At 43.1% G+C, this 461,373-nt stretch carries 382 protein-coding genes, 20 tRNA genes, 2 rRNA genes, 9 pseudogenes and 2 riboswitches (2 of these 415 only partly in view); of the genes and pseudogenes, 162 read left to right on the top strand and 251 right to left on the bottom strand.

Annotated elements, in window-relative coordinates:
- From ACSLBF_RS05035 to ACSLBF_RS04895, 29 genes are all read right to left on the bottom strand, one after another.
- Positions 1-318, bottom strand: partial view of a hypothetical protein gene (locus ACSLBF_RS05035; protein ID WP_440055509.1) — the 5' portion only. 96 nt of this gene lie to the left of the window's left edge; the window shows 318 of its 414 coding nt (coding positions 1-318); it begins with the start codon at positions 316-318; its stop codon lies off the left edge, out of view.
- Positions 315-1,235 carry a phage tail tube protein gene (locus ACSLBF_RS05030; protein WP_440055508.1) on the bottom strand — a complete coding sequence of 307 codons (921 nt, stop codon included), beginning with the start codon at positions 1,233-1,235 and terminating at the stop codon, positions 315-317. The genes ACSLBF_RS05035 and ACSLBF_RS05030 overlap by 4 nt, the downstream gene beginning before the upstream one ends.
- Positions 1,236-1,509: 274 nt before the next feature.
- Positions 1,510-2,523 (bottom strand): phage late control D family protein, encoded by a 1,014-nt coding sequence (locus ACSLBF_RS05025; RefSeq protein WP_440055507.1) that lies wholly within the window; start codon positions 2,521-2,523, stop codon positions 1,510-1,512.
- A gap of 1 nt (position 2,524) precedes the next feature.
- Positions 2,525-2,740, bottom strand: coding sequence for a tail protein X (locus ACSLBF_RS05020; RefSeq protein ID WP_440055506.1), 216 nt, complete (start codon positions 2,738-2,740; stop codon positions 2,525-2,527).
- 2 nt (positions 2,741-2,742) lie between these two features.
- Positions 2,743-3,195, bottom strand: a complete 453-nt coding sequence (locus ACSLBF_RS05015; RefSeq protein ID WP_440055505.1) for a phage tail protein — start codon at positions 3,193-3,195, stop codon at positions 2,743-2,745.
- 16 nt (positions 3,196-3,211) lie between these two features.
- Positions 3,212-6,163: a phage tail protein gene (locus ACSLBF_RS05010; protein WP_440055504.1), complete on the bottom strand. Its 2,952-nt coding sequence runs from the start codon at positions 6,161-6,163 to the stop codon at positions 3,212-3,214.
- 161 nt (positions 6,164-6,324) lie between these two features.
- A complete protein-coding gene (locus ACSLBF_RS05005; protein WP_440055503.1) occupies positions 6,325-6,450 on the bottom strand; it encodes a hypothetical protein in 126 nt (41 codons plus the stop codon).
- Between the two features lie 5 nt (positions 6,451-6,455).
- Positions 6,456-6,713, bottom strand: a complete 258-nt coding sequence (locus ACSLBF_RS05000; RefSeq protein WP_440055502.1) for a phage tail assembly protein — start codon at positions 6,711-6,713, stop codon at positions 6,456-6,458.
- Between the two features lie 3 nt (positions 6,714-6,716).
- Entirely contained in the window at positions 6,717-7,226 is a 510-nt protein-coding gene (locus ACSLBF_RS04995) for a phage major tail tube protein (RefSeq protein WP_440055501.1), read from the bottom strand.
- Positions 7,226-8,554: a phage tail sheath C-terminal domain-containing protein gene (locus ACSLBF_RS04990; protein WP_440055500.1), complete on the bottom strand. Its 1,329-nt coding sequence runs from the start codon at positions 8,552-8,554 to the stop codon at positions 7,226-7,228. Before ACSLBF_RS04990 ends, ACSLBF_RS04995 begins: the two co-directional genes overlap by 1 nt.
- Before the next feature lie 97 nt (positions 8,555-8,651).
- Positions 8,652-8,987: a GPW/gp25 family protein gene (locus ACSLBF_RS04985; protein WP_440055499.1), complete on the bottom strand. Its 336-nt coding sequence runs from the start codon at positions 8,985-8,987 to the stop codon at positions 8,652-8,654.
- Between the two features lie 9 nt (positions 8,988-8,996).
- The gene (locus tag ACSLBF_RS04980) at positions 8,997-9,194 is read right to left on the bottom strand and encodes a hypothetical protein (protein WP_440055498.1); all 198 of its coding nucleotides are present in this window, start codon (positions 9,192-9,194) and stop codon (positions 8,997-8,999) included.
- 1 nt (position 9,195) lies between these two features.
- Positions 9,196-9,885, bottom strand: coding sequence for a phage baseplate assembly protein V (locus ACSLBF_RS04975; RefSeq protein ID WP_440055497.1), 690 nt, complete (start codon positions 9,883-9,885; stop codon positions 9,196-9,198).
- Positions 9,882-10,466: a hypothetical protein gene (locus tag ACSLBF_RS04970; RefSeq protein ID WP_440055496.1), complete on the bottom strand. Its 585-nt coding sequence runs from the start codon at positions 10,464-10,466 to the stop codon at positions 9,882-9,884. Before ACSLBF_RS04970 ends, ACSLBF_RS04975 begins: the two co-directional genes overlap by 4 nt.
- A 435-nt stretch (positions 10,467-10,901) precedes the next feature.
- Positions 10,902-12,086: a hypothetical protein gene (locus ACSLBF_RS04965; RefSeq protein WP_440055495.1), complete on the bottom strand. Its 1,185-nt coding sequence runs from the start codon at positions 12,084-12,086 to the stop codon at positions 10,902-10,904.
- Entirely contained in the window at positions 12,083-14,104 is a 2,022-nt protein-coding gene (locus ACSLBF_RS04960; RefSeq protein WP_440055494.1) for a DUF4815 domain-containing protein, read from the bottom strand. The genes ACSLBF_RS04965 and ACSLBF_RS04960 overlap by 4 nt, the downstream gene beginning before the upstream one ends.
- Positions 14,105-14,113: 9 nt before the next feature.
- A complete protein-coding gene (locus ACSLBF_RS04955; protein ID WP_440055493.1) occupies positions 14,114-14,596 on the bottom strand; it encodes a hypothetical protein in 483 nt (160 codons plus the stop codon).
- A gap of 74 nt (positions 14,597-14,670) precedes the next feature.
- Positions 14,671-15,465, bottom strand: a complete 795-nt coding sequence (locus ACSLBF_RS04950) for a DUF4376 domain-containing protein (RefSeq protein ID WP_440055492.1) — start codon at positions 15,463-15,465, stop codon at positions 14,671-14,673.
- Positions 15,466-15,474: 9 nt separating this feature from the next.
- Positions 15,475-18,255 carry a hypothetical protein gene (locus tag ACSLBF_RS04945; protein ID WP_440055491.1) on the bottom strand — a complete coding sequence of 927 codons (2,781 nt, stop codon included), beginning with the start codon at positions 18,253-18,255 and terminating at the stop codon, positions 15,475-15,477.
- Positions 18,256-18,264: 9 nt separating this feature from the next.
- Positions 18,265-18,828: a phage tail-collar fiber domain-containing protein gene (locus ACSLBF_RS04940; protein WP_440055490.1), complete on the bottom strand. Its 564-nt coding sequence runs from the start codon at positions 18,826-18,828 to the stop codon at positions 18,265-18,267.
- 19 nt (positions 18,829-18,847) lie between these two features.
- Positions 18,848-19,789, bottom strand: coding sequence for a phage tail protein (locus tag ACSLBF_RS04935; RefSeq protein WP_440055489.1), 942 nt, complete (start codon positions 19,787-19,789; stop codon positions 18,848-18,850).
- Positions 19,790-19,796: 7 nt separating this feature from the next.
- Positions 19,797-20,681 (bottom strand): baseplate assembly protein, encoded by an 885-nt coding sequence (locus tag ACSLBF_RS04930; protein ID WP_440055488.1) that lies wholly within the window; start codon positions 20,679-20,681, stop codon positions 19,797-19,799.
- Between the two features lie 143 nt (positions 20,682-20,824).
- Entirely contained in the window at positions 20,825-21,343 is a 519-nt protein-coding gene (locus tag ACSLBF_RS04925) for a hypothetical protein (protein ID WP_440055487.1), read from the bottom strand.
- A 1-nt stretch (position 21,344) separates the two neighbouring features.
- Positions 21,345-22,340 (bottom strand): hypothetical protein, encoded by a 996-nt coding sequence (locus ACSLBF_RS04920; protein ID WP_440055486.1) that lies wholly within the window; start codon positions 22,338-22,340, stop codon positions 21,345-21,347.
- On the bottom strand, positions 22,337-22,762 hold the full coding sequence (locus ACSLBF_RS04915; RefSeq protein WP_440055485.1) for a hypothetical protein: 426 nt from the start codon (positions 22,760-22,762) through the stop codon (positions 22,337-22,339). Before ACSLBF_RS04915 ends, ACSLBF_RS04920 begins: the two co-directional genes overlap by 4 nt.
- Positions 22,762-23,427 (bottom strand): hypothetical protein, encoded by a 666-nt coding sequence (locus ACSLBF_RS04910; RefSeq protein ID WP_440055484.1) that lies wholly within the window; start codon positions 23,425-23,427, stop codon positions 22,762-22,764. Before ACSLBF_RS04910 ends, ACSLBF_RS04915 begins: the two co-directional genes overlap by 1 nt.
- Positions 23,427-23,972: a phage tail protein gene (locus ACSLBF_RS04905; RefSeq protein ID WP_440055483.1), complete on the bottom strand. Its 546-nt coding sequence runs from the start codon at positions 23,970-23,972 to the stop codon at positions 23,427-23,429. The genes ACSLBF_RS04910 and ACSLBF_RS04905 overlap by 1 nt, the downstream gene beginning before the upstream one ends.
- Positions 23,923-24,594, bottom strand: coding sequence for a phage tail protein I (locus tag ACSLBF_RS04900; RefSeq protein ID WP_440055482.1), 672 nt, complete (start codon positions 24,592-24,594; stop codon positions 23,923-23,925). The genes ACSLBF_RS04905 and ACSLBF_RS04900 overlap by 50 nt, the downstream gene beginning before the upstream one ends.
- Complete coding sequence (locus tag ACSLBF_RS04895; RefSeq protein WP_440055481.1) at positions 24,591-25,496, bottom strand: baseplate assembly protein; 906 nt, start codon at positions 25,494-25,496, stop codon at positions 24,591-24,593. Before ACSLBF_RS04895 ends, ACSLBF_RS04900 begins: the two co-directional genes overlap by 4 nt.
- 14 nt (positions 25,497-25,510) lie before the next feature.
- Between ACSLBF_RS04895 and ACSLBF_RS04890 the strand changes: the two genes are divergently transcribed.
- Positions 25,511-25,693 carry a hypothetical protein gene (locus ACSLBF_RS04890; protein ID WP_440055480.1) on the top strand — a complete coding sequence of 61 codons (183 nt, stop codon included), beginning with the start codon at positions 25,511-25,513 and terminating at the stop codon, positions 25,691-25,693.
- Between the two features lie 57 nt (positions 25,694-25,750).
- Here the strand turns inward: ACSLBF_RS04890 and ACSLBF_RS04885 are convergent, their stop codons facing one another.
- From ACSLBF_RS04885 to ACSLBF_RS04840, 10 genes are all read right to left on the bottom strand, one after another.
- Positions 25,751-26,062, bottom strand: a complete 312-nt coding sequence (locus ACSLBF_RS04885) for a hypothetical protein (RefSeq protein WP_440055479.1) — start codon at positions 26,060-26,062, stop codon at positions 25,751-25,753.
- A 12-nt stretch (positions 26,063-26,074) separates the two neighbouring features.
- Complete coding sequence (locus ACSLBF_RS04880; protein ID WP_440055478.1) at positions 26,075-26,860, bottom strand: phage tail protein; 786 nt, start codon at positions 26,858-26,860, stop codon at positions 26,075-26,077.
- A gap of 12 nt (positions 26,861-26,872) precedes the next feature.
- On the bottom strand, positions 26,873-27,418 hold the full coding sequence (locus tag ACSLBF_RS04875; RefSeq protein ID WP_440055477.1) for a phage tail-collar fiber domain-containing protein: 546 nt from the start codon (positions 27,416-27,418) through the stop codon (positions 26,873-26,875).
- A gap of 71 nt (positions 27,419-27,489) precedes the next feature.
- Positions 27,490-28,395 (bottom strand): phage tail protein I, encoded by a 906-nt coding sequence (locus tag ACSLBF_RS04870; RefSeq protein ID WP_440055476.1) that lies wholly within the window; start codon positions 28,393-28,395, stop codon positions 27,490-27,492.
- Positions 28,396-28,403: 8 nt separating this feature from the next.
- Positions 28,404-29,237: a baseplate assembly protein gene (locus ACSLBF_RS04865; protein ID WP_440055475.1), complete on the bottom strand. Its 834-nt coding sequence runs from the start codon at positions 29,235-29,237 to the stop codon at positions 28,404-28,406.
- A 48-nt stretch (positions 29,238-29,285) separates the two neighbouring features.
- Positions 29,286-29,534, bottom strand: a complete 249-nt coding sequence (locus ACSLBF_RS04860; protein ID WP_440055474.1) for a hypothetical protein — start codon at positions 29,532-29,534, stop codon at positions 29,286-29,288.
- On the bottom strand, positions 29,531-29,929 hold the full coding sequence (locus ACSLBF_RS04855) for a 3TM-type holin (protein ID WP_440055473.1): 399 nt from the start codon (positions 29,927-29,929) through the stop codon (positions 29,531-29,533). Before ACSLBF_RS04855 ends, ACSLBF_RS04860 begins: the two co-directional genes overlap by 4 nt.
- On the bottom strand, positions 29,926-30,345 hold the full coding sequence (locus ACSLBF_RS04850; RefSeq protein WP_440055472.1) for a glycoside hydrolase family protein: 420 nt from the start codon (positions 30,343-30,345) through the stop codon (positions 29,926-29,928). Before ACSLBF_RS04850 ends, ACSLBF_RS04855 begins: the two co-directional genes overlap by 4 nt.
- 14 nt (positions 30,346-30,359) lie before the next feature.
- The gene (locus ACSLBF_RS04845) at positions 30,360-30,725 is read right to left on the bottom strand and encodes a hypothetical protein (protein WP_440055471.1); all 366 of its coding nucleotides are present in this window, start codon (positions 30,723-30,725) and stop codon (positions 30,360-30,362) included.
- Complete coding sequence (locus ACSLBF_RS04840) at positions 30,700-30,978, bottom strand: helix-turn-helix domain-containing protein (protein WP_440055470.1); 279 nt, start codon at positions 30,976-30,978, stop codon at positions 30,700-30,702. The genes ACSLBF_RS04845 and ACSLBF_RS04840 overlap by 26 nt, the downstream gene beginning before the upstream one ends.
- A gap of 853 nt (positions 30,979-31,831) precedes the next feature.
- Here ACSLBF_RS04840 and ettA point away from each other — a divergent pair.
- From ettA to ACSLBF_RS04820, 4 genes are all read left to right on the top strand, one after another.
- Positions 31,832-33,496 carry an energy-dependent translational throttle protein EttA gene (ettA, locus tag ACSLBF_RS04835; protein WP_440055469.1) on the top strand — a complete coding sequence of 555 codons (1,665 nt, stop codon included), beginning with the start codon at positions 31,832-31,834 and terminating at the stop codon, positions 33,494-33,496.
- Positions 33,497-33,628: 132 nt separating this feature from the next.
- The gene (locus ACSLBF_RS04830) at positions 33,629-33,991 is read left to right on the top strand and encodes a PilZ domain-containing protein (protein WP_440055468.1); all 363 of its coding nucleotides are present in this window, start codon (positions 33,629-33,631) and stop codon (positions 33,989-33,991) included.
- 385 nt (positions 33,992-34,376) lie between these two features.
- Positions 34,377-36,629, top strand: coding sequence for a S8 family serine peptidase (locus tag ACSLBF_RS04825; protein ID WP_440055467.1), 2,253 nt, complete (start codon positions 34,377-34,379; stop codon positions 36,627-36,629).
- A 629-nt stretch (positions 36,630-37,258) separates the two neighbouring features.
- Positions 37,259-38,359 (top strand): FG-GAP repeat domain-containing protein, encoded by a 1,101-nt coding sequence (locus tag ACSLBF_RS04820; protein ID WP_440055466.1) that lies wholly within the window; start codon positions 37,259-37,261, stop codon positions 38,357-38,359.
- An 85-nt stretch (positions 38,360-38,444) separates the two neighbouring features.
- Here ACSLBF_RS04820 and ACSLBF_RS04815 read toward each other — a convergent pair whose 3' ends face one another.
- Complete coding sequence (locus ACSLBF_RS04815; RefSeq protein ID WP_440055465.1) at positions 38,445-38,894, bottom strand: hypothetical protein; 450 nt, start codon at positions 38,892-38,894, stop codon at positions 38,445-38,447.
- A gap of 253 nt (positions 38,895-39,147) precedes the next feature.
- A complete protein-coding gene (locus ACSLBF_RS04810; protein WP_440055464.1) occupies positions 39,148-39,675 on the bottom strand; it encodes a hypothetical protein in 528 nt (175 codons plus the stop codon).
- Between the two features lie 265 nt (positions 39,676-39,940).
- Between ACSLBF_RS04810 and ACSLBF_RS04805 the strand changes: the two genes are divergently transcribed.
- The 3 genes from ACSLBF_RS04805 to phaC all read left to right on the top strand — a co-directional run bounded on the left by ACSLBF_RS04805 (position 39,941) and on the right by phaC (position 43,023).
- Positions 39,941-40,690, top strand: coding sequence for an SDR family oxidoreductase (locus ACSLBF_RS04805; RefSeq protein ID WP_440055463.1), 750 nt, complete (start codon positions 39,941-39,943; stop codon positions 40,688-40,690).
- A 112-nt stretch (positions 40,691-40,802) separates the two neighbouring features.
- Positions 40,803-41,147, top strand: a complete 345-nt coding sequence (locus tag ACSLBF_RS04800) for a phasin family protein (protein ID WP_440055462.1) — start codon at positions 40,803-40,805, stop codon at positions 41,145-41,147.
- A gap of 109 nt (positions 41,148-41,256) precedes the next feature.
- Complete coding sequence (gene phaC, locus ACSLBF_RS04795; protein WP_440055461.1) at positions 41,257-43,023, top strand: class I poly(R)-hydroxyalkanoic acid synthase; 1,767 nt, start codon at positions 41,257-41,259, stop codon at positions 43,021-43,023.
- 248 nt (positions 43,024-43,271) lie between these two features.
- Here phaC and ACSLBF_RS04790 read toward each other — a convergent pair.
- The 11 genes and pseudogenes from ACSLBF_RS04790 to ACSLBF_RS04740 form a co-directional block, all read right to left on the bottom strand.
- Positions 43,272-43,457, bottom strand: a pseudogene (locus ACSLBF_RS04790) (transposase); the annotation flags it as partial.
- A 225-nt stretch (positions 43,458-43,682) separates the two neighbouring features.
- Positions 43,683-43,973 (bottom strand): hypothetical protein, encoded by a 291-nt coding sequence (locus tag ACSLBF_RS04785; RefSeq protein ID WP_440055460.1) that lies wholly within the window; start codon positions 43,971-43,973, stop codon positions 43,683-43,685.
- 196 nt (positions 43,974-44,169) lie between these two features.
- Positions 44,170-45,708: pseudogene (locus ACSLBF_RS04780) on the bottom strand (transposase).
- Positions 45,709-45,933: 225 nt separating this feature from the next.
- Positions 45,934-46,878: an RDD family protein gene (locus ACSLBF_RS04775; RefSeq protein WP_440055459.1), complete on the bottom strand. Its 945-nt coding sequence runs from the start codon at positions 46,876-46,878 to the stop codon at positions 45,934-45,936.
- Between the two features lie 215 nt (positions 46,879-47,093).
- Positions 47,094-48,632: pseudogene (locus ACSLBF_RS04770) on the bottom strand (transposase).
- Between the two features lie 212 nt (positions 48,633-48,844).
- Complete coding sequence (locus ACSLBF_RS04765) at positions 48,845-49,555, bottom strand: hypothetical protein (RefSeq protein ID WP_440055458.1); 711 nt, start codon at positions 49,553-49,555, stop codon at positions 48,845-48,847.
- A gap of 111 nt (positions 49,556-49,666) precedes the next feature.
- Positions 49,667-49,837 carry a hypothetical protein gene (locus tag ACSLBF_RS04760; RefSeq protein ID WP_440055457.1) on the bottom strand — a complete coding sequence of 57 codons (171 nt, stop codon included), beginning with the start codon at positions 49,835-49,837 and terminating at the stop codon, positions 49,667-49,669.
- Positions 49,838-50,004: 167 nt separating this feature from the next.
- Complete coding sequence (locus tag ACSLBF_RS04755) at positions 50,005-50,499, bottom strand: hypothetical protein (protein WP_440055456.1); 495 nt, start codon at positions 50,497-50,499, stop codon at positions 50,005-50,007.
- Positions 50,500-50,640: 141 nt separating this feature from the next.
- Positions 50,641-51,018 carry a hypothetical protein gene (locus tag ACSLBF_RS04750; RefSeq protein ID WP_440055455.1) on the bottom strand — a complete coding sequence of 126 codons (378 nt, stop codon included), beginning with the start codon at positions 51,016-51,018 and terminating at the stop codon, positions 50,641-50,643.
- Between the two features lie 90 nt (positions 51,019-51,108).
- Complete coding sequence (locus ACSLBF_RS04745; protein WP_440055454.1) at positions 51,109-51,498, bottom strand: hypothetical protein; 390 nt, start codon at positions 51,496-51,498, stop codon at positions 51,109-51,111.
- A 107-nt stretch (positions 51,499-51,605) separates the two neighbouring features.
- On the bottom strand, positions 51,606-51,890 hold the full coding sequence (locus ACSLBF_RS04740) for a hypothetical protein (protein ID WP_440055453.1): 285 nt from the start codon (positions 51,888-51,890) through the stop codon (positions 51,606-51,608).
- Between the two features lie 282 nt (positions 51,891-52,172).
- Between ACSLBF_RS04740 and ACSLBF_RS04735 the strand changes: the two are divergent.
- Positions 52,173-53,265: pseudogene (locus tag ACSLBF_RS04735) on the top strand (tyrosine-type recombinase/integrase).
- Positions 53,266-53,353: 88 nt separating this feature from the next.
- On the opposite strand, the gene ACSLBF_RS04730 reads toward ACSLBF_RS04735, so the two are convergent.
- Positions 53,354-55,270, bottom strand: coding sequence for a DNA topoisomerase III (locus ACSLBF_RS04730; RefSeq protein WP_440055452.1), 1,917 nt, complete (start codon positions 55,268-55,270; stop codon positions 53,354-53,356).
- A gap of 172 nt (positions 55,271-55,442) precedes the next feature.
- A complete protein-coding gene (locus ACSLBF_RS04725) occupies positions 55,443-55,919 on the bottom strand; it encodes a GNAT family N-acetyltransferase (RefSeq protein ID WP_440055451.1) in 477 nt (158 codons plus the stop codon).
- Between the two features lie 823 nt (positions 55,920-56,742).
- On the opposite strand from ACSLBF_RS04725, the gene ACSLBF_RS04720 reads away from it, so the two are divergent.
- A complete protein-coding gene (locus ACSLBF_RS04720) occupies positions 56,743-57,654 on the top strand; it encodes a hypothetical protein (RefSeq protein ID WP_440055450.1) in 912 nt (303 codons plus the stop codon).
- A gap of 225 nt (positions 57,655-57,879) precedes the next feature.
- Here ACSLBF_RS04720 and ACSLBF_RS04715 read toward each other — a convergent pair.
- Positions 57,880-57,954: pseudogene (locus tag ACSLBF_RS04715) on the bottom strand (toprim domain-containing protein); the annotation flags it as partial.
- 729 nt (positions 57,955-58,683) lie between these two features.
- Here ACSLBF_RS04715 and ACSLBF_RS04710 point away from each other — a divergent pair.
- Entirely contained in the window at positions 58,684-59,103 is a 420-nt protein-coding gene (locus tag ACSLBF_RS04710) for a PH domain-containing protein (protein WP_440055449.1), read from the top strand.
- A 704-nt stretch (positions 59,104-59,807) separates the two neighbouring features.
- On the opposite strand, the gene ACSLBF_RS04705 is transcribed toward ACSLBF_RS04710, so the two are convergent.
- The 20 genes from ACSLBF_RS04705 to ACSLBF_RS04610 form a co-directional block, all read right to left on the bottom strand.
- The gene (locus tag ACSLBF_RS04705) at positions 59,808-60,770 is read right to left on the bottom strand and encodes a DUF4350 domain-containing protein (RefSeq protein WP_440055448.1); all 963 of its coding nucleotides are present in this window, start codon (positions 60,768-60,770) and stop codon (positions 59,808-59,810) included.
- A gap of 51 nt (positions 60,771-60,821) precedes the next feature.
- A complete protein-coding gene (locus ACSLBF_RS04700; RefSeq protein WP_440055447.1) occupies positions 60,822-61,946 on the bottom strand; it encodes a serine hydrolase domain-containing protein in 1,125 nt (374 codons plus the stop codon).
- A gap of 446 nt (positions 61,947-62,392) precedes the next feature.
- Positions 62,393-62,881, bottom strand: a complete 489-nt coding sequence (locus ACSLBF_RS04695; RefSeq protein WP_440055446.1) for a DUF2867 domain-containing protein — start codon at positions 62,879-62,881, stop codon at positions 62,393-62,395.
- Between the two features lie 129 nt (positions 62,882-63,010).
- Positions 63,011-65,125, bottom strand: coding sequence for a methyl-accepting chemotaxis protein (locus ACSLBF_RS04690; protein ID WP_440055445.1), 2,115 nt, complete (start codon positions 65,123-65,125; stop codon positions 63,011-63,013).
- 146 nt (positions 65,126-65,271) lie between these two features.
- Positions 65,272-65,598, bottom strand: coding sequence for a Na+/H+ antiporter subunit G (locus tag ACSLBF_RS04685; RefSeq protein ID WP_440055444.1), 327 nt, complete (start codon positions 65,596-65,598; stop codon positions 65,272-65,274).
- Between the two features lie 10 nt (positions 65,599-65,608).
- A complete protein-coding gene (locus ACSLBF_RS04680) occupies positions 65,609-65,878 on the bottom strand; it encodes a K+/H+ antiporter subunit F (protein ID WP_440055443.1) in 270 nt (89 codons plus the stop codon).
- The gene (locus ACSLBF_RS04675; protein ID WP_440055442.1) at positions 65,872-66,408 is read right to left on the bottom strand and encodes a Na+/H+ antiporter subunit E; all 537 of its coding nucleotides are present in this window, start codon (positions 66,406-66,408) and stop codon (positions 65,872-65,874) included. The genes ACSLBF_RS04680 and ACSLBF_RS04675 overlap by 7 nt, the downstream gene beginning before the upstream one ends.
- A complete protein-coding gene (locus ACSLBF_RS04670; protein WP_440055441.1) occupies positions 66,405-67,922 on the bottom strand; it encodes a monovalent cation/H+ antiporter subunit D in 1,518 nt (505 codons plus the stop codon). Before ACSLBF_RS04670 ends, ACSLBF_RS04675 begins: the two co-directional genes overlap by 4 nt.
- The gene (locus ACSLBF_RS04665; protein ID WP_440055440.1) at positions 67,919-68,266 is read right to left on the bottom strand and encodes a Na+/H+ antiporter subunit C; all 348 of its coding nucleotides are present in this window, start codon (positions 68,264-68,266) and stop codon (positions 67,919-67,921) included. Before ACSLBF_RS04665 ends, ACSLBF_RS04670 begins: the two co-directional genes overlap by 4 nt.
- Positions 68,266-71,058: a monovalent cation/H+ antiporter subunit A gene (locus ACSLBF_RS04660; RefSeq protein WP_440055439.1), complete on the bottom strand. Its 2,793-nt coding sequence runs from the start codon at positions 71,056-71,058 to the stop codon at positions 68,266-68,268. The genes ACSLBF_RS04665 and ACSLBF_RS04660 overlap by 1 nt, the downstream gene beginning before the upstream one ends.
- Before the next feature lie 202 nt (positions 71,059-71,260).
- On the bottom strand, positions 71,261-72,394 hold the full coding sequence (locus ACSLBF_RS04655) for a hypothetical protein (protein ID WP_440055438.1): 1,134 nt from the start codon (positions 72,392-72,394) through the stop codon (positions 71,261-71,263).
- Positions 72,375-73,262 carry a lipoprotein NlpI gene (nlpI, locus tag ACSLBF_RS04650; RefSeq protein WP_440055437.1) on the bottom strand — a complete coding sequence of 296 codons (888 nt, stop codon included), beginning with the start codon at positions 73,260-73,262 and terminating at the stop codon, positions 72,375-72,377. Before nlpI ends, ACSLBF_RS04655 begins: the two co-directional genes overlap by 20 nt.
- A 99-nt stretch (positions 73,263-73,361) precedes the next feature.
- A complete protein-coding gene (gene pnp / locus ACSLBF_RS04645) occupies positions 73,362-75,488 on the bottom strand; it encodes a polyribonucleotide nucleotidyltransferase (RefSeq protein WP_440055436.1) in 2,127 nt (708 codons plus the stop codon).
- A gap of 237 nt (positions 75,489-75,725) precedes the next feature.
- A complete protein-coding gene (gene rpsO, locus ACSLBF_RS04640; RefSeq protein ID WP_440055435.1) occupies positions 75,726-75,995 on the bottom strand; it encodes a 30S ribosomal protein S15 in 270 nt (89 codons plus the stop codon).
- A gap of 126 nt (positions 75,996-76,121) precedes the next feature.
- The gene (gene truB / locus ACSLBF_RS04635) at positions 76,122-77,057 is read right to left on the bottom strand and encodes a tRNA pseudouridine(55) synthase TruB (RefSeq protein ID WP_440055434.1); all 936 of its coding nucleotides are present in this window, start codon (positions 77,055-77,057) and stop codon (positions 76,122-76,124) included.
- Entirely contained in the window at positions 77,057-77,461 is a 405-nt protein-coding gene (gene rbfA, locus ACSLBF_RS04630; RefSeq protein ID WP_440055433.1) for a 30S ribosome-binding factor RbfA, read from the bottom strand. Before rbfA ends, truB begins: the two co-directional genes overlap by 1 nt.
- A 95-nt stretch (positions 77,462-77,556) precedes the next feature.
- Positions 77,557-80,247, bottom strand: a complete 2,691-nt coding sequence (gene infB / locus ACSLBF_RS04625) for a translation initiation factor IF-2 (RefSeq protein WP_440055432.1) — start codon at positions 80,245-80,247, stop codon at positions 77,557-77,559.
- Between the two features lie 26 nt (positions 80,248-80,273).
- Positions 80,274-81,773: a transcription termination factor NusA gene (gene nusA, locus ACSLBF_RS04620; protein WP_440055431.1), complete on the bottom strand. Its 1,500-nt coding sequence runs from the start codon at positions 81,771-81,773 to the stop codon at positions 80,274-80,276.
- Between the two features lie 40 nt (positions 81,774-81,813).
- On the bottom strand, positions 81,814-82,269 hold the full coding sequence (gene rimP, locus ACSLBF_RS04615) for a ribosome maturation factor RimP (protein ID WP_440055430.1): 456 nt from the start codon (positions 82,267-82,269) through the stop codon (positions 81,814-81,816).
- Between the two features lie 251 nt (positions 82,270-82,520).
- Positions 82,521-82,597: transfer RNA gene (locus tag ACSLBF_RS04610), tRNA-Met, on the bottom strand.
- A 359-nt stretch (positions 82,598-82,956) separates the two neighbouring features.
- On the opposite strand from ACSLBF_RS04610, the gene ACSLBF_RS04605 reads away from it, so the two are divergent.
- The 4 genes from ACSLBF_RS04605 (at position 82,957) to ACSLBF_RS04590 (ending at position 87,010) form a co-directional block, all read left to right on the top strand.
- Positions 82,957-83,424 carry a hypothetical protein gene (locus ACSLBF_RS04605; RefSeq protein ID WP_440055429.1) on the top strand — a complete coding sequence of 156 codons (468 nt, stop codon included), beginning with the start codon at positions 82,957-82,959 and terminating at the stop codon, positions 83,422-83,424.
- Positions 83,425-83,496: 72 nt separating this feature from the next.
- Positions 83,497-84,009, top strand: a complete 513-nt coding sequence (locus ACSLBF_RS04600) for a hypothetical protein (RefSeq protein WP_440055428.1) — start codon at positions 83,497-83,499, stop codon at positions 84,007-84,009.
- A gap of 147 nt (positions 84,010-84,156) precedes the next feature.
- Positions 84,157-85,458: a DASH family cryptochrome gene (locus ACSLBF_RS04595; RefSeq protein WP_440055427.1), complete on the top strand. Its 1,302-nt coding sequence runs from the start codon at positions 84,157-84,159 to the stop codon at positions 85,456-85,458.
- Positions 85,451-87,010, top strand: a complete 1,560-nt coding sequence (locus tag ACSLBF_RS04590; protein WP_440055426.1) for a cryptochrome/photolyase family protein — start codon at positions 85,451-85,453, stop codon at positions 87,008-87,010. Before ACSLBF_RS04595 ends, ACSLBF_RS04590 begins: the two co-directional genes overlap by 8 nt.
- A 44-nt stretch (positions 87,011-87,054) precedes the next feature.
- Here the strand turns inward: ACSLBF_RS04590 and ACSLBF_RS04585 are convergent, their stop codons facing one another.
- Both ACSLBF_RS04585 and ACSLBF_RS04580 read right to left on the bottom strand, forming a co-directional pair.
- Positions 87,055-87,450: a DUF3019 domain-containing protein gene (locus ACSLBF_RS04585; protein ID WP_440055425.1), complete on the bottom strand. Its 396-nt coding sequence runs from the start codon at positions 87,448-87,450 to the stop codon at positions 87,055-87,057.
- A complete protein-coding gene (locus ACSLBF_RS04580) occupies positions 87,440-88,261 on the bottom strand; it encodes a MipA/OmpV family protein (protein ID WP_440055424.1) in 822 nt (273 codons plus the stop codon). Before ACSLBF_RS04580 ends, ACSLBF_RS04585 begins: the two co-directional genes overlap by 11 nt.
- 214 nt (positions 88,262-88,475) lie before the next feature.
- Here ACSLBF_RS04580 and ACSLBF_RS04575 point away from each other — a divergent pair, with 214 nt between their 5' ends.
- The 3 genes from ACSLBF_RS04575 to ACSLBF_RS04565 are packed head-to-tail and all read left to right on the top strand — an operon-like array spanning position 88,476 to position 91,173.
- Positions 88,476-89,486, top strand: a complete 1,011-nt coding sequence (locus ACSLBF_RS04575; RefSeq protein ID WP_440055423.1) for a phospholipase — start codon at positions 88,476-88,478, stop codon at positions 89,484-89,486.
- Entirely contained in the window at positions 89,486-90,664 is a 1,179-nt protein-coding gene (locus tag ACSLBF_RS04570) for a peptidyl-prolyl cis-trans isomerase (RefSeq protein WP_440055422.1), read from the top strand. Before ACSLBF_RS04575 ends, ACSLBF_RS04570 begins: the two co-directional genes overlap by 1 nt.
- Positions 90,661-91,173, top strand: coding sequence for a hypothetical protein (locus tag ACSLBF_RS04565; RefSeq protein WP_440055421.1), 513 nt, complete (start codon positions 90,661-90,663; stop codon positions 91,171-91,173). The genes ACSLBF_RS04570 and ACSLBF_RS04565 overlap by 4 nt, the downstream gene beginning before the upstream one ends.
- A 136-nt stretch (positions 91,174-91,309) precedes the next feature.
- Here the strand turns inward: ACSLBF_RS04565 and ACSLBF_RS04560 are convergent, their stop codons facing one another.
- From ACSLBF_RS04560 to ACSLBF_RS04545, 4 genes are all read right to left on the bottom strand, one after another.
- Positions 91,310-91,498: a hypothetical protein gene (locus tag ACSLBF_RS04560; protein ID WP_440055420.1), complete on the bottom strand. Its 189-nt coding sequence runs from the start codon at positions 91,496-91,498 to the stop codon at positions 91,310-91,312.
- Positions 91,499-91,557: 59 nt separating this feature from the next.
- Positions 91,558-91,773: a hypothetical protein gene (locus tag ACSLBF_RS04555; protein WP_440055419.1), complete on the bottom strand. Its 216-nt coding sequence runs from the start codon at positions 91,771-91,773 to the stop codon at positions 91,558-91,560.
- A 191-nt stretch (positions 91,774-91,964) separates the two neighbouring features.
- Positions 91,965-92,639, bottom strand: a complete 675-nt coding sequence (locus ACSLBF_RS04550) for a hypothetical protein (RefSeq protein ID WP_440055418.1) — start codon at positions 92,637-92,639, stop codon at positions 91,965-91,967.
- Positions 92,640-92,657: 18 nt separating this feature from the next.
- Positions 92,658-93,119, bottom strand: coding sequence for a CreA family protein (locus ACSLBF_RS04545; protein ID WP_440055417.1), 462 nt, complete (start codon positions 93,117-93,119; stop codon positions 92,658-92,660).
- Between the two features lie 865 nt (positions 93,120-93,984).
- Here ACSLBF_RS04545 and ACSLBF_RS04540 point away from each other — a divergent pair.
- The 10 genes from ACSLBF_RS04540 (at position 93,985) to ACSLBF_RS04495 (ending at position 107,590) form a co-directional block, all read left to right on the top strand.
- Entirely contained in the window at positions 93,985-96,216 is a 2,232-nt protein-coding gene (locus ACSLBF_RS04540) for a cytochrome c peroxidase (RefSeq protein ID WP_440055416.1), read from the top strand.
- Between the two features lie 215 nt (positions 96,217-96,431).
- Positions 96,432-97,718 carry a TolC family protein gene (locus ACSLBF_RS04535; RefSeq protein WP_440055415.1) on the top strand — a complete coding sequence of 429 codons (1,287 nt, stop codon included), beginning with the start codon at positions 96,432-96,434 and terminating at the stop codon, positions 97,716-97,718.
- On the top strand, positions 97,718-98,899 hold the full coding sequence (locus tag ACSLBF_RS04530) for an efflux RND transporter periplasmic adaptor subunit (RefSeq protein ID WP_440055414.1): 1,182 nt from the start codon (positions 97,718-97,720) through the stop codon (positions 98,897-98,899). The genes ACSLBF_RS04535 and ACSLBF_RS04530 overlap by 1 nt, the downstream gene beginning before the upstream one ends.
- The gene (locus tag ACSLBF_RS04525; RefSeq protein ID WP_440055413.1) at positions 98,892-102,032 is read left to right on the top strand and encodes an efflux RND transporter permease subunit; all 3,141 of its coding nucleotides are present in this window, start codon (positions 98,892-98,894) and stop codon (positions 102,030-102,032) included. The genes ACSLBF_RS04530 and ACSLBF_RS04525 overlap by 8 nt, the downstream gene beginning before the upstream one ends.
- Positions 102,010-102,693 carry a response regulator transcription factor gene (locus tag ACSLBF_RS04520; RefSeq protein WP_440055412.1) on the top strand — a complete coding sequence of 228 codons (684 nt, stop codon included), beginning with the start codon at positions 102,010-102,012 and terminating at the stop codon, positions 102,691-102,693. The genes ACSLBF_RS04525 and ACSLBF_RS04520 overlap by 23 nt, the downstream gene beginning before the upstream one ends.
- Entirely contained in the window at positions 102,687-103,982 is a 1,296-nt protein-coding gene (locus tag ACSLBF_RS04515) for a sensor histidine kinase (protein WP_440055411.1), read from the top strand. The genes ACSLBF_RS04520 and ACSLBF_RS04515 overlap by 7 nt, the downstream gene beginning before the upstream one ends.
- Before the next feature lie 52 nt (positions 103,983-104,034).
- A complete protein-coding gene (locus ACSLBF_RS04510; protein ID WP_440055410.1) occupies positions 104,035-104,832 on the top strand; it encodes a substrate-binding periplasmic protein in 798 nt (265 codons plus the stop codon).
- A 357-nt stretch (positions 104,833-105,189) separates the two neighbouring features.
- Entirely contained in the window at positions 105,190-106,392 is a 1,203-nt protein-coding gene (locus ACSLBF_RS04505; RefSeq protein WP_440055409.1) for a hypothetical protein, read from the top strand.
- Positions 106,393-106,401: 9 nt separating this feature from the next.
- Complete coding sequence (locus ACSLBF_RS04500) at positions 106,402-106,809, top strand: phosphate ABC transporter substrate-binding protein (protein WP_440055408.1); 408 nt, start codon at positions 106,402-106,404, stop codon at positions 106,807-106,809.
- A 184-nt stretch (positions 106,810-106,993) separates the two neighbouring features.
- A complete protein-coding gene (locus ACSLBF_RS04495) occupies positions 106,994-107,590 on the top strand; it encodes a GNAT family N-acetyltransferase (RefSeq protein ID WP_440055407.1) in 597 nt (198 codons plus the stop codon).
- Between the two features lie 90 nt (positions 107,591-107,680).
- Here the strand turns inward: ACSLBF_RS04495 and ACSLBF_RS04490 are convergent, their stop codons facing one another.
- Positions 107,681-108,043, bottom strand: a complete 363-nt coding sequence (locus tag ACSLBF_RS04490) for a hypothetical protein (protein WP_440055406.1) — start codon at positions 108,041-108,043, stop codon at positions 107,681-107,683.
- A 10-nt stretch (positions 108,044-108,053) separates the two neighbouring features.
- The gene (locus ACSLBF_RS04485; protein ID WP_440055405.1) at positions 108,054-109,865 is read right to left on the bottom strand and encodes a hypothetical protein; all 1,812 of its coding nucleotides are present in this window, start codon (positions 109,863-109,865) and stop codon (positions 108,054-108,056) included.
- Positions 109,866-110,405: 540 nt separating this feature from the next.
- On the opposite strand from ACSLBF_RS04485, the gene ACSLBF_RS04480 reads away from it, so the two are divergent.
- The 4 genes from ACSLBF_RS04480 to ACSLBF_RS04465 all read left to right on the top strand — a co-directional run bounded on the left by ACSLBF_RS04480 (position 110,406) and on the right by ACSLBF_RS04465 (position 115,067).
- The gene (locus tag ACSLBF_RS04480) at positions 110,406-110,720 is read left to right on the top strand and encodes a hypothetical protein (protein WP_440055404.1); all 315 of its coding nucleotides are present in this window, start codon (positions 110,406-110,408) and stop codon (positions 110,718-110,720) included.
- Positions 110,721-110,821: 101 nt separating this feature from the next.
- Positions 110,822-112,693, top strand: a complete 1,872-nt coding sequence (locus ACSLBF_RS04475) for a TonB-dependent receptor domain-containing protein (RefSeq protein WP_440055403.1) — start codon at positions 110,822-110,824, stop codon at positions 112,691-112,693.
- Entirely contained in the window at positions 112,665-112,952 is a 288-nt protein-coding gene (locus tag ACSLBF_RS04470; protein ID WP_440055402.1) for a hypothetical protein, read from the top strand. The genes ACSLBF_RS04475 and ACSLBF_RS04470 overlap by 29 nt, the downstream gene beginning before the upstream one ends.
- 153 nt (positions 112,953-113,105) lie before the next feature.
- Positions 113,106-115,067, top strand: coding sequence for an LTA synthase family protein (locus ACSLBF_RS04465; protein WP_440055401.1), 1,962 nt, complete (start codon positions 113,106-113,108; stop codon positions 115,065-115,067).
- Here ACSLBF_RS04465 and ACSLBF_RS04460 read toward each other — a convergent pair.
- Positions 115,060-116,457: a PLP-dependent aminotransferase family protein gene (locus tag ACSLBF_RS04460; RefSeq protein WP_440055400.1), complete on the bottom strand. Its 1,398-nt coding sequence runs from the start codon at positions 116,455-116,457 to the stop codon at positions 115,060-115,062. The genes ACSLBF_RS04465 and ACSLBF_RS04460 overlap by 8 nt on opposite strands.
- Positions 116,458-116,587: 130 nt before the next feature.
- On the opposite strand from ACSLBF_RS04460, the gene ACSLBF_RS04455 reads away from it, so the two are divergent.
- Positions 116,588-117,178 carry a carboxymuconolactone decarboxylase family protein gene (locus tag ACSLBF_RS04455; RefSeq protein WP_440055399.1) on the top strand — a complete coding sequence of 197 codons (591 nt, stop codon included), beginning with the start codon at positions 116,588-116,590 and terminating at the stop codon, positions 117,176-117,178.
- A 241-nt stretch (positions 117,179-117,419) separates the two neighbouring features.
- The gene (locus ACSLBF_RS04450; protein ID WP_440055398.1) at positions 117,420-119,966 is read left to right on the top strand and encodes an Ig-like domain-containing protein; all 2,547 of its coding nucleotides are present in this window, start codon (positions 117,420-117,422) and stop codon (positions 119,964-119,966) included.
- 165 nt (positions 119,967-120,131) lie between these two features.
- On the opposite strand, the gene ACSLBF_RS04445 is transcribed toward ACSLBF_RS04450, so the two are convergent.
- Positions 120,132-122,450: a TonB-dependent receptor gene (locus ACSLBF_RS04445; RefSeq protein WP_440055397.1), complete on the bottom strand. Its 2,319-nt coding sequence runs from the start codon at positions 122,448-122,450 to the stop codon at positions 120,132-120,134.
- Between the two features lie 169 nt (positions 122,451-122,619).
- Here ACSLBF_RS04445 and ACSLBF_RS04440 point away from each other — a divergent pair, with 169 nt between their 5' ends.
- The 3 genes from ACSLBF_RS04440 to ACSLBF_RS04430 all read left to right on the top strand — a co-directional run bounded on the left by ACSLBF_RS04440 (position 122,620) and on the right by ACSLBF_RS04430 (position 126,226).
- Complete coding sequence (locus ACSLBF_RS04440) at positions 122,620-123,570, top strand: ABC transporter ATP-binding protein (protein ID WP_440055396.1); 951 nt, start codon at positions 122,620-122,622, stop codon at positions 123,568-123,570.
- Positions 123,563-124,768, top strand: coding sequence for an ABC transporter permease (locus tag ACSLBF_RS04435; protein WP_440055395.1), 1,206 nt, complete (start codon positions 123,563-123,565; stop codon positions 124,766-124,768). The genes ACSLBF_RS04440 and ACSLBF_RS04435 overlap by 8 nt, the downstream gene beginning before the upstream one ends.
- Positions 124,769-124,915: 147 nt before the next feature.
- Positions 124,916-126,226, top strand: coding sequence for an MFS transporter (locus tag ACSLBF_RS04430; protein WP_440055394.1), 1,311 nt, complete (start codon positions 124,916-124,918; stop codon positions 126,224-126,226).
- Between the two features lie 94 nt (positions 126,227-126,320).
- On the opposite strand, the gene ACSLBF_RS04425 is transcribed toward ACSLBF_RS04430, so the two are convergent.
- Positions 126,321-126,455, bottom strand: a complete 135-nt coding sequence (locus ACSLBF_RS04425) for a hypothetical protein (protein WP_440055393.1) — start codon at positions 126,453-126,455, stop codon at positions 126,321-126,323.
- Positions 126,456-126,875: 420 nt separating this feature from the next.
- Here ACSLBF_RS04425 and ACSLBF_RS04420 point away from each other — a divergent pair.
- A pseudogene (locus ACSLBF_RS04420) lies at positions 126,876-127,008 on the top strand (helix-turn-helix domain-containing protein); the annotation flags it as partial.
- Positions 127,009-127,175: 167 nt separating this feature from the next.
- Here the strand turns inward: ACSLBF_RS04420 and ACSLBF_RS04415 are convergent.
- Positions 127,176-127,415 carry a hypothetical protein gene (locus ACSLBF_RS04415; protein WP_440055392.1) on the bottom strand — a complete coding sequence of 80 codons (240 nt, stop codon included), beginning with the start codon at positions 127,413-127,415 and terminating at the stop codon, positions 127,176-127,178.
- A 129-nt stretch (positions 127,416-127,544) separates the two neighbouring features.
- On the bottom strand, positions 127,545-130,415 hold the full coding sequence (locus ACSLBF_RS04410) for a M16 family metallopeptidase (RefSeq protein WP_440055391.1): 2,871 nt from the start codon (positions 130,413-130,415) through the stop codon (positions 127,545-127,547).
- A gap of 277 nt (positions 130,416-130,692) precedes the next feature.
- On the opposite strand from ACSLBF_RS04410, the gene ACSLBF_RS04405 reads away from it, so the two are divergent.
- Complete coding sequence (locus tag ACSLBF_RS04405; RefSeq protein ID WP_440055390.1) at positions 130,693-131,649, top strand: methylenetetrahydrofolate reductase; 957 nt, start codon at positions 130,693-130,695, stop codon at positions 131,647-131,649.
- A gap of 101 nt (positions 131,650-131,750) precedes the next feature.
- Here the strand turns inward: ACSLBF_RS04405 and ACSLBF_RS04400 are convergent, their stop codons facing one another.
- Genes ACSLBF_RS04400 through folB form a run of 3 tightly spaced genes read right to left on the bottom strand, consistent with a single transcriptional unit; the run spans position 131,751 to position 133,394 of the window.
- Positions 131,751-132,554, bottom strand: coding sequence for an undecaprenyl-diphosphate phosphatase (locus ACSLBF_RS04400; RefSeq protein ID WP_440055389.1), 804 nt, complete (start codon positions 132,552-132,554; stop codon positions 131,751-131,753).
- A complete protein-coding gene (folK, locus tag ACSLBF_RS04395; RefSeq protein WP_440055388.1) occupies positions 132,554-133,039 on the bottom strand; it encodes a 2-amino-4-hydroxy-6-hydroxymethyldihydropteridine diphosphokinase in 486 nt (161 codons plus the stop codon). The genes ACSLBF_RS04400 and folK overlap by 1 nt, the downstream gene beginning before the upstream one ends.
- Positions 133,040-133,043: 4 nt before the next feature.
- On the bottom strand, positions 133,044-133,394 hold the full coding sequence (gene folB / locus ACSLBF_RS04390; protein ID WP_440055387.1) for a dihydroneopterin aldolase: 351 nt from the start codon (positions 133,392-133,394) through the stop codon (positions 133,044-133,046).
- Between the two features lie 107 nt (positions 133,395-133,501).
- Between folB and plsY the strand changes: the two genes are divergently transcribed.
- Entirely contained in the window at positions 133,502-134,098 is a 597-nt protein-coding gene (gene plsY / locus ACSLBF_RS04385) for a glycerol-3-phosphate 1-O-acyltransferase PlsY (RefSeq protein ID WP_440055386.1), read from the top strand.
- A 10-nt stretch (positions 134,099-134,108) separates the two neighbouring features.
- On the opposite strand, the gene tsaD is transcribed toward plsY, so the two are convergent.
- From tsaD to ACSLBF_RS04370, 3 genes are all read right to left on the bottom strand, one after another.
- Positions 134,109-135,122, bottom strand: a complete 1,014-nt coding sequence (tsaD, locus tag ACSLBF_RS04380) for a tRNA (adenosine(37)-N6)-threonylcarbamoyltransferase complex transferase subunit TsaD (RefSeq protein WP_440055385.1) — start codon at positions 135,120-135,122, stop codon at positions 134,109-134,111.
- A gap of 89 nt (positions 135,123-135,211) precedes the next feature.
- Entirely contained in the window at positions 135,212-135,805 is a 594-nt protein-coding gene (locus tag ACSLBF_RS04375) for a YjaG family protein (protein WP_440055384.1), read from the bottom strand.
- Entirely contained in the window at positions 135,798-136,133 is a 336-nt protein-coding gene (locus ACSLBF_RS04370; protein ID WP_440055383.1) for a putative signal transducing protein, read from the bottom strand. The genes ACSLBF_RS04375 and ACSLBF_RS04370 overlap by 8 nt, the downstream gene beginning before the upstream one ends.
- 115 nt (positions 136,134-136,248) lie before the next feature.
- On the opposite strand from ACSLBF_RS04370, the gene ACSLBF_RS04365 reads away from it, so the two are divergent.
- The 3 genes from ACSLBF_RS04365 to ACSLBF_RS04355 all read left to right on the top strand — a co-directional run bounded on the left by ACSLBF_RS04365 (position 136,249) and on the right by ACSLBF_RS04355 (position 139,245).
- Positions 136,249-136,647 carry a DUF2721 domain-containing protein gene (locus ACSLBF_RS04365; RefSeq protein ID WP_440055382.1) on the top strand — a complete coding sequence of 133 codons (399 nt, stop codon included), beginning with the start codon at positions 136,249-136,251 and terminating at the stop codon, positions 136,645-136,647.
- A 58-nt stretch (positions 136,648-136,705) separates the two neighbouring features.
- Positions 136,706-138,232 carry a DUF3369 domain-containing protein gene (locus ACSLBF_RS04360; protein ID WP_440055381.1) on the top strand — a complete coding sequence of 509 codons (1,527 nt, stop codon included), beginning with the start codon at positions 136,706-136,708 and terminating at the stop codon, positions 138,230-138,232.
- A 107-nt stretch (positions 138,233-138,339) separates the two neighbouring features.
- Positions 138,340-139,245, top strand: coding sequence for a LysR family transcriptional regulator (locus tag ACSLBF_RS04355; RefSeq protein WP_440055380.1), 906 nt, complete (start codon positions 138,340-138,342; stop codon positions 139,243-139,245).
- A 106-nt stretch (positions 139,246-139,351) separates the two neighbouring features.
- On the opposite strand, the gene ubiA is transcribed toward ACSLBF_RS04355, so the two are convergent.
- Positions 139,352-140,215, bottom strand: coding sequence for a 4-hydroxybenzoate octaprenyltransferase (gene ubiA / locus ACSLBF_RS04350; protein WP_440055379.1), 864 nt, complete (start codon positions 140,213-140,215; stop codon positions 139,352-139,354).
- Entirely contained in the window at positions 140,199-140,747 is a 549-nt protein-coding gene (locus ACSLBF_RS04345; RefSeq protein ID WP_440055378.1) for a chorismate--pyruvate lyase family protein, read from the bottom strand. The genes ubiA and ACSLBF_RS04345 overlap by 17 nt, the downstream gene beginning before the upstream one ends.
- A gap of 155 nt (positions 140,748-140,902) precedes the next feature.
- Here ACSLBF_RS04345 and ACSLBF_RS04340 point away from each other — a divergent pair, with 155 nt between their 5' ends.
- Positions 140,903-141,298: a flagellar basal body-associated protein FliL gene (locus tag ACSLBF_RS04340; RefSeq protein ID WP_440055377.1), complete on the top strand. Its 396-nt coding sequence runs from the start codon at positions 140,903-140,905 to the stop codon at positions 141,296-141,298.
- 42 nt (positions 141,299-141,340) lie between these two features.
- On the opposite strand, the gene glpG is transcribed toward ACSLBF_RS04340, so the two are convergent.
- From glpG to ACSLBF_RS04310, 6 genes are all read right to left on the bottom strand, one after another.
- Positions 141,341-142,150, bottom strand: a complete 810-nt coding sequence (gene glpG / locus ACSLBF_RS04335; protein WP_440055376.1) for a rhomboid family intramembrane serine protease GlpG — start codon at positions 142,148-142,150, stop codon at positions 141,341-141,343.
- Entirely contained in the window at positions 142,147-142,464 is a 318-nt protein-coding gene (glpE, locus tag ACSLBF_RS04330) for a thiosulfate sulfurtransferase GlpE (protein WP_440055375.1), read from the bottom strand. Before glpE ends, glpG begins: the two co-directional genes overlap by 4 nt.
- 89 nt (positions 142,465-142,553) lie before the next feature.
- A complete protein-coding gene (gene tdh, locus ACSLBF_RS04325; protein ID WP_440055374.1) occupies positions 142,554-143,579 on the bottom strand; it encodes an L-threonine 3-dehydrogenase in 1,026 nt (341 codons plus the stop codon).
- A gap of 42 nt (positions 143,580-143,621) precedes the next feature.
- Entirely contained in the window at positions 143,622-144,818 is a 1,197-nt protein-coding gene (locus tag ACSLBF_RS04320; RefSeq protein ID WP_440055373.1) for a glycine C-acetyltransferase, read from the bottom strand.
- Positions 144,819-145,071: 253 nt separating this feature from the next.
- Positions 145,072-145,644, bottom strand: a complete 573-nt coding sequence (gene gmhB, locus ACSLBF_RS04315; protein WP_440055372.1) for a D-glycero-beta-D-manno-heptose 1,7-bisphosphate 7-phosphatase — start codon at positions 145,642-145,644, stop codon at positions 145,072-145,074.
- 5 nt (positions 145,645-145,649) lie between these two features.
- A complete protein-coding gene (locus tag ACSLBF_RS04310) occupies positions 145,650-146,696 on the bottom strand; it encodes a glycosyltransferase family 9 protein (RefSeq protein WP_440056194.1) in 1,047 nt (348 codons plus the stop codon).
- A 113-nt stretch (positions 146,697-146,809) separates the two neighbouring features.
- On the opposite strand from ACSLBF_RS04310, the gene ACSLBF_RS04305 reads away from it, so the two are divergent.
- Entirely contained in the window at positions 146,810-147,526 is a 717-nt protein-coding gene (locus ACSLBF_RS04305) for a 3-deoxy-D-manno-octulosonic acid kinase (RefSeq protein WP_440056193.1), read from the top strand.
- Here the strand turns inward: ACSLBF_RS04305 and hldE are convergent.
- Genes hldE through ACSLBF_RS04290 form a run of 3 tightly spaced genes read right to left on the bottom strand, consistent with a single transcriptional unit; the run spans position 147,523 to position 151,046 of the window.
- Complete coding sequence (gene hldE / locus ACSLBF_RS04300; protein WP_440055371.1) at positions 147,523-148,971, bottom strand: bifunctional D-glycero-beta-D-manno-heptose-7-phosphate kinase/D-glycero-beta-D-manno-heptose 1-phosphate adenylyltransferase HldE; 1,449 nt, start codon at positions 148,969-148,971, stop codon at positions 147,523-147,525. The genes ACSLBF_RS04305 and hldE overlap by 4 nt on opposite strands.
- Complete coding sequence (locus ACSLBF_RS04295) at positions 148,971-149,564, bottom strand: SIS domain-containing protein (RefSeq protein WP_440055370.1); 594 nt, start codon at positions 149,562-149,564, stop codon at positions 148,971-148,973. The genes hldE and ACSLBF_RS04295 overlap by 1 nt, the downstream gene beginning before the upstream one ends.
- Before the next feature lie 36 nt (positions 149,565-149,600).
- Positions 149,601-151,046 (bottom strand): capsule assembly Wzi family protein, encoded by a 1,446-nt coding sequence (locus ACSLBF_RS04290; protein ID WP_440055369.1) that lies wholly within the window; start codon positions 151,044-151,046, stop codon positions 149,601-149,603.
- A 145-nt stretch (positions 151,047-151,191) separates the two neighbouring features.
- Between ACSLBF_RS04290 and waaA the strand changes: the two genes are divergently transcribed.
- The 3 genes from waaA (at position 151,192) to ACSLBF_RS04275 (ending at position 153,490) form a co-directional block, all read left to right on the top strand.
- The gene (gene waaA, locus ACSLBF_RS04285) at positions 151,192-152,475 is read left to right on the top strand and encodes a lipid IV(A) 3-deoxy-D-manno-octulosonic acid transferase (RefSeq protein ID WP_440055368.1); all 1,284 of its coding nucleotides are present in this window, start codon (positions 151,192-151,194) and stop codon (positions 152,473-152,475) included.
- Complete coding sequence (locus ACSLBF_RS04280) at positions 152,468-153,007, top strand: DUF1415 domain-containing protein (RefSeq protein ID WP_440055367.1); 540 nt, start codon at positions 152,468-152,470, stop codon at positions 153,005-153,007. Before waaA ends, ACSLBF_RS04280 begins: the two co-directional genes overlap by 8 nt.
- 258 nt (positions 153,008-153,265) lie before the next feature.
- Positions 153,266-153,490 carry a hypothetical protein gene (locus ACSLBF_RS04275; protein WP_440055366.1) on the top strand — a complete coding sequence of 75 codons (225 nt, stop codon included), beginning with the start codon at positions 153,266-153,268 and terminating at the stop codon, positions 153,488-153,490.
- 61 nt (positions 153,491-153,551) lie between these two features.
- Here the strand turns inward: ACSLBF_RS04275 and ACSLBF_RS04270 are convergent, their stop codons facing one another.
- Positions 153,552-153,914, bottom strand: coding sequence for a hypothetical protein (locus ACSLBF_RS04270; RefSeq protein WP_440055365.1), 363 nt, complete (start codon positions 153,912-153,914; stop codon positions 153,552-153,554).
- Positions 153,915-154,333: 419 nt separating this feature from the next.
- On the opposite strand from ACSLBF_RS04270, the gene ACSLBF_RS04265 reads away from it, so the two are divergent.
- On the top strand, positions 154,334-155,989 hold the full coding sequence (locus tag ACSLBF_RS04265) for a Na/Pi cotransporter family protein (RefSeq protein WP_440055364.1): 1,656 nt from the start codon (positions 154,334-154,336) through the stop codon (positions 155,987-155,989).
- A gap of 211 nt (positions 155,990-156,200) precedes the next feature.
- Here the strand turns inward: ACSLBF_RS04265 and ACSLBF_RS04260 are convergent, their stop codons facing one another.
- The gene (locus tag ACSLBF_RS04260) at positions 156,201-156,485 is read right to left on the bottom strand and encodes a hypothetical protein (protein ID WP_440055363.1); all 285 of its coding nucleotides are present in this window, start codon (positions 156,483-156,485) and stop codon (positions 156,201-156,203) included.
- A gap of 289 nt (positions 156,486-156,774) precedes the next feature.
- Complete coding sequence (locus ACSLBF_RS04255; protein ID WP_440055362.1) at positions 156,775-156,951, bottom strand: alternative ribosome-rescue factor A; 177 nt, start codon at positions 156,949-156,951, stop codon at positions 156,775-156,777.
- 224 nt (positions 156,952-157,175) lie between these two features.
- On the opposite strand from ACSLBF_RS04255, the gene ACSLBF_RS04250 reads away from it, so the two are divergent.
- The 9 genes from ACSLBF_RS04250 to ACSLBF_RS04210 all read left to right on the top strand — a co-directional run bounded on the left by ACSLBF_RS04250 (position 157,176) and on the right by ACSLBF_RS04210 (position 166,476).
- Positions 157,176-158,138 (top strand): alpha/beta fold hydrolase, encoded by a 963-nt coding sequence (locus ACSLBF_RS04250; protein WP_440055361.1) that lies wholly within the window; start codon positions 157,176-157,178, stop codon positions 158,136-158,138.
- Positions 158,139-158,223: 85 nt separating this feature from the next.
- Positions 158,224-159,261 (top strand): NAD(P)H-dependent flavin oxidoreductase, encoded by a 1,038-nt coding sequence (locus ACSLBF_RS04245; protein WP_440055360.1) that lies wholly within the window; start codon positions 158,224-158,226, stop codon positions 159,259-159,261.
- A gap of 16 nt (positions 159,262-159,277) precedes the next feature.
- Positions 159,278-159,862: an ACP phosphodiesterase gene (locus ACSLBF_RS04240; protein WP_440056192.1), complete on the top strand. Its 585-nt coding sequence runs from the start codon at positions 159,278-159,280 to the stop codon at positions 159,860-159,862.
- Between the two features lie 65 nt (positions 159,863-159,927).
- Positions 159,928-162,105, top strand: a complete 2,178-nt coding sequence (locus tag ACSLBF_RS04235) for an ATP-binding protein (RefSeq protein WP_440055359.1) — start codon at positions 159,928-159,930, stop codon at positions 162,103-162,105.
- A gap of 248 nt (positions 162,106-162,353) precedes the next feature.
- A complete protein-coding gene (locus ACSLBF_RS04230) occupies positions 162,354-162,584 on the top strand; it encodes a sulfurtransferase TusA family protein (protein ID WP_440055358.1) in 231 nt (76 codons plus the stop codon).
- Positions 162,585-162,598: 14 nt separating this feature from the next.
- Positions 162,599-163,399: a hypothetical protein gene (locus ACSLBF_RS04225; RefSeq protein ID WP_440055357.1), complete on the top strand. Its 801-nt coding sequence runs from the start codon at positions 162,599-162,601 to the stop codon at positions 163,397-163,399.
- On the top strand, positions 163,389-164,861 hold the full coding sequence (locus ACSLBF_RS04220) for an aminotransferase class V-fold PLP-dependent enzyme (protein ID WP_440055356.1): 1,473 nt from the start codon (positions 163,389-163,391) through the stop codon (positions 164,859-164,861). Before ACSLBF_RS04225 ends, ACSLBF_RS04220 begins: the two co-directional genes overlap by 11 nt.
- Positions 164,858-165,751, top strand: a complete 894-nt coding sequence (locus ACSLBF_RS04215; RefSeq protein ID WP_440055355.1) for an EamA family transporter — start codon at positions 164,858-164,860, stop codon at positions 165,749-165,751. The genes ACSLBF_RS04220 and ACSLBF_RS04215 overlap by 4 nt, the downstream gene beginning before the upstream one ends.
- Positions 165,748-166,476, top strand: coding sequence for a hypothetical protein (locus ACSLBF_RS04210; RefSeq protein WP_440055354.1), 729 nt, complete (start codon positions 165,748-165,750; stop codon positions 166,474-166,476). The genes ACSLBF_RS04215 and ACSLBF_RS04210 overlap by 4 nt, the downstream gene beginning before the upstream one ends.
- A 37-nt stretch (positions 166,477-166,513) precedes the next feature.
- Here ACSLBF_RS04210 and yaaA read toward each other — a convergent pair whose 3' ends face one another.
- Positions 166,514-167,290 carry a peroxide stress protein YaaA gene (gene yaaA, locus ACSLBF_RS04205; RefSeq protein WP_440055353.1) on the bottom strand — a complete coding sequence of 259 codons (777 nt, stop codon included), beginning with the start codon at positions 167,288-167,290 and terminating at the stop codon, positions 166,514-166,516.
- Between the two features lie 293 nt (positions 167,291-167,583).
- Between yaaA and tal the strand changes: the two genes are divergently transcribed.
- Positions 167,584-168,534, top strand: coding sequence for a transaldolase (gene tal, locus ACSLBF_RS04200; protein ID WP_440055352.1), 951 nt, complete (start codon positions 167,584-167,586; stop codon positions 168,532-168,534).
- A 545-nt stretch (positions 168,535-169,079) separates the two neighbouring features.
- Complete coding sequence (locus ACSLBF_RS04195) at positions 169,080-169,271, top strand: DUF3545 family protein (RefSeq protein ID WP_440055351.1); 192 nt, start codon at positions 169,080-169,082, stop codon at positions 169,269-169,271.
- Between the two features lie 56 nt (positions 169,272-169,327).
- On the opposite strand, the gene ung is transcribed toward ACSLBF_RS04195, so the two are convergent.
- From ung to ACSLBF_RS04110, 17 genes are all read right to left on the bottom strand, one after another.
- A complete protein-coding gene (gene ung, locus ACSLBF_RS04190; RefSeq protein WP_440055350.1) occupies positions 169,328-169,996 on the bottom strand; it encodes a uracil-DNA glycosylase in 669 nt (222 codons plus the stop codon).
- Positions 169,980-170,840, bottom strand: coding sequence for a cobalamin-binding protein (locus tag ACSLBF_RS04185; protein WP_440055349.1), 861 nt, complete (start codon positions 170,838-170,840; stop codon positions 169,980-169,982). Before ACSLBF_RS04185 ends, ung begins: the two co-directional genes overlap by 17 nt.
- A 1-nt stretch (position 170,841) precedes the next feature.
- Positions 170,842-171,441, bottom strand: a complete 600-nt coding sequence (gene cobO / locus ACSLBF_RS04180) for a cob(I)yrinic acid a,c-diamide adenosyltransferase (protein ID WP_440055348.1) — start codon at positions 171,439-171,441, stop codon at positions 170,842-170,844.
- Complete coding sequence (locus ACSLBF_RS04175) at positions 171,428-172,915, bottom strand: cobyric acid synthase (RefSeq protein ID WP_440055347.1); 1,488 nt, start codon at positions 172,913-172,915, stop codon at positions 171,428-171,430. Before ACSLBF_RS04175 ends, cobO begins: the two co-directional genes overlap by 14 nt.
- Before the next feature lie 43 nt (positions 172,916-172,958).
- Complete coding sequence (locus ACSLBF_RS04170; protein WP_440055346.1) at positions 172,959-173,966, bottom strand: FecCD family ABC transporter permease; 1,008 nt, start codon at positions 173,964-173,966, stop codon at positions 172,959-172,961.
- Positions 173,963-174,760 carry an ABC transporter ATP-binding protein gene (locus tag ACSLBF_RS04165; RefSeq protein ID WP_440055345.1) on the bottom strand — a complete coding sequence of 266 codons (798 nt, stop codon included), beginning with the start codon at positions 174,758-174,760 and terminating at the stop codon, positions 173,963-173,965. Before ACSLBF_RS04165 ends, ACSLBF_RS04170 begins: the two co-directional genes overlap by 4 nt.
- Positions 174,761-174,835: 75 nt before the next feature.
- A riboswitch (cobalamin riboswitch) is annotated at positions 174,836-174,998 on the bottom strand.
- A 193-nt stretch (positions 174,999-175,191) separates the two neighbouring features.
- A complete protein-coding gene (gene nqrM / locus ACSLBF_RS04160) occupies positions 175,192-175,404 on the bottom strand; it encodes a (Na+)-NQR maturation NqrM (protein ID WP_440055344.1) in 213 nt (70 codons plus the stop codon).
- 129 nt (positions 175,405-175,533) lie between these two features.
- The gene (locus ACSLBF_RS04155) at positions 175,534-176,559 is read right to left on the bottom strand and encodes an FAD:protein FMN transferase (RefSeq protein WP_440055343.1); all 1,026 of its coding nucleotides are present in this window, start codon (positions 176,557-176,559) and stop codon (positions 175,534-175,536) included.
- Positions 176,560-176,651: 92 nt separating this feature from the next.
- Complete coding sequence (nqrF, locus tag ACSLBF_RS04150) at positions 176,652-177,878, bottom strand: NADH:ubiquinone reductase (Na(+)-transporting) subunit F (RefSeq protein WP_440055342.1); 1,227 nt, start codon at positions 177,876-177,878, stop codon at positions 176,652-176,654.
- Positions 177,879-177,895: 17 nt separating this feature from the next.
- Positions 177,896-178,504 (bottom strand): NADH:ubiquinone reductase (Na(+)-transporting) subunit E, encoded by a 609-nt coding sequence (gene nqrE / locus ACSLBF_RS04145; RefSeq protein WP_440055341.1) that lies wholly within the window; start codon positions 178,502-178,504, stop codon positions 177,896-177,898.
- A 10-nt stretch (positions 178,505-178,514) separates the two neighbouring features.
- On the bottom strand, positions 178,515-179,147 hold the full coding sequence (locus ACSLBF_RS04140) for an NADH:ubiquinone reductase (Na(+)-transporting) subunit D (protein WP_440055340.1): 633 nt from the start codon (positions 179,145-179,147) through the stop codon (positions 178,515-178,517).
- Positions 179,147-179,890 (bottom strand): Na(+)-translocating NADH-quinone reductase subunit C, encoded by a 744-nt coding sequence (locus ACSLBF_RS04135; RefSeq protein WP_440055339.1) that lies wholly within the window; start codon positions 179,888-179,890, stop codon positions 179,147-179,149. The genes ACSLBF_RS04140 and ACSLBF_RS04135 overlap by 1 nt, the downstream gene beginning before the upstream one ends.
- On the bottom strand, positions 179,883-181,082 hold the full coding sequence (locus ACSLBF_RS04130; protein WP_440055338.1) for an NADH:ubiquinone reductase (Na(+)-transporting) subunit B: 1,200 nt from the start codon (positions 181,080-181,082) through the stop codon (positions 179,883-179,885). The genes ACSLBF_RS04135 and ACSLBF_RS04130 overlap by 8 nt, the downstream gene beginning before the upstream one ends.
- Before the next feature lie 2 nt (positions 181,083-181,084).
- On the bottom strand, positions 181,085-182,428 hold the full coding sequence (locus ACSLBF_RS04125; RefSeq protein ID WP_440055337.1) for a Na(+)-translocating NADH-quinone reductase subunit A: 1,344 nt from the start codon (positions 182,426-182,428) through the stop codon (positions 181,085-181,087).
- A gap of 406 nt (positions 182,429-182,834) precedes the next feature.
- Positions 182,835-184,025 carry an enoyl-ACP reductase FabV gene (fabV, locus tag ACSLBF_RS04120; RefSeq protein ID WP_440055336.1) on the bottom strand — a complete coding sequence of 397 codons (1,191 nt, stop codon included), beginning with the start codon at positions 184,023-184,025 and terminating at the stop codon, positions 182,835-182,837.
- 130 nt (positions 184,026-184,155) lie between these two features.
- Positions 184,156-184,470: a BolA family protein gene (locus ACSLBF_RS04115; RefSeq protein ID WP_440055335.1), complete on the bottom strand. Its 315-nt coding sequence runs from the start codon at positions 184,468-184,470 to the stop codon at positions 184,156-184,158.
- Between the two features lie 39 nt (positions 184,471-184,509).
- Complete coding sequence (locus ACSLBF_RS04110; protein WP_440055334.1) at positions 184,510-185,106, bottom strand: alpha-ketoglutarate-dependent dioxygenase AlkB family protein; 597 nt, start codon at positions 185,104-185,106, stop codon at positions 184,510-184,512.
- A 43-nt stretch (positions 185,107-185,149) separates the two neighbouring features.
- Between ACSLBF_RS04110 and ACSLBF_RS04105 the strand changes: the two genes are divergently transcribed.
- The 4 genes from ACSLBF_RS04105 to ACSLBF_RS04090 are packed head-to-tail and all read left to right on the top strand — an operon-like array spanning position 185,150 to position 188,855.
- Complete coding sequence (locus ACSLBF_RS04105) at positions 185,150-186,283, top strand: methyltransferase (RefSeq protein WP_440055333.1); 1,134 nt, start codon at positions 185,150-185,152, stop codon at positions 186,281-186,283.
- Positions 186,284-186,285: 2 nt separating this feature from the next.
- Positions 186,286-186,843, top strand: coding sequence for a YajG family lipoprotein (locus ACSLBF_RS04100; RefSeq protein ID WP_440055332.1), 558 nt, complete (start codon positions 186,286-186,288; stop codon positions 186,841-186,843).
- On the top strand, positions 186,843-187,463 hold the full coding sequence (locus ACSLBF_RS04095) for a peptidylprolyl isomerase (protein WP_440055331.1): 621 nt from the start codon (positions 186,843-186,845) through the stop codon (positions 187,461-187,463). The genes ACSLBF_RS04100 and ACSLBF_RS04095 overlap by 1 nt, the downstream gene beginning before the upstream one ends.
- A 6-nt stretch (positions 187,464-187,469) precedes the next feature.
- Positions 187,470-188,855, top strand: a complete 1,386-nt coding sequence (locus ACSLBF_RS04090) for an AmpG family muropeptide MFS transporter (RefSeq protein ID WP_440055330.1) — start codon at positions 187,470-187,472, stop codon at positions 188,853-188,855.
- 38 nt (positions 188,856-188,893) lie between these two features.
- Here the strand turns inward: ACSLBF_RS04090 and ACSLBF_RS04085 are convergent, their stop codons facing one another.
- Entirely contained in the window at positions 188,894-189,139 is a 246-nt protein-coding gene (locus ACSLBF_RS04085) for a helix-turn-helix domain-containing protein (RefSeq protein WP_440055329.1), read from the bottom strand.
- 962 nt (positions 189,140-190,101) lie between these two features.
- Entirely contained in the window at positions 190,102-190,440 is a 339-nt protein-coding gene (erpA, locus tag ACSLBF_RS04080) for an iron-sulfur cluster insertion protein ErpA (protein WP_440055328.1), read from the bottom strand.
- Between the two features lie 247 nt (positions 190,441-190,687).
- Between erpA and ACSLBF_RS04075 the strand changes: the two genes are divergently transcribed.
- From ACSLBF_RS04075 to ACSLBF_RS04055, 5 genes are all read left to right on the top strand, one after another.
- Positions 190,688-192,370 (top strand): chloride channel protein, encoded by a 1,683-nt coding sequence (locus ACSLBF_RS04075; RefSeq protein ID WP_440055327.1) that lies wholly within the window; start codon positions 190,688-190,690, stop codon positions 192,368-192,370.
- Between the two features lie 32 nt (positions 192,371-192,402).
- A complete protein-coding gene (locus tag ACSLBF_RS04070) occupies positions 192,403-192,837 on the top strand; it encodes a CopD family protein (protein ID WP_440055326.1) in 435 nt (144 codons plus the stop codon).
- A gap of 103 nt (positions 192,838-192,940) precedes the next feature.
- Positions 192,941-193,957, top strand: coding sequence for an aspartate carbamoyltransferase (locus tag ACSLBF_RS04065; protein ID WP_440055325.1), 1,017 nt, complete (start codon positions 192,941-192,943; stop codon positions 193,955-193,957).
- Between the two features lie 12 nt (positions 193,958-193,969).
- On the top strand, positions 193,970-195,250 hold the full coding sequence (hemL, locus tag ACSLBF_RS04060; RefSeq protein ID WP_440055324.1) for a glutamate-1-semialdehyde 2,1-aminomutase: 1,281 nt from the start codon (positions 193,970-193,972) through the stop codon (positions 195,248-195,250).
- Positions 195,251-195,424: 174 nt separating this feature from the next.
- A complete protein-coding gene (locus ACSLBF_RS04055; protein WP_440055323.1) occupies positions 195,425-197,260 on the top strand; it encodes a methyl-accepting chemotaxis protein in 1,836 nt (611 codons plus the stop codon).
- Positions 197,261-197,282: 22 nt separating this feature from the next.
- Here the strand turns inward: ACSLBF_RS04055 and mrcB are convergent, their stop codons facing one another.
- The 3 genes from mrcB to ACSLBF_RS04040 all read right to left on the bottom strand — a co-directional run bounded on the left by mrcB (position 197,283) and on the right by ACSLBF_RS04040 (position 201,315).
- Positions 197,283-199,601 carry a penicillin-binding protein 1B gene (gene mrcB / locus ACSLBF_RS04050; protein WP_440055322.1) on the bottom strand — a complete coding sequence of 773 codons (2,319 nt, stop codon included), beginning with the start codon at positions 199,599-199,601 and terminating at the stop codon, positions 197,283-197,285.
- Positions 199,602-199,733: 132 nt separating this feature from the next.
- Complete coding sequence (locus ACSLBF_RS04045; protein WP_440055321.1) at positions 199,734-200,963, bottom strand: ammonium transporter; 1,230 nt, start codon at positions 200,961-200,963, stop codon at positions 199,734-199,736.
- Between the two features lie 13 nt (positions 200,964-200,976).
- Positions 200,977-201,315: a P-II family nitrogen regulator gene (locus ACSLBF_RS04040; protein ID WP_440055320.1), complete on the bottom strand. Its 339-nt coding sequence runs from the start codon at positions 201,313-201,315 to the stop codon at positions 200,977-200,979.
- Positions 201,316-201,602: 287 nt separating this feature from the next.
- Here ACSLBF_RS04040 and ACSLBF_RS04035 point away from each other — a divergent pair, with 287 nt between their 5' ends.
- The 6 genes from ACSLBF_RS04035 (at position 201,603) to ACSLBF_RS04010 (ending at position 208,393) form a co-directional block, all read left to right on the top strand.
- Positions 201,603-203,114 (top strand): S10 family peptidase, encoded by a 1,512-nt coding sequence (locus ACSLBF_RS04035; protein ID WP_440055319.1) that lies wholly within the window; start codon positions 201,603-201,605, stop codon positions 203,112-203,114.
- 137 nt (positions 203,115-203,251) lie between these two features.
- On the top strand, positions 203,252-203,785 hold the full coding sequence (locus ACSLBF_RS04030; protein ID WP_440055318.1) for a hypothetical protein: 534 nt from the start codon (positions 203,252-203,254) through the stop codon (positions 203,783-203,785).
- The gene (locus ACSLBF_RS04025; RefSeq protein ID WP_440055317.1) at positions 203,782-204,405 is read left to right on the top strand and encodes a 5-formyltetrahydrofolate cyclo-ligase; all 624 of its coding nucleotides are present in this window, start codon (positions 203,782-203,784) and stop codon (positions 204,403-204,405) included. The genes ACSLBF_RS04030 and ACSLBF_RS04025 overlap by 4 nt, the downstream gene beginning before the upstream one ends.
- Positions 204,406-204,475: 70 nt before the next feature.
- Positions 204,476-205,129, top strand: coding sequence for a ribose-5-phosphate isomerase RpiA (gene rpiA, locus ACSLBF_RS04020; RefSeq protein WP_440055316.1), 654 nt, complete (start codon positions 204,476-204,478; stop codon positions 205,127-205,129).
- A gap of 14 nt (positions 205,130-205,143) precedes the next feature.
- Positions 205,144-206,373, top strand: a complete 1,230-nt coding sequence (serA, locus tag ACSLBF_RS04015; protein WP_440055315.1) for a phosphoglycerate dehydrogenase — start codon at positions 205,144-205,146, stop codon at positions 206,371-206,373.
- Between the two features lie 163 nt (positions 206,374-206,536).
- Complete coding sequence (locus ACSLBF_RS04010; RefSeq protein ID WP_440055314.1) at positions 206,537-208,393, top strand: sensor domain-containing phosphodiesterase; 1,857 nt, start codon at positions 206,537-206,539, stop codon at positions 208,391-208,393.
- Between the two features lie 71 nt (positions 208,394-208,464).
- On the opposite strand, the gene mdh is transcribed toward ACSLBF_RS04010, so the two are convergent.
- Positions 208,465-209,397 (bottom strand): malate dehydrogenase, encoded by a 933-nt coding sequence (mdh, locus tag ACSLBF_RS04005; RefSeq protein ID WP_440055313.1) that lies wholly within the window; start codon positions 209,395-209,397, stop codon positions 208,465-208,467.
- Between the two features lie 274 nt (positions 209,398-209,671).
- Between mdh and argR the strand changes: the two genes are divergently transcribed.
- The 4 genes from argR to ACSLBF_RS03985 all read left to right on the top strand — a co-directional run bounded on the left by argR (position 209,672) and on the right by ACSLBF_RS03985 (position 218,946).
- Positions 209,672-210,139 (top strand): transcriptional regulator ArgR, encoded by a 468-nt coding sequence (argR, locus tag ACSLBF_RS04000; RefSeq protein ID WP_440055312.1) that lies wholly within the window; start codon positions 209,672-209,674, stop codon positions 210,137-210,139.
- A 473-nt stretch (positions 210,140-210,612) separates the two neighbouring features.
- On the top strand, positions 210,613-211,224 hold the full coding sequence (locus ACSLBF_RS03995; protein ID WP_440055311.1) for a DUF1449 domain-containing protein: 612 nt from the start codon (positions 210,613-210,615) through the stop codon (positions 211,222-211,224).
- Positions 211,225-211,323: 99 nt separating this feature from the next.
- Positions 211,324-213,417: an SPFH domain-containing protein gene (locus tag ACSLBF_RS03990; RefSeq protein WP_440055310.1), complete on the top strand. Its 2,094-nt coding sequence runs from the start codon at positions 211,324-211,326 to the stop codon at positions 213,415-213,417.
- 93 nt (positions 213,418-213,510) lie between these two features.
- Entirely contained in the window at positions 213,511-218,946 is a 5,436-nt protein-coding gene (locus ACSLBF_RS03985; RefSeq protein ID WP_440055309.1) for a DNA repair ATPase, read from the top strand.
- Positions 218,947-219,154: 208 nt separating this feature from the next.
- On the opposite strand, the gene ACSLBF_RS03980 is transcribed toward ACSLBF_RS03985, so the two are convergent.
- The 7 genes from ACSLBF_RS03980 to ACSLBF_RS03950 form a co-directional block, all read right to left on the bottom strand.
- Complete coding sequence (locus ACSLBF_RS03980; RefSeq protein ID WP_440055308.1) at positions 219,155-219,805, bottom strand: DUF2306 domain-containing protein; 651 nt, start codon at positions 219,803-219,805, stop codon at positions 219,155-219,157.
- A 155-nt stretch (positions 219,806-219,960) separates the two neighbouring features.
- Positions 219,961-220,227 (bottom strand): GNAT family N-acetyltransferase, encoded by a 267-nt coding sequence (locus ACSLBF_RS03975; RefSeq protein ID WP_440055307.1) that lies wholly within the window; start codon positions 220,225-220,227, stop codon positions 219,961-219,963.
- A 761-nt stretch (positions 220,228-220,988) separates the two neighbouring features.
- Positions 220,989-221,903, bottom strand: a complete 915-nt coding sequence (locus ACSLBF_RS03970; RefSeq protein ID WP_440055306.1) for a Dyp-type peroxidase — start codon at positions 221,901-221,903, stop codon at positions 220,989-220,991.
- A gap of 31 nt (positions 221,904-221,934) precedes the next feature.
- Positions 221,935-222,966, bottom strand: coding sequence for an ABC transporter ATP-binding protein (locus ACSLBF_RS03965; RefSeq protein WP_440055305.1), 1,032 nt, complete (start codon positions 222,964-222,966; stop codon positions 221,935-221,937).
- The gene (locus ACSLBF_RS03960) at positions 222,966-224,597 is read right to left on the bottom strand and encodes an ABC transporter permease (protein ID WP_440055304.1); all 1,632 of its coding nucleotides are present in this window, start codon (positions 224,595-224,597) and stop codon (positions 222,966-222,968) included. Before ACSLBF_RS03960 ends, ACSLBF_RS03965 begins: the two co-directional genes overlap by 1 nt.
- Positions 224,597-225,601, bottom strand: a complete 1,005-nt coding sequence (locus ACSLBF_RS03955) for a Fe(3+) ABC transporter substrate-binding protein (RefSeq protein ID WP_440055303.1) — start codon at positions 225,599-225,601, stop codon at positions 224,597-224,599. The genes ACSLBF_RS03960 and ACSLBF_RS03955 overlap by 1 nt, the downstream gene beginning before the upstream one ends.
- Before the next feature lie 727 nt (positions 225,602-226,328).
- Complete coding sequence (locus tag ACSLBF_RS03950; RefSeq protein WP_440055302.1) at positions 226,329-226,994, bottom strand: tRNA-uridine aminocarboxypropyltransferase; 666 nt, start codon at positions 226,992-226,994, stop codon at positions 226,329-226,331.
- 131 nt (positions 226,995-227,125) lie between these two features.
- Between ACSLBF_RS03950 and ACSLBF_RS03945 the strand changes: the two genes are divergently transcribed.
- Entirely contained in the window at positions 227,126-227,674 is a 549-nt protein-coding gene (locus ACSLBF_RS03945) for a GNAT family N-acetyltransferase (RefSeq protein WP_440055301.1), read from the top strand.
- 10 nt (positions 227,675-227,684) lie between these two features.
- On the opposite strand, the gene ACSLBF_RS03940 is transcribed toward ACSLBF_RS03945, so the two are convergent.
- The 3 genes from ACSLBF_RS03940 to zntR all read right to left on the bottom strand — a co-directional run bounded on the left by ACSLBF_RS03940 (position 227,685) and on the right by zntR (position 230,531).
- Positions 227,685-228,779, bottom strand: coding sequence for a lysophospholipid acyltransferase family protein (locus tag ACSLBF_RS03940; RefSeq protein ID WP_440055300.1), 1,095 nt, complete (start codon positions 228,777-228,779; stop codon positions 227,685-227,687).
- 125 nt (positions 228,780-228,904) lie between these two features.
- A complete protein-coding gene (locus ACSLBF_RS03935) occupies positions 228,905-230,131 on the bottom strand; it encodes an SO_0444 family Cu/Zn efflux transporter (RefSeq protein WP_440055299.1) in 1,227 nt (408 codons plus the stop codon).
- Positions 230,124-230,531 carry a Zn(2+)-responsive transcriptional regulator gene (zntR, locus tag ACSLBF_RS03930; RefSeq protein WP_440055298.1) on the bottom strand — a complete coding sequence of 136 codons (408 nt, stop codon included), beginning with the start codon at positions 230,529-230,531 and terminating at the stop codon, positions 230,124-230,126. Before zntR ends, ACSLBF_RS03935 begins: the two co-directional genes overlap by 8 nt.
- A 204-nt stretch (positions 230,532-230,735) precedes the next feature.
- Between zntR and ACSLBF_RS03925 the strand changes: the two genes are divergently transcribed.
- A complete protein-coding gene (locus ACSLBF_RS03925) occupies positions 230,736-231,683 on the top strand; it encodes a D-2-hydroxyacid dehydrogenase (protein WP_440055297.1) in 948 nt (315 codons plus the stop codon).
- Between the two features lie 209 nt (positions 231,684-231,892).
- The gene (locus ACSLBF_RS03920; protein ID WP_440055296.1) at positions 231,893-232,273 is read left to right on the top strand and encodes a DUF3192 domain-containing protein; all 381 of its coding nucleotides are present in this window, start codon (positions 231,893-231,895) and stop codon (positions 232,271-232,273) included.
- 107 nt (positions 232,274-232,380) lie between these two features.
- Here the strand turns inward: ACSLBF_RS03920 and ACSLBF_RS03915 are convergent, their stop codons facing one another.
- Both ACSLBF_RS03915 and ACSLBF_RS03910 read right to left on the bottom strand, forming a co-directional pair.
- Positions 232,381-233,280, bottom strand: a complete 900-nt coding sequence (locus ACSLBF_RS03915) for a GGDEF domain-containing response regulator (RefSeq protein ID WP_440055295.1) — start codon at positions 233,278-233,280, stop codon at positions 232,381-232,383.
- On the bottom strand, positions 233,273-236,992 hold the full coding sequence (locus ACSLBF_RS03910) for an ATP-binding protein (protein ID WP_440055294.1): 3,720 nt from the start codon (positions 236,990-236,992) through the stop codon (positions 233,273-233,275). The genes ACSLBF_RS03915 and ACSLBF_RS03910 overlap by 8 nt, the downstream gene beginning before the upstream one ends.
- Before the next feature lie 234 nt (positions 236,993-237,226).
- On the opposite strand from ACSLBF_RS03910, the gene ACSLBF_RS03905 reads away from it, so the two are divergent.
- The 3 genes from ACSLBF_RS03905 to ACSLBF_RS03895 all read left to right on the top strand — a co-directional run bounded on the left by ACSLBF_RS03905 (position 237,227) and on the right by ACSLBF_RS03895 (position 241,239).
- The gene (locus ACSLBF_RS03905; protein ID WP_440055293.1) at positions 237,227-238,810 is read left to right on the top strand and encodes a hypothetical protein; all 1,584 of its coding nucleotides are present in this window, start codon (positions 237,227-237,229) and stop codon (positions 238,808-238,810) included.
- A gap of 207 nt (positions 238,811-239,017) precedes the next feature.
- Positions 239,018-239,968, top strand: a complete 951-nt coding sequence (locus ACSLBF_RS03900; RefSeq protein ID WP_440055292.1) for a GlxA family transcriptional regulator — start codon at positions 239,018-239,020, stop codon at positions 239,966-239,968.
- Positions 239,965-241,239 carry a S41 family peptidase gene (locus tag ACSLBF_RS03895; protein WP_440055291.1) on the top strand — a complete coding sequence of 425 codons (1,275 nt, stop codon included), beginning with the start codon at positions 239,965-239,967 and terminating at the stop codon, positions 241,237-241,239. Before ACSLBF_RS03900 ends, ACSLBF_RS03895 begins: the two co-directional genes overlap by 4 nt.
- 46 nt (positions 241,240-241,285) lie before the next feature.
- On the opposite strand, the gene ACSLBF_RS03890 is transcribed toward ACSLBF_RS03895, so the two are convergent.
- Positions 241,286-242,692: a PhoH family protein gene (locus tag ACSLBF_RS03890; RefSeq protein WP_440055290.1), complete on the bottom strand. Its 1,407-nt coding sequence runs from the start codon at positions 242,690-242,692 to the stop codon at positions 241,286-241,288.
- A gap of 290 nt (positions 242,693-242,982) precedes the next feature.
- Here ACSLBF_RS03890 and rapA point away from each other — a divergent pair, with 290 nt between their 5' ends.
- Positions 242,983-245,880: an RNA polymerase-associated protein RapA gene (gene rapA, locus ACSLBF_RS03885; RefSeq protein WP_440055289.1), complete on the top strand. Its 2,898-nt coding sequence runs from the start codon at positions 242,983-242,985 to the stop codon at positions 245,878-245,880.
- 133 nt (positions 245,881-246,013) lie between these two features.
- The gene (gene rluA / locus ACSLBF_RS03880) at positions 246,014-246,667 is read left to right on the top strand and encodes a bifunctional tRNA pseudouridine(32) synthase/23S rRNA pseudouridine(746) synthase RluA (RefSeq protein ID WP_440055288.1); all 654 of its coding nucleotides are present in this window, start codon (positions 246,014-246,016) and stop codon (positions 246,665-246,667) included.
- Here the strand turns inward: rluA and ACSLBF_RS03875 are convergent.
- A complete protein-coding gene (locus ACSLBF_RS03875; protein WP_440055287.1) occupies positions 246,664-247,980 on the bottom strand; it encodes a M20 metallopeptidase family protein in 1,317 nt (438 codons plus the stop codon). The two genes, rluA and ACSLBF_RS03875, sit on opposite strands and share 4 nt — an antisense overlap.
- Positions 247,981-248,103: 123 nt before the next feature.
- On the opposite strand from ACSLBF_RS03875, the gene ACSLBF_RS03870 reads away from it, so the two are divergent.
- Entirely contained in the window at positions 248,104-249,327 is a 1,224-nt protein-coding gene (locus tag ACSLBF_RS03870; protein WP_440055286.1) for an HD-GYP domain-containing protein, read from the top strand.
- Here the strand turns inward: ACSLBF_RS03870 and ACSLBF_RS03865 are convergent.
- Both ACSLBF_RS03865 and ACSLBF_RS03860 read right to left on the bottom strand, forming a co-directional pair.
- Positions 249,324-250,274 carry a general secretion pathway protein GspB gene (locus ACSLBF_RS03865; RefSeq protein ID WP_440055285.1) on the bottom strand — a complete coding sequence of 317 codons (951 nt, stop codon included), beginning with the start codon at positions 250,272-250,274 and terminating at the stop codon, positions 249,324-249,326. The genes ACSLBF_RS03870 and ACSLBF_RS03865 overlap by 4 nt on opposite strands.
- A gap of 8 nt (positions 250,275-250,282) precedes the next feature.
- Positions 250,283-251,197 (bottom strand): ExeA family protein, encoded by a 915-nt coding sequence (locus tag ACSLBF_RS03860; protein WP_440055284.1) that lies wholly within the window; start codon positions 251,195-251,197, stop codon positions 250,283-250,285.
- 90 nt (positions 251,198-251,287) lie between these two features.
- On the opposite strand from ACSLBF_RS03860, the gene ACSLBF_RS03855 reads away from it, so the two are divergent.
- The 10 genes and pseudogenes from ACSLBF_RS03855 (at position 251,288) to ACSLBF_RS03810 (ending at position 264,692) form a co-directional block, all read left to right on the top strand.
- A complete protein-coding gene (locus ACSLBF_RS03855) occupies positions 251,288-252,400 on the top strand; it encodes a tRNA nucleotidyltransferase (protein WP_440055283.1) in 1,113 nt (370 codons plus the stop codon).
- 410 nt (positions 252,401-252,810) lie between these two features.
- A complete protein-coding gene (locus ACSLBF_RS03850; RefSeq protein ID WP_440055282.1) occupies positions 252,811-253,038 on the top strand; it encodes a hypothetical protein in 228 nt (75 codons plus the stop codon).
- A complete protein-coding gene (locus tag ACSLBF_RS03845) occupies positions 253,022-254,053 on the top strand; it encodes an HlyD family efflux transporter periplasmic adaptor subunit (protein ID WP_440055281.1) in 1,032 nt (343 codons plus the stop codon). The genes ACSLBF_RS03850 and ACSLBF_RS03845 overlap by 17 nt, the downstream gene beginning before the upstream one ends.
- A 223-nt stretch (positions 254,054-254,276) precedes the next feature.
- A complete protein-coding gene (locus ACSLBF_RS03840; RefSeq protein WP_440055280.1) occupies positions 254,277-254,480 on the top strand; it encodes a Blp family class II bacteriocin in 204 nt (67 codons plus the stop codon).
- A gap of 79 nt (positions 254,481-254,559) precedes the next feature.
- Positions 254,560-254,745, top strand: a complete 186-nt coding sequence (locus ACSLBF_RS03835; RefSeq protein ID WP_440055279.1) for a hypothetical protein — start codon at positions 254,560-254,562, stop codon at positions 254,743-254,745.
- A gap of 103 nt (positions 254,746-254,848) precedes the next feature.
- A pseudogene (locus ACSLBF_RS03830) lies at positions 254,849-255,178 on the top strand (cysteine peptidase family C39 domain-containing protein).
- Between the two features lie 168 nt (positions 255,179-255,346).
- The gene (locus tag ACSLBF_RS03825; RefSeq protein WP_440055278.1) at positions 255,347-256,918 is read left to right on the top strand and encodes a peptidase domain-containing ABC transporter; all 1,572 of its coding nucleotides are present in this window, start codon (positions 255,347-255,349) and stop codon (positions 256,916-256,918) included.
- 92 nt (positions 256,919-257,010) lie between these two features.
- Complete coding sequence (locus ACSLBF_RS03820) at positions 257,011-258,024, top strand: tRNA nucleotidyltransferase (RefSeq protein WP_440056191.1); 1,014 nt, start codon at positions 257,011-257,013, stop codon at positions 258,022-258,024.
- Between the two features lie 856 nt (positions 258,025-258,880).
- Positions 258,881-261,799 carry a TonB-dependent receptor domain-containing protein gene (locus ACSLBF_RS03815; RefSeq protein WP_440055277.1) on the top strand — a complete coding sequence of 973 codons (2,919 nt, stop codon included), beginning with the start codon at positions 258,881-258,883 and terminating at the stop codon, positions 261,797-261,799.
- 232 nt (positions 261,800-262,031) lie between these two features.
- Complete coding sequence (locus tag ACSLBF_RS03810; RefSeq protein ID WP_440055276.1) at positions 262,032-264,692, top strand: ATP-binding protein; 2,661 nt, start codon at positions 262,032-262,034, stop codon at positions 264,690-264,692.
- Positions 264,693-264,706: 14 nt separating this feature from the next.
- Here the strand turns inward: ACSLBF_RS03810 and rimI are convergent, their stop codons facing one another.
- The 5 genes from rimI to guaB all read right to left on the bottom strand — a co-directional run bounded on the left by rimI (position 264,707) and on the right by guaB (position 268,935).
- Positions 264,707-265,165 (bottom strand): ribosomal protein S18-alanine N-acetyltransferase, encoded by a 459-nt coding sequence (gene rimI / locus ACSLBF_RS03805; protein ID WP_440055275.1) that lies wholly within the window; start codon positions 265,163-265,165, stop codon positions 264,707-264,709.
- A complete protein-coding gene (locus ACSLBF_RS03800; RefSeq protein ID WP_440055274.1) occupies positions 265,158-265,448 on the bottom strand; it encodes a hypothetical protein in 291 nt (96 codons plus the stop codon). Before ACSLBF_RS03800 ends, rimI begins: the two co-directional genes overlap by 8 nt.
- Before the next feature lie 112 nt (positions 265,449-265,560).
- Positions 265,561-265,637 (bottom strand) — tRNA-Trp (locus ACSLBF_RS03795).
- 148 nt (positions 265,638-265,785) lie between these two features.
- Positions 265,786-267,360 carry a glutamine-hydrolyzing GMP synthase gene (gene guaA / locus ACSLBF_RS03790; protein ID WP_440055273.1) on the bottom strand — a complete coding sequence of 525 codons (1,575 nt, stop codon included), beginning with the start codon at positions 267,358-267,360 and terminating at the stop codon, positions 265,786-265,788.
- 105 nt (positions 267,361-267,465) lie between these two features.
- A complete protein-coding gene (guaB, locus tag ACSLBF_RS03785; RefSeq protein WP_440055272.1) occupies positions 267,466-268,935 on the bottom strand; it encodes an IMP dehydrogenase in 1,470 nt (489 codons plus the stop codon).
- 131 nt (positions 268,936-269,066) lie between these two features.
- Between guaB and xseA the strand changes: the two genes are divergently transcribed.
- A complete protein-coding gene (gene xseA, locus ACSLBF_RS03780) occupies positions 269,067-270,404 on the top strand; it encodes an exodeoxyribonuclease VII large subunit (protein WP_440055271.1) in 1,338 nt (445 codons plus the stop codon).
- 598 nt (positions 270,405-271,002) lie between these two features.
- Here the strand turns inward: xseA and cysE are convergent.
- The 11 genes from cysE to ACSLBF_RS03725 form a co-directional block, all read right to left on the bottom strand.
- Positions 271,003-271,827, bottom strand: coding sequence for a serine O-acetyltransferase (cysE, locus tag ACSLBF_RS03775; protein WP_440055270.1), 825 nt, complete (start codon positions 271,825-271,827; stop codon positions 271,003-271,005).
- 370 nt (positions 271,828-272,197) lie between these two features.
- Positions 272,198-273,244 (bottom strand): hypothetical protein, encoded by a 1,047-nt coding sequence (locus tag ACSLBF_RS03770; protein ID WP_440055269.1) that lies wholly within the window; start codon positions 273,242-273,244, stop codon positions 272,198-272,200.
- A gap of 42 nt (positions 273,245-273,286) precedes the next feature.
- A complete protein-coding gene (locus ACSLBF_RS03765) occupies positions 273,287-275,146 on the bottom strand; it encodes a hypothetical protein (protein WP_440055268.1) in 1,860 nt (619 codons plus the stop codon).
- A 12-nt stretch (positions 275,147-275,158) separates the two neighbouring features.
- On the bottom strand, positions 275,159-276,412 hold the full coding sequence (locus ACSLBF_RS03760; protein WP_440055267.1) for a hypothetical protein: 1,254 nt from the start codon (positions 276,410-276,412) through the stop codon (positions 275,159-275,161).
- A complete protein-coding gene (locus tag ACSLBF_RS03755) occupies positions 276,409-277,443 on the bottom strand; it encodes a hypothetical protein (protein WP_440055266.1) in 1,035 nt (344 codons plus the stop codon). The genes ACSLBF_RS03760 and ACSLBF_RS03755 overlap by 4 nt, the downstream gene beginning before the upstream one ends.
- A gap of 20 nt (positions 277,444-277,463) precedes the next feature.
- Positions 277,464-278,933, bottom strand: coding sequence for an alkaline phosphatase family protein (locus ACSLBF_RS03750; RefSeq protein ID WP_440055265.1), 1,470 nt, complete (start codon positions 278,931-278,933; stop codon positions 277,464-277,466).
- Positions 278,930-280,204, bottom strand: a complete 1,275-nt coding sequence (eboE, locus tag ACSLBF_RS03745; protein ID WP_440055264.1) for a metabolite traffic protein EboE — start codon at positions 280,202-280,204, stop codon at positions 278,930-278,932. The genes ACSLBF_RS03750 and eboE overlap by 4 nt, the downstream gene beginning before the upstream one ends.
- Positions 280,197-281,096 (bottom strand): TatD family hydrolase, encoded by a 900-nt coding sequence (locus ACSLBF_RS03740; protein ID WP_440055263.1) that lies wholly within the window; start codon positions 281,094-281,096, stop codon positions 280,197-280,199. Before ACSLBF_RS03740 ends, eboE begins: the two co-directional genes overlap by 8 nt.
- On the bottom strand, positions 281,093-281,866 hold the full coding sequence (locus tag ACSLBF_RS03735) for an EboA domain-containing protein (RefSeq protein ID WP_440055262.1): 774 nt from the start codon (positions 281,864-281,866) through the stop codon (positions 281,093-281,095). The genes ACSLBF_RS03740 and ACSLBF_RS03735 overlap by 4 nt, the downstream gene beginning before the upstream one ends.
- 67 nt (positions 281,867-281,933) lie before the next feature.
- The gene (locus tag ACSLBF_RS03730; protein ID WP_440055261.1) at positions 281,934-282,845 is read right to left on the bottom strand and encodes a hypothetical protein; all 912 of its coding nucleotides are present in this window, start codon (positions 282,843-282,845) and stop codon (positions 281,934-281,936) included.
- Positions 282,842-284,728, bottom strand: a complete 1,887-nt coding sequence (locus ACSLBF_RS03725) for a 3-dehydroquinate synthase (protein WP_440055260.1) — start codon at positions 284,726-284,728, stop codon at positions 282,842-282,844. The genes ACSLBF_RS03730 and ACSLBF_RS03725 overlap by 4 nt, the downstream gene beginning before the upstream one ends.
- 372 nt (positions 284,729-285,100) lie before the next feature.
- Between ACSLBF_RS03725 and ACSLBF_RS03720 the strand changes: the two genes are divergently transcribed.
- The 3 genes from ACSLBF_RS03720 to ACSLBF_RS03710 all read left to right on the top strand — a co-directional run bounded on the left by ACSLBF_RS03720 (position 285,101) and on the right by ACSLBF_RS03710 (position 288,429).
- Complete coding sequence (locus ACSLBF_RS03720) at positions 285,101-285,502, top strand: diacylglycerol kinase (protein ID WP_440055259.1); 402 nt, start codon at positions 285,101-285,103, stop codon at positions 285,500-285,502.
- Positions 285,503-285,629: 127 nt separating this feature from the next.
- Complete coding sequence (locus ACSLBF_RS03715) at positions 285,630-286,148, top strand: hypothetical protein (RefSeq protein ID WP_440055258.1); 519 nt, start codon at positions 285,630-285,632, stop codon at positions 286,146-286,148.
- Positions 286,149-286,296: 148 nt separating this feature from the next.
- Positions 286,297-288,429, top strand: coding sequence for a prolyl oligopeptidase family serine peptidase (locus ACSLBF_RS03710; protein ID WP_440055257.1), 2,133 nt, complete (start codon positions 286,297-286,299; stop codon positions 288,427-288,429).
- Between the two features lie 80 nt (positions 288,430-288,509).
- Here the strand turns inward: ACSLBF_RS03710 and ACSLBF_RS03705 are convergent, their stop codons facing one another.
- The 3 genes from ACSLBF_RS03705 to ACSLBF_RS03695 all read right to left on the bottom strand — a co-directional run bounded on the left by ACSLBF_RS03705 (position 288,510) and on the right by ACSLBF_RS03695 (position 290,138).
- Positions 288,510-289,055, bottom strand: coding sequence for a sensor histidine kinase (locus ACSLBF_RS03705; RefSeq protein ID WP_440055256.1), 546 nt, complete (start codon positions 289,053-289,055; stop codon positions 288,510-288,512).
- Positions 289,025-289,363 carry a hypothetical protein gene (locus ACSLBF_RS03700; protein ID WP_440055255.1) on the bottom strand — a complete coding sequence of 113 codons (339 nt, stop codon included), beginning with the start codon at positions 289,361-289,363 and terminating at the stop codon, positions 289,025-289,027. Before ACSLBF_RS03700 ends, ACSLBF_RS03705 begins: the two co-directional genes overlap by 31 nt.
- Before the next feature lie 220 nt (positions 289,364-289,583).
- A complete protein-coding gene (locus tag ACSLBF_RS03695) occupies positions 289,584-290,138 on the bottom strand; it encodes a TMEM165/GDT1 family protein (RefSeq protein ID WP_440055254.1) in 555 nt (184 codons plus the stop codon).
- Positions 290,139-290,150: 12 nt separating this feature from the next.
- A riboswitch (yybP-ykoY riboswitch) is annotated at positions 290,151-290,328 on the bottom strand.
- A gap of 182 nt (positions 290,329-290,510) precedes the next feature.
- On the opposite strand from ACSLBF_RS03695, the gene ACSLBF_RS03690 reads away from it, so the two are divergent.
- From ACSLBF_RS03690 to ACSLBF_RS03680, 3 genes are all read left to right on the top strand, one after another.
- Complete coding sequence (locus ACSLBF_RS03690; RefSeq protein ID WP_440055253.1) at positions 290,511-292,310, top strand: hypothetical protein; 1,800 nt, start codon at positions 290,511-290,513, stop codon at positions 292,308-292,310.
- A 12-nt stretch (positions 292,311-292,322) separates the two neighbouring features.
- Positions 292,323-294,053 (top strand): hypothetical protein, encoded by a 1,731-nt coding sequence (locus ACSLBF_RS03685; RefSeq protein WP_440055252.1) that lies wholly within the window; start codon positions 292,323-292,325, stop codon positions 294,051-294,053.
- A 198-nt stretch (positions 294,054-294,251) separates the two neighbouring features.
- Positions 294,252-295,628, top strand: coding sequence for a DEAD/DEAH box helicase (locus ACSLBF_RS03680; protein WP_440055251.1), 1,377 nt, complete (start codon positions 294,252-294,254; stop codon positions 295,626-295,628).
- A 65-nt stretch (positions 295,629-295,693) separates the two neighbouring features.
- Here the strand turns inward: ACSLBF_RS03680 and ACSLBF_RS03675 are convergent, their stop codons facing one another.
- The gene (locus tag ACSLBF_RS03675; protein WP_440055250.1) at positions 295,694-296,167 is read right to left on the bottom strand and encodes a DUF1203 domain-containing protein; all 474 of its coding nucleotides are present in this window, start codon (positions 296,165-296,167) and stop codon (positions 295,694-295,696) included.
- 148 nt (positions 296,168-296,315) lie between these two features.
- Here ACSLBF_RS03675 and dbpA point away from each other — a divergent pair, with 148 nt between their 5' ends.
- The 3 genes and pseudogenes from dbpA to ACSLBF_RS03660 form a co-directional block, all read left to right on the top strand.
- The gene (gene dbpA, locus ACSLBF_RS03670) at positions 296,316-297,716 is read left to right on the top strand and encodes an ATP-dependent RNA helicase DbpA (protein ID WP_440055249.1); all 1,401 of its coding nucleotides are present in this window, start codon (positions 296,316-296,318) and stop codon (positions 297,714-297,716) included.
- Between the two features lie 64 nt (positions 297,717-297,780).
- A pseudogene (locus ACSLBF_RS03665) lies at positions 297,781-298,983 on the top strand (IS256 family transposase).
- A 35-nt stretch (positions 298,984-299,018) separates the two neighbouring features.
- Positions 299,019-299,297, top strand: a pseudogene (locus tag ACSLBF_RS03660) (endonuclease III); the annotation flags it as partial.
- An 81-nt stretch (positions 299,298-299,378) separates the two neighbouring features.
- Here the strand turns inward: ACSLBF_RS03660 and ACSLBF_RS03655 are convergent.
- From ACSLBF_RS03655 to ACSLBF_RS03645, 3 genes are all read right to left on the bottom strand, one after another.
- Positions 299,379-300,398: a YncE family protein gene (locus tag ACSLBF_RS03655; RefSeq protein WP_440055248.1), complete on the bottom strand. Its 1,020-nt coding sequence runs from the start codon at positions 300,396-300,398 to the stop codon at positions 299,379-299,381.
- A 165-nt stretch (positions 300,399-300,563) separates the two neighbouring features.
- The gene (locus ACSLBF_RS03650) at positions 300,564-301,103 is read right to left on the bottom strand and encodes a TlpA family protein disulfide reductase (RefSeq protein WP_440055247.1); all 540 of its coding nucleotides are present in this window, start codon (positions 301,101-301,103) and stop codon (positions 300,564-300,566) included.
- A gap of 116 nt (positions 301,104-301,219) precedes the next feature.
- The gene (locus ACSLBF_RS03645) at positions 301,220-301,828 is read right to left on the bottom strand and encodes a GNAT family N-acetyltransferase (protein ID WP_440055246.1); all 609 of its coding nucleotides are present in this window, start codon (positions 301,826-301,828) and stop codon (positions 301,220-301,222) included.
- Between the two features lie 226 nt (positions 301,829-302,054).
- Here ACSLBF_RS03645 and ACSLBF_RS03640 point away from each other — a divergent pair, with 226 nt between their 5' ends.
- Positions 302,055-303,965, top strand: coding sequence for an aminotransferase class I/II-fold pyridoxal phosphate-dependent enzyme (locus ACSLBF_RS03640; RefSeq protein WP_440055245.1), 1,911 nt, complete (start codon positions 302,055-302,057; stop codon positions 303,963-303,965).
- An 89-nt stretch (positions 303,966-304,054) separates the two neighbouring features.
- Here ACSLBF_RS03640 and ACSLBF_RS03635 read toward each other — a convergent pair whose 3' ends face one another.
- The 3 genes from ACSLBF_RS03635 to ACSLBF_RS03625 form a co-directional block, all read right to left on the bottom strand.
- A complete protein-coding gene (locus tag ACSLBF_RS03635; RefSeq protein WP_440055244.1) occupies positions 304,055-305,038 on the bottom strand; it encodes an alpha/beta hydrolase in 984 nt (327 codons plus the stop codon).
- Between the two features lie 1,008 nt (positions 305,039-306,046).
- Positions 306,047-306,949, bottom strand: a complete 903-nt coding sequence (locus ACSLBF_RS03630) for a hypothetical protein (RefSeq protein WP_440055243.1) — start codon at positions 306,947-306,949, stop codon at positions 306,047-306,049.
- A gap of 246 nt (positions 306,950-307,195) precedes the next feature.
- Positions 307,196-307,804, bottom strand: coding sequence for a M23 family metallopeptidase (locus tag ACSLBF_RS03625; RefSeq protein ID WP_440055242.1), 609 nt, complete (start codon positions 307,802-307,804; stop codon positions 307,196-307,198).
- Positions 307,805-307,983: 179 nt separating this feature from the next.
- Here ACSLBF_RS03625 and ACSLBF_RS03620 point away from each other — a divergent pair.
- Positions 307,984-309,013 (top strand): IS630 family transposase gene (locus ACSLBF_RS03620; protein ID WP_440056190.1). Its coding sequence is split into 2 segments (ribosomal slippage): positions 307,984-308,435 and positions 308,434-309,013, totalling 1,032 coding nucleotides; the frame shifts between segments, so codons are not numbered across the junction.
- Positions 309,014-309,353: 340 nt separating this feature from the next.
- Here ACSLBF_RS03620 and ACSLBF_RS03615 read toward each other — a convergent pair.
- From ACSLBF_RS03615 to ACSLBF_RS03585, 7 genes are all read right to left on the bottom strand, one after another.
- Positions 309,354-309,429, bottom strand: a tRNA-Glu gene (locus ACSLBF_RS03615).
- 182 nt (positions 309,430-309,611) lie between these two features.
- Positions 309,612-309,687 (bottom strand) — tRNA-Glu (locus ACSLBF_RS03610).
- 74 nt (positions 309,688-309,761) lie between these two features.
- Positions 309,762-309,837 (bottom strand) — tRNA-Glu (locus ACSLBF_RS03605).
- A gap of 74 nt (positions 309,838-309,911) precedes the next feature.
- Positions 309,912-309,987: transfer RNA gene (locus ACSLBF_RS03600), tRNA-Glu, on the bottom strand.
- 182 nt (positions 309,988-310,169) lie between these two features.
- Positions 310,170-310,245: transfer RNA gene (locus ACSLBF_RS03595), tRNA-Glu, on the bottom strand.
- Positions 310,246-310,427: 182 nt separating this feature from the next.
- A tRNA-Glu gene (locus ACSLBF_RS03590) sits at positions 310,428-310,503 on the bottom strand.
- Between the two features lie 77 nt (positions 310,504-310,580).
- Positions 310,581-310,656: transfer RNA gene (locus ACSLBF_RS03585), tRNA-Ala, on the bottom strand.
- A 540-nt stretch (positions 310,657-311,196) separates the two neighbouring features.
- Here ACSLBF_RS03585 and ACSLBF_RS03580 point away from each other — a divergent pair.
- The 8 genes from ACSLBF_RS03580 to ACSLBF_RS03545 all read left to right on the top strand — a co-directional run bounded on the left by ACSLBF_RS03580 (position 311,197) and on the right by ACSLBF_RS03545 (position 314,409).
- Positions 311,197-311,272 (top strand) — tRNA-Val (locus tag ACSLBF_RS03580).
- A gap of 117 nt (positions 311,273-311,389) precedes the next feature.
- Positions 311,390-311,465: transfer RNA gene (locus ACSLBF_RS03575), tRNA-Val, on the top strand.
- A gap of 38 nt (positions 311,466-311,503) precedes the next feature.
- Positions 311,504-311,579, top strand: a tRNA-Val gene (locus ACSLBF_RS03570).
- A 117-nt stretch (positions 311,580-311,696) separates the two neighbouring features.
- A tRNA-Val gene (locus tag ACSLBF_RS03565) sits at positions 311,697-311,772 on the top strand.
- Between the two features lie 38 nt (positions 311,773-311,810).
- Positions 311,811-311,886 (top strand) — tRNA-Val (locus tag ACSLBF_RS03560).
- Positions 311,887-311,891: 5 nt separating this feature from the next.
- Positions 311,892-312,176 (top strand): hypothetical protein, encoded by a 285-nt coding sequence (locus ACSLBF_RS03555; protein ID WP_440055241.1) that lies wholly within the window; start codon positions 311,892-311,894, stop codon positions 312,174-312,176.
- A 61-nt stretch (positions 312,177-312,237) separates the two neighbouring features.
- Positions 312,238-312,313, top strand: a tRNA-Val gene (locus ACSLBF_RS03550).
- A gap of 443 nt (positions 312,314-312,756) precedes the next feature.
- Entirely contained in the window at positions 312,757-314,409 is a 1,653-nt protein-coding gene (locus ACSLBF_RS03545) for a response regulator (protein ID WP_440055240.1), read from the top strand.
- A 6-nt stretch (positions 314,410-314,415) separates the two neighbouring features.
- On the opposite strand, the gene msrB is transcribed toward ACSLBF_RS03545, so the two are convergent.
- The 6 genes from msrB to ACSLBF_RS03515 form a co-directional block, all read right to left on the bottom strand.
- Positions 314,416-314,856 carry a peptide-methionine (R)-S-oxide reductase MsrB gene (gene msrB / locus ACSLBF_RS03540; protein ID WP_440055239.1) on the bottom strand — a complete coding sequence of 147 codons (441 nt, stop codon included), beginning with the start codon at positions 314,854-314,856 and terminating at the stop codon, positions 314,416-314,418.
- A 40-nt stretch (positions 314,857-314,896) separates the two neighbouring features.
- Positions 314,897-315,379 carry a DUF2919 domain-containing protein gene (locus tag ACSLBF_RS03535; protein WP_440055238.1) on the bottom strand — a complete coding sequence of 161 codons (483 nt, stop codon included), beginning with the start codon at positions 315,377-315,379 and terminating at the stop codon, positions 314,897-314,899.
- Positions 315,380-315,396: 17 nt separating this feature from the next.
- Complete coding sequence (gene ligA / locus ACSLBF_RS03530; protein ID WP_440055237.1) at positions 315,397-317,418, bottom strand: NAD-dependent DNA ligase LigA; 2,022 nt, start codon at positions 317,416-317,418, stop codon at positions 315,397-315,399.
- 92 nt (positions 317,419-317,510) lie between these two features.
- Positions 317,511-318,215 carry a cell division protein ZipA gene (gene zipA, locus ACSLBF_RS03525; RefSeq protein WP_440055236.1) on the bottom strand — a complete coding sequence of 235 codons (705 nt, stop codon included), beginning with the start codon at positions 318,213-318,215 and terminating at the stop codon, positions 317,511-317,513.
- Between the two features lie 18 nt (positions 318,216-318,233).
- On the bottom strand, positions 318,234-321,620 hold the full coding sequence (locus tag ACSLBF_RS03520) for a chromosome segregation SMC family protein (RefSeq protein ID WP_440055235.1): 3,387 nt from the start codon (positions 321,618-321,620) through the stop codon (positions 318,234-318,236).
- A 78-nt stretch (positions 321,621-321,698) separates the two neighbouring features.
- Positions 321,699-322,433 carry a TrmH family RNA methyltransferase gene (locus tag ACSLBF_RS03515; protein WP_440055234.1) on the bottom strand — a complete coding sequence of 245 codons (735 nt, stop codon included), beginning with the start codon at positions 322,431-322,433 and terminating at the stop codon, positions 321,699-321,701.
- A 114-nt stretch (positions 322,434-322,547) separates the two neighbouring features.
- On the opposite strand from ACSLBF_RS03515, the gene ACSLBF_RS03510 reads away from it, so the two are divergent.
- Positions 322,548-322,856 carry a hypothetical protein gene (locus ACSLBF_RS03510; protein ID WP_440055233.1) on the top strand — a complete coding sequence of 103 codons (309 nt, stop codon included), beginning with the start codon at positions 322,548-322,550 and terminating at the stop codon, positions 322,854-322,856.
- 60 nt (positions 322,857-322,916) lie between these two features.
- Here the strand turns inward: ACSLBF_RS03510 and ACSLBF_RS03505 are convergent, their stop codons facing one another.
- Both ACSLBF_RS03505 and ACSLBF_RS03500 read right to left on the bottom strand, forming a co-directional pair.
- The gene (locus tag ACSLBF_RS03505) at positions 322,917-323,510 is read right to left on the bottom strand and encodes a CBS domain-containing protein (RefSeq protein ID WP_440055232.1); all 594 of its coding nucleotides are present in this window, start codon (positions 323,508-323,510) and stop codon (positions 322,917-322,919) included.
- A 50-nt stretch (positions 323,511-323,560) separates the two neighbouring features.
- Complete coding sequence (locus ACSLBF_RS03500; RefSeq protein WP_440055231.1) at positions 323,561-323,836, bottom strand: hypothetical protein; 276 nt, start codon at positions 323,834-323,836, stop codon at positions 323,561-323,563.
- Between the two features lie 237 nt (positions 323,837-324,073).
- Here ACSLBF_RS03500 and cysZ point away from each other — a divergent pair, with 237 nt between their 5' ends.
- Together cysZ and ACSLBF_RS03490 are read left to right on the top strand one after the other, a co-directional pair.
- Positions 324,074-324,799: a sulfate transporter CysZ gene (gene cysZ, locus ACSLBF_RS03495; protein ID WP_440055230.1), complete on the top strand. Its 726-nt coding sequence runs from the start codon at positions 324,074-324,076 to the stop codon at positions 324,797-324,799.
- Positions 324,800-325,599: 800 nt separating this feature from the next.
- Complete coding sequence (locus tag ACSLBF_RS03490) at positions 325,600-325,794, top strand: hypothetical protein (protein ID WP_440055229.1); 195 nt, start codon at positions 325,600-325,602, stop codon at positions 325,792-325,794.
- An 865-nt stretch (positions 325,795-326,659) separates the two neighbouring features.
- Here the strand turns inward: ACSLBF_RS03490 and ACSLBF_RS03485 are convergent.
- The 5 genes from ACSLBF_RS03485 to ACSLBF_RS03465 all read right to left on the bottom strand — a co-directional run bounded on the left by ACSLBF_RS03485 (position 326,660) and on the right by ACSLBF_RS03465 (position 327,444).
- Positions 326,660-326,735, bottom strand: a tRNA-Phe gene (locus ACSLBF_RS03485).
- Positions 326,736-326,926: 191 nt separating this feature from the next.
- A tRNA-Thr gene (locus ACSLBF_RS03480) sits at positions 326,927-327,002 on the bottom strand.
- An 11-nt stretch (positions 327,003-327,013) separates the two neighbouring features.
- A tRNA-Phe gene (locus ACSLBF_RS03475) sits at positions 327,014-327,089 on the bottom strand.
- A gap of 192 nt (positions 327,090-327,281) precedes the next feature.
- Positions 327,282-327,357 (bottom strand) — tRNA-Thr (locus ACSLBF_RS03470).
- Between the two features lie 11 nt (positions 327,358-327,368).
- Positions 327,369-327,444: transfer RNA gene (locus tag ACSLBF_RS03465), tRNA-Phe, on the bottom strand.
- Between the two features lie 502 nt (positions 327,445-327,946).
- On the opposite strand from ACSLBF_RS03465, the gene ACSLBF_RS03460 reads away from it, so the two are divergent.
- The 6 genes from ACSLBF_RS03460 to ACSLBF_RS03435 all read left to right on the top strand — a co-directional run bounded on the left by ACSLBF_RS03460 (position 327,947) and on the right by ACSLBF_RS03435 (position 337,202).
- Entirely contained in the window at positions 327,947-330,769 is a 2,823-nt protein-coding gene (locus tag ACSLBF_RS03460; RefSeq protein WP_440055228.1) for an ATP-binding protein, read from the top strand.
- A 387-nt stretch (positions 330,770-331,156) separates the two neighbouring features.
- A complete protein-coding gene (locus ACSLBF_RS03455; RefSeq protein ID WP_440055227.1) occupies positions 331,157-332,641 on the top strand; it encodes a peptide MFS transporter in 1,485 nt (494 codons plus the stop codon).
- A gap of 433 nt (positions 332,642-333,074) precedes the next feature.
- Positions 333,075-334,121: a 4-hydroxyphenylpyruvate dioxygenase gene (gene hppD, locus ACSLBF_RS03450; RefSeq protein ID WP_440055226.1), complete on the top strand. Its 1,047-nt coding sequence runs from the start codon at positions 333,075-333,077 to the stop codon at positions 334,119-334,121.
- A 159-nt stretch (positions 334,122-334,280) separates the two neighbouring features.
- Positions 334,281-335,594, top strand: coding sequence for a fumarylacetoacetase (fahA, locus tag ACSLBF_RS03445; RefSeq protein ID WP_440055225.1), 1,314 nt, complete (start codon positions 334,281-334,283; stop codon positions 335,592-335,594).
- A 123-nt stretch (positions 335,595-335,717) separates the two neighbouring features.
- Entirely contained in the window at positions 335,718-336,782 is a 1,065-nt protein-coding gene (locus ACSLBF_RS03440) for a peptidoglycan DD-metalloendopeptidase family protein (protein WP_440055224.1), read from the top strand.
- Positions 336,783-336,812: 30 nt separating this feature from the next.
- A complete protein-coding gene (locus tag ACSLBF_RS03435) occupies positions 336,813-337,202 on the top strand; it encodes a bactofilin family protein (protein WP_440055223.1) in 390 nt (129 codons plus the stop codon).
- Here ACSLBF_RS03435 and ACSLBF_RS03430 read toward each other — a convergent pair.
- The gene (locus ACSLBF_RS03430; protein WP_440055222.1) at positions 337,199-337,666 is read right to left on the bottom strand and encodes a hotdog fold domain-containing protein; all 468 of its coding nucleotides are present in this window, start codon (positions 337,664-337,666) and stop codon (positions 337,199-337,201) included. The genes ACSLBF_RS03435 and ACSLBF_RS03430 overlap by 4 nt on opposite strands.
- Positions 337,667-337,858: 192 nt before the next feature.
- Between ACSLBF_RS03430 and ACSLBF_RS03425 the strand changes: the two genes are divergently transcribed.
- The 4 genes from ACSLBF_RS03425 to efpL all read left to right on the top strand — a co-directional run bounded on the left by ACSLBF_RS03425 (position 337,859) and on the right by efpL (position 343,882).
- Complete coding sequence (locus tag ACSLBF_RS03425; protein ID WP_440055221.1) at positions 337,859-339,043, top strand: multidrug effflux MFS transporter; 1,185 nt, start codon at positions 337,859-337,861, stop codon at positions 339,041-339,043.
- A gap of 370 nt (positions 339,044-339,413) precedes the next feature.
- Positions 339,414-341,246 (top strand): S8 family serine peptidase, encoded by a 1,833-nt coding sequence (locus ACSLBF_RS03420; protein ID WP_440055220.1) that lies wholly within the window; start codon positions 339,414-339,416, stop codon positions 341,244-341,246.
- A 647-nt stretch (positions 341,247-341,893) separates the two neighbouring features.
- On the top strand, positions 341,894-343,225 hold the full coding sequence (locus ACSLBF_RS03415; RefSeq protein ID WP_440055219.1) for a tetratricopeptide repeat protein: 1,332 nt from the start codon (positions 341,894-341,896) through the stop codon (positions 343,223-343,225).
- Between the two features lie 84 nt (positions 343,226-343,309).
- Positions 343,310-343,882, top strand: a complete 573-nt coding sequence (efpL, locus tag ACSLBF_RS03410) for an elongation factor P-like protein EfpL (protein ID WP_440055218.1) — start codon at positions 343,310-343,312, stop codon at positions 343,880-343,882.
- On the opposite strand, the gene ACSLBF_RS03405 is transcribed toward efpL, so the two are convergent.
- The 5 genes from ACSLBF_RS03405 to sixA form a co-directional block, all read right to left on the bottom strand.
- Positions 343,879-344,748: a DNA ligase gene (locus ACSLBF_RS03405; RefSeq protein ID WP_440055217.1), complete on the bottom strand. Its 870-nt coding sequence runs from the start codon at positions 344,746-344,748 to the stop codon at positions 343,879-343,881. The genes efpL and ACSLBF_RS03405 overlap by 4 nt on opposite strands.
- Positions 344,749-344,820: 72 nt before the next feature.
- Positions 344,821-345,474, bottom strand: a complete 654-nt coding sequence (locus ACSLBF_RS03400; protein WP_440055216.1) for an HAD family hydrolase — start codon at positions 345,472-345,474, stop codon at positions 344,821-344,823.
- A 28-nt stretch (positions 345,475-345,502) separates the two neighbouring features.
- A complete protein-coding gene (locus tag ACSLBF_RS03395; RefSeq protein ID WP_440055215.1) occupies positions 345,503-345,799 on the bottom strand; it encodes a hypothetical protein in 297 nt (98 codons plus the stop codon).
- A gap of 84 nt (positions 345,800-345,883) precedes the next feature.
- Positions 345,884-348,178, bottom strand: coding sequence for a TonB-dependent receptor (locus ACSLBF_RS03390; protein ID WP_440055214.1), 2,295 nt, complete (start codon positions 348,176-348,178; stop codon positions 345,884-345,886).
- Positions 348,179-348,682: 504 nt separating this feature from the next.
- The gene (sixA, locus tag ACSLBF_RS03385) at positions 348,683-349,150 is read right to left on the bottom strand and encodes a phosphohistidine phosphatase SixA (protein WP_440055213.1); all 468 of its coding nucleotides are present in this window, start codon (positions 349,148-349,150) and stop codon (positions 348,683-348,685) included.
- Between the two features lie 156 nt (positions 349,151-349,306).
- Between sixA and ACSLBF_RS03380 the strand changes: the two genes are divergently transcribed.
- The 4 genes from ACSLBF_RS03380 to ACSLBF_RS03365 all read left to right on the top strand — a co-directional run bounded on the left by ACSLBF_RS03380 (position 349,307) and on the right by ACSLBF_RS03365 (position 357,016).
- A complete protein-coding gene (locus ACSLBF_RS03380) occupies positions 349,307-351,976 on the top strand; it encodes an insulinase family protein (protein WP_440055212.1) in 2,670 nt (889 codons plus the stop codon).
- Between the two features lie 283 nt (positions 351,977-352,259).
- Entirely contained in the window at positions 352,260-354,368 is a 2,109-nt protein-coding gene (locus ACSLBF_RS03375; RefSeq protein ID WP_440055211.1) for a putative bifunctional diguanylate cyclase/phosphodiesterase, read from the top strand.
- An 837-nt stretch (positions 354,369-355,205) separates the two neighbouring features.
- Positions 355,206-355,598 carry an MmcQ/YjbR family DNA-binding protein gene (locus ACSLBF_RS03370; protein WP_440055210.1) on the top strand — a complete coding sequence of 131 codons (393 nt, stop codon included), beginning with the start codon at positions 355,206-355,208 and terminating at the stop codon, positions 355,596-355,598.
- 413 nt (positions 355,599-356,011) lie between these two features.
- Positions 356,012-357,016 carry a 6-phosphofructokinase gene (locus ACSLBF_RS03365; RefSeq protein WP_440055209.1) on the top strand — a complete coding sequence of 335 codons (1,005 nt, stop codon included), beginning with the start codon at positions 356,012-356,014 and terminating at the stop codon, positions 357,014-357,016.
- A 5-nt stretch (positions 357,017-357,021) separates the two neighbouring features.
- Here the strand turns inward: ACSLBF_RS03365 and nhaD are convergent, their stop codons facing one another.
- Complete coding sequence (gene nhaD / locus ACSLBF_RS03360) at positions 357,022-358,473, bottom strand: sodium:proton antiporter NhaD (protein WP_440055208.1); 1,452 nt, start codon at positions 358,471-358,473, stop codon at positions 357,022-357,024.
- Between the two features lie 194 nt (positions 358,474-358,667).
- Entirely contained in the window at positions 358,668-359,600 is a 933-nt protein-coding gene (locus ACSLBF_RS03355; RefSeq protein ID WP_440055207.1) for a DUF368 domain-containing protein, read from the bottom strand.
- A 194-nt stretch (positions 359,601-359,794) separates the two neighbouring features.
- On the opposite strand from ACSLBF_RS03355, the gene ACSLBF_RS03350 reads away from it, so the two are divergent.
- Entirely contained in the window at positions 359,795-360,592 is a 798-nt protein-coding gene (locus ACSLBF_RS03350) for a DUF3530 family protein (protein WP_440055206.1), read from the top strand.
- Here the strand turns inward: ACSLBF_RS03350 and djlA are convergent.
- Genes djlA through ACSLBF_RS03335 form a run of 3 tightly spaced genes read right to left on the bottom strand, consistent with a single transcriptional unit; the run spans position 360,587 to position 363,121 of the window.
- Positions 360,587-361,432, bottom strand: a complete 846-nt coding sequence (djlA, locus tag ACSLBF_RS03345) for a co-chaperone DjlA (protein WP_440055205.1) — start codon at positions 361,430-361,432, stop codon at positions 360,587-360,589. The genes ACSLBF_RS03350 and djlA overlap by 6 nt on opposite strands.
- Positions 361,422-362,114 (bottom strand): N-acetylmuramate alpha-1-phosphate uridylyltransferase MurU, encoded by a 693-nt coding sequence (gene murU / locus ACSLBF_RS03340; RefSeq protein WP_440055204.1) that lies wholly within the window; start codon positions 362,112-362,114, stop codon positions 361,422-361,424. Before murU ends, djlA begins: the two co-directional genes overlap by 11 nt.
- Before the next feature lie 11 nt (positions 362,115-362,125).
- Entirely contained in the window at positions 362,126-363,121 is a 996-nt protein-coding gene (locus ACSLBF_RS03335; protein ID WP_440055203.1) for an aminoglycoside phosphotransferase family protein, read from the bottom strand.
- 116 nt (positions 363,122-363,237) lie between these two features.
- Here ACSLBF_RS03335 and lptD point away from each other — a divergent pair, with 116 nt between their 5' ends.
- From lptD to ACSLBF_RS03300, 7 genes are all read left to right on the top strand, one after another.
- Positions 363,238-365,499: an LPS assembly protein LptD gene (gene lptD, locus ACSLBF_RS03330; RefSeq protein ID WP_440055202.1), complete on the top strand. Its 2,262-nt coding sequence runs from the start codon at positions 363,238-363,240 to the stop codon at positions 365,497-365,499.
- A gap of 15 nt (positions 365,500-365,514) precedes the next feature.
- Entirely contained in the window at positions 365,515-366,807 is a 1,293-nt protein-coding gene (gene surA / locus ACSLBF_RS03325) for a peptidylprolyl isomerase SurA (protein ID WP_440055201.1), read from the top strand.
- Between the two features lie 5 nt (positions 366,808-366,812).
- Complete coding sequence (pdxA, locus tag ACSLBF_RS03320) at positions 366,813-367,805, top strand: 4-hydroxythreonine-4-phosphate dehydrogenase PdxA (RefSeq protein ID WP_440055200.1); 993 nt, start codon at positions 366,813-366,815, stop codon at positions 367,803-367,805.
- The gene (gene rsmA / locus ACSLBF_RS03315; RefSeq protein ID WP_440055199.1) at positions 367,802-368,608 is read left to right on the top strand and encodes a 16S rRNA (adenine(1518)-N(6)/adenine(1519)-N(6))-dimethyltransferase RsmA; all 807 of its coding nucleotides are present in this window, start codon (positions 367,802-367,804) and stop codon (positions 368,606-368,608) included. The genes pdxA and rsmA overlap by 4 nt, the downstream gene beginning before the upstream one ends.
- On the top strand, positions 368,592-368,981 hold the full coding sequence (apaG, locus tag ACSLBF_RS03310; protein WP_440055198.1) for a Co2+/Mg2+ efflux protein ApaG: 390 nt from the start codon (positions 368,592-368,594) through the stop codon (positions 368,979-368,981). Before rsmA ends, apaG begins: the two co-directional genes overlap by 17 nt.
- Before the next feature lie 6 nt (positions 368,982-368,987).
- A complete protein-coding gene (locus tag ACSLBF_RS03305) occupies positions 368,988-369,785 on the top strand; it encodes a symmetrical bis(5'-nucleosyl)-tetraphosphatase (protein ID WP_440055197.1) in 798 nt (265 codons plus the stop codon).
- Between the two features lie 222 nt (positions 369,786-370,007).
- Positions 370,008-372,023 (top strand): methyl-accepting chemotaxis protein, encoded by a 2,016-nt coding sequence (locus tag ACSLBF_RS03300; protein WP_440055196.1) that lies wholly within the window; start codon positions 370,008-370,010, stop codon positions 372,021-372,023.
- Positions 372,024-372,156: 133 nt separating this feature from the next.
- Here the strand turns inward: ACSLBF_RS03300 and tkt are convergent, their stop codons facing one another.
- Positions 372,157-374,151 carry a transketolase gene (gene tkt / locus ACSLBF_RS03295; protein WP_440055195.1) on the bottom strand — a complete coding sequence of 665 codons (1,995 nt, stop codon included), beginning with the start codon at positions 374,149-374,151 and terminating at the stop codon, positions 372,157-372,159.
- 538 nt (positions 374,152-374,689) lie between these two features.
- On the opposite strand from tkt, the gene metK reads away from it, so the two are divergent.
- Positions 374,690-375,841 (top strand): methionine adenosyltransferase, encoded by a 1,152-nt coding sequence (metK, locus tag ACSLBF_RS03290; protein WP_440055194.1) that lies wholly within the window; start codon positions 374,690-374,692, stop codon positions 375,839-375,841.
- A 41-nt stretch (positions 375,842-375,882) separates the two neighbouring features.
- Here the strand turns inward: metK and ACSLBF_RS03285 are convergent, their stop codons facing one another.
- Positions 375,883-376,728: an HDOD domain-containing protein gene (locus tag ACSLBF_RS03285; protein WP_440055193.1), complete on the bottom strand. Its 846-nt coding sequence runs from the start codon at positions 376,726-376,728 to the stop codon at positions 375,883-375,885.
- Between the two features lie 144 nt (positions 376,729-376,872).
- On the bottom strand, positions 376,873-378,393 hold the full coding sequence (locus ACSLBF_RS03280; RefSeq protein ID WP_440055192.1) for a CYTH and CHAD domain-containing protein: 1,521 nt from the start codon (positions 378,391-378,393) through the stop codon (positions 376,873-376,875).
- Positions 378,394-378,603: 210 nt separating this feature from the next.
- Here ACSLBF_RS03280 and ACSLBF_RS03275 point away from each other — a divergent pair, with 210 nt between their 5' ends.
- Complete coding sequence (locus tag ACSLBF_RS03275; protein ID WP_440055191.1) at positions 378,604-379,227, top strand: TIGR04211 family SH3 domain-containing protein; 624 nt, start codon at positions 378,604-378,606, stop codon at positions 379,225-379,227.
- A 336-nt stretch (positions 379,228-379,563) separates the two neighbouring features.
- Here ACSLBF_RS03275 and ACSLBF_RS03270 read toward each other — a convergent pair whose 3' ends face one another.
- The 3 genes from ACSLBF_RS03270 to dinB form a co-directional block, all read right to left on the bottom strand.
- Positions 379,564-381,096 (bottom strand): M17 family metallopeptidase, encoded by a 1,533-nt coding sequence (locus ACSLBF_RS03270; RefSeq protein WP_440055190.1) that lies wholly within the window; start codon positions 381,094-381,096, stop codon positions 379,564-379,566.
- Positions 381,097-381,163: 67 nt separating this feature from the next.
- Positions 381,164-382,852, bottom strand: a complete 1,689-nt coding sequence (locus tag ACSLBF_RS03265) for a carbon starvation CstA family protein (protein ID WP_440055189.1) — start codon at positions 382,850-382,852, stop codon at positions 381,164-381,166.
- Positions 382,853-383,019: 167 nt separating this feature from the next.
- A complete protein-coding gene (dinB, locus tag ACSLBF_RS03260; RefSeq protein ID WP_440055188.1) occupies positions 383,020-384,069 on the bottom strand; it encodes a DNA polymerase IV in 1,050 nt (349 codons plus the stop codon).
- Positions 384,070-384,261: 192 nt separating this feature from the next.
- Between dinB and ACSLBF_RS03255 the strand changes: the two genes are divergently transcribed.
- From ACSLBF_RS03255 to ACSLBF_RS03245, 3 genes are all read left to right on the top strand, one after another.
- Positions 384,262-385,314, top strand: coding sequence for an aldo/keto reductase (locus tag ACSLBF_RS03255; protein WP_440055187.1), 1,053 nt, complete (start codon positions 384,262-384,264; stop codon positions 385,312-385,314).
- A 51-nt stretch (positions 385,315-385,365) separates the two neighbouring features.
- Entirely contained in the window at positions 385,366-385,890 is a 525-nt protein-coding gene (locus ACSLBF_RS03250; protein WP_440055186.1) for an NUDIX hydrolase, read from the top strand.
- A gap of 67 nt (positions 385,891-385,957) precedes the next feature.
- Positions 385,958-386,692: a hypothetical protein gene (locus tag ACSLBF_RS03245; RefSeq protein WP_440055185.1), complete on the top strand. Its 735-nt coding sequence runs from the start codon at positions 385,958-385,960 to the stop codon at positions 386,690-386,692.
- 41 nt (positions 386,693-386,733) lie between these two features.
- Here the strand turns inward: ACSLBF_RS03245 and ACSLBF_RS03240 are convergent, their stop codons facing one another.
- The 3 genes from ACSLBF_RS03240 to ACSLBF_RS03230 all read right to left on the bottom strand — a co-directional run bounded on the left by ACSLBF_RS03240 (position 386,734) and on the right by ACSLBF_RS03230 (position 390,601).
- Positions 386,734-388,230: an immunoglobulin-like domain-containing protein gene (locus tag ACSLBF_RS03240; protein ID WP_440055184.1), complete on the bottom strand. Its 1,497-nt coding sequence runs from the start codon at positions 388,228-388,230 to the stop codon at positions 386,734-386,736.
- 378 nt (positions 388,231-388,608) lie between these two features.
- The gene (locus ACSLBF_RS03235; RefSeq protein ID WP_440055183.1) at positions 388,609-389,721 is read right to left on the bottom strand and encodes a hypothetical protein; all 1,113 of its coding nucleotides are present in this window, start codon (positions 389,719-389,721) and stop codon (positions 388,609-388,611) included.
- Positions 389,722-389,890: 169 nt separating this feature from the next.
- The gene (locus tag ACSLBF_RS03230; protein ID WP_440055182.1) at positions 389,891-390,601 is read right to left on the bottom strand and encodes an SIMPL domain-containing protein; all 711 of its coding nucleotides are present in this window, start codon (positions 390,599-390,601) and stop codon (positions 389,891-389,893) included.
- A gap of 297 nt (positions 390,602-390,898) precedes the next feature.
- Between ACSLBF_RS03230 and ACSLBF_RS03225 the strand changes: the two genes are divergently transcribed.
- Positions 390,899-393,577 (top strand): bifunctional acetate--CoA ligase family protein/GNAT family N-acetyltransferase, encoded by a 2,679-nt coding sequence (locus ACSLBF_RS03225; RefSeq protein WP_440055181.1) that lies wholly within the window; start codon positions 390,899-390,901, stop codon positions 393,575-393,577.
- A 162-nt stretch (positions 393,578-393,739) separates the two neighbouring features.
- Positions 393,740-394,687 carry an ion transporter gene (locus ACSLBF_RS03220; protein ID WP_440055180.1) on the top strand — a complete coding sequence of 316 codons (948 nt, stop codon included), beginning with the start codon at positions 393,740-393,742 and terminating at the stop codon, positions 394,685-394,687.
- On the opposite strand, the gene ACSLBF_RS03215 is transcribed toward ACSLBF_RS03220, so the two are convergent.
- From ACSLBF_RS03215 to ACSLBF_RS03205, 3 genes are all read right to left on the bottom strand, one after another.
- The gene (locus ACSLBF_RS03215) at positions 394,682-399,148 is read right to left on the bottom strand and encodes an EAL domain-containing protein (protein WP_440055179.1); all 4,467 of its coding nucleotides are present in this window, start codon (positions 399,146-399,148) and stop codon (positions 394,682-394,684) included. The genes ACSLBF_RS03220 and ACSLBF_RS03215 overlap by 6 nt on opposite strands.
- Positions 399,149-399,362: 214 nt before the next feature.
- The gene (locus ACSLBF_RS03210) at positions 399,363-399,791 is read right to left on the bottom strand and encodes a GNAT family N-acetyltransferase (RefSeq protein ID WP_440055178.1); all 429 of its coding nucleotides are present in this window, start codon (positions 399,789-399,791) and stop codon (positions 399,363-399,365) included.
- 18 nt (positions 399,792-399,809) lie between these two features.
- Positions 399,810-400,013 (bottom strand): DUF3283 family protein, encoded by a 204-nt coding sequence (locus tag ACSLBF_RS03205; protein ID WP_440055177.1) that lies wholly within the window; start codon positions 400,011-400,013, stop codon positions 399,810-399,812.
- A gap of 706 nt (positions 400,014-400,719) precedes the next feature.
- Between ACSLBF_RS03205 and ACSLBF_RS03200 the strand changes: the two genes are divergently transcribed.
- Complete coding sequence (locus ACSLBF_RS03200) at positions 400,720-401,355, top strand: substrate-binding periplasmic protein (RefSeq protein ID WP_440055176.1); 636 nt, start codon at positions 400,720-400,722, stop codon at positions 401,353-401,355.
- On the opposite strand, the gene ACSLBF_RS03195 is transcribed toward ACSLBF_RS03200, so the two are convergent.
- The 9 genes from ACSLBF_RS03195 to serB form a co-directional block, all read right to left on the bottom strand.
- Positions 401,339-401,590 carry a DUF1289 domain-containing protein gene (locus ACSLBF_RS03195; protein ID WP_440056189.1) on the bottom strand — a complete coding sequence of 84 codons (252 nt, stop codon included), beginning with the start codon at positions 401,588-401,590 and terminating at the stop codon, positions 401,339-401,341. The genes ACSLBF_RS03200 and ACSLBF_RS03195 overlap by 17 nt on opposite strands.
- Positions 401,591-401,782: 192 nt before the next feature.
- Positions 401,783-409,222, bottom strand: a complete 7,440-nt coding sequence (locus ACSLBF_RS03190) for an Ig-like domain-containing protein (RefSeq protein ID WP_440055175.1) — start codon at positions 409,220-409,222, stop codon at positions 401,783-401,785.
- A gap of 543 nt (positions 409,223-409,765) precedes the next feature.
- Entirely contained in the window at positions 409,766-411,190 is a 1,425-nt protein-coding gene (gene lpdA, locus ACSLBF_RS03185; protein WP_440055174.1) for a dihydrolipoyl dehydrogenase, read from the bottom strand.
- A 381-nt stretch (positions 411,191-411,571) separates the two neighbouring features.
- Positions 411,572-413,458: a pyruvate dehydrogenase complex dihydrolipoyllysine-residue acetyltransferase gene (aceF, locus tag ACSLBF_RS03180; protein ID WP_440055173.1), complete on the bottom strand. Its 1,887-nt coding sequence runs from the start codon at positions 413,456-413,458 to the stop codon at positions 411,572-411,574.
- A gap of 11 nt (positions 413,459-413,469) precedes the next feature.
- On the bottom strand, positions 413,470-416,136 hold the full coding sequence (gene aceE / locus ACSLBF_RS03175; RefSeq protein WP_440055172.1) for a pyruvate dehydrogenase (acetyl-transferring), homodimeric type: 2,667 nt from the start codon (positions 416,134-416,136) through the stop codon (positions 413,470-413,472).
- A gap of 51 nt (positions 416,137-416,187) precedes the next feature.
- Positions 416,188-416,937, bottom strand: a complete 750-nt coding sequence (gene pdhR, locus ACSLBF_RS03170; RefSeq protein WP_440055171.1) for a pyruvate dehydrogenase complex transcriptional repressor PdhR — start codon at positions 416,935-416,937, stop codon at positions 416,188-416,190.
- A gap of 416 nt (positions 416,938-417,353) precedes the next feature.
- The gene (locus ACSLBF_RS03165) at positions 417,354-417,509 is read right to left on the bottom strand and encodes a hypothetical protein (protein ID WP_440055170.1); all 156 of its coding nucleotides are present in this window, start codon (positions 417,507-417,509) and stop codon (positions 417,354-417,356) included.
- Positions 417,510-417,722: 213 nt separating this feature from the next.
- The gene (locus ACSLBF_RS03160; RefSeq protein WP_440055169.1) at positions 417,723-418,469 is read right to left on the bottom strand and encodes a substrate-binding periplasmic protein; all 747 of its coding nucleotides are present in this window, start codon (positions 418,467-418,469) and stop codon (positions 417,723-417,725) included.
- Between the two features lie 74 nt (positions 418,470-418,543).
- The gene (serB, locus tag ACSLBF_RS03155) at positions 418,544-419,533 is read right to left on the bottom strand and encodes a phosphoserine phosphatase SerB (protein WP_440055168.1); all 990 of its coding nucleotides are present in this window, start codon (positions 419,531-419,533) and stop codon (positions 418,544-418,546) included.
- Between the two features lie 76 nt (positions 419,534-419,609).
- Here serB and ACSLBF_RS03150 point away from each other — a divergent pair, with 76 nt between their 5' ends.
- Positions 419,610-420,251 (top strand): AhpA/YtjB family protein, encoded by a 642-nt coding sequence (locus ACSLBF_RS03150; protein ID WP_440055167.1) that lies wholly within the window; start codon positions 419,610-419,612, stop codon positions 420,249-420,251.
- 93 nt (positions 420,252-420,344) lie between these two features.
- Positions 420,345-421,103, top strand: coding sequence for a thioesterase II family protein (locus tag ACSLBF_RS03145; RefSeq protein ID WP_440055166.1), 759 nt, complete (start codon positions 420,345-420,347; stop codon positions 421,101-421,103).
- Between the two features lie 9 nt (positions 421,104-421,112).
- Here ACSLBF_RS03145 and ACSLBF_RS03140 read toward each other — a convergent pair whose 3' ends face one another.
- The 9 genes from ACSLBF_RS03140 to ACSLBF_RS03100 all read right to left on the bottom strand — a co-directional run bounded on the left by ACSLBF_RS03140 (position 421,113) and on the right by ACSLBF_RS03100 (position 435,614).
- Positions 421,113-421,877 (bottom strand): TatD family hydrolase, encoded by a 765-nt coding sequence (locus tag ACSLBF_RS03140; protein WP_440055165.1) that lies wholly within the window; start codon positions 421,875-421,877, stop codon positions 421,113-421,115.
- Between the two features lie 9 nt (positions 421,878-421,886).
- Entirely contained in the window at positions 421,887-422,525 is a 639-nt protein-coding gene (gene pdxH, locus ACSLBF_RS03135; RefSeq protein ID WP_440055164.1) for a pyridoxamine 5'-phosphate oxidase, read from the bottom strand.
- Positions 422,526-422,667: 142 nt separating this feature from the next.
- On the bottom strand, positions 422,668-424,410 hold the full coding sequence (gene argS, locus ACSLBF_RS03130) for an arginine--tRNA ligase (protein WP_440055163.1): 1,743 nt from the start codon (positions 424,408-424,410) through the stop codon (positions 422,668-422,670).
- A 24-nt stretch (positions 424,411-424,434) separates the two neighbouring features.
- The gene (gene prfC, locus ACSLBF_RS03125) at positions 424,435-426,024 is read right to left on the bottom strand and encodes a peptide chain release factor 3 (RefSeq protein ID WP_440055162.1); all 1,590 of its coding nucleotides are present in this window, start codon (positions 426,022-426,024) and stop codon (positions 424,435-424,437) included.
- A gap of 277 nt (positions 426,025-426,301) precedes the next feature.
- On the bottom strand, positions 426,302-429,370 hold the full coding sequence (locus ACSLBF_RS03120) for an efflux RND transporter permease subunit (RefSeq protein WP_440055161.1): 3,069 nt from the start codon (positions 429,368-429,370) through the stop codon (positions 426,302-426,304).
- Entirely contained in the window at positions 429,357-432,617 is a 3,261-nt protein-coding gene (locus tag ACSLBF_RS03115; protein WP_440055160.1) for an efflux RND transporter permease subunit, read from the bottom strand. Before ACSLBF_RS03115 ends, ACSLBF_RS03120 begins: the two co-directional genes overlap by 14 nt.
- A gap of 24 nt (positions 432,618-432,641) precedes the next feature.
- Positions 432,642-433,763: an efflux RND transporter periplasmic adaptor subunit gene (locus ACSLBF_RS03110; RefSeq protein ID WP_440055159.1), complete on the bottom strand. Its 1,122-nt coding sequence runs from the start codon at positions 433,761-433,763 to the stop codon at positions 432,642-432,644.
- A 349-nt stretch (positions 433,764-434,112) separates the two neighbouring features.
- Entirely contained in the window at positions 434,113-434,811 is a 699-nt protein-coding gene (locus tag ACSLBF_RS03105) for a DUF3581 family protein (protein WP_440055158.1), read from the bottom strand.
- A gap of 164 nt (positions 434,812-434,975) precedes the next feature.
- Complete coding sequence (locus ACSLBF_RS03100) at positions 434,976-435,614, bottom strand: cytochrome b/b6 domain-containing protein (protein WP_440055157.1); 639 nt, start codon at positions 435,612-435,614, stop codon at positions 434,976-434,978.
- 193 nt (positions 435,615-435,807) lie between these two features.
- Between ACSLBF_RS03100 and ACSLBF_RS03095 the strand changes: the two genes are divergently transcribed.
- Both ACSLBF_RS03095 and ACSLBF_RS03090 read left to right on the top strand, forming a co-directional pair.
- Positions 435,808-436,290 (top strand): glutathione peroxidase, encoded by a 483-nt coding sequence (locus ACSLBF_RS03095; protein WP_440055156.1) that lies wholly within the window; start codon positions 435,808-435,810, stop codon positions 436,288-436,290.
- Between the two features lie 6 nt (positions 436,291-436,296).
- Positions 436,297-436,737 (top strand): MarR family winged helix-turn-helix transcriptional regulator, encoded by a 441-nt coding sequence (locus tag ACSLBF_RS03090; protein ID WP_440055155.1) that lies wholly within the window; start codon positions 436,297-436,299, stop codon positions 436,735-436,737.
- Positions 436,738-436,771: 34 nt separating this feature from the next.
- Here ACSLBF_RS03090 and gltX read toward each other — a convergent pair whose 3' ends face one another.
- From gltX to proB, 3 genes are all read right to left on the bottom strand, one after another.
- On the bottom strand, positions 436,772-438,259 hold the full coding sequence (gene gltX, locus ACSLBF_RS03085) for a glutamate--tRNA ligase (RefSeq protein ID WP_440055154.1): 1,488 nt from the start codon (positions 438,257-438,259) through the stop codon (positions 436,772-436,774).
- Positions 438,260-438,344: 85 nt separating this feature from the next.
- Positions 438,345-438,710 carry a glutaredoxin family protein gene (locus ACSLBF_RS03080; protein ID WP_440055153.1) on the bottom strand — a complete coding sequence of 122 codons (366 nt, stop codon included), beginning with the start codon at positions 438,708-438,710 and terminating at the stop codon, positions 438,345-438,347.
- Between the two features lie 81 nt (positions 438,711-438,791).
- Positions 438,792-439,904 (bottom strand): glutamate 5-kinase, encoded by a 1,113-nt coding sequence (gene proB / locus ACSLBF_RS03075; protein ID WP_440055152.1) that lies wholly within the window; start codon positions 439,902-439,904, stop codon positions 438,792-438,794.
- A gap of 189 nt (positions 439,905-440,093) precedes the next feature.
- On the opposite strand from proB, the gene ACSLBF_RS03070 reads away from it, so the two are divergent.
- A complete protein-coding gene (locus ACSLBF_RS03070) occupies positions 440,094-440,303 on the top strand; it encodes a hypothetical protein (protein WP_440055151.1) in 210 nt (69 codons plus the stop codon).
- Position 440,304: 1 nt separating this feature from the next.
- Here ACSLBF_RS03070 and ACSLBF_RS03065 read toward each other — a convergent pair whose 3' ends face one another.
- Entirely contained in the window at positions 440,305-440,805 is a 501-nt protein-coding gene (locus tag ACSLBF_RS03065; RefSeq protein WP_440055150.1) for a DUF1543 domain-containing protein, read from the bottom strand.
- Positions 440,806-441,082: 277 nt separating this feature from the next.
- Between ACSLBF_RS03065 and ACSLBF_RS03060 the strand changes: the two genes are divergently transcribed.
- Positions 441,083-442,723: an amidohydrolase gene (locus ACSLBF_RS03060; RefSeq protein WP_440055149.1), complete on the top strand. Its 1,641-nt coding sequence runs from the start codon at positions 441,083-441,085 to the stop codon at positions 442,721-442,723.
- Here the strand turns inward: ACSLBF_RS03060 and ACSLBF_RS03055 are convergent.
- On the bottom strand, positions 442,717-442,932 hold the full coding sequence (locus ACSLBF_RS03055) for a YgjV family protein (protein ID WP_440055148.1): 216 nt from the start codon (positions 442,930-442,932) through the stop codon (positions 442,717-442,719). The genes ACSLBF_RS03060 and ACSLBF_RS03055 overlap by 7 nt on opposite strands.
- Positions 442,933-443,256: 324 nt before the next feature.
- On the opposite strand from ACSLBF_RS03055, the gene ACSLBF_RS03050 reads away from it, so the two are divergent.
- Positions 443,257-443,913 (top strand): Crp/Fnr family transcriptional regulator, encoded by a 657-nt coding sequence (locus ACSLBF_RS03050; protein WP_440055147.1) that lies wholly within the window; start codon positions 443,257-443,259, stop codon positions 443,911-443,913.
- 35 nt (positions 443,914-443,948) lie between these two features.
- On the opposite strand, the gene ACSLBF_RS03045 is transcribed toward ACSLBF_RS03050, so the two are convergent.
- From ACSLBF_RS03045 to ACSLBF_RS03035, 3 genes are all read right to left on the bottom strand, one after another.
- A complete protein-coding gene (locus ACSLBF_RS03045; RefSeq protein ID WP_440055146.1) occupies positions 443,949-444,155 on the bottom strand; it encodes a DUF1289 domain-containing protein in 207 nt (68 codons plus the stop codon).
- 114 nt (positions 444,156-444,269) lie between these two features.
- Positions 444,270-444,833, bottom strand: a complete 564-nt coding sequence (locus ACSLBF_RS03040; RefSeq protein ID WP_440055145.1) for a phosphoribosyltransferase — start codon at positions 444,831-444,833, stop codon at positions 444,270-444,272.
- Between the two features lie 355 nt (positions 444,834-445,188).
- Positions 445,189-445,335, bottom strand: a complete 147-nt coding sequence (locus ACSLBF_RS03035) for a hypothetical protein (RefSeq protein WP_440055144.1) — start codon at positions 445,333-445,335, stop codon at positions 445,189-445,191.
- Between the two features lie 139 nt (positions 445,336-445,474).
- Between ACSLBF_RS03035 and ACSLBF_RS03030 the strand changes: the two genes are divergently transcribed.
- Positions 445,475-446,008, top strand: coding sequence for a hypothetical protein (locus tag ACSLBF_RS03030; protein WP_440055143.1), 534 nt, complete (start codon positions 445,475-445,477; stop codon positions 446,006-446,008).
- Between the two features lie 156 nt (positions 446,009-446,164).
- Here ACSLBF_RS03030 and ACSLBF_RS03025 read toward each other — a convergent pair whose 3' ends face one another.
- Positions 446,165-447,706 (bottom strand): MBL fold metallo-hydrolase, encoded by a 1,542-nt coding sequence (locus ACSLBF_RS03025; protein ID WP_440055142.1) that lies wholly within the window; start codon positions 447,704-447,706, stop codon positions 446,165-446,167.
- Positions 447,707-447,771: 65 nt separating this feature from the next.
- Positions 447,772-448,638, bottom strand: coding sequence for an alpha/beta hydrolase (locus tag ACSLBF_RS03020; protein ID WP_440055141.1), 867 nt, complete (start codon positions 448,636-448,638; stop codon positions 447,772-447,774).
- Positions 448,639-449,004: 366 nt separating this feature from the next.
- Between ACSLBF_RS03020 and ACSLBF_RS03015 the strand changes: the two genes are divergently transcribed.
- Positions 449,005-449,310: a Fic family protein gene (locus ACSLBF_RS03015; RefSeq protein ID WP_440055140.1), complete on the top strand. Its 306-nt coding sequence runs from the start codon at positions 449,005-449,007 to the stop codon at positions 449,308-449,310.
- Here ACSLBF_RS03015 and ACSLBF_RS03010 read toward each other — a convergent pair.
- Positions 449,307-450,494: an NAD(P)/FAD-dependent oxidoreductase gene (locus ACSLBF_RS03010; protein ID WP_440055139.1), complete on the bottom strand. Its 1,188-nt coding sequence runs from the start codon at positions 450,492-450,494 to the stop codon at positions 449,307-449,309. The genes ACSLBF_RS03015 and ACSLBF_RS03010 overlap by 4 nt on opposite strands.
- A gap of 521 nt (positions 450,495-451,015) precedes the next feature.
- Here ACSLBF_RS03010 and ACSLBF_RS03005 point away from each other — a divergent pair.
- Positions 451,016-453,157 (top strand): S8 family peptidase, encoded by a 2,142-nt coding sequence (locus ACSLBF_RS03005; protein ID WP_440055138.1) that lies wholly within the window; start codon positions 451,016-451,018, stop codon positions 453,155-453,157.
- A 68-nt stretch (positions 453,158-453,225) separates the two neighbouring features.
- Here the strand turns inward: ACSLBF_RS03005 and ACSLBF_RS03000 are convergent, their stop codons facing one another.
- From ACSLBF_RS03000 to ACSLBF_RS02990, 3 genes are all read right to left on the bottom strand, one after another.
- On the bottom strand, positions 453,226-455,145 hold the full coding sequence (locus tag ACSLBF_RS03000; protein WP_440055137.1) for a methyl-accepting chemotaxis protein: 1,920 nt from the start codon (positions 455,143-455,145) through the stop codon (positions 453,226-453,228).
- 205 nt (positions 455,146-455,350) lie between these two features.
- A complete protein-coding gene (locus ACSLBF_RS02995; protein ID WP_440055136.1) occupies positions 455,351-456,106 on the bottom strand; it encodes a class I SAM-dependent methyltransferase in 756 nt (251 codons plus the stop codon).
- Between the two features lie 96 nt (positions 456,107-456,202).
- Positions 456,203-457,354, bottom strand: coding sequence for a response regulator (locus ACSLBF_RS02990; RefSeq protein WP_440055135.1), 1,152 nt, complete (start codon positions 457,352-457,354; stop codon positions 456,203-456,205).
- Positions 457,355-457,844: 490 nt separating this feature from the next.
- Here ACSLBF_RS02990 and ACSLBF_RS02985 point away from each other — a divergent pair, with 490 nt between their 5' ends.
- The gene (locus tag ACSLBF_RS02985; RefSeq protein ID WP_440055134.1) at positions 457,845-459,641 is read left to right on the top strand and encodes a sulfatase-like hydrolase/transferase; all 1,797 of its coding nucleotides are present in this window, start codon (positions 457,845-457,847) and stop codon (positions 459,639-459,641) included.
- Positions 459,642-460,338: 697 nt separating this feature from the next.
- Here ACSLBF_RS02985 and rrf read toward each other — a convergent pair.
- Together rrf and ACSLBF_RS02975 are read right to left on the bottom strand one after the other, a co-directional pair.
- A 5S ribosomal RNA gene (gene rrf, locus ACSLBF_RS02980) occupies positions 460,339-460,453 on the bottom strand.
- A gap of 116 nt (positions 460,454-460,569) precedes the next feature.
- A 23S ribosomal RNA gene (locus ACSLBF_RS02975) occupies positions 460,570-461,373 on the bottom strand; it runs 2,078 nt beyond the window's last position.

Genomic DNA, 461,373 nt, shown 5'->3' with positions numbered 1-461,373 from the left:
AATTTGCGGGGCTTGGCGCAAGAACGTTTTAATGGCGTCCACTTCACACGGTTCATCAAATGACCAATCAGCGATCAGCGCGGCAATTAGTCCCAAGCGTTCTTCCGCAAAGGCTTCAGCACGCTGTGCTTCGTCTTCAATTGCAGCGAATGCCATGGCATTGCGTTTTGCCAATGTTTCAGCATCTCTGAACGCATCTGAATCAATACCACGAACCACAATGTAGTGCTCAGACTTTGAACCATCTGGCAAAGTGAGTGGTACTTTAATGCCTTCGTTGGCTTTATCTCTGGTGAAAAAGTCTTCCATCATGCTCATGCTTTTGCTCTCCTTTCGATGATTAGATTAGTGCCTTCTGCTTCTGACAGTAAGCCTTGAAACGGTAATGACACGATAATCGCGCCAGTGCCTTCCACATCAGGCTGACCACCGGTGTATTTCAAGTTAGGAACTGTGACTATGTATTCGTTACCTTCTGGATCGGCCATGCTGAAACCGATATTTGATTTCTCACCGCTGAAGAACTTTTCTAGTAAAGCGTGGTTTTCAAAGTAAACACCAAGTGTGCCGGTAAGGTTTGACAGTCCGATTGACGGACGAATAGTTTCGCTTGAACCAATAACAAAACGCGGCTCAATACCATTTTCTAGCGTGAAGCCAAGTTCCGTCGCAATAGCCAAGTTTTCTCCGCCTTCCATTACTTGACCATTAAATGTGTCAACCGCTGGTGCAGCTGGCGTTGCTGTGAGTGACGCGCCTGCTGGCAGCTCTGATAAAGCCTCAACTGACTTACCTACTGCGCTGAACGTTGCGGTTGTTACGCCTTCAGTACCCAATTGAATATTAATGTTATTTAACTCAATACCACGATAAAGTTGGTACGGTTTGTCGGCCGCTGAAAGCGTTGTAAAGTGACGTAAAATACTAAAGCTACGACGCTGTGTACCACTTTTTAGTTTGTTCGACTCCCAATTACCACAAACCGCTGCTGCAAGTAGCATATCGATGGCTTGCCATTGTAGTTCTGCTTTGATGTCACCGCCTATCTGCTGTGTGCCATCTCTAAAATCTGAGATCTGACGATCGCTACGGATAGTATTTGATTGACTGGTATTTTTTGTCAGGCCCAAGGTAGTGCCTGTAATTGGCACTTCAACAAATTGTGCCGATGCCGGTGTAACGCCGTATTCAGTTTCTTCGACTAAATAAAATTTGTGTGATGTGGATTGCGACATTTTAATTCCTAAGAGGTTGATAGATGTAATTTGCGCTAAATGCGCGTTGAGCTGGTTAGCTTGCTGGACAGCAAGTTAACGGTGAGTGGGCTTATATCAATCCGCTTAAATATCTGATCAATTTGAGAGAATTGATATTACTTGCTCAGCATAGGTGAATATTAAATAAAATCAGTTGGATAAAACGGTCAATAATGACCTTGTTGGGTTTTTCTGGATTCCACTTTGGCACTGAGGATATGAAATGCTTTGCAGCCGAGGCGTGACTACACGGTTATTTAGTCAGTGCTTCACATTGTAAAATACTGCGAAAGCCTAGTGGGTTGATCACGTGTTTGACTTCGCTAACAAACCAATCGCCGTCGAGTTCGTCGTCGACTTCCGCGATAGTCACAACGCCACCTGCGACCAGTTTTGGTGCACCTACGATTTCCAGTTGCAGTTGTTTATAGCAGCGTTGTAGGCGTTGTAATTTGGCCTTAGCAGCATTAGTGGCTTGCGCTTCTGTGGCATACACATACGGCAAGGTGGTTTTTATTGCGCCGCCGCCGACACTGAGTGGTTTTCTTTCGGCCAGCTGGAGGTCGTAATAGTACGCCTCCACCTCATCAACCGATCGGTTTTGATTGGCGCTTAGCTGCCACAAGTGAATGTCTGCTTTACCAAGTTTTACCTTAGGTAACGCTTGACCACTGAGCGAAAGTCCAGTGCCCTTAGCCATAAAAATGAGCTTGTCGTTGGCTATTTTCATTACCGCATCAAACTGTTCACTTAAGCGAGTCAGCAGCTGCATGTCGCTTTCGCTTTGCTCGATATGGCTGAGTTCTATACCTGAAAACGCGGGACCTACCTTTGGTTCCAGCCCATACTCTCCTGCAATGGTTGCAATAACATCGCTTAACAGCAATGGTTCATCACTGCCGTCTTTAGGCCAAGAGCGCTGCTTTGGGGCTTTTAGTGCGGTGTGCCACAAGGTTTTGTTGCCAAACAGCGATAACGCGCGACGCGGCCCACTTAACTCATACGCGCCAACTTCGAAGATCCCCAATGGCTCTAACGGTGATTGACTATCTTGCACACCCTCTTTGTAGCCCATGGCGATTTCAAGTGATGCTGCTTTTCCCGGCGTTGCAATTGGCAGCTTTTCAAGGTTTTCAAACCGTACCGCACAAGTGTCACTTAACAGCCCTGTGCGGGTGGTCACGCTTACTTCAACCACGCGGTTTTTTAAGGTGTCGGCGACTTCATTGCCATTGGCCTTGATTGAAAAGTTTGGTTGTAAATTCATATCAATCCCAAATATTGATGACCTGTTTTACTTTTGGCTTGGGGAATTCCGGCAAAAAGATTTCGACGCCAAGGGCATAAATTGGTCCAAGCGCCGCCAAACCATGATTTGCCTGTAATACTTTTTCCACCACGCCGCTGCTGCGGCCGTAATGGCGAAAACAAATTAAGTCCAAGCAATCCCCGTCGCGAGTGACGTAGGTAACCCCTTTTTCCATTACTATTCCCCTTGGCTTTGTTGATATCGGCCCAAACGCATCACAAACTGGATTTCTCTGGGAATACCGTCGTTAAAAAACAGGGTGCGGGTTTCTGAAATACTCTTAATCACCCACTTGCCCATCACTCGCCCGACGCTAGGGCTCGACTTGCCGCTTTCTTCCACATAACCCAACGTAAACGGCACGCCTTTTTCTGCTTGCGCACGCATGCTGTCGAGTTGTTTTAAGCCATTTTTAACCAGCTGTGGAAAGATAGTGCCTTCGATTTCTAGGGTTTGCTCGCCCACCCCAATAAATTGCATGGCTGGCGAACTTTTGTCGGTTTGTGAGTCATGGGAACTCCAACGATATTGGCTATCGTATTTCAGCTTATTAAATGCCGCTGTGCTGACCGAGAACTTATAGTCTTTGCCAAGCTGCATCATGTGTTTGGCGTGGTTTACCTTGCTCATTAAGGGTCCTTTGAAATTACGCTACTTGGTTAAAATAACGAGCGGATAACTCGTGCATCGCATGCTGTTGTTGCTGCTCAAGCAGTTGTTTTACCTCAACCGCAATGTCTTTTGCTTGCTTGCCATCGGTGGCATTCACGGTGATATTGGCATTCACGGTGACACTGGCTGGTGTTGCACTTGGTGATGCCGAGGTTTGTGACTGAATCGTGGGATTGCTAGCATTTAACTGCTGTGGCTCACTACTCAGTTGAGGAGCTTTGGTGTTGTCGGGAGCTTTATCGGCAAACATCCAGTTAGCTAGCGACTTGCCAGCCGGTGTATTACCCACAAACTCACTTGTTGCATTACCCACTGCACTGTTAGTTAAAAATCCAGCCAGTGGTACCATCAGGCGCACTGCCGGATGCTTAACTTTGACTAAGCCATTGGTTACCAGCTTTGAGGAATACATTCCCGCTAACGTTCCACCTATGGTGCTGGCTTTTTCTGTGGCGCTTTTGCTGTTATCCATCGCGGTCGACGCTACGGTGTGGTAATTCAGCGCGTCACCAACATAGCCACCCAACTTACTTAGCGTTAGTGCGCGACTATTTTTTACCCCGTTATTTTGGTCGTTGGCGGCGACCGTGCCCAGAGCCATATTAAAGGGGTTGATAACGTCATTTTTAACAAAATCTAGCGCTGTATTGGCAGTTGATGAATGTGGTGATTGCTTTGCCTGCTGAAGATTTGAGGTTTGAGCACTGGAATTTACTTCTTCATCATCATCTCCAAATAACCAACCACCTAGGGTGTCACCTAAGAAGCCGCCGACAGACTCGCCGCCTATTGCGCCCAGTGCCCCACCAACTAAGCCGCCAAGTGCAGTGCCAAACACCGGGATCACCGAACCAATGGCAGCACCAGCAGCCGCACCAGCCAGCGCACCGCCCATGCCACCTGCGGCAGCGCCGACTTTTTGGGTCTTTTGTTTGCCCGTTAAGGTGTCATCGGTAAGGGCGCTGAACGCATCAAATGCGCCAAGTGCGACAGTTAACGGTGCTGCGGCTCTGCCTAACAGACGCGTTGGACTTTTCAGCAATTTTTTCGGCGAGAAACGCCCTAATTTGCTGTATTTAGCGTCATTTGCAGCGGCGCGATTAAGCACTTTTCCAGTATTTTTAGCGCCTTTCCCCTTGCGCGAAGTGCCTTGCTTAGCAGCCTTGTTAGACTTCGCGTTGTCCTGTTCTTGCCCTTTGCCACCTTCGAGTAACTTAAGCGCGGGTTTTGCAGGCTTTTTCCGTGCTGAATTTTTGCCCTTGCGGCCTTTGCCTTTCTTTTTACCTTTTTTGCCTGACTTGCCTTTTTTGCGTTTGTCCTTTTCCTCATCCTCTTGGCTATCAGCATCAAGTAAATCGAATGCGCTATCCGATACGCCGTCTAAACCAAACGGTTCGAGCATACTGCCCACAGCCCCTTGTAAAGAACTCAGATCTCCTTTTATCAAACCTTGCACGTCAATACTGGCAAAGCTTTCTTTGTGCTGTTCTAAAAAGGACGCGGCCTTATCAAACCCCAACGAGTTGAGCATGGCGGGCGCGCTATCTAGCAAAGAAGTTAAGTCTCCTTTGAGCACACCTTGTACATCAATGCTCGCGAGACTTGCTTTGTTTTGCTCCAAGAAAGAAGCGGCTTTATCAAAACCCAAGGCATTGAGCGCTGCGGGCGCACTATCTAAAAGAGAGCTTAAATCTCCTTTCATCACCCCTTGAACATCTATGCCTGAAAAGAGCTCTTTATGCTGTTCAAGCACCGAAGCGGCTTGATCAAATCCGAAAGCGCTAAGTGCTGCGGGCGCACTATCTAAAAGAGAGCTTAAGTCTCCTTGCATCACCCCTTGAACATTTATACCTGTAAAGAGGTCTTTATGCTGTTCCAGCACCGAAGCAGCTTTATCAAATCCGAAGGCGCTAAGTGCTGCGGGCGCGCTATCTAACAGAGAATTTAAATCACCCTTGGCAATCGCCGCCATATCCAGTTGCTGAAAAGCAGGTAATGCTGCACTAAATTGCTGCGAAACCTCTGACAACCCCGCACCATCCAAAAGCGCAGGCATGGTATCCAATACAGACGCCAAATCACCTTGTGCAACCGCCGCTAAATCAAGCTGTGAAAACGCCGGAATATGCTTGGCTACACTTTGGTTTAAAGCGCTAAAATCCACCGTTTTAGCCAGCTCAGGTAACGCTTGTTTCAGGCTTTGTAAATCACCTTCCATCACCTTTGCGACGTCAATTTGGTTTAACGCCGGCGTAAACTTAGCCAAGGTATCGGCTGCTTGCTCAAACCCTAACTGATTTAGCACCGTAGGAGCATTAGACAGTACCGCAGAAACCTGATCATTCAGTCCGTTGGTATTACTCGCTGGAGCCGATTGAACTGCGGCGTTTTCAGTCTGTTGCGCATACGTAACCGCTTGGTTTTGCGCCTGTTGACTACTTGTGCTGAGCTGCGGTGCGGTAAGCGATATAGTTTGGGCAGCAGCGTTAGGCGCGCTGTTTTGGGCACTGTTGTGCAACGGCTTTAACGCTGACAAATCCAGTCCATCTAAACGTTGGTTTAAGCCACTCAGTTGTGCCACCAACTGCTCAGATAAAGCAAACAACGCTGGGGGTTGGGTATTCCCTGCGACCTTTTTAGGCTCCGCCGCTTGTTCGCTTTTCGAATCACCTTCATAGGATTGTGCAAAACCTAGATCAGCCTTGCTAAGCGGCTCGCCCAGCAGCTGCTTAAGGTTAATTTGAATAACCGCCGCTAACTGCTGTTCAACGTTAGGTGACTCAGTATCGAGTGCAACATGTTGATTAAGTTTATCAACCAACGCGCCTAGCTTTGCCACCTGATGTGCGAGTTGAGTTTGCTTTGGTAGCTGGTGCTTAACCTTATTCGCCACGCGCGAAGGTTTTTTTGAAGCAGATTTTTTCATGGCATTACCTGAGGAAAACAGTTGGAAAGAATGAGAGTGCGAAAACCACTTAGCTAAGCTTGCTGTTACCCTGCGAAGGCTTAACTAAATGGTCTGGTGTGATTAACTGCTGCTGAGATTGGTTAAATAACCTGAACTGCGGATAAATAAAAAAAGGCGGGTTACCCCGCCTCTGTGCTTTGTTTGTACTCTAACGCCGCTTCAAACCAGTCTGTTAACTCGTCTTCTGTTAAGGCGTTAAGTTCGGCTAATCCCCACCCAGTGTATTTGGCCAGTGCAATGACCATGGCTTTTATGCGGTTGGGCGGGATACGAGAAAAGCTTGTAGCTTCTCTCGTAGTTTTACAAAGTCGCTCCAGTCGAGCTCTTCAATCACTTCTGGAGGCACTTCGCATAAATTGGAGAAGTAACGGATTTCGCTTTCAGATTCGCTTAAATCCGACTTATCAACCATTAAACGATCTCGTACTTTGGGTCGTCTCATCGTTAGTTCGGCATACTCATGCGCGTCGACCGTGACTGGGAAGTTCAGTTTAATGATGTCTTTCATGTTTTATGCTCCAATTGCTGCGCGAAGTGCTGCCATTTGATCTTTACCGTTTACGGTACGAACGTCGTTGTATAGGTCAATTTCGTAAATTACGTCTTGACCAATTTGTAGCTTGTACTTTTGTACCGCGTATTGCAGGGTTAGTTTGGCTTCTTCGCCGTCTTTCCAGCTGCCCATATCCACTTCTTTAAAGAAGCCTTCGAGTGTTACCACAACTGGTACTGGCGCTTGACCTTGTGCTTGAATTGCACCACGTGCCGTCAACGGTGTCGTTGCGCCGCTCCAGTCACCTAGCAGCTTCATCATGTCGGCGTTGTACTCTAGTAACGTGATGGTGCCTTCTAGCTTTTCAAGTTGACCTACGTCTAGCTCAACTGGCGCTTGGAAACCTGACGTTACTTCGCGGGTTTTTACTGTTACTTTTGGTAGCTGAATTTCGTCGGCAATACCTAAATAGCCTTTACCATCTACAAACAGCTTGAATTTTTTAAGGATTTTAGGAGAGATTGCCATTATACGATTTCCTCAAGGTAGTTATTAGTTAGGATGCTCTTGAACGTGATGTGCTCAGCCGGTGTTGGCGGCGTGAAGTCAAAGCTAAAGTACACTTTGCCTGCTTGGATATTTGCTGGCGTGTTTAGCTCTTCGTCAGCCCAAATTTGACCACCTAAAATCGCACCTTGTGCTTTAAGGCTATCAAGGTATGACTGAACGCTTTGCGTCACGTCTTCGATGTAAGTCTTAGTGATGTTGCGATCTACCGCCCACATGTGCGCACGAAGTAATGAGTCGTTGATCATGTCCGCAGTACGAACAACCGATAAGAACGCCCATTTCGGGTCATCTGAACAAGTGCGGTTACCCCACAGTTTAAAGCCGTTTTGACGGATAATCGTCGCAACTTCTTTTTCGTTCAACAAGTTAGCTCGTGCAAAACTATCGCCTAATTGGAAGTCAATCGGACGAACCGTACCCACAACACCATTCATATTGGTGTTACTTGGGCTCCACCAGAAACCACGGTCGTTATCAGACTTAGCAATCATACCCGCAACACGTGCACTGGCTGGTTCTTCAACCAAACCACCGTCACGGAATACTTTGACATGCGGGTCAACCACAAACACACGGCGTGAACCGAAGTCAGCGCGATATTCTTTCGCTTCGTTATCGCCTTCATTTGGACCATCGGCGATGATCACCGCACGTAGACGCTCAGCAATACCAACCAGCTCTTTGACAACTGGGTTAGCAACGCCATTGCGTTGATGCGAATAACCTGGCGCAACAAGAATACGTGGCGTAACACCTAGTACAGACTCAGCACCAAGGAACGCTTGCACACCTTCGTAAGTGCCGTCAGCTGCAACACCACCAACCATGTTTGTGTGAACGGTCGGCACGTCACCATCAGCAACACGAACCACCACAACCACAGCGCCCGCTTGGTCAAAAATACCGTCCATTGCAGCTGGTAAAGTGCCTTGCTCAACCATAGGTACTGAAGTGATTTCTTTACGTAACTTAGCCGCAATTTCGTCTTTTTGATCTTGCGTTAGTGTTGTCGACGTGTCTCTTTCAACGTTTGAAATTTCTTGTGCAATGGCCGCATCTTGTAGTTCAACAACGCGCGCTTTATAAGCCGCATTGTCAGAGTCTGCAAGTAATGCAGCTTCAGCTCGTTTTCCAGCAACCAGTACTGGTGTGTTAAGAGGAAAGGCATCTTCGTTAGCATATTTGGCAGTACCAATAACACCAATTACTGAGCTTTTTACTGTTTTGATTGGGCGCGTACCAGATTGCGCCTCAATGACTTCTACACCGTGTAGAAATTTTGACATAGGGATCTCCTTCAAGGGTATGTCAGTGTGCTAATAAAAAAGGCCACACAAGCTGCCTTGTGTGGCCTAAACAAATAATAAGGGGGGTTTTTAAGGGTTAGACTTGAATCCCTTCAATGGTGACGGGCTCACCGTTAATTAAATATAATCCGTTGATTTCAATGCTGAGTTTTCCTTCTCCCGCAGGGTGTACCGCAACACCATCAAGCTGAAACCTCGGTTCCCACTTTTCTAGTGCATTGGCAATACTCATAGTGATATCGCCCACCAAGCTGTGTGAAAACGGTTTATCAACCAGCTCGTATAAGCCACAACCGTAATCACGACGCATCACTCTGCTGCCTAGTGGCGTGGTGACAATATCGCGAATACTTTGTTTAAGGTGCTCAACCCCCCCGAGTGGTTTGCCCGTTTCGGCGTTCATACCTATCATGGAGTGCTCCTAAGATACTTTGTAGGCACCTGCACTAGAGCCACCCGCCACGGTGACTTGCGCAGATTGGGTGATATGATCAACTACCGCTTTGGCAATCGCCGTAGCCATTTTACCCGCCACAGCATGTTCGCCGCTGAGCACAAAGCCGTTGGCTTCTAGCTCTGATTTAATTAAGCCCTCTAGGGCGCCTGCACTTAATGCCATGTCATTTCCCCGCTGTTACAGTTGAAGAACCATCGCCATGCGGGCTGCCCGTAAAGTGGCAAACATGCGCGGTGGTCACACAAGATGAACCGCCGTTAAGCGCGATACTGGCACCGTCAACCGTGACATCTCCTGCCACCGTCACGGCCGCATTGCCATCGCAATTTACCGTAGTGTCTTTGGCAACCAACACGGTGGCATTGGCGTCGGTTTGTACGCGAATATCCTTAGCGGTGGTAATATTGAGTGTGCCCGCTGAAATCACATCCACTGTGGCGTCAGCGCCTTTAATATCAATTAGGTAGCGATGACTTTTGCGGTCGTATTCAATCACGCTGCCATCTTGATAACGCACCTTTTGCACGTCAGGGCGCTGCGCTGCCGCAACTTCCGTTTGCTCGGCAGCAAACTGCTGCGAATATAAACTGCCAAGCACAACCCCTTGTGCCGTGTCGCCACAAGGTGACAACACCACCACCTGCTCACCGATTTCGGGGGCTTGCCAAGTCATATCTTGACCCGCTTGGGTGGTTAGCCAAGGCAGCTTTTTGGTGATCCAATTACCGATTTTGACTTTCACCGTAGCAGTTTCGTAATCCACTTCTTCCACCGTCCCGATAGCAATAAGTTTGCTCAAGCGATGCTGTAAGTCCGACAGGGCTAATTCACTTTGATAAGGATTGCTGATCATACTGACTCTCCTTGCTCAGGCGTGCGATAAATCAAATGATGTTCGCCGCCTTCTGGACCCAAGTAAATTTCTTTAACTGGAACGTCTTCAGGCTCTGGCAACGGTTCGACTTGATAATAAAAATCCCACAATAACGTGGCTTTTGCGATTACCGAGTCACTTTGCTTGGTAAACGCAAATTGCGTGTTTTTAGGAATAAAATGCTGCCAGGGAGTGGGCACACCGTCGGCCTGCATCAGTGCTTCACAGGTATCAATCACCGTATCTAGCCGCGATAACAGCGCCATGCTATTGGCATCTTCCACTTCAATGTCTAACTGCAAACTCAGCACTCGTCGGTCGAGTGGGTTTGGGCTCAAGTGTTTATTGGATGTTGGCCCGTAGGTCACGCCTTCGGCGCTTCCTGTTGTTTGCAGTTCGCTGGCTTGGCGCTCAGCCACCAGCGTGACACAAAGCTGCGCTGTTTGTGTGAGATCTGGATACGGCATCACAGGTTTAATAACACCAACCTGTGCCATGCCCTGTAGTCCAGACGTAAGGCTTTCAAGCACCTTATTAACTAGGGTACTGCGATGATTCATAGTGACTCTCTGATAAGAAACTCAGCCGATTAAAGTGGCTGTAAGGTTAATGGCGGACGGCGTGCCCAAAACACAATAAAAAAGCCCACAACCTAAAGGGTTATGGGCTTTTAATGGGGGTCTGTTTGTCTGTTAGCTTTTTCAAGCTTAGGTGTATCTTACTGAATTTTAGCGATTAAAGCAGGTCATTTTTGACCGCTTTAATTTTTAAACGCGGTGTGACTTCCAGAAATAAAAAAGCCCAGTCAACACGTTGAGCTGGGCCGGAGTACATGGAAATCTTTAATCACTTTTGCAAGCGTAGATACAGTGTAGTGGTTATTTGGATTAAAAACAGGTCAATGCTGACCGCTACATCTAAAACACCTGTGGCTCGCTATCAACTATGCCGCCGCAGAATAAGCACTGACGGCATTTTTTAACAACAAACGTCTATTACGTTGAAAACGCACGCAGGTTACGTATCCGTGGCCGGTGCGTGCCAGTACCAGATAGCACTAACTTCACTCGGGTTAATGTGCCGACATACGCATTTTGTACATAGTCGTACTGCTGCCAGCCGAGTCCACGTTGTGACGGCGAAGGGGATACAGCATTGGGGACTTCCAACCAGCTGTCGTCATTTTGTTGTAAATAGACTTTCACTTTTGCCAGTCCGCCTAATACAGCCTCAAAGCTCACCGTCACCCGACCACCATGATTACAAGTAAAAGCGCGAGAAATGTACTGGGCTTGCGGTTGTACTTTTCCGGTAGCGCATTGAGTGCCAGCAAATAACACCGGGCTTAGGCTTTCAGAGCCACTCAGATTAGCGGTAACTTTGACCTTTCCCTTAATACTGTCACCGTCCAGCTGTTGCGGTGTCCACTCAGGGACATGATGTAACGCAAATGCTGACTCGGTATCACTTAAGGTAAAATCGATATCCGTTTCCGCACTGGGGCGTTGCACCACGGCCAGCGCCATTAAGTCCGTCACATCATCCACATCGACTTCACCTAACTCAACTTGCCTTGTGGTATCACTGAATTTGGCGGCCAACAGATTAAAGGTGAGATCTTTTTGTTGATGAGGTGTCCAAGTGCTGGCGTTACTGGACGACAATAACACGCCCACTTGATACGGCTGGCTGGTTACCCAACCTTGCTGTTGATCGTATTGCCCTAGTTCCGCAATCGCCACGGCATGCTCGGCATCGTTGGTTAATACCACAATGGCATATTCTTGTCCGGCCTGTAAAAACACCGGAGTAAAGCTAAATCGAGTCGCACCTGTTGAAGAAATATCACTACTTGCAACTCGGCTTTGCGCCAATATGGTTTGCGTTGGTACGCCTTGCTCTACCTCACGAATTTGTACTTGAGCCGGTTTATCTCCAATGGCAGTAAAAAACAGCTCAACAGCAGCAATAAAACGGCTCTCGGTTAACGTAAAGGTTTGCGCAAGTGGGTCCCAACGCTGGGTGGTAATAGTGGTCACCCGAGTTAGGGTTTCGGTGCGAATTTGCCCACTGCCTGTATACGTTGCGGTTCCTTCAGTGCCGCCCGAACCGCTAAATAGCACGGTTTTTTCTCCAGCAGGGAACACGCCCTCAGGGATCGTAAAACGTCCAGTGATCATGCATCTACCTCCACATTTAGCTCTACGCCATCAAATGTCATGCTTTTTAAGGTTTCAGTTTCAGCAAAGCCGTCGATGGTAAAGTGCACCACCTTGGTACGTAAAAACTCCGCTTGCTGAGTTTGTATGCCAACCCGCTGGGTTTGTACGCGGCTATTGATCCGTTGCACCACGCCGCTACCTTGGGTAAATCGACGGGTCACAGGGCTGGTCCATTGTTGTCGTGTCACTGTCCAATGATCGACATTGGGACTTAGTGTTACCGCAGCTGGTGCTGGGGCAAAGGCGTCGTAGGGATTGACTTTCATTTGTCCGGTGCGTTTTGACTGGCTCAGCACAGGTTGCAACGTATAGGGCAACAACTCGACTTGCTCAGCACCGGTTAGCGAATACACCTTTGCATCAATTGGCAAGGTTAATTCGCCATCAATAATGGCGGCATCTTGCGCCAAACCTTGGTCACGTAAATCGTCATCTAAAAATGGGTCAACAAATACCCCGTATTTGCTCGATGACTCTTGGCTGTTAGCGTCGTTTCGTAGTCGCTCTATCGACAGCAACTGATATAACTCACCAATTTGGCGTTGCATGCTATATAAATCTTGCATATTTAGCGCTTGCGTCGAGATGGCTTCAACGCGTGGCGCATTGCCATCCCAGTGTTGGTGAACATACGCCAGTGGCAGGTGTTGCTCTGGCAGCAAAGGGGCTTTGGGGCGTTCTAGCGCAGGCACCCCTTTAATGCGCTCAATTTCACCGTCTCGGTTAAGTAAGATCAGGTCAATTCGTGGCGATAGTCGTTCGTATACAGCTTCGATGTCATCCAGCAATAAGGTTTCGTTGTTTTCAGCGCGCTTTTGTAAAAAACTCGCTGTTATCCAGTAGTGTGTGGCATTGTGCTCCACCTCGGCAAACGTATTGTAAACATAAGTCGCTTGATAGCTGCTGCCAGTCGTTGGACGTTCACCATCAATTAACCAATGAATATGATTGTCTTTAAAGTCGTAATGAGTACCTTCCAAGTACACATTGTCACCGCTTCTAACACTTTCGATATAGTCAACGCCGGAGTGCTCCAGTGAATCTTTAAGCTCGGCTTCACGGGTCACATCGTAGGTGCCGCGAATTTTCACCCGAACCTGCTTTACTGCCTTTAACGGCGGAAAGTCAACTTTGATATTTTCGTTAGCCGCGGCGCCTTCTGCTAATACTGCGCTTTCCGGGCCAATTTCGGTAATATCCGGCTCTGATGGCAGTTGTTTAGACAAAGCCATGGCAAAACTTAGCTCAAAACCGTCGATATGGGCTTTACCCGACTGCAAACTAAAGTGCTGGTATTCACCTTCGGTTTTAATGTAATGAAAGCCCATGCCGTTGACCACATAGTTGCCACCGTTGGCTTCACGGTCGTAGCGCGCCAATGCGCGGGCTACAGAGTCTAATTGCGGTGGTGCTTGGTTAACCACCAGCACACCTTGGTTTACTTGATAGACAGGATAAAACGCACTGTTGGTATCTTGATCTTCTGATAACTTGTTCCACTTTGCGGTGACTTTCAGACGTGCAGCACCGGGCTCATCGTAGTTATGTCCTGCGGCAAGTGAGCCTTTACCTGCGGGGTCTTTTAGTTCGGCGTCATCAAGCTCGGTGATCACCTCAGCGTTAAGCTCGACACCAATCAAGATATCCATACTAGTATCGATAGTTAGCTCACGCTCTGCAATGTGCCTTACCGCACCGCGAATATAAACCGACGCGGCGGCAACATAAGCCGTTGCTACGCCGTCCTCAACTTTGACTTTGACCCCGCCACCGGCGACGATATCACCGTCTTTAAGTAACGCATCGGCAACGCCTTTAACCCGATGATTAACCTGACATTGCAAATCGTTAAGTTCGCGGCTTTGTAGACCTCGACTGGCGCGAAATAACAGTTGTTCGTACTGCTTTTCAGGGTCAAACTTTTGATAAAAGTCGGGTTGTTGCTGCGCTATTTGCTCATAAATATGTGGTTCCATCGCGCCCCCTTAAAAACTAATCACAAATTCGAATGACTCTTTTACACCTTGGTCGCGATAAATTGCTGGGCGGTGTTCAAGTAACAGCAGCATGCCGGGGTGTTTGATCTCGTCGGCTAAAAAGTATGTTTTACTCGATGGAATAAGATCTTTTACCTCAGTTCCCACCATTAACCCCAGTTCACGAATGGTCTGTGATAACCCATCGGTAATGTCGTATTCAAACTGGCAGTACAAGTGAGGGGTTGGGTAGTTAACCATGGTGTAGTTGCCCGCTGGAACTTGGATCTCTCCATCACTGTCTTGAACACAATAAGCAAAGCGCTTAGCTTTGCGATAACCAAGTACGTTGGTTAACGCGGTGCTTTCACTTGACGCTGGTGGCAGTTGGTTATCCCAGCTTGCTTCGCCCTGCCCCCAAGCCAAAAACACCGGCTGTGCTTTAATCTGCTCAGCAAACGCAATACGTGCGGCACGTGTTAATATGGCCACGTTATTCTCCTCTTAATTCAATGGCTATAAACCAAAAAAACCGCCGCAGCGGGTTTATTAGCAGCCAATGGGTGTTATTCGCCAATCCACAGCGCGGTTTGCTGCTCAGCAGCCAACTTACAGGCACTAAATAGCTGTGTTTTGGTGATTTCTGCCACGTCATTATTGGCTAAGATCCAGGGTATGGTTTGTTGCTCGTCCATTACCAATAGCGCCCGAGCCATACGTTGCTGGCTCAGCTCGTCAGCGTCAAACGTAAGTTCATCCACCACCACGGTTTGCGCGGCCAACAATTGATTTCGCGCTTGTTTAAAACGCTCTCGCTTTACCTTTGCAATCTGCGCATCGCTGTGCGCCTCTGTCGCTGGGTATTCATAGGTGACAAAGGCTTGGTCGTCGTATTCTCGTTTGGCAGGTTGTGTTTGGGTGGTCAACTCAAGGTCCACGTCAACCACTTCCGTGCGATAGCATTGTCTGCGCTTTGCTAGTTGCAAAGTCGGCTCAACAGGTAACTCTGGCACCGGCATTGGCACATCGCTGCTATCTGGCGTTAACCCTGCATTGTGCTCAAGGGCGGCCTGTCGCTGCACTTCAATTGCCGTCACTTGCAGCTGCCATGCGTGATGTGCGGCTTCATACGCTTGTTGCTCCTGCTCAATCGCCGTCGCTAATGCTTGGTCAATTTGCGCCCTTGGATGACGCAGCATGATTTTAGTCATCACCTCATCGTAGCTGATACTTGGTGATGAGCTTGTTGATTGCTCGGCCTCTAATTCGGCGTTAGTCGTGTTGTTGACGGTGCTGTCAGTGTGATTTTCAGGCAGCACTGCGTCGACCGCCTCCACAGTCTGATTGGTCGTAGGTTGCATAATTAATCCTTAGTGACTGGCGATGCCAATTGGCAATTGGGTGTGGTGGCAGAATACTTTGACGGTGTTGCCGTTAAGGTCGGTTTTGACGTTTTCGCCATCGATAATTGGAATGGTTTGGTCGTCGCCCCAATCCGTACCGTTGTGTTTAAGTTCTGCGCCGTGGAATTGCAGGTATAGCAGGCCGTTTTTCTCAGTGATTGAGTGCAGAGTTTTGTATGCAGGGGAGTATGCATTCGTAACATCTAGATTCAATGCGCAGTGAGTGGGTTCATCACCTATTTGAGCAGTCCATCCCAATGTTGAACGTGGACTATAGTAAGTGTACTTAGACAGCCCCAAAAACTCTTGAAAAAGAGGACCTCCAATACGTATTCCAGTCCGTCCAGTTAGCGATGAGTGTAGGCGGTTACCATACTCATTTAAATAGGCTTGGCTCGCGTAAACATCACCCAAGCTACCAACAATTTGTGAGTTATTTGCAGGCTTAGTAAAGTGGCTTAACGACTCATATTGGACCAACCCTACACTTTGTGCGTTCCATGTATCTTGAATTTCATTTTCTACGCTGCTAACAGAAGCAGTAATCGCCTGCCATGTCTCACCATTATCCATTGTGCGTAATGCATTAACTGCTGGATGAGACAGGCACTTTCTATTTGCTTTAAATTGCTGTTCAGTATCGTCACTTGGTAATTGGGGAACCCACTGTCCAACTACACCATCGGGGAATGTGGCAGCGATATTTTCTGGCGAGCCGATAATATCAACCCAGGGGAGAGAGTCGAATTCAGCACTTTGAGCTTCGGTTGGGAAAATAATTTCGGCTTTGATTGTACTTGCAGACCCCTCTGAAAACCAAAGGTAGTTTCCTGTGTTTTGGTTAATCATTGCTAAATGTTGGCTATTATTTGCTATGCGCAGCTTATCAACAATTAACCATGTGTTAAGTGCTACTCCGCCACTAAATGTTGTCAAATCTGTATCGCCAGCATCTATAAATTTAATTGCAATTGGTGAACAAGAAACCGTCGAATCTGTCGGGTATGAATCTAAATATCTGGTCGCATCATAGAGTATGTCCTTGTCTATTAGCGATGAAGGGGTAACGTAGTTTCTTTGATAAACGTAAATTGTACTAATTGAGTGATGGCAAAAGCCAGTTTTTACCTTAGTAAAAGGTACTTTCTCTTTACCCCGTAATGTGCCCGCTACCGCTTTGCGCATTGTTTCTTCGCGTAGTTGGTTTACATCGAGTTTATTGGCGTTTAGGCGTAGGTCTTCGACTTGGCCTGCGTAAATAGCATCGTGGTATTTGTATTGGTCTGAGCGGCCTGATTGACCAGTGCTTACACCACCTGTATTGGAGTGTGCGCCAACGCGGCCAACTCCACCAAACTGAATATCAAACGCTTGATTAATTGCATTAATATTTCCAGCTTCTGTTGAATACCATGGTGCTGCCCCACCATTATCTTGCTGGTTCCATGCTCTACACCCCATCGGGTTGTAGCTGGGATGATACGCCCCTTGGTTTAAGCGTTGCACGAGGGCAATCGGGAGAGCAAGAGGCTTCGTTTCACCAAAACTTAATAATCCAAATGTGGATGATTCACCTTCTGCAACGCCGTTATCATTTTTAGTAATTGTAGATTGAAGATGTACATTTGATACAAATACCTTATTTGTTTTAGAGTTTGAGCTGCCTTGGGCATATACGATTCGCTTTGAAGAATATGTAGCCCATTCAGCACCCTCTATTTTACTGGGGTGGGCGCTGTTCCAACTATTACCAAACCCCTCAACCACTCGTACTCTATAACGCACTTGAACATACGCTTTCGCTTTGGGGTCGTAGTAGATATTGTGTTCTGGTTCGCCTAGGAATATCGCTTTTTGTGCGTCGGTCAGGGTTGACCATTTAGCACCGTAACCTTTGGTGTTTTGGTCCCACTCACCAAATGCGGAATAGCCTTGTTCGACTAGGTTATTTAACAGTCCAATCCCTTTATAGCCGCTTGCGCCGTATTGCACGTTGCCCAATGGGTAGACCACATCTTTATCGGCAATTTTTTCATGCCAAGACTCTAAAAACACCAAGTCTTTACGAGAGGTAATGACCTTATTGGTTTCAGTCTCAGTGGCAAAGGCCACTTCTGCATTGCTGTGTTGGGTAACAGTGCCGGTTGCCGAGTCATAGGTTTTAGTGCCGTCTGGAGCTGGGGGGAAAATCAAAGTTGATTGAGTCCCATGATGCACAACACCATAAACTTGATGTAAAGTGCCATCGACTAATACTTGAGGGTGGATAGTTTTTGACACTCCATGATGTCTATTTGAAGCATCTTCACCGAGAACAAATCTATTTCTAAATGAAGGGTTAAGCCATTGCCACATCCCCTCATTGACATTTGGATTTCCAAAATTATGCTTTCCCCATTCAACAAACCCACTCCCCGCATATTGCTGTTTACGCATTTCCCTTAACGCATCAAACTGTGCCTTGGTCATAACATGAGGATTGGGGTTGATGCTTTGTGCATCGGCTATCAGTGACTTAAGCGTGGGTACTTGGTGGGTATTGCCCGCTAGGTCTTTAAATGTGGTTTCGCCGGTTTGAGTTTGCCAGTCACGCATGGCTTGTTGGTTATGATTGGTGACCTCGTGAACCGCTTTAACCTCTTGCCAGCTATTGCGAATTTCGCTGACTAGCTCGTCGGCTTTGTCGGTTTGTGCGGTGACGGTGTTACTGATCTCGGTGAGTTTTTCGTCTATGGTTTTGCTGCTCATGGGGTTTCCTTACAGTCCAGCGCTTTTAAGCCGCTGTTGTATTTGAAAGTTGTTGTAAATTTGCTGCATCAGGTTTTTGCTGTTGAGGGCCTGTGCTTGCACTAAGTTCAACAAGGATTCGGTAAAAAACACATTGGCGTTGTTTATACCAACCTGACAGGTGATGTTGTCGCTAGGCAATGCCGATACCGCGATATTGAATACTTCCAGCCAAGCGGCGTCTGCCGATTTATAGTTAAGTTGGCGATTGGGCTCGCTGTATACGGCAACTAAAGTGTTTGGTCCTGACCAAATGCCAATTTCTTTTACGGCGTATTCTTGTTCGCCATCAAATAGGGCGCTAAAGCTCAACTGCTTGCCGTAGTCTTGGCTGTCAATAATGGTGGCATCGATAATCGACACCTTTTGTTTTTCGTTACGCAATGCGGTTTGTGTGGCACTGGGGGTATAGGCTTGATCTCCGGCCGAAACATGGGTGATCGGCATATTGATACTATGTTGCTGGGCATCAAGGAGTTTGCTTAAGCCCTGCTCGGTCCACACAATGGGCGTAAAGGTGTTCGGTTCGCTCATAATGATTCCTTAAAAACAGTTAGCTTGGCGGTACGGCGGTCAAATTAAGTACGCCATAGTTCATCCGTCCGGTGCTGGCGCCTGAAAGTTTGAGTGGTAGCGCATTAACTCGGCGCGAGTAGTGCACCGTGACCGCACACAATTGTGGCGTTGGTGATTGACCAACCGCTGGCCACTGGGCCAAGTTGTATCGGCGACATACGGTGTGCTGCCTGACGATTTGATTCGGCAATGCCGACGGCTGATCGGTGGTTAGGCAATAGCGATTTGGGTCATACTCATCAAGGTATTTACTGTGTTGACTGCGACTGCGATGATGTAAAAAACCAAGCTCTGGGGTGGCGTCAATACTGTGCTTTTGATACCGTCCAAAGCTAATTTTAACTTGGGTGTTATCGGCAAGGGTGACTAACGTGCCCGAATAGTCACTCAGCATATTGCCAAACTGGTTACCTTGGCTCGACAGCATTTGTTTGCGTACGTCATAGCCGTGATAAATCCGTGTGAGTTGGCTACTGACGGGAGCCGACAGTTTTGCCAGCTTTACCACCTTTTCAACCCGCTCGTCACCGGGCACGGTGCCGGTATCTATTTGATAGCTGTAGTGATGGCTGCCTGACGGCGTGTTTTCAATCTTCGGGTTGTGTAAGTCTAACCAGCTAAGCGCCGTAGTTAAGCTTTTGGGCGTACCGCGAATGCGCTGCCATGCTAGGCCATCTTTTAAGGTTTTACGTAGGTCTTGGCTATACGGCAAAATCGACTCAAGACCATACTCCCACACTAACCACATCAGCTGCGCATCGTGTGGATGCGCTTTCATATTGGTGAGGTTGGCAATCGCCTTATCGTATTGCTTGAGACTCGCTTGGCTTTGCCACACCTCGCGCAATAATGGGCTGCACGTGGGCGGTAATAGCGCCAGCGGCGGACCCTTTTTGGTTTGTTCAGATATTTGCTCCATGATCACCTCACGAGCGCAGGGTCAGTGTAATGTTACCCGGCACCGCGCAGTGTTGTGAGGTCATGTCTTGTAATGCATTGGGCTTGTGAATTTGCACATAATGCACACCACTTTTATGCAGCTGAGCACTGATCCAACTGGGTGCTAAATCCCAGCCCAATCGGGCATCCTTTCGCCATGCTTCACGCAGCGCTTGTTCCAGTTCAACAAACACCGCATGTGGGGTATTTGGCTGCAAAAATACGTCTGCTTCGACATCCACCGCCTTTAGCTGTGCGCCTTTGACGGTAACATCGTCGGTTAGCATTTTTACTGCGTCGTCGAGCACGTTAGCTTTCACCTTATCGACAATATGGCCGCTTGGCTCAGCATCTTGCGGCGGCGGGGTTTGCACCGTGGCCTCGTCTAATGCGGCTTTGGTCAGTACCGTGATCCGCACGGTGCCATTGCCATTTTCTGGGCTGTACACCGACACATCGGCAATATCGTTAGGCGCGGCATTTATTGCATGCTTGCGATAATGCTCGGCACTGCCCGCGGTGCTTGAGGCAATGGTGTTATTGCGAATACGTTGACGGTAGTCGTCATCGTGTTCATCCGCCACGCGACTCACCCCGTAAAACGCGCCGAGGTGATCCAAGTCAGCCTGCTTAGCAAACGCCAACAAGTTAGATTGCGCAGCTTGGTTAATACGTTGCCGAAGCAACAGTTCTTGATAGCTTTCTACCTGCAACCACACATTAAGCGGATCGCTCTCTAGCTCCAGCGCTTGCGCATACTGCGGCGCCAGCTCAGCAAACCGCGCCTTGCGCGAAGCCAAGATCTGTTCGTAAGAGAGTGAGTCAATAATGTTAGGTGCAGGGAGTTTGCTTAAATCGATATGGGTATCCATCGATTAGACTCCTTGGAGGTGTAGCCTTGAAAAATGAAATTGATATTGGGTTGTGCCGCTAAAGCGTGAAGAGTGGCTGCTTAGAAAGGTTTGAACTCTGCTGAATAAAGTACCTACTTCCACGGGATGACGGCTTTTACAATTTAGATAACCGAAAATCGGTATTCATCTAGTGAAAATAAGTCCTCTGAAAAGTCTGAATTAAACAATTCCTGATTTACTATCCAGACACCATTTGTTTCAAACTTAAGCGGAATTGAAAATTGACCATTTTGAACTTGAGCTGGCATTAATTGAATACGACCTGTATCAGTGCGCCGAAACGGCACTTTGAATCTACGATCTGGTATAGCAAGCTGGCCCATTGCTATTACCTCGTTTGACTGTTGAGGCACCGTAAACTCATTCTCATGATTCACATAACCATCGAATTGACCGGATACATTATCAATAACAACACGTTTTAATGTGTCCTCGTCGCGTCTTTGGGCCAAAAACGTATCGACATCATAATCACTAACTAGCTGTTTATCACCTATATAATCAGCGAGCAAGTACGGGCGTTCATCTATAATCACAATTTTCTGTTGCGTGAATTTTATTGATGCATCGGGTAATTGACTAGGAATGTCACCGTCAACCACTCGTAGTAAAATTTTCATGCTACCCCCCTATCCGATGGCCGCATTGTGCGTATATACAATTTTTAATCCAGTCCTCTAATGCAGACCTAGTGAAATACATTCTACGCCCATAGCCAAACCACCAGTGTATATACTGACCAGCTATAGACTCTCGACGACCATTAAACATGAACAAATCTTTCGATATCTGCTGCAAACTCCCCTTGAAGCTGTTTAATGAAGGACCGTGTTCAGTCCGAAAATTTTCTTTTTCACTGCTTGGTGTCGAAATACTAAGGTCTCTATTTATACCAATCAAAAAACTAAAAACATCATGAGATCCTTCGTTCGTATAACGCGCGCCGCCTGTAACTGGGCCTATAGTTACACTACCATTGAACAACGCTATTCCTGGTTGTTTAAAAACCTCGGAGCGGTTAACGTCCCTCATCCTCCCTGTTACTCCAACATTCAGCAGACGACCAAAACTCATATCGTCTAGCTCTACCTTGTAACTGTGTAGCGGAGTGAACATATTTTTTTCAGCTTGAGTTGTGGCAAATAATGTATCATCCTCTAAAATCCCAAAACCTTTAGGCTCTGCTAGAAAGTAGTCACCCGCCAAGCCTGCTGACGTATTCAAATTTATCTTGTACAAGTGAAACCAGTTAGTATTGGCATTATTACTCATAAATCCGACTAAATGGGGTACACCATCAATTAAATGAATGATGTGAGGGAACGCATAAAATGTGCTTTGGTCTTGCATACTAGAAGCCGCCTTACTCCATTTTATCGTTCCGTCCGCATTGTAGTAGGTAACAACACCGTATGTTACATGGACATAACCGCCCGTATTGTCATACGGGTTTGGGATTGCATGGTTAAAGTTACCTCCCAAATAGCCGTGTACATCCAGTACTGTTCCAAAGTTTGTAGCCTCCGGCCACGGTAATAATTGACTACTCGCGTTTGGAAACTCTCCATTAACAAAACCTGCCGCGCTTGACGTACTTTTATCTGTCAATATCGTCATAAAATTTCCCACTTTGAATTAATGAACACAGCTACACGCTGAGTGAAAAGCGCGGTGTGATACTCAGTCCCCGCCTCACCGTCTTTGATTAGACCGTTTGCAGCTATAACTTGTGCTTTGTTGTTGTCATCTACAGTTGAGCTACTGAGTACACAAAACGCGATTCGCTCACCCTCGTTAGCTGTTGCGGGTAGATGTAATTTACACGGGGCTTTAAACGCGTATTTACAGCCAACAATGGCAGCCGTGTCAGCTGTGATTATATGACTGTGCCCCATCTCAACCGGCACGCCTCCTAGTGATTCACCGTCTCCAATAAAAAACTGTTTAGTTTCTGGCGACCAGCCGGGTTCGCCGTTGGCAAGCACGGTTTGTAACCGTTCTGCCTCCGGACCGCGTCTAAATTGAATCTTTCGACCCATTAAAACGTACCTCCGTCGATATCGCCGCCTTCTACTGCTAAGCCAAGTGACGTCACCCAATCGCGTACCCATGCGGTTGTCGCGATATTGGTGCTGTCGTCTGACAGGGCCTTGGTTGGGGCTTTTGGTGAGCCAGTAAAGTTGGGCGAGGTGAATAACTGGGCTTTGGATTCATTAGTGACATTGCTCAAGCCAACATCGTTTTTGGTGATGCTTACCGCACCAGTTTTGCCATTCACCGACAGTACGTTATCGGTTGGGGTACGTAGCAAGATCCAGTTTGACAACACGTTTGCTGGCGTGGCTTTTAGTACATAGGACTTGTTTTCGTCAGTACGAATTGCCAAATCGCCCGGCTGGGCTGTTAATGCCAGCATCGCAGCTTGGTTGGCTACTTCAAACGGTTCGCCAATCGCCAAACGAGGCAATACGCCTTCGGGAATTTTACCGCTGCCATCTAGGGTAAGCACTTGGTTGGCACTGGTGCCTGCGTCTTTGTAAATAGCGCTGCCAAGCGTGCCAAAAATGTCGATCCCGCCCGGGGTTTGGCCGTCACCTACAAACAGTTTTTTGCTATCGGTTAACCAAATCGGTTCACCGCTTGCTGGGGTAACGTTGGTTCTGTTTGCAGCTGGGCCGCGTCTAAATTGTAATTTGTTTGCCATTATAAAGTGCCTCCATCTAGGCTAGTTGAGTTTGGATAAGAGTCAGAAAACGCACCGCCGTCGAGTGAAAGCAGGCCCGCTAGTTTGTTGATTTCGTTACTCACATGCTGCTGTGTGGCGTACACCATAGAAGGGTCAATTTTTAGCTCTACCATGTTTGAGCGCACCACATCGATCACCGCCTTAATACCAAGCTCGGCACTGGCGTTATCGGCAATATTGGGTTTATAAGTTTCAGGGTATTTGACGATGGCAAAGGCCACGTCGTCTTCGGTATAAAATGCCGCTTCGCGAACGTAAAACCCGCCTTCTGTTGAAGGCACAATGCCTATCAGTTCGAGCATCGACGGGTTATCGTCAAGGGTCTGTGAGCTATTGATTAAGCCGCGAAAGCGCTCGTTACTGAGTCCTTCGGCGTCAGGCAGAATAAGTCCATCACCAACGGCAAATTTGGTTAAGTTAATTTTAATGCCTGTGCCGATGGCATTGGCAATTTTAGCTCGGCCTGCTGGCGTCAGCATGGTCCAGTATTGTGGCGTCGACATAAGTACTCCATGGATAAACTTTGATTTGATTAATTGACTGATTGGCTGTGACAACGTTAAGCGTGGTTTGACTGGTTATTTCGCTGGCAAAATAGGGGTAAACTGTGGCGCTTAAACTGCTACAAGAAGCCGCCGCAAGCTGAATTTTTGACTCTGACAACAAGCTCACCGACAGATCAAACTGCACGCTTTTGCGCTTGGTTTGTGTAACGCTTGCGTGGATCTGCTCAATAAGCTCGCTGTTAATGCCTTTGTCGGTGACCGACACATCCACCGAGAACGTGCCCGGTTCACCTTGTGGGTGCTTTTCAAACCACTCTTTGATGTTGGTGCGATAACCAAATGGCGCCAAGCCATTGATCACCGCAAATCGGGTGCCCAAAAATTTATGTTGTTCATAGCTTTGGGCGATGATTTTGCGTTTGGTGGCTTCGTTCCAATTTTCATCCCAGTGCTCAACGCCTTGACTCCACGCCAGCCAAGGTAACAACCCCGCGGGACAAGTATCAGGCTGCCATAGGGTGCCTATCACATCAGCGCCCTGCGCTACAGGCAGAAGCTGTTCGCTAATGGCCTGCTGTAGCTGGGTTTGCAGCGTACTACCTTGATGCAGTAGACTCATGACAGCACCTCAAAAGTGATGCCATTTAAGCCGTTTTCACACCATGCGACTTCATCTAATTCCACTTCAATGTTGCCAACGGGTGACGTAAGTTCGACTTCTTCAACACCCGCTTGATGTAAGGCGGCATACAGCGCCGAGCGTTTGATGTCTTTGCCAAGACGACTCCGCTCGTTCAAAAACTCCGTCACCTTGTTTAGCACTTGCTGCTTAACTTGAGTATGTCCCGGCCCTAGTTCAAGCTTAATTTGGGCATGTAAATTAAAGGCGTTAACTTTGGCTGGGACAATTTCTACGCGGTCGCCAATGGGCCTAACTTTTTGTGCTTCTAGTGCCGTTGATACTGAGTTTTGATCGCCTTCGGTTAGCCCGTAGGTGATCGCCAACTTATCCATCAGCGCGGCTGACGGCTGACCATTGGCAGACTCAGTGCTTAAAATGGTCAACACCACATGGCAAGGCGAAGGGCTGGCAACATGGACATCTTTCACGCGTTCATCCGCGCTTAGGGTGTGGTAGCGATAGCTTTTCTCGGTGCCTGCGGTATTCAAACTATGAAATGCCAGTTGCACCCGCTCGCGCAGGCGGGAGTCGTTTTCTTGTGTTAAACGCGACACCCCGTAGCGGCTGGCTATTTGGTCTAAATCCGCCCCCGCTGCACTGCTGAGCATGGTTGATTTTGCGGCGTCGTTAACCCGTGCGCGCAACATCAGAATTTGATACGCATACGCGTTTAATAGCTGAGTGAGCGGCTCTGACTCCAACCCAAGCGACGGTTCAAGCTCGGGATTTTGCTCAATCAGGTGATTTTTTAGCGCCTGTAGCAGTTGTTCGTAATCCAGCGTTTCCAGCACATCCGGTGCAGGCAACTGAGATAAATCAATAAGTTGAGATTTCGACATAAGGTTATCGGCTAATGAGTTTGATAAAGTGGATAGACAGAAATTGGCGTGATGTTATTAGTGCATGGTTCACACCTTTATCGCCTTGCTGGTTGCTAAGCTACAAAGATTTAAACCACAAAAAATGGGCGCAAGGTAAAAACCTTACGCCCATTGTGTACGGGAACACCACTATTTCTAGGTTATTGAAATGGTAACTGTTTTTTTGAAATAAAAACGGTCAAAATTGACCTGTGGGGGGGTTACAGCTTTTGTTAAGGCTTGGGATAACGGCTTTTTATTGCTGAGCGAGCTTGCAACCAAGCTGTTTTGGCAGCTTCAGCTTGTTCACTGCTGTCACCAAACTCAGCTTTTGCTGCTAGGTACTCGAATGCGAGCCCATCCGACTCGCAGTGATATGCGTAGCTCCTTGCATGTTGGCACTGTGCAACGAGTTGCGTGATGCGAGCTTGTTCCAAAAGTGCAGGAATATCAGTTTTTGATACGCCTAAATCTAACAAGGTTTTTTCCTCCGCTGGTACATTAATTAACTCATTGCCTGCAACGGTAAGCTTATCTAATAACATAGTTTTTCCTTTTTATTCTGAAGCTGGGGGAGTGTAAGGATGGTTTACATACGGGATGGTATTCGCTATTGGCGCCCTACGTTCAGTAAACGGAATGGGTTTTACAAACCAGCGAACAGTCCAATTCCCCTGAGCACTGGAGTAAGTGTCACGACGTTCCATATCACTGCCATCATGAAAGAACACGTCTCCTTTCCAGTTTTTAGTGATACGATATGTAAGCCCCCCACCTCGCAGATATAAACCACTATATGTACAGTGCCACGGCCCCAAACTGCCATCTTCGCCACCACCGTAAAACTCTTTTGATGGGTCCATTTTTTCTGCATAACAGTTCAAACGAAAATCCACATGGCTAGCGGTATTATTATACCTTTCATGGAAGCGCTTTATATTCAAAAAGTTAGAGTCACCATTCCATATGTAAGCATTTCCTTCTAGCTCAAGTAATAATGCCGCTTGGTGGCCAGATAACGAATTGAGAGGCCTTTCGCTTTCTCCCCCATTCCAAGAATAATGACGATGCACCGTTAGCTTACCCACACCAAAATCATTGCTAGGAAAACGCCACCATACTGGATAAAGGTAATCCTTGGAGCCACCAATCGTTATGGTTTGTACATACCGTGTTTCTGGGTTTGCATCTTGAATAAATTGATCAACTTGCTGTTCCTTTGCAGTGATCCGTTGTCCATATTCAGCCATCTGCTGATCTAACTGTTGTGCCTTATTATCAACCACCGTTGTCAGTTGGTCTGAAGCGGTGATGAGATTGGCAATATCTTGTTCTAACGCCATAGTTTACTCCTTTTATAAAAGCCCTTTTTCCATCAACGCAAACTTTTGTTTGAGGTGACGGGTCATGTTATTGATTTGTGCCGCGCCGACTTTGGCCAGTTCAGGGGCGATAAGTATGTTGAGGTTTACGCCGTTATCAACAATGGTTACCGCATCGGCCGGCACGCCAGTGAGTACTAAGTCGAATGCCAACAGCAAATCCACTTCCTCGGATTTAAAGGCAATCGGTTTATCAGGGTGTGAATACACAGCAAACAACACTTCTTGGGTTTCGCCGTTGGCTTCGCTTTCGATATAAAAACCCACTTCGTTAACCCAAAAGTTATGATCGGTGTCGTCTATCACACTCATGTGGATTTGCGCATTGCCTTTATCTTCGCCGCTGGCGACCATAATGCGATGCACTTCATTTTGCAGTTGGCGACGGCCTTGATCCGGCACATAGTTGCCCGTACCGAGTCCCACTTTGCAGATTTTTGCTTGGAAACCGTTTCGCTGTGCATTAAACACGGCCTCCAAGCCCGCCGTGGTAATGGTTGGCTGTAAAATTGTGCTCACAGCACTCTCTCCTTTTGTAGGTGGAAAATGAAAATAGATGGGGTGTTCTAACTAACCGCGACTATGGTTAGCTAAGACGCTGGTAAGCAGTAAAACCGCGCCACTTGAACACGCTGATTGGCAAGATGAAACGCGGCTTGACCTTGCATGGCAAAATCATGCTTAGCAGCGGGTAACCGTTGATCGTTATGCAAATACAGTCTGCTCACCGCTTGGCGGCGGTTTTGCAGATGTACTTTGACACCCAGTTGCGGGGCGAGCTGAGCGTTAACATGCTGAGTGCTCATATAATGGCTGCGCTTGGCGATACGATGCGGGTTCACCATCGCCCACTGGGTTTCGACTTTGCTGCTGCCCGCCTTAACTGGTTCAGTTCGAATTGTGGTTCTGGCGACTTGCAAGCCGCTACTGATACTAGCGGCTTTGAGTGCTAACTTCAGCTTTGCCCCAACTAAAAACTCAAAATGAGCCCGTTGCGGTTTGGTGCGCTCAGTAACGCGACGTATCGCTCGGTAGATGGTTTCGTCCAGTGTGATTACCGAACTGGTGTACGGCACCTCATGTGCCCAAGCGATAAACATAAAAGTATGAGGTTGCTTGGATTGATAAGGCGCAAGCGCAATATCGTCAATATCTTCAAACCACTCAAAAAACTCAACGTTTACGCCAAGAGAGGCCAATGCGCGCTTTACCGATCCCACCGTCCCTTTGTGTTTATGTACTTTGACCGAATTGGCGATGAAGTCTCGCTTGGTTGCCACCGGCCACGCTTCGTCCCACTCATCAACAGAGAGGGACCAAGCGAGCCAAGGCAGCAAAGACTCAGGGCACGTTTTTGGGTCCCATTGCTTAGCAATGTGCTCTGGGGTCACGGTCTTTTTGCTTAATCGATTGGGATATTGCTCTATGCCATCAACTAGCTGCTTTTCAAATTGACTGTGATTGTGTACCAAAAGTGCGCTAAACGGATTATCCATTATCCCTCCTAGCCTTGTGGAAAGTGCAGTTTGATATCGTGACAAACTGCTGCAGTTTTTGCGGTCATTAACAAGTCTGTTGTAGGTGACAGCAACTGGACTTTGCGCACTCCGCCTTGATGCAGTGCGTCAATAATCCCAGAGTGCGGAATTTCCTTTCCTAGCAAATAGTGCTTGCGGATAAAATCGGACAGCGCTTGGTTGATGTCAGCTTTAACCCGTTCTGTGTTGATCCCTGAATTAAAAAATACAGTTGCTTCAATACGATAAAGCTCAGGCTGAACCAAGTGCACGCGCACCAAATCCGTTAACGGACGAACGTCTTCATCGTTAAGGTATCTCAGTACTGATAGGCGCAGTGCTTCAACATCACTAACCTGTTGCTCTGGCAAAATGTATACATCGACTATCCCTGGATTAGAGGACTCGACAAACACATCTTTTACCTTGGTTGAGGCGCTGAACGCATGATACTGATACGCGCCTGATGTGCCTGCCATACTATGGCTTTCTAGCGACAACGGAATGCGTGTACGATAACGTTGATCGCTTTCATCGAGTTTGCGCTTAATACCCAACAACTCACCAAGATGGTCTAAATCAGTGCCTTGCGCATAAGCCAACATGACTGATTGGGCAGCGTCGTTCACCCGTTGACGCAACATGACTTCTCGATAAGCAAACAATTCCAATAATTTGATTGCCGGATCAGATGGCAATAATTGATATTGTGGTTCAGCCGCTTTGAGCTGTTGCTCCATGTCTTGATAGATCTCATCATAGCTTAGCGCTTCAATGACATTCGGCGCTGCTAGTCGGGTTAGATCGATTGCGTTATTCAAGTGGGGCTCCTATGAAATTGATGCAGATCCGTGCAAAAAAAGCGCTGACTATTGAACCACTCGCTTAGCACTCAACAAGGTATCGAGCTTTTTGTCGATGGAGTCGAGTCGCTTTTCAATGCGCTTTTGATCTTCATTACGGATTTGCTTGAGATGGTTTAACTCTTGTGAGTTAGTTGAGATCCTTTTATCTAAATCGCTGACATACACCACACCAGATACCAGCAAAGCGATGGTGGTCAATACGTGTGCCAAATTGAGCTCCTTCTTCAATTGCCAATGCTCTGGTTGACTCACTTAGCGACTCCTTTTACTTTCTCCACGGTGCGCAGTCCAGCTAACCCCAGCATGGCAAGGGTGAGTTCCAACATCACATCTAACGGTAACTCTGGCGTGCCATGCTCTGGTAATAACCATTGCAACAAGGGGTTAATGACAAAAGAAAACAAAAACCCCATGCCACACACCCACATCAAAAAGGGTCTGGCTCCGGCGACAAACACGCTGCGATGTGCCGCCTGAACCTGATTGATTTGGGCTTGTACCAAGGCGTGTTTGGCAACCAGACGGGCTTTTAGATGCTCTTGTTTCAGCACTTCTTCTTCGCTGGTAAACAACTCATCAAGAATATTACCAATCGCTTCAATGGGTGCCACGGCATTGCTGCTAAATAAACTGCCAAGTAAACTCATTGCTGCCACTCCCCTGAAATCATTTGTTGCGCCAGCTCTTGTGCTCGACTGGGCACTTGTCGCGCCCATAAACTATCGAGCATTTCTAGTGCCGCTTTGTCAAAGTCTCCCGACTCCACAGCACTGAGCATGCGAGTAAACTTCAATAACCCAGCAACGCCCAAGTTAAAGGTCATATTGACCAGCACAGCGAGTCTTGCTTCGTTACACTTTTGGACATTGATCCGCCGAAGCACAGCGGCTCTTGCGTTTTCAATGTCTCCGGCAAGCATGGATTCGGCTTCATCTTCGTCTATACCTGTATCTTCAAGGTTTCGCCCATAGCCAATGGTGAGCTTGCCTGCGGTACAGTAATAGGGAAAGCGTCGAAACCCTTCATGCCGTTTGATTTGCTCTACAGTATTCATCAAAGACATATTTTTCCTCTATTTCACTGCGCGCCACTGAGAGCCAGTAATAAGGCGCGCTCGGCTTTTACTAACCAAAATTCAAACGAGCGTTTGCTATCAAATCCGGTCATTTTGATGGCTTCAAGGCCCTTATCGGTAGACAAATATTTAACGCGTAAGGCTCGTTTGCATTCAGGTCTTAAGTTATCAATGATGGCGGTCAGACCACTGATTTCAGCGGGTACCGACATCTGATCTGATGAACATCCAGCAACCGAGTAGCGAGAGATATTTTCTGTCACCGCGACTCGGTTAAATCCTTTACCCAACTCTTTGCCATACCAGAATTTTCCCCAGCGCTTTAGGGCTTGTCTGAGCTGTTTAATCGTCACTTGATTGTTCATCATGAATTTTTCCTATCACTTCTAAAATATCTAATAGATAGACGTCTTCGACTAAGCCAACCACATCATTCCAACGTGGACTGTACTCTTTGTTTTCCCAACGCCTCAGGGTTCTTTCCTCGATTCCGTAATGTGCAGCAGATTCCGCTTGGGTATATCCTCTGAGCTTCCGTGCGACTCGCAGAATCTCTGAACCTGCAGGTGTTGATCTTGACTGCCCGACCAACCGTGGCTTAGTTGTGTTTATGTGTACCATTGTTTTCCTTACCCTCTATCAATAAACACGGTGACTTAAATTCCGTTTTAGATTGTGTAAAATTTGGTTAGTTTGCTTTTTGAACAGATTTGTTACTGCCGACTATTAGGCATATAACGTGGTTGTTCGTGCTGGTTGAAGTGCTGTGTTCAAGCAATTTATTGTTGTTAAGTAGATAGTACCGATCCGCATTAATACTTAACCAAGTTGAGAGAGTAAACTTGTCGCTAACTGTGTTAAAAATTTCTTATTTAGTATCACTAAATCGCAAAACTTTTGTCTCGGTATCGACGCGTATCTCGCCTCAAATTTGGCTACTTTATTGAGCTGATTGGTATAACTCGCATTGCAAATCAACCAACTGATGAAATCCTGCCAATCTAAACACACTACGAAAATTCACCTTATCGTTCATATCTGTTTATTCTCATGGTTCATAAAACAGCATTATTTTTGGACCACTTTTAACAACAAACCTGAGGTTTAAAAGTTAACCAATGAAGCGACAATGTTAATTTTCGGTGGGGACTTTCTTCACCATAGCGATATAATAGCGATTAAATTTATTATAAACCGGACAAAAATGACCTATTAATGAGAAACTTACACAAACAACAGAAGCATTAGAAGAAATTGTTTATTTAGGTATTTGGTTGTGGATTTCAACCTCCTTCAAGTTAACTAAAGTTACACATTAAAGTCACACATATATATTTGATTCGTGTTTTTTTGGGCTCACCACAACCATCCAAAGTGATGGTTAAGCGAATCATATAAAGCCATTAAAGAAGATGAATTTTTGCCGCTGATTGGTATAAAATAGCTGTAACGTTATTCAGAGATTGGAAACTCAATGGCTCAATATATTTATACCATGTCGCGGGTGAGCAAGGTGGTGCCACCTAAGCGAACAATTCTAAAAGACATTTCTTTATGCTTTTTCCCGGGTGCCAAAATTGGTGTGCTTGGTCTAAACGGTGCAGGTAAATCTACCCTGTTACGTATTATGGCGGGCGTAGACACCGAGTTTGAAGGTGAAGCTCGCCCTCAACCGGGTACAAAAATCGGTTACTTACCGCAGGAACCGGTATTAGATGAAAGCAAAACCGTTCGTGAAACCGTCGAAGAAGCGGTTGGCGAAGTAAAACGTGCATTGGCTCGCTTAGACGAAGTGTATGCCGAATATGCCATGGAAGATGCTGACTTTGACGCACTCGCGAAAGAACAAGGTGAGCTAGAAGCAATCATTCAAGCCCACGATGGTCATAACCTAGATAACGCCCTTGAGCGCGCAGCTGATGCACTTCGTTTGCCTGAGTGGGATGCAAAAATTGAGCATCTATCTGGTGGTGAGCGTCGTCGTGTGGCAATTTGCCGCCTGTTGTTAGAAAAGCCAGATATGCTTTTGCTAGACGAACCGACAAACCACTTGGATGCTGAGTCTGTAGCATGGCTAGAAAGATTCCTTCACGATTATGAAGGCACCGTAGTTGCCATTACCCACGACCGTTATTTCCTTGATAACGTAGCTGGCTGGATCTTAGAGCTTGACCGTGGCCACGGTATTCCTTGGGAAGGTAACTATTCTTCTTGGCTTGAGCAAAAAGACGCGCGTTTGAAACAAGAAGAAAAAGCAGAAAAAGCCCGTCAAAAATCCATTGAAAAAGAATTAGAGTGGGTCCGCGCTAATCCAAAAGGTCGTCAAGCCAAGTCTAAAGCGCGTATGGCGCAATTTACTGAACTGCAGCAGAACGATTATCAAAAACGTAACGAAACCAACGAGCTGTTTATTCCGCCAGGTCCACGTTTAGGTGACCAAGTTATCGAAGTGAATCATCTACGTAAGAGCTTCGGTGACAGAGTATTGATTGATGACCTAAGTTTTACCGTTCCTAAAGGCGCGATTGTCGGGATCATCGGTGCTAACGGTGCGGGTAAATCCACTCTATTTAGAATGCTTGCTGGTGACGAAACACCAGATAGCGGCGAGATTGTGTTGGGTGAAACCGTTGAACTGGCAACTGTTGAACAGTTCCGTGACAACATGGACGATGGTAATACCGTTTTCCAAGAGATCTCAAACGGCCAAGACATTCTGAAAATTGGTAACTTTGAGATCCCAAGCCGCGCCTACTGTGGTCGCTTTAACTTTAAAGGTAACGACCAGCAGAAGTTTGTAAAAGAGCTTTCCGGTGGTGAGCGCAACCGTTTACACCTTGCCAAGCTGCTAAAAGCGGGCGGTAACGTGATCTTACTGGATGAGCCAACCAACGACTTAGACGTAGAAACACTTCGTGCACTAGAAAACGCGATTTTAGAATTCCCAGGCTGCGTAATGTGTATCTCGCACGACCGTTGGTTCTTAGACCGTATTGCTACGCATATTCTCGATTATCGCGATGAAGGCCAAGTTAACTTCTTTGATGGTAACTATACAGAGTATGAAGAGTGGTTGAAGAAAACTTACGGAGCCGAAGCGGCTGAGCCAAAACGTATCAAGTATAAGAGAATTGGTTAAGTAGACCATTCGCCTTTTATAAACTAAGCCCTGACAGTCAGGGCTTTTTTGTTTCTGGAGAAATGTGCTGAGAGCAGCTAATCTTTAGTGATGAGTGCATGATATAACAGTTAAAAACTAGGGAGTGAAAATATGAATGAGCGAAGACGTTTTTCTCGGGTGTTGTACTCAAATCACGCTATTTTTATGGCTAGCAGCGGAGACTATCAGTGCGAGATCATCGACCTTTCTCTCAATGGAGCACTCCTCACCCTGCCCGATGGCTATATTCCACTAAAAAATGACCCTGCCAGTCTAAAGTTTTCGTTGCCAGATTCCGACATTGAGATCAATATGGAAGTCGAGGTTCGACATGTTGAAGATGGACATTTAGGCGTTCATTGCCGCCAAATTGATATCGAAAGTGTTACTCACTTAAAACGGTTGATAGAGCTAAATTTAGGAGACGATGACTTACTCAATCGGGAACTCGAGCAGCTAGCATTACCAGACTAGGTTGCTCTATAAACGCTAAATTACTTTACTTAACCATTCAGTGCTTATCTCATATTACGAGCCACATAATTAACCTCAACCGCGGATAAGCGAATGTTCACCTTATTTTCGTGATCTTTTTCCACCCACCAAATAATGCATAATTAACAATAAAATTTAACTGTAACTACTTGATGGAAAAGTTGATTTATCAAACTCCCTCCTACCCACATATAACTAAAAAGAATATTTTATAACTTAAATTGCAAAACTAAACCACTGAATTATTTAAATTTAATGTAAATACCATTAACAAATCTTTACAATTACTGCCGCAAATCCTTGTTTTTCCCGAAACCGTGTTGCTACAGTGGTGCCGAAAATAACAACAAATGTAGATACCAACATGAAAGATAATTGTCCTAAATCTAAAATATTATTCACATCAACGCTGGTTACTCTTGCGGTTTCAGCATCATTGCAAGCGCAACCTGTTACCATTAACCAATCAGAACAATCGCCACTGCCAAAGCGCTACATCATCAAATACAAACCTGGTAATGCAACGATGGGGAACGGCGTGCAACAAGGCATTGCTCCTTTGGTTCAATCACGCATGGCGACCATGGGGGTGAATAAGGCGAGTCTTAAACCCAACTTGAATGTCGTAGTGGCTGAGTTGAGCGAGCAGCAGTTGCACCAGCTTAAAAGTGATAACTCAATTGAATATGTCGAAGAAGATTTACCACGTCACTTTATGGCGCAATCTCAGCTTTACGGCTACGAAATGGTACAAGCAAACTTGGTAAATGATTATGTGGCTTCAGCCGCTGCTGGTGGTAAAAAAATCTGTGTGATCGATTCCGGCTTGGATTTGCCTCACCCTGATATGGGGTCACTTAATGGTACGATAACTGGCACCAACGATGACGGAACCGGCAATTGGTTCGAACATGGTACATCACACGGCACTCACGTAGCGGGCACCATTGCGGCACTTAATAATGGCATCGGTGTACGCGGCGTAATTGGTAGCGATCCGTCGCTTCATATCATCAAAGTGTTTAATTCTGATGGTTGGGGTTATGCATCCGAATTGGCTGATGCAGTTAACTACTGCAAAGAAGCAGGCTCTGACGTAATCAATATGAGCTTAGGTGGCGGTGGTGAAAGTGAGACCGAGCGCGCTGCCTTTCAAGCCGTTGCAGACGCAGGCGTGCTGATTATAGCCGCAGCTGGTAACTCTGGCGATCCTGACCAAACGCTAGACCGTGAAAGCTTTCCCGCCTCTTACGATTCGGTAATGTCTGTTGCTGCTATCGATGAAAATAAAGAGTTAGCGTTCTTTTCCCAGAAAAATAGTCAAGTTGAAATTGCAGCCCCTGGTGTAAACATTGAATCAACTTATCCGGTTGGCGCAGGTTCTATTGTGTCGTTAACCGTGAGTGGCCAAGAGCATTATGCTAGTGGCATGGAGAACGAAGGTGAAGTTACTGCTGCGCTTTATAATTTTTCGACGGGCGAAAACGTTGACTATGGCGCAAACGGCAAGGTCTGCTTAATTGAGCGAGGCAATATCCCTTTTGTAGAAAAAGTACAAAATTGTGAAAACAGCGGCGGAGTTGGCGCGATCATCTACAATAACGAGTCAGGTAGCTTTGCTGCAACATTAGGCGATAACAACCAAACTTCTATTCCCGCTGTTGCCACAACCGACTTCGATGGTCAGCAAATACTCACTAAACTGGGCTACAGCGCAACCGTAAAAGTGGCTAAAAGTGACTACGGCATGATGAGTGGCACCTCAATGGCCTCTCCTCATGTCGCCGGTGTTGCTGCGTTGGTATGGAGCCATCACCCAGATTGTAGTGCCAGCGAAATTCGTACCGTGTTAAACGCAACTGCGGTAGATTTAGGCGCGCCGGGTAGAGATGTCAAATATGGGCACGGCTTAGTGCAAACCAAAGCAGCCATTGACTATATCAGTGCTAATGGTTGTAGTGGTGACGTAGTAACGCCCCCGACTCCAATTCAATTGAATAATGGCGAAACGAAAACAAACCTTTCAGGTGCAAAGGATGAAGAGCTGTTGTTTAAGTTTGATGTGCCAGCAGGTGCAAGTAAAATCAAAGTAACGACTTCAGGTGGCAGCGGAGATGCCGATCTTTACGCGCAATTTGGTTCCATTCCAACTGATGATAACTTTGAATGCCGCCCGCTTGGTTTAGGCAATAACGAGTTTTGTGAGCTGACTCAATCTGCAGGAACCTATTACATAAAACTGAAAGGCTACAGTGATTTTGCCGGGGTTTCATTACAGGCAAGCTTTGATGTTGATGCTGCTGCGCAACCTATCGACCGCACTATTAAGAATATCTCAATTCCTAAAGGGGCTTGGGCAAGCTACACCGTAAATCTGGATGGTGAATATCAGGATTTAAATATTGCGATTTCTGGTGGTAATGGCGATGCTGACCTGTATGTACGTCGTGGCAGCAAGTCGAACTCAGAGCAGTTTGACTGCCGTCCATTTGCGGTTGGAAGCGAAGAAAGCTGCAAGTTTAATGCACCTCAATCTGGTGTTTGGCATATTGACATTTATGGCTTTGCATCAACATCAGGACTGCAGTTAAGCGTTAAAGCAAATCCAAAAGATTAGCTTTAATCTGCAGTATATAAGTTAAAGTCCGAGCTAACCCAGTCGGACTTTCTCGCGTATTATTGCTCAGCTATTTTTGCAAAAAATTACACGAAATATGAAAAACATATTCATCAATTGACCTCTGATTTACGTACCAGCTTGGCTATTCTTTCGCTTTCTTCTCGAGATAATTCGGTTAATGATTGTAAGGCGTCAATACTGACCGAAACAAATTCTTTTTTGCCTTGGCACTTTTGCTTTTTTTACGTCAGCCGTGAACAGGGCCCAGCAGGCAGACTTGCTTGGTTTATCAGTTAATGACCCCAAAACCAAACTGAACGAAAAAACGAAATATTCCAATAAAACAAACAATAAAACAGTGATATTAACCGTAACTAAAATTGTCTCAAAAACATTAAAAACAATCACTTAAATAACTTATAAACAGAAAACATGAACTATAAGTGATTGGTTCTAGCATCTACACCCCAAACTGTAACTTTATTGAAAAAAATATATGTATAGAATGTTGCTGCCAATACATGTTTCAGTACTTGGCTTTTTATGTCTATAGGTTAAACGCTGCATCTTTTTGAACCTATAGTTCCATTCAAAAGAAACAACATGAACATATAAGGATATTAACAATGATCAAAAACAAACTATTAAGCATATCAACTAGTTGTGTACTTGGTTTAATGAGTGCTTCTGCATTTGCTACAGATGGTAAAACCGATATTTTATCTGCAAATGGTTCCAACGTTTATATCATGGCAAGTACTGGTGATGGATTCCGAACCAAAACTTGGAGTGTGAGTGGTGGATGGGGTTCTGCTGGCTATACTTGGAGCGCAGACTTTAACGCAGATGGTAGACCAGATCTTGCCTCGGCGTATGGTGGTACTATTTACATGCATTTAAATCAAGGTAACAGCTTTTGGAGCCAGTATTGGGCTGTTGAATCAAGCTGGGGAGGCTCTGATTACACGTGGGTTGGTGACTTCAATGGTGATGGTTATACAGATATCGCGTCGGCGAATGGTAGTTCTGTATACATGAAGTTAAATCAAGCTGGTCAAGGCTTCATCAGTCGGACTTGGAAAGTCAATGGCAAATGGGGTGGATCAGGATATACATGGGCAGCAGATTTCAATAATGACGGCAAAGTTGATATTGCTTCTGCATACGGTGGAACTATCTACATGAGATATTCAACTGGCAGTGGGTTTAGAGAGGTTGAACATCGAGTTTCCAGTGCTTGGGGTGGCTCAGGTTATACTTGGGCTGGTGATTTCGATGGAGATGGCTATACCGATATTGCTTCAGCTTATGGCAACCAGGTCTTTATGAAGCTAAACACTGGTAATGGCTTCAGAAGTACAACGTGGTATGTTGCTAATCAGTGGGGCGGTGCTGACTATACTTGGGCTGAAGATTTTGATAACGATGGAATGATTGACATCGCATCTGCAAATGGTGGCAATGTTTATATCAAATTTTCAAATGGTTCAGGCTTTTCTGATGTCCCCTTCCGCGTAAACAATTCTTGGGGTGGCTCGGGCTATACTTGGGTGGGAGACTTTAATGGCGACGGATACAAAGATATCGCTTCAGCCAACGGAGGCCAAGTTCACTTAAAACTACTAAGAGGTCGTTCAAATTACGTACAGAGCACAACATGGACAACTTCTAACACATGGGGTGCTTCAGGTTATACTTTCGCAAACGATTATGTTACTGAAAGATAAGTTAATTATTTCCTAATAAACTGTAGGTGGTGGATCACATAAGTCCACCACCTCAGGTTCCTTTTGAACGTTTTCAAATTGTGCGTCAATCAACGCCTGATTTACGAACCTGCTTGGCTATTTTTTCGATCTCTTCTCGAGATAATTCGGTTAATGATTGTAAAGCGTCAAGATTCGCATCTGCTGATTCTTGCTTAGCTTGTCGTTTTTGTTTTTTGGCATCGGCAGCAAATACAGCCTCTCGAATTTTTTCTTGGATCAGCTCTTCGCGTTGTTCGTCAGTTAGAGTAACTTGTTTTTCTCTCCACAAATGAACATCTTTTGTTTGATTAGCAAAGCGAAAAATCTTGATACTAAAAAACACCATCATTGTGGCGGGCAAGCCGACAAACAGTAAGGTTAGCAGCAATGTCCCTGTACCTTCGTGTCTATCAATCATTTGGACAGTTAACGAGAGCAATATCAACCCACTAATTAAGCCAAGTACACTAAAAACTTTTTTAACCTTTGCTAAAAATTCTCCAGATATTTTCATTGTTTACATATCCCTTAAACACAGAAGGTTAGAATATAGCGTTTTGCTATTTTTAGGTAAAGACGCATAAACATAAAAAACTTGCGCCACAAAATAGCGTTATCTAGCGTCATTCAATCAGGTGTTACTACACCAAAATTTATTAACCTGGAGCCAGTAATAATTTGATTTAATTGCTCTTGCCATATCCATTATCCCGAGTTTAAGTTTATTGATTTCATCGGTGATTGTACCCTCACTGCTTTGATAATATTTAGCGATTTTTCTTTTTCAGTTCTTCTAGGCGTTTTCGCTCTTCTAGGATCATATTAAGCATGTTGACTCGGATTGAGGCTTCTAACTCTTTGAGCTTTGAGAGCTGCTGCTCTAGTGCATCTATTTCATCCGTTTGGGTGGCCTCTCGATATTTTTTAATTCCCAAATGCTCAAGTAAGTCGGATGATGCTTCTGTCACCTTATTACTGGACTGCTCAACGTTGAGAAATCGTTGTGGCCGAGATTGTTTGAGTTTGGAAATTTCCTCTTGCAGGCCACTAATTTGTGCCTGCACCAATCGCATCGACTCTTCTAGCTTTTGGTAATCGTCCTTGAATACCGCATTGTCTTCTTTATATTTGGTCGCTTCTTCGTCTAGTGCCTCTGATAATAGAGGCGTGGGAGTATTTTCCTCACCTTTTTTAGAGCTATCAGTCACTTGTAGTTTTGAAGCATCATCACGGCTGGATAAATGAGTCATTGGTTGGATAGTCGGTTCAAATGCCCGAGTAGGCTGTATCTTCATTTGTCACATTCCTTTTGAGTGATACATATTGGCCTTAGATTTATTACAATTATCGGTCATCGTTTGACTTTATTTAGCTTCCTCGCACATTATTTTTCTATAACAGAAACGCAAGTAAGTACGTGTTCCTAAGATGGTTTCCGCTGTCTTAGAACTGACAAAAAAGTGTGGAAATTTTGTCATATTTATGGCGTAGAAATATCATCAATTTAATCAACTTGGCTAGGTCGTATGTTGTATAGCCCCCTAAATTGGTAGGAGCGTTATGGAAAACCAACATATTGCAGTTGTAACAGGTGCCTTTGGTGGGATCGGTTCTTCGATTGTTAAAGCACTGGTAAAACAAGACTATTTTGTCGTTGCTGTTGCAAGTGAAAGACGTACACATGCAGACTATGATCACTGGCTCAACGCAATTCAAGTCGACCCCATTCAAGTTCGCCCACTGTTTTTAGACGTGACCAATACTGAATTATGTCACCATGCAATGGAAACGTTATTGCAAGAGTTTGGCAGCATCGATTTGTTGGTAAATAACGCGGGGATCACACGTGATACCTCATTTAAAAAGATGACGCACAGCCAATGGAGTGAAGTCATCAATACCAATCTGAACTCTTTGTTCAACATGACTCATCCGGTATTTAGTGCCATGTGTGCCAATCAATACGGACGCATTATTAATATCTCTAGTGTCAATGGTCAAAAAGGCCAATTTGGACAAACCAACTATTCCGCAGCAAAAGCAGGCATGATTGGCTTTACCAAAGCCCTCGCCTACGAAGGCGCTCGCAGTGGCGTTACCGTGAATTCAATTGCTCCTGGCTACACCGAAACACCGATGGTAAGCGCCATGCGTGAAGACGTGCTGGATAGCATCAAAGCGCAAGTCCCAATGCAACGACTCGCAACACCAGACGAAGTCGCCGCCGCGGTCGTCTACCTTGCTTCTGATAACGCAGGCTACATTACCGGCGAAACACTGTCGTTAAACGGCGGTTTGTACATGCAGTAACCTGAGTGGCTGAATTACAAGATGATGCTTGTACGGAGTCATTTTCAGCAACTTATACACTAAAAACAATTTCTTAATTGTGCTAGACCTTTGATAAACAAGGAAATGAACCATGTATACTGATCTTTTTAAAACATTTAATGAGCAAACTGAGAAGTTTTTTTCTCCTGCGATTCAGTTCAATCAGCTTATCGCTAAAAACATTGAAGAGTTGGCGAAAATCCAACTGAATACGACTGAGCAGATCACTAAAACGTCGGTTGATCAATTAAAGCTAGCAGCTGAAGTAAAAGACGCGAAATCATTAATGGATTTCAACGCGAGCCAGATCAATGCACTCAACGCGCTTAGCCAACAGATGATCCAAGACGGTCAAAAGCTAACTCAACTTGGTCAAGAGTTTAGAGACAAACTTGAAGCCATGGGCAAAGAAACCGTTAAGGCAGCTCAGCCTTAATCACTCTAAGAGGCGCTGTTTATAGCGCCTTCTCTTTAGCAGTCGTAACAAAAACAAATCACAGCCAACATAACGCAATCATGCTCGACCACTTATCACTGAGGACACCATGAACACTGAAAGTAACGTATTTGAAAAAAGCTTGTCAGCTTGGATGGAATATAACCAAGAGTTGTGGCAGGTGATGTCAGACAATATGGGCAAGCAAAACCCACTACAACAAGTGATCAACGAGCAAAATGTAGAGGATTTTAATCAGTGGTTACAAGCACTTAATCAGCAACCTGAATCCTTGATCAAGCAACAAACTCAGTGGTGGCAAACCCAACTGCAAATCATGCAGCAAAGTTTTGGCTTGGATACCAGCGATGGTCAAGACGTGGTTACCCCTGAACGTGGAGACAAGCGTTTTGTAGCTCCACAGTGGCAAGAAAACCCTTGGTTTAACTACTTAAAGCAAAGCTATTTGTTATTTGGTCAGTCGTTACAAAACACCATCAATGAAACGCCAGGAATTGACGACAAACTCAAAGAGCGCTTGTCATTTTTTGCAAGACAAACGGTTAACTCGCTCGCCCCAACCAATTTTGTCTCGACTAACCCTGAGTTACTTGAGCTGACGCTAGAGTCTAACGGACAAAATTTACTTGATGGCATGCAATTGCTAAAACAAGATCTAGCGAAAAGTTCAGATATGTTACGAATTAGCATGTCGAACGAACAAGCCTACAAGCTTGGTGAAGATCTGGCCTGTACCGCTGGCCGCGTGATTTTTCAAAACCATTTGTTTGAGCTTATTCAGTATCAGCCAACCACAGAAACCGTGCAAAAGACGCCGCTGCTGATCGTGCCGCCATTTGTGAATAAGTATTATATTTTGGACCTACGCCCTGATAATTCATTGGTAAAATGGGCAGTAGATCAAGGCCACACTGTATTGATGATGTCGTGGAAAAATCCAGACTCAAGCATGGCTGCAATCGGTTTTGATGACTATGTGGTAGATGGTGTGATAACAGCGCTTGAGCAAGTTGAAAAAGCCACCGGAGAAGTACAAACACACTGTTTAGGGTATTGTATTGGTGGTACTTTGCTGACTTGCGCAATGGCTTATATTACAGCCAAACGCATGAAACAAAGGATCAAAAGTGCCACTTTACTGACTACTATTTTGGATTTTTCACAGCCTGGTGAACTTGGTGTATTTATTAACGAGCCAATCATCAGTGCGTTAGAGCAATACAACTTAACCAATGGCGTAATGTCGGGTCATATGCTAGGCACCGCATTTAGTTTGTTGCGTGAAAACACCTTGTACTGGAATTACTTCGTCAATAACTATCTAAAAGGCAAACAGCCTGTAGAGTTAGACTTATTGTACTGGAATAGCGATAGCACCAACCTGACCGCCGCTTGCCACAACTATATGTTGCGTAACCTGTATTTAGATAACCAACTCATCGAACCAAAAGCAGTGGAAATTCGCGGCACTAAAATCGATATTAGCAAGGTCAAACAGCCAATTTATATGTTTTCTACCCGTGATGATCATATCGCACTGTGGCAAGGTACTTACCAAGGTACTAGATACTTAGGCAGCGACGTGACGTTTGTTCTAGGTGAGTCTGGACATATTGCTGGGGTAATTAACCCGCCTAGCGCCAACAAATACGGCTTTTGGCATGCAGGCAAACAGAGCGACAATGCAGAGCAATGGTTTGATAGCGCCAAACACCAAGACGGCTCGTGGTGGCAACACTGGCAGCAATGGTTACTTGCTTGTCACAACGAAGAAGTCCCCGCCAGAGCTTGTCAAACAGAAGAACAGCCCGGTATTTACGATGCCCCCGGCGAGTATGTAAAAGTTAAAATTTAACTTTTAGGTGAATAAGTCTTACTTTATCTGTCAGATTTGATTGTGAGGACGTAATCAAATCTGACAGTCTTATAAGCCAAACTTGGCCGTTCAACGGTAACTTAATACCTTAAGTCCAGTTGCAATAACGGATGTTCACCCAACTCGTATTTGGACATAAATGCGTTAGAGACTAAGGACAGCTTTGTGCCAGAAGCAGTCGTTAAATAGTAGTATTAAAATCAACAACTCTGACCCCATTGATTTTTTGTGGGCGGATACGCCGCAGCGCCTGTTTTGTCGTTGTTATACCAAGCGTCAAAGCCCGACAAGTCCAGCTTATTTTCAACAATATAACAAAGCGCATATTCAAAGGTTCCTGGCAAAATTTGCTCAGCGAAATTGATAGGTATGAATTTGCTTTGGCAGGATAAGTCTGGCTTGTAGTTGGCCATAACAGATTACCATGGGTGAATAATATCTATTAGATCACAGTAACCAACTCGATTCAAGGTTGAAAAATAGTCAACCCAAAACCAACAATCTAGTACCTGAAAAGAGTAATTCTACAGCCTCAACGCCCTGTTAAGGGGCTGGTAATGTTTGGCTAAAATTGTGAAGCGTAGCGAAACCGAGCCAAACTTTAGCAGTCCCGCGCTTAAACAGCTTGTTATGTAACGCTACCATGATACGTGACCTAGTGCTTCTTTATATGACGCTAAAGCTTTGAAAAAGGCATATTTAACGCTGAATTTGTTAAAAAATACCTGATAGAAAAATACGGGTAAAAGCCAAACAGTAAATAGAAAGCCTTGAACAAATAAAGCTACAAAAACAAACTCATTAAAAATACCGTCTACATAATAGAAAAGAAGAACAAAGAAATTAATTATGACGAATGACCATATAGCCCAACGAGCGTCTTTGATTAATTGCTTTAATTCTGCCACAGGATTTTCAGGTTGCATCATTTCCCAAAGTTACTTAACGAGCCTGTAGAATAACTCGTTTCAAATTTGTTTTTGTAATCACCAAACGATAACTGAGTTCCTATTTTGATTCAATCGTTTAGTTGGGTGTGAGTAATTATTTTAGAGCGTTTGGTTTAAGCTGGTTTGTTGTGGTTTAAGAGGCGTTTCGGAGCTGTTAGGTCAGGTTTTTATTGGCTTACGACACCCTTTCTCGTAACTTTTCGATATTGTGAACAAGGCAGTATAGCTGCCATTGCGCATTGACTTTTACTTGACCGCGTAATGTAAGCTTATTCATCCCTTTATTCACCGTGATGTTGCCGAACACAGGTTCGATACATCCAAGTCGCTTGCTGTATTGTCGTCGTCCCATTGGGCTGTCTATTTTCACTTTCATTTTATCGATGAAACTGATTATGTTGCGTGATTCATCATTCTTAAACTGTACTTGTCGCCCTGTTTTTATCGGTGGTTTTCGCATACATTGCTGTTGCAGGGGGCAGATTTTACAGTCTTTTAAGTAACCGCAGAATCGCGTGTATTCGTGATGATGACTTTTTACCTGAGTACCACTTCGCCACATTTCTTTACCTGCTGGGCAGCGACAAGTTTGTGTACTGTCATCAAAATGGAAGTCGTCTGAGGTAAATAAACGGGGTTTGCCGTTACGCCGTTTTAATCGGCGCTTTTCTTGCGCTGTTTCGTAGGTTTTGCTCTCTTTAAACAGCGGGTTGCGTTTTCTAAATTGGTTATCGGCGATGTAACTATCAAAGCCACTTTGCGCCATAAATGCCAAGTTAGATTCGCTGTTAAAGCTGCTGTCTGCGGTGAACTTTATTGTGAGTTCATCTGTGGGTTTAACCGTGTTTAATTTATCAAGCTGCTGCTTTAATTACGTAATGGCTGGTTGTAGTGTTTGCTGCTCACCCACCGAGCCACACACTTGTGCTTGCAGGATAATTTGGTGCTTATCGTCATTTATCGCAATACCGTTGTAGCCTTGGATGGTGCCTTTAGAGGTGGTCATTTTTGCACTGTCTGGGTCGGTGATATTGCTTTTAACTGGCTTCCCTTTGCTGCCTGTTCTTTCTGTATGTGTGGCAAGGAACCTTGTGATTTTAGCCGCGCTTTTATCTAGCTTTTCTTTTTGCTTTAAGTCCTGAATGACTAGTTCTTCACTTAGGCTGTCTTGTGCTTGATGGCGCTCAATGATGCGTTTACTTGCCCGCTCTAGTTTTGCTTTTTTACGGCCTAACTCATCGAATGTGCCGCTCCACTCCTTGCTCGCATTCGACTTTAACTTGCAGCCATCAATAGCAAACATGTTGCGGCCTATCAGCCCTTCTTCGTCACAAATCATCAGCACTTGTGTGAACAGCGGTTCAATCTGTTCGTGCATTTTAGCTACAAAACCTGCTATTGATGTGTAATGCGGCTGAATATCACCCGACACACTCATAAATAAAATGTTTGTTTCACACGCTTTAGCAATTCGACGACTACTGATTAAACCATGTGCATAGCCAAGTAAAATAACCTTTAACATCACCGTGGGCGGATACGCCGCAGCGCCTGTTTTGTCGTTGTTATACCAAGCGTCAAAGCCCGACAAGTCCAGCTTATTTTCAACAATATAACAAAGCGCATATTCAAAGGTTCCTGGCAAAATTTGCTCAGCGAAATTGATAGGTATGAATTTGCTTTGGCAGGATAAGTCTGGCTTGTAGTTGGCCATAACAGATTACCATGGGTGAATAATATCTATTAGATCACAGTAACCAACTCGATTCAAGGTTGAAAAATAGTCACCCTAAAACCAACAATCTAGTACCTGAAAAAAGTAATTCTACAGCCTCAACGCCTTAATAACGGGCTTAAAAAACTTGGCTATACTTTGCGACGAAGGAGCTTAAGCCAAGCTTTTTTTAAGTCCTTCGTTGATTTGTTTGTTAGATTACGACTACTCCGAACTATTTAACTCTTGAGGGTTAAACTGGTGGTTGTAACTATTCCACTTTGATGCAATACCAATATCATAACCATAGGTAAGCGTTACTTGAATCAAGTTTTTGTTTAGTGACTCTGGATAAGTTTTAACTATCACCTGTGCTAATTGCTTAGCAATATCAGAATCGTCAACATTATTTTTATAGAGAAAAGCCTGTGTATTCACATAAGTAGTCGTTGTCGTGCCTGAATCAGACGAAGTGAAAGTAGTTGAACCTTCTGTGACACCTGCATATTTTACTGATTCATTACTATTTATTGCTTCCTGAGTAGCTAATAAGCCTTTGAAAGGTTCTGATTTAGCTAAGTCGGAAGTAAATACTGGAACAAGGGCTGCTGTAATGAATAAACCTGCAACCACAACTAAGTGCGGTTTCCACACGGAAGGTAACTCTTCAGGGCTAACCTCAGTATTTACAACATAAGTATCTACAGCAAGGTCATGTAACGACTGCCGAGTTGCACGGTTAAAAAGATATAAGTAAGAAATTGAAAATAAGCCGCCAAATATAATAAATGACAACGGATACATTAAGTATGAAAGCAATGCTTCGTTAGTAATTTGTGCTCCATTCAGTGAAAATGGAACTGCAAGGAAGCTATACCTTAAAAATGACTTAGGTAGACTAATAGTTGAATTGGATGAATCTACAACCTTGATATTTAGTATTCTCTTACCGATTGTTTGGCCATTTGATAAGGAGCTATTCATAACTCCAAAATATGTAATTGATACGACAAAGCCAATTAATCTTCCCCAGCCACCGAGCTGAACAAAGATATCTTCAAGGAATAAACCTACAACATATCCCAAAACACCTAAAACAAGAGTGTCAATAAACAGCGCCCCGATTCTTCTCCAGAACCCACAAATCCATTTTTCTTGTACTTCTTCCAAAATTTAATCCTCACTACAATATTTAAAGTAATCTAACGAGCCTGTAGAATAACTCGTTTCAAATTTGTTTTTGTAATCACCAAACGATAACTGAGTTCCTATTTTGATTCAATCGTTTAGTTGGGTGTGAGTAATTATTTTAGGGCGTTTGGTTTAAGCTGGTTTGTTGTGGTTTAAGAGGCGTTTCGGAGCTGTTAGGTCAGGTTTTTATTGGCTTACGACACCCTTTCTCGTAACTTTTCGATATTGTGAACAAGGCAGTATAGCTGCCATTGCGCATTGACTTTTACTTGACCGCGTAATGTGAGCTTATTCATCCCTTTATTCACCGTGATGTTGCCGAATACAGGTTCGATACATCCAAGTCGTTTGCTGTATTGTCGTCGTCCCATTGGGCTGTCTATTTTCACTTTCATTTTATCGATGAAACTGATTATGTTGCGTGATTCATCATTCTTAAACTGTACTTGTCGCCCTGTTTTTATCGGTGGTTTTCGCATACATTGCTGTTGCAGGGGGCAGATTTTACAGTCTTTTAAGTAACCGCAGAATCGCGTGTATTCGTGATGATGACTTTTTACCTGAGTACCACTTCGCCACATTTCTTTACCTGCTGGGCAGCGACAAGTTTGTGTACTGTCATCAAAATGGAAGTCGTCTGAGGTAAATAAACGGGGTTTGCCGTTACGCCGTTTTAATCGGCGCTTTTCTTGCGCTGTTTCGTAGGTTTTGCTCTCTTTAAACAGCGGGTTGCGTTTTCTAAATTGGTTATCGGCGATGTAACTATCAAAGCCACTTTGCGCCATAAATGCCAAGTTAGATTCGCTGTTAAAGCTGCTGTCTGCGGTGAACTTTATTGTGAGTTCATCTGTGGGTTTAACCGTGTTTAATTTATCAAGCTGCTGCTTTAATTACGTAATGGCTGGTTGTAGTGTTTGCTGCTCACCCACCGAGCCACACACTTGTGCTTGCAGGATAATTTGGTGCTTATCGTCATTTATCGCAATACCGTTGTAGCCTTGGATGGTGCCTTTAGAGGTGGTCATTTTTGCACTGTCTGGGTCGGTGATATTGCTTTTAACTGGCTTCCCTTTGCTGCCTGTTCTTTCTGTATGTGTGGCAAGGAACCTTGTGATTTTAGCCGCGCTTTTATCTAGCTTTTCTTTTTGCTTTAAGTCCTGAATGACTAGTTCTTCACTTAGGCTGTCTTGTGCTTGATGGCGCTCAATGATGCGTTTACTTGCCCGCTCTAGTTTTGCTTTTTTACGGCCTAACTCATCGAATGTGCCGCTCCACTCCTTGCTCGCATTCGACTTTAACTTGCAGCCATCAATAGCAAACATGTTGCGGCCTATCAGCCCTTCTTCGTCACAAATCATCAGCACTTGTGTGAACAGCGGTTCAATCTGTTCGTGCATTTTAGCTACAAAACCTGCTATTGATGTGTAATGCGGCTGAATATCACCCGACACACTCATAAATAAAATGTTTGTTTCACACGCTTTAGCAATTCGACGACTACTGATTAAACCATGTGCATAGCCAAGTAAAATAACCTTTAACATCACCGTGGGCGGATACGCCGCAGCGCCTGTTTTGTCGTTGTTATACCAAGCGTCAAAGCCCGACAAGTCCAGCTTATTTTCAACAATATAACAAAGCCCATATTCAAAGGTTCCTGGCAAAATTTGCTCAGCGAAATTGATAGGTATGAATTTGCTTTGGCAGGATAAGTCTGGCTTGTAGTTGGCCATAACAGATTACCATGGGTGAATAATATCTATTAGATCACAGTAACCAACTCGATTCAAGGTTAAAAAATAGTCAACCCAAAACCAACAATCTAGTACCTGAAAAGAGTAATTCTACAGCCTCAACGCCCTGTTAAGAGGCTGATAATGTTTGGCTAAAATGTGTAGCGAAGCAGAACCGAGCCAAACTTTAGCAGTCCCGCTTGAACAGATTGTTATATTTTTTTACTGCAAAAGTTTTGGCTTACAAACTCAGAGCTAACTGGATATTGTGATTTAATTATTACGGGTCGAGCATCTTCAAAGTCGACTTTTCTTTTTGTTGTAATAAAATCAATCTCTGATTTGTTTTTTAACGGGGTATTTTCAAAGAACTTGCCTAGATATGGAGTTAATGTTGCAACAGAAAATCGTACAGACGCCTTGCCATGTTCCTTTGACAAAAAATCAAAATGGAGACTCAGTTCAAACTTTGATTTTTGATCTTCAAAAACATACAGCTTTTCATCTGTAAAGTTTACTTTCGCACTATATGTCATGTACTTTGTTTTTTTAGGTTCCAATAAAATTGGCTCTCGACAAGATGCTTGGTCCCAATACATTGGGTTATTTTTTCCTTCAATCTTTTGCGCTAAATAAAGATCAACCGCAGATAACACTTCGAAGAAATCCCCTGAATTATAATAGGCAATGGTGAAGTCCACTTTCTCGTCGTCATTGTGAAAATCAGCCACATAAATATCTACTTCATGCTTTTTTGGGGTTACTTTTTCTGCAAAAGTAATTGATGTGAGAACAGTAGTTAAAATTGCTGCATATAGTGCAAGCCATTTGGATGCTTTTTCAAATTTACTTTGTTTTTCTTCTTTCTTTTTTTCATTTCTTTGTTTTATTCGCTCTAAAACATTCATCTTATTGTGTGGCAAAGCTAATCCTTAAAAATATAACGCCCGCATAATGGGCGGATTAAGCTTGGCTAAAATCAGCGAGGAACAAGCGACAGCCAAGCTTAAGACGTCCATTCATTAATGCGTTTGTTATGTGTTTTCTTTGTCCCAAATGTTTTTACCTGTTTTGACTTTGTATATCAGGTGAATACCAGAAAGTACCATAACTAGACCTGCGAAAGCCCAGAGGTAATCCCCCTCAATCAAACCCATGACTAAGCCGAACACCCCAATAATAAAAACAAAAATTTGTCCAAACACACTGATTTCCTTATTTATATTTGCTCATCAATATTTCAATTTGGTTGTTTTATGCACCTGATTCACGAAACACATAACGCCTCAGTTAAAAGGCAAAATTTGGTTGGCTATAATGTGAAGCGGAGCGAAAACAGCCAACTGAATTTTGTCCGCTTTTAAACTGTTTGTTATACATCGACAACTTCACAATCCCAGTTTTCTATACTTGATTTGAGCTCTGAAATGAAAATTAAAACAAAAGCCAATACACCAAATGCAATACATAGCCAAATAGGAAGCACTCTTTGAGCAATCCCAATTCCTGCTAAAGCGCCCAGAATTATAGGAGGTATCCAGTGATAGATTGGCTTTTTAGGTGGCTTTATATATTTAAGTTTATAAAGTTTTACCAGCACGCCTTCTTTGTTCAAAGAGCACTCATTGCGACCCTTAATTAAATCTTTACTCTCGAAGGTAATCTCATATTCAACACCGTCGACCATGAATTTATGATTAGATTTCAATTTGTAATTCTGGCTTTCAGAAACTAGTTTTCCATTGACAGAGACAAACTCTTTTCCAGAGAAAGGACTACACTGATAAACGATTTCATTCGAGTCAACTTGAAAAATGAAAGTAGCCCCTTCTTTAAATGAAACTTCCACAAATTCATTGATTTTCATCCAGGCTCCTATAGATGTATAACGCTGCCAACAACGGCAGACTTGTGATTGTGGGGTTTGTGCAAAAATGGCGCAGCCATGCACAAAGACGCAAGCGCAAGGCTGTCCAAGGAGCGTAGCGACTGATATTGCTTGGCCTTGTTATGGCCCATTCTCGAACCAATACTCAGGATAGCCAGAGTACAACGCATAATTGAGTGCCTCAGCTTTTGAAAAATTACCCATTTTATACATTACGAAAGCAAACGAGCCTGCAACAATGAGAACACCAGAATATAAGCACGCAATAATAAACGACATTCCCGCAACAAAGATCGCAAACGTTTCAATGCCGCTGAGATCAAGTTTGGCATCTGGATCAAACCCGAGTATTGGGCCAACATAGAATACTAGAGCCATCATGATTGCTAACCCAGCCGCGACGGATAAAAGCCCCACCATTGACGTAATGTTGTAATAGCGCTTTTTAAGTAGATAAGTCGCTTTGTAATTTTTTATGAATTCACGGAAAAATTTCATACAGGACCATAACGCCGCAAATAAACGGCAAAAATTAGTTGGCTAAACTTGTGAGGAACGAACAAAGCCAACTGTTTTTTGTCCGCTCTTTTAATTTGTTTTGTTAGGTTTACGATAACATACAGAAAACCAGAACACTGTTGTTAAAGTAACACCGAAAACTGCATAAGTTATTATTGATTCAATAATTAACCTACCCGTTGCGTCCGTAAAAGAAGGTATAAATACAAATATAATAGACGGAACAAGGCCGACCATTAAATAATAATGTAAACCAACTAGTTCGTTACGGCTCAACCAAAGGTGTATAGGCAGCATATAAAAGATTAATGCTGATGCACTTACTAAACCACCTAGTACTGAAGCGTAAAGCAAGTGAGAGAAAAGCACATTAAAGTCTGCTAAATACCACAAATATGCAAAAGACAACCCCCAACCTGTAAGGATTGCATTTCTTAATCCTTTGATAACTAAATTCAAACTAGTAAACCTAACGCCGCAAATAAACGGCAAAAATTAGTTGGCTAAAATTTGTGAGGCACGAACAAAGCCAACTGATTTTTGTCCGCACTTTTTAATTTGCTTTGTTATGTTGCGACTTTATATTGCTCGTATTTTTTAGCATGCTCAGGACGATTCATTAGAGTGGCAGCTTTTATTAAATGCTCCCAAAATAAATGATCAGGGCTTTTATTGTCCTCTATAACACCATCCAATTCTTCCATAGCTAGACGAAGCTCATTTACAGATAAGTACTCAAGAAAGTCTTCTTCACGGTAGCCAAAATCAGATTCTTTGATTTCAGTCGGAAGCAATTTATATGCTGCGAGCAACTCTGCGGATATTAGCTCCCATTTGTCACTGATACTCATAATTTCCCTAGCAACATAACAATTTAATATCGACCCATTGGGTCGTTTTTCTACCAAGCCACGGGTCATTTTTATCATCGTACCAGTTCTATCACAATAATTAAGCTGTTGCTACAGGTATATTTTTAATCATCATAGTAAATATGGAAAGGATAAAAGCGACCCAATGGGTCGTTTTCTTGACTATAGGAGAAACACAACAATACTGTATGTAAATACAGCACATTTGGAGCTAGCTCAACGAGAACTCGTTCACCATTTTTAAATCACATCGCCGAGTTTATGCTGACTAAGCAATATTCGCTCAGAACCGTTGATACCTATCTTAAATGGATTTCTTCCTATATTCATTTTCATGATAAGCGTCACCCAGCTTCAATGGGCAATAACGAAGTTGTCGAATATCTCGACTACCTTGTACTTAAATCTAATGTGTCACCTAAAACACAAGCGACAGCGTTAAATGCGTTGTCTTTTCTGTATAAACAAATAATTAAACAGGATTTGTGTCCTAATCTAACGTTTGTTAGAAGCAAGCGCCAATCTAAGTTGCCAATTGTTATGACCCCCGAGGAGGTTAAACGTCTCATGTCGTTTTTAAGTAAACGATATTATTTAATTTCAGGTTTAATGTATGGTAGCGGCTTACGTGTAATGGAAGCTGTTCAACTACGAGTTCAGGATATTGACTTTGACTACAAATGTATTCGGATTTGGAATGGAAAAGGGAATAAACATCGGGTGGTTACACTCGCCACAGAACTTATACCAATTATCTTAATTAAGTGATCTATTTTGAGGCGAGAAAATCTTGTCGATAGTCAGGCAAAAATTTTGCTATTTAGTTGTTCTAAATAAGAAATTTTTAACGCAGTTAGCGTCAGATTTACTCCTTCAAATTGAGCACGTATTAAGACTAATTGGTATTATACCTTTGCTAAGAAATCAAATTGCTCAAGCTGATGAATACTTAAAATTAGATTCTCAGAATGAACAATATGCGGGTGTTTGGATGCCATACGCACTGGCAAGAAAATATCCTAGCGCCAATAAGTCAATTGCTTGGCAGTATCTATTTCCCTCATATAAGTTAAGTGCTGATCCTGAAACTGGCGAGATCCGCCGACATCACTTTCATCAAACAGGAGTACGTAAAGCGGTTAAAGAGGCAGCCAAAAAAGCACAAATAACAAAACCTATAACGCCCCACACTTTTAGACACTCGTTTGCTACTCATTTACTACAAAGTGGTGCAGATATCAGAACCGTGCAAGCTCAACTTGGTCATTCCGATGTGAAGACAACGCAAATATATACTCATGTTTTACAGCAGGGCGCAAACGGTGTTGTTAGCCCTTTGAGCAAAATTTTCTAGCTTGTTTTGGGGCAGGAATGAGTTTGATGAACGACCACTTTGTAGAATGAAGCAACATAGCCAAATGATGACGATCGGATATGTGCTACTACACTTTAGGCTTTTTGCTTGTACTTCTTCTTGAAAAGCGTCTTTTAACTGGCCTGCTTGGCAGGCCTTTTAACCTATCAACATTAATGCTTTGTGCCAAATCAATAAAGCTCCCCAACTCCTCGCAAAGTGGTGACATAAACTGTTGATAGCTGGCTTCTTTACTGGCAATTTGACCAAGCTGAGATTCCCAAAGCGCAGTTCTATCTGGCATTGAAAGCGATGCAGGTAAACTTAAAATAAACGCCTTACCAAGATCGGTCGCTAAAATCTGTTTGCCTTGTCTTTGTAAAAACCCCCGTTTGAACAGTAACTCAATGATCCCTGCTCTCGTTGCCTCAGTACCTAGCCCGTCGGTCTCTTTCAGTACTTTACGAATAGACTTATCTTCAACATAACGTGCGATACCTGTCATCGCACTCAACAAGGTAGCCTCAGTAAAATGCTTTGGAGGCTGGGTCTGCTTTTCAATCACTTTTGCATTTTCACAGTGCAGTATCTCGCCTTTTTCCAGCGGTGGTAGCAGCTTCTCTTCTTGCTCTGGCTTATCTTTATTTTGATACAGTACCTTAAAACCAAGATCTAATACTTGATTAGCAGATGCCAAAAATTCACCACCGGCGATCCTTAACCAAGCTTTGCTCTCGTTGTATCGATATGGCGGGTAAAACTGCGCTAAATATTGTCTCGCTATTAGCTGGTATACTTGCAGCTCTTTTTGCCCAAGCTGAGCCGACTTAAGCTTTTTGCTGGTTGGAATAATGGCATGGTGCGCGTCGACTTTTGCACTGTTCCAACAACTGCTTTTACGCTCTGTATCCGCTTGTTCGAATTGGCCCTGCTCTACCCCATTGTTATTTACAACTGCCGCTAATACATCGTGGCGTTCTTGCCAGTGCTCTTTTGGAATATAGCGGTTATCTGAACGCGGATAGGTAATGAGTTTATGTTTTTCATATAAGCTTTGGCAGATATTTAACACCAACTGAGCTGACATGCCGTAACGTTTATTGGCGTCGATTTGTAATGCCGAGAGGTTGTAAGGCAGCGGCGCGTTTTGTTTTTTCTCTTTGCGCTCAACACGTTCAACTTCCGCGTTTTGTCCCGTCACTCGCACAGCGACATTTTCAGCTAAGGCCTTAACCAAGACGCGCCCTTCTTCATCCATGTAAGGCTGACACGCTTCACTGGGTAGCCACTTGGCTGCAAATATCCCCCATTCTGGTTTGTTAATTTGGGCTAGCACTTCATAAAATGGTTTTGAGACAAACTCAGCTATTTCTAAATCGCGCCTAACCACCAGTCCTAATACTGGCGTTTGTACTCGTCCAACTGACAACACGCCTTGTACGCCTGCACGTTGCCCCGCCAAGGTATATGCACGAGTGAGGTTCATTCCAAATAACCAGTCGGCTCTGGCGCGAGCCAACGCAGATACGCTTAATGGCACAAACGCTTGATTAGACTTCAACGAGTTCAGTGCTTTTTTTACCGCGGACAAATTTAAATCACTGATTAAAAGCCTTTTGACTTGCGACTTTTTATTGGTAGAAAGCTTTGCGTATTCAATCACTTCATCCACCAGCAATTGACCTTCTCGGTCGGGATCGCCAGCATGCACCACTTCGCTCGCCTGACCAATGAGCTTTTTAACCACAGTTAGTTGTTTTCGGGTTTTGCTTTTCGCTTTAAATTGCCATTGCGAGGGAATAATAGGTAAGTCTTCATGCCGCCATTTTTTATACTTAGCATCGTAATCTTCCGGCTCTGCTTGCTCTAGCAGGTGACCGATACACCAAGTCACAATATCGCCATTTGCAGCCTGAATATGACCGTCTTTTTTACTGTGAGGTTTAGGCAAGGCATCCGCAATGGCGCGACCCAAGGAGGGCTTTTCGGCGATATAAAGTCTCATAACTCAACAAACTGTTTATTTATACAGTTATCATAGCGAAGTTTTTTGAAAATGACTAGCTTAGGGTTGGTGTGTATGGCGTAGTGAAACCACTTTTTTAAGCTCATTACCCCAGCATAATTGTAAATAGTGATGGGTGTCATTGATTCTTCTCTTGGATTTAACTTTAGGCCTAGAGTTTTCGCCACATCAATTGCGCATCAGCACCATAACTTTTGCACACATTTTTCGACAACGGTTTAAAGCCGTGCCTTTGCCAAAACAACTCTGAGTTCTGGACTGAAACCAACCTAATTTCTTTGAAACCCAAACCAGTTGCAATCCCAACCAGATGCTTCATCAGTTTTGAACCAATGCCTTGGCCAAATGAGGAGCTTGTAATTGCCAAGTCATGAAGAAATAGGATGTCCCCTTCAGTTTCTTTAGGTAAGGCGTTAAACAACTTCGGAGGCTGCTCTTTATTCCAAGAGTGCGCTAACAAATAACCCTTTAGTTCTTCACAGTCTCGATAGATAAAACAGCATTTGGGGGTTCTATTCCATTTGTCCTTTAACACCTCAAGACTTTCTGGTTCGACAAGCAGGTAGACCTCTGATTGTAGTTTTAGTATTTCAGGCCACGCTGCTTCGCTGATTATTTCTATCGACATGCTCTACTCTAAAATACTCTTGGCCTAGACATAATGACTCCCCACACGGTTCAACCTCCGCATTTTCGTGGGTTAGCTAAAAGCCAGAGCCATAATTAGTTTGTCAAATAACTAAGCAGCAGAAACTAGTATGAACAAACATAGCATACTTTTCATTGGCTTAGACACACATAAAGAATGTAATGAAATCGCTTACCTTGAGGGGGCTGAGTATATCGCTGTACACCCACCATAAATTTGTGCCAATAAAACATCGTATTTTTTATTTCAATAAATTCAGACACTTAATTAAGTTTTGAATGCTTCGAAAAATATCTAATTTAGAGAGTTTTAGTTTGTTAATTGTGCCGTTAATTCGGCATCTATTAAATGTAATATATGACGTGTCAGATTGTTGGATAGCACCTTCGACTTATCCAAGCTACGCGAACATTGAAGTAGGTCGGTTAAGTGGCTAAGTCACACTGCATGGTAAAAAAAGTTCTAATCAGATGTACGGTTAGACCGCTAAATCATACTTCGCTGATTCTGACCAACCGTACCCATGTGCGCAAAAGTCAATTGGTAATCTAAAGGGCACGTGACTTTCAATTCATTTATACCTAGTGGTGTAGAGTCAAAATATTTTCCTGCCGCTAATATGTAACCAACCACTGTCACAAAAACAGGATGTAACCCCGTGTAATCAGCAGTAATTATTATTAATTTTTATCAGTGCTAGATTTTACTTTGCTCTTTGAGAGTTTGAATGTAGCACAATTATTCAATATACCTCATGAGACAAAAACGAAGCCTCTATGTTGTAAATATCTAAGGAAATAAAATGAATAGCACAGATTTTAATTTTGAAAGCCTAGCTGATAAAGATGCCTTAAAAACTACTACTTTAGGAACTACTGCACCTCAATTCGCGGCACGGAATTTTGCATCGCAAGCTCTAAATGTGATTACCTCCCCCTTGGCCGGCAAAGCATGGAGTTACATCTTTGGTAAAAGTGGATCTACAAAAGATTATTTGAAATCTGATTTTATCCGTATTTCCATTACCACTCAGTTACTGAGCATTAAAGAAATTGTTTCAAAGCAACCTTTAGTAGATGCTTATAATAAGCTTCAAAAAAGCCTTGATAGATTTGAAGAAGGAAGAAGTAATATCGGAATTAAGGAAAAGAGGGAGCGTTTATTTGAATCTTTAGACCTCTGCAAAGATGCTTGTAATATATTGGATGATAAAGATGATGCGACTTGGATCGGTGGATATTATACAGCGGTCAGCCAATATGCTTTCTTAGCTTCACAGGTATTAGTTTTCCAAAAGCAACCTGACTATAACAACACAAACTCGCCTGAGAATATAGTTGACCCGAAGACCATAGCGTCATACCTAAAGAAAGCAAAAGAATATGTTAGCAATAAAGATAGAATTGATAAAATTCATAACGAAGTAAAGGGGAAGTTTGGAGAGATTACGCATAAAGGGAGCACCCATCCATATGGCTTCGTATATGCGTACGATGGACAGAACAACTTCTTACGTAACGGTAGCAAACAAGACATGATAAAAGTAAGAGAAAACTTACTTAACACTGCACTAAACGCTGTCAATAGTGAAATTATTCAACCAGATGTTGTCCGGATTTGGGATGTCATGATTGACGAACTTGAGCACTATTCGAAAAGTAATCCCATAGTACCGCTAGTCCAACGTACCCGAGAAGAAGTGGCTACATCGTAGTTTTCAAGCACAACTGTAGCTGACACCCATTGGTTTTAACAAGAGTATAAGCCACTGTTTGTGTCATTAACATTGTACTTTTTTTGCTAAAAACAACCTCAGCGTATAAGTATCACTTTGCGACTGCTAAACGCATAAATCGCTGAAACGCATAAATCGCTGACACCCACCATAAATTAGTGCCATAGCATGAATAAACATAGCGGTGGGTGTCTTAGATTCTGTTTTACTGTGAGGTTTTGGCAAGGCATCCGCAATGGCGCGACCCAAGGAGGGTTTTTCGGCGATATAAAGTCTCATAACAATTTAAACTGTGTATTTATACAGTTATCATAGCGAAGTTTTTTGAAAATGACTAGCTTAGGGTTGGTGTGTAGGCGTAGTGAAACCACCTTTTTTAAGCTCATTACCCCAGCATAATTGTAAATAGTGATGGGTGTCATTGATTCTTTGTTTCGATATGATCGTTATCGACTGGATCACCACTAACAAATCAATACTAGAGCCACGATGCTTTAGAGCTGTTAAATCTGGTCTAATAAAGTCGGTATAAGTCTTTCCTAGACCCATATCGATAATTATATTAGTGCTTTCATTATTAAAACTGACAAGAAAAGAAACTCCCTGACAAGCGGACATGCTTGGATGCAACAACAACGATAGCAGAACGAACTAGTCGGCAGTAAAGTTTGATAAAAATCAATCAGTTAACGTGCTTACTTGCTCAGACTAGCATCCTTAGTACATGTAAAAAATATTTGATTATCTAGCCAAACTTAGGTGTAATGGTGACATATTAAGCGCTGAGCAATGCAGGGAAAGCTTAAGTAGTAATATAGCTAAGCTGATTAAACTAGCTAGTAGAGCTAGAGCCTCTAAAAAGCAAATTCCCATAGCATAAATAACCCCAAATCTGACACACCGAGCGGTTAGCGGCTCAGCCCAAAAAGTGATTATGCAACACAAACTGCGTGTCGCATAAATACTAAAATGTTATGTGAATTTTAACCAAACCCTAAGGAGGGAACCATGTCATACATAGAAGAATCATTATCAAAAGGAGAGTATATCTATCAGATATTCCCTCACCACTGGATGGTAAGAGTTGCAATAGCCATTCATTTCATTATTGGTTTTATTACAATGGGGATCTGGCTAATACCTGCCATTTTGATATGGCTCGGTTGGCGTAACACAGAGCAAGGGGTAACAAACAAGCGGGTAATTTATAAGCACGGTATAATTGCTCGAAAGACCGATGAAATGAGATTATCTGCCATTGAATCAATAATAATAAAGCAAGGCATTCTTGGTCGCATTTTTGGTTATGGTACAGTAATCGTTACTGGTCGTGGTGCAGGCGATGTCGCCATTAAATGGATGGCCGATCCAATACGGGTAAAAAGAGAAATAGAAAGTGCCGATCATATTGAAGCTGAGGCAGCATAATTCACATAAAAAGACATTGGGCTCGCGTTAACGCGAGCCCAATGCTTGTGGCGTTATATTTCTGGGCAAGTATGCGTAAACTTGGTGGGTACATCGCTAACACCCATCATAAATTTGTACCACTGCATGAATACAAATAGTGGTGGGTGCTATTGATTCTTTCTTGGAAAATGACTAGCTAGTGAGTAGAAGGTTTGAAGTAATTGAAAATTACCTATATTCAATTGAATATAAATTTAAAAAGGTTGCGTTTTGCAACCTTCATTCTAAATCGGGTTTACTGCTAAAGTCGGCAATACACGTCAGAATTGCATCCTAAATAGGTCTGATCTTTAGAGCAACCTCTTGTACCTAGATCACACAGCAGGTGATCACCAAAAGTATATCGTTGGTTATCTTCTACCATGCCATTTGTGGTAGCATCGCCAAAGATTTTAGGCGTTACACCCGAATCAATAAGTGGTTTGTTAGTAAACTTTTTATTTTCTCTTTATTCAGTTTTAACTTCATTTTCAATCCTTAAGATTAAACTAACTGTTTATTTGCCCACATTAAGGGACAACCATAAAATTTTTATTTTTTATCAAGATTTATGTAAGTTTCTGTAACTAGGGCTTCTACTTTGGTCTTTGCCATTAGTTCTTTTTGGGCCTTATCCATCTCATTTATCAAATAATTGTTTGATACTACCTGTAGCAACGCAACTAAATTGCGTGTGCGAGCCAAGCCATTACGTTAAGTAAGAACCTTTCATTTTGTTCGGCTCCCGCAGATACCAAACCAATTTTATTACCTGTTTTGGTATCTAATTGCGAAGAAAACATCATGCCTTCTGCAAACACTGCAACTCGGCCTTTTCCTAGCCTCATTACAGCTCCTTGACTCCAGCTAGCCACGGATACTCTCGGCGTATCTGCGGTAACTTCAAAAGGTACTTCCGGCAAAATAGAAACCGCGCTTTGACCCAGTGTAAGTAGTGATGTCGCTTCTTTAGGCGGTTTGAAAGCAGAACCTCCAAATGATCTGACTTGCGTAATACCTAAAAATTGGCTTTGGTTTTCGGTCATTGAAACCAGCGAAGTAGGAGCATAATAACTACTGGTTGGTTTACTTTCTCGTAAGGTGATTTCATGTGCGCCCAGTGTATTATTGTCAGTGTGAAACATGGCATGACCAACATGTCCATTGCTAAATACAAAGCCCAATTCACTTGTTAAGTTTTCAATGACTTTTGGAAATGGCGTGTGATCAGCTACCAAAAATAGTGAACCACCTTGATGAAGCCACTTTTTGATATTTGACACTTCTTCATCGTTGAACGCATTGGTAAAAGGCGGGTTCCAGTCGCTTCGGTTTTTATCCAAAGCATTGGCAATCACTAAAATATCGGCATTCTTTAGGTGTTCTAAGGTCAAGTAACTTGTAGTTGACCTTACGGTATAGCCGTCACTTTTTAAAACTTGAGAAAATGGTTTATACCTTCCGCTGGCGGTCAGAAAATTGTGGTGTGCTTCATCCACCAATACCACAGGACTATTTTCTTTCGAAAAGCTTTTAAGAGTATTCTTGGGTATAAAAGTCGGATCGGCATCCTGTGAACTGTCTGAGCAAGCTAGTAGACCCACTAAAACCAATCCAAATAGACACATTTTGAACGACGACTTCATTTTATTTCCCTACTGATTTAGCACATCCATAACCAATAGCTCGATAAGCTATCACATAGTTTGTTGTTTTGATTGAGTCGCTTCAAGGTATTTATCAAAGATTTCATTGGCAATGTCATTGAGTTTTCCTTGCGTATTGCCTGCCGCTACATTGGTGACAATAAAAATCCCGACTTTCTGTTTTGGGTAAAGCGATAACCAGCTGGATGTGCCTATCGACCCACCACTGTTATAAAGCATCGGTTGGTCCGAGTCATAATCATAGGTGTACCAAAAATATGCATAACCGTGGCTGCTAGCACTGCCGTCAAGTAACGTGTGTGACAAGGTAACTTCTGTGGCTGATGAGTTGAGTAAATATCGCATATAGTTCGATATCGAGCTGGTGGTTGAGGTTAAGCCACCTTCTGCACTTGAGTACAAGCTAAGCAATGGCGTAGGATCTCCCTGCTGGTTTTTTCCTATTACTATGCTGCTCGCTTGTTCACTAGTATGGCGGAACTGTGTGTCTTTTTGCCCTGACTTTTCGGTAATAAACTTCGCAACTAAGGCCTCAAGTGGCAGGTCATAAGTTTGCTCTAAAATATGCCCCACTAGTCTCGTTCCAACATTGGAGTAAAGAAAATCCTCTCCTGGTTTTTCAGTCAGTTTATACTGGCTTAAGTCTTCGAAAAGCTTTGCTTTGGAGTAATTAGACAATAACTCTAGCGCCCTACCGTCTTGTATATCTTGCTGAGTAAAAGCAAATTCTTTTGGTATCCCGCTGCGATGAGTTGCTAAGTGACGCAAGGTAATTGGCGTGTTCGCGTATTGTAGGTTTTGATAGTTATCCTTGCCTATATACGCTCGAATATCTTCATCTAAACTCAATTTTTTATCCGCGATGGCCTTTGCTAGGAGTAATCCTATATAGGTTTTTGTTATAGAGGCTATTTCATAGACCGTATCATTATTGGGTTTTGCGCCATTAGGCAATTGTCCAATGTGCTTTTGGTAAGTACGCTCGCCGCCGACAATCGCAATGGAAACAACTTCAGCACCTTCTTCTTCGCGTAAGTCAGTCAGTTTCTGTTCCACAAATGTGTCAAAATCTAGCTTTTCATCACTACTACAGGCCGTTAAAACAAACAGTGGAAAAATAGCGGCCAAAATCGATAGTGTTTTTATCCGGTGCAAGACCATCCTTAAGTTCAGCTCAAATCGAGGGCGTAAGGTTAACGTATTGGTCATGTTGAATAAATTGCGTAATTGTAAAGAGGTATGTCGATAGTGATGAGCAGCTATAAGATCACAGCCACTTAAATTAGTACCTGTTGCAACAAGTAGTAATCAATATTCTTAGATAAAAGCCCCACGTGGGGGCTTTACAGATTTAAGAAGCTGATTTCTTTCCAGTCTTGGGGGCCGTGGGATAAGATAGATCTCTATCGTAGGTACTTCCACCTTGAATAAGCCTTCCCAGCTTGGGCAGTGTTTGTGTCTCTATCTTTGATTTAAGTGGTTGATTTTCGCTCAAAGTGGTTATTCCTTGTTCTGCAACTTTAACCAAAGTCATGTCATTTAAAAGTGACTTTCATCCTTCTCATACCACGGCAAAAACCAAAATTTAGCCACTTTTTAACTCAAAGCCCTTTCAGCGATCTCGGTACGATAATGCGGTGTACTGGGGCGACAAAAAACATATAGATTTTACCTAAGGTGTTTTTAACGTGTACCACCGTTGTTGCATGTAAGGTGAGTTGTTCATCACACGGTTCTATTAAAAACGATAAACGGACATCCAAATGTTTGTCTCTGTCTTCCAACACAACTTCATTGGGTTGATTACTCACCACATGGAATATGCCTATCTTGTCACCCGGGAGGTAAGCCTCTGGTGCTTTACTACTATCAAAGTCGCCCATCGTGCCCAAGTGTTTCAGCCCTAACTTAGACGCTATTTGATTTCGCAATTTCATTAAGGCGTTCACCCAAGCTGGTGTCCCTTTCGCAATTTGCATATAAATTGCCATGGCTGATTGGCCGTTATTGTCGATATTTTTGGCATAACTATCATAAAAATAAGCTGTATCTATTTTGCAGCTGAGTAAAGACTGTGAAGGGACTTTCATGTTTTCTTTCCTTGTATACAAAACTAACGCGATAGTGATTTGATGACGAACAAGTGCCCATTTGCACACCCGCTCGCCATCCCATATTTGAGCAAAACCTCACCCAGTTGAGCCAATCGTGCTTTCGTATTAGGTTTTTAATAGACTCAGTTGCTTGTGCTTTTGCTCAACTATTTCGGTCAATGCGCTTGCCGCTTTTTCTACTTCATCGGCGTATTCAGATAATTGCGCAGCAGCATCTGAAATCCCGGTTGTGTTGCTACTTATTTCTTCAGTCACCACGCTCTGCTCCTCGGCAGCCGTAGCGATTTGTGTCACTTCATTAGAAATGCTCATCAGTCCCGAAACTAATTCGCTCATTAGATCTGAAGAGTGCTGACAGTACTCAACCGCATCAGCCCCTAACGATACCGAATGCTCGATGGTTTCGCCCGAGCGCACCACTTCTGACTGTAAATTATTAATTAATTGGCTGATATCATCAGTAGAAGCTTGGGTTTTTGAAGCAAGTGTTCTTACCTCATCAGCAACTACCGCGAAGCCTCGACCTTGCTCTCCCGCCCGAGCCGCCTCAATTGCCGCGTTCAATGCCAACAAGTTAGTTTGCTCTGCTATCGCTCTGATCACATCCAAGATCTTAGAAATGTCGTCGGTTCGATACGACACTTGTTCTACAGCTTCTTTGGCTCGAGAAACCTGCTCTGCCATGGCTTGCACCGTTTTTGTGGTTTTTATGATGCTTTCTTCACTTTGCTGCACTTGCTCAGTCGCATGGTTAGTACTCGCGGCTGCTTTTTCAGAAGCGCTAGCAACTTCCGCGGCTGTGGCGCTCAGTTCATTAATCGCGGTAACCACACTGTCGATTTCAAGATGCTGATTTGCGACCTTGTTCTTGATATTAATCGCCGCTTCTGTCGTTTTATGAGATTGCTCGTAAGAGGCATTAGCCAGTGCTTTCAAGTCATCAATCATGGCCCTTAACTTATCGGTAAAGCGGTTAAAGCCTTTTGCTAGTGCAATTAGCTCAGCATGATTGCTAACTTCTAATTGGTGGGTTAAATCCCCTTCGCTTGAAGCGAGACTTTCTACGCGTTGCTGAATATGCGATAACGGTCCAATAATGGTGCGAATAAGCAGTACCGCCAGTAAAATCGCCACGGCTGCGACAGCAAAACCGACCATTAGCATCCAGCTACCAACGGCATTCGTTGACTCTTCAAGCTGTTGTTTGATTTCAGACGCTGCGGCTAGTGCTGCGGCTTTTGGTAACTCAATAACTAAAGACCAAGTGGTATTAGCCAGTTTAATCTTGATAGGGACAGACACCACAATGTCAGTTCCAAGTTCAATAATACCTTCGCCTTTGTGTAGCGCAGCGAGTTGTTTCGCTTTTTTCTCGTCAATTGACTCGTTAAGTGGTCGCGCGAGTTTTTTATAATGGCTTGAACCAACGACCAAGCCCAGCTCACTAAGCAATGTGACCTTAGCCGAACCTGAGTATAGTGACTGAGAAAGTTCATCTACCAAGGTTTGGAAAATAGGCAGGTTTACGTCAACACCCACTAGGCCTCTAAACTGCTGATCCACAAGCACCGGTACCGTCAACGAGGTCATTAACATCTTATTGCCTGGTGAGATTTCGTAAAGATACGGCTCCATAATACAAGGTTTACGCTTGTCTTTGGCGCAGAGATACCACTCGGCTTCTCGTAAGCCAAACTCGTTTAACGCCGTTGCGTATTTTTCTTCTGCAGTTTCAACCTTGTGCTGAGTCAGCACGTCACCATCCCGGGTAAAGTAAATCTCTAGGGTGCCAGCTCTATCCACCGAGTGCTGATAACCACTGACATATTCAGCATCTTTGCCATCGTAGCCATTTTTCTCAAATTGCGCATACATAGAAGAGACAAAGGTATTTTGGCGCAGCGCACCGGTGATCATATCTGTCACCTGTTGGCGACTAAATGGCGCTTGTTTAGCGGTATAGCTAACCGCACCAGCGATAGTGTTAGGGACGCGATACGCTTCGTTAATAAAGCCACTGACTTGTTGCCCATATTGCTGACCTTGTGCAACTAGACCATCAGCAATTTCTTTATAAATAACTTGTTGGACTTGCTCACTTTGCTTGTCATTTTCTTCAAGTAAAATCACCCACATGGTTGAGACCAAAGTGACGATCAGTACCGCGACCAAGGCAGTCACAAAAATCAGTAACTTATTTTTTATTGAGAGTTGCTCCATACTACTTCCTTTCTTTTTACTTCACGAAGCGCAATAAACACAGTCATCGTCTGTATAAAATTGTGCAATCACTCTACTTTAAATATGTTATCGGATAACAAAAAGAAATTGTTAGAATTTATGCAAAAAAATAGTGCTTTTCAGCACTACTTTTCAATTTTATCCTTCCCAGTAGTTTTTTCGTTGCTTTCAAGCCGATGATGAATAGCCGACTTAATCAGCATATAGCCAGATATGGGGGCTGTGAGAATAAGAAATATGGAAATCAAAATTTCTTTTACGCTCACTCCCTCACCAGAAAAGCTATAAAACACCATTGCTGAAGTCAGCAAGCACGCCATTCCCAACGTCGTGGCCTTAGTTGGCCCATGTAGGCGCATAAAAAAATCCGGCATTTTTACTAAACCAATAGAGCCGACAAGAACAAACGAGCCACCTATCAGTAGCAATATTGAAATGATCCATTCAGACATAGCCAGCCCCTTACTCTATTATGTCGCCGCGTAGCAAGTATTTACAAACTGCAACCGTACTGACAAAACCCAACATAGCGATAAGCAATGCCGCTTCAAAGTACAATGCAGTGCCCATACTCATACCATATAAAATGATCAGAGCAATGGTGTTAATGTACATGGTGTCCAACGCCAAAATACGGTCAGGTATTGAAGGCCCCATCACTAAGCGCCATAGGTTAAGCAGTAATGAGATCCCAATCATCGCAAAGACGATTAAAATAACGATTTCTAACATTCAAAAATCTCCTTCAATGGCTGCTCATAACGAGATTTGACCGTGTCAATTAGCGCCTGCTCATCTTGTAAATCCAACACATGGATTAACAGGTACTTACGCCCTTTAGGCTCACCTTGTTTGACAGTTTCTGGCCACGGATAAACTTCTGCACTCACCGTTCCAGGTGTCAATGACACCGTACTTGCCAAAATCGTGATTGGCATCGCTTGATCTATATCCAAAGGCACTTTGACAAAGCCTGGCCTTAACTTTCTGGTTGGTCCTAGGATTTTTATCGCCACTTCAATATTTGCAGTAATAATGTCATACAACACCAATAACAGATGAGTAAATGCACGCCATGGCTTAATGATCAATGGCTGCTTGGTTCTAAACCGATAGGTGATCAATGGGATAATAATGGCCAATAACGCAGCTAAAATTAAATGTCCTGCAGACACACTGTTATTCAACAGCAACCAAACCGTAAAGAGTAACAGGCTTCTAAAAGGCGTTGGCAACCACTTAAATCTCGCTTCTAATCTCATTGTCCGGCCCCTCCTAGCACCTTGCTTGTCATGTCTGAAAAGTCATGTAGGGAAGTTGCAGCAGACATAGCATAGTCGGTCAGTTGACCTGCAAAAATGACCATCATCGGTGCACACAGCACAAGACTAAGTACCGCAATAATTTGCGCCGGATGTACTCTCTCATCGCTGGTTGACTCAGCTTTACCCGTGTGATGCCAAAACACCGTGCTGCCCGCTTTAGAAACACTGACTAGCACAGCAAAACTCACTAGTAGATATACGGCCCAAAACCATTGTGAGTGAGGGCTGTCCAGTGTTGACTTTAATATCCATACTTTGCCGACAAAACCAGATAACGGCGGCATGCCAATCACTGCAATTGCAGCAATTGCAAACCCTATACCTAACAAAACAGGCTGGGCAACAGGACGACCTGCGGTAATACGATCTGCCACCTTACCTCGTTGCTTGCCAATCAAATCAGCCAATAAAAACAACGCAGCCGCTATGACCGTCGAATGAACTAAATAATAGATAGCAGCAGCACTACTATTTACTGTTTGTACAGCAACTAACGCAACCAAGGTCCCGACAGAAACTATCACCAAGTTAGCTGAGAGCTTTCGCAGATCTTGACTTGCTAATACGCCTAAACCACCAATTAAAATGGTTGCCAGAGCTAACCACCACAACCACTCTTGTGCCATATGGCTTAGTTCGCCAGCTTGGTCACCAAAAATTAAAGTGTAAACACGCATCATGGAGTACACACCAACTTTTGTCATAATCGCAAATAGCGCAGCAACAACCGGCATTGCAGTGGCGTAAGTATTAGGTAACCAAAGATGCAATGGCAGTAATGCACCTTTCAAAGCAAATACGACGAGTAATAACAGACCACCAATTTTAGCGAGGAAAACGTCATCGCCTTGTAGGAACATGATTTTCTGCGCCATATCCGCCATATTCAAGGTGCCTAATACACCGTACAGAATGCCCAGCGCCAACAAGAATACCGCGGAACCAACCAAGTTCATGATTACATATTGCAATGAAGCACGGGTATTGTGTTTATCGCCGCCATGCATTAGCAAGGCATACGATGCAATGAGTAACACTTCAAAGAACACAAATAAGTTAAATGCATCGCCAGTCATAAAGGCCCCATTTACGCCCATGAGCAAAAAATGTAGCAATGGGTGAAAAAAGCTGCCCTTTTCGTCATCTCCAGCACAGGAATATAAAGCACAGGCAAAGCCTAACAAACCTGTCAAACTGACTAACAGAGTAGACAGCTGATCAGCAACCAAAACAATACCAAAGGGGGCTTGCCAGTTTCCTATGGCGTAAACCACTATCCCCGCTTGTTTGACCTGAAAAATTGTGAGCAAACTAGCAACTAAGGTCAGCAGTGCCATCAACACCGAGACTTTGCGTCTGATCTTTAAGTTTTTACCACATGGTGGCATCAACAAAATCACCCCTGCTAACATAGGCAGGAGTATGGGCAGAGAAATCAAATGCTGGATCATGCTTTACCCTTTTTTGTTTTATCAGGAACAATGCCATTGACGTGGTCGTTACCTAAGTCCGCACGCCCACGGATAGCTAAAATCACCACAAATGCAGTCATCGCAAAACCAATTACTATCGCCGTTAATACCAAAGCTTGGGGTAATGGATCAGCGTAATCCGCTGAATAGCCAAGCACTGCGGCCTTATTTAAAGTCAGTCTACCGGATGCGAATAAGAACAGGTTTACGGCATAAGACAGCATGGTTAACCCTAACACCACAGGAAATGTCCTAGCTCGTAAAATTAAGAAAACACCGCAAGCTACTAATAAGCCTACGCATGACGCATAAAGCACTTCCATTAAATATTTACCTCTTCTTTTGGTGCATTGGCGGTCACTTTACCTAGACTCGCCAAAATCATCAGCGTCGCGCCAACTACCGTAACGTATACGCCAAGATCAAATGCAATGGCACTTGCCAGCTCAATCTTACCCACTATTGGCAGATCAAAATATTCAAACCATGAAGTGAGGAAGGGTCTGCCAAAGAGCCAACTTCCCACACCTGTAGCAAGCGCGATAGCGATGCCTGACGCGATAATCTTTCGATAATTCACATCAAAACGTTCGGCTATCCAGTGACTACCGTGCGCAATGTATTGAAGAATGAAGGCGATGGATGTAATAAGACCGGCAATAAAGCCTCCTCCTGGTAGATTGTGACCACGCAAGAAGATATACACCGATACCAATAGCGCTAGCGGCAGCAGGCTTTGAGAGATACTAGCAAGCAGTAATGGATAACGCTCTTTTGCCCATGGACGACCTTCGCTGTCACTGCCTGGCATAAATAATGGCAAGTTAATCAGTAACTTATAAATACCCAGTGCCGCGATACCTAACACGGTAATTTCACCCATGGTATCAAAGCCACGGAAGTCAACGAGGATAACGTTCACCACGTTGGTGCCTCCCCCACCGACTTTTGCGTTAGCAATAAAGAAGTCAGAAATACTTTCTAACGGACGGGTGATCAACGCATAACACACACTGCCAATCACAATACCGATTGCGGAGGCAATACCTAAGTCTCTCAATACTCGAATAGAACTAGACTCTTTTGGCGTACGCTGCGGTAAAAAGAACAGCGCCAACATCAACAAGATGATTGTCACCACTTCAACGGTTAACTGCGTCAATGCCAAATCTGGTGCGGAGAAACGCGTAAATGCTACTGAGACCATCAATCCAACCACTGAAATCATCAATAAAGCAACCATACGAGTACGATGCCAAATAACGGTGCCGATTGCGCCAATCATCATTAACCCGGCACCAATCGCATTGTGCACATCAATCGGTGTCGGTTCACTATTACCAACGAGTTGAGACATCTCAAATAGCGGCCAACCTGCACTCAGAAGCACAACTAAAAACATCAGCATCAAATAACGCTGTAAAGAGCCGTTTTCAATGGCATTAATACGCGTTCGACTCCAACTCACCACACTATACATAGTGCGCTCAAAGGTCTTTTTCGCATTGAGTGGAGGTAACGATGCTTGAAACTGGAATAAGAACTTACGCTGGGTGTAAATCAGTAAACCACCACTCACCGCTAAGCCACTCATTAACAGTGGTAAATTTAGGCCGTGCCAGATAGAGATTTGAAATACTGGCGCTACATCGCCAAGCACTGCAGACGAAGCGGCTTTCAACATGCCATCGACAATAAAGTTCGGGAACATACCAACCACGAGACACAATGCAACCAAAATTTCGATTGGGAAACGCATATATCGCGGTGCTTCGTGCGGCTCTTTTGGTAAATCAATCGGGTCACCATTAAAGAACACGTCATGAATAAACCGTGCCGAGTAGGCAACTGAGAAAGCGCCGGCTACGGTGGCTAAGACAGGGATCAACCAAGACATCGAACCCAGTAGTTGCTGATGTAGAGTTTCTGCAAAGAACATTTCTTTGGACAAGAAACCATTTAACAGTGGAACCCCTGCCATCGCCGAAGCCGCAACCATCGCAAGGGTTGCGGTGTAAGGCATAAATCGCCACATACCATTTAATTTACGCATGTCACGGGTGCCCGTTTCATGGTCAATGATCCCCGTAGCCATAAATAAAGACGCCTTAAACGTCGCGTGGTTAATAATATGGAAGATGGCCGCAACCGTTGCCAACTCGGTATCAAGACCAAGTAACAAGGTGATTAAGCCCAAGTGACTTACGGTTGAAAACGCCAACAAACCTTTTAAATCATGTTTAAACAGCGCAATGTATGCGCCAACAAGCAAGGTAGCAAGGCCCGTTAACCCCACCATAATGAACCATAATTCAGTACCAGCAAGCGCCGGATAGAATCTAGCAAGTAGGAATATCCCTGCTTTAACCATGGTCGCAGAGTGTAAGTAAGCACTAACAGGCGTTGGTGCCGCCATGGCATGAGGTAGCCAAAAGTGGAACGGAAACTGTGCTGATTTAGTAAAAGCGCCTAACAGCACTAATACCAGTGCGACTTCATACAGTGCGTGTTCTTGGATAAGTTCACGACTGGCGAGAATGACATCAAGGTTATAGGTGCCAACAATATCACCGATCAGCATTAAACCTGCTAGCAATGCCAAACCACCACCGCCAGTTATCGCCAGCGCCATTTTGGCGCCTTTTCTCGCCTCTGACTTATGCCACCAATAGCTAATTAACAAAAACGAACTAATGCTGGTAAGCTCCCAAAATAACCAGAGTTGAAGCACATTGTTGGACATCACAATACCAAGCATTGCGGTCATAAATAGCATCAAATATGAATAAAGTCGTGGCATAGAGTCTTTCTGACTCAAGTAATAACGGGCATAGAAGATAATCAACATGCCAATGCCTAGGATCATAAAGACAAATAGCAGAGCTAACCCATCAAGCCTAAAGGCTAAGTTGATATCGAGTAAGGGGATCCACTCATAACTGAAACGAATTGTTTCCCCAGAGAAGATCGCCGAAGCATGGCTAATGGCAATGGCAAGTGCCACTGCGGGCGCAATTAAGGTTAATGCAGTCGATTGGTTACGAGAAAGTTTTCCCGTAAAAGCACAAAGTAAACTGCCCAGTAAGGATAGCAAGGGTATCCATATCAAAGTCATAAATGAAACCTTTTTTCTGCGTCTTTATGGCTCGGGTGAGCATTTATAATAACCCCATACTTTCAATAGTTTGGGGACACGCTTTTTTCGCACGTACATAGTCCTTGTTATACTTGATTAGGGTTTTGCTTGTCTAGAGGTTCACTTTCTACCTGATGTTATTTTAGACAAGCTTAACAAACTATTCAGATTAAGTTCAAAACTATTCAGCGCTTTTAACTCTACCTTCAACGTATTGAAAGTCTTGATGAAGTAATTTTAGCCACATTCTACGATAAGACTTAGGTAAAATAGCAGATTGATATTCCAGTAATGTGAATGAGGAAACAGGCTTAAACGACGGTAATTGCCCAAACTGACAGGTCCGGCTTGGAGACCATCCATTTGGCGGTGTGTGTCCTACATACAAGTTAGGCGCTTTAATGCCTTCACTTGCACACAACCACTTCGCTTTACTTTCTGGTACTGGATATTCATCTTCAAACCCAAAAAAATGCATCAGTTCATGTACAAATGTGTCGTAATTGCTGTTTAGCGAGAGTGTCATAGTTGAGTGTAACACATTGGCGTTACCTTCATTAGCCATTAATAGCTTAAAGTCTGACTTTGGTAACGAATTACCAGACGGTAGCTGACAATATGCAAAACCCTGCTTGGTACTACAAGCTAACTGCTCGGCAAGGTAAATGGGTGGAGATAAACAAAACGCTTTGGACTTGGGTTCAGGCTGACGTTGATATGCTTCTCTGAGTCGATTAAGCGCCCGCACGCCATCATAATTGTTTGCATAAAGCGAAAGTGTGTAGTGACAGCCTTCAGGGTAACTAACGGAGTCCCTGCCTAATAACAAAAAGGGTTCAGCAAGTGTAGCTGCACTCTTATCTAATGATTTACCTAAGCTCATATTAAGCAGGGTCAGTGCCTTTTTTGTTACCGGTGCGGAAAATTCAACTTTTACTTGTTCAATCAAAGAAATAGCATGGTGCTCTATCATCAAATTGAGCAGTGTCTGTTGTTGGGGTTTGGAAGCACTTTGCCAAGTTTGGCTAAGATAGAGTTCCGCTCGAGCGAAGTCTTTTTGTTTAATCAGCCGCGTCAACTGCTCTTGCAAAAACCTACTTTCTTGCAAAGTTAGTAATGCCTTTAGTTGTTGCTTGGTAAGCTCTTCTGGATTGATGGTGAGGTTTTGTTGTAACTGATAATAAACGGTTGGGGTGTGGTAGATAAGCTGCCATAAATGCTGTGGTGATAAATGCAGATATAATGAGCTACTGCCGTGCAGTAGCCCACTAACAATAACCAGCCCTAAAAACTTGCTAGCTAGCGCCTTGCTCATTGCGCTGCTGTACCAGTAGGTCTAGCTCTAAACGGGCATATTTATGTTCAACAAACTCATAGACGTTTGTCGACAGCGCCAATTTAAAATAGTCGATGGCAATATCAAGTTGACCTGCCGCTTGATATTGTTTGGCCAAATAAAAGTAGGCTTCACATAATCGCTGAGCATATTCCTCTTGGTTTGCAACACCATCTGCAATTTGTGCCAAAAACGCTTGTTCTGACAGCTTGCCCAAATACAGATCAACTAATTGCGAAGACCACTCTTTTGGGTCTAGCGCCTGACTATTGCGCAACAGTGTTTGCTTGGCCTGTTGAGGGTCAATTTGAACTTGGGCTAGATATAGCCACATAGCGCGATAAGCATCTTGTGGAGAGCGCGCGAGAAACTGCTGAAAATCATTTGCCGCCAAGTTTGGACGTTCACCGTAATACAGGGCGATACCACGATTCAAATAAGCGTATTCATGCTGCTCATTTAGCTCTAACACAGAGTCAAACAACTCATAAGCTCGGCCGTAGTTTTGCTCTAAAGTTTGATGGATACCCAAGAAATTATAGACTTCAGCTAGATCGGGCTTTAGCTTTGCCGCTCGATTAAAGTCGATGCGCGCAAGCGTTGATAACCCGATGCTGTCATAGAGCATACCACGGTTGTAGTACAGCTGAGCACGCTGCTCTTCGGTTACTTCGGTTTGGAGTAACAACTCGCTATATCTTGCGATGGCTATTTCATTTCTGAAGTTAGCTTGTAAAGGCACGGCAAAAGGCACATTTAATAGGCTTTGCGGTGGCTTTTGCGGCGTTGTTTCACACCCTATTAATCCCAAAAAGATAAAAGGCGCAATAATCTTGGCTAACTTCATTTCCTTCCTCAACAATACTACTTTCTATGTCCAGCATTAAAGCATAAAAAAAGGGGCTATTCAGCCCCTTTCTCTATTCTCACAGCATTTGCAACGCGATTACTCAGCGTTACCTTCAGCTGGTGCATCCGCTTTCTTTTCTTGCGCTTCTTTGATGCTTAGACGTACACGGCCTTGACGGTCTACTTCTAGCACTTTTACTTGTACGTCTTGGCCAACAGATAGGTGATCAGCAACGTTATTTACGCGCTCTTCACTGATCTGTGAAATATGAACTAGGCCATCTTTACCAGGAAGTACATTAACAAACGCACCGAAATCAACGATACGGTTTACTTTACCAGCGTAGATTTTACCTACTTCAAGCTCAGCAGTTAGTGCTTCAATACGTGCAATTGCTGCTTGTGCGCTGTTGCCGTTTGTCGCTGCAATCTTGATAGTACCATCATCTTCGATTTCGATCGTTGTATCTGTTTCTTCAGTAAGCTGACGGATAGTTGCGCCACCTTTACCAATAACATCAGCAATCTTCTTCGAAGGAATTTGCATGGTATAGATACGCGGTGCGAATTCAGAAAGTTCTTCTGAAGGTGATGCAATCGCTTGGTCCATTACATTTAGAATGTGTAGACGTGCCGCTTTCGCTTGGCGAAGTGCAATTTGCATGATCTCTTTTGTGATACCTTCAATCTTGATATCCATTTGTAGTGCAGTTACACCGTTTGATGTACCCGCTACTTTAAAGTCCATGTCACCTAAGTGGTCTTCGTCACCAAGGATGTCAGAAAGTACTACAAAGTCGTCACCTTCTTTCACTAGACCCATCGCGATACCAGCTACAGAAGCTTTAACTGGTACACCTGCGTTCATCAGAGCAAGTGAAGTACCACATACAGACGCCATTGATGAAGAGCCGTTTGATTCTGTGATTTCTGAAACCACACGTACTGAGTACGGGAATTCAGCAAGCGTTGGCATGACTGCTGCAATACCACGCTTAGCAAGGTTACCGTGGCCGATTTCACGACGCTTAGGTGAACCAACAAAACCTGTCTCGCCCACACAGAACGGAGGGAAGTTATAGTGCAGCATAAAGTGATGCTTGTGAGTACCAGTTAGGTCATCTAGCATCTGTGCGTCACGCTCTGTACCAAGCGTTGCAGTGACAAGTGCTTGCGTTTCACCACGAGTAAAGATAGCAGAACCGTGAGTACGTGGAAGTACACCCGTCATTACGTCAAGTGCACGAACCATATCTGGTTCACGACCGTCAATACGCTTTTCACCAGCGATGATGCGGCTACGTACGATTTTTTTCTCTAGTGAGCTGAATGTTTTACCAACAACTTGCTCGTCAAGAGATTCGTCTTCGCCAAGCTCAGCTGAAAGCTTTTCAATTACTTCCGCTTTTGCTTCTGAGAGTGCTTCTTTACGAGCTACTTTGTCTGTAATACGGTAAGCATCACCTACTTTTTGCTCTGCAATTGCAGCTACTTTTTCAGCAAGTGTGATGTCTTTTTCAGGTGCAGCCCAGTCCCAAGCTGGCTTGCCAGCTTCTGCGCGGAATTCTTCAACCGCTTTGATAATCGCTTGAGATTGCTCATGGCCGTAAACTACTGCACCAAGCATTTCTTCTTCAGACAGCACTTGTGCTTCTGACTCAACCATCAATACTGCATTGTCAGTACCTGCAACAACTAGGTCTAGTTTACTGTTCTCTAGCTCTTTAAGTGTTGGGTTAAGAACGTATTGACCATCAATATAACCAACACGAGATGCGCCTAGTGGACCATTAAATGGAATACCAGAAATTGCTAGTGCTGCAGATGTACCAATCATAGCAACGATATCTGGTTGAATTTCAGGGTTTACTGAAACAACAGTCGCGATAACTTGTACTTCATTTACAAAGCCGTCTGGAAATAGAGGGCGAATTGGACGGTCGATTAGACGAGCGATTAGTGTTTCACCATCTGAAGGACGACCTTCGCGCTTAAGGAAACCACCTGGGATACGACCCGCTGCATACATTTTTTCTTGGTAGTTAACAGTTAGAGGGAAGAAGTCTTGGCCTGCTGCAGCTTCTCTTCTACCTACCACTGTTACTAATACTGAAGTATCGCCGATGCTAGCTAATACTGCACCATCGGCCTGACGCGCAATGGCGCCAGTTTCTAGAGTCACGGTATGTTGACCTAGTTGAAATTCTTTAATAATTGCTTGCACAAATATATTCCTTAAATAATAAAAAGTTTTAGCGTGCCAAGTGCAACCAATTACAGTCTTAAACAAACTCGTGACTCGACGAATTCATTTAAGCACTACAATTGGCAGTCAAATTGACACTTCGTTTAGCCTAGACGCTAAACGCCAGTAAGTATACTGATAGTACACCTACAAAAAAAGGGGCTAAGTAGCCCCTTTTTCGCTATCGGATAAAAATCCAACAGAAAATCAAAAATATTAGCGACGTAGGCCAAGCTCTTTGATTAGTGCAGCGTAACGCTCTACGTTTTTACCTTTTAGGTAGTCAAGTAGGTTACGACGTTGGCTAACTTTACGAAGCAGACCACGACGTGAGTGGAAGTCTTGCTTGTGATCAGCAAAGTGACCTTGTAGCTTGTTGATATCAGCAGTTAGAAGTGCAACTTGTACTTCTGGTGAACCAGTGTCACCCTCTGAACGAGCGAATTTTGCTACGATTTCTGCTTTTTCTTTATTGCTTAGTGACATAATAACTCCAAAATAATTTAAGTAATGTTTCAGCCGATCACTAATTCAGCCAAAACGGAAGCGGGCGGATTATATCAGCAATCCCGACCGCTGGAAAGGAAAACCTAAATGCAACTAACCATGATGCTACTGAGCGGAAGAAAGCGCTCTTTTTGCCTTCAGGTGCCCGTGTTGATTGCGCTCACCAATGCCAACAAATTGACCATCGGCAACAACTTTCACTATGCCTTCAGGGACCTCAGCCAGTGTTACAACTTGACCATGCCCGAAAGCAATCCCCTGCTCTCGGGAAATTTCAACCACTGGCAAATCGACCAGCGCGGTGTCCATCGGTAATAGCAGTTCGTCAAGTAACGCGGAAGGCGCTAAGTCTTGCGACTTTGCTTGCTGTAGCTTCTCTTCCAACTCTTCCAACGTAATCATTTTGTCGCTTGGATAGTGACCAACTTCGCTGCGATGCAACATGATCACATGTGCGCCACAACCAAGTTTTTCACCTAGGTCGTCAACAATGGTGCGAATATAAGTGCCTTTTGACACATGCACTGTCATCTGGATCTGCTGAGTTTGCTCGTCGTACTCATCAAGTGTAATGCGGTATACGTTAATTTTTCTGCATTTCCGCGGAACTTCAATGCCTTCTCTTGCGTATTTGTAGAGTGGCTGTCCTTGGTACTTCAATGCTGAATACATCGATGGATATTGATCTGACTCGCCCAAAAAGCTTGCGACTTCTTGTTCTAACTGTGCTTGGGTAATCACTACCGGGCGCTCTTCTACCACTTCGCCATCAGAGTCCGATGTTGTGGTGCGAACACCAAGTTGAGCACGAACTACGTAAGTCTTATCGGTATCGAGTAAAAACTGAGTAAACTTAGTCGCCTCACCAAAACAGATTGGCAACATGCCTGTTGCTAATGGATCGAGCGCACCGGTATGACCCGCTTTTTGAGCAAAGAAAATACCTTTAGCTTGTTGCAGCGCTTTGTTAGAAGAAATACCTTGCGGCTTATTTAACAATAAAATGCCATCAATTGGACGGCCTTTACTACGACGCGCCATTAGTTTTCCTCTTGGTTCTCATCCTCTGATGACTCACCACGCTTAGTTTTGTCTTCACGAATAACTGAGTCAACTAGGTTGGAAATACGCATCCCTTCCATCAACGAGTTGTCGAGCACAAATCTAAGCTCAGGCATGATACGCGCGCGAATACGTTTGCCAAGTAAAGAACGAATGTATCCCGTTGCGTCGTTTAAGATTGCAACGCTTTGCTTCGTTTTATCTTCATCCTGCGTGTTCATGACAGTCATAAAGATTTTTGCGTAAGAAAGGTCTCTAGATACCTCAACCGCAGATACGGTTACCATACCTAACCTAGGATCTTTAATTTCACGCTGCACGATCACAGCGATCTCTTTTTGGATTTGCTGGGCAAATCGGTCAGTACGAGAAAATTCTCTCATTTTCACCACTTAATTAAATGCTATAACTATGGATATTCTAACAGATCACAAATGGGGGCAAACGCCCCCATTGCTAATATTTTAAACGCTAAATGTTAAAGTGAACGTTCAACTTGTACCGTTTCAAATACTTCGATCTGGTCGCCAACTTTAACGTCATTATAGTTCTTAACACCGATACCACATTCCATACCGCTACGAACTTCCTGAACGTCATCTTTAAAGCGACGTAGTGACTCTAGTTCACCTTCATAGATTACCACATTTTCACGTAGTACGCGGATTGGCGCGCTACGCTTAACGATACCTTCGGTAACCATACAACCAGCAACAGCACCGATTTTAGGCGACTTAAACACGTCACGAACTTCAGCAAGACCAATGATCTCTTGCTTAAATTCTGGTGCAAGCATACCGGTCATCGCTTGTTTAACTTCTTCGATCAGGTCGTAGATTACGCTGTAGTAACGAAGGTCAAGGTTCTCATTTTCGATAACTTTACGTGCTGAAGCGTCGGCACGAACGTTAAAGCCTACAATGATTGCATTTGAAGCAGCAGCAAGCGTTGCGTCTGTTTCAGTAATACCACCAACACCTGAGCCGACAATCTTCACTTTAACTTCATCTGTAGACAATTTAGTCAATGAATCCGAAATTGCTTCAATTGAACCCTGAACGTCTGCTTTCAGTACGATGTTAACCTCAGACACATCACCTTCGGTCATATTCGAGAACATGTTCTCTAGTTTCGCCTTCTGCTGACGCGCTAGCTTCACTTCACGGTATTTACCTTGACGATACAACGCAACTTCACGCGCTTTACGTTCATCACGTACTACGGTTGCTTCATCACCAGCCGCAGGAACACCTGACAGGCCTAGGATCTCTACAGGAATTGAAGGACCCGCTTCTTTGATGTCTTTACCGTTTTCGTCTTTCATTGCACGAACACGGCCGTATTCTAGACCACAAAGTACGATATCGCCTTGGTTTAGAGTACCTGATTGAACCAATACTGATGCAATTGGACCACGACCTTTATCTAGACGAGATTCGATAACCACACCTGATGCCATCCCTTCTTTCGAAGCTTGTAGCTCAAGTAGTTCAGACTGCATTAGAATAGCTTCAAGTAGGTCGTCGATACCAAGACCGGTTTTCGCTGAGATATGAACAAACTGAGTATCACCGCCCCAATCTTCTGGAATAACGTCAAGTTGAGCAAGCTCGTTCTTAACGCGATCCGGGTCAATACCCTCTTTATCCATTTTGTTCACAGCAACGATTAGCGGAACTTCAGCAGCCTTGGCGTGTTGTACCGCTTCTTTAGTCTGCGGCATTACACCATCGTCAGCTGCAACTACTAGCACTACGATATCCGTTGCTTTCGCACCACGAGCACGCATTGACGTAAACGCTGCGTGTCCAGGAGTATCTAGGAAAGTGATCATGCCACCTTCGGTTTCAACGTGATATGCACCGATGTGCTGGGTAATACCACCGGCTTCGCCGTCGGCAACTTTCGCTTTACGAATGTAGTCAAGGGTTGACGTCTTACCGTGGTCAACGTGACCCATAACGGTAACAACTGGTGCGCGAGGCTCTAGTGAACCTTCTTCGTTACGATCACTTAGTACTTTTTCTTCTAGCTCGTTTTCTTTCACTAGAATAACTTTGTGACCCATTTCTTCAGCAACGAGTTGTGCAGTTTCTTGATCGATAACTTGGTTAATTGTCACCATGTCACCCATCTTCATCATGGTTTTCACCACTTCTGCACCTTTAACTGCCATACGTGAAGCAAGCTCTGCTACAGTGATGGTTTCACTAATACGCACTTCTTGTTTTACTTCAGCTGCTGGCTTTTGGAAACCATGTTGCAATGACGTTGGTGCTTTTAGCTTACCTTTTTTGCCTTTCAGCTTTTTCAGGTTTGCTTCAGCGGCTTCATCTTTGGCGCTTGGCTTTCTTTTCTTCTTACGACGAGCGCTTTTTTCTTCACGCGCATCTGATTCATCTTCTGCTTCACGAGCATAAGCTGATGTTGTTAGGTGGTGATCCGCAGTCTCTTCGCGACGACGACGTTCCTCTTCTTCAGCTTTCCAGCGAGCTTCGTTTTCTTCTGCTAAGCGACGAGCTTCTTCTGCTTGACGTTTTGCTTCTTCTTCGGCTTTCTTAAGTGCTGCCGCTTCTGCTTCTAAGCGCAGACGCTCAGCTTCTTGACGTTCTTTCTCTTGTTGCGCGCTATCCACTTCTTTACTCTGCTTATCTTTGGCTTGACGTTCAGCATCAGCTTTACGCTTTGCCTCTTCTTTAGCTTTGCGCTCTGCTTCCTCTTTGGCTTTACGTTCTGCTTCCTCGCGCGCTTTGCGCTCCGCTTCTTCTTTTGCCTGAGCCTCAGCTTGTTGCTGGGCTTTTAACTCTGCTTCGTTGCGCGCAGCTTCCTCTGCAGCTAAGCGTTCTTGCTCTTTTTGCTGCTCGATTGCGCTCTTTTTAACGTAAGTGCGCTTTTTACGGACCTCAACTTGCACAGACTTTGCTTTACCTGATGAACTAGACACACTCAGTGTGCTTTTACTCTTACGCTGCAAAGTCATGCGTTCTGGGCCTTCAGAACCAGTACCACCGTGCTGTTTACTAAGGTGATCGAGCAATTTAGCTTTCTCATTCTCAGTGACGTGTTCGCCATCAGCTTTAGTAATACCGGCGTCTTTTAACTGCTGTAGTAATTTATCAACAGTTGTACCAATACTCTCGGCTAGTTGTTCAATGCTCACTTCTGCCATATGTTACGTTACCTCCCGTTAATAAATTACTCTTCGCTAAACCAACAGATATTACGCGCCGCCATGATTAGCTCACCGGCTTGTTCTTCTGAAAGTTCAGTTATTTCTACTAAATCATCAATTCCCTGTTCAGCAAGATCTTCCAGCGTTACAACGCCTTTGCTTGCCATCACATAAGCAGTGTGACGATCTAGACCTTCTAAACCAAGCAGATCGTCTGCAGGTTCAGCGTTCTCTAGACTCTCTTCGTCACGCAGTGCTTTCGTCGTTAGCGCATCTTTAGCACGCTTACGAAGTTCCTCAACTGTCTCTTCATCAAGACCGTCGATTTCTAAAAACTCAGCGACAGGGACATAAGCAACTTCTTCTAACGTCGAAAAACCTTCGTTGATAAGTAGAGTTGCAAAGTCATCATCGATGTCTAAGTTTTCAGTGAAAAGGTTAACCAGCTTGTCAGACTCTTCTGCGTTTTTACGCTCCATGTCTTCAACCGTCATTACATTTAGCTCCCAACCGGTAAGTTGGCTTGCTAAACGAACGTTCTGACCGTTACGACCAATCGCTTGAGCTAGGTTATCTGCTTCAACCGCAATTTCCATTGTACGCGTATCTTCATCCATTACGATAGAAGCTACTTCCGCTGGCGCCATTGCGTTAATTACGAACTGTGCAGGATTATCATCGTAAAGCACGATATCTACACGCTCACCACCTAGTTCAGTCGAAACCGCTTGCACACGAGCGCCACGCATACCTACACAAGCGCCAACAGGGTCGATACGCTTGTCGTTAGATTTTACCGCGATTTTCGCACGAGAACCTGGATCGCGTGCTGCGCCTTTAAGCTCGATCATTTCCTCACCGATTTCTGGTACTTCGATACGGAATAGTTCCATCAGCATTTCAGGCTTTGAACGCGTTACAAATAATTGTGCGCCACGTGCTTCGGGCTTTACGTCATACAGTAAACCGCGAACACGGTCACCGGGTCTGAAGCTTTCACGCGGTAACATATCTTCACGGTAAATAACCGCTTCAGCATTGTTACCAAGATCAATCACAATGGCATCACGAGTGGCTTTTTTCACCACACCGGTAACCAACTCACCTTGTTGATCCTTATAAGCGTCAACCACCAATGCACGCTCAGCTTCACGTACTTTTTGTACGATAACTTGCTTAGCCATTTGCGTAGTAATACGGTCAAACTTAATTGATTCGATTTGCTCTTCTACATAGTCGCCTAATTGAATTTCAGGCTCTTCAATCTGAGCTGCTTCAATGGTGATTTCTGCATAAGGGTTTTCCAAAGAACCATCTTCTTGAGGCTCAACCACTCTCCAGCGACGAAACGTGTCGTATTCACCCGTTTTGCGATCAATTGCAACGCGAACTTCAATGTCACCGTCATGTTTCTTCTTGGTTGCTGTCGCTAGTGCGAACTCTAATGCTTCAAAAATCTTTTCTCTTGGGACTGCTTTCTCATTGGAAACAGCTTCTGCTACCAATAAAATCTCTTTTGCCATAAATAATGCCTCGCCTTGCCCTTGTCCTTCGCACCGAAAGTTAGAATTTTGCGATGATATTTGCACGTTCGATGTTGCTGATCATCAGGATACATTCCTGACCATCCACTTTTAACGTGATCATATCGCCATTAACTGATACTAGATCGCCTTTAAAATTACGACGACCCTCTTGAGGAAGCTTGGTACGTAACCTAACTTCTTCACCTACTGCATTTTCATAATGAGCTTGTTTGAATAATGGTCTATCAACACCAGGAGAAGAAACTTCCAAATTGTATTCGTTCGTAATGGGATCTTCGACATCCATAATTGCACTGATCTGACGACTAACATCAGCACAGTTGTCAACATTGATGCCATTTTCATGGTCGATATACACCCGTAAAGTGGAATGACGACCAGCTTGTACAAACTCAAGACCTAGTAGCTCAAAGCCACATGCCTCAACGGCAGGCTCCAACATCTCGGTCAATTCTTGCTCGAGTTTTGTCACAAAATTCCTCCATACAAACAAAAAAAGGGCTGAAAGCCCCAAAATAATAGCTGCTTGCTATCGGGCTAAGGCATAACCTCGTGCCAGATACAACAACGCCCCGGACCAAGCGGGGCGTCACACTAAAAACAAACTGTGTGGCCAAAGGCCGTGCTTGGTTGCGGGCTTGTCAGCCTAATTAAGCTAGCGCCTAAACGCAAAACGCGCATTACAAGGAATGCGCGGCATCAAAGAAAATTCATTCTTTAATTTGGTTGCGGGAGCCGGATTTGAACCGACGACCTTCGGGTTATGAGCCCGACGAGCTACCAGGCTGCTCCATCCCGCGCCAATAACAGCACAAGTGCTGTTTAAATATGCTGCGTATTATAGAGATACTTGCTCCATATAGCAACCTTGAATTAGCACAAACTTATCTGGCTTCATCAGGATGATTCAATCTAAAGACTCAGATAGATAACGGACTAAGTGTTTTACGTTAAGGTGAATTGATGGTTTCTGATGGCTTAGTCTGGATTTCAGATTAAAAAGCGTATTTTTTGTACTTTGGTATGTCAGCGTGTGAGATTTAACTTACACTCAAAAAATAAAATATCTCGCAAAAGTAATTTGTAACTATACTAAAAATAACAGAGGTTAAGTTTCGAGCAAAGGAACCGCTCTTCATCCTATTTTGAAGAGGCGTTTATGAGCATCACTCCATATCAATATCAACTGCTTACCCAATCTCTCGCGAGTGTCCGCCCTAACTTTCATGGCTTTTGTACCAGCTGGTATCACCAAGTCCAAAAGTACAACTTGAATATGCAGATCCCCGACAATGTAAATCAGTTAATCTTGTGGGAACATCAAGTCTTTGAGTTTATTCAAGGTTGCGTCATGCGACTACCACAACAAGCTAACCTGCTGTACTTTTTACGTCAACGACGAGCGCATTTGTTGTACATTGGTACTTCACCAAGAGACTTAGACATATTGCTCTCCACATTTTTTCAAGCACTGAAAGTACAACAAGGTAGAACCTTCACTGCGGCTACCAAAAATGCCTGGAATCGTGCACTGCTATTGATTAAAAACATGCTTAATCATGAACTCTTTTCAGTGACTAACGTCACGACTCTGCATGAGTTCAAACAACAGCAGCACGCCAAGTAATTATTGTGAATGAGTGACTTACCTGAAAAAGCTGAGTAGACTGAAACAAGTTTCTAATCAGTGAGGTAAGTCATGAAAAAAACGCTCTTAACCGTGTCACTTTTAGCTCTGTTGCTTGCAGGGTGTGACTCACTTGAAGACTCTAGAACTCAAGTCGAAACCCAATATCTTGATCAACACCAAGAATTAAAACAAGCGGTAGAATTGATCCGAGCTCAGGGTATTGAGTCGGTGCGAGCAACCGCTGATGCTGGTAGTGTAGCAGCCTGTGTTGCTAAGAATCTTGATGCGGACCCGGTTGGGGCGTTAATTCAAGTTGAAGGCGTACTTCAAGACAGCGTTAACTTAGACCAACTTCTTACTACAATGAGCAGTTTAAGCGACCAAAAAATGGGTCTCGATCGGCTTCCTGATTTACTACAACAAAGCACAGACACACTGCGTTATGTCAAAACAATGCTAGAGGAATATGAGCTGCAAGAGTTAAAAACACAAGCCATCAAAATGCTAGAACAAGGTCAGACTAAAACCGAAAATGTCGGTGAACATTTGCGGCAGCTTATAGAGACTTGCCAAACAAAATAGCCATGGGCGAGATACTCGCCCTGCTCCGCACTTTGACAACAAAATTCATCTTAAGCGTTGTAAATCTTCAATCTAAAGACAGTAGTGAGCTAAGCTACGTATATTCTCGTATAGCTATTAATATGCAACACAGCGCGAGACCTCATTGTGCCTAACATTGGACTCTACTTATTCAATAACGACCAAAGACTGACCGATAATCCTGCGCTTGCCGAGCTTTGCGGTAACGTCGACTTTTTAATTTGTGCCTATTTCGCTCCTGCATCAAAACTTAGCCAAAATAAAGCTCAAATCGATAAATCACCAGCTGCCTTGACGTACCTTAACGGCTCGATATCAGGATTACAGCAAAACCTAAAAGTACAACAACAAACGCTATTTTTATTCTGTGAAAATACTATCAAGGCGGTAGTGGCATTTTGCCTTCGCCATCACGTGACTCATATTGGTAGCAGTTACCACTGTGGCTATTACGAAAAGCAATTAAGTCAGCAACTAAAACTTGCACTTCCTAACGTAGAGTTTATTCAACAACATGGCATGACTCTTTTCACTGAAGACGCGTTACCTTTTACCCTGCCGTCCTTACCGGCAAGTTTTACTTCGTTTCGCAAACAAGTCGAACACTTGACTCTGAGCGATGTGATTGCGAAATGCAAACTGCCAACAATACCCAACTCCGTACTTGATGATGACACGATTAAACAGGTTAAGCTTAACCCCATTGATACAGTTGGTGAATTAGCCGCACATCAGTATATTAAGCAATACTTTTCCACTGTAGCAGCAAGTCAGTACAAGCTAACTCGCAACGCCCTTAGCGGCTCACTTTTTTCCACTCGATTCAGCCCTTATTTGGCCACAGGAGCGATTAGTCCTAAACAGATTGTGCAAGCCTTACGTGAATACGAACGCCAGCAGGGCGCTAATGAGTCAACTTATTGGATTTGGTTTGAACTTCTGTGGCGCGAATATTTTCACTGGTATGCACATAAGTATGGCCACAAGCTATTCTTAAAAGGTGGAATTAAAAATAAGCCATTACTGACAAGCTTTTATCCCGAGCGCTTTCGTAAATGGTGTGTTGGTGAAACTCCGTTCAGATTGGTTAATGCGATAATGCGAGAGCTAAATGAAACGGGATGGATCTCAAATCGTGCACGTCAAATCACCGCAAGTTGCTTGGTTAACGAGCTCCAAGTTGACTGGCGTTATGGTGCAGCCTATTTTGAACAAACTCTGATTGATTATGACGTTGCCGCAAACTGGGGGAATTGGCAATACATCGCAGGGGTCGGAGCCGATCCTCGTGGCGGACGCCATTTCGACATTGAAAAGCAACAAGCATTGTATGATCCAAATAACACTTACACTGACCAATGGTTGGGGAACAAGCCCAACACAGCCCCTTTAGATAGTATTAGCATGGTGGACTGGCCAAATGAATAATAACAAACAATATCAAGGTATTAGACTTATTCTAGGCGATCAGTTAAACCCGAGCCACAGTTGGTTTGAGCAACCCAATGCGAACTACCTGTATGTGATAGCCGAGCTGCATCAAGAAACAAATTACACTAAGCACCATATTCAGAAGGTGGCGGCCTTTTTCAAGGCGATGGAAAACTTTGCTAATGCGCTGAAAAAAGCAGGATTTGAGGTATTGCACCTGACTCTTGATGATACAGCAGAGCACCATACATTAGCTGATTTGTTCGATGCGCTGATCCAACAATTTGGCGTCAAACGAATAGAATATCAGCGACCCGATGAGTACCGCCTGTTTAGCCAGTTGATGCGCTATTCGCCTGAGGGGATAGCAGTACAATGCGTCGATACAGAGCACTTTTTACTGCCCTTCTCAGAGCTCGATAACTATTTACGTGCTGGAAAGCATACCACCATGGAACACTTTTATCGTAAGTTGCGTAAGCGCTTTAATATCCTTATGTCTGCTGACGGTGAACCAGAAGGTGGACAATGGAATTTTGACTCACAAAATCGCAATAAGCTAAAACCTGCTGATTTAGAAAAGGTGCCAAAACCATTAAGCTTTACTAACGATATCTCAGCTATTCTCAATCGATTACAGCACCACAACATCACTACCATTGGCACAGCGTCATCACAATTACTTTGGCCGGTCACTCGTACGCAAGCTCGCGAGCTATTGGACTATTTTTGTCAGTATCTTCTTCCTCATTTTGGCCGCTTTCAAGATGCCATGACTTGCCAACATCCCAGTAGCTGGTCCTTGTACCATTCTCGTTTATCGTTCTCAATTAATATCAAAATGTTACATCCAATGCAGGTAATACAAAGTGCGATAAACGCCTATCAAAACAGCGACAACATTGATATTGCGCAGGTTGAAGGGTTCATTAGGCAAATTCTTGGATGGCGTGAGTATATTAGAGCGGTTTACTGGTTGAATATGCCGGATTATGGCAATCGCAACGCACTTGAAGCAGTCAATAAATTACCGCACTACTTTTGGTCTGGCGATACAAAAATGCGCTGTTTGCAACAAGCGATTAGCCAAAGCTTAGAATACGCCTATGCACATCATATTCAACGGCTGATGGTCACGGGCAACTTTTGTTTGCTTGCTGGCGTCCACCCAGATGAGGTAGACCAGTGGTATCTGGGTATTTATATCGATGCGATAGAATGGGTCGAGATGCCTAATACTAGAGGAATGACGCAATTTGCCGACGGTGGCATAGTCGCGACTAAACCCTACGCGGCAAGTGGAAACTACATTAATAAAATGAGTGATTACTGTAAGCACTGCGATTATGACGTTAAGCTAAAGTCTGAACAGAATGCCTGTCCACTCAATAGTATGTATTGGCATTTTATGGAGCGTCATCGCAAACAGTTTGGTCAAAATCATCGCATAGGCATGATCTATCGTAATTGGGACAAGCAAACTGAAGCTGCCAGAAAAGCCACACTAGAGCGTGCACAATGGTGTATTGAGCACTTGGAAGAATTGTAATAATTGGGTGTTGCTAGATCACTTCGCAACACCATTTTGCGCGATTAAAATAGCCGCCAGCGGCGTTTTTTAACTCTCACTTTGTGCACCCAGTTTACTTCAATGGTTGTCACTGCGAGTACGTCTCTTTGTTGTTTAGAAATTAACTCGTAGCTGACACTCTCTTCAGAACCAAACTCAAACAGATATTCAAAACTGGTTACATTTGCCCAGCATTGCAATATTTTCTTCGAACCGCTCTCCCTGAGGCAGTAATCACCTACCTCTGGTGCGTTGACAGATAGAGTTACATCGGCATAACAAGTTCTGCCTTGGTTCAAAGCTACACACTTGTTTGGTACCGCATTTAATATTCCTTTACTGATGTCATCAGCCTGACTTGAACTACTAAAGTAAAGTAAAGCTAACAACGCCATCCATGACCAGCGCTTAAAATACATACTTCACTCCAGTAAAGAAAACTTTAGCATGACGAGTACGTACCAGTGGGCTGTCTAACATACTTTTGGCGCCCACCAACCAAGAAGCACCAGCACTAAACACCCAATCTTGCGCGATAGGATAGTTTAACTGTACTTGCGCAAAAGCTGATGAAGAACTACCTGATTCATAAGGCGTCAGAAACTCGTTAGCTTCACTTTCAGTGACGCCATAATAGTAGTTATGGAAGTTATGCGAGTAATAATTTGCGCCAAAATTAAACCAGAGGTCCCAGTTTCTCAGTTCGAAGTTGCGAGTCGTTTCAATGTGAAAAACCCAACCATCGGTTTCACCAAAAACGTCGTAAGCGAGTTCAATAACAGTTAAAAACTCTCCCACTCTTTTGTAATACGCTAACCCTAAAGAATTATCCTGCTCGCGTTCACGAATACCTCTTAATTGCGGAGAAGAAGACTGAGATCCATAGTAGCCGCGTTCAGAAAAAGGCACCATATAACTGCCATATATAGCATCAATGCCCCATCCATCTTCAGCAACAATTTGATAACCAATGTCTGAGCCACCAAAAAAATCACCGGAGCGCGTGTCTAGATAAAAGTTTTTGTATTGGGCTTTGGCATCCACTAACAACGTGGCACTGCGAAATTCAGAGCTAGTTCCAGTAAGTCGAGGCATCTGCATATCAACATAAAATGCGCCCACACTCAACTGAAAGACAAACTCGTCTTCATAAATTTCTTCAGTGCCTTCATCACTTGCAAAACTCAGCCAAGGCAATAGTAAAAAGGCAATTATTATTAGTTTTTTCATAGCTAAATCAGCGCTTAATTTTTGTGCCGAAATTGAACCCGAGATCATACCTGAGCTCTTTGACAGCAACAAGTCAATTATAATTATTAAATAAAAACTCTACATTTAACATTTTGGTAATCAAAATTTAATATCGATAAGCTTGAATCTGTCTTCCTAAAACCTTCGCTAACAAATTTAGGCGATTCAAATACATATAATTAAGAGGAAACGCATGCTTAAATATCTGCTCCCTGTTGCTGCCATAGCCGCGACATCTGAAACCGTCGCATTCAGTCAAGAAACACACAAACGAATTGTTATTGATGCGGTTAATTACATGGCTCAAAACCCATCACAAACCCAGTATGCAAAACTACGAGCGTATGCTCAAGCTAATGGCCTAACTGTCCAACAATTAGCTGAACTGTTAGGCCAAGCTGCCTATGATGTTGATGACTTTGAAGATACGTTTTTGTGTGGCGCTATAACTGGTGACTGTGTTCAAGCACCGCTTTGGGGAATGGCAGAAAGTATTGTCAAATATACTAGCTATTGGCATTTCCAAAACCATACCAGAGGAGCCGATAGCCATGGCAACGATTTTGGTGGGTACAACTATGACAAATTGACAGTGTGGGGAGACGTAGATAACTTAGCTGCCACTTGGCTAAAAGGGGACTATTTAGACGATGGCCATGGTGGGGAAACTGGCTGGTTTAGTGCCGACGACAGTGAGTACAATAGCTACGGTATCACCGAAAAAAATTACCGTCTTGATAGCCACTCAAGTTACAGCATGTATGATGATTTTGAAGAAATGCCATTTCAACCTATTGATAACCTTGGTCAATACTGGTTTCAAAGCTATTTACAAAGTGGCAATCCACAAGTTTTAGGGTTCGTATTTCACACCACAGACTTATTGCAACCACACCACACTTGGACGACATCAGCGAAAAACCATGCAAGTTGGGAATCTTGGGTCAAGGATTACTATGATCAAGAAAACCTGAACAACTTTACTTTGGTCTCACAAGCGATGGCTAACTTTGCACCATTAAGCAGCACTGACAGTGACATTCGCCCGCTATTAACACAAGGCGGAGCTTATTCGTACGCTCAAGGTGGTATCGTGTTAAATTCAACCGATCACTACGACCGATTAACGACCGCAAAACAGGTAATTCCAAATGCCATTGCAATGGTCGTTCACTTGCTTAACCACGCGATGGTTGCGAGATAATGAGAGTAGTTTGGTTATTTTTGGCAAGCTGGTTTAGCTTGCCATGTTATGCAGTCGATACGGTCAGTACCAATCTAGTCAAGCTTGCTCAGAAGTTATACGTTGAGCAGCGAGAAGAAATATCTTTCGAGGAAGCAAAACAAAGGTTATTAGAAAACCAATTTTTACTGGTACAAGCCAAATTACATAATGAAGTCATACTGACTCGCCAATCTGAAGTTGGGTTTAGTACTGCCTATCATGTAAATAAGTTTACAACTTCAGCATTAAAGCATTGGTTCCCTGTACTAGACAAAGAGACTGTTTCGAAAGTAGCTCTGCCACTCACGAAACAGCAGCTCGTCAAGTTGTTAGGCAACTATCCCGCGGATGGAAAATACTCAGAACAGCAAATAGAACAGTGGCAGAATGTGACTCTGAGCTCAAATCCCGTCATTACAGTTGCAGAAACTATGCTGAGTCAATCAATGCAAAACCGCTTCCGATTACATCAAGGCGACATTGGGCTACTCAGTGCAATCGTGTCTCAACAACAGCATCAAGTCGACATTTTCACAAAAGCCAAACCGTTATTACGAAAACAAGGGTTGACCATAGCACAAATCAGACAACTGGCTACTGGTGAATTACTACGCCCAGAAATGCTCGCGTATTTAGGGCTAAAAGACGAAATGCACGGACAAAGAAGTGACTATGTCAATCACCTAAGAGCAGCTATTCCGCTAACGGCAATTCAGCAATTTTACCGTAAGCACCGCGACTCTTTTCGCTATGTAAAACAAGTTCAAGCGCAGGGCTACTATTTCGATAAGCGTGAAACAGCACAAGCTTTTCGTCAGTTGGTTGCACAACAAGGGTGGGAAAAAGCATTGATGACTTATAAACCAACACCTATATGGAGAAGCAACGACATCACCCTCACACGAGCAGATAAACCTATGTGGGAAACACAGCTTGCGTTTAGCAGTGAATATGGTTCTTTATCGCCAGTAGTCCGCACACCACATGGACGCTGGGTTGTGCTGTTAAGCCACACACCACAATACGATTACTACGATGCCACAAGTGAAACAGTGCGCTATCAAGCATTGAATGCATTGACCAAACAATTTGCACAACGCGCCTATAAGCGGGCCTATCAACAATGGGTAGCCAAGCAGAAGGAGCAAGTTTTATGAAGTATTGGCGCGCAATATTGATAGTATTATTGAGTGCCGCAATTGCCAGTTTTATTTGGGCATTCTGGTCAATCGTCTGGGAACAAGGCACTTCCAGCGTTGACTTATCAAATACCATGCCGCATAAAAATGACAATACCGTGAAGCACACTGAATTAGCAGAGCTAAACTTTGAGCCGAGCACTCCGGTAATTAACCCTATCGATTCAATAGCCATAACAGATCCGGAATATCTACCGCCGATTAATCAAAACAAGCAACAGACCGAAGGCTATCAAGGAGACTTGGATGACCATGAAAATTACCAGCGCTATCAGGCTAGTAAAGAAGTGGCATTAAAACAGGCTTACATTGAAGCCGTTGACGGTAAAGTCGAGAAACTTGAAGCGCTGTTAAAAAAAGGCATAGAAGCTAGGCTTCCTGAAACGCAATTACAAGAAGCGAGAGATAAAATAGCAGGGTTACGTGAAATGCAGAAACAATTACAAAATGAGTTAGACAACAAATAAAAGCCTGTGTTGATAAACTTACACTAGTACTCGCCCTAAAAGCCGCTAAAATATTAACCACGTTTTGTATTTCTACAAGAGTTGCCGCCAAGTTTATACAAGTTTAGCGGCAACTCTTAATTTTATTCCAATTAACTTACCAGAAGATGCACTGACGTTTTCCTTCAGGTACAGTCCAACAGGATGCATCTGAATTACAGTAGTTTACACTTTCACAATAAAAGGTATCACGACCACCGGCTACCTGTGGTGTTAGGCCAGATGCAAGACGTTTGCTGTTTGGGCTTAATTCTTTAATTGATTTTTTATTAAATTTTAATTTCATTTTAAATACTCGTTTTAATACTGATTTTAAGTCGATCTACTAAACAAAATTATAAAATCTTAAAAACGACCACAATAGTTCACGTCAGTTTCGTTCCAGATCCAACATTTATGGCCTCCTTGAGGAATAGTCCAACAAGCGCCATCTGAATTACAAAAATCTACACTTAACGTTGTACCAGCACCGCCCCCGACTTGTGGCGTCATACCTGAAGGTAACGCTTTATTAGTTGAGTTGAGTTCTTTTATTGATTTCTTATTAAACTTTAATTTCATCTTAATTATCCTTATATTTTTACAAAAGGCTACAAGCTAACTTACACCGCCTTTCTTGATTATTATTTGCAGACCATAAATATTGGTTTTTAATTTTATTAAAATCACACTAGCCCGCATAGAGCATAAAACACTATACTGATTAAACTTTCAATACAGAATGATAAAAATAAAGGTAAAAAATTACAACATTAGTTATTTTTAACGTGTAACGTAACTTCCCCACTTGCGATTAGCGGATTAGCCATAACCGCATTAATAATAATTTCTTGCTGTCCACCTTGGTAGCTATCAATTATTTCTTCTAAAATCGCTTTTGGAGTACTTGGGTTTTTAACTAGCATTAAGTTGATTGGAAACTTCCGTTTAAGACTCAGGAAGGTCAGTGTATTTCTATTCGCATTAGGGTTTCCGGCTATATAAACTTCCAATACATCACCATGTTCTGGGAAGTAAGAAACCAGTTCTTCAAGCCGAGCCGGTGGAGTATTTGGGCTTTTCGCTTGTTCTAATATTTGCACTTGTCCATATAAGCTCCACACTAAATACCCAGCAACAAACAGGACTCCAAACCAAAGTAGCAGATGTAAATACATTATGGATTTTACTAACCAATCGACATACATTTTTTCTCTAAAAGTGCGTAATTTGAAAAAGAAATAGCTAAAAATAGCGCTAAATAAAAAGACCAGAAAACAAGTCAGAAACAGCATACCCAGTCCTTTCATTTCGCCCAAAGGAGAAATCGAAATATCATGGTAAAACTGGGCAGACATGGAAAATAAGGATAGATAGAGTAATACCGCTAAAAAGAGTGAAATACCGCCTGACTTACACAATAAAATGAGTTTATCTTTAAGTTCCATTCTACCCGTCCGTTTAATTTAGTTTTTCTCAGTTGAATAAGCCTGAGTTCCCCACAGAGGCACTGTTGATAGGCTGTGTTTAAAACTACCGGATGTTTCTTTAGTGGTATACGCGACGTACATCAGTGTTTGATTTTTTGCATCAAAGATACGTCTGACCTTCATCGACTTAAAGAAGATACTTTTAGACTTTTTAAACACCACTTCCCCAGAATCACTTTTATCTATCTGGGCAATCATCGCTTTGGTAATTTCACTCGTTTGTCGACAAGCAATTGAACTATCGCTTGGATCTGCAAGGCTCAGATTGTCCTCAATACTGGCGACATGGCAAGTCACGCCGGTGACGACCGGATCAACCATAGAGTCGAGTTTGATGTCTTTGAGTGTAAATAAGCCCAGTGATACATCCCCGACTTCGCTGTCTGAGCATCCAACCGTCATCAATACCATAAGAACTGACGCAATTAATCTTTTCATTACCTTTTCCTGATAGTTTTGAAGTAATTCCCCACTACTTTAAAGTACAAGCACAAAATAACAATAGAAAACCTGTATCAACATAGAGTCAGTGTTCTCATCTTTGTGGTGTCAGCAATGGATTAAAAACACTCACAAAACATTACTGAGAAAATAACGTATAAAAGGGAATTGTAAGCAATGACTATGATAATCTGGTCCGCTCCCATTGCGTTTACGCTGATCCTGAGTTGAAATCGGATAGTCGCATGCAAAAGGCTGAGAAACCTGGATAGCAATTAACTACGGCAGTGATTTGTTTAATCCTACTAAGTCACATAGCTCGTTACGCATGGCATGGGCCAAAGACGTCGTAAAACCGTTTATGTTGCTGGAAGCACTCGCCAAAAGTCTGGTTAAAACGTAATTCAAGAACATTTCGACGCTAGAGCGCGCACCAAATCGCTAGGCTTACATATCTGGCTTTTTTAATTTTCCAACTCATACACTCCTTCAATCCAGGAAAATCCACCAGCACCTAGGTGCAAATCAGTTACTGCTACACCACCAAGCACCTTAACCTTTATTTAACCTCTGTTTACATACATTCAATGCTAGTTTGCAATTTTTTCCCGCCTACATCGATTTGCTACGGGTTATTTGCAAGCATCTTGGTCCGAATTTCGTCGACCGGGTGTTTACTTGCCATATTCAGTTTGGTCCTTATAACAATACAAACATTGTGACCGTCATCGTATTTGATGTGACTGGAATTAAAAGTTGGCTGAGTAAGTGTTGATGAAATTGGTATCTCAGTGAAAAGCTGGACGGTCATTCCAAAATGACACCGTCATCGCTTTGGTACAACAAGTAAAGGAAAATCAACATGAAACGAACTCTAGTAGGTGTTACCGTCGCAATTGGCTTCGCTACCCAAGCGTTAGCCATTCCTATCCCAGATAATGTCGATGACGAATTGACAAAACTGATCGAACAACATGGCTTGACGGGTGATCCCACGCAAGGTGTGCAAATTCCTGATGTTTCTAATCCCGAAGTGCAGTTGGGTAAGCTACTATTTTTCTCAAAAGCGCTCAGTGGTAACAAAGATGTCGCTTGTGCCAGTTGCCATCACCCCTATTTGGGTGGTGGAGATGGCTTATCACTGGCAGTGGGAACACTTGCTGAGGACGAAGATATACTAGGCCCCGGCCGTAAAACCATTACCGGTGAATTTTATGTTCCTCGAAATACTCCGACCATTTTTAATGCCTGGGTGTATAAAAGAGGACTATTTAGGGACGCGAGAGTCGAATTTTTGGATTGGTTGTCACCTGAAAAAGGTATCAGCACCCCCGATGTCCCCTACGGAGAAGCCGATCCAAAAGCCGGTGATAGCCTGCTCGCAGCTCAAGCTCGGTTTCCGGTCATTACCGCCTCGGAGATGCGCGGCTTTGAATTTATGAAAGGACAATCCAACGAAGCGGTTAGAGCCCATTTAGCGGCAAGGATTGGTGATTATGGAGACGCACAAGGTGAGTTGTTTAAGAACCAGTGGCGAGAGAAATTTGAAGCGGTATACGGCAATAGTGGCACAGATGAGGTGGTTACCTTTGCCAATATCACCAAAGCTATCGCTGCATATCAACAATCTATGAATTTTTCTGATAATCCTTGGAATCGTTATGTGAAAGGAGACAAATCAGCCATATCAGAATCACAAAAACGTGGAGCCTACTTGTATTTGCATATGCCACCACCTCCCTCTGATGGCGGCGGTCCTCCGGACTATTTGCCGACACAATGTATTGGCTGTCATAACACCGATACTTTTACCCAAACCAAGGGCTCGAACTATCACAGACTAGCTTTTCCGCAAATAGGACCAGGCACTGGCACTCCAGGAAATGAAACCAACGATTTAGGCCGTACCCATAGAAATGGCAGTGACGCGGATCTCTTTAGTTTCCGTTCTGGCACCTTACTGAATATTGAGGTAACCGGCCCATTTGGACACGCTGGTAGCTACGATACACTCGAAGAAGTCATGGAACATTATGATGATTATCATCCCATGCTGACTGAATACATTGAGGGCAAAGGATGGTGTGAACAGCCACAATTTAAGGCACTGGAAAATTGTCAAAGTCTTTTCCCTGATACTCGTTATAACACCGATCAGGCAGCCAAAATTGTCGATGATGAAATTGCTGATGGTGCACCTGTGTTACAACCTCTTGGCTTATCTGAGCAAAGCAAAGCCGATCTCGTGAACTTTATGAAAGCATTAACTGACCCTTGCGTTAAAGATGCCGCGTGTCTAAAAGCTTGGATACCACAACCTAATGAAGGCGATCCCGATAGACTTCAGCTGCGTGCTAAAAACTATCAAGGAGTACCACTATATCTACCAGCAAATTGTCGTGAGGGAGATACCCTAACATCGAGTTCAAAACTCAATCCAGATCAGGGCGAGTGTATCTCAGGAAAAGCGCATTACCTATTCTTTGATGTCGAACAAGACAATACCATAGTGTACGTCAGTACCCGCGAAGGTCGTGGCAAGCTAAAGTTATATTACCACCCAGAGCAATGGGCAACTCGGGCAAATGCAATGGCGAACTCAACAGGAACAGGCAGTGAACAAGTACTAAAAATCACTGCAAATAAAGGCAGGCATTATGTGAGTGCAATCGGGCAAGGGGAATATCAAGGTGTTTCTATTGCATATGGACAGCAAAGCGCGTTGCTAGAGCTCGGAGAGAAACCGTTAGCTATCACCGATCAATGTCAGACCCAAGCCCCTATTGGTTATAGCGAACTGAAATCAGGCGAGGCTGTCTGCACCATTGCTGGTGACGGTTACTATTATGTCAACGTGACCAAACCGAATTCGACCTTAGAAATACGAACGCGTCACGGCCGAGGTGATACGAATATCTACACCGCAGCATTGTGGCCGACACGACAATACCATCAATTTGCCTCAACACGTGATGGCAATGATGAATACCTCAAAGTGGAGAATCCTCCAATTGGCTGGTACTTCATTTTAGCTGCCGGTGATGGCGCTAACCAAGGTGTATCGATTCAAGTAAACCTCTCCACTAAGGAGTAAAAAACCGTGCCCTAAGCCAGCGTCTCCCCCCAAGGTTTCGTTGGCTTTTTTCTGTTTTTATGCCAGCTTAATGCAGCTGCGTTACTTTTAACCAAGCTTTAACCTCCCCTGCCCTAGACTGCCCGCCTACCTGTTAGCGATTATTGAAGAGGTCCGCTATTAATAAATTGCTTACTCCTATCATGCTCAGTCTATTAGCAAGCGCATGTGTCTCTATGCCTAATGAAAACTACAGCCAACTTGCAGCTAGTCACATTGGCGTTGAGCAAAACTTATTACAAAACGAGGTGAAGCTAAGCTCAATTCTAGCTTTGCTCGATTCTGGTGTTTTGGACCGATTGGTAGAAACGGCGCTGGCAAATAATCCTAACTTACAACAGACTCAACTGCGCTTACAAAGCGCCCAACTAGAGCTGAGTCATGCCAATAGTGATAAGTTACCTAACCTTAACGCCAGTGTTGAAGGTAAAAACCAAGAGCAACAAAACAATAGTGTTGCGGGTAAGTTGGCCGTTAGCTGGGAGATTGATGTTTGGCGTAGCATTGCAAGTAACAGTCAACAGCAAATGCTCAATAAGCAGATGGCGGAACTTGACCTATACGCCGCAAAAGCAACTCTGGCTGCAAACCTGATCCGCAGCTATTTATCAATGACTGCAAATCAGCAATTATTAACATTAGAACAGCTAAAACAGACTCATTTGCAAACCAAATATACCTTGCTAAAAGCTGATTATGTTCGCGGTCTCACTGATGCAGAAGCGCTTGATACATTACTGGTTGAGTTAGCACAAACACAAGTAGCCGTTGAACAATACCACAATAGCAAGGCAACAACGGCAAGTGCTCTGGCAATTTTACTGGGCCAACAACCTAACAATATCAGCGAGTTTAATTTTCCAGCTCTGCTTCCCAGTATTCGCTTACCCAATAAAGCATTAGAGCAACAAAATCTGGCTAACCGACCAGATCTTCGCGCTGCATTTTTGCAAATAAAACAAAGTGAAGTGAATGAAAAGCTCGCATACAAATCACTGCTGCCAAGCTTTAACCTGCAAGCGTCGTTAACCACGCAATCTGACTCACTTAACAGTAATTTGCTAACGAGTGGGGTGTGGCAATTGCTGAGTCAGTTAACTGCGCCTATTTTCCGAGGCGGAACGCTACGTAAGCAGCTATCACAAAAACAGCTAGATACCCAATCGAGCTATTGGAATTATCAACAAGTGCTGCTCAATGCCGCGCATGAAGTACAAAACAGCATAAACAACGAGCAGGCATTACAACGGCAAATTCAGCAGTTACAGCAAGCGCTGCGGTCACAGCGCGCACTCAGTCAAGATATCACACAGCAATACAAACAAGGACTGAGCGATGCAACCTCACTGATTGATAGTCAAATATCGCAAGCCACATTACAGCAGCAATTAATTTCACTGCAATTAAAACAGCTTTCAAATCGTGTAGACCTCGGGTTATCCCTCGGCCTTGGAGTATCTTAATGTCTCAAAAGAAATACCGTGTTGTCATTATTTGTGTTGCGTTGCTGACGCTTATGCTCGCAACCATATTTACACTGCCAAGCAAACCAACCAGTGACAAAGGCGACAAACCAATAGCGCCACCGTCACCGATGAGCGCTGCGAGTAAAATCCAAGTTTCGGTTTTAACGGTTTCGGCTGAGCCGCACCAAGCTATTGTGACAGGCTATGGAGAAGTGAAAGCCGTTCAGCAGTTGCAACTTAATACTGAAGTCGCAGGCAAAGTTGAGTGGTTTAGTCCGCTTTTACAAGTCGGCGAGCAGGTTAAGTCTGGCACCTTGTTGTTAGCACTTAATGATAACCAGCTCGCAGCACAGTTAGCCAAAGCAAAAACGGCATTAAGCGAAGCTCAGTTGGAATATGAGCAAACACAACAAAAAGCACAACGCGCTCAGCAACAATGGCATCAAATGGCCCTTGCTGAACAACCACTTTCAGACTTAACCCTTTACACACCGCAACTCACAGCGGCAAAAGCCAAGCTACAACAAGCTGAACAAGAACTGCAATATGCAAACTACACGTTGGCGGCGACTGACATAAAAGCACCGTTCAATGCGTTAATCGTCGATAGACAAGCCCAGTTTGGTAGCTATTTACCACAGGGCAGTGCTATTGCAACCTTATATTCCACCGACTACGCGGAAATCGCTATTCCTCTAGATAGCAAACAGTGGCAACTACTAGACGAGAGCATCAGTGACGACTCTACAACATGGCCAGTCACACTGACTGATGTGAATGGTGATCATCGCTGGCAAGGTGAAGCGATTCGAGTGGCTAAGCATGTTGACCCGAAAACCCAACAACGCCAGTTAATTGTTGGATTAAGCAAACCACTTACACAATCTAGGCCATTACATTTTGGCAGTTATGTCCGCGCCGACATTCAGGGAAAACGGTTTGACGCGCTATGGAAAGTGCCTTCATCGGCTTTGTCTCAACATCAAGAACTTTGGTACGTCGATATGTCAGGCAGCCTAGCCAAATTCAAACCAAAAATTCAATTCCAACATCAAGGTTACAGCTATGCCAAACCGCTAGTGGAACATAGACAATTACACATTGTGTTGCGTCCGTTAAGCAGTTATTACCAAGGGATGCAAGTTACTGCTGTTGCTGAGGATACCAACAATGTTTAAACAATATGGCGTGATAAGCTGGTTCACCAAAAACCCAGTCGCAGCAAACCTGCTGATGGCTGCAGTGATCATTCTTGGTTTAAGTGTGGCAGGTAACTTAAGAAAAGAAGCATTTCCGGACAGAGCACCGGATACAGTACAAGTTGCGGTCACTTACCCCAGTGGTAGTGCAACTCAAGCTGAGCAAGGCATTGCCATGACCATTGAAAGCGCCTTGCAGTCTGTTGTCGGGATTAAACGGATAACTTCTACATCCAATGCAAATGGTACCACGGTGTTAGTTGAAAAAACGTCTAGCCATGACTTAAACACCCTGCTCCGTGATGTTAAGAGCCAAGTCGATGCCATACATAACCTACCCAGTGATGCCGAAAAGCCTGTCATAAAAGCGGCTCGACGCGAAGAACAAGTATTACGCGTGCAGTTATTTGGTGATACGGATCATGCTACCTTACAACAACTTGGTAGCAAGCTGGCCGAATCTTTATTAGCCAAGCCTAACATCGCAACACTTTCAGAGGTCGATTATCGCGAGCCGTTAATTGCCATTGAAATCAATGAAGCAAAGCTGCAAGCATATCACCTAACACTGAGTGATATCGCAGCTGCAATTAACCAAGAATCGGGAACCGCGTTGACCACCAGCCTGCGCAACCCAGACAAAGTGATCCGTTTAAGTGCAGCAACCCAAGCGCTGTACGGCAAAGACTTCGCTGATATTGAAGTCATCAAGGGCGCGCAAGGAAGTATTGTAAAGCTAAGTGATGTCGCTGATATCTATGACAGTTATGCCGATGACAGCCTTCACCTATCTCGCTTTAATGGTCAACGTGCTTATACCATAAAGCTGGTGATGGATGAATTTGGCGATATGGAAAAAATAGTCGAACAAGCCAATCAAGTGGTCGCCCAGTTTCAGCCGACTTTACCTGATGGCGTTAACCTTATCACATGGTATGACCGCAGCCAGCTGATCACGGAAAGGTTAAGTCTACTGTCTTACAACGCGCTTAGCGGCATTGTATTAGTGTTTATCGTGTTAGCGGTATTTCTCAATCTAAGAGTGGCATTTTGGGTCGCCGCAGGATTGCCATTTGTGTTTTTTGGCGCCCTGTATTTTATGACCGAACCTTATGCCAACCTGACACTGAATGAAATGACCACATTTGGATTTATTATGGCCCTAGGCATTGTCGTCGATGATGCGGTTGTTGTCGGTGAAAGCGTGTACTCAACGCGCAAGCGTTTGGGCGACACTATAAGTAACACCATCACGGGAACCAGCCTAGTCGCGATGCCAACTTTATTTGGTGTATTAACAACCGTTGCAGCTTTTATGGCGTTGGCATCTGTATCAGGTGGCTTGGGTGTGTTGTACGCTCAATTCGGCACCGTAGTTGCGCTGTGTTTGTTGCTTTCTCTGGTGGAATCAAAGCTGATTTTACCCGCCCATCTTGCTCACTTAAACACGCAAAACGAACCAACACACTTGCTTGGCAAGCTATGGAGTCAAGTACAAAACCGAGCCGATATGGCATTAAACAAACTCAACATTCATTATTATAAACCGGCCCTACAACAGGTGTTAACACACCGCTATGCTGCACTGCTGACATTTATTTCTATGCTGTTACTTGCCTTTGGGCTACTTACCAATGGAATGGTTAGAGTGGGCTTTTTTCCAAGTTTGCCTGCAGATACGCTTACAGCGAATATGACATTGCAAAACGACGCCAGTTTTGGCCAAACCGAATACAATTTAACCCAACTAGAGCAACAACTTTACCTTGCTGAAAAAGCCATTTTACCAGATGGTGAAGCAACAGCCATTGAACACGTGGCCGTAAGCGCTAGCAACGACTTAGCAGGAAACATCACGGTATCGCTGGCGAAAAATGCTCCGTACAGCATGGTCATGTTAGCTGAACAATGGCGAACACTGGTCGGAAAACCTGAAGGGGTAAAAAGTCTACATATCCAATCTCAGCTCGCCATGGTGTCAAATTTTAAAGTAGAGCTAAAAAGCAACAATGAAGCAGCATTGCTTGACGCAGAAACCGCAATCAAAAGCGCACTCAACACCACTTCAGGTGTGCATAGTATCGACAGCACACTCGCTCCTGGCGAATCGGTACTGCGGTTTGAATTAACACCGCAAGGCAAAATGTTGGGGATGACCAGTGAGCTGTTAGCTAGACAGCTATTGCAAGCATTTGGCGGGGAAATCGTACAACGTTATATGCGCGACAAAGACGAAGTAAAAGTCCGAGTACGCTACCCGCTATCAGAGCGAAGCAACCCATCCGACGTCGCCCATGCGCGAGTAAGAACACCCGATGGTAATCTAGTACCACTGAACGTCGTCGCGACCATAGTAAACGACACGCAAGTACAGGAAATCACTCGGATCAATGGTACACGTGCCATCACCATTTCTGCTGCGGTCGACAAACAACAGCTCACTCCAGTTGAGCTGGTTGCAAATTTAAAGGCCACACTCACTCCAACATTACTGCAACAGCATCCGGATTTAGCGATTCATTTTGCGGGCGAAGCTGAGCATCAAGCAGAAACGACTTCATCCATGAAATCAGCCTACTTGTTAGCTTTATTAGCGATCTACGCATTACTCGCTATCCCTTTGAAATCGTACCTTCAGCCGTTACTAATTATGGCTGTTATTCCATTTGGCTTTGTCGGAGCCATCTTAGGCCACTGGAGTAACAATTTAACTCTGAGCATTTTGTCGCTGAATGGTATTTTGGCCTTAAGTGGTGTGGTAATTAACGACAGCCTGTTGCTGGTCAATCAATTCAATCGTTATAAAGCTGAAGGTAAAGCCATTGTGGACGCCGTGGTAGAGTCTGGAACGGGCAGATTACGCGCGATTCTGTTGACGTCACTGACCACATTTGCAGGGCTTTATCCAATCTTGGGGGAAACCTCTCAACAAGCGCAGTTTTTAATCCCCGCAGCGACTTCTTTAGGTTACGGGATTTTATTCGCCACAGTGATTACTTTGTTTTTAATTCCCATGTTATTAATGATAAGTCATGATGTGAAAACAACATTTGCTAAGCTTTATGCAACTATTTTGATGAGGGGTCGAAATGATCAATGCGATTTTAGTTGAGGACGACCTTAGCCTTGCCGGTAATATTATCGACTATTTAGAGCTTGAGGACATTGTCTGCGACCACGCGAGCAATGGCAAAAGTGCGCTCAATCTAATAGCCGAGAATCATTATCAAGTGATCATACTTGATATAAACCTACCGAAGTTAAATGGCTTTAGCGTATGTGAGCAGATCAGAGCCGAGGGCAAGGACACCTCAATTATTATGCTGACCGCCAGAGATCAGCTTGAAGACAAGCTGACAGGGTTTGCAGCAGGCTCTGATGACTATTTAGTCAAACCATTTGCGATGCCAGAGTTAGTGGCCAGAATCAAAGCGTTAGCACTACGCAAAAGTAGCCAAGTGACCTTGTTGTCACTGGGTCCACTCAAGTTAAACTTATCCACAAAACAAGCTCATATCAACGAGAGACCGTTGAAACTGACCCCTACAGGGCAAATTATTATTGAGCACTTACTGCGCGCTCATCCAAATCCTGTATCTAGAGAGTCTTTACTTCAAGCAGTTTGGGGGGATGAACAGCCAGACAGTAACCCTTTGAAAGTACATATTCATCATCTGCGTAAAACACTGGCTGAACATGATGCCTCGTTCACCGTTCAGGCACTACCACGACAAGGGTTTACATTGCTGTGGGAGCACAAGCATCAATGTTAGGGATCAACTTGAGTTTACGGCGGTATATCTTAGCGACTTTGCTAGGGCTAGGAACCGTCATCATCGTCACGCTGTCAATCCTGTGGACCAATCATTTCTTTGCAGGTCTTGATGGCATGATGCGTGGCACCATGATAAATATGGCGCAGTCTTATGCACCCAAAAAAGGGCAGCCTGAGCGCGTCCACAACTATATTATCGCTGCTAGCTGGCGGGACCTGCCAGCTGAGATCAATAGTCAATTTGATCCTACCAATCTAGTCAACAATCAACTCTACAAACAAATGATAAGAGATGATCTATACAGCCAGCCCAAACAAGCACTGTTCGTCATCAAAACGTTGACCGAGCAAGGGGAAGCTCGTTATGTCGCTCACCTATTTGATACGCCAAACACCAGTGAAACGCCTCCTTGGTATGAGTTGCCAGAGATGCAAGCCATACTATTTGCCATCGCAGCGCTGAGTGTATTTACACTGATGCTTATCGCTTTAATGAGAACCATTGCCAAGCCGGTTGCACAACTATCAGATTGGGCTGCGTCACTTGATGATAAAAGTCTTAACGAGCCAGCACCACATTTTAAATATCGAGAGTTGAATACCCTTGCGAACCTTATTCAACAAAGCCTGCAAGAGGTAAATCATAGCCTTAAGCGTGAAAAAGAGTTTGTTAACCACGCAAGCCATGAACTGCGTACTCCCATCGCTGTGATCCGTAGTAGCGTTGAACTGATCCAACGTCTCAATGATCCGCTTCAACCGAAAAGCTATAAAGCATTGCAACGAATCGATCATGCCAGTCATGAAATGGCGGCATTAAGCGAAACTTTACTGTGGCTAAGCAGGCAAGAAAAGCCGCTGCTAGATAACCACCTAGTCAACCTTGATAAGATGCTGGCAGAACAACGAGAGAGCTTGAGCTATTTACTCAAGGGAAAAGAAGTTACAGTAATGCTCAACACAGAGCCATATTTACTTTCTATTCCTCGCTCTGCTGTGCAGATTGTCATTGGTAACTTACTACGAAATGCCTATCAGCATACCCATCATGGAATAGTAGAAATAACACAAAAGCAGAATTACATTTCTATCTCCAATACAGAGTACGATAGTGACTGCGAATACAGTTTGGATGATCAACAAAACCTTGGATATGGTTTAGGACTCGAACTCGTAAAAAGACTCTGTAAGCAATTAGATTGGCATTTTCATATTGAGATAACCGCAAATCGCTGCGAAGCAACACTACAGTTAGTTAGCACACACAGCCATGCAAATGACAGTTAAAAGAAGCTATACTATATTTTCAGTCACAAAACTGTCTTGGTGCTCATTGTCTATGCAACCTTACCGAGTCCTTTGTTTTATTATGCTACTGTGTGCCACTCAGCAAAGTATTGCACAGTGCGAAATTGTAAAACTGTCGGGCAACACAGACTCTCCCCCATTAAGCTTCGCTGCCTCAGACACGCAGCTAGATGGTATTGGCTACAAATTTATTCAACAAATTTTACCTTCCGGACTGAAGACTGAAGTGATGCATCCGATGCCTTGGCTAAGGGCTATCAAGTGGGCAAAAGACGGTAAAATCGACATCCTAGTCGGCATCAAACAATCAGAAAGTATTGCGAACCAGCTGACTTATTTGAGTCCCGAATTAACCTCTACGGCGCACAACGTTTTTTATGTTCGTGGTCGAAATGTAATTCGTGATTCAAATCACCTTACCAAACTACAAGGCGCCATTCTCAAAGGGAGCTTACTAGAAGGCAGTGACAACAGCCGGGTGAACTTGTCAAACCTTACACTTTCCACTGCTGACTCAGTGGTAAAAGCACTAAAAATGTTAGAATACAAACGCGTCGACTATATTATTGCGCCGCAATGGCAAACTATAAACACTTGGATAAAAAGTGGCATGCAACTCAAACTGTCAATGCTCGCTGAGCCCATCATTATTCGCAAAGAGTACATCGCTATTTCTAACCAGAGTCCCTGTCTAAAACATAAAGCAGCGTTTGAAACCGCAATCAAGCATGGCAAAGAGTCAGGTCTGCTCGAGCGCTTGCTGGACGAAAGTTTTGTAGATTCAGATGCTGCTCGCTACTTTCATGAGCTCACCGTTAAAATAGAGTAATAACCCCTCGCTCTTTGGCGTTTCGTATCACACCTATGGTTCTACTATTAGCAAAATTTAAACGGCTTTTTTACGCAATTTACTACTAATGCACTACGCTTACTGATGTTGGCAGTATATCCAAAGTGCAATGATTTCCAAACGATACAAGCTGTTGGGTCTGTTGTTTTGTCCTGTGCTGTAAAAGCTTTGATTGTGGTTGTCACCTTGCATGTTAGTTCAGAGGTACGAGTCGTTCTGTTGTTTAGGTGGTCTGTTCCTATTTATCCGCAGTTGGTAACAGCCTCATCCTGTCAAGGCACTTGTTGAACGATCAGGATATCAACACAACCTTACAATTAGACAGGGGATAAAACTATGGCACTCAAACATGCTGCGCTCGTGGTGGCTGTTGGCTGCGCTCTGAATAGTCAGACACTTTTAGCAGCCGACAACATTCACCTCAGTGGCTTCGCTTCAATTAGAGCGACCCTTTCAGACAGTGATGGTGGAGAAGCTCCATTTGAAGACTTTAAAGGTCACGATGATGTAACTTTTTCTGATGAATCGCTAATGGCGCTGCAAGCCAGATCAGATCTTGGTGATGGGCTTAGCGCCACAATTCAATTAATGGCAGAAGGGAAAAAAGATTTTGATGTAGATGCGCGTTGGGCATACATCAGTTATGAAATATCACCGCAGCACACGGTGAGTGCTGGCAGACTAGCAAATCCTTCTTTCTATCATTCTGAATATCAAAAAGTCGGTTACACCCACAACTACGGGCGTCTACCTCGATCCGTCTATATCGGCTTTGACTTCACAACCATTCAAGGTATCACACTCGACAGTAGTTTTGTGTTTGGTGAGTATACGTTACTCACTAAAGTTTTGTATGGTAGTTGGGAAGGCACAACCTACCTTTCGGCAACAGGTCAAGATGAGTCATTTGGTCTTCAAGACGAACTATCTATTCGTGCAGAGCTATCTAAAGATTGGTGGGCCGTTTATGGCGGTATTTTTAGAGTAAAGATCAAAGGTGGAACCGTTGATACTAATGCACTTGTAGGCGCAGCTCAACCAGGAATTGCAGCTGCAAGAGCACGTGGAGCTACAGACCAACAAGTCGATGATTTAATTCAGGCGATTAAATGGGGTGGTAAAACAGGCCTTTATGCGTACATGGGATTTCACATAGATTATATGAAATTCATTATTGATGCAGAATACGCAGACTATGGCGTAGATGAATCTAGTGATGGCTTTAATAACGCATGGTATTCATCGGTCGGTTATCGGATCAACGACAAAGTGATTCTTTCGGTACGTCATGAAAAGTATCTTCAAGACAACGATGATTTGAGTTTTTTAAACAATGTTAAACATCCCATTCTATACGCTACGGGGAAAGCGATTAGGAACAGCTTATCTTTCCGAGAATTTAACGGTGTCGGCATAACACTGCGCTACGATTTTCATCCCAATGCAGCGTTCAAAATCGACTACTTTGATGGCGAGGATACTCGTCCAACAGTTGGCGACTATCGTATTTGGTCCGCTGGCATAGATATCGTATTTTAAGGAGGCATCATGAAAAAGTGGTTAACTATCATGGCTGCCCTAGTAGTCAGTAACAGTGCACTGGCAGTCGATGTAATTGTGCACGCGGACAATGCAACAACGCTTGGCAAAAATGAAATTAGACAGATTTATTTGGGTGCCTTAAAAAACTTTCCCGGAGGAGGTGGTGTAGAAGCGATATCTCAACCGGAAGACAGTCCAGCCACTGCGGATTTTTATGCGAAAGTGATGGAGCGTTCAGCCAGCCAATTAAAAGCTCATTGGTCCAAGCAGCTGTTTACCGGTAAAGGAAAACCACCTAAGGAAGCCCCCAATGATCAAGCGGTAATTGATATGGTATCTAGCAACCCAAACTATATCGGCTTTGTTGCTTCTGGCTCAGCCACAGGCAATGTCAAAGTGGTTGGTAGCTTTTAATTCTTTAGTCCAACAAGCGGAGTCATGTTCATTATGCTCCGCTTTTATCGCCTTCGTCACAAGCATTTCTTTTACTTAGTGTATCTTCCTATTTTTAATATCAAATATTCTAGCTATAAATAAACCTTGAAAGCTTCATAAAAAGCAACAACAATAAACATAAATTTTACAAGGAATGATCTTGATGGTCTTTGACAGCTCAGTCAGACAGGCAAGTACAGTTACATTGAATAAATTGCCTGAGGGCTTTTCAATAGAAAAAGCAGATACAAACCACATCGAAGCGATGGCCGTTGTTACTTGCGATAGCTGGCGAAAAGCATTTAGTCGCTTTCTTCCACCTGAAGTTTTAGCAAAGGGTAATCCTTCCTTCTTCTTTTCCTTATGGAAAAGCATCTTAAATGATCCCAAACAACACGCGCTTGTTATCATGGACAACAAGGAAGTCATAGCATGTGGTGCATGTGGCCAATATCGCGAGCAGCACAACCCAATTTCTGGCCTGATACACAAACATCGAGCTGGGGAGTTATACCGAGGTTATGTTGCACCAGATTATCAGCATCAAGGGTTGGGGTCTATTTTGTTAAATGCTCGGCTTCGCTGGCTAAGACAGCAAGGAACACAACGCGTGTACACTTGGATCTATGCAAAAAACCAGCAAGCACAGCAGTTCTATAAAAAGCATGGCGCGACCAAAGTAACCCAATCTAAAGGTGTTACTATGGAAAAGTATTTTTTTGATGAAGTCTGCTATCAGCTCACCTTACCATCCAAATAAGATCTCTCAACGACGTATAAATTAGGCACAGAAAAGCCAGTGAAAAGTCACTGGCTTTTAATAGTCTAGCTTTCACAAATCGCTACGCGACTATTGTTGCACTTTGCAATCTTGCGTAGAAAGTGTCACGGTGTGACCAGAGTTTTTATGTACCACTATACATTCATCAGCAATCTTTACGAGCTGATATGCATCAGGAATGGCGCCAAGGTCTCTGTGCATGTCTCCAGTATTAGACTTCACAAAATAATTACTCGACTGAGTAAATAAACCAGAATCTAACGCTGGTACAGGCGAAGCTGACGTTTGCCCAATGAACCGCGCTACTTCTTGCTGTACGATATCAGAGGCTTCAGACAATGTTGCAGGTTTCTGCAGACCTTGATCACCATTTGCTTTACAGGCCATCAATAGCGCACACGACAAGACAATTAAATAACTTGATTGTTTCATATTCTTCCCCTTACTTATTGTTTAACCATGTGCGATCAGAAGTCACCAGTGGGCTAGAGTTCGCTGGCGTGGACTGGTTCACGTCAAGCATTGTCGGCTCCGGTAACGATTCTAAAAACGTATCCAACTCAGTGAACTCAGGTAATACGCGAGACACAACGTAGGACACTCTTGGCTTAATATCTGCTTTACCTATACGCCCCGCTTGACCCCACTTCATATCACCGTTTTTGTCATGGATCGAAACAACAACATCTGAGTCTTCTCTGGCTTTCAACATTGCTGCATGAAATAAGCTAGCATAATCCTCTTGGATACTCGCATAGTTATAAAACTGGCTTGCCGAATCGTTTTCGAAAAAGTGGATAATATCTTCGGGCAGGAAAGCTTGTTGTTCTTCTGTCGGCTCGGCACCAGTTTGCAACACTTTACCAAGCGCCAGTAGCTCTGTACTATTCAGTGGCATCGCTCTTGACAAAAGACCTGACTGCATGTTGCTTCGCTGTATGTCTGGATAAACAGCATCTAGTAACCGCTGAGAATCAGAATAAAACGGCCACTTAGATTTAGGAAAATAATCATTAGCATGGGCTAATTCATGATACAGCAAATACTGGGCATCTGATTCAGCCGTCTTATTTTTCAATTCCCAACGAGTAGAATATTGCAGTTTAGAACCAAACGATGCACGGAAATCCGGTGACTTCAGATAGGTTAAATACTCATCGAAACTAGTCACAAAGTAATCTGGTGACAGGTGAATAGCACCACTTAATGCTGTGTAATAGGACGGATTTACATCCGACGAGATCACGATAGCCGTTACAGCTCGCAGTAAATACTTGAAATCATCGTGCTGATCATTCTGTCTTAAGAACTCTTCAAAGCGTTCTCCCATCCAGTCATGCGACACTAACACTCTGTCCATAACCTGCTCTACCGTTGGTTTTTCATATTCCTGACCAAGCAATGGTAACTCTGCAAACGTACAGGTTAAGTCATATCTGAGCGTGTTACTGTAGGTACATTTTTGTAGCACGTCCGCATATTTTGAAGCAGGATTATAAGAATGAACTTTAGCGAGCCTGTGTCGATAAGCGATGACGTTATTCTCTGAAATGGGAGGTGCATCTTCAACCAAAATACTTACGGTATCAGTGAACGTTGTTTCGTTTTTTGTCACGTTAACCTGAAAATCAAATACCGTGTCTTCTTCCACCTCGGGGGGATCAAAAAAGATGCTTCTTCCGTCTTCTGACGGTTCAAATTCGAGGTTTCCACCTGAAACGAGACTCCATTCAACTTTATCTGGAGTAAAGGATTCTTGGTAATAATAAGCAGCCAACGATGCTCTACTGCGGTTTGGCATTTGGCCTTCCTGCATCGCATATCCGAGTGCAGCGGTTATCGTAGCTTCCTGCTGACTAACCGTTACCTCCGAGGTTATTTTTTCGGTACTGCCATCCGCTTTTCTATAACTAACCTCAAACGCATAATTACCTGCGGACTTGGCTCTAAAAGAGATTAGCTTACTTTTGTCAGCAAGAAACGTGACAGGGTTGCCAGCAATTTGGGTCCATTGGATGTCACTAATCTTTTCAGTTCTAGAGCTAGAAAGCAGTATTAATTCAACAAAATCACCTATCATAGGCTCAGTTTCACTGACGTGAACAAAAGCTGCTGTCGGCGCAGGTGCAGACACTGTGACTGGAGGCTTGTCTTTTTGTTCCGTTGTTGGTGCTTTATTTCCCCCCCCACCGCAAGCGGCGAGCACCATAGATAAAGACGCCAGTGCTGAGAGTTTATATTTTTTATTATTCAAACCAATATACCCTTATTATTAATGCTTTATCGATGCTCTAAACAGAATAAGCAAGCCTCTAGCTGAGCAATATAACTGAACTCACACTTTTTAGGTACACCGATTTGTGTATAAATGTAAATATTGATAATCACGGATGCGATAATACTCTGAAGATAGAACTTAACTAATCATTAATAAGAGCAGTAACTTAACGTTAGAAACACTACTCACTAACTGACACATTATCATTTTATGATTATATTTATTATTTAAAATGAGCTAATAAGAGCTCTCTCATCTCTACTGTCAACTTATCTGTTAATTTGATACCTATTTAATAACTCTGCAGCGTAGCTAAACATTGCCAAAATTCAATCTTTGTAAATAAAACCGTAACACATAAGGGTCCTAAATTTACTTTTTCGATTACTTTATAGTCGTGTTTTCTATTGCTTATGATAAATCTAAGAGGGCATCTGAGATTAAACTTGAAATTCACCGTGCTTAAATGGCTGTAAAACCATTAAAAGAAAAATAACTATTTCAATAGGATAAAGTATGAGTAAATTTGACCGTAGCAAATTAGCATTAAGTATAACGCTATTATTAAGCTCTGGGACTGTACTTGCAGAACAACAAGTTGATGAACAAGAGACAATAGAAAAAATACAGGTTACAGGCTCTCGAATTGCACGAACAAGTGCAGAAATGACAACTCCAACTACCGTACTAAACGCTAAGACTATGCAATTACCTACGGTACTGACTTTGCTGATGGTCGCGGTAACTTTACAGCACACGCTACTTATTCATAAAGAGAAACACTATTTGCTACAGCTCGTAGCTATGCCAATAAATATCCAGCCTTTCTAAATACCCCCGAGAATGGTCCTCCAGCGCTTGGAGCAAACAACGGTATTCCTGACACAATCCTAGTCGACGATTTACGTTTTCAGGTATTAAGTGCCGAGGGGTTGATCCACGTACCAAATGAAAACTATCAGTTTGGTGATGTGCCACTTGCAGACTTAGGTGGTATATTTGCTAACGATCCACGTAATTTTGGTTTCGACACATTCACTATTGATAGAGAAGATGGTCACATGAGATCCTTTGTTTCTGGCTCGCCATGTGATGGGGCAGTTCGATGTAATGGCGGCGATGGCTTTAGAACCCCAGAAACTTCATACCTAATTCCACCGAGTGAACGACTCTTATTCGACTTTAGTGGTCGCTTCGATGTAAATGATGAGCTGAGTCTATTTGCTAATGCCAAGTATGGTAAATCAGAATCCTATGCTGTTGGACAAGCTTCGATATTTCATGACAGTAACTATGGAAAGTTAATCAGTCTAAAACTAGACAACCCATTTTTACCTTCCGAACTTCAGACGTTAATGCAACAACGCAACTTGTCAGAGGTTGCATTAGCAGTAGTGGGTCTCCCTGCTAGTACTGACAATGAGCGACAAACCATGCAGTTTACCTTTGGTGGTGAAGGCCCTTACGATGAATACGACTACAACTTTTATGTACAACATGGTCGTGTGACCAGCGATTTAAGACAGCTCACGACCTACAACGAGCGCTACTTTAGAGCGTTAGATGCAACCACCGATGAAAACGGTAATGCTGTGTGTCGTGATACCTCTGATCCAGCTTGTGTTCCATATAATCCAATTTTCAAACAAGCCAGCCAAGAAGCTATTGATTATGCGGGCGTAGTGCGACACCAAGAACAGACAAAGCAACAAACGTTGGCTAGTTTTGCTGTAAATGGCAGTTTATTTGAAACGGATTTAGGTACCGTTAGCTTCGCAGCAGGTATTGAATATCGTAAAGAAAAGTCTGAAGACTTGACCGATCCTCTCACTCATGGCCGCGCGCCAAATGGCGCAGGTTTAGGCCTTGTTGGTGTAACCAGAGGTCTAACACCGGAAACACACTCCTTTACCACACCGATAATAGGTGATTACAGCTCTAGCGAAGTATTTGGTGAAATCAACATGCCAGTACTTGAAGATTTGCCATTGGTTGAGTCACTAGATTGGGACGCGGCTGTAAGATATGCAGATAACAATATTACTGGTGGTGATACAACCTACAAAAGCGGCTTTAATTGGCAAGTTGGCTATGACATAGGCTCTCGAGTTAGTTTTTCAAAGGCAGTTAGGGCACCCAATGTTCGCGAGTTGTTTGCAGCTACCTCTTCTACCGCAGTTGATTTAGATGATCCATGCCACTATGACAACCTAAACAGGAACCCTGCAGTTGTCGACAACCGTAAAGCTAACTGTGCCAAGCTAGGCATCGCACCTGACTTTCAGTCTAACGCTAGCTTTGGTTCACTGTTAGCACATACAAAAGGAAACTTTAAGCCTGAAACAGCTGAGACACTTACGGTGGGGCTGACCTATACGCCAAGTGCTGATTTTAATATTGCCGTTGATTTTTGGGATATTGAAATAGAAGATGCAATCACTATGATTAACGGCACAGACGTATTAGAAAACTGTGTAGATGGGTCTGATTTGCATGAGCAGTTCTGTAGCAAAATAAACCGTCAAAGCTCAGGCCTTATCAACTATGTCGAAGTCAATGGGATCAATGCTGCGCGATTCAAGGCTAGAGGGGTCGATTTAGAATCTAATGTAGGTGTCGACTTTGAGTACGGCAGACTAGATTTTAGAGTTAATGTCTCATATCTCGATGAACGCATTACAGAACAAAATCCAGAAGCGGGACTACCAGCAATCAACATAGCAGGTACTCAAGGTTACCCAAGGCTTCGTGCGAATATAAGTACAACCTACCGCCTTGATAAACTCGTCGCTAGTATCAACTGAAAATTATGTTGGTAGTTCTGCATTCTCGAAAGAGCGTTCAGACGAGTTTTACCCTGCCGGTGTAGACAACAATATACCTAGCTATATGACTCACAATTTACGGGTAAATTACCAACTACAAGAAGACTTAATGGTCTATTTTGGTGTAAATAGCCTGACGGATAAAAAACCCTTTAACCTTTCAGGTCTAAACCGAGGTTCATTGCTCTATGATGCCATCGGTAGAACCTTTAATGCAGGTGTAAATTACCGCTTCTAAGCCTTAACCCAGTATTACTGAGTATTTTGTGTACTCAGTAATACCTTTTAGGAATTGACTGAATTTAACGAGAGAAAACAGTTTATTACAGATTTAATATCGGCCGCTCGATAAAATGTACCTGTTTTAGTTATTTTTTAGGCTTTAAATTCTGTGACTTCTAATCCATCCTTCCCCAGCCGCTGGCAGACATTTTTTCAAGAAAACTATCGTCTATTTCTATTATGGAGTAGTGGTGTGTTTTTGTTTATGTTTTTCAGACTGTTTTACTTCGGTTATTTTCACGACAAAACAACTACAGCACTTAGCTTTTCACAATTTTGCGATTTTCTTATTGCTGGGTTTAAATTTGATTCTGCTGCAACCGGGGTGTGCCTAGCGGTCCCGTTTTTGTTGAACTGCTTCTTACAACCACTTCGACTTGGTAAGTGGGTCGCGAAAGTTAGACACCTATTTGCAGGTCTGTTTTTTATTAGTGTTTCATTACTTGGTATTTGCGGTATCACTTACATCAGTGAATATGGTTCGCAATACAACCACTTAATGCTTGAAGGACTCTATGATGACCAACAAGCTATAATACTCACCGCTATCCAACAATATCAACCATGGGGTAGCTTACTGTCATTGCTAATGTTGATCACACTCAGTCTTTGCTGGAATAAGAAGGTAGACAGAACAACGCCCAGAAAATTAACGGTCCAAAATAAGTGGGTTCGATGCATCATTACGGTTGTAACCATCGTGCTCTTTATCTGCGCTGCAAGAGGTTCATTTGAAACCCGTCCAGCTTCACGAAAATGGTCTGCAGTAACTAGCGATACTTTTGTGAACAACCTTGTGATCAACCCTTTTCGCAGTTTTATCTATGCAATTGAAGACTTTAGAGAACTAAACAGCATTACATCCACAAATGAAAACCCCTACTCTAGCACAGCAACTGAGATTGATGCCTTGTTGAACTCAAACGCTAAAACCAGTAATGGTCCGCTTCTTAATAAACCTTCACATATCTTTTATATCGTGATGGAAAGCTTTGATTCTTGGCCATTGCAAGATAAATATCGCTCACTGAAGCTGACAGAGCAGTTCCATCAATTGAAACAACAAGGTCTTTACATTGAGCAAGCGTTACCTGCAGCATCGAGCACAATGAACTCATTATCGAGTTTAATCTCCGGGATCCCGTACAGTGGGGTAAATATGAGTCGTCTAAATGTTAAGTACGACGAATACTCTTTGTTCGAGCTAATGAAATCACAGTCTTATAACACTAACTTTTACTATGGCGGTTTACTCTCATGGCAAAAAGTGGGCGAGTTCGTAAAACACCAAGGTGCAGATTCTGTTTACTCAGCGGCTGACGCTGGTGGCAAAGGTAGCGCTGGGGCTTGGGGGGTTGATGATGAACAACTATTTGATTTGGTGTCACAGACGGTCAAAGAGAATAGTTTTAATATGATTTTAACCACAAGTTACCATGGTCCTTTCAACCTTGATCTTAGCAATACCGATTATCCTTGGCAGCACAAAGACTACCCAGCTGAAATTAGCGCTCTAAGTGACAACTTATTGGAACAGCATATTTTGGGACATCTGTGGTATTCAGACCAACAATTAGGCAAATTTGTAAACCGCATGAGAGAGCGCCATCCCAAGGCACTATTTGTGATCACCGGCGACCACTATAGCCGCAGATATTTACACCCTCAGCCTAATTTGTATGAGTTAACCCATGTACCAATACTGATCTTAGGTGAAAATGTCACACAAAATATGTCAGACCATCAATTTGCTTCACATATGGATATCACGCCAACACTGATGGATTTAATCGCGAAGCCAAATAGCCCCTATGCCAGTTTTGGCAATTCGTTGGTTTCTGCCTCAAGCCATTCAAAAGTAGTTCATGGTCATAAAACCACCAGAACAGCGCATGTAGTTTGGCGAGAGACAGAAGCTGGACAATATGATCACTTTTCGATCAAAAGTACGCATAATGAACCGCATGATGAATCGTTTGTCTCAGAGCAATATCATGATTATATGGGGGCTAGCTGGCATTTATTAATGTCTAACAAACACGATAAGCTAAATCGAAATTGTACTAACTGAGCGCCTTAATTTCATGCCCTAGAAGCTTGAGCTTGGCTTCAATTGCAGCATCAAAAGGCGCTCCCATATTAATACGGATAAAGTGCTTATAACTTAAATCACTGGCAAATAAAGTACCGGGAAAAAAGCACACACTATTTGCCACAACCCTTTCTAGCAACGCTTCGCTATCTATATTCGTAGGCAACGCCAGCCACAAGATATATCCTCCTTGAGGGTCAGAAACGCGCACCTGTTGAGGAAAATATTTTGCGATGGCTGAGAGGTATAAGTTACGCTGCTGCCCAAGTGCCTGCTTTAAATTAGTTAAGTGTCGCTGGTAATAACCGCTACTTAGTAGATCTGCGACGGTGCGTTGATTAAGGCGGTTTTCACTCACATTAGAAAATGCTTTTAGTATCTTAATTTGCTGATGATACTTTTGAGTAATTAACCAGCCGATACGAAATCCCGATCCCAAACTTTTTGATACTGAGTTAACGTATATCACCTGCCCTGATTGATCGAGGGACATCAGTGTAGGTAGGCGGGTTTTCACATCATGTAAATCACCAAAAATATCATTTTCAATAATCGGCACATTGTGAGTTGTGCAAATATCAACAATGGCTTTGCGTTGTGCTAAGTTGAATGTGGTTCCATCGGGGTTATTCAATGTCGGTACCAACACTAATGCGTCGACCTTAACGGTCATCAGTACTTGCCTTAATGCCGCGACAAAGGTATGACCAACATCATCATTTTCCACCTCTATAACCCGCATATCCAGCGACTGTATTAGTTGTAAAATTCCTGGAAAACAAGGGCTTTGTACCAAAATAGTGGCACCGGGCTTAGCGATTGCTTTAAGCGCCAGTAATACTGCATCTTGCGCGCCTGCGGTCACAGTAACTTGTTCTGGCATACACTGAATACCACGCTGTATGGCGTACTTTGCGATTGCGGCTCGTAAGCTGGGTTCCCCCTCAGAAAATTCGGTTTTTAACAACTCGGGGAGTGAGTAACGGATATGACGCTTCATCAATTTAGCAATTTGCGCTGTTGGGAGTAAGGCACTATCCAACTCAGCAATACCCAACGAGCAACGACTTTGCGTACAGTGAGAAAGCACTTTGAGTACAGCATGTTGAAGAGAAACTTTGGTGGGAGATTGGATAAGCTCTGTGGATTCAAGCTCGGGGATATAATCCACAAAATAGCCCGAGCCTGGTTTACTGGCGATAACGCCCTGCTCTTCAAGCATTGCATAAGCAGCTTGGACCGTATCAATACTCACGCGATGAGTATTGGCTTGTAAGCGCAACGAAGGTAATTTATCACCAAATTGAAAGCTTCCTTTGATGATCTGACACTTCACCTTTTTTGCAAGTTCAACATACTTTTTAGCCATACAATAGAGTAAAACCCACCACTTTAAGATGTTTTCAATTTAACTGTATGGGTAATTCTGTGTGCAATTGTATGGCAAGTCAATAACGTGTTTCGAGTAAAGTGACGTAAAACAACAGGAGATAAAAACCATGCCATTAGTTAACCCATTACACCCAGATTCAAACCCTGAAGTAAAAAAGCTAGCTGAATTCTTCAACGAAACCTTGGGTTTTTGTCCAAACAGTGTTTTAACTATGATGCGACGTCCACACCTTGCCAAAGCCTTTATTAATCTCAATATGGCAGTGATGGAAAACCATGGTCGCATCACCAGTGCACTAAAACGTCTTATCGCTTATGTATCCAGTAATGTAACTGGCTGTCGCTATTGTCAAGCTCATACCATCCGTGCAGCTGAACGCTATGGTGCTGAGCAGGAGCAGTTAGATAACGTATGGGAATACAAAACTCATCCCTCATTTAGCGATGCTGAACGCGTCGCGTTAGACTTTGCGGTTGCAGCCAGCACGGTGCCAAATGGAGTTGATGAAGAGCTACAAGCGCGTCTGCATGAGTATTGGACAGAAGATGAAATCGTCGAAATCCTTGGCGTAATCGCCCTATTTGGTTACCTAAATCGTTGGAATGATTCAATGGCAACCACACTTGAAGAAGGTGCTGAAGCGAGTGGTTTGGCTTTATTGGCAGGCCACGGCTGGGAAAGAGGTAAACACCAGTAAGCATAAACCAAGGGTGTTCAAATCCACCCTAACTTTCTAACTAAAACACCCCAGCGTGTTTACCCACCCCACAGGCGCGATTTTCGCGCCTGTTTTCATCGTTATCTAAGATGATCACACTCCACTATCCTTTTGATCTAAAGTTAAATTACCACAAAGCGCCATTTGATTAACTTAAAATTTACAGTTAAGCTGGATATGTTTTGTCTACAAAACATACAACATGAAAGGAAACTATTTTATGCAACATACAAAATCAAAATGGTGGCTTTGGTTACCAAGCACGCTTTTTCTGAGTACCCAAGCACTTGCTGTTGACTGCTCGACACTGAGCTCTTGGTCATCACAACAAGTTTATTGGAAAGGCGATCTAGTCCAATCCGAACAACAAGCTTTTGAAGCCAAATGGTACTCTCTAAATGAAAAACCACAGCAACACTCCGACACATATGATGTGTGGTTAAAACTGGGAAGTTGTGGAGGTAATCAAGCACCACAGCTAACTTTAATCAGCCCAAAAGATGGCGCTATTTTGAAACAAAATGACAACGCTGTCTTCTCTGCACAGGCTGTCGATAATGATGGAACCATTAGCCAAGTCGAATTCTTCTTAGATCAGCAAAGTTTAGCTGTGGTAAGTGCACCGCCTTACCAAACAGAATGGCAAGCAAGGCTTGGCGAATATACAGTGAGTGCTATCGCGACCGACGATAAGGGCGCGGTTAGTGAAACCCAATCAGCCAGAATAACGGTGAGAAACAGCGATACTAATTTAGCCCCTGAGATTGAAGTTATTACCCCGCAGCCAAACCAACAGTTTGCATTAAATGACACCGTAACTATTGAGGTCGACGCCAGAGACAGAGATGGTGAAATTTCAACGGTGACCATGTGGCAAGCCAATGACAAAATTGCCGAGTTTACTCAACCGCCATTTCGTTTTCAGTGGCAAGCGAAGCAGCTTGGAGAAACTCATTTCACCATCACAGCAACCGACAATCAAGGTGCGACTTCAAGCCAACAAGTCGTAATTAAAATCGTCTCAGATAGCTCTGGTGGATGTAAAGACCTTGCACAATATAAAGCTGGCACAAACTATCAAAACGGTGATTTAATAAGTAATCAAAACCGTAAATATCGCTGTGAAGTGGCTGGCTGGTGTAGCTCGGCCGCTGCTTGGGCGTATGAACCGGGTGTAGGCCAACATTGGCAAGATGCCTGGAGCGATCAAGGCGTTTGTGCTATTGCTCCGGAAGTAAACTTTATTGCTCCACATAACAACGCAACAGTCCTTAAAGGCTTGCCAACTGTAATCCAAGTCACAGCAACAGATGCAGATGGCGAAATTAATCAGCTGGACGTCTATGCGAATCAAGCATTGTTAGGCAGTTTTAACGAAGGCAATGCGCAGTTCAACTGGACTCCACAGCAACTGGGTCTTGTCGAACTCAGCGCCGTTGCTACAGATAACGAAGGCAACGACGGACAAACCAGCATCATAGTTACCGTGACCGACCAGTCCGTTGTCACCAGCATTACCGAACCAAGTAGTGGGACTCAACTTAGTTTGGGCAGTAGTGTTCTAATAAAGGCACAAGCGACCGCACTAACAGGTGCTATCGATAAACTAGACTTGTATGCTAATGGCGTGTTGATAGGCTCAGATAATAGTGCACCATACGAGTTCAATTATACACCTGCTAGCCTTGGCAATCATACGCTAACCGTCGTCGCGACGACTGATAGCGGTGAAACAGCCACCAGCGATGGTGTCACTGTTAAAGTTATTGACCGTCCTACAGCCAAAACCCATAAGCTTATCGGCTACTGGCATAACTTTGTTAATCCCGCTGGTTGCCCAATTCCATTAAACCAAATATCACCCGCTTGGGATATTATTGATATTGCGTTTGCTGAAAATGACCGAAGTTCAAATGGCACGGTACTGTTCCATCCTTTTGAGAAAGATATCCGTTCAAGTTGCCCACCAATCGATCCAGTACAATTTAAGAGTGACATGAAAGCATTACAGGCTCAGGGTAAAGTTTTTGTGTTAAGTCTTGGTGGAGCTGAAGGTACTATCACGCTTAATACCGATGCTGATGAAGCTAATTTTGTCAGTAGCCTAACTCAACTTATCCAAGAATGGGGATTTGACGGTCTAGATATTGATTTAGAGAGTGGCTCTAACCTGTTACATGGTTCTCAAATCCAAGCTAGACTACCTCGTGCGCTCAAACAAATTGAACAAAATATTGGTGGCAATATGGTGCTAACTATGGCGCCTGAACATCCTTATGTGCACGGAGGAATGATCGCTTACTCTGGGATCTGGGGCGCTTACATTCCACTGATTAATGAGCTGAGAGACACGCTAGATTTGCTTCATGTCCAGCTATATAACAATGGCGGTTTGGCAAATCCATACGAATCAGGTGTTGCGCCTGAGGGATCTGTAAACATGATGGTAGCCCATGCAAAAATGTTAATCGAAGGCTTTGAACTAGCCAACGGGACTCGATTTGAGCCTCTTAGAGATGATCAAGTCGCTATCGGTCTACCATCGGGCCCTAGCTCTGCAAACTCAGGCCAAGCACCAATTGCCAACATCATTTCAGCCCTGGATTGTCTTACCAAAGGAACGTCATGTGGCAGCATAAAACCCAGTAGCAACTATCCAAAATTTGGTGGCGTCATGACTTGGTCAATCAACTGGGATAAACACGATGGGTACAATTTCTCTAAACCCGTCGGGGACAAGCTCACTCAAATGAATCAAAGTAACTAGTATACACAGGGAAGCTTCTGGCTTCCCTTTGCTCTTTAGTTGTTCTAAATGAGAAATTTTTAACGCAGTTAGCGGCAGTTTTTATCTCTCAAGTTGACCAGATATTAAAGTTAATTGCTATAGAAGATTAATTATTAATGAGGATTAGTATTAGTTTTATATTTCCTAGAACTTCATGGTTAACGAAACGCCAGCTTCTCTTGGCGCAGCCAACCAATGCTCCGCCACACCAAATACCGCGCGAAAATCATTTGCGCCAATAAAGTGGTATTCATTGGTCAAATTATTAGCAAACAGACTAACACTCATGTTTTTGGAAATATCTAATTGCACTCTGGCATTTAGCAATTTTAAGTGATTACTTTGTGCTAATGGCGAGTTAAATACATCGGTGTACATCTTACTTCGATAGCTCCAATCTAATCGAGTATGCAGGTTTTTGTTGTCTAAGACGGCCCAGTTTTTCCATATTCCCATTACGATAGACCATTTGGGTGTTCGAATTGGCACTGTATTTAGAGTGACTTGTGTGGCATTGCCAACATCAACAAATTTGGCTCGGGTAAACGCACCTGACAGGCTCAAACCAAAATCTTGCTCTATTAACGCTTCCAGCTCCCACTCCAAGCCCTTAGTGCGGGTTTTACCCACATTATCAATAAATATTTCAATGCCTTCCTGCGTTGACTCTCCTCCTCGCAGTTGCATATCTTTATGCTGCATATAAAAAGCAGACAAATTAAAACGTAAGCGATTATCAAACCAGGATGAGCGAATCCCAGACTCCATTGCTGTTAAATGCTCTGGGTCAAAAGGACGTATTGCCGCAGGAGAACTTGGCACGCCGTTAAAGCCTCCTGATTTAAAGCCGCGAGAAACGGTTAAATACCCCATCACTGAATCAGAGTACTGATATTGCAGCCCGAGCATAGGTGAAAAAACATTCCAATTCGGCGTAACCGCACCTTCAGCACTATCCGAAGTTTGCTCGAGCAAAGTAACGCCAGCTTCTAATGCGAGTCCAACCACTTCCTGGCGTTTTTCTTCACGGGTATATCGTGCACCCAAGATCCCAGTCCAACTAGGTGAAAAATGATAATTGATATGAGCAAATACTGCATAACTGGTGTTTTCAATATCGTTTAAAAAACGGTTGTGAAAGTCCACCCCTGCATTCAGCGGATTACCTGCCCCACCGACATCTGTTGGACTTGACAACGGCGAGCCATCCACTGGAGATTCGATTGCTTCTACGGCCTTAAAAAGCCCTTCAAAAAAGTCAAAGTCGAATTGATAGTTAATGTTCTCATCAAAGTAATATGCACCTAGCAACCAGTCGTACTGTTCGTATTTTCCAGTCAAGTTGAACTCTTGACTGCGCTGAATCTGTGTTTGCCAATCTCTGGTTACACCGATATTGACAGGGTTATTATCAAAATCTCGACTATAGAATGCGTCCAATTTTCGATATGCCGTGATAGACTTCAGTGCAACCTCATCACTAAATTGATACTCAGCCTGTAATGTAAAGCCGCTTTGTTGCAGTCGATTATGATTAACTTCTTCGCCTGCACTAGTATATTTATCTGCAAATAGCTGCAACGGTTCAATGGCGTCAACGCCTTGACCTAAATCGGCATAGTAGTTATACAATTGAATAAGTACCGCATCATCGTTCTTTGCGGGTAACACTGCCGGAGCACTACCACGGCTTTGTGTCTGACGATTATACTGCCAATTCAGAGTTAATCTGTCATTGACTTCATGACGTAGCTTAGCCAGCATACTAAAGTCATCTTCGCCACCTTCTCTGTCTCCATTAATTCTACGTACAAAACCTTCTCTATCAAATTTACCGATGGCAACTCTCATCGCGACTTTTTCGGACAAAGGCTGATTTATGGTTAGCGACACATCTTTACGATTAAACTCTCCTAACGTTAACCTGCTCGAAACTGAAGATTCATTGGTGACTTTTTTGGTATGGATATTGACCGCCCCGCCTATGGTATTTTTCCCAAACAAAGTACCTTGTGGTCCTCTTAAAATCTCGATTTGCTCTATGTCTAGAAACCGAGTGATACCACCAGCAGAACGCGCAAAATAAACACCATCAACGTAAACACCAACACTGGGATCTGTGGTTGGAATTGGATCAACTTGTCCGACACCCCGGATAGTAATATTTGCACAATGCGTGCAGCCAGAATTTTCACCGACGGTTGTCACATCTACATTGGGAATAAAATAACCAGCTTGTAGTAAATCGGTCAGATTACGTTGCTCAAGCTGCTGAGCGGAAAGGACAGATACAGATATCGGTGTTTTTTGTAAGCTTTCCGAAACTTTTCGCGCTTCTACAGTAACATCTAATAGTTGATCAATAGACAACTCAAACAGGCCATCTTCGTTTGCTAAAAGCTGTCCTGAAAATAACCCAAATAATACAACACCAGTGCACCGTGTTAATGGTACTTGCAGCATATGCAAACGAGCTCAAGAGTTTAATGGATACTCAAAAGTGTAGTACGAAAATTATATTAGGTTAAAAACACAGCTCAAGTTGATACATCTGGTTACTCATAGATGCTTGTCAAGGAATCCACCGTCCCCATATAATCAACTTAACTAAAATCACTGAAGTGACTGAAATATGGAAAATACAATAATTAATGTTTCAGACGCCTCCAAACACTACACGTCCGTATGTGCCGTCAACAAGTTAAGCTTCGCTATTCCTGAGGGAGAAATCTTTGCGCTTTTAGGTCCCAACGGCGCGGGTAAGTCATCATTGGTAAGAATGCTAGTTGGTTTTACTCAACCTGACCATGGACAAATTCAGGTCACCATTGATGGCGAAACTTTTGATTCAATCCCAAATACCAAGCTCGGTTATTTACCTGAAGACAGAGGCCTATATCCTGAGAAGTCGGTGCTTGACAACCTGTTGTATTTCTCAGCCCTAAGAGGTGTAGACAAAAAAACAGCCATCAAAGGGATTGATCATTGGTTAGCAAGACTGGATTTGAGCGAGACAAAAACCGCTAAGCTAAAGTCGCTCTCCAAAGGTAACCAACAGAAAGTACAGTTAATTTCAGCCGTTCTACACAAACCCAAAGTCGTCTTGCTCGATGAGCCTTTTTCAGGGTTAGACCCTGTCAACCAAGAAAAAGTAGTTTCGTTTTTAGCTGAATTAAAACAACAAGGCATGACGGTGATTTTAAGTGCTCACCAAATGGCAATGGTTGAAAAACTAGCTGACCGTATGCTGCTTATGAACAAAGGGCAGGCCATTTTTTATGGTTCTCTTGACGATATCAGACAACAGGCTGGTGGCGGAATAACTTTAAATATTGAATTTACGCAGCCATTAACTGAAGAAGCAGTTGCAAAGCATAGTCATATTAATATGACGCTGAATAAGCAAAAAACTAAAGTGAGCTGCCAACTCAGCGACAGTGCGGATTTAGCTCCCACACTCAATGCGCTCATGGCAATGGGTGAATTTAAAGACATCGACAGTAGAAGCTTGGATCTGCATCAATTATATCTCCAGGCGGTAGAGGAAGCTGGGCAACAAGACATGGAGACTACCTATGAATAAGTTACAGCAAATTAAGTTAGTCGCATTTTGGGAGTTTATGCAATTTTTTAAGTGGAAGCAGGAGCTTATCGGTAAAGGTATTATGCTCGCTATCGGTGTCTTTCTTTATTTGTGGCATAACTATGACTTTATCGCTGAAAAGCAGTACCAAATTCTAGCCACTGCAGACACTGAATTACAGGCAACCAGTTTGAGTAGCCCGTTCAAATTGGTCATTTCTGATGATACTGTTGCGGAATTAAAACAACGCTTACTAAACGACGAATCCATTGCGGGCGTATTGACTCTCAACTCACAAGCAAAAAGTGACAACGCATTAATCCTTTTAAGTGAAGGGAAAATGTCTTGGCAGCAGGATTTAGCAGCTCAGCTTCAAGCTGTTTATGCCGTGAAAGTAACCACACAATTGGGCCTAAGCGAAGAAAAATTGGCCTTGCTTAACCAGCCAGTGAATATCCTAAACGAGTACTTAGATCAGGACTTAAAGAGTAGCACTGATAGTTCTACATTTACTGCTACAGGGCTTCTTATTCTGCTGGGAATTGGGTTGTTCATGACTTTTGCTCAGATATTTGTATCAATTACCGGTGAGAAACAGCAACGAGTCACAGAACAGCTGTACTCGTGTATGGATGCGCAAACTTGGATAGATGGCAAGGTTATTGGACAAGTTTTGCACTCGATTAAAGCAATGGTTAGTACATTATTTACTATGTTAATTGCTATCGTTTTCACACAAGTTTTCTTAAAACAAAAAAGCATGGATCTGTCGATGATTGACTTCTCTATGCTTCCCGCCTTTCTTGTTTTTGCTATTTTGGGGCTATACATTTCGACTTCTTTTATGGCTGCTATCGCAGCGGCTGTGGATGACCCAAATCACAGTGGAAAAACCTCATTTATGTTTATCCCGATGTTACCTATCGTGATTGGATTTTTCCTGATGGATAGTCCAAGTGGTATCGCAATGGAAATTTTGAGCTATTTCCCGTTGACCGCCTTTGCCATTATGCCTTTGAAAATGTCTTTAATTGATGTGCCAATTTGGCAAGTCATAGTCGCATTATTAAGCACTCTTTTGGCTTGCTGGTACATTCGCGGTATAGCTGGCCGATTATTCAAGATGGGAATGATAATGTACGGCAAAGAGCCATCAATAATGCAAATGTTGAAATGGACGCTATACAAGTCAAATTAACCTTTCCATACGACTTGCTTTGGGCCTCAAGGCAAGTCGTATAACTTCCTCGCGATAGCGCATCAAGCTGTTTTAACTTGGTTTTATCGCTTTTCTCCCCTAACATTGGGCTATTGACAACATTTTTTGTACGGATCACATCCCGTAATGAAATCTTTTCCTTCGCTCTACTTTACTAATTTATTTTTAGTTGGTGGTACAGGCTTACTCACCACATATTTAGCACTATATCTTGGCCAACATGAAGTATCTACGTTTTGGATTGGGTTACTCACTTCTTGCTATTACCTTGGCCTTTTGATGGGCTCAAAGCTTGGATATCACCTAATCAAATCCGTTGGTCATATTCGCACTTTCGGCGCAACAACCGCCGTCGTTACCGCCTGTGTTGCCACTCATGGTATCAGCGACAATTTATATTTATGGCTTGTTCTTCGGTTAATAGTAGGACTCGGTATGATGTGTAACTATATGGTGTTAGAGAGCTGGCTCAATGAACAAGCAGCCCCCGAACAACGAGGGCGAGTATTTTCTTTTTACATGCTGACTTCCTACTTAGGCATGGTAACGGGTCAATTAACTTTATCTCACTTTCCAGAGCTTGGTTACGCACCACTATTTTTGATTTGTATTGCGCTGTCTATTGGGATAGTGCCCATTTCGATCACGCGTCGTATTCACCCCAAACCACTAAAGCCGATTCAAGTGAGTATTCTCAGTTATGTCAAAAAAGTACCACAATCACTCACCGCAGTACTGTTTGCTGGGATCATCAACGGCAGCTTTTATGGGTTAGCCCCAACTTTTGCCAGTCTGTCAGGATTCGATGCAGAACAAATTGCGCTGTACATGTCTGCAACGATATTTGCAGGTCTGTTGGCACAATGGCCGATGGGGGTTATCTCCGACAAAGTACGTAGAAGCATACTGTTACGTACTAATGCCATTGCAATAGGCATCATTTCATTATTTTTGTTTATTTTCCCAATAAGCCAGCCATTAAGTTTCGTGTTGACATTCTTGTTCGGCATTTTCGCTTTTACCTTATACCCACTTTCCTCGGCATTAGCTAATTCTCGTGTCGAAGATGGAGACCGAGTCGGTGTATCCAGTGCACTATTAGTGGCTTTTGGTGCTGGTGCGAGCTTGGGTTCAGCCGTTATTGCCCAATTCATGGAGATATTTGGTCACCAAGCTTTGTATGCATCTATTTCTGTGTTAACCATTTTTATGTTTTTAATCTTAACCAGAATTAACGCTAAACAAAAAGCTGAACAGCCTGAGCCTAGCGACTACATCGCTGGTACTTCAGATATAACTAGTTCACCACTGGCAGCAGCACTTGACCCAAGGATTGAAGAACAAACAGCACAAGAGCAGTTGTTGGTTGTTGAAGATGAATATGACGAAGAAGCCGATATTATTAAAGAGGAAAAACCAGAAAAGGAACCTGTATAGTCTGATACAAGATAAGCCCCTGATTAAAAATGGGGCTTATCTAACGTCACTTTTACCAATTACTGAGGAATTGGACAAAAAGTAAATTGACGACTTAGGGATGGTAGCTGTGACGGACAACCAGCATCGTTTGTTGCAGCATACCAAGGTAATCACCGCCAGAAAGGTGTGCACCGACACCACCTAAATTCGGTGTCATTTTTTGTGGCAATGCATTATTACTTTTCAAACCTTTTAAGCTTTTTTTATTTCAAGATAAATTATAAACACACCTTTTTCAAAACCAATTTAAATATAGGGAAACCTTTCCTGAAATCAAATTAGATAATTTATTTATAATGATAAACCTAGTAAGAAAAGCTTTCACCTGACATTACCGAATCAGCCAACCAACATTTAGTCGAAACTGGCTCAGCGGCGAGTATGAATTGGGAATTTTACTATTGGATCGCTTTTTATATATAGAAAGGATATGAGAGGACTAACTTTCAAAATGGTTATTTCCCACATACCCCGTAGAAAAATTAAAATACAAATAATAATCCTGATTTCAGATAATAAGTGCAACACTCATAGAAAGGTGTAGAAGAGGAAGCCAACAGCCAAAAGTGGTACGCTTTTCTCGCCAAAGAAACAAGCAATACTACATATGAGTTATCAGCAGTTGACCGAGAGGAGAAGATACCAGATTTCTACCCTTTTGGAACTGGGAATTTCAATTTCTGAGATTGCCAAAAAACTGCAGTGCCACTGCGCAACGGTGTATCGTGAGTTAAAAAGAAATCGAATACATGGGGATTATTGTCCTCAGAATGCTCAGTCAAGAATAAATAACCGCCCAAGAAAGTGTTTAGGGTTCAAGCAGCCAGCAGTTATATTTAAAGAATTTGCAATGGCCGCTTGATGTTAGAGAGTGTCGTACTTCGAAGTTGAATTCGGGATTTATTAATTAAATCCTTGGATCGTGGCACCCTCTAAATTGAGTACCACTGTAACAAAAGCTATTAGTTACACAGCCATAATACACATCTGTCCCACAAGCAACTGTTGTACAGTCTCTATCACAGGTGGTACCTCTTGTCTTCGCATCTCCAAAATACGCGCCACCTACATTCGGTGTCATTTGTTGTGGTAGTAATTTACTGTTACTCAAATCTTTTAAGCTTTTTTTATTTATTTTTAATTTCATTGTTTATTCTCCTTATAAAAACCAAAACAAATATAAAACAAAAGCAAAACAAAAATCAAATAAAAATACAACTTAAAATAAAATGGGAGAGCCAAGCCCTCCCATTGTTGATAAATACTGATTAAACAGTTACTTAAATAGCTTTTCCACATCAACCACTTTAACATTTGATTTTGGAATATTAAGCGGATAAGTAGAAATTAAGGTGTCTTCGTTTACTAACTCTTCTGGCTTTTCGGTGTTATAAACCATTGGCGAGACTTTTTCATTTGTAAGTCTGTCTGCCATATCTTTGCCATCACCAGTGATAAACACATAATGAATATTATCGGTTTGTAGATTTTCTCTAATTACGCGATTCACATCTTCGACAGTTAACGAAGCCAGTTGCTTTCTCACGTACTCTACAAAACTATCCGTATTATAGAACTGACTGTCTAATGCATAGCCTAACTGGCGATCTTGGCTAGCAACTAATTGAGGCACAAAGTTGGTCAAGAAGTTACGGGTCGCTTCAAAACTCTCTTTGCTCATGCCTTCTTTGATTAACTTTTCTAGCTCAAACTGCGCTACACGTGTAGCAAAATGTGCATCATTGTTCGAGCGTAGTGGCCGCAACCAAACTTGGAAAATTTGCTCACTACGACCCAAGTTTGCATCTGGTTTGGTCTGGAAACTACCGCGAGGGAAATATTCGATATACGCATAGTCACCATAGTTCATACCACGCACCTGGCGGATACGTTGATATAAATGGCTATTCGAACTTCTATGCTCACCAAAATAAGAACGCACTAACCACAGCGCAGCCCAGTCTTTATCGCTACGAATCGTATCGATTGGGAAGCCAAAAGATACCGCCGTAGACTTGGCACTTTTCTCAACAATCGTTGCGTGTAACCCCGTTAACTTAGGAGCGTCAGGTACATTCAGTCTCGACTCATCGCCCTTAGGTAAGGTCGCTAAATCAGCAAAGATTTGCTGTTTAAGTTTATCATCAAGAGCACCTGTGATACCGACATTCAGCTTCGCTTGTGTAAATTGAGATTGATAAAAAGCCTTAACATCTTCAATCGTCAACGCTTCAAGATCAGACAAATCACCAAAGTTATAACTTTCATAAGGGTGACCTTGATACAACTCATGGTAAAGCACCTCTTTCCCAAGCTCTTCATCATTAGAAGATCTCAATCCAGATTTAATACCATCAATAAGCTCTTTTTTAAGGCGTTTAAAGTCGTCTTCCCTAAAGCCAGGATTTAACAGTTGCTCACCAACCAATGCATACCATTTATCAGCATTATCTTTATGGACTCGACCTCTAAAAGAGATCATTTCTTTATCGATTTGATAACCGAAGCTACCAGCAATTGGATAAAGTGCTTTTTGAATTTCCTTGTAGGCTTTATTTTCACTGCCACCATTGGCTATCATCGCTGCTGTCAATGCTGCAACACCCTTTTTACCTTCAGGATCAGCTGCGGCACCGGTATAAAACAAGAAGTTGACGTCAACCAATGGTGAATCATTGCTGTTGTCTAACACGTTGAAAAAACGTTTTTTGGGCTTATTCATATCCGCAACTAAACCGTTTAAATCAACTTCTTGATCAAACCCTGCCACGGAATCCAATGCAGATAAAGTCACTGTTGTTCTGCTACTATCAACAAAATATTTATTTGCGATATCGCGAATATCTTCGGCTGTGATTTTATCGAAACTAGCATAAAGCTGGTTAATCACCTCAGGGTCACGCTCAAAATGCATGTAGCTGGCAAGCGTGGAAGCGATCGCTTGAGAAGAATCTAGACCATTCACAAAACTGTACTTCATGTTAGATTTAAGCGCCGCAAGTTTATCAGCATCAACCAATTCAGTACGCGCTTTTGCATAGGTATGGTTGATAGCATCACGAACCGTCACAAGGTCTGCTTCATTTTCCACTTTCACAAATACATGTAATAGCCCTGGATCTTTGGTCTCTGGGTTATAGGTAAACATTTGGCTGGCGATCTGTTTATCAACCACTAACTCTTGATAAAGCTCAGAGTTAGATGAAAAATATAGCTGTGAGATTAAATCCAGTGCCGCTCTGTCTTTTTTCTGTGGCTGCCACGCTGTGCCTTTGTAAGATACTAGTAGCCAATGACCTGGTAACCCTTCAAATTCCTCATGTACATATTTCGGTTCTTGCTGCTTAGGCTCAACAGGAATATCCGCTTTATAATCCCCTTTCTTCCATCCACCCCAATGCTTTTTAACCATTTCCATGGTGGCTTTAGGGTCAACATCACCGACAATCACCAAAGAAACATATTCTGGCTTGTAAAAGCGTTCAAAAAACAACTTACCGTATTCGCTCTGATCAGGCATGGCTTCGATATCTTTAAAGAATCCCATGGTAGTGTGTTTGTAAGTGTGCTTCTCAAACGCTTCTTTTCTAGCCGCGGCAAGCAATTTGCGAATTGGGCTTGCGTTATTCTTTAAATACTCACCTTTAACCGTTAGCGCTTCGGTTCGGAACTGCTCTTCACTGTATGTAAGATTTTGAAAGATATCAGCTTCAATTTCTAATACTTTATCAAGGTGCTGTTTTGAGAAATTTAAATGGTAATTGGTGTAGTCATTGATAGTATAAGCACGGTTATCAACACCTGAGTTTTTCAAAATGTCCGAGTAGACATCTTGCGGATATTTCTCTGACCCTTTAAACATCATGTGCTCAAAAAAGTGTGCAAAGCCAGTTTTTCCTTCCTCAACTTCGTTTCTTGAACCCACCGACACTGGAATTTGTAGTGAAACAACATCAGGGTAATTGGTTTTCACCACCATGACTCTAAGACCGTTATCTAGTTCTTCTAGTACGTAGTCTTGGGCAAAAACTTTGTTCGTTTGCTCAGCTACGGCTGGCACTGCCGTAGAGTGATTTGATTCTGTAGCTGCACAGCCCCCTAACGCGAAAGAGACTGCAATACTGGTTGCGAGTAATTTAAGTTTCATTATTGTTCCCAATTAAAATTCTATATTCCTGATGACATTACATCATCGAATTTACGTTTTGATTATGCCCAAAGCGAGCAGCAATCACTACAATTCGGGACGAAAAATCTAAAAATCCAGTTAAACACCTTATGTTCAATACTCATTAAAAACCACCACAACTTGAATAAAACTCATAGTCCTTGAAGATCTTTCAGTTAAAAACAACTATCTAGACGTCTAAATGGCTGCTATAGTTACCACCAGAAATCAAAGTTGGCTGTTGGGAATGAGGAACATGGCTTTAACGCTTCAAGAGAAAATCGTTGACCCGAACCAAGGGGTATATTTAATTGGTACAACACCACCTAAGCTGGACACCGATCCGGAAAAGCTAACGGCAATCGCAACCAAGTTATTGGACCGTTTACATCAAATTGAATATGACGGTGTCGTGATTTATGACATTCAAGATGAGAGCAGTCGTACTTCGGTGCCTCGCCCATTTCCCTTTAAGCACACGGTAGATCCCTGCGAGTACAGTCAGCTTATTCGTGATATCTCACATCTTGATGTGATCACCTATAAAAGTGTGGCACAACGTAACCGTGACGAGTTTTCTACGTGGCTTAGCGATACTAAAAAAGAATACAACTTGAATAACCTAGTACTTGTTGGCAGTCCCTCATCCAATGGGGAAGTAAAGCTGGCATTAAACGACGCCTACGAGGTTTTACAGCAGCATCATGAGGACTACTTTTTAGGTGGCGTCACCATTGCCGAAAGACATGCGAGTAAAGGCAATGAGCATCAAAGGCTGATGGGTAAAACAGCACAAGGCTGTGAGTTCTTTATCTCCCAAGCGGTCTATAATGCTCAGGCAACGATAGACTTAATCACGAGTTATGCACGGACCTGTAAACAGCAAGGCATTCAACCTAAACGTATCATTCTTACTTTCACACCTTGTGGTGGAGAAAAAACTTTGCAGTTTATGGAATGGTTAGGCATCTCAGTGCCAGAAGCCACAAAGTGGAGAATTTTAGACGCACAAAACAGCTTACGTGAGTCTATTCGTATTTGTAAAGAAAGCCTTGATCAGATATTAAAAAGCTGTGCCCAGCTGGACGTCCCATTAGGACTAAATATTGAAAGCTTAACCAACCGTAAAGAAGAAATAGACGCATCTATCAATTTGTACCGATTGCTCAAAGCAACCATGGAACTGAGCTTAGCAGAAAAGCAAATAGCCTAATCAAACTTGAAAATTGCCATAAATAAAGCCAGCTTAGTCGCTGGCTTCTTTAACTTAAGTCAGCATGCTGAAATACGCCGCATAACCTAAGCTTTGTTTAATTAACTGTAGGCCAAGTACGCAAACAGCGCGCCACCTAAGATCAGGCGATAGATCACGAACGGCATCATCCCCATCCGTTCAATCACTTTTAGGAAAAAGAAAATACAGGCATAAGCGGAGACAAAAGACAACGCAGCCCCCGTCAGCAATGCCTGCCAATCCACCAGTTCATCTCCCATCGCGAGTTCTAGAGTGTAGTACAAGCCCATCATTGAGATAACGGGGATTGCCATTAAAAACGAAAATCGCGCAGCACTTTTCTTGTCTAACCCTAACATTAACCCAGCAGTGATGGTTATTCCAGAGCGAGAAGTCCCCGGTATCACCGCGGTGATTTGCGCCAGCCCCAAAATTAATGCACTTTTCCAATTAAGTCCAAATACGTCTTTTACTTGTTTGGCTTTCACATCCGCGTACCACAACAATAACCCAAACAATACGGTAGTAGTTGCAATGACCCATGCATTTCGCAAGTAAAGCTGCACTATGTCTTTTAACACTGGTCCCAACAACACAAATGGGATCGTTGCAACAACAAGACACCAAGTGAGCTGGCTTTCTTTCGTGGCTTCGCCCTTGCCAAAAGATTTAAACCAAGCACCCAATAACACGACGATATCTTGTCTAAAGTAAATCACAACGGCAAGTAAAGTACCGACATGCACCGCAACATCAAATGCCAAACCTTGGTCCTGCCACCCTAATACTTGTGATGGCAATAACAAATGGGCAGAGCTCGAAATGGGTAGAAACTCAGAAAGCCCTTGGATCAAGGACAAAATAATTATTTCAATAAAACTCATTACAGAGAGAACTCCACTTTCCATAGTTTTTGTGAAGGGTTTTCGTAAGCTCGCCAAATATCAACAACTGGCAAATTAACAACCGGGTGAATAAAGTTTGGTGCTATTTCAGCTAAAGGTTGCAACACAAACGCATTTTTGGTTATTTCGTCACGTGGTAACTGTGCCGGTGAATTGCAAACTACCTGGTCGTAAAAAAGTAAATCTAAATCCAAAGTCCTCGGGCTAAATTTTTTCTCATCACTGCGTCTACCATGTTGGTACTCAATTGCTTTTAAAAGCTTGCACACAGCTTCCAAAGACAGTTCTGTTTGCGCGGCAAATACCGAGTTATAAAAGTTATTACCTTCAAAGCCCACTGATTCGCTCTCAAAAACACTAGAGTGAGAGTAGTTAGGAAAGTGTTCAATTAGACTAAGCAATCCGCTTCGCAAATTGTGTTGCTTATCGATATTTGTGCCTAAGCTGATGTAAATTTGTGCCATATCGTTACTTCTTTCTCACAATTTCAACGCCAACTGTTTGCGCCAACGGCACAGCTGCGGGCTTGCTTACCCTTATCATCACTTGCGAAACAGAAAACTCATCAAGGATAATTTCGGCCAGTTGCACCACTAACGTTTCTAGCAGCTCAACAGGCTTTTTTATCGTATGCTCAGTGATACGTTCACAGACTTTCGCGTAATCAACCGCTAAATTGATATCGTCTGTTTGTGCTGCGCGGCTAATATCGGTCAACATTTCCACATCAAAGTAAAGGCTTTGTTTACTTTCTTTTTCAAAGTCGTACACTCCTATTATGGTTTCGACGTGTAGTTGCGAGATATAGACTTTATCCATGCTGACTCCATGTATGTATACTTCTGGCCAACACCCAGAGCATTTTCATAGGGTGTGAGAGCCGCCGATCATAGCCCAAATAAACGCAAGAAAAAATAAGGAAAAGCGTGTTAATCAGTTTAATCTGCGTATGTGCCTATCTGCTGGGTTCTATTTCCTCAGCAATTCTCGTCTGTCGCATGTTTGGTTTACCCGATCCGCGTTTTAACGGCTCGAATAATCCGGGTGCCACCAATGTACTAAGGCTTGGTGGCAAGTTGCCGGCAGTGTTAGTGCTAGTTTTTGACATACTCAAAGGTACTATTCCTGTTTGGGGCGCTTATTTTCTTGGAATAGAACCTATTTGGCTCGGCGCAATTGCGGTATTTGCCTGCTTAGGACACATCTACCCAATATTTTTCCACTTCAATGGGGGCAAAGCCGTGGCGACTGCATTTGGTGCGTTATTGCCAATCGGATTATCTTTAGCGGGATTATTGATCACCACTTGGCTGGTGGTGTTATTACTCACTCGTTATTCTTCTCTCGCCGCGATTGTCGCAGTATCAGCTGCACCATTTTATACTTGGCTAATCAAACCGCTGTACACCATCCCAGTGAGTTTTTTAACAGTACTGATTATCATCAGGCACAGAGCAAATATTAAAAGGCTCCTAACCGGAAAGGAGCCTAAAGTGGGCAAAAAAAAGCAGAGTAATGATTAAAAAAACCTGGTTAGACTTTTTCTAAGCTATCTAACGGCCAGCGTGGTTGAGTTTTCATATCCAAAGGTGCATGTTGGCCTGCCTTTAAGCGCTGCATTCCTGCGTAGGCTATCATCGCACCATTGTCTGTACAGAACTCGGTTCTTGGATAATATACTTTACCTTTTAGCCCTTGCATCATGCGTTCAAGTTTTTGTCTAAGCTCCTTATTCGCACTCACGCCTCCAGCAATTACCAAACGATTAATCCCTGTTTCTTTTAATGCGCGTTTACATTTAATCGCTAAGGTATCTACGACTGCTGTTTGAAAGGCGTGAGCAATATCAGCCTTGGTTTGGAGATCATCACCTTCAGATCGAATGGTATTTGCAGCCGCGGTTTTTAAGCCGCTAAAGCTAAAATCAAGACCTGGGCGATCGGTCATCGGTCTTGGAAAAGTGAACCTGCCAGCCACACCATTTTCTGCCATTTTAGCTAGCATCGGACCTCCAGGATAATCTAAACCTAGCAGTTTGGCGGTTTTATCAAACGCTTCACCAGCCGCATCATCTACCGATTCACCGAGCACTTCGTATTCACCAATCCCCGAGACTTTAACCATCATTGTGTGACCGCCAGACACCAGCAACGCTACAAATGGAAAGTCAGGCTTATCTTCTTCTAGCATGGGTGCTAATAAATGCCCTTCCATATGATGCACTGCAACAGCTGGAATATTCCATCCAAAAGCTAATGAACGACCTATGGATGTACCAACTAACAGTGCACCGACAAGTCCAGGCCCAGCCGTATAGGCAATACCATCCAAAGATTCAGGACCACAGCCTGCTTGTGCAAAGGCAGCTTCAATCAGTGGGATCGTTTTACGTACGTGATCTCGTGAGGCAAGCTCAGGTACCACACCACCATAATCTGCGTGCACTTTTACCTGACTATAAAGCTGATGTGCTAGCAAGCCTTGCTCATCGTCATAGATAGCAATGCCCGTTTCATCACACGAAGATTCAATACCCAAAATACGCAAGTCGTTTCTCCAACACCTAAATTGCAGCGCGCAATTATACGAAATATTCTCTGTGCTCACCAGAGCAGACTGGTCAACCTGATTGTGAGTTAGTTTAGCTCTATTCCAATATTAGTTTGACCATCAGCAAGCGCTAGAGATTTCAACGCTTTAACGGATTCTGAGGTTACCCGCCCCATCGTCTCCACATGCTCGATCAGTTCAGCAAGCACTTCAATTTCATATTGCATTAACGGGTGCTCACGTACTTGCTGGTTATCCGGTAACACCTCTTCAGCCATGAGCAAAAATTCGATATATTTAGCAACAGTCGCTTGCGAGATTTTTGCAACGCTGACGAATTCGTGCTCATCTTTGGTCATTAACCCCTGTACCATCCCCAATAACGCGGTAGATACATCAATGGCAGGATATGTACCAAACATATCAAATTGGCTAAGCTCAGGTACATTAGGTTCAATTTTTTCTATTTGTTTCTCAAAGCTAATTTTGCTTTTTGGCACTAAGATCTTTTCCCAACATAGATCTAACGCGTTGCGTAAAACAGTTTGATCACCAAATCCAGTCGCGTCACTAAAGAGTTGATAATTTGGAAGCATTCGCTCCAAAATAGCCGCTGCCAAAGCCGCTTTTTGTAGAAAGTTTAGTTCTCTGATTCTTTGAAAGTTATTTGCTTTACTCATGCCTTGTTCCACATTGCCAGCACACTTCAAACGCCGGGCCGTTTGCTTCACCACATTGATCACAATACCAATCGTTGCAGTATTGTGACTGGTGCTTCATTTGCTGGTAGTTTACCAATATTTGCTTCGCCTCGGGTAACTTTATTGCGTAAACCATGATACTAATGGCAGCCTGTTCGAATGGGATTTCTCCGAGTGCACCTTGTAACGCCTCACCTTGCAAGCGGACCGCTATTTTTTCCCTTTCTAATAATCCCTTAACTAGGTGTGCTTCTAGCGGGTTTTCTGCTTGAAACAATAATACCCAATTAAATAGCTTTTCCTTCATATTATACCTACATTACTAAGCTCATAAGCAAATCCAATTCCAATGCTACTTCTTTTGAATACCCTAGATACACTATACTCTGTTTTGACTATCAGATTGGAATATATTGAAAATTATGACTCTTACCACGCCCGCTTTACTATTCCCGGCAATATCTTTGCTACTACTAGCCTACACAAACCGATTTTTGGTTCTTGCGCAATTGATCCGGGAGCTAAATGCGAGAGAAGGCGAGACAATTAGGCCTTTAGTGAAAGCGCAAATCGATAACTTAAGAAAAAGGCTTCGATTAATTCGTAGAATGCAGGTTTGGGGTGTTATCGCTTTTTTGCTTTGTACCTTGTCAATGTTCGCGCTGTTTATCGCTTTTGAAAAAATAGGAATAGCCTTATTTGGTGGTAGCTTATTTAGTTTAACTATGTCTCTTGTTTTGTCTTTATATGAAATCCACATTTCCTGCGATGCCATTGAACTAGAGCTGCAAAATATTGAGAAAAAGCCAACACAGAATTAGCACCCACAAAACTCATGTCTATACTAAAAATTAGATTAGTGAGTAATAGGTGAAACCAGTGAGTGACTTTTTGTTTTCTGACGAGTCTGTTGATTCTACTCAGCCAATTCAAAATCTAAATCACTTTTGGGATATTTTGATTGTTGATGATGAAGAAGACATTCATCAGGTGACCAAACTGGTGCTCTCTGGATTTAAGTTTGAGGATCGAACACTACGTTTCCATCACGCATACTCAGGTAAAGAAGCCAAAGAACTCCTCAAAGAAAACAATAATATTTCGGTTGGGCTTATAGATGTCGTAATGGAAACTAATCATGCTGGCCTAGAATTGATCAGGTATATCCGAGAAGATCTAAACAACTATGATATTCGTTTAGTGCTGCGCACAGGACAGCCAGGTGAAGCCCCCGAAGAATCAGTGATCAGAGACTATGATATTAATGACTATAAAAATAAAACTGAGTTGACGGCCGTCAAACTTAAAACCTTACTTTACTCTGCCTTAAGGGCGCACCGAGACATACAAATTATTGAAAAACACAAGAAAGGCCTTGAGCGCATTATTGATGCGTCTTCTAATTTTTTACGTTGTGACAATATACAGGATTTTGCATCAACGATATTATGTCATGTCTCGTCTGTTATGGGGTTGTCAGACACCGAAATTTATTGTGCAGCGGCAGTCCATCATGAGCGACAAGAAGCCACCCAGTTTAAATTGTTAGCGGCTTCTGGAGAAGGCGTAGAGCCCAAGCAAGAAGCAATTCCTGCAGAAGTACAACAACTGTTTATTGAATCACACAATCGTAAGTGTACGATTAAAACAAAAAACGAATATATCGGTTATTTTACTTCACGAGAAGGCTCTGAAACGATGTTGTATGTAAGCAAAAACTCAGAGCTACAAAGCATGGATTTCCAGTTGTTGGAGTTTTTTGCCAACAATATTGCGCTAGCTTATGACAACTTAAAGCTACGAGAAACTGTAAAAGACTCTCAAAAAGAGTTGTCTTATATTCTTGGCGAAGCCGTTGAAAAACGCTCTAAAGAAACAGGCTCCCATGTTAAGCGAGTCGCTCATTATAGTATGTTACTCGCAGAGCTCTATGGACTTTCCCATTATCAAGCAGAGATAATAAAACTCGCGTCACCGCTGCATGATATCGGAAAAATTAGTATTCCTGACCGAATATTGAATAAGCCAGGAACATTAACTGACGAAGAGTGGCGTGTAATGCAAACCCATGCAGAGCAAGGTTATGAGATCTTGAAAAAATCAACAAACGAAATATTGCAATGCGGTGCAAAAATTGCACATCAACATCATGAAAAATGGGATGGCAGTGGTTACCCGCAAGGCTTAGCTGGTGAAAAAATAGATATAGTTGGTCGGATCACAGCATTAGCAGATGTGTTTGATGCACTTGGTAGCTCAAGGTGTTATAAAACTGCATGGCCTCTAGAAAAAACGTTAGAATTGCTAAAAGCTGAGCGAGGAAAGCATTTTGATCCGAAGCTCGTTGACCTTTTCCTAAATAATCTAGACAGGTTTATTGAGATCCGCGATAAATATCCTGACTGATTTTGTAATCAGAATGTAAAATATTCACTTTCTTTTTCATTTTGCATGTATTACTATTAGGGAAAGACGTTACAATCGTGTTTTAGTGGAAATAAAAGGAATTTCACATGAGATTTGAACAACTCGAACAATTCGTTGCACTTGGCAACTTAAGACATTTCAGACAAGCAGCTGAACAGACTCAGATTAGTACCTCAGCATTAACGCGAAGCATACAAACTCTTGAAGAAGAGATTGGCTGTGAACTAGTCAAGCGTTCAACTCGTTCTGTAAAGTTAACCGAGCAAGGCGAACTGTTTTTAAAATATTGCAAAACAACGCTATCAGAGCTTGATTTGACTAAAAAAACTATCAAGCAAAGTTTGTTTGGTCGTGACAATCAAAAGCTTATTGTTGGTTATACATCACAAGCAAGCAGCATCGTTCCACTATCGTGTGGACAATTCTTAGCTCAGCATCCTAATGTAAAAATTGAGATGCAACTTCAAGATGAAAATGAGTTAACCAGAAAGCTGCAACTTGGCGAAATTGACATTAGTGTATATTTGCAAACCGCAAATAATATCGTCAGCGATATTCACCTTCCAGATCAACTGGTGTTGTTTGTAGCAAAACACCACCCTCTAGCAACTAAAGACAGCTTCCGCAAAGAAGAACTAGCTAACTTCCCTATGTACGGATGCTTTTCGCAGTCAAAACAGGTCCAAAGTATGCTCAATGAAGTGGTTGATTCATTGAATAAAACGACTAGTGTGAAAATTGGCAATATTGAACAGGTTATTGAAGGCTTAAAAAATACCAGTAGCTTTGCCATCGCGAGTATTGAGCATTCAAAAACGATTGCTCAGGACCCTAGTTTGGTTTTACTTAAAACCAATAAAGCAATGGATCAAGAGCAAGTTGTCGTGCAAACCAATCACCAAATTGGCTCTGATCCACATATTTCAGAGTTACTAGCCATGATTGAGCAAACCGCATCTAGCAATAAGCCAAGTATGGTTTACTCTGGTTAATCTACCTTAGGTAGCTAGGAAGCTAGCTACCTAAGATTTGAATGAGTGTTTAATTGGTATATGGCCATTAAACATTGTTGAGCAAACTCACCTTTAACTGCTGAAGTTAACTAGCTATTTCACCCAAAACAACACCGATGAACAGCACCAAACCTACATAGTTATTATTTAAAAATGCCTTGAAACAAGCTTCTCTCTGACGGGCTTTTATCGCAACTTGCTGATACACGAGTAACCCGACAGCTATTACAATTGCTACCCAATAACAATAGTTCAATTGTAACTCAACACCGACCCATGACATCATCGCGATAAAGGCAATGTTCAATAGCGCAATAATGTGCCTATCCCATTGTGCAAATAAAATTGCCGTTGATTTAACGCCAATTTTTACATCATCATCTCTGTCCACCATGGCATACATAGTGTCATAAGCAACCGTCCATAACAGATTTGCAACGAACAAAACCCAGGCTAGAAGTGGCACCTCAGCTCGTGTAGCCATAAAAGTCATTGGAATGGACCAACTGAATGCAGCACCCAATACCACTTGCGGTAAATGCGTATAGCGCTTCATAAACGGGTAGATAGAAGCGAGTAATAATGCTCCGAATGAAAGAAGCAAGGTTTGCCAGTTCAAAAACAGCACCAGTACAAATGCCAACATTATTAATGTAAAAAACAACAGCAAAGCTTCTTTACTAGTTACGACTCCCCGCGCAAGAGGTCTGTGCGCCGTACGTTTGACTTTTCCATCAACTTTTCTGTCAGCAAAGTCATTAATAACGCATCCCGCACTGCGCATCACAAACACACCCAATGAAAAAATGACTAACAAATGCCAAGCAGGAAAACCCTCTGCAGCTAACCATAACGACCATAATGTCGGCCACAATAGCAACAAAGTGCCGATAGGTTTGTCCAATCGCATCAGTTGTGTATAGGCATCCCACTTAGCAGTTAATTGCATTATTGGGCTCCGAGATAAACGTTTCGCAAACCAAGATTTTCGCAGCTGCTTTTTTAAACCAGCTCCGTCTTGAAGTTAGCTGTTTCAATTGTGGTGCAAGCCTAATTTGATTTTGTGTATCGTTAGACACATTATCAACCTCAATACTTGCAAACTCCAGAGGTCCTCGACGCCAGCTATTATCATTGAAAAGTAGTTCACCCAATGGCATATCCCCTATTTGACCTATGCCTTCAGCCTGCGCTTCAGCATTTAACCAGCTTTGAGCAAATACAAACGGCTTATCATTACAATACAGAATCACCTCTCTACACCAAATTTGTGGCTTATTATCAAACGTTTCAAGTAAGGCCTCCGGTGTATCACACAACTGATTAAACTGTACCTTTACCGCAAAATGTTCAAAGTGGCTTTTGAGCTTAGCGGTTAACGAATTTGATTCAAAGATAAAAGGCGAAATAGCAGAACTCACTTTCACTGCTGCGGAGTTGTTATGCCAAGAAAGGGTCAAAGGTAGTTGCTGAGGCGACAAAGTATATTTCCACTAATAAAAACCAACCACATGATAACAAAGCTACTGTCATCAAAAAAGTTTATGTTTCGGCTTTGTCGAGCCTGTTAATGCATGGTAATTGCGTATAAACTTAATAAAAATTACGAATTCGATAACGGGAAGACGAATATATCATGAAAATGATAGCGTTAGCGCTTACCATAAGCTTACTGCTGTGCTCTGCTCTGCCAACTCGAGCTGAATCTTCTATCGGATACTATGGCTTCGAACCAGATATCATTACAAACTATATCGGGCAGTCCAGTAAAAAACTGGGTTATGTGCGTGTGACCGTAGATTTGATGATTAACGACGTTTCTAATATTGCTGTTGTTGAACATCATACCCCATTACTTCGAGATGCTATTGTACAGATCCTTAGTAAAGAACCGGAAGAAGCTATTAAGTCTTTGACAGGTAGAGAAGAAATTAGAAAGCGCTGCACTGAACGGCTGAAAACCTTGTTAAAAGAGGAAACCGGGCAAGAAATCGTTAGAGATGTTTTGTTTACAAAATACCTATACCATTAACAGGCACGTTATCGCCTCTCAGTTTGGCGATAACAACTTGCTCTAAACTCTACTTTTCCACAGTAATCCGAGTAACATTCCTGACAAAAGACCAAACAAATGCGCCCAGTTCGCCATACTGATAAAAAACATATCCGTAAAGCCAAAAATCATCCAAATCAGCATAAAGCCAACGATGGGCTTTGATACCAAAGGCTCGATTAATGAGTTTTTATGGCTGTAAAGCCAGCAAAAACCCAATAGTCCGTATACGACTCCACTCAAACCGCCAAAGTTCGCATCTACAAACCAAAACTGCATCAAGTTACTACTAATACCGCTAAATAAATAGACTGACAATACAGCATTAAAGCCCACCTTTTGTGATATTTTTTCACCGAGAAACAGCCACCAAGACAAGTTAAAAATAAGATGGATAGCACTAAAGTGTAGCAGGGTTGGCGTGAGCCAAGTCCAAGGACGCTCTAACTGAAATTTTAAGTAACCGAAAACACTTTCTGCATGACCAAACACCATACTAGCAAAAATGCAAATACTGCTGGCAAACACAGCCTGTAACAACCAATTTAACTGTGAAAATCGCCGTATCAGATTAAGGTTTTGACCTGAATAACTAAACAGTTTTTGCGTACTACCGGTTTGCCAAGAGGCTGCTTGATATTTTTGGGCATGCGGCTGGTGTTCAAACTCAGCCCACAAAGTCGAAGCTCGCTCAACGTTACCTTGTTTCAGCCACACTTCAACATGACGACCATCAACACTTTTTAGTACGCAATGAATGCCTTGCGCTTTCATGTAATCGACCGCACCTTGAGCTAACCGAGCATCAGGATAATGAGCAATTAGCTTCAACGCGCAACATCATCCGGCAATTGAGCTGCCCACTGAGTAAAGCCACCATCCATGCTGTACACTTCCTCAAAGCCTTGTTCAACCAAGTAATTAGCAGCTCCCTGTGAGGATATTCCATGGTAACAAACGACCACAATGGGTTGATCAAACTCTTTTTCCATCATAAATTGCGCGATATTTTCGTTAGAAAGTGGCTCTGCACCAGGAATATGACCCTGAGAAAATGAGTTGGCATCTCGGATATCTGCAATAACCGCCTTACCTTCATCAATAAGCGCCTTTGTCTGTGTAACCGAAATATGTTTAAACGACATAATAATCCTAAATAAGAGTCACAATAATGTGAGTCAAAAAACAATAAGGCGGCCAACGCCGCCCCATTTTACTATTGCGTTGAACGCTGCTATTCCCAGTTTAAAATGACTTTTCCAGATTGACCAGAAATCATCGTATCAAAGCCGGTTTGGAACTCATCAATATGGAATTGATGGGTAATGATTGGGTTTAGATCCAAGCCTGATTGGATCAAGCTCGCCATTTTGTACCAAGTTTCAAACATTTCGCGGCCATAAATCCCTTTGATCACTAGGCCTTTGAAAATGACTTGATTCCAATCAACTGCCATATCGCTCGGTGGAATACCTAACATGGCAATTTTACCGCCATGATTCATATTGTTAAGCATGCTATTGAAAGCCGATGGCACGCCCGACATCTCAAGGCCAACATCAAAGCCCTCAGTCATGCCAAGCTCTTTCATTACGGTTTCTAGGCTTTCTGATGCCACGTTTACCGCACGTGTCGCACCCATTTTACGCGCTAACTCCAAGCGATATTCATTCACATCGGTAATAACCACATGACGCGCACCGACGTGTTTTGCAACCGCAGCAGCCATAATGCCAATCGGGCCCGCTCCTGTGATCAGCACATCCTCACCCACCAAGTCAAACGACAAGGCGGTATGTACTGCGTTACCAAATGGGTCAAAGATAGAGGCTAAATCGTCAGAAATGTTGTCTGGGATTTTAAAGGCGTTAAATGCCGGTATCACCAAATATTCAGCAAATGAGCCTTCGCGGTTTACCCCAACACCTGTAGTGTTGCGACATAGATGTACGCGACCAGCTCGACAGTTACGACAATGTCCACAGGTGATGTGGCCTTCGCCTGATACGCGGTCGCCGACCTTGAAGCCTCTTACTTCTTGACCCATATCGACCACTTCACCAACATATTCGTGACCCACGACCATAGGTGTTGGAATGGTATTTTGTGCCCACTCATCCCATTTGTAAATGTGTACGTCTGTACCACAAATTGCTGTTTTACGGATTTTGATCAAAAGATCGTTGTGCCCGACTTCCGGTTTTGGCACGTCCGTCATCCAAATTCCTTCTTCAGCTTTCAACTTGGATAATGCTTTCATAGTATTCGCTCACAAAAAAGCGCTATTAATTAGCGCTAAAAATTAAATTACACCTAAATCTTTACCAATACGGGTAAATGCATCGATCGCTTTGTCTAGCTGCTCAGTGGTGTGTGCAGCAGAGATTTGCGTACGGATACGTGCTTGACCTTTTGGTACAACAGGGTACGAGAAACCAATAACGTAGATACCTTCAGCCAGTAACCTGTCGGCCATTTCAGAAGCCACTTTGGCGTCACCCAGCATCACTGGGATAATCGCATGATCTTTACCTGCGCAAGTAAACCCAGCGGCTTCCATTTTACTACGGAAATAAGCCGCATTACTCCATAGCTTATCGCGAAGCTCTGCGCCTTCAGCTATCATTTCTAACACGCGGATTGATGCTGTAACGATTGACGGTGCTAATGAGTTAGAGAACAAGTAAGGACGTGAGCGTTGACGTAACCACTCTACAATTTCTTTACGACCAGCAGTGTAACCACCTGACGCGCCACCCAGCGCCTTGCCTAATGTACCTGTGATAATATCGACTCGATCCAGTACACCGCAGTACTCAGGCGTACCACGGCCATTTTCACCAACAAAGCCCACTGCGTGAGAATCATCAACCATAACGAGCGCATCGTACTTGTCTGCAAGGTCACAAACCGCCTGCAGATTACAAATGACGCCATCCATTGAAAACACGCCGTCTGTAGCGATAAGTTTAGTCTTTACACCGGCTTCATCGGCAGCAATAAGTTGTTTTTCAAGATCCGCCATATCGTTGTTGGCATAGCGGAAGCGCTTTGCTTTACACAACCTTACGCCATCAATGATTGACGCATGATTAAGCGAGTCTGAAATAATCGCATCTTCAGGACCAAGTATCGTTTCAAATAACCCAGCATTCGCATCAAAACACGAAGAGTAAAGAATCGTGTCTTCGGTCTTTAAAAATTCGCTAATTTTCGCTTCCAGTGTTTTGTGGATGTCCTGAGTACCACAGATAAAGCGCACGGAAGCAACACCAAATCCATGATCGGCTAAGCCTTGTTGAGCAGCCTTGATTAACTCTGGGTGATTTGCAAGACCCAAGTAATTGTTAGCACAGAAGTTTATAACACTTTCACCTGTCGAAACAGCTATCTCTGCTTGCTGTTGAGAAGTAATGACACGCTCTTTTTTGTAAAGCCCTTCCGCTTTTACTTCTTCAATCTGTTGCTCAAGTTGGCTATAAAAGGCCGCTGCTCTCATTAGGAGTCTCCATATTTGCACGGTAAACACCCACCATGTGCGGGTGATGTATTTGATTATTTCGCTTGTTGTTATGTACCAAAGTACGCCATTAAACTAACGGCGTGCCTCGTACAAAATGTATAGTCGTATTTTAAAAGGTTCGAGCGGCAAATGCACGATTTGAGACAATTAACTGGTGTAACCAGCAACGTACCCGCCGCATAAAGCAACCATAAAGAATGATAAATCAAAGATGATTAATGATAAGTTACTAATTCGACCAGCAGGTCGGTGCTAATTTCTCCAATAAGTCAGGTACGCTCGCCAGTGAGCTACACACGCCGTCAGCAAGCGCTTTATCTTGCTCACTAAATTGCTGTCCGGACTCAACCAACACGGCTGTGTGAAGGCCTGCGGCACGAGCAGCCTTAATATCGGACACTTTATCACCAACCATGATACTGCGACTTGGCTCTATTTGATGTTCTATGATTGCCTGATTGAGCATCCCTGGTGCTGGTTTTCGACACTCACAATCTTGTTTATAAGGAGCATCAGCCTTATCAGGGTGATGTGGACAAAAATAAACACTAGTGATAGGAACATTATGCGCAGCAAACTGCGCTATCATCCAGTCAGTCAGCGTATGAAATTGTTGCTCGTCATAGTAACCTCTGCCAATGCCTGATTGATTCGTTACCACCACAATCAAAAAGCCAGCTTCGACAAAACGTCGACAGGCTTCAAAAACACCATCGATAAACTGAAAATCAGCAATTTGGTGCACATAGGCGCGATCGACGTTAATCACCCCATCTCGATCTAGAAAAATTGCCTTGTTCATCTTGGTTATAGTCCTTGCTCTGCGACGACTTTATCAAACATAGATTTTACCATTTGCGTACTGATTTGCTGCATTAACTCAGTCCCTTTAACACGAGTGCCCCAAGGCAGTTGTTGCGCTGATTTTCCGCGCTGGGCTTGTAAGTTTTGATGATAAACCTCAACAACATATTGTTGATAAAGATACGGACCGGTTCGCGCCGGATTTGAGTGAGCATATAGTCCGATGACAGGCGTTCCGACGGTGACAGCCATATGAGCCGGTCCGGTATCTGGCGCTAATACCAATTTTGCCTGCTGTAATACACATAACAGTGTTTTTAAATCTGTTTTGCCCACCAAGTTTGTCACTTCGACCTGACAATAGCTTACTATTTTGGCCGCCAGTGCTTGTTCAAGCTGCGTCGGACCGCCGGTGATTACAACTTTAAAACCTTGCTCTGCGGCATACTCAGCCAACTCAGCATAGCGTTCTGGCATCCAGTTCCGTTCCGCTTTACTTGCTGCGGGTGAGATAACAAAGACTTTACCTTCGGGTAGTAATTGAGAAGCTTGTTGCTGGTGATGCGCTTCATAAGGCATTTGCCATGTTGGCTCGCCGCAACTCGCACCAATAGCTCGAGCAAAATTTTGGAATCCTTCGAGTACATGTGGTTCGGCTTGGGGCGCTATCCGATCATTAATAAACAAACTATGGAGTTCTTTGGAGCGGCTTTTATCAAAGCCAATTTTGCGTTTGGCTGGGATAACCCGTGCTACTAAATTAGCACGCAGGGCCACCTGCATGTGCAATAAAACGTCAAACTTGTGACCTTTAAAACGTTGTTTTAATGCCTTAAAAGCGGCTTTGCCCTGCTTTTTATCAAAAACAACAAATTCAATTCCCGGCATGCCCTGCAACAACATGGCTTCAATTTTTCCAATCACCCAAGTAATTTTGGCCTCTGGATGGGCTCGTTGAATTGCTTGCACCGCACTGACCGCATGACACACATCACCAATGGCGGAAAGCCTTAAAATACAAATTGAAGAAAGGGAACTGCTCACACATATTACTCAGGGTTAACTCACAAGCGCATGATCTTAAATCAATCAATACAGTTTGCAAGTTTCCCTACCAAGCAAAAGCCGATACACTTGTATAACTCATTACGAACCGTCATGACATAGTGAAAATATTTACCACAAATAACACAACGATTTTAGTGTCTTCTTCTGTTTCCTCTGCAATCACTGAGCAATGGTTTTGCCCTGATTTTTGGCGCCAACAACAAGCGCTTGTTGATGCAAAGCAAGGTCGCGCTACAGCTTGGTTTTTTTCATATCAAGGCCTGGTAGCGGTGTTAAAACATTATTATCGCGGCGGACTTATTGGTCGACTTTTATCGGATCAATACCTATTCACAGGCATTGAGAAAACACGCGTATATCAAGAGTTTGCTTTGCTTGAATCATTAAAAAACAAAGGACTAGCAGTCGCTGAGCCGATAGCTGCAAAAATTCAGGTGAGTAAATTGATTTATCGCGGCGACATCATCACCAAAGCGATTGAAGGCGCGACGAGCGTAAGAGAGATTTTACAAAACCGCGAACTGAACGAAGATGAACTTGAAAAAATCGCGGTAACTATCGCCGAGTTTCATCACTTTGGTGCATACCATGACGATTTAAATATCAATAACATTCTGTTCGACAGCTATGGCAAAGTTTACTTAATAGACTTTGATAAGGGCGAACTCAGAGAGCCCGATATGATTTGGCAAAATGCCAATATGGAAAGGCTAAAGCGCTCTTTTTATAAAGAGGCCGGCAAATGGCCGACCTTTCATTTTACCGATGCACAATGGCAGTCCTTATATGAGCACTACCTACAGGCGCGCTAGTTCTTTTGAATACGCGCCTTGGCAATAATATTTGAGGTAGAGCAGCCATCTAAAAATGGTAGCACTTCTACTTTTCCACCATGGCTCAGTACATGCTCAGCACCCGCTATTTCTTCAACTTTATAGTCTCCACCTTTAACCAAAATATCCGGTGTGATTTGTTCGATTAGCTTGGCTGGTGTGTCACCTTCTTGTTGTTTCCCAAACGGAATAACCCAATCCACTGACGCCAGCGCTGACAGCACCATCGCTCGTTCTTTTAGGCCATTAATTGGACGCTCAGGACCTTTCAGGCGACTAATCGAGTCGTCTGTATTTAACCCTACAACCAATCGGTCTCCCATGGCTTTGGCTTGCGCTAAATAGCGAACATGACCTGCATGAATAATATCGAAACAACCATTGGTGAACACGATTTTCTCACCGTTTCGTTTAGCAAACTCAATGTGCTTAAGCGCATCTTCAAACGGTGCCTGATAGTGTTCGCCTGTCTCTCTAAGATACTGACCGAGCTTACGGCTAAGCTCTTCTGGTGACACTGTGGCCGCGCCCAGTTTACTCACGGCGATGCCAGCCGCAATGTTAGCTATTTCAACAGCATCTTTAGGCTGCATACCTGCACCCAGCATAGTGGTTAGCGTTGCGATGACTGTATCACCAGCACCTGTTACGTCACTTACTTCTTGTACTTGTGCAGCAAAGTCATATTTCTCAGTAGCGCTTATCAATGACATGCCTTTTTCAGAGCGGGTAAGTAACATAGCGGCAATGCCCGCTTCCGAAATCAGTTGACGCGCACTATGAGTAAGTGACTCTTCACTCGCAACATCGCCACCCGCCAATTTGAATTCATTTAAGTTAGGGGTAATATAATCAGCACCTCGATACAGGCTTAGATCGCTGTTTTTCGGATCAACCAAAACGATTTTCCCTGCGGCTTTAGCAACATCGATCATTTCACTGATACACGTTAATGCACCTTTGTTGTAATCAGAAAAGAGCACAAAGTCATACTGTTCTACTTCACGCTTCAAACGCTCAAGTAACAACTCACTATGAACTCGCTGAAAAGGTTCTTCCAGATCCAGTCTAACAACTTGCTGATGACGACTGATCACTCGGGTTTTCGCAATGGTAGGCAGAGCAGCGACACTGACTAAGTTTGAATGAATATTTTCTTTCTCTATGATAGCTTCTAACGCTTTACCACTCTCATCTTCGCCAATTAAACCAAGTAAGCCTACCTGACCATCTAAATGAGCAATATTTTTTGCAACGTTTGCTGCACCGCCGGCTTTGTCTTCTAGCGCACTGACTTTAACCACTGGAACTGGTGCTTCTGGTGAGATCCTGCCTGTATCACCATGCCAATACCTATCCAACATAACATCGCCAACCACCAGCACTTTGGCTTGATTTAATCTCTGTAGTGCCGCTAAATTCATTACACCGACTCCGCAGCGGCAAGCATATCTACGGCTTCACATAGCCAATGACCAATAAACATATGGGCTTCTTGAATTCTCGCGGTTTCGTCATTGGCGATGATGATAGGTAATTTGGCAATGTCTTTTACTTTACCGCCTGTACGGCCAGTCAACGCCACGGTGAATGCGCCGATTTCATTTGCTGCCGCCAATGCCAAGTTGATATTTTGACTAGTGCCAGACGTCGTCAAGCCAATCACTAAATCCTCTGGCTTACATAATGCCTGCACTTGACGTTCAAACACCGTATCGAAGTGATAATCGTTACTGTGCGCTGTCAAAATAGAGGTATCCGTAGTCAACGCAATCGAGGCTAATGGACCTCGCTCTAACTTGTAGCGAACCACAAACTCAGCGGCCAAGTGTTGTGCATCTGCCGCACTGCCACCATTACCGAACCAAATAACTTTACCACCAGCTGCAAGCGCACTTTGACATGCTTCTAATAACTGTACACATTCTTGATGGTAGTTAGCCATGGTCTCAAAAACATCAACATGACGTTGTAAACTCGCTAAGTAGCTTTTTGCTACTTCTTCATTTAATGACATATTCGTTCCTAAACTTTTAATGCGATTCCCGTGTTGCTACCAGTATACATGGACTGATAACCAAGTGTAGTTTTCACCAAAAACGTCTTTACCTAAAGTCAATTTGGTTTCTACCTGCTTGTTGTCATATTGGCTAATATTGGCAAGCTCAAACTGGTAACCGCGCTCATATTCAGCACCGAGTTGACCCAACTCATTCAAATAATTGCTGGTATTATCAATGACTGACGCTTTGGCTCGCCATAACGAGTTCATGTCCGCTTGATAGGTACCTTCGAGTACATGTACTTCAGTAGGTGCAGCATCGTTAAACTGTCTATGGTTCGCAGCAAAATGACCAACCCCAAAGCCATCTATGGTGTTCCCTTGTGTTTGATATATTTCATTGACATACCATAAGCTGTGCATGTTGGTATATTCGAATCTTAAACCTATCTTTTCGGTTACTTTTGGCGCAAAAATACCAACATTGGTTACCGTGTTACCAAATTGGTAGTTCTTATGGTAGCTGGTATCTTCTCCACCGTACTCAAGATACCATTCGATTGGCATGCCCCAGTTGGTATTGAAACTAGTCGTAATGGTTGCCCATTGGTCGCCCAGTTCTTGGTCTTGGCTTAACCCTGCTTTTTTGTTGTCTTGTCCTGCTGGATCAAAATAGGCTTTAAAAATGTCACTGGTGCTAACTTCTCTCGGTCCACCACCAAATTGCATCATGCGGTTTATGCCAATTTTCCAGCCTTCTAATGGCTCTATGCTAAAGTGAGTACCTGCCAATCTAGGCGACCCATCGTGTAAAGTGTTTTGATAGCGTATCCCTTGCTCAACTCGCTCCATTTCAGAGTAAAACAACTCAAAATCAAAGTTCCACCAATTTTTAACTGGCACAACCAGACCGAGTGAGACTGAAGGCGTTGCTTTAGCATTGTTTGAAAACACCGTTGAGGAATGCTTAGAAGGCGAAAACCAGTGCTCTTTATAGCCCAAGTTGAGCTGTAAATTACCATAAGAAACGCCATAAAATGTATTGTAAGCGACTAACTTATTCGCATCAGCACGGTACTCTGCGCCAATTTGCAAAATACTCGAATCACCGCCACGCCAAACACCTTCTAAGGCAGCTTCAAAATATTCAGACGAGCTGTTTCCTCTGTCATTAGCAATCTGCTGTGTTTCACCGGAGTCAGCCCTGACTTTGAATGCGCGCCTGGTTACGGCATCTTTAAGTAAATAAGGTTTGAGACGCTGCTCAATACTGGCTTTTAATACGGGGTCAATTCGATACAGCCTCACTAAAGACTGTCTAATTTCAGTGATTCGATAAGGCTTAGCCATCGGGGTGCCTGTGGTTAACACAAACATTTTATCTATTTGATATTCTAACAATGGATCTTTGCCAATAGGAAGATAGGCCGTTGGGCTTGCTAGCACGGCATTTGTGGCAAATAAACAGGCAACAGCCAAAACACGAAATAACTTCATAATTTTTTACCATCCTTTATTTTGCGGCAAATACTACCAAACCTCGGCGCTGCAAGCATCTATTGAACTGTGTAAATTTGTGATGTTCATTCAATTTCTCACTCGAACAAGGTAAAATGCGACTTTTCACTCGTTTGTTGCTGCCATGGCTCGTATTTTTTACTCTTTGCTACTGCTCTTGCTGCTGCCATTTATCTGCTTGTATTTATTTGCAATTAGAGGCGGTAAAAACCAAGGTTATCGGACTAACTTTGCTGAGCGGTTAGGTTTTGGTCTATCCCGCCTGCCTAAACGAGCGCTTGTCGTTCACTGCGCTTCTGTGGGAGAAGTGTTGGCAGCAGCGCCGTTAATCAAAGCGATGCTTGCGACATTTTCAAATACACCAATTGTTGTTACATGCAATACACCTACAGGGCGAACGGAGGTAGAAAAAGTTTTTTCATCTCTGCTAAATAAACGCATTTTTTGTAGTTATTTGCCACTGGATTTGGGCTTTGCCACACGCCGCTTTATTGCTGAGTTGAAGCCAAAAGCGCTGGTGGTGCTCGAAACTGAACTGTGGCCCAACTTGTTTCATTTTGCTGCACAAATGTGTCCAACTATCGTGGTCAATGCTCGGTTATCGGAGAAATCGTTTCTGGGATATCAAAAGCATGCGTGGATCACTCAGCCGTTAATGAAAAACATCAGTGCACTAGCCTGCCATAACGAAAAAGATGGCGAACGTTTTGTTGCATTAGGACTTGCTCCGAATAAGCTAACTATTACTGGCTCGATAAAGTTTGATATCTCGTTGAGTGATGATGAATACACCAAAGCTCAGGACCTTAGGCTGCAAATTGGTCGCAGGCCAATTTGGCTCGCGGGTTCGACTCATCCCACTGAGTACCAACAACTGTTAGCTGCGCATAAACAGCTGTTGATCACCCACCCAGAAACCCTGCTCATAATTGCACCACGACATCCAGAGCAATTTGAGAACGTAGCTAGTTACTTAGCCGAGCAACAAATCAGCTTTATTAGAAAAAGTGACAATAGACCACTCCAATCAGAGCAAGTTTTACTCGGTGATACATTGGGTGAACTAAAATGGTTATTTGGTTGCGCAGATATTGCGTTTATTGGTGGCAGCCTAATTAAGCGTGGCGGTCATAACCCGCTAGAAGCCGCAGCACATGGTATTGCCATTATTACAGGCCCCCACACCTACAACTTCGCCCACATTTATCCTGAACTACTTGATGCCCATGGAGCGCAAGTCGTTGACAGTTCAGGTGAACTAGCAGAGGCTTTAGCTGAGTTGTTTGACAACTCGACACTGCGCCAGCAAATGGGCATAAACGCCAAACAAGTACTGAGCCGAAACCAAGGTGCAGTAAACAAAACACTGAACGTAATCGAACAACAACTAGGGCAAAACAATGCATGATGTAATATCCATAATGAAAAACTGGGTCAGCCAAGTCATCGTTAAATACAACTTTTGCCCATTTGCGCGTAAAGAAGTAGAAAACAATAGCATTTTCTATCATGTCTCTCACGCCACTAAACATGAAGATGCGGTAATGGATATGCTAGACGAATGCACTGCATTAAATCAGCATCCTGAGCGAGAAACCACACTACTCATATTCGATAAGGGCTTTGCTGACTTTGACAGCTTTTTAGACTTGGTAGATCTTGCCAATGCTCTGTTAGTTGCACAGGGCTTTGAAGGCACTTATCAAATCGCCAACTTTCATCCAGATTATGCGTTTGCCGATAGTGACGAAAACGATGCCGCAAACTACACAAACCGAGCTCCATTTCCAACCTTGCATTTGATCCGAGAACAAAGCATGGCCGAAGTGCTTGCTCAATACGAAGATGCAGAGCAAATCCCTGAAAATAATATTCGCTTAGCAAGACGTAAAGGTGAAGCGTTCTGGCAGCATTTACTTGAGAAGTGCCATCAGAAATAACTGCTGCCACAGTGCTTGGTTTGCCGTGACCACTCACAAAGCGTCTCGATAAACTTCGGTTGTATTTTCATAACCTTTCATCTTGGTAAGAAGTTACTAAACCCGCGATCACTGGTCAAAAATAAAAGTGCGCTTGATTAAGACTGCAAAGCAACCCAATCGCTAGAAGTGGAAATGTAAGTTGTACTTGAGATGATGGTTACATCGCTTTTTTTAAGTTATAGTAAAGACGATTTTAAATTAGCTTAAGGAGTTAGTATGCTTAATGATATTAAAGGGTTATGTCTTTTCTTGGGTCTCATTGGTTTAGGCTATGCAGCCTTATTAATCGTTGTCGCATTGCTCACTGGCGCTAAAATCATTAAAAGCATCTTCTTTATTTCTATCTTTTCCTCGTTGTTAATTAGTGTCGGACTAACTCCTCAGGTTAAGAACCGTCTAGCACTTTATGTTAAGTCTCTATCATATAAAAAGTTTGCATAAGGTCGTTGGTGCGCTTGCACCGTCACCTAGCCCTCTTTTGATCCGTTGCGACCAGACACCATCACGTTTTGTTGTAGTAATAACTCCCTTTTTCATATGACGTTATCGCCGATAAAACACCGCTTTTCTGTTGTTTTAATGCCAACTCAGGTAGATCTTCGGCATCTTTTTTAATGACTTTGCCAATATCACCTGAACTCAGCCCCAGTTGCTTTCCTAACTGTTCCATCTCCTTTTGCATCTGCGGTAGTATTTCCGTTCTAAGCTGCTTTGCCGCTTGAGCGTATCGAGCGCGCTCTTCTGGTGTAGAGGCAGTTTTTGCACGCTGTTCAAACTCAGCAATTCCTTCCTTAGTTCCTTTAACATCACCAACTCGACCGTTATAGCCAAAGAATAAATCCATTAAACTACGAGATATTTCCACATTTCTCTCCTTGATTAGCTGCATTACAGCTAGATCTGCTACACCCAATAATTAGGATATAAATTAGAAACAAAAATATACTACGTCTGATACGTTTTCGTCCATTGTTAGGCTTTTATCCTTATCGCTAAACTCTGAGTAACATCCTCCCAAACTTACTCAGACTTGACTTTGCCAGAACTGAATCATATTCCTAATAAGTCATATAGGTTAAAAATATTGACCTTGAACAAGACCATGTTTATCCGCAATGCTATCTTGTGTTTTGCCGTCAATAAGTAACCTTTGCTGCAGATAAGAGTTTTGAAAGTGTAACTATTTAAAAACGGATGATTCTTCTAATCCCATTCCGGGACTTCGTTCAATATCATGGCGTTTTTAAGCAAATTCGCTTATCCGTGGTTTAGGTTAATGAGACCATGCGACTTATTCTCGGCCGTATTCTTTCAAAGCAAGGCATAAAAAATATGGACACACTGCAACTCATAGGCACGTTATTCGGGGGGTTAGGAATTTTTCTTGTCGCAATAGGCATGATGACAGATGGTCTTAAGCTAGCCGCAGGTTCTTCATTACGTCGCATATTGGGATTATGGACCAAAACGCCGCAACGCGTTGTTATTTCAGGCTTTTGTATGACAGCCTTAGTGCAGTCATCAAGTGCAGTTACCGTTGCATCTCTCGGTTTCGTCAATGCAGGCTTAATTACCATGCATCAAGCTTTAGGCATTGTCTACGGGGCTAATATTGGCACAACCATCACGGGATGGTTAGTAGCTGCCGTAGGGTTCAAATTTAATATTCAAACTGTTGCATTGCCTTTAATTGGCTTGGGCGCCTTGATGAAACTACTAAGTCCCCGCTCTAAACTCGCCCCGACAGGCATGGCACTCGTCGGCTTTGGGCTGTTTTTTATCGGCATTGATATTCTCAAGGATGCATTTGAACATGTGGTGGCGAGTTTTGATTTAAGCCAACTCACCGCTGAGGGAGTAAGCGGTATGCTGAGCTTTCTGCTGGTTGGGATAACAATGACTATATTAACGCAATCTTCTAGCGCATCGATTGCGCTGACCATCACAGCTGCTGCCAGTGGCATGATTGGCTTATATGCAGCAGCAGCCATGGTGATAGGCGCAAATGTCGGTACAACTTCAACCTCGATACTCGCCGCTATTGGTGCAACCTCCAATGCCAAAAGAGTTGCTGCCGCACAGGTTATTTTCAATGCGTTTACGGCTGTGGTCGCGTTTCTAATATTGCCGGTTCTATTTTATCTGATCACACAGCTTACTCAGCTCTTTAACCTGACTCCAGACGCCGCACTTTCTTTGGCATTATTTCATACCTTGTTTAACCTTTTAGGCGTAGTGTTGATACTCCCTGTCACTCATAGACTTGCTAGCTTCTTAATGAAACGTTTTTGTAGCGCTGAAGAAAATGCCTCTCGGCCACGCTTTTTAGATAAAACCATTGCACAAACTCCAGAGCTAGCAACGAATGCGTTAATGCTTGAGTCTAAATTGGTTGCAGACAAGCTACATGCCCAATTTGAAAAGAGCTTACAACCGGCCGATAAACTGAGTGTTGAGCCGCAGTTACATTCTATTCAATCCATCTGCCAACAGATCGGTCAGTTTATTGTTTCTGTAGAGCAAGCAGCTCTTTCACAAGAAACCACAGCCGTTCTGGCCAAATTTATGCGCATAGAACAATATCTATTTACCGCAAGCTTTTGCGTCGAAAGACTGGCTAGACAAACCCCATACAAAGACCTCGCGAAACACCCCGAGTTACATACCCAACTCAGCGAGTATCAAGCCCAGTTGAATCTCTTTATGAAAACCAGCTTGAATGAACCAAACATTACGGACGCAGACTTACAACAAACTCAAGCTGAACTACAGCGCTTACATGATGATGCCAAAGACAATTTGATTCTTGCAGGCACACATGCCTCACTAGCAATAGACAACATGGTTAATTGTCTAAATACATTATCTGAAATGTGGCAGCTGTCCCAGCACTGGTACAAAGCCATTGTACTCATTCATGCCATTGAAACAGTGCATTAATTGGAAATTGAACTTCCACAAACATAGGATGATTTAATTGAGATTCGGTGTGTTTTCTGCTCACCTCTTGGGAAGTCACAGATGCAAAGCAACAAGTTGGTTTTCAAGGTACTCAATTTAGTAGCTTCTATTTCAATCAAGATTTTCTGACGCAACAAAGTGGCTTCCATAAATTACCCTTGACACATTGATATCCTAAGGTATCAACATTTTAATAAAGGATTTGATTATGGAAAAAACACATACTGATGAAGTAATGCCGTTCACTTGAGGTGAACGGCATTAAGCTATCAGGGATCTTTTGCTTCCAGTCTATGCGAATAGGACTTCCGGTTTTGACACTAAAACTTGGCTCTCCCCACTTTAATGACTCAACAACTGCCCCTAAATGGTGGTTTTCAGCAGTGCTCAAAATGAGACTTCGTAATTCTAGAAGCCGAGTTCTTACGTGATCTGGATAATCGTCGAAACAACTTTTAACTGCAGCATCATCCATAAGTCCATTCCTTTTTCTTAATTAATCTCAGCTGCGCATAAGGGTTTTGGTAATCCAAAATTAAGATGGCGCTTAGTTATTAACATCCAATGATGGCATTTTGCTCAATATCAAGGCGTTTTTACGAAGTAATAGCCAGCTATTACGAGTGAAAACAATGAAGAGAGTGTGCAGAATAGCTTTATTGGACAAATTCGCTTATGCGCAGCTGAGGTTAATCACCAGCACTAACTTAAACGAAAGGTCTGAAAGCGCAACAAAATTGCAAAAGCCTTATTTTATAGCTCACTTAAGCTGCCATAAAATAAGGCTCTTGGCCTTTATGTTTTTTGTTACGCTGATAACTACCCTTACCTTTTTTCGCTTTTTCTACCTTCGTCTGAAACAACACACTGGTTACTAAAGCTTTTAAAGCGTTGTCTTTGATTTCGCCGCGCTGATGTGCGTGCTGATGTTTTCTCTTCATTTTTTGTCCTATTCAAGGTGATTTGTTAACAACCGTACTCAGTACAACTGAGATAATAAGTTCATCATCAATTAACAATTGGTGACTAGTTTTTGCTCTACACTGAGTGATGCGAATAGTAATCTAAAACGCTGCTACCGCAAGTGTTTTTTTCATTTGTGAGCAATAATTCTATGCTGATTTTTTATTGCAGAGTTCAGATGTGTAGGTAACGACACAACGTCATGAAAACTATACAAACTCGCTCAGGTATAAAGCTGCATTATGAAGACCAAGGCGCCAAAAACGCACCGCCTATCATTTTGATTATGGGCCTAGGTGCACAAATGATAGTGTGGCCTGACAGTCTGTATCAAGGGCTTGTCAAAAAGGGTTTTCGCGTGATCCGCTTTGATAATCGGGATACTGGACTGTCTAGCCAATTAGATAGCCACGGTAGTCCGAGTCTATTCAAAATATGGCTTTCCAATCGACTACCTATCAAAACGTCACTGCCCTACACCTTAGAAGACATGGCAAAAGATGTGGTTGACCTAATGCATGCGCTTAAAATAAAGAAAGCACATTTAGTTGGTGCATCTATGGGTGGAATGATAGCCCAAATTGTCGCCGCCAAGCACAAGAAAAAAGTACTTAGCCTGACTTCCATTATGTCCACCAGCCAAGCCCCAAAGCTCACTCCACGAAACTTAAAAATTCTTTTAGCACTTGCCAAAGTACAACCCAAAGCGGGAACACAAGAAGAAGCCATCCAATATTATGTAAAGCTCAATCAGTTAATTGGTAGCCCAGCCTTCCCACAAGACGAAGCTAGCTTGCGCCAACAAGCAAGACTCAATGTTGAGCGCGCCCATAACCCCTCTGGTTTTAGGCGTCAGTTAGCGGCGATCACGGCAAGTCAAAGTCGAGAGCACTTATTACCAAAAATAAAGGTACCCACCTTGGTTATTCACGGCACCGCGGATCCAATTTTTTCAATCCAAGCCGGTCAACATACCGCAACGCAAATCCGCAAATCTAAGTTAAAGTTGATAGAGGGAATGGGACATGACTTTCCTCCCGCGCTGATGCGCAAATTGACGAAATGGATTGCCAAGCATGTTAAAAAAGCTGAGAAAAAACGGCAGCTTAAGCAGCAACGTAAGCAAATACTGGCGCTACATAGCAACTTATTAAAAAACAAGTAGCGATCACGACCCTATAAAGTTAGCTGGTTCCAAATTGTGCTGAAGCAGAGTATGCTAACTACACATCTGACCAGTGAGTATGAATATGAAAACACGGATCACCGAATTATTTGGCATCGATAAACCTATCATTCTTCCGGGCATGAGTTGGATCTCGGTTCCTGAACTGGTTGCGGCTGTTTGTAACGCTGGCGGTTTAGGGATCCTCGCAACAGGACCGCTTAGCCGCACAGAAACCAAACAAGCCATCGACAAAATTCGTGCTCTGACTGACAAGCCTTTTGGTGTCGGGATCACCTTAATGATGCCTGGCGCCAAGGAAAACGCCGAAATCGCACTAGCGGCTGAAGTACCAGTGATCAATTTCTCTCTAGGTAAAGGCGATTGGATTGTAGAACGAGCCAAAGCATACGGTGGCAAGGTAATAGCAACAGTGGTCACAGAAAAGCATGCTGTGGCAGCGGAAAAATCCGGCGTTGATGCCCTGTTGGTCACAGGACACGAAGCCGCTGCGCACGGCGGCGAAGTAACCTCTCTTTGCTTGATCCCCAATATTGTAGATTTAGTCAATATTCCCGTCATCGCTGCGGGTGGATTTGCTGATAGTCGAGGGCTCGTGGCAGCTCTAGCGCTTGGCGCAGATGCCGTTGCCATGGGTTCACGATTCGCAACCAGCTTAGAAAGCCCAGTTCATCAAAACGTTAAAAATGCTGTTGTTGAAAAACGTGTGGCTGACACAATTTACTCGAACAATTTTGACGGGTTATACGCCAGAGTAATGAAAACCCCTATGGCTGAAAAAGCCACCAAGCGACCAATGAATTTCTTTGTTGCTGTATTAAAGTCATTTAAGGCTGCCAAAATGGTTGATATGCCACTTTGGAAGCTGTTACTTGGGTTAGTCGCACAGTTCGATAAAATCCGTTTACTCTCGCTATTTGGTGCAGCCACTGAAAAGCTTGAAGCTGCAACTATTCACGGGGATTTGGAAAAAGGCGTGCAATTTATCGGTCAATCACAAGGTGTTATTCATGATATAGAGTCCGTCTCCACGTTAATGACGCGGATCTGCAATGAAGCAGAAACCATTATTAGGAAGCTACAAAGCACAAACAGCGATTAGAGAGTGAGTGACTGGAATGAACTATCTGGGGCATTTATACTTTGCGGAACCAACTTCAGAGTCCTATGTTGGTAACCTGCTTGGTGACTTCAGAAAAGGCGTATCGATATCGGAGTTGCCAAAAGCAGTGAAGCAAGGGTTAGCTACACATCATCTAATCGATAAATACACCGATAACAGTCCTTTGACCCATTCTGCTAAACAGTATTTTTCAGATCACCGGAGGCGCTTTTCAGGTGTTGCGCTAGATGTATTGTATGACCACTTTTTAATAAAGCATTGGTCTGATTATCATCACCAACCATTTATTGAATTTAAGCAAGATAGCTACCAGCTACTGGCAAATAGCCTTAATATTATGCCGCCAATGATGCGCCAAGTGATGATAAGCGTAGTTTCAGATGATTGGCTCGCCACCTATGAAAGCGTTGCTGGTGTGGGGATTGCGCTAGACAACATTGCAAGACGGCTCCGCTTTGCTAACCGATTTGATGGCTGTATTGAAGATATAGATGGGCATTACAAAGAGTTAGAACAACATTTCAGACAGTTTATGCCACAATTGATTTCCCATGTCAGTGCACATAAAATAGAAAATTAAGTCTTTATTTGTAACCTTACAGTGTCGCTTTGTTAAGATGTCTCTGTAATGTTACTTGGTGAATTATGCTGCAACCGTTTTTCAAGGTGCTGTTTGCACTGCTTTATTTGTGTTTTTTCTCCGTAAACTATAGTCACGCCATTGGCAGCATCACGACCTTAAATCAGCAGTTAGAACAAGACCCGGCTGCCACGCTAGAAAAAGTAGAGCTGGCGCTCAGTTCAGACACAAGCCCAGCAGCTTTGTCTTCAGACTGGTTTGAATTAAAGCTAATCGGCATTAAAGCGCACCATTTATTGGGTCACTATGAGCGCGTTTATGAGCAAGTATCTGAGCTACTCGCAATAGCTGAAAAAATAGATACTCCCGGAGCCTTTAGCAAACTCAAGCTCATTTACGCTCAAACCAGACAGATACAAAACCAACCAGAGCAAAGCGTTATGGCGCTGAACGAAGCATTACAAGCAGCACCAGAGAACGACCTAACGCTGATGGCGGAATTGCACAACGCATTCGGTTGGACATATAGATACAGTGCTCGCTATGAAGATGCACTGTCGCATATCGAACTCGCTATTGCTTATGCCAGCAAACTCAACGATGAGCAACGTTTAGCGGATAGCTACAACCATCTTGGTATTTTGTATGATTATATCGGTCAGCTTGAGTTAGCCATTGAAAACCATGAAAAATCCCTCAAATTGCAGAAAAAACTAAATAATCCTCAGGGTATTTCTACGTCTTTGTACAACATTGGTGAAATATACCGAGATCAGCAGAAGTTCTCATTAGCGTTGACTCATTTTGTGCAAGCCCTAGAAGTTGATCAACAACTGGGTAATCCAAAACACATTGCTAACAGCCTAGGTAAAATCGGCATAGTACATTGGCAATTAGGTAATCTAGCACTGGCAGAGCAACATATATTAAGAGGATTAGCCATCACCAGGGAAATGAAGGCCAATAGTGATACCGCATGGCAGCTGGCTAATTTAACCCGAGTGCAGCTGGCAAAGAGCCAACTTGATGATGCACTAAGCAGCGCAAGCGAAGCACTTCAACTGGCTACTGCAGCCAATGCTAAACGCACTGAGCGAACTGTTCGTTTGGCACTCATTGACGTATATATTGCCAGAGAAGAGTTTGCTTTGGCTGAGACCCAAATTGAGATGTTTTCTGGACTATCAGAGTTAGGTATGAGTATGCGCAGTGAGCTGTTGGAAAAGCACAGTATGGTGTTAGAAAAATTAGGTAAAACAGCAGAAGCCCTTTCAACACTCAAATTACATCTCGCTGCACAGCAACAATTACACGCAGAAAAAAATCAAGCGCAGTCCCTACAGTTACAAAAAAACATTGAGCTTATAAGACAACAGCAGCAAGTGTCGTTGCTTAAAAAAGAGCAGGCATTACAACAAGCGCGACTTGAGAATCTGACCTTACAACGCAGCTTAATTGTCGTCGTGTTGTTATTTATTATTGGTATGATAGTGGTGTATCACCTACGTCAAAAACATAAGCAGAAATACATCGCCATGAAACAAAAAATGGCAGACCGCGCATTGATACAAAAAAATCAGCTCTTGGCGGATATTTCTCACGAACTAAGAACCCCCCTCACCGCGCTAAAACTGACTGTTGAAGCAATGCAATACAAAGTTGAACCCGATGAAGAATTGGGTTACAAAAAAGTGTTCAATAAAATAACGCAATTAGAAACACTTATCAGTGATCTGTATGCTTCTTCTAAGTTTGACAAAAATGCCATGTCCATGGATTTTTCGCCAGTAAACCTCACCGAGTTAGTAACAGAAACAACCAGCGAACTTTCTGCGCTTTTCGATACCCGGCAACAACAGCTAAGATTTCAGACAACCACCGAAACTTTACTCATATTTGCTGATAAACAACGACTTAAACAAGTTTTGATTAACTTACTTCGCAATGCGCATTTTTACACTGATCCGTCTGGACACTGCGAGATTTCGGTGACAACACGTGAAGACTACGCGGTTCTTACCATAGAGGATAGTGCGCCAAGTGTTGCCAGTGAAGAGCTAACAAAAATATTCGAACGCTTGTATCGCTGCGAAAGCTCGCGCAATCGAGATACCGGTGGCTCCGGTTTGGGATTAGCTATTTGTAAACAAGTTGTCGAAGCCCATCATGGGACTATCTCTGCAAGTCACAGCAATTTGGGTGGTCTAAAAGTAACGGTGCACTTACCTCGCTACAACACTTGATGCAAAAACAGACTTGAAAGATCAACAGGCCCTAATCTAGTTGGATGTTCTGCTTTGAATAGAACTAAACTTACTAATCACGTCCAAAGCCCAATCAAAATGATATTAAAAAGAAAATAAAACGTTAATTTTTTGATGTTATTATACACTCCAATTTTGACCTCGAAATTAAAATCACAACGCAACTTGTTCAAGCGCACCGCGAACATTTGTGCTTATGCGAGACTATTCTCAAAGAAAAGGAGTTAATGATGCAAGTAACACAGGAATTAGACCTAAAGGGTTACACCTGCCCAGTACCACTTTTAAGAACAAAAAAAGCGCTAAAAAGTATGGCTTCAGGAGAGCTGCTTAAGCTTTTGATCACAGATCCCAACACCAAGAGTGATTTAGCTCGATTTTGCCAACGAGGCAGCTGCCAAGTAATCGATGAGTCAAAAAGCACAGATCACGACGTTTTTATCATCAAAAAATTGTAAAGGAAAGACATAATATGGAACTGCAAACTCCCAACCTCTGTATGCCCGGCACGGAAGAAATTATTCAACACATTTCCAGATTAAAAAATAAACCAGTTGCAATACTAGCTGGACATTATTGTGTCGCTCCAGAACTTGAAGACCTGTCGCATGAAGGCGAAGCTGAGCATTACTCTTTCGCGTTAGGCGTATCTGTCTATCAAGCGCTTTTGGCACAAAAAATTTCTGCTAGATTGATCTTATGGGTCAATGATATCGGGATCAGCTCAGAACAACGAGAGCTACTAAAACAGCAATTTGAGCTGCCACAAAACTACGTCGAGATATTACACCAAACAAACACCCCACTAAGCGATGTTGAAGTCATTTTTGAAAGCGCCTCAAGAAACAAAGCCTCGACACTACTGCGCCAAAAAATCAAAAAGCATCCAGAAAGGTTTCAAAAGTATGACAGCTCAGATCCTGCACTTGTCCGCTGTATCGATTTAGACGTCTGTAGTATCGAGGTGGGTAAAACTGTTTACGCCATCGATGGGCCTGAAGGTCTGCCGCTGGTAATGAAAGAAGGGAGTAATCCTAAATGTAATTTGATTCTGGCTACTCTGTTTTACCGAATTGCACAGGGTAACCCCGATTTAGTGTTTTTAAATATATTTAATGATATTTACATAGAGCGGATCCGCTTAGGTATATTCGTCGCAAAGGAAGTGTATGAGCTACCACAACAATTTATGAATTTATTTTGTGATGATGACAGTTATTTTATAGAAAATTTTGCGACAACAGAGCGTAAGGAAGAAGCTGATGTGGTGTAACGACTTTAAAAAAGCATTTATCGGTAGCGAATTAACCTGTATCAATGCTGAGGGTAAAACACTTTCACGCATATATTTAGACTCTGCTGCGTCAACGCTGGCATTCGCCCCGGCTCAACAAGCCACACAGGCATTCTTAAAATACTATGCTAATACCCATTCCTCGGTGCATCTCAGTGCCAAAATCAGCTCCGAAGCTGTCGCTTGGGCGCATCAGCGTGTACTGAGTTTTTTTGGTGCAACACAGGGTTATAGTGCCGTTTTTCAGGGAAATGGAGCAACATCGCCGCTAAATCGCCTGGCCAGAGGACTGAGCGAGTTGCGCGCAGACAAAAGCACTGTGCTGGTATCATTGATGGAGCACCACTCTAACGATTTACCACATCGCGCCCATGCCAAAAAGGTCATTCATATCAACATCCAGGATGCCACAGGTGAGTTTCAAGGCGTGGACTTGATTGAACTTGAAGCACTATGTAAAGCGCACCAACAACAGTTAAACTATATTGCAGTAACCGCAGCCAGCAATGTATCTGGGCATATTACGCCAATTTACGATATTGCCGAAATCGCGCATAAATATGGCGCTTACATCGTAGTTGATGGTGCACAAATAGCCGCCCACGCACCGATTCAGTTAGCACAAGACAATCCGCAAAGAAGCATCGACTTTTTTGTTTTCTCTGGTCATAAAACTTACGCACCGGGCTCTCCTGGCGTACTTATCGGTAAAACCCAGCTGCTTGATCAACTAAAACCAGAATTCTACGGTGGTGGAATGGTATCTGAAGTTTCTAAATTCGATTATTCTGTGTCGGGTTTACTGTTTGATAAAGAGCATGCTGGAACCTTGAATATTCCAGGGATCTTTATGCTAGCCACAACGCTGGACTTTCTTGACCGTGTTGGCATGTACAGCATTTATGAAAAAGAGTGCATGTTGACTCAGTACCTTATTGAGATGCTGCAAACTATTGAAGGCGTAAAAGTTTACGCTAACACCTCAAATACCCAACGTATTGGCGCTGTCAGTTTTAATATTCAGGGCTTGCCCCATGAGTTGCTGGCGTTAATTTTAAACGACTACTTTGCCATCGCGGTACGTAATGACTGCTTTTGTGCTCATCCATTTGTACGAGAGTGTTTGGTTGATGAATTATGGGAAATTGAAGACGAAACACAGCTGCCACTATACCAAGGTATGGTCAGAGCAAGTATTGGTTTATATACCAATAAAGCCGATTTGCAGGCTCTAGAACACGCTCTTACCTGCATTGTGAACAACAAAGCGTATTACGTGTCACAGTATAAATTGACGGATGAGTTGCACTTTGTACATAAAACCTTCAAATTAGAGACGCAGCAATATTTTAATATCGAAGACACACTAACAAATTGTTTTTCTGACTATTTATCTAAGGAGAAGATAAGCATGTATGAGCAACGCGAGGAAATGGCATGAAGTTTCAACATGCCTTAATTGCTATATTTGTCACGCTAATTTGGGGTTCGGCCTTTGCAGTTATCGAGATCGGTATGCAAGGATTCCCGCCCATTTTTAATGCGTCATTACGATTTTTAACCGCCAGTATTCCGTTGGTTTTTTTTATTAAACGTCCCCAAGTCAGCCCATGGTTTTTGTTGCTCTTTGGGATGAACTATGTGTTGATGTTTAGCTTGATGTACGTCGGAATGAAATGGGGAATGCCCTCAGGGTTGACTTCGTTGGTGCTACAAACAGCGGTGTTGTTTGCATTAATATTGTCAGCCTTTGCGTTGCAGGAATTCCCAAACAAGTTACAAATATTAGGGGTACTAATTGGTTTGTCTGGTATCGCTTTAATTTCTACTGATAGAGACAGTTTCACATCCATTACCGCATTTTTATTGGTACTGGGCGCGGCATTTTTTTATGGCGCAAGCAGCATTATCATGAAACGAGCTGGTAATGTTGACATGTTGGCACTGCTTATTTGGGGCTGCCTCATACCACCACTACCGTTATTCGCGCTTTCATTAATGCTTGAGTCAGGCCAGTGGCAAGCACTGACTAACATGAGTTTTATGGGGGGCTTTTCCATCTACTATACCTCGCTACTCGGCACTGTTTTAGCTTTTGCACTATGGGGCTGGTTGCTAAAACGATATCCAGCCAATATGGTGGTGCCATTTAACTTGCTAGTACCCGTGTTTGGCATCTTAACGTCATACATTTTGTTAGATGAGCAAGTCACCCAAACCGCTGCGATAGCTTGTGTCATTGTTTTTAGCGGGCTACTAATCGTGTCATTTCACAATAAAATCAACCAGTGGGCATTACAAAAAATTCGCATGCCAAGGAGCCAACAATGAATCAGATCTCAACACCAGGACGCATCGGTATAATTACAGGTGCAGGGCCAGATGCAGGCATCGACTTATGGCAAAAAATACTCAAACATAATAAATCGCTTTACAATGGTAATTACCAAGGTGATTTGAGCGCGCCCCAAGTGCTTGTCCACTCCATACCCCAGCTTGGCTTAGCAATGGACATTAAAAACAACGAACAAATTCTTTGGCGCCAGCTAAAATACACCTTATCGTTAATGGATGGTCACGTTGATTTTGTGGCTATTGCTTGTAATGTGTTGCACTACTTTTCAGACAAGATCCATGCACTAAATCTAGGTATGGAGTTTGTCTCTATCGTGGATGTAGTAGAACAGTACATAGAGAAGTATGGTGACGTTGCCCTACTATCAATTAGCAAAGTCATTGAATTCGGAAAATATTCTCCGTATGCATCGAGCGCTAAAAAATACCCTGTAGAAACCCCTTCACCAAAAGCAATGGACGCGCTGGTAAGTGACATAAAACGTTTAGGTGGAAACGACCCTATCACCGTTGCTCAATTTGACTCCATCATCGCGCAGCTAAAAGCGAAAAAGCTGGTGTTAGCGTGTACTGACTTACCTTTGTTACCCCTTGAAAAGTACTCTAAAGAATTTGTCGATGCCTCCGATATGCTGGCAAAAAGCTTGGCTGAAAAAGCGTTTTATATGAAACCACAAAGCCAACTTGAGCAACTTGGGTAGGTTTATAAGTGGGTGTAAGTACTTACACCCACTTTGATTACTGTTCGGCACGCAAAAACACAGGCTCATTTGGTTTTTGCGTGGCTTCCTCGCTAAAGTAGTAACCTGCAACGTTGAACTGTTTTAGGCTTTCCAAATCATTAACTTGGTTTTCAATGAGATACCTTGCCATCATGCCACGTGCTTTTTTCGCATAGAAGCTGATCACTTTAAACTGGCCATTTTTACAATCTTTAAATACCGGCGAAATAATTTGTGCTTTCAATGCTTTTGTATCAACAGCTTTAAAATACTCGTTCGAGGCTAGGTTAACTAAAGTATCTGTATTTGCTTGTTGTAACGCGTGGTTTAACTTTTCAGCAATGATACTCCCCCAAAATTCATAAAGGTTTTTACCTCGAGGGTTATCTAGCTTAGTGCCCATTTCTAGGCGATACGCTTGCATTAAATCTAGCGGCTTTAAAATCCCATATAGCCCCGATAAAATCCTCAGATGTGACTGTGCATAGTCAAGTTGAGCGTCGGTTAAAGAGCTCGCGTCTAAGCCTGCATAGACATCACCATTAAATGCCAACACAGCTTGTTTAGCATTATCGGTATTAAACGGCTGGCTCCAGTCAGCAAACCTAGCCGCATTAAGACCTGCCAGCTTGTCGCTAATTTTCATCAAACTGCCTATTTGCTGCGGAGATAGTGCTCTACAAACGGTAATTAACTCGGCACTATGGTCGAGTAACTCCGGCTCTGAAAATTTATCTGTTGATGCTGGAGTGTCGTAGTCTAGATTCTTTGCTGGTGAGATTACGGTGATCATACCTTGCCTATTGACTTAGCTAGTGTTTGATGTCAATTTCATCATTATACCCAAGCAACTTCAAGTGTTTATCTTGGGAGTATGCCGACCATGGCTCTGTAAGAGCTCTGCGCAATACACAGGTACCTTTCAACATCAGCTGTAATAGGCCGCGCATGTTCTAGAAACGGACATTTGACCTATTCACTCCGTTAATGGTGTTGCAACATAAGGTATCTAGACTCTTTATCGTGGTGAACGCACCATTAAAAGACACCATAATCGCTGTTATCAAACATTGGAATGAGGAAAACATGACTTCAGCATTAGATAGGCTAAAACAACATTCATCGATTGTCGCTGACACCGGTGACATAGAGGCCATCCGTAAACTACAACCGGAAGATGCCACCACAAACCCATCATTGTTATTAAAGGCAGCTGATATGCCTGCTTATCAGCCTTATCTATCGGAAGCTTGGGGTTATGCCAAAGCCAATGAAAGTGACTCTGAGAAGCAATTAGAGCTCGCTTGTGACTATTTTGCAGTGCTCATTGGTAAAGAGATCGCAAACTCAGTTCCGGGCTATATCTCTACTGAGGTAGATGCCAGGTTATCGTTTGATACCGTAGCGACGATTGCCAAAGCAAAATCGCTGTTAGCTTTGTACGATGCTCAAGGTGTAAGCAAAGACAAAATTTTAATCAAGATCGCATCAACTTGGGAAGGCATCAAGGCTGCTGAGCAATTAGAAAAAGAAGGCATCAAATGTAATTTGACTCTGCTGTTTAGCCAAGCACAAGCGCGTGCCTGTGCCGATGCCAATGTTTTCCTAATCTCTCCTTTTGTTGGACGTATTTTAGATTGGCACGTTGCCAATGGTCTGGAAAAACCTACCGAACCATTACAAGATCCGGGCGTACAGTCGGTACGCAGTATCTTTGAATTTTACAAGCAACACGGATACAACACAGTCGTGATGGGTGCAAGTTTCAGAAATACAGGTGAAATTATAGCGCTAACGGGTTGTGACAAACTCACTATCAGCCCTGCTCTACTTGAAGAACTTGCGACAATGCCAGCCGATGATCGCTATTTACTTGAAGCTGATTTTGCACCACAAACTAAACCGGCACCACTGACAGAAAGTGAGTTCCGTTGGTTACATAACCAAGATGCCATGGCAACTGAAAAGCTTGCTGAAGGTATTCGCTCATTTGCTGATGCGCAAGAAGACCTCGTTGCTCGCTTTAAAGCTTTATAGTTAGCAACAGATTTAATCGAACCAGCGCCGTATCCACACGGCGCTTTTTATTGTAGACCCTGTAAAATTTACTCTGATACCAATCCCCTTAATGAAATGGTCTATTTTGAGGCAAGGCGAAAATTTTGCTATTTAGTTGTTCTAAATAAGAAATTTTAATCCCGCTAACGTCGGGTTTAGCTACTCAAAATGATTAGTTATTAATGAGGATTGGTAAGAAGACCATTTCCACACAAAAGCCATATCAATTCCACACTACTTGTATAATAAATCCGCTACTTTTGACTTTCATCAAACTGTCACTTGGTTTTAACTTAACAGACACATTTGTGTTTTATTTTTATCCCGTCTGTGGTATATCAATATCACTCAAGGTGAAATTTGATACCACTTTATCTCAATCGAGTCTTTCGTCGGCTTGATTGAATTGCTTTGAACACCGGAAATTGCTCAACTTTCAAGCTAACAGACGGTGTCAAAGGGTATAAGTGACAGTAGACGTATCGACGTTTTCTTGAGCTAGTTATATCAATAGGAGATTTTCAATGGATACCCTAGACGAGCTATTACAAGTATTAGAAGGTCCTGAATCAAAAAAAAGAACCTCATCTAAGGGCAAAAAAAGAAAATGGCGTGAAATTGAAGCGCTTAAAGATAAACAACGCTTGCGTAAGGAATTACAGGAACTCGATATTTTCGCAGACAGTATTGATTTAGACGAACTAGATTTAATCTAAAAAAGAGCGCCCATTGTGGCGCTCTTTTTCGTTCTGCTTACAGAAAGTAACGACTATCACAAATTGGGTAATGTCCAATCTATTGGCTGCTTGCCCATTTGTGACAGTAGCGTATTCGCTTTTGAAAAGTGACCACTGCCAAAAAAGCCCCGATGCGCTGAAAGTGGTGAAGGGTGTGGTGCATGTAAAACATGATGACGGTTTTTATCTATCGTCTTGCCTTTCTTTTGCGCATGAGAACCCCATAACAAGAACACAATACCTTCGGCATGTTCGTTTAGTTGATTAACCACCACATCAGTAAAGCGCTCCCAACCCAAGTGTTTGTGTGAATGAGCCTGACCTTGTTCGACCGTAAGCACAGTATTGAGCAACAGTACTCCTTGCTCAGCCCACTTCAACAAATAACCATGATTTGGAATGGTGAATCCTGAGATGTCTTGTGCCAGCTCTTTGTACATATTATTTAATGACGGTGGAGGTTTGATCCCTGGTAACACCGAAAAACACAGGCCATGTGCCTGATTCGGCCCGTGGTATGGGTCTTGCCCTAGGATCACCACTTTAACCTGTTCAAATGGCGTTACTTTAAACGCTTCAAAAACTTGCTCTTGAGGAGGAAAAACATTGATTCCTTCAGCCCTTCTTGCCGCCACATAATCTACGGTTTCTTGAAAATAAGCCTGTTGTTTTTCTTGTCCTAATACATCACTCCACGTTGTCATGTTCACCCTTGTAGTAAGCTCGAGAGTTGGCTAGTTTAGCACACAAGTCAGATGTGCCTTCAAGCATACGATAGCTAAAACGATGCAGTAAATCAGCATCAACAGAAATAAATTGCTGATGCTTTACCGCGGGGATCTCTGGCCAGTTTTGCCAATCGATATTTGCTATTTCTTGATCTGTCTTCTCTTGCGGCAAAATCATCACTTGGGGTTTTTTACTGAGCACATTTTCGATACTTAATTGCGGATAATCGGTGGTTGAGTCAGCGAATACATTGTTCACACTACAAACTTCTAAAACCTGCTGGAGCCAACTGTTTCCGCCAACAGACATTAATGGTGAAGGCCATAATTGATAGAAAACCGTGATTTTTTTTGCCCCTTGGTAGTGCGTTCGTAATTTTTCTAACTTACTGGTAAATTCAACCGCTAATTGTTCAGCTTCAGCCACTTTCCCCGTCAGCTGTCCAAACTGTCTTAATTCGTCAGCAATCTTATCTATCCGTTTGGCGTCACTGTAAATCACCTTAATCCCTAGTTGCTGAAGTTTTTCTATGTCTTCTTTTTTACTGCCCGACGCCCATGCAATAACCAGATCGGGTTGCAAAGCCAAAACTTGCTCCAACTGGATACCATGATGGCCACCTATTCGTTGGATAGTCTTCGCAGCTTCAGGATAATCGGCATAAGCAACCGTACCAACAATTTGCTCTCCAGCACCTATCGCAAAAAGGTTTTCCACAATGTGCGGCGCCAACGCGATGATCCGCTTTGCTGGATTTTCAGTGCTAAAGGTGGGCGCTGAAACATTCAATAACAACAATAAAAATAATGTTCTAAGCATACTAGTAATCGAATCCTGCTCTGGCTTTGATACCCGCTTCAAAGGCATGTTTAACGTTACGCACCTCACTTACCGTATCAGCAAGTTCAGTTAACCGCCGGTGTGCACCGCGCCCAGTAATAATCACCGACTGCATTTTAGGGCGGTTTTGTAGTGCCAAAATCACTTCATCCAAATCTATGTAGTCGTAACTCACCATATACGTCAACTCATCCAGCAAGACCAAGTCGATGCTATCGTCTTGTAACCATTGCTTGGCTTGCTGCCATGTCTTTTGCGCCGCTCGTGTGTCGGTTTCACGGTTTTGGGTTTCCCAAGTAAATCCTGTCTGCATAACTGCAAATGGCACACCTGCTTTCTCAAGTAAGTTACGTTCGCCGCACTCCCACATACCTTTGATAAACTGCGCAACCACGGCATTCATACCATGCCCAACACACCGAGCTACCGTACCAAACCCAGAAGTCGATTTACCTTTGCCATTACCAGTGATCACCTGCAAGATACCTTGTTCTTTTTGCGCTGCGGCGATTTTTGCGTCGACTTGCTCTTTTACTTTTTGTTGGCGTTGTTGATGTTTTTGCGCATTACGTTCTGTCATTAAAATTCTCAATTATCTGTTCTATACGTGTCATATCTAAATGGGCTTCGCAGCAATCTGCCAAGCGCTCAAGTTGTTGTTCTCGATGCGTTGCTAAATCAATTGCGGCAACGGACTGTTGCTCAGGTTGCGCCCAACTCAAGATAACTTCAGTAGCTTCTGGGCTATCGAATAAGCCATGTAAGTATGTTGCGGCAACCTGATTGTCCGCTGAAATCAAACCATCGGTTTTAACACCATTGGGATGGGTATCAAAACGAATAAACGGAGAGTCTAACGCCTCACCAGATGAGATACCTGCATGGATCTCATAGCCAACGATGGCGCATTCAGCATTATTTAGCATGCAATGCCCTTGTGCTTGAGTCAGGGTTTTGTGAGGTGTGATCTGAGTTTCAAGTTCTACTAGCCCTAAACCTTGCACTTGGCCCAGCGTAGATTCAACGGCTTCTGGATCGCTAATAGTCTTTCCAAGCATTTGCAGTCCGCCACAAATTCCAAGGAGCTTGCCGCCATAACGCAGATGTCGTTGAATTTGGTCATTCCAGCCTTGTTGCTGTAAAAACCTTAAATCGGCTAACACATTTTTGCTGCCAGGAATAATCACCAAGTCACAGCTCGGGATTGCCTGCTGATACTTGACGTAGATCAGTTCAACATTGGGATTGAGTCTAAGCGCGTCAAAGTCGGTGTGATTGCTAATATGTGGTAGCAATAACACACAGATTTTAACCTGTGCCTGTTCACATACACTTGCTTGTAAAACTGCATCTTCAGCGTCGAGTGCCAAACCATGCAAGTAAGGTAAAACCCCTAATACTGGCTTGTTGGTATATTCCTCTAACCAATCAAGCCCCGATTTCAGCAAACTAAAATCACCGCGAAAACGATTGATTACAAAACCTTTCACCAAACTTTGCTCATGCTCTGACAGGAGCGCCAAGGTGCCAACCAAATGCGCGAAAACACCGCCTTTATCGATATCAGCAATTATGATAACTGGGCAATCAATTTGGCAAGCAAAGCCCATATTAGCAATGTCATTTTCCCGCAAGTTGATCTCGGCAGGACTTCCCGCCCCTTCAACTAGGCATAATTCAAATTGTTCAGCTAAGCGAATATGTGATGCCATCACCGCATCCATCGCTACCTTTTTATAATCTTGGTAAGCGTTGGCTTCCATATTGCTGATAGCCCGACCATGAATAATTACCTGTGCTCCGGTGTCAGAGTTTGGTTTCAGTAAAATGGGATTGAAATCTACCGATAAAGGAACCTTTGCAGCCATCGCCTGCAACGCTTGTGCTCTACCAATTTCTCCACCACAAGGGGTAACGGCACTATTCAGCGCCATATTTTGTGGCTTAAACGGCGCAACTTTCCAGCCTTTACGAGCAAGCACACGACAAAGACCTGCTACTAAAGTGCTTTTTCCTGCATCTGAGGTGGTTCCCTGAACCATTAGTGTTTTCATTGCGTTCGTTCCGATGATTTACATACTTGAAGATTGAAATGATTCATAACGAAGTACGGCGCTTTTTTAGTATTAACAGTGATAAAAAGAACACACTGCCAATCGCGGCTGTAATAACGCCAATTGGTAACTCTTGATTTTCGATAAGTATTCGGGATAACACATCAACCCACAGCATCAATAATGCACCGAGTAAGGCAACCGACAATACTCCGGCTAGCTTAGCTTGGGAGACAAAAAAACGTACAATATGTGGCACCATCAATCCGACAAAACCAATACCGCCACAAGCAGCAACCAATACGGCGGTTAACAGAGAGCTTAAAAGCAACATGCTGATACGTAATCGGTTAACGTTAATACCCAGTGCGGTAGCGCTCTCGTCACCCATCAATAATGCAGTTAAAGGCCTTCGCATAATCAGTAATACCATTACTGCAGCTAACACTGCGCCAATAGGTAACCCTAGCCACTGCCAATCAGCCCGAGAAAAACTTCCTAAACTCCAAAATATAATAGCGCTAATGGCTTGTGGGTCATTCCAATACAGTAACAAGCTGGTGAACGCACTAAATAAAAATGACAACGCAACGCCAGTAAGCAGCATGCTTTCAACTTGTCGAAGTGCACTTGTATGGGCAACCGCGAGCAGCAACACTATGGCTAATAAACTCCCGATAAAGGCGCCGCCCGACATGATTAAACTTGATTGCGCACCAAATAAAGTAATCAATAACACGACACCAAAAGATGCGCCCGAAGAGATACCAAATAAATACGGATCGGCCAACGGGTTGCGTGTTACCGTTTGCAGGATAAGTCCAGCAACGGCTAATCCAGCTCCTGCACTCATGGCTAACAACGCCCTAGGCAAGCGCAGCTCCACAATCACCTTATGCGCTAAATCTTGCGTTTGATAATCCCATAAGCTCCCAAACACTGCTTGCCACTCTATGGTGATAGCGCCTAACTTTAACGCTAATAAAAAGCTGATTACACAAGCAAGCAACATTGAAAGTAGCTGAATATGTACTGATTTAATTGCGCTCATACATGATACCCATAATGGTATTGAATATGCGGTATCAAGTTGCCGGTTTCATGGCCGGATACTTGAGAAACCGCTGCACACACACCAAACACGTCGCTTAACATAGATTCGGTAATAACCTCCTTCGGCGTGCCTTGAGCAACCAAATGCCCGTTTTGCAATACCAACAGTTTGTCGCATACCGCACTAGCTAGATTCAGATCATGAAATGAAGCAATAACGGTAACACCTAAGTGCTTTACCAATTCCATAATTTGGATTTGATATCTAATATCTAAATGACTCGTTGGTTCGTCCATGATCAGCACTTCAGGCTTTAGTACCATTGCTTTTGCTATCATAGCGCGCTGCTTTTCCCCTCCAGATAGCTCGCTAAAGAACTGCTGTGCTTTATGTGTTAGGCCAACTTGTTCGATTGCATTTTCGATAGCTTGCTTTTCTTGACTTGAGAGTGTGGCAAATAAAGACTGTCTGGGGGTCAACCCCAAAGCAACGACATCCCATAATGGCAAACCAAACTCACTGGGAATATCCTGCAATACCACCGACACTTTTTGTGCATAAACTTTCCGAGGATAGTCAGATAAGACTTTGTGATTGAAAAAAATATTACCGCAAGTTGGCAAAACAAACTGATATAGCGTGCGAAGTAAAGTGGACTTTCCAGCACCATTTGGACCAAGCAAACCGACGAACTCACCGCGGGCCACAGAAAATGAGATGTCACTTAGAATGGAATTATCAGATAAAACAACGCCTAAACGTTGTACTTCAAACTGCTTATTGATTGCCATACTGCCTTCTTTGGAGCGCGGCAAAACCGGCAAATGATATATCTATTCACTGCCTGCTTTGACTTAAGTACGCCCGCTTAAGTGAAACAATAGGTCTTGGTATCTGACTTAAGTGACTAAACTTTATAGCCTTCCCTATAAAGCATTTCACTATCACAGTTGCGGGGACAGTTGAGGAATAAAACCATGATGAGTTTTCACCTCATTCCCAATATCTACCTATTGAAAAAAGTTTGTTTAAGAACCAACAATTATGAAGTCTAGACGTCCAAAATACAACTTCTATCATTTAGCAGCACTGTGAAAGCTATTCACTGGAGAGGATATTTTGGTAGGTTATAGACCCTGACAGGAGGTTAAGGCAGTACACGCTAACGACGCTTACTATCAAAAAACGCAAGCTAAGCTTGCGTTTTTACTGGGGTGTCTCGCTAAAGGATCTGGTTTTCTTTCCAGATTTCTTCTTTCGCCATACGCTTTTTGCGTTTGTCGCACGGATCGTCGCAATCGCATGCTTTGTCTATCCCCACAGAGCCTAATCCGCCACAGCTACTTGCCATCGATTTCTTTTGTACAATAACGCCAACCGCCATAGCGACAGCTATCAACATTAATAAACCAAACGTAAGTAAGAATAAAGACATTGAAAAGCCCCTTGCTACCAAGTTAAAAAGTGACGAATGCCCGCAAATTATACTCGCAGTGGGCATTCGCCTCAATCAATTAATTACTTAGCTTAAAGTCTGATCCTAATAAACCCCGATGACGGATAATTAATTTGTCATTAGGTAAGGTTTAAATGCGTCACTTGCATAGCTATCAATACCATTCTCTGTCTTAAACATTAAATAAACTGGCAAGTTGTGCTGTTGCGCGTAGGCTTTTGCTCGTTTAGTACCCATAACGGTTAATGCTGTTGCTAATCCATCGGCAGTCATTGCTGAAGGGTGCAAAACGGTCACAGACACTAATTCATGCTTTACCGGTCGACCTGTGGCAGGATCAATAAGGTGAGTAAAAGTCTCGCCATCCATTTCATAGAAAATTCGGTAATCTCCAGATGTCGCAATCCCGTTGGTGCCCGGTTTAATTGGTCTATGTATTTGTCTTTCACCGACTGGTGCATCCGGCTTTTCGATGGCGATAACCCACGGTCCACTTGGCTTTTCACCCGCAACTCTCAATTCTCCACCGATTTCAATCATGTAATTGGTAATTGCATAGTGCTCCATGACTTCCGCTACTTTGTCGATTCCATAACCTTTGGCGGTTGCCGAAAAAGATAGCTCTAAGCTATCAATCGATTTGGCAAGTCCAGCATCAGTCAAAATAAGCTTGTCTACGCCAATCCGTGAACGCATTTCATTCAAGGCCGATTGCTCTGGACGCTTAGTAGGTCGTTTATCTGGACCAAAGCCCCATAAATCAATTAAAGGCCCCATTGTTACATCAAGCGTTCCGGTTGATTCACCAAGTCGAATCGACTCTGCTACCACTTTGCGGAAATCTTCACTAATAGGCATAACAGTACCAGAAGGCAATTGGTTGAAGCGATTAATCTCAGAATCTGGAATGTAGGTCGACATCGACTGATTCACCGCTTTAAGTGCTTTTTCCACGTCTTGGTGAAGCTGTTCTTCACTCAGCTTATTCGAACTGGGGTAAGCTTTAATATTGTAGGTCGTGCCCATGGTTTTCCCATGTAACACAATTGGTTTTGCGTCTTGGCAAGCACTTAGAAATAGAAAAGTTAAAACAAGAAAAAAAATACGAGTCATCGTGTTGATGGTTATCTGCATTGTGGGTTCCCGGTCATCCAATAAAAAAGCCCCCAAGCCTGTCGGCTTGGGGGCTATATTCTAACCTAACTTATTGTTAGACCGAACCCTTATTAACCACCGAAGTCGTCAAGTAAGATATTTTCGTCTTCAACACCTAGGTCTTTAAGCATGTTGATAACTGCCGCGTTCATCATCGGCGGTCCACACATGTAGAACTCACAGTCTTCTGGTGCTTCATGATCTTTCAAGTAATTTTCATAAAGTACGTTATGGATGAAGCCTGTGTAACCTTCCCAGTTATCCTCTGGTTGAGGATCTGAAAGAGCAACATGCCAAACAAAGTTATCGTTTTCAGCAGCTAGACCGTCAAAGTCTTCAACGTAGAACATTTCACGCTTAGAGCGCGCACCGTACCAGAAAGACATCTTACGCTTAGAGTTAAGACGCTTAAGTTGGTCAAAAATGTGCGAACGCATTGGTGCCATACCAGCACCACCACCAACGAAGACCATTTCTGCATCAGTGTCTTTCGCAAAGAACTCACCGAACGGACCAGAGATAGTTACTTTGTCGCCTTCTTTCAGTGACCAGATGTACGAAGACATCTTACCACAAGGTAGGCTTAAGTTATTTGGCGGCGGAGTCGCAATACGTACGTTAAGCATGATAATGCCGAACTCTTCAGGATAGTTAGCCATTGAGTACGCACGAATTGTTTCGTCGTCAACTTTAGACTCAAGATTGAAAAAGCCAAAGCGCTCCCAATCTGCACGATACTCTTCTGGAATATCGTAGTCTGCATATTTAACATGGTGTGCTGGTGCTTCAATCTGAATATAACCACCGGCACGGAATGGTACAACTTCACCTTCAGGGATAGCTAGTTTTAGCTCCTTGATAAAAGTTGCTTTGTTATCGTTAGAGATAACAGTACATTCCCATTTTTTTACACCGAAGATTGAGTCTTCAACTTCGATTTCCATATCGTTTTTAACATTAACCTGACACGCAAGACGACAGCCTTCACGTGCTTCACCTTTAGTGATGTGGTCAAGTTCAGTTGGCAGAATATCACCACCACCTGATTTTATATGTACGCGACACTGACCACATGAGCCACCGCCACCACATGCTGATGATACGAAGATACCAGCATTTGCAAGCGCACCAAGTAGCTTACTACCTGCCGGTGTCTTGATCGCCTTCTCCGGATCACCATTGATACCAATTGTGATGTCACCGCTTGCTACAAGCTTTGATTTCGCTGCAATGATGATAAGCACTAACATCACAACGATAGCAATGAACATCCCTACGCCTAGATATACCTCAAGCATGATTTTTCCTCGCTACCTTACAGTGAAATACCAGAGAATGACATAAAGCCAAGACCCATCAGACCTACAGTGATAAAGGTAATACCTAAACCACGAAGACCGTCTGGTACATCAGCATACTTCATCTTCTCACGAATACCCGCTAACAATACGATAGCCAGCGCCCAACCCACACCTGAGCCAAGACCATAAACTACAGATTCACCGAAGTTCAAGTTACGCTCAACCATGAATGATACCGCACCAAAAATCGCACAGTTAACTGTAATTAGCGGTAGGAAGATACCTAGCGCGTTATAAAGTGCAGGGAAGAACTTGTCCAAAGTCATTTCTAGAATCTGTACAAGCGCTGCGATTACACCGATGAACGTCAAAAAGCGCAAGAAGCTAAGATCCACTTCAGGAAAGCCTAACCACTCAAGTGCACCTGGCGCCAACACAGCGTGATATACCAAGTTGTTCACAGGTACTGAAATGCCAAGTACCACGATTACCGCAATACCAAGACCTAGTGATGTTGTTACCTTCTTAGATACCGCCAAGAAAGTACACATACCTAGGAAGAAAGATAAAGCTAAGTTTTCAATGAAAACCGCTTTTACAAATAAATTGATATACTGTTCCATCTCTCTCCCCTTATGCCTTCGCTTCTACTTGCTCTCTCTTCCAAGTACGAAGTACCCAGATGAAGAAGCCGATAATGAAGAATGAGCTAGGAGGCAGAATTAGTAGACCCATTGGCTGATACCAACCACCTTCTGAAACAAGCGGCATGATTTCTACGCCAAACAATGAACCTTTACCACCCAATTCACGGATAAAGCCTACAGTAAGCAGTACTACTGAGTAGCCTAAGCCGTTACCGATACCGTCAAGGAATGACATTAGTGGCGGCGACTTCATCGCGTAAGCTTCTGCACGACCCATTACGATACAGTTGGTGATAATCAAACCAACGAAAACCGATAACTCTTTTGCTGTTGAGTAAACGAACGCTTGCAGAGCTTGGTCTACCACGATTACCAACGAAGCGATGATGGTCATCTGTACGATGATACGAACGCTTGATGGAATGTGACTACGGATCATAGAGATAAATAAGCTTGAAAACGCGGTTACCAATGTCAAAGCAATTGACATGATAAGGGCATTTTTAAGACTTGATGTAACCGCTAGCGCAGAACAAATACCTAGTACCTGAAGGGCAATCGGGTTGTTTGCGAAGACTGGTCCAAACAAGACTTCTTTCATTTCTTTTGCATTTGCCATTAGTTCAATGCTCCTTTACGTACTTTCGCAAGGAAAGGACCAAACGCTTTATCGCTTGTCCAGAAGTCAACCGTGTTATCTACACCGTTAGAAGTTAGTGTCGCGCCTGATAAGCCGTCTACTTTATGCTCACCGTTTGCACCACCTTTAACTACGTCGATTGGTAGAGATTTACCATTCCAAAGCGCATTCCATCTTGGGTTTTGAATCTCACCACCCAAACCTGGAGTTTCGTTGTGCTTATAGAAATTGATTGACTTAATTGTCTCACCGTCTGCTTCTAGAGCGAGGAAACCATACATGATACCCCAAAGGCCATAACCTTGGATTGGTAAGATGATAGTTTCAAGCTGACCTTGTGCATCTCGAGTGAAGTACACTGGAGAGTTATTGGTCATACGCTGAACGCCTGCTTTGTCTTCCGCTTTTGCAAGCTTCACACTGCGCTTTTGGTCAAACTTTGTTTTTTCAAAGTCAAATGAGTTTGCGTCGATATCAACGAACTCACCCGTTTCAAGATTGATAACTTTTGATTCAACATTAGCTTCAAACGTAGCAAAAACATCTTTCACGTCTTTAAAGCCTGCAACGGTTAAAATGTTGCTTTGAATGTCTTTCGCTTTACTAGCTTGTTGCATTGGACGTAACTGAACCGATGCAATCGAAACCACGATAGCACACACCAAACACAGACCAACAACAACGCCTAGCGTTTTGCCGATAGATTCATTGTTACTAGACACGTGCCAATCTCCTCTTCACATTTGACTGCACTACGAAGTGGTCGAATAGTGGTGCAAACAAGTTAGCGAATAGAATTGCTAACATCATGCCTTCCGGATATGCAGGGTTAACTACACGGATCAACACAACCATTACCCCAATAAGCGCACCATAAGCCCACTTACCTTTGTCAGTGAATGAAGCTGATACCGGGTCAGTTGCCATAAAGAACATACCGAATGCAAAGCCACCAAGTACTAAATGCCAATGCCAAGGCATTGCAAACGCAGGGTTAGTGTCTGAACCAATCGCATTTAGTACGAAAGACATCACCACCATACCAACGAAAGTACCTAACACGATACGCCATGACGCGATGCGGACATACATCAAGAACAGACCACCAATTAGCAGTGCTAGCGTTGATGTTTCACCAACAGAACCTTGGATAAAGCCGTAGAACGCATTCCACCACAACTCCATGTTGCTGTAATCTAGTGAACCAATCGCAGCTTGACCTAGGTAAGTTGCACCAGAGAATGAATCTACTGCTGTCCACACTGTGTCACCAGAGATATCCGCTGGATATGCGAAGAATAGGAAAGCACGGCCAGCCAGAGCTGGGTTTAAGAAGTTACGGCCTGTACCACCGAAAATTTCTTTCGCCACAACAACACCAAAGGTAATACCTAGTGCTACTTGCCAAAGCGGAATTGTCGCAGGCAAGATAAGTGCGAAGAGTACAGACGTTACGAAGAAACCTTCGTTAACTTCGTGCTTGCGAATTGATGCAAATAGTACTTCCCAAAAACCACCTACCGCAAAAACAGTAGCGTAAATTGGTAGGAAGAAACACGCACCGTAGAACATTTTCGCGCCCCAGCCTGCATCAGCGGTTAGTTCACCGCCCAGCGCTTGGAAAATAGCGACTTGCCATGTGTTTGCTAGTTCAAAACCATTACCCAGCGCAATTGCAGCTTGGTGACCGATGTTGAACATACCAAAGAACATTGCAGGGAACGTTGCCATCCACACTAAAATCATAATACGTTTTAGGTCGATATTATCACGAACGTGCGTTGCACCTTTATTTACATAACCTGGGGTATAAAAGATAGTAGCTACCGCTTCGTAAAGCGCATACCACTTCTCGTGTTTACCACCTGGTTCAAAGTGAGGTTCAATGTCTTCTAAAAATTTCTTTAAGGCCATTTTTAACCTTCCTTCTCGATAGTAGTCAGGCAATCACGCAGGATTGAACCGTACTCATATTTGCCCGGACACACAAAAGTACATAGTGCTAAATCTTCTTCATCTAGCTCTAGTGCACCTAGCGAAATCGCGCTATCTAAGTCACGTGAAATAAGGTCACGTAGAAGCAAAGTAGGCAAAATATCGAGTGGCATAACACGCTCATAGTTACCAATTGGTACCATTGCACGCTTTGAACCACCTGTAGAGGTTGTCATTTTGAATAAACGACTTGGCACAAGGTGTGAAATAAATGTACGTGTTACTGAGAACTTGTCGCTACCCGGTGCGATCCAGCCAAACAGCTCTTTTTCACGACCTTCAAGTAATACAGAAACTTGATTGTGATAACGACCTAGGTAAGCATGAGGACCGGTTGCTGTTTTACCAGCTAACACAGAGCCAGAAATGACTCGGTTATCGCCGTCTTCAAGCTCGCCTGCAACTAAATCAGTTAGCGACGCGCCTACTTGAGTCTTAACTAGACGTGGGTTCTTAACACGAGGACCTGCTAAAGAAACAACACGCTCAGAATAGATCTCACCAGTTAGGAACAATTTGCCGAAAGCAATAACATCTTGGTAGCCAAGGTGCCATACTTGCTTGTTTGCGCCTACTGGGTCTAGGAAGTGAATGTGAGTACCAACGTTGCCCGCTGGGTGCACACCTGCAAACTCATGTACTTCTACTTGTGAGATTGAAGAGCTAGGTACAGTAGCACCGGCTTTCTTACACACAAATACTTTGCCGTCTGTTAAACGAGACACAACCGCAAGACCGGCTTCAAACGCTTCCACGTTTTCAGCAATCACCACAGCAGGATCTGCTGCTAGCGGGTTAGTATCTGTCGCAGTGACAAAAATTGAGCTTGGAGAGGCACTTGGAACAGCAACACGACTGAAAGGACGTGCACGAAGCGCAGGCCATTGACCTGACTCGATTAGCACTTCCTTCACTTTTTCAGAGTCTAAGTTGCTTAATTCAGCAGCAGAGAACTTTTCAAAAGTGATTTGCTCGTCGCCTTGTACTTCAATCACTACGGATTGCAGCACACGCTTAGCACCACGGTTAATTTCTTTAACTACACCAGAAGCTGGCGCAGTAAACTTGACGCCTGGGTTCTTTTTATCCTCAAAAAGAACTTGGCCTTTTTTGACTTGGTCATCCACGCGAACATGCATGGTTGGACGCATACCAATATACTCTTCACCTAGCACAGCTACTCGTTTGACGGCAGAACCATCATGAATAACTTGCTGAGGTGCGCCCTCTATCGGTAAATCCAGACCTTTTTTTATGTTGATCATACGCACTTGCATTACATTAACGGAAAGAAACTGAAAATATTTTTAGTCACCACGGCGCCACCCCATTGTTGAGTAAAACTTGGTTTGGAAAGAGCATCTGACATGAGTCCCATTGGGGTCCCCAAAGCCAGTCCCTCCAAAAAACGATCCACGCGAACAAAAAGTAAGCGACGTGACAATAGTCGTTACAAATTTCACTGATTTTAACATTAATCCTACCCATGATGCGAGTGGAATTATGAAATTAATACGACTTTAAATAGGTTTTAGATTAGCTTAAAAATCCATCGCTTGAGGCAGTATAGACCAAAGTAGAATTGATAAAATTTATATTGAAGAAATTTGAATAAAAAAACTGGCGGAAGGTTTATTAGTCATTCCACCAGTTTATAAAACAGAAAACCTGTTAAAGTAGGTTATTAATCGCGACAACTGAATCCACGTCAGCTTCATAGTCCACGCTATCAATTCCAAAACCGAATAGTTTTAGAAATTCATTATGATAACCCACATAATCCGTTAGCTCGTCAATAGTGTCTGTATCCACGGTATCCCAAATTGTTTGCACACGAGATTGAACCCCGTCTTCTAACTCTTTGTAGTTTTGGAACAAATGACCTCCATCATCAAAGCGAGGTGTAGTGCCGTATAAGTTTTCAGTGAACAGACCATGGATTTGTTCAATGGTCCCTTCATACGTGCCATCTGCTTTCATAACTTTGAATAACGCAGAAATGTATAAAGGCATAATTGGAATTGCAGAACTGGCTTGAGTTACTACTGCATTTAGTGAAGAAACATAAGCTTCACCTTTTATGTCAGCTGTAGTTTCGCGAATTGCTAACGTTGCACGGTCTAAGTCTTCTTTGGCTTTACCGATAGTTGCGTGACCATAGATAGGCCAAGTCAACTCTTTACCAATATAGGTATAAGCCGTTGTCTTGAAACCTTCTGCTAATACATCGGCCTGTTTAAGAGCATCAATCCACAATTCCCAATCTTCACCGCCCATAACCTTGACCGTATTAGCAATTTCTTCTTCGTTTGCAGCTTCTACGGTGACCTCGTCAATCACGCGCTTAGACGTATTTAGGTTTTTGGTGGTAACATCAGAACCAATTGGCTTTAACGTTGATGAGTAGCTCTCGCCGGTTTTCGGGTCAGTGCGGCGAGGTGAAGCCAAGCTGTAGATCACCAAGTCAATCTTGCCAAGCTCTGCTTTTATGGTTTCGATGGTCTGCTGTTTAATCTCATCAGAAAATGCATCACCATTTATGTTTTTTGACCATAAGCCCGCTTGCTCTGCAGCTTGTTGAAACGCTGCAGTGTTGTACCAACCTGCTGAGGCTGGCTTTTTCTCAGTACCTTCTTTTTCAAAGAAAATACCTAAGGTATTTGCGCCCGCGCCAAATGCTGCGGTTATACGTGACGCCAAACCGTAACCCGTTGATGCACCGATCACTAAAACATTTTTAGGGCCGTTTTCAATTTTGCCTTGTTGCTTAACGTATTCAATTTGCTCTTCTACGTGTGCTGCGCAGCCAACTGGATGTGCATTTGTACAAATAAATCCGCGAATTTTCGGCTTAATGACCATAAGAGATCCTATCCATTGATTTGATATAATCGAGAAAACCAACGAGTAATTACGGCGGTTTTCTGTGAACAATAACTGGCTATTTTACTGGCTGAAAAGAAAAATACAGATCTGATCAGCTAGCGCCGGCTTATTTATCTAATTTTGAACCACCCAAACACTTCGGTGACTCCGGAGCTTGCCCTTCTATTTCCATAAATTCATCTGGTGTATAAGCATGGATAGCTAAGGCATGAATATGATTTTGTAATTCGTCTTGCAGTATTTCGTTTATTTTTCGGTGTCTTTGTAACAACCGCTGACCTTCAAATTGTTCGCTAACCACGACCACTTTAAAGTGTGAGTCTGTTCCTCGGCTGTGCATATGACTTTCATTGATAACATTGAGATGTTTACATTGAATAGCGTTAGCCACCTTATCATAAATCTGTGATTGCATTGACATTATACTCTTCCCAAGGAAATACATGGCGCTACTATACGCCTAACGCAACGGTTTTCCAACACTGCGAAAAGTTATGTTGATACGGCCCTGATGCACCTTTTTTTGTCGTGGAACAGAATGCTGATAAAGCTGCTGACTTTGTCCTGACATTACCAACATACTGCCAGTAGTCAGATCTAAATCGGTAACCTGCTTGGTGAGTTTATGGCGAATTTTAAAGCGTCGCGTCGCGCCGAGTGATAGAGAAACAATCAATGGCGCTGGGCCTAGCTCCGGTTCATCATCACTGTGCCAGCCCATGCAATCTTCACCATTGCGGTAATAGTTAATTAGCGCAGCATTGAAGTGACACCCATAACGCTCTGAGATACGAGCTCTAATTCCCATCAAGGCCGCAGGCCATGGTCTTGGAACCAAGGCTTTACCCGAATAGCTATAAGCAACATTTTGGTCAGCCGTAAAATATTCCAACCTAGGTATGACATGGGTCTTGCCAAACACGGTAATAGTATTAGATTGCCAGCCTAGCTCAGTTTTAAGATGCTCATATAAAGCAATACTCTTGTCATAACTGATGGCATCGGCCTGAAAAGAAAAACCGACGGGTAAGTTCCGTGCGTTGCCTTGTGCTCTCATGTTAAACTACGACCAGCTTGAAATACTTTTTAGAATCACATCAATGACCACTGAAGCTTTACTTGCCGGAAAGCCTTTTATGCTAGAGCGCTTTCCTCTTGATCAAAAAAACCGCAGCTTGCAAGCGTGGGATTCTGCAGATGAATACTTGCTTGATTATGTCAATGAACATCACCAAGATGCAAATCGTATCTTGATATTGAATGATAGCTTTGGTGCGCTGTGCTGCGCACTTAGCACACAGGCGTTTGTCACGGTGGCAACAGATTCATTTGTCAGCCAACTCGCCTATCAGCACAATTTAGCAGCGAATCATTTGCCTGTGGACCAAGTGCGTATTATTGATAGCTTGACCGATTTTCCTGAAGACATTGATCTCGTGTTAATCAAAGTGCCTAAAAATGCGGGCTTTCTTCAACAACAGCTAGCAAAGCTCAGCATGCTTGACGCCGATATTCCTGTGATTGCAGCTGGTAAAGTAAAGGAAATCCACACTTCCACTTTAAAAAGCTTCGCACATTTTTTAACTGAACCAACGACTAGTCTCGCCGTCAAAAAGTCTCGCCTCATTTTTAGTAAAACTTCAGCTAAAAAGCAGTTAAGTAAATTTCCAACTTCCTGGGCGTTGGAAAAAACCGACTTCACCTTAACAAACAAAGCAAATGTTTTTTCTAGGGACTCACTTGATATTGGCGCCCGGTTTTTCATTAACTATCTCCCGATGGGTAAAAAGCCACTTAATATTATTGACCTTGGCTGTGGGAATGGCGTAATTGGCTTAATGACACTGAGTAAAATGCCCAACGCCAACGTGACATTTGTCGATGAGTCTGCCATGGCCGTTGCCAGTGCTAAACAGAACGTCGCGAACAATTTGCCGGAGCGTCTGGTAGACTGCAAGTTTATACAAAATGATTGCTTGTCTGGTTTTGAGTCTGCACAGACAGACTTAGTACTTTGTAACCCGCCGTTTCATCAAGCAAATGCCATTACTGATCACATCGCTTGGCAAATGTTTTTAGAAGCTAAGCACGTTTTAAAAAAAGGTGGAGAGTTACGGATTATCGGTAATCGTCATTTAGATTATCAGGACAAGTTGAATCGCCTATTCGGTAATTGTAAGGTGATAGGAAATAATAAAAAGTTTACTGTTTTAAGTACTATAAAAAGGAGCTAGCTTTGAAACACACCTTTATTACTTTGATTGTATTATTACTAATCTCAGCATGTGCGACGCCTCCGAAACAGGTCATCTTCAGCCCAAACTACGAACAAAGTAGTAATGCACTTAGCTCAGTCATTTTGTTTGTTGAAGTACAGGACCGACGTAAGTCAAAGTTTACCATCAAGGTCAAAGACCAAGAGCCAGCGCTTTATTTACCTGACGCGCATTTGCCAGTAAAGATGCAAAACCTGGTAGAAACTGCAATTCAAGCGAATAGCGGAAACATTTCAAATAGCGCAATAAGCAAGTTAACATTGCAAATTCAACAATTTAGAAGTGAAGTCTCCGAGTCATTTACAAAACATGAAAGTCAGGCAGTCGCGCATTTTAATGTTAACGTGCAACAACCAAGTCGTACCTTTGAAAAGTCGTACTCGGCCACAGCATCGCTCACAGGACCTTTAAAGCACGAACAAGCCAAAGTCGAAGCCCAGTTGAATGAGCTCGCAACCAAGCTAGTAAATAGAATAATCCAAGATCCTGAACTAATTGAGTTTGTGAGAGGAAGTTAATGAAAAAACTTATCGCATTTTTAGCATTATTTATTTTCAGTCAGCCTACCTTTGCTGAAATGAATGGTAAATTCATACAGAAGAATAATTTATTCCCACGTGTGCAAATACACACAACTAAAGGCGCAATTGTCGTAGAATTAGACCGTTCCAGAGCACCACTAACAGTTAACAACTTCCTTACCTATGTAATCAACAAGGACTATAACGGTTCAGTATTTCACCGCGTCGAACGTGATGAGGTAAATGAAAAAGATTTCGTTATTCAAGGAGGTGGCTATGACAAAGAGTACGACGGTATGTTTGAACGCGCTCCTATTTTCAATGAAAGCGGTAACGGTTTAAAAAATGACATGTACACTATTGCCATGGCCTATCAGGACAGCAAGCCGCATTCTGGAACACGTCAATTCTTCTTTAATATGGACAATAACGATCACCTAAACCCAGGTAGTGACTGGGGTTTTGCTGTATTTGGCAGTGTTGTTGAGGGTTATGAAACACTAGACGCCATTATGAAAGTAGAAACCGATTACAACGAAAAATTGGGTTATACCTTTATTCCAAAAGAACCTGTTGTGATTTTAAAAATGGAAGTGCTCAAAGAGCCGGAGCTATAAAATAACATGCTGATATCTACAAGTTTGTCGCAGTACCTCAGCTACTACAAAGACAAGCGCCTACTCACTGTTTTTGCATTTGGTATTAGTAGTGGATTCCCATGGGTACTTGTTGGCTCTGTGATGTCAGCATGGCTCAAAGACGAAGGGTTAAGCCGCAGTCTGATCGGTCTATTTGGACTTGTTTATGGTGCATACACGATTAACTTTCTATGGTCACCACTGATCGACAGAATAAAACTCCCCGTCCTTAACGCGCTTTTAGGACAGCGACGCAGCTGGATAGCGCTATGCCAAACTTGTATTGTCGCTGCTACCTTTGCACTGTCTCTAATTGACCTCAAAAATGGACTCGCCATCGCAGCTTCTCTATGCCTATTAATTGCAATTTTTTCAGCAACCAAAGACATTGCAATAGACGCTTATCGTATTGATATTCTTCCAGAAGAAGAAAGTGATAAAGCCACGGCCGCTGCTGCAATGGCTACCAGTGGTTGGTGGAGCGGCTACGCGCTGCTTGGTGCCATTCCTTTTTTCATCGCCGATATCCCCGGATTTAGTTGGCCTTTAATCTATCAATTATTAAGTATCATGATGGCAGGTTTGCTGGTTATTACCTTGCTTGCCAAAGAGCCCACATCTCATCGAGAACAAATTCAGGCGCAATTACAGGCAAGCTATGAGGCAAAACTAGCCAGCAGTAGTGCGACCACAGTGAAAAAAATTATCGCTTGGTTTGCAGTGACTCTGGTTGAGCCATTCAAGAGCTTTTTCGAAAAAAATGGGGTAAAAACCGCGTTGGCTCTACTGGCCTTTATATTTCTATTTAAAATCGGTGAGGCGTTCCTAGCGAGAATGTCGATCGTTTTCTACAAAGAAATCGGCTTCAGTAATGCTCAGATTGGTCAGTACTCTAAGCTAGGTACAGGGATCATTACCATTATTTTCGCGTTTTTAGGCAGCATTTTTAATCATAAATACGGTATCGTTAAAGGCCTATTTATCAGTGGTGTTGCTATGGCGGCCTCCAACCTGATGTTTTCATGGATAGCCGTAGCCGGGCCTATTGAACAGCTTTATGCATTGGCTATTGTGGTTGATGGATTTACGCAGGCATGGTCACTGGTAGCAATGGTGGCTTTTATTTCAATGCTATGCGATAGAGCTTTCAGCGCGACGCATTACGCATTACTGGCGTCATTGGGGAATCTTGGCAAAACGATGCTCGCGGGATACAGCGGCTTTGTCGTTGACGACTTGCTAAAAGGTGATTGGGCCGTATTCTTCGTTTTAACCGCGCTAATGGTTGTACCGTCTTTGGTATTTTTGTACTTAATAAGAGGGAAACTATACGCTATTGAAGCGTCATATCATGGCAGAGATAAGGGATAGAGGTGCAGCTCCTTGCACCCTAAACCATACTGAAGCGATTATTGCTCTTCAGTATTGATAAGTTGTAAGCCCTCGTAAGGGTCAACTTCAAGCGCTTCACAGTAGCGTAAGAATTCAATCACATCCAAACGACGCTCTTGATTCTCAATTTTACCGATGAATGAGTGTGGCGTACCTAGAACTTGAGCAAGGCTGCGCATTGTATGGCCTTTCTCATGGCGTTTTGATTTCAACCACTTTGTCAATTTACCGTTTTCTTCTGAAGAAACCGTTTTACCCATCATAATTAAACATCTCCTACTAGATGAAACAATTTAGAAAGCAAAGCAAAATTTGCCCGTCTTACTTCACTTTCCGTGCCTGATATTACCGTGATGTGTCACAAACTCAATTATTTTGCGACCAGTTATGTACCCAATTAGGTATAGCGCAAAACGACGCCAACCTCCAATTAATTTTTTACATTTTGTTAATTTATAGGGCCAGCAATATCTTGTAACACTTTAACAAATTTTTTAAAAGATGTACCAGTATTTGAAATAAAATATTTTCCTTTCAAAAATATATAGTTAGCGGTAATCTTAGAAAAATGATTAAAAATGGGAGAGGTAACATGGTTCGATTGCTATTTTTACTGCCTATTTTACTCTGCATAATTTGGTACTTTTTTCTTAAATTAAATGGCGTACCGATAAAACAGGGTAAGAAAGGTTTCATCTACATACTGACGCTTTCGACTATCGTGTTAGGATTTTTCATTTTGATAATGTTCTTGACCAGCTATCATTAGGTTTATTCATTATCAAAAAAGCCGTTGCTTGTCATATTGTGCTAATTCGATAGCAACCGCCGCTCTTCAGATTTAACCTTACAAATTGAACTTGTATCAATGTGAAGCAATGTAAATCCTTATCCCTAATTTAGGCTCAAAAAAAACGGCTGCACCAAAAATGCAGCCGTTTTCAATATTATACCAATCCGCTTAACTAAGTGGTCTATTTTGAAGCTAGAAAACCTTGTCGATAGTTCCGCTCTCGCGTCCTGCTACCGCTAAGGTACCTACATCCATGTAGGCAAGGCAAAAATTTCGTTATTGAGTTGTTCTAAATGAGAAATTTTTAACGCAGCTATCGTCAGGTTTAATCTTTCAAAATGATTAAGTGTTATTGTGGATTGGTATAATAGGTTTCTTCCTGAATAAACGCGCGATTTTCAGTAAGAAGTAAAACCTAAAAAAGTCGAATATTTATACGCTGAAGCTTGCGCCACAACCACAAGTTGTCGTTGCATTTGGGTTGTCGACGAAAAACCTCGCTCCTTCCAGCCCTTCAGTGTAATCAACGACACCATCAACTAGATACTGAATACTCATCGGGTCTACCACCATAGACACGCCATTTTTTTCTATCTCTAAATCTCCTGGGTTTACTTTATCGTCAAATGTAAAACCATACTGAAACCCAGAGCAACCACCACCGGTTACATAAACACGAAGCTTGAGGTTGGTATTTTCCTCTTCTTCAATCAACTCTTTTACTCGATTTGCTGCAGCGTCAGAAAATTGGATTGGTAACTGTTCAGACATAGATCTCGACCCCTAGTACTCTAATCGGTAAATTATCCAATACCTGAGTGTTTTAATCAAGTATTGCTACAGTGGTTTCAGCAAACCTTTTAAGATATAAATACCCCCTTAATCGTAACCATGGTTAATGAGCTAAAGAAAATTCATACCCAGCAATAAAAAATTAAATGCTCTACTTTTATAACAACGACTTAGCATTAGAAACCTGTTATTCTATTGAAGCTACACAGTTCGGAATAAAAATCACATGTCTCTAAATAAATTAAGAAGACGCTTAGCAAAACCTAAAACTTCAATTCAACTGTGCCTGTTAGGTGTGCTCGCGGGCTTGATAGCGTCAATCTTGATCATCGCCTTTCGTCTTACCATAGAGATTGTGCAAGGGTTCTTCCTTTCTCAACCCGATACCTTTTCTGAGCTTCCTGAACTCTATCGGCTATTTATCCCTGTTTTCGCAGCGCTACTAATCGCTACTTTTGCTGCACTTACTGGGTTCAAACACTATCGATTAGGTATTCCGTATGTAATAAACCGCATCAAACATCATTACGGAAAGATGCCAATTTGGAACTCGGCTAACCAGTTTTTTGGTGGTGCTGTCGCGCTAATTGCTGGTTTTTCGGTAGGCCGCGAGGGCCCATCTGTCCACATGGGCGCAACTGGAGCAAGTATACTCGCTGAACGACTTCACCTACCTCTTAACGCGGCAAGAACCTTGTCTGGCTGTGGCATTGCCGCAGGGATCGCAGCTTCTTTTAATACCCCACTGGCAGCGGTGATCTTTGTGATGGAGGTGGTGTTAAGAGAATACAAGGTGCACATCTTTGTTCCAATCATGCTCGCAGCAGTCATCGGTGCGATCAGCACCCAATACATGTTCGGCTCTGGATCTGAGCTTTCACTTATCAATATTACACCGTTGAGCTTTTGGCATTATCCCTACCTCATTGTTTGTGGTGCTGCCTTAGGAGCCATTGCCTATGCCTTTAACCAAAACCTGATGCTGATAATCAAAACCTCAAAGCCACTAAGCATGTTCCCTCGTCTACTCTTAGCAGGGTTAATTGCAGGCCTTATTGGATACGCCGTCCCCGAAGCAATGGGTTCAGGAATGAGCGCTATCACGCAAGCGTTAGAATCTCCCAATAACATGCAACTTCTCACAACAATTTTGATTGCAAAACTGTTAGCGACTTTATTTGCTATTGGGCTCGGTATTCCCGGTGGTTTAATTGGTCCGGTAATAGGACTTGGCGTTGTAATGGGCACACTGATGTCGTTCTTTGCACAATACATTACTCCCGAGGCGGAAATTGTGGGCACTTATGGCGTACTTGGCATGGCTGGTTTGTTAGCTGCCACATTACACGCGCCTTTAGCAGCGCTTACCGCGGTAATGGAACTGACCTCTAACCCACAAATCATTGTGCCAGCAATGCTGGTTATCTCCACGGCCTACATCACTGCACTGCAAGTGTTTGGAAATCGATCTATCTTCCTACAGCAGCTTGACTTTCAAGGACTCCCCTATCATGTCTCCCCCGCTAAAGAGGCACTGCAAAAAGTGGGGATTATGGAAGAAATGGATGAACAGTTTAAACTGCTTTATTCCGACGACAAAGAGCAAATAAAAGAAAGCTTAGCCGCTGTCGACAGTCAAACCCCTTTGATAGTCTACGACGATGAAAATGGTTACCGACTTGCGGAATATGATTTGAACTTAGTCTCTGAGGGAAGCGTATCGGTGTCATATATTCCACTTCAAGGGCTCAGTACTCAAGCAACTCTCGCGGATGCCTTTGACATACTCAAAGACAAACGTTCAGGTGCCGTGTATATTTACAACCAAAAAGATGAAAAACAAATACTTGGCTTACTGCGCTGGGATCAAATCCGTCACATATTAACCATGCGTAATAGCCTGCTTTAGTACCAAAAAAATATTAAATTTGAGGAACCAGTATGACTTTGCTGTTAGTTTATAAATCTCTGCATGTGTTTTTTATGATCGCTTGGTTTGCTGGGATATTCTATTTACCTAGGCTGTTTGTTTACCATGCAATGACCGAAGAAAAGGCGTGTAGCGCAATGCTCAAGATTATGGAACGTCGCTTATTGTTCTTCGTGACACCTTTCGCGATTCTTACCGCTGTATTTGGCGTACTCACTATCGCAGAGTATGGTCGTGAGTGGTTTAAACACAGTATGTGGTTGCACTATAAGCTGACATTGGTGATTTTGCTTTATATCTACCATGGATACTGTTTCAAGCTGCTTGCAGACTTCAAACATGATAGAAATCAGCGCAGTCACAAATTTTATCGTTGGTTTAACGAATTTCCTGTTTTACTTCTTTTAGCAATAGTACTACTTGCCATCTTAAAACCCGCGTTATAACCATGCTATAATGTCGCTCCAGTAACCGCCCACAATCTGCGTGTTATCCGGTTGGGTGAGCGACCTGCAACCCGGTTGTCAATTTGTCATTAGGAATCGCCTCATGTTCAGTTTCCAAGGTGAAAACATTCTTTCTGTTAATCAATTAAACAGAGATTCTATTGAGCATATTTTTTCCATCGCCAAAAAGATGGAACCTTATGCTAAAAAGCAAAAGCGTACTCGAGTACTTGAAGGTGCCATTTTGGCAAACTTGTTCTTTGAACCAAGTACTCGTACCAGAGTGAGCTTCGGTACTGCGTTTAACTTATTAGGTGGTTTAGTTCGCGAAACAACGGGCATGCAAAGCTCCGCTCTCGCTAAAGGCGAATCTCTCTACGATACGGCGCGCGTTATTTCCGCGTATGCAGATGCAGTTGCTATGCGCCACCCTGATGCTGGCTCCGTCTCTGAATTTGCAACAGGCTCGGACGTTCCAGTAATTAACGGCGGTGATGGTCCCAATGAACACCCAACTCAAGCATTACTAGATTTACTCACCATAGATAAAGAATTGAGCCGTTACGGTTCTGGTATTGACGGTATGCACATCGCATTAGTTGGTGATCTAAAGTATGGCCGTACCGTACATTCTCTATCTAAACTGTTAAGCCATTACAAGAACATTCGGTTTAGCATGGTCGCACCTGATGGGTTGCAAATGCCGCAGTCGATCTTAGATGTAGTTGCAAACGCAGGCCACAAGATCGAGTTAGTCTCGAAAATGGAAGGAAACTTGGCAGCGGACATCGTTTACCAAACTCGTATTCAGGAAGAACGTTTCCCTTCACAAGAAGAGGCAAACAAATATCGAGGAGGCTTTAGAATTAGCCAAGCCATTTACGAAGCCCACTGTAAACCTAGTTCGGTACTGATGCATCCACTTCCTCGGGATAGCCGAAGCGACGCAAATGAATTAGACAATGACCTGAATAATAACGATAACCTAGCTATCTTCCGCCAAGTGCAAAATGGCGTGTTGATCCGTATGGCACTGTTCGCCTTAACGCTAGGTGTAGAAAACCAAGTGGAAAAATACGAGGTCGACGTACCTTGGTTTAGCCGCAAACGTGAAAGCTAAAAAGGACCGACTATGACAATCAGTCAAGAATTATTTCAAAGAGCGCAAGACTCTATCCCTGGCGGCGTTAACTCTCCGGTAAGAGCATTTAATGGTGTTGGTGGCACACCTTTATTTATCACCAAAGCCGAGGGCGTACATACTTTTGATGCCGATGGTAAAAAGTATATTGATTACGTTGGCTCATGGGGACCGATGATTTTGGGCCACAACCATCCAAAAATTAAACAAGCGGTGTTAGCGGCAGTCGAAAATGGTCTTTCTTACGGTGCCCCTACAGAAGCCGAAATCCTCATGGCTGAAAAAGTAAAAGCACTCGTTCCATCCATTGAGAAGGTGCGTATGGTTAGCTCTGGTACAGAGGCGACAATGAGTGCGATTCGCCTTGCACGAGGATACACAGGTCGTGACAAAATTCTTAAGTTCGAAGGTTGCTACCACGGCCATGCCGATTCGCTATTAGTAAAAGCGGGCTCCGGTGCATTAACCATGGGTGTACCTAACTCACCTGGAATTCCTGCCGACTTTGCAAAACACACACTCACGGTTTCGTTCAATAACCTTGCTGAAGTAAAGGCAATTTTTGAGCAGTATAAGGATGAAATCGCCTGCGTCATCATCGAACCAGTTGCCGGCAATATGAACTGTATTCCGCCTGTAGAAGGGTTTCTTGAAGGTCTACGTGAAATCTGTACTGAGCACGGTTCAGTGTTAATCTTCGATGAAGTAATGACCGGATTTCGTGTCGCATTAGGTGGTGCTCAACAATACTACAATATCGACCCAGACCTAACCTGCTTAGGCAAAGTGATTGGCGGTGGAATGCCAGTAGGTGCATTTGGTGGAAAGCAAGCGATCATGGATTATATCGCACCGGTTGGTCCTGTGTATCAAGCTGGAACACTTTCTGGTAACCCTATCGCCATGGCGGCAGGCTTGACTGCGCTTGAATTATTATCTGAAGAAGGTTTGCACGCACAACTTGAAGCAAAGAGTAAAGCGCTTTGTGATGGATTCCAAGCAGCTGCGGACAAAGCCGGTATCCCACTGACCACAAACTATGCAGGTGGTATGTTTGGTTTCTTCTTTACCGATGCAGACACTGTAACCAGTTACCAACAAGCCACTGAGTGTGATTTAGAGCGCTTTAAAAAGTTCTTCCATCTAATGCTCGATGAAGGGGTTTATTTAGCACCTTCAGCATTTGAAGCTGGGTTTGTTAGTACAATGCATGACGATGAGCATATTCAAGCGACCATCGAAGCTGCAGAGCGAGCGTTCGCCAAGCTATAACATCAACAGCAGCTGGGCATTAAGCTAACGCTCAGCTGCTGATTTCAGCGATATCCTCACCACATCACTTTAAAACAACTCACTCCAGCACTTTTACACAAAAAATAAACTTCTTTGAACTACTCTTAGTGCATATCAGGTCTTTATAACCTCAGTTGTCAACAAGAGAAGCACATGAAAGGATTGAGAAAGCTCAGCCTACCAGCCATTCGTCTTATGGCTGGACAAAAATATAAAACGAAAATTGCCTTAGTGTTTGGAATTTTGCTAGTACCATTGAGCTTAAGCTTATTTTTTCTGACCAACATATTGTCGCAATCAATCAGTGTCAGTAAAGAGCAACAAGCAGGACTGAATCTATACCCCAACTTATTACAAAACATTACGCAGCGAAAAGCCTCTGAAAATATTGAATTAGCGCGTCAGAAAAATTTCGTTATCGATACAAAATCCTCCGTTATTGAGCAGGTATCGATACAATCAAAGTTAGCCATAGACGATGATTTGGCTCGCTCTTATATGAACCGTTCTCTGGTTGAATCGACACCCAGGTTAATCGAGCAGATCAACCTGCTTGCAGAGCAGGCAGAGTTAGTAATTAGCCAAGGTCAATTCACGCCGGACAGCTTTATTGCATTATCAAATTTACATAAAGGGCTGCCGGTTTTTTATGAGCAACTAAATAGTAAAATGGCGGTTGCAATGAGCGATAACAAAACCGTCAAGTCTAAAATTACGCCGCGACTGGAAACGCTTGGACGCAGTCTAAACCAATATCAACTCGCCATTAAGTCAAAATTATTAGATCCCGATGACTTGCAACTAACCCAAAGTCAATTTAGTCAAGTACATACAAAGCTGCTCAACGACATCTCAGGTTTAATCAATGCGAGCACGCCATTACTAAAAAAATTACTAAACGAGAAAATCGATCGTCAGAGCATGATCCGTAACGTAGTTGGACTGGCTTCCATCCTAAGTTTACTCGTCGCAAGCTATTTAATGTGTGGATTTTACTATGCCGTGGTGGATAGTATTTACGCTTTCTCCAAAACCGCCTCAAAAGCCGCTGAAGGTGATTTGAGTACGCCAGCGCAGTCCTATGGCAAAGATGAGATGACCATTATTGTTACTCAATACAACAAAGTGCTTTCGGCTTTTACTTCTATTTTACAAGAAGTTAGAAACACCAGTGCCGATTTGGATGGTGCCACGAATAAGCTAAGCGAGATAAGCCAAGATACGCGCAACGATGTCGATCAACAGCAGCGTAAAATTAATACCATTCATGATACATTGAGTGAAATGGCTCACGTCGCTAATTCAGTTGAAAGCTCAGCTCAACATGCCATGCAACTTGCGACTACTGCAGCAGAACAAGTGAAGCAAGGATCGCAAAATACCACCAAACTCGCCGAGCACATGATATTGCTGCAAAAAGAGTTTGAAGAAAATCGCGAAGCGTTAGATAAATTAGCGCAAGACAGCCAAAACATAAGTAAAGTGAGCGCGGGCATTAACGAAATAGCAGAGCAAACCAACCTGCTGGCGCTCAATGCCGCAATTGAAGCCGCGCGAGCAGGAGAACAAGGTAGAGGCTTTGCGGTTGTGGCTGATGAGGTACGTACCCTTGCCAAACGAACCCAACAACAAACCGAAGAAATTCACACCATCATCAGTGCGCTTCAACAAGCCTCGAATAACACGCAAAACAAAATGAGGAGCAGTGTTGAAAAAATGGAGCAAGGCGTCGAAGCTGCTGACAAAACCAATCAAATATTGCAACTTGCTCAGCAGGGTATGGTGAATATTGAGCAACAGGGTCAACAAATTGCGGAGCTTGTGCAACAGCAAACTCAAGCAACACAACAAGCACTCAACGACGCTGGCGAAATCAATGCGCTGGCAGAGCACACTCTTGGCTCTGCCATTGCCACCGAGCAAGATGCCAGCAAACTTGCCAGACTTGCGCAGAATTTGCAAAACGCAATAAGCCAATTCAAGACCTAAGTTTAAGATGTTTGCACTAGCCTCAACAACTTGGTCTTGGCTCAAACTGAGTAGCCCTTATGGGCACTTGGATCACAGGACCACAACTTGGTGGTGATTGCTTACCCGTTTTCGGGTTAATAAACGCCCAACGAATAGAGTCAGGCCTTTCGTCTACGATCGCCTGAGGGTTCAAAGGTTTTAAATAGCGAATGTACAGCTCTAAAGCACCTTGACCTCCTGTCAGCCCTGTGGGTTTGTTGTCATCTCTTCCAATCCATGTCACCGTGACTGTGTTATGATCAAACCCAGCAAACCAACTGTCGCGTAAGTCGTTACTGGTCCCCGTTTTGCCAGCTAATTGGATTGATGGGAAATGTAAATTTAAGCGTTTTGCCGTGCCTTTTTTGGTTACTCGCTTCAATCCATATTTAGTCATGTAAGCGGCGTCACTCTCTACTGTTTGTCGTTTCTCAACTTGATGTTCGTACAACACCTTACCCACCGAATCGGTGATCGCCATAACGCTGGTCAATAGACTGTGCTTACCATTACTGGCAAGCGTTGTGTACATCTGCGCTACTTCGTAGCTGGATAGTTCGAGTGCTCCGAGCAATAATGAGGGGTATAACTCTATTGATTCAGTAACGCCAAGCTGATTAAGCGTCTCAGCAACCTTTGGTACGCCAACATCTAATCCTAAATTTACTGCGGGAATATTAATACTCTCGCTAAAAGCTTGGAACATGGGCACTTTACCTCGATACTGATGATCAAAGTTATCGGGTGTCCACACTTGCCCAGAACCATCCGTTACTTGTAGAGGCGAGTCGTCCAGCAACATACCCAAATTAAAATTAGGTCTGGATAATGCACTTAAATAGATAGCAGGCTTTACCAAAGAGCCGATATTCCGCTTAGTGTCCAGCACTCGGTTGAAACCAGAAAACTTTAGCTGACGTCCAGCCACCAGCGCAGATACACCACCTCTTTCGATATTCACCGACAACATCGCGGTTTCCAGCTCATCAGTGTCAAAACGGCGTTCTAAATAAGGCAGCCCTTGTTTCACCGCGTCTTCCATTGCGGCCTGTTTTTGCAAGTCAAAATAGGTAAATATTCTCAGACCAGAATCAACGATGTTTTGGTCTGGAACTAGGGTTTTTAATTCTCGGTCAACTAGCTCTAAATAGCCGGGATAGGACTGCAAACGGCTTTTTTTCAATGGTTCAATACTGATTGGCCGTGCTAACGCTTGTCGATACTCGTTGGTAGTGATCAGTTTATGCTCGACCATTAACCGCAGCACCAGATCTCTGCGCTCCATCACACGCTCAGGATAGCGTCGAGGGTTGTAATAAGATGGGCCTTTTATCATCGCAACCAACATGGCGATTTGGTCAAACTCCAGTTCATCAACGGGTTTAGCAAAGTAGAACTCTGCCGCCAGCCCCATTCCATGTACACCTTGATTGTAGGCTTGACCAAGAAATACTTCATTGAGATACGCTTCTAAAATCTCATCTTTACTGTATCGATAATCCAAAATCAGCGCGATAAACGCTTCGTTAATTTTACGGACTAACGCCCGCTCTCTGGACAAATAAAAGTTCTTGGCAAGCTGCTGTGTCAGTGTGCTGCCGCCTTGTACCGTTCTACCCGCTTTAATGTTAGCGTACAGCGCTCTGAGAATAGACCAAACAGAAACCCCGTGATGTTGGTAAAAATTACGGTCCTCAACCACCAATAGGGTCTGTTTTAAGATTTCAGGAAACTTCTCAAATGGAACAAATTCACGGTCTTGTCGCGACTCATTACCAATTCTGGCAATTTGCACCGGCTCAAGCCGAGCAGACTGTTGACGCCGGCCATCATTACCGACTATGGAAGCCAGTTTTTTACCTGAAAAGTTAAGGGTAAAGATTTGCTCATCCTCTAAGCCATCATAAAACTCAAATGCTCGACGATAGATTTTTATAGTTCTACCTTGAACGACATATTGACCGGTTTTATTTACACGATTTACTCTCGAATAGTTAAGCCGGTTTAACTCCCACAAGACTTCTTCTTCGCTAAGATACTGATCGGGATAAAACTGCATTGCGCGAGCGTAAACTTGAACCGGCAGTTCCCATTTGTTGCCTTCGAACTGCTTACTTATCTTCGCGTCGAGGTAAATCACATAAATGGAAATGGCAAAGATGGCAGCCAACGAGCCTTTCCAAAAAATAGACCATAACGTTGACAGGACTCTGGTTTTGGCTCTTTGCAAAAATGACTGAGACGGTTGTTTCGCTTTATTTTTAGTACGACTGTTTTTAGCGCTGGTTTTTTTTGTCGTGGTTTGCTTTTTTTCCGTCATGTCCTATCAGAAGTGAGTTTTAATGAATGGCAGAATACTAGGGTACCCTAAATTAACAATTGCTGAAAATAAAAATGCGGACTCACCGATCCGCATTTATTTTAGCCTCAAACATTGGGATTATGTTGACTGTTACTGTCCACGCACAGTCACAAACTCAGGATAAGCATCGATACCACAATCGTGTTGATCCATACCACTTAGCTCTTCTTCTTCACCAACTCGGATCCCCATAGTGGCTTTTAACACCGCCCAAACTAGATAAGAGGTAATGAACACAAAACCTAGAATGCACACTAAGCCTATAGCTTGATTGATAAAGGTCGCATCGTTATTCGAAAATGGCACCATCATAACCCCTAACGCTCCACACACACCATGAACAGAGATAGCGCCAACAGGGTCATCTATTTTGGCTTTATCCAACGCAATAATGCTAAATACCACTAATGCACCACCTAACGAGCCCAGAATACAAGCTAACATTGGCGTCGGTGAAGCAGGCTCTGCGGTAATGGTTACCAGACCAGCCAGCGCCCCATTTAAGATCATGGTTAAATCCGCTTTACCCCACATAAATTTACATACCAGCAAGGCTGCAACAGCACCGGTTGCCGCCGCGGCGTTGGTGTTGAGTAAAATTTGACTTACTGCTACCGCGTTCTCTTTGTCGGCTAGAAACAGCTGCGATCCCCCATTGAACCCAAACCATCCCATCCACAAAATAAAAGTACCTAAGGTCGCGAGCGGCATATTTGAGCCCGGAATAGGATAGATCTCGCCATTTTTGCCATATTTTCCCTTGCGAGCACCTAGCAACAGTACACCTGCCAACGCCGCTGCGGCGCCGGCTCCGTGAACAATAGCGGAACCTGCAAAATCAACAAAACCGAGCTCTGATAAAAAGCCGCCACCCCAAGTCCAATACCCTTCAATAGGGTATAAAAGACCTGTTAGCACCACACAGAATGCTAAAAATGCCCAGAGTTTCATGCGCTCAGCGACTGCGCCTGAAACGATAGACATCGCCGTTGCAACAAACACGACTTGGAAAAAGAAGTCAGATTCTAGAGCATGATCTGCATCAGTTGCCTGAGTACCAATCAAAGCTCCAAAATTAGGAACAAATCCGCCTTCAACATTATCTACATACATAATGTTGTAGCCGATAAGCAAATACATGGTGCAAGCAATCGCGTAAAGCGCAATATTTTTAGTCAGGATTTCGGTGGTGTTCTTAGAACGAACCAAGCCGGCCTCTAACATGGCAAACCCCGCTGCCATCCACATCACCAATACGCCTGAAATTAAAAAGTAAAATGTGTTGAGTGAAAATTGTAATTCTATGATTGTATTTTCCATCGTCTAGCTCCCCTTAAATTGCTTCTTCGTCTAGTTCGCCAGTACGAATACGAACAACCTGATCTAAGTCATAAACAAAGATTTTGCCGTCCCCTATTTTCCCGGTACTCGCAGCTTGAGTAATTGTTTCTACAACACGCTCGGCGTTGTCGCTTAGTGTGGCGATCTCAATTTTGATTTTTGGTATAAAATCGACCTGATATTCAGCGCCACGATACAGCTCTGTGTGACCACGTTGACGTCCAAACCCCTTAACATCAACGACCGTCATCCCCTCAATGCCCAAGTCCGCGAGCGCTTCCCTAACTTCATCCAGTTTGAACGGTTTTATTATTGCACTTATCATTTTCATACTGAGTCCCCTTAGGACAGTTGATCCTGTTTACAGCAGTAATCCAACCTTTGTGCCAAAATAAAAAAACCTTACTTTTCATAGCGTTTAAAATAACCAATTCGCAAATGGATTAAAAAACGCACCATCAAGGTGCGTTAAACATTTCACTGACCTTTATTGGTGCAAACACCCACCGCCGCAGCCAGCTAAACGAGTATTTTGTTTAATTTGTCTCAACCAGTTTGAATTTAAGACGGATAAGTCCTGTAATGCACAATGCAAACTTCACTTATGATGGGGAAATAATGAAAAAGCTTATCCCAGCACTACTACTTAGTTGCCTGCTTATCGCAACTGTACACGCAAGCACCGAACACAATGTCACCATTGCAGCAGACCACAAGGTCACTACCGAACACAAAGCTGAAATTAACGGCGAGCGGTTCAATTACACTGCCACGACAGGAACACAACCAGTCTGGAATGAGCAAGGAGAAGCTATTGCTTCACTGCATTACACCTACTACCAACGCACTAAAATAAAAGATACTAGCACTCGCCCGCTGCTGATTTCATTTAATGGTGGCCCAGGCTCAGCTTCAGTGTGGATGCACATTGCCTATACAGGTCCTCGTGTTTTAAAAGTGGATGATGAAGGGTTTCCAGTACAACCTTACGGCCTTAAAGATAATCCGTACTCAGTATTAGATGTGGCCGACATCGTATTCGTGAACCCAGTAAATACGGGCTATTCAAGAATATTAAAAGACAAAGAAGGTAAATTACCCAGTAAGGCCAAGCAAAAAGAGTTATTTTTCGGCGTTAATGCCGACGTAAAATACCTATCTAACTGGCTTAATACCTTTATCCAGCGTAACGATCGAATGTTATCACCAAAGTATCTAATTGGTGAAAGCTATGGCACAACCCGTGTTTCTGGCCTAGCGCATGCAATGCAAAACCAGCAATGGCTATACATTAACGGCGTGATCTTAGTGTCTCCGACCGAAATCGGAATAAAGCGTGAAGGCCCAGTTGAAGTGGCAAATAGACTACCGTACTACGCCGCAGCGGCTTGGTACCACAAAGCTTTACCAGCCGAATTACAAAATAAAGATTTGCTGGAAGTTCTGGCGGAGGTTGAGCAGTACACCATAGATACGTATCTACCAGCACTAGCAAAAGGCGCTTTCATTGATAGTAATGAAAAACAACAAGTGATCGAAAAAGTATCGAAATACAGCGGGTTAAGTAAGCAATTTGTGGCACAAAATAACCTTGATATACCAACATCAGCGTTTTGGAAAGAGCTACTTCGTGACCGTGGTGTTACCATCGGTCGCTTAGACTCTCGCTATTTAGGAATAGATAAACGCGATGCTGGCAGCCGCCCAGACTATTGGCCTGAGTTAGACGCTTGGTTGCATTCATTCACTCCGGCTATCAATCACTATTTTCGTGCTGAGCTGAACTACAAAACTGATTTGAAATACAATATGTTTGGGTCGGTTCACCCTTGGGATCGCAGCGATAATAATGTCGGCGAGCAACTGCGCCTTGCCATGGCACAAAACCCCTACCTACATGTGATGATTCAATCAGGCTACTATGACGGCGCAACCAACTACTTTGATGCTAAATACAATATGTGGCAACTTGATCCCAGCGGAAAAATGCGCGAGCGCCTTAGCTTTAAAGGCTATCGCTCTGGACATATGATGTATTTACGCCATGAAGATCTGAAACAGTCTAACCAAGATTTGCGTGAATTTATTCAACAAACCATCCCCGCTAAAGAGCAGTCAGCGAAGTACTAGAGCACGTTGAATATTGTTGGCACAAGCCAACAATATTCCCCCCGCGGCTATTTGCCTCAAGAATTCTCTTTTATTGTTCAACAGTTAAACTAAATTTGGGTATACTCTAGCTATTCTCAATAGAGCAGAGCTTTCTTATGAATGAGCTATTCAAAGTGGTCTTTGTTGACATTGCTGCGAATCAAGACAAAGAACAGGCGGCAGAACTATTAGCAACTAAACTCAAAACCTCACCTTCTAAAGTACAACAGTTTTTTGATGGCAGGCCTTTATTTGCTCCCACCGATAAAACTAAGGCGCTGAAGCAAGTGAAGCTGCTTTCTACCATGGGTATTAACGCTAAACTTGTGAATCAAGCAGACAATTCAACAACTCAAGTCATTGATCAAGAACGTATTTTTGAAGCCCTTGACTATATCACCAGCAGCCTTATCCGTATCGAAGAACGACTAGAGGATATCGAACAACAAATTAGCCAAGATAAAAGCAATACTTCGCCAGACGAAACGACAAGCTGGCAAGAAGATGAACTTTTTGAAGAGCTAGACTTTGATGCGCCCATGCCCACAAAGTCTAAATCTTGGTTGTATTACCTGCTTGCAGTATTAATTATCTTGTTTGTTTTACTGGGAGTCAGTTTGTTTTTTCCCGATTGGTTTGCATTACCATGAGTAAAATCGACAGCAACATAAAAAAATCTCATAATGAAAGAGCTAAAATTAGAAAACTAGTGAGAGAATTGAGAAACTCACTCACTAGCGAAGCACAAGAAAAGGCTTCTCAACTTCTTTCCATTAATTTTTTTCAACATATATCACTCCCAAAACATGCCCGCATAGGGCTGTATCTCCATAACGATGGGGAACTCGACACATCCCAATTAATACAAGCATTATGGCTAGAAAGTCACACGGTATTCGTGCCCATAATTCATCCCTTTAACCCGCATAATTTACTCTTCCAGAAGTATGAAAAAAACTCACCCATGACATCGAATCGCTATGCTATCTTGGAACCCAAGCTGAATTGTACTGAAGTTGCCCCGTTAGCATCGCTCGATTTACTGTTGATGCCATTGGTAGCGTTTGACCTAAACGGCAACCGTCTGGGGATGGGTGGGGGCTACTATGACAGGACGTTAGCGCAGCATTATCAACAGCAACGGAGTAAGCCCAAATTAATTGGCTTAGCTCATGATTGTCAAAAGGTAAGTTGTCTTCCTGTTGAAGCTTGGGATATCCCCTTGCAGAGTATTTTAACGCCAACTCAGTTTTATCAATGGTGTGACTAATTTGGTGCAGCCGCTGTCAGACAGATAGGTTATAATCGCTACAACTTAAACAACAACAAAGTACAGCGTTATGACTCAAGATGAAATGAAAAAAGCAGCGGCTTGGGCCGCGTTGAATTACGTCGAAGAAAACACCATTGTTGGCGTTGGCACAGGATCAACCGTTAATCACTTTATTGATGCACTTGGAAGCATCAAAGATAAAGTGAAAGGTGCGGTATCAAGCTCTGAAGCATCAACCGAAAAGCTTAAAGCTTTGGGTATCGAAGTGTATGAGTTAAATGATGTTTCTGAGTTAGCTGTATATGTTGATGGTGCAGATGAAATCAATGCCAGTAATGAAATGATTAAGGGTGGTGGTGCTGCACTAACACGAGAGAAAATAGTTGCCGCCGTCGCTAAGAAATTCATTTGTATTGTAGATAATACTAAACATGTAAACACGTTAGGTGAGTTTCCATTGCCAGTAGAAGTGATCCCTATGGCGAGAAGTTATGTTGCCAGAGAGCTATTAAAACTTGGCGGTGATCCAGTTTATAGAGCCGGTGTAGTGACTGACAATGGTAATGTTATCTTAGACGTACATGGTCTAAACATTACTCATGCAAAACAGCTTGAAGAACAAATAAATCAAATAGTTGGCGTTGTCACCAATGGGTTATTTGCCCAGCGCGGCGCGGACATTGTTATCACTGGCACTTCAGAAGGGCCAAAAATTAACTAGTGAGATGGTAAGAGATGAGCAAGGTATCGTTATCTAAAGACAAAATTCGTATTCTATTGCTGGAAGGCGTACACCAAAGCGCCGTAGAAACGTTAAAAAGAAATGGTTATAGCAATATCGAATATGTAAAAACGTCCTTGCCTGAACCTGAACTTATCGAGCGCATTAGAGATGCCCATTTCGTGGGCATTCGCTCACGGACTAATCTTACTGAACGAGTTCTTGAACACGCTGATAAGCTAGTTGCAATCGGCTGTTTTTGTATTGGCACCAACCAAGTTGATTTAGTTGCAGCCAAACAGCGTGGTATCGCTGTATTCAATGCACCATTTTCCAATACGCGCTCTGTTGCCGAATTAGTTTTGGGCGAAATCCTACTATTACTTCGCCGTATTCCAGAACGCAATGCAAAAGCGCATCGTGGTGAGTGGGATAAATCAGCTGATGGCTCATTTGAGGCTCGTGGTAAAACACTCGGTATAATTGGCTATGGTCACATCGGCACCCAACTTGGGATCATGGCTGAAAACATTGGTATGAATGTCGAGTTTTACGACATCGAAGACAAGCTAACGTTAGGTAACGCGACTCAAGTTTCTACCCTTACCCAACTGTTACAGCGCGCTGATGTTGTAAGTTTACATGTGCCAGAAACACCTCAAACCAAAAACCTAATTGGTATGGCTGAGATAGAAGTCATGAAACAAGGCGCTATCTTGATCAATGCTTCTCGCGGCACTGTGGTTGATATCGATGCACTAGCAGAAGCTTTAGCAGGCAAAAAGTTATCGGGCGCAGCCATCGATGTTTTTCCGGTTGAGCCAAAATCTAACCACGAAGAATTCGTTTCACCGCTACGCGAATTTGATAATGTGATACTGACTCCTCACGTCGGTGGTTCAACACAAGAAGCGCAAGAAAACATCGGTATTGAAGTGGCTGGCAAGTTAACTAAATACTCAGATAATGGCTCGACGGTGACAGCCGTTAACTTCCCTGAAGTATCATTACCTGAGCTTTCAAATCGTAGCCGATTGCTGCACGTGCATGTAAACCGTCCTGGTGTATTAACTCAGATAAACCAAGCGTTTGCACAGCACGGCATCAACATTGCGGCTCAATATCTGCAAACCGATGAATCTATCGGTTACGTTGTTATTGACGTTGATAGTGATCACTCAGAAGTTGCACTTAAAGAGCTAAGTGCTGTTGAAGGTACCATCAGAGCTCGTATTCTTCATTAATTTCTTTTTCCAGCCCCTTTTACGATAAGTTTAAGGGGCACGCTCAAAGCCTAAAAACTCTCATTTAACAGTTTCAAACTCATACTTCTCCCCCCTAAAGTTCCGGTCTTTACTATACTCTTTTAACTCCATTATTTTTTCAGTGATAGTGACGAACGGTTTAATGACTGATTACAGCCCTGCCCCGCTCCCAAGCTTTGAGCAAGAACGTTTAAAAGAGTTAACCGAGTTGGGAATTTTAGATACGCAACCGGAAGCCAGATTTGACCGCTTAATTGAATTTATTTCAGCACTATTGAATGTCCCTATCGCCTTAATTTCATTGATTGATGATGAACGGCAATGGTTTAAGTCCGCGTGCGGTATAGATGCCAAAGAAACCCCGAGAGATATCTCTTTTTGCGGCCATACCATATTGGAGCAAAGCATATTTATCGTTGAAGATACACTCAAAGATCCGCGCTTTGCCAAAAACCCCTTGGTCACTGAAAACCCAAATATCCGCTTTTATGCAGGCGCCGTACTTAGAGGTCCCAGCGGCCAGCCGATTGGCAGCTGCTGTGTTATTGATTCGAAGCCAAGAACGCTATCTGAACAAGAACAACAGTATCTGTTGCAAACCGCAAAGATCATAGAAAGCCAAATCAAGCATGATTATGAAGTCAAAAAGATCTACCAAGCAGCAGTCTCTACAGCATACTATGATCCACTTACCGGACTCCCCAACAAACCGCTTTTACTTGACCGCTTGAAACAATTAATTAGCGCCTATTCGGAGCAAGACTTGGTTTTTGTTTGTGCCGTAGATATCTGCCGGTTTTCAGACCTGAATACAGCAAAAGGTAAAGAGTTTGGTGACAAAGTGCTAGAAATAGTCGCTAAGCGCCTAAACAGAATTGTCGATGAAAGCTTTACTGTCGCCCGCCTGGAGTCAGATAAATTTGCAGTTCTAGCTTTTGAGGCAGAAAGTAGCCCTTTTGAAGCATCATTGTATAAATCACTTCCTCCCGCCATTTCTGCAGCATTCGATAGGCCTTTAATAATTAATAACCAAAAGCTGCATATTAATGTGAGAGTTGGTGTGGCTTGTTCGCCGCACGACAGTAACCTTGCCCCAGTGTTATTAGAACAAGCGTTAATGTGCAAAAAATTGTGTGCCAACAACTCACATTCATGCGTTATTTATCACAGTGATGCAACCGACGAAAACCCATCGCGCCGTTATGAACTGGAACAGGAGCTCAGGCTAACTTTAGGGAGCGATGCATTCTCTCTTGTCTATCAACCTATTATTAATGCCCAAACCAAAGAACTCGTCTGCCTAGAAGCATTATTAAGGTGGCGCACACCAAGGTTAGGTAATGTTCGTCCTGATGAGTTTATTAGTGTTGCAGAAGATACAGGGTTGATTATTCAATTAGGGAATTGGGTATTGGATCAGGCTTGCAAGCAAGCTAAAGCTTGGCTGGGGTTACGTGAAAAGGCCCCTATTCCCATAACAATAAACTTAGCAAGTCTGCAACTCATGCAACCCAATCTGGTTTCAACCATCAGTGAGTTGTTGGCAGCCCATCAGCTCCCAGCAAACTGTATTCAGCTTGAAGTGACTGAAAGCAGTATATTGTCAGATATCGACAATGCAATCAGTAACATGCGCAAAGTATCAGAATTAGGAGTCAATTTCCTACTCGATGATTTTGGTACAGGGTACTCCTCATTGAGTTACTTAAGAAAGTTACCAACAAAAAAATTAAAGTTAGACAAAAGTTTTATTACCGATATCGTCGAGGACCAAGACGCCGCCATCTTAGTACATGGCATCATTTCGCTCTGTAATTGCCTTGAAGTTGATGTGGTAGCGGAAGGTGTTGAGACAAATAAACAATTAGAGTTACTAGAGCTTTTTGGGTGTGATTTAATTCAAGGGTACTTGTTTAGCAAACCACTCTCAGCGCAAGAGATTTCGACACGATTTGCCGCTGGACAATTCATATTTACGCCTCACGAAACAGAATCATAAATCTTCAATATAAAAACGGCAGTGGATTATCACTGCCGTTTTAACAAGAATTGCTGATTCCATTTGGGCGATTACGCCATGAAATCAACGCCTTCTTTAATGTCTTTTTCAAGTGTCGCAAGCATATCGTCTTTCGCTTTTTGCTCGTACGCGCTTAGCTCACCGTAAGGTAGGAGCTCTTCAACGCCATTTTTACCAAGACGAACTGGCTGTGCAAAGAAAGTCGCATCGCCTGTATTGCCTTCAACGTATGCGTACTCAATCACGTCTTCGCCTTGCAAGCCTTTAACTAGCGAGAAGCAGAAGCGTGCTGCCGCAGCACCCATTGAAAGTGTCGCAGAACCGCCACCCGCTTTAGCTTCAACCACTTCAGTACCCGCATTTTGGATACGCTTAGTTAGAGCTTCAACTTCTTCGTCAGTAAACTCAACACCTTCTACCTGAGAAAGTAGTGGTAGAATTGTTGTACCTGAGTGACCACCAATAACTGGTACTTTAACTTCAGATACATCTAGGCCTTTAAGTTCAGCGATAAAGGTTTCAGCACGGATAACGTCAAGTGTTGTTACACCGAATAGACGCGCTGGATCATAAGTACCTGCTTTTTTGAACACTTCAGCAGCGATTGGCACAGTGCCGTTTACTGGGTTTGTGATGATACCAACAAATGCTTTTGGACAGTTTCTTACGATGCCTTCTGCTAGTGTTTTAACGATACCAGCATTCACGTTGAACAAGTCTGCACGGTCCATACCAGGCTTACGAGGCATACCAGCAGGAATAACTACGATATCAGCGCCAGCCAGTGCTGGGTCTAGATCGTCTTTACCATAACCTGCTACTTTAACTGCTGTAGGGATGTGAGATAAGTCAACTGCAACACCTGGAACAACAGGTGCAACGTCGTATAGCGCTAACTCAGAACCAGCTGGTAAACCGTTTTTAAGCAATAAAGATAAAGCTTGACCGATACCGCCAGCGGCACCTAATACAGCAACTTTCATTAGAATTCTCCATAATTTGAAGGTGGAATTTAGTGTGGTGTAAAGATAATGAAAAGCGGCCCTAAACACAAATTAATCACGGTTATTTTCAAGATAATTTCGACTAGAGTTGTAAAGATAGTGACACTTAGCGTTATTATCCTTTAACAACTTAACACTCAGCGACAACAGCTGTGTGATTGACGAATGACTCAATCACATGTTCGGGACCAAACTTGGGAAAGCGCAGGCTTTTGTGTAAAATCAAGTAACTCGTTAGTAAAGAAGAAAGACTATGCAAGCGCAAGAAAAACAAGAAGCTCTTATCAAAGCATTTAAAGCCATTCTAAAAGAAGAAAATTCGGGTTCTCAAGGTGAAATAGTCGACGCGCTAAAACAACAAGGTTTTGATAACGTTAGCCAGAGTAAAGTATCGCGGATGCTGAGTAAATTTGGTGCAGTCCGAACGCGTAACGCCAAGCAAGAAATGGTGTATTGTCTTCCTGCCGAAATGAGCGTACCTACCGCCAAAAGTCCTCTACGTCAGCTTGTGGTAGACATCATGCACAATGAAATGATGATCATCATTCGTACCAGTCCTGGAGCGGCTCAGCTAATCGCACGGTTACTTGATTCATTAGGCACCGCAGATGGTGTATTGGGCACAATTGCAGGCGATGATACGATTTTTATCGCGCCAGCAAAGGTATCGGAAATAGACGTCACACTAGAAAAAGTCAAAACGCTTTTTGATAACGTATAACCCACCCTTGCTTCTTACCTAAATGATGGGGTTTCATCAACAAGAGGCCCCGTTAACGTTTATTTCCTCACGCTTTTCACAATAACGCTGTGAATAAATGTTTGACATATTATGTCGAAACGTGCCAAATTTAGATACAACAAACATTCGCAAATCAACATAGCGCTTTATTTGATTAATATAGAATAACTTGGTACCAAGGGATGAGTGTGCTGTTATCGATATTTATTATCTTCGTTCACCATTCTAGACTCTGGCCTGCGATGACTAAAAGACTAAGCAAGTCATAAGCCAATCGAGCTATTCTCTGGGCAATTAGCCTTTGAGTTTGGCAAGTACAAGGTTCCAAACCAATTTTAAGTAGCACTGCTAGCTCCCCAAAGAAATTGGTGAAACGAAGCCAGTATTTGCTGAACCGTTGATTGACTGCACAGCGCATAACACTTGCGCTGAAAAAGGCTTCAGGAGAGCTTATGGAATTTATCAACACCATTTTTACTTTTCCAACCGTGGTATTTTCTACCTTACTGCTGGTTGTTCTACTGTTTTGGATTATTGCCCTTTTAGGCTTTGCTGATATTGAAAGTTTTGACACAGATGTAGACACTGATATCTCTTCGGCAGGTGGAAGTTCAGCTTGGCAGGTAGCTTTTGGCGGTGTGCCAATCAGTATTTCAGTCAGCTTTATCATACTGTTAGCTTGGACAGCCAGCATATACATCCACCAGTTTTTTGCCTATTTGTTAGGTAATGGCGTGATGTTCTATCTGATGGGCTCCGTATTTATCGTGGCAAGTCTGGTTGCAGCATTACCACTCACTGCATTGCTAATTCGTCCGTTACGACGCTTCTTTAACAACCAAGAAGCCACCTCTAAATCCTCCTTGGTTGGTTTGGAATGTGTCATAGCAACGTCAAAAATCACCGCTAATTTTGGTCAAGCTCGCGTTTTTATTAATGGCACAGAACAGCTTGTAGAAGTACGCAACGATGAAGACAACGAGTTTACCCTAGGCGACACCGCTTTATTAATTGAATTCGACTCACAACAACATTGCTACACCGTAGTCGCAAAACCTTGGTAAGTCGCATCGGCGATACCAATTACATCAAGAACAGCTCTTCGGTAGCGCAAAGTCTTTACTAAGAGCACAGGAATATACAACGATAACTTAGGAATAGTCATGGAGTTCTTAAATAACCTCGGTCCGGTACTCACTATTGCAGCTACCGCACTCATTATCATTTTTGCCATTTTATTATTAATCGGTAAATTTTACCGCAAGGTCGAGCAAGGCCAAGCGCTCATTATCAACAAAATGAAAAGCGAGCCAGATGTCACAACAACGGGCGGTATCGTGCTGCCGGTTATTCACAAAATGGAAGTGATGGACATCTCAACCAACCGTATGGTGCTAGAGCGTCGTGAAGGCAGCGGACTTATCTGTAAAGATAACATTCGTGCTGACATCGCTATTACGTTTTATATCCGCGTTAATGAGAATAAGCAGGATATCTTGCGTGTTGCAAAACAAGTTGGCTGCGCGCGCGCTTCGGCACCTGAGACATTACAAGCTTTATTCGAAGCTAAGTTTTCTGAAGCACTGAAGACTGTGGGTAAGAAAATGAACTTCGAAGAGCTATTTACCCATCGTAATGAGTTCAGAGACGCCATTAAAGAAGTGATTGGCCAAGACTTATCTGGCTACACCTTAGAAGACGTTGCTATTGACTATCTAGAGCAAACGTCTATCGAAAAGCTCGACCCAAATAATATCCTTGATGCCGAAGGTATCCGTCGCATCACAGAAAAAACCGCTACGCACAATGTTGAAACCAATCAGCTTAAATGCGATGAGCGCGCACAAATAGAAATTCAAAATCAGGCTGCACTTGAAAAGTCACTTGAGATTGAGCGCCAAAAAGAAGATGCCAGCGCCAGACAAAAACGTGAAATTGAGTCTGTTCGCGCACGAGAAGCCGCGGAAGCAGAGCGAGTAAAACAAGAAGAGCGCCAAAAATCAGAAGAAGCTCGCTTAAAAGCGGATGAAGCACTGGCGATTGCTGAGCAAAACAAACAGCGGGAAATTGACGCCGCTGAACAAAACCGCTTACGCCTACTGGCGATTGAAGAAGAAAAAGTAGCTCGTTCAAGACAAATTGAAGTGATTGAGCGTGAACGCGAAACGGAAATTTTACGCATACAGAAAGAAAAAGCGCTGGAAGTTGAGCGTAAAGAAATTGCCGATGTACAACGTGATCGCATGGCGGTTGAAAAGACCGTTGCTGAAGAACAAGAGCGCATCAAAGACGTACAAAAACTAGCTGAAGCCGAGCGTGATAAGCAAGCGTCGATTATCCGCGCGCAAGGTGAAGCTGAAGAAGCTTTGGTTAAAGACATTGAAGCTGCTAAAGCCCAAGAGCAAGCCGCAGAATTCAAAGCCAGAGAAATGGAAAAAATGGCTGAAGCAGAGCTGCGCATTGCAAATCAACAAGCTGAATCTAAGAAGATCCTTGCAGAGGCTGCTAAAGTTGAGGCCGCAGCAACAGGTTTAGCTGAAGCTGAAGTCATCAAAGCAAAAGCGGAAGCCAACGCCAAACAAGGCGAAAGTGACGCGCAAGTAATGCAGCAAAAACTAGAAGCTGAAGCACGTGGTAAGCGTGATATTGGTCTGGCAGAAGCTGAAGTACAAACAGCCATGGCCGATGCCATTGAAAAACAGGGCGAAGCAGAAGCAGCTAATCTTGAGCGCAGAATGTCAGCGGAAGCAAAGGGCCTAGAAGAAAAGCTACAAGCGTTAAATGCCATGAGCAAAGAGGCACGTGATTACGAAAGCTTTACTCTACAACTGAATCAGCAAAGAGAGTTAACCTTAGCTAATATTGCCGCAAATAAAGACATTGCAGCACACCAAGCGCAAGTCATGGCCAAAGCGCTGAATGACGCAGATATCAACTTTATGGGTGGTGACGGTCAGTTCTTCAGTCAGTTTATGAATGCCATTACGTTAGGTAAATCAATCGATGGCTTTGTGGGTGAAAGTAAAACCATGCAAACCATGTTTAAAGATCATCTAAATGGTGAGCGTAACATCATGGACGACTTAAAAGGCGTATTAGCGGGCGCGAGTAGCTCTGCTGAGACCATGAAAAACCTTAACATGAGTAAGTTTTTCCAACAGCTAAGCAGCAGCTCAGACGCTGAAAAGCAGCAACTGCTAAACCTGCTTGGAGGCTCATTTAACGGCAGTGTAAAACACACTGAACCACAAGAGTAACCCGACCTATGTCGACCAGCGTTGATTGGCTGGTCGACATTTCAGCTAATTGATTTTTATTCATTTCCTTTATTGCCCATAGGATAGTACAGCATGACGGATTCAACGCAGACAGAGCGCGCCCTAGAACAAGACTCTTATCAACTTATCAAGCGCCGGTTGAGTAACTTTGGCAGCGAATTAAAAACTCATGTCGATAGCATCAACAACCAGCGCATAGAGGTGTTTGGCAGCACGGAACTAAAAGTAAAAGGTCGTGCTCGCGTTCGCACCGAACATAACTGTGTTGCCCGAGACATTGTACTCATTGGTGATAAACTGATTTTTGCGTACAACGTGCTATTGGGTTTAAAGCAAAACACCAAAGTCAGCGATGTATTCAGCGTACAAAAGTTACATTTAGTTGATGACCACTATGAGATAGAACCGTATCCAAGTGAAACCAAATTTCTCACCAATCAACGCTTTTTGCGTGATTTTGAAGAACTTTATACCTATTACAAAGAAACTCGCTTTCAACACTTATTTGTGCAAAACAACAAGCTATTTGCGTTATTCCAAATTGGTGAAAAAATTTCTGATGTACGTGTATTCCAATGGCAAATTGCTGCAGATGAAACTCTTGAATACATAGATAATCGCGGTGAAAGAGAATTAAAAGCCACCGCTAATTTTGATTTTGAGTGGCAAAAAACCGACCGCAAAGATCACATTGCAGGCCGTCATCCTCACGTTAATATTGCGGATAAAGTCTTTGTTGAAATATCCGCGGGCAAGCTCACTGTAAAAATTGAGAACAACACCGAAAGCGGCGAAGGTATTTATCAAGAAACCGTTGAAGACAGCGCTCAGTCTTTATCAGACAGTAGTATGTATTACGCCGAAGTCGGTGAGCTAATCTTATTAAAAGTACTGCCCTACCGAGAAAAACAGTGGCGCTACTTTATTTATAATCACAGGACGCAACAGGTAATTAGACAAGATGCATTGGGCAATGCCTGTATTCAGCTGCCCGATGATCACGGCATTATATTCCCCGGCGGTTACTACTTACAGTCTGGCCAAACTCGCTACTTTGATGATCAGTTAGATAATTTACTTTTCCACCGCCAGCTGAAGTCACCAAACGGTGAAGACGTACTGTATATTTTTTACGAACAAAATGAAGGTAAATACGCCCTATTTGCCTACAACATGATCGAAAAGAACTTACAGAATCCCATTTATTGTCATGGCTATGGGATTTATGACGACGGTATCGCACTTACCTTTAAAGCTGAACAAGAGCCGGAACGTGTTCACCCAATTCAGATCTGGCAAAGCCCCTTTTATAGTAGTGAATTTGCAGCAAAAGCACCACGTGCCACAGGGCTGCTAGGCACGATTGGCAACCCCGACTTAGTGCGCGCCATTGCCGATTTATACAGCGTGTGCAAAGCCATCAATGAACAAAGTCCAACTATCGCCCACTACGAAGCACTAATAGCCCTAACTCGCAGTATTTTAGACCGTTATCATTGGCTTTCTGAGTCCGCATTTGCCGACACAACAGATAATTTACACAGCATCTTTGAAACCTCAGAGCAAGTCTTAGACGAATTTGAAAAGGTCAATCAAATTGAGTCTGAAGCGCGGTGTTCTGAACAGCAAATCGCAGCGCAGTTAGAGCAAGTTTTTAGAGAGGTTCGCCCTGATAGCTTCAAACAGGCAAAACAGTTTGTCACCAGCTTAGCTGCATTACGTGATTTAAAAGGCAAAGTAATTAGCCTAGAAGACGTTAAATATATCAACGTCGACATGCTGCGAGAATTACAACAACGTATCGACCAACAAACGTTATCATTAAGCCAAGCCACCGCTCATTTTTTACAGCAGCCACAAGCATTTGCAACGTACACCGAGCTATTGCAGTCGCTCGAAGCTCAATGCGAAAACACCGACAGCGTCACTGAACTGAATGGCTTATTGGCTGAACTTGATACGCTAGGGGATGAGCTGGATTTGCTTAATCACACCATGTTGGATTTAGAGATCGATGACAGCCGTGTTCGTACCCAAATTTTAGAAGATGTCAGTGGTATCTACGCACAGGTAAATAGAGCCAAAGCGGCCGTGGAAATTCAAAAACGCAGCCTTGGCAGTGTGGAAGCCAAAGCTGAATTTTCCGCTCGATTTAAACTGTTTAGTCAAAGTATTACCAGTGGTTTAAGCGCAGCCAAAACGCCTGAGCAGTGTGATGAACAACTTTCACGACTGCTTATTCAACTAGAAGAACTAGAGTCTCAATTTAGCGAATATGACGAGTTTTTAAATGAGATTTTAGCCAAACGAGATGATGTCTACGAAAGCTTTGAGGCACACAAGCAGCAACTAGTTGATGAACGACAACGTAAAGCACTGAACCTAGCAAACGCCGCAGAGCGCATTTTACAAGGCGTAGTAAGACGTACTCAAAGCTTTAAATCTCAGGATGAAATTAACAGCTACTTTGCCTCTGATCCGATGATAAGCAAGCTGCGCAAACTCAGCAGCGAGCTAAAAGCCCTCGGCGATGAGGTCAAAGCCGATGATATTCAGGCCAAACTCAAAGCAGCTAAAGATCAAGGGATAAGAACGCTTAGAGATAAGTTAGATATCTACAGCGATGGCGGCAACACCATCAAAATTGGAAAACATGGGTTTAGTGTCAACAAACAAATTCTTGATTTAACCTTACTGCCGAGAAACAACCAGTTAATGCTGCACCTCAGCGGTACTGAGTATTTTGATCAAATCCCAAATCCTCAAGTTAATCAGCAACTAAGTGAAGCCAAACAATACTGGGAACAAAATCTCGTTTCTGAAAATGCACATATTTACCGAGGTGAGTTTCTCGCAGCACAGGTGCTACGAGCTACCAGTTCAGCAGAACAGCCATTCACCGAAGCTGACTTGCAACAAGCGGCCCAACAAGGTGAACTCCTTAAAGTCGTGCAAAAGTTTGCCGAGCCAAGATATCAAGAAGGTTACGAAAAGGGCATTCATGACCACGATGCTAGCCTGATCCTGAGCAACTTACTCAGTCAGAAATCTCAATTAGGTTTGCTCATCTATCCTGCAAGTTGTCGAGTGGCGGCACAGCTGTTTTATCTAAACTTGCCAGCTCAGCACGCAGAGCAACTAAAGCACCAAGCAAAGCAAGCACAAATGATTGCGATGCAATTGGACGACCATGCACTCAACACCCGACTGAGCCAACAAGTGAGTGAACAGTTGGCTGGCTACTTAGAGCAAGCGTTTACTGACTATTTACCACAACTTACACAATTCAACGCAAACTTAGCTGCTCAGTACCTGATCAGAGTGCTCGCGCAAACTAAACAGCCTGATACTTTTGAACTTGCCGCTCCTGCCAAAAACCTCGCAGAGCAATTTACCGCGATGGCTAAGGCCAAAGGTTTTTGGCAAGAACTTATCGACTCATTAGATAAACTCGCCACTCCCGTCGCGCAGTGTAATTTACTCCACAGTTGGCTCAATGCCTATGGTGCTCAACAACAATGTACGAACGAAGTAATTGTTGAAGCAAGTAATTACTTACTGTTGTCGCACACCGAGCGATGTAAGTTTACTGGGCAAGAAATCTCGGTTGAAACTAACATCTCAGGCTTAATGGGACAACATGCTCGCATTGTGGAGCAAACTTTAGACCTTGAATTTGCCGATTTTTTCTCTCGAACCAATGACTATATTGATCAGCAGGTTGCAGCATATAACCAATTTCAAAAGCTAAAGTCTCAAGTATTAAGTGAACAAAAATCACGTTTGCAGCTTAATGAATACAAGCCTAGACCGCTGAGCTCTTTTGTTAGAAACCAGCTGATAGACAAAGTGTATTTCCCTATTATCGGCGATAACTTAGCAAAGCAAATTGGTGCATCAGGCAACGATAAACGAACCGACTTAATGGGCATGTTACTGCTAATATCTCCTCCAGGGTATGGTAAAACCACGTTAATTGAATATGTTGCCAATCGTTTAGGGTTAACTTTTGTCAAAGTAAACTGCCCATCAATTGGCCATGACCAAGTTTCACTTGATCCCGCTCAAGCTATTAACGCCACCGCAGCCAAAGAAATAGAGAAGATCAACTTAAGCTTTGAAATGGGCAACAACGTGATGTTGTACCTCGATGACATTCAACACACTCACCCTGAGTTCTTACAAAAATTTATTTCTCTGTGCGATGGTTCAAGGCGCATCGATGGTGTTTGGAATGGTAAAAGTAAAACCTACGATCTACGCGGCAAAAAGTTCGCCGTGGTCATGGCTGGTAACCCTTATACCGAATCTGGCGAAAGCTTTAAGATCCCAGACATGCTAGCCAACCGCGCCGACATATACAATTTGGGTGATACACTGGCTGGTTGTGAGCAAGAGTTTGCCATGAGTTTCATCGAAAATACCCTAACTTCAAATGCGGTATTGGCACCGTTGGCTAACCGAAATATGACTGATTTGTATAAAATGGTACGGATGGCACAAGGCGAAGACATTCCTAGCACAGAGCTTGAGTTTAATTACTCTCAGGCCCAGCTCAATGAAATTGTCTCAGTGCTTGGCAAGCTACTGGAGATCAAAGACACCATTTTAAAAGTAAATGCACAATACATCGCCTCCGCCGCGCAAGACGACAAGTACCGTACCGAACCACCATTTAAGCTGCAAGGTAGCTATCGGAACATGAACAAAATGGCGGAAAAAGTCGTGGCTGCGATGAACGACAAAGAGCTAGAAAACTTGATCCGCGACCACTACCGAGGCGAAGCACAAACTCTAAGCAAGGGCAGCGAAGAGAACTTACTAAAACTAGGGGAAATTCGTGGCACATTAACCGAACAAGAGCAAACACGTTGGGCAGAAATCAAAGCTGAATACGCAAGACTAAACCGCGTAAACGATGGCAGCGATCCCGTGTTCTTGGCCGTAGATCAGCTTAGCGAGCTCAATCGAGCGCTCAGCCAAATCGTTACGCGATTAGATAAGTCGCAACTAAGCCACGACTACAGCGACACTCTTAATCAACTCGCACAAAAACTTGAGCAAAAAGAACTTGTGCAACAACTTACAGAGCTACAACAAACAATAGCCAGTGCCCCTTACGAAGCGCCGTTAAAGCAACTGGCTGCACAGCAACATCTGGCCTCTGAGCAACTGAAAGAGTCCCTTAGCAAGACCGTAGAAGCATGTGGTCAACAACTTAAGTTCAATAATCGCAGCTTTTATAAAACCTTAAAAGCCACCTTACAAGCGGTGTCAGAGCAACTAGCCAATACTCCGGCCCCAGAGGTTACGATAAACAATCAACAAGGAGACCAGAGTGCGCAAGCGCTGCAACTAGTCACCGAGCTGCTAACACAGCAGCTGAATATCAAAAATGACGATGCCGCGTTAACTGAAAAGCTGGAAAAAGTATTGGAACAATTAAGCAAAGATACATTTTCAAATACCAGCTCGGAGCAAAGCGTCAAAGAGCCGTTTTTGCTGTAACACGATAATGGGTTAACACCAGGCTCGATCTTGGTGTTAACTTCGCTGAGTCCTGTTGAAAATGGGGCTGGCTGGGCGTTCATCTGAATTATTCTTTGCGCAGTGCTTTTATCATGGCAACTCCAACTCAACCGATTAATAACTTTTAATGGTGACCATGTATTTTCACTAGAAGAAAAAACGCATTAAAAAGTAAGATACAGCCCCTTTACTCACCTACTACGCCTTCATCCGATTCGAGCAAGGTGCGTTTGTTAATCGCTGTAGTTTTATTCCGTTTAAATCGTAGGAGTAGTTCAGCGATAAACAAATTTGGAACCCAGCAAAGCCATGCTAAAACAGGGTAAGCATCAAAAAACTTAATGCCTAAAACAACACTTAACCCCAGATATAACCGTAAAGTCACTCCTGCCAAGGTTACCGCATAGCTTCGCACCATCCAGCTTTCATGAGAACTAACCTTGCCTTTGCGAATGAGTTGATAAGCATTTATGGTGGTAACCAACCAAAAGGTAGCCATTAAACCAAACCCAGCTTGCACATAAATACCACCGACTGAGTTTATCGCTAAAATCAAACCCGCAATGCCGCTAAACAGGATAGAAACCACATAAAAGCGTCCTAATAGTTTGTGTAATGATCGGTATTTCATTCTAAGCGAAGCATTAAACTGGAAAGCGCCGGCTACAATTGCAACACCACCACCTAAAAAATGAATCGTTGTGACTTTAGGAAAATGAGTAAAAAGATTTTGCACAAACGGTGGTCGAATATCTGGTGCAAAGAGTAGCCCTATCGCATAGAGTGCAACAAGTATTGTCAAGAGCGTCATTAAGCCCCATAAAGTGTTTTTGATCATATATATTCCTTTAATGCCTAGCGCATTGTTAATTGGCAGCTATTCCACAATAACACATCACCCTTTGCATTAAAGTAGTGACAAGACGATGAATGGTCGTTCCCCGCATAGACCCACATAGGCTCAGTGTTCCCAGCCCTTTCGAAACCTAGTGCTTAATAAAACGTGACGGCTTTACCATTGGCAGTCAGCATTTGTTGATGAAAGTTTTTATACTTGCGTTGCATCAGCTCCATCATTTTACGCCCTACTCCTAAACCATGAAATTTGGGATCAACAAGCCTAAGCGGATAATAAACAACTAAATAGCTATCAGAAATTGCATTGCCTATGCCGATAAGTTTTCCATCTTTGCGCGCTGTAACTAAGGTATCTGAGTTTAGTAGTGCGGGTATCAGTTTTTCTGGTACCCCAGCAGACAAACAACCACTTTACCTCTATAAATCAACAATTTAACCAAGAACCATTTCTTTGCTAATTTGTACTAAAACCATCATATTTTTCCTGACCACGTAGCTGCTTATTGTTGAGTGATTAAGATGGCATACTGCACTTCCACTCCCGCTTTTGTTCTATCACAGTTGATATCAGATAGAACGAAGAGTGATCCGGTAATCCAAAAGCAGTTTGATCTGTGGGAGGCTCAACTAAGACAACTTGCAGCTAGCGCTACCCCTTCTCCGCCTTTTGTTAGTCTAAACTTAGGTATGACAGCTAATTTCACTATCAGATTCAAGATGGTACAAGCGCGATTGTTGAAATTCAATTCACTTCAAGTAATGGTACATCGGTGATGTTTTAAGGGTGAAGTACTCAAGTTATATGACAAATCAGGTAAACGTATCCCCACCGAAAACAGCCATGTAGCAGTTAGGATTTACGGCGGAAAGAGAATACTTAATGAATCAACTGCAGGTAACATGAGATGGCTAACAGACTGGATGAGCAGACTGACTGTTCGAGGTGTCCCTATTTACGTGAACTCCTCCTCAAGTGGTGGCATAACATCGATAAAAGACTGCAAACTTGAAACTCGCCGCGATGCAAAAAACCAGCAAGTTTTAACGCTAGTTTGTCGTTAATTCGACACAAAAGGGGAAAAGTGTTTTCCCATTTTGTATAAGTTCTAAACCTTGTACTTTGTATATCGTTAGATAACTTGAACTTGGGATAAATAGTGGTGTTACTCAGGCATTTCAGCCATTACTTTCAGAAATTCTATCGACGGGGCAAAATAAGCAGAACCCATATCAGAAGTAGAATAATCCAATAGAGGGTCGTATTCGTGACCTTGCCCTAAACGGCTTTTCAGTACGGTTTCAAAAGCATCACCTTTGGCACTACAACTGATATACAGACTACCTTGTTCAAACACATCGCCAAATGGCATGCTTTGATTAAGCAATAGCGGTAAGCCATTCTCTCCTTTAATTTCAGTGAGCTTGGCGTGGTTAACCTCATCACACTCGGTTAATAAGTCATTATCCAAGCGCGTACGTCCCATCAATTGCTCTTGCTCACCCAACGGCAATGCCTGCCAATGCAATAAATCAAATTTAACGCGGTGAACGTGAATATAGCTGCCTAAGTGATCGGCACCATTTGGATTGTTTATCAATGCGACTTCGCGTTTGGCTCGGCCTCTTGGGGTATCACCACCGTAAATGAAACCGTTGAAATCCCGACCGTCTAAAAAACGAAAAGCTCGCACATGGGCAACCAACTCCACCATGCCGCTGAGCATGTGCAAAATACTTTGCGCGAAAATATGGTTCACATCTTCTCGGTCAGACCGGACTACGTAAAGCAAGTCAAACGGCTGAGTATGAATGGTGTGTTCCGCATCTGCAATATGCGGAAAGCTCTTCAAGCCGCTGGGGATAAATTCAGGATAGATATGTGGCCAATATTGCGCACCAAGCGCAACAAAGCTTGATAACATGGATTCCGAAAAGCGGTCGTTCAGCTCATCTTGTAGCCTTCCTGCATTCGCCAATGCGGCTCGTAAAGCTTCATCTTGACCTTCCAGTACATTGAAAAAAAGATGTAAGCCATGCAAGTTCGCTTCGGCACACACACCTGACTGCGCAAGCGCCATGCTGTTCTCCGTGTTATCGATTCATTTGTGGTTAAGAAAAGAAATTTACAGCATGTGCTTTAATTTTTAAAGAGATAGGTGCATTTAAGTCCAATGGCTTATCCGCTGGGTGGGGTATTTCTAACTCCTGCCCATCTGCCGAAATGCGGTAAATATACTCAGTGCCCATAAAGCGTTCATGCAATACATCCACCACTGCGGAAGCATTGTTGTCTAGTTCCAAATGCTGAGGTCTGAGATAAACTTGACCGGAAGCTTTTGTATCAGCAAGTGATGTCAAGGAAGCGATTTCACCAAACCGGGTGATGACGATGCTGTCATTTTTGCGTTCCGCATCCAGATAGATCCCTTGCCCTAGAAATTCGGCCACCATTTTACAATTTGGTCGCTGGAAAAGTAATTGCGGGTCACCGACTTGGGCAATTTGACCTTTATCCATAATTGCTAAGCGATCAGCAAACGCAAACGCTTCGTCTTTTGAGTGACTAACAAAGATTGCCGACACTTGTTGGCTTTTGATAATGGCACGAATTTCGTTAATTAACTGAAATCGGACTTGCGCATCAATGTTAGAAAAAGGCTCGTCCAGCAACAGTAAATTCGGTCGATATGCCAGCGCTCTGGCAATCGCCACACGCTGCTGTTGACCGCCAGACAATTCATGAGGAAAACGTTCGGCAAACGGCGTCAGCTTGATCAGTTCAAGCATCTCAGTCACTCGCTCCGCACGTACACGTTTACTTTTCTCTTTCAAACCAAAAGCAATATTGTCAGCAACATTCAAATGCGGAAACAGCGCATAATCTTGAAACATCATGCCTATATTTCGATGCTGTGGCGCAATAAAACTGCGCCCATGACTCATTGTTTTTCCTAAAATGATTACCTTGCCTTGCTCAGGTTGGATCAAGCCAGCAATCGCTTTTAATGTCGTAGTCTTGCCACAACCACTCGCCCCCAACAGACAAACAATCTCATTTTGTTTCACTTGCAGGTTTAACTGATTTACCACTTGGTGCCCGTCATAGCTGTAACACAAGTTGTCAATTTCTAAGCTATACATTAGCTTTTATGCTCCATAGAACGATTCACCAGATATAACGGTATTAACCCCACCAGCACGATAAATAGAGCGGATATTGACGCAAGTTCCAGCTGTTCATCACTGACGTACTGATAGACGTGAGTTGCTAGTGTTTCGTAGTTAAAAGGTCTCAGCAATAGTGCAGCCGGTAGCTCTTTCATGCACTCAATAAACACCAACAAAGCCGCCGTAAGTATGCCACGGCGAAGTAGCGGTAGATGTACCTTGTACATGGTTTGAAATTGGCTTTTTCCCAGCGATAAACTGGCCATATCAAGACTTGGGCTAATTCGCTGATAGCTAGACTCCACAGCCCCCTGACCAATAGCAAAAAAGCGGACGATGTAAGCAAACACTAGCGCGAAAATAGTACCGCTGAGCAATAAGCCTGGCTCCCATCCAGAACCATCTAACCATTGATTCAGATACTCATCAAACAACGTCAATGGGATCAGCACGGCAATCGCAAGCACTGTGCCCGGTAGCGCATAACCCGTGCTGGCAAACTTTCCTGGTAAGCGAGCAAATCGGTCACTACTGATCCGCTGATAGAAGGTCATTAAAACCGCACAAATACAAACGATAATACTCACCCACAATGCAATTTTAAAGCTTTGCCATGCATAGGTAAAAAACTCACGGTTCCATGCTTGCTCATGATAATCGATGGCATAGCCCGCCAATACCAAAGTGGGCAGTACAAAAGCGACCCCTAACACAAAGGTACACCAGAGTGTTGCGCCCCAAGCTTTGATACCAATTAAGTGATAAAGTGTTTCACTGTTTTGCGTAGCCTGACGCTCGTGAACCACATCAGAAGAACGACTTAAGCGTTCTAGTGTCAACGCTAGAAATAAAAACAGCAACATAATACCGGATATTTTCGCTGCGGCGGTCAATGAGTAATACCCTAGCCAAGTATCATAAACCGCTGTCGTTAAGGTGCTGACGGCAAAGTAATGTACCGTGGCAAAATCTGCCATGGTTTCCATACTAATCAAAGCGAGGCCCGCAACAATGGCACCTCGAGATAAGGGAATACTTACTTTTAAAAAGCTTTGCAGTGGCGATTTCCCCATTAACTGACTAGCCTGCACCAACTTAAAAGACTGCTCTCGCAGTGCAGTTTTGAATATCAGATAGAGATAGGGATACAACACCAGCGCAATCATCACGATGGCACCTTCTAAAGTACGAATATCAAAAAACCAATAATCGTCGGGAGATTGCCAGCCAAACCAATTTCTTAGCGATATTTGCACAGGTCCAGCGTAATCAAGTAGATCGGTATAAACATAAGCAATGAGATAAGTGGGCATTGCAAGGGGCAACATCAGCGCCCACTGAAAAAAGCGTCGTCCCGGAAAAGCACAGTAAGCGGTTAACCAACCAAGAGGTAACGCTATGATACTACTGAGAATAATAACACCAATGATCAACCAAACCGTGTTACTAACATAGTCCCAAAGTACCGTATCCCAAAGATGATCAAAAACATCAGAGTCAGGCTGTAACGACTCATTGATTAGAAACAGTAACGGGGCTGATAACAATAAGCCAATCAGCCACGCAAAACTCTGCCATTTAGAGAGTGAAAGTATTGCTCGCATTAAAGGTCAAATTTTACCTCATCGATTAGCTTGAGCGCTATCGGACGGTATTTACTTATTTCTGACAAAGGCAGGCTGTCTTCCTTAAATGTCCCCCAAGATGCCACCAGTTCGGATAATTCGACGCCCGGCTTAACTGGGTATTCCATATTCATCGACGCATACATATTTTGCGCCTTATTGTCTGTCATAAACTCTATGAGTTTCAAGGCATTTTCGGTATTTTTAGCGTGTTTGGTCAGTACCACACCAGAAACATTGATATGGGTGCCTCGATTCTGCTGATTTGGGAAATTAATGTACACCGCATCGGCCCAAGCTTTTTGCTTGTCGTCTTGCATCATTTTACCGAAATAGTAGCTATTACCCAACGCTAAATCACACAACCCTTCTTTTACTGCTTTGACTTGTGCTCGGTCATTACCCTGAGGTTTTCTTGCTAAATTGTTCTTCACACCTTGCAACCAGGTTTTGGTTTTTGCCTCACCGTGATGTGCAATCATCGATGCAACCAAACCTAAATTGTAAGGGTGTTTACCTGAGCGTGTGCAAATTTTGCCTTGATACTTGGCGTCAGCCAAATCTTCATACGTAAGCGCATCAAGCTTGCCCAGTCGAGATTTAGAAGAGTAGACATTACGTGCCCTTTTGGTTAACGCAATCCACTGCCCTTCTGGATCTCTAAACTTGGCTGGCACATTTTTATTGACCGTGTCGCTGTTGATAGCTTGCGTCAATTGCTCTTCTTGCAATTGCATCAGCGCACTAAAGTTTGAAGTCAGCACCAAATCTGCGCGGCTATGCTTGCCTTCTCTTTTAACGCGCTCAATTAAGCCTTTTTTCGCAAAAACTACATTCGTTTTTATTCCGGTTTGCTTGGTAAAGTCGTCCAATATTGGTTGGATAAGAAAAGGTTGCCTAAAGGAGTAGATATTTACTTCGTCTGCTGCGAAGGTAGGAAGGCAAGTAAGCGCGGTTAGTAACGAAAGCAGTGCTTTTTTCATAAAGAAAGACTCCATGATGAAACAATAATTATTATCAAGTGATGATACTCTTTATTAAACGAGTTTACACCCTCATATCGAACAGTTAAGTACCGGCCTGCAATATTAGAATCGTAAATACTGAACTTCAGTGTGAGAGATATCTCACCTTGACGACAGTCATTGAGTAAACAGCTGGCGAATTTAGCAGCTTTTTTTTTATAACTACCTGTAATAAATGACTTTTGCAAATATGACAACAAAAAGTCCGTAAATCACATCTCTTTAGCTACTCTTCAATTCGGTATCCACGGCATATACTTAACCTATCTCAAGAAGAGATGGTCGATAATCTCTAGCACTGACGAGCTAGAACATAAGGATAGACTGAGCAAGCTGTGAAGGAGCATAAAAGATCAGTGGCACTGAGACGCGTTCAAGGATGAGTAGGATTAGTTATTGGATGTAGACTCATGGAGAGTCAAAACACGGACATGTTTTACATATCGTCAGGATGGCGACTCAACGCAAGATGCGCAGAGAGTTTAAGGATGAGTAAGGACAATACACGGGATGTAAGCTAGGAAAATGGACATTGGGCATGAAGCCCAAGATTCGCAAAATGAGAACACCAGGCGATCAGATGGAAAATAAAGGACGTTGGCACTGTCAACCTTGCAGGACGCTTTTAGAAGATTCCGTAAGCGCGGCTCAGCAATGGGTCGCGCTCTTCTTAATTTAAGCCCTACTAAAGTTTACTGCGCTTTCCTTTTAGATATGCATCTCTAAAATCAACAAAATGATCCGTCAGTTTTTGTGCTGCATCATGCTCTGCACATTCTTCTAATACCACACATGCGACTTCTGCAGTACCTAGTTGATGCTCATGTGGTGCAACTCTCAGCTTGTAATCTGAAAGCTTATCTGGCGCAATTGACAATACCGGAAACGAGTCTAAATAAGGGCTTTTTCTAAACATCTTTTTGGCTTCTCGCCAAGTACCATCCAAAAAGATAAACAAAGGCTTTTTACCTTCTTCTCGTTCAACTTTAGAGATAACCCGCTCAGATTCCACACCTTCAGCTGGAAAAACCACGATAGGTTGGTAAAACGGGGATGATAACAAAGCTAACAAAGTAGGATCGGGATCTGTACGATCCCAGCGAAACGCGTGGTTATCTGGCAAAACGTCCGCTATAAGCCGACCTGTATTCGAAGGTTTAAAGCTCTCATTGTGATACATCAACAAACACACGGCGACATTACTGTTTGCAATTTTTACTTTGTCGCAGATACATAGGGAGACTGCAAGAAGGCAACACTCACAACGCGCGAGCTTTGAGCCTCTCGCCTTATACTCACGCTGAGCCGAGGCAATTTGACGTTGCCTAAGCGCTAATACTGAATTATTCAAAGCAATCCCCGGTAAAAAATGCGCGCGTATTGTAGTAGACTCGGCCACCTACGTCCATGCTGCTGTGTAATAGCGCTTGTTACGTACCTGTTGTTTCGATCTCGTTATTCAAGTCTAAGGAAAAATAAAAAATGAATATCACTAAATCACAGCGGCTTAGTTATCGACTTCTTACTGCCGACGATGCCGAACTACTCGCAGATCTGGACAGCGATCCACTCGTCATGAAGTATATTAATGGTGGTGAGCCAAATTCACTGCAAACTATCCAAGAGGTATTTGTCCCTCGCTTAACTAGTTTCACTAATGAAAATAATGGCTGGGGACTTTGGGGCTGCTTTGACAATACAGACAGTCAGTTTCTAGGTTGGATTTTAGTACGTCCAATGGACTTTTTTAATGACCGAAGAAATGATAAAGATCTCGAGTTGGGTTGGCGATTTAAACGATGTGTGTGGGGTAAAGGTTACGCAACAGAGGCCGCAAACCACATTATGATGGAACTGCCAAAATTGGCTGACGGTATTGAGGCATTCAGTGCTATTGCGCTGGAAGACAACGCCGCATCAATAAACATCATGAAAAAATTATCCATGACCTTTGTCAAAAAGGGAACGCATCGGGATCCTCTAGGCGATCTAGAGGTGGTGTATTATCGGCGCCCAGTTGCACACTTGTAAAAAGGGCGTGCTACACGCCCTTTCTTCTAAATGGTTCCGCATACATACTTAATACAAGTTGCTTCAAATCTTCAGGCACTTGCTCAAGCTTGGTGATAAAATCTTCTTTGTCTTCAGCACTGATCTGCAGATCATCCCCCGCGGCTAAATGATTAGTCGGGTGCAAATGATACAGCGATAAAATTCGCTCATCTATTATGCTAGCGAGCGCTTCTGGGGTGTCGACATCCGCAGAGATAGGAGTACCGAAAGCCACATGTACATGACCTTTATCACTGCTAAAGCCCTCAATAATGCTTGCGATATCTTCTCCTTCCGCTTTGATATATTCCCCATACTGCTTTTTATGGAATAACTCTTTTGCTTTAGAAATCGCGCAAGGTTCATATTGATATGAAATCGCAACGGGGACAATTTTCAGCTGTTTAGCATAATCAGCAAACGGCAATTTTAATTTTCGACCATTTAACTGCAGCATTTTTATTAGCGCAGGATCAGTTTGATCCACGCCATCTTTTGCACGACCTTCTTTTTGCGCAATCCAGATAGAGTTACCTTCCTGCAATGAGTCATAAATATAGGAGGACAGCTGCGTTAACGCCTTGAGCATTTCCTTTGGTGCCTTGGCTGAGCGCTTAACGATAAAACTCTTATTTAGTCGCATGAGCTCAGTGATATACGGAACCTGCAATAAATTGTCACCAATAGCTATACGCACTGTACGCATTTTGTTCTGGTACAGACCCCAGTTGACCAAGGCGGGATCCAGCACAATGTCACGGTGGTTGGAAATAAATAAATATGACGTGTCATGATCCAGAGAATCTAAACCGGAATAGGTCACCTTTGAAGTGGTTTTATGAATTAACATTTGCAGATAGTGCGCAACTTCTAGTTGCACATCTTCAACCGTATTCAGTGCTCCCCATTTATGGTTCAACTTCATTCGCACCAAAGGTCTTGCCAGTGTGGTCCAACGGCTCAACCAAGCGGGTAAGTTATATTTGGCAATGACATCAATGAATTGGTTATCTGAAAGCAGACGATCCATTGCTTGCGCAACTTCATCATCGTTGTAAGGTCTTATATCTGCGTATTTATCCACTCTACTTCTCAAAATTTTGGAACTGAAAAACACTCATTGGGCATTCTATCGCGGCCTCAGACTTGACGCTAAGCTTTTCAAGTCTGACCAGCGTAAAAACAATAATTTACCGCAAGACTAACCTATTAGGCAATTTTGGGAGAAAATAGTTTGTATGTATTTATGAATGCCAGCCGAATTAAAAGCCCAGCAAGCATTACACCACATAATAATACAAACCACTCAGGAAGCACTTCATGTTCTTCTCCCATCATCGGAGACACGACAAAACCATAAGTTGTCACCAAGTAATCGGTAAAAAATCCAAATATTAGAGCAACCCCAATAACGCCTATTAGATACGCTGCTACCGCTCTTTTGCCCAACTCATTCGCCACCACACCGATGGTTGCCACATTGGTTGCTGGACCTGCGAGCATAAATACCAAGACCGCGCCAGGCGATACGCCGGCAAGTAGCAGTCCGACTGCAATAGGCGTCGAAGCGGTCGCACAAATATACATAGGTATACTAATTAAAATGACCGCTAGCATCGCAACAATGCCATTCCCCCATTGCGATAAAAACGATGCGGGTACAAAAGTCTGCACCAGTGCCGCAAAAAATAAGCCAATCAGGAGCCAAACGGCTGTATCGGATAGCAATTTATTACTACTAAAGTGCAGCGCTTGTTTTAACTTTTCCGTCACTGTTGGTAGCGGTGCTTTACTGGCGCAACACGATTGTTCAGACGACTTAACTACAGTCTCACAACAACTACTTTCAGTTGGAGGTTGGGGTTCATCACAGCATGACGTGTTACTCACTACTGCGTTACTACAGGAAGTGTTTTCTTGTGTCGTCGAGGTGTCACAACAACTGTTTTTTGTCGTCGCCACCGGTTTCGCACAGCATGATGAGTCCGTGGCCGATTTAGGGCTATCGACTTCCCTTTTATGCGCTTTTGTCATCTCTGACTCTTTCCCCACCAGCAACCCAGCAACTATGGCGCTAGATACAGCTGCTATTGGTCTTATCACGGCCATAAATGGCCCAAGCAATGCGTAAGACACTGAAATAGAATCTACCCCAGTTTCCGGTGTTGATACCAAAAACGCCGTCGTCGCACTTTTTGAACCGCCAGCCCTTCTTAATCCAATCGCAGCAGGAATAACACCACAAGAGCACAATGGCATCGGTGCGCCAATTAACGCAGCTTTTACTGTTACCCAAAACCCTTCTTTCCCTAAATGGCGCTGTAAGAAATCCTTGGGAATAAACACATTTATTAGTCCAGCTAATATAAGTCCAAGCAGCAGCCAAGGTGCAGAGACTAAAAACAACTGCCAGAAGTTACTTACCAATTCAGTCATGTATATTCTCCAATTCACTCAAAATAGAACAACTTATCGCCGGTTCCTTACCTCCACAGCACTGCTGTGCCAGCTTTGACAATGACCGTTCAAACTGCATAAGCACAGCAATTTTTTCACGCACCGAATCTCGCTTTTGGATAGTTAGTTGCTTCACTTCTTCACAACTGTGCTGATGCTTTTCGAACTTAATTTTCAACAAATCTTGAATTTCTTTTAAGCTAAAACCGACGCCTTTCGCTTTTAAAATAAATCGCATTTGCCGCTCACTTTCTTGATCGAACAATCGATAACCCGCAGCGCTTCTCGCGCTTGGTGCTAGCAATCCATTCGCTTCATAATATCGCAATGTATCCGTTGACACATTTAGCCGTGTGGCCAGCTCTCCTATCTTTAACACTTTACACCTCTTCGCTCTGCCGCTTATCCTAACACCAGATGTGCAGATCTCTAGCACCTACATTTAACGGTGCCTATTTTGATTCAAATAGCTCATATCTTATGCCAACAGTCACAGGTTTGAACAAAATTCACACCTCAATGGGCAACAGAACCTAGTATAAACCTTAGTGTTAACTCTAAAGTCAAGTAAGGAATTAATATCGTGCAAATCGTCGTGCTAGACGCCAAAACTCTCGCTGGTAATGACCTCTCTCCGCTTTCAAGACTTGGAGAGCTGGCAATATATGAAACCACCAACGAGCAACAAATACTGGAAAGATGCAAAGACGCACAGGTGATAATCACCAACAAAGTAAAATTAAACGCGGCGACCCTTGAATCATTGCCGAAACTAAAGCTGATCTGTGTCGCTGCAACGGGCGTCAATAACATTGATTTACAAGCAGCAGCGGCGCAACACATTGCAGTTTACAACGTAGCGGGTTACTCCACGCCATCTGTCGTGCAACATACTTTTACTATGCTTGGAAATTTACTGTCGAACCTGCATCGTTATCAATTTGACTGTAAACAAGGCATGTGGCAACAAAGCGATATATTCTGTCGACTGGACTACCCTATTACGGAAATCGCCAACAAAAATTTCGCTATCATTGGTTATGGTGAACTCGGGGAAGCTGTGGCGGCTGTTGCCAAGGCCTTTGGAGCAAAGGTTATCATTGCAGAGCGAAAAGACGCTGACGCCGTGCGCTCGGGTAGAACCGAGTTTTATCAAGCCTTACGACAAGCTGATATTATTTCTATTCACTGTCCTTTAACAGACCAAACACGTAATCTGTTTGATCAACAAACGTTAGCGATGCTAAAAAGCACTGCTGTGATTATTAATACAGCTCGTGGCGGGATTGTTGATGAGCATGCTCTTGTCAATGCCTTACGAAACAATCAACTGGCAGGCGCCGCATTCGATGTATTATCGTCTGAGCCCGCGCAAAGCGACAATCCACTCGTTACCTATCAGGCAGAAAACTTGTTGCTTACCCCTCATATCGCATGGGCAAGCAAAGAATCCATTCAACGACTCATTGGCGAAATCGCTAACAACATTAGCGCATTCCATCAAGGAATCGATAAAAACCGGATTGTATAAAGGTAAAAGTGATATTCGCTATTTTTTGGTTAAAAAGGCTAAAACACAGTTGAAAGTGAAAAAACAACAGAACAAACAACATGTAACCATTTGTTTTTTATAAGCTTATTTTTTTGGCAAAGATATTGCTATAAAATTGAAAACTAAAATCAAACGTCTTTGAACCACATTTATTCAAACTTTCGAAGACAGTAACAAGGAACATCAAAATGAAAAAACTCGCGCTTGTAGCTGCTTTAAGCACCACTTTATTGTCTGGCTGTATCGTTGCGGTATCTGATGGTGAGTCAGAGCACGGTTGGGTTTCAGATTACAATTCTTCAAATTGGCAGCATGTTCAAAAAAGAAACAGAGATAAAATTGCCAGTCTTAAACTTGGTACTTCATATCATCAGGTAAAAGATATGTTTGCTACCCCAGATTACACCGAGCTGCTGTCAAAAGATGGTAGTACTTATCAAGTACTTTATTATCAAACCAACAGTCAGCATTCTGATGGCAAGGTAACCAAAGACGAGTGTACCCCCTTGGTATTTAAAAATGATGAGTTGATCGGCTATGGTGAATCTGCGATGTCTCAGATCCGATAAATTCAAATACCATTTAAAGGAATAACAGTTAGTAAATTCATTGGGCTAGTAATGAATGCTTGAGCAACAAAAGGATAAACTTGTTTCTCAAGCCCCTTCAGTTTCATTTATACCAACACCACAGCTTGCTGCTGTTGATGAGCATGTGAGAGCGCTTCATCAGCCATACCAATAATCCGCTTCGCTGTATACGAGGCTTGAGCTTTTAATCTTACAGCACCAATACTAACACTAACATGAGCACAAATTGGCGACGCCATATGTGATATTTGCAATTCATTAATTGCATCATGAACCCGCCACGCGAACTTTTCTAGTTGTTCAACCGTCAGGGAACATACAACAATCGCAAACCTTGTGCCATCAAACCGACCAACCACAGCACTATATTCATCAGCACTTGATTTGAGTTGTTTGGCAACTTTAATTAAGCACTCATCCCCTTGAGTGTAGCCGTAGTGTTCATTGAACTCTTTAAAATAGTCAAGCTCAATCAACATCACTGACAACGACTTCTGTAGGCCAGATATACTATCCAGTTCACTGGCTATCAGCTGTTCTAATCGCAAACGGTTAGGTAATTCAGTCAATCCATCAATGTTAACCAAGCTCTCTAACAAATCATTTTTTTGTTTAATGAGTAGTTGATTTTTAAGCCGTGCAGTCACAATCATCGGGTTAAACGGCTTAGTGATATAATCTGCAGCGCCTAGATGCAAACATCTTGCTTCGTCGCTAAAACTGACACTTGAGGAAATAATAATAACAGGAATGTTATACGTCTTCTGATCCTTCTTCAGCGCCTCTAATAACTGAAATCCATTACCATGGTCAATTTGCGTATCCATGATAATTAAATCGACTTGTATCGTGCGCAGGGTGTCAAAACACTGCTCACAACCGACTTTCTCAATCACTTGATATTGCTCAGATAAAGCATTTTTAAGCACCATACAGTTAAGCGGATCTTTATCGACAATTAGGATTACCGGCTTTGATTCACGCATGCTCAATGCTCAACTTTTTCAGCCTGATGTAGGTGATGACTTGCTCTAATGATTTGCGTAGTTCTTGCTGCAATGCAGTGTTGGTAATAATAGAGACCTGTTTACAATGGGCTTCTAGCAGCCTAGCGTTGGTTGCTAAACGTTTGAACCCTAGCCCCGCAGCAGAGCCCTTGATACCATGCGCCAAATTGAGCATTTTACTGGCGTCAGTGGTTTGCTGTAGTTGTTCGATATAGTCACTACAAAGTTTGGCAAATTTATTCAACATGGTATCCAAAAAAGCCTCATTATGCATCATTTGCGCTAATGCAAACTCATAATCGAAAAAGCACTGCTCATCCGTTACTTTTGATGTTAGGTTATTTGCAATACTGCGACAAGCTTTCTCGGTTCTGATCGGTTTTATTAGATAATCATTCATGCCAACTAAGCCAGCTTGTTCTCGCTCTTCTTTATGGGTGTTTGCAGTTAGCGCGATAATAGGTAGTTCCTGCTGGGAAAACTTTTCTCTTAATTGTTTCGTTGCTGCAAAGCCATCGACCTGAGGCATATGGATATCCATTAATACCACATCAGGTCGCAGTGCGGTACAGATCTCCACAATATGCTCAGCTGAGTCTAATACTGATACGCTAATTCCACTTTGCATCAGCATGTTAGCGGTAATTTCCAAATTAACGGTATTATCATCAACAACCAAACATAGAATGCCCGATATTTCGATAGTTTGCTTTTCTAGCGAATAAGAAGTGTGACCACGCTCAGATATCCAAGCATAAACAGCTTGAAAAAATGCGTCTGAGTTCAGTTCAACACTATTCGCAAAGGACAAACCATCGTTTTCGCTCATTAATAATAAAGCACGAGCTAAGTCAATATCATCGAGTACACTTTGTTTGATTGTTTTAGGCGGCACAATAAGTAAAGCACTATCTGAACCTTCAATGGTGTCTTTCAGCGTTTCAGAGGAAACCGGAACAATACTGTTATTAAAATAGCTTGGCAGGTAATGCGGCTTATCACACAACACAAACATTTTCTTATTGCCATCTAGAATAGAACAAGCACCTTTGTCCAGTACCAGTTCAAAGTAAAAGCAGCTGCCTTGCTTCGGAGTTGAATCAACGGCGACATTACCACCTAATAATTCGACTTCTTGCTTAACAATCGCTAAACCAAGACCAATTCCCTCGTGACGTCTGGCAAAACTCTCGTCTCCTTGAGTAAATGCATCAAATAAGTGTTCAACATCTTGTTGTTTAATACCAATTCCAGTATCCCAGACTTCAAACCGAACTTGTTGCTTGGTTGCTTCTTCACTTTGAACTTTTACATTTAGGCCTATTTTTCCTTCAATAGTGTATTTCACCGCATTACTTAAAAGATTTACCAATATCTGCTTGAGCTTATCTTCATCAGTGTACAGATAGGGCCACAAGTTCACATCAACATCTATCTCAAACCCTAATCGCTTTTGCGTACAAAGAGGACGGATCAAAGAGGCGACAGCCTCTATTGTTTGACTGGTTTGCAATGTTTCAAACTGAATACTCGCTTGGTGACTTTCTACTTTGGCAAACTCTAAAATACTGTTTAGCATTACGAGTAATTCGTTTGCCGCATTTGAAAGTTGATGCAATTGTTTGGTCTGATTAGGTGTCAACGCCTCACCAGCTATCATTTCAGCAAGCCCCAGAATTGCATTAATTGGCGTTCTAATTTCGTGGCTAATATTGGCGATAAAACGGCTTTTAGCCAACGTTGCTCGCTCTGCATCTTGTTTGGCAAGTAATAACCCGGTGATGTTTTGCAGATGAATCACATAGTACTGTGGCTGTCTATTTTTATCCCAAACAAGAGAAACATTGAGCTGCAACCACTGGTATTTACCAGATTGAGAAATCGTATGCTCGACTACCTTTTTATTTTCCTTTAACAACTCAGCCAAAATCGACTTCAACACTTTCCAGCTAGACTCTTCAAAAAAGTTTTGCAGGTGCTTACTCTGCACTGTCGCGGATTCGCCTAAAAACCGCCGTGCGGTTTTGTTCATTTCTAGCACGTCACCATCCACGCCAGCCAAAATAACCCCGTTCGGGGCATATTCAATGGCAGCACGGAAGTGTTCTTCCGAGTCACTAATCGCTTTGTAGGCTTGCTGTTGCGACGTAATGTCTCTGATCACACCTAAATAACCAATGAGTACACCAGTTTCAGACATAAGAGGCGATACCGTAAAAACAAAATGCGTCTCAGCAAAGCTGAAGTTACACGTCACGGCTTGATGTGCTTCTTTCATTACCGCTTCTTGCTCTAAAAAAATCGCAAATTTGCTGACATCTGGAACGGCATCCCCCGAAATTAAGGTACTTTTACTGATCCCCACAAACTTTTCAAATGCTCGGTTACAGCCAGTAAATACACCACTACTGTCTTTGAAATAAATCATATCGGGCACGGCATCCAAAACGGCATTAAGCAAAGCCGCCTGCTGCTCTTTTACTGCAAGGCTTTGTGTTAACGCATACTGTTTGCGTTTCACTTCATCATCTAACGCTTGATTGTGCTGTTGTAGCACAGACATCAACTGCTCTTTTTGCTCGACCACTTGTTTTACTTGTGCAAACCACGGCTGCCATTCTTCTGGAATAGAGTAGTTTTGAGTACTTGAAGGGGCACCGTCTTGCAACGATAAGAAGTTTACAAAATGGGTTAACGGCTTAATAAATATCTGACTACTCAGCCAAACAATCGCAATAAAAGTAAGCAAAATAAAAAAGATCAAAAAGCAAACTTCCAGCACCACTTCGTTTTGTAATGGCGTGGAAAAACGCTGATAGCTTTCAAAATAGTTGAGCTGCATCAGAGCTTTTGGCTGCTGTGAGAGAAATAACAAATCATCCTGCCATGGCGGATTGTCTCTAGCATTGACTTGAAGCCCCTTAAACAAAGCGCTTTCCCCAACGATAAGCTCTCCACTTTGATTAATCACTTCGATGCTGCCCTCAAGGCTGCCGATATTTTTTAACCAATTACCAACCGCATCACTGTCATAAACCATGATGATATGCGCATCGGTAACTGTTGAAGCTCGGTTACCAAACGCAAACAGTCGCCGGTCTTCTAATTCAACCAATTGGCTAACAGCAGGGCTACCACGGGAAAAATCAGGATTAAATCGTCCTGCAGATAGGTAAGTCAAAAACTGGCTACTAGATGTGTCTCTGCGCTTTACATACGCAAAACCGTCATCCTTTACATAGGCTATTGCATATAAAGCACCTTGCAATGCCAACGCCGCATCGAACGTTGAATCCAGCGATAAGGCGCGCTGCCATTGACTTGTAGCATCAGCGTCAGAAACAAACTGACCACGACCAATAATTTCACCGGAGTTATTCGGTAACAGCCGGTAATAGTAATTTTGATGTTGCTGAATGCTATCAAGCCACTGTGGCTCTTCTTGCAATGGTAACGGCCTTTGTAAACTGACCGTGATGCTATTGATCACAGCCTTTGCCGTGTTAGTTTCCTGATCCAATTGTTCTGTTAAATAGTGGTACTGTTCTAGCCTGAGCTTATATTGCCGCTCTAACTTAAGCTGATACATATGGTAACCGAGTACCAACACCACCAAAATTGGGATGACAACGGCAATCAACACCCCTTTTTTGTAGCTTTTCAACGGTAAGAATTGTTTTGTCGCATCCATGATGCCGAGCTGTTCCTTTTTTATTCTATGCTCCAAGGTTAGCGAGCTAATGGCTTGTTAGCAAGCGATAGATTTTCATTTTATCTCAAGGAGAAAAGAGTGTTTTGGTTTATGAAACAAGTAACTAGCAAAGTTAATGGTTTAATAAATTGAATGTCTAGTGCTATTGACCTTGATTGGATTCAAGGTACCTTATACTGGTCCAAAGAATAAAAACAACAGAGATATCCCACAATGAAGAAACAAACTTTTACGCTGCTCTTACTTAGCTGTTTATCTTATTCTGCGCTTGCTAATGAAAATACGCGCACTTTTCTAAGCAAAAAGGAGCTGAATAACCTATCAACGGAATTGCTTGAACAAATTGAGCGTTTGGATGCCACTGCGATTACCGTCAGAAATCAAACACGCACAGTAAAATGGCCTGACTACAAAGCAACCGCTTTGGCTAATCTTAATCGTGCAACCAGCTGGGAAGAACTTGCAACACAAGTCGCAAAACTTCACTATGGCATTGTAAATCGACACTCATATATCTCTTTTGAAGCACCTTTACCAAATGGCACAACATTGAATGTTGACCGTTGGCCAAAAATGGAATTGGGATATACTTGGCCAAACGTCTCTTTTTTTGATGTCAATTCGGGTAAAGCAGTAAGTAAAATCAATGACCAATCTGTTCATGCGCTTTTTGAAAATCACTACAACCACTACTGTAATATAGCTAACAGGCATGGATGCTTACGCGACTTCACTAATCAATTGGCTAAAGGGTACTGGTTTGCACAAAGCAGACAACCAATTACACTTAGTTATGCGGATGGCTCTAAACAAACCCTGTCACAAAAACAACTGACCACAAATACTAACGAATCTTCGAAATCAAACCAACTTGAGTCAGCTTGTGAGAATAATTACCTCAGTCCTGAGTTCACACTACGCTACTCAGGTGAACATGCTTGTTTGTACGACAATAAAGATGCTTATGTTCTCAAAATCAGTCACTTTCCAGCTTGGGGAACGGACGACGACGATATTTACTGTAACCGCTTCACCACAAACGGTATGTGTAAAGAAATTACTGAAATTATCAACAAGGCTAACTCAACACCCAAACCAAACTTGGTCATTGATCTACAAGGAAACAGAGGCGGTAGCGAAAACACACCATGGGTAGCAGCACTAACTCAAAATGGCTTTACCGATAACCTCATTCAGTACAAAAACATTACCGAGTTGAAGTATGAGTCGCTGAGAAGTCGTTTATTCTATGGCTTGGAAGAAGCCGAAACTTGGTATCAGTCCATAATGAAGTCATCACAGCACACCAACAGTCCTTTTCTTCCCGTGAGAGGTGATTTTTGTCGTGATGGCAACTGTAGCCTCCAAAAGGTGCCTTCAAACAAGCTGAACTTTCATTATGATACGCTCGCCATCGTGACCGATGAGGACTGTGTAAGCTCCTGCGACGACTTGGTATGGCGAACTAAAAAGTTTGCTGGTGCAACCGTTTACGGCCAACCACCTAGTTCCGATGGTGCTTATGCAAGTGCCAAAGGCCATATATTGCTAACTAAATCAGGAGAAGTACAAACAGTGCTTGCTGGCGGTTATAGCAGCACACCCGATTTCGGTGAAGACAAACACTTGATTACTTTTCGAGTTCCGGTAGTTAAAACCGTCAACGAGCATGGAAAGCTTTTAGAAGGTGACGCTTCAGTATTGGATGTCCCTTTGGAAATAAATCGTAGCAACTATAACCACATAAAATTGGATAATGTGGTTAGGACTGTAGACTTAACATCAAGTAAAAACTAACGGCGTGAATAAACGCACTCCTGAGCCCTTCGCGGAGGGCTCTTTGACACCTCGAAGACATTCCATCTTGCCATCACGATACACCTAACAGTGAAACGCGCCGTGATAAACACAGCAAAGCTTGAGTGTCAAAAATGTCCTTTTATGTCGTAAATAGGTGCAAAAAACCATTTAGGTTTGCGATATAGTCATGCTTCGGAGGTGAGTATGGCAATTAAACAAGTATTTTTTATCGCAGATGGATTTCAAGCATTGGACTTATTTGGTCCGTTAGATGCCTTTATGGAAACCAATTTCTTTATTCCAGATGCTTATCAATCTCAGTTGCTAAGTTTATCCAAAACAGTGGTCAAAACATCTTATGGTCACCAGCTGATACCAGATCTCAGTCTCGATGAGTCTTTTGATTGTGATGATTTATTCATTTGTGGTGGCACAGGGATGAGAACTTTGCAGCTGAGTGACCATCAACTTGAGCAATTAAGCGCGATAGCGAATAGAGCTAAGCGCGTGATCAGCATTTGTACTGGGGCATTTATTCTCGCAAAGCTCTTCCCAGATGAGGCTATTTCCATGACCTCCCATTGGCGACACTGCGAAACCCTATCCCAACAAAGTCCGAATGCCAACGTCCTGTGTGAACCACTATATGTAAAGTGTGGTAATAAATGGTCCTCCGCGGGAGTCCTGTCAGGTGTAGACCTCGCGTTTGCTCTAATCAAGGAAGACCACGGCAATGTCATTGCAGCGAAAGTTGCAAGGGAGCTAGTGGTCTACTCACAACGCGCAGGTTCACAAAACCAATTTTCAGACATGCTACAAGTGCAATCAGGGGACAGTCTAAAGTTGTCACCTCTACTAGATTGGTTAACTGATAATGTTGATAAATCAATCACGGTAAATGAGATGGCTGATTATCTTGGTTTGAGCACCAAACAGTTAACGCGCCGCTTCAAACACCATCTAAATTGCACACCTAGTCACTATTTTAAGAAAATGAAACTCAACTATGCCAGAGACATACTAGGAACTGAAAACATCAGTGTTGAGCAAGTAGCTCGAAAAGTTGGCTTTAACAGCTACGACAGCTTTCGCCGAGCCTTTTATCGCCAGTTTTCTATTTCCCCGTCCACTTTATCGAAGGGATTATCACTATGATTTTCCGTGCAATATCAATGTTTAGTCTTTGCTGCCTGAGTTACAGCGCGCACGCTAATAATGCCACAACTCAAACAAACAACTGGACCGAAGACATCAATTTTTATACAGAACAAGTAAAGTCAAAGCATATCAATCCCTTTCATACTCTCTCTGAGACTGAATTTGATCAAAAAGTTGCTACGCTTAAACAGGCGCTGCCAACCCTACCAGAAGTTGAAATAGAGACTCAATTAGCCGGAATTACGGCTTCAATTGGTGATGGCCACACCAGCTATTTTATGATGTCAGGTCCTCATAAACACTACCCGCTGCGTTTCAAGTTTTTTGAGGGAAAGTTAAGAATTATTGGCACTAGCGACAAATATAAGGCGCTGCTTGGTCATGAGCTAATAAGTATTAACTCCGTTTCAGTTGCGACTCTTTTCAATATCCTTTCTGGTTATTTACCCAGTGTCGATAACCACTTCAGTCAACAAATTCAGTTTGAGTTTTATGTTACTTTAGAAAAGCTACTGCGAGGACTTGGCATAGTCACAGCAGACAAACCTGCGCGTTTCACTACAAGAGGTAATATCGAGACCACCACAACGGTTATCAGTCCAGTCTCAATGAGAGAGTTTAGCCAAGTAAATTCTGCGTTCGAGCGCAAAGTGCCTAAGCTGAGTTTCCAACAAACAAATATGGATGGTATTGAGCTCGCGTTCATAAATGGTAACACGGCATATTTCCAATTTAGTCACTATCCCAGCTTGGACCAAGTCATGGCGCAATGTGCAGCGCTACAATCCAACCTTACAGCAAACAAAGTATCCAAACTAATCATTGATTTTCGCGATAATGGCGGTGGTAACTTCTATGTCGGCCTAGCATTTTCAGCCTGTTTGCAACCACTTGAACAAGTCGATTGGTTAAATGGGGTCGTGGTTTTAACCAGCGGCTACACATATTCCGCGGCAATGAGTAATACCGTGCAATTTAAACAAATACTGAATGCAAAAATTATTGGCGAGCCTACCGGCGGCGACCCTAATACTTTTGCTGAGAGTTATCGTTTTGAATTACCCAATTCAAAACGTAGCGTTAGTTTGTCTGTTCGTTACTATCCTTTCACTGAGCAAGCTGCTGATGCGGTTTATCCCGATATCACGGTCAAGCCAACATGGGAAAGCTATCAACAAGGTAAGGACATCGTATTACTGAGCGCATTACGTTTTTTACAACATCCAACAATGCATACTCATAGTGAGACTGATGCATTTACATTCTAGTTTGATAGAGCTCAGCCTCTCGGGTTTGAGAGGCTGAAATTAGGCGTTATAAATTTTCTTCGGCAAAACTTGCCAAACGGCTTCTTACCACGCCATTGAGGTTAATTGTCGCACTACCTTCAAAGTCTTTAAACCTCTCAACTATGTAGGTCAAACCTGACGTTACAGGAGTGAGGTAATTGCTGTCGATCTGTGCCAAGTTGCCTGTACAAATCAACTTCGTGCCTTCACCACAACGTGTAATGATGGTTTTAAGTTGTGAGGCCGTTAAGTTTTGACTTTCATCCAGTATGACGATGGCATTTTGAATGCTTCGACCACGCATAAAATTGACCGATTTAAACTGAATATTGGCTTTTTCCATGATGTAATTTCGACTGGATATCGGGCTTTCATCATGTTTGTGTAACACTTCCAGCGTATCTGTAATTGCGGCTAACCATGGTGCCATTTTTTCTTCTTCAGTGCCGGGTAAAAAGCCAATACTCTCTGCTATTTCAGGGGTATTACGGGTCACAATGACCTTGTCATACACACCTTTTTCAATCGTCATTTCCAAAGCACATGCTAAAGCGAGTAAGGTTTTACCACACCCCGCGGGACCAGTAAGTAATACCAGTTCGATTTCTGGATCCAGCAGCGCATCTAACGCCATGCCTTGATTGATATTTTTCGGTTTTACTCCCCATGCTTGACGATGCATCAACCGCTCAACACCGAGGTCTCTTAGCTGAACATGTTCGTTATCATATCCCACCACACGTGCAGCGAATTGATCGCCTTCATCGATAAGGTATTCATTAGCAAACACATCGGGTAGCTGTGCTTTTGGCACGTTGTGAATTGTATAATGCCCTTGCAGTTGCGACTGGCACTCTCCCACATTTTGCCAAAAATCTCCGGGAATTTTGATATAACCGGTGGTCAATAGGTTTATATCGTCGATAAGTTGATCGGTTCTATAGTCCTCTACAAACTTAAGCCCAGCACCTTTTGCTTTGAGGCGCATATTGATGTCTTTGGTAACTAACACGACACGCTTGTCACTGTACTGATTTTGTAAATGCACAGCACAGTTGATAATGCGGTGGTCATTTTCATTACCCGGGAGCCCAGAAATGCTGTCCGCAAACAAGTGATCGTTTACAATAATCAACTTTCCTGAACTTGGTTTGTGTGGGCCATCAAGCTTAATGGTTGGTAACCTCACTCCTTCTAGCATTTGTTCCGGTGTCGCATCCTTGAGTATATCGTCGAGACCACGGATAGCCACTCTGGCATCCCGGCTCACATCACTCTTTCTGTCTTTAATGTGGTCGAGTTCTTCTAGGACTGTCATCGGGATTACTACATCGTGCTCTTGGAAGGAAAGGTAGGCAAGTGGTTCATGGAGAAGTACGTTAGTATCAAGCACGTACACTTTATTGTCGTCGTCTCGGTCGTTTTTTCCCATAGCGCATTCCTATCGTTTGTAGATTATTATGCTATACCCAAATATCAAATGGCGGCTGTCCATTTGGGGTATAGTTTTAGTTTAGTCTATTTGTCACAAAAGTCCTTTTTATGACAAATTAACTAATGGTTAGCATCACCATTTAAAACAATTGTTTAGCTCTTAACTTTGATGCAACGCAAACAAACGCTAGACTCGGAATAGTCGGTAATTATAGGTAACTAGCGTATTGAACATGGTTGAGCTTATGGGTAACATAGCCGCCTTTTTTCTGCAAAGACGAGATAGACATGAATTTTTCCTTAGGTCAGCGTTGGATAAGTGATACAGAATCAGATTTAGGATTAGGCACCATAGTTGCGCTTGAAGGGCGTCAGGTGACCATTTTATTTCCAGCGAGTGGAGAAAACCGTGTTTACTCAGTGTCAGAAGCCCCCGTTACCCGCGTGATGTTTAACCCAGGCGACATTATTCGCCACGTCGAAGAGTGGGAAATGCAAGTCGAAAATATCGACTTGCAAGGTGAGCTGATTTGTTACCATGGTACTCGTGTAGATAATGGTGAAGCCGTATCAATGAAAGAAACCTTTCTTGATCACTTCATTAAGTTCAATAAACCGCAAGATCGCCTTTTCGCGGGTCAAATCGACCGCTTTGACCGCTACACCTTGCGTTATCAAACGTGGCAACATCAACTAAATAGAGAGCAGTCACACCTAAAAGGGTTAATAGGACAACGCGCCAGCCTCATTCCACACCAGCTTTATATCGCAGACGAAGTTGGCCAGCGCTTTGCGCCACGAGTCTTGCTTTCAGATGAAGTCGGCTTAGGTAAAACGATTGAAGCAGGCATGATTTTGCATCAACAATTGCTTACAGGCAGAGCCAATCGAGTACTAATTATCGTACCTGAAAGCTTGCAACATCAGTGGTTAGTAGAAATGATGCGCCGCTTTAACCTGTACTTTTCTATTTTTGATGAAGAGCGTTGTAGCGAGGCTTATGCTGATGCGCCTAACGTATTCGAAACAGAACAATTAGTATTAGTGAGCCTTGAATTTATTACTAAAAAGCGCCGCTGGTTTGAACAAGCCACCTTAGCTGATTGGGATTTATTAATTGTCGATGAAGCCCACCACCTAACCGTAGAAAAAGACAAACCAAGTACCGAATATCAACGTATTGCTGAGTTGTCGCAAGACATTCCTGGGCTTATTTTGTTAACCGCAACGCCTGACCAACTAGGTCACCGTAGTCATTTTGCGCGTTTGCAACTATTAGACCCTGATCGTTTTTATGATTATGACGCGTTTGTTGAGGAAGAAAATCACTATAAAGACGTGGCAGACGCCGCCAATGCACTACTGCAAGATCAACAGCTCACAGAAGCTGCGAAAAACACACTGACAGAGCTGCTCAAAGAAACCGATGTCTCAGAGTTGCTCAGCAAAGCTCAGCAGGGCTGTGAAGCTTCCAAACAAACTATTTTATCCATGCTACTGGATAGGCATGGGACAGGCCGTATTCTGTTTAGAAATAGCCGTAGTGGCATTGCTGGCTACCCAAGCAGAAAACTGCACCACTACCCTGTGCCTTTACCTAAACAATACAAAACCGCAATGTCAGTGATGGGTAATATTAGTGGCATCCAAAGTGCTGAACTGAGTGCCAAGCGTGCCTTATTCCCGGAAAAAATCTTTCAAGAATTTGAAGGAGAAGGCAGTGGCTGGACACAGTTTGATCCGCGCGTTGAGTGGCTGATCGCAAAACTAAAAGAGCTGAAACAGGAAAAAGTGCTGCTGATTTGCGCCAAAGCAGAAACCGCAATTAGCCTTGAGCAAACACTGCGCGAACGAGAAGCGATTAAAGCAGCGGTATTCCACGAAGGGATGTCGATTATTGAGCGCGACCGTGCCGCAGCTTACTTTGCCGATGAATACGACAGTGCTCAGGTACTGTTATGTTCAGAGATCGGTTCAGAAGGCCGTAATTTCCAGTTCTCACATCATTTGGTGCTGTTTGACCTGCCACTCAACCCTGACTTGCTAGAGCAGCGTATCGGGCGATTAGACCGCATTGGTCAGCAATATGATATCAACATTCATGTGCCGTACTTTGAAAATACCGCACAAGAGGTGTTGTTACGTTGGTATCATGAAGGTTTGGATGCATTTGAATCAACCAGCACCACCGGACAACTTCTGTATACCGCATTTTCAGAAGAATTACTTGAGCTGATCGCCGCACATAATTGTGATGAGGATGAGCTTGACCCGTTACTTGAACAAGTCGCTAAAGAAAATCGACTACTCAAAGCAAAAATGGAACAAGGCCGTGATCGTCTATTGGAACTACATTCGAGTGGCCAAGGTAAATGCGACGACCTAGTCAAAGAAATTGAAGCGCTGGATGACGATGTTGTACTGCCTACCTTCATGATCAATGTATTTGATACTTTTGGGGTTAATCAAGAAGATAAGGGTGAAAATACCATCATTCTTAAACCCACAGAGCACATGTTAAACCCATCATTCCCATGTCTGCGAGATGAAGGGATCACGGTAACGTTTGACCGCACCACCGCACTATCTCAAGAAGACGCACAGTTTATTAGTTGGGATCACCCAATGGTGAATGGTGTGATGGATATGATCTGTAACGACGACTTTGGCTGTGCCTCAGTGGCACTGCTAAAAAACAATAAGTTACCAGTTGGTACTTTCTTTGTTGAATTGATCTTTGTTGCAGAAACATCCGCACCTAAAGCGCTACAACTTGGTCGTTTTTTACCTCCTACGCCAATCAGGGTTTTGCTAGACAAAGCAGGCAATAACCTTGCGGCGAATGTTGCTTTTGATACCTTTAATCAACAGCTTTCTGCCGTTGGTAGGCAAACTGGTAGCAAGTTAGCAAACGCACTGCAAAGTGCAATTCACCCTCTAATAAACCAAGCCAACGACATAGCACAAACGCAATTGGCATCATTGCAACAATCTGCAATGACCAGCATGTTAACGCAAATGGAAGCTGAACAAAGTCGATTAAAAGCGTTAAAAGCGATTAATCCAAATATTCGTGACGAAGAAATTACAGTATTTGATAAACAACGTGAGCAACTACAAACACATATTGGAAAAGCGCAATTAAAACTTGATGCTATTCGCTTAATTGTAGTTTCTAATCAGTAATCTCGTGGGGGGCATACTTCCCCCCAACTTTCCCTCAAGCTTGGGTTAAAAACATTTACCCAATCCCAAAAACCATTACAATAGCGGGCTTGTTCCAATTCGCTTCATGACGTGTTCTATTTTGAGGTAAGCTTTGCTACTTAACTACACTCCTCCACTTGATCCCTACTTAGACATTCTTTACCAAGATGAAGATATGCTGGTGCTCAACAAACCGAGTGGATTACTTACGGTGCCGGGCAAAGATCCTAAACATTGGGACAGTGCTATTGCTCGCGTTAACTTTGTTTATCCCAACGCAAAAATCGTCCACCGTTTAGATATGGCAACGTCTGGCGTGTTATGTTTGGCAATGAACAAAACAGCACATCGCTATTTAAGTATTCAGTTTCAGGACCGCTTAACCAGTAAACGCTACATTGCGCGTGTCCATGGTCACCTTAATGACCAAACAGGTTCGGTCGATCTCCCGCTGGTTTGCGATTGGCCAAATCGTCCCAAACAAATGGTTTGTCATGAAACCGGAAAACCTTCGCTGACACACTACGAAGTATTAGCATACGAAGAACAAGCCACGCGAGTATCATTAACACCGATCACGGGACGGTCTCACCAGCTACGAGTTCATATGCTGTCGCTTGGGCATGTCATCTTGGGAGATAGGCTTTACGCTCAAGGTGAGGCGCTAGCTGCAGCATCCAGGCTACAGCTTCACGCTGAAATGTTGCAAATTCGTCATCCAACCAGCCATGAGTTAATGACTTTTATCGCACCAACGCCTTTTTAATCTTGATTAAACAAATGCAAGGCACCTGAAGTCATCGCCCGCACACCAGTTTCTATTGCTAATGGATAGTCCGGTGCAAATTTACTGGAATGTAACGAGGGTAATTGACTGCCAGACTTCATCGCAGCTGCGTAACGGTTTGGCTCCACGCCCCCTAGCCAAAATAGGGTAATTGGCACGTTTTCTTCTGTACGACCATACAAACCAAAGTCTTCTCCAGCCATAACGGGTTGCCCTTTTTCGACATTTTCCGCTCCCAACTCACTCACAAATGCCTGTTCCACGTGACCTGCCAAAGCGGGGTCGTTGTAGGTTGAGGGAATGCTTTCACTCTCGTGAACAATGACTTCAGGGAAAAATGCTTCCGTCAAACCTGCACTCATCGCAATACCAGCACTTAAGCGTTTAATTTTGGCAATTTGTTGGTCACGTACCTCTGGGTTATAAGAACGTAGCGTAAGCTGCAATTTCACTTCGTTAGAAATAATATTGTGCTTACTGCCGCCATGAATTGAGCCCACCGTGATCACCGATGGCTCAAGTGGCGAAATTTCTCTTGCCGTGATGGTCTGCAATGCTAAAACAATTCTTGATGCCAGCACCACGGGATCGACAGTGGTATGCGGATAGGCACCATGTCCTCCTTTTCCCTTAACGATAACATCAACAGAGTCAACATTCGCCATTGCATAGCCCGGTGCAACCGCGACTTTGCCAGCAGGAATGGCTGCGCTCACATGCAAGCCCAATACATGATCCGGTTTTGCAAATTGGGTAAACAAGCCTTGTGCTAACATCGCCTTAGCGCCCCCTCCCACTTCTTCTGCGGGCTGTGCAACTAACATCAAGGTTCCTTGCCACTGCTCGCGCCTATCAGCCAATTGCTTTGCTGTACCAATTAAGCTAGTCATATGGATATCATGTCCACATCCATGCATAACCCCCACCGTGTTACCCGACTTATCTTGCACCGTGACAGTAGAGGCGTAAGATTTTCCGGTTTGTTCCGTGATAGGCAATGCATCCATATCAGCACGCAACATCACCGTAGGTCCTTTACCATTTTTTAAGAGGCCTACGACTCCAAACCCCCCCACATTTTCACTCACCTCAAAGCCTAAAGCCCGCATTTCTTTGGCTAACCGTGCCGAAGTGTGTTTTTCTTGATAAGACAATTCTGGGTTTTGATGTAGGTGAAGATACAAAGAGTTAAGTGAGGGTAAATCTGTTAGCACCGTTTGCTGTAACTCGGTTGCCGAAGCCAATCCTGCCGTTAGCGCTAATGACGCTAAAATGAATTTATCTGCTCGCATAATGCTATCCTTTTTCTTCTAGCATGAGCTTTTGGGTAAATAAAATCAATTCATAAATCCAGCCTAGCTTTCCATTTTAATTATTTTTGCTAGTCTTTATAACTCAACAGTAAGGAATTCAGCATGTCAGAAATCAACATAGGTATCAATGAGTTAGAGCCAGGCATGTTTGTTGTTAATGTGGTAAAACAAACTGGACAGATTGCCGTTAAAAGTAAAGGCTGGGTTAGAACAGCTGCAAGCATCGAAAAACTTAAAAACTGTGGCGTTATTGAGATCACCGTCGACCCGAGTAAAAGACTCTCTGAACATCCACCTACCGAAGCTGCTGAAGAACCAAAAGAAGTTGAACAACCACCAAAAACTCAAACTGAAGATCCCCCTGATCCATTTGAAAAAACGGTCAGTGTCGAGTCTGAATTACAACTCGCGACTAAACTTTATGAAGAGGCTAAGTCCCTTCAACAAAAAGCCTTTGAGAACGTAAAAACTGGAAAAGCTATCGAGATAGATGCATTTAAAGAGGTTGCTAGTGGCTTTATCGATTCGGTATTCCGCAATCAAGATGCTTTAGCTTGCATCACCAGAATTCGAGAAAAAGATGCTTATTTACTAGAGCACTCAGTGAACGTCTCGATCCTAATGGCAATCTATTGTAAGCATGCAGGTTTCTCAAGAGCGCTTACTGAAGAATTAACTACAGGTGCACTGCTCCACGATATTGGTAAAATTGAAATTCCCGACTCTGTGCTACACAAGAAAAGTAAGCTTTCAGACGATGAATACACGCTAATGAAAGCCCATGCAAAATACAGCTATGAGATACTACTTAGTTCAGGCTTTAGTACCATCGCTTGTGAAATTGCGGGACTACATCACGAGCGATTAGATGGCTCAGGCTATCCTTATGGAAAATCAGCAGAAAACATTCCAAATCATGTCAGAATCGCTGCGATATTGGACGTTTATGACGCATTAACAGCAGAGCGTGTCTATAAGGAAGGCATGACACCGATTCGTGCATTTAGAGCTATTAAAGAAGATTGTCCTCGTCACTTCGACCCTGATATTTTGGCAAAGTTTATCGCATGTATCGGCATCTACCCAGTTGGTACGTTAGTTAAACTAAGCAGTGGCAAGGTCGGCGTGATAGCTCAAAGTAATTCTGAATACCCGTTAAAGCCCGTTGTAAAAGTGTTTTATCACGCAAAACACATGCACTACATTGAAGTCACGGATATCGATTTAAGCGCCAAGCGCGTCAACGACGAACTAGAATCAGCAATCAAGCCTGAAGAGTTCAAGCTTGATCTGATCAAGTTTTTCAAGATGTCTATGCTGCCTTAAGGACGCCAGTCCTGCATAGCTTCCAATGAGAATTCTATGCCATCGAAATCAAATAAGGTTTGCTCTGGTGTGATCTCAACCACTGTTAAAGCACCAAGGCTATCACCTTCATACAATGGACGATTATTAATTTTTATCCAACGTTTGCTGGCTTCTGTGGCATAAATATGCGCCTGATAAACCATGCTTGGGATTGCAGAGCGTAGGTTTAGTGGCAACATATCAATAGGCAGCGCTTCGGCACTATCTTTGGTCGCTGAAATCGACTTGGTGTTAGACACTGAACTTGATTCAGTATCCTTAACTGCTTGGTCAAAAGCAGCTTTCAGCTCATCAGAGACTCCTTCAAGCTCATCGGGTTCAGCTTCTGGTTCCAGTTGTTTACCAAGCACCTGAAAACCTTCAAACTCATTCACGCTTTGTGTTGCAGACTGATCATGTCTTGTTTGCTTTGGTGCAGAGTCAGGTATATTTGAAATGGCGTCAACAGGCACGAGTTGCTGCTCGTAAATCGGATTCCCTTGTAAATCATATCCAATCTGAACTGACATCCACTGATAGTGCTTTTCTGGATGCGCAGGCACAGAATCTTGCTGCGCAGTCTGAGGAGCCTGTTGAACCTTAGGCACTGTCTCGCTAGGTTTGTCTTCTACTTTGCTTGATACATCGCTAGTTGCTTGAACTGAGGTTACCTGTTCTTTTTGTAACGAAACCGAGTCCACAATTAGATTACTCGAGGTGGTTTCAGTATGTAACGGCTGCAAGGGTACGAGTTTACCAAAGTAAAAACCGGCTGATAGTGAAACCGCCGATAGCACCACACCAGCCATAACCAAGGAAAGACGTTTATACATTGCCAATTGCGCATGCTGACGCTGCTCTACATAAGCCAGCTCTGGGTTCATTGCGTTTTCAGATTGTTTTACTGCACTGGTTAAATACGACATAAGTACTCCTATATGGCCTGTGCTAGGCCATAGCCTGCAATAAACAATAATCCAAACCAGGCGCTCGCAATTCTGATCATATTCGATTTTTGTACTTGTGGTTGCGGTACTAGATTGATAGGTAGCGCTTCTTTTGCAGCTTGCACCGCAATCTCTTTACTCACTTGCGTTTGTGATGATGAATAGGCACCGAGTAAGCACCGATCGGCTAGCAAGTTGATCAGACGAGGGATCCCCGAAGTAACCTGATGAATATAAGCCACAGCATCATGATGAAACAATGCTTGTTGGCACCCTGCTTTTTGTAAGCGGTGCTGAATATAAGCAAAAACCTGAGGCTCGGTGAGCGGTAATAAGTGATAACGCGCAGTGATCCGCTGAGCTAACTGCCGCAACTCGTTACGCTGTAATAGCTGTTGTAACTCAGGCTGACCAACGAGCACGATCTGAAGTAATTTTTTATGGTCTGTTTCTAAATTTGTTAGTAAGCGTAATTGCTCTAATACCTCAGGTGCCAAGTGCTGAGCTTCATCAATAATCAGCATCGTGTGACCACCACCTTGATGGTTTTCCAGTAATCGCGCCTTGATAACGTCAGTCAGTGATTTTAGGGTCGCGTGTTGTGCGTCATAAGTAATCTTTAGTTCGTCACATAAAGTTGCTAACAACTCTAGCTCAGAAAGCGCTGGATTTAGAATAAATGCAACTTGCGTGGATTCAGGGAGTTGCGCCAGCATGCTACGAGTCACTGTGGTTTTCCCAGTTCCCACTTCTCCGGTCAATAATACAAATCCCCCAGCGTCGCCCAAACCATAGGTTAGATGAGCTAGCGCCTCTTTGTGTCGTTCACTCAAAAATAAAAACTCAGGATTAGGGGCAATTGAAAAGGGTTTTTCGGTCAACCCAAAATAGCGTAAATACACGATTTGTCTCTTTATTGTTATGATGTCCTTATAATGGCAAAAACCATATCAAGTTAAAACCATGATGAACACAAATTTGGCAGAAACAGTATGAATATCTATTTAGTCGGTGGCGCAGTTAGAGATGAATTACTTGGACGTAAGATAAAAGAACGGGATTATGTGGTTGTTGGTAGTTCCCCCGAAGAAATGCAGCGCCTCGGTTATAAACAAGTCGGTAAAGATTTTCCTGTGTTTTTGCATCCTAAAACCAAAGATGAACACGCTCTGGCGCGTACCGAGCGCAAAAGTGGTCAAGGTTACACTGGATTTATTTGTGACTTTGGACCAGAAGTAACACTGGAAGAAGACTTGATGCGTCGCGACTTGACTATCAATGCCATTGCTAAAGGACCTGACGGAACGCTTATCGATCCCTATCACGGCCTACAAGATCTCGAATCTCGTACACTCAGGCATGTTAGCGAAGCTTTTCAAGAAGATCCCCTACGGGTACTTAGGGTTGCCCGATTTGCAGCTCGATACCATGAATATGGCTTTACCATTGCACCTGAAACGCTGCAATTAATGAAAAGCATGGTGGCAAAGGGAGAGCTTGCGACATTAACTAAAGAACGCGTCTGGATGGAAGTTGAAAAAACAATCGAAGATCAGGCACTACACCACTTTTTAGAAATACTGAACGAGCTAGGTGCACTCTCAGCGGCACTGTCATTTTTTTCTCATTGGCAAACGTCTTATACCGAGCAGATGCAGCAGTGTATCGAGCGCTTAACAACCCAACATAATAACAATCCACAGGCTATTTTTTGCTTCGCTTGGTATTTGTCCAATAACGGTGAAGGTGATCTCACGCTCGCCAAACAGGCTAAAGTACCTAATGCCTATCAAGATGCGGCAAATGATCTTGATAGTAACTTACAGCTACTTACACAGCAGCAAGACAGCAAAACCCTCTTGTTGCTCATGCAAAACCTTGACGCTTGGCGACGTCCGTCAAGACTTGAACTATTTTGTTATATCGCTAGCAATTTAGATCCGACGACGACTCACCAATGTGAGCAATTACAAACCAGCTATTGGGCTACAACCCAGCTCAATGTAAAGCAGTTAATAGACAAAGGTTATCAAGGCAAAGAAATAAAAGTTCAACTGGATAAGCTGCGATTAGCGTGTATCTCGGAAGCCTTATCTCAATACTAATTATAAGTAAGATGAAAATCACTTAATGGGTGTGAAGGAATGTCGCTGAAGATTTTTTCACCCCCTATCTCAGAGTAAACGACAACACGCCAGTTTATCTAAACTCTAATCTAAATGGTGCGGCCAAACAATAAGCACTCAAATCTGACTTTTTATTATAACAACTTTTGCAATATGCAGTCTTTGAACTTGGCATTTTTGTTACGCTGAAGTTGCTAGTCTTTTTTACTGTAGAACCTGCCAAATTAAGCTTAACCCAGCATATAATTAAACAACAAACAATTAAAAGTTATAATGGACCAAAGTAAATAAAAACAACCTGCACAACATTTTGTTGACACCAAATTTTATTTAAATATCATAAATATCATACATCGTTATTTAAATCATTAAATCTAGGTATTTGCTGTATGTACTTATTTAGAAAGGAAGCTAAATCTTATCAACATGAGCGCTTATCAGGTGCAATCACCTTAGCTCAACCATTACCTTTAAAACTAACTGTTTTAATATTAGTTTCTGTTGCTATCGCAATTGTCACTTTTTTATTTACTGCCGAGTACTCTCGTAAAGAAACCGTTCGTGGCTTTTTAATGCCAAATAAAGGGGGGGTTAAAAGCTTTGCCACTCAAGATTGAGCGTTTATTGGTTAAAGAAGGTGATATAGTTGAAAAAGACCAAGCCCTAGCGACTAAGATCATCCATCAAAACAGTGCTGATGGTTTGAGCTTAAGTAGCAAACTACAAAAACAACTCACGTCACAATTATCATTACTTTATGAAGAAACAACCGAATACCAAGCAACTCAAATAAAAGAAAATCAGAACTTAAAAAACAAAGCATCAGCGTTAAAGAGTGAAAAAGTAGTACTAGAAAATCAATTTACACTTGCCAACGAAAAACTTGAATTGCTGTTGAGTCAACAACAAGATATTGAGCAGTTAAATAATAGCGGATTTATTTCTAAATTTGAAAAAGAAAACCAGCAACAAGCACTGTTAGAAGTAAAGCAAGAAAAACAAAATATTGCTCGCTTATTACTTCAACAAAACAACCAAATTAACCAAACCGCTTTTGATAAAGCGAACTTACCTCAGCAATATACCCTGCGCATCAATAGTTTGCTGCGTGAAAAAGCGGATATTGAGAATAAACTAGCACAAGTACAAAACAATCATACCTACACAATAACCGCTAGTCACGCAGTTACAGGTATTCAAGTTGTTGAAGGTGAAACGCTTTCGCCTTCGAAAGTGCAATCAAAACCACTTCTACATATTTTACCTGAAGGTTCTGAGTTAGTCGCAGAGCTACTATTGCCGATTCGAAGCGCTGGTTTTATTGCCAAGGGCCAAACATCACGCCTACATTTTGACGCTTTTCCTTATCAACGTTTTGGTTTTATTGAGAGTGAGATCACCCGAATAGACCGCGCACTAACAGCCCCTAATGAAGTGCAACTGCCAATTGCATTACAAGAGCCTGTTTACCGTCGACGAGCAGAGTTAACCAAACAGCAAATGCAAGCTTATAGTCAAGTGTTTGAACTAAAAAGCGGCATGTTACTTGAGATAGATATCATGCTCGAACAGCGAACTTTGATTGAATGGTTGCTAGAGCCAATCTACAGCCTGAAGGGGCGAGTGAGTTAACTGATACATGATTGTCATTTTGAATTTACTTCAGAATCTAAAAGAATTTTTTAACTCGGCAAAATTAAAAGCCTTGTTAGAAAATAAGAGCAGCTGACTTTAGTCAACTTTAGCGAGAACAACTAAAGGCAGCCTATTAACCACTAACTCAAATGATTGAGTTAGCATTTAACAACCCGGCAATTTATCTAATAAAAATGTCGGATAATTGGAGTATAACAGAATGCGTGAAATAAACGTAAATGAAATTGAAGCTGTAAATGGTGGCTGTGCTGAACACTGTTGGGGTAATCAAAGCTTAGAAGACACAGTTGGAGGTGCTATTGGTGGGGCTATTGCAGGCGCAAGAGGAGGGCTTGGCGGTGCAATACTTGGGGCTATAGGTGGTGCTGTCGCTGTCATAATCGGTAATCTTAACGAAAACTAATTTGTTTTCAAAATTTATGTGGTTGAAATACAAACACATAATTAAAAAATTAATGTGAATATAAACATGGAAAACAAAAATGTCTAACTTAAAGCTTTTGGTTAATGTCTTTTTATTTCTAGTTGCTGTAATAGCAGGAGGAATAGTTTATAAGTTATCGAAAGGTATTTTATCTACTGAATATAGTTTTATGATTTCTATTTTGTCAGGAGGACTTGTGGGCTTTATATGTAGTAAAATAGTTAGAAAGACTAATAATAAATAGTCTTAGAACCTTATAATATGTATAGGCTAAACTTTTCTCTCGATAGAACACCCCCTTAATATTGCAATCTGAAGTAGCTGAGTGTGATCTAGCTTCTATAGCCATGATTTCCTGTTTTTATGATCACCAACTAGACATGCCAGCTATGCGAAAGCGATTTTCTGCCAACTTGAAAGGTACGAACCTTCAACAACTGATTGAGTTGGTCGACAGTCTGGGATTAGCCAGCCGTGCCTTATAATGTCCTATTGATGAAGTCCATAAACTACAAACTCCCTGTATTTTGCACTGGGATATGAATCATTTTGTCGTATTAACCAAAGTTTCAGACAAAGGAAGCAGTGCAAAATTTTCAATCAATGATCCTGCTATTGGTAATCGGACTTTAACGACAGATGAGTATAGCAAACACTTTACTGGCATTTGTTTGTAGCTTACCCCTACCAGTAAACTCGAGATAAAAGAAGAAAAATCCAAAATGAAGTTCACCCAGTTGTGGTCTTCAATGTCCGGCTTAAAATCAGGGCTGGTAAAACTCATTGGCTTGTCTTTGGTGCTTCAACTGTTTGCATGAATGACTCCCTATTATATGCAATGGGTAGTGGATGAAGTATTAATCAGTTTTGATAAACCACTACTTACGGTATTAGCGATTGGTTTTGCCTTAATAGCGGTGATTTCAGTAGTAACTAATGCGGTACGAAGTTGGTTGATATTGCGCCTTTCAAGCTTACTCAATCTGCAGATGGGCGTAAACTTGCTACGGCATTTATTACGCTTGCCAATGAATTATTTTGAATCGCGTCATGTGGGCGATATTGTTTCCCGTTTTGGTTCTCTTGCCCAAATACGTGAGCGTATTACTACAGGTTTTGTTGAAACACTGGTTGATGGTGTAATGGCGATTACGGTGCTGGTAATGATGGCACTTTATTCATTAAAACTTACCGCAGTGGTGCTCGCTGCAATAGCGCTTTATACCCTAGTGCGATTAGCTTTATATCGTCCGCTGCATCAAGCTACCGAGGAAATGATCCAAGCATCAGCTAAAGAGCAATCAAATTTTTTAGAAAATATTCTCGGTATTCAAACTATTAAACTGTTTGGTAATGAATCTCAACGCCAAGGCATTTGGCAAAACCACTATACCGAGGTGATTAATAGCGAAATACGTTTAGGCCGATTAAATATCAGTTTTGATTCGTTTAATAAATTACTCTTTGGTTTAGAGAATGTGTTAGTGATTTATCTTGCTGCGCTTATGGTCATGGCAAATAGCTTAACAGTGGGTATGGTACTGGCGTTTATTGCCTATAAAAGCCAATTAACCACTCGCTTTGGTAATTTAATTGAACACATTATCCAATTTAAAATGATGCGACTGCATCTTGATCGTATCTCAGATATTGCACTAACAGAGCAAGAAGCAAATCGTGAAGGTGAAGCCGTTTATCTAGCAAATGATAACCAGTCTGAAGAAAACCAATTTAAAGGTCAGCTTACATTAGAAAATATCAGCTTTAGTTATAGTGAAGAACAAACGCCTATCTTAAAGAACGTGAATATAACGCTTAGTGCTGGAGAGTCTGCAATAATTACAGGTACATCTGGCACTAGTAAAATTACATTAATGAAAATCATGCTAGGGTTATTACAGCCCACATCAGGTAAAGTCCTACTTGATGGTAAAGACATTACTCAACTTGGTTTAAAAAACTATAGAAAACAAATATCAGCCTTAATGCTGGATGATACATTATTAGCAGGTTCAATCGCAGATAACATCAGCTTTTTTGATCCTCAACTTAATTATTTAAAGATAGAGCAATGCGCCCATTTAGCGGCTATTCATGATGACATCACCAAGATGACAATGGGTTATAACTCACTCGTTGGCGATATGGGATCAAACTTATCAGGTGGACAAGTACAACGGTTACTGTTAGCTCATGCCTTATATCAATCACCCTGTGTGTTTTTCATGGATGAAGCTACAAGCCACTTAGATAAAGATAATGAAGCTAAGATCAGCGAGCAGATCCAGCATCTACCGATGACACGAATTATGATCGCACATCGTCAAGAAACGATTTATATGGCTGAACAGGTCTATCATTTAGAAAATGGAACACTATCAAATTTAAACGATATATGTTCTAAAACCGCTAGCTGAGTTATTAAATGATATATAGAGAAAGGTGTGAAAAATTGTGTTTACTATTTAGTTTTTCACAAGTTTAGCATTAACATGATGATTCTCAATCAATTTCTTTAAAGACCAAGCGCTATAATGCCTTTCATTACATTCATATAAGTGAAAGTGTAATAGTAGACGAACACGCTCTGGCGCGTACCGAGCGCAAAAGTGGTCAAGGTTACACTGGATTTATTTGTGACTTTGGACCAGAAGTGACACTGGAAGAAGACTTGATGCGTCGCGACTTGACTATCAATGCCATTGCTAAAGGACCTGAGGGAACGCTTATCGATCCCTATCACGGCCTACAAGATCTCGAATCTCGTACACTCAGGCATGTTAGCGAAGCTTTTCAAGAAGATCCCCTACAGGTACTTAGGGTTGCCCGATTTGCAGCTCGATACCATGAATATGGCTTTACCATTGCACCTGAAACGCTGCAATTAATGAAAAACATGGTGGCAAAGGGAGAGCTTGCGACACTAACTAAAGAACGCGTCTGGATGGAAGTTGAAAAAACCATCGAAGATCAGGCACTACACCACTTTTTAGAAATACTGAACGAGCTAGGTGCACTCTCAGCGGCACTGCCATTTTTTTCTCATTGGCAAACGTCTTATACCGATCAGATGCAGCAATGTATCGAGCGCTTAACAACCCAACATAATAACAATCCACAGGCTATTTTTTGCTTCGCTTGGTATTTGTCCAATAACGGTGAAGGTGATCTCACGCTCGCCAAACAGGCTAAAGTACCTAATGCCTATCAAGATGCGGCAAATGATCTTGATAGTAACTTACAGTTACTTAAACAACGGCTGGAAAGCAAAACCCTGTTGTTGCTCATGCAAAACCTTGACGCTTGGCGACGTCCGTCAAGACTTGAACTATTTTGTTATATCGCTAGCAATTTAGATCCGACGACGGCTCACCAATGCGAGCAATTACAAACCAGCTATTGGGCTACAACCCAGCTCAATGTAAAGCAGTTAATAGACAAAGGTTATCAAGGCAAAGAAATAAAAGTTCAATTGGATAAGCTGCGATTAGCGTGTATCTCGGAAGCCTTATCTACATGCTAATCCATATAGAGTAAAAGAAAAAACGGCTTAAATAGTGTGAAGAAATTCCGCTGAGAACTTTCTTCACAGCTTACTTTTGTGTTAATCACAGCAACCCACTTAAACAGAATTATTGCGTACCAAAAATAGCAACATTCACAATATCAAATTAATGACCAAACCCAACAAGTGTATTGCCCTCAAGAAAGCGGCTATCCGTAGTCAAGTTTCGACATAATTAAAAAGTACAGTAACCGCTTCCGTATACGACTTGTTATATTTTGCGCAAAGTCGTTATAAATATCGTTCATTATGAGTTTCTAGAGACAGTACTTTAACGTCACACAGTAGGATTCAGCTTCTGATCAGTATGTGCAAACTGACTAGAGCTGAAAAACCAAACGAGGTGTGCAATTACTAACCTAATTAGCGCCTATAACATCACCGTTTTAATAAAGTTCAGTTGTTTTTTATAAAAAAAAACTAATCGAACAAAAATCAAACACCAACTCCAACCTTTAAGTAACAAAATCAGCAACATAACCGGTCAAATTCACACCTAAACAATGAACTTATATAATCTCTTTTAAACCCACTGTTTAAAAAAAGAAAACATTTACAAATAATAAACCACAAAAAAGCCACCCCCGTAAATAAATCAGTACGAAAAAACAGAGCTAACACGCTGTAAAAAAAACAAAAAAACACACCATAAACACACCCATTACAAGATACATTTTTCGTAAACAAGCCGCACAACCACCACACTACCGCTTTTAACATTTACTTATGATAAAAAACGGGCCACCAAAATCTGTGTGTCCTTATAAACAGTTGAAAACTGGATTAGGACACAGTCAAATAATTAAGGATTTTCATGTTGAAGAAGTTAACTCTATTAAGTGCAAGCATCCAAGCTGCAATTATCGCAGGAGCTGTAGGTAGCTCTGTTGCCTCAGCGAATGAGCAAGCTGAAGCCAAGAAATTAGAAAGAGTCCAGGTTACCGGCTCACGTATTAAGCGTGTAAACCTAACCTCTCCAACTCCAGTCACTGTAATTGGTGGCGTAGAATTAGAAAACCAGGGTATTACCAACGTCAATGACCTTTTAGCGGAAATGCCACAAGCGACTGTTGGCCTGTCTCCAGAAACCACGACTAACTACATTTATGCATCAGGTCTTAACACCACTGATCTACGTGGTTTGGGTTCAGAGCGTACGCTAGTACTTGTAAATGGCCGTCGTTTTGTACCTGGTACTGTAGGTGACACGGCTGTTGATTTAAACAACATTCCAACTAGCATGATTGAGCGTGTTGAGATTGCTACTGGTGGTGCGGCAGCAGTATACGGTGCTGATGCTGTAGCTGGTGTAGTTAACATCATCACTAAGAAGTCTTTTGATGGCATCGAAGTTGACGCATCAACGTCAAGACCACAACAAAGCGGTGGTGAAGAGAACTTCTTCTCAATCACAGGTGGTCAAGAACTTGACAAACTTTCATTTATTGCGTCTCTAAACTACACAGAAAGCAAAGCGTACAGCAAGCTAAGCCGTGATTTTTACAGAAATCCAGTGAACTCTTTCGGTAACCCAGACAATGCATCGGGCACAGATAATGTACCAGACAGAATCATTTTGGGTAGACCAACAGCACTAGGATATTACTCAGAACGTGGTGACTTCTTCACTGATAATAGCTTTAGTGACGACGCATACAACAAGCATCACTTCACGTTTGATGATAATGGCAATGTGCGTCCGTTTGACTACGGTATCGGTCGTATTCCAAACCCAGGTGTAGGTAGAAAAGCAAGTAGCTACTACTTCAGTGAAGAAAACCCTGGCGACGGTATTTTTAGTCACGGCTATAGAGAGTTTTTCCAAACGCCTCTAGACCGTATTATCGCTTCTGCATACGGTACTTATGATTTTGCCGATGATCACGCACTAACTTTCGATGCAACTTGGTCAAAAACTGAATCATCGACTTTAAGCGATCCTGCTTTCTTTAGACACACCATCCGCCGTGACAATGCATTCCTTAAGTCTGATATGGCTAAGTTGATGGATGAAACAAAGGATGAAGATGGAAATAGCCTAGAAGAAGTGACGCTTCGCCAAGCAAATGCTGATTTATGGGGAAATCGTGAATACAATCAGGAACGTGAAGTATTCCGCTCATCAATCGGTGCAGAAGGCGTTATTAATGACGACTGGGGTTACAGTGCCTACTTCCAATTCGGCCGTATTGAACAAGACACGCTTTGGACTGGTGAAGTGTTAACTGACAACCTTGCAAACGCGATTGACGCGGTTGAGTTTAACGGCGAAATCGTTTGTGCAGATCGTGATGCAGAAGGTAACGTTGTAGGCGCACTAGCTGGCTGTGTACCTTTTAATCCTATGGGTGCCACTAGCGCAACTCAAGAACAAATGGATTACATTGCGACCACTGCAACTCGTTTTGCCCAGCACGACCAAGTTGTGTTTTCAGCGACCGTAGATGGTGTGTTGTATGAACTAGACGCAGGCTACGTGAGCGCAGCATTTACTGCAGAACACCGCAGAGAAACGGCAAAAATCCGTCCATCTGAAAATATGGTTAAAGGCCTAATCTTCGGTAACTCAAGCTTACCTATGGATGGTCAAATTGAAGTAGACGAGTATTCTGCTGAAGTATCTGTACCATTGCTAGCGGATCATTTCCTAGCAACAGATTTAACCCTAGAAGGTGCTTACCGTTACATGGATTACTCGGTAACGGGTGCTGATGATGCGTGGAAAATTGCGCTTAACTGGGGTGTAACAGATGATCTTCGTGTTCGTATTAACCGTTCAAAGTCAGTACGTGCACCAAACTTAGGTGACTTATTTACACCTAACTCAAAGACGTATAGTTCTGGTCGTGCCGATGTTTGTCGTGCAGACGAGATTGAAGCTTCTGGCAGCAAGTACAAAGCTAACGTAATTAAAAACTGTCAAGCAGCAGGACTTGCAGCCGGTTGGATGCCTTCTGACGAATGGCTTTCAGGCGGCAGCTTACCTGGTTACATTCAAGGTAACCAAGATCTAAACAACGAAGTATCTAACGATTACACAATTGGTGTTATCTATACACCTGAAGCAATCGAAAACTTAGACTTCACTGTTGATTACTGGTCATTTGAAATTGACGGCGCAATTGAGTACTTTGGTCGCAACAGTGTTGCCCTATGTTACGAAGCATCATCGCTTGACAATCCTTTCTGCTCAAACGTAGTACGTAAAGAGAGTGGTGATATTGATTACTTCTTATCACGTCCTATTAATGCGGCACAAATCACGAAAAAAGGTATGGACATCGAGTCAGCCTATCGTTTTGATGCACTAAAAGGTGAAATTGCACTTAAATTAACAGCAACTTACCTAATTGACGACAACCAAAACTCAACAGGTAGAGCTGAAGACTTCAGAAACTATGTAGGTGAAACAGATTCTCCACGTTGGAAAGCTCGTACAAGTGCTATGTATGCCAACGACGATACCACTTACATCGTGACGTTAAACTACCGCCACGGTACAGTGAATGACAATGACTGGACGCCTGAAGACAACAACTACAATGACATCTCGTCATACACAACAGTTGATTTCATGTACAAGTCTTTCATTACTGAAGACCTACAACTACGCGTTGGTGTTAATAACGTGTTTGACAAAGCACCACCACGTAACCCGTTTGTATATGACGACGGTGAGTACTTCGATCTTAAAGGTCGTCGTCTAACTCTAGGTGCTAAATACACCTTCTAATTACGATTCATTAGATAGTAATTAAAATAACAGAAGCGCGTTGCTGTTAAATGCGCTTCATTGCCCAAATGCCAATCAGAACCTCTGGTTGGCATTTTTATTTTCTATAATGCACAAAAACCAGACATAAAATAGCGCAAACACGCAACAAACTTGTGTATTCTTAGCTGCGCTCTTATGATTAGACACTTAACCTAAACTTCAACGTTTGTAGCAAGGTAGCTAACCCCTTATGAACACCAGCAAGCTCAGTATTCGCCTTCTTTGGTATATCACCCCTTTGGTGATTTTACCCTTGCTGTTTCTAGGTGGCTTCACTCTTACCAATGTGACAAATTCAACACAAAAGCAAGCAAAGCTTATCGTTGGACGTTTTGTTGAACAGCAACAACAAAAAATGTCTAACTACATTGAAATATTCCAATCCACCACTAAATTACTCGCCACCTCGCCTGTACTTAGCGATTACCTTGAAGAAGTCAATCAGCAATCATTAGAAAAAACACGGCGTCTTGGGGCACTCATGGATGTTTTTGCCAGTTACAGCGAAGCTTACCCTGACATCCTTAGCATTGACCTACTCGATATCAATGGCAAAAGTCTTGCCTTTTATTCCAGCAATCTAGGACAAGCTCCCGATAATTACTTATTTAGAAATCGCCTGATCCATAGCAACCTTCGGCAACAGCATTTTATGGATGCATCACACGCTGGCACCAAACTCTATTTTGCACAACAAGTATTTAATATTGATTTTCAATTAAAACGTTCTCAAAAGCTGGGATATATCGTGGTACAAATTTCCCCCTCTTTGCTCAGTACCAGCATCATGGAATCGCCCTACGATGATACTCTAAATTTACTCGTCAGTGATGACGGTAAAGTAATGTTTAGCTCTGCTGTGGGGTTGGTCGGTAATTACCTGTCGCTCGCTGAAATGCGGCAAGTAAGTGAGTCTGCTGAGCACGGTCAGCTAGATGCACTGATGCTAACCAGTATCGATAACGTCGAGAGAATGACTTATAGTGCCCAATTAACTGGTGGTTATTATTACATCGCGACCATACCAAAAGCGCTGCTGTATCGGTCAGGAAAAACCATCAGCTTTATTACTGCGTTGATTGTTATATTATCCGTCATCATGCTACCCGTGTTAATCTTCGTGGTGGTTAGAAACTTACTTCTAAATCCTATCGAATTGCTTGGTGAAGCGAGCCACAGAGTTGGTGATGGCGACTTAACCGTATCGTTACCCGAACACGACACTGACGAAGTAGGAGTTTTATTCAAAGATTTCAATCATATGGTTCACCAGATAAGGAGTTTCCAAGGTGAGTTGGAAGACTACAAAGAGCACCTAGAAGAAAAGGTCGAAAATAGAACCCAAGCGCTAGAAGCAATGAACCGCAAGTTAGAACTTGCCATTGTCGAAGCTGAGCAGGCTAACCAGCTAAAAAGCCGCTTTTTAGCTAATATGAGCCATGAAATACGCACTCCCCTTACTGCTATTATGGGATTTACCGAGCAGCTTATTAACAACCCCAAGGCTGTTGGCTCTGCGCATTACCTGAATACCATTTTACGTAATTCTAAACACCTAATTGAAATCATTAATAACATTCTCGATTTGTCTAAAATTGAAGCTGAAAAACTAGATGTCGAATCTAGTGAAATCTTGTTACTGCCGCTAGTCTCAGATATTGAATCAATCATAGTGCCAATGGCCAATGATAAGTGCTTGTCGTTTTCTACTGAAATCAGTCTCCCGATCCCTGACAGACTCTATAGCGATGCGACACGACTCAAACAAATTCTGCTCAACGTTGCCAGTAATGCTGTGAAGTTTACCGAGTACGGTAGCATTCATCTTCACGTCGAATACCACCGCGAAAACGAGCATTTCACTTTTAGTATTAAAGATACCGGTATCGGTATTTCTCAGGCAGAGCTGGGACGGATTTTTAAGCCATTTGAGCAAGCAGACACCACCACAACCAGACGCTTTGGCGGCACCGGGCTGGGACTATGTATTTCGAAAAACTTGGCGCAATTATTAGGTGGTGATGTCACGGTACAAAGCAAGCAAGGTGAAGGGAGCTTATTTACGGTTGATGTCGCAGCTCAATACCAAGACCGGCCATTTGGCTGGCTAAACTCACTGGATGAAAAGCCTGCAATACAAGATATCAACGAAGCCTTAGCGGAAACCCAAATTGATGCAAACGTACTACTCGCCGAGGATAACCCAGACAATCAAGAGTTAATCACACTCATTTTATCTAACTGGGGAATTAAACCTGATATTGCATGTAATGGTGCCGAAGCGGTTGAAAAGGCATTAGTCAATGACTATCAACTGATCTTGATGGATATGCAAATGCCAGTGATGGGCGGGGCTGAGGCAACACAAATGTTGCGTCATGCGGCTTACGATGGCCCAATCATTGCCCTCACGGCGAATGTGATGAAGCATGACATCGACAGCTACTTAGCGTCAGGTTGCGATGCAACCCTAGGTAAGCCGATAGATAAAAATAAACTTGCGGAAGTGATTTTAAAATACATCAATATTCAAGCTGATAAAGCTTCATCATGGGACTCGTTATTACAGAGCGAAAAATTCCAACAGATAAGCAATAACTACTTAACCAAGTTACCTGCACAGCTTGATGAGTTAAATACTTTACATGAAGCTCAAGAGTGGGAACAACTTAGAGCACTTGCACACAGTGTCAAAGGCAGTGCTGGCTGTTTTGGCTTTATGAATATCCATGACGCCGCAGCTGAACTAGAAGCAAGCTTATTAGGAAATAACCAGAATAATCTACATTACCACGTATTGAAGCTCAGCGAAGCCATTCGCTATACCCTATCAAAAGAAATGGTTGTGTAAATAAACTGATGAGGTTAACTCATCATAAGCAGCGGTAAAGCCATGAGAATAGCATCTTCGTTACCTTGAGCTGTTGGATAGTAATTTTTACGAATACCCATCTCAACAAATCCGGCGGCTTCGTACAACGCTATCGCAACCCGATTCGAAGCTCTTACTTCCAAAAAAATATTTTCGGCCTGCATTTCTTCACTTCTTGCAATGAGTTCATTTAGTAATTGCTTTGCGATGCCTTTACCTTGCCATTGAGGATGCACGCAAATATCCATCAATGTGTGGTCTGGTCCTGCAACTTCAGCAATGTAAAATCCAACCAGCTCATTTTCTACAGTAGCAGCGCAATTAAAGTAACGGCCATGCAAACACGAGCGCATCGTATTTTCAGTCCAAGGAAACGCGTGGCAGGCAGTTTCAATCGCCATTATCTGTTCAACGGTGAACTCATTAAGCGCATTGGCCTTTAATTCAGTCATGATGGTGGCTCCAAATCAATGCCCATAACTCCCTTTTTAACTCTGTACTAAGTGATGACGTTGGCAAGTAAAGCGTATTGCCCTCTAGCATCACATTAGCCGCCTGATGTACTTCGATAGGATGGCCTAACGCAAGTTCTAAGTCCTGCTGTAAAGCCTGTGGCAGAGTCAATAGAATTGCAGCTTCTTCGCTCTTGTTAACCGGCTCTGCCGCAAGATGCGAAAAATGACTATTTAGCCGAAGTGGTAATACATCTAGTATTTCTGCATACAATGCATTCATAGTGGCATGACTTAAATTTGACTGAAAAAACGAAAACATTCGTGATTATAACAACGAAGTTAACATTATTTGAGTATTATCTTTTGGAATTTTATTTGACTTGATTTAGAAGTGGCAGGGGCGGCAGGACTCGAACCCGCAACCATCGGTTTTGGAGACCGCTGTTCTACCAATTGGAACTACGCCCCTGCAATGTCGACGCATTATAATGAGGTTTTGCTAAAGGTAAAGCGAAAAAAGTTATTTTTGCGTTCAACTGCTTCTAAATTAAACAAAAAGGGCAAATACCTATGTATTCGCCCTTCTTTAGCCTTCTAGCGTTTAGCTAAATGAGAAGTTATTCCCACTCAATCGTTGCCGGTGGCTTACCTGATACGTCGTAAACCACACGAGAAATACCGTCAATCTCGTTAATAATACGGTTAGAAACGTGACCGAGTAGCTCATAAGGTAAGTGTGACCAACGTGCAGTCATAAAGTCGATAGTCTCAACACAACGTAGTGATACGACCCAATCGTATTTACGCGCATCACCCATTACACCAACAGAACGCACAGGTAAGAATACCGCGAACGCTTGAGACACTTTGTGATACAGGTCAGCTTTATGTAGCTCTTCAATAAAGATAGCGTCAGCACGGCGCAATAAATCACAGTACTCTTTTTTGATTTCACCAAGTACACGAACACCTAGACCTGGACCTGGGAACGGGTGGCGATAAAGCATGTCGTAAGGTAGACCAAGCTCTAGACCTATCTTACGCACTTCGTCTTTAAACAACTCTCGCAATGGCTCAACTAAGCCAAGCTCCATATCTTCTGGTAAACCACCTACATTGTGGTGAGACTTGATAACGTGCGCTTTACCTGTTTTAGAAGCTGCTGATTCAATCACATCAGGGTAGATAGTCCCTTGTGCTAACCATTTTGCGTTAACGCGCTGGCTTGCCTGTTCGTCAAATACTTCAATGAAGGTGTGACCAATTGCTTTACGCTTGTCTTCAGGGTCGTTTAACCCTTTTAGCGCATTAAGGAAACGCTCTTCAGCATCAACTTTAATGATGTTCAAACCAAACTTATCGCCGAACATGTCCATAACCTGCTCGCCTTCGTTTAAGCGAAGTAAGCCGTTATCAACGAACACACACGTCAATCTATCACCAATCGCACGGTGGATAAGCATAGCGACAACTGATGAATCAACACCACCAGATAATCCTAGAATGACTTCGTCATCACCGACTTTCTCTTTGATACGTTCGATAGCATCTTCGATGATTTGCTCTGGCGTCCATAGCTTTTCACAGTTACAGATATCAACAGCAAAACGTTCAAGTAAACGCAAACCCTGCTGAGTATGTGTAACTTCTGGGTGGAACTGAACACCATAAAAACGCTTTTCTTCCCAAGACATCGCTGCATGCGGGCATGTGTCTGTTTTAGCAGATGTTTTGAATGTATCCGGGATCTTCATCACTTTATCACCGTGACTCATCCAGACATCTAAGAAGCCTTCACCATCTTCGATGTGATCTTCAATGGCTTCGAATAGCTTACAGTCGCCGACTTTTTGTACTTTCGCGTAGCCAAACTCTTTCTTGTCCGAGCTATGTACTTGACCGCCCAACTGCTTAGCCATAGTTTGCATACCATAACAGATACCCAGCACAGGCACGCCCGCTTCAAATACGTAATCTGGTGCTTTTGGACTACCTTCAAGCGTTGTCGACTCTGGACCACCTGAAAGAATAATACCTTGCGGATTGAACTCACGGATCTGCTCTTCAGTTACATCCCAAGCCCAAAGCTCACAGTACACACCGATTTCACGAATGCGACGTGCAATTAATTGAGTGTATTGCGAACCAAAGTCTAAGATCAAAATTCGGGAATCGTGGATATCTTTGCTCATTGATAATCTCGTTAGTTAGGAACTAAACAGGGATAAAGTCGCGCTGCGCCTTTATCAAAAGTAATAAGGGCCAGCAATTGCCAGCCCAAAAACACGCCTTGAGGCTTAACCCATACGGTAGTTTGGTGCCTCTTTGGTGATTTGCACGTCGTGGACGTGAGACTCACCCATACCAGCAGATGTAACACGTACAAACTGAGGCTTAGTATTTAATTCGTCGATAGTTGCACAACCAGTTAGACCCATAGCGCTGCGGATCCCACCGATTTGCTGGTGAATGATTGTCGCAATTGGTCCTTTATAAGCCACGCGGCCTTCAATGCCTTCAGGTACCAATTTGTCAGCAGCATCACTCTTTTGGAAGTAACGGTCTGAAGATCCTTCTTTTTGGTTCATTGCACCCAATGACCCCATACCACGGTATGATTTGTAGTAACGACCTTGATACAGTTCAACTTCACCCGGTGACTCTTCAGTACCAGCAAGCATTGACCCCACCATGACACATGAAGCACCAGCAACAAGCGCTTTTACGATGTCACCGGAGAAACGAATACCGCCATCTGCGATAACTGGTATATCACGGCCTTTTAGACCTTCTACTGCATCTGAAATCGCAGTTATCTGAGGTACACCACAACCCGTCACGATACGCGTCGTACAAATTGAACCAGGGCCAATACCAACTTTAACGGCGTCAGCGCCCGCATCAGCAAGTGCCACAGCCCCTTCTGCAGTTGCTACGTTACCAGCAACAATTTGTAGATCTGGATAAACTTCACGGGTTGCCTTAACGCGGTCAATAACACCTTGCGAATGGCCGTGTGAAGTATCAATAAGCAGCACATCAACACCGGCTTCTACTAATGCAGCGATACGCTCGTCTGTACCTGCACCAACGCCAACCGCAGCACCAACGCGCAGACGGCCTTGCTCATCTTTACAAGCATTCGGTTTGTCTTGTGCTTTTTGATAATCCTTAACGGTGATCATGCCTTTAAGTGCAAATGCATCATCAACAACAAGTATTTTTTCGATACGATGCTCGTGCATCAGACCTAGGATTTCTTCACGAGAAGCCCCTTCTTTAACCGTTACAAGGTCTTCTTTTTTGGTCATCACAGTCGCTACAGGTTTTTCAAGCTTGGTCTCAAAACGCATATCACGACTGGTCACGATACCTTCAAGCTGATTATTTGTACCAACGACAGGAAAGCCAGAAAAGCCTTTCTCTTGAGCAAGTTCCATTGCTTCAGCAATAGTAAGGTCTGAAGTCACCGTAACGGGGAACGAAATAATCCCTGCTTCGTATGTTTTAACTTTACGAACGTTACGAGCTTGTTCTTCAATGGTCATGTTTTTATGGATAAAACCAATGCCACCTTCTTGCGCTAGCGCAATTGCAAGGCGAGCTTCGGTAACTGTATCCATTGAAGCAGAAACTAGCGGTAAGTTTAATTCAATCCCACGGGTCAAACGCGTTTTTAAGTTCGCGGTGTGTGGAAGAACAGTTGAATGAGCGGGTACTAAAAGTACGTCGTCAAAGGTAAGAGCTTCTTTTGCAATTCTTAGCATGTTAGCGGCATCTCTCAAGTGAACTGAGTATAAGGAATTGCGTGCGAATTTTATCAGCGTTCCTTATGTGAGTAAATAAAATTTAGCAAAAAATGTGATAAAGTTACTGTGAAATTTTTATGGAGCTTGCAATGTCGTATTTAGGTCAGGAAAAAGTCTATTCAGTATCAAGACTTAACAGAGAGATTCGGACTTTATTGGAAAAAGGATTTGCCTCTATTCAATTAACGGGGGAAATATCTAACTTTGTCGCTCCCGCGTCTGGCCATTGGTATTTTTCATTAAAAGACGACAAAGCCCAAGTAAAAGCTGCAATGTGGCGAGGTAATAATCGCTACTGTCAGTATCAACCCAAAAATGGCGACCAAGTCGTGGTACAAGCCAGAGTCTCTGTTTATGAACCTCGTGGCGATTATCAAATTATTGTCGAGCAAATGGCGCCGGCAGGTGAAGGGCTGCTCAAGCAACAGTTTGAGGCATTAAAGATGCAACTCGCTGCGGAAGGACTGTTTTCAGCTCAACATAAAAAACCACTTCCCAACAATATCGCCAAAGTCGGTGTGGTCACCTCAGCAACTGGCGCAGCCATTAAAGATATTCTGACCGTATTAAAACGTCGAGCTCCACAACTTGAAGTGGTGTTATACCCTGCGCTAGTTCAAGGTGACGAAGCACAGCATCATATTTGTAAGCAAATAAACTTAGCTAACCAACGCAACGAAGTCGATGTGCTAATTGTTGGCCGGGGCGGCGGCTCTTTAGAAGACTTATGGTGTTTTAACGAGCAAAGTGTTGCTCGTGCTATTTTTGCCAGCCAACTTCCTATAATCAGTGCAGTTGGACATGAAATCGATACTACTATTTCAGATTATGTCGCGGATATCAGAGCGGCTACACCATCAGCAGCAGCCGAATTGGTTAGTCCAGATTCAAATGTATTAAAACAACGAAGTCAACAACTTACACAACAGCTGCGACAAACATTCTCAAGATTAATGGTTAACTCTGCAAATCGCTTAGCAAATCTTGAAACCCGGTTGCAGTTACAACATCCTAAAAACCAACTACTGCAACAAGAGCAGCGCATTGACGAGTTACAACAACGATTAACTCGAGCATTTAATGCCACACAACAACAAAGACATTCGCGTTTTGCATTACTGGAGCAGCGCTTTGCTCGGCTTCATCCTGAACAGCAAATTGCCCAAAAGAGGCAAAAGCTCGAGCAACTCAGCGATAAATTAATTTCTTTAAATCAAGAAAACCTAAACAGGCAACACCACCAACTTGCGGTATTAAGCGCTCGATTAGATGGCGTCAGTCCGCTTGCGGTACTTTCTCGCGGTTACAGTATTGCCAAACAAGGCGATAAGGTGATTAAGTCAGTAGCTGATATTAATGAGCGGCAAGAGCTCGTCACACAATTGGCTGATGGCGAGATAAAGTCTAGAGTTATTTTTGTACGGTAGTTATTTATGATAGAGTTTAAAATACTACTAACTGGTGTGCTATTTCCTCACCTAATAAAACAATAATAACTATTGATAAAGGACTATTAAACAGTGATTTTTTTACTTTCTTTTGTTACATTTATATTTACACTAGTGGCTCGATGGCTGTGGAATATTAGCTACTCTAAAACTTGCTATTATTTAATATCACCAGTAATCATTTTATTTTTTGCGAGTAGACCATCAACAGATTTCCCATACCTAAATGTGCCTCTGTTAATCAACACACTTATTTATTTTATATTGCTTTGCACTTATACTTTTTTAAAACACCGAGACGAGTTTTCAACACTTATAAATAACTTTAAAAAAACATCACAAGCCCCAGTAATCATTGGCATTATACTGTTTATAATTTTATTGCCAATTCAAGAAAAGAATGCTTATTTAACACTTAGCCTCTGCTTAAGCATTCTACCAAGTTACTTTTTTATTCTAGTTTTATCGGCTTTAACCAAAAACGAAAGTAACTCCGCCCACATAGTTAAAGATAAATAAATCACTATAAAAAAGGCTCGAATAAATCGAGCCTTTTGGGTTATAAAAACAGAAATTGTTACAGCATTGCCGAAGTGATCGATTGGTTTTCTAGTTTGCTTTCATCATCTTCTAAGAAATTCTGGTTCATGCTTTCAGCTGGGCATGGACTGCAAGGCTTGCCCACCGGCTTAGCAGGAATGCCAACCACCGTGGTGTGTGGTTTTACTTCGTTTAGTACCACAGAGCCTGCACCGATACGTGCGCCCTCTCCGACTTCGATATTACCTAATACTTTTGCACCTGCACCAATTAACACACCTGCGCGGATCTTCGGATGTCGATCGCCTTGTTCGTTACCGGTACCGCCGAGAGTCACCGACTGCAAAATAGATACGTTATCTTCAATCACCGCCGTTTCACCGATAACGATACCAGTTGCATGGTCGAACATGATGCCGTGTCCAACTTGGCAAGCGGGATGAATATCAACTCCAAATACCTCAGAAGTACGGCTTTGAATAAAGCGCGCTAGTTCTTTGCGGTTTTGACGCCACAAGCAATGTGCCAATCGATGTGCCTGAATCGCATGAAACCCTTTTAAATTCAGGATCACGTTAAGGTAGCTATCGGCTGCTGGATCTCGGTCTTTTACTGCTTTGATATCATGTGCCACATGGGTCAACATTGCATCACAGTGCACAAAGGCCTGATCAAACAACTCTCGAATGGTAAATGCAGAAACCACAGCATCGGCAAGCTTATTTGCCACGATAAAGCTTAACGCCGCACCTAAGCATTCATGATTTAAAATACTTGAATATACGTGGCTGGCTAACAGTGGCTCTCTTGCCACCAGCTCTTTAGCTTCGTCGCGAAGCTTACTCCAAATTTCATGCCTCATTCTAACTCACCTTAACTTCTGGCTTTTTAGTAGTGTAACGCTTACAGGCACTGAGTGCTATGACTCTGTTTTCGGATAAATACAAGTTTTGGTTATATCTAATAACGAAATCTAGGGCCTGTTGATCTTTGCAATTTGATTTTTGTTCTCCTTAGTGGGCTTTGAACGCGGCGCTCGACTTACCGCCTAGTAATCTAAGCAAAAGTTGGGTAACAAAACGCACTAAGGTCAACCCGAAAGGCTGCGCTTGATTGGCATTTCTTCTACGTAATCGCCTGACTCACATAAAATCACTATGCTACGCAGGCCCTGCCCTATATCAATACCAATCAAACTGCTGCAAAAAACTAACTTGAAAGTTCAACAGGTCCTAGAGCGTCACCTTTCGCAATAAGCCTGATACCATACTTTCTCCAATCGGTGTCTGGATTGGTCGTCCAGGGACCCCCATTCCTTCCGTAATAAAGACAGTATCTTGATGGACAACTAGATTTGATGGCGTGTCTAGCCCAACGATTAATTCACTCACCACTTTTGTGGTTAAGTCAATACTAAGTAATCGACCACTAAATCGTCTAAATCCGCCATGTAGTGGATGTTTCGGAATATGATCAGCTGGCAAAGGCTCTAAACAATCACTACAAAGTTCAGTCACGAAAATTTTATCCCCATCTATTCCCAAGGCCGTAGGCAAAGTTAACCCAGTGACCACAAACGAGACTTTTCCTGAAGACACAGCAACGGAAACTATTGCACCTTCACAGGGCATAAAATCAATACCTCTGTAATCTTCACCACGTCCGAGCTCACCAGAAAACAATGAAATCAATAGCTCGCCGGTTTTGGCATGGTAAATGACGTTGACGGGAACCGCTTCTTGTCCTGAAGCCAGCCTTGGCAAAGTGCATACCACTCGCTCAGGCTGATTTCGAACAAATTCAATCACCTCATTAGTATCTGGCTTGATGCAATACCAAGCTTGGTTTTTTGGGTGATAACAGATGCTATTCAGATTGCCTTGTGTTTCAAATGCTGGTGTTGCTCCCTGTTGAGATACTTCAATAATCTTGGAACCATTTATATAGTCAGTTAAAGACACCATATAACTGCCGGCTTTATCACTAAACGTAATATCGGCAAGCCCCATGATTTCATCGCGCAACATCCGTTGCTGCATGTTTAACGCGCGAACACCACAGAGTAAGGTGTCCAGAACTACACCGTCTTCACGGTTTCTTTTCGTCAGCTGACCTGTAAAAGGCGGTGTCATTTCACCCGCCCCAGCTTCAACAAGCAACAACTCTCCTTCATCATTGAATATAAACCCTCTGGGATTTAGTAGACCAGAGCTAACTACTTCCGAATGACAATTCTGCTTTGTAATTGGTGCACTAGATATGTCGACAGCTTGATACATATAACTCTCCATGCCCCGACATGTAATCGGGGCAATCCATCTTTAAATTTCTACTTCTGGATCCCAAGGTGTGCCAAACGCATATGCGTTTATCAAACGCACTTGGCTTGGTGACATGGAGCGAACAATGGGCATATACAAGCTGGTAGGCCAGTACTTACTGGAAGTACGCGCTTTGATCCCTTCTTTGTGCTGCTCAATCGTCTGCGCTAAGTTTAGAGGGAACACCGTCGACATACCGAGGAAGTTTAAATAATGATAACGCAGCGCATACTTGTAACACTCATCCCATGTCACAGTTGCACCTTTAGCAATGCCAAAATCGGAGAATTGATACTTTCTGGTATTAACAACAAATGCAGCTTCATTACCATAAGCAAATTGCACTTGTTGCCAACCTGCATCACTATCACTACCCATGCCATTTTTTAAGGTGTAGGTTGCTTTACGTTGACCCGCCTCCAACGTCACGGTGTCTACAGACAAGTCTAAATATGATTGGGGATTAAGCTCATCAACATCCACTCGAGATACACTCAGGTTCATGTCGTGGGTAATGGTCTCACCAAAGTGTCTGACTTCAATTTCAATTTGTTGAGCGTCTTCTTCTCGCTCTCCCATGTACACATCTTTGTCACTACTGAAAATACGATAAGGCTGTTCAACTAACGAAATGCCTGCCATCGCTGGTGTCATTGCGCTACTCATAATCGATAGTTGGTTTTCGGCAGCAGCTGCGGTTTGCATGCAACTTAAAACAACATCTATGATGCCTCCATATTGATAATAATCTACATAATTGGGCGTAATGGTTGCGATTTGTTTTTCACCAGCTGTGACACTAAGCACCCCAGCATCAATAGCAGGATCTAATGTGTCCGATGTGTAGCCGTCACGCTGCGTTCTAAAATTCGCTTGTGTCAACGCAATGCTCATATCTACAGATAGCAAACTACCGGTCGCTGTTTTAGAATTTAATGCCGCATAAGCAGGAGCACCTGAGCCATTATCCACAAGCAAACGACCTTCAGGATATTGCGCGGCTTCACCTGCAAACGCTAACCCAATGGTGCCAATAATGCGCCCGACGCTCGGGTTACGTTCATCTTGATTGGTGTTGTAAGATTGACGCACATTGTCCGTGCCAAACTTAGGGCACATTTCAAAGAAGCTAAACTGAAGAACCACACCCGTTGCGCCATCCGTTTGTAGCATTTGTTCTATCGCAGTATTGGCATTGGCATTGTCAGTCTTACCGAATGCCACCACCTCATCCATAGAGAAAGTCGCCTGCCAAGTTCCCGCGAACATCGAAGATCCAGGTGCATCAGGTGCACCGTTAATAATCTTGCGAAATAACCCCATATTACCGGGGATTTTATTGCCTTGTAGATGCAATAAAGGCTTATCTTGGCTACCAATCAATAAACCACCAAACACAATCTGTGAGTAAAGCGAGCCTAATGGGTTTAAGTCCACCATAACCGGACTAGACACACCAGCTTGCCCTGTTTCAGGATTAACCGAGCCTAATAAATAAACCGGATAACCTTGCAAATCAGAGCTTGTACTGACTTGACCCGGCATACCTGACGAAGTGACTTTAGCTTGATTGGTGACCACTGAGTGTTGTCCATAGATATTCCACCCGCCATTTGTAAAGTAATCTCCACTTGGCGCTCTAAGCATGGAAATCAATTGCTCGTCGGTAATATTGTTATCATAAACAAAGTCAGTGAGCTGAGACGTTGCAGGGTCAAATACCTCATTCGTTTTTGGATCATCACCCGTTAATGGCTCACCGTCGGTACCAATGGGATAGGCACCAATATTATTCGGCACACTCACATCAACTTCGATACCACCAAAAAAGTTAATTCTTTGACTATTTAAAATACTCATTGGTCGTTTTCCTTACTTATTATTGGTTGATGCGCTTTGAGCACCACTAAATAAAAACGAGTAATCTGACTTGGCGGCAGTGCCTGGCAATGTCGCCATGCCGTGACAATTCATACAGTTACTGCTGGATTGGATATAACTTTCCATCGTAGTATTCGCCGAAACCGTTGGCGTTGGATTACCATTGGTCGCTCCAGGGTTGTCCGGCATGGTTGGCCATTGCGTTGTGATCAGCTGGTAATTTGCCAACGCTGTACTTTTAACTGAACTATTTTGCTGATACTTAGTGTTCGCAGCTTGGGCCTCATCGCGAATTGGTGTAACCCGAGTCAGCGGATTTGGAGTGGTGAAGCTTATACAATCATCAGGGTTTGACTGTTTGCACGGTGACTGGTTTGGATTGGTGGCAGCCGCATTGAAGTAGCTATAGTTTACCTCTTTCGCAGGTTTTGATACCACTTTGCCACTGCTCGCGTCATACTGACTGGGCGGCACGTTATCAACATGCTCAAACGTGGCCCAAATCCATTGTGGGTAACCTTTCGCTTTGACAATCAAATGCATCCCCACCAAACCCAAGGTCACATTTTTAAACGTCCCAGTCACCTCTCCTTTATCATTGAACTCTGCAACCGTCGATTGCTGGGTGATGTAACGAGACGGGTCATCGTTAGCAGTTAAGATGCGCCAAGCCGATTTTATTTCTGTCGCATTGTTAGGGAGTGAAATACGAGTACTGTTACTGAAATTATCTTTGTTGTAGTACTCATTATTCAGCACATAATCGTACCAATCTTCGTTTACCCACATTTGAAAGTAAGTTGGGTTTTTATTCTGATCAATTAACCATCCCCCCACTGCTTCTTGGTGGCTTTGTAGTGCATCATCGTTACTGACTTTGTTCAGCTGAGTAAGCGGGTGGGCTACTTCGCCAGCGCCATAGCCCGCATTCCACTTACCCGGGTTTTGTGCATCTGGTAAGAATACTTGGTTTGACGTTTTATAGGTCTGCCAAACAGGTGTACCTGACTCACCCAAAGCCTTGGTGCAATCCGCCTTACCTCGGTAGCTTGTGCTCGCCGGCCAGTTCACCGATATAAAAGCTTGCCAGCTGTACTCGTCAAATGCACCCTGGCTAGCCGTTACTGAAGGCGGTGTTGGAAAAGTACAGGTGACCGCCGTTTGATTCGATTTAGCCATGCCTTGGGCAGACGTAAACAATGCGGCTAGCGACAGCGCAACCAGTGTTTTTACTTGCGTTTTCATTTTCTTCTACCTTTTAATTGATCTGGAAATAATCGACATTTTTGTATTTTCTTTGCAGGGCACCACTGCACTACGTTTTGCCAAAGTTCAGGGTTAGGCTGTTGTTTTCTGAAACTGGTATAGTTTTGACTGATGATCGGCGCGATAAAATCAGGCTCTGCAGCAGTGCCTTGATTGATCATTCCGGAGAAAAAGAACGACTGTGGATGTTGATACCACTCGCTAGCCCTCGGCATATTCCCTTCTGGTGATTTGTAATTATTAAACGCATAAGCAAACAAAATCTGTTGCTCCGCACCAGGAGACCATAATGCTTTCCAATAATAAGCTTGAACCGAGTTATTCAGGTTTTTGCTCGCTTCGGGCCAGTAATCGAGATGTTTAAGAAAATCAGTTCTAGGTGGGTGATTATTGGGTGAAAACTGGCAACAGCTTGTAGGCTCAGGAAATGCTTGCTCTGAGTTATTATTGCTTTTATCGAATGTTATGTAGTAGGCTTTTTTGCCCAATGACACGAACGCACAATCGGTTTCGCTTTCCTTGATGGTCTTGCCAAAAATGGGTAAACAAAAGTCGTTGTAGTACTCCATCATCGCACCGTAGTTTTCTTTATCGGCAGATTTTTCCGCTGCGGCTTTGTTGTAAGTACTGTCGTAGTAGCTCGTGCCGAAAGACACTTTATAATCACTTTGTTTCAGTGTCGTAGGTGGATTAGCATAAGGCGGAGGGTTTGCTTCTGAGGCAGCTTCATTCAGCACCGTGAACATTGTCCAATCGCTTATCCAATAATCTGGAAATTGGGGGTCTTGTGGATCAGCTGCAGTTCGCGGCGCGATACAATGATTGTTCTTCGCATTACAACCATGATCACTATGGACCCCGTTAGTTGAGTAAACCCACTTAGATTCTGCCTTGCCATTTTTGGCTTGAGCGCTTTCTAGCTTAGGCGGCGGACCACTTGCAGTAACCTGATTTACCACACAAAGCGAGCTAATTAATAAGAGCGGTTTGGTTATATTAATTGTTTTCATTAGAGTTTCCTTAACTTACTCTACTGCGCTTCAACAACCTGTTTCACTTCTGTTTGGTGGAGCTTGCAGGTCAAATCATGCGCCGGTTTAGGTACAGAGAAATGCGCCAATATCAATTCAAATATCGCAGTCATGGGTAACCCAGAACCTGACTCTAATGCTTTGATATGTTTGGGTATTGGCTCTGAGCTTATTAACAAAGGACCTTGTTCAGGCGTATCTGGTAACCGCCCATGACTGCCTTTGACTTGGGCACCATTGGTTGGGATCACATCCATTAACATGCGAAGTCCCAGCTTTTTTTGGATCAAACGTGAAATAACCTTCAAAACCGGAAAGCGAATTTGCGGGTCAATAAATAACTCGGCAGGGTCATACCCAGGTTTGCGATGAATATCGACAGTATTTGCAAAATCAGGACGGCGGCCTTCATCTAACCAATAGTAATAACTGAACCAATAACCAGATTTAGCGACTGCTATGAGCTCTCCGCTACGTGGATGTGCGATGCCCCATTCAGCTTGAGCTTGCTTATCAAGCACATGCTCTATACCGGCAACCTCTCGTAGCATTTTCGCTACCGCTCTGACTTTTTTGGGGTTCTTTACGTAAATATGTGCAATTTGGTGATCCGCGACAGCAAAAGCTTCACTAGCGCCGGCATCGAGTAATTCAGTTCCGAGCGACTCTCTTACTGACAACCACCCCTGCTTACGAAATAGGCGGTTTAATGCTATGTCTTCAGAAACACTATGAATACCGTATTCAGACACCAACATTAAGCTAATATGCTTTTCATCAGCAAAATCAATGAGCTTACCCAGCTGTGAATCAATTGCTCTGACATCATCGAAAATAGCTGGGTCATCCATCCCTAGACGCTGTAGGTTGTAGTCTAAATGCGGCAAATACACGAACTGTAAATGTGATGGATTGCGCTGATAATGAGCGATGGCACAATCAACTATCCAGCAACTGGAGCGGATATCAGACTTAGGTCCCCAAAAATTGAAAAAAGGAAACTTGCCGATATCTTGTTCTAGCTGCTGATGCAGTCCGCTAGGCGTGGAATATAAATCGGGAATTTTGCGCCCATCTGCTGGATAATGTGGTCTTGGCGTAATGGAGTAGTCAACATTAGCATACATGTTGTACCACCAAAATAATTGCGATACTTTAAATTCAGGGTAGTGTCGTTTCAAGACATCCCAGACTTTCTCACCTTTGATCAACTGATTTGGCTGCATCCAAAATTTAACTTCTGCGATATCTCGAAAATACCAACCATTACCAACAATGCCATGTTGCGCCGGCGCAAGCCCAGTCAACATTGATGCCTGGGCTGTAGTGGTGACCGCGGGGAAGACACTTTGTAATGGTGTCATGGTTCCTGATTTAATCAGCTTATTGATGTTAGGGGTATGTTCTCCAAGCAAGCTAGGAGTTAAACCCACAACATTGACCACAAATAACGGTTTATTGAGATTCATGGCTGACTCTCCAAAACACTGTCATTTGGGCTATCGCTCAATTGTGCCACTTTTAATTGCAACTCCACCCAAGCCAACTCCGTGGTGATTCCATGACAAAGGTCACCAGCAAACTGCTCAAGAAACAATGACCATGAGTAGGTCTCTATCTCTAAAATAGGCTTATAAGATTGTTGGGCAGAAAGTGTTGTTAACGCCCGAAGCGCTTCAATTAACTGTGTCTGTGTGGTCCCACTTGAAACACCTTCAGCAATTACTACGTGTTCAGCAAACAAAGGGACATGACAATGAACGCGGGCAAATGCATGTGTGGCTCTGTCGACCTGTTGCCAAAGCCTTTCGCTTTGTTCTGTGAATAACAAACTAAAATCAGCGACCGAAATCGGTTTGAATTTATCCAGAAACACACTGGTTTGATGTAACCACGGAGAGGCTTGCATTTGGGCTGCGAAACCACTGGCTAAGCTTACTTGCCAGTTTTTTTGCAACTCTAGTTCAATCGCGTTAGACAATTGAACTTTGCTGATTTCAATTCCCGCTTTTTGTAACTTACTAATAACCTCATGAGGCGATTCGCCACTTACCGCAAGGTGACAAATATCGAGACAAACGGTTACATAACGTGCATTTTCATCGTACTTTTTCAATAACTTAAAAAAGCGTAGCAATTCGTCACTGTGTTCCAACACACACCCAGGTTCCATCTCGATGGCAAAAACGATCCGTTTGCCTGTAAGGTTATGAAGCGTGGCGCACTGCAAGGTCAATTGCTTGAGCTGTTCAATAGTGTGTAATAACGCATGTTGATCCCATGTTCTGCTTTGCTTATCCCCTAAGGGCAAGGTTGAGATCGAAGCAAAATCACAGTCGTCAGGCATTAACGCATTAAGTATGTGCAATAAGTTACTACTGTATATTAAACGCCTTTCGTCACACCAATCTGGCTGATAGACTTCGCGCTTTACTGGTTGTAACTTGCCATCTAATTGCTGTTGATGAAAACCTCCGTAAGGAAAACCATTTAACGAGCGTATCTGCAAGCCAAGCGACTCCAACTCGCGTTTAAATTCCGTCAATTGGCTATCACAGAGCAATGTTTTAGCGGCTTGATCTGGTAACCAAAGGCCAACTTCCATTTGCTCGAGGTGACGTAGCTGTCGCACCCTTACGCTGTAAGTCGCTAAGTTCTGTTTAATATCTTGAAGCGTTTCACCGCTATGCACATTGGTACAATAGCCTAGCTCCGAGGACAGCCAAGCACTGTCACTCATACGCGGCTCCATTCTCAACCACAGGTTCTTGACCTCTCAATGCCGAGTTTTCTTCGAAAAGCTGAGTCTGATCAATTGGTAACAAAGCTGATACTTGAGCACGACTGATCCGTCCGCTTTGCGCAAAAAAGTCGATGGGGTTATCGAACAATACGGTTTCAACTTGCTGCTCAGTGAAACCTGCTGCCAACATCGCTTGTCCAGTTTTGGGGACTTTTAATGGGTCGCTTTTCCCCCAATCAGCAGCACTATTAACAATCATTTTCTCGGTGCCATATTGCTGTAGTAACGCCACCATACGACTCTCTGACATTTTGGTATTGGGATATACCGAGTGGCCACGCCAGCAATCGGTTTCCAACACCAATGGCAATGTCAACTCATTAAGATGATCAATGACCACCAACTCTTCGGCGATCCCCACTTCACGGATGGCTTCAATAGTGCGCTTAGTGCCACCAATTTTGTCTCTGTGCGGTGTGTGAACTAGCACCGGTAAATGATGATTTTTTGCCATTTCTAACTGACGACATAGCACGTCGTGTTCCTGCGCAGTTATGTCGTCATAGCCGATTTCACCAACCGCTACCACACCTTCCTTTTTCAGGTAACGTGGCAACACTGCTAACACTTCATCTGCCAGCGATTTGTCATTGGCTTCCTTGGGGTTTAGTCCCATCGTACAGTAATGACGTATACCAAATTGACTTGCGCGAAAACGCTCCCACCCCACTAATGAGTCAAAGTAGTCGATGAAAGTCCCGATGCTGGTTCTCGGTTGACCTTGCCAGAATGCCGGTTCAATCACCCCAACAATACCGGCCTGATACATACGCTCATAGTCGTCAGTGGTGCGCGAAATCATGTGAATATGTGGGTCAAAATATTTCATAAGCTCTTCTCTGATAAGGTAATTGAATCTTGGATTGAATTAGGTAAGGCGGCGAGCTGCGCTAACTGCCCGCTGCTCAGGTGCGGCTTGTGGACTACCAAGAATATCGATTCAGGAAAGTCTCTATTGGCAGCTAAACGCTCGCAAAGGTAATCAAAAGCCAATTGGCTCAAACGAGGTGTATGGCGCATTTCTAGGCCACTGATCAAACGTAAATCAAAATGGCAAAACAGTGCTTTTAAAACCAACTGTTCGAACTCAAGGTCGGTGAAATGCATTGCAGCCCAAGGATTTCTTAATGCGATGGAAGCAAACAAATCGGTGTTGTTAGTTCGGCACAAATGCACCACAAAGTCTTTACAGACTCCGCTGGTGTCCAACATCATTAACCCCTTAAGCAAGGCCTGCTTTTCGTTATCATCTCCATAGCGCAAGCACTGTTCGAACAACCCCTGACGCTTCTGTTTGGCAACCATCAACAGCAGTTCAGCCAATAATTGAAATCGCACCCACTCTGTTATTGTCCAATTGTTTTGTGAGACATAAGGCAGGCGTTCCACATCCGCAGCGCCATTCATCACAACGTGTGGCACATCTGCGCTCAAGTCCGCCCATAAATTAGCAAGTACTAACTTGCTTGAATCTCCCTCAACTGAGGTATTCAACCTCTGCCTAGCTTCTGATAACCAAATACTTGAAGGAATGTGGCCAGCCAATTGGGCAGTCAGCAATTGCCGCAGCTCTAGTAGCTCCGCTTTAAGTGTGTGCATATTCGGTATCCTTCAATAAAAAAACGCTTCGCTTAACTATGTACAGCCGCTTTGCTTCATCAACGAGTTAGCTAGGTGCAACCCACCTCTGCAAGCTTGGTATACACACGTAAACAGCGACACAAAACATCGCACCAAACCAGTGTTCATGAGCTACCAGCAGCACGGCATCAAAAAGAGGAATAAGAGAGAGTAATGCTCCTATCGGTGGGCGATAATTGTGAGCGCTATCAAACATCACTCGCCAGCGGAGCTTATGAAGAATTAGGAAAAGTAAAGTGAGTGTCGAAAGTACAGCAAATATCGACTTAGGTAGCAGTGCAAACAATAAAACGGGAGAAAATAACAGTACGAGCGTAAACCACGAGAATTGCTGTTGCTGTCTTAAATGCTCAAATTGCGCAAGAAATGTAATTCCACTGATATAGCCCGCAAGTAACAATGCAAAAGGCAAAATAGCGCTGACCTTACCGGTAATCACCGCTGCTGTGACTAAAAAAATTCCTGCACGGCAAAATCCCATCAACAAGCGCGAGGCTGCAAGCTTTTTATGCAGCAAATTGTAAAAAATAATCGCTGCTACCAATGCCGTCGTATGACCGTAAACCAAGGCACTATTGTTATGCGTAAGTTCAATCTGAAAAATCACCAACGCACCAGCTGTAAGTTGCAGTAAGCTCAGCGCAAACACCGTATTTTGCCCAATTGCACCGAGCACAATAGGCCTTGCAACCTGATGCTGGCGATCCCAACGCGCATCAATTGCATCATTGAGAAACATGCCGCCAAGATACAATAATGACATGGCCAGTAACAGCTGTGATAAAACGAGTGAATTTACTGGCAGCGCGTAAAGCTGCGAAGTGATGACAGCGGCTGCCAATACATTGGTCCAAACAGTTGGTAGGTTAGACACTCGTCCCAGTACTAACAATGCCTGAAATTTGTTTAACGGCTCACTGAGCGTTGGCGGCGTCATCTGTTCCACTCCTCTTTTAGGCTCAGATCTGCAAGCGAGTACCAAGCATTGAGTAGCTGTTGTTGATCAATCTCAGTAACATTTTGGTACTGACCGATACCCGTGAGCACTGGAATAGAAAGTTCACCACCTAAATGCTGGCGAAACTCTTCAAGCCCCTGAAAAAAGGTAGGTATGCCGTCGCTGTCTAGGCTATCCATCACGTTATGCCAAAGTTCAAACCCTAACTTCTGCAACAACTCGAGGATTCTGTCACATTGGGCTTCCGTCAGACTTCCTAACAGCTTCGCGTACAGAGAATCTAGGGCAATACCGATAGCAACGGCTTCACCGTGACGCAGTGCAAATTGAGACATCGACTCTAGTTTATGTGCACTCCAATGACCAAAATCCAGAGGTCTACCAGAGCCGGTTTCAAACGGGTCGCCAGCTTCAGTAATATGCTGTAAATGACATTGTGCACACCATCTAATTGCTTGGTTAGTCTGGTTTTCTGAAAAGCCAGCTAGTGGTTCAACGTTTTCTTCAAGCCAATCAAAAAACTCCGCGTCTTTGATAAGTGCGACTTTAATCGCTTCTGCAAGCCCAGCTCGTTTATCTCTTGGCTCTAGCGTGTTTAATAACGCAGCATCATTGATCACCGCCACTGGCGTTGAAAATGCACCGAGAAAGTTTTTGTGGCCAAAGGCATTAATGCCATTTTTAACGCCGATACCGGCATCATTTTGTGCCAACACCGTCGATGGCATACGGATCAGCTTAATCCCCCGATGGAAAATAGCACAGGCAAACCCCACCATATCTAGTAACGCACCACCACCGATAGCAATCACCATGCTATGTCTGTCCAATTGATGCGCTAACATTTGCGCAATGACAGTATCAACTTGCTGCTGAGTTTTACAAACCTCTCCACCAGCAACTTCCATACAAAACACTTCTACTCTACCGCGAAGGCGTTGATGTAAGTATTGTTCAACTTTTAATGACAACTCGGTATGTTTGTCTGCCACACCTTTATCTATTACACAGAATATTTTTAGTGAGTCTCTACTTCCCACTGCCTGCTGAATGACTTCGCTTAATATCTTGTTATCAATGGTAAAAGCATCGTTTGTACACACTACGTTATAGTCATAGTGGACCGAAAATTTGGCTTCCAACGGAGCAGACGTTGCGCTTGCATAAGTGGCTTTTCTGCGGACTAAAGCAGTTTGGAAATGAAGCGGTATGCTGGCCGTTACTACCAATACGATTGCTCGAAAACAATAAAATAGGGCTGGCGCAGCCAAACTAGAAAGAATGAGAACCCACAGAGGACTCTGCTGTAAATAATTGCTGCCGATATAAGAGTAAGTTGTTGCGATACCAAGATTCGATAACGTGATAATCAACAAAAAGCGTGATAACGGGAAATTCCCTACTCCCGCCGCGATTACAGAAGTTTCTGCTAACACAGGCACGCCACGCATGGTGATTAATACCATGCTACTCATGGAGCTAGAAAGCTTAGAAGCTCGAGAAATATCTTTCTTGGATACCGAGTTAAAAAAGGGAATGTATTGGCACTTGTTACCAATAAAATAACCAAGTGTAGCGCCAAGTGTTAAACCGAACCATATTGCAGCAGTGCTTGATAAAAACCCGAGGTTTGCTGCTGTATAGGTCGCAATAACACTTGATGGAATGGGTAACACGATATCAGCAACTAAGCCGACAACTGCACCTGCGAAAATAATCAAACTTTTCCATTGATCGTCTGCCAGATTAGAAAAGTAATTCACAACCAATTCATTGGTAGGGCTTTCAAGTAACAAAAAGCTTGCGATCATCAATACAGCAACAAGCAAAGAGAAAATGACCAGCTTATTTCTTTCTAGCATTAAGTTTTCTTCGTTTCGGTAATTCCAACCTTTACCCGCGCTATTTACTACTATTTTGGGATTAGCAAAGACACGTGCAGCGGTTAAAAAAGTAAAAATAATGTAGAAAAACTAGAACAAAAAAGTCTAAATGGAAATTACAGCGTATTACATGCCGTTACAACAACAAACCAAAACGAGCAAATAATAACCATATATTTCATGATGTTGAGCTGTTCATTGCAGAAATCTGAGCACTATCTGTGAATCGGTAAATATGCAGATATTCATAAAAAAATTCACAATTTTACCTATTAAATTAACTGGTTAGATAGCCGAATCTCCGTATAATAACCAATTAGCTAAATTTAACTGACGATTAGGGTAGGCGGTATGTCAGACAACTCTCAACAAACTTCAATGAAACCAAATGGCACAGGGCTGACCAGAATCATTAAGGCAACAAAATGTTCTATCAAAGGGGTCACCGCGGCTTACAAAGAAGAATCAGCCTTTCGCCAAGAAGTGTTGTTACTGCTAATTGGCCTGCCTTGTTCTGTGCTACTAGCACAAAATATCAATCATTGGGCTTTACTCGTTGGAAGCCTTATTTTGGTACTAATCGTTGAGCTACTCAACTCAGCTATTGAAGCATTAACAGACCGAGTTGGCACCGAACACCACCTCCTCTCAGGAAGAGCCAAAGATATGGCCTCTGCCGCAGTTATGCTGACCTTGTTGGTCGCAGCACTTATTTGGGGAGCGGCATTATTGGATAAGCTAGGAGTCTTTTAACCTTTGCTGTAAACAAAGTGACAACGCTGAACAGATTCATCTACCGAGACTCAGACCAACAAAAAATTGATAAAATTAACAAAAGTGATACATTGGACCTTTATTAAAAACAACATGAGAAGGTACAATGATCAAATCAACTATTGCTGTTTCGCTATTTACACTCACATTAAGTTCTGTAGCTTCGGCTTCTGCCCCTATTGGTTGGCAAGGATTATATAAGGGACAATGCTCGGTCAACACACCTAGGGGTGAGGTGCTTTACAGCTTTCCAATGTCATTAAACATCAAAGAAAAAACAGCAAAAGCAGCTGATTGGATTGTTATTTATGGTGAAGGTCAATCGAAATCGGTTCGCAACTATTCTCTGCTCACGATTAGTGAAGAGTTTGGACATTATGCCGTAGATGAAAATAATGGAGTAGTTATTGATCAGTTTCTAGTCGGTAACGAGTTTATCAGTTTGTTTGAAGTCGGCGGTACAAAACTAAATTCAAAGTACGTCCTAAATACCAACGGTACAATGGATGTGCTCATAGACACTTACACATTTAAACCAATCAGAGATAACCAAGTAGGTCAATTTACAGTCTCTAGTTATGGATTAAGAACTCAGCAGAAATGCCGCTTGTATAAGTGGTGGTAACAAAGAAAAAACAAATCTGCGAGCTATTTCATTCCAGCTCGCATACCAAAACTCACTTACATAATTTACATTTTTGTGATGATTAAATTATCTCCCTCCATTATAATCTTAGACCCAGAAAAGGAACTTAACAAAGATAATAATCAGTATGAAAAGAATCTCACTGAGTATAGCTGCAGTCATTCTTGCAAGCGCTTGCTCTACCAGCACAAAGTCACCAACAGAAAATCCGTTTAGCCCACTGGCAACAGTAAAAAAACAACCGGTCAATGAAACCATTTTCGGTAAACAAATTTCCGATCCGTATCGTTGGATGGAAAACGATGAAGAAACGGTAAGAAAATGGATGTCAAACGCCTCAACTCAAACAGATACAACATTAACTAACCTTCCCGGATATTCTGCTTTATATGAGGAGTTACTTACCCAAAAAACACGAGGTGACGTAACCCATTCGTTGATAACGTTTGACGGCCGTGCATTCCACTTAACTCAAAAAGCACAGGATGATATCGCAAAACTATATATTCAAGATGGGGAAGAGGACCGCATCTTAGTCGATCCCAATGACTATAGGTTAAAGCCAGAGAATATCGCCGCAATACATAACTTCAGTCTTTCCCCTGAAGGAAAAACACTGGCGTTTCACGTATCCCAAAATGGAACTGAAATAGGTAAAATGTATTTTCTTGATGTTGCGTCTGGAAAATTGCTCGACCACTCTTTGCCTGATATTTGGGGAGAGTTCCCTGTGGTTTGGGTAGATGAAAACAACTTTTACGCCACGGTAATGAGCTATATTGATCCGAATGACTCACTCATTGGCTTGCAGTCCATAAGCTACCATCTTCCTAGCAAAAAGTTAACAATTGAAGTAGGCCCTAATGCTGAATCGAAATCAGCTCCTAAATTGGCGCCATCAGAGGGAGCAATTATGTATGCTGACTCTGAAAGTGAGTGGCAACTTATCGCTTCTAGTGCGGCAAGACTGAATCAACGACAGCTAGTCAAGAAAGCAAGTGATACCGATTGGGTTCAAGTCGCAGACTACCCGGAGCATGTTATTAGTAGTTCATTGATAAACGGAAACCTCTATATGGTTTCACAAAAAAATGCACCTAATGGACAGTTGCTGAAGCTGGATCTCAATGTTTCTCAATCTTTTGACGACGCGGAAGTGCTAATAAAAGAAACAGACCGACTTATCCATACTGTTATCGCTTCTAAAAACAACCTATATGTCAAATATAGTGAAAATGGCGTCGAGGGGCTGTATGAACTTAAAAATAATAAGATAGCTACCATCACGTTGCCAGAGCAGGGAGTAATAACAGATCTAACTATCGATCCTATAACCAGCAATCCCTCTTTCGCTCTCGAAAGTCCTAAAAAAGCAAGTCGCTATTATTATCTAAACAATGGAAAAGTAGTCGCCAACAGATTCTCAACCCCATCTGTAGAAGCTCCGATAGGGTTTAAAGTTAGCCGTGAATCCGCTCTCAGCGCAGATGGCACAGAAGTGCCTATCACCATCTACCAATCAGCTAAAAGTGAAGGAAAAACAGTACCGGCACTCATTTGGGCATATGGCAGCTATGGGTATTCACTACGACCTACGTTCAATCCCAACATGTTTCCTTTTCTTAATCGAGGTGCAATATGGATTGATTGCCATGTAAGAGGTGGCGGCGAGAAAGGCCAAAGTTGGCACGTGGACGGTAAGGGTCCAAACAAACCCAATGGTCACTCAGATTTAATCGCTTGCGCTGAGCATCTGGTAAAAACAGGCCGAAGTAAACCCGGTATGATTGGTGGCTATAGCGGTAGTATGGGTGGTACTCTTATCGGTCCAGCGGTCTTGAAAAGGCCTGATATATTGAGCCATGCTGTTGTAACAGTGGCAATTTTAAACCCACTACGAATACTGCATGCTCAAAATGGTGAAAATCAAATCTCTGAAATAGGTGATCCTAGAACCAAAGCTGGGTTTGAAGCGCTGTGGGCCATGGACTCTTATGAACAGCTCAATCACGCACAACGCTACCCAGATATAATGCTTGATGTTGGTTTACATGATAAACGCGTATCTATTTGGCATTCTGGTAAATTTGCTGCGCGTTACACAGAAAAAGGACGCGGTGGTGTTATTGCCATTAGAGCAGATGCAAAAAGTGGACATGGATTAGGTGGAGGCACAGTCTCACAAAAAGCCAAAAAGTACGCCGATATATTCGCGTTTATGCTTAACCGCTCTGGTCATCCAGAGTTTCAAGCGAAATAATCTTTGAGATTAATTAACGCCTAGCTTTTGAATAATTGATGACTCTAAGCAGCGCTAAATGCGAGAGTCATCACATTATTCTACTTTCTGCTCATTTTGTGTAACGGAATTTCCAACACCACTTTTGCCCCCTGCTGAGAATTTGCCACATGCAAACAGCCACCGTGAAGACGGATAATATCCTGACATAGCGCTAAACCCAGCCCCTGTCCTTGCTCTTTGGTGGTATAAAATGGTGTGAGCACATTGTCTAAATTTGCAAAACCCGGCCCGTTGTCTTCAATGGTAATGCACTGAGTTTTACCTTTTAACTTAACATCAATGACTACACGGATTTGTTCTTGAGTCGCCTCTTTGGCGTTTTTTAATAAGTTAATTGTCACCAATTCCAGCAACATAGGATCGGTCAATAAATACTGCTCACCGTAAAAGCTCAGTGTTATATTCTGTTCAAATGCAGCTTGATTACATACTTCAGCAAAATCAAAGCGGCAGGGTGTTGGCGCGGGCAACTGGCTTAGCTTAGTGTATGCATTAACAAAGTTAAGTAATTTACTCGCGCGGGACCGAATACGTCTAAGCACCTCTTTGGTTTTTAGCTCAGGTAATTCATCAAAGCGGAGCAAAGAGTCAGTTTTGCGATCACCGTCTTTTGGTCTACCGAAGCTCCTGCTCTGAGGTAAATTTCACTTACCTGAGCGGCGGCCGGCGCACTGATCAATCGCTCATATTTGGAAGCATAATTACCATAAACGGGAACGTGGATATCCAGATCGCCCAGCTGCACGACCACCGTATTAAGCTCGGCACCGTCTAGCTTAGGGATTGCAGGACGCAAAGAAAAATAGAGTAAACCAGCACAGAGTATAACGAGTAACAACACAACAAACTTACGGCCAGTGGAGCGGTTCTGCTTTTTCAGTTCAATCTGCATTAATGACATCCATTAAGTAACATGTGTATTACTTAATGAAATTTTAATGCCAGAACTCTAAGTTCTTTATAATCAGTGGATTAGTGAAATTTCTCGTGATATTGCTATCTGGGCTGTTCGATATCGAACAGCCCTCTGTTCGCTATCGAACAGGCTTTGAAGGGTAAACAATATTTCAATGAACCAATCAAATATTTAGCTGGCGCTTTATAACCCGCTTTTATACCTGCGTAGCAACAATCCCCAACACAACAAAAAGAAACGCGGCTGCGACCCGAGATGCCGTCAGTGGTAGCGCTTTCATTAACTTATCACCAAAGTAAATCACCGGAATGTTAGCCAATAACATGCCTAGCGTCGTACCAATAGTCACAATGACGGTAGACTGAAACTGTGCGCCTAATAAGATGGTCGCGATTTGCGTTTTATCACCAATTTCAGCAATAAAAAACAGCACGGTTGATACCGCAAACGCCCCATAACTATCGTATTTTGAGGCCACTTCTTCGTCTTTATCTGGCACCAACAGCCATAAACCAACCGCGATAAAACTGCCACCAACCAACCATGGTAGCCACTGGCTATCAACGAACTGGCTTAAAGACACCCCAAACCACGCCGACAAGGCGTGATTAATGACTGTAGCCAGTAAAATTCCTGAGATAATTGCGATTTTATTGTTAAAGCGTGCGGCTAACAGCAAAGAGAGCAGTTGTGTTTTATCGCCGATTTCTGCCAAAGCGACAGCAAAAGTTGAGGTGAATAATGTTTCCATGTGACGGTTCTCAGCGGGAATCATAACCAAAGACAAACAACCGCGTCCCGCTTATGGCGCGAATGTTTGTCTTAGGTCTTGCCCATAAGTTACTACTTACAAACTTGCCACGAACTGTGGTTCGAATATGTTGACAAGTTTTCTTAAACAACGCGGTTGTTTAAGCAGGCTACTCCCCCAAGAGCAGCGTGATTTTAATTGGCTCTTTTCCTAATTGCAACTGTAAGCGTTGGTAATAGACATTTCTGCAATTTACTACGAGACTTCACATTCAAATTACATAAAAACCACAAACCTTAACGAAATTGGGATGTAGTCGTTGCAGTGACATTGTTTGTGATTTTTATTTGGCACCAACAGAAGGAATCGATCATGAGCAATATCATTGATTTTTCAAATCGCTACGCTACCCCCGCAGATGTGCAAGACTTTACCGATGACCCTGCACTGCAACAGCAAATGGATACTTTTTGGGACATTGGGCTTGATGCTGCAAACCAAGCAGCAATTGTAAGTAATCCTTGGACAGTAAATTACCAAGCCCCCTGCGACTGGTACGTCAATCGTAAAGAAGTCAACTTTCCACTTTCGGCCCATATTGTAGAGCCAGTATTTTGGACCGCCTTTCCTAATCGTTTGAAGTTGTATTTTTCGGCCACCGAAAAAAGCCCTTATGGGATGACTGACGATCAGGTGTTTCATCTTGCCGATTTTGGCGATGTAGAGCTGGCAAATTATCCGCCCCAACTACCACCAAAAGATAGCAGTAACGATGGTTTACCATTTAAAATTCCCTCTAAAACTTGCCCCTACATGTCATGGGAAGAATCACAAAGTACATGGAAGGGTTATGATCCGTATGGTCCACGCGGCTGGCTTGATGAATACTGCGAATGGGCGGTAACTCGCAATGAGCAAGGCAAAATCACCAAAATTAACTTTACTTGCGAAAACCCGGAATATTGGTACACCCTGTGGCGAGTGTCTCCTCAAAAAGTGGCCCAACTGTACAACCAACTTCTAGACAATGGCACCACCATTACCGTTGATGATTTACAGTTGAAAGACAGCAACAATAACGTGGTAATTGATCCACTCACCGGTGCGCCTGCCTATAACCCTTTAAACAAATGGAACACCGGCACCGTAGCCGACGGCACCAAAGGCGGCGCAGTACATTTGACAAGTCCACCCAATACTATTGGTGCAGAAATATTGCTGGCATCGCAAGCAACCTTGCTACGCGACTTAACTCCCGAACAGTATAATATGCAAAAGTTAGTATGTGCCGGAAGTTTTGGTCGTCCCTATCGCAACAGTGATCCGCATATTGGATTACAGGTCAATCAAGTGATTAAAAATATCGGTGTGAAGGCCATGCTGACCAATCCACTGGGCCTTTATTTACAAGCACCAGATTTTAGTAACTATACCTTTCCATCGGGCACCTCTGTTGACGATTGGTTTAGCGTTATTCGTGGCAGAGTAGCTGGTGAAGACGGGGAAAGCTACGACCAAATCTTACATATGCAGTTTCATGCTCCTGCTGGATATACACTAGAAGACGTTACGATTGGCACCACGGTAGAAGGCGGCGCACATGGGCCAAGTCAAACACCACATCCAATTAAGTATGCCGGCCAAATCGCAGATACTTTCAAAGTCGGTATTGCCGCTACAGCAGTACCACAACCAGATGGAACCAAACCGCAAAATCCCCTCCCCCCAGTTAGCTCAAGAACCGAAGAAAGCAACGGCTATCCTTCGATGATCATTGGCCAGTCGGTATTTAATGCCATGACCGCAGTTAACGCGAACCCACCGTTTGTGTCTTTACCTGTGTACTTAAATAAAAATACCTCGTACCAAAACATCATTGTGCAAGCGGGTTATGTCAGCCCAAGCCAAAATGTCGATCAAGCAACGATTGTCGCATATAAACCAGATGGCAGTGTCGATCCAAATGTGATCTTTGACATTAGCAAAGTCACTGACAGCGATGGCACACCTGTAGGGGGAGGCTCAGGAAGCACAGAAGGGTTTTATAACTTCTTTGTTACCCTACATGTTGAAGCAGGGGCTGCAACAGGCTTGCGCGGCGTGTTGGTAAAAAATCCCGCATCACAGCAAACAGCGATCCCGTTACCGGGTCTGATTTACATTAACGCTTAGGAGATCAAGGAAATGAACATCAACCAATCAGTTTTAGCTGTAACTCTGCTGGCGGCATCGGTTCCTTTGTTGCTGCCTACAGCGGCCATTGCAAAAGCAAAACAAGCACAACCCGCCCCACCAAGCTTTGCTTGTTTAAATGCACCTACGGTTTCGAGTTTTGTCCCCGGTGATACCAGTATTACCTCACAAAATGGGGTTAACTGCTTCGCATGGCAAGTGTTTATGGGACTGAACTGGACAGCAAAACCAGGCTCGCCCGGGCAACCTGATAATTCTGTTAGCGCTGCACAATTCGGCAACCCCGGAAGTGCTTCTGAGCAACCGCTCACCGTGTGGGAAACTTATGCCAATGCCGATTCGGTATTTCTACCTAACGCGGCAAACCCCGGGCCGTTTGGAACTCAGTCAAAACCTTGGGGAGAAGGCCCAACCCCGTCTGGATGCGGCAGTGATAATCAACAATACCGTGTCATGACCTCTAGTCGAAAAGCCAGTGTCAACTCACAAAGCGGGGAAACTTTTAACCTCAGCGCCGAGACCGCGCAAGCCTTCCCAAGCGACAATCCAAACTGGCTTGCCGATAAACAGGGACAGTTGGTTTATTATGAAATCTTATTCAGTGAAGACCAATACAACTTTATCGTTGAAAACACCTTGTATGATGCCAATGGTCAGGCAAATATGATCAACGCCAAGAAAAACATCGCAATGCCACTGGGGCATGGAACCAACCCAAAAGATGAAATTGTGCTTGGCGGTATGGAGCTAAAAGCCGCTTGGCTAGAGGTGAACAATCCGGAGCAAGGTAACTGGAAAACCGACTTTAAACTCAGTACCGCTTCTATCTATGATGAAACAACCAACAGCTGTAGTGAAAAAACCTTAGCCCTAGTTGGTCTACACATTATTCATAAAACCGCTTCACAACCACAGTGGGTTTGGGCAACGTTTGAGCACAAAATGAATGCGCCAGACACTAAAGATCTCAATTCATTGAGCAATCCAAACGACTACACCTTTTATTCGCCAAGCTGTAGCGTGAAAAAAGTCCCTTCTGCTTGTACTGCAAAAACAGTTTCAGGTGTGCCTGCAACGCAAACCAGTTGCGAAGTGAATACCTCTCCTGCATATTATCTAGATAAAGCCAAGGGCTGCGATCCCTATCCAATTCAAGTATCACGTGACTTTACTATTAAAGACACCACTGATAACAAAATAGCGTCAATTAATGTGTCGGCACAAACCCTGATCCGCCAGTCGAATCCAAACTCAGTGTTCGCCAACTATCAGTTGGTGAATACACTGTGGTCATCAGCTTCAATTAACGATAACGAACCTTCCGGTAATCCGCCTGTTGCACCTTTATCTATCAGTGGCGCAACACCAACCATCAGTGAAGTTCCTGTCGCTAACACCATGCTTGAAACTTACGCTCAGGGATTTAATTGTCTTTCCTGCCATGCATTTGCTAGTGTTGCCAAAGAGGCGAAACAACAGCTCGGTGGCAAAAGCTATGCAACCGACTACTCGTTTGTATTTGGATTAGCCCAATCAGCGAGTTGTTTTTGGATGCAAAATAGCAATGGCTACCCTTGGGTGCCCGCACCGCAAGGCAAAGTCACTAAACAGCAATGCTATAACTTAAATAGCTGTGGTGACGGTGGTGGCCAATCATTAGGCGGTTGCTACAAGTGGGCTGCAGGTGCCGATCAGCCGCCGCAACCTTGGGCATCTGAATAAGTTGCACTTCAGGCTGGAACTAATTCGCTTCAGCCTGAAAATAACTTTAAAACCAGTATGACTTGTCTAAGTTCAACGATGAAGCAGTCAAAATTACAACTGTACCTTCCCTTCTTTATATAAATCATTAGATGAAAAATTGCCTAAACAGGATAATTCCTGTACTCTTGCCCGCCGCTTAATACAGAGTATCAATACATGAGTTTTAGCCATCTAGGCCTTTCATCTCCAATCAACCAAGCTGTTATCGAACAAGGTTATTCAACCCCAACGCCAATTCAAGAGCAGGCTATTCCAGCCATACTTGCTGGCCGCGACATCATGGCAGCTGCACAAACCGGAACGGGTAAAACAGCGGGCTTTACCCTTCCGATGCTAGAGCGCCTGAGTCAAGGTAAAAAACCAGGTAGCAACAAAGTACGCGCCTTGGTGTTAACGCCGACGAGGGAACTGGCAGCGCAAGTTTGGGAAAGTGCGACACTGTACGGTAAGCATTTACCAATGAGCTGTGAAGTGGTCTATGGTGGAGTAAAAATCAATCCGCAAATGATGAAGCTGCGCAGAGGTGTAGATATTCTTGTAGCCACACCTGGGCGATTACTAGACCTTTATCAACAAAATGCTGTGGACTTCTCGGATTTAGAAATTCTAGTGTTAGATGAAGCAGATAGAATGCTAGACATGGGCTTTATCCACGATATCAAGCGGATCATCAAAGTGTTGCCAAAGCAACGTCAAAATCTCATGTTTTCAGCAACTTTCTCGGATGAGATCCGAGAATTAGCAAAAGGTCTCATTAATGACCCTGTTGAGATCTCTGTCGCACCAGCTAACAGCACCGCAAAAAGCGTCACTCAGTTTGTTTATCCAGTGGATAAAAGCAAACGTACCGCATTATTGAAGCACTTAATCCAAACACACGATTGGCAACAAGTGTTGGTGTTTACGCGAACCAAACATGGCGCAAATCGATTAGTGCGTGATTTAGAAAAGGCAAAAATCAATGCGGCCGCAATCCATGGCAATAAAAGCCAAAATGCGCGTACCGCCGCTTTAGCTGGTTTTAAAAACAGCGAAATCCGAGTCTTAGTTGCCACCGATATTGTCGCTCGTGGCTTAGATATCGAAGAACTGCCTCACGTCATCAACTTCGATTTACCTAATGTATATGAAGACTATGTGCACCGTATTGGCCGAACGGGTCGAGCTGGCGCATCTGGTGAAGCCATTTCATTCGTTTCAGAAGATGTCGCCGCTGACTTATTTGGCATTGAGCGCCTGATCCAAGAGCTGATCCCTCGTATCATAGAACCTGGGTTCGAGCCACAAAGTCCAGTGCCTGAATCCAAGCTAGATACGCGTCCAGTAAAGCCGAAAAAGTCAAAGAAGCCTAAAAAGCCGAAACCACAGACTGGCGAGCAGAGCGCGGCAACACAACAAAAAGCGCCAGCATCAACAAAACCTAATCAGCACGGGAAGCCTAACAATAGAAAGCCACAGCAAAAACGCAATGGCAATGCTAATAATGCTAATTCGGCCAAGCGACCTAGTCGCAAACCAACGCAGCCGAAGTAAGTACTTTCCCGCCCCGTAAACACAAAGCGCTTTACGGGGTTTACCGTTATCAGCCAGCCCAATGTTTAAACTCTTAATACTGAACAGCTAAAACATCCCGGATTGGCATTGTGAATTTGGATGTACGCCACTTCAATGTTGCTAAACAACGATTGGATTTTATGCATCACGTCAGTGCCTTGTGCTGTTGTCGCCGCAATCATATTGTTTTGTTGGTTGTAGGCGCGAAAACTCAATAATCGATGCTGTAAAACCTCTGGTATTTCATTGATATCCAACTCGCTATTTTGTGCATTTTCTCTAACAAATATGGGCCCAGATGCAGCATAAGCGCTCTGCACATCATGAAAGCGATAATGAACCAATAGTACACGTTCGCCGATTTCTGCCTCTTGCAATGAGACTCTGCATGGATAACCCGGCTTGACGTCAGCAATAACCCATGCTGCCTTGTGATGAAGCAGCTCAGTGTCGGTTAACGACATAAGTGATAAAAACGATTGTTTTTGCAGCCCTTTAATTATGAAATTGGTGCTCATCTTCCACCTCATTTTACTTTTAAAAAAACCAGTATAGAGGTTTGCATTGGTGCAACTGGCCATATTTAGCACTGGCGTTAAACATAAAACTAAAGCCATTAACCGCATTCTGTCGCACCATGATATAATCAGGTTTTCGTATTTATAGATGACAACGACTGTGACTCAGCCTGCTTTTTCCACCACTTCACTTGCTCCCGAACTTCTAGATAACCTTGCGTCGCTTGGCTACGAGACCATGACTGAAATCCAAGCCAAAGCACTGCCATTGATCCTGACTGGAAAAGATGTGATAGGCCAAGGAAAAACTGGCTCTGGCAAAACAGCTGCATTTTCGTTAGGACTACTTAATAATCTGAAGGTAGAGCGATTTAGAGTCCAAGCATTGGTCGTATGCCCCACTCGTGAACTCGCCGACCAAGTTGCCGTTGAAATTCGTAAACTCGCGCGCGCAATCCATAATATTAAAGTACTAACACTATGTGGTGGTGCGCCAATGGGACCGCAAATAGGCTCCCTTGAGCATGGCGCGCATATTGTGGTGGGTACTCCCGGCAGAATCGAAGAGCACTTACGTAAAGGCCGGTTGTCTTTGGCTGAACTTAATACCTTTGTATTGGACGAAGCCGATCGAATGTTGGAAATGGGCTTTGAAGAAGCCTTAGAGTGCATTATTGAGCATTGCCCTAAGCAACGCCAAAACCTGTTATTTAGTGCGACCTTCCCAGAAAAAATCGAGCAGCTGGTGAAGCACGTTATGCATTCTCCCGAAAAAGTGGTGGTTGAATCCAACCACAGCAATGCCAGTATTGCGCAGCATTTTTATGAAATAGAAAGTAACGATGCTCGCCCAGTCGCACTACAAAAACTGCTACTTGAATTTCAGCCTAACTCTGCGGTAGTGTTCTGCAATACCAAAGCCGAATGCCAAAATGTCAGTGATGACCTGTTAAGACTGGGCTTTGACGTCGCTTCATTGCACGGAGATCTAGAACAAAAAGACCGAGACCGTACCTTAGTTAGGTTTGCCAATCAAAGTCTCACGGTGCTGGTGGCAACCGATGTTGCAGCACGAGGTATTGACGTTGAGCATGTTGATTTAGTGGTGAACTACCACATCGCCCACGACCCTGAGGTCCATGTACACCGTATTGGTAGAACCGGGCGCGCGGGTAAAAAAGGCATCGCCTGTTCTTTAATGAGCTACAAAGAGTCACACAAGGTAAATGCGCTGGAGGATTATCTCAATCTCACTATCGAACCAAGCACATTACCTAGCGATCAAGTATTTACCAATCAAGTGCCTCGCGCCCCGATGATCACCTTGCAAATCGACGGGGGTAAAAAAGCCAAACTCAGACCGGGAGACATTCTTGGTGCGCTAACCGCCAACCAAAAAATAAACGGCGATCAAATCGGTAAAATCAAAGTCACTGCGATGGCTTCTTATGTGGCAGTACAACGAAAAATCGCAGGGCTGGCACTGAACACCATTAGTGAAGGAAAGATGAAAGGCCGTAATTTTAGAGCAAGAAAAATTAAAGCCTAAGCTCTTCCGGTAGTGTTTAGAAATCTGTGTCATTTCAGTATTATATATAAAACAGGGATGACACATGACCAAAGACTTCTATTTAGAACAAGCCATTAAGGCCCTTCAATCAGGGCAAGATCTGACAGGCAAAGATGGTTTCTTAACTCCTCTTATTAAACAGATCACCGAAGCTGCCTTGAAAGCGGAGCTGAAACAACACTTTGTAGATGACGAGCAGCCTAACCGTAAAAATGGTTCCAATAAGAAAACCGTTAAATCTTCAGTGGACACTTTCGAACTGGATACCCCGCGTGACCGTGCAGGCTCATTTGAGCCAAAGTTAATTAAGAAAAACCAGACTAAGTTAACCGATGAGATCGGCCGTAAGATCTTATCCATGTTTTCGCTCGGCATGAGCTATCGTGATATCCGCGGCCATGTTGAAGATATGTATGGCATTGACGTTTCCGAGGCTACCATCACAGGCGTTACCGACCGTTTGATACCCGAATTGAAAGAGTGGCAGCAACGACCGTTAGATGCGCTCTATCCGTTCGTCTGGCTTGATGCTATCCACTACAAAATTAAGGAAGATGGCCGCTATGTCAGCAAAGCGGTGTACACGATCTTAGGCTTAAACGTCGAAGGTAAGAAGGAGCTGCTTGGCCTGTACCTATCTGAGTCAGAAGGCGCGAACTACTGGCTATCTGTACTAACGGATCTGCATAACCGTGGCGTCGAAGATATCCTAATCGCCTGCGTGGATGGCCTGACAGGCTTCCCAGAAGCTATTGCAACCATTTACCCAAATACAGAAGTTCAGAAATGCGTTATTCACCAGATCCGCAACTCCATGAAGTACGTCGCTTCCAAGCATCAATAGGAGTTCATGGCTGATCTAAAACCAATTTACCGCGCTGTTAGCAAAGAAGCAGCAGAGATGGAACTTGAGCGTTTAGAGTCCAAATGGGGGCAACATTACCCAATAGAGCTCCGCTCTTGGCGAAACAAATGAGCAAACCTGTCCGTTTATTTTAAGTATCCAGAGTACATTCGCAAGGCCATCTACACCACTAACGCTATCGAGGCAGTACACCGTCAGTTCCGAAAACTAACCAAGACAAAGGGTGGCTTCCCAAACGAAAACAGCTTGCTTAAACTGCTGTATGCTGGAATATTAAATGCTTCTAAGAAATGGACAATGCCAATCCAGAACTGGAATATGACATTGTCTCAACTGGCGATTCACTTCGATGGGTGCTTGGATGACGTCTTAGATATCTAACCAAAATTAGCTGACACAGAATTCTGAACCCCCTCCGCAAAACCGCAAATGTCCTACTCAACTGCGCTTTCGGCTGGCCAACCATTGCCGTTGACACGCACATTTTCCGCGTCTCCAACCGTACCAAATTTGCCATGGGCAAAGACGTGGTTGCAGTTGAAGAGAAACTTGAAAAGGTCGTGCCAAAAGAGTTTAAAGTCGATGTACAACACTGGCTTATCCTACATGGCCGTTATGTCTGTACCGCTCGAAAGCCCAAGTGTGGTTCTTGTTTAATTGAAGACTTGTGTGAGTTTAAAGAAAAAACTGAGTAGCTAATCATGGGCATAATCAAGTTATTTTTGATGATGCCCAAATCCCCATCAAATAAAGATCACGGAACTTTAAATAGTCACCTATGGCAACACCAGTGGCGAATACCCAATTCCATCAGGCCCATCACCAGTGGGAAGCTCAAATAACGTTTTGCCTGATAATATATCGATAACAAGAACCTTATTTTTCTTGTATGCGGACATAAATAAAGTACGATCATCCGGGTGAAAAGCCACACCTTTTGGCCCAGTTCCCCGACTAAATTGCATTTGATGCAATTTCTCTTTCTTTGTGACATCAATCATATCAAGGGTATTATTCTTATAATCTGGAACCACCGCAAACTGCTCATCACGTGTTAGTAACACTCTGTAAGGAAAATTAAACCCTTCCCATTGCTTAATCACGCTATTCTGCTTAAGGTCAAAGACTGTGAGTAAGCCGCCTTTATTGCTCCCGACCCAAAGCTCTGATCCTTTTTTATTTATCGTAATCGCTTCTGGTACTTTAGGCGTTGAAATTTTTCTAAGCAAAGTACCTGATTTAACATCTAACTCAGATACCGTATTAGAGCTCATATTTGTGGTATAAACACGCTCACTAGACTCTGGCAGCGCAACCATGTGAGAGCCTTTTTGTTTTGTTGCTATTACCTTATCAATTTTACCTGATTTAATATCAACAATAACGACGCTGTCCGAGCCTTCAGAAGATACTGCAACTCTTTGCTGATCTTTTAAAAACATTACGCCATGAGGCCTTGGGTAACGAGACAAATCAATGGTTTTTATTGCCTTTACCTGTGAAACATCAAAAACAGTTACACTATTACCACCAGCATAATTGGTAACTACAGCCACTCGCCCGTCAGCACGCATCGCTAATTCATGAGGGCCATTTTCAGTTGCAAGCGTTTGTTTAATTTTCCGGCTATTCAGATCAATAAAACTAACCGAATCAGCCCTTTTGTTTACAACAACGAGTGTTCCCGACAAGTTTTTTTCACCAGCCCAGGTGGTTGTCGTAGTCAGTGTGATACCCACCACAAAACTAAACAGTAAGGCTTTTAAATGATCAGAGTTAATTAAAAGTGTGAACATGAAAGCGATTTCCTTCTTTACTGAATTGAAATAAAAAGGCTAAAAAGTAAACTACCCTAAATTTCATCCGCTTTCTTCAGATATTAGACAACAGGTGGGTTCTTAAAGTTGAATTGCACGCCGCCATTATTCAAGCGTTAGCAATTCCACCTCTTGATACGCTTGTTATAAGCCGCTTGCCATTTTCAAACTATTCCCTCCAATGAGCACCGCTTGCCATTGTTCGAGTTTATCTAGCTTATATGAGCGTTCAATTATATTTGTATCAGCATCTAGCTTTAAAATAAATGGCACCACTCTATTTTCATTGCCAAAGAACCTTTGCTGAATCAAAGATGTGCCAGCCTTTGCGAGCCACAGATTTCCGGTAAACCCTGTTTTTTCAACCATTGCTTGTACACCTTCGATGTCCTCGTCAAGCGCTATAGCTAATAATCTGGTCTTTGTAGTTTGGTCATGGGTAAAATTTTCCAGTAACGATAAGGTTGGATAGCAAGGTGCGCACCATGAAGCGAAAAAATAAATCACTGTTTGTTGGCTTTTTAGTTCGTCAAAAGAGTGATTTTTACCACTTAAGTCAAATAGTTCAATGCGTTGGATAGGCTTTCCCAAAACATCACTATAGCCTTTAGCAAAGAATCCTAGATATTTTAAACCGCCGAAAATCAAAAGGATTAAGGCGAGTAATAAAGTCCACTTTTTCAAATTATATTCCTTATAATTATTAAGCTTATAATGCCTTGCTCTGCCACCGCCAAAATGGAACCGCTTTTTCTAGAACATAACGCAGACGGAGTGAGGTAGTCGGATGCTGCAATTTTTTATGCAGCTAGAACCATCTCCATTAAGATTGCATCTTCGCCATAGCTTGGACATAGATTTTCCCCTGGGATTTCTTTGAAATCTAGTAATGACCAAAAGCTATCTGCACCTTGAACAGCAACAAGCGTTATTCTCTCAATTCCCTTAAATGCGGAAACCTTTATTAACTCTGCCATCATCGAATGGCCTATACCTTGCCCCTTTGAGCGAGGACTAACAGCCATATCATGGAGAAATAAAGAGTTACTATTTACAGTGTCTGGCAGAGGCTCAAATAATTTCGGTGGCTCACTCCCATTCCATGGGTGTGCCAACAAATATCCTAAAACATCATCCTGTTCTGAAACGCAGACAAAGCAAGTATCTGGTGATAAGGATTGTTTAGACTTGAGTACATCCAATTCTTCTGGGCCAACTTCATGGTAGGCTCCATCTTGAATTTTCAAGATGCCACTCCAGTTACGTTCTTCGATCTCTTGAATTATCATGCGTTTTATATGAAGGTATAACAATTTAATAGCGCGCAAATCGAGCACTTTTCCGAATGAATTAGTTTTAACAAAGTTAATAACTAATTGCCAGTGAACAATTGGGGTAAGGTCTTGCATTTTGCACGCTGACAAATGATGGCTGTTTTATCAACAATCGCTCCTCGCTCACAACTACCAGCTAGATAAAATTCGTTAAAGCTGCAAATAGGTCGGAGCAGGCGCGAAACCGCGCTCTCCAACCTATTTGCACGATGAATAGAACATTTTCAAAGTATTCATTTCACAACTTTCAACACTTTGTTTATGCTACTGAAAGTCTAATAATTTTAATGTGAATCTCACTATGCTACCTGTTCTTCGTATCTTGTTAATCGAACAAGAGCCATCGGTTTTACAAGCGCTTTCAACAAATTTGTCCAAAACAATTCCGAATTTTGAACGGGAGGATATTCATATCGATATTATTGAATGCCTCGACCTCCCTAAGGCCTTGGAACATGTCAAAGACGACGGTGATATTCAGGCGGTTGTGCTCAGTTGGGATGTGTACAACAAAAGTGAAGAACAAGTTTATAGTCGCTTTATCGATCAGTTAAAAAGCATTCGGATCGAATTGCCAGTGTATGTTATTGGCGACGACACTAAAGGGCTAGAGATAGTAAATGAGTCCGAAGAAATCGAGTCCTTCTTCTTTAAAGACGAAGTGCTCTCCGATCCTGAAGCGATTTTAGGTTATATGATCAACGATTTTGACGACCGTTCTGAAACGCCATTTTGGACAGCGTATCGTAGTTATGTTGGTGAAGCGAACGACTCTTGGCACACCCCTGGCCATAGCGGCGGCTCTAGCTTTAGAAATTCACCCTACATCAAAGACTTTTATCAATTTTATGGTCGTAATGTGTTCGTTGGTGACTTGTCGGTATCGGTTGATTCGTTAGGTTCTTTGTCCGACAGTACCAACACCATTGGCCGTGCTCAAGAGTCTGCTGCGGCAACGTTTGAAGTTAAGCGCACCTATTTTGTGACGAACGGTTCGTCGACTTCGAATAAGATTATTTTGCAAACACTGCTTCGCAAAGGCGATAAAGTGATCATTGACCGTAATTGCCATAAATCTGTGCACTATGGCATTTTACAATCGGCCAGTTTCCCTATTTATTTATCAAGTATTTTAAATCCGAAATACGGCATTTTCGCGCCGCCATCATTGGCCGATATCAAGCAAGCAATTGAACAAAATAGCGACGCGAAATTGCTGGTGCTTACGGGGTGTACCTACGATGGCCTGCTGAGCGATTTAAAACAAGTCGTCGACTTTGCCCATCAGCATGGCATCAAGGTGTTTATTGACGAAGCGTGGTTTGCTTACTCGCTGTTTCATCCCAGCTTACGCTATTACTCGGCCATCCATGCTGGCGCCGACTATGTTACTCACTCGGCGCATAAGGTCGTTTCGGCATTTTCTCAGGCTTCTTACATTCATATCAACGACCCGGACTTTGATGCCGATTTTTTCCGAGAGATTTACAGCATTTACGCCAGCACATCACCAAAGTATCAGCTTATTGCGTCGCTTGATGTGTGCCAAAAGCAGTTGGAAATGGAAGGCTATAAGTTGCTTAATGCCTTGTTGAATCATGTGGAAGAATTTAAGCAGCAAATGACCTCGCTTAAGCACATTAAAGTGCTCGGTAAGCAAGACTTTATGGAGATATTCCCGCACTTTAGTGGTGATAACATGGGCCATGATCCACTCAAAATTCTTATCGACATCAGCCAACTGCCTTATTCGTTAAAGGATATCCATAAATTCCTGCTGGACGAAATCGGGCTGGAAATAGAGAAATATACTCACAGCACCATTTTGGTTTTACTTACACTCGGCGGCACCCGCTCGAAGATCATTCGTTTGTACAACGCGCTGAGAAAACTCGACAGCGGTAAGGTAAAGCTATCTAAATCAACACGTCGCTCCCGCTTGCCCGAGAATTTACCAGCGATTGATTTGGCGTGTATTCCAAGCGATGCCTTCTATGGTGAGCGAGAATCGGTGCCTATTGCTAAGGCCAACAACCGCATTTGTGCTGGCTTAGTTACGCCCTACCCACCGGGAATTCCACTGTTAGTTCCGGGCCAGCATATTACCCAAGATCATATTGATTACCTCAAAGAGTTGGCAGGACAAGGATTGACCATTCAAGGCAGTTTCGATGGCGAGATCTATGTTTTAAAAAAGCAAGAGGATAAATAACGCCATCTTATGCGGTGAGTAGCAGTTGACTAAAATGTAAAGCGAAGCGGAGCCGAGTCAACTGTTACTACTCCGTCTTCAAGGTCTTATTATAAATTTTTTACGCTCGATTGGTTAGTAACACTATCCACAATTTCAATAATCTTGCTTACAACCACCTCAGCAGCATCGCCTGGAATGTTATGAGTGGCGCCTTTTACAACAATATGCTCTGAATTGTTAGAAAGCTGAGCGATACTTTTTTGCATTTCAGCCCACTTATCTCCGACGTTGTAGAAACGAGGTGCTGATTTATAAGCTTCTCTGTCATGACTCATTACCACCATTTTTAAGTTACCGAAGTCATAATTGAAATCTTCTAAGGGCGTGAAGAAGCCTCCTTCGTTTCGGTAAGCTGACATCACACGCGCGTATCGAAAACTGGAAAAGTACTGTTCTAGTCGTTGAGCCAATGAAGAATCATATTTCTTAAAGAGATTCTTGATATCTGATATCCCCAGGATCGGGTCAGCGTAATGCCAAACTTGCACATGCGTAGCGATGGGAGAAAAGGTTCCGCGTAATATTTCATGTTGGTACTCGTGCGCTGAGTCTAACAATATTAGCGCTGCCAAATTAATGTTGGCTCTTGCGGCAGTGTGTCTTGCGATAATTCCGCCGTATGACCGTGCTACTATAATGACCGGGTTGTCACCCGCGACATGTTGAATAAGAGCAGCTTGAAGTTGAGCCTTTTGGCTCGTCGTAAAATCCGTAGGAATGTTGTCGCTGCCGCCATGACCTAATCGGTCGTAATAACATGCTGTAAATGTCTTTGGTAATTGTTCAGTGATTGATGACCAAACCTCTTCCGAGTCATCGCCATAACCAGATTCAAAAAAAACATAGGGGTTTCCGCTTCCTTTACAAATATACCTCACTTTTTTTCCATCAAATGAGAAATAATCGCCTGATAGAGGAATAGGCGGATGCACAAAAAACGCAATAGCACGCAACAATAAATAAATACTAAATATTATTAACATTGCTAAAGTTAGCTTGCTCGAAAAAAAACGTTGATAAGTCGAAGACATATTAATCCCTTAATGTATTTACACACAGTTTCTGAAAGTATTTATAACACCGCAAATAAACCGCTAATAATAAATAGTTGGCTATAATTTGTGAGGTACGAACAAAGCCAACTGTTTTTTGTCCGAACTTTTAATTTGCTTTTTTATAAGCACTTTAATTTTTTCTCAAACCTTCCATGATATATACATAATAATTGTGATCCTTGACATACAATACACCTAGTACGATTGATGTAGGCCAAGTAAGAAATAACCCTAATCCAAATACTGGCAGAAGCACGATACAAATTATTGAAAGAATTATTGCCGTAATTTTACCCGAATAAAACAACCCAAACGGTCCGAGAAAAATATTTAATACGAGCTGAAAAACAATGCTTTTTCTTTCTAACTTGGCTTCTTCCATGCTCGGACTTTACTAGTGCTTATAACAGCTTATAACAGCTTATTAGCACGAATTTCGGATAAAGGAAATTATCCACAGCCTCGTATCCACGCACCAATAAGATTTAATTTTAATGATTCCATCAGGTTACCAGCAGTTTTTCGCTCTAGCAACGCAAATATTGCCTAGCAAAAACGAGCCATTACTAATTCGAGCTCTCTATGGCTCGCTATGTAATTAAATATATTAAATAATATCAATACATTAAATTTAAATTCTAGATAACCGAGCCAAAGTTAATAATTGCATAGCGTGCCATTTTATTGAAAAGTGGCTGAATCCATTTATACCAAATTTTACTGAAGAGGAACTTGAGGAAAAATAACCAATTGGGATCTTGCATTTTGCACGCTGATATTGCTTTATCAACATCCAGTTTTCTCATAACTGCCTGTCAGATAATATCCGAACCAATTTTCCAAAAGCTGTTAACACCAAGCGATTTTGTTCAAGGCGAGTTTGCTTATGTAATAGCGGGCTATTGCTAGCGAGCTCAACGCTGAAATACGCGAAAAAGTAGCGCTGTAGTATGTCGCTTATCCCGGGTTCAAGTTATTTAGAAATTAATCACTATCGCTCATGGATCGCACCTCACTGCGAGTAGGTGCAGCATCAACTGAAAAACGCTCTAGTTGCACATCTTCACCAAGCACTTCTTGAAGCATATTTTTGTACTCGTTAGGTGATCTATTAAGGTCTAAGGTAAATAAATCGCCTAGTTCTGAACGTGCAATGCCTCGTCTATCAGCCATATCTATCAATGCTTGCCCTACGTCTGCGAATCCATGCTCATCCATACTACCTACCACCTCTCCTGCAACATAAAAAACGGCAGTTTGCGGCTCATTGTGGAACATGACCTGACGACGACTATTTTGTTCTTGGGCTAGCTGTTGAGCATGTTGTGCATCTTTGCGCATTGCGATTTGTTCACGGGAAAACACTTCATATGACTTCCCATTAAACATCTCAAAAATAGTACTATTTTTAGGACCTTGACCTTGCTCAAATACTTCCAACTCCCCTTTTCCAGCAAACTTCTGCTGAACAAGAACTTTTAATTGTTGAACATCTCCACTAAATTGCTGGAATAAGTCTTCGACACCATTACGTCCGGCCACTGAGCCATCCCGGCGCATATACGCCATCACTTGACCTTCAACTTTGATCAGCGCCACTACATCTTGCTGTTGACCATAGCTTTGATAGTGCCTTTCTAGATCTCCTAGTCCCAAAGATAATGTGCCTATATCTTGAGACAAAAATGCTCTATCTTCTTCGCTAACGGTACTTATATGGTTTTTACTGAGCATATAAGTCAAATTTTGACTATTTTTCAGCGTTGTTGAAAAGGGGGGCTGTGAAGTTGAACTTTCAACCTCTAGATCATTATCTTGATTGTTCTTCACAGCTTGAGGACGGTCATTGTGGTTTACTACTGCACTTTGAGATTGATAGATCTGCATTGTTAAATTCCTTTTGATATTCCATCGTAAAGCTTCCTCTACTCTTGCACCGCCCCATTCAATAGGACAAAGTAAAGAAATCATGTATTTAAAACTCAGCAAGTTACATACCAAGGTTAAATTTCAGCTTCTTTTTATAGACTAACTAATGCTGTCAGTAATCGTATTTTTTGAAGAGCTTTGGCTGCTCATCAGCAATTACTGACAATCAAGTTATTTTACAGTCACAGGAAAAGCCAAGTTAAATTAAAGCTTTTCAGCCGTGTATTCCCTGCCAGCTTGTAACCCGCAAGCATGTAACTCAGTATTTCGGAAGGTAACGGGAACGGTTTGTCCACACGGTAAACGATTATAATTTGGTGGCAAATTAGGTCCACACTGTTGTACATCAAAGTGCAAATGAGGACCGCCACTTTGCCCAGTATTTCCACTTAACCCAATGACATCTCCCGCGTTAACTTTATCCCCTTCTTCAACCAAAGCGCCATTGTGAGTAAGGTGAAAATATCTTGCGACTGTGCCATCTTCATGTTGAATAAAGACATAATTTTCTTCTAAATCTATGTTGTTTCCGTCTTTAAAAGTCTCTCGAACGCTAACAACCTCCCCTGCTCTAGACGCAAGTACCTTTGTACCAATTGGCATTACAAAATCAATTGCATAGGTACCGACACCGTTATTTGAACTTCGATAATGCTCGGTAGCGGCATAGACATTCCATGCAGTACCGGTTTCATAAGGCAATATGTACTGTGAATCTTGCTGTGAAGGAAAGACTGAGCAATCAATTTCCGGTTTTGAGCAAGCGGTTAAAGATACGGATAGTAAACACGATGCAGCTAGTATTTTTTTCATTGATTTCATCTCCTTTAAAATCAGTTAGTCGCCTAAAATATAATAATGGTTTAAATAGGAAAAAAAGATCTGTTGCACTGCTCATTATCCTAAATAATACCAATTCTCTTAATGATACCAAATTGATTAAATTTATGATCTAATGTCAAAATCCAATTATCATCGAAGTGATAGTGATTTTGCAGCCCTCTGAATTTATTAAGCTCTCCAAACAGACTAAAGATCCAAGAAAGAAAGTGCGCATGCTCGCACTAGCTCATTTCTTTGAAGGTAAATCTCGCTATCAGATTGCTGAATACTTAAAGGTCAGCCGTACTAGCGTGAATAAATGGGTGAAAGACTATCTCGACTATGGGTTAGAAGGCTTGGAGGAATTACCTCGCTCGGGCCGCCCTTGCAAACTTGATGATTCACAGCTGAAGCAGCTTAAAGCATTTGTACTCAACTCTATAAACCGCACGGAAGGTGGTCGGCTAACATTAGAAGATATTCAGCAGTATATATCTGAGTCTTTTAACATAGAATACGAGTTGTCGGCCGTTCACAGGCTATTGAAAAGGCAAAACTTCTCATGGATTAGCAGTCGGTCAATCCACCCCAAAGGAGATCAAGCTCGCCAGAAAGCTTTTAAAAAACTTTGAGCTGGAAACGATCCTTCACATCCCGGGACACCTTCTCCCTGAACGCATTGATGTGTGGTTTCAGGATGAAGCACGATTTGGTCAGCAAACTTCGACTACAAAAGTTTGGGCTGAAAAAGGCTCACGTCCAAGAGTCGTAAAGCAGCAACAATTCGAATATGCCTATCTATTTGGCGCAGTGTGTCCGACGACTGGTGAAACAGAAGCACTCATCTCACCTTTAGTGAATAAAGAAGCCATGTATTGTCACCTGGAACAAATATCACAAAAGACTCAACCAGGAAGAATGGCTGTGGTCGTGATGGATCGCGCAGCCTGGCACTTCAAAGATGGTTTAGTAAAAGGCTTGGAGAATGTAGTGATCATCAGGCTGCCGCCTTATTCCCCAGAGTTAAACCCCATAGAACAAGTGTGGAGTTGGCTCAGACAACATAAGCTGTCAAACAGAACGTTTGCAAACTACGATGACATTTTGGAGCAGGTAAGTGATGCATGGAATGCGTTTATCTCATGTGCTGACAGGGTGAAATCATTGTGCTTTAGGGACTGGATAAATCTGACCAGTTAATTATTCAAAATGGTATGAGTTGATCAACTTTGAGTCGAGAAAAGCGAGTTAATAACTCCGCTCTCGCGCCCTGCTACCGCTAAGGTATCTACATCCGTGTAGGAAAAGAAAAAATTTGCTATTTAGTTATTATTTTTAACGCAGTTAGCAGCAGCTTTTATCTCTCAAATTGATCAGATATTAGTGTGAATTGGTATAAATTTAAGGTGTTCAACAGCCGATGCAATGTCATTTCGACAGAGAAAAGATAACTATAAGTTTTTAGAAAAAATTTAAAAAAGGGGTATATATAATGAATATTAAAAAAGAGTGATTAAGGAAGAAGTTAATCCTGAAATGATGGCGTCCCCTAGGGGATTCGAACCCCTGTTACCGCCGTGAAAGGGCGGTGTCCTAGGCCTCTAGACGAAGGGGACGCAGAAATTGCCTTGCAAATCGATGATTTGCTATTTCTGCGTAAGGTGAGACCGATCCAGCGAGGCGAACGGCATTTTCCTCTTGCAGAAATACTCAGTTATAAAACTGAAATTCTGTGTCACTAGGACTGGTTATTTATACTCTTACCATACGAGCTTCTTGGCTTTGCACTTCTAGGAAGTGGCGTCCCCTAGGGGATTCGAACCCCTGTTACCGCCGTGAAAGGGCGGTGTCCTAGGCCTCTAGACGAAGGGGACAACAAAAGCTGTCACTAGGACTGGTTATTTACACTCTTACCATACGAGCTTTCTGGCTTTGCACTTCTAGGAAGTGGCGTCCCCTAGGGGATTCGAACCCCTGTTACCGCCGTGAAAGGGCGGTGTCCTAGGCCTCTAGACGAAGGGGACAACAAAAGCTGTCACTAGGACTGGTTATTTATACTCTTACCATACGAGCTTTTTGGCTTTGCACTTCTAGGAAGTGGCGTCCCCTAGGGGATTCGAACCCCTGTTACCGCCGTGAAAGGGCGGTGTCCTAGGCCTCTAGACGAAGGGGACGCAGAAATTGCCTTGCAAATCGATGATTTGCTATTTCTGCGTAAGGTGAGACCGAGCCAGCGAGGCGAACGGCATTTTCCTCTTGCAGAAATACTCAGTTATAAAACTGAAATTCTGTGTCACTAGGACTGGTTATTTACACTCTTACCATACGAGCTTTTTGGCTTTGCACTTCTAGGAAGTGGCGTCCCCTAGGGGATTCGAACCCCTGTTACCGCCGTGAAAGGGCGGTGTCCTAGGCCTCTAGACGAAGGGGACGCAGAAATTGCCTTGCAAATCGATGATTTGCTATTTCTGCGTAAGGTGAGACCGAGCCAGCGAGGCGAACGGCATTTTCCTCTTGCAGAAATACTCAGTTATAAAACTGAAATTCTGTGTCACTAGGACTGGTTATTTACACTCTTACCATACGAGCTTTTTGGCTTTGCACTTCTAGGAAGTGGCGTCCCCTAGGGGATTCGAACCCCTGTTACCGCCGTGAAAGGGCGGTGTCCTAGGCCTCTAGACGAAGGGGACACAGCGCACCCTTCAATTAGCACTCGAGGCTAAGAAAGGTGAATATGTACTAGGACATTAATGCACTTCAGTGAACTTGGTGGAGCTAGACGGGATCGAACCGTCGACCTCTTGCATGCCATGCAAGCGCTCTCCCAGCTGAGCTATAGCCCCAATAATTCAGGCTTCAAAATACAGCCTGTATCGCTGAGTGCGGGGCGCATTCTATGCACCACAAAAAACAAAGTCAACAACTTTTGCGAAAGTTTTTCTTAACTGATTCATTTTAAATCAGGAAGCGTAGAATATGATCAAATATGCCTAATAATCAAGCGATAAACTGCTTTCAGCCTAAATCTTTATCAAACCTAATGCAGACTGCTAAGTGTCGTAATATAAGGACGTGCGAAAAATCAGCAACGATTAACAAGGACTTAAAATAATGGTGCTTTTATTTATCTTATTTCAACACTTACTTTCCCCAGCTTTTGTTGATATGAATATACCCCCTTCCTGTTAAGTGTGCTTGAAAACATCTCCATTTCACGTTGTTCCTATTTAAATCAGGCCGATTTATTTGCTCTTATAATGAAGAGCGTTTTGAGGTGGATATAAATAAACCAAACAGTACTAATTTTTAAAGTTTTGTGTTGACACTTTTGCAAGTAGACCTATAATACCGCCCCACAACGACAAACGTTGTTGAAAAAACTCGGGTTGTTAGCTCAGTTGGGAGAGCATCGCCCTTACAAGGCGAGGGTCACTGGTTCAAGTCCAGTACAACCCACCACTTTGATGCTCCTAGAGCATCGCCGCCCTCTTTTACAAGATGGCGAGGGTCACTGGATTTAGCCCAGTAAATCCCACCACTTCATTCTTTAAGTGGATAAATTAAAGAACACAATTTGGGTTGTTAGCTCAGTTGGGAGAGCATCGCCCTTACAAGGCGAGGGTCACTGGTTCAAGTCCAGTACAACCCACCACTTCATTCTTTAAGTGGCTAAATTAAAGAACATAATTTGGGTTGTTAGCTCAGTTGGGAGAGCATCGCCCTTACAAGGCGAGGGTCACTGGTTCAAGTCCAGTACAACCCACCATTTTGATGTTCCTAGAGCATCACCGCCTTCTTTAGCAAGAAGGCAAGGGTCTCTGGATTTAGTCTAGTAAACCCCACCACTTCATTCTTTAAGTGGCTAAATGAAAGAACACAATTTGGGTTGTTAGCTCAGTTGGGAGAGCATCGCCCTTACAAGGCGAGGGTCACTGGTTCAAGTCCAGTACAACCCACCACTTCATTCTTTAAGTGGCTAAATTAAAGAACACAATTTGGGTTGTTAGCTCAGTTGGGAGAGCATCGCCCTTACAAGGCGAGGGTCACTGGTTCAAGTCCAGTACAACCCACCATTTTGATGTTCCTAGAGCATCGCCGCCCTCTTTTACAAGAAGGCGAGGGTCCTGGTTCAAGTCCAGTACAACCCACCACTTTGATGTTCCTAGAGCATCGCCGCCCTCTTTTACAAGAAGGCAAGGGTCCTGGTTCAAGTCCAGTACAACCCACCATTTTGATGTTCCTAGAGCATCGCCGCCCTCTTTTACAAGAAGGCGAGGGTCCTGGTTCAAGTCCAGTACAACCCACCACTTTGATGTTCCTAGAGCATCGCCGCCCTCTTTTACAAGAAGGCGAGGGTCACTGAATTTAGTCCAGTAAATCCCACCACTTCATTCTTTAAGTGGCTAAATGAAAGAACACAATTTGGGTTGTTAGCTCAGTTGGGAGAGCATCGCCCTTACAAGGCGAGGGTCACTGGTTCAAGTCCAGTACAACCCACCATTTTGATGTTCCTAAAACATCACCACCCTCTTTCACAAGAAGGCGAGGGTTTCCGGCTACACTCCAGTACAACCCATCATCTTGATATTGCAAAAAACATCCCCCGATTTAGAGCAAACTAAAACTTGCAACTTCAACTTTTCCACTCCTGTCTAAATTATTGTTCAAATATCATCCCCTATTGGTTTGTATTAGCTAAAATTGTTTTTATACCAATCTACTTAATGAAGTGAGTTATTAATGAGGATTGGTATTGCTGTTGCTCAAATTTAATGAGTTTCGCATTAGCGGTTAACGAACTAAATACAGTACCTGCAAGTCATTTGCAAAAGTGTAAGCCTGAAATAGCACTTTCAGTTTCAATGAATGATTCGATTATATGGAGCGTTACCTGATTTTTATTTTCAAAAAAACACTAAGCTTACTAGACTTTATCAGTAGGTATGGGGATTAAAACTAAACATATGGCTGCCAATCCAAGACAAGACGCAAAAATTCTGATAATAGAAGATCAGCCTTTGGCGTTGAGCTATATGAAACAATCTTTGGAACAACTCAACTTCAAGTCTCTCCGCTTAGCTGATTCTGCCGCTACAGCAAAAGAGCTGTGCGTACTTACTAAATTTGATTTGATCATTTGTTCATTTGGCCTAAGTAAAAAGCAAAATGGCTATCAGCTATATGAAGAACTAAAGAGTAAGCGTCTTATTCGCTTGTCTACAGCATTTATCTTTATTTCTTCAGAAACGAGTCCTGAGTTAGTCCACAGTGTTTTAGAATTACAACCAGATGACTTTTTAGTGAAGCCATTTACCATCAAAGAGCTTAAAGCACGTATCGATAAGGTTTTAAAAAGAAAACAATCCCTCGGAAAGATCTTTAATTTAATAGATGATGGTAATCACTCAAAAGCATTAAAAACTATTAATGAAGAACTAGAAAACGAGGATCACCACTACGCGCCATTATTGCTTAAGCTGAAAGGAGAACTACTTGTTCAACTCAATCAACTTGAAGACGCAAAACAATTTTATAAGTCAATTTTATCATTGCAAAAGTTCACTTGGGCTAAGCTTGGCCTTGTAGAAACCCTAATTAAAAACAACGAGGACGTACTGGCTCAGCAGATGCTGAAAAGCATGATAGAAAAGCAAGACACGCGTTTACCTGCGCTCGATTTGCTAAGCAAATTAGAGATCAAACTCAATCAATACGAACGAGCCCAATCTCTGCTGCAAGAAGCCATCGATATTGCTCCGCGCAACATAGATAGACAAAAGTCGTTAAGCCGAGTTGCTGAGCTAAATCACGACTATGAAGTTAGGTACAGAGCACATAAAGATATCGCTATGCTTGCAAAGCACTCCATTCATGACAGCCCTGAAGTCTACCTCAACGCAGCCAGAGCAGGCATTGATCTCGCGCTCAGTACCGAGCAAGGTGAACAGATAACCCGATTAACTCGGCAAACTCAGCAATACTTGACAGAGCTCAAACAACAATTTCCAAATTTGAACAATCAAGAGCAAATCGACGTGCTGCATGCCAGAATGCACTATTTGAAAGATGAGCATAAAAAGGCAAAACAGTTACTTGAGCAGATAGATGATGAACCGATGATCCGTTCTATTGACGACACCTTGGATAAAGCCAAAGCTTACCATGAAGTCGGCCTGAGCAGTAAAGCACAAAATTTATATAATCAAGTTATTGACCATTGCGAGCGTAAAGGCAGCAAAACGGATTCGGTGACCATGCAACTGTTGTATCAACAAAGAAAAGAAAAGCAAGAAATTACCATGGGCCCTAAAGAATTAAACAACCATGCGGTCACCCAATTCAAAAAAGGTCACCTAGAAACCGCTTTAGAGGCTTTCACTCAAGCATTTCGTATTATGCCGAAAAACCTCAGTATCGCCTTGAACTTATTACAGTGTTTGTGCGACAGCACAGCTAGAAATGGAGGTACTTTTAACACCCAACTCGCCAAACGTTGTTACACCCTATTAAGTGAAAGCGTGTTAGACAAAGAACAGCAAGAGCGATTTGCAAACTTGCTTAACCGCCTTAAAGAGATGGGGTTAGAGTACATGTAGCGCAAATTATTTTTTAACTAGGGAGAGTGCGTTAACACAGTAACGTAATCCACTAGGCTCTGGCCCATCGGGAAATACGTGTCCCAAGTGGCTATCGCAAACATTACAGCATATCTCAACTCTTTTCATTCCATGCGAATAATCTGCATCGTATTTTATAGAAGCAATATTTGCAGGCTGTGTGAAAGCAGGCCAACCAGAACCACTGTCGAACTTTTCTTGGCCATCAAATAGCAACTCATCACAGCATACACAGTAATATTGCCCTGGTTCGAATACCGTGCAGCTACCCGAGCTAAAAGGTCTTTCCGTTCCTTTTTCACGGGTGATCGAATAAACTTCAGTTGATAGTTGCTCTTGCCACTGTTGAGGTGTTTTTTCTACTCGTCGCGGCGCTGTAGGATTACCATTACGAGCAAAATTTAAAATATCTATCCACTTTAACATTGTGTTATTCACTCCCCAATTTGCTAGAAATTTAGACCCACTATTTTTTTGCTTCAGGCTCTGGCCAATCTGCAAAAAAATGACTCAGATATCGGCTTCTCATTAAATAAAGTAACGTCCAAATCACCAATACTGCTTGCACTGCAATATACGCAGAAAAGTGATAATGGAACTTTGAAGCCTGAACAATCAACCAAACTAAATCCAGGCTAGCGGAAATAATCAGCGGTAAACGCATAAACCGCCATACTTTTGCAAGTTTAGGTGAACTCGTTGGTCTTCTCATGGAGAAAATAACAGCTGGAACAACTGCTATCGTCGCAATAGCCGATGAAATAAAAAAATCCGATTTAGTATTAAAGAATAGCGACATCAGATCTAAATCTGGACGCCAAGTCAGTGCAGATACTAACCAAAGGAAAAACGGTCGAAGCAGCACCAATAGCGCAAAATTAAATGCGATAGGCGTCCTGTAAACACCGTATTTATCCCAATATTCTGGACCATATCTTTGCTGCTTCATTGTTATCTCACGTGTGGCTATGCTTCATGCTCTGCAAGCAATGCAATCAATGCATCTTCATCAAAAACGTTAACACCTAAGTCTTGAGCTTTGGTTAATTTTGAGCCCGCTTTTTCACCAGCAAACAACGCATCGGTATTTTTTGATACACTGCCCGCAACCTTAGCGCCTAACGCTTGTAATCGAGCTTTAGCATCGTTGCGGTTTAACTGGTTTAGTGTCCCTGTAAGCACATAAGTCAATCCCGCAAGCGGTTGCTCATCTTGTGATTTCTGCTCCACAACCTGCCAGCTGACTCCAACATCGATAAGTGCGCTAACGACCTCTTGATTATGCGGCTCCGCAAAAAAGCTATGAATATGCTGCGCTACTACCACACCGACATCATTGACTTCTTGTAAGCTATCAATGGAGGCATTCATCACATTTTCAAGCGTAGCGAAGTGACTTGCTAAGTTTTGTGCGGTTGCCTCACCAACTTCCCTAATTCCCAATGAGTAAAGAAACTTCGCTAATGTTGTCTGTTTTGCAGCTTCAAGCGCCGCGACTAGGTTTTTAGCCGACTTAGGACCCATTCTTTCCAGCGACTCAATATGTCCCTGTCGTAACACAAACAAATCAGCTGGTGTTTTTATTAACTCTCGCTCTACCAGCTGCTCAACGATTTTGTCACCTAAGCCATCGATGTCCAGCGCTTTACGCGACGCAAAGTGTTTAATCGCTTCTTTTCTTTGTGCTCGACAAACAAGACCACCTGTACAACGAGCAACCGCTTCACCTTCTACACGCTCAACATGAGAATCACATACCGGACACGTCGCAGGAAACGATATTTCTTTCGCATCGTCTGGGCGTCTTTCAAGCACAACCTGTGTGACCTGAGGGATCACGTCTCCAGCTCGTCGAATAATTACGGTATCGCCTATTTTTACGCCTAAGCGCGCAATTTCATCACCATTATGTAAAGTCGCATTAGAAACGGTTACACCGCCGACAAATACCGGCTCTAACCTAGCTACTGGTGTGATTGCCCCTGTACGCCCAACCTGAAATTCGACATCAATTAACTTAGTCACTTCTTCTTGTGCAGGAAACTTGTATGCAATAGCCCATCTCGGCGCCCTTGCAACAAAGCCAAGCTGCTCCTGATAAAGCTTGCTATTGACTTTGATCACTACGCCATCTATTTCATAATCAAGTTCAGCTCGGCGCGCTAGGATGTCAGCGTAATATTGCAAAGCTTGCTCTGCATTTTGTACTAATTTGGTTTCTGGGCACATAGGTAGTCCCCAAGCCTTGAGTTGCTGAAGTTGTGCAAAGTGCTCAGCAGCTAACTCAGCGCCTTCAACAAGTCCCACTGAATAGGAATAAAACATTAGTGGCCGTTTGGCTGTGACTTTAGAATCGAGTTGGCGCAAGCTCCCTGCTGCCGCATTTCTTGGGTTAGCGAACGTTTTCTCACCTTTGGCAAAGGCTTGCTCATTTAGCTTTGCAAAGCCTGCTGAATCCATAAAAACTTCACCACGTACTTCAAGCTCTTGTGGGATATTATCGCCACGCAGCTTTAACGGTACATTACGGATTGTTTTCACATTTTCAGTGATGTTTTCGCCGACTTGGCCGTCACCACGGGTAGCTGCTTGGACTAATACACCATCCCGATACAAAATTGATACAGCCAGCCCATCCAACTTTGGTTCACAGCAAAACGGTAGGTCATCGTTTACCAGTAACCGCTCTTTGATACGTCGGTTGAATGCTGTAAATTCAGCTTCATCAAATGCATTATCTAGCGAAAGCATCGGTAAACGGTGAGTCACCTGTTCAAATTTACTTAACGCCTCACCGCCCACTTTTTGTGATGGCGAATCTGCACTTTGAAACTCCGGGTTTTGTTGTTCTAGCGCAATCAATTGGCGCATTAAACGATCATATTCAGCGTCGGGAACTGTTGGCTTATCCATCACATAGTATTGATAGTTATAGTCTTCTAGTTGCGCTCTAAGTGCCGTAATTTCGCTTTCAATCGTGTTTGACATCTGGACCTCTTAAATACAAAAAGCCACTGACATTAAGGCAGTGGCTTAATACTACCAACAGTGTTGGTATAAATAGCTCTAACCAACTGAAGTTAAGCGGCAAATTCTCTTACTTTCTCAACATATCCGCGCACAGCTTCTACCGTCAATGGTTCTCTATTACTATCGAGTACGGTCGCGCCAAATTCCTCAGCCAGTTTTTTCGACGCACTGTGCAACATATTAAATGCAGCCAAGTTATCACCTTCACAAGGTAGAGTCATAAATAGACTCACACCAGCAGTGCTAAACTGTTCCATGTTATCAATATCAAAGGTGCCAGGGTTGTACATATTTACCAAACGGAACAACACTGGGCCATTCCCTGACGGTTCAAGGTGGCGGTTAAAAAAGCCTTCTTCTGAATATTTAAAACCTAGACTTAATACTGTCGGTAATAAACGAGAACCGGCCATCGTCAGGCCTTCAGGCATTTGCACGTGCAAAATAATAAAATCTTGGGGTTCAGCGGCCGCAGAGTCTTCGGTTTCAGTTTGAGCATCATTCGTCTCGCTAGACTCAGTTTGAAGTTCTACTTCAAAATGCTCACTACGTTCCTCATCAACAGCGCTGAAGGCCATTTCACCCAACTCAGGTTCATCCGTTGTTTCTCTGTTAACTTCAGAGTCCGGATCAGGCTGACTACTCAGCTTATTTTCAGCTTCTTTTTTCCTAACTGACCAAAGTCCATGAATGAGTAACCCGCCTATGATCAGCGCACTGATCACAATTAATGCCCATCTTAATTCTGTGGCCATTGCTCACCTTTCTTGTTGTTATGCCTGTGCCATCTGCACTGCTTGCTCTATATCTACGGCTACCATACGAGACACACCCGGTTCCGCCATGGTAACCCCCGTCAGTCTACCCGCCATTTCCATCGCGACTTTGTTATGACTGATATAAATAAATTGCACCGTTTGCGACATTTCTTCCACTAGCCGGCAAAAACGACCGACATTGGCATCGTCCAAAGGCGCATCTACCTCATCCAGCATACAAAAAGGGGCTGGATTGAGCCTGAATATTGAAAATACCAATGATAATGCGGTCAGCGCTTTTTCTCCACCACTTAACAAGTGAATTGTTGAGTTTTTCTTTCCTGGCGGCCTTGCCATGATGCTCACACCGCTTTCCAGCAAATCATCACTGGTCAATTCTAAGTACGCGCTCCCACCCCCAAATACTTTTGGAAATAATTCAGCGAGATCTTCATTCACCTGATTAAAGGTCACGCTGAAACGGGTTTTAGTCTCTTTATCTATTTTTTTGATTACTGTTTCCAGTGTATCCAAAGCAGCCATCAAGTCATCTAACTGATTATCAAGATATAATTTACGTGCTTTCGCTTCCTCAAACTCGTCAATAGCTGCAAGGTTTACCGCACCTAGACGTCCAATATCGGAGGTAACGTTTGTTAGTGTTGCTTGATACTGACTCAAGTTTGCATCTTCAGGTAAAGATTCCAGCTCCGTTTTTAATGTTCTTTGTAACTCTTGTAAAGGTTCTAGCGCGCTTTGCGCTTTTATCATTAGGCTTTGTTCTTCTAACTTCAGTTGTTGTAGCTGTTCAGTGAGTTTTGAAGCTTCGCCTTCAACATCTTTTAATGCTTTTTGTTTTTCTACTAAAGCATGTTTGGCCTGTTCCAACGAGTCTAATAATTGCTGCTTGCGCTCACCTTGTTCAACATGCTGAACAAGTAAGCGTTCAATTTCTTCCGTCGCTTCTGCTAACGGCTCTTCGCAAAGCAATACATCCTGCTGAGCTTGCCGTAAACGACTTTCAAAGTCTTCAACTCGTAACTTCAAACTGGTCAGCTTTGATTCACTAAGTTGGCGCTCACTTTGTACTTGCTGCATTTTAAGCTTAGCTTGATGCGCTGCATTTTGTGTTGACTGCTGCGTAACCCTAAGCGATTGTAATTCCCGGTTATGGTGCTGTAGCTGCTGCTCTGACTGAGTTTGCTGCTCTATAAAAGTTGCCAGTCTTTGTTCTACTTCAAGTAACTTTTCATCTTCAACAAGTAAGTCTTCACTCACTTTTTCAAGTTCTTCTTCAAGACTTTGCTTTTGCTCGATAAGTTTATTTTTTGTGTGTTGCCAACTGGCTAATTGTGATTCCAGCATTTCCAGCTTAGTTTTGCTGGCAGTCACGGCTTGTGCTTGCGCATGGACTTGCTCTTGCACAGCACCCAGCTCAGCACGCGCATTATCAGCCTTTAAATGTAATTCTTTAAGTTCAGACTCAGAGCACTCTAACTCTTTGCGCAAGCCTGGAAGCATTTGTTGGCACTGCTCAAGTTTTGCTAGGCGCTTGAGTGTTCCAACTTGATTGTCTCCGCTTAATATGGCTTTAAAGTTTTCGCCAACAATGACTCCCTGCGGGGTCACCCCAGCAATGAATTCCTCGCTGGGAATATATTCTTCTTTTTCAATTAACTGTAGTTTACATAACAAGGTTGGATAGACACCTTGTTGTATTTTTTCTGCAACAGAGCCAGGTGTTGGGGTTAATTGCACATCTTTAACAACATTTACACCTTCGTGGCCAACCTGCAAGTGCGATAGACCAAGCAGCGCGGCTTCAACACAGTCTTCAAAGCCCTTTTCAGCAACCAACTGTGACAGCATCGCTTTGGCGTTGTCCGACTCAGGTAACTCAATAGATTGTTGCAATGACTTAATTTCCAATTCATTACTTTGTACGTTGCCGCGCTTTTCATCCACCACGCTTTGTTGTTGCTGGCATTGCTTGGATAGATTAGTTAACGATTGCTCACACTGTTGCGCCTGTCTTTGTAACCCTGCCATTGTGGTGGTTAGCTGCTGATGAGTTTGTTGCTGATTAGCTTTTTCATGTGCTGGATTGTGCGATTCTAATGTTTGTAGTTCATTGCCTAAGCTAACTAGCTTCTCTTCTACATGTAATGAGTTCTGTTGTAACTTAGCTTGATGTTGTTGTCGTTGACCAAGCTGGCTTTGTAATTCTCTAAGTTCTGAAAGTAAGCGCTTATTTACCTCTTCACTTTCTAATGTACAAAGCTGTTGTTGTTCTATTTTTTCGTTAATTTCTTCAACCGCTAACTCTGCAATATCCAGAGCTTCAGTCACTTCAAGGATGCGCTGTTCGCTTGCGTCTGTCATCTCTTGCTGTGTATTGAGTTCGTCATGCACCACATGAACTTGTTCGGTAAGCTTTTCTATTAGCTCATTCAGTTGACGTAACTTTTCTGCTAGATGGTGCTTTTGTTGCTCAGTTGAAGCGAGTTGAGTTTCAATTTTATGGAGGCCTGATAGAGCCTGTTGATAGCCGTCATCAAAGTGCCTGATCTCTTGCTCTAAGCTGGCTAAAACATCACTGTGACCAGAGTTTGCCTCATTATAAAATGCCAATTGCTCGTTTAGCTTTTCTATTGCTTGTGATTTTGCCATCTGCTTTTGCTGCAAGCTCTGCCACTTAAGTACAGCTATCCATGCTTTTAAATCTCGCTCTTGTTGTTTTAAGGCTTTATACGTACCCGCTTGCTGCGCTTGTAGCTCTAACTTATCTAACTGGTTTTGTAGCTCTTGACGAACGTCAAGCAAACGTTCTAGGTTTTCTTTGGTGCTTTTGATTCTAGTTTGTGTTTCGCGTCTGCGCTCTTTGTATTTAGAAATCCCTGCAGCTTCTTCTAAAAATATTCTTAGCTCTTGAGGTTTACTCTCAATAAGCCGAGAGATCATGCCTTGTTCAATAATCGCGTAGCTTCTCGGGCCAAGACCTGTACCAAGAAAAATATCAGTGATATCACGCCGCCGGCATTTACTACCATTTAAAAAGTAGAGCGACTGACCATCACGAGTTACCAACCGTTTAATAGCAATTTGAGTTCTATCAGCGAAGGTCCCCGGCAGACGACCTTGGGTATTGTCAAAAATAAGCTCAACAGAGGCTTGAGAAATTGCCTTACGCTTAGTCGAACCATTAAAAATAACATCGGTCATGGCATCGCCACGTAAATTCTTTGCCGAACTTTCGCCCAGCACCCAGCGAACAGCATCAATCACGTTGGATTTGCCACAACCATTCGGACCAACGACGCAGGTCATTTGATCTGGAAATGGTATTTTTGTTGGCTCCACAAAGGATTTAAAACCAGCCAGTTTAATACTGCTTAGGCGCATTGATTCTCGTTATTTTCCTGTCTCGATGGAGTGGCTCGTTTGTCAGAATAAAATAATTTATGCTGAATATCTATGAAGTTATGTAAATTGCCGCTTTATGTTATCCAGTATAATTCCGCTCGCCATTGCAACGTTCAATGACTCTGCGCCACCAAAATTTGGAATGGTTACTTTCTTGGTTATGTATTTTTCCACGGTGCGACTAATACCATGAGATTCGCTTCCCATCACCAGCACTGCTTTTTCATTAAATTGACACTGGTGTACGTTTTCTCCACCAAGAAATGCTCCGTAAACATCGCCTTGGTAAGCGGCCAAAAATTCGCATAGCTCGGTTCTAACCACATCTACACGCACAAATGAACCCATGGTGGCACTAATAACCTTAGGATTAAATTGATCGGCACAGTTTTCACTAACAATCACTTGCTTTAGACCGTACCAATCAGCGACACGAATGATCGTACCTAAATTGCCAGGATCAGAAACTCCATCTAACGCTAAGACTAAACCAGAGGTATCAATTTTTGGCTGTACAGGGATGCTTGTCACTGCGATTGCTGCATTATTGGATACCAATGTACTTACTTTGCAAAGCACGTCTTCTGTTGTTTCGGTGTATTCCAGACCTTGTAATAACTTATTGTGTTTACTGATAAATTCGGGAGTAACGAACAATTGCTGTACCGCTATTTTTGCCGACAGTAACTCAAGCACGTTTTTCTCGCCTTGGACCAAATACAAACCTTGCTGTTTGCGATATTTCTTTTGCCCTAACGAACGGAGTAATTTTTGTTGGTTTTTAGAGATCATGTCCACCTCAATCAAGTCAGTGCTCATTATAACGAAGTGCACGATAATTCGCAGAGCTAGAATGGATATTTGTGATATCTTTTCACAATAACAATGATTGGGAACAAAAGTGACATGACTCCGGAAACAACCCTACTACTGCTCAACCTTGTGATCTTAAGTATTGCTTATTTGTTCATTTATCCTCGATTGAAAGAAAAGTCCATCGCTTCCTTAGCTAAGCAAGACTTGCTCGCTACCGGAGTATCACTGGCCGTGGCAGCTAGCCTCTACTACAACAGCGACACCGCTTTCTCGTTGTTATTTTTTGATAGTAATTGGGTCATCTTTAGCATTGTTGCTTTTTCTATCATTGAAGCGCCATTCGTATATTGGTTTATCAAAAAATATAAAATAGCATTGCGGGAGCCAGACCAAAAATGAAAAAAGGCGCTTGGGGCGCCTTTGCTAACTTTAACTTACATTTTAACTTTTGGAACAAAATCAGATTTCAGCATGGTGCAATACAGTTCCCATTATCTCGCTGAAATTAGTAGCTGGCTTTAAAGAATTTACTGCTTTACCACAGGCTTTTAGCGTATCAATTCGATCAAAGTAACCTATCGGTTGTGATCCCTGCTCATCGGTTACTAATAAATAGTCACAACCATCTACAATCATGGTTTTTAGCACATCACCTACTAACGCTTTATTGAGCTGTTTAATTGGGATCTGCTTCACTTGATGCAATGGCAACATAATGTCACTCACCGTCAAATCTTTGCGCTCACACCCCCTTTTAGCAGCAATACTAAGGATATAACGACTACCGAGCCGAGCATTTGAAATAATACCAATTAGTTGTTCATCGCGATTAACAACAAAGCTTGCGCGCCTATGGGTTCTTTCTAACACGATAATCGCTTCATCTACACTGGCATTTTCATCTACATGCTGCATCGGAGTGAGATGCAAATTGTGCATCAGGCAATGCGCTGGAGCTTGTTCTAGGTTTTCAGTAGGGCAAACTGGAAGATTTTTTTCTACAAGACAGAAATCGGACGCAGTTTGCGTTTTCAATACAGTATAAGTGTTCATGACACACACCTCTCAATTCAAATTAATAAGCACAACAAATAACTAAGTGATTAATTTGAAACTGGTGGCGCCCGTATAGCTGTGGTGTGATGGCGAGTCGCAACTGTTGATTGTGTTGCGTCTTGAGTTGTTAAGAAAGCAAGTGGATAAAACTGAGTTAATACGTCAACCGTTAACTGGTCGTGATCAATATCAAGGCTGTTGTTATCTGGATCCGTAATAATGGTTACGTCAGCCATTGTAGTATCACACTCAGCAATGCCGACCGTTGACAGCGTCAACAGACTCAACATAAATACTGTGATAATCCAATGTGCGAAACGCATAATACTAAGAACCCTTAACTACTTGCTACGTTTAAGTGTATGGACTGCTTGCCAAGTTTACAAGTAGTTATTTTGTTCAACGCGGTAAGCTTATCAATTTTCTTTGATTAATCTTTGTTCTTGTTAACGCAAAAAGCGTAACTGATAAGAATTGTTACGTAATAAATTATCGAACTCGCCCGCAGACACGATATACTGCCAAGATACCAAAAATAATTCATGTAACGAGGGGTTACCGTGCAAGTATCTAAGGGCATAGAGTATTTTATTGCTGGGTTTTCATTGATTACACAAAAAGGGCTAAAGCGCTTTGTATTCATACCCTTAACTATAAATATCTTATTGTTTGGTGCCTCCCTGTTTTTTCTTTTTGACTGGTTAACACAGGGCTTTAACTATATAAATGCGATGTTGCCGAATTGGTTGAGTTGGCTAGAATGGCTAATGTGGCCTATCGCGATTCTTATAATTCTTTTCAGCTACAGTATGGTTTTTACGGTTGTTACTAACTTTATTGCGGCACCTTTCAATGGCTTACTCGCTGAAAAAGTTGAGCTTCATCTAACTAACCAACCGGTCAATGACGATCGACTGGTTGACACATTAAGAGATGTTCCCCGAATGTTGGGCAGAGAATGGACCAAGCTCTGTTACTATCTACCGAGAGCGGTTGGTTTTTTCATCCTACTGTGGTTGTTACCGGTAGTCGGTCAAATTTTGTGGGTTATGTTTACATGCTGGATGTATAGCGTTCAATACAACGATTACCCCTTTGACAACCATAAGGTTCATTTCAATCGTATGAAACATGACTTGAAAAGCAAAAAAGGCCTTTCTTATGGTTTTGGGTTTGCCGTATTTGTGCTGACATCAATTCCATTTATCAACTTAGTGGTAATGCCCGTTGCGGTATGCGGCGCCACCAAACTTTGGGTTGAAAATTTCAGAGATTTACATAGATAGGTAATAGGCAAAACGCTATCCATTTTGAGGCTACTGTGAACAGCAGTAGCCTAAGATAGCTATAACCTTATTAAAGCCATCAGCCAAGATTTACAGCCCCTGTTGCCATTATCAAATTAAAAAAGCTAATTATTAGGAGGTTATCAAATTTGATAAAATAATCGTGACTTTCCATTTGCAACATTATTAATCATGTCCTAAGGTTACACTGCTCAAACGGAAATGAGCTTAACAAAATGGATTTCACTGCTACAAATCCCTCTTTTTGGTAAACTCAAATTTCTAACTCTGTTAATTTAAGCATATGTATTTAGAGCTGTTCTTAGGCACTAATTACTTTATTTTTTATAAAGATAACATGAATCAACTCACCAACTCCAAATAGGAGTATAGGTTAGAAAATAAAAAACTGACGACTTACCTGTTTATTAAAAAATAAACCCGAGATAACTTAAAATTAAAAATTACTTTTCGTCAATTAAAATAAACAATAATAAAAACCAAAACGCATTAATTTTTATTAATCAAAAAGAAAAACCAGATCAACAAAACAACAAGAAAGCGTTAACTCATAATAAAAACACAAATAAAAAACTGGATATAGCACTTATAATTTAAAGAAAGAAAAGGATAGAATTCCCGACGACGCTCCAGTATTGGTGCTTTGTAGGGATAAATGGGCTGACAATAATTCTACTTTAACAAGTGCACTAGAATCAGCCTTATCAACTACTCAGCTTTAATGAGCTGAGCAAATCAATGACCCGACATAAGGTCGGCCAAAAGTGAAGGATAACATAATGCGTAAATTAAATGTCAATGAAGTACAGGAAGTAAATGGCGGTGTTTATGGCGTTGTAATCGGTTGGGCTGCAGGCCATGCTATGGACTATGTGATATCAAGATATGTGGATTACTGGAGTAGCGCTGTAGGTAATGGATGGGGCGCAAACCCATCTATGCCGGAACCCAATGCTGGGTTTGGTACCATTTAACTTGATACTAACAAGGTGATGAGGAAGCTCCTCATCACTTTCTAATTTAGGAGGGGTTATGAAACACGTAGTCTTGAAATTTTTAATCGCTTATTGTCTTTCTAGAGTTTTATTCTTTTTTCTAGGGTTATACGATAAAGAGTTAAGTAGTGTTATGTTTTTCATTTTTGATTTTTCTATCTTCGCAATCATTTTTTACCTTATTCACAAAGGTGTTGACTATGCATTTGAAAAACAATGAACTTCATATTAATAATGGGTAATTCATCGCTCTGCCAGCGTTCGATGAGAAAGCGAGGGTGTGGTGTGAGTGGCTGAACAGGTTGTAGACCATACTGCGTTGCTCAAGCTGTGTAGTATTCTGATCCAGTGTTTTTTATACTTAGCCTTTAAACACCAAAACTGCCATCTTGGTTTCTGAGCAAAAGCCCCTGAAGCTGATATTTTATATTACTCAACACTTGTTCACTCACCGTGTTTATATATTCGATTACACGTTATCAACCCAACTAACTATTTGAGTCAATATCCAAATGGTAAGTTTTAAATGCCAACCGCACGTTGGAGCGTACAATTTCCGTATAATACCAATTGTATTAAGTCTCTATCCAATTAGAAGGATGAAATGCCATATTGGCTTCGTTAAAAAATTCTCATTTACTTAATACAATTGGTAAAATGTTTATGAAAGCCGCGTTGGAAACTTAAGTCGCCAAACTTAATCTGAGTTTCTATATCGCGGTTTTTTGCTATCAAACGTTCGCTAAATCGCCTCCGTCATGCGCGACGAAGTTATAGATTTTGTAGGAAACGGATGTTTTTGTAGGAAACGGTATTTTAAAAATGCGCTGTAAGCGAGAGGAGATGGTGCCCAGAGGCGGAATCGAACCACCGACACGAGGATTTTCAATCCTCTGCTCTACCGACTGAGCTATCTGGGCATACTATTTTTTGCGTGAAAACCAACAAGGATTTTCAATACTCCCCGAATGCTCTACTGACTAAGCTATCTGGGGATACTATTTTTTGCGTGAAAACCAACGAGAATTTTCAATGCTAGTCCCAAACGTTCTATTGAATGAACTATCTGGGCATACTAAAGTTTTGCTTTGTTTTTTTCCTAAGCCAGGAATGGTGCCGACTATCCGAGTCGAACGGATGACCTACTGATTACAAGTCAGTTGCTCTACCAACTGAGCTAAGTCGGCGCACCTAAAAGTGGTGCCCAGAGGCGGAATCGAACCACCGACACGAGGATTTTCAATCCTCTGCTCTACCGACTGAGCTATCTGGGCATACTATTCTTTTGCGTGAAAACCAGCAAGGATTTTCAATACTCCCCGAATGCTCTACTGACTAAGCTATCTGGGGATACTATTTTTTGCGTGAAAACCAACGAGGATTTTCAATGCTAGTCCCAAACGTTCTATTGAATGAACTATCTGGGCATACTAAAGTTTTGCTTTGTTTTTTTCCTAAGCCAGGAATGGTGCCGACTATCCGAGTCGAACGGATGACCTACTGATTACAAGTCAGTTGCTCTACCAACTGAGCTAAGTCGGCGCACCTAAAAGTGGTGCCCAGAGGCGGAATCGAACCACCGACACGAGGATTTTCAATCCTCTGCTCTACCGACTGAGCTATCTGGGCATACTATTTTTTAGCTTGAAAACCAACATGGATTTTCAACACGAATCCCAAACACCCTACAGAATGAGCTATCTGGTCATCTTTTTAATCGTTGAAAACCAATCAAAGTTTCCAACATCCCCTATGACTCTACTGAGTGAGCCATCTGGGCGTGCGGCGTATTAAACGAGTTTTGAGGTGCTAAGTCAACCCTTTTTTTAAATCACTTTACTGTTTGAGCAGTTTTCGCCCAAACCGAGTAAAAAGCAGCTTTTTCGACGGAAAAACGGTCTTATTTATACTTTTAAGGTGGCTAATATCGATCACAACTACCTCGCAATATATCTGCTTCAGTTGCTTAATACAGAGCAAATATTGCATTTCATCACCTCTTTTAGACTGGCTTTACTTTTAAACTCGACTTTGCTTGCTTTAAGGCCACCAAAAACGGGAGGTAAATCACAGTTGTTGGTGTTAGGATTAGGCATACGATAGATAATAATAAGCAGCTTTGGGAATAGGCATGCAAACTAACCTCAAAAATAACATTAAAGGGTTTGTACCTTTACTATTTATGTCGCTTCTTTTGGCAGGCGTATTAGGTGCAGCCGCAGCTTACTTTTTACCTAAATCTGTGACGCTGCCGACCATTTCTACTCCTGATCTAAAGCAGCAAGCAAATCTAGCTTCTGAACCACTCGCGATGATAATGCTTCAACAAGGCTACGGCCAAGCGAAACGAATCGTAAATTCACTGGATATTGGCAATGAGAATCTTGCTGTGTTTCTGTATGCGAATTCGGGGATGGGAAATAACACACTTATCTATCAAACTCAGGGAACCCAACCACTTCCCGCGCTAGTAAGAGAAGAGCAATATAACAAAAGTGGCCACTTGGTATATCACACCCCCTTAGCCGTTGATGGCCAAATAGTCGGTGAACTTATCCTTTCTTATACCCCTCATGAGGAAATTGCTTCTACATCAGGCAATGAAGTGTTGAGTTATACGTTGTTTGCCTCTGTTGTTGTTCTGTCTTTATTACTTAGCCTCTTTATCAGAAGAAAAACTTGCGCCAGTGTTACCGACGAATGTGCGAATTTAGAGAGTGAACTTTTAAGCATCGCCAAAGACAGTAATTTCAATGCGAGAGTCACCACCAACCATATTCCGGGTGTTGATGCCCTCGCAAATGCCGTCAACAAATTGCTTAAAAATGTGCAAGCTGCTTTAGAAAGCGACTTAGCCATTCATAAAGAGTTAAAACAGTTACAGGAAAGCTTAGAAACAGAAGTGCAAGCTCGAACACTGGCGTTGGAAAAAGCAACCCTAAACGCAGAACGAGCCAGTGAGGCCAAAACCACATTTTTAGCCACAATGAGTCACGAGATAAGAACACCGATGAATGGCGTGATTGGAACGATCGACTTATTAAGGCAAACAGATCTAGATGGGGCACAGCATAGACTTACGACAATCATCCGTGATTCAGCCTTTTCGCTGTTGGGTATTTTGGATGATATCCTCGATTTTTCTAAAATTGAAGCTGGAAAACTACGTATTGATAACAGCCAGTTTTCAGTGACCGAAACCACCGAAGAAGTAGCTCGAGTATTATCTTCAGTGGCGAAAAAGCGAAAACTCGATTTGCAACTTTGTATCGCTCCCGATATTCCAACCAACCTTGTCGGTGATGCCGTAAGAGTTAGACAAGTGTTGTATAACCTATGTAGTAATGCCATTAAATTTACTACAACGGATGAGAGCCACCAAGGCTACGTACGTATCTCCGTTGAGGTTGCACAAAACACCTCTGAACATTTCACCCTCAGATTTACCGTTACCGACAATGGTAAGGGGATGACCCAAGCACAACTGCGAGAGATCTTTAATCCATTTATTCAAGCTGAAGGATCTATTACTCGTGAATATGGTGGTACTGGGTTAGGTCTATCCATCTGTAAAAGTCTAGTAGAGCTGATGCTTGGCACTATTAATGTTACCTCAGATATAGGGATGGGAAGCGAGTTTGTTGTCGAGTTACCGTTTAGTGTCAATGGCAAAATCCAATACGCGCATAAAGGTGAACTTAATCACCACAAAGTAGCGGTACTCACACCAAATGCCGCTAGACGAACAACCCTATCCCGATACCTTTCATTTATTGGTGCTCAGATAGTTCACGTTGAAGACAAAAAAGAGATTGCCGATATTCAACACGAAGATGGTCTAATTTGGGTATTAGATGGTTTAGATGGCATGGAAGAAGTCAACGAGGAATTAAGAACCGTTATTTATTCTCTGGAAAAAAATAGCCAACAAGCGGTTGTACTCAGCAAGATGGATGAAGCCGCGCTCAATCACAGCAGTATTTTCTATCTCAATGCAGCCCCTTTATGTAAATCTAGTTTTATCATATCTATTTTAGTGGCTGCAGGGTTACACAAGCCTAAAGAACTGAGGCCAACACATACGCTCAACGACTTTTTAAGTATTGATGATGCCAGAGAAAAAAATAGGCTAGTACTACTAGTTGAAGACAATATACTTAACCAGCAAGTATTGACCGATCAATTACACCTGTTGGGCTATGGTGTTGAAGTTGCAGAAAACGGCGAAGAAGGTTTAGCCCTTTGGCAACAATCCCACTCGCCAATCATCCTAACCGACTTACATATGCCAAAAATGTCTGGCTATGACATGGTCAAGAAAATTAGGGAATTGGCTGAACAAGCAGATTATCCGCACCAACAGCCTTATATTATTGCAGTCACGGCTAACGCCTTACAGGGAGAGCGTGAGCGCTGTGAAGCAGCAGGTATGAATGATTACATTACCAAACCTGTAGAGTTGAATGTGCTAGAACAGACGTTAAAAAAATACTTTGGAGAGCAACAAAGCCCAGAAGCTCAACAAGATGATAGCGCTGATTTCATTGATTCAACCCATACTGATACTGCGGATGCGGCAGATGAGTCAGCCCCACTGTCTCTTGAAAGTCCAGAAACAGCGCCTATTAACCTCGAAATGCTAAATAAATATGTGAATAATGATACCGCCAAAAGAACCCGCTTCTTTCGAATGTATTTAGAGCAAAGCAGTCAACTAACTCGGGATATTAACGGTGCGGTCATTAGCATGAGCCAGGAAGAGATCGTAGCCGCTTGCCATCAATTGAAATCAATTTCCAAAACAATCGGCGCGGAAAAAGTGGCTGAATGTGCCGAAGCGTTCGAAGCCCATTGTAAAGAAGAAAAACTCAACAGCGATCAACTTATTAAATATCGCGACGAGCTAGAACAACGGTACTTGGAAGCTGCAGAATACATCCAACGTGTCTTGTAGAGATCAAGTTTAAGGGAGCTTATCTGGCTCCCTTCTTTTCATACTTAATATCCGCCATATCAAAACAAAGTACTCTACTCGTGACTTGGTGTGTCACGCTAAGTGAATAAATCTGTTGTAAATATTGCAGTAACCCCCTAATTTATTGCTTCGCTATCCTTGACGAAATTACTCACTTTCTGTCGTACAAGCCTTTCCCTTGTAATGCGGGGTGAGTATACTGACGCGCTTTTAATGCATAGTTAGTCAAGTCAGGCTCTCTATGTTTTCTTGGGGAATGGCCACCCACTCCAAATGCATGACAGGTTCAGCTCAGTTAGAGCCGACCTAACAGCACAATAATATTAAGGCCAAACAACACATTGTGATTTTAATCTGGAAAAAATTATGAGTTCAAATACACAGACAGCAACCATTTTAGGTCATCCTAAAGGGTTGTGGATGCTGTTCTCGGCTGAATTTTGGGAACGATTTTGTTATTACGGAATGCGGGCGGTATTAGCGCCGTATGTTGCGATTGCCTTTTTTGATCATCTCACCGCTGAAGAAGCAGCCAAGCAAGCAAGCTTGACCTATGGTGGTTACACCTCAATGGTATATATGACCGCCATTTTGGGGGGATATGTAGCAGATAGACTAATAGGATATCAACGATCCATCATGCTGGGCGGTACAATGATGGCTGTCGGTATGTTTATGCTCATGGCACCTGACCTGACGACGTTCTTGTTTGGTCTTGCTTTTATCGTCATGGGTAATGGTTTATTTAAACCTAACATTTCGACTATTGTGGGTAAACTTTATGAACCAGGTGATCCACGCCGAGACTCTGGCTTTACCATCTTTTATATGGGTATTAACCTTGGTGGTGCGCTAGCGCCTATCGTTTGTGCCACCATTATTGGAGCAATTTGGGGTTATCAGTATGGCTTCTTAGCAGCTGGAATAGGCATGATTTTTGGCGTCATGGTATTCCAATTACAGAAATCCTGGCTCAACGGCGTTGGTAAGGCAGAATTTGCAAAAGCCAGTTGGTCACGTTTTGCGATGGTAGCTGTAACCGCCGTGTTATTAGTCGTTCCCGCTTTTTATCTACTCAGTAACAGTGCACTACTGGGATACTTGTTAGCCTTTCTTATGCTTGGACTTATCGCTTACTTTTTATATAGCGGCATCCAGTCAGGAGAGAAAGTACAACTTCACAGATATATCGCGATGTTGCTCCTTTTCCTCGCCAACACGGTGTTTTGGGCACTCTTTGAGCAAGCGGGGTCGTCACTCAACTTCTTTGCAAAAGACCATGTCAACCTAGATATTGGATTCACTACAATCCATTTCACCTTATTCCAATCAGCAAACTCGATTTTCATTATTCTGTTTGCACCAGTGCTGGCTTCGCTATGGCTTAAACTAGACAAACAAGAAGCTAACCCATCAATTCCTCGTAAATTCGCATTAGGTTTGTTAGGTGCGGCGCTGGGTTTTTACGTTCTAGTGTTTGCTATTCAATTTATGCAAGACGCCAGCGGTAAAGTACCCGCATACATGCTTGCACTATGTTACCTAATACATACATTAGGCGAGCTTTGTTTATCACCTATCGGCTTATCGATGGTAACGAAATTGGCGAAACCAAAAGAAGTTGGCCTCGCTATGGGTGGGTGGTTCCTCTCTATTGCAATGGCACAGTACCTAGCTGGTGTGATCGCATCTATCGCAACCAGTGGTGGTGGTGAGTCTGGACATGATGTTGGCTCAATCATACAATATTCTGATGTATTTATGCAGCTAGTATGGTTAGGTCTAGGTGGTGCAGCAATCTACTTCCTTGCAGCTCCTGCAATCACTCGTTTGATGCATGGCGTTAAATAATTTACGCGATTTTTGATATCAAAAGCCGCTCTACATTGAGCGGCTTTTTTGTGCTCGCCACAAAAGTGTATCAATTACTTTACAGCATAGTACCCCAGACTGGAGCAACACCATATTATAAACTTATAAAACTCCCGTTATATCAACAAAAGAGAAATAACAAAATATCCATTACATTTCAAAGTATTACAATTAACAACCTGATATTTACCTGGCCAAAATACGCTTCTTGAATTGAAACGTTCCGAAGAATCCACTTCGCAGCGAATACCTGTTTCATTTTTGTTCACACCTGAAAGGGAATGTCCAACCATATTTACAATTTGGCACTAAGCTAAATAATGCCCTTCTCTTCCCCTTGGAACGTTTTTGATTAATTATCCTCAACACATTTACTAACAAGCAACCCAGTGCTTAATGCGGGAGTAGAACAATGAGTGAAGTAAACAATCCACTAGGCCTTTTAGGCATCGAATTTACTGAATATGCGACACCTGACGCAGATTACATGGATAAGATTTTCACTGACTTCGGTTTCTCAAAGCTTAAGAAATTTAAAGATAAAGATATCGTTTACTACAACCAAAACGATATCCACTTTTTACTAAACCAAGAACGTGACGGCTTCTCTGCAGAATTTGCGAAAAGCCACGGTCCGGCCATTTGCTCAATGGGCTGGCGTGTAGAGAACGCTCAAAAAGCGTTTGAAGTTGCAGTAGAGCGCGGTGCAAAACCTGCGACTGACTCTACGCACAAAGATTTACCGTATCCTGCAATCTACGGCATCGGTGATAGTTTAATTTACTTCATCGAAGTATTTGGCGATAAAGGTTCAATCTACGAGCAAGACTTCGTTGATCTTGAAGAGCAAAACATTGTTAAGGACAAAGGCTTCCTACGCATTGACCACCTTACAAACAATGTTTACAAAGGCACAATGGAAACATGGGCTAACTTCTATAAAGACGTATTCGGCTTTACTGAAGTGCGTTACTTTGACATCAAAGGTCAAAAGACTGCACTACTATCTTATGCACTTAAGTCTCCATGTGGTACGTTCTCTATTCCTATCAATGAAGGTAAAGACGACAACAACAACCAGATCGATGAGTACCTAGATGAGTACAACGGTCCAGGTGTACAGCACTTAGCATTCCTAACAAACGACCTAGTGGCGTCTCTTGACCAACTTGATCAAAGTAACATTGCAACACTAGATATCGTTGATCATTACTACGACACAATCTTTGATCGTGTACCTTGGGTTAAAGAAGACCGTGAAAAGATCAAGCAGCACCAAATCCTAGTAGACAGCCAAAGCGAAGATTGCTACTTGCTTCAAATCTTCACTAAGAACCTGTTTGGTCCAATCTTTATCGAAATGATCCAACGTGTTGATGATGGTGGTTTTGGTGAAGGTAATTTCCAAGCACTATTTGAATCAATTGAGCGTGACCAAGAGCGTCGTGGTGTAATCTAAACCTCGATGTGGTCAGAAAAAGCAGCTAATTGTAGCTGCTTTTTGCCGTTTTAGTCTGAGCACAACTCCTTAGGCTAAACTGAATATCTTACTTTTTCCCCTTGAGTTTCCGGGTATTGACCATAACTCTCAGGGAAATCCAAATATAAAGGAAAGGCGATGTCTCAAATTAACGAAACCCACGACATTAATCTTAAAAGCTGGGTAGCTAGCGCAAATGCAGCGGGAACCGATTTCCCGATCCAAAACTTGCCATTTGCCGTTTTTCGTCGCAAAGGTAGCGCTGAAGCGTTCCGTGGCGGTGTTGCAATCGGTGATCAGGTACTTGATCTTGAAGTCGTTGCTGAAGCTAAGATCTTCTCAGGTGAAGCGCAGCTTGCTGTAGAAGCAGCTAATGCACCAGCGCTAAACGAATTTATGGGCATGGGTAAGTCATATTGGTCAGCGCTTCGTCTTGCGCTTTCAAAGGCGCTACGTGAAGGCTCTGAGCACCAGAGCTTGCTTGAAAAAGCCTTAGTTGCTCAAGCAGATGTTGAATACTCACTGCCTTGTCACATTGGTGACTACACAGATTTTTATACTTCTATTTATCACGCAACAGCGGTAGGTAGCTTATTCCGTCCTGACAATCCTTTACTGCCTAACTATAAATGGGTACCTATTGGATATCATGGCCGCGCTTCTTCCATTGACGTTTCAGGTCAAGCATTCCCAAGACCAAAAGGTCAAACTAAAGCACCTGATGCTGAGCAACCTTCTTTCGGTCCGTGTAAGCGCCTAGACTACGAACTAGAACTTGGTATTTATCTTGGTAAAGGTAATGAGCTTGGCGACAGCATTGCGATTAAAAATGCTGAAGACCATGTATTTGGCTTCTGTCTATTTAACGACTGGTCTGCGCGTGATCTTCAAGCATGGGAATACCAGCCACTGGGCCCATTCCTAGCGAAAAACTTTGCTTCAACGGTTTCTCCTTGGGTGGTTACGACCGAAGCGCTTGCTCCGTACCGTACTCAGTGGCACCGTGACGCAAACGATCCTCAGCCGCTGGACTATCTTGAGTCAGCTGAGAACCGCGAATCTGGCGCCATCGACATCCGCATGGATGTGCTTATTGAAACAGAAAAAATGCGTGCAGAAAACGCTGCTCCTAGCAAAGTATCTGAGTCAAGCTTTAAGCACAGTTACTGGACTGTGGCACAAATGGTTACACACCATACCGTGAACGGCTGTAACTTTATTCCAGGTGATATGTTGGGTTCAGGCACTCAATCAGGTCCTGAGCACGAAGAAGCAGGTTCGTTACTTGAACTGTCTCGTGGCGGTAAAGAAACGATCACTCTGGCTAACGGTGAGGAACGTAAATTCCTTGAAGATGGTGACAAAGTCATCATGCGTGGTTGGTGTGAAGCTGACGGATTTAACCGCATTGGCTTTGGCAGTGTAGAAGGTACAGTTTTACCTGCAAAATAAGCAAATTTAATTTGTTTCCAAATCAAGGGCATGACATTTTCATGCCCTTTTTTGCTGTGAAAAACTGGCATTTTGACTAAAAATTGTTAAAGTGAACCGCTACAAGAATTTTGGATACATCAATTGCAAGTAATTAAGCGCCTATATTCAACGCTGTTTAAGCCTACACAACTATTGCTAAGACAAAATGGTAAAGTGTCTATGCTGCGTCTACCTGCGTGGCTTCAAGCATTTGCTGTTCTGCTTATATTAATGGCGTTTGGGGCTATTGCTTGGTATATCTCTGAGCTTCACCAAGCGAATTTATCATTACAGCAGCGCCAATCAGATTTAGTTACAGAACAACAAGCTTGGCAGAGTGAAAAACACACTTTAGAGATCACCATCCAAAAACAAGTCGAGCAACTAGAGCAACTTTCTCAACAACACTCGGTACTGGAAGCTGTAGTCGATAGCGTCGAACTAAACGAAAGCGAGCGAGCAACAGATACACCTCAAGTTGAGGAACAAGCAACAACAGATGAAGGCAAATTTGCCCCTCAAGCTAGCTCTTTAGAAGCAAGACAGCACAAGTTGGTCAATTTCTTTAATCAACAGCTAGAAACTAAAAACCAACAGCTTGCAGACTCACTCAATGCGACAGGTATAAAAATAGTCAGCTCTAATGAAGCGCAAGGTGGTCCCTATAATAGTGCTGATTTGTCGCTTGTCGACGAGACTTACCTAAATACTGTTGATAACCTAGCGCTATACGCATCTTTAAATTCAATGGTGACATTACTACCTAACACCCTGCCCGTTGAACAAGAGAAATATTATGTTTCTAGTGGTTTTGGATATCGTAAAGACCCCATTACAGGCCGCCGTGCTTACCACAAAGGGATCGATTTAGCAGGCTGGCGCAATACGAGAATCCTCGCCCCAGCCGCTGGAACGGTAACTAAGGCTGGTAGAAACGGGGGGTATGGCAACTTTATAGAGATTCAACATGCCAATGGTTTTATCACTCGCTACGGTCACTTGAGCTCAATAAAAGTTAAAAAAGGGCAACAAGTGAGCAAGCGAGAAGTCATCGCGTTGATGGGAAGCACAGGTCGAAGTACCAGTACACACTTGCACTATGAAGTAATTCAGGGTAAAAAACACTTAAACCCAATCAAAATAGCGCGAACATTCGGTAACGAGTAATCGTCATCGAGAGCGCTTTGCGAGGCAACCGTGTTTAGCCCATTTAAAAGTAGTAAACAAACCATTCCGGCATTAATTTCACCCAATACGCAAATCACTGGCGATATCGATTGTGATGGTGAACTGCAGCTTGATGGCGTTGTTGAAGGAAATCTTCGTGTCGCGCAGCTCACCATTGGCAAACAAGGCAGTGTTAAAGGCAACATTAGTTCTCAACAGCTGATCGTACTTGGGAAAGTTGAAGGAGACATCCAAGCCAAACACGTCACCCTAGCAGAAAGCGCTGAAGTCATCGGTGATATTAAACATGAGACCTTGGTGATAGAGGCTGGTGCGAGTGTAGATGGAAAATTTACTCACACTGATGATAGCGATAAGGGCGCTTCAAACGTCACCCCTATTGAACAGCAATCATCCTAACGCTTGGCTGATATGTACATATTAATGTCTGCGTGAAATACCTTTTCACCATACGTATCAAAAACTTCTACAGGCACGATTAATTCTTCTTTATCTTGCCAGTTTCTTGGGTAGTCAATCTTTGCACAAGCATGTAAATCGGTTTCGGCTTTTTTGAGATATTGGACAGACATCCCCTTTGGGATCCAACGATGTGTTTTGTGATTAATCGTTGCATCCACCATAACCCCTGCACAAAGTTCCGCGAGATTACATTGCGCTATAGCGTGGACAGTTCCAATATGATTGTGCACCGATTTTCTGTTTGGCATTGATGCCTTGCAAACACCTGGTGTCAAATGGGTAATGCGAGGTTTGATGGTGCCAAAATAGGGCGCTTTTCTACAAACGGCTTTACTAAACAACCACTTACCGAAAGGTAACCACGTCATTCTTTTATATATTTTTAATAGTGGAGCTGTCATTAAAATACCTTAATTAAATTTGAAACTGTGAAAAAGATAACACATCTGACCAGTTAGACAAGCTGCCTTTATTGCTATTCATCACGGTATTTCGACATCTCAGTCAAAAATTAAATAGAATTATCAGAAATAGGCTGTTTGTCCTTTTAATTTTCCTATTGCGCAATACAATACGCCGCAAAAGGAGATCCCATGACTCAACACTCAACCCCAAAAACACTCATTGCAGTACTCGCACTACTGGTAATTTTCTGCCCTTTAGGTATCGATATCTACTTACCAGCTTTTGTTGATATGCAAAACAGTTTGGGGGTTAGTGAAAACCTTATTCAGCAAACCATTAGTATTTACATGCTCGCGGTAGGATTGGGTCAGCTTATCGCAGGTCCCTTAGCTGATAAATATGGCCGAAAGCCAGTAGCCTTAGTTGGTATTTTACTGTTTGCTTGTGGAGCATTATTAGCAAGCTTAGCTACCAGCTGGTCTTCAGTAATGATTGCTCGAGTGTTCCAAGGCTTGGGTGCTTGCGCAACTTTCGTTTGTGCGTTTGCCATCGTTAGAGATAGTTTTGGTCATAAAGGCAGTGGTCAAATGATCACCTACCTTAATGGTATCGTTTGCTTTATTCCAGCTTTAGCACCTATTTTAGGTGCTTGGCTCACAGTCACTTTTGATTGGCATGCCAATTTCTTATTTTTATTTGGGTTTTCAGCCTTTGGACTGCTCGTGTTTTGTGTCTTTTATGCTGAAACACGACCCAGCGACACACATTATAATGGCCACATATTAGACCTACGTCGATTTACACCGATGCTCTCTGATCCTACTTTTATATTTAACTCACTCATCACTTTACTTGGTATGGCTGCAATGCTGGTATTTGTTATTGCCTCACCAGGATGGATAATGGCTCAGCTACAAGGTTCTGTGAGTGACTTTACCATGTGGTTTACTGGTAATGCAGTAATGAGTATCATCGCAAGCTTTGTCGCTCCTCATTTTATTAAGAAAAACTCGCAAAAATCGCTGATCTTTGGCCTATCTCTGTTTACATTCGCCGGACTGAGTTTGCTCTTGTTACCACAAACCCACGCCCTACATTTTATGCTCCCGATGTATTTAGCATCCACTGGCTTTGCGTTCACACTTGGCGCTGCGGCAGGAAAGGCCCTTTCTGGCTTTGCCAAGCAAGCAGGTACCGCATCGGCATTGATAGGTGTGATGCAAATGAGTGGCGCTGGACTATTAGCTGGATCCACCCTCACGTTGAACTTAATCGCGCCATCACAACTCGCTTTGCACTTACTGCTTGTTACACCCTTTCTTTTTATATTGTTAACATCCAAGCGCAAGCACCAATTACATAGTGCGACTTAAAAACGGTCAACGGCTCACTTGCGGTCCAAAATATGTCAACGAATCACCCAAACGGCAGGATGTGCACACAAGTATTACTGTGTTTAATTAAACAAATGAAAATTAGTTTTATTAGTAAATCAGTTCCTAAAACGACCAAACGTACCTAAAACGCTTCTTTTGTCCCGAAAACAATAAAACGTATGTATGTTTAGACTTCTGCTCATTCACTTAAATTATATAAATGTAATTAATTATTCTTATTAATTTAATAATTTTGAATAGTTCACTCTTTACCCCTTCAGCAAATTGGTTATATCCTAGCCATCGTTACGAAATTGTTATGATTTCTTAACTTCAATATTCACGCAATGTAACAGAGATAATAATAATGAAATTAAGTAAATTAACTGGGGCACTTCTCATCGCTGGCGCTTGCGCCACCACACAAGCACAAGCAACTGATGACCGTTACGTTATCCAAGTCGACAACACAAAAAAAGGGGTGGTAAAAGCGCTTGCTAAACAACTTGGTGCAGAACTGCATGTAGACGGTGATGGATTCTTTGCCGCAACGTTTTCAGGTAAAGATTTGACGCAAGTAAAGGGACTGTTGAATAACCCTCACGTTAAACTCGTTGAAGTCGATCAAAAACGTTACCCACTGGGGATCTACAACGATGATGCGGGTAACCCTATGCAACAGCAACTTACTCCCTATGCTGTATATCAATCACAGGCAGATCAAGTGACTTTTGATGCCAATGCTGGCATGAAAGTCTGTGTAATTGACTCTGGTTTAGACCAGTCAAACCCTGATTTCATTTGGGGTAACATCACCGGTGATAACGATAGCGGTACGGGTAACTGGTATGAACATGGTGGACCACACGGTACTCACGTTGCTGGAACTATCGGTGCCGCGGACAACAATCTTGGCGTTGTTGGTATGGCACCTGGTGTTGCTATGCATATCATCAAAGTATTCAACGCGGCCGGCTGGGGTTATTCTTCGGATCTGGCTCACGCAGCAAACCTTTGTGCACAAGCAGGTGCAAACATCATCAACATGAGCTTGGGAGGTGGTGGTTCAAATAGCACCGAATCAAACGCATTTGAGAGCTTCCGTAATGCAGGTGGTTTAGTAGTTGCAGCGGCAGGTAATGATGGCAACAATGTGCGCTCTTACCCAGCAGGTTATCCATCGGTAATGATGATTGGTGCCAACGACGCCGATAACCAAATTGCTGATTTTTCTCAATTCCCAAGCTGTGCTTCAGGTAAAGGAAAAAATGCCACCGAAGACGAACATATCTGTGTTGAGGTAACAGCAGGCGGCGTCGATACGCTTTCTACTTACCCTGCCGGTATGGCTACGTCCGCTAGCCTGAGTGCTGATGGCGTAGCATTTGCTAGCTCTGCGATGGAAAATAGCGGTAATGCTACTGCTGATTTCTACTTCATGGGCACAGCTGAAGCAACCGATAGTGCTGCCAACGGTAAAGTGTGTTTAATAGACCGTGGTAACATCTCATTCCATGACAAGGTAGCAAACTGCGAAGCCTCAGGTGGTGTCGGTGCGGTTATTGTCAACAACGAAGCTGGTATGTTGTATGCTACTCTAGGTGAAACCAACACAACTAGTATTCCAGCTGTAGGTGCAGCACTTGAAGACCGCAGCGCTCTGATGAACGCTACTTCAGCAACGATAAATATTGGCACCAGTGATTACGGCTATATGAGTGGAACATCAATGGCAACTCCTGCAGTCGCTGGTTTAGCAGCTCTGGTATGGTCAAACCACCCTAGTTGTACTGGTGAAGAGATCCGTAGCGCATTTAAAGCCACTGCAGAAGACCAAGGCGCTGCCGGCAAAGACCCGTACTTTGGCTATGGTATCGTTAAAGCAGCTGATGCCAACGCCTACCTAACAGCAAACGGCTGTTCAGGTGACGACAATGGTGGCACCGATCCTACCCCGACTATTGAACTTTCCGCATCAGCTTACAAGCAACGTGGTGACAAATATGTGGATCTAAGCTGGGTTGGCGCTGCTACATCACAGGTAGATATTTATCGTAATGGTAGTCAAATTGTCACAACCAGCAATGATAATAGCCATACAGATATCATCAGTGGTAAAGGTGGCGGTACCTACGGCTACCAAGTTTGTGAGCAAGGCAGTACTGTTAATTGCTCAACAACCATAACTGTTGTGTTCTAACTCCCCCAACCCAATTAAGTTTTAAAATGCCGGTTTTTGACCGGCATTTTTTATCGATATTATAAAAATTTCTCTTTCTATTTTTTCTTGCTCAAGTTGTCTTTCCTTCTTAATATTTCGTTGCTTCTTGCAGATAGCCAATCCGAGTGCATCACCTTAGTTTAACTAATGGTGGCAAGGCGACAGTATTGACTGTGATTAGTGAAGCAATTGAGTTGCCTAAACTAGAAATGGCGATCTATTAGTTACGGCTATGATGGGTGCATACACCAGCTCAACCGCTACCGACTTTACTTTTTTAAGCGTGCTACAACCGTTGTGCTTAATGATATTAAGATATCAAGCGTCATAAATTCAATGGCTTAAGGTTCATATAGGGCGTACCAACCATTTTGGTACTCCCTTACCTATTGAATAACTCCCAAACTTTTCAGATCGTCACAATTCCTTGATGTAGAAATGCAAAGAACGCGGTATATTATGGCATTATTTAGTGTTCTCAATTAACCACATGTATCGTCCCAGCGATTTCAGCGTGCTATCAATGAGTTCTCAGATGGAGTGTGAAACTCCTACTTAGCCCTTTTATTGACTGGAACTGATATTGTGTAACAACGGAAAGAACGAGCATTCGAACGGATTAAAAAATGACAAAGAATACCGCTATTATCTGCGCTTTACTTCTCGCTATCTCAGGTTGTAAATCCCTTGTCTATAAAGGGAATAAACTTTATGAAGCCGGTATGTATCGACAGGCAGCCGAATACTATGAACAAGCCTTAGCCGAAGATCCTGAAGACTTAGAAGCCAAACAAGGCTTAACGCTGGCGCGCGATAAACTCATTGATAAAGGACTAATCGATGTGCGTATGTTACGTTTGGCAAACAATCACACAGCAGCTGCCAACCGGTTGGAAGAAATTGTACGTAATCAGGCGCAGTGGCAGGTAAAGCCAAACGGTGCGATTGCCAATACCCAACGCGAGGAATTGGACTACGCAAGACAATGGCTGCAAGATGAAGCAAGGATTTTAGCCACAACGCCCTACCCTGATCGCTTCAAACTATTTGAATACAACTATCGATATCTAATCGACAATGCGCAGCTGAGTAGTATCTTAAGCCGATATTACGAAACACTCTTAAGCCGAGCTAAGCAACAGTGCAATAAACTGAGTGACCGAGTAAAAGGGCAGCGTCATTTTTTAAAAAGCTTTACCGAACAATATTGTCTAGCCTGGCAAACACCTAAAAAACTGAGTGTAGACAGTAAAGATCAATCCCGTTATGACTCCATGTACATCAAAGAGCGCGTAGATTTGGACCTACATTATGGCAATAGCATTAAAGGACAATATGCTACGTTTGTATCTTCCTTAAATCGTGCGTTTAATCAAAGTCTTTGGTTTAGCCCCAATGGTAGTCAAGACCTTATATTAGAGCTGGATATTGACGCAGATTACTATCGAGCTATGAACCAATTTGTCCAGCGTAAACATTATACTCTCGAAGTTGAAAAACCAGATCCTAGCGATCCCGGTAAGACTCATACTGTGGAAGAAACAAAAGAGTTCGCTTATCCAGTAACAATCTATGACGAAAAGTTTGATTTGGATATTAGTTATAAGGCGTCATTATCGCGACGTTACATTAATGGTAGTGCAAGCGAAAATAAACAAAATAAAACTCGCTCGCATCAAGCTGACTTTGAGCGCTTAGATATCAAACCGCTGCAACCCAATTTTTTAGATTTAAACAGCCTATCTCAAAATGCATTTGATAAGCTCACGACTAAATTTATTGCTGACCTTGATGCTACTTGGGAACAGCATTTTTGCGGTCACTCGCTGGGCACAGATCAAGGCGAAAATATATTACGATGTGCCAGACTCAACCCCGAGAACGATTTCGTCAATAACTGGTTTACTCAAAACTTTGGCGTGACTTACGCGCAGATGAAAACATTATACGGAATATAGTTATGTCAGCTTAGTCATTACTATAGCTCCTTAAGCAACATAAAAGTGGTATGATTGCACCACATAAATAGTTAGGAAAATACCATGCCTAAGGCTAGTGAAATAAAAAAACACGCTGCCATTGATTACAATGGTCGAGTTATGATTGTTAGAGACATTGAACGCTCAGTGCCTCAAGGTCGCGCGGGCGGTAGTCTTTATCGTATGCGTATGTACGATGTTGTTGATAACAGCAAAGTAGACGAAACTTTTAAAGCGGACGAAATGCTTACGCTTGCCGATCTCACTCGTCGTCCAGCTATGCTTTCTTACGTAGATGGTGACGAATACGTATTTATGGATGAGGAAGACTACACGCCTTACCACATCAATAAAGATTCAATTGCCGAGCAAATATTGTTTATTGATGAGTCAACTAAAGGTTTATCTATCGTTATTGTACAAGGTGTGCCTGTTTCTTTAGATCTACCTTCTAGTGTTGAGTTAGTGATTGAAGAAACCTCTCCGTCTATTAAAGGCGCATCGGCGAGTGCCAGAACCAAGCCTGCAACCATGACAACAGGCTTAGTGATCCAAGTACCAGAGCATATTTCAACCGGTGATAAAGTGAAAATCAATACGACTGAAACTAAGTTTATGGGTCGAGCTGAAAGCTAATCCTGTGGCGGTGAATACTCACCGCCTTGTTCCTCCAACGATAAGTATCTTACCCGTAAAAAACGCGCAAACCTTGGCTTACCAAATTTCGTTAACCCTTGAAAACGATAACTGACTACCGCACCAATAGGCGGTGGATTTTTCCTGAGTTTATCGCTCAGTCCTGAACCTAATTTAAATATCACTCCATCGTTATTTTTCACCACCAATGCGCCTACCATGCCTTGATATTTACCCTTACCGGGGGAGTAACCGGTGACAATAGCATCTTCGTCAACAAAGGGCTTATATTTCATCAAGTTGCTGCTGCGACCATTGATATGAATAGCGTTTTGATGATGTAGCATAACGCCCTCACCGCCTTTATTTAGCACTTGTTGAAAAAACCGATCTAGCTCAGGTTTGGTTGCAAAGCTGCGCTGCTCAACCGCTTTAATATGTGGTTTAGCTATTTTATCTATCAGATCTTTATAGGTTTTATAGCGCTCTGAGAAAATATCATTGGCATTTGGCGCATCAAAAACGAGATAGCTTACGCTACGCCATTGTTCAGACGTTGAGTTATGCGTTCTTACTAGCGCACTGATCTGTGCAAACTGGTTATAACCAATCCAAAGTTCGCCATCAAGAGCAACGCCAGGTAACTCGGCGGTAAACCAACTGGGGGGATTAATCGCAATACCACCACGGGTGAGCAAAGCTTTACCAGTCCAAATAGCCCTGACACCATCATATTTTTCGCTGACTAGATACTGAGAAATGTTTGCTTGCGCTTGATAGACAGTTGCAAGTTGAATAGCCGGAGCGTTGCCTTTGGCTAGAGATAAAAAAGAACAAAACAACAATCCAATAATATATTTACTCATAGCAGCATCCTTTGCGTTGAGTTTGAAAGTTAAATTTGATTAAGTTAATAATACCAATCCGCTTAAATATAGCTAACTTTGCTCCTTGATCCATTGCAATGCACCGACTAAATCTTGAGCACAAATATCAGCTAGGGTGAAGTTTTGTTTTTTGGAATGGAGATTTGGCACTGCAACCGCACGTAGACCAGCTCCTTTTGCAGACTGTAACCCCGTACTCGTATCCTCAATTGCAATACCCTCTTGTGACGGTAACTCAAGTAAGGACAGAGCGCGAAGGTAAGGCTCAGGATGTGGCTTGGGGTTTTCCACATCATCTTTAGTAACAATAACTTGAAAGTAATCAGTTAGGCCATAATACTCCAGCACAGGCAAGGCTTCAGCTCGCGAACTCCCTGTGACTAAAGCAAGCCGATACTGTTGTGCGGCTAACTCTACAATATCTTTTGCGAAAGGCATCAACTTTGGTTTTAGACTAGCCGCCGTTTTGACAAACAAGTCATTTTTTTCAGTACAGAGATCTTCCGCTGAGCGCTGTAAACCATGACGCTGGTTCAGTATTGCTGCAGCTTGCAATGTCGGTACCCCAGAAAACTCATCGCAGAAGGTCGCTTCATCATAATGTACCCGATACGGTTCTAGCACCTGTTTCCAACTTTCGTAATGGAGAGTTTCTGAATCAACTAAAGTACCGTCAAAATCAAATAAAACTGCTTTTATGCTCATACACTCTCCATTGTTGATTAACCTAAAGTTATACCAATCCCGCTGGTGGCTCTGCGCTGGCCTCTTCACCCGAGTCCACTTCAACCAAAGTGTAACCTCTTGGCTGTCTTACCACTTTAAGCACCGGCTTCTCGAAGGCTGACTTTAGCCTGTCAGTATCAGCTTGCAGCTCTTCAATACTGCGACCAAACGGCGCAGCACCCGTTTCAGACCAATTAGTCACTTTACCGTTGAGGTTATATTCAACCTCATGAATTTGATATAGCGCCGCTTCATCTTTAGTGGCTTCACAATATATCACTCGATAATTCCAAAAACCCGACATAACTTCTCCTCTCAAAAAAATTTCATTAAAAAGCCCGCATTAGCGGGCTTTATTTTCTGCATTATAATTGCAAGGCACCGATTATTAGAAGAACTTCACTTTAAATTCGGCACCAACAAAGCGCTCTTCATTCACCATGCCTGTCAGGTTGTTGAAGTCAATACCGCCAATCACTTTTTGCTCATCAAAGATATTTCTTACAAATAACGATGCTTCGTATTCATTATCGCCAGACGTCCAAGCATAACCACCTCGGACACCGCCTTCAAACAACGCATCACCAGTAAACTCTACTGATTCATACAGGAAGAAATTGATTTTACTGCGGTATGAGAAGTCAGTGTAAGCAAATAGCTCTCCATCAGCAAACTCTTGCGAGTAGCGTAGCGTTAGGTTTGCGATCCACTTTGGCGAATTAGGTAGCCTGTTACCATCAATTGCTGCAATCTCGTCTTTACCATCACCATCTGCAGCAAACGGGTTAGCTGTTTGGCGGTATGGATCAGTGATAGTACATGCAGCTCCACACGCGCCGACTTCCAGCCCCGCAGAGTCAATTTCATTTTCGTTGTAACTTAGGTTAAACGTGGCATTTAAGTTATCGGTTAGCACCCACTCGGTGTCTAGCTCTAAACCATAGCCAGTCGTTTTATCAGCGTTTAGAAGTCTATTGAAGTTCGCGCCACCACCAACAGCAGTTAGCTGCTGATCGTCCATCTCAAAGTAATAAACCGTTGCGTTTACACGACCCTGACCATCTAACACATCTGACTTTACGCCAAACTCGTAAGACATAACGGTTTCAGAATCAGCCACGGTGATTTCATTGCCATAAAGTACACGACCTTGAATACTTGGTGCACGGAAGCCGTTCGCCACTCGGGCAAATAAATTAATGTCATCACTATATTTGTAAGCCGCACTCAAATCCCAGCTAATATGTTCATCACTTGGGTTTACAGCACCTTTAAAGGTACCGCCGCCAATTGGACTCATCGTGCGCTCGGCATCAAACTCTTTCTCATCGTCAGAGTATCTCAGACCAGCGGTGACTTTTAGCTTATCAGTGAAAGTGTAATCAACAGAACCGAATACAGCCCAAGCAGAAGTATCTTGGTTTTGGATTACATAACCATTTTGAGCACCGTACTGCTGGTTAGCCTCATCCCAAGCAGTGGTGTTGAAACCAAAGGTTTCAATCGTTAGGTCTTCTTCAAAGAAAAACACGCCAACTTGATAATTCAGATCACCTGAAAAGTTACTCGATAAACGTAACTCTTGAGTCAGCTGTTCGTGATCAGGAATACCATCGGCACTTTCTGCACTTCCAGGTACGATTGCTGCATAGCTGCCATCGATATCTGCTCTTGAATAAATTTCAACGCTTTCCCAAGCTGTAATCGAAGTTACAGTGTGCTCGGCTAAATCCCATTCAAGTCGAAGACTTAAGCCTTCAGTATCTACTTGCTGAGTAGCTCTTGACGCTGCATCGTGATAAACCTCATCATGCGCGTAGCCATCAACAAAATCGTTAGTACCAGGCTTGATTAAGTTACCACGGAAAGGAATTGGACGGCCTTCTAAATCACGCACACGGTATTTAAGCAATCCGGTAAAGTCATCGCCTTCGTAAAGAAACTGAACGCGCGCTGCAACATCATTATAGCCACCTAATGAGTTTTTCTTCTCGAATCCTGGCGCTTTGGTATCAATAAAGTCTTCTTTATCTTGAACTTGCACCGAAACTCGAGTGGAAATTTTATCTGTTAGACTACCACCTACAGCGCCTTCAAAGTCCACAGCACCACGGCTGCCGTATGACACAGAACCATACGCATCAAAGTCTTGACTTGGTTTAACAGTATCGAACTTAACTAATCCCGCGGGTGTATTTCGACCAAATAGCGTGCCTTGAGGGCCTCTTAGTACCTCAACCCTGCCAATATCAAATACTGGAAAGCCTTTTAAGATAGGGTTTTCTTGAACCACCTCATCAACAACCAGTGATACTGGCTGAGATGCATTCAAATCAAAATCCGTGTTCCCGAGTCCTCGGACATAAAAGCGGGGAAATGAACGACCGAAAGACGATTCTACTGTTAGACTAGGGATCTTCGCATTCATAAAACGAATATCCATACCTGCCGAGCTATACGCATTAAGTCCATCGCCTTGCAAAGCAGAAACAGACACTGGCACTTCTTGTGCGTTTTCAACACGCTTACGTGCTGTGATCTGGATGATTTCTAGTTGGTTGCTTTTAGCTTTTGCTTCTTGTTGTTGCTCCTCAGCAACAACAGAAAGAGAAGTACCTGCCACAGCAGAGAACAACGTAGCATGGATAACAGTAGCTAACGCAGATCTTTTCATTGCTTTCATGTTGGATTTTGACCTTATATGTGCGCTCTTAAGTTCAACGGTATAATTTTGGGCGCCGTTTCACGTTGGCGTATACGTTCAATTTTTCGCATTTTTATGATTTATTGCGGACCTTGTATTCGAGAGCGCGAGACGAGGTAACAAGGCTGAACGAGACGGGCGTAATTATAGCAGCATATTTTCAATTTGCTTCAAAAGTAGGAATAGATTATCGATTTTTTTTGCAAAAATCGCAGCTTTTAAACTATTTTTCGCAACATTTAACCGCAAAAAGCGGACATTTGTCCTTCCATGAAGATAGGTACCAAATGCGGGTTCAATATTTACCTAAAGCAGGAAAGTATGCTGGAAGCTTCAACCCAGTTTCTTCACGCCCAAATGAAGCCACTGGATTATTTAATAAGGTCAAAACAGAGTATAACTTTCTCGTTTTCAGAAAATGAGGACATTAGACCCTATCTGTTCGAAATTATACGCACCAAGATCTCATCGCACGGCCAACAATTAACTAGTTGGCACATGCATAGTGACAAACTCAGCCTTTTTTGATTGTTCATCAAAATGAATCTCTGCAACAGCTGCGGTACAAAATATCGGCAACTTATCAGCACATAACTGCTCTACTAAATAACTAACGATTGGCATATGAGCAACCAGCAGCCAAGTATTGTATTCAGGATGCAAATCTAGCAATGTTTCTAAGTAATCGATAGCAAATCCAGCCGAACCACTTGGTACAATATCCTTGCACGTCTCAACATAATGTGGAGCTTGAACAGCTAGCATACACTCAGCGGTCTGCTGAGCTCGAACATAGGGGCTGACCAACACCGCATCAATTGCTAGGTGCTGCTTTATTCTGTTTGCCATTTCGTTAGCTTGACGTACACCTCTTTCTGTCAGTACTCTAGAAGAGTCATCCGCTTGCATTGGCTGCGCTTCACCATGGCGCATTATCAAGATAGTTTTCATACAGAATCAGAGCCTTACCTTTGATTTTTAACTATATCAGTAGCTAACTGATGAGTTTATTCGCTATATTAAAGTACAACACGCTTTTATGAATGGTTAAGCTGACTAGATTTAATCATTCAACGTCTTCTAACCCAAGTTATCGGCAGCAATAATTTGAAACTAAGTAATAATGATAACCGACAGTATCAATTCGTAAAACTGGACAATGGTCTAAGAGTGCTGTTGGTGCATGACGCCACGACAAATAAAGCTGCTGCATCTTTAACGGTGAATGTCGGGCACTTCGACGATCCACCAGATAGACAAGGCATGGCTCACTTCCTTGAGCATATGCTATTTTTAGGTACAAAAGCAAATCCGTGCTCTGCCGATTTTGCTCAGTTTATAAATAGCTATGGTGGGCAGAGCAATGCGTGGACAGGCACAGAGCACAGCAGCTACTTTTTTGACTGTGATGCCGAACAGTTTCTACCGGCACTGGAAAAGTTCAGTGCCTTCTTTGTTGAACCACTTTTAAATGAGTCTGACACAGAAAAGGAACGCCAAGCTATTGATGCCGAATTTAAGATGAAAATTAAAGACGACGGCAGACGTATATATCAAGTTCATAAAGAAACAATTAACCCCGCTCACCCATTCGCCAAATTTTCAGTTGGGAATAAGCACACGTTAGCAGATAGAGAAGGCAACATAGCACAAGAGATCCGCGCTTTTTTCGACTATCACTATCAAGCTCAATGGATGACGTTAGTTTTAGCTGGACCACAGGACTTGGAAGTATTAGCTCAATATGCACAATGCTTTTCACAAATCACAGGTACCAAAAAATTAAAGCCAGTGATCACTGAACCACTTTATCGTCGTGAAGATCTCGCCACGGCAATCCAGATCAAGCCCAGAAAACATATGCAAAAGTTAATAGTCAGCTTTGCTATGCCTAACCCCATCTCACTATACAAAAGAAAAAGTGTCAGTTTTCTAGCACACCTTTTAGGTTATGAAGGAAAAGGTTCCTTATATTCAATATTACGCTCGCAAGGTTGGATAAATGCTCTTTCTGCAGGTGGCGGAGTGACTGGTAGCAACTTTAGAGACTTTAATATCAGCTTTGCGCTTACCGACGAAGGGATTGAGTATTACGAAGACATAGTAGAGATGCTATTCGAGTATATCGCACTAATAAAAAAGAGCGGCAATGCGCTTCCTAAACTTTACAAAGATAAAAAGACCCTGCTTGATATTGCTTTTGATAATCAGGAAATTGGGCGTCTATTAGACTGGGTTAGTTCGGTCAGTGTCAACATGCATCATTACGAGCAACAAGACGTATTGTATGGTGATTACTGTATGCAAGGCTTTTCAGCTGCTGAACATAGCCAATTGCTGCAAGCGCTAACACCAGAAAACATGCGGTTAATATTGATCCATCCTGAAGCTGAGGTATCAAAGAAGGCTAAATGGTATAACACGCCTTATCATTGCGAAGCAATCAGCTCTGAATGGTTACAGTCTCTTGCCAATATTGATACTCCTCTGCCGCAAATGTCGTTGCCTGAGGTAAACCCCTATTTAAGTGCCAATAATTGTCTGTACGATGTTGAAAGCGAACGCTCAACACCAGAGCTCATCGCTGAGCAACCAGGGTTTGAGTTTTGGTTCAAGCAAGACTTAACTTTTAGAGTCACCAAGGGACATTTCTATCTTGAAATAGACTCGGCACATTCCGTAACCAGCCACAAAAGCATGGCACTGACCCGGTTGTTTGCCGATTTATTTATGGATGCCGTTGCTGAGCGCTTTTATAGCGCTGAATTAGCGGGTTTGAGCTACCACATCAACTCACACCAAGGTGGTTTAACGCTGCATACAGCTGGATTAACGGGTAACCAAATAAGACTAATATTAGAATTAGTCGAGGCCATGTTGCATCAACCGATCCATGCAGCTCGATTTGCCGAATACAAAAAACAGCTTATAAGACACTGGAAGAACCATAATAAAAACAAACCAGTGAGTGAGCTTTTTAGCCAACTAGGTGCTCAACTAATGCCCTGGAATCCAAGTCCTGAATCGCTGGCCAGTGCGTTACGAAACGCAAGCTTTAATGAGTTTCAGCAGTTTCGCGAGCAGTTTTTCAAAACAATTCATGTAAAAGCATTTCTGCATGGCAACTGGCAAAAACGCCATGCAGAAAAGTTAAAAGCGTCGGTCCACGCACTGTTCTCGCAAAGCGAGATATTGGAAGATTTAAAACGACCGCTGCAAAATATCACTCAACACTTGAACATTGAACTGGAACGAGAAGGCTCAGATCACGCGTTTTTAGAATATTTTCAGTCACAAACCTCTGAAGTATCTGAGAAAGTAATGATCATGACTCTTAATCACATGATTAATCAGCATTACTTTGATGAACTTAGAACCAAGCAGCAACTTGGCTACCTAGTCGGTGCCGGCTATGCGCCATTTAATACTCGTGCTGGCATCGCGTTTTATATTCAATCGCCCAATTACGATAGTGAACAGCTACTCGAAAAGCACCGAGCTTTTTTACTGCAATTCGATAAGCAGCTACACAGCTTGCCAACCGAACATTGGCGACTTGCTAAAGAAAGCTTATTACTGCAAATCGCAGAAAAAGACAAAAATCTCAGGCTTAGGGCGCAGCGACTTTGGCTGTCTATTACGAATGATCTTCATCAATTTGATATGCAGGATCAACTTACCAAGGCGCTTAAAGATTTGAGCTTTGAGGAGTTCAAAACCTACTTTAATAATATTTCTGCCGGCATTACACCAAAAGTAACGTTAACCTGTAATTAGCTTACAAGTAATTAAAAATATTTAGTTTTTTTTACTTAGCTTGGAAGACTTTTGATAACTTTGAACCCAAAATCGCAACAAAGTTGTTTTTTCTTTTTGACTCACTCTTTCGCTTCAATTAGATTAAGGTCTGAAACGTCTAACAATTCACTATATGAATCTGAAAACAAGAATAATAACAACAGCTAGTTTGTCACTTTTTTTTGCCTGCACAAGTTGCTTTGCAAGTGACAAAAACATCAACTGGAGTATCCAGCTAGTTTGGCTACTTCCGGTCGCTGTAATGTTACTGCTTCTTGCTTATCTATTATGGACAAATCGCCAGTTAAAACTTTCTGCTCAGCAACTTCGTCACTCCGAACAACGTTTTAAAAGTACAGTTGAAGGCAGTGGCGACACTTTGTGGGATTGGAATATTCAGACTGGTGAAGTCGTTCGAATAAACGATAAATATGGGTTAAATAGTGCCACTCCTGGTCGCTTTATTCCCAACCAACAGCGTATTCATCCACAAGACATTAATATTGTAGAAAAGCTGCTTAAAGAGCATTTTGCACAAAAGACCGCTTTTTTCGAGGCCAGTTATCGGATCAAAGATGAGTCTGGAAAATACCATTGGGTTTTAGATAGAGGCAAAGTGATTGAAAAGGACGAAAATCAAATTCCTAGTCGAATGACTGGTACGGTACGTGACATCAGTCACTTCAAAAGCACAGAAGAGCGTCTCAACTTATTCGCAAAATGTGTGGAATCCTTGACCGATGCAATCGCAATTTATGACAAAAACTTCAGGCTAGTGGATTTAAACCCAAGCTACCTAAAGCTGTTCGGTGGCAACCGAGAGCACTACTTGTTAAAGACCTTCACTTTACCGGGCTATGATTCGCAGTTTGTCAACCAAGTGAAGTCTCAGCTAATGCAAACCGAGCATTGGCAAGAAGAATTAAAACTGCGCAATGCCAGTGGCGTTATGCTGCCAATTGAAGTTACGATCGACGAGATAAAAAACAACCATGGCCAAATCACTAACTATGTTGTGGTTTACTCTGATCTCACCGAGCGAAAAAAGGCAGAGTCTCAGCTGCATAATTTATCAAATCGAGATAGAACAACGGGCCTACCAAATCGAAACCTATTTTTCACCAATCTAGAAAAGCTATCTCAGCAGGGTTCTCACCACGCATTACTCGTCTTTGACCTCGATAATTTTAAGAAAATTAACGATTCATTGGGTCACCAGCTTGGAGATGCCCTACTTGCTAAATTAGCCATGCGAATAAGTAAGCTAGCAAGGCAACAGGACACTTTCTATCGTCTAGGCGGCGATGAGTTTGCACTAATCATGTCTGGCACCAATGACATTCACACTATAACCAGAACAGCAAAACAATTTTTGGCAGCCATTGCGACACCGTTAAAAGTGGCTAACCATGAGCTAGTGATTACTTCCTCTGTGGGTATTGTTTTATGTCCTGAGGACGGTAAGTCACCGGAAAGCTTGCTGAAAAATGCCGACACAGCGATGTATCACGCTAAACAAAAAGGTAATCACTACCTATTCTTCAATGACTCAATGAACGAACAAGCAGTTAAACGCTTGCAAATAGAAAACCTGATGCGCTTTGGCTTAAAAGAAGACCACTTTGTGGTTTTCTATCAACCTAAGATGGATATTAAGACAGGTGAACTAGTCGGAATGGAAGCCTTAGTGCGCTTTGTAACGCCTAAGAAAGGCATTATTAGCCCAGGAGTATTCATACCCATCGCTGAAGAAACAGGACAAATCATCGAGATAGGTGAGGTTGTTTTAGATAAAGCCTGCCGGGATGTCAAACGCTGGGTCGATAAAGGACTATTTAGTGGACGCGTCGCGGTGAACCTATCTGCAAAACAATTTGGTCTGCCTGACTTAACCACCCGAATTGATATCATATTACAAAAAAATGAACTGCCTTCTTACTTTTTAGAACTCGAAATCACAGAAGGCACCGTTATGGATGATCCACAAGAAGCAATCTCGATCATGCGTTCACTCAGTGCTAAAGGCATTCACTTGGCTATGGACGACTTCGGTACCGGATATTCATCATTAGCATATTTAAAGCAGTTTCCGCTCAACACGTTAAAAGTTGATAAAGCGTTTATTGATGATATGCACAGTGAGAGAGGAAAAAATATGGTAGATTCAATTGTTACCATTGCTCATAACCTTGATCTGCACGTTGTCGCTGAAGGCGTAGAAAGCGAAGAACAATTGAAGCTACTTGAAACGTTAAACTGTGAGACGATTCAGGGTTACTATTACTCAAAACCTCTGTCAGCCAAAGACTTTGAACGTTTCCTACAAGCCCAAAACGAGGAAGTTCGTCCCAACTTACAGTTAGTGCAATAGAGATAAAAACGACACTTTATCAACTATTATCCAGACTAAGCTCTAAAAGCAGATAAATTAATACATCTTTTCAGCCAGGCTCGGCGATAATGCATATTGAAAAAAATCAATGCTATTGGGCCCATAATAGCTGCAAGTCCTAACCACCTTTTTGTTGGCATACCTGTTTTAAGTATCTGAATATAAATTACAATTAAGCTGAATATTGATAAAAGAAAGAAGATCATGAAATTACCCGGAAATTGTTGGTAACTGCTAAAACATTCCCCTAAATCAGCAATCACTAAAAATACTCGCCCACTATTCCATTGAAATGTGAAAGCCGGAGTCTACACAACGTTCAGAATTTAATCAACCCAACAAAAATTGTTGCATATTTTTGTATTATCTAATTTAATAGCGGACTGTTTATCGAGCGTGTTAGGAGTTACCTGCCTATTCACCAGATAATGTTCTCTATAAGCCATTGTGGCTTGCTGAGAATATTCAAATATTCTTAATAGTTTTTTATCATAGTTTATTTGAAATTGGTTATGAGACTTTAAGTCATTAGGTTCTGTCGGTTTACCTACGGCCTATACGAAACAGTTACTCAGCAAAAGGACTACGTTTAAATATTATCCATTTGATATTAAAGCGTTTTTATTTCAAAACTTGCTGTAACACTGAATTAATATAGAACTCATTCAAAAGTTCTATATATTGGTTTTTTGTGTTTTAGCACCGTTTGATATAAATACTTCCTAAGCTTTTACTAATGGACAATTACTGTATTGTCACGAGAGCTGCTAAACTTAGTCTCATGTTGTATTAAAAGTTACTTCAAGGACTCAGGCTATGGATCAGAAAAGCGTACATGAATACTTGCAGGCCAAGCCTGCTACCTTTATTACTAAGCCGTTTGCGCAAGATGTCGATGTCTATAAAGTTCAACACAAAATGTTTGCCACTCTTTCGGAAGGAAAAGAAGGCCAAGTTGATGAGAATGGACAGCTGGTTTGGTGGCTAAACTTAAAGTGCGACCCAGACGAAGCACTTTTGTTGAGAGACAAGTACGAATCGGTAGTACCGGGTTATCACATGAATAAACGTCTTTGGAACACTATCATACTCGATGGTTCTGTTCCTGAAGATGAAATCAAACGAATGATTGATAATTCCTACCAGATCGTTGTCGACAACCTTCCAACTGCCCAGCGCGAAGAGCTAGCAAAGAAGGTCAATGGTTAAAAATGATTAACCACATCAAGGCGTTCAGTATGAACGCCTTGAACCTACAACGTTACTCAACCCCACTTCCAAAATCTTTTACGATGCTAGATTGATATCTCCAAGTATTTACATTGAATATGTTCAATCGCAATTTATTAAACGCAATCTCTGACAAAACTATGACTCTTCTGTTTTAAGTACGTTTTTGAACTTAAAGTTATTTTAGTGATTTCGATTTATCGTATTTCAACCTATCCATGTTCGTTTCACTGTATAATAAAAAGTTTATCTAACTGATTTATATAAACTTTAATAAACCCATTTCACCACGAGAAATACTAAAACATCGCTTTTATGATTCAACACATAGTAAGCACGATTAAATTTGATTAAGCTAACCAAAAGTAACCTTTAATCTAACAAGGAATATTATGACTAGACGCGTAGCGATTTTAACCAGTGGAGGGGATGCTCCTGGCATGAATGCAGCTATTCGCTCAATTGCGCTAGCCGCGCAAAGCAAAGGTCACCAATGTATTGGATTTTTGCACGGTTATAATGGGCTGATTGAGCAGGAACATATTACTTTAACTAAAGAGTACACAACGAATATTGCACAATTAGGTGGCACAATTTTAAAAAGTGCTCGTTGTAAAGACATGCATAGTATAAATGGCGTCTCACAAGCCGCCAACTCTTTGCGAAAGCTTAATATCGACGATTTAATTGTTATCGGTGGCGATGGCTCATTTAAAGGAATGCAAGCCCTATCGGCGCACTGGCAGGGTAATTTAATTGGCTTACCAGGAACCATAGATAACGATCTGTCATATTGCGACAACACGATTGGCTTTTCGACAGCCGTTAATACCGCAATGGCCGCCATCGATAAAATTCGTGATACCGCCAACGCCTTCGAGCGGGTATTTATTACAGAGGTGATGGGCAGACATAGTGGCCACATTGCCTATCATGTAGGCATTGCGTCCGAAGCTGAAGCCATACTTTCCTTCGAAAACTTCACTCCACAACACAAGCAACAAACGCTAGAGCAGTTGAGTCATGCGATACAAACTCAGCAAGCCTGTCATGGTAGCTTTTTAATTGTACTCGCTGAAAACCTCTGGCCTGGCGGACCAACAGCACTTAAGGATGAATTAAACCTGCAGCCAAATGTAAATGCTGCACTTTGTGTTTTAGGGCATATTCAAAGAGGAGGCTCACCGAGCAGTGAAGATCGCATGCTAGCAACTGAACTCGGGCTAGCCGCTGTTGAATATATCGATCAACCGCTTTTTACAGAACCAGTAATGCTAAGTAAAGTCGATGGCCAACTGTCAATTACCCCAATCAAAAAGGTGCTGGCAAACAATAAAACGGTGAGTGAACAATGGGTTGAAAAGTATAAGCACTACCTTTCAACCCACTTTGACTGAACTCTTTATCCAAAGACTTCAAATGAGCCTGCGTTAAGCCATAAATGCACCAAAACACTGGCGACGTAACCCAACGCTATTATGGGGCTCCACTTTAAATGCCCCATAAAGGTGTAGTAACCTCTAGCTTGCCCCATCAGTGCGACACCAGCCGCTGAGCCTATAGACAGCAAGCTACCTCCGACCCCAGCGGTTAAGGTAATTAATAACCAGTGTCCATGTGACATTTCTGGGTTCATTGACAAGACAGCAAACATCACAGGGATATTATCTATCACCGCAGAGATGATCCCTAACAGCACATTGGCACTGGTAGCTGACCACTGGCCATAAAGAAACTCCGACATGACGCCTAGATAACCAAGAAAACCAAGCCCGCCAACACACATGACTATGCCATAGAAAAATAACAAGGTATCCCATTCGGCTCTGGAGACTTTGCTAAACACATCAAACGGCACCACACTGCCGAGCTTTTCCAAGCGCTCTTGATCCCCTTCCCGTTCTGCAAGCGCTCTTTTCCTAGCTAATGACCCCGGTAAAGTCATCCGCAAGAAATATCCAAAGAATTGTAGATACCCTAACCCCATCATCATGCCCAAAACCGGCGGTAAGTGTAACAAGCTATGGCACATTACCGCTGTAGCCACAGTGAGTAAAAACAGTGTCAAAATCCTCAATGCACCTCTTTTTAACTCTACGCTCTCATAAACTGAACTAGGATGTTTATTTTCAACAAAGTAACTCATTATCAAAGCAGGCACTAAAAAGTTAACCAACGCGGGAATAAATAGGACAAAAAACTCATTAAACTGCACCATACCGGCTTGCCAAACCATCAGCGTAGTAATGTCTCCAAATGGACTAAATGCCCCACCCGCATTCGCCGCAATCACAATATTAATACAGCTTAAATTGATAAATGCTCTGTCCCCTTGTGCCACTTTCATGACCACTGCACACATCAATAAAGCAGTGGTTAAATTATCTGCTATCGGAGAAATAAAAAACGATAGAAAACCAGTTATCCAAAATAGGTTTCGATAACTAAACCCTTTTTGGATCATCCAAGCCCGTAAAGCATCAAATATTCGCCGTTCTTCTAGAGCGTTGATATAAGTCATCGCCACAAGCAGAAATAACATCAATTCGGAAAACTCTAATAAGTTATGCCTAAAGGCATGTTCCGTCGCCTCAGGCACTCCTTGGGAAACATAAAAAGCACCTATAGCAGCCCAAATAACACCTGCAGCGACCAAGACGGGTTTTGACTTTCGCATGTGCAGCTTTTCCTCGAGCATTACCAAGGAATAAGCCAAAACAAAGATCACAATGCAAAAATAACCAACCCACGAGCTAGTCAACGGCAACGGACCTCCTGAAGCCGCCCAACTATCGAAAGATATAATCCCAGATAACAAGATGGCGAAAAACAGCCAAAATTGGGTCTTTTTCATTTTTTAACCTATTGATGTGCATATTAAATAAGGGGGTGTAGAACGCTATCAATTTAGCACAGTCAATGTGATTTAAAATTGGACAGAAGTCTATAATTTGTGAGAAGTGTGCCGATATTTTGCGAATAAATATCAGCACTCAGGTTGAGGTAACGAACAGTCGCGGAACAACGCTTTATTTCTATCGATTAAAATTACTTTGCGCTAAGCTTTTCAACCGCTAACACCAAGGCTAGTCCAGCTAACATCAAGCCTGCGCACAGCAGCGTATTTGGCTCTTGACCATACAGCAACAGGTATTCCGAAGGGAGGATATTAGCTTGATTAAGCGGCTTCTCTACACCGCTAGAATTAACATAGGTTGTTAAAACTTGCTTCCATGGCCACAATAAATTTAACGAGCCAAGTAAAAATCCCGACAGTACAGCAAAAGTGACCTGCTCAAAGCGCGATAATAACCAAGCAAGTAACCGAGAAAAGCTCATCAGTCCAACAATACATCCCAGTAAAAACAGTGCAACTAGCACGATATTGATTTCTGTTACTGCTGTCAAAACGTGTCCATACATTCCCATCAACAGTAAAATAAAGCTGCCGGAAATGCCGGGCAAAATCATTGCACAAATTGCGATAGCACCAGAAACAAAATACAGCCATGTATGAGGCTCAGCCTCGGCTGGAGCCAAAGAGGTGATTAAGTAAGCGATCACCGCTCCCAATAGACAGGCAACTGTTGTTTTCATATCCCAACGTGACACTTGTTTTGCAACATGCACGAAGGAGGCAATAATTAACCCAAAGAAAAAAGACCAAACCAACAGTTGATAATGTTCAAGCAGGTACGTGATCAGTTTGGCTAAAGAAGCCGCACTTACTAAAATACCGGCAAACACGGTGACTAAAAATTTGCCATCAACGTGTCGCCAAGCTGCTTGCACTCCGTGTTGCTTGAGCACTCCTAAAGCCTCGATATTTACACTTTTGATAGCGTTTAAGAACCGCGCGTAAATACCCGTAATAAAAGCGATGGTACCTCCAGAAACACCAGGAACCACGTCAGCGGCCCCCATTCCAGCCCCTTTCAAAAACAACAGGAAATAATCCCATTTACGCTCTTTTTCTTGCACACCTATTCTCCAAATTAACAACGTGCTGAGTTTACCTGATTGCTAGTAAATAATTAACTGAATTAGGAAACGAACTAAGCTATTAATTATCAACTAAAGATCTTAAGTGAATTACCGATAACTAAGCATCGACCAAGATGCATGCGCAATTTATGTTCAGAACGATTTTTTACTCTATCTTCGTGCTCTTACTTATGCCTAGCTACGCAGCAGAGCATATTAACGCCATCGAAAAGCAGCGGTTGTTCGACCAGGACGCTGAGCAATACTTAGATGTCGCACAGTTAGTGAAATTACAGCAGGGTGAGTCAGAATTTTACACTTATTTTCAACCCTATATGGCGCCACAACGCAACGGTATCGTGATCATTATTCCAGATATGCTGGCTCCACCGATCAACGGTAATGGACCCAGTTACCTGTTTAAACAACTCAGCGACGACGGTTTTGACACGTATGCGTTAACGCCACCAGAGCTGTCATTTGCACCAAATATTCTCGGTGATCAACAAATTTCAACACAAGGCGTCGTTAGCCAACCTCAAAACACATTAAGTGAAGCTAACTTAGATAACTACAAACAAGCGCTTGTCGAACGCTTTCAGGCTCTATATCAAACGCTCACGATGGCTCCGGCAGAGCAGTTAGTGGTCGTCGCGTTTGGCAATAGCGCTGGTCTTTTCACTGAGTATCTGGCAACACTCCCTAATTTAAGAGTAAATGCCTTTGTTATCGTCAGTACGCAAATAGCCAACAGTGAACGCCAGAAACAGTTAGCTTCAAAGCTGTCGGTGATCAGTCCAGCATTACTTGACTTGTACTACACATTTGACAGCCCTCTCGTTCTTAACAACCTGCAAGATAGACGGCGTTGGGCACAAAGAAATAGTAAGTTTGATTATCGCCAGCGAGAACTATACGGTGAACGGCATGATCCAAACCAGCACAAAAGGCTCAGAAAAGAGCTGATCGGCTTTTTGCGCGTACTATGACGCGCGTTTTAAAAATTCGTAGGCCGATTGTATTTCTTGGCTTTTTCGTTTTGCGACTTCCATCATATGACTCGGTAAGCCTTGAGAAACCAGTTTGTCGGGATGATGTTGAGCCATCAACTTACGGTAAGCTTTTTTTATGTCTCGCTCAGAAGCCCCACCTTCAAGGCCAAGAACGGCGAGCGCCTGATTTTTAGTTAGACCATTATTAGCAGGCGTTCGCTGACGCTCTCCTGATGATTGATGCTGGCGCTGCTGCTGCGAATGGCGATGACGACGAAATTCGAATTCAGCTTGGTATCTTTTCAGTAAAAAGGTGAAGTGGGTATCTGCAAAACCAAGCGCTTTGCTCACCTGGCGCAGTAAAGTCTTTTCCTGATCTGATAGATGACCATCGCAAAAAGCCATTTGTATCTGAATTTCTAAAAAAAGCTGTCGTAAGTCATAGCGACGGGCGAATGCTTCTTTAAATTCTTTTACCGCCTCTTTGATAGAAAACTCTGCGCTTTTACCTGATTTGAAGGCGTTTTGCGCTTCTTTTCGCTCATCACCTTTCAGTCCCATTTCATCCATAAATGCAGTTGCTGCTTGAATATGGATTTCGCTAACGCGACCATTTGACTTGGCAATATGTCCCATCACAGCAAAACAGCTGGAGAAAAACAGCGCTTGCCGTTCGTGCAGGTCTTCTCCTTTGATGAAGCCTTGAAAGCCACCGACTTTATCAAAATCTTGTTTAAGGCTTCTATCAAATAGGTGCCCCAAATAAAAGCCTAAAATAGCCCCTATCCAGCGACCAAATAAAAAACCAAAAAACGTGCCTAACAGCTTACCCCACATTGGCTTGCCCTATTTGACGATTGATTGCATCTAAACGCTCAGGTGTTCCTATATCATTCCACTGGCCTAGATATAATTCTGTTGAAATTTTTTTACTATCAAGCCCTTGCTTAAGTAACGGACCCAGCTTAACAAACCCAGCTGCACAGTTTTCAAAAAACGATTTGTGATATTTACTTATGCCTGAAAAAGTATACTTTTTGTCGTTATGAGTTTGTTGTGTTAACGCAAAGTCACCATGGGGGTGATGCAACGGGTTTTCCACCAACACAATGTGCGCTTGGCAACCGTTCTCTGGACTTGAAGCCAGCTCCAACAGTGTCAAAGCATGCAAATCATAATCCGTGAAAATATCACCATTAATTACAATAAACGTCTCGTGCTGTTCACACAACAGCGGTAATGCCTGAATAATGCCACCGGCGGTTTCTAATCCACCGGCCGGTTCTTCACTGTATTCGATATCAACACCAAAATCAGAGCCATCACCAAAGTAGGATTTGATAGCCTCCCCCTGCCAAGCAAGGTTTATTACAATATCCTTGATACCTGCTTGCTTGATTCTTTCTATGTGGTACTGCAATAAGGGTTTCCCAGCCACCTGTAGCATTGGCTTAGGTAGTTCTGCAGTCAAAGGCATCATACGTTGGCCCCGGCCTGCTGCTAAAATCATCGCTTTCATTGTTTAACCACTTACCCTAGTGCCAATTTTTGTTTTACCGATGGTATTATCTCATTACCAACCCAGCTTGCAAGCCACTGAAAGTCTTCATATTGACAAGCTACTTCATGTACGTATCGCAAAGTCGGTATGATATTACCCAGATAACCTTGCTTGCCATCTCGCAACAGCAAACGAACAAAAATTCCTGCTGCTTTCAAGTGACGTTGCATACCAGTTAAATCGACATAATAACAAAATTGCTCTTGAGACATGCCTGCAAGCAACCCTTCACGGGATAACAGAGAAAAACTATACGCAACAAGCTCTGTATACTCTGAAACAGACAGCCGAGTGTAACAATCTCTAAGCAGAGAAACCGTATCGTATGTTACCGGCCCAACTACCGCATCTTGATAATCAATTAAATACCAACGCTTATCATGAAAAATGAGGTTTCGACTGTGAAAGTCCCGATGCATGGTTACTTGTGGCTGCGCAAGCATTGCTTTTGTCAGTGCTTCGGTCGTTTTCGTCCATTGCGCTTGTTGTGACTGTGAAAGTCTAATTCCTAACCAGTCTGATACGAGCCACTGTTGAAAAATTGTCATTTCTGCTTGAATAAAATCACTATCATAGGGTTTCATCCATGGGCTTTGAGGTGTTTTAGCAACGGCAGGTAAGAGCGAAAGTAGCGCCTTGTAATCATCTATTTTACTCGACAGCAATAATCTATCCGCCAGATGTTCTGCACCTAGATCTTCGAGTAATAACAGTCCGCTAACCTTATCTGTAGCAATAATTTTCGGAACATTCAGCGCCTGCTTAGCAAATGCTTGATTGAGTTCAATGAAAGGAGTGTTGTCAATTTTATCTGGGGGAGAATCCATCAACACGTAACTATGCAGACCCGTGGTTACTCTAAAGTACTGACGAAAACTAGCATCGGAAGTAATTGCCTTAATAACGACGTTTTTTTCTTTGACAGCCATCGTCACAAACTGTTCGCGATTTGATTCTCTATCCATTCTTAATTCCAGCCACCATTTACTGGTGCGATTTCTATAAATGCTACTGTAATTCAGCAAGTTTTCCTTTATCATGTCCAGATCGAATTAACGGCTTCGCTGAGACAGGATAATAAATGAGCAAAATTTGGAGCTTCGCTGCGCTCTTTGCTGTTCAATCAACAGCTTTTGCTAATACGAACATTGTCGGCTCACAATGTAAAGAGTACCTCCAACCAAAAAGCTGGCAACCTATCGTCAACTTACCGGATAAAGGTATTGATATTGAAGCAGACGATGTCGAGCTACAAGGAACAGTCAGTGCCGAGTTTACCGGTAATGTTATAGTCAACACCCATACCATGAGTCTCAATGCCACACGTGCATTAATCGACAAAAAAGCGGGCTTACTCAGCGCTACAGGTCCTCTATTTTATCAAGACTACTTTACCCAGGTGCAAAGCAGCGGACTATTTGCCGACCTGAACGCTAACACCATCAGCCTACTTGGTGCCGAATATAAACTGACCCAACAACGTGGTAAAGGTGGAGCCGAAAAGCTTTACGCTTCAGCTAAGAGCATTACATTAGAAAACTCAAGCTTTACGACTTGTCCGGGTGACGAGCCTTTTTGGCAAATTGAAGCCAGTAGTATTGAATTATCAAAGGACGAAGGCTGGGGCGAGACCCGAAATACCGTGTTTAAAATTCTCGATACTCCGGTGATCTATCTACCCTATTTTACTTTTCCTATCGACGAGCGCCGCAAATCGGGATTACTTACACCCACTATTTCCAGCTCCAATAAATACGGCCTCGAAATCGCAGCTCCTTACTATTTAAACCTTGCGCCAAACTATGACTTAACGTTGACTCCTCGGTATATGACCAATCAGGGTTTACAGCTTGTTTCCGACTTCAGATATTTAACTGAAGTTCATGAGGGTCAAGTTGCCATCGAATACCTAGATCGAGATGATTCTGAACCCGAGCTAAACGAACGATACCTAGTACATTGGCAACAAAAAAGTTATTTCAAAGATGACTGGCGCGCACATGTCGATATTACCAATGTCAGCGATGACAACTATTTAACAGATCTCAGTTCTAATTTCGCAAACCAAACGGATACGCAGTTATATCGGACCGGCAGCTTGACCTATTTAGGTGAAGATTGGTTAGTCGACATGAAATTACAAGATTTCGAAGTTTTGGGCGACCACTTAGCCGCTTATGCTGCTTTGCCACAAGTTGCTTTTAGTTCAAGGAAAAGCACCCAGTTTGTTGGCCTAGACTGGGATTTTGAAGGTGAATTTGCGCACTTTAGGAATGACGATAGACTGATAACCGAAGCAACAAGGATACACTTGGAACCTCGAGTTTCATTTTCCCGTCGAGACTACGCTTGGTCTTTCAGTTCAGAAGCACGTTTAATGCATACTCGCTATGAACAGAAAGGTGATATGGAAACGACTGGCTATCGGGAAGACGTATCAAGAACAGTTCCTACTGTTCGTGTCCATGGCCAGTTAAATTTCGAAAGAAACACCGCTTTCTTTTTAGACTCTGGAACACAAACTCTAGAGCCGCAATTTCAGTACCTCTATTCTCCGCTAAGGGATCAAAGCCATATCGGTTGGTACGATACAACTAAGCTACAAGACGACTTTATGGGCTTGTTCAGAGCAAGACGCTATTCTGGCTATGACCGAATTGCAGAAGCCAACCAGCTAACATTGGGTGCCACCACCCGTATTTATGACGCCCAGAGCGTAGAGCGCTTTAATTTCAGTGCTGGCCAGATCATTTATCTAGAGAACTCAGTAAAACCAACTGAACAGCGTTTGACAGATAACAATAATAATGATGACACCAACTACAATGCACTCTTTGCAGCGGAAACTATGTTACATTGGCACAAGCGTTGGTTTTTCTCCGGTGGAATTCAGTATGATGCCGACAGCAAAGAGCTAGTGCAATCTCATGCAACATTAGATTACCGAGGCGATCGCGATCAACTTGTTCAATTGAACCATCGCTACGTTAACGATGTCTCAGACTATGAAATTGATCAAGTCGGACTTTTTACCAGTATTCCAATTGACGAGAACTGGCAAGTTGTAGCAAGCTACCACAGAGATTTAACAGCCAAAAGAAGTGTTGAGTCCTTCGTTGGCATTCAATATGAATCGTGCTGTTGGGCTATCCAAGTTACAGCTAACCGACAAATAGAGACCGATTTAAACCGAGCAATTAACCATGACGAAGCCGTTTTCGATTCCGGTTTCAGCATCAAGTTTGTGTTAACAGGACTTGGAGGAGAAAAACGCAGCGATGCCAGTAAGCTCCTTCAACAAGGTATTTTTGGTTACAGAAGACCTTATTTTTTGAATAAATAGAACTTAGAAAGCCGTATGAATTTTAAAAAGATTTTACTTATTGCCTCATTAGGTTTTGGCCTAGCAGGCCAAGCAAACGCAGAACGTGTACAACTCGACAAAGTAGTAGCAACCGTCAATGATGGTGTTGTGCTACAGAGTGAAGTAGATGAAATCATCGCTCGCGTACAAAAACAGGCCGAGCAGCAAAATACTCAGCTTCCTAGTCTTAATACACTTAAGCTGCAAGCAATTGATAAGCTGGTTGAAGAAACGCTTATTCTACAACTTGCTGAACGCATGGGATTACAAATTTCTGATGCTCAGTTGGATCAAACCTTAGCTAGCATGGCAAGGGAACAAGGTGGCACTATTGCTGATATGCGCCGTTCCATCGAAGCTGATGGCGAGAGCTTCCAAGCATTTCGCGAAAGCATCAGAAAAGAAATTACAATTGGACAGGTACGTAGAGCCAATGTTGATCGCCGTATTTATATCAGCCCACAAGAAATCGCTAACCTGCAAAAGATTCTTGCTGAGCAACAAGGTGGTTCAGAGGAATTTGATATTGGTCACATCTTAGTAAAGATCCCCAGTAAAGCGAACCCTGAAGATATCGAAGCGGCGCGCGAGCGTGCCGACAACGTAATCAAGTTTTTAAATGAAGGCAAAGACTTCAAACGTATCGCCATTGCATCATCTAGCGGTTCAAAAGCACTAGATGGTGGTCAGCTTGGTTGGATGGGAATAAATGAAATGCCGACTTTATTCGCAGAAGCGGTTAAAGGCGCAAAAAAAGATGAGATTATTGGCCCACTGCGCTCAGGTGCTGGCTTCCACATTCTTAAAGTGCAAGATATACGTGGCAGAGAAGTAGTTGAAACCGTTGAGGTACGTTCGCGTCATATTCTCATCAAACCTTCCATTATTCTTAGTGAAGAAAAAGCGAAGTCGATGCTTGAAGGCTTTGTTAAAGACTTAAGAGCAGGTAAAGCCGATTTCGCAGAACTTGCTAAAGAATACTCAGAAGATCCTGGCTCAGCGCTAAAAGGCGGTGAGTATGACTGGACCGACCCCACAACTTATACTCCGGCATTTAGAGACACGTTAATGTCACTGGAGAAAAATGAACTCAGCGAGCCGTTCCGTAGTTCATTCGGGTGGCATATTGTTGAACTGCTTGATAAGCGAGTTGCTGACAAAACCGAACAAGCAAAGCTAAACAGAGCACATCAGTTGTTGTTTAATCGAAAATTTAAAGAAGAAAGTTTCAAGTGGCTACGCGAAATCAGAGAGCAAGCGCACGTAGAAATTTTCGCGATGGAATAACCTCGATGACGCTTAGAATTGCAGTTACACCGGGCGAGCCAGCTGGCATCGGCCCGGACTTAGTCATCAAACTCGCTCAGCACGAGTGGCCAGCTCAATTGGTTGCCGTCGTAGATAAGTCAATCATGGAGAAACGCGCAGCTGAGCTTGGCGAAACGCTTACTCTTATTCCATTTGATGAATCAGCACCGGCAAAACCTGCACCAGCTGGTGCTATTTATTACCTACAAGTAGATAAAGGCGCAGAAGTTATTGCCGGGCAGTTGGATGAAGCCAATGGTGAGTATGTGTTAGAGACTCTTAGGTTGGCCTCAGAAAAGAATATGGATGATACCTTCCATGCAGTGGTAACAGGGCCTGTGCATAAGGGGATTATCAATCAAGCTGGGATCTCGTTTAGTGGTCATACTGAGTTTTTTGCACAGCAATCTGATACTGCTGACGTGGTCATGTTACTCGCAACGGAAGGCTTGAGAGTTGCATTGGTCACTACGCATATTCCTCTTGCCTATGTGTCAAAAGCCATTACGCCTGAGCGTCTGACTAAGGTGATTAATATTCTCAATCATGATATGCAAACCAAGTTTGGTATTGATGAACCGAAAATTTTGGTTTGTGGGCTCAATCCTCATGCTGGTGAGGGTGGCCACCTTGGTCGTGAAGAGATTGAAGTCATTGAACCAACAATTAAAGTTTTAAATCAGCAGGGCATGAATCTAATCGGACCGCTTCCCGCTGATACCTTGTTTCAGGCCAAATATCTCAATAATGCGGATGTTGTGCTCTCTATGTATCACGATCAAGGTCTTCCTGTGTTAAAATATAAAGGTTTTGGAAACTCAGTAAACATCACCCTTGGTTTACCATTTGTTCGTACTTCCGTGGACCATGGTACTGCGCTTGATTTGGCGGGCACGGGTGAAGTTGAAGTGGGTAGTTTTGAATTAGCCATTCGCGAAGCAATCAAGCTTGCGACAGAAAAAGCACAGAATGCATGACAGATAAAGTACATTTAGGGCACCGCGCTCGTAAACGTTTTGGTCAAAACTTTCTAAACGATAATAATATTATCGATAAGATTGTTACGGCCATTGATCCCAAGCCTGAAGACAATTTAGTTGAAATAGGCCCAGGTCTCGGTGCAATCACTGAGCCTGTTACCGATCTAAGCGGTCACCTAACCGTAGTCGAACTCGATAAAGATCTGGCAGAGCGATTAACCCAGCATCCTTTTTTGGGACCGAAACTGACCGTGCATCAAGGTGATGCTATGAAGTTTGATTTCTCGTCGTTGATTAAAGAAAACGAGAAATTAAAAATTTTCGGTAATCTCCCCTACAACGTTTCAACCCCTTTGTTGTTCCATCTATTTGACTATGTCGATAACGTCGAACACATGCATTTTATGCTGCAAAAAGAAGTTGTAAATCGTATGGTTGCTGGTCCAAATAGCAAAGCTTTTGGCCGTTTAAGCGTGATGACACAATACTATTGCCACGCAATCCCCGTGATTGAAGTACCACCGCACTGCTTCAAACCAGCGCCCAAAGTAGACTCAGCTGTGGTGAGATTGATCCCAAAAGATCCATCTCAACGTACCGCAAAAAGCACAAAATTACTCAATACCGTATGTTTAGAAGCATTTAACCAGCGTCGTAAGACGTTGCGTAACAGCCTTGCTAATTTACTTAATACCGAGCAATTACAGGCACTTGGCATTGACCCAAGCCTGCGTGCAGAGAACCTATCACTTAACCAGTTTATTGAAATTTCAAATTGGCTATATGACAACGCAAACTAAAATTGGCTCACCGATAAAAGTCTCTGTTGAGACTTTTTATGTGGAAGCACAATCAGAACCTGAAAAAGACAAATACGTTTTTGCCTATACCATCACGATTAAAAATCACAGTTTATGCAATGCTAAATTAGAAAGCCGCTATTGGCTTATAACCGATGCTAATGGCAAAGAAACTGAAGTTGAAGGTGAAGGTGTGGTAGGTGAAAAGCCCACCATTCGCCCCGGTGAAAGTTACAAATACACAAGTGGTGCTGTATTAGATACTCCGGTAGGCACAATGGAAGGCTATTATTTGATGCGCAATGAATTTGGTACTGAGTTCAAAGCCCCAATCGATATTTTTCGTCTTTCCTGCCCTAACATTTTGCATTAACAAGTTATGGCAAACTACGCAATTGGTGATCTTCAGGGGTGCTTCGCCCCTTTTATCAGACTGCTAGAGGAAGTCGATTTTAACCCAAGCAGAGACCATCTTTATTCTGTTGGAGATGTTATCGCCCGAGGTCCAGATTCGTTGGCTTGCCTAAATTTTCTATATCAAAATGCTGGCGCTGTTACCATCACTCTTGGCAATCACGACCTACATTTTCTTGCATGCTCAGCATTAAATAAAGCGCCTAACCCTAAAGATAAGTTAGAAGCGGTTTTTAATAGCGAGATGCATCCAGCTTTTGTGGAGTTTTTACGCTCTCAGCCCATAGCCATCTGGCTGGAGCAACAAAAAACCTTCATTTCACACGCAGGACTACATCCCAGCTGGAAAATTGCGCAGGCGATAGAATATGCTCGTTTTGCAGAGTCCATATATCAATCAGAAAAAGCCACTGAGTTCTATGCAGCAATGTACGGAAAACATCCTAACCAAGCGATAGAATCATTATCCAATAAAGAAAAATTTAAGGCGATTGTGAACGTCTTTACGAGAATGCGCTTCGTTGATGCTAACGGTGACCTTGAATTAACCAATAAGTCAGGACCAAATGCAGCACAAGAGCTACTCCCATGGTTTAAATTCGGTTATTTAGAGCCGAGTATTCGTTATATTTTCGGCCATTGGGCTGCTTTAGAAGGGAAGACCGATAAAAGTAACATTATTGCTTTAGATACAGGTTGTGTATGGGGTGGCCATCTCACTATGCTTAACCTAGATACTAACGAATATCACCGATGTCCATAACTAACCCTATTCGTAATACGAAATAGAAACTATGGATGATTAAATTACCGCTAATTCACAACTTTACACCGGCTGTATATTTTTAAACCAAGTTGTCGATTAATTTTCGTATTACATCCTTTTTTACTGAATTTTTTAGTCACATCTGCTATAAAATACTTAACTTATCCGCAATAAATCCGATAAGTAACCGTTCTGCTTTGTAAATTTTGTAGGAAACCTATGAATCTAACTGTTAGCCAACGTATTTGGGGTGGATTTATTACCATCACATTGTTGCTCCTTCTTATCGGCGGTAATTCATTGCTGAGAATTGCCAACATTGACAATTCAACACAGCAGGTGAATAACCTGTCTCTGCCCGCTCTGGTCAAAAGTTCAGCATTACAAGTTGAATTCACACTCATGAGTAAAATGGCTCAAGGCAGTTTTTACGCAACCAGCGAAAATGAGCTTGCCGCTTTAAAAAGCCAATTTGGTGAACGACAAAAGATCTTCGACAAAACATATTCAGAGTTACAAGCGGTCGTAGCGAACAACAGCAAGCTTACATCCAGCAGCAAACAAGTTGGTAATAGCTATACCGCATTCGTCAAATCGATGAACGCGTTAGCAAAAGACAAAGCGCTAGAACTACAGTTAAAAGATAAATTAAAAGAACAATTATCTGAGCTAGATATGGCAGCAGAAGATGCCACTATGGTCACTGTCGATATCATAGATCTAGACGGGTTAGAAGAAGATAACAACCGTGCTTTTCAAGCCGCAAACAATCTTGAAAACAGCTTTTCTTCAATTGTGACAAGTAGCAGCGATATGCTGACTGTAACTGACGTCAATACCCTTGAGATCATTCGTAATGATCAAAAGTTTGTACTAGAAGAACTAGATAGAAATATATCGTTGACGAAAGATGCTGTACAAATTTTAAATGAAGATTTGTATGTTGATTTAGAGAACTACTACATCACGCTAAAAAATATCGTAACTGGTCCGAATAGCATTGCAGAAAACCAAAAGAATTTACTGCGGGCCACAGCGCAAACAAGAAAGGAACTATCGGATACAGAAAAAGCAACCAAAGACGCGCTTGCACAGCTTGATGAACTCCTCAACGAAGCAAGTCAGGTCGCATTTAATCTGCAAGAAGGCGTACGCGATGATGTATCTACCGCAAACCTATGGACTTGGGTCGGTATGATAGTAGCTGCATGTTTGGCTATTTTAGTTGCCTACATGACCGTAAGCCGGATCACCAAACCGCTAGCAGAGGTCAACAGAGTACTCAATATTGTCGCCCGAGGCGATATGACGCAAAAGCTAGATGACAGTGCAAGAGACGAATTTGGAGAGCTGTCGAAAAGCTGCAATACCTTAATCGTTAGCCTTAGAGAGTTAATAACCGGTATTGTGTCACGCTCAACTCAACTTGCGGCTGCTTCAGAGCAAACCTCTGCGATTACCAATGAGTCAAGCCAAGCCATCAAGAGTCAACAGGCCCAAGTTGAGCAAGCTGCAACGGCAACAACAGAGATGAGCAGCACAGCTCATGGGGTTAGCAATAGCGCCCATCAAGCACTACAAGAAATTAAAAACGCTGATAAAGAAGCCGAACGTGTTAAAGGTATTTCTCACGATAATAAACACACTATTGAGCAACTCGCGCGTGAGGTTGATGAAGCCTCAAGTGTAATCAACAAGCTGCATCAAGACAGTGCTTCAATCGGCGGTATCTTGGACGTGATCAGAGGCATTGCAGAGCAAACCAATCTCTTGGCGCTAAACGCAGCTATTGAAGCTGCACGTGCAGGTGAACAAGGTCGAGGCTTTGCGGTAGTAGCCGATGAAGTTCGTTCATTGGCGAGTAAGACTCAAGAATCAACACAAGAAATTCAGGCTATGATCCAATCGTTGCAAGCTGGGGCTGAAGAAGCGGTAAATGCTATGTCGAAGGGCAAACAACAGGCTGAGTCTTGTGTGACAAAAAGTGACCTTGCCAATGCGGCCCTAAACTCGATCACTGATGCGGTGTCTCAAGCGCACGACGTCAGTGAAGAAATTGCTAACGCTGCAAACGAACAGCAACAAGTAGCGCAAGAGATCAGCGAACGATTGGAGTCAATCGTAGCTATCGCAGAGCAAACCGCAGAAGGGGCGACGCAAACTTCAATTTCGAGCTCAGAAGTCGCGAAACTTGCTGAAGAACTGAGATTATCAGTAGAGCAGTTTAAGGTATAACTTGTTATGTAACCTCAACGGCGGATAAGCAAATTTGCTCAATAATGCTTTTTTATACCAATGCAAGGTTGAGGTTATGTAGGAAATAAAAAACCACGCTGATGCGTGGTTTTTTCTGGGCTTTGCTTGCCAATTAAGCGAACAAAGCTTTGGCTTTTTCTACCACATTTTCAACGGTAAAGCCGAATAGTTTGAATAGTTCACCTGCAGGTGCTGATTCGCCGAATGTCTTCATACCAACAATCGCGCCATTCAAGCCAACATATTTGTACCAGAAGTCTTCAATACCCGCTTCAATAGCTACACGACGAGTCACAGCACTTGGTAAGACACTTTCTTTGTACTCTGCCGACTGAGCATCAAAGACATCTGTTGAAGGCATTGAAACCACACGTACTTGTTTGCCTTCTGAGCGTAACTGCTGAGCAGCTTCAACAGCGAGTTGCACTTCTGAACCTGTCGCAATCAAAATAACTTCAGGGGTGCCGTCACAAGAAAGTACGTAACCACCTTTCTTAATCGCAGCAACTTGCTCAGTGGTGCGAGCTTGCTGTTCTAAGCCTTGGCGGGTGAATACTAATGCGGTTGGACCGTCTTGACGTTCAACCGCTTGCTGCCATGAAACCGCTGACTCTACCTGATCACAAGGACGCCAAGTGACCATATTTGGTGTTAGACGTAAATTTGCGATTTGTTCAACTGGCTGGTGAGTTGGACCATCTTCACCTAGGCCAATAGAATCATGTGTATAAACAAAGATACTTCTTTGCTTCATTAGAGCAGCCATACGTACCGCATTACGCGCATACTCCATAAACATCAAGAATGTTGCACCGTAAGGAATAAATCCTTTATGTAGCGCGATACCATTCATAATGGCTGACATACCAAATTCACGTACACCGTAGAAAATGTAGTTTCCTGATGCATCTTCTGCTGTTAAACCTTTAGATTGATCCCAAAGCGTTAAATTTGAACCAGCCAAATCCGCAGAACCACCCATAAATTCAGGCAGGATAGGACCATAGGCATTTAACGCATTTTGCGAAGCTTTACGCGTTGCCGGATTAGCTGGGTTCGCCTGCAAATCAGCAATGTAGGCTTCTGTTTTCTCGCTCCAATCGGCTGGTAAGTCACCTTTCATACGACGTTCAAATTCAGCAGCAAGCTCAGGGTATTGAGTTTGGTATTCAGTGAATTTAACCAACCACTCACTTTGTTGCTGTTGACCGCGCGCTGTTGCATCCCACTTAGCATAAACATCTTCTGGGATTTCAAACGCCGGATGAGACCAACCTAAGAACTCACGTGCAGCTAGGATTTCTTCATCACCTAGTGGCGCACCGTGACAGTCGTGACTACCTGACTTATTCGGTGAGCCATAACCGATCACCGTTTTACAACAAATAAGTGTGGGTTTTGACGTTTCTGCTTGCGCAGCTTCAATCGCCGCTTTGACCGCATCGCTATCATGACCATCAACATCCGCGATCACATGCCAGCCGTACGATTCGAAACGCTTAGGAGTATCGTCGCTGAACCAACCTTCTACTTCACCATCAATTGAGATGCCATTGTCATCCCAAAACGCAATAAGCTTACCCAATCCTAAAGTACCAGCTAATGAACAGGCTTCATGAGAAATACCTTCCATTAAACAACCATCACCAAGGAACGTATAAGTAAAGTGGTTTACGATATCGAATTCATCACGGTTAAACTGAGCCGCCAATGCTTTTTCGGCAATTGCCATACCAACCGCATTGGTAATACCTTGACCTAATGGGCCTGTCGTTGTTTCGATACCTGGTGCATAACCGTACTCTGGATGTCCTGGTGTCTTCGAATGTAACTGACGGAAGTTTTTCAAATCATCAATTGATAGGTCATAGCCGCTCAGATGTAGCAGAGAATAAATCAGCATCGAACCATGGCCATTGGACAGAATAAATCGGTCTCTGTCGTACCAATCCGGGTTATTTGGATTGTGCTTTAAAAAGTCGCGCCAAAGTACTTCAGCGATGTCAGCCATGCCCATAGGGGCTCCAGGGTGACCAGACTTGGCCTTTTGTACTGCGTCCATTGAAAGAACGCGAATTGCGTTAGCAAGTTCTTTGCGAGATGGCATGAATTCTCCTACCTTAAATAGTGTTTCGCGGGTATTGATACATGTGTTATCTGCCCCATTTTTACTTTTTAGACGGCCAACTGCAACGATAAACCCAAAAAAATGCAAGATTCATTTAGGGCCTGTTGTGTTTTGCTGTTTGATTTTCGTTCCCCTTAGTGGGTTTTGATCGCGGCGCTCGACTTGTAGCCTAGTAATCTAAGCAAAAGTTGAGCAACAATGAACAAAGCGCACTAAGGGGAACCCGAAGGGCTGCGCTAGATTGGCATTAATACTGAGTTATTGCCTAGCTCACATAGAATTACTATGCCAGGCAGGGTTTGCCTCGTGCTAATGACAATCAAACTGCAGCGAAAACAAACTTGAAAGCTCAACAGGCCCTAGGCTTTATCTGGCTAGTAAAATAGTTTGAACTATTTTGGACGTCTAGGCGTAAAATAGCTGGTCAAAAGCATTGCTTTTTGGTTAGAATACGTCCCTTATTTTTTCGCGCTGTTCCTGATGTTTGTGAAGCGCAATATTTGTGAGCATTATTACAATGGCAAAACACTTATTTACTTCTGAATCTGTTTCTGAAGGTCACCCGGATAAAATCGCCGATCAGATCTCTGATGCGGTACTGGATGCGATCCTTGAGCAAGATCCAAAAGCACGTGTTGCGTGTGAAACCTACGTAAAAACCGGCATGGTAATGGTTGGTGGTGAAGTTACAACCAGTGCTTGGGTTGATATTGAAGAGTTAACTCGTAAAACGGTTCGCGAGATCGGTTACACTCATTCAGACATGGGTTTCGATGCTGACTCTTGCGCTATCTTAAATACCATTGGTAAACAGTCTCCTGACATCAACCAAGGTGTTGACCGTGCGCGCCCTGAAGAACAAGGTGCTGGTGACCAAGGCCTAATGTTTGGTTATGCATGTAATGAAACTGATGTTTTAATGCCTGCACCTATCACCTACTCACACCGTCTTGTACAACGTCAAGCGCAAGTGCGTAAAGATGGCACGCTACCGTGGTTACGTCCTGATGCAAAGTCTCAGGTTACATTTGCCTACGAAAACGGCAAGCCTGTTGGTATTGATGCTGTGGTACTTTCAACTCAGCACTGTGACACAATTTCACAAGATGACCTAGTTGAAGCGGTAATGGAAACTATCATCAAGCCAACATTACCTGCAGAGCTTATCACTGAAGCGACTAAATTCTTCATTAACCCAACTGGCCGTTTTGTAATTGGTGGTCCAATGGGTGACTGTGGTCTTACAGGTCGTAAAATCATCGTAGACACCTACGGTGGTATGGCTCGTCACGGTGGTGGTGCGTTCTCTGGTAAAGATCCATCAAAAGTTGACCGTTCAGCAGCTTACGCAGCGCGCTATGTTGCGAAAAACATTGTTGCTGCTGGTCTTGCTGACAAGTGTGAAATCCAAGTTTCTTACGCTATTGGTGTTGCAGAACCAACCTCTATCAGCGTTGAGACTTTCGGCACAGGTAAGCTAGACGAAACACGCTTAATCGAGCTAATTCGCGAGCACTTCGATCTACGTCCTTATGGTCTAATCACTATGCTTGACCTAGAGCGTCCTATTTATCAGCCTACAGCGGCATACGGCCACTTTGGTCGTAACGAGTTCCCTTGGGAAGCAACTGATAAAGCGGAAGCGCTACGCGCATCAGCAGGCTTATAATTAGCCACACTGATTTGAAAAAAGGCTCTACGGAGCCTTTTTTAGTGGATAAATAGCTCTTCTGCGTCTTCTTTTAGATCTGTGTATTGATCGTCATCTAAATTCAGCACCACGAATACTTTATCTTTAAACACGTGCCAATCGGCAGCACTACGAAAATGTTTCGCTTCAAAACATAAGTTTTCGGCTAATTTAAGCGCAGCAAACGTTTGTAACTCAGCTTCATCTCGCTTCTCATCCAAAAATGTCACATCATGATGGCGTAAAATCATTTGGCAAATTGCTTTGGGCAAGTGCCATGAGGACGCAAGAAAGTAACCAACAATCATGTGGTTAGCTGGATACTTTTGTTTTTCGTAATGTGCTAAGTTATTCTCAGGACGGGCAATTGCTGCTTGCAGCACTTCTCCATAATCCGAGTACTTCACTGCCATTGCTGGGATCCCCGCATCGTGAAATAGACCCAATAATTGTAAATTTTCAACTGGCACACTGCTTTTTAGATGCTGTCCTATCACCATCGCGACCTGAGAAATATCGGCAGCATTATCCCAAAATTGTTGTAAAGGAATACTGCATTGCGCTTGTTGGAAGGCATTTTCTAACAGATATCCGGTAACCAGTTGAGTGATACAATTGACCCCCAAAAACATCACCGCCTGACGTATATCGGTAATGGTTCTAGCCAACCCGTAAGCTGGGGAATTAATCACTTTCAATACTGCAGCCGATGCACCTACATCTTCAGCAACAATCGCAGCGACCTTAGCAAGATCTGGTTCGGCTTGATGCAACTCATTCTGAAGCTGTTGGAGGATATGAGGTTTGGTGGGTAGATTAAATCCGCCTTTCAAATCTTTAAGCACTTTATCGTCAATATCTATCATTACGAAACCTCTTTCACAATCTAGAAAAAGTGTAGTAGATATTTGCTTATCAAGCGTATAGGAGAAAGACAGAAACTGAAACGCCAAACTGATTCAAAGCGAGAGAGTAAAATGCGCCTCACTGCGATGAGGCGCCGACAAAATTTATCGCCAATAAGGCTCGCTGTTAAAGGACGATTCGCGACTTTGCTCCATCGCAGAAACCAAGAAGTCGGACTTTTGCTTTAACCACAGCTGCACTTCGTCAAATTCTCCACCTTCTTGGGACTGACACAACTGATGCAAATAGGATAGCGTTTCTAACTCGTAGATACCGTAGGTGATATCAATCCAAGGCATTCTAAACGCTTTGCGCGCTTCTTTATCGTATAGTGACCCAAGACAGTTGCCACTCAGTAAGGTGTTTTCTAGACGATGCCTGATTTGGATATAGTCTTGCTCGGACATACTACTGTCTTGTGGCAACAGATTTTTTAGCTCGTACCAATCTTTGTTAAACAACCTTGCTGCTATTTCTGTGACTGGTGACTCTGCCGCCGTGAGTGCTTTTTGGTCCCAGTTTTTCCGCCATGCTTTGTCAACTAACCAACGAGTCAACGACAAAATCAGGCGGTTATAGCGAGTACAATGGAACAAATCCTCGATGTCAGTCGGCGAAGGTTGCACGTCGGTTAAATCATCAATGACTTGCATTAATTCAGGAAACTGGGTGATTTTTTTATAATAGGCGTGACGCTTGGAGGTGTATGTTTTTAGATGAATGGCATTTTCGACCCAAGCCAATTCCGACAACAGCCATTTTAATTCATTACGGATATGTTCCGTCGAAGACTTATCAACGATCTCATCAAATAACCAAAATGCATGACGAATAAGTGTCACACCATCAATAACGCGTTTTAGGGTTTTTAAACTGGCTTTGTTGAAATAGCATTGCTCATGTTTTTGTACAAATTGAATACCATAACTTACCGTGGCGATTAACGCCTGCTCTTGTGTTGCATCATGCTCAAGTGGAACAAAGCCAATAAACTTATTTGACTTCAACGGCGAATCATCGGCTAACCGATAGCCTCTTGCCGCCTTTGAATATAAACCCAGACGCATACCAGCTTGCTTAATCAGATGATCAGCAAGGGAAAATAAGTCTTCCCTATCCCCTTCAATAAGCTCAATCTCTAGCTCATTGATTGGCTCTATTTGACCCTGAGCACTGATCTCTCCCTTATCTAATACCACCTCTATTTTACTGCCAGATTCAGTTTCAACTAACCAGGTACGACGAATAAAATTAGTGGTGAAAATAGGGAAAATATTGTCGGCAATAGCCTCTAGTTGCATAGCATGAGGCCAAATATTGGCATCAAAGGCATAAAGGTCAGGTCTTCCCGTTTGCAGTGGCAAGTTGTATTCTGGGCGCTGATGCAACCCGCCCACCACTTCACCGGCTAGCTTGATGGTCTGCTCACATTCGTCGTTGCAGCAACGCGTTCTTAAACCAATATCAAGTGCTCTAAGTTCACGGTTTGGGGTATCAAAGTAGGCATTTTTGAGATTTTTAGCAGGTTTGTTAGTAACCGTTTTAGCAAATTGTGTTACCAACGCTGGGATCAGTGGTACTTCATTGTCTGAAACCAAAAACTTCAGCTCTATTTCAGTGTCCATTAGGGTAGTGTAATACCTATTTATCTAAGGGAAGATCAAAATATACAAACCATAGTCAGTTTGCAATCTTTTTGTGTCATACTCAAGGTCCGTGTTGACAGAAATAAATCATAAAAATCAGCCTAATTACCGATAACTTGCTCTTGCTATTAGTAAGTTAAATCCCTACTATTTTGTAAACTTTACGACCCAAATTGATAAGGCCCATGGATGTTTAATATAAAACAGATAGTGATTGCTAGTTTATTCCTCGCCACCCTGCCTGTTGTTGCGGAAGAGCCTGTTGAAACCGTCGCCTCTGAAGAGGTTGAACAACAGCTTCAACCCAATGGTTACATCAGTGACGACTTATATATTTTTATGCACACAGGTCCAGGCAAAAATTACCGAATTCTGGGCTCGGTGAATGCAGGCAGTAGAATCACGATTTTAAGTGGCGCAGAAGACGGCTTTATCCAAATTAAAGATGATAAAGACAGAGAGGGCTGGATTGAAAGCGACTTTGCAACAACTGAGCCTGGGCTAAGACAACAATTAGATGCGCTAAACCAAACGCTCTCGGACACACAACAACAATTAACCACCACAGAACAACAACTCCCTGAATTACAACAAGCTAACAACGAACTCAGAGCAGAGAACAGCAATCTTAACGAAACCATTGCTAGCCTTGAGCAGCAACTTGCAGAAGAAAAGTCAGTGAAACAACAAAAGGTCGATAAAGAACGTCACTTATTACTAGGTTACGGTGGTGCAATTGCATTAGGTAGTTTAGTCATTGGAGTTATTTTGACCTTGACGCTATCTCGTAGAAAACGCTACGACGGCTGGTAAGCATTTTTTTAGGTGGTCTGAGTTGGCCACCTTTTCTCTCGTCTTTATAGTCACGCCTTTCCACGTAACGCAGATTAACCGCTGCTATCAACGCCACCCAAAATGAATACCGCAGTTACGCAGTTCGTGAATATTTACGTTAGCACCCATACATTATGTGACAGATCACTCAGCAATTAGTGATGATGATCAGGCCTGTCGGATGGCGTAACTTCACCTCTTAACCGACCTACATCGATATTAGAGTAGGTTGGATAGGCCATAGGCGCCATCCAACAATCAACCGATTTAATAATGCTAACTGAGTTTACTAGTTAGCACTATAGGGTTTTGAGGTTACAGGCAGTATTGAGCGAATAAGCTACTTACCGTTGCGCCGGTCGGTTTGCCATGTTGCCAATCACCACCTTCAACACCACTGCCAGCAATGTCCATATGAATGTATGGGATCGGTAGTTCAGAATTACAACCATGCTTGTCTAGACCACCAACGATAGCTAGGAATGCCATTGGGAACTGGTGACCACGCGCGGTGACAGCAGATGGTGCGTTATTACTTGAAAGCACGTCATCAGCCAATGTTCTAGGTTTAACAAAGTCATAGTCTTCACGGCGACTACGCGATACTTCAGCACAATCAGCCCACAGATCGCCTGCATCAACTAGCTGTTGAGACAAGCCAGCTTGACGTGCTGGACCGTTTTCAACGTAAGCGCTGTAGGGACCAACCGCTCTTGCAGCGTGGCCAGTCAGCGTTGCTACAGTGAAAATCACTGGGTTTTTCTCACCCATGGCTAAGTCTTTAGCCTCACTGAGCAGATCGCCCATTGCCAAGCGACCTTCCGCATCAGTGTTACCAATACGCACACGGATACCTTCTCGGCTGGTAATAATCTCATCAGGAACAAAACAGTCCGAACCAATGGAGTTACGGACCACCGCCAAATAGGCAATCACTTTTACACCTTGAGGTTGGTATTTAGCAACCGCTTCCATAAAACCAACCACCGATGCCGCACCGCCTTTATCACGGCTCATACCCGCCATAAAGCCACCGACTTTCAGATCGGCACCGCCAGTGTCATACACCAAGCCCTTACCAACAAAGATGAGTGTGCGCGCAACTTCACCCTCAGGCTCGTAGGCCATTTTCACTACTCTTGGATGATGGCGTTCAACGGCATACGAAGCGCGAGCCACGGTACTTAGCAATGGGTATTGACGGTCGATAGTATCGATGTCTGCTATCACTTCAACGCTAACTTTACTGCCAGAAAATAGCTCTACGCAGTAATCTGCAAAACGCGGTGGAGCCATACGTTCAGGTTCAGTACCACACAAGTCACGCGCGGCATATTGACCAGCAGCTACTGCGGTTACTTGCTCACATTGTTGCTGTGAGGCTTGGTAAAGATAAATAGTTTCAATCGGCTCGATTGCATCGCCATGATATTCACGCGCTTCTAGCGGTTGCCATAGGCCCTGACAGGCGCCTAAAAAGCTCACCGATAGCGCATTGCTATAACGAGTATCCGCTGGCACGGCAGAAACAGCTAAAACAGGCTTTACCGCACCTGCTGCTTTAGCTTCTAAAACACCCGCTTTAGCCGCTTCAAAGAAACGTCTAACATCGTCGTAGTCTCTATCAAGTGGACCCGTCGGTGAGATCACCAAACGCTTTCCTGGTAGTTTATCTGAAACAATAAGCGTTGGTTTTTGTGCGATGCGTGCATCTACCGCAATATGGGGCGCTGCAATTTCGTTAAGCAGCGCATCTCCAAGATCGTTAATATTGGCGGTGACAATGACGATTGCATCAGCATCATTTATTAGTAATTCATTACTTGGTAACGCAATGGGAAAAGACATAAAAAAGGCCCTTTTCTAGTTTTAGAATCAGGGCCGACTATAGGTGATTTGCTAACGACTTCCAAGGCTATTGAGCAACATCCTTTTGATTCTCAGACTTTGTTTTGAATTTATTGATCACTCCCCAAGCCTCAAGCATGACTAATACACTCACCACTAGAACAACAATATCAAGCACGACCAACAGCCAGTTACCCTTTTGGTAGTATTCACCCAGCTTAATTAGGCCTGCAAAAAACGCCATACTCAATACAAAAACCATGGGAATTAAGGTGTATTTAGCGGGGCGATCTAGCTTAATTAAATACACTGAAATAACCAACAAGGTGAGGCTGGCAAGAATTTGATTGGTTGAACCAAATAACGGCCAGATCACCATACCGCCACTACCTGAAGCGCCACCAGCACCAAATGCCAGCAATAAACAACATGCAACGGCGACTAGGGTTGCAACAATGCCGTTGTTAAGTAGCTTGATATTGTAAATTTCACCCCATTCTTGAATGATATAGCGCTGCAGCCGCACGCCCGAGTCCATTGTTGTACCAGCAAAGAGCACGACCATCACCGCCAACAAAGTTGACGCTATTTCAACCGGCAATCCCCAGCCAGTACTGATTAAGTTAGAGCCACCATTAATAAATGCAGCAACACTCCCAGCTCCTAAATGACTGTATATTTCATGCCACTGCTCAGGTGTGACAGCTAACATCACGCCACTCACAGCAACCAAAGTGATGAGTGCCAGTGAACCTTCACCCACCGCACCTAAGTAACCAACAAATCGACCGTCCGTTTCTTTGTTTAATTGTTTTGAACTGGTACCCGAGGACACAATGCCATGAAAGCCAGATACAGCACCGCAAGCGATGGTAACAAATAGTAGTGGAATAATACTTGGCGTATTCTCTACGGTATGGGTATTAAATGCTGGCGCAGTAATGTCTGGCATCACCACAAACACGGCCCCATAAAGCAAAATCAGCCCAACTAAAAGCTGCATTCCATTAATAAAGTCTCTGGGTTGTAATAGCATCCATACAGGCAATAACGAAGCAACCGCCGCATAGATAAACAAGATAATGATCCAATTGGCCTTGTCACTTAAGCCAAACAACTCTGTTGGTAATGACAGCGGCATTGAGCTACCCATATAGATGGTGGCATACAGTACTATCACCCCAATAATACATAACGGGATCAGCGGCACTTGACGCTTTAACAACTGACCAATCACCAACGCAACGGCTATCGCCGCCCAAGCTGGGAATACCGCGTTAGGGTTGCCAACAAAAGAGTTGGCGATCACCACACCGAACACCGCATTGACCATTAGCAATACTAGAAACACCACAATCATAAATAAAGAGCGAGTGCGCTTACCAATCACGCTTTCAGACAGTGCGCCCATCGACTTACCTTTATGTCTAGCACTTGCCCACAGCGCGCCCATATCGTGCACACCAGCAAAGAAAATAGTCCCAAGTACCACCCAAAGTACCGCTGGCACCCAGCCCCAATACACTGCGATTGCAGGGCCAACAATCGGCGCTGCGCCAGCAACTGAGGTAAAGTGATGCCCCCAGAGCACTACTTTATTTGTCGGCACATAATCGACGCCATCTTCAAGTTCATGGGCTGGCGTGACAAAGTTGTCGTCCATCTTAAAAATTTTCTGGGCAATAAATTTGGAGTAAACAAACCATCCAAATAGCATCCCGATGATGCCAAATAGCACGATCATTATGGATTGCATTATCCTGTCCTCTTGTTGTTGTTTTTACCAAAAGCAACGTGACACGCAGTTTTGGCATTATGCCCTTCGAAGGTAGCACAAAGTTGAGTAAAAGCAGTTATCTATTGGTCGAATGGTTGGATGAACACAGCATTCACAAATACTACCTTTCAATTATTTTCGACACTTCAAAAAAGTGACAATTGCGGCTGCTCATTGGACGCAGGATTCAAACCTATTTGTAGACCAATAAGTCGCACAGGCTTGCCATGATACCTAGCAACCACATCGTCAAGTAGACGCTCAAAGATATCAATATCTATATGCTGATATTGGCATTCACGAGTGGTCTGCGTGAAATCAAAAAATTTAACTTTAACACCCATTTTATTGAATCCTTGTGCTTGGTATCGAGTCGCCCTTCTTTGTAGCTCAGGCAGTAGCTTATCTTTCATAATCCGCTTTAGTTCATTAACGTTGCTAATGTCTTCAGCAAAAGTGCTTTCTACTCCCACAGATTTTCTGACTCGCTGCGTTTCTACACCTCGCTCATCAATCCCTTGGCAGCGACGCCATAACACGCCACCAAATTTACCAAAAGCTTGGCGCAGCTGGGGTTCTGACAGAGCCTTAACATCTCGCCCATATTCAAGTCCCATCGTTAACAACTTTTGCTGCATCACTTTGCCCACACCGGGAATTTTCTTGAGCATTAAGTTGTCAATAAATGGGCTAATTTGCTCTGGAGTAATAACACATTGGCCATTGGGTTTATTTTCATCGCTGGCTATTTTTGCTAGAAACTTTATCGGTGCAATTCCTGCCGAGGCGGTTAACTGAGTTTCGTTAAAAATGTCCGCTCGGATCTGCTGCGCAATAAGCGTTGCACTGCCTTTAAACAGCTCACACTCAGTAACATCTAAGTACGCTTCGTCAAGGGATAACGGTTCAATTTGTTCGGTATAGCGCAAGAAAATTTGTCGGATTTGTTTGGATATCGACTGATACACTTCCATTCTACCCGGGACGATAACCAACTGCGGGCAGAGTTTTTTTGCTTGGTAGTTAGACATGGCTGAGCGAACGCCATATTGGCGCGCAATATAGTTAGCCGTAGACAACACGCCACGATGACTGCGCCCACCAATGGCCATTGGCACGCTAGCCAGTGCTGGATTGTCACGCATTTCGACGCTGGCATAAAACGCGTCCATATCGATATGGATAAACTTACGCATCACAAAACACTGTTTATTTATACAGCGCCATTATGCATGCAGTATTTGGCAAATGCAATTTCAAATAGTTAAGTACAACAGCAATTGAATGTTATTAGTCGAATATGACTGCATCACGAAGGACATTGATCTAAACTCTAGCGTATAAATTATTGAATTTGCCGCAAGGTAGCAACGACATCGGGAGCCGACATGAAGTATTCTCGTCTTGGCAGCAGCCAAATTGAAGTTTCAAGGATTTGCTTAGGCAGCATGACTTGGGGCCTGCAAAATAACCAGCATGATGCCGATGAACAAATTAATTACGCACTTAGCCGTGGCATTAACTTTATCGACACTGCGGAGATGTACGCTGTTCCACCCTCGCCAGAAACTTATGGGAAAACAGAGAGCATCATTGGTGATTGGTTAAAGCGACATCAGGAAAAACGTCAACATATTACGTTAGCCACCAAAATTGCCGGTGGCGGCTTACACTGGGTTCGAGACGGTGGACCAATTACCGGTGATGCAATCATTAAAGCGGTTGATGATTCATTAACTCGCCTGAACACAGATTACATCGATCTGTATCAATTACACTGGCCAAACCGCACTTCGCCACACTTTGGTAAGCAATGGCCAGGGATGATTAATTTTTCTGAGTTGGATGTAGAGCAAGAAAAAGCGGGGATGCTAGATATCCTACAAAGCTTAGAAACTTGCATAAAAGCTGGGAAAATACGCCATTGGGGGTTATCTGATGATACAACTTGGGGCATACATACATACCTTTCTCTCGCCGATAAACATGGCTTGACGAAACCAGTTTCAATCCAGAACGAATTTAATTTACTGCACGCTAAAGATTGGCCGTATTTAATCGAAAGCTGTGTTAACGAGAACATTGCCTATTTGCCGTGGTCACCGCTTGCCAGCGGTATGCTAAGTGGTAAATACCTTGGCGGCGCGAGACCAGCAGGCAGTCGCTGGAGCCTGATGCAACGTCACGGCCTATTTCGTGATACTCAGCTCGCACAAGAGGCTGTTGCACGCTATGTCGAAGTAGCTAAAGACTTTAACCTTAGTGCAGCTCAGCTTGCCCTAGCATGGTGCGATCAAGTGGATGGCGTGACCTCAACTATTATTGGTGCGACCAATATGGATCAGCTAAAAGAAAACATTCAAGCCTTCGAAAAGCCGCTATGTCCAGAAGCATTAGCTGAAATAGACACGGTATTTAAAGCCTACCCAGCACCATTTTGACTTTTCACTCCCGCCTTGTTTAAGCAAGGCGGTAAATTCTTATGAAGTAATATGCAAATTCTAAATATACATCCTGCAATCCAGCCTCAGGGCTCTTGTTTTACACGCATCACCACCCGAGCCATTGTGCTACAAGGCGATAATATTTTATTACTCTACACGGCTAGGTATGATGACTATACACTACCTGGCGGCGGAGCTGATGAAGGTGAGTCATTAGAGCAAGCACTACAACGCGAATTGACTGAAGAGACCGGCGCGCATTCAATTTTACGCTTCGAACCTTTTGGTAAATACGAAGAATATCGACCTTGGTACAAACCCGACTTTGATAATATTCATATCGTTTCCTATTGCTATTTATGTGACATTTGTGGCCAATTTAGTGAACCTGAAATGGAACATTATGAAGCATTAAATGGCATGAAACCTGTCTGGATGGGGATTGATGAGGCAATTGCACATAATCAAGCGAAACTTGACGCCACAGACAACAAAGGACTCTCTTTAGAAAGAGAACTAATATTACTGAAACAGATAGCCAATCAGCTGCTTGATAAAAAATACACTTTTTGAGGAACAAAAACCCAATTTTTGACTCTAACACCGCATTATTAAAGGAAAAATAACTATAAGTGTAGTAATGCGGTTCACGGTTAAGAATAAAGGATTAATAATAGCCCTTGTCGGCTCCACCCTATTACACGGCATTATTGCTGTGCTGTTGCTTAACACAAAAGTGCCTATTCCTCCCCCTTCTAAAGCCGTCGCAATGAAAACCTATTTGGTCATTGAGCGACCAGAACAACAGCGCGAACAAGCAGCTGAGCCTGAGCCTGAGCCTGAGCCTGAGCCTGAGCCTGAGCCTGAGCCTGAGCCTGAGCCTGAGCCTGAGCCTGAGCCTGAGCCTGAGCCTGAGCCTGAGCCTGTCAATGATAAAAAGACTTCGGAACAAAACAACCAACAACCTGCGGTGCAAACGACAGCAACCAACTTAACTGAAGATGCGTCTACCACCACAGGAAAAATTATTAACTTTCGAAAAGCACTCGATGACTTAAAAACTAGACAATTCGACAATGCAGAGCCCATCACCAGTTATACGGACAAGTTATCACAACCTCCACAAATTACTGTCCATAAAGAGTACCAAACTGCATCGGGAGCGGGAAAGCCAAGAGAAACGCATTATTCACATCCTAACTATACCGTCTTCCGTGAAGGGGGGTTATGTTATGCCGAAGTGCACACGCCTCCCGGAGTGCCAATCCATGAAGGACTGCAAAAGGGTTATAGAACACCGCCAATGCCGTGTGATGGTGGAGCAATTAAAAAGGCTTATGATGCGGCGATGTCGAAGTGGCTTAAACGGAAATAACAAGCCATCACTGTTGGTCAGCTGTGATGGCTTAAAAAAGATTAGATTTTAGTGCTGATGGCGCATTTTTCACCCGTACAAACCACATTTTCATCAAGGGTAAGTGTAGTGATACCAGTATTATTGCTAAGATCTAACTCGGTAATCTGGTTACCTTCAATTTGAAGTTTATACAACGTTGTATTACTGCTGACATCAAGAGAAGTAAGCTGATTACTTCGCAAGTCCAGAAGTCCTAGAGCAATATTGTTTGCCACGTTAATCGAAGTCAGCTGATTATTTTTCAGAGCTAATAAGTCAAGTTCTTCGTTTTGAGAAACATCGATATTAGCCAACTGATTGTCTCCCGCATTCAACGAGCTTAATTGACTAAGGTTTGTTAAATCTAAACTAGTAAGCTGATTATCTGCGACAAAAACCGTCTTTAAATCAGGGTTGCTATTCAAATTTATTGTTGTCAGTTGATTGCGTCCAGCGTTCAAAAACTGCAACTTGGTATTGTTGCCTACATCTAGTTGCGTCAATGCATTACCTTGCAACATGAGCAATACGAGTTGCTGGTTTGCTGAAACATCAATCTCAGTTAAGCGATTATACCTAAGCGCAATGCCTACCAGCTTTTCGTTGTGAGTCACATCAATCGCACTCAGTTTATTGTTATCCGCAATCAACGAACTAAGTTCTAAATTGTTTTTAATATCAAGCTCTGTCAACAGGTTATCGCTAAAATCAACTTTAGTTAATAACGGGTTTCCGGTTAAATTCGTTTCTTGGATTTCGTTGCGTGACAAGTCCAACACACGTAGTTCGACAAGCTGATTAATACCTTGAGTTGATTGCACTCGCTTATTATTACAAGAAAGCTCCACAACATCTAAAACATATTCATAACCGGCTTCTTTGGCACAAAGTAGTAAGTTCTGATCGGCTAGAACATCCACTAATGATGGGTTTTCTAAAACCTTAACTGTGCGCGTTGCCGTTGCTGTGTTACCTGACTTATCTGTAGCTTTATAGGTTAACTCATAAACACCGACTTTGGTGTTATCAAGGTTTCCAGAAGTGCTGACCGATACAATGCCATCTGCAGCATCTTTCGCTTCTACACCCGGATCCTGAAAATCTCGCCACTGCGCTAACTCTAGCTGTTGCTCACCATTAAGCGTAATTTCGGGTGGGGTAGTATCAATAACTTTAACTATGCGAGTCGCTTCACTGGCATTGCCGGCCTTATCTTTGGCGGTGTAAATAACTTCATATTCGCCGAGCGCAAACGCGTTAATGTTGTTTTCTATGGAAACGGTAACTGAATCGTCGATATCATCCTCTGCGGAAGCTCCGGGGTCCGCATAAGTTGTGCCAAACTCAAGTGTCATGGGGTTATCACCCTGCAGAGTGATAATTGGTGCTTTAATATCGTTGGTCCTAGGCACTTCGCTGGTATCGTTAATAATTGCCTTTTTGCTACTACCACCGCCACAAGCTGTAAGCGTCATTAATACACTTAACAAAATCACCGCTTTTTTATTATCAATCACTAAGTGTTCTCCTTCTACGTGATGCGATTGAAAGTATGCATATTACAGCGTCGCTCATAGAGTGTCACTAAAACAGAACCGCAATCAGAGTGAAAAATGTTACCTAATCGTAGGTGGGAGATCATTAGTGTGAGAAAGCGTAATAATCTGTAATGAACAAATGAATTACTATTTACTTCTAGTACATTTTTGATTCAAAAAGATGTGAAGATAGAGCAAATAATTAGGAGGAAAATAACACAGCGCAAAGAAATGCAAGGTTAAGAGTAGTTGCTTAATTAATCTGAAATTAGAGCCCATAAATATTTCAATGGATCATTACTCACGTGATCATTGCCAGGTTTATTGCTATGGACTCTTAAGTTAAAAATAGAAATTTTAAGGACAGGGACCTTCTAGCTGCATATAAGGACTACCGAAAGGATCATAAAAAGTCCAAGTGCAAGTTGGGCCGAAACTACCACCAGAGCCACCACCTGAGTATCTTCTTGGTATTCGATCATAACCTGCTGGATAACTAATTGCAGAGCCTCCGGGGCTACTAGAGTCGCCTTGGATACTCGCTTTCAGATACTTATTTAATACTTCCAACATACAATTGGAAACCTCACTGGGTCTAGTTTCACCTAGGTCTTTTATTCTTTTTCCACCTAAGAACGACATGTCTTCTGCCAATTCAAAGTCTAAACCGCTTCCTCTTTCTCCAGAGAAAACATTATAAACGATCGTATGACCACCATTGACAGGGTCATGAAAATCAACTCGCGTGCTACGAGTCGCTGGGACATATTCAAAGTTGCCAGCAATGGATACAGAATCTCTGCCGACTGAGTAACCAAAGCCAGTGGTACGCTTTGTCTCAAAAGCACCGTTTACACTACCGTACTCTTTTATAAAAGCACTCACTAAACTTCGGTGTAAATCAGCTCTTGCTCCTGCATCAAAAGCAAAATACGCAGCACGGCTGATGGGTTCATTTTGACAGTTATTCGGAGATGAGGCTGTCGCCGAAAAAGTATTTTTTGTCTTATTTTGAGGTGCTAACTGCATGGCTTGAGCTTGGTATTTCTCGCTAACCCCTGCCACCGCTTTGTCCCACGCGGCATAGTACCTTAAAAGCTCATCGACTAACGAATTAGCATCACTGGGTAAGCTCTTAGGTTGAGCATGTAACGCAAGCTCGTGTCGGTATGCACCTTGATTACCATGTGATAATTTGAAATACCACTTCTGTTTTGAATTAGCATTTACAATCAACACATCTTTTGATTGTGAATAACACTCCTGAGTATAGTCGTAATCAAACGGCCCACTAGTGTAACATTGGATCTCTGGCGGATACTTTTTAGCAAACTCAAGTGCATTACTGGCTGTACAGGAATAACATATTTCTGTTTTATACTCTGTAGCAGCACTTACAATCAAAGGAGTAGAAAGCACCCCTTGTAATATTAGCCCTTTACAGAGTAACTTTAACTGTTTTAACTTCATTATATTTCCTTATAAACAAAACTCGTTTCTCATAATGAGAAAATCAAGGTTAACAAGAAGTTTAAAAAAAAAACATTTTTACATTCACTGTAAGCTGCTGTAATCAATCTTAAAAGCGCTCTCCTTTGTTACAAAAAAAATTACAACAAAGAGCCAGAACAGACCAACATTAATCCGACAAATAGTATTCCACGCTTGTTACAACTCGTACTATTTTAATCTGTGGTGTGTTGCTATCTCTATCGCGAATACTAAATTGGCCTTGTCTTGCAGATTTAATTTTACCCAGCACCGAATCAGAGTCTTTCGCGAATTTAACCGCAACCTCTCGGGCTTTCTGCGTGGCCTCTTGGACCATTGCAGGTTTGATATCATTGAGTCCGGTAAACAGATACTCTACACGATTTTGATAGTCATCTTTAGTGATCGCAATACCCTGTTTGGCCAGCTCGTTCATTTTACCAAGCGCTTGTGCGACTTTATCTGGGCTGTTGGAGTAAACGGTAATACCAGCTTTAGCAACAAATCTCAGTCCTTGGTTACCTTGCGAATATTCTTGCGCCAGTTTATCCGTAATTGAAGGAGAAGAAATCGACAGCTCGTCAGCATCAAAACCCTGTAGCGTCAAAAAAGCACGTATTGCAGAAGTTTTTTGCTCAACGCGTTCTACAAGTTGTTCTAAGTTATTATCTGCATCTTTGAAAAACACGGGCCATATTACGGTATCTGCGGTGACTTCTTTTTCAGACAATCCCTTTACGCTCACCGTTCGTTCCATTTCCTTTACCTGTAAAATAGTCGCTTTTACCAGCCAGCTACTGGCAATGATCGCGAGCGCTAATAAAGCTGCTGGCGCTAAGTATTTCACATATGTATTCACTTACTTATCCTTTTAACAAATTGTTGTATAGGGCCTGTTGAACTTCCAAGTTTGTTTTTGCAGCAGTTTGATTGGCATTGAAACAAGGCAGAGCCTGCGTAGCATTGTTGCTCAACTGTTGCTTAGATTACTCGGCGGCAAGTCGAGCGCTACGCTCAAAACCCACAGCGGGGAACAAAAATCAAAACAGCAAAGATCAACAGGCCTTAGTCTAAATCAAAGTCTACTCGTAAACTCACACTAAAATGGTAAAGTGAGTGATATGAGCTTCGGCTGAATTTAGCATAAGGACTTAAGGTGAGCATAAAACGTATTAGTCAGTTTTTTAGTCCCACATCGATAGCCGTGATCGGCGCCTCAAATAATGCTAGCCGTGCTGGCTTTATTGTCATGAGAAACTTGCTACAAGGAGGCTTCAAAGGGCCAATAATGCCAGTGACACCAAAGTATACCGCCGTCCATGGTGTACTGGCCTACAATAATATTACGTCCTTGCCTAAAACGCCCGATCTCGCTGTAATTTGCACCAATAAAAATACTTTAATCAAGATTATTCAACAACTCGGTGAGATTGGTTGCCGCCATGCCATTATTATTGCTGCGGGCCTTGACGCTCAGCAAAGGCAAAACTTAAAACTGGCTGCACGCGATGCTGAAGTCACCATACTCGGCCCCAATTGCCTTGGCTTACTGATCCCTCATATTGGGCTCAATGCCAGCTTTTCACATACGGTAGCCGACCCTGGTAAACTCGCTTTTATCTCTCAGTCCGCTGCGGTTTGCTCAACGATTCTAGATTGGGCGAGGCACAAACAAATTGGCTTTTCTTATTTTATCTCTGTAGGTGATTGTCTCGATATCGACTTTGATGAACTACTTGATTTTCTTGGCCGTGATGCCAAAACCCAAGCCATCTTACTGTATATCGATAACATCGAAGATGTCAGACGGTTTATTTCAGCAGCGCGAGCGGCCGCATTTAGTAAGCCGGTTATCGCGATAAAAACAGGGAAGACCCAAGCCGGCGCCCTTGCCGCATTCAATCATACCGGCGGAAGCAGCACTCATGACGCCGTGTATGACGCCATGTTTCAGCGTGCGGGCATGCTGCGAGTATCCGATTTGCGGGAGCTTTTTGCTGCTACGCAAACGCTCGCTCTTCACCCTAAATTACTCAAAGTTGAGCACTTAACCATACTTACCAACGGCGGTGGGCCGGGCGTTATGGCGGTTGATACGTTACTGCAAAATTCGGGAAAACTCGCCGTATTGGCAGACAAGACCAAACAAAAGTTAAGTGCTTTGGTTCCACAAACGGATCATACGTGTAACCCCATCGATATTTTTGGTGATTCATCCCCTGAACGCTACCAACAAGCGCTGGAAATCTTACTAAAAGCGGATGAAGTCAAAAACCTACTTATCATTCACACTCCTTCGGCATTAGCTCCCAGTGAAGCCTATGCAGACATCATTGCTCGTACGCTGGAAAAAATACCTAAAATGTCTCGCCCCTATGTGATGACGAATTTTATGGGAGAAGACGCAGCCTATAAGGCAAGAGCGGTTTGTGCTAATGCCAAAATTCCCACCTACCGCACACCAGAAGGCGCGGTAGGAGCTTTTATGCATTTGGTTAATTATCGCCGTAACCAGAAGCACTTAACACAAACTCCCGAATCCTACAGTGAGGAAGAGCAATTAGAGCTTAAACAAGCTAAAAAGTGCATTAATGAATATTTAGCCGACGATATTAGTCTACTTTCAACTTACCATGCGGCTCCCATTCTGGCTTGCTATGATATCAATTGCATAGATACACAGATTGCGCTCACTCCCAGTGAAGCGAAGGAACAAGCAGAACAAATTGGCTTTCCCATCGCTCTCAAATTAATTAGCAACGATATCCCTTCGAAGTCAGAAGTAGGCGGTGTTGTCCTCAACCTTAATGATGGCGAAGAAGTCGAGCAAAGTGCGTTTTCGATTTTACTACGCATCAAACAAACCTATCCAGACGCGCAAATTGATGGCTTTGCACTACAACCCATGGCAAAACGCGCCGGAGGTCAAGAACTTCGAATTGCGGTGAAAACCGAATCGGGTGTAGGACCCGTTATTTTACTCGGTGAAGCGGGTACAGGGCTGAATTTCTCGCAAGCTGCGGTGGCTTTACCCCCGCTAAATATGAACTTGGCTAAATACCTAATTGCAGCGGCTCATGATAAAGGTTTCTTGAAAGAGCGAGCAGTGCCCGAAAAAGTCGACAAGTATCGACTATGTGCACTACTTGTTCGCGTCTCTCAGTTAGTGATAGATCAGCCTAATATTCAGTCCATCGAACTTAACCCTATTCTTGCCTGTTCGGGTCAGTTTTTAGTTTTAGATGCTCAAATTAAATTACAAACTTATCAAGCTGTTGAAGGTAAAAAACGACTCGCGATAAAACCCTACCCTAGAGATCTCGTCCAGCAAGTCACCTTAAAAAATGGAGAAGCGGCGACACTTCGCCCTATTCGCCCAGAGGACGAACGAGCACACCAAGAGTTTGATCAATCACTCAGTAAAGAAGACAGATATCGACGTTTTTTTGGTGAATTGCCACAGTTTAATCATGAGCAATTGGCAAAAATGACACAAATTGATTACGACCGCGAGATGGCGTTTATCATTACCGTTCCTAATAATTCAAGCTATCGAACATTGGGCGTATCTAGAGTATTAATGGACCCAGATAAACAAGCCGCTGAATTCGCCGTGGTGGTTCGCTCTGACTGTCAAGGCTTAGGGCTTGGCAAGTTACTAATGGAGGCTGCTATTCAGCACTGTCAGCGACAAGGTGTGAAATGTATTGAAGGTGTCACACTGCCTGAAAACAGCGGTATGATTGCCCTTGCTAAAAAGCTGGGGTTTATCGTTAGCCGAGATTTTGAAGAAGGCACTATTAATATGCGACTCAATTTAAATCATGCGACATAGTACCAATCCGCTTAACTATCTGATCAATTTGAGAGATAAAACCTGCTGCTAACTGCGTTAAAAATTTCTCATTTAGAACAATAATTAAGATAATTGGTATAAAAACGCATTTTCTGTTAGCGGTTATAATTATAACCATATGAAATAAAAGAACTATGAACGATGTATCAGACGCTTAGAGAAAAATCTGCTGCTATTTTAGAGGCCACAGGCCCGTATCGTCGAGTTGGCCATGCCATTGATATCTTTTTAATTGTGTTAATTCTTAGCAATGTCGTTGCTATTGTACTCGAGTCTGAAGCTAAAATTGCCAAAGCTTACAAACTAGAATTTTTTTATTTTGAAATGATCAGCGTCGCCATTTTCGCCGTTGAATATTTACTTCGCTTATGGTGTTGTGTTGATAAATTTGATTATCGCACTCTAGAAATAAGTGAGTGGAAAAAGCGCGTTAAATACGTTTTTTCTCCCCTCGCAATCATAGATCTAGTGGCAATTTTACCAACCATCTTAATGGCGTTTATAACCTTTGACCTAAGATTCTTACGAGTAATAAGACTGCTACGTATCTTTAAACTGACTCGCTATTCCAGGGCCATGCAATTATTACTTGCTGCGTTTAAGGAGGAATCGAGTTCGTTGCTTGCGGCATTTTTTATTATGAATGTGGTATTGATCATGGCTTCATGTGGCATATATTTGTTAGAGCATGATATTCAGCCCGACAAATTTGGTTCTATTCCCAAAGCTATGTGGTGGGCAATGGCAACACTGACCACAGTTGGCTACGGCGATGTTGTTCCTATTACACCATTAGGTCAGCTGTTCGGTGGTGTGATAACTTTACTCAGTATGGGGATGGTGGCAATTCCTACCGGTCTATTGGCATCAAGCTTTGCTAATCAACTTCGCAAACGACGAGAGGTGTTCAACGAAGCGATTTTACATGCGCTCGTCGATGGTGAGGTTGACCGCAACGAGCGTGCGCATCTGGATGCGCTACGCACTGAGTTGGGCTTAAGCCACATTGAGGCGAATCAGGCCATCAAAATGATGACCTCACAGCGAGTGAGTACATTATATTGCCGCCATTGTGGTAAAAAACTATAGCGTATCTGGGTGAAAATCAGCCTGTAACAGGCTGTTCACCTTATCACCGCAAATAGGTTCACTGAAGTAAAAGCCTTGATAGTAGTTACAGCCATTATCTCGTAAAAATGCTAACTGATAAGGCTCTTCAATACCTTCAGCTACACTCAATAGGCCTAAACCTTGTGCCAATGACAAGCAAGAGCGAATAATTGCTTCGTGCTCATGCTCTTGCTCTAGACCCATCACAAAACTCTTATCCACTTTGATGCCATCGACTGGAAACTGCTGTAGGTAAGTTAAGGATGCATAGCCAGTTCCAAAGTCATCCATAAACAAACGACAACCTAACTCTTTTATCGCATGCATTCGCTCAATCGCACGAGGAACGTTTGACATCATTACCGACTCGGTGATTTCAAACACCACATACTTGCCGTCCACTTTGACCTTTTCAAGTGTCTGTTGAATTTTTTCGACCAAGGTTGGTGATTGAAAGTCTAGCGCCGATAAATTCACAGAGACATAAAGGGTTGGATCACTCAAATGCCACTGACGTAGCTCAATTAGCGCACGTTTGAGTGTTTGCATCGTCAATTCTGTAACCACACCAGTCTGCTCAGCCACATTTGCAAAATCCTGAGCACCAATACTACTGTTTTTGGGCCATCTCAGTAACGCCTCAAAGCCTACAATCCGATTGCTTTGCACATCCACAATCGGTTGGTAGTAGTTGCTAAACTCACCATTTTTTAGCGCATGCATCAGCGCTTGTTCGACTTCTTTAAAGTGCTGAACGCGACCATTCATCTCTTGCTCAAAAAATTGATAGCTCGGTGTTTGCTCCAGTGCAGCATGTTCAAGGGCAACCTTCGCAGCTCGATTTAGCGCAAATGCATCCTCGGCATCATCAGGGTAAATTGCGATACCAATGTAAGGCTGTATAGATAAACGATGCCCCATGATTTCGATAGGTTCGATAAAGCTTTGCTGCAAATCCTGCGTATAGCAGGTAATTTGCTCTGGAGACTCGAGTTGCTCCATCAGCACATAAAACCCTTTGTTGTAGCTTACCGCTAAACTATCTTGCTCACGAAAACATCGGCGCAAACGTTTAGCCAGTACAGGCAACAGTTCATCTATACATTCCTTTCCATAAACTTCGTACAAGTGTTGCAAGCGATGAAACCGGATCGCCAACAGCGCAAACTGAGAAGCTTGAATGTGTGATTGTTCAATGGCATGCTGTACTCGATCCATCAGCAGCGCTTTGTTAGGCAGCCTCGTTTTGGAGTCGTAATTTGCAAGCTGATACAGTTCTTTTTCTGTTCTTTTCTGCTTGGTAATGTCGGTCAATACCACAACATAGCTATGTAATTTTCCTTCGCCATTAGCGATAGCACTGACCTTAATCAGAACGTCTCTCTCTTCTCCGTCAGGTAAACTTATACGCTCTTCTGCACTAAAGTGTTGGTGCACTTCAAGCTTTATCATCTGACGTAGATAATGCAGTCGCTTTTGTTTTTCCATACCTAGGGTTACAGAAGTACTCGACACCGGCTTACCATCAACACCAAACGCATACTGCAATGCGTTATTGCATGCTTGGATCCTAAGTTTGGTATCTAGGATCATCACCCAGTCACGTATTTGTTCAAATGCGGCACCAAAAAGAATTGCACGTTCTTCAAATAAACGTTCTCGGGTTAAGTTAGTGTAGGTGCCTGCTACTTGGATGGGATGACCCTGATCCCAGTTGAGTACCTTGCCAAAGTCCTTGTACCAGCGCCACTGCCCAGCACTATCTCGCAATCGATAAGTACAATCCAAAAAGCCCTTATCGGTCGTGACAAACTCTAACCACTGAAGTCGATATTGCGCTCGGTCGAGCGGGTGAATTTTTTGTAGGTAGTCATCTAAACTTACACTATCTTGCTCGTAACTTAGCTCAGCAACCAATCGAGGCTGATACAACAAAGTACTGCCGGCATGCCACTCCCATACGCCTGAATTACTGCCCTCAAGAGCCATCTTTAAGCGGGTTTCACGATCGCGTGTTTCTTTGTGTGCCGCTAAAATAAGTTGTTCAACCCGATGCTTGCGGTAGCTCCATAACGCGAGAAGAATAAGCGAAATAAAGATGTATGCCGCAATCGCTGCTGGTGAACGCCATATTGGATAATTGACTCTGATGGTTAATTTTGCGGGTGGAGTGTAATCACCAGTAAGCGGATCTTTAGCCCAGACCTTAAGCACATACTCACCAGGGTTTAGTTTGGGAAACGCGACACGATTTTGGTTGCGACTGAGTATTTTCTGCCCACCAGATATTTGGTATTCATAGATAATTCTATCTTGATAACTAAACGCCATTGCCGAGAACGACACCTCTAAGCCAATGTTGTCATGCTCCAACTCGATGCTGTCGTATTTTTTGAGCATTTTTTCGCCATAGGGCCGCGACATCAAATCGACACTGGTAATATTCACTTTGGAGAGTAATGGCTTTTTGGGACGTGCTTTTTTGGGGTCAAAAATGACAATGCCTTTAATCATGCCATACACCAGCCGGCCATCGGCTAGCCTTTCTGACGCGCCGCCATTGAATTCATTAGACAGTAAGCCATCTTGCGTCGTGAACTGCTGCAAATGTAAATTATCAGGATCGAAGCGCCATATTCCTTTATGGGAAGACATCCAAATCATTCCAGCATCGTCTTCACGCATTTCGTACAGCAATGAGTCGATTCGCTGAGATTTCAAATCGATGTTGTAGACTGGCTCAAACGTATCAGTCGTCAATCCTACCAACCCAAAGGTAGACAGGGACATCCAAAAAATATTATTTTTATCAATAATATAAGAGTTGATAATAAAAGGAAGATCTGGGTTCGCTTGGGGTACTCGATAAACTTCTATCAGCTTTTTTTGTTGTGGATCATAGCGGTATAAGATACCTCCACTGTAGTACATCGGTTGCTCGGGAAGCATGGGTAATGGCGGATAGAAACCAAAACTCAAAAACGGGTCTTCTCCTTCGAACCCTTCGGTTAACTTATGCAGCTCTTCTTTGTTAATGTCATAGGCGAACATCCCTGCATCAGCATTGACGAAGTAAATAAACCCATTTTCCAATAACTGCATGCCCTTGACCAATTCATTCAGGATCTTGTTATCTTCTTCGCTCTGCCCTTTTGGTCTTTTCACTTCATGACTGATGGGATCAAAGATAAACAACCCTTGGCTGGTTGTAAGCCATAACTTTTCGTTGTATTTGTCTATTTTCCAAACGATGAGTTCAGGGAATATTTCATCTCCTAAATACCCTTTCAAAAACTGTTTTGTTTGTCGAGTTTGTGGGTTATAGCGTGTGATCCCATCATTGGTGGCTAACCATAGGTAATCCCCAAACGCAGTGACTTCCCAGACATTACCGTGAGAAAATCCCTCACCTTCAACGGTTAATTCACTGACATTATCGAAATAGATTTCTTTATCTGGGAGGTAAAATGCCCCATCTTCTCTCGTTGCAACCCATAACCCTCCATAATTGTCTTTAACCATATGGATAACACTTGGATCTGAGGGAGAGAAAACGCTCTCAGCTAGCCGAGTGTCTCTGACCAACTTGCCAGTATCTGGTTCAAAAAACATTACACCTTTATCGGTGCCTAATATTAGATTGGAATTTTTCCCTTCTAGTATTTGCCAAATATTAAACTCCGACAGCACCGTTTTATAAGGCACATCCGCATCGAAGTTTTGTCTAAACTCAGAAATATCTAGTTCATAAAAACCACTGACGGCCCCGACCAACAGTGTATTAGCATCTTTTAAGAACAAGGATTTAGTGTTTCTCTGAACTTTATTTTTAGGGTTATCAATAACAGTAAGTTCTCGTAGCTTTTTTGTTATTTGGTCAAACGCATACAAGCCTTCTGAAGTCGCAATAAGCAGCACATTGTCGACATTCATTAAGTCTCTAACGAAACCATCATCACTGAAAGGGATGGTTACCTCGTTACGAATATCGCCCGTGTTGATATCTAAGATATCAACTCCCTTGATTTTCCCCAGCCACATTTCCGTATCATTTTTCTGTAAAAGCTGATACACAATATTGCTGACTAGCTCATCTCCTGAGGTGGGCGTTTTAATGTAATGCTTATAGCTATTTAGTTGCGGATCGTATCTCATCAACCCAGCAAACCCCGATGCAATCCAAAGCCCACCTTGATTATCTTGATAAATACTGTCGATTTGTGATTTATTTAATATGCCATTGGGTCCGTTGACTTCTAGCACTTGATAACCGTCATAACGGTTTAATCCACCTTCAGTCGATATCCATAAATACCCATCTTGGTCAATCAACAACGTATTCACGTAGCTTTGGGATAACCCTTCTGCAGTGGAAATCCGCAAAACTTGCGAGGCATATACACTTGAACTGAGTAATATCGATAGAACTAAGCTAATCACATAAAAGAAATGCATCGAACACTACACTTGTAAACTTGATGTAAAGGCAGCACTTTACACCGATGGGCTAAAATTTGACAACAAAACTGCTTAGTTGCCTGATAAATGCTTTGATTATCTTAAATACCATCCGGTTTAGATAAGCATATTGAAAGAGTATAACCGGGTAAGTTTGTTTATTCGAAACTGAAAGCACATAACACGGATATCTAAATCAATCATAGTACATTGCCACGAGATCACGCTTTTGTCGAACGTAGGCTTGTAGTCTGTTCTCTAGCGCAGCAGGCAATGTTGCATCCGCTTCAACAAAATTGAGCGCTTTATAAAACAGAATTAAATGCGAATAACAAAAGGTGTAAAGCGGTTTATCATGATTTTCTTGTCGAAACTGAATTGTTGCTTGTGCTAGCAGAGCACTTGCTATGCCTTGCTTCCTGTATTTGGGCGCAACTAGCACGCCAACGATTAACCAATAAGACTCTACTGGCTGGATGCGACAAGCTGCAATGATACTAGAACCTACTTTAGCTACCCATATTTGGTCATGCCTCGCAGCCCTACCACGAGCACGATGTAGATTGTAGAACTTGTTTACCAACGGGGTTTGAATGGTTGGCAGCTTAATTACTTGGTAGCACACAAAACTTACAAGCAAATGCTAGGCAAGCATTAGCCCCAGATAAAACTCAAATTTCTGTTTTAGGGTATCTTGCTCGGAGAGTGGACGAGCATTTATTGTGTCGTAAATCAGTTCTCGAGTTTTTTTTCCGCGCTTTATTTGATAAGCCCAAAATGACGCTTCATATTCAAGTTGAATTTGGTATTTATCTTGACGAGATAGATTACACAGATTATGACTCATAGCTGTTATTGACCAATAAAAACATGTTGGTGAGTTTATCATAAGTCGCGGAATTTATAACATCACATCAGCTGCGGATAAGCGAATTTGTCCCACTCCCCTGTTTTATCCATTATTTGTCGCTATTACTAACTAAAAACGCCCTATTGATATAAACCAACATCATTAGAAACGGATTATCACGTATGCTTAAAAGTTTACGCTCTTCAAACGGTTATCCGCAGCTGAGATTAACTGGACTTTGTTTGATGTTAGAGCGTTAAAATACTTAGGAGTAATAAGCTAACTCATGACTTTGTCGCGTTGTACAACAATTCGCTCAATTTTTATATATAATTGCGTCACAAAAATAAGTTCATAACACTAGGGTCTGTTGATCTTTGCTGTTTGGTTTTTGTTCCCCGCAGTGGGTTTTGAGCGCGGCGCTCAACTTGCCGCCTAGTAATCTAGGCAAAAGTTGAGCAACCATGCACAAAGCGCACGGAGGTGAACCTGAAGGGCTGCGCTTGATTGGCATTTCTACTTCGTAATCGCCTGACTCACATAGAATCACTATGCTACGCAGGCTCTGCCTTGTATAAATGCCAAGCAAATTGCTGCAAAAACAAACTTGAAAGATCAACAGGCCCTAACATCAACTAAGAGAATAGCTTTGCCAACACGACTCCTTTTCATCTTCTGTCTATGCTTTTCCTGCCTAAAGGCGGTGAGTGCTCCGTTACCTGAGCTACACTTCAACAAGCCATCGGATACGCCACAATCAAGATATGTAATTGAACTTATGACCTTAGTCTATAGCGAATTAGGATATACTTTGCGTATCGACGATATTATGCATAGCAGCGCTTTGTATGCGGCAAATGCTGGAGAGCTGGATGGACAATTAGGCCGAGTCGCCAGTGTCGGTGAACAGTACAAAAACCTAATTCGTATCGATGTGCCTATTTTTAAGTTTAACCTACAACTATTCAGCCTTTGTACTGACTGTCGGTACCAAGATTACCGCTCTATTGTGATTCAAGCCGGCTACCCTGCAGCAAAAGATTATATCAACTCTCATCCCAGCAACGCTTACATTATTGAAGTTAAAAACGTCATATCTCAGCTGAATCTGGTTATGCAAAAAAAAGTCGATGCGGCGCTGTTACTCGACTTTCACCTCAATCAACACATCAGTAAGTTGGATTTAGAGCAAATGCAGATCAGTAATATTCTTGCGGTTGAAGCTTTCCACTTTATTCACAAAAGACACCGCGATTTAGTACCTAAAGTAAAAGCAAAACTACAAGAGTTTAGTCAAAATGGTTTAATGGCAAAGCTAAAAACTAAATATCAAATTTAAAGTTTTCACCTTCACTATTTGGATTATCTTGCTGCTCTTTGGCTTTTTTCTGCATGTATCTTTTGTATCTTTGCTGGCAAAGGCTTACCACCTTACGCTTTTGTTCGTTAGTTAACGTATTCCAGGCAAAGCGCTCTTCTCTACTGCGATAGCAACCTTTGCAATAGCCTCGATTATTCACCTGACAGATCCCCTTGCATGGGCTTGGGATCTCAAATATTTCAATTTGTTCCATCGAACTAAAGTCTACAACACCGATTTTATGAAGCTTGAATTCCAGCAATACGTTGCTCCTAGCATAATGGCTGTGACAATAACTGCCAAGCATAAAAAAGCAGCGCCCCCTTTGTTCAGACATAAAAAAATCCGATACCTCGGTAGATATCGGATTTTTGTTATCGGTTAATGCAGATTAACTAGGTTAACATTATCCGTAAAAGCGATTCACATTACGTACGTTATGCTGTCTCGCTAACACAGCAAGCAGCATTAATAACAACAGAGCACCGAAGGAGCCTGAAGAACCTTTATCTTCTTTACTCTCTTCTTTTGGAACTACCGAGGTTTTTGCAGCCGTCACGGTCACTTTTACCTCAGCACTCGCCGATGCACCTTCAGTATCTGTGATGGTATAGCTAATCGTTGCAACACCTTCAAACCCTGATGCAGGAGTAAAACGAATTTTCTGCGTATCAGTAATAGACACCGAACCTTTATCAACCGCTACACTTGCGATTGCTAGCGTGTCTCCATCGATATCCGTATCGTTAGCCAATACATCAATCTCTATGACTCTGCTACCTTCGCTTGTCGCTTCATCAGCTGCCGCTACCGGTGCGCTATTGAGGTAAGTAACTACTTTGGCAACCCCACTTGCTGAACCACCTTGATCATCCGCTACCATGTAGTAGATTGAAATGGTGCCGGCAAAATTCTCTGGCGCCGTGAAATAAACTAGATTGTTTTTCACTTCAACAGCCCCTAAGTCACTTTGCGCATTGAGAAGCGTCAGCGAGTCACCATCGGGATCAGTATCATTACCTATCAAGTCTAACTCAACGGTTTTACCGGCAAGTACCTTAAACTCATCTTCTATCACTTGAGGCAATTGGTTGTTGTTAATCACAACAGCCATACCACTTGGATCAACAACTTGTTTATTGGCAATACCATCATCGTCATTCGGCCCACCATCAACAATTTGTAGTTTGATACACCAATGACCCGCATTTAAGCCTGACTGCCATTCAGTACTAGATAGTGAAGGACAGTAACCTTGTGCGCCTGGCGCGGATAGTACGTTATTACCTTCGCCAATATGGAAGTCGACCCATTTGCCATCTTTATACTTACGATAGCTCGCATTTAGCGGTATTTGTGCTTGCTGAGGCAAAACAATACTGAACACGTCACCAGGCTTGTTCAGACCAGAAGCTACAAAGTCGTATAGACCGCCCACATTCTTAGCGGTCTCATCCATAGGTAGCTCTGAGGCTAATAGCAGCGCACCACCTGAAGAATTTTTCGCCACAGCAACACCTTTTCTTAATGAAGTCCCAGGTTGCGACTCAATTAAGAAGCTATCGCCATTACTGGCTTGGCTTTGCAATACATTAGGCTGCGATATCGCATCTTGATAATCCGGAATACCATCGCCATCACTGTCGCTATACCCTTCCTCATTATCTGGGATCATATCGCCATCACTGTCTTGCTCAGTTAGCGTAGCAAGCTGCTCTGTCACTTCGATGTATACATCTTTGCTTGCTGACAACGCTGGTACACCATCATCGGTTACACTGACAGTAAGATGATAAATACCTGCAGGCAACTGCGCTGGTGAGAACACAAAGGTGTTTGTTGCATTGCTAGTGTTAATAACCAACGGATCTTTGCTTTGCCACTCAATGGTAAGCTCATCATCAGTATTTGTATCGCTTGCAGTCGCTTGAACACTTACATCACCTTGATCTTGAGCGACTAGTGTGCGTTGCTCACCCTGCTGGGTAACCAAAGTGGCAACGCTTGGCGCTACATTACCTTGCGCTATGGTCACGGTAGCTTGGCTTGCTGCTGAGTCAACATTAGCACTTGCATCAAGACTGATAACCAGAGTTTCATCTTGCTCTTGCTGAGCATCTTGGTATACATCAAAGCTAATTGACCCAGAGTGACCCTGTGCTATTTCTAACTGACCCGAGATAAGACTGTGGTCTTGCTCGGTTGCAGTGCCTGAAACAGTGTAAGGGATCACTACAGGGTAAGTTGGCGCATCACCATTCAACGATACTCTCAGCGAGTAAGTTCCACCTTCACTGACGGTCATTCCTGAATCAATAGAAACCAATGGCTGAACCGTCACAGTTTGTTCAGCAATAGCTTGACGGCCTTGCGCGTCTTCTGCTTGCCAATAAACAAGGTGTTTGCCTGGCTTAAAGGTGCGCTTATTATCGACTAACGAAACCGCAAGGTTATTCCCCTGCGTATCCACAGCAGATGCGATACCCAAGTCAACCTTAGTGAATAAACCACTCGCATTGACCGTGATGTCGGCAGGTGCAGTGATATTAGGCTCGCCAGCTTCAGAAGCAGCAATAACAACCGATGCAACCGCATTAGCTCTTGCTTTCTCTGGATCAGCAATCACATAACTAATGGTCACCTTAGCTGAAGCTGTTCCCACAGCTTGATAAACTAATTTACCATTTTCAATACTAACGGTGCCAAAAGAAGCCTGCGCACCAACAATGGTTAGTGATTGTTGATCAACATCGCTATCATTACTCAACACATCAAGTACATAGCGATTAGAGTCATTAGCGTCGAACTCAAAACTATCATCTAGTGCAACCGGAGCATCGTTGACTGAGTTAACCACAACCGATACCTGCGCTTCATTCGACTTAGCAGAACCATCATTTGCGATATAACTAAACGTATCTTCACCGTGATAGTTTGCGTTTGGCGTATAACTAATTACGTTGCCTTGCACAACTACCGCTCCAGACTGAGGCTGCTGAACAATTTGCAGTGTTAGCGTGTCACCGTCAACATCACTTGCTGTTGGAATAAAGCTAGTGTTGCCATCTTCTTCTACTTCGATGGTTTGCGGCTTAGCAAGTGGTGACGTATTGACATAGGTTACCTCAATATTAAACGGCGCTAAGCTTGCTGAAAGCTTCGAGTCGCTAACGCTAATTTCAATCGCTTCAGTGCTGCCCACATCTGCACGTGATGGCTTTCCTGATAATAAACCCGTTGCCGTATCAAAACTTGCCCAAGTAGGCTTGTTCTTGATGCTAAAGGTCAACGTATCACCATCTGCATCAGTGGCCGTCGGCGTAAAGCGATATTCATCACCTACTTTAACAGCAGTAATAGGCGTGCCTGAGATTTCAGGGGCTTTATTCACTGGCGTTACTGGCGGCGTCGGTGGTGTCGGAGGCGTCGGAGGCGTTGGCGGCTCTGGTTCTGGTTCTGGCTCTGGCAGTTCTCGCTTAGGAAGCACACCAATAGCCACTGTTGCAGGCAACGAGTTCTGCTTACCATCAGTTGCGATAAACGTAAAACTATCACTTCCAGTAAAGCCGTTAGCAGGTGTGTATAACCACGTTGTATTATTCGCTTGAAGCAACGTACCATGTTCTGGTTGTAACTCTATTGTAAAGGTTAGTTCATCACCATTGGGATCAATGGCTGACAATATCACTGGAAGCGTTTCCCCCTCGGTGACGGTCAGTACGTTAGACAAAGCAATAGGAAAGTAATTGATTGGATTAGTATCAAACAACCTAACTTTTGCTTCATTTGAAACCAAACCATGAGAGTCCTTGACGGTATATGAAAAGCCATCTTTTCTGTCAAAGCTGTCACCAGGACGATAGATTACCGCGCCAGTATCGAGTACTTCCACAGTACCAAATTCCGGTTGAGCGACGATAGTAACCGTTGAGATGTCTAAGTGATCAGAAGCTGCTGTCGAATTACTATCAACGTCAGTATCATTACCCAGTAGGTTCAGTTCAAATACACCCGATTTTTGAATATAAACCACATTGAATTGTGCTGTAGGGGCATCATTAACCGGATTAATCGTAAGCGTCACAACCGCAGGCTTCGACTTTAGATTTTCGCTGTTAATTAAAGTATAGGTAAAGGAGAACTCACCGAATACGTTTTCAGCTGGCACTATTTCAAGTAGACCATCATCTTGAACAGTCACTGTCGCAAACGGATAAACCCCAGCTCCCGCGCCTTGATCTTCGAGGATGATATTGTCTTGACCAAATAGCTCACTTACTTCATTTGCCGCTGAATCATTCAACAGAACATTAAGGCTAGTCGCGGTGTCTTCATCGGTTACCACCGTGTCGTCTGCAGCTAGCGGTCGCTCACTATCTAGACCGATATTAATCGTGATGGTTTTCTCGACTGACTCTAGGCCATCGCTATCAGTAATAACGTACTTGATCTCTTCAGTTTCGCCCACCACGCCTTTATTGGGCGTATAGTTAAAAGTTCCTTTATCTTGATCAACGGTAATTGAACCTAATGTGGGTTTCGAAGTGAGATATATGCTGCCCTGCGGAAGGTTATTGTCATCTTCAGCATCATACGCAATCGCGCGCACTGCAATACCCTTGGCAGCGCCGCTTTCTTCAACGCTAAGGTTAATATTTTTCGCTATAGGAGCATCATTAACTGGGCTAACGACAATAGAAGCCTCAGCCACATTTGATTCATCACCCTTAGCATCTTTTACTGTGTAGCTAAATGAGTCCGGACCATTATAGTTTTTGTTTGGAGTATAGACAGCAGCACCAAACGCTAGTGAGACCTGACCATGTTCAGGCTGTTTAACAAGTTGCACAGAATCGGCAAATAAGTCGTTTTGTCTGTCCGTGTCATTACGTACTAATGAGAAAGATACAGGCGTATCTTCAAACGTCGAAGCTGTATCATTTTCAGCTGTAGGGGCATCTGGATACGACGTAAATGAGAGTGTTACCGGACGTATTTCTGAGTGTGCATCGCTTTCATCCATAAAATAGTAGGTAAACGAATCTTCCAAGTTTAATGAGGCATCATGTTGATAGATAAACGAACCATCTTCATTTAACTCAAGCTCACCAAATGACGGCGCTTTATCAAGCTTCACGCGCAGTGCATCGCCAGAATCAAGGTCATCGTCGTGGGCGACTGTTAATAAACCATTTTCTTTTGAGACGGTGATTTTTTCTCCCATACGTGCAGAGAAATGTTTATCTTCCCCCTTACCCCTAGGTGCATCATTGGTGTTTCGCACTTCAATGCTGAATGCTTTTAGCTCAACAAGAGGGCTGTCAGGCTTTTTATCAGTCACACTGATAACAATGTTTTCGCTAGTACCGACATGCTCATCCAAAGGTGTACCGCTAAGCGTACCGGTTACCGAGTCAAAATTAGCCCACAATGGTTGGCCTGTAATATGAAACTCAAGTTCATCACCATCTACATCATCTGCAAAAGGAGTAAAGGTGTAGAAACTATCTTCTTCTATTAAAGGGTTAGGATCGCCACCAATGGTAGGCAAAGTATTTGCTTTCGTGACTTCAATGCTAAATGCAGGCAGCGATGCTTTTGCATTTTCAGAGTCTTCTACGGTGATAGTGATGTTGTTATAGGTTTTAACATGTTCACTGCCAGGTGTGCCTGACAAGTGACCTGTTTTTTCATCAAACAACGCCCATTCCGGTGGGTTTTGGATGGAGAAAGTTTTAGTATCATTTGAATCTTCGTCAAAAACGGTTGGTTCAAATGCGTAAAACTCACCTTCTATGATTGTTGTTACTGGTGTACCTGAAATTTGCGGAACATCGTTAACACCTTCTACCGACAAACTAAAAGACTTTGTGCTGACAATATGTGCACCATCCGATAGATAGTATATTAGGCCTTCATAAGTACCGACATTAGCCTGACTTGGCGTTGCAAATATTCTTCCCGTATCAGGATCAAGTTTAAGCCAACTGGGTTGATTCAGTAATGTGTAGGTTAACTTGTCACCATCGACGTCATGTCCGTTAGGAGTAAATTCAAAAAAGGTATCTTCATAAAGGTGTTGGTTTTTCACCTCGTCGATTTCAGGCTTATCAGGAACTGCGTCAAGATTTATCTGAACCGTCGCTTCTGCAAATTGGCCTGATTCATCAGTAACTCGATATTTAAACGAGTCGTTACCATTAAAATTGGATTTCCCTGAGTAAATATATTTAGGATAGTCATATTGCTCACCAGTTCTTGTTACGGTGCCGTTTTCTGGAGGCGTTATTAGCTCAAATTTTAATAGACGTTTGTCGTCATAAGGGTCATAGTACTCCAGATCTAGCAAAAGCTCGGTGTCTTCTAAACCTTTAAAGCTTATGTCATTTGCTACGGGGTTTGCATTGTTGTGTTTGATCTCAACTGAAAAGGTCTTTGATGTACTCAGAAGGCCATCACTTGCGATAATTTTTATATTTTCATAAATACCAACGTCTGAGTTGCCTGGATTTGCCCAGAATGCGTCTAGATCTGTATCGTAAAAAAGCCAATCAGGAACATTCTCAAAACTCAAACTAATTTTATCCTCATCTCCTTTATCATTACTCCTGTAATAAACCCGAAAACGATAGTGAGTATAAGCTAGCGTCTCGGTTATTGGCGTTGCTGATAGTATAGGAGGAGTATTTTCAGCCACCTCAATTTCAAATGGAACAAGCGTCGTATAATTTGCCTGAACAGACTTTATGATCAATTTTGCATTGTATCTACCTGCTGTTTCAGGTGTGCCAGATAATACTCCTGTTGCCTCGTCAATACCTAACCAACTAGGTGCGTCTTGTAAAGAATAAGCCACGCCACCAACAAGTCTGTCTTTTCTAATATCCATTGAGACATCAAACTGTCCTTCAAAGCCCGCCAAAAACTCTATTGGATCATTGAATTTTTTTACTGGAGGAAAATAATACTCGAGAACCTTAATTGAAATCGGTCGTAAATCAAAACTTTCATTGCCTGAGTGTGCAGTTATTTGAATATTCTCATATAGACCCACTACATCAGCACTTTGAGCATATAGCCTTCCGTTATCGGGATCGAATTGCATCCAGCTAGGCATATTTTTAATCGAAAAAGTATAACCATCACTATTTTTGGGACGTACACTGAAGCCGGTTCCCTTTTTTATTACAGGTTCAATGTAATAATGTGGGATATCTTTATCTGTATCTACAATAATTATGTTTAGCTGCCTAGATATGGTATGCCAATCATTATATGCAGTTACCCTTACACTGTAAGTTCCCGGGGGCACGGCATCTTTTAAAGTTAAATTTTGAGCGTCTCGATAACCTTCTTTTATTTCAAATAGCTCGTTATTATCGTCACCTTCACCACTAGACAAATTAAAGGTATATCTATTATGGTTCCTATACAGTTGGTCTACCACATGCAGAGTCGTATATGCACCCGCAGCCACTCTTAGTTGATTCTTTTCCGCAAAAATATCGGTTGGGGTATTGTCTTTTTCAAATACAATAGAGCCGATATCAAAAGTTTCATTAACATTAATAAAACCTGCGGTAAAAACGGCATCACTTTCAGTGTCAGGTCCAGAATATTTAAATGTAATAAAAGATTGACCATACTGTAGCGAAACAATATCAATATTATTTTTGCGATAAAAGTCAGTGGTATTTAAGGTCACCCCATGGGGTTTATAAGTAATTGACCCAACAATCTTATTGTCTTGGTTCTCGTCAATACATTGCAGAGTATCACTTCCCCATTGATGGTCATTAATCACATGAAAGCTGGTGCATTCATCGGCAAGTGCATAATTACTCATCAGGAGACTCAGACACAGAAATACTGATCTCTTACTCCCTTTAGCAATTTTTAAAAGATTCAGGAAATCCTTTAATTGAGGAAGTGATAACCACTCCCTTTGGTTAATGTTCATAATAGTCCTTTCTATTATTTTGTAGAGCTGATAACTAACACTGTGAGCGAATGGCACACGCGTAAAAAGTTCCCAGAAATTATACATGAAACCATTGCAAATCTAATCTGCTTTTAGAAAAAAATTAAAAAAAACAAATAGATAAATAAAACAACCTAGAAACAAAAGAAACAAAAAATAAACATCCAGATTAATAATACCGCGTAAGGCGAACTCTGCTTTAGAGATGAGGGCTATGGTTATCCGTATTGAGAGTGCCTTGTTTGAAGCAAGTAAATAACCTCAACCGAGAATAAGCGAATAGCTCTTAGGTCGATTTGATTATCATCAACATAAAAAAATCCGATACCTGTTGAGGCATCGGATTTTTTATAATTCAACATAGTGCTTAACCAACTTAGCTGATTAAGCATTTTGCAGTTTTAGAAATTACTTTTTCTTAACTGCTTTTTTGTTTGGTAGGTCAGTGATTGAACCTTCAAATATTTCAGCGGCTAGGCCGATTGACTCGTTCAATGTTGGGTGAGCGTGGATAGTTAGCGCTAGGTCTTCACCGTCTGCACCCATCTCAACTGCTAGGCCGATTTCACCTAACATTTCGCCTGCGTTGATACCAACCATAGCACCACCAATCACGCGGCCAGACTCTTTATCAAAGATAAGCTTAGTTGAACCTTCGGTACGTGCAGAAGCAATAGCACGACCAGACGCTGCCCACGGGAATACCGCAGTTTCGATGCTTAAACCTTGCTCTTTCGCTTCTTTCTCAGTCACACCAACCCAAGCGATTTCAGGATCTGTGTATGCGATTGAAGGAATACACTTAGGATCGAAGTAATGCTTCTTACCAGAGATAACTTCAGCAGCTACGTGACCTTCGTGAACCGCTTTGTGCGCAAGCATAGGCTGACCTACGATGTCACCAATTGCGAAGATGTGGTCAACGTTGGTTTTCATTTGCTTGTCAGTGTTGATAAAGCCACGCTCGTCAACGTTCACACCCGCTTTTTCAGCGTCGATTAGCTTACCGTTTGGTGTACGGCCAACAGCAACCAATACTTTGTCGTAACGTACTTGGCCTTCAGGTGCTTGCTTACCTTCGAATGAAACGTAAATACCGTCTTCTTTCGCTTCAACTGCAACAACCTTAGTTGAAAGCATTACGTTGAACTTGTCTTTTACGTACTTCTGATAAATCTTGATAACGTCTTTGTCAGCAGCAGGAACTAGTTGGTCAGCGAACTCAACCACGTCGATAGCTGAACCTAGTGCACGGTAAACGGTACCCATTTCAAGACCGATGATACCACCACCTAGTACTAGAAGCTTTTCAGGAACATCTTTAAGCTCAAGCGCACCCGTAGAGTCGATAATACGCTCATCTTCAGGAATGAAAGGTAGGCTTACTGGCTGAGAGCCTGCTGCAATAATGGCGTTGTCAAAAGTTACTGTTTTTGCACCATCAGCGCCTTCAACAGCGATAGTGTTAGAACCTGTGAACTTACCGTAACCGTTAACCACAGTTACTTTACGCATCTTAGCCATACCACTAAGACCGCCTGTTAGCTGACCAATTACAGACTCTTTCCAAGAACGAATTTTGTCTAGGTCAATTTGTGGAGCACCGAAAGAAACACCGTGAGAAGCCATTTCAGCTGCATCATCAATCACTTTTGCAACGTGAAGAAGGGCTTTTGAAGGGATACAACCAACGTTCAAGCACACACCACCTAGCGTGTCGCGAGATTCGATTAGTGTAACGTCTAAACCTAAGTCTGCTGCACGGAATGCCGCAGAGTAACCACCAGGACCACCGCCTAGTACAACAACTTGAGTTTTGATTTCGTTGCTCATGTTATTACCTTAACTGTTATTTTGAACGGGTTTATACCAACACGCTTAACTATCTGGTCAATTTGAGAGATAAAACCTGCTGCTAACTGCGTTAAAAATTTCTTATTTAGAACAACTAAATAGCAAAATTTTTGCCTTGTTATCAACTCGCTTTTCTCGACTCAAAAATTGATCAACTAATTTAAGAGGATTGGTATTACTCATTATGAGTAGCCGACCCAAAGTGCCTGCCTAACACCCTGACACGGGCACTGGGCAAAGCGTTTTTTGTTGCACGAAAGTGTATCATTCACACTCTCTATTGTCCCGCCTAAATATCAGGCAAGACCCTAATATCCATAAAATAAAACCGCACAACGAAGCGTCATGCGGTTTCTTTTATTACATCACTAGCTGGCGAATATCGCTTAGATAGTTTGCAAGTGTCACCGTAAAGCGAGCAGCTAATGCGCCGTCAATAACGCGATGGTCATATGAACAGCTTAGCGGCACCATTAAGCGCGGCTCAAATTCTTTACCATTCCACTTTGGTTTAAAATCAGACTTAGATACACCAAGAATAGCGACTTCAGGCGCATTGACGATTGGCGTAAATGCCGTACCACCAATACCACCTAGGCTTGAGATAGTGAAACAACCGCCCTGCATATCTGATGCAGTCAACTTGCCATCACGTGCCTTTTTAGAAATTTCCATTAGCTCACGAGACAGCTCAATGATGCCTTTCTTGTTTACATCACGAACGACCGGAACTACTAGGCCATTTGGCGTATCTACCGCGATACCAATGTGCACGTACTTCTTAAGGATTAAGCTCTCACCGTCCTCTGACAGCGACGAGTTAAACGTTGGGAAGTCTTCAAGTGCTTTGGCAGCGGCTTTCATCACGAAGACTAATGGAGTGATCTTCACGCCCATTTTCTTCTTCTCAGCCAACACGTTCTGTTCTTTACGGAACGCCTCAAGCTCAGTGATATCAGCTTCGTCAAACTGTGTAACGTGTGGGATTTGTACCCAGTTACGGTGAAGGTTAGCACCTGACAGCTTATTGATACGAGAGAGTTTCTTCTCTTCGATTTCACCAAACTTGCTGAAATCAATTTTTGGCCAAGGGATCAAACCAAGCTCACCACCGCCAGTGTTGCCACCTTTAGCAATTTGACCTGACTCTACTTGTTTAACCAGCTCTTTTACGTAGTTTTGCACGTCTTCTTTGAGTACGCGGTTCTTACGACCAGTACCTTTAACACGCGCAAGGTTTACACCAAATTCACGCGCTAAGCGGCGTACCACTGGTGATGCGTGAGCATATTGGTCATTCGCCACAAAATCGTCTTTTTGCGCAGACGCTGTTGGTGCTGTTGCTTTCGTTGCTGGAGCCGCTGGTGCTGGCGCTGATTGTGCAGCAGGCTGAGCTGCTGGAGCTGGTGCAGCACCTTGTACTTCGAACACAAAGATTAAAGAACCGGTCGATACTTTATCGCCCGTATTCACTTTGATCTCTTTAATTGTACCGGCAAATGGTGCAGGTACTTCCATTGAGGCTTTGTCGCCTTCAACGGTGATCAAAGACTGCTCTTCTGCCACAGTATCACCAACTGCAACCATGACTTCAGTGACTTCAACTTCATCGCCACCAATATCTGGTACGTGTACTTCTTTTTCTGCCGATGCTGCCGGAGCTTCCTGTTGTGCAGGAGCTGAAGCTTCCTGATTAACTGGCGCTTCACCACTACCAGCGACTTCAAACACAAAAATCAATGAACCGGTTGAGACTTTGTCGCCCGAGTTAATTTTGATTTCTTTGATAGTACCTGCAAATGGCGCTGGTACTTCCATTGAAGCTTTATCACCTTCAACGGTGATTAGTGACTGTTCCTCAGCAACACTGTCACCAACAGCAACGAGAATTTCGGTTACTTCTACTTCGTCGCCGCCAATGTCAGGTACATGCACTTCTTTTACTTCAGTGCTCTCTGGCGCTTGTGCCGCTGGAGCGGGTGCCGCTGCTGGCTGCTCAGCTGATGCTTCTGCTGATGCAGCTTCAAATACCATGATCAAGGAGCCTGTAGAAACCTTGTCGCCTTCGGCGATTTTGATTTCTTTAACCGTACCTGCTTGTGCAGCAGGTACTTCCATTGATGCTTTATCGCCTTCAACGGTGATCAGCGATTGCTCTTCTTCAACCGTATCCCCTACGCTAACTAGGATCTCGGTTACTTCAACCTCATCTGCACCAATATCTGGAACGTGAATTTCGATTGCCATCACTTATCCTCTTATGCGTATAGTGGATTGGTTTTAGTTGCGTCGATATCGAATTTTTTAATCGCTTCAACTACAACTGATTTTTCAACTTTGCCTTGCTTAACTAGCTCGCTAAGCGCAGCAACCACAACATAACCTGCGTTCACTTCAAAGTGACGACGTAGGTTTTCACGGCTGTCTGAACGACCGTAACCGTCAGTACCCAATACCTTGTATGAAACATTTGGTACAAACGCGCGAACTTGGTCTGCGTAGCTCTTCATGTAGTCTGTTGCCGCAATTGCCGGCGCTTCGCCAAGTACCGTTGAAATGTAAGGTACTTTTTGCTCTGCGTCAGGATTAAGCATGTTAAAGCGCTCAGCGTCTTGACCATCACGCGCTAGCTCATTGAATGAAGTCACTGAGAACACGTCCGATGCAACGCCATAATCGTCGCTTAGGATCTGTGCTGCTTTACGTACTTCGTTCAAGATAGTACCTGAGCCCATTAGCTGTACTTGTGCTTTATCACCGGTGTAGCTTTCTAGCTTGTAGATACCTTTACGAATACCTTCTTCAGCACCTTCCGGCATAGCTGGGTGATGATAGTTTTCGTTCATTAGCGTTAGGTAATAGAACACATTTTCTTGCTCTGGACCGTACATGCGACGAATACCGTCTTGCAGAAGTACTGCCACTTCGTATGCAAATGTTGGGTCGTAAGAAATACAGTTAGGAATAGTACCGGCTTGAATGTGTGAATGACCGTCTTCGTGCTGTAGACCTTCACCATTTAGCGTTGTACGACCAGCCGTTGCACCTAGTAAGAAACCACGAGCTTGCTGATCACCCGCCATCCACGCCATATCACCTACACGTTGGAAACCAAACATTGAGTAGTAGATATAGAACGGGATCATTGGTAAATCGTTAGTGCTATAAGACGTTGCCGCAGCAACCCATGAAGACATAGCACCTAACTCGTTGATACCTTCTTGCAGCACCTGACCTGACGTTGCTTCTTTATAGTAAGAAACGATATCGCGGTCTTGCGGCGTGTAATTCTGACCATGCGGGTTATAAATACCGATTTGACGGAACAAACCTTCCATACCAAAAGTACGTGCTTCGTCGGCAATAATTGGCACAATGTTTTGGCCAATATTTTTATCTTTCAATAAGATATTTAGTGCACGAACGTATGCCATCGTCGTAGAAATATCACGCTTTTGCTCTTCAAGTAGCGGCTTAAATGCATCTACTTCTGGTAGTGTTAACGCTTGCGTGAAGTTTGGTAAACGCTTAGGTGTGTAACCATGTAATGCATTACGGCGAGCGTGAAGATATTCGTACTCTTTAGAGCCTTCTTCTAGCGTTAGGTATGGTAGGTCTTTAATTTGCTCATCCGATACCAAGTCTTCAAGACCAAGACGTGAACGTAAGTGCTCAACATGCGTCATGTCCATTTTTTTAACTTGGTGGGCGATGTTTTTGCCTTCCGCCGCTTCACCCATACCGTAACCTTTAACCGTCTTAGCTAGGATAACCGTTGGACGACCTTTGGTTTCTTGCGCCGCTTTAAATGCTGCGAATAGCTTCGATGGCTCATGACCACCACGCTTAAGGGCAAAGATTTCTTCGTCAGTCATGTCTGCAACAAGTGCTGCTGTTTCTGGGTAACGACCAAAGAAGTGCTCACGCACATAGCCACCGTCTTTTGCTTTATAAGTTTGGTAATCACCATCAACCGTTTCGTTCATCAGCTGAAGTAGTTTACCTGTGGTGTCTTTAGCCAGTAGTTTGTCCCAACCAGATCCCCAAACTACTTTGATCACGTTCCAGCCAGCGCCTTTGAATAGGCCTTCTAGCTCTTGAATGATTTTACCGTTACCCATTACTGGGCCATCTAGGCGCTGTAGGTTACAGTTGATTAGGTAACACAGGTTGTCTAGCTTCTCACGGGCAGCAAATGAAATAGCACCACGTGATTCTGGCTCATCCATTTCACCGTCACCTAGGAACGCATAAACACGTTGCTCTGAAGTGTCTTTTAAGCCACGACCATCTAGGTATTTCAAGAAACGCGCTTGGTAAATAGAGGCAATAGGACCAAGACCCATAGATACGGTAGGGAATTGCCAGAATTCAGGCATTAATTTCGGGTGAGGGTACGAAGATAAACCTTTGCCATCCACTTCTTGACGGAAATTGTCAAGCTGCTCAGCAGTTAAACGGCCTTCAACAAATGCACGAGCATAAATACCCGGTGAAATATGACCTTGGTAGTACACCAAGTCACCGCCGTCTTTTTCATTCGGCGCACGGAAGAAATGGTTAAAACACATTTCATAAAATGCCGCAGATGACTGGTAGGATGCCATATGTCCGCCCAGCTCAAGATCTTTCTTCGACGCGCGAAGAACAATCATAATCGCATTCCAACGGATAATTGAACGAATACGACGCTCAAGATTTACATCACCCGGATATGCAGGTTCTTGATCCGCCGGGATCGTGTTGACATAGTTAGTCGTAGTGCCTGTTGGCATATCTACGCCATCAAGACGCGCTTGCTCTAAAACTTGTTCTAACAAGAATTGCGCACGCTCTACGCCCTCTTCTTTTACTACTGACTCAAGCGCTTGTAACCATTCTTGGGTTTCTAACGCGTCTACGTCAATTTTATTGACTTCAGACATACGGAGTGTTCCTTATGTTTAAAATGCTAATTTATGCTATCAGTTCAATACTTACTGTTGCTTAGTACGACGTAATGAACGCTCAATACGAGAACGTTCTTTGCCCGCTTCCAGTAGCGCTTCTTCAATAAACGCTAAGTGCGCATTACTGGCGAGCCTAGCTTCTTCTGGGTTGCCATTAATCACTGCATCAAGGAGTAATTTGCGATGTGCGCCCAGCTGTTCGCTTACGTCTGATTTTTGTACCAGCACCGTTAAGTTCTGTAATACGTTTTGCTCAAGCAACGACTGCATGCCTTTTACCAAGTGAAGCAGCACAACATTATGTGATGCCTCAGCCACAGCAAAATGGAATGCGTTTATGGCCCTTGCTTTTAAGCTCAAATCATCACCAACTTCGGCAATGTTCTCAAAGCTATGTTTAACCTTTTCAAAGTCATTATCAGTACCACGAAGTGCCGCGTAATACGCTGCGATCCCTTCAAGCGCATGACGAAACTCAAGTAAGTCAAATTGTGATTCAGGGTGTTTACTGATCAATTCAAACAACGGATCAGTGAGGCCCTCTTCCATTTGATTTTTTACAAAAGTGCCACCGCCTTGGCGACGCGTCACTAAGCCTTTCGCTTCTAACTTTTGAATGGCTTCTCTTAGTGACGGCCTGGATACTTCAAACTGCTTGGCAAGTTCGCGCTCTGGCGGCAACCTTTCTCCGGGTAACAAAGAGCCTTCGAGGATCATATTCTCTAACTGCTCAAGAATTACATCGGATAATTTTGCTGCTTTTATCTTTAAAGACATTGAAAAAACGCCATTTTTTACGTGCGACCTAGCCAGACAACTGACTTCTACTGTTCAAACTTAGTAAGCATTGACCAGTTAGGTAAATTGGTCATACCAAATTTTCACCATACGTTATCAAAATCAACTACAGCTGTCAAAAATCAACGCCAAACGAATAAATAATGTTCACAAAAATGACTGAATTAGAGAATAAACTTTAGTCATTAGCTTGAGTTATTTGAATGCGGAATCAAATGGTCAGACCAGATAAGGTAGGAGACTTTCCTATGCTTCCTAAGTTAGCTTTAGAAAACCTATTGGTGAATGTGAAAAAGGCTTCACAGTAGTCACTATGACTTTATACAGAGTATCAATATGTTGTGGATTTTTTGTCAATATGAAAAAGGTTAAGTGAAGGCCTTTCGGCCTTTTAATTAGCAGTATTTAACTGTCCATAAACACGCTTCTTTAAGCACTGAATAAGTTGGTGGCGCCGCTGTTGCACCTGCCACTTGTGCTGTTTTTTGCTGTACTAGTTGATTATTATGTAGTGATTTTAAGTTTTTCTTTTTGATATTTAGTTTCATCATAATTCCTTGATTACTATTAATTAAGGGAGATATTCCAAACTAAAACGCCACTTATATTCCCGACTTATAAATAGCACCACAGTTTTGGAAGTTATAAATTTCCACACCCTTTTCACATTGTAAAATGAGAATTATTAATAGCTTAACGAAAGGCTGATAGTTAGTGGTTTCGCGGGTTCTTGAAATTTATTAAAGGTACAAACTTTCCCGCGACTACAACCTAGAAGCACAGCGTGCCAGATGCTTTTCAACATATTCAGCATTGCCCCAAAGCTTGCTGACCCCTTCATCAAAAACCTGCGCGTAATCGCTACCATGTTTATTTATCAGCAAATAGCCCTTTCGAATAAAGGCAGGGGTTTGTTGCGCGGTGATTTTTTCAGCTTCTTCTTTAGGCAGTGCGCGCATAAACGATTGCGCGGTGTTTTCTGCAAGTACCGTTACATCCGCGCGGCGTCTTAAAATGAGTGCGATATTTTTGCTGGTATAAGGGGAATAAGTCACATCGAGGTCTAGTTGCTCTATGGCTTCGATGAGCTCTTCCGGGTAGGTTAAGCCTTTATTGAGTAGCAACAAGTAGGGTTTGAGGTCTTTGTGGCTAGTATAATTAAAAGGCAGATCTTTGAGGTGATAAAACCGGCTCACTTCTTCTGTTAGCGGCTGTTTAGTGTAGATATAATCACGACTGCGCTGTTCGCTGAAATACCAATAGGCGCTGCCAATATAATCCTGTTTCATGCCTTCTTGATAGGCGCGCTCCCAAGGCATAAAGATAAACCTAACTTCAATATCCGACAGTGCAAAGGCATCCCGAATTACCGCCGCCACGCAGCCTTGGTCCTGTTGAGTTTGATCCATATAAGGTGGCCACTGACCCGTGGTAATAAACACCTGAGTCGGTGTTTGGGTCGCTAAGGCTTGCAAACTAAGTAAAAAGAACAGAGCCAAAATCGTTTTCATCGTCAGCCCTTAGGCGGTTTAATTAAATAATTATAGACAACAGCTTAGAGTCAAGAAAATTCATTCTTGGTATCTTACACTTGCCGTGGTAATTGCAGTAAATAAACCAGCTGTAATAACGACCCTCTACAAATCGCAGCATCGGCTTGCTCAACCACTTTGGGTTTACCGTGCACGGCGACACCAAGCTGAGCTTTACTCATCATCACTAAATCATTTGCGCCATCGCCAATAGCCACGGTTTGTTCGGCAGGGATATGGTACTTCTCGGCCAGTTGCACTAGCACTTGTGCTTTTTTATTGGCATCCACGACATCACCCAACACGTTTCCAGTTAGTTGGTCATTTTTAACTTCTAAGGTATTGGCAAACACATCGTTAAGTTGCAGTGGTTCAATTAGTGCTTCGGCAAACCAAGTAAACCCGCCAGAAGCGATAGCTAAGTGCCAGCCATGCTGTTTTAATACTTGGCAAAGCGCTTGAATACCCGGCATTAATGGTAAGCTATCTTTCAAACCTTGAATTTGAGAAAGCGGTACCCCCGCTAGTGACTTTACTCTACGATGTAAACTTTCAGCGAATGATAACTCTCCAGCCATAGCTTGAGCGGTTACAGAGGCTACTTCATCATAGCGACCTGCTAAGCGCGCAATTTCGTCGATACATTCAATTTGAATCGCCGTGGAGTCCATATCCATCACTAACAAACCGGGGTTATCCAATGTTGGAGGCTTTTCTAAAATCGCACCTTGTACATCAAACTGCGCAGCAATATCTCGGATTTGTGACTTGCTGAGTGAATCGCTTTTATCTAAAGCGATTGCTAATGCCAAAGGAAGACATTCCTCTGCTTGATATTGGCAAATATAAAAAGGCGCACTCAACTCCTGAGCTAATAAATCAATTAACCTGTTGACTGGCAGCTGGGCATAGCTATCGCTGAAAAAGACCACAAAGCGCTCAAACGATTTGGGTAAAGTACTTGTTTTTGCGGTAGTTGTGCTAGTCTCAATAAGAAACCACTGAGAAGGTTGTGCGAGTGTAAGCTCGTTAATTGACGGCATGTAAAGCTCCTTGATAGCGTTATCAGGGTTTTAACACGATTAGGGATTAGTGTCAGCAAATCCGCTGATGAAAAATATGAAATTAGCAACAGCAATGAAAAATCATCAAACCATCGAGCTACTTCGCTCCTCACAAGCGAGAAGATTACTAAGATTGTGCTTAGCTGCAATCTGTATGGTGATGCTCACATGGCTTGCTTTCAATACCAGCTTCCAATCACACAAGCTGCTGCATAATGGCGCTGATCATACCGCCCGAAGCCTCACCAAACAGTTCGCGCTTAACGTGGCTTTTCCACTGTCTCGAATCGACACGCCAAGATTAGCTGCTTTAGCTAACCACTTAGCAACCGATGAATTTGTGTTACAAGTGGCAATTTATAACAACAAAGGACAATTTATTATCGGTAACGACGGCAGCCAAGCCACTGTTGAATACCAAGATCTACCGGCAACCTTGCCAGGTCTCAGTAAAATGAAAAACGTAATTTCGGAGCCGGTTTATGATCCGCAGGGGCAACCGCTGGGTTTTGTTTCCATGATTTACCTGACCGAAGCTGCAATGTCCCAAAGTCACCAGCATTTTCATGAGTTAGGTCGTGCTGTATTACTTATGCTAGTGATCACTATGCTGTTTACTTGGCAAATAGGCCGAGCATTAACACGCTGGGAAGTGAAAAGAAAAATACGCAAGCGCAGTAAAAGCGAAGATGAATAAGCTCTTTGTTCTTTAAATAATCAAAAATTAGCAATGCAACTATTGTAAAAAATTTGATAGCATAATGAAAAATAGCAATCTGTGCCAAGGATCATGACTAGCAAGCTTTTTTATACACCCAAACCAAACCCAAACGCCAAGTTACGTTTATTCTGTTTTCCCTATGCTGGCGGTTCACCGACAGCTTTTATGCCTTGGAATAACCTTGTCCACTCAGATATTGAACTGATTGTTATCCAGCTCCCCGGTCGTGGTGCGCGCCTTGCAGAAGAAGCTCACGACAATATGGAAGATATCATCGCCGAGCTTTTAAGTTATCAATCTCATTTTGGCGGTAAGCCTTACGCCTTTTTTGGCCATAGCTTAGGAAGCCGAGTAATGTACGAATTGACTGTGCAGTTATTACAGCAAGGAAAACCGCTTCCGATTAAACTATTTGCTTCAGGCAGCCGCGCTCCGCACACCTCTTCCACTTCAAAGTCGATTTATGACCTGCCACATGATGAGTTTTTGGATGAGCTAAAAACACTTAATGGCACCCCCAAAGAAGTACTTGAAAACAAAGAGCTAATGGAGTTTTTGATACCTTTAATAAGAGCTGACTTTAAGGTTGCTGATACCTACCGAGCCAATATCAAAACCTTACCTGTGCCAATCCATGTGTTTGATGGCAAACAAGATAAAACCACCGTAGAGCAGATTCAAGCATGGCAAGAGTTAACGCATCACCCTATCGATGTTACTGAATTCGAGGGCGGGCACTTTTTTATCAATCAACACTATCCAAGCATGATCGAAATGATTAATAAGCAGCTAGTACAGAAGCCGGAAGATGTCGCTCTGATGGTATAAAGCTACGCTTTAAAGGTTGAAGAGATTGATTGTGGTAGCAAAAATAACCTGTTCAATCTCCTCTTTACTCTCGATTCTATTGTCACACAAAACTTCAAAAATCGTCGCTATGTGCGCAGGCGTATTCGGTTTTCCTTGATAACCAAATACCGGCATAGACGGCGCATCTGTTTCTAACACCAAACTGTCTAGCGGCAATTGCGAAAAAACTTCCGCGGTTTTTGCGCCTCTAGGATAAGTGATCGTTCCACCTACCCCTAGCTTGAAGCCTAGCTCAATGTAATACTGCGCTTGTTGAAACGAACCAGAGAAAGCATGGATAACCCCACCGAACTTCGGCCTAACTTGCTTAAAAACCTGCGCAATTAAATGATGACTTTTACGGTGATGAACAATCAAAGGCAGCGCAAACTGGTTGCTCAACTCCACATGGGCTTTGAATAACTCGATTTGCCACGTTAATTGTCCACAAGTCGCATCGATACCACACTCACCAATGGCACAAAACCGACTCGGGTTATCTTTTATCAATGTGGCTAATCGAGCAATATGTTGCTGCTCATGTTGTTCTATAAAGTAGGGATGAAGCCCTGCAGCAATACTGCAACTTGAATGTGATTTGGCAAATCCTAGCAGCGCCTGCGACTGTTTAAATGTGACTCCAGGGACAACAAAATGCTCAACGCCGGCCAGCTTTGCAGCAGCAAGATGTTCACTAAGCTGCTCGCGCAGCTCATCAAAATCAAGATGACAGTGACTGTCGATAAATTGCATGGTGATTAATCACGGATTTAAGCGCTCAATAACCCAGCTGTTATCTGCTTGCCTAATATACATAAAACGGTCATGCAGTCGATGTTCACCACCTTGCCAAAACTCGATTTTGCTGGGCACCACACAGTAGCCGCCCCAAAAATCAGGCAGTGGGATTTCTCCTTTGGCGAACTTTTCTTTCATGCCTGCAAAGGTCTGTAATAAGGCATTTCTGGATGATACCGGACGCGATTGTTGCGAAGCCCATGCAGCTAATTGGCTTTCTTTTGGTCTGGATAAAAAGTATTTGGCAACCCGACTAGTTGGCAGCGGTTGAGCTTCGCCATAGACAATCACCTGACGTTCAATTTCATGCCACGGAAAGTGCAGGCAAATTTTATTGTTTTGTTTAAGCTCTTTGGCTTTTCTAGAGCCTGTGTTGGTGAAAAATACAAAGCCGTTTTCATCCGCTTGTTTCAACAACACAATGCGCTGTGAAGGCTGACCATGTTCGTCAACCGTTGCAACCACCATCGCGGTTGGATCTGAAAACTTGGCATCAATGGCCTGCTGTAACCATAAATCAAACTGCGCAAATGGACTGTCTTTAAGCATTTCTCTGCGCAATCCATCTTTATTATATTCTCGACGAATATCTTCAAGCTTCATATTGTGTTCCCCCACAATCCTTCTTTATATGCCAATTGCATTAATACCAATTGATATTACAAACCATAGCAAAAAGCCGCACAATGGCGGCTTTTATTATCCTCATATTGAGAACATAAGAACAGTTTTAAATCGCTAGTGATTACATTTGTTCCATTACTTCGATACCAAGCAGGTCTAAGCCAGTGCGAAGTGTGTTCGCCACTAAGTTACAAAGTAACAAACGACTGTCACGTACATCCGCTGCCACATCATCTTTTAGAATTGGGCATGCTTCGTAGAACGTCATATACAAGCTCGCCAGCTCATACAGGTATCCACATAATACGTGTGGCGTTGCTTCGTTGATCATTAGATCTAACACTTCTTCAAACTGTAGTAGCTTAAGCGCAAGGGTTTTTTCTTGTGGCGCATCAATATTGATTTGCCCTGCTAGCGCTTCACTGCTTACATCAGCCTTTCTGAAGATACTGCGCACACGCGTATACGCGTACTGAAGATACGGAGCGGTTGCGCCTTCAAAGCTCAGCATAGTATCCCAGTTAAAGATGTAATCGCTGGTACGGTGCTTAGACAGATCCGCATATTTCACTGCGCCAATCCCTACTTTACGGGCGATTTCTTGGCGAGCTTCTTCGCTCAGCTCAGTTGCGCGATCGGCAAGCTTCTCACTAGCGCGGCTTACCGCTTCATCAAGCAAATCGGCAAGTTTTACTGTACCGCCAGTACGGGTTTTGAATGGTTTACCATCTTCCCCCATCATGGTACCAAACAGGCTTGGCTCATACGACGTTTTGTCTTTCAGTAAACCGGCTTTGCGTGCAGTGATTTCCACTTGGTTGAAGTGTAAGCCCTGACGTGCATCAACAAAAATTAAAATGCGGTCAACATCTAGTTCGTTTGAGCGATAATCACAAGCCGCTAAATCGGTCGTTGAATATAAGAATCCACCACCTGACTTTTGTACAATAAACACCGACGGTTCACCGTCTTTGTTTGCAAGCTCATCAAGGAACACTACTTGTGCACCTTGGTCTTCAACCGCAATGCCTTTTGATTTAAGCAGCTCAATGACACCACCTAAACGGTCGTTATATGCACTTTCAGCCATGATATCGTCACGGGTTAACGTCACGTTTAGCTTTTCATAAACTTCTTCTGAGTGTTTCACTGAGGTGTCGATAAACATTTGCCATAGCTTTTTACAATGCGCATCACCACCTTGTAGTTTCACTACGTAGTCACGTGCTTTGTCGGCAAAGCCTTCTTCATCGTCGAAACGCTTTTTCGCATCACGGTAGAAGCTTTCAAGATCCGCAAGCGCGACGTTTTCTAGGTCAACACCTTGGTTTAACAAGTCTTCAAGGTGCGCAATCAGCATACCAAACTGCGTGCCCCAATCACCCATGTGATTTTGGCGGATCACCGTGTCGCCACGGAATTCAAGAGCACGTACCACGGAATCACCAATAATCGATGAACGCAAATGACCCACGTGCATCTCTTTCGCTAGGTTTGGTGAGGAGTAATCAACCACTACCTTTTTCGCTGGCTGATGCTCAGACACACCTAATTTGGCATCTTGGTTTGCCGCTTGTAGGCTTGTAGCTAAGAATTCTGGTTTCAAATGGATATTAATAAAACCAGGGCCTGCAATTTCAGTCTGTGCAGCGATATCGTCAAGCGCTAAGTTATCGATAATCTTCTGCGCCAGCTCTCTTGGATTGGTTTTAAGTGCTTTTGCAGCGCCCATGGCACCGTTAATTTGGTAATCACCAAACTGTGGACGAGTGCTTTGCGTTACCGCAGGGTTCGTACCTTCAGGGATGCCAGCCGCCAGCATCGCTGCGTTGGCTTTTTCAATTAAAATACTTTTGATATTCATCTGTTTTCCTTTAATGCGCAGCGATTAATGTTCACGAGTGTGGTTGAACTTCACTTCAGGATAACGCTCCATCGATAAGTTCAGGTTTACTCGGCTTGGCGCGATATAAGTCAGGTTATCACCACCGTCTAATGCCAAGTTTTGCTCACACTTGCGGCGGAATTCAGCCATTTTCTTCTCGTCGTCACAACTTACCCAACGAGCAGTCTGTACGTTTACGCTTTCATAAATTGCATCCACGTTGTACTCAGACTTAAGACGTGCAACAACCACGTCAAACTGCAGCACACCAACCGCGCCAACAATTAGGTCATTGTTAGCAAGTGGTCTAAATACTTGTACCGCGCCTTCTTCAGACAGCTGTACCAGACCTTTTAGCAATTGCTTTTGTTTTAGCGGATCTTTTAAACGAATACGACGGAATAGCTCAGGTGCGAAGTTAGGAATACCACTGAATTTCAATGATTCGCCTTGTGTAAACGTATCACCGATTTGGATGGTGCCGTGGTTGTGTAAACCAATAATGTCACCCGCGAACGCTTCTTGTGCTCGCTCACGATCACCCGCCATAAAGGTGACCGCATCAGCAATGCTAACCTGCTTGCCAATACGCACATGGTTCATTTTCATGCCTTGGGTGTACTTACCGGATACGATACGCATAAAGGCAATACGGTCTCGGTGTTTAGGGTCCATGTTGGCTTGGATCTTAAACACAAAGCCTGAGAACTTTTCTTCTTCTGCGGTCACTTCACGCTCTTCGGTTTGACGAGGCATAGGCGAAGGGGCCCACTCGGTCAGACCATCCAACATATGATCCACACCAAAGTTACCCAATGCTGTACCAAAGAACACTGGCGTTAGCTCACCTGACAAGAATAGATTTTTGTCAAACTCGTGCGACGCACCAATAACCAGTTCAAGCTCTTCACGTAATTGTTCTGCAAGGCTTTCACCAACCGCCGCATCAAGTTCTGGGTTATCCAAGCCTTTTACGATACGCGTTTCTTGAATGGTGTGGCCTTGACCCGTTTGGTACAAAATGGTCTCGTCACGGTGAATGTGATAAACCCCTTTGAACTCTTTACCACAACCGATAGGCCAAGTAACCGGCGCACACATGATGTTTAGCTCAGTTTCAACTTCGTCCATCAGTTCCATTGGATCACGAATATCACGGTCCAATTTGTTCATAAAGGTGACGATCGGCGTATCACGAAGACGTGTTACTTCCATTAATTTACGAGTACGATCCTCAACACCCTTTGCCGCGTCAATTACCATCAAACATGAATCCACTGCGGTCAAGGTACGATAGGTATCTTCCGAGAAATCTTCGTGTCCCGGGGTATCCAGCAGGTTTACCAAAGCATGGTTATATGGAAACTGCATTACCGAGGTGGTTACAGAGATACCACGTTCTTTTTCCATTTCCATCCAGTCAGATTTCGCGTGCTGATTAGACCCACGGCCTTTTACTGTACCGGCTTTTTGTAACGCCTTTCCGAAAAGTAGTACCTTTTCAGTGATGGTGGTTTTACCCGCATCCGGGTGAGAGATGATAGCAAAGGTCCTTCGCTTGTTGATTTCGTCAAGAAATTTTTGGTCAGCCATTAAAAAGTGTCTTTGAGTTGGTGTACGGACTGAGTCTTTTTTGCTAGATACGCCACGTAATCGGCGCCCACTGTCAATCCGTCATGTTAATCGTCAATAACTTGGTATTTTCGCTGATCTTGGCCTGATAAACAATCAATAGTTGCGGATAGCTGTCGCATTTTAAGCTAAATTTTCGTCAACAATAGGAAGGAGTTTCTTCTACCCGATTTGTACAATGGGGAACAAGCAACGGCACAGTGGCACTGCGCCGTTTTATTGCTTGCAGAAATAGGCCCTAGTTTAGCTTGGCCAGTTTTTGTTGTGCATAGGCTCTGGCGTTAGCTATTTTGTTGCTGCTGCCTCGCCCTAAGCGATAAAGCAAGTAATAACAATACGGCACAAATACTAAGCTGGTGATGGTTGAAAATACCAAACCGCCGATTATGGCAATGGCCATCGGCTTATAATCAAGCACACCAGAGTCCGCCGAGCCACTTTCGAATAGTACCGGTAGCATGCCAATCACGGTGGTTGCCACTGTCATCAAAATGGGTCGTAATCGAGTTGAGCACGCCTTTACAATGGCTATTTTTAGCTGCTCAGCTGAGGCATTAAAGCGATTGATTTGGTCAATCAACACGATACCGTTATTAACTACAATCCCCATTAACACCAACATGCCCAACATCCCGGTTTCGCCTAACCCTAACCCTAAAATAGCAAAGGTCCAGTACACCCCGATAAAGCCTAAACCGATTGAACTCAAAATGGCGATAGGCATGAGCAAAGACTCAAACAAAGCCGCCATAATCATAAAGATCAAACAGAACGCAATGATCATGTTAAACGCCATTTCTTTGAGCGATTCGTCTTGCTCTGCAAACTTTGGACCTAATCCCCAAGCGTAACCGCGAGGTAATGTCATCGCGTTCATCATTTCGGTTAAAGACTTTGCCGCTTCTTTGTGACTGACATCGTCTAAGTTCATTTCAATGGCGATCTGCGTTTGTCTATCTACCCGAGAGATTGACCTTGGAGCAGGACGAGTTTCTATTTCCACCAGCTGCTGTAGCGTTAACACTGCGCCATTAGACTCCATCACCGGCAAGCGTTTAAAGTCTTCCATGGCAATCGCGCCTTGCTTAAAGTAACCAGCCAGTATTTCGACTTCGCCCTTATCCAGTGTTCTTAGGGTTTTGAGTTTAATGCCTCTAACCGCATTGCCAATTTTGCTGGCGATTTCTTGGGTCGAAACGCCCAGCTGCATGGCTCGCTGTCGATTTACTACCAGACGTATCTCATACACATCCCCCTCAGAACTATTTCTCACATCTGAAAAGTGAGGGTGTGCTTCCAATTGTGGAATAAGCTGTTCGGCTATGTCATTTAACTTGGCGGTTGAACGACCAAATAGATAAACCTTTACCGCTGATCGAGAACCTGCCGCGCGCTGTAAGGACGCTTTAGCGTAGGCTGAAATAGGAAAGTTATCCCGAATATCTTTTTTGATGGCTTCGATACTTTTGGGCAACTCGGTTTCAAAACGAATACTGCTCCACGCACCGCGAGAATAAACACCAGAGTACAACTTATAAATACCCAACTGTGCTTTATGGGTTAGTAAATAAGATTCTACCTGCTTAAGGTAGTCGAGTTTTTTGTCGAGATCCGGCTCTCCTTTAAACTCATAGTAAATCTGTAAACGCTTTTGCGATTCTGCATCACTGGCGTTTTTGTCAACCATGCCTTTCGCCATCATGACACTGGCGAACATGACTAAAAAGAATACTCCGAGGCGTTTTGGGTGATCCAATCCCCAAGTTAAAAACGAGCGGTATTTCTGCTGTACTCGATCGGAACCCGATTCATTGATACCCGCGTTATCTGGTAACACCTTATACATACAAAGCGGAATAAGCGTTTTGGCAACGAGCAGCGAGACCAACAAGGGCACACAAATGGATACCGCAATTTGCTCTAGCATCACGGTCATAAAATTACTTTCACCCATTTGCAGCGGTAAAAATATAATCACCGTCGTCAAAGTCGCACTCAAAATCGCGGTACTGACTTTATCGACTCCAGTTATCACCGCAGTTTTGCCAGAGTCGCCCTCGGCGCGTTGCTGCAAAATGCTCTCACACACCACAACCGAGTTATCAATCAGCAACCCAATGGCAATGATCAAACCTATTAGCGTCAGCATATTTAGGCTAAAGCCCATAAAATAAATCACAGCCAATGAAATACTCAAAGAAACAGGAACCGCTAACACTACCACGCTCGTTAGCTTGAGGTTTCGTAAGAAAAACCACAACACCAAGAATGATAAAACTGCACCGATGGCGCCAGCCTGAAGTAATGACGCTATCGAAACCTCAACACTTTTGCCATCATCACGGTCATATTGAATATCAATATGCGCCAACTGTGGCTTATGGGACGCTTCATCGAGCACTTGACGTATTCGCTGAGAGACTTCAACGACATTTGCGTCGGATTCTCTAAATACATCCAAACCAACAGCTGGTTGCCCATTTACTCGGCGTTGCCACTGGCGCTCGCTCAGGGCATATTCTACGCTGGCAATATCTGCTAAGCGCACTCGCTCATTGATCCTTTGCGCACGAATATCTTCAATATTGCGATATTGCCCTTGTGGCGTAACCGCGTAGCGATGCTCACCCGCTTGCACCTCTCCCACCGATTTTAAGAAGTTGGCTTGGTTCAATACATTGGTCACCGTTTGCACGTCAACGCGATGCATAGCCAATTTGTCCGCATCAAGCTGGATCCACACGCGAGGTTGGCGTAAATACAGTTCGACTCGGCCGACTCCTTTAATCCGCTCAAGTGGCATTTTTAGGTTTTTTTCTAGTAACTCGTAATCGTGAGTCAGCGACTTTTCGCTGAGTAACGTCAGCTCAACAACAGGAATGTCCTGCGTTGAGAACTTCAGCACATCGACACGTTGTAAATCTTCTGGTAACAAGTGTCGCACCATATCGACCTTTTCACGCGCTTCTAAAATGGCGCTGTTTAAGTCACTGGAAAAGTCCATTCTCAATCGCAACGAGGTCCAATCAGCTGAGGCTTGTGAATTTATGCTGTTTACTCCAGCCATAGTAGAAAAGGCTTCTTCTAACGGCTTAGTGATCAAACGTTCAATTTCCTGAGGTGTTGAACCCGGATACGAAGCTCTGACAAAAACCTGTGGCGCATTGACCGCAGGCCAGCTATCTAAAGGTAATAGTTTACTGCTAACAAGTCCTGCCACTATCATGGAGATCATCAACATAAAGCAAGTCACTGGCCGCTGTAAGGCCAGTGCTGCTAAGCTTTTAATTGGTTTAGTTTGCTTCATAGCTGGCCTTTTCTAGGTTAACGGTCGACGCCACCTTATCTCGGTTAAACAAGCTATAAAGGACTGGAATAACCACCAAAGTGAGCAAGGTTGCAATCAGCAAACCACTCATTACCGTAATGGCAAGCGGCGCTCTTAGTTCCGCCCCTTCACCAGTTGCCAGCGCCATTGGCAGTAACCCCAACACCGTCGTCATGGTCGTCATGATAATGGGACGTAAACGGGAGTTAGCCGCTTCTAAAATGGCGTCCGCCATCATGGTTCCCTGCGCTCGCAGTTGATTAATACGATCAATCAATACAATCGCGTTGTTGACCACAATACCACTTAACATGATCAGGCCAATAAAGGCGATAACACTCAAACTGGTGCCAGTAATAAACAAACCAAAAACGGAACCCAGCACCGCCAAAGGCACACTGAATAAAATGATGAATGGATTCAATAGTGATTCAAACTGAGACGCCATCACCAAGTACACCAAAAATACCGCCAGCAATAATGCCATCGTTAACGAAGAATACGCTTCTTCCATTTGTTGATTTTGGCCTATCACTTGACTGTAAATGTGGTTAGGTAAGCCAAGACTGGCTAGATTACTACGCACCGTTTGCGCTGCGGTGGCTAAATCCCCTTGTTGAACAGAAGCGGTAATTATCGCAACTCGCGCTTGGTCCAAGCGATTAATCTCGTTGGGGCCGATAGATTCTGTCACCTTAGCCACCGATGATAGCGGCACGCTTTGACCATCTTGACCATGAATAAGCATATCGCGGATTGCATTGACCGAGTTTCGCGCATCGCGATCAACTTGTACTAAGATATCGACTTGGCGGTCATCCATATTGTATTTACTGGCAACATCGCCACCAATTTTTGTGGCTAAAATATCGGTGATCCCTGATGCGGTAAGGCCTAGACTGCTTAACCGTTGGTGATCAAACTCAATTTTTAATTCCGGTTGTCCGGCACGCAATGAAGTCGTCACATCAGTAAAGCGTTGTTGCTGCTGTAGCTGCGCAACGAGTTTGTCCGCATAGCGTTTGAGTTCATCTAATTGATAGCCACTCATCACCACCACCAATGGGCGCTGTTGCTCAAACAATCGGCTTTGGGTAAATTCGGCGTTGACCTGTGCCATTCCTGCCAACTGCGCGCGCAGTTTTTCCTGAACTGCTGCTAGCTGTGATGATGTATTGGTTTTGACAACCAATTGTCCCCAATGAGAACCACCTCGTGTCGCACTACTCATCATTAAGCTACCTGTGCCTGACATGCTGTAGGTATGTACCACTCCCGGCATATCAACGACCGACTGTGCCAGTGTATTTAACTGTTGATCAGTTTGCTCAATAGGCGTGCCTTGTCTCAGGGTAATCTCAAGGGTTAGCTCAGTTTGCGCCACTTCCGGCATCAGTTCCATGCCAATTCTTGGCACTAAGCTGATCCCGACTAACGCAAAAAGCAAACAGCTGATAACCACTAAAGCGCGCTGCTTCATTGCCGCTTTCAGTAGCTTTTCATAACCACGGGCAAACAGCTGGTATACGCCATTAAAAGCAATATAAGCTGGATAGGTAATTTTACTGATACACCACCCAACCAACGATGACACTAGCATGGCTATTCGCAACACCCAGCGCCCCAAAAAGCACGGTATGGAAATCACGATAAATTTAAATGGTAGCAGTGCAAAGCTCAGCCACTTTTTAAACCCCGATTTAGGCTGCGTTTTAATCTGCTCTGATACGCTTTCATCGCTGTTTTGTGTAATAGAAAACTGACGTGACGCCAACATGGGGATAAAGCTCAGCGCAACCAACAATGATGCCAACAAAGCAAACGTTACGGTGAGTGCTTGGTCGCTAAAAATTTCCCCCGCAAATCCGGTAACAAACGCCAACGGTGCAAACACCGCAAGGGTGGTTAGCGTTGATGCCGTTACCGCACCTGAAACCTCTTGGGTTCCATCAATAGCGGCTTGCTCGACCGCTTCTCCTTGTTCTTTTTTACGGTAGATGTTTTCCAGTACCACAATGGCATTATCCACCAGCAAACCTACAGCCAACGCGATACCACCAAGTGACATAATATTTAGACTAATGTCATTGGCAAACATCAGGTTAAAGGTCGCAATGATGGAAGTGGGTATCGCCAGTGCGATAATAATCGTCGGCTTAAACTTACCTAAAAACAGATACAACACCACAATCGCCAGTACACCACCAATAATCGCAGTTTGCTTTACCTCGTCGATGGCTTTTTCGATAAACTCGGCTTGGTTTGAGAGTATTTTTAGCTCTGCGTTTTCTGGTAACTGTTGCTGAATTTGCTTGATTTTAGCCTGTACTTTTTTGGCGACCGCAACCGTATTCGCATCCCCTTCTTTGTACAGTGCCAGCTCAATGGCTTCGTTGCCATTCACTCGGGTGATATCTTGACGTTCTTTCACTCCGTCAACGACGGTCGCAATGTCACGCAGATAAACGGTTTGCCCAAGGTCTTGTTTAATAATGACGTCGCCAATCTCTTCAATCTGAGTGAACTGATTTAAGGTGCGAACTAAAAACTCTTGCTGACCGTCAAAAACGCGACCCGCAGAAACATTGATGTTTTCATTCTTTATCCGGTTGGTTATGGCTTCTGCTGTGACACCCCGTAACATCGCCTGCTGCTGATCGATAAGCACTTGAATTTGTTGCTCTAGACCACCGCTTAACTGCACTGCCGCAACGCCATCAATGGGCTCTAAGGCACGTTTCAATTCTTCTTCTGCGTAAGTTCTTAGTGACCGTAACTGCGTATATGACTGCACGTCACCGGACACACTTAAGCGAATGATGGGATCTAACGACGGGTTAAACCGCAAGATCACTGGCTTTCTAAGCTCGACCGGCAACATCACCATGTCGAGTTTTTCACGCAACTCCATAATAGCCAAGTCCATATCAGTTCCCCATTGGAACTCGATAATTAGATCCGACTGCCCGGGCTTTGAAATAGAATGAAGTTTACGGATCCCTTTGACCACACCGACAGCTTCTTCAATCGGTTTAGAGATCAGTTGCTCTATTTCCGCAGGTGCCGCTCCGGGGTTTTCGGTTCTGACCGTAAGCGTTGGATAACTCAAGTCAGGTAATAAAGATACCACCAAGCGTGAGAATCCCACCATACCAAACAGCATCACCGCCAACACCAACATCGTGATGGTCACAGGGCGCTTTACAGCAAGCCTAGCTATATTCATAAATCGTCCTTACTTCTGACTTGATTAAAGCTGTTGTGATTTATCGTCGGTTTTTTTCACGATGGCGTTTTGTTCATCATTAAGCACGTTCAACAATGCATTATCTTTCAAACCATGTTGACCTACCGTGATCACGCCATCTTCAATGTCTGTTGGAGTGATGATTTCAACCCAGCCGTCTTGCGCGTAACCGGTTTCAACCTGCAACTTTTTAGCTCGATTATCCTTAGCAACAAACAAACTAGCTTTACCATCTTTTTTAATAAGTGCGTTTTCTGGCACCAAAGTTACGGCCTGCTTGCTATCGAGTAACAACGCAACGCGAGCGAACATACCGGGTTTAAGCGTGCCTTGTTGATTATCAATCGACAGAGTTACTTTAAATGTACCTAGCTTGCTGTCTACTAATGGCGCAATGCGTAATACAGTGGCTTCTAAATCAAGGTTAGGCTCGGCGGGAAAGCTCAATTTTGCGACTTGTCCAAGCTTTACTTTGCTAAGCTCAGATTCTGGAAGGTGAACGACCCCAATCAAAGAGTCCAACGACACTACATGGAACATTTCATTACCCATATTACTCAGCATATTGTGTGCTTTTACTGAGCGCTTGGCGATGACACCATCGATTGGAGAGACTACTTTGCTGTCGCGTAATTTAATTCGAGCGACTTCTAGCTGGTTTTCAGTGGTTTGTACTCTAAAGCGCAGTTTATCAAGATCTTTTGCAGAGATAAGCTGCTTGCCATTGACGGGCTGGCTACGTTTATACTCAGACAGTGCTGATTCGTAATCGATTTTTGCACGCTCAAAGTCTAGCTGGTAATTTCGCGGGTCAATCTGAGCTAGTAAATCTCCAGCCTTTACACGTTGGCCTTCTTGGGCATGCACAGATTCAAGCATTCCAGTGACCTTATTGACCACTTTACTCTCTTGCTCTGCTTCCAAAATAGCGGTGGTTTGGTAAAACTTGGCAACATCGCCAACTTTGGAAAATGTCACTTCGACTGGGATCGCAAATTCTTGCTTTTCTTCTTTTTTGGCGGCTTGCTGGTCTTTGTGAGATGGATCATCTTGTCCTGAACAAGCGGCAAGACTGAATATACCTAAAACTACAAGCGATTTTTTAAATGAGGTTAGCAACGACATCTTCCTTTTATTTATTCTTGATAAAAACAATTGTGATACTTATTAAAAACCAAGACTAATAGCTAGGAATAGTTGATAAAAACAGGTCTTTTTTATTATGCTTTTACCCGTTTATAACGCCTTGATGTTAAAAATGAAGAATCAAAATTTGAGCTTGAAGAAAAGGTATTACTTCGTCGTTTCTGATTCAATTTATATTTGGTATCAAAGTGTTTAAACCGTGACGGTTCTGAAATAAATTGCAACAATTGTCCGAGTTAGAGGTTAATGATGTCAGCCTGAGGAAGGATACGATCTGTTGTTTATTGGAACTAAAAAAGCGAGCTAATGCTCGCTTTCTAAATCAAAATTATGCTTTTAAAGTAGATTTGCGGTTGTTGTAATAATCGATTAAATCATCAACGGTTTCTTGGCAATATTCTCTAATTCCAGATACCAACATATGCTTTTCGCCGTATCCCACTTTTTGGCCTTCCGAGAGCAAATTAAAACGTAAGTTTATTTTGCCGCGCTTGCCGTCATAGCTAAATTCATGTTGACCCGCTTCCAAGGTTACCTCTTTGACATCTAAGTTATCCATGTGGATAGCCATAGATTCATAGATAACCATAGGTCGTGCCGGGTTAATCATCACCTGTTGCTCTCCCATAATCGGAATGATGATATGTGGGAAAGTGGTGCCAGAAAACTCAACGTAGTTTCGAGTTAGACTATCAATCAGCGTGGAACATTTACTATTACTACCTGAGCGAGATACAGACAACATCACCTTTTCTTTTGAGGTGACTTCAAACTGTTCGGCCTCGGCTGGGAACACCAATTCGCTGGTTTCATCGACCATACCAACGAAGCTAAATTCCATATTTTCGCTTAAGCCATAATGGTCTAAGACCAAGGAAAAAAGTAAATCGCCCGGTACACAAAATTTCTTTGCATCAACGTCGTGTAGCGGGTTGAAGTCATCGGCGACTTGTTTAGCAAATGCACTCCCCTGCTCGCGAGTGATAGTGATAATATTTTCTTGTTGTTGGTAATACGGCTCTAACATAACGTACTTTTCTCAATAACTTCTGCGACAAAACCGACGTATAATATCAGGAAATCGCTGCCACAGAGGTCATATCTGTTTATTATTCTTTGTGGCCTTGCACTGTAAACCATTTTCAACCATAGAGCTATACCTCTAGATCTGACTTAACGTTGGCTATCGCCTTACAGTAAACTCGCTAACGGCTCAGCGCCTAGCGTAGTTAATATCAGTGCCGCCAAAGTTAAAAAGATTACGTAAGCAACCCAGCCAGCTTTCATCTTAGGTGCTGGCAATGGTTTTTCATTTTTGCCAGTGAGCAGCGTTTTAACTAAGTTCTTGCCTTTTATTCGATACACCACGATAGCAGCTATGTGTACCACAATTGCGATGATCAATAGGTCAATCACCAAGTGATGTATACTGCCTGCAAGCTCAGACATGTCACCAGATACATATTGATACAGTGGGCCTTCAACCAAAATATCATCGGTGGTCATTAACCCTGACACGAGCTGTACCAAGATCAATACAAAGAATAGCAACACCATTAAACTACCGGCTGCGTTATGCCCAACATGATCTTGCTTCGAGTGAATAGCTTGTAGTATTGCCTTGGGCTTATGGAATAATGCTCTCAGCTTAGCGGTATCACTACCAATAAAACCCCAAATAATTCGAGTTGCCATCAGTGCCAATAGCACATAGCCCGTAACAAAGTGCAGTTCCATCATGCCTTCTTCGCCACTAATATATAAAGTGATTAAAGAAGCCACGAGTAACCAATGAAACCCTCGAATAAATCCATCCCAAACTTTAGTCATCTGCTTTAGTACTCCATAATTTCACTCGTGTGATTAGGTTAATTATGCCTTGAAGGCCAATGGGATAACAGATCTTCACGACCAAACCAAGGACATGTGAGATCTATCAAGGTTACTGCTAGTTGATCTTTTGCTCAGCAACTCATATCATACCAAAATAAATCGCACACGATTAAATCTTGAGAGATACCACATGCCAACACTATACGAATTTTCAGCCACCACGTTACAAAACAAGCCATTTGATTTTCAGTCGCTGCAAGGCAAAGTCGTTTTAGTGGTTAACACCGCCAGTAAATGCGGCTTGACTCCACAATATGAAGGTCTGCAAGCACTCCACGAAAAATATGCCGAGCAAGGATTGGTAATTTTAGGTTTTCCTTGTAATCAGTTTGGCGAACAAGAGCCCGGTGATGCAAAGCAAATCGAGCAAGGTTGCTTAATCAACTATGGCGTCGATTTCACCATGATGGAAAAGGTCGACGTGAACGGTGACAGCGCGCATCCGTTATTCAAATATTTAAAGTCTGCTCTGCCAGGCCTGTTAGGCAGTAAAATAAAATGGAACTTTAATAAGTTTTTAATTGGTAAAGATGGTCAACCTATCAAACGTTTTGCGCCAATCACCAAGCCAGAAAAAATCGCCAAACATATCGAAAAAGCATTGCAGGCTTAAGCTAATATGAGTGAGAAACATCCTCAACTTGATTTAGAAAACCAGCTTTGCTTTAAGCTTTATGCGGCATCTCGGCAAGTCACTAAGCTTTATCAGCCGCTGCTAAAGCAATTGGATTTGACCTATCCACAGTACATTGTGTTGTTGATTTTGTGGCAGCAAGATGGCCTGCTAGTAAAAGAGATCGGTGCTCAAGCAGAATTAAACAGCAATACCCTCACACCACTGCTAAAACGCTTAGAGCAAAGAGAAATTGTGATACGCAAACGAAACCCTGACGATGAAAGGCAAATGTTTATTTTCTTGACCGAAAAAGGACGGGCGCTTGAAGCACATTGCGCCTGCATTCCGGCGCAAATGTTACAAAGCTCGGGGATGTCACTAGAGCAAGTCAGTGAACTTAAATCTTTACTTGAACAGTTTTTGCAGACACAAAAAAGCCGCTAAGCAGCGGCTTTTTTGTGTCTGCAACGTTCTGTAATTAGCCGATTGACGGATAATCACGATAGGCTTTTTCTAGCTTTTTAGCTTGTTTCTTAGACACACCTAAATGATTTAGCGCCACGCGTAAACGAGCACGAGATAGATCAGAACCTAGCACTTCCATCGCATCAACCACGGATGTTGACGACGTTTTACCTGTAATTGCAACAAAGATAGGCTCTAAGAACTCTTTGATTTTCAATTCATGGTGCGTTGCTACTGCTTTGGCGATGCTGAAAATTTCAGACTTGTTCCAATGACGGAGCTTTTCTAGTTCCCAGATAAAGATTTGTAGTGCTTGACGTACGACTTCTTCATCCGCTTTGCCCGCTGTAAGTAATGCCGGATCGTACTCTGGTAGGCCAGCAACAAAGTGACCTGCCAAATCCACTAAATCTGACAGCGTGTTGATACGTGCTTTAGCTTCTGGCAATACGCGAGCTAGTAACTCACCGTTGAATTTCCAGTTTACAAAGCGTTGGATCAACTCTTCATCAGACAAGTTTTCGCGGATCCAAAGGCCGTTTAACCAGTTTAATTTGTCGATATCAAAAATAGGACCGCCCAGTGATACGCGCTTCATATCGAAATGTTCGATCATCTCTGCAAGCGTGAACTTTTCACGCTCGTCAGGCATTGACCAACCCATGCGACCAAGGTAGTTAAGTAGCGCTTCTGGTAAAAAGCCCATTTCTTTGTAGTAATTGATAGAAGTTGGGTTCTTACGCTTTGATAACTTAGATTTATCTGGGTTACGAAGCAACGGCAAGTGGCCTAATACCGGCGCTTGCCAGCCAAAGTCTTCGTAAAGCTTAAGTAACTTAGGCGCAGAGTTGATCCATTCTTCACCACGGAAAATATGACTGATCTCCATGTGGTGATCGTCTACAACGTTGGCCAAAAAGTAGGTTGGGAATCCATCAGCTTTAAGTAACACTTGCATGTCTACGTTTTCCCACGGGATCTCAATTTCACCACGTAGATAATCGTTGAATTTAAACGTGCCTTCTTCTGGGATTTTCATGCGGATAACATACGGTTTGCCCGCTTCCAGATTGGCTTTTACTTCTTCTTCGCTTAAACGTAGACCGCGACCATCATACTTAGGACGTAAGCCTTCGGCCATTTGCTCTTCACGCATTTGATCAAGTTCTTCAGCGGTTGCAAAGCAGTAAAACGCTTTACCCTGCTCAACCAATTGGTGGGCGTATTTTTTGTACAACTCTGAGCGTTCAGACTGACGATAAGGACCAAACTCACCACCCACATCTGGGCCGTGATCCCAATCTAGACCCAACCAACGTAGGCTGTCCATAATAGCTTGTTCTGATTCAGGCGTGCTGCGAACCTGATCGGTATCTTCGATACGTAACACAAACTCACCGCCTTGCTGTTTAGCAAAGCAATAGTTAAATAATGCGATATAAGCGGTGCCAAGGTGCGGATCACCCGTTGGAGATGGCGCTACGCGAGTACGAATAGTCATCTAAATTCTCTTAAAAATGGGTTCAAAAAATGATGGGGCTAATGCTAGCATAGCCCCCTTGTGGCGCAAAGCCTGAGTAGTTAAATTAAGCCGCTTGCTCTAGCTCTTTAAGATAAGCGATGATGTCGTTCGACTCATACATCCACGTTACTTTATCTTGTTGTTCAATGCGCAAACAAGGCACTTTAATTTTGCCGCCTTGTTCTAGTAATTCTTGGCGATACTGCTCATCACCTTTGGCATCTCGTGTTGCTAACTTGATGCCTTCACGTTTTGCCGCACGACGTACTTTGACGCAAAAAGGACACGCTTTGAATTGATAAAGCTTTAAACTGCTGGTTGCGGCATCTAACGCAGCCTGCTGCTCAGGCGCACGCTTTTTACTGCGAGGGGTAAAAATAAAATCCAGAATTAAAATAAGTCGACCCAGTATCCATCTAACCAATTTCATTGTTAGTTTCACTCCAAAGCGATTGTCAAAATTAGTTGGTGATTCTACCACAACCACCAACTAATTTGGTTACTTTTTGGTTTACACGCTCGCTAAAATAACCAGATTATCGCGGTGGATGATTTCACTAGAACACGCATACCCCAGCACGTCTTCAAGTTCGCGACTATGACAACCTTTTGCCAGCTGCAAAGCAGGATCGTCTAGGTTACACAGCCCTTGCGCTATGATTAAGCCTGCTTGCGTCACGATTTGTACCAAGTCCCCCCGTTGAAAGCGCCCTTCAACCGCTATAACGCCTTTGGCTAATAAACTGGCACCACGATTACAGATAGCTTCAATCGCGCCATCATCACACACCACCCGCCCCGTAGACTTAGGCCCAGACAGCAACCAGCGCTTACGCCCCCCGATCGGCGCTTCAAAGCGAACAAATGTGGTGCTTTTAGCGGTGTGAGAGAGAACACGGTTCAGGATATTATCTTCGCTGCCTTTGGCTATGATCACATCCACCCCAGCACGCTGAGCAATATCAGCAGCTTGTAATTTAGTAGACATGCCACCGGTGCCTAATGCAGTTCCGCTGTCTCCAGCGAGCGCACGTAATTCGTCGTTCACTCGTTCAACTTTATCAATCAGTTGCGCGTTTGGGTTGTTACGCGGATCTTGAGTAAATAAACCATGTTGATCGGTAAGCAGTAACAGCTTATCGGCATTGGCTAAAATCGCCACGTACGCAGATAAGTTGTCGTTATCACCGACCTTAATTTCTGTCGTTGCCACAGCGTCATTCTCATTAATAATCGGAATGACTTCATGGGAAAGTAACTGCAATAGCATATCTCTGGCGGTGAGATAACGCTCTCGATGTTCAAGATCAGCTCTTGTCAGTAGCATCTGCGCAACGGGCAAATCATAAATGGCAAACAAGGACTGCCATAAATGGATTAGTTGTCCTTGTCCCACAGCAGCCAGCATTTGCTTCTCTGCGAGGGAATGGCCAATTTCTGTATTCAGTACATCTCTGCCTGCCGCAACCGCACCGCTGGAAACAATAATAACCTGATGACCCGCACGCTTTAGTTCAACGCACTGACGCACCAGCTCAATCATTCTGGGTTTATTTAACCGCTTAGTACCTGCTGTTAATACGCTGGTGCCTAGTTTTATTACTACGGTGCTTTTTTGTTCCACGGTGAGTTCGCAATATATTTGATGTGTATGCTGAAGTTTTATCCTATCCGCCCTATTCGAGCAAGACTCTGACGTATGAAAAATTATTAACTTTGCTGCAAAAAGGTATAATTGCATACCGTGATTCAGATCAACTCTGAACTTGAGTCAAGATGAGAAACTCAAACTCACTAAAGGCAGCGTGACAATATGAAAAAACATAAAAAAAGCAAAGAATTGATGATGCTACCACTGTTACTGGTGGTGATTTTAATGTGTATTGGTGGGCACTTTATTTTGCAGCCTAGTTATCAAGACAGCGCGCTGATTGAATATTCATTGGCTGCACTGCCATTTGCGATGTTTGCGGTGGTGATAATCGCCATTAAAATGGCGATAAAAGCAGACAAAGAAGATTAGGCTAAAGCTTGTGATAACCAAACCAAAGTGGTGTCAGTGGTGTTGATTGTCCACTTGGGGTGAGCTTGATATGCCACTTAGGATCGATAAGGTCAACGACAAAGCAGTCGTCTACATCATGTAAGTCGTCTTTATGAATGTGGCTATAACCATTTAATAACTTGGCTTTGGCTCTTTCTTTGGCCTCATCGGCACTGCTCGCCACAAATAAATCAAAGTCATGGATCTCAGCCAAACTCCCCGGCTTATAGCCCCCAAGGTTAACAAAAAATAATTTTTGGCTTTGAATAACGGGCTCTTCAACTAACTCTATCGCATAACCATCGGCATGCTCGATGATGGTGTAGCTATCCATATGAACGTTATTTTTATCTCCTACCCATTGCTGTTTAAGCTTGGGGTAAGTCTCTTCAATGCTATTGGCGACAACAAAACGAACATCGTGCATTTCAATATGACAACCTTGAATACGGCCACCTAGATAAACAATAAATAACTTCATAAATTTTTACTCCCTGATACCAATTCGCTTAAATATCTGCTCAATTTGAGAGATAGAACCTGCTGCTAACTGCGTTAAAAATTTCTCATTTAGAACAACTAAACAGCAAAATTTTTGCCAAGCTATCAACTCGCTTTTCTCGACTCATAATTGTTCAACTAATTAAGAGAATTGGTATAAAAACGGCATGGTAGCAAAACGCATCTTACTTGGCATGTCGCAATTTACAAATTATGCTGTTGATAAAACGATAATAAATTCCCAACAGGGCAAAATAATGAAATATCTACTTTTGGCGCTTTCAACCGCAGTCAGTTTCAGTGCATTGGCTCAATTCACCGTGATCCATAACGTCAATGGTTACACCCCAACAAAAGAGCGCCAGCTCTCTGAATTTTCTACCTTAGTCATTAAAGATGGCAAAGTAGTGAAAACGGGCGATGACTCCATTGCTGCGAAATACCCACAAGCGACCAAAGTAGACGGTCAAGGAAAAACACTTCTTCCTGGTTTAATCGACGCCCACGGACATGTGATTGGACTGGGTAATAATCTGGTTACCTTAGATGTCAGAGGCAGCCGCTCTATTGCCGATGTGGGTGATAAGCTCAAAGCCTACAGCAAGGATAACAAAACCGGCTGGATCATTGGTCGCGGTTGGGATCAAACGTTGTGGCAAGGTGGACAATTCCCCACAGCCAAAGATTTAGATCGATATATCGCAGACAGACCTGTGATGCTAACCCGCGTAGATGGTCATGCCATTTGGGTAAACAGTAAAGCCATGCAGCTTGCAGGAATAACAGACAAACACAAGTCTCCTGAAGGCGGTGAAATCATTCGCCTTGCCAACGGCAAGCCCAGCGGCATTTTTATTGATAAAGCCGAGTCGTTGATCCGAAGTCATGTTCCAGCGCAATCACCTGAGCAAGTAAATCATGCGCTCAATAAAGCCAGTCAGCATTTACTGAGTCTTGGAATAACCTCAGTGCACGACGCGGGGATTGACCACACGACGTGGCAGGTTTATCGCAAACGCATGGAAAACAACACCATGCCGCTAAGAATTTATGCCTTGCTCAGCGCCAGTGATCCGCAGTTAGATACCATGCTCAAAGCCGGAGTGATTAAGAACCAACAAGATGATCTCGTTGTTCGCAGCATCAAGATCTATGCCGATGGTGCGCTAGGCAGTCGCGGAGCCGCGCTTATTGAAGACTACCATGACAGAGCGGGTCACAAAGGCCTAATGCTGGAAAACCAGGCCACTTTAGAAGCGTTGATCACCAAAGCGGTGCGTCATGGCTATAGCGCGCACACCCATGCCATCGGAGATAGAGCAAACCGGATAGTATTAGATGCTTACCAAAATGTGTTTCAAAAAGCTGGCGGTCGATTACTAAGAAACCGCATAGAACATGCACAAATCGTTCACCCAGACGACATTCCGCGATTTAAACAATTAGATATCATTCCATCTATGCAGCCCGTACATGCTACCTCCGATATGCATATGGCAGAAAAGCGCTTGGCAGAGAAACAACTACAAGGGGCATATGCATGGCAAACCTTTTTACAACAAGGCAGCAGAGTGGCTGCGGGGTCAGATTTTCCCGTCGAACTGGCCAATCCATTTCATGGACTGTATGCCGCTATTACTCGCCAAGACCAACAAGGCAAGCCAAAGCAAGGATGGCGAGCTCAAGAAAAGCTAACTCGTCTGCAAGCGCTAAATGCCTTTACCATTGATGCAGCTTACGCGGCGTTTCAAGAATATAAGCTGGGTAGCCTCGAACATGGCAAGTGGGCAGATTTTATTTTGATTGATCGTGACTATTTTAAGGTGGATGAACAACAAATCGATGACATTCAGGTCGAGCAAACGTGGATTGCGGGTGAATTAAAATACGCTCACTGATGTCGATATAGCTTAATCAAATGATAGGTGTTTACTAGCGCTAATAAAGCGTTAGTAAACGCAACAGGCCAAGCTGAAATGAATGCACCATAGATGGTAAAACAAATACACCCGATAAGATTAAACCAACGCAGCTTACGCACTTCGCTCATCATCAAAGAGATCACAAGAAAAACTGAAGCTAAATAGCCCAAATACTCCCAACTCATTTGTTCTCTCTCCTCAGTTGCGATAGCATAACACCCTTAATTGTTTGGTTCGCACTAATCGTAGTAGATTCAATATCACAACCTAAGCAATACAATGGTCTTTGGTTATAATTTCAGCGAGTCAAACAGGTATTGCGCGATGATCTGCGTGGAATAAAAAAGCTAACCCACAAGCCCCAGCAAAAATTAGTAACCAAACAGTTCTAACACGGGAAGTGGGGGTTTAACAGTAACTTAAACGGTGTGAGTTAGCATAAAACTGAAATTTCATGCTAACGTCATTATAGTTTAATAAATAGGACAATTGTCCGAAGAGCCATCTAGATGTTTCAATATCACTTTTCAAGCAATTTGGTCGAGCAGTTACTTAAATTTGCCGGTAACAGCTTTCAACATACTAAAAAAGAAGTGCTGATCCACCAAGATGAGCCACTGACTAAACTGATCTTGGTTACCAGCGGTACCGTCTCGTTCAGCTACGATGTGGGCAATGGTCGTCGTTTACTATTAGGCCAATTGGATTGCAATAACACCTTGATAGGTGAAATAGAGGCGTTAAATAACCAGCCCTGTATTTACACCGTCACCTGCTTAGGTGACGTAAACTATCATCTGATAGAGTTAAAGCACTGGCGCAAATTGTTACTAGAGCAGCCAGAACTAAGTCTATATACCGCACAGACCATTGCGGCTAAGTTCGCTGAGAACCAAAAAATAAACTTAGACAAACTCTTACTGCCACTTAGCTATAACATTGCTAAGGATTGCTTGCTCAGAGCTGAAAATTCCAATCCAACCTTGCTGCGAGCCTACAACACCGTAAGCGCAGAAGCCGAACGTTTTGCGACCACCGAACGAGCCTACCGTCGTGTAGTCAGTGAACTGGTAGATAAAGGACTCATCGTAAGAAGTAGTGAAGGATTAAAACCGGTAGACTTAGAAAAGTTAGAAGCATTTGTAGAGAGCTTTTCTCAAGTATAAACAAATAGCTGTGCGCGAAGTTAAAGTATTACACGCTAAATTTTTCGCGCCACCTTTTTACGAGCTTCGCAGTTGCTTAGTATCTCGCGCTTGATCTCTGCTGGCACAGCTGACCAGTTTAATATTTCTTCCAGCGTTCGATAACAACCCACACACACGTCATGGTCATCCAAGCAACACTGTCTGATACAGGGGCTTTCTACTTCATCTATCGGCTTAGCGTCACCGCGATTACTACTCATAAGCCACCTCCTTACAATTACTATCGTGTTAAGTCGTAATACACAAATGAGAAAGGGCTGAATATCAGCCCTTTCCGTAAGTTGTTTGTAATTACTAAGTAACTTCTGCTGAGGTTACTTAGTAAATAGCGACTTGATATTAGCCAAGTCCGATTTACCTTCTGCGAGCTCTTCAGGCGTTAGTCCTGATAGTTCATGTGGAAACACTAACCACTCGTCAGACTCATGAATGTAGTAATCTGGTGTCATCGGGACTTTTTTATTGGCCGGCTTGTAATATGGACAAGCAACGCGGATGTCCTTAGGTAGGTTTAAGCGCATTAGCTCACCAAGCTTTTCTTTTAATGCGTAAATACTGCGACCAGAATCAAACACATCATCAACAATAAGCAGCGAGTCACCTGCGTTGGCATTTTCAATAATGTAATGCAACCCGTGAACTTTTATCTCTTTAGACTGCTTGCCAATACCATAGTAAGAAGAAGTACGAACGGCAATATGATCCGTTTCAATACCTTTAAAATCGTAATATTCTTGAACTGCTATGCCTATCGGCGCACCACCACGCCAAATACCAATAATAAAGTCAGGTCGAAAGCCATCTTCATAAACCTGAGCCGCTAAGCGAAAAGAATCTTCAAGCAATTGTTGCGCTGTAATAAAGCACTTGTCAGACATAAATACCCCGTATGGAACCCGTGTGATGCTGAAAACCGCCACTTCATCAATAAGCAGCGCTTAACCCGATATTCTATCCTACTTTACGAGGTTATGCTGTAATAATTGCGCTTTCAGATTGCTTCATTAAGAAAAGGAGTAAACATCAAGATTGCTGCTTTACAAGCGTTGGGATAACCGTCGGGAAACTAAAATCGAACATTAAACCTCTTGTTTAATAAAAAAGTAAACGGCAGGAATCCGAAAAAGTGAGGGGCTAAACAAGAAGCCTAAACTAGGCTTCTTCAGGGCTATTATCGGTCGCAGCCTAGCCCCTTTTATAAAAAGCGTTCAGTTCATCTTGAACTGGTACTTACTAGCGAGTTCTTTTTGGTAGGCTTTCTTGCGCTTGAACTTCCCAGCGCGTTCTTTTTGCCCCTTGGATAGCTGGCGTCATTTTATTATCTAAACGCCCATCTACATTTAACTCTTTCATCGTTTTTTTGTTTAACTTAAACATCATTGTCTCCTTGTTATAAAAACATCAAATTAACAGCTTGCTAGCAACACATCAATACCCAAAATGGGTAAAATAGATGAAATAAAAACCATGTTTGGTCGTTCTATTCGATAGTTCACGTTTTAAATTAACAGGAAACACCATGAAAAGATCAATTATCGCACTGTCGCTAACCACCTCACTGCTAACTTCAATAGCCAGTTATGCTAGCTGTGAGGAGATTTACCAACAACAATCTCAAAAACTCGATGTCAGTGTAAATGAGTTTGACCAACCCCCCGGTGCTGGGTGGCGGGCACTGCTGGATGCTAAATGCTATAACGAAGCCGTTAAATTGATTGATGACTATCAACAAAAACACAACACGGATAATTCAGCGCTAGAATGGCACTATTTTCAACTCTTGGCGTTTGCAGGGAGAAAAGAAGAAGCTATCAGCGTGGGTAAAAAAATTATCAGTGAGTTGCCAGCAACCAGCAGCCCCGAGTTTCTTTGGAACGAATATGTGATTGCCAGCGTTGCCTTCCTCGAGGGTGACAACCAAACCTTAATGGAAAATCGCAATAAACTGGCAAAACACAAAGAGCATTTTGGCAACAAAATGAATTTAGCGGCAATAGATAGGCTGGTGAATAATATTAAGCAACCCTACGTTATTGCTTATATGACTCAGTAACCTCAGCTGCGGTTAAGTAAACAACAGAGGCTTTAAGCACTGTGCTTTTCCTATAATTGCAGCGTAAATGAGGCGATGTGACTTAACATAGTCTCACATGCGCTGCTTTTAATTTTGTAAGCAACGAGAGACCTGAAAGACTCAGCCCTGACCTGTTTACGTTGCCATGGACAGCCTATGCATCAAAGTCTCTTTATCAACTAACTGAATTGCTTGAGCCTGTTTAACCTCTGACAACGAAAGTACTCTGGCATGGTGCGAAGACACAAACAACGAGACCTCAAGACCAAACTCGTCAACTTTCTTCATCAACTCAGCAAGACGGTGATAGGTATCACTATTTGGCCAGCGACTTGGTGAATCAAACCCAGTTTGTAAGCTACTGCCAAACATATCCTCAGTAAACAATAGATTATGTTCAGGTAGATACATTACCAAGTTGTGGTTCGCATGACTGTTTGCAACATCATAAATCTGGATCTTACCACCAGCCAACGACTCATAAGAGGTGATTGCCTTTGTTTGCTCTGCTGAGAGTTGATGCTGCAAATGCGCTTGAACCGCTGTGACATCATTAGTATGAACTAACAGCTGCGAGCCTTGCCGAACAATATCATCTAGTCCCATCATGTGATCAGTATGATGATGCGTCACTAAATGCTGCTTAATTGGCTTATCGTTTTTGGTCAATTGACGGAACAGCTCGACATTACTGAGCCAATCTTTACTGTCAGCATCCATTTGCCAAGCGCCCGCCGAAACAACATACTCACCTACATCAACAAATAAGGTATATGACCATTCCTTACCAACATAATACACCCCAGAACCAAGCTCTCGTAAGGTGCGCGTTGATACATCTACAGGGCTCACCTTCGGCCGTTGGCGATAGCCTTCAGGTACATTAAACGACAAATGCTCAAGCTTGTTTACTTTTACCGTTCTTGCATCAGTATGATAAAGCGGCCCTTGCTCTGTCCCCACAAACAAGCGCTTTGCCCATACTACGCCTTGACTATTTTGATGATCCATAAAGTCATAGCTAACACGTTGTCCATTACGCGTTTTGAATACTCTGGATAAATAACCTGTTTGTTGATTTAAATACAGCACATATTCGTGCTTTGTCCCTTTATGCACACTAATCACGTCATGAGCTTGGCCCTGAATATAGGCAATATCTGTCCATTCACTGGACTGTTTGTCTTTATGCAAATTACGCACGATAAGTGTATCTAACTGCTGGCTTAGCCCTAAATCCACATTTTCAAAGCTGATACGTTCAGACGGTGTATATTGCATCAATACATGGTCAATAGAGTAACCTTTACCTTGACTAAATAAGCGGTGAATGGCCTCTGGACTATCCGAGCTATGCCCACCAACGATAGGCAAAGTTGCACGTTTGAACGCTTTACGTTGATGAACAAAGTCAATCTTCAGCGCTATTTGCTGTTCACTTAAATAACTTATCATTTCACCTTGTAAGCCATGACCGCTTTGCCACTTGGAAAAGTGCATCAGCTTATCTTGCAGCATGATATTTTTAAGTTGTAATAACTTTTCACCTCCGTATGCAGTCACGGCTTTGTCAATAATGCGTTGTGCTTTTTCATCGGCCAAGAGCGGCCCATGGAGTAACGCCAGCAACAATGTAGCGACCCAACCCAATATTTTAATCCTGTTTTTTATATACATATTACTTCTTACCTACTCGGGCCTGTTAATCTTTGCTGTTGTATTCATTCATTGATTGATTGCGACTAGTGCACCTTAGGTTGCGGCTGTAACGACGATAGCCATTTGATGCTTTTAACCGCCATAGATGGAAATGAGTCACTGTGCCCAGCAGATTCGATCACTACCTTTTCTATCCTTGATAGACGTTTGTACTTGTTCTTTTTCAACGTCTCTACAAAACCTTCAACATACTGAATAAGCTTTTCTTCTTGTTCACCGTATGAGATATACACGTTGATCTCAGGTTTATCTGAATTGAGCGCGTTGCTTTGCCACGAGAACAAATCTGGCGCTGAACGCCAAATACTCGGACTGCCTAAAATATAGTTCTTAAACATATCGGGCTGCGTTAACAGTGCATAACTACCAAATAAGCCACCCATAGAAAAACCAAAATAAGTACGCTCGTCTGGTTTTGTGCGATAGTGTTTTTCAACGTAGCTAAACACATCGTCGCGAATAAACGTTAAGTGAGTACTCGCTTGTCCATACTGATACTTGGCTTGTTTTTCTGGGTCGGTTGAGGGTTTAATCGAAAAGTCGCGAAAACGGCTCGCATACACGCCGACGTCTAATTTTTGCTGCTCAGAAATATCGGTCTGCCACGACACCCCAACCAAAATTACCTCTTCCATCAAAAAGAAAGTCGCAGCCGATAGCAACTCGATATGCCAATAAGCATCGGTAAAATAAATCACCGGATAATGCTTATCGTTATTGCTTTGATAGCTTTCTGGCAATTTCACATACAAGTCATACTGCCGTTTGGTTTTGCTATCTTGAATTGGAATAACTTCAGTACCAGGGATCTGAACTGGCGCAGGCTCTTTCGCTTGCAGCGTAAAAAACGGTAATAACGTAAATAGTGCAATAATTAAATTGATTCTCATAATCGTGTTCCACCTTATCGGTTTAGCAGGTACTTAAGCTCAGCTGCAGACAAGCGAACTTGCCCAATACTGCGACTTTGTACACTCTCTTCATTGTTGTCACTTGTAATAGCCAGCTGAGGTGACTTACACACTACATAAGATCAAAAATAAAAACTTGAACTACCGATGATTTTTAGCTGACGCCGAAAATAGAAATAATAAAAGTATAAGTTTTATGGTGTTATGAACTTTCGAGTGGGAATAGGTTCCTAAAACTCGCCTCCCTTCAGTACGAACCATGAGGACACAAAGGTAACGAGGCAACCTAATTATTACCACCAAGCAAGCAACCTTGCCACCGACTCAGCGCCATTTATTGAATTTATGATGCAGGTGATTTTAGAGACCTTACAAGATCATGGGGGCCAGAATACCCCACAAGTTACCCCCCAAGTCACCCCCCAAGTCGAAAAGCTATTGCGTGTCTTGGATGGGCAACCTGCGCCAATTGATAGAACCTCTTTACAACAAGCGCTTGAGTTAAAAGATAGAAAGTCGTTTCAAGCACGTTATATCAAACCAGCGCTTGAGTTGGGGTTGATTGAGATGACGCAGCCAGATAAACCCACCAGCCGTTTACAGCGTTATGTGTTGAGCGAAGCGGGCAAAGAGTTAGCTAAAAGGCTTTAAACCACTTGTCCACAGGCCCAGCCGCAGCTCCATGCATATTGGAAGTTGTAGCCCCCGAGCCAACCAGTCACATCGGTGACTTCGCCGATAAAGTACAAGCCTTTTTGCTTTTTGGCTTCGAAGGTTTTTGAGCTGAGCTCATCGGTATCGACGCCGCCTAGGGTGACTTCAGCGGTGCGGTAGCCTTCGGTGCCGTTGGGTTTGATTTTCCACTCGGTGAGGGTTTGAGCTAACTGGTCGATTTCAGTATGACTCAGCTGGTTGGCATTTTTATCTGGAATACTTTTGTCTTCTATTAAGGCTTCTATAAAACGTTTCGGTAAAATAGTTGAGAGTAAGTTCTTTAAGCTCTTTTGCCCTTGTTCGTTGCGCCATTGGTGTAGCTGCTCTGCAACGTTCAAGTCAGGAAGTAAGTTTATACTTACATACTCTCCAGATTTCCAAAATGAGCTAATTTGGAGTATTGCTGGCCCTGATAAGCCACGGTGAGTAAAGAGAATATTTTCTCTAAATTGCACACCGCTTTCACTTGTGACTAAGCAATCAACACTAACGCCCGACAAGCCATCAAAGCGCGCTTTGTCGTGGTCGTGTAGAGTAAATGGTACTAGCGCAGCGGTGGTTGGTAAGACTTTTAAGCCAAATTGTTCGGCAATTTTATAGCCTATTGGCGTCGCACCTAGTTTAGGCATGGTTAACCCACCGGAGGCCACCACGACGGACTCGCACTGCAAGGTTAAGGTTGAGGTCTGTACTTGGTAACCACCTTCAGGTAAAGCACTTATGGATGAAACCTCTTGGCGTAAATGAATGCTCACACCCGCCCACTCACACTCGGTGAGTAAAATATCAACGATATCTTGCGCGCTATTATCGCAAAATAGTTGTCCCAGCGTTTTATGGTGGTATTGCAAGCCGTGGCGATCGACTAAGTCGATAAAATCTTGCTGTGTATATCGGCTTAAGCAGGACTTAACAAAATGAGGGTTGCTACACAAATAGTTTGCTGGTGAGGCATTTTCATTGGTGAAGTTACAACGGCCACCACCGCTGATCAGGATCTTTCTTCCGGGCTTTTTACCCATATCAACCACCGCAACTTTGCGACCGCGATAACCCGCTTGCGCAGCACACATCAATCCAGCCGCACCGGCGCCTATTACCACAACATCAACTTGTTGCATGCAAACTCTCTCTTGTTTGTTTAAAGCGCGTGAATTATACCGTCCCTGACCTCGCTTTTATAGTTTAAGTCACGTCACCTCAAGATATACAAATTGCATCACGCTTACGTGCTTTCTTTTCGTTACTTTGTTACCACACCATGGATCACCATGTCGAAGTAAACAGGCTGTAATTGCACTTACCTGAATACATCGGTGTCATTTTCTATTTGAAGTCAAATGAACAGACTAAAAAAGCAATATTCCTTTAAATATCATACCTATAAATGGAACAGAAACCCCTTTGTTTACACTCATTTACATTGTAATAAAATCAAACCAGCAACAGAAAAAGTCATACAAAATTAATAAAAACAACATGCTAATGAAATAATAAAGCCATTTATCCGTCTGCTTATAACCAAATTATTAATGCAAATAACAAAACAGATCTTTGTTTTCTTTAACTGGACGTTTACTTTCGTTGACCTGCAACTCAAAAGTTAACAGTTGAACAACAAGTTAGAAACTAGGGAAACATTATGACAACTAAGAAAAATTTCAAACGTGCAGCGCTAAGCAGTGCAATTGCGACGTTATTTGTAACATCAGCCGCATCAGCAACCTCAGTTGAATCAATCGCAACTAATGCAGAACTGTCAGCAGTCGCAGCTAAAATTGCAGGTCAAAACACGCGAGGCACTCAATTTATAATTAAATACAAAGAGACCTCAGCGGCACAAATGGCCACGATGTCTGAAAACGCAGCGCCTACGGCCGCACAAATGCAAGTTCGTGCAAAGAACTTCGTGCAAGGCATCAAAAGTAGAAAAGTAAACGCAACAGCGCAATATGTACGCCCTATGGCAATGGGTGGCCACCATGTAATGCGTTTAGATAAAAAATTATCTCCGGCTGAAACGCAGGCATTTATGCAAGAAATGATGGCATCAGGTGATCTGGAATATATTGAGATTGACCAAATGTTAAAGCCATTTGCGACACCTAACGATCCAAGTTACGGTGATCAATGGCACTATTTTGAGTCAACAGCAGGGATCAATGCGCCTGCGGCTTGGGATAAAGCCACAGGTCAAGGTACTGTAGTCGCGGTATTAGATACTGGCTATCGTCCACATGCCGACTTAAATGCAAACCTCCTACCTGGCTATGACATGATCTCTGATACCTTTGTTGGTAACGATGGTGATGGTCGTGATAACGATGCACAAGATCCGGGCGATGCCGTAACCAAAGATGAATGTGGCTACACACACAATGCTTCAGATTCTAGCTGGCACGGCACTCATGTTGCTGGCACGGTTGCAGCAGTCACTAATAATGGTCAAGGCGTAGCTGGTGTTGCATACAATTCAAAAGTAGTACCTGTTCGTGTATTAGGTAAATGCGGTGGCTTAACTTCAGATATCGCAGATGGGATTATTTGGGCATCAGGTGGATCTGTATCGGGTGTACCTGCGAATGCAAATCCAGCTGACGTTATCAATATGAGTTTAGGCGGCAGCGGTGCTTGTAGCGCAACCACTCAAAATGCCATTAACCAAGCTCGTAACAATGGCTCGGTTATTGTTATCGCAGCGGGTAATGATAACGACAACTCAGCCAATTATAACCCAGGTAACTGTAACGGTATCATCAACGTCGCGGCGATTGGTCGTGATGGTGATCGCGCTTACTACTCTAATTACGGCACAAATATCGATGTAGCAGCTCCTGGTGGTGCTCAAGGCTATGCAAATGACCCTGAAGGTATTTTATCAACCCATAATTCTGGTTCTGATGCGCCTGTAAGCGATACCTATCACTACTCTCAAGGCACATCAATGGCAGCGCCACATGTCGCTGGTATTGCTGCACTAATCAAAGAAGCTAAACCTTCAGCAACTCCAGATGAAGTTGAAGCCATCATTAAAGACACAGCTCGTGCATTTACAGGTTCTTGCTCAAACTGCGGTACTGGTATCGTCGACGCTGCCGCAGCCGTTGATGAAGCACTTGGCGGTGACGTAGTCGAGCCACCTGTAGGTGGTGGTGAGCTGCAAGATGGTGTAGTAGAAACAGGACTAGCAGGTGGCGCACAAAGCCAAGCTTTCTATACCTTTAATGTACCATCAGGAAAGAGCAATGTGACCTTCACCACCAGTGGTGGTACAGGTGACGTTGATATGTACGTTAAACTAGGTAGCCAGCCAAGTGCAGCGAGCTACGACTGTCGCCCATATGAAAGCGGCAACAACGAAGTGTGTAGTTTTGATAACCCACAAGCGGGGACTTATCACGTTATGCTGGAAGGCTATCAAGCTTACTCGGGCGTTTCATTACTTGCAGCTACAACAGGTTCAGATACCACAAGCCCAGAAGCAGGTGGTGGTTCTGTATCAGACCTTTCTGCATCTCGTGGTCAATGGGTACACTATACGATTGAAGTCCCAGAAGGCATGAGTACGTTTACCGTAACGACTTCTGGTGGTTCAGGCGATGGTGATCTACACGTAAAATATGGCGCACAGCCTACTGCAAACAGCTATGATTGTCGTCCTTATGAATCTGGCAATGCCGAGACTTGTACCTTTACCAATCCGCAAGCGGGCACGTGGCACTTAAGCATTTACGCGTATCGCACATTCTCTGGCGTCACTTTAGACGCGCAATATAAGCCTTAATTAAGGGCTTGTATTAACTACAAAAAAAGGGCCTATCGGCCCTTTTTTATCGTAGCTCACAGCAACATTTATAAGCCAAGTGTTGCGCGGATTTCTCGCATTTGTGCTTCAAGCCTGACTTGTATCTGTTTCACTTGCTCATTAGAGCTATTTACTTGCACTTTCATATTGTCCATTGCCAGACCAAAGTCATCCAGTAAGCCCGTTTGCTGATTGGCCAGCTCCATCGCGTGCGCTGCAACCTGATTGGCACTTTGCGCACTTTCAGCAACCCCCTCAGAGTTACGCTTGAGTTCTTGTGCGTGGGAAGTTTGCTGCTGAGATTCATCCGCCAATGCTGAAATTTGTGTAGATACTTTATTCGAGTTTTCACTGAGCACTTTTAGCTGCTCATCAATGTCGGTCAATGACGCCTGTGTTTGTCGAGCCAGCTTTCTTACTTCATCCGCTACTACTGCAAACCCACGACCATGCTCACCCGCTCTGGCTGATTCAATCGCCGCGTTAAGTGCAAGTAGGTTAGTTTGTTCTGCAATATTACTGATCACTTCAATAACATTGCCGACATCAGAAACCCCGTTTAGTAACTCGTTTAGACTATCTAGCCCTTGCTCTACACGACGCTGTGTTGTTGAGCTGGCACTCAGCATCGAGTCAGCATACTGCACACTTTGGGTCATCGCTTCGTAAGTGTGATTAGCATTATCCGCTACTTGCGCGTTAATCTCATTCGCATCAGCACCCAGAGTGCGGAGCGACTCCAATTGCTCCTGATTATGCTCTACTTGAGAGAAAGTATCGTCTGCTTGTGTTGAGATCCGAGCCAAGTTTTGGTTCATTTCTTCCATAAACTCGTTCACTACGCCAAGCATCGCTTCTCGTTCGCTGGCCTCAGCTCGTTGCCTTTCAATAAGCTGATTGAAGTAGCTCGCAATCTCACCAATTTCCGTATTAGCATTCATACTTTCAATATTATGTAGCTCATTACTTTCAATAAGCTGTGCAAAGCCGTCCCGTAAATGGCGAAGTGGCGTAAGAACTTGACTAAACTGCACCAAATATACACCCGCGGCAAGTAACACTAATAAACCAATCGCACCGCCAAACAATAAAAATACATTGCTTTTTACTTCAGCTTGTTGAGTTTTTAGGCGGGTTTCGGCTTCAAGAATCCGCTCAGATATGGTTTTTATATCTTGACGCAGTTCATGCATGCCGACTTGGCGTTGCTTTGACTGCTCTAGGGTATTTTCTAAATCTCTTGAGAAACGTTTTGGCCAACTAATGAGTTCAGCCTTGATCTCTAGCGCTTTGTCTTCAGCTTCTGCGCCAAGAAACAGCTCATCTTCGTCAACTTCTGTCATCACCCCAAGGTTAGGCATTTTATCTATTTTTGACGCTAGGCTTTGCAGTCTATTTAAACTCGCCATCAGGCTGCTTTGAGTTTGTTTATCGTACTGCATAACCAATTGATAAGTGTAAATACTTAAATTACTGATTTCACTAAAGTAATCTGATGCTAGTCGATGATACTCTTTGCTTTGGGACTGCGCTTGCGCTTGAATGGTGTAGTTAACCAGGCTTGAAGCTGAACCCGACATTTGCCGTAATGCGTTATCCAATAACGCCATTTCATTTCCAGACAGCTTTCCTAGTGCTCGGTAGCGACCGCGAATATCAGTTTGAAGCTGAGATAAGTCGTTTTGCAAACGCTTCGCTAAATCGTCTGGGAGTGCTTCTACACTTTTTTGCAGACGAATAATTTGCTCATCAGCTTTATTCAGGTATTGGCTATCACCAGCACTTAAGTAGTCTTCAACCGTGCCTTCAAGCTCTATAATTACGGCATTTTTAACTCGGTTGTAAGCGGCATCTTGCTTATCTAACTCGGTGAGCACTTGGCTTGCCCAAAATAAGCTAGCCGCCAATAGTATGCTCGCCCCAGCTAATAAAATTGCCAGCAAACGAGTAAAAGTAGACACGCGCATAAATCACTACCCATTAAATTAAAAATGCAGCGGTAGAGTATTAAGAATTTATGACAGATTAATTAAACCTGATTACATATTGAGCGACATTATGACAAAACATACTTTTGGATGAGTTATTTCTAATTGAGACCAATGCGTTTTACAAAATGAAAACGTAATTTATACGCAAATTACACAATATAAAAAAGCAGCGCAAAAACCATTATTTCATCGCAGCTTTAACGTACACATCAAAGCGATTTTTCTTGGTTTTTATTTGCATACTCGGCTGTTTATCATTTAAAAAACCCGCATAATCAGGGCGTTTAACGACGATTCTCTTACTGGCTAATTGATAGGCAAACGGCAGTAACGCATCGGCATCTTGATCATCGCCGACCAACGAATGGAATACGCGCATTTCCTTTTTAACTTGTGCTGATTTTTCACGATGCGGAAACATGGGATCGAGGTAGACAACATCTGGTTGATGTTCAGTTTGAGATAGAAGCTCATGGCTGGAACCAAACACCAGTTGCATTTTTTCCCGCATCCAGTCACCTATTTCAGCGTCTTGGTAAGCACGTTCAAGGCCATCGTAAAGTAACGCAGCAACTACAGGATTACGTTCATGCATAATCACGTTACAACCAAGAGATGCCAGTACAAATGCATCCCGACCAAGTCCAGCTGTGGCGTCCAATACTTTAGGAGTGGCTCCTTTACTTAACCCCACCGCCTTAGCGATAGCTTGGCCTTTGCCACCCCCAAATTTACGGCGATGCGCAACCGCCCCCGTGACAAAGTCAACCTGAATGGCTCCTAGTTTAGGTTCATCTCGCTTAAATAGCTTAAGTCCCTGCTCATCATAAACCAGTTGATAGAACTCATCGTTAGCGCTGAGCTCATCAAGCTTGAACTTTGCGACGATAGAATCTAGATACGAGCGATTTTCTTCAAATGGCGTGTGGATCAGCAAGCGACAACTCCTAATGCTGTGCAGTCAAAGCGACATTATACGAACCTTTTCACCTACCATAAATAACTAGCGGACTATTTACCCAAGTATTATGCGTTAAAAGAGTTCTATATCAATTTGTGCTGCAACTTTGTCTTCACCCCAACGTTCGGAAATTTTAGACAAACTAACAGCTAACTGCTGGCGAACTTCTGCAACTTCATCGAGCCGTTGCTTTATGAGCTTTAGTTCATCACTGAGAAATTTGTAGTGTTGGTGCAACTGTTGCAGCTTAGCTCGGCAATCCACTGGTAATTGGCCGATATGTTTATCGTTCAATATTTCGCTAAAGGCCTTTTCGTTATCGCCGTAGTCGCTACCAATACCACTAACGTGATCGCTTAGCTCCGTGAATACTTGTCCAATTTTTTCCACTTTGATTATCGCATCCTCACTGACTTCCATATCTCTGATTTTCGCGTCAGCCGCCTCCAAAATATGCGGAAACAGATCTTTATATCGACCATAAACAGCAGGATCATCTACCGGCATGTTTTTTATTAGCAGAGAAACTTTGGGGTAGTTGATAATGGTGCGTTTACCAAAATCGATAAACCGACTTCCGTCGCGATGCTTTTCAAATAGTTCTTGCTCGATGGGTTGAATGATCCCTTCCGAGGCATAAAACTGAGGGCGACCTTGATACCAAAAGGCGACGGCAACCTGCAAATCCATTGGGATGAAAAACTCCAAAAAGTAGTCACTGAGCATTTTTAAATCATGTGCATGATATGACTGACCAACATAACGCATGATCCGACCCATATCGCCAGAGTCGGTCATAGCAATTTCCGCAGCAACTTGAGCATGTTGAACATCTTGCTTCAAACGTTTTGAAAGTTGTCTGTAGTCATCGAGTACATTGATACGAGCTTGTAACTCATCAACATTAAAAGGCTTAACGATATAGTCTGACGCCCCCGCATTGTAGCCCCGCATTCGCTCTGCAAGTTCAGCCTTAGAAGACAAAAACATCACCGGGATCTCTTTTGTTTCGGTATCACGTTTTATTTTTTCACATACTTCAAAACCAGATATTCCCGGCATTTCGACGTCAAGCAAAATAATATCGGGCTTGTGCTTTTGGGCTAGAGTAAGACCTTCTTTTCCATCCTTAGCATGTATTAAATTACAGGTTCTGGAAAGCGCTTCTTTAATGATGTGATGAACTAACTTATCGTCGTCAACTGCTAGCACCAGTTTCGTCATGGGACGTCCTTATTAAAAAACGAGAGTTTGACCAGCAATACACAGCTTTAGGCTATCGCTGACGGTCATAAATAATACTAATTAGCATAGTAAGATTCGGTGATTTTGCTACCTCTTAAGAGGTTGTTTTACTTGCCTTAAGAACCGAAAAATAGAACTCAGTAGCCGGAAAATACGACTTAGATGTGGCATAGCTCTAGATGCGCCACTTCCTGATACACACCTATACACAAAGAAATTGCCGTTTGAAAAGCCGATAGATTTTACATGATGTATTTCCTGCAACTATTAGCGTTAATCTTCGATACGCTACATTCCAGACCAAGCCACTTTCCGTTGAAGTTTTGTAGAATAGTTAGGCCACTTTCATACTGACGGCATTCGGGACATGAAGGATTAATTGGGAATCGTGTCATAGTCACCATCATTGTTTCGATTCTCAACTACACTGGGTGTGCAAAACAACACTATCAGTGAGAAGGACATTCTAATGAACATCAATGGTAAGCGACCAAATTTTTTAATTATAACTACCGACGAAGAACGATTTCCTCCCCCGTATGAAAATCCAGAAGCTAAGGCTTACCGCTTGCAAAATAGCGAAAGTCTGATGCAAATGCGTCAATATGGTACGGAGTTTACTAACCATAATGCGGCCTCCACTGCCTGCGCACCAAGCAGAACATCTATTTACACAGGCCAGTACCCTTCCTTACACGGAGTTAGTCAAACACCTGGGATCGGAAAATCTTCATTTGATCAGAACATGTTTTGGTTAGAGCCAAACACGGTACCGACGATGGGTTCTTGGTTCCGAGAAGCTGGCTATCAGACCTTTTATAGAGGCAAGTGGCATCTCTCTGATGAAGATATTCTTGTCCCTGGCACTCAACAGGCATTGGTGAGCAATTCGATCCAAGGACAACCCTATCCGGAGCGTATCTCGCTTTACAGTCAAGCAAACCGCTTAGACAAATTTGGGTTCAACCAATGGATAGGACCAGAACCTCATGGCTCAGCAGAGAATAATTGTGGCACAGTACGTGACCCGGGCTTTGCACGGCAAGTCTGCGAAACATTAGCAATGCTGGATAAACAAGCCAAAGCAGGTGATGGGCAACCTTTTCTGTTAGTATCTTCTTTCGTAAATCCTCACGACATTGTATTACCGCGCCAAAAGGATTGGTTTGAAGAGTTTTATCAGCAAAAAGAAGCCGGTGCGCTTCCTAATGTTGACCCTGCCCCAAGTCAAAACGAAACGTTAGAGAGCAAACCCCGCTGTCAAAAAGACTATTTGTATACTTATCCTCGTATGTACCTGCCCCAACCAACGACTGAAGCGTATCGTCAGTTTTACTATTACTTGATGGCAGAAGTGAACAAACACATCACCACAGTTTATGAAACACTCAAACAGACGTCTCTTTTTGATAATACCATCGTTATATTTACTTCTGATCACGGTGAGCTGTTAGGTGCCCATGGTGGACTACATCAAAAATGGTATACCGCTTACCAAGAGGTACTAAATGTGCCATTTATCGTTTCTAATCCTAATCTATTTAAACAGTCCAAACAGCTGGATATCACCACCTCTCATATAGACTTGTTACCTACATTACTAGGTTTAGCAGATATTGATGCGGAGTCTGTGCGTCAAAAACTCAGTGAAACGCACAGTGAAGCAAGGCCGCTTGTGGGCAGAGATCTTTCTAAAATACTGTTAGACCAAGAAGAGCCCAAAGAACAACCGATTTATTTTATGACCAATGACAATGTAGAGGTCGGTGAAGATATGACAAACTTGGCAACAGGAGTAGCCTATAACAGTATTGTACAACCTAACCATATCGAAGCGATTATCACAAAGTTACCACATCTTACTGGTGATACTCGATGGAAGTATGTCCGTTACTACGATAACGCGCGCTTTTATAGCAATACTGGTTTTTTAGATAGCAGGGAAGTGGATGACGAAAATGTAGGTCGTAACGACTCTCGTTATGATCTGAGCCACCTTATCGCATCAGGTAATCCAGATAATATAGCCACCGCGCGATTTATTCCGAGTGAGTATGAATGCTACAACCTAAGTACCGACCCTACTGAAGAAATAAACCTGTTAAGCTCACTTTGTCCGACACCGCTGGAACCGGAAGTACTGACAGCGTTAGAGGAAGTAATGAAAGAACAGCGAGTAAGTAAACGCTTATTACCACAAAATATTAATAAAGAAATCGAGGAACAAAGTGACGAAAATACTTTTGTAGTTCCAATAAGAAAATAGCGTTACCAGTAATTCCAGAGCTCGCTGCAACAACCGTTTTTAATATTAAATTGGTATCTAACGTCGGATGGCGCTGCGCTTAGCCGACCTACTTGGTGTGGTGTTGAAGTCTTGTGGGTAGGTTGGAAAAGCGAAGCGCCTTCCAACATGGTTAGGTTTGGTAAAGACAAAAAGCAAAAAAACCGTCGCATTGCTGCTATGGGTTCTTTTTTAGCCCAGAAGATGTTCCGTTCTTTTAAATAGAGCGCACATGGCAGCTGCCACACTATCATCAATTGCTACATTGGTTATCGTTGTTTGACGTCGGATGGCGCTACGCTTATGCCGACCTACTTGGTGTGGTGTTGACAGTATTTTGGTAGGTTGGAAAAGCAAAGCGCCTTCCAACATGGTCAGGTTTGGTAAAGACAAAAAGCAAAAAAACCGTCGTATTGCTGCAATGGGTTCTTTTTTGCCCTTGGCGATGTTCCATTTTTTTAAACAGAGAGCACATGGCAGCTGCCACACTATCATCAATTGCTACATTGGTTATCGTTGCTTGACGTCGGATGGCGCTGCGCTTATGCCGACCTACCAGGTGTGGTGTTGACAGTATTTTGGTAGGTTGGAAAAGCAAAGCGCCTTCCAACATGGTCAGGTTTGGTAAAGACAAAAAGCAAAAAACCCGACTCTTTCGAATCGGGTTTTTCTAATAAGGCCCTGGCGATGTTCTACTTTCACATGGCAGCTGCCACACTATCATCGACGCTGTTTTGTTTCACTTCTGAGTTCGGCATGGGGTCAGGTGGTTCCAAAACGCTATGTTCACCAGGAAATTCTGTTCATCAACAAGCATACGCTCATCGATATAAAATCTGGAAAGCTTAATTAAATTCTTCGTCTACTTCAGTTTCATTAACTTCTGTCGCTTAAACCACTTTGGCGTTGTATGGTTAAGCCTCACGGGTAATTAGTACGAGTTAGCTTAATGGCTCACACCACTTCCACATCTCGCCTATCAACGTTGTAGTCTTCAACGGCCCTTTAGTGGAGTCGAACTCCAAGTGAGAACTCATCTCGAGGCTCGCTTCCCGCTTAGATGCTTTCAGCGGTTATCGATTCCGAACGTAGCTACCGGGCAATGCAATTGGCATCACAACCCGAACACCAGCGGTTCGTCCACTCCGGTCCTCTCGTACTAGGAGCAGCCCCTCTCAATTCTCAAACGCCCACGGCAGATAGGGACCGAACTGTCTCACGACGTTCTAAACCCAGCTCGCGTACCACTTTAAATGGCGAACAGCCATACCCTTGGGACCGACTTCAGCCCCAGGATGTGATGAGCCGACATCGAGGTGCCAAACACCGCCGTCGATATGAACTCTTGGGCGGTATCAGCCTGTTATCCCCGGAGTACCTTTTATCCGTTGAGCGATGGCCCTTCCATTCAGAACCACCGGATCACTATGACCTACTTTCGTACCTGCTCGACGTGTCTGTCTCGCAGTTAAGCTTGCTTCTACCATTACACTAACCGTACGATGTCCGACCGTACTTAGCAAACCTTCGTGCTCCTCCGTTACTCTTTGGGAGGAGACCGCCCCAGTCAAACTACCCACCAGGCACTGTCCTCAACCCCGATTAGGGGCCTAAGTTAGAACATCAACACTACAAGGGTGGTATTTCAAGGTCGGCTCCACAGAAACTAGCGTCTCTGCTTCAAAGCCTCCCACCTATCCTACACATGTAGGGT

This window comes from Pseudoalteromonas sp. T1lg65 (assembly GCF_051930985.1).
Classification (GTDB): Bacteria; Pseudomonadota; Gammaproteobacteria; order Enterobacterales; family Alteromonadaceae; genus Pseudoalteromonas.
The sequence above is the reverse complement of the archived record's forward strand: the minus strand, read 5'-3'. Positions and strand labels throughout refer to the sequence as shown.

Excerpts from the sequence above, each read along its gene's own strand:
- fahA (WP_440055225.1), top strand. The coding sequence starts at position 334,281 with ATGTCTCAAATTAACGAAACCCACGACATTAATCTTAAAAGCTGGGTA.
- ACSLBF_RS04075 (WP_440055327.1), top strand. The coding sequence starts at position 190,688 with ATGTCTCTAAATAAATTAAGAAGACGCTTAGCAAAACCTAAAACTTCA.
- ACSLBF_RS04990 (WP_440055500.1), bottom strand. The coding sequence starts at position 8,554 with ATGTCAAAATTTCTACACGGTGTAGAAGTCATTGAGGCGCAATCTGGT.
- ACSLBF_RS03535 (WP_440055238.1), bottom strand. The coding sequence starts at position 315,379 with ATGAAGCAGCAAAGATATGGTCCAGAATATTGGGATAAATACGGTGTT.
- ACSLBF_RS03770 (WP_440055269.1), bottom strand. The coding sequence starts at position 273,244 with ATGTATCAAGCTGTCGACATATCTAGTGCACCAATTACAAAGCAGAAT.
- ACSLBF_RS04240 (WP_440056192.1), top strand. The coding sequence starts at position 159,278 with ATGAACTATCTGGGGCATTTATACTTTGCGGAACCAACTTCAGAGTCC.
- ACSLBF_RS04840 (WP_440055470.1), bottom strand. The coding sequence starts at position 30,978 with ATGGTACACATAAACACAACTAAGCCACGGTTGGTCGGGCAGTCAAGA.
- ACSLBF_RS03955 (WP_440055303.1), bottom strand. The coding sequence starts at position 225,601 with ATGAAAAAAGCACTGCTTTCGTTACTAACCGCGCTTACTTGCCTTCCT.
- nqrM (WP_440055344.1), bottom strand. The coding sequence starts at position 175,404 with ATGTCTTTATTCTTACTTACGTTTGGTTTATTAATGTTGATAGCTGTC.
- ACSLBF_RS04085 (WP_440055329.1), bottom strand. The coding sequence starts at position 189,139 with ATGATGGGTAAAACGGTTTCTTCAGAAGAAAACGGTAAATTGACAAAG.
- ACSLBF_RS04340 (WP_440055377.1), top strand. The coding sequence starts at position 140,903 with ATGAAAATGATAGCGTTAGCGCTTACCATAAGCTTACTGCTGTGCTCT.
- ACSLBF_RS03760 (WP_440055267.1), bottom strand. The coding sequence starts at position 276,412 with ATGAAAACGCAAGTAAAAACACTGGTTGCGCTGTCGCTAGCCGCATTG.
- cysE (WP_440055270.1), bottom strand. The coding sequence starts at position 271,827 with ATGAGGCATGAAATTTGGAGTAAGCTTCGCGACGAAGCTAAAGAGCTG.
- ACSLBF_RS03740 (WP_440055263.1), bottom strand. The coding sequence starts at position 281,096 with ATGAAATATTTTGACCCACATATTCACATGATTTCGCGCACCACTGAC.
- ACSLBF_RS04110 (WP_440055334.1), bottom strand. The coding sequence starts at position 185,106 with ATGAGAGCACAAGGCAACGCACGGAACTTACCCGTCGGTTTTTCTTTT.
- ACSLBF_RS03810 (WP_440055276.1), top strand. The coding sequence starts at position 262,032 with ATGAACACCAGCAAGCTCAGTATTCGCCTTCTTTGGTATATCACCCCT.
- ACSLBF_RS04710 (WP_440055449.1), top strand. The coding sequence starts at position 58,684 with ATGTCATACATAGAAGAATCATTATCAAAAGGAGAGTATATCTATCAG.
- ACSLBF_RS04895 (WP_440055481.1), bottom strand. The coding sequence starts at position 25,496 with ATGTCGAAATCTCAACTTATTGATTTATCTCAGTTGCCTGCACCGGAT.
- ACSLBF_RS04575 (WP_440055423.1), top strand. The coding sequence starts at position 88,476 with ATGCTTAAATATCTGCTCCCTGTTGCTGCCATAGCCGCGACATCTGAA.
- dbpA (WP_440055249.1), top strand. The coding sequence starts at position 296,316 with ATGACAACGACTGTGACTCAGCCTGCTTTTTCCACCACTTCACTTGCT.
- ACSLBF_RS04660 (WP_440055439.1), bottom strand. The coding sequence starts at position 71,058 with ATGACTTTGATATGGATACCCTTGCTATCCTTACTGGGCAGTTTACTT.
- ACSLBF_RS03205 (WP_440055177.1), bottom strand. The coding sequence starts at position 400,013 with ATGAGTCATAATCTGTGTAATCTATCTCGTCAAGATAAATACCAAATT.
- ACSLBF_RS04985 (WP_440055499.1), bottom strand. The coding sequence starts at position 8,987 with ATGATAGGTATGAACGCCGAAACGGGCAAACCACTCGGGGGGGTTGAG.
- ACSLBF_RS03110 (WP_440055159.1), bottom strand. The coding sequence starts at position 433,763 with ATGTCGTTGCTAACCTCATTTAAAAAATCGCTTGTAGTTTTAGGTATA.
- ACSLBF_RS04175 (WP_440055347.1), bottom strand. The coding sequence starts at position 172,915 with ATGAAAACACTAATGGTTCAGGGAACCACCTCAGATGCAGGAAAAAGC.
- ACSLBF_RS03505 (WP_440055232.1), bottom strand. The coding sequence starts at position 323,510 with ATGAACACTTATACTGTATTGAAAACGCAAACTGCGTCCGATTTCTGT.
- ACSLBF_RS03735 (WP_440055262.1), bottom strand. The coding sequence starts at position 281,866 with ATGCACACACTTAAAGCGGAGCTACTAGAGCTGCGGCAATTGCTGACT.
- ACSLBF_RS03400 (WP_440055216.1), bottom strand. The coding sequence starts at position 345,474 with ATGAGCATAAAAGCAGTTTTATTTGATTTTGACGGTACTTTAGTTGAT.
- ACSLBF_RS04320 (WP_440055373.1), bottom strand. The coding sequence starts at position 144,818 with ATGAGAGCAGCGGCCTTTTATAGCCAACTTGAGCAACAGATTGAAGAA.
- ACSLBF_RS04115 (WP_440055335.1), bottom strand. The coding sequence starts at position 184,470 with ATGTCAATGCAATCACAGATTTATGATAAGGTGGCTAACGCTATTCAA.
- ettA (WP_440055469.1), top strand. The coding sequence starts at position 31,832 with ATGGCTCAATATATTTATACCATGTCGCGGGTGAGCAAGGTGGTGCCA.
- folB (WP_440055387.1), bottom strand. The coding sequence starts at position 133,394 with ATGGATAAAGTCTATATCTCGCAACTACACGTCGAAACCATAATAGGA.
- guaA (WP_440055273.1), bottom strand. The coding sequence starts at position 267,360 with ATGAGCAAAGATATCCACGATTCCCGAATTTTGATCTTAGACTTTGGT.
- rimI (WP_440055275.1), bottom strand. The coding sequence starts at position 265,165 with ATGACTGAATTAAAGGCCAATGCGCTTAATGAGTTCACCGTTGAACAG.
- ACSLBF_RS04970 (WP_440055496.1), bottom strand. The coding sequence starts at position 10,466 with ATGAATCATCGCAGTACCCTAGTTAATAAGGTGCTTGAAAGCCTTACG.
- ACSLBF_RS03255 (WP_440055187.1), top strand. The coding sequence starts at position 384,262 with ATGAAGTATTCTCGTCTTGGCAGCAGCCAAATTGAAGTTTCAAGGATT.
- ACSLBF_RS04705 (WP_440055448.1), bottom strand. The coding sequence starts at position 60,770 with ATGAAGTCGTCGTTCAAAATGTGTCTATTTGGATTGGTTTTAGTGGGT.
- ACSLBF_RS04230 (WP_440055358.1), top strand. The coding sequence starts at position 162,354 with ATGATGCAAGTAACACAGGAATTAGACCTAAAGGGTTACACCTGCCCA.
- efpL (WP_440055218.1), top strand. The coding sequence starts at position 343,310 with ATGCCTAAGGCTAGTGAAATAAAAAAACACGCTGCCATTGATTACAAT.
- lpdA (WP_440055174.1), bottom strand. The coding sequence starts at position 411,190 with ATGAGCAACGAAATCAAAACTCAAGTTGTTGTACTAGGCGGTGGTCCT.
- ACSLBF_RS04510 (WP_440055410.1), top strand. The coding sequence starts at position 104,035 with ATGCAACCTTACCGAGTCCTTTGTTTTATTATGCTACTGTGTGCCACT.
- ACSLBF_RS03500 (WP_440055231.1), bottom strand. The coding sequence starts at position 323,836 with ATGCGTTTCGCACATTGGATTATCACAGTATTTATGTTGAGTCTGTTG.
- ACSLBF_RS04025 (WP_440055317.1), top strand. The coding sequence starts at position 203,782 with ATGAGTAAAATCGACAGCAACATAAAAAAATCTCATAATGAAAGAGCT.
- aceE (WP_440055172.1), bottom strand. The coding sequence starts at position 416,136 with ATGTCTGAAGTCAATAAAATTGACGTAGACGCGTTAGAAACCCAAGAA.
- ACSLBF_RS04030 (WP_440055318.1), top strand. The coding sequence starts at position 203,252 with ATGAATGAGCTATTCAAAGTGGTCTTTGTTGACATTGCTGCGAATCAA.
- aceF (WP_440055173.1), bottom strand. The coding sequence starts at position 413,458 with ATGGCAATCGAAATTCACGTTCCAGATATTGGTGCAGATGAGGTTGAA.
- ACSLBF_RS03700 (WP_440055255.1), bottom strand. The coding sequence starts at position 289,363 with ATGCAGATTGAACTGAAAAAGCAGAACCGCTCCACTGGCCGTAAGTTT.
- msrB (WP_440055239.1), bottom strand. The coding sequence starts at position 314,856 with ATGTTAAAGTGGATAGATATTTTAAATTTTGCTCGTAATGGTAATCCT.
- ACSLBF_RS03165 (WP_440055170.1), bottom strand. The coding sequence starts at position 417,509 with ATGATGAAACTAAATATCAAAAAGAAAAACTTAAAATCACTACATAAT.
- ACSLBF_RS03640 (WP_440055245.1), top strand. The coding sequence starts at position 302,055 with ATGCTACCTGTTCTTCGTATCTTGTTAATCGAACAAGAGCCATCGGTT.
- ACSLBF_RS03675 (WP_440055250.1), bottom strand. The coding sequence starts at position 296,167 with ATGAGCACCAATTTCATAATTAAAGGGCTGCAAAAACAATCGTTTTTA.
- ACSLBF_RS04045 (WP_440055321.1), bottom strand. The coding sequence starts at position 200,963 with ATGGAAAATACAATCATAGAATTACAATTTTCACTCAACACATTTTAC.
- ACSLBF_RS03020 (WP_440055141.1), bottom strand. The coding sequence starts at position 448,638 with ATGAGAATCAATTTAATTATTGCACTATTTACGTTATTACCGTTTTTT.
- ACSLBF_RS04600 (WP_440055428.1), top strand. The coding sequence starts at position 83,497 with ATGAAAAAAACGCTCTTAACCGTGTCACTTTTAGCTCTGTTGCTTGCA.
- ACSLBF_RS04370 (WP_440055383.1), bottom strand. The coding sequence starts at position 136,133 with ATGAAGGAAAAGCTATTTAATTGGGTATTATTGTTTCAAGCAGAAAAC.
- hppD (WP_440055226.1), top strand. The coding sequence starts at position 333,075 with ATGAGTGAAGTAAACAATCCACTAGGCCTTTTAGGCATCGAATTTACT.
- ACSLBF_RS03865 (WP_440055285.1), bottom strand. The coding sequence starts at position 250,274 with ATGTCGTATTTAACCAGTGCAGTAAAACAATCTGAAAACGCAATGAAC.
- ACSLBF_RS04355 (WP_440055380.1), top strand. The coding sequence starts at position 138,340 with ATGAGATTTGAACAACTCGAACAATTCGTTGCACTTGGCAACTTAAGA.
- ACSLBF_RS04450 (WP_440055398.1), top strand. The coding sequence starts at position 117,420 with ATGCAACATACAAAATCAAAATGGTGGCTTTGGTTACCAAGCACGCTT.
- ACSLBF_RS04480 (WP_440055404.1), top strand. The coding sequence starts at position 110,406 with ATGAGTAAATTTGACCGTAGCAAATTAGCATTAAGTATAACGCTATTA.
- ACSLBF_RS03695 (WP_440055254.1), bottom strand. The coding sequence starts at position 290,138 with ATGGAAACATTATTCACCTCAACTTTTGCTGTCGCTTTGGCAGAAATC.
- ACSLBF_RS04755 (WP_440055456.1), bottom strand. The coding sequence starts at position 50,499 with ATGAAAATCAATGAATTTGTGGAAGTTTCATTTAAAGAAGGGGCTACT.
- ACSLBF_RS04215 (WP_440055355.1), top strand. The coding sequence starts at position 164,858 with ATGAAGTTTCAACATGCCTTAATTGCTATATTTGTCACGCTAATTTGG.
- cobO (WP_440055348.1), bottom strand. The coding sequence starts at position 171,441 with ATGACAGAACGTAATGCGCAAAAACATCAACAACGCCAACAAAAAGTA.
- ACSLBF_RS04245 (WP_440055360.1), top strand. The coding sequence starts at position 158,224 with ATGAAAACACGGATCACCGAATTATTTGGCATCGATAAACCTATCATT.
- ACSLBF_RS04975 (WP_440055497.1), bottom strand. The coding sequence starts at position 9,885 with ATGATCAGCAATCCTTATCAAAGTGAATTAGCCCTGTCGGACTTACAG.
- ACSLBF_RS03065 (WP_440055150.1), bottom strand. The coding sequence starts at position 440,805 with ATGAAGTTATTTATTGTTTATCTAGGTGGCCGTATTCAAGGTTGTCAT.
- ACSLBF_RS03945 (WP_440055301.1), top strand. The coding sequence starts at position 227,126 with ATGAATATCACTAAATCACAGCGGCTTAGTTATCGACTTCTTACTGCC.
- serB (WP_440055168.1), bottom strand. The coding sequence starts at position 419,533 with ATGCCGTCAATTAACGAGCTTACACTCGCACAACCTTCTCAGTGGTTT.
- ACSLBF_RS04910 (WP_440055484.1), bottom strand. The coding sequence starts at position 23,427 with ATGGCAAACAAATTACAATTTAGACGCGGCCCAGCTGCAAACAGAACC.
- ACSLBF_RS03365 (WP_440055209.1), top strand. The coding sequence starts at position 356,012 with ATGACTAGACGCGTAGCGATTTTAACCAGTGGAGGGGATGCTCCTGGC.
- ACSLBF_RS03655 (WP_440055248.1), bottom strand. The coding sequence starts at position 300,398 with ATGTTCACACTTTTAATTAACTCTGATCATTTAAAAGCCTTACTGTTT.
- ACSLBF_RS03095 (WP_440055156.1), top strand. The coding sequence starts at position 435,808 with ATGCCAACACTATACGAATTTTCAGCCACCACGTTACAAAACAAGCCA.
- ACSLBF_RS05005 (WP_440055503.1), bottom strand. The coding sequence starts at position 6,450 with ATGGTCATTGCACTGGCCAAATACACTGGGTGGGGATTAGCCGAACTT.
- ACSLBF_RS04825 (WP_440055467.1), top strand. The coding sequence starts at position 34,377 with ATGAAAGATAATTGTCCTAAATCTAAAATATTATTCACATCAACGCTG.
- ACSLBF_RS03965 (WP_440055305.1), bottom strand. The coding sequence starts at position 222,966 with ATGTATAGCTTAGAAATTGACAACTTGTGTTACAGCTATGACGGGCAC.
- ACSLBF_RS03715 (WP_440055258.1), top strand. The coding sequence starts at position 285,630 with ATGATCAAATCAACTATTGCTGTTTCGCTATTTACACTCACATTAAGT.
- ACSLBF_RS04210 (WP_440055354.1), top strand. The coding sequence starts at position 165,748 with ATGAATCAGATCTCAACACCAGGACGCATCGGTATAATTACAGGTGCA.
- ACSLBF_RS03105 (WP_440055158.1), bottom strand. The coding sequence starts at position 434,811 with ATGTTAGAGCCGTATTACCAACAACAAGAAAATATTATCACTATCACT.
- ACSLBF_RS03990 (WP_440055310.1), top strand. The coding sequence starts at position 211,324 with ATGGAGTTCTTAAATAACCTCGGTCCGGTACTCACTATTGCAGCTACC.
- ACSLBF_RS03015 (WP_440055140.1), top strand. The coding sequence starts at position 449,005 with ATGATGCAGGTGATTTTAGAGACCTTACAAGATCATGGGGGCCAGAAT.
- ACSLBF_RS04535 (WP_440055415.1), top strand. The coding sequence starts at position 96,432 with ATGCCTAATGAAAACTACAGCCAACTTGCAGCTAGTCACATTGGCGTT.
- pdhR (WP_440055171.1), bottom strand. The coding sequence starts at position 416,937 with ATGTCTTTAAAGATAAAAGCAGCAAAATTATCCGATGTAATTCTTGAG.
- ACSLBF_RS04235 (WP_440055359.1), top strand. The coding sequence starts at position 159,928 with ATGCTGCAACCGTTTTTCAAGGTGCTGTTTGCACTGCTTTATTTGTGT.
- ACSLBF_RS04670 (WP_440055441.1), bottom strand. The coding sequence starts at position 67,922 with ATGATCCAGCATTTGATTTCTCTGCCCATACTCCTGCCTATGTTAGCA.
- ACSLBF_RS04580 (WP_440055424.1), bottom strand. The coding sequence starts at position 88,261 with ATGAAAAAACTAATAATAATTGCCTTTTTACTATTGCCTTGGCTGAGT.
- argR (WP_440055312.1), top strand. The coding sequence starts at position 209,672 with ATGCAAGCGCAAGAAAAACAAGAAGCTCTTATCAAAGCATTTAAAGCC.
- ACSLBF_RS04515 (WP_440055411.1), top strand. The coding sequence starts at position 102,687 with ATGTTAGGGATCAACTTGAGTTTACGGCGGTATATCTTAGCGACTTTG.
- ACSLBF_RS04555 (WP_440055419.1), bottom strand. The coding sequence starts at position 91,773 with ATGAAATTAAAGTTTAATAAGAAATCAATAAAAGAACTCAACTCAACT.
- ACSLBF_RS04885 (WP_440055479.1), bottom strand. The coding sequence starts at position 26,062 with ATGTTATTAGATAAGCTTACCGTTGCAGGCAATGAGTTAATTAATGTA.
- djlA (WP_440055205.1), bottom strand. The coding sequence starts at position 361,432 with ATGTGGGGTAAGCTGTTAGGCACGTTTTTTGGTTTTTTATTTGGTCGC.
- ACSLBF_RS03160 (WP_440055169.1), bottom strand. The coding sequence starts at position 418,469 with ATGAAAACGATTTTGGCTCTGTTCTTTTTACTTAGTTTGCAAGCCTTA.
- yaaA (WP_440055353.1), bottom strand. The coding sequence starts at position 167,290 with ATGATCACCGTAATCTCACCAGCAAAGAATCTAGACTACGACACTCCA.
- ACSLBF_RS05025 (WP_440055507.1), bottom strand. The coding sequence starts at position 2,523 with ATGAATTTACAACCAAACTTTTCAATCAAGGCCAATGGCAATGAAGTC.
- ACSLBF_RS04830 (WP_440055468.1), top strand. The coding sequence starts at position 33,629 with ATGAATGAGCGAAGACGTTTTTCTCGGGTGTTGTACTCAAATCACGCT.
- ACSLBF_RS04810 (WP_440055464.1), bottom strand. The coding sequence starts at position 39,675 with ATGAAGATACAGCCTACTCGGGCATTTGAACCGACTATCCAACCAATG.
- ACSLBF_RS04675 (WP_440055442.1), bottom strand. The coding sequence starts at position 66,408 with ATGAGATTAGAAGCGAGATTTAAGTGGTTGCCAACGCCTTTTAGAAGC.
- ACSLBF_RS03645 (WP_440055246.1), bottom strand. The coding sequence starts at position 301,828 with ATGCAAGACCTTACCCCAATTGTTCACTGGCAATTAGTTATTAACTTT.
- ACSLBF_RS04565 (WP_440055421.1), top strand. The coding sequence starts at position 90,661 with ATGAAGTATTGGCGCGCAATATTGATAGTATTATTGAGTGCCGCAATT.
- ACSLBF_RS04905 (WP_440055483.1), bottom strand. The coding sequence starts at position 23,972 with ATGTCGACGCCACAATACTGGACCATGCTGACGCCAGCAGGCCGAGCT.
- ACSLBF_RS03035 (WP_440055144.1), bottom strand. The coding sequence starts at position 445,335 with ATGATGTTTAAGTTAAACAAAAAAACGATGAAAGAGTTAAATGTAGAT.
- rpiA (WP_440055316.1), top strand. The coding sequence starts at position 204,476 with ATGACTCAAGATGAAATGAAAAAAGCAGCGGCTTGGGCCGCGTTGAAT.
- tal (WP_440055352.1), top strand. The coding sequence starts at position 167,584 with ATGACTTCAGCATTAGATAGGCTAAAACAACATTCATCGATTGTCGCT.
- ACSLBF_RS03455 (WP_440055227.1), top strand. The coding sequence starts at position 331,157 with ATGAGTTCAAATACACAGACAGCAACCATTTTAGGTCATCCTAAAGGG.
- serA (WP_440055315.1), top strand. The coding sequence starts at position 205,144 with ATGAGCAAGGTATCGTTATCTAAAGACAAAATTCGTATTCTATTGCTG.
- ACSLBF_RS03680 (WP_440055251.1), top strand. The coding sequence starts at position 294,252 with ATGAGTTTTAGCCATCTAGGCCTTTCATCTCCAATCAACCAAGCTGTT.
- hemL (WP_440055324.1), top strand. The coding sequence starts at position 193,970 with ATGACAATCAGTCAAGAATTATTTCAAAGAGCGCAAGACTCTATCCCT.
- ACSLBF_RS03300 (WP_440055196.1), top strand. The coding sequence starts at position 370,008 with ATGAATCTAACTGTTAGCCAACGTATTTGGGGTGGATTTATTACCATC.
- ACSLBF_RS04255 (WP_440055362.1), bottom strand. The coding sequence starts at position 156,951 with ATGAAGAGAAAACATCAGCACGCACATCAGCGCGGCGAAATCAAAGAC.
- ACSLBF_RS04365 (WP_440055382.1), top strand. The coding sequence starts at position 136,249 with ATGACTCTTACCACGCCCGCTTTACTATTCCCGGCAATATCTTTGCTA.
- ACSLBF_RS03415 (WP_440055219.1), top strand. The coding sequence starts at position 341,894 with ATGACAAAGAATACCGCTATTATCTGCGCTTTACTTCTCGCTATCTCA.
- ACSLBF_RS04680 (WP_440055443.1), bottom strand. The coding sequence starts at position 65,878 with ATGTTAGAAATCGTTATTTTAATCGTCTTTGCGATGATTGGGATCTCA.
- ACSLBF_RS03730 (WP_440055261.1), bottom strand. The coding sequence starts at position 282,845 with ATGACGCCGCCAACGCTCAGTGAGCCGTTAAACAAATTTCAGGCATTG.
- ACSLBF_RS03370 (WP_440055210.1), top strand. The coding sequence starts at position 355,206 with ATGGATCAGAAAAGCGTACATGAATACTTGCAGGCCAAGCCTGCTACC.
- ACSLBF_RS04915 (WP_440055485.1), bottom strand. The coding sequence starts at position 22,762 with ATGGGTCGAAAGATTCAATTTAGACGCGGTCCGGAGGCAGAACGGTTA.
- ACSLBF_RS04185 (WP_440055349.1), bottom strand. The coding sequence starts at position 170,840 with ATGCTTAGAACATTATTTTTATTGTTGTTATTGAATGTTTCAGCGCCC.
- ACSLBF_RS04280 (WP_440055367.1), top strand. The coding sequence starts at position 152,468 with ATGCATGATGTAATATCCATAATGAAAAACTGGGTCAGCCAAGTCATC.
- ACSLBF_RS04695 (WP_440055446.1), bottom strand. The coding sequence starts at position 62,881 with ATGAAAGTCCCTTCACAGTCTTTACTCAGCTGCAAAATAGATACAGCT.
- waaA (WP_440055368.1), top strand. The coding sequence starts at position 151,192 with ATGGCTCGTATTTTTTACTCTTTGCTACTGCTCTTGCTGCTGCCATTT.
- rpsO (WP_440055435.1), bottom strand. The coding sequence starts at position 75,995 with ATGTCACTAAGCAATAAAGAAAAAGCAGAAATCGTAGCAAAATTCGCT.
- ACSLBF_RS03985 (WP_440055309.1), top strand. The coding sequence starts at position 213,511 with ATGACGGATTCAACGCAGACAGAGCGCGCCCTAGAACAAGACTCTTAT.
- gmhB (WP_440055372.1), bottom strand. The coding sequence starts at position 145,644 with ATGAACAAGGCAATTTTTCTAGATCGAGATGGGGTGATTAACGTCGAT.
- ACSLBF_RS03425 (WP_440055221.1), top strand. The coding sequence starts at position 337,859 with ATGACTCAACACTCAACCCCAAAAACACTCATTGCAGTACTCGCACTA.
- ACSLBF_RS04435 (WP_440055395.1), top strand. The coding sequence starts at position 123,563 with ATGAATAAGTTACAGCAAATTAAGTTAGTCGCATTTTGGGAGTTTATG.
- ACSLBF_RS03060 (WP_440055149.1), top strand. The coding sequence starts at position 441,083 with ATGAAATATCTACTTTTGGCGCTTTCAACCGCAGTCAGTTTCAGTGCA.
- ACSLBF_RS05015 (WP_440055505.1), bottom strand. The coding sequence starts at position 3,195 with ATGAGCAAGGTAAACCACGCCAAACACATGATGCAGCTTGGCAAAGAC.
- ACSLBF_RS03890 (WP_440055290.1), bottom strand. The coding sequence starts at position 242,692 with ATGGGAAAAAACGACCGAGACGACGACAATAAAGTGTACGTGCTTGAT.
- ACSLBF_RS03840 (WP_440055280.1), top strand. The coding sequence starts at position 254,277 with ATGCGTGAAATAAACGTAAATGAAATTGAAGCTGTAAATGGTGGCTGT.
- ACSLBF_RS04540 (WP_440055416.1), top strand. The coding sequence starts at position 93,985 with ATGAAACGAACTCTAGTAGGTGTTACCGTCGCAATTGGCTTCGCTACC.
- ACSLBF_RS03720 (WP_440055259.1), top strand. The coding sequence starts at position 285,101 with ATGTCAGACAACTCTCAACAAACTTCAATGAAACCAAATGGCACAGGG.
- ACSLBF_RS03040 (WP_440055145.1), bottom strand. The coding sequence starts at position 444,833 with ATGTCTGACAAGTGCTTTATTACAGCGCAACAATTGCTTGAAGATTCT.
- ACSLBF_RS04730 (WP_440055452.1), bottom strand. The coding sequence starts at position 55,270 with ATGAGACTTTATATCGCCGAAAAGCCCTCCTTGGGTCGCGCCATTGCG.
- ACSLBF_RS04850 (WP_440055472.1), bottom strand. The coding sequence starts at position 30,345 with ATGTCTTTGATGAATACTGTAGAGCAAATCAAACGGCATGAAGGGTTT.
- ACSLBF_RS04495 (WP_440055407.1), top strand. The coding sequence starts at position 106,994 with ATGGTCTTTGACAGCTCAGTCAGACAGGCAAGTACAGTTACATTGAAT.
- ACSLBF_RS03995 (WP_440055311.1), top strand. The coding sequence starts at position 210,613 with ATGGAATTTATCAACACCATTTTTACTTTTCCAACCGTGGTATTTTCT.
- rsmA (WP_440055199.1), top strand. The coding sequence starts at position 367,802 with ATGACAGATAAAGTACATTTAGGGCACCGCGCTCGTAAACGTTTTGGT.
- ACSLBF_RS04800 (WP_440055462.1), top strand. The coding sequence starts at position 40,803 with ATGTATACTGATCTTTTTAAAACATTTAATGAGCAAACTGAGAAGTTT.
- ACSLBF_RS03250 (WP_440055186.1), top strand. The coding sequence starts at position 385,366 with ATGCAAATTCTAAATATACATCCTGCAATCCAGCCTCAGGGCTCTTGT.
- ACSLBF_RS03900 (WP_440055292.1), top strand. The coding sequence starts at position 239,018 with ATGGCAATTAAACAAGTATTTTTTATCGCAGATGGATTTCAAGCATTG.
- ACSLBF_RS04740 (WP_440055453.1), bottom strand. The coding sequence starts at position 51,890 with ATGAGTATCAGTGACAAATGGGAGCTAATATCCGCAGAGTTGCTCGCA.
- dinB (WP_440055188.1), bottom strand. The coding sequence starts at position 384,069 with ATGCGTAAGTTTATCCATATCGATATGGACGCGTTTTATGCCAGCGTC.
- ACSLBF_RS04375 (WP_440055384.1), bottom strand. The coding sequence starts at position 135,805 with ATGAGTAAAGCAAATAACTTTCAAAGAATCAGAGAACTAAACTTTCTA.
- ACSLBF_RS04880 (WP_440055478.1), bottom strand. The coding sequence starts at position 26,860 with ATGGCGTTAGAACAAGATATTGCCAATCTCATCACCGCTTCAGACCAA.
- ACSLBF_RS04520 (WP_440055412.1), top strand. The coding sequence starts at position 102,010 with ATGATCAATGCGATTTTAGTTGAGGACGACCTTAGCCTTGCCGGTAAT.
- ACSLBF_RS04500 (WP_440055408.1), top strand. The coding sequence starts at position 106,402 with ATGAAAAAGTGGTTAACTATCATGGCTGCCCTAGTAGTCAGTAACAGT.
- ACSLBF_RS03405 (WP_440055217.1), bottom strand. The coding sequence starts at position 344,748 with ATGAGTAAATATATTATTGGATTGTTGTTTTGTTCTTTTTTATCTCTA.
- ACSLBF_RS03245 (WP_440055185.1), top strand. The coding sequence starts at position 385,958 with ATGCGGTTCACGGTTAAGAATAAAGGATTAATAATAGCCCTTGTCGGC.
- ACSLBF_RS02985 (WP_440055134.1), top strand. The coding sequence starts at position 457,845 with ATGAACATCAATGGTAAGCGACCAAATTTTTTAATTATAACTACCGAC.
- ACSLBF_RS03685 (WP_440055252.1), top strand. The coding sequence starts at position 292,323 with ATGAACATCAACCAATCAGTTTTAGCTGTAACTCTGCTGGCGGCATCG.
- ACSLBF_RS03045 (WP_440055146.1), bottom strand. The coding sequence starts at position 444,155 with ATGAGTAGTAATCGCGGTGACGCTAAGCCGATAGATGAAGTAGAAAGC.
- ACSLBF_RS03070 (WP_440055151.1), top strand. The coding sequence starts at position 440,094 with ATGAAAAAACATAAAAAAAGCAAAGAATTGATGATGCTACCACTGTTA.
- ACSLBF_RS04290 (WP_440055369.1), bottom strand. The coding sequence starts at position 151,046 with ATGAAGTTATTTCGTGTTTTGGCTGTTGCCTGTTTATTTGCCACAAAT.
- ACSLBF_RS04265 (WP_440055364.1), top strand. The coding sequence starts at position 154,334 with ATGCGACTTATTCTCGGCCGTATTCTTTCAAAGCAAGGCATAAAAAAT.
- ACSLBF_RS03635 (WP_440055244.1), bottom strand. The coding sequence starts at position 305,038 with ATGTCTTCGACTTATCAACGTTTTTTTTCGAGCAAGCTAACTTTAGCA.
- ACSLBF_RS03905 (WP_440055293.1), top strand. The coding sequence starts at position 237,227 with ATGAAGAAACAAACTTTTACGCTGCTCTTACTTAGCTGTTTATCTTAT.
- xseA (WP_440055271.1), top strand. The coding sequence starts at position 269,067 with ATGTCGTATTTAGGTCAGGAAAAAGTCTATTCAGTATCAAGACTTAAC.
- nqrE (WP_440055341.1), bottom strand. The coding sequence starts at position 178,504 with ATGGAACAGTATATCAATTTATTTGTAAAAGCGGTTTTCATTGAAAAC.
- ACSLBF_RS04785 (WP_440055460.1), bottom strand. The coding sequence starts at position 43,973 with ATGATGCAACCTGAAAATCCTGTGGCAGAATTAAAGCAATTAATCAAA.
- ACSLBF_RS04410 (WP_440055391.1), bottom strand. The coding sequence starts at position 130,415 with ATGAAACTTAAATTACTCGCAACCAGTATTGCAGTCTCTTTCGCGTTA.
- ACSLBF_RS03710 (WP_440055257.1), top strand. The coding sequence starts at position 286,297 with ATGAAAAGAATCTCACTGAGTATAGCTGCAGTCATTCTTGCAAGCGCT.
- ACSLBF_RS04455 (WP_440055399.1), top strand. The coding sequence starts at position 116,588 with ATGCCATTAGTTAACCCATTACACCCAGATTCAAACCCTGAAGTAAAA.
- ACSLBF_RS03395 (WP_440055215.1), bottom strand. The coding sequence starts at position 345,799 with ATGTCGGGTTTTTGGAATTATCGAGTGATATATTGTGAAGCCACTAAA.
- ACSLBF_RS03855 (WP_440055283.1), top strand. The coding sequence starts at position 251,288 with ATGAATATCTATTTAGTCGGTGGCGCAGTTAGAGATGAATTACTTGGA.
- ACSLBF_RS03115 (WP_440055160.1), bottom strand. The coding sequence starts at position 432,617 with ATGAATATAGCTAGGCTTGCTGTAAAGCGCCCTGTGACCATCACGATG.
- ACSLBF_RS03980 (WP_440055308.1), bottom strand. The coding sequence starts at position 219,805 with ATGATCAAAAACACTTTATGGGGCTTAATGACGCTCTTGACAATACTT.
- ACSLBF_RS03010 (WP_440055139.1), bottom strand. The coding sequence starts at position 450,494 with ATGCAACAAGTTGATGTTGTGGTAATAGGCGCCGGTGCGGCTGGATTG.
- ACSLBF_RS03800 (WP_440055274.1), bottom strand. The coding sequence starts at position 265,448 with ATGAATGCATTGTATGCAGAAATACTAGATGTATTACCACTTCGGCTA.
- ACSLBF_RS04260 (WP_440055363.1), bottom strand. The coding sequence starts at position 156,485 with ATGGATGATGCTGCAGTTAAAAGTTGTTTCGACGATTATCCAGATCAC.
- ACSLBF_RS03895 (WP_440055291.1), top strand. The coding sequence starts at position 239,965 with ATGATTTTCCGTGCAATATCAATGTTTAGTCTTTGCTGCCTGAGTTAC.
- ACSLBF_RS03625 (WP_440055242.1), bottom strand. The coding sequence starts at position 307,804 with ATGAAAAAAATACTAGCTGCATCGTGTTTACTATCCGTATCTTTAACC.
- ACSLBF_RS04855 (WP_440055473.1), bottom strand. The coding sequence starts at position 29,929 with ATGAGTTTACTTGGCAGTTTATTTAGCAGCAATGCCGTGGCACCCATT.
- ACSLBF_RS05010 (WP_440055504.1), bottom strand. The coding sequence starts at position 6,163 with ATGAAAAAATCTGCTTCAAAAAAACCTTCGCGCGTGGCGAATAAGGTT.
- glpE (WP_440055375.1), bottom strand. The coding sequence starts at position 142,464 with ATGTCGTTTAAACATATTTCGGTTACACAGACAAAGGCGCTTATTGAT.
- ACSLBF_RS04585 (WP_440055425.1), bottom strand. The coding sequence starts at position 87,450 with ATGTATTTTAAGCGCTGGTCATGGATGGCGTTGTTAGCTTTACTTTAC.
- ACSLBF_RS03350 (WP_440055206.1), top strand. The coding sequence starts at position 359,795 with ATGCCTAGCTACGCAGCAGAGCATATTAACGCCATCGAAAAGCAGCGG.
- ACSLBF_RS04445 (WP_440055397.1), bottom strand. The coding sequence starts at position 122,450 with ATGCTGCAAGTACCATTAACACGGTGCACTGGTGTTGTATTATTTGGG.
- ACSLBF_RS04550 (WP_440055418.1), bottom strand. The coding sequence starts at position 92,639 with ATGGAACTTAAAGATAAACTCATTTTATTGTGTAAGTCAGGCGGTATT.
- ACSLBF_RS03050 (WP_440055147.1), top strand. The coding sequence starts at position 443,257 with ATGTTTCAATATCACTTTTCAAGCAATTTGGTCGAGCAGTTACTTAAA.
- murU (WP_440055204.1), bottom strand. The coding sequence starts at position 362,114 with ATGAAAGCGATGATTTTAGCAGCAGGCCGGGGCCAACGTATGATGCCT.
- ACSLBF_RS04275 (WP_440055366.1), top strand. The coding sequence starts at position 153,266 with ATGCTTAATGATATTAAAGGGTTATGTCTTTTCTTGGGTCTCATTGGT.
- ACSLBF_RS04750 (WP_440055455.1), bottom strand. The coding sequence starts at position 51,018 with ATGAAATTTTTCCGTGAATTCATAAAAAATTACAAAGCGACTTATCTA.
- truB (WP_440055434.1), bottom strand. The coding sequence starts at position 77,057 with ATGGCGCGTCGTAGTAAAGGCCGTCCAATTGATGGCATTTTATTGTTA.
- ACSLBF_RS03850 (WP_440055282.1), top strand. The coding sequence starts at position 252,811 with ATGTACTTATTTAGAAAGGAAGCTAAATCTTATCAACATGAGCGCTTA.
- ACSLBF_RS03195 (WP_440056189.1), bottom strand. The coding sequence starts at position 401,590 with ATGGAACAAATTGAAATATTTGAGATCCCAAGCCCATGCAAGGGGATC.
- ACSLBF_RS03875 (WP_440055287.1), bottom strand. The coding sequence starts at position 247,980 with ATGCGAGCAGATAAATTCATTTTAGCGTCATTAGCGCTAACGGCAGGA.
- ACSLBF_RS04545 (WP_440055417.1), bottom strand. The coding sequence starts at position 93,119 with ATGAAAAGATTAATTGCGTCAGTTCTTATGGTATTGATGACGGTTGGA.
- nqrF (WP_440055342.1), bottom strand. The coding sequence starts at position 177,878 with ATGCTTGAGGTATATCTAGGCGTAGGGATGTTCATTGCTATCGTTGTG.
- argS (WP_440055163.1), bottom strand. The coding sequence starts at position 424,410 with ATGAATATCAAAAGTATTTTAATTGAAAAAGCCAACGCAGCGATGCTG.
- ACSLBF_RS04720 (WP_440055450.1), top strand. The coding sequence starts at position 56,743 with ATGAATAGCACAGATTTTAATTTTGAAAGCCTAGCTGATAAAGATGCC.
- ACSLBF_RS03220 (WP_440055180.1), top strand. The coding sequence starts at position 393,740 with ATGTATCAGACGCTTAGAGAAAAATCTGCTGCTATTTTAGAGGCCACA.
- metK (WP_440055194.1), top strand. The coding sequence starts at position 374,690 with ATGGCAAAACACTTATTTACTTCTGAATCTGTTTCTGAAGGTCACCCG.
- ACSLBF_RS04935 (WP_440055489.1), bottom strand. The coding sequence starts at position 19,789 with ATGGAGCAAATATCTGAACAAACCAAAAAGGGTCCGCCGCTGGCGCTA.
- ung (WP_440055350.1), bottom strand. The coding sequence starts at position 169,996 with ATGACAACGTGGAGTGATGTATTAGGACAAGAAAAACAACAGGCTTAT.
- ACSLBF_RS03090 (WP_440055155.1), top strand. The coding sequence starts at position 436,297 with ATGAGTGAGAAACATCCTCAACTTGATTTAGAAAACCAGCTTTGCTTT.
- ACSLBF_RS04105 (WP_440055333.1), top strand. The coding sequence starts at position 185,150 with ATGACCACTGAAGCTTTACTTGCCGGAAAGCCTTTTATGCTAGAGCGC.
- rbfA (WP_440055433.1), bottom strand. The coding sequence starts at position 77,461 with ATGAGAGAATTTTCTCGTACTGACCGATTTGCCCAGCAAATCCAAAAA.
- ACSLBF_RS04960 (WP_440055494.1), bottom strand. The coding sequence starts at position 14,104 with ATGGAACCACATATTTATGAGCAAATAGCGCAGCAACAACCCGACTTT.
- ACSLBF_RS04440 (WP_440055396.1), top strand. The coding sequence starts at position 122,620 with ATGGAAAATACAATAATTAATGTTTCAGACGCCTCCAAACACTACACG.
- ACSLBF_RS03055 (WP_440055148.1), bottom strand. The coding sequence starts at position 442,932 with ATGAGTTGGGAGTATTTGGGCTATTTAGCTTCAGTTTTTCTTGTGATC.
- ACSLBF_RS04035 (WP_440055319.1), top strand. The coding sequence starts at position 201,603 with ATGAAAAAGCTTATCCCAGCACTACTACTTAGTTGCCTGCTTATCGCA.
- ACSLBF_RS03750 (WP_440055265.1), bottom strand. The coding sequence starts at position 278,933 with ATGAATCTCAATAAACCGTTATTTGTGGTCAATGTTGTGGGTTTAACT.
- ACSLBF_RS04040 (WP_440055320.1), bottom strand. The coding sequence starts at position 201,315 with ATGAAAATGATAAGTGCAATAATAAAACCGTTCAAACTGGATGAAGTT.
- sixA (WP_440055213.1), bottom strand. The coding sequence starts at position 349,150 with ATGAAAACTATCTTGATAATGCGCCATGGTGAAGCGCAGCCAATGCAA.
- ACSLBF_RS03935 (WP_440055299.1), bottom strand. The coding sequence starts at position 230,131 with ATGACTGAATTGGTAAGTAACTTCTGGCAGTTGTTTTTAGTCTCTGCA.
- nlpI (WP_440055437.1), bottom strand. The coding sequence starts at position 73,262 with ATGAAGTTAGCCAAGATTATTGCGCCTTTTATCTTTTTGGGATTAATA.
- ACSLBF_RS04155 (WP_440055343.1), bottom strand. The coding sequence starts at position 176,559 with ATGCAGATAACCATCAACACGATGACTCGTATTTTTTTTCTTGTTTTA.
- pdxH (WP_440055164.1), bottom strand. The coding sequence starts at position 422,525 with ATGAAGCTTGAAGATATTCGTCGAGAATATAATAAAGATGGATTGCGC.
- ACSLBF_RS03690 (WP_440055253.1), top strand. The coding sequence starts at position 290,511 with ATGAGCAATATCATTGATTTTTCAAATCGCTACGCTACCCCCGCAGAT.
- ACSLBF_RS03630 (WP_440055243.1), bottom strand. The coding sequence starts at position 306,949 with ATGCAGATCTATCAATCTCAAAGTGCAGTAGTAAACCACAATGACCGT.
- erpA (WP_440055328.1), bottom strand. The coding sequence starts at position 190,440 with ATGTCTGAACAGTTACCAATCCAATTTTCTGACGCTGCAGCAAATCGA.
- folK (WP_440055388.1), bottom strand. The coding sequence starts at position 133,039 with ATGGCACAAATTTACATCAGCTTAGGCACAAATATCGATAAGCAACAC.
- ACSLBF_RS04225 (WP_440055357.1), top strand. The coding sequence starts at position 162,599 with ATGGAACTGCAAACTCCCAACCTCTGTATGCCCGGCACGGAAGAAATT.
- ACSLBF_RS04605 (WP_440055429.1), top strand. The coding sequence starts at position 82,957 with ATGAGCATCACTCCATATCAATATCAACTGCTTACCCAATCTCTCGCG.
- ACSLBF_RS03460 (WP_440055228.1), top strand. The coding sequence starts at position 327,947 with ATGCAAACTAACCTCAAAAATAACATTAAAGGGTTTGTACCTTTACTA.
- infB (WP_440055432.1), bottom strand. The coding sequence starts at position 80,247 with ATGGCAGAAGTGAGCATTGAACAACTAGCCGAGAGTATTGGTACAACT.
- ACSLBF_RS04900 (WP_440055482.1), bottom strand. The coding sequence starts at position 24,594 with ATGAGTCTACTGCATCAAGGTAGTACGCTGCAAACCCAGCTACAGCAG.
- ACSLBF_RS04995 (WP_440055501.1), bottom strand. The coding sequence starts at position 7,226 with ATGGCAATCTCTCCTAAAATCCTTAAAAAATTCAAGCTGTTTGTAGAT.
- ACSLBF_RS03190 (WP_440055175.1), bottom strand. The coding sequence starts at position 409,222 with ATGAGTAATTATGCACTTGCCGATGAATGCACCAGCTTTCATGTGATT.
- ACSLBF_RS04070 (WP_440055326.1), top strand. The coding sequence starts at position 192,403 with ATGACTTTGCTGTTAGTTTATAAATCTCTGCATGTGTTTTTTATGATC.
- ACSLBF_RS04400 (WP_440055389.1), bottom strand. The coding sequence starts at position 132,554 with ATGAGTTTTATTGAAATAATTATTTTGTCCTTGATCCAAGGGCTTTCT.
- ACSLBF_RS04505 (WP_440055409.1), top strand. The coding sequence starts at position 105,190 with ATGGCACTCAAACATGCTGCGCTCGTGGTGGCTGTTGGCTGCGCTCTG.
- ACSLBF_RS03515 (WP_440055234.1), bottom strand. The coding sequence starts at position 322,433 with ATGATCTCTAAAAACCAACAAAAATTACTCCGTTCGTTAGGGCAAAAG.
- ACSLBF_RS04820 (WP_440055466.1), top strand. The coding sequence starts at position 37,259 with ATGATCAAAAACAAACTATTAAGCATATCAACTAGTTGTGTACTTGGT.
- fabV (WP_440055336.1), bottom strand. The coding sequence starts at position 184,025 with ATGGTCATTAAGCCGAAAATTCGCGGATTTATTTGTACAAATGCACAT.
- ACSLBF_RS03430 (WP_440055222.1), bottom strand. The coding sequence starts at position 337,666 with ATGACAGCTCCACTATTAAAAATATATAAAAGAATGACGTGGTTACCT.
- ACSLBF_RS04525 (WP_440055413.1), top strand. The coding sequence starts at position 98,892 with ATGTTTAAACAATATGGCGTGATAAGCTGGTTCACCAAAAACCCAGTC.
- ACSLBF_RS03970 (WP_440055306.1), bottom strand. The coding sequence starts at position 221,903 with ATGGCGCTTGCGCAGTCAGGTGTGTGTGCCGAAGCGAACTTGCATGGC.
- ACSLBF_RS04250 (WP_440055361.1), top strand. The coding sequence starts at position 157,176 with ATGAAAACTATACAAACTCGCTCAGGTATAAAGCTGCATTATGAAGAC.
- ACSLBF_RS04195 (WP_440055351.1), top strand. The coding sequence starts at position 169,080 with ATGGATACCCTAGACGAGCTATTACAAGTATTAGAAGGTCCTGAATCA.
- lptD (WP_440055202.1), top strand. The coding sequence starts at position 363,238 with ATGAGCAAAATTTGGAGCTTCGCTGCGCTCTTTGCTGTTCAATCAACA.
- ACSLBF_RS04845 (WP_440055471.1), bottom strand. The coding sequence starts at position 30,725 with ATGATGAACAATCAAGTGACGATTAAACAGCTCAGACAAGCCCTAAAG.
- ACSLBF_RS05020 (WP_440055506.1), bottom strand. The coding sequence starts at position 2,740 with ATGGAAAAAGGGGTTACCTACGTCACTCGCGACGGGGATTGCTTGGAC.
- ACSLBF_RS03080 (WP_440055153.1), bottom strand. The coding sequence starts at position 438,710 with ATGAAATTGGTTAGATGGATACTGGGTCGACTTATTTTAATTCTGGAT.
- ACSLBF_RS04125 (WP_440055337.1), bottom strand. The coding sequence starts at position 182,428 with ATGATCAACATAAAAAAAGGTCTGGATTTACCGATAGAGGGCGCACCT.
- ACSLBF_RS03285 (WP_440055193.1), bottom strand. The coding sequence starts at position 376,728 with ATGATAGATATTGACGATAAAGTGCTTAAAGATTTGAAAGGCGGATTT.
- ACSLBF_RS03140 (WP_440055165.1), bottom strand. The coding sequence starts at position 421,877 with ATGCAATTTATCGACAGTCACTGTCATCTTGATTTTGATGAGCTGCGC.
- ACSLBF_RS04490 (WP_440055406.1), bottom strand. The coding sequence starts at position 108,043 with ATGAAACAATCAAGTTATTTAATTGTCTTGTCGTGTGCGCTATTGATG.
- ACSLBF_RS03520 (WP_440055235.1), bottom strand. The coding sequence starts at position 321,620 with ATGCGCCTAAGCAGTATTAAACTGGCTGGTTTTAAATCCTTTGTGGAG.
- ACSLBF_RS04980 (WP_440055498.1), bottom strand. The coding sequence starts at position 9,194 with ATGGCATTAAGTGCAGGCGCCCTAGAGGGCTTAATTAAATCAGAGCTA.
- ACSLBF_RS03765 (WP_440055268.1), bottom strand. The coding sequence starts at position 275,146 with ATGAGTATTTTAAATAGTCAAAGAATTAACTTTTTTGGTGGTATCGAA.
- ACSLBF_RS03725 (WP_440055260.1), bottom strand. The coding sequence starts at position 284,728 with ATGCTAGAAAGAAATAAGCTGGTCATTTTCTCTTTGCTTGTTGCTGTA.
- ACSLBF_RS03335 (WP_440055203.1), bottom strand. The coding sequence starts at position 363,121 with ATGGATAGAGAATCAAATCGCGAACAGTTTGTGACGATGGCTGTCAAA.
- ACSLBF_RS04415 (WP_440055392.1), bottom strand. The coding sequence starts at position 127,415 with ATGAAATTAAAAATAAATAAAAAAAGCTTAAAAGATTTGAGTAACAGT.
- ACSLBF_RS03420 (WP_440055220.1), top strand. The coding sequence starts at position 339,414 with ATGAAATTAAGTAAATTAACTGGGGCACTTCTCATCGCTGGCGCTTGC.
- ACSLBF_RS04560 (WP_440055420.1), bottom strand. The coding sequence starts at position 91,498 with ATGAAATTAAAATTTAATAAAAAATCAATTAAAGAATTAAGCCCAAAC.
- ACSLBF_RS02990 (WP_440055135.1), bottom strand. The coding sequence starts at position 457,354 with ATGACGAAACTGGTGCTAGCAGTTGACGACGATAAGTTAGTTCATCAC.
- ACSLBF_RS04460 (WP_440055400.1), bottom strand. The coding sequence starts at position 116,457 with ATGGCTAAAAAGTATGTTGAACTTGCAAAAAAGGTGAAGTGTCAGATC.
- ACSLBF_RS03005 (WP_440055138.1), top strand. The coding sequence starts at position 451,016 with ATGACAACTAAGAAAAATTTCAAACGTGCAGCGCTAAGCAGTGCAATT.
- ACSLBF_RS03235 (WP_440055183.1), bottom strand. The coding sequence starts at position 389,721 with ATGAAGTTAAAACAGTTAAAGTTACTCTGTAAAGGGCTAATATTACAA.
- ACSLBF_RS03265 (WP_440055189.1), bottom strand. The coding sequence starts at position 382,852 with ATGCAATCCATAATGATCGTGCTATTTGGCATCATCGGGATGCTATTT.
- mrcB (WP_440055322.1), bottom strand. The coding sequence starts at position 199,601 with ATGACGGAAAAAAAGCAAACCACGACAAAAAAAACCAGCGCTAAAAAC.
- ACSLBF_RS04725 (WP_440055451.1), bottom strand. The coding sequence starts at position 55,919 with ATGTCGATAGAAATAATCAGCGAAGCAGCGTGGCCTGAAATACTAAAA.
- eboE (WP_440055264.1), bottom strand. The coding sequence starts at position 280,204 with ATGAGTGACAGTGCTTGGCTGTCCTCGGAGCTAGGCTATTGTACCAAT.
- ACSLBF_RS04965 (WP_440055495.1), bottom strand. The coding sequence starts at position 12,086 with ATGATCACTGGACGTTTTACGATCCCTGAGGGCGTGTTCCCTGCTGGA.
- ACSLBF_RS05000 (WP_440055502.1), bottom strand. The coding sequence starts at position 6,713 with ATGAAAGACATCATTAAACTGAACTTCCCAGTCACGGTCGACGCGCAT.
- ACSLBF_RS03390 (WP_440055214.1), bottom strand. The coding sequence starts at position 348,178 with ATGAAAGCAATGAAAAGATCTGCGTTAGCTACTGTTATCCATGCTACG.
- ACSLBF_RS03030 (WP_440055143.1), top strand. The coding sequence starts at position 445,475 with ATGAAAAGATCAATTATCGCACTGTCGCTAACCACCTCACTGCTAACT.
- ACSLBF_RS03545 (WP_440055240.1), top strand. The coding sequence starts at position 312,757 with ATGGGGATTAAAACTAAACATATGGCTGCCAATCCAAGACAAGACGCA.
- ACSLBF_RS03755 (WP_440055266.1), bottom strand. The coding sequence starts at position 277,443 with ATGAAAACAATTAATATAACCAAACCGCTCTTATTAATTAGCTCGCTT.
- ACSLBF_RS04405 (WP_440055390.1), top strand. The coding sequence starts at position 130,693 with ATGGCTTTAACGCTTCAAGAGAAAATCGTTGACCCGAACCAAGGGGTA.
- ACSLBF_RS04945 (WP_440055491.1), bottom strand. The coding sequence starts at position 18,255 with ATGAGCAGCAAAACCATAGACGAAAAACTCACCGAGATCAGTAACACC.
- zipA (WP_440055236.1), bottom strand. The coding sequence starts at position 318,215 with ATGGCCACAGAATTAAGATGGGCATTAATTGTGATCAGTGCGCTGATC.
- ACSLBF_RS04930 (WP_440055488.1), bottom strand. The coding sequence starts at position 20,681 with ATGGATACCCATATCGATTTAAGCAAACTCCCTGCACCTAACATTATT.
- rapA (WP_440055289.1), top strand. The coding sequence starts at position 242,983 with ATGAATTTTTCCTTAGGTCAGCGTTGGATAAGTGATACAGAATCAGAT.
- ubiA (WP_440055379.1), bottom strand. The coding sequence starts at position 140,215 with ATGCAATTAACTGCTAAGTGGGATGCCTATACACAACTGATGCGATTG.
- tdh (WP_440055374.1), bottom strand. The coding sequence starts at position 143,579 with ATGAAAGCATTATCCAAGTTGAAAGCTGAAGAAGGAATTTGGATGACG.
- ACSLBF_RS03000 (WP_440055137.1), bottom strand. The coding sequence starts at position 455,145 with ATGCGCGTGTCTACTTTTACTCGTTTGCTGGCAATTTTATTAGCTGGG.
- ACSLBF_RS04655 (WP_440055438.1), bottom strand. The coding sequence starts at position 72,394 with ATGAGCAAGGCGCTAGCTAGCAAGTTTTTAGGGCTGGTTATTGTTAGT.
- ACSLBF_RS04940 (WP_440055490.1), bottom strand. The coding sequence starts at position 18,828 with ATGAGCGAACCGAACACCTTTACGCCCATTGTGTGGACCGAGCAGGGC.
- phaC (WP_440055461.1), top strand. The coding sequence starts at position 41,257 with ATGAACACTGAAAGTAACGTATTTGAAAAAAGCTTGTCAGCTTGGATG.
- nusA (WP_440055431.1), bottom strand. The coding sequence starts at position 81,773 with ATGGCAAAAGAGATTTTATTGGTAGCAGAAGCTGTTTCCAATGAGAAA.
- ACSLBF_RS03815 (WP_440055277.1), top strand. The coding sequence starts at position 258,881 with ATGTTGAAGAAGTTAACTCTATTAAGTGCAAGCATCCAAGCTGCAATT.
- ACSLBF_RS03145 (WP_440055166.1), top strand. The coding sequence starts at position 420,345 with ATGACTAGCAAGCTTTTTTATACACCCAAACCAAACCCAAACGCCAAG.
- ACSLBF_RS04890 (WP_440055480.1), top strand. The coding sequence starts at position 25,511 with ATGAGTTTGATAAAGTGGATAGACAGAAATTGGCGTGATGTTATTAGT.
- ACSLBF_RS04950 (WP_440055492.1), bottom strand. The coding sequence starts at position 15,465 with ATGCAACCTACGACCAATCAGACTGTGGAGGCGGTCGACGCAGTGCTG.
- ACSLBF_RS04815 (WP_440055465.1), bottom strand. The coding sequence starts at position 38,894 with ATGAAAATATCTGGAGAATTTTTAGCAAAGGTTAAAAAAGTTTTTAGT.
- pdxA (WP_440055200.1), top strand. The coding sequence starts at position 366,813 with ATGACGCTTAGAATTGCAGTTACACCGGGCGAGCCAGCTGGCATCGGC.
- ACSLBF_RS04870 (WP_440055476.1), bottom strand. The coding sequence starts at position 28,395 with ATGGATAATCCGTTTAGCGCACTTTTGGTACACAATCACAGTCAATTT.
- ACSLBF_RS03150 (WP_440055167.1), top strand. The coding sequence starts at position 419,610 with ATGAAATTAGCAACAGCAATGAAAAATCATCAAACCATCGAGCTACTT.
- ACSLBF_RS04570 (WP_440055422.1), top strand. The coding sequence starts at position 89,486 with ATGAGAGTAGTTTGGTTATTTTTGGCAAGCTGGTTTAGCTTGCCATGT.
- ACSLBF_RS04590 (WP_440055426.1), top strand. The coding sequence starts at position 85,451 with ATGAATAATAACAAACAATATCAAGGTATTAGACTTATTCTAGGCGAT.
- ACSLBF_RS04685 (WP_440055444.1), bottom strand. The coding sequence starts at position 65,598 with ATGTCTGAATGGATCATTTCAATATTGCTACTGATAGGTGGCTCGTTT.
- ACSLBF_RS04920 (WP_440055486.1), bottom strand. The coding sequence starts at position 22,340 with ATGACGATATTGACAGATAAAAGTACGTCAAGCGCGGCAGGTTTTGTT.
- ACSLBF_RS04295 (WP_440055370.1), bottom strand. The coding sequence starts at position 149,564 with ATGTCATTAAATGAAGAAGTAGCAAAAAGCTACTTAGCGAGTTTACAA.
- ACSLBF_RS04095 (WP_440055331.1), top strand. The coding sequence starts at position 186,843 with ATGAAAAAACTTATCGCATTTTTAGCATTATTTATTTTCAGTCAGCCT.
- ACSLBF_RS03120 (WP_440055161.1), bottom strand. The coding sequence starts at position 429,370 with ATGAAGCAAACTAAACCAATTAAAAGCTTAGCAGCACTGGCCTTACAG.
- ACSLBF_RS04090 (WP_440055330.1), top strand. The coding sequence starts at position 187,470 with ATGCTGATATCTACAAGTTTGTCGCAGTACCTCAGCTACTACAAAGAC.
- ACSLBF_RS03375 (WP_440055211.1), top strand. The coding sequence starts at position 352,260 with ATGTTACTGCTTCTTGCTTATCTATTATGGACAAATCGCCAGTTAAAA.
- ACSLBF_RS04220 (WP_440055356.1), top strand. The coding sequence starts at position 163,389 with ATGTGGTGTAACGACTTTAAAAAAGCATTTATCGGTAGCGAATTAACC.
- mdh (WP_440055313.1), bottom strand. The coding sequence starts at position 209,397 with ATGAAAGTTGCTGTATTAGGTGCCGCTGGCGGTATCGGTCAAGCTTTA.
- ACSLBF_RS04055 (WP_440055323.1), top strand. The coding sequence starts at position 195,425 with ATGAAAGGATTGAGAAAGCTCAGCCTACCAGCCATTCGTCTTATGGCT.
- ACSLBF_RS03910 (WP_440055294.1), bottom strand. The coding sequence starts at position 236,992 with ATGGATGCGACAAAACAATTCTTACCGTTGAAAAGCTACAAAAAAGGG.
- ACSLBF_RS03490 (WP_440055229.1), top strand. The coding sequence starts at position 325,600 with ATGCGTAAATTAAATGTCAATGAAGTACAGGAAGTAAATGGCGGTGTT.
- hldE (WP_440055371.1), bottom strand. The coding sequence starts at position 148,971 with ATGAATTTAGCGGCACTACAGAGATTAAATCAAGCCAAAGTGCTGGTG.
- prfC (WP_440055162.1), bottom strand. The coding sequence starts at position 426,024 with ATGGCTGACCAAAAATTTCTTGACGAAATCAACAAGCGAAGGACCTTT.
- apaG (WP_440055198.1), top strand. The coding sequence starts at position 368,592 with ATGACAACGCAAACTAAAATTGGCTCACCGATAAAAGTCTCTGTTGAG.
- surA (WP_440055201.1), top strand. The coding sequence starts at position 365,515 with ATGAATTTTAAAAAGATTTTACTTATTGCCTCATTAGGTTTTGGCCTA.
- ACSLBF_RS03305 (WP_440055197.1), top strand. The coding sequence starts at position 368,988 with ATGGCAAACTACGCAATTGGTGATCTTCAGGGGTGCTTCGCCCCTTTT.
- ligA (WP_440055237.1), bottom strand. The coding sequence starts at position 317,418 with ATGTCAAACACGATTGAAAGCGAAATTACGGCACTTAGAGCGCAACTA.
- ACSLBF_RS04165 (WP_440055345.1), bottom strand. The coding sequence starts at position 174,760 with ATGGCAATCAATAAGCAGTTTGAAGTACAACGTTTAGGCGTTGTTTTA.
- ACSLBF_RS04665 (WP_440055440.1), bottom strand. The coding sequence starts at position 68,266 with ATGGAAGTGCTTTATGCGTCATGCGTAGGCTTATTAGTAGCTTGCGGT.
- ACSLBF_RS04140 (WP_440055340.1), bottom strand. The coding sequence starts at position 179,147 with ATGGCAAATGCAAAAGAAATGAAAGAAGTCTTGTTTGGACCAGTCTTC.
- gltX (WP_440055154.1), bottom strand. The coding sequence starts at position 438,259 with ATGACTATTCGTACTCGCGTAGCGCCATCTCCAACGGGTGATCCGCAC.
- ACSLBF_RS04130 (WP_440055338.1), bottom strand. The coding sequence starts at position 181,082 with ATGGCCTTAAAGAAATTTTTAGAAGACATTGAACCTCACTTTGAACCA.
- ACSLBF_RS03025 (WP_440055142.1), bottom strand. The coding sequence starts at position 447,706 with ATGTATATAAAAAACAGGATTAAAATATTGGGTTGGGTCGCTACATTG.
- ACSLBF_RS04690 (WP_440055445.1), bottom strand. The coding sequence starts at position 65,125 with ATGGAGCAACTCTCAATAAAAAATAAGTTACTGATTTTTGTGACTGCC.
- ACSLBF_RS03870 (WP_440055286.1), top strand. The coding sequence starts at position 248,104 with ATGTCAGAAATCAACATAGGTATCAATGAGTTAGAGCCAGGCATGTTT.
- ACSLBF_RS03510 (WP_440055233.1), top strand. The coding sequence starts at position 322,548 with ATGACTCCGGAAACAACCCTACTACTGCTCAACCTTGTGATCTTAAGT.
- nhaD (WP_440055208.1), bottom strand. The coding sequence starts at position 358,473 with ATGAAAAAGACCCAATTTTGGCTGTTTTTCGCCATCTTGTTATCTGGG.
- ACSLBF_RS03960 (WP_440055304.1), bottom strand. The coding sequence starts at position 224,597 with ATGCGAGCAATACTTTCACTCTCTAAATGGCAGAGTTTTGCGTGGCTG.
- ACSLBF_RS03920 (WP_440055296.1), top strand. The coding sequence starts at position 231,893 with ATGAAAAAACTCGCGCTTGTAGCTGCTTTAAGCACCACTTTATTGTCT.
- ACSLBF_RS03835 (WP_440055279.1), top strand. The coding sequence starts at position 254,560 with ATGTCTAACTTAAAGCTTTTGGTTAATGTCTTTTTATTTCTAGTTGCT.
- ACSLBF_RS03555 (WP_440055241.1), top strand. The coding sequence starts at position 311,892 with ATGTTCCTAGAGCATCGCCGCCCTCTTTTACAAGAAGGCGAGGGTCCT.
- guaB (WP_440055272.1), bottom strand. The coding sequence starts at position 268,935 with ATGCTAAGAATTGCAAAAGAAGCTCTTACCTTTGACGACGTACTTTTA.
- tkt (WP_440055195.1), bottom strand. The coding sequence starts at position 374,151 with ATGCCATCTCGCAAAGAACTTGCTAACGCAATTCGCGTTCTTTCAATG.
- ACSLBF_RS04010 (WP_440055314.1), top strand. The coding sequence starts at position 206,537 with ATGACTGATTACAGCCCTGCCCCGCTCCCAAGCTTTGAGCAAGAACGT.
- ACSLBF_RS03275 (WP_440055191.1), top strand. The coding sequence starts at position 378,604 with ATGTTTAATATAAAACAGATAGTGATTGCTAGTTTATTCCTCGCCACC.
- ACSLBF_RS03280 (WP_440055192.1), bottom strand. The coding sequence starts at position 378,393 with ATGGACACTGAAATAGAGCTGAAGTTTTTGGTTTCAGACAATGAAGTA.
- ACSLBF_RS03100 (WP_440055157.1), bottom strand. The coding sequence starts at position 435,614 with ATGACTAAAGTTTGGGATGGATTTATTCGAGGGTTTCATTGGTTACTC.
- ACSLBF_RS03915 (WP_440055295.1), bottom strand. The coding sequence starts at position 233,280 with ATGCGTGAATCAAAGCCGGTAATCCTAATTGTCGATAAAGATCCGCTT.
- ACSLBF_RS04805 (WP_440055463.1), top strand. The coding sequence starts at position 39,941 with ATGGAAAACCAACATATTGCAGTTGTAACAGGTGCCTTTGGTGGGATC.
- ACSLBF_RS04430 (WP_440055394.1), top strand. The coding sequence starts at position 124,916 with ATGAAATCTTTTCCTTCGCTCTACTTTACTAATTTATTTTTAGTTGGT.
- ACSLBF_RS04925 (WP_440055487.1), bottom strand. The coding sequence starts at position 21,343 with ATGAAAATTTTACTACGAGTGGTTGACGGTGACATTCCTAGTCAATTA.
- ACSLBF_RS05030 (WP_440055508.1), bottom strand. The coding sequence starts at position 1,235 with ATGTCGCAATCCACATCACACAAATTTTATTTAGTCGAAGAAACTGAA.
- ACSLBF_RS03270 (WP_440055190.1), bottom strand. The coding sequence starts at position 381,096 with ATGTCTTTTCCCATTGCGTTACCAAGTAATGAATTACTAATAAATGAT.
- ACSLBF_RS04065 (WP_440055325.1), top strand. The coding sequence starts at position 192,941 with ATGTTCAGTTTCCAAGGTGAAAACATTCTTTCTGTTAATCAATTAAAC.
- ACSLBF_RS04170 (WP_440055346.1), bottom strand. The coding sequence starts at position 173,966 with ATGAGCGCAATTAAATCAGTACATATTCAGCTACTTTCAATGTTGCTT.
- ACSLBF_RS04530 (WP_440055414.1), top strand. The coding sequence starts at position 97,718 with ATGTCTCAAAAGAAATACCGTGTTGTCATTATTTGTGTTGCGTTGCTG.